At 58.9% G+C, this 344152-nt stretch carries 294 protein-coding genes, 7 tRNA genes, 3 rRNA genes, 2 other RNA genes, 6 pseudogenes and 1 riboswitch (2 of these 313 cut by a window edge); of the genes and pseudogenes, 174 read left to right on the forward strand and 138 right to left on the reverse strand.

Going from position 1 to position 344152, the window contains the following annotated elements; genetic code table 11:
• Both ACEN9A_RS02705 and ACEN9A_RS02710 read left to right on the forward strand, forming a co-directional pair.
• Window positions 1-72, forward strand: partial view of a heavy-metal-associated domain-containing protein gene (locus ACEN9A_RS02705; RefSeq protein ID WP_096481214.1) — the 3' end only. Its footprint begins 126 nt before the window's first position; 72 of the gene's 198 nt are visible here — the last part of the coding sequence; its start codon lies beyond the left edge, outside the window; it ends in the stop codon at window positions 70-72.
• Window positions 73-196: 124 nt separating this feature from the next.
• On the forward strand, window positions 197-1393 hold the full coding sequence (locus tag ACEN9A_RS02710; protein ID WP_258672283.1) for a multidrug effflux MFS transporter: 1197 nt from the start codon (window positions 197-199) through the stop codon (window positions 1391-1393).
• Between the two features lie 8 nt (window positions 1394-1401).
• Here the strand turns inward: ACEN9A_RS02710 and ACEN9A_RS02715 are convergent, their stop codons facing one another.
• Together ACEN9A_RS02715 and ACEN9A_RS02720 are read right to left on the reverse strand one after the other, a co-directional pair.
• Window positions 1402-1572 carry a hypothetical protein gene (locus tag ACEN9A_RS02715; RefSeq protein ID WP_018928382.1) on the reverse strand — a complete coding sequence of 57 codons (171 nt, stop codon included), beginning with the start codon at window positions 1570-1572 and terminating at the stop codon, window positions 1402-1404.
• 163 nt (window positions 1573-1735) lie between these two features.
• A complete protein-coding gene (locus tag ACEN9A_RS02720) occupies window positions 1736-2749 on the reverse strand; it encodes a zinc-binding alcohol dehydrogenase family protein (RefSeq protein ID WP_258672285.1) in 1014 nt (337 codons plus the stop codon).
• Window positions 2750-2868: 119 nt separating this feature from the next.
• Between ACEN9A_RS02720 and vimR the strand changes: the two genes are divergently transcribed.
• The 3 genes from vimR (at window position 2869) to ACEN9A_RS02735 (ending at window position 6368) form a co-directional block, all read left to right on the forward strand.
• Window positions 2869-3798, forward strand: a complete 930-nt coding sequence (vimR, locus tag ACEN9A_RS02725) for a transcription regulator VimR (RefSeq protein ID WP_019651868.1) — start codon at window positions 2869-2871, stop codon at window positions 3796-3798.
• 316 nt (window positions 3799-4114) lie between these two features.
• A complete protein-coding gene (locus ACEN9A_RS02730; protein ID WP_258672288.1) occupies window positions 4115-4849 on the forward strand; it encodes an ArsR/SmtB family transcription factor in 735 nt (244 codons plus the stop codon).
• 136 nt (window positions 4850-4985) lie between these two features.
• Window positions 4986-6368, forward strand: a complete 1383-nt coding sequence (locus ACEN9A_RS02735; RefSeq protein ID WP_258672290.1) for an MFS transporter — start codon at window positions 4986-4988, stop codon at window positions 6366-6368.
• A 55-nt stretch (window positions 6369-6423) separates the two neighbouring features.
• On the opposite strand, the gene ACEN9A_RS02740 is transcribed toward ACEN9A_RS02735, so the two are convergent.
• The 5 genes from ACEN9A_RS02740 to ACEN9A_RS02760 all read right to left on the reverse strand — a co-directional run bounded on the left by ACEN9A_RS02740 (window position 6424) and on the right by ACEN9A_RS02760 (window position 12115).
• Complete coding sequence (locus ACEN9A_RS02740; RefSeq protein WP_007940157.1) at window positions 6424-7377, reverse strand: adenosine deaminase; 954 nt, start codon at window positions 7375-7377, stop codon at window positions 6424-6426.
• Window positions 7378-7458: 81 nt separating this feature from the next.
• The gene (locus ACEN9A_RS02745) at window positions 7459-8424 is read right to left on the reverse strand and encodes a 2-oxoglutarate and iron-dependent oxygenase domain-containing protein (RefSeq protein WP_258672291.1); all 966 of its coding nucleotides are present in this window, start codon (window positions 8422-8424) and stop codon (window positions 7459-7461) included.
• Window positions 8425-8560: 136 nt separating this feature from the next.
• On the reverse strand, window positions 8561-9643 hold the full coding sequence (locus tag ACEN9A_RS02750) for a BMP family ABC transporter substrate-binding protein (RefSeq protein ID WP_258672292.1): 1083 nt from the start codon (window positions 9641-9643) through the stop codon (window positions 8561-8563).
• A 235-nt stretch (window positions 9644-9878) separates the two neighbouring features.
• Window positions 9879-11237: an 8-oxoguanine deaminase gene (locus tag ACEN9A_RS02755; RefSeq protein WP_258672294.1), complete on the reverse strand. Its 1359-nt coding sequence runs from the start codon at window positions 11235-11237 to the stop codon at window positions 9879-9881.
• Window positions 11238-11428: 191 nt separating this feature from the next.
• On the reverse strand, window positions 11429-12115 hold the full coding sequence (locus tag ACEN9A_RS02760; protein ID WP_258672295.1) for an SDR family oxidoreductase: 687 nt from the start codon (window positions 12113-12115) through the stop codon (window positions 11429-11431).
• Window positions 12116-12207: 92 nt separating this feature from the next.
• Between ACEN9A_RS02760 and ACEN9A_RS02765 the strand changes: the two genes are divergently transcribed.
• Entirely contained in the window at window positions 12208-12621 is a 414-nt protein-coding gene (locus ACEN9A_RS02765) for a hypothetical protein (RefSeq protein WP_258672296.1), read from the forward strand.
• Here the strand turns inward: ACEN9A_RS02765 and ACEN9A_RS02770 are convergent.
• The 3 genes from ACEN9A_RS02770 to ACEN9A_RS02780 are packed head-to-tail and all read right to left on the reverse strand — an operon-like array spanning window position 12618 to window position 16227.
• Window positions 12618-13544 carry an ABC transporter permease gene (locus ACEN9A_RS02770; protein ID WP_258672297.1) on the reverse strand — a complete coding sequence of 309 codons (927 nt, stop codon included), beginning with the start codon at window positions 13542-13544 and terminating at the stop codon, window positions 12618-12620. The two genes, ACEN9A_RS02765 and ACEN9A_RS02770, sit on opposite strands and share 4 nt — an antisense overlap.
• A complete protein-coding gene (locus tag ACEN9A_RS02775; RefSeq protein WP_105340358.1) occupies window positions 13544-14650 on the reverse strand; it encodes an ABC transporter permease in 1107 nt (368 codons plus the stop codon). The genes ACEN9A_RS02770 and ACEN9A_RS02775 overlap by 1 nt, the downstream gene beginning before the upstream one ends.
• An 11-nt stretch (window positions 14651-14661) precedes the next feature.
• Entirely contained in the window at window positions 14662-16227 is a 1566-nt protein-coding gene (locus ACEN9A_RS02780; RefSeq protein WP_258672298.1) for an ABC transporter ATP-binding protein, read from the reverse strand.
• Between the two features lie 30 nt (window positions 16228-16257).
• On the opposite strand from ACEN9A_RS02780, the gene ACEN9A_RS02785 reads away from it, so the two are divergent.
• The gene (locus ACEN9A_RS02785) at window positions 16258-16434 is read left to right on the forward strand and encodes a hypothetical protein (RefSeq protein ID WP_258672299.1); all 177 of its coding nucleotides are present in this window, start codon (window positions 16258-16260) and stop codon (window positions 16432-16434) included.
• 418 nt (window positions 16435-16852) lie between these two features.
• Here ACEN9A_RS02785 and ACEN9A_RS02790 read toward each other — a convergent pair whose 3' ends face one another.
• The 3 genes from ACEN9A_RS02790 to ACEN9A_RS02800 form a co-directional block, all read right to left on the reverse strand.
• Window positions 16853-17434 (reverse strand): IMPACT family protein, encoded by a 582-nt coding sequence (locus ACEN9A_RS02790; protein WP_258672300.1) that lies wholly within the window; start codon window positions 17432-17434, stop codon window positions 16853-16855.
• Between the two features lie 7 nt (window positions 17435-17441).
• Window positions 17442-18092: a TetR/AcrR family transcriptional regulator gene (locus ACEN9A_RS02795; RefSeq protein WP_007940169.1), complete on the reverse strand. Its 651-nt coding sequence runs from the start codon at window positions 18090-18092 to the stop codon at window positions 17442-17444.
• A gap of 110 nt (window positions 18093-18202) precedes the next feature.
• Entirely contained in the window at window positions 18203-19123 is a 921-nt protein-coding gene (locus tag ACEN9A_RS02800) for a LysR family transcriptional regulator (protein WP_007940170.1), read from the reverse strand.
• A gap of 140 nt (window positions 19124-19263) precedes the next feature.
• Here ACEN9A_RS02800 and aptA point away from each other — a divergent pair, with 140 nt between their 5' ends.
• The 13 genes from aptA to yfiB all read left to right on the forward strand — a co-directional run bounded on the left by aptA (window position 19264) and on the right by yfiB (window position 39876).
• Window positions 19264-20613: an omega-aminotransferase AptA gene (gene aptA / locus ACEN9A_RS02805; RefSeq protein ID WP_018928366.1), complete on the forward strand. Its 1350-nt coding sequence runs from the start codon at window positions 19264-19266 to the stop codon at window positions 20611-20613.
• 63 nt (window positions 20614-20676) lie between these two features.
• Window positions 20677-22170 carry a CoA-acylating methylmalonate-semialdehyde dehydrogenase gene (locus tag ACEN9A_RS02810; protein WP_019582319.1) on the forward strand — a complete coding sequence of 498 codons (1494 nt, stop codon included), beginning with the start codon at window positions 20677-20679 and terminating at the stop codon, window positions 22168-22170.
• A 636-nt stretch (window positions 22171-22806) separates the two neighbouring features.
• Window positions 22807-24345: ribosomal RNA gene (locus ACEN9A_RS02815) — 16S ribosomal RNA — on the forward strand.
• A gap of 82 nt (window positions 24346-24427) precedes the next feature.
• Window positions 24428-24504 (forward strand) — tRNA-Ile (locus tag ACEN9A_RS02820).
• Window positions 24505-24533: 29 nt separating this feature from the next.
• Window positions 24534-24609, forward strand: a tRNA-Ala gene (locus ACEN9A_RS02825).
• Window positions 24610-24854: 245 nt separating this feature from the next.
• Window positions 24855-27746: ribosomal RNA gene (locus tag ACEN9A_RS02830) — 23S ribosomal RNA — on the forward strand.
• A gap of 149 nt (window positions 27747-27895) precedes the next feature.
• Window positions 27896-28011 (forward strand): 5S ribosomal RNA (gene rrf / locus ACEN9A_RS02835).
• The 16S, 23S and 5S rRNA genes sit together here with 2 tRNA genes alongside, the layout of an rRNA operon.
• A gap of 156 nt (window positions 28012-28167) precedes the next feature.
• Window positions 28168-31620, forward strand: a complete 3453-nt coding sequence (gene recC / locus ACEN9A_RS02840; protein WP_258672301.1) for an exodeoxyribonuclease V subunit gamma — start codon at window positions 28168-28170, stop codon at window positions 31618-31620.
• Window positions 31617-35306, forward strand: coding sequence for an exodeoxyribonuclease V subunit beta (recB, locus tag ACEN9A_RS02845; RefSeq protein ID WP_258672302.1), 3690 nt, complete (start codon window positions 31617-31619; stop codon window positions 35304-35306). Before recC ends, recB begins: the two co-directional genes overlap by 4 nt.
• Window positions 35303-37411 (forward strand): exodeoxyribonuclease V subunit alpha, encoded by a 2109-nt coding sequence (recD, locus tag ACEN9A_RS02850; RefSeq protein ID WP_258672304.1) that lies wholly within the window; start codon window positions 35303-35305, stop codon window positions 37409-37411. Before recB ends, recD begins: the two co-directional genes overlap by 4 nt.
• A gap of 115 nt (window positions 37412-37526) precedes the next feature.
• Window positions 37527-38102 carry a regulatory sequestration protein YfiR gene (yfiR, locus tag ACEN9A_RS02855; RefSeq protein WP_019651014.1) on the forward strand — a complete coding sequence of 192 codons (576 nt, stop codon included), beginning with the start codon at window positions 37527-37529 and terminating at the stop codon, window positions 38100-38102.
• Window positions 38099-39367, forward strand: a complete 1269-nt coding sequence (gene dgcN / locus ACEN9A_RS02860) for a diguanylate cyclase DgcN/YfiN (protein ID WP_258672305.1) — start codon at window positions 38099-38101, stop codon at window positions 39365-39367. The genes yfiR and dgcN overlap by 4 nt, the downstream gene beginning before the upstream one ends.
• A gap of 5 nt (window positions 39368-39372) precedes the next feature.
• A complete protein-coding gene (gene yfiB, locus ACEN9A_RS02865) occupies window positions 39373-39876 on the forward strand; it encodes an outer membrane lipoprotein YfiB (RefSeq protein ID WP_258672307.1) in 504 nt (167 codons plus the stop codon).
• Here the strand turns inward: yfiB and ACEN9A_RS02870 are convergent.
• Window positions 39873-40820, reverse strand: a complete 948-nt coding sequence (locus tag ACEN9A_RS02870) for a LysR family transcriptional regulator (protein ID WP_258672309.1) — start codon at window positions 40818-40820, stop codon at window positions 39873-39875. The two genes, yfiB and ACEN9A_RS02870, sit on opposite strands and share 4 nt — an antisense overlap.
• A 163-nt stretch (window positions 40821-40983) precedes the next feature.
• Here ACEN9A_RS02870 and ACEN9A_RS02875 point away from each other — a divergent pair, with 163 nt between their 5' ends.
• Both ACEN9A_RS02875 and mmsB read left to right on the forward strand, forming a co-directional pair.
• Window positions 40984-42501, forward strand: a complete 1518-nt coding sequence (locus tag ACEN9A_RS02875; RefSeq protein WP_007933394.1) for a CoA-acylating methylmalonate-semialdehyde dehydrogenase — start codon at window positions 40984-40986, stop codon at window positions 42499-42501.
• 10 nt (window positions 42502-42511) lie between these two features.
• Window positions 42512-43399 (forward strand): 3-hydroxyisobutyrate dehydrogenase, encoded by an 888-nt coding sequence (mmsB, locus tag ACEN9A_RS02880; RefSeq protein WP_019582621.1) that lies wholly within the window; start codon window positions 42512-42514, stop codon window positions 43397-43399.
• 94 nt (window positions 43400-43493) lie between these two features.
• Here the strand turns inward: mmsB and ACEN9A_RS02885 are convergent, their stop codons facing one another.
• From ACEN9A_RS02885 to ACEN9A_RS02900, 4 genes are all read right to left on the reverse strand, one after another.
• On the reverse strand, window positions 43494-43838 hold the full coding sequence (locus ACEN9A_RS02885) for a cupin domain-containing protein (protein WP_007900627.1): 345 nt from the start codon (window positions 43836-43838) through the stop codon (window positions 43494-43496).
• Window positions 43839-43961: 123 nt separating this feature from the next.
• Complete coding sequence (locus tag ACEN9A_RS02890; protein ID WP_258672311.1) at window positions 43962-44333, reverse strand: MerR family transcriptional regulator; 372 nt, start codon at window positions 44331-44333, stop codon at window positions 43962-43964.
• Between the two features lie 48 nt (window positions 44334-44381).
• A complete protein-coding gene (locus tag ACEN9A_RS02895; protein WP_258672312.1) occupies window positions 44382-44957 on the reverse strand; it encodes an NAD(P)H-dependent oxidoreductase in 576 nt (191 codons plus the stop codon).
• A 45-nt stretch (window positions 44958-45002) separates the two neighbouring features.
• Window positions 45003-45887, reverse strand: coding sequence for a LysR family transcriptional regulator (locus ACEN9A_RS02900; RefSeq protein ID WP_258672313.1), 885 nt, complete (start codon window positions 45885-45887; stop codon window positions 45003-45005).
• 200 nt (window positions 45888-46087) lie between these two features.
• Between ACEN9A_RS02900 and ACEN9A_RS02905 the strand changes: the two genes are divergently transcribed.
• Complete coding sequence (locus ACEN9A_RS02905) at window positions 46088-46852, forward strand: sulfite exporter TauE/SafE family protein (RefSeq protein ID WP_258672314.1); 765 nt, start codon at window positions 46088-46090, stop codon at window positions 46850-46852.
• Here the strand turns inward: ACEN9A_RS02905 and ACEN9A_RS02910 are convergent.
• The gene (locus ACEN9A_RS02910; protein ID WP_018929423.1) at window positions 46842-47156 is read right to left on the reverse strand and encodes a putative quinol monooxygenase; all 315 of its coding nucleotides are present in this window, start codon (window positions 47154-47156) and stop codon (window positions 46842-46844) included. The genes ACEN9A_RS02905 and ACEN9A_RS02910 overlap by 11 nt on opposite strands.
• Window positions 47157-47315: 159 nt before the next feature.
• Between ACEN9A_RS02910 and mdaB the strand changes: the two genes are divergently transcribed.
• From mdaB to ACEN9A_RS02955, 9 genes are all read left to right on the forward strand, one after another.
• On the forward strand, window positions 47316-47906 hold the full coding sequence (gene mdaB / locus ACEN9A_RS02915; protein WP_019651022.1) for an NADPH:quinone oxidoreductase MdaB: 591 nt from the start codon (window positions 47316-47318) through the stop codon (window positions 47904-47906).
• Window positions 47907-48133: 227 nt separating this feature from the next.
• Entirely contained in the window at window positions 48134-49045 is a 912-nt protein-coding gene (locus ACEN9A_RS02920; protein ID WP_018929425.1) for a LysR family transcriptional regulator, read from the forward strand.
• 114 nt (window positions 49046-49159) lie between these two features.
• Window positions 49160-50605 (forward strand): SulP family inorganic anion transporter, encoded by a 1446-nt coding sequence (locus ACEN9A_RS02925; RefSeq protein ID WP_258672315.1) that lies wholly within the window; start codon window positions 49160-49162, stop codon window positions 50603-50605.
• Between the two features lie 139 nt (window positions 50606-50744).
• Entirely contained in the window at window positions 50745-51479 is a 735-nt protein-coding gene (locus ACEN9A_RS02930) for a hypothetical protein (RefSeq protein WP_413387715.1), read from the forward strand.
• A 251-nt stretch (window positions 51480-51730) separates the two neighbouring features.
• Window positions 51731-53080 carry a GntT/GntP/DsdX family permease gene (locus ACEN9A_RS02935; RefSeq protein ID WP_258672318.1) on the forward strand — a complete coding sequence of 450 codons (1350 nt, stop codon included), beginning with the start codon at window positions 51731-51733 and terminating at the stop codon, window positions 53078-53080.
• 15 nt (window positions 53081-53095) lie between these two features.
• Window positions 53096-53956, forward strand: coding sequence for a MurR/RpiR family transcriptional regulator (locus ACEN9A_RS02940; protein ID WP_258672319.1), 861 nt, complete (start codon window positions 53096-53098; stop codon window positions 53954-53956).
• 1 nt (window position 53957) lies between these two features.
• Window positions 53958-55415 (forward strand): N-acyl-D-amino-acid deacylase family protein, encoded by a 1458-nt coding sequence (locus ACEN9A_RS02945; protein WP_258672320.1) that lies wholly within the window; start codon window positions 53958-53960, stop codon window positions 55413-55415.
• A 132-nt stretch (window positions 55416-55547) separates the two neighbouring features.
• A complete protein-coding gene (locus ACEN9A_RS02950) occupies window positions 55548-55946 on the forward strand; it encodes a VOC family protein (RefSeq protein WP_258674133.1) in 399 nt (132 codons plus the stop codon).
• Window positions 55947-56013: 67 nt separating this feature from the next.
• On the forward strand, window positions 56014-56238 hold the full coding sequence (locus ACEN9A_RS02955; protein WP_258672321.1) for a FitA-like ribbon-helix-helix domain-containing protein: 225 nt from the start codon (window positions 56014-56016) through the stop codon (window positions 56236-56238).
• Window positions 56239-56380: 142 nt separating this feature from the next.
• Here ACEN9A_RS02955 and ACEN9A_RS02960 read toward each other — a convergent pair whose 3' ends face one another.
• Window positions 56381-57244 carry a methyl-accepting chemotaxis protein gene (locus tag ACEN9A_RS02960; protein ID WP_404942596.1) on the reverse strand — a complete coding sequence of 288 codons (864 nt, stop codon included), beginning with the start codon at window positions 57242-57244 and terminating at the stop codon, window positions 56381-56383.
• Window positions 57245-57286: 42 nt separating this feature from the next.
• Window positions 57287-58300, reverse strand: a pseudogene (locus tag ACEN9A_RS02965) (methyl-accepting chemotaxis protein); the annotation flags it as partial.
• A gap of 260 nt (window positions 58301-58560) precedes the next feature.
• Here ACEN9A_RS02965 and pmrG point away from each other — a divergent pair.
• Window positions 58561-59232: a lipopolysaccharide core heptose(II)-phosphate phosphatase PmrG gene (gene pmrG / locus ACEN9A_RS02970; protein ID WP_019651030.1), complete on the forward strand. Its 672-nt coding sequence runs from the start codon at window positions 58561-58563 to the stop codon at window positions 59230-59232.
• Window positions 59233-59266: 34 nt separating this feature from the next.
• Complete coding sequence (locus ACEN9A_RS02975; RefSeq protein ID WP_258672323.1) at window positions 59267-60130, forward strand: phosphatase PAP2 family protein; 864 nt, start codon at window positions 59267-59269, stop codon at window positions 60128-60130.
• Here the strand turns inward: ACEN9A_RS02975 and ACEN9A_RS02980 are convergent.
• Window positions 60081-61520: an ArnT family glycosyltransferase gene (locus ACEN9A_RS02980; protein ID WP_258672324.1), complete on the reverse strand. Its 1440-nt coding sequence runs from the start codon at window positions 61518-61520 to the stop codon at window positions 60081-60083. The two genes, ACEN9A_RS02975 and ACEN9A_RS02980, sit on opposite strands and share 50 nt — an antisense overlap.
• 193 nt (window positions 61521-61713) lie before the next feature.
• On the opposite strand from ACEN9A_RS02980, the gene ACEN9A_RS02985 reads away from it, so the two are divergent.
• Window positions 61714-62238: a GNAT family N-acetyltransferase gene (locus ACEN9A_RS02985; protein ID WP_258672325.1), complete on the forward strand. Its 525-nt coding sequence runs from the start codon at window positions 61714-61716 to the stop codon at window positions 62236-62238.
• A gap of 221 nt (window positions 62239-62459) precedes the next feature.
• Here ACEN9A_RS02985 and ACEN9A_RS02990 read toward each other — a convergent pair whose 3' ends face one another.
• The 8 genes from ACEN9A_RS02990 to ACEN9A_RS03025 form a co-directional block, all read right to left on the reverse strand.
• A complete protein-coding gene (locus ACEN9A_RS02990; protein WP_018929437.1) occupies window positions 62460-62867 on the reverse strand; it encodes a PIN-like domain-containing protein in 408 nt (135 codons plus the stop codon).
• Entirely contained in the window at window positions 62864-63556 is a 693-nt protein-coding gene (locus tag ACEN9A_RS02995; RefSeq protein ID WP_258672326.1) for a DUF433 domain-containing protein, read from the reverse strand. Before ACEN9A_RS02995 ends, ACEN9A_RS02990 begins: the two co-directional genes overlap by 4 nt.
• A gap of 436 nt (window positions 63557-63992) precedes the next feature.
• On the reverse strand, window positions 63993-64361 hold the full coding sequence (locus ACEN9A_RS03000; protein ID WP_019651036.1) for a DUF6124 family protein: 369 nt from the start codon (window positions 64359-64361) through the stop codon (window positions 63993-63995).
• Between the two features lie 227 nt (window positions 64362-64588).
• On the reverse strand, window positions 64589-65629 hold the full coding sequence (locus ACEN9A_RS03005) for a DMT family transporter (RefSeq protein ID WP_309475229.1): 1041 nt from the start codon (window positions 65627-65629) through the stop codon (window positions 64589-64591).
• A gap of 144 nt (window positions 65630-65773) precedes the next feature.
• Window positions 65774-66031 carry a hypothetical protein gene (locus ACEN9A_RS03010; protein WP_018929441.1) on the reverse strand — a complete coding sequence of 86 codons (258 nt, stop codon included), beginning with the start codon at window positions 66029-66031 and terminating at the stop codon, window positions 65774-65776.
• A 35-nt stretch (window positions 66032-66066) separates the two neighbouring features.
• Entirely contained in the window at window positions 66067-66435 is a 369-nt protein-coding gene (locus ACEN9A_RS03015) for a DUF6124 family protein (RefSeq protein WP_258672327.1), read from the reverse strand.
• A gap of 533 nt (window positions 66436-66968) precedes the next feature.
• Complete coding sequence (locus tag ACEN9A_RS03020; RefSeq protein WP_011332371.1) at window positions 66969-67595, reverse strand: class I SAM-dependent methyltransferase; 627 nt, start codon at window positions 67593-67595, stop codon at window positions 66969-66971.
• On the reverse strand, window positions 67592-68284 hold the full coding sequence (locus tag ACEN9A_RS03025; protein ID WP_413387722.1) for a hypothetical protein: 693 nt from the start codon (window positions 68282-68284) through the stop codon (window positions 67592-67594). The genes ACEN9A_RS03020 and ACEN9A_RS03025 overlap by 4 nt, the downstream gene beginning before the upstream one ends.
• Window positions 68285-69127: 843 nt before the next feature.
• Between ACEN9A_RS03025 and dndB the strand changes: the two genes are divergently transcribed.
• Genes dndB through dndE form a run of 4 tightly spaced genes read left to right on the forward strand, consistent with a single transcriptional unit; the run spans window position 69128 to window position 74126 of the window.
• Complete coding sequence (gene dndB / locus ACEN9A_RS03030) at window positions 69128-70279, forward strand: DNA sulfur modification protein DndB (protein WP_262415120.1); 1152 nt, start codon at window positions 69128-69130, stop codon at window positions 70277-70279.
• Between the two features lie 15 nt (window positions 70280-70294).
• Window positions 70295-71785, forward strand: a complete 1491-nt coding sequence (dndC, locus tag ACEN9A_RS03035; RefSeq protein ID WP_011332374.1) for a DNA phosphorothioation system sulfurtransferase DndC — start codon at window positions 70295-70297, stop codon at window positions 71783-71785.
• A gap of 2 nt (window positions 71786-71787) precedes the next feature.
• The gene (gene dndD / locus ACEN9A_RS03040) at window positions 71788-73770 is read left to right on the forward strand and encodes a DNA sulfur modification protein DndD (protein WP_413387725.1); all 1983 of its coding nucleotides are present in this window, start codon (window positions 71788-71790) and stop codon (window positions 73768-73770) included.
• Window positions 73767-74126 carry a DNA sulfur modification protein DndE gene (gene dndE, locus ACEN9A_RS03045; protein ID WP_011332376.1) on the forward strand — a complete coding sequence of 120 codons (360 nt, stop codon included), beginning with the start codon at window positions 73767-73769 and terminating at the stop codon, window positions 74124-74126. Before dndD ends, dndE begins: the two co-directional genes overlap by 4 nt.
• Before the next feature lie 170 nt (window positions 74127-74296).
• On the opposite strand, the gene ACEN9A_RS03050 is transcribed toward dndE, so the two are convergent.
• Both ACEN9A_RS03050 and ACEN9A_RS03055 read right to left on the reverse strand, forming a co-directional pair.
• Window positions 74297-74803, reverse strand: coding sequence for a hypothetical protein (locus ACEN9A_RS03050; RefSeq protein WP_146615301.1), 507 nt, complete (start codon window positions 74801-74803; stop codon window positions 74297-74299).
• Entirely contained in the window at window positions 74779-76506 is a 1728-nt protein-coding gene (locus ACEN9A_RS03055) for an ATP-binding protein (RefSeq protein ID WP_011332378.1), read from the reverse strand. The genes ACEN9A_RS03050 and ACEN9A_RS03055 overlap by 25 nt, the downstream gene beginning before the upstream one ends.
• Window positions 76507-78095: 1589 nt before the next feature.
• Between ACEN9A_RS03055 and ACEN9A_RS03060 the strand changes: the two genes are divergently transcribed.
• From ACEN9A_RS03060 to ACEN9A_RS03075, 4 genes are read left to right on the forward strand one after another with little or no spacing between them, the layout of a single operon-like run.
• On the forward strand, window positions 78096-79496 hold the full coding sequence (locus ACEN9A_RS03060) for a YfjI family protein (RefSeq protein WP_413387729.1): 1401 nt from the start codon (window positions 78096-78098) through the stop codon (window positions 79494-79496).
• Window positions 79489-79842: a hypothetical protein gene (locus tag ACEN9A_RS03065; RefSeq protein ID WP_011332380.1), complete on the forward strand. Its 354-nt coding sequence runs from the start codon at window positions 79489-79491 to the stop codon at window positions 79840-79842. The genes ACEN9A_RS03060 and ACEN9A_RS03065 overlap by 8 nt, the downstream gene beginning before the upstream one ends.
• On the forward strand, window positions 79826-80806 hold the full coding sequence (locus ACEN9A_RS03070) for an integrase domain-containing protein (protein ID WP_011332381.1): 981 nt from the start codon (window positions 79826-79828) through the stop codon (window positions 80804-80806). Before ACEN9A_RS03065 ends, ACEN9A_RS03070 begins: the two co-directional genes overlap by 17 nt.
• Window positions 80803-81096 (forward strand): hypothetical protein, encoded by a 294-nt coding sequence (locus ACEN9A_RS03075; protein WP_413387732.1) that lies wholly within the window; start codon window positions 80803-80805, stop codon window positions 81094-81096. The genes ACEN9A_RS03070 and ACEN9A_RS03075 overlap by 4 nt, the downstream gene beginning before the upstream one ends.
• A gap of 140 nt (window positions 81097-81236) precedes the next feature.
• Here ACEN9A_RS03075 and ACEN9A_RS03080 read toward each other — a convergent pair whose 3' ends face one another.
• The 8 genes from ACEN9A_RS03080 to ACEN9A_RS03115 all read right to left on the reverse strand — a co-directional run bounded on the left by ACEN9A_RS03080 (window position 81237) and on the right by ACEN9A_RS03115 (window position 91284).
• Entirely contained in the window at window positions 81237-82493 is a 1257-nt protein-coding gene (locus ACEN9A_RS03080; protein WP_011332382.1) for an integrase domain-containing protein, read from the reverse strand.
• Between the two features lie 186 nt (window positions 82494-82679).
• Window positions 82680-83077: a transfer-messenger RNA gene (ssrA, locus tag ACEN9A_RS03085) on the reverse strand.
• Window positions 83078-83193: 116 nt separating this feature from the next.
• Window positions 83194-83469 (reverse strand): PA2433 domain-containing protein, encoded by a 276-nt coding sequence (locus ACEN9A_RS03090; RefSeq protein ID WP_019582464.1) that lies wholly within the window; start codon window positions 83467-83469, stop codon window positions 83194-83196.
• Between the two features lie 218 nt (window positions 83470-83687).
• Entirely contained in the window at window positions 83688-86498 is a 2811-nt protein-coding gene (locus ACEN9A_RS03095; protein WP_258672328.1) for an FAD-binding and (Fe-S)-binding domain-containing protein, read from the reverse strand.
• The gene (locus ACEN9A_RS03100) at window positions 86495-87166 is read right to left on the reverse strand and encodes a LutC/YkgG family protein (protein WP_018929465.1); all 672 of its coding nucleotides are present in this window, start codon (window positions 87164-87166) and stop codon (window positions 86495-86497) included. The genes ACEN9A_RS03095 and ACEN9A_RS03100 overlap by 4 nt, the downstream gene beginning before the upstream one ends.
• The gene (locus tag ACEN9A_RS03105) at window positions 87166-88620 is read right to left on the reverse strand and encodes a LutB/LldF family L-lactate oxidation iron-sulfur protein (protein WP_019651062.1); all 1455 of its coding nucleotides are present in this window, start codon (window positions 88618-88620) and stop codon (window positions 87166-87168) included. Before ACEN9A_RS03105 ends, ACEN9A_RS03100 begins: the two co-directional genes overlap by 1 nt.
• Window positions 88617-89441 (reverse strand): (Fe-S)-binding protein, encoded by an 825-nt coding sequence (locus ACEN9A_RS03110; RefSeq protein WP_258672329.1) that lies wholly within the window; start codon window positions 89439-89441, stop codon window positions 88617-88619. Before ACEN9A_RS03110 ends, ACEN9A_RS03105 begins: the two co-directional genes overlap by 4 nt.
• Window positions 89442-89592: 151 nt before the next feature.
• Entirely contained in the window at window positions 89593-91284 is a 1692-nt protein-coding gene (locus tag ACEN9A_RS03115) for a lactate permease LctP family transporter (protein WP_258672330.1), read from the reverse strand.
• Window positions 91285-91546: 262 nt separating this feature from the next.
• Between ACEN9A_RS03115 and ACEN9A_RS03120 the strand changes: the two genes are divergently transcribed.
• Window positions 91547-92314 carry an FCD domain-containing protein gene (locus ACEN9A_RS03120; protein WP_018929469.1) on the forward strand — a complete coding sequence of 256 codons (768 nt, stop codon included), beginning with the start codon at window positions 91547-91549 and terminating at the stop codon, window positions 92312-92314.
• A gap of 142 nt (window positions 92315-92456) precedes the next feature.
• Here ACEN9A_RS03120 and smpB read toward each other — a convergent pair whose 3' ends face one another.
• Window positions 92457-92939: an SsrA-binding protein SmpB gene (smpB, locus tag ACEN9A_RS03125; RefSeq protein WP_018929470.1), complete on the reverse strand. Its 483-nt coding sequence runs from the start codon at window positions 92937-92939 to the stop codon at window positions 92457-92459.
• 118 nt (window positions 92940-93057) lie between these two features.
• On the opposite strand from smpB, the gene ACEN9A_RS03130 reads away from it, so the two are divergent.
• Genes ACEN9A_RS03130 through ACEN9A_RS03140 form a run of 3 tightly spaced genes read left to right on the forward strand, consistent with a single transcriptional unit; the run spans window position 93058 to window position 95210 of the window.
• Window positions 93058-94461 (forward strand): sodium-dependent transporter, encoded by a 1404-nt coding sequence (locus ACEN9A_RS03130; RefSeq protein WP_258672331.1) that lies wholly within the window; start codon window positions 93058-93060, stop codon window positions 94459-94461.
• Between the two features lie 7 nt (window positions 94462-94468).
• The gene (locus ACEN9A_RS03135) at window positions 94469-94903 is read left to right on the forward strand and encodes a type II toxin-antitoxin system RatA family toxin (protein WP_007933502.1); all 435 of its coding nucleotides are present in this window, start codon (window positions 94469-94471) and stop codon (window positions 94901-94903) included.
• Window positions 94896-95210: an RnfH family protein gene (locus tag ACEN9A_RS03140; protein ID WP_258672332.1), complete on the forward strand. Its 315-nt coding sequence runs from the start codon at window positions 94896-94898 to the stop codon at window positions 95208-95210. Before ACEN9A_RS03135 ends, ACEN9A_RS03140 begins: the two co-directional genes overlap by 8 nt.
• 61 nt (window positions 95211-95271) lie before the next feature.
• Here the strand turns inward: ACEN9A_RS03140 and ACEN9A_RS03145 are convergent, their stop codons facing one another.
• Window positions 95272-95799 carry an outer membrane protein assembly factor BamE gene (locus tag ACEN9A_RS03145; RefSeq protein ID WP_018929473.1) on the reverse strand — a complete coding sequence of 176 codons (528 nt, stop codon included), beginning with the start codon at window positions 95797-95799 and terminating at the stop codon, window positions 95272-95274.
• A gap of 97 nt (window positions 95800-95896) precedes the next feature.
• Between ACEN9A_RS03145 and fur the strand changes: the two genes are divergently transcribed.
• Window positions 95897-96301, forward strand: coding sequence for a ferric iron uptake transcriptional regulator (gene fur / locus ACEN9A_RS03150; protein WP_003197684.1), 405 nt, complete (start codon window positions 95897-95899; stop codon window positions 96299-96301).
• 75 nt (window positions 96302-96376) lie between these two features.
• Here fur and recN read toward each other — a convergent pair whose 3' ends face one another.
• Window positions 96377-98050: a DNA repair protein RecN gene (gene recN / locus ACEN9A_RS03155; RefSeq protein WP_258672333.1), complete on the reverse strand. Its 1674-nt coding sequence runs from the start codon at window positions 98048-98050 to the stop codon at window positions 96377-96379.
• Between the two features lie 241 nt (window positions 98051-98291).
• Between recN and grpE the strand changes: the two genes are divergently transcribed.
• From grpE to ACEN9A_RS03195, 8 genes are all read left to right on the forward strand, one after another.
• Window positions 98292-98858, forward strand: a complete 567-nt coding sequence (gene grpE, locus ACEN9A_RS03160; RefSeq protein WP_019651069.1) for a nucleotide exchange factor GrpE — start codon at window positions 98292-98294, stop codon at window positions 98856-98858.
• Between the two features lie 102 nt (window positions 98859-98960).
• Window positions 98961-100877, forward strand: coding sequence for a molecular chaperone DnaK (dnaK, locus tag ACEN9A_RS03165; RefSeq protein ID WP_019651070.1), 1917 nt, complete (start codon window positions 98961-98963; stop codon window positions 100875-100877).
• Window positions 100878-101174: 297 nt separating this feature from the next.
• Window positions 101175-102299 (forward strand): molecular chaperone DnaJ, encoded by a 1125-nt coding sequence (gene dnaJ, locus ACEN9A_RS03170; protein ID WP_413387740.1) that lies wholly within the window; start codon window positions 101175-101177, stop codon window positions 102297-102299.
• Between the two features lie 9 nt (window positions 102300-102308).
• On the forward strand, window positions 102309-103115 hold the full coding sequence (gene dapB, locus ACEN9A_RS03175) for a 4-hydroxy-tetrahydrodipicolinate reductase (protein WP_258672334.1): 807 nt from the start codon (window positions 102309-102311) through the stop codon (window positions 103113-103115).
• A 259-nt stretch (window positions 103116-103374) separates the two neighbouring features.
• On the forward strand, window positions 103375-104511 hold the full coding sequence (carA, locus tag ACEN9A_RS03180) for a glutamine-hydrolyzing carbamoyl-phosphate synthase small subunit (protein ID WP_019651073.1): 1137 nt from the start codon (window positions 103375-103377) through the stop codon (window positions 104509-104511).
• 117 nt (window positions 104512-104628) lie between these two features.
• The gene (gene carB, locus ACEN9A_RS03185) at window positions 104629-107850 is read left to right on the forward strand and encodes a carbamoyl-phosphate synthase large subunit (RefSeq protein WP_019651074.1); all 3222 of its coding nucleotides are present in this window, start codon (window positions 104629-104631) and stop codon (window positions 107848-107850) included.
• On the forward strand, window positions 107847-108323 hold the full coding sequence (gene greA / locus ACEN9A_RS03190; RefSeq protein WP_019651075.1) for a transcription elongation factor GreA: 477 nt from the start codon (window positions 107847-107849) through the stop codon (window positions 108321-108323). Before carB ends, greA begins: the two co-directional genes overlap by 4 nt.
• Before the next feature lie 28 nt (window positions 108324-108351).
• Window positions 108352-108756, forward strand: a complete 405-nt coding sequence (locus ACEN9A_RS03195) for an MFS transporter (RefSeq protein ID WP_258672335.1) — start codon at window positions 108352-108354, stop codon at window positions 108754-108756.
• 9 nt (window positions 108757-108765) lie between these two features.
• On the opposite strand, the gene ACEN9A_RS03200 is transcribed toward ACEN9A_RS03195, so the two are convergent.
• A complete protein-coding gene (locus ACEN9A_RS03200) occupies window positions 108766-109074 on the reverse strand; it encodes a YhbY family RNA-binding protein (protein ID WP_007900503.1) in 309 nt (102 codons plus the stop codon).
• Between the two features lie 101 nt (window positions 109075-109175).
• Between ACEN9A_RS03200 and rlmE the strand changes: the two genes are divergently transcribed.
• From rlmE to ACEN9A_RS03280, 16 genes are all read left to right on the forward strand, one after another.
• Window positions 109176-109805: a 23S rRNA (uridine(2552)-2'-O)-methyltransferase RlmE gene (rlmE, locus tag ACEN9A_RS03205; RefSeq protein ID WP_007933535.1), complete on the forward strand. Its 630-nt coding sequence runs from the start codon at window positions 109176-109178 to the stop codon at window positions 109803-109805.
• A gap of 202 nt (window positions 109806-110007) precedes the next feature.
• Window positions 110008-111918: an ATP-dependent zinc metalloprotease FtsH gene (gene ftsH, locus ACEN9A_RS03210; RefSeq protein ID WP_018929483.1), complete on the forward strand. Its 1911-nt coding sequence runs from the start codon at window positions 110008-110010 to the stop codon at window positions 111916-111918.
• Window positions 111919-111926: 8 nt separating this feature from the next.
• The gene (folP, locus tag ACEN9A_RS03215) at window positions 111927-112778 is read left to right on the forward strand and encodes a dihydropteroate synthase (protein ID WP_019582454.1); all 852 of its coding nucleotides are present in this window, start codon (window positions 111927-111929) and stop codon (window positions 112776-112778) included.
• Between the two features lie 16 nt (window positions 112779-112794).
• The gene (glmM, locus tag ACEN9A_RS03220; RefSeq protein ID WP_258672336.1) at window positions 112795-114132 is read left to right on the forward strand and encodes a phosphoglucosamine mutase; all 1338 of its coding nucleotides are present in this window, start codon (window positions 112795-112797) and stop codon (window positions 114130-114132) included.
• A gap of 66 nt (window positions 114133-114198) precedes the next feature.
• The gene (tpiA, locus tag ACEN9A_RS03225; protein ID WP_007933541.1) at window positions 114199-114954 is read left to right on the forward strand and encodes a triose-phosphate isomerase; all 756 of its coding nucleotides are present in this window, start codon (window positions 114199-114201) and stop codon (window positions 114952-114954) included.
• Between the two features lie 4 nt (window positions 114955-114958).
• Window positions 114959-115342 (forward strand): preprotein translocase subunit SecG, encoded by a 384-nt coding sequence (secG, locus tag ACEN9A_RS03230; protein ID WP_018929487.1) that lies wholly within the window; start codon window positions 114959-114961, stop codon window positions 115340-115342.
• Window positions 115343-115364: 22 nt separating this feature from the next.
• Window positions 115365-115450: transfer RNA gene (locus tag ACEN9A_RS03235), tRNA-Leu, on the forward strand.
• Between the two features lie 96 nt (window positions 115451-115546).
• Window positions 115547-115623, forward strand: a tRNA-Met gene (locus tag ACEN9A_RS03240).
• Between the two features lie 138 nt (window positions 115624-115761).
• Window positions 115762-116220 (forward strand): ribosome maturation factor RimP, encoded by a 459-nt coding sequence (gene rimP / locus ACEN9A_RS03245; protein ID WP_007973115.1) that lies wholly within the window; start codon window positions 115762-115764, stop codon window positions 116218-116220.
• A gap of 47 nt (window positions 116221-116267) precedes the next feature.
• Window positions 116268-117749 carry a transcription termination factor NusA gene (gene nusA / locus ACEN9A_RS03250; RefSeq protein ID WP_007933547.1) on the forward strand — a complete coding sequence of 494 codons (1482 nt, stop codon included), beginning with the start codon at window positions 116268-116270 and terminating at the stop codon, window positions 117747-117749.
• A 27-nt stretch (window positions 117750-117776) separates the two neighbouring features.
• Entirely contained in the window at window positions 117777-120296 is a 2520-nt protein-coding gene (gene infB, locus ACEN9A_RS03255; RefSeq protein ID WP_019582451.1) for a translation initiation factor IF-2, read from the forward strand.
• A gap of 159 nt (window positions 120297-120455) precedes the next feature.
• Window positions 120456-120857, forward strand: a complete 402-nt coding sequence (gene rbfA, locus ACEN9A_RS03260) for a 30S ribosome-binding factor RbfA (protein ID WP_007900467.1) — start codon at window positions 120456-120458, stop codon at window positions 120855-120857.
• A 3-nt stretch (window positions 120858-120860) separates the two neighbouring features.
• Window positions 120861-121778, forward strand: coding sequence for a tRNA pseudouridine(55) synthase TruB (gene truB / locus ACEN9A_RS03265; protein WP_007933551.1), 918 nt, complete (start codon window positions 120861-120863; stop codon window positions 121776-121778).
• Between the two features lie 117 nt (window positions 121779-121895).
• Window positions 121896-122165 (forward strand): 30S ribosomal protein S15, encoded by a 270-nt coding sequence (gene rpsO / locus ACEN9A_RS03270; RefSeq protein WP_011332409.1) that lies wholly within the window; start codon window positions 121896-121898, stop codon window positions 122163-122165.
• 197 nt (window positions 122166-122362) lie between these two features.
• Window positions 122363-124468 (forward strand): polyribonucleotide nucleotidyltransferase, encoded by a 2106-nt coding sequence (gene pnp / locus ACEN9A_RS03275; protein ID WP_258672337.1) that lies wholly within the window; start codon window positions 122363-122365, stop codon window positions 124466-124468.
• 226 nt (window positions 124469-124694) lie between these two features.
• Window positions 124695-124770 (forward strand) — tRNA-Thr (locus ACEN9A_RS03280).
• A gap of 9 nt (window positions 124771-124779) precedes the next feature.
• Here ACEN9A_RS03280 and ACEN9A_RS03285 read toward each other — a convergent pair.
• The gene (locus tag ACEN9A_RS03285; RefSeq protein ID WP_019651080.1) at window positions 124780-125325 is read right to left on the reverse strand and encodes a hypothetical protein; all 546 of its coding nucleotides are present in this window, start codon (window positions 125323-125325) and stop codon (window positions 124780-124782) included.
• A gap of 304 nt (window positions 125326-125629) precedes the next feature.
• On the opposite strand from ACEN9A_RS03285, the gene ACEN9A_RS03290 reads away from it, so the two are divergent.
• Window positions 125630-125935, forward strand: coding sequence for a DUF6388 family protein (locus ACEN9A_RS03290; RefSeq protein ID WP_258672338.1), 306 nt, complete (start codon window positions 125630-125632; stop codon window positions 125933-125935).
• A gap of 51 nt (window positions 125936-125986) precedes the next feature.
• On the opposite strand, the gene nadC is transcribed toward ACEN9A_RS03290, so the two are convergent.
• Complete coding sequence (gene nadC / locus ACEN9A_RS03295) at window positions 125987-126835, reverse strand: carboxylating nicotinate-nucleotide diphosphorylase (protein WP_019651082.1); 849 nt, start codon at window positions 126833-126835, stop codon at window positions 125987-125989.
• 267 nt (window positions 126836-127102) lie between these two features.
• On the opposite strand from nadC, the gene ACEN9A_RS03300 reads away from it, so the two are divergent.
• The 4 genes from ACEN9A_RS03300 (at window position 127103) to ACEN9A_RS03315 (ending at window position 133126) form a co-directional block, all read left to right on the forward strand.
• On the forward strand, window positions 127103-129310 hold the full coding sequence (locus ACEN9A_RS03300; RefSeq protein ID WP_258672339.1) for a DUF1631 domain-containing protein: 2208 nt from the start codon (window positions 127103-127105) through the stop codon (window positions 129308-129310).
• A 64-nt stretch (window positions 129311-129374) separates the two neighbouring features.
• A complete protein-coding gene (gene ampD / locus ACEN9A_RS03305) occupies window positions 129375-129950 on the forward strand; it encodes a 1,6-anhydro-N-acetylmuramyl-L-alanine amidase AmpD (RefSeq protein WP_258672340.1) in 576 nt (191 codons plus the stop codon).
• On the forward strand, window positions 129947-130783 hold the full coding sequence (gene ampE, locus ACEN9A_RS03310) for a regulatory signaling modulator protein AmpE (RefSeq protein ID WP_064616142.1): 837 nt from the start codon (window positions 129947-129949) through the stop codon (window positions 130781-130783). The genes ampD and ampE overlap by 4 nt, the downstream gene beginning before the upstream one ends.
• A gap of 1638 nt (window positions 130784-132421) precedes the next feature.
• Window positions 132422-133126 (forward strand): methyl-accepting chemotaxis protein, encoded by a 705-nt coding sequence (locus ACEN9A_RS03315; RefSeq protein WP_408981116.1) that lies wholly within the window; start codon window positions 132422-132424, stop codon window positions 133124-133126.
• 147 nt (window positions 133127-133273) lie between these two features.
• On the opposite strand, the gene ACEN9A_RS03320 is transcribed toward ACEN9A_RS03315, so the two are convergent.
• Together ACEN9A_RS03320 and cra are read right to left on the reverse strand one after the other, a co-directional pair.
• Window positions 133274-134050, reverse strand: coding sequence for a TatD family hydrolase (locus ACEN9A_RS03320; RefSeq protein WP_258672342.1), 777 nt, complete (start codon window positions 134048-134050; stop codon window positions 133274-133276).
• 3 nt (window positions 134051-134053) lie between these two features.
• Window positions 134054-135049, reverse strand: coding sequence for a catabolite repressor/activator (gene cra, locus ACEN9A_RS03325; protein ID WP_018929498.1), 996 nt, complete (start codon window positions 135047-135049; stop codon window positions 134054-134056).
• 301 nt (window positions 135050-135350) lie between these two features.
• On the opposite strand from cra, the gene ptsP reads away from it, so the two are divergent.
• The 4 genes from ptsP (at window position 135351) to ACEN9A_RS03345 (ending at window position 142518) form a co-directional block, all read left to right on the forward strand.
• Window positions 135351-138218, forward strand: a complete 2868-nt coding sequence (gene ptsP / locus ACEN9A_RS03330) for a phosphoenolpyruvate--protein phosphotransferase (RefSeq protein ID WP_258672343.1) — start codon at window positions 135351-135353, stop codon at window positions 138216-138218.
• Entirely contained in the window at window positions 138218-139159 is a 942-nt protein-coding gene (gene pfkB, locus ACEN9A_RS03335; RefSeq protein WP_019582440.1) for a 1-phosphofructokinase, read from the forward strand. The genes ptsP and pfkB overlap by 1 nt, the downstream gene beginning before the upstream one ends.
• Window positions 139160-139170: 11 nt before the next feature.
• The gene (locus ACEN9A_RS03340; RefSeq protein ID WP_258672344.1) at window positions 139171-140910 is read left to right on the forward strand and encodes a PTS fructose-like transporter subunit IIB; all 1740 of its coding nucleotides are present in this window, start codon (window positions 139171-139173) and stop codon (window positions 140908-140910) included.
• Between the two features lie 66 nt (window positions 140911-140976).
• Window positions 140977-142518, forward strand: coding sequence for an alkaline phosphatase D family protein (locus ACEN9A_RS03345; RefSeq protein ID WP_019582438.1), 1542 nt, complete (start codon window positions 140977-140979; stop codon window positions 142516-142518).
• Window positions 142519-142698: 180 nt separating this feature from the next.
• Here the strand turns inward: ACEN9A_RS03345 and ACEN9A_RS03350 are convergent, their stop codons facing one another.
• Window positions 142699-145227 (reverse strand): sulfite reductase flavoprotein subunit alpha, encoded by a 2529-nt coding sequence (locus tag ACEN9A_RS03350; RefSeq protein ID WP_258672345.1) that lies wholly within the window; start codon window positions 145225-145227, stop codon window positions 142699-142701.
• 135 nt (window positions 145228-145362) lie between these two features.
• Window positions 145363-147621: a TonB-dependent receptor gene (locus ACEN9A_RS03355; RefSeq protein WP_258672346.1), complete on the reverse strand. Its 2259-nt coding sequence runs from the start codon at window positions 147619-147621 to the stop codon at window positions 145363-145365.
• Between the two features lie 206 nt (window positions 147622-147827).
• On the opposite strand from ACEN9A_RS03355, the gene ACEN9A_RS03360 reads away from it, so the two are divergent.
• On the forward strand, window positions 147828-148508 hold the full coding sequence (locus ACEN9A_RS03360) for a Fe2+-dependent dioxygenase (protein ID WP_258672347.1): 681 nt from the start codon (window positions 147828-147830) through the stop codon (window positions 148506-148508).
• The gene (locus ACEN9A_RS03365; protein WP_258672348.1) at window positions 148505-149266 is read left to right on the forward strand and encodes a tetratricopeptide repeat protein; all 762 of its coding nucleotides are present in this window, start codon (window positions 148505-148507) and stop codon (window positions 149264-149266) included. The genes ACEN9A_RS03360 and ACEN9A_RS03365 overlap by 4 nt, the downstream gene beginning before the upstream one ends.
• Here the strand turns inward: ACEN9A_RS03365 and ACEN9A_RS03370 are convergent.
• The 7 genes from ACEN9A_RS03370 to ACEN9A_RS03400 all read right to left on the reverse strand — a co-directional run bounded on the left by ACEN9A_RS03370 (window position 149263) and on the right by ACEN9A_RS03400 (window position 156738).
• Window positions 149263-150264 (reverse strand): alpha-xenorhabdolysin family binary toxin subunit B, encoded by a 1002-nt coding sequence (locus tag ACEN9A_RS03370; RefSeq protein ID WP_258672349.1) that lies wholly within the window; start codon window positions 150262-150264, stop codon window positions 149263-149265. The genes ACEN9A_RS03365 and ACEN9A_RS03370 overlap by 4 nt on opposite strands.
• A 39-nt stretch (window positions 150265-150303) precedes the next feature.
• The gene (locus tag ACEN9A_RS03375; RefSeq protein ID WP_258672350.1) at window positions 150304-151413 is read right to left on the reverse strand and encodes an alpha-xenorhabdolysin family binary toxin subunit A; all 1110 of its coding nucleotides are present in this window, start codon (window positions 151411-151413) and stop codon (window positions 150304-150306) included.
• A 169-nt stretch (window positions 151414-151582) separates the two neighbouring features.
• The gene (locus tag ACEN9A_RS03380) at window positions 151583-152746 is read right to left on the reverse strand and encodes a type III PLP-dependent enzyme (RefSeq protein ID WP_018929507.1); all 1164 of its coding nucleotides are present in this window, start codon (window positions 152744-152746) and stop codon (window positions 151583-151585) included.
• A 511-nt stretch (window positions 152747-153257) separates the two neighbouring features.
• Window positions 153258-154415 carry an osmoprotectant ABC transporter ATP-binding protein OsmV gene (locus ACEN9A_RS03385; protein WP_258672351.1) on the reverse strand — a complete coding sequence of 386 codons (1158 nt, stop codon included), beginning with the start codon at window positions 154413-154415 and terminating at the stop codon, window positions 153258-153260.
• Entirely contained in the window at window positions 154412-155065 is a 654-nt protein-coding gene (locus ACEN9A_RS03390; protein WP_258672352.1) for an ABC transporter permease, read from the reverse strand. The genes ACEN9A_RS03385 and ACEN9A_RS03390 overlap by 4 nt, the downstream gene beginning before the upstream one ends.
• 18 nt (window positions 155066-155083) lie before the next feature.
• Window positions 155084-156001, reverse strand: coding sequence for a glycine betaine ABC transporter substrate-binding protein (locus ACEN9A_RS03395; protein WP_258672353.1), 918 nt, complete (start codon window positions 155999-156001; stop codon window positions 155084-155086).
• 20 nt (window positions 156002-156021) lie between these two features.
• Window positions 156022-156738 carry an ABC transporter permease gene (locus ACEN9A_RS03400; protein ID WP_258672354.1) on the reverse strand — a complete coding sequence of 239 codons (717 nt, stop codon included), beginning with the start codon at window positions 156736-156738 and terminating at the stop codon, window positions 156022-156024.
• Between the two features lie 415 nt (window positions 156739-157153).
• Here ACEN9A_RS03400 and ACEN9A_RS03405 point away from each other — a divergent pair, with 415 nt between their 5' ends.
• From ACEN9A_RS03405 to ACEN9A_RS03415, 3 genes are all read left to right on the forward strand, one after another.
• A complete protein-coding gene (locus ACEN9A_RS03405; RefSeq protein WP_019651101.1) occupies window positions 157154-158737 on the forward strand; it encodes a peptide chain release factor 3 in 1584 nt (527 codons plus the stop codon).
• Window positions 158738-159088: 351 nt separating this feature from the next.
• Window positions 159089-160327, forward strand: a complete 1239-nt coding sequence (locus tag ACEN9A_RS03410; protein WP_258672355.1) for an MFS transporter — start codon at window positions 159089-159091, stop codon at window positions 160325-160327.
• Between the two features lie 146 nt (window positions 160328-160473).
• Window positions 160474-160689, forward strand: coding sequence for a hypothetical protein (locus ACEN9A_RS03415; protein ID WP_258672356.1), 216 nt, complete (start codon window positions 160474-160476; stop codon window positions 160687-160689).
• Window positions 160690-160816: 127 nt separating this feature from the next.
• Here ACEN9A_RS03415 and ACEN9A_RS03420 read toward each other — a convergent pair.
• The 9 genes and pseudogenes from ACEN9A_RS03420 to ACEN9A_RS03460 form a co-directional block, all read right to left on the reverse strand.
• Window positions 160817-161782 (reverse strand): annotated as a pseudogene (locus tag ACEN9A_RS03420) (peptide ABC transporter ATP-binding protein); the annotation flags it as partial.
• Window positions 161782-162750 (reverse strand): ABC transporter ATP-binding protein, encoded by a 969-nt coding sequence (locus ACEN9A_RS03425; protein ID WP_007941106.1) that lies wholly within the window; start codon window positions 162748-162750, stop codon window positions 161782-161784. The pseudogene ACEN9A_RS03420 and the gene ACEN9A_RS03425, both read right to left, overlap by 1 nt.
• Before the next feature lie 10 nt (window positions 162751-162760).
• Window positions 162761-163672: an ABC transporter permease subunit gene (locus tag ACEN9A_RS03430; protein ID WP_028939886.1), complete on the reverse strand. Its 912-nt coding sequence runs from the start codon at window positions 163670-163672 to the stop codon at window positions 162761-162763.
• An 11-nt stretch (window positions 163673-163683) separates the two neighbouring features.
• Window positions 163684-164694, reverse strand: a complete 1011-nt coding sequence (locus ACEN9A_RS03435; RefSeq protein WP_018929516.1) for an ABC transporter permease subunit — start codon at window positions 164692-164694, stop codon at window positions 163684-163686.
• Window positions 164695-164767: 73 nt separating this feature from the next.
• Window positions 164768-166363, reverse strand: a complete 1596-nt coding sequence (locus ACEN9A_RS03440) for an ABC transporter substrate-binding protein (protein ID WP_258672358.1) — start codon at window positions 166361-166363, stop codon at window positions 164768-164770.
• A gap of 76 nt (window positions 166364-166439) precedes the next feature.
• On the reverse strand, window positions 166440-167873 hold the full coding sequence (locus ACEN9A_RS03445) for an OprD family porin (RefSeq protein ID WP_258672359.1): 1434 nt from the start codon (window positions 167871-167873) through the stop codon (window positions 166440-166442).
• Window positions 167874-168044: 171 nt separating this feature from the next.
• Window positions 168045-169646, reverse strand: coding sequence for an ABC transporter substrate-binding protein (locus ACEN9A_RS03450; protein WP_019651117.1), 1602 nt, complete (start codon window positions 169644-169646; stop codon window positions 168045-168047).
• A gap of 302 nt (window positions 169647-169948) precedes the next feature.
• Window positions 169949-171574 (reverse strand): ABC transporter substrate-binding protein, encoded by a 1626-nt coding sequence (locus ACEN9A_RS03455; RefSeq protein ID WP_258672360.1) that lies wholly within the window; start codon window positions 171572-171574, stop codon window positions 169949-169951.
• A 258-nt stretch (window positions 171575-171832) separates the two neighbouring features.
• Window positions 171833-173443: an ABC transporter substrate-binding protein gene (locus ACEN9A_RS03460; RefSeq protein ID WP_258672361.1), complete on the reverse strand. Its 1611-nt coding sequence runs from the start codon at window positions 173441-173443 to the stop codon at window positions 171833-171835.
• Window positions 173444-173637: 194 nt separating this feature from the next.
• Between ACEN9A_RS03460 and ACEN9A_RS03465 the strand changes: the two genes are divergently transcribed.
• Both ACEN9A_RS03465 and ACEN9A_RS03470 read left to right on the forward strand, forming a co-directional pair.
• A complete protein-coding gene (locus ACEN9A_RS03465; RefSeq protein ID WP_105340048.1) occupies window positions 173638-173988 on the forward strand; it encodes an NIPSNAP family protein in 351 nt (116 codons plus the stop codon).
• 393 nt (window positions 173989-174381) lie between these two features.
• Window positions 174382-174753 carry a DUF6124 family protein gene (locus tag ACEN9A_RS03470; RefSeq protein WP_258672362.1) on the forward strand — a complete coding sequence of 124 codons (372 nt, stop codon included), beginning with the start codon at window positions 174382-174384 and terminating at the stop codon, window positions 174751-174753.
• Window positions 174754-174876: 123 nt separating this feature from the next.
• Here ACEN9A_RS03470 and ACEN9A_RS03475 read toward each other — a convergent pair whose 3' ends face one another.
• A complete protein-coding gene (locus ACEN9A_RS03475) occupies window positions 174877-175596 on the reverse strand; it encodes an SIMPL domain-containing protein (RefSeq protein ID WP_007939711.1) in 720 nt (239 codons plus the stop codon).
• Between the two features lie 366 nt (window positions 175597-175962).
• Here ACEN9A_RS03475 and ACEN9A_RS03480 point away from each other — a divergent pair, with 366 nt between their 5' ends.
• The 4 genes from ACEN9A_RS03480 to ACEN9A_RS03495 all read left to right on the forward strand — a co-directional run bounded on the left by ACEN9A_RS03480 (window position 175963) and on the right by ACEN9A_RS03495 (window position 180458).
• Window positions 175963-177225 (forward strand): ATP-binding protein, encoded by a 1263-nt coding sequence (locus ACEN9A_RS03480; RefSeq protein WP_019582419.1) that lies wholly within the window; start codon window positions 175963-175965, stop codon window positions 177223-177225.
• A complete protein-coding gene (locus tag ACEN9A_RS03485; RefSeq protein WP_007939714.1) occupies window positions 177218-177778 on the forward strand; it encodes a response regulator transcription factor in 561 nt (186 codons plus the stop codon). The genes ACEN9A_RS03480 and ACEN9A_RS03485 overlap by 8 nt, the downstream gene beginning before the upstream one ends.
• A 96-nt stretch (window positions 177779-177874) precedes the next feature.
• A complete protein-coding gene (locus ACEN9A_RS03490) occupies window positions 177875-179602 on the forward strand; it encodes an ABC transporter ATP-binding protein/permease (protein WP_258672363.1) in 1728 nt (575 codons plus the stop codon).
• Between the two features lie 106 nt (window positions 179603-179708).
• Entirely contained in the window at window positions 179709-180458 is a 750-nt protein-coding gene (locus ACEN9A_RS03495) for a FadR/GntR family transcriptional regulator (protein WP_026346018.1), read from the forward strand.
• A 154-nt stretch (window positions 180459-180612) separates the two neighbouring features.
• On the opposite strand, the gene ACEN9A_RS03500 is transcribed toward ACEN9A_RS03495, so the two are convergent.
• A complete protein-coding gene (locus ACEN9A_RS03500) occupies window positions 180613-180804 on the reverse strand; it encodes a hypothetical protein (protein ID WP_258672364.1) in 192 nt (63 codons plus the stop codon).
• A 14-nt stretch (window positions 180805-180818) separates the two neighbouring features.
• Window positions 180819-182150, reverse strand: a complete 1332-nt coding sequence (locus ACEN9A_RS03505; protein WP_258672365.1) for a phospholipase — start codon at window positions 182148-182150, stop codon at window positions 180819-180821.
• 235 nt (window positions 182151-182385) lie between these two features.
• On the opposite strand from ACEN9A_RS03505, the gene kdgD reads away from it, so the two are divergent.
• The 4 genes from kdgD (at window position 182386) to garD (ending at window position 187932) form a co-directional block, all read left to right on the forward strand.
• On the forward strand, window positions 182386-183297 hold the full coding sequence (gene kdgD, locus ACEN9A_RS03510; RefSeq protein WP_007939720.1) for a 5-dehydro-4-deoxyglucarate dehydratase: 912 nt from the start codon (window positions 182386-182388) through the stop codon (window positions 183295-183297).
• Between the two features lie 73 nt (window positions 183298-183370).
• Window positions 183371-184816 carry an aldehyde dehydrogenase family protein gene (locus ACEN9A_RS03515; protein ID WP_258672366.1) on the forward strand — a complete coding sequence of 482 codons (1446 nt, stop codon included), beginning with the start codon at window positions 183371-183373 and terminating at the stop codon, window positions 184814-184816.
• 183 nt (window positions 184817-184999) lie between these two features.
• A complete protein-coding gene (locus ACEN9A_RS03520) occupies window positions 185000-186367 on the forward strand; it encodes an MFS transporter (RefSeq protein ID WP_096481114.1) in 1368 nt (455 codons plus the stop codon).
• An 11-nt stretch (window positions 186368-186378) separates the two neighbouring features.
• Window positions 186379-187932 carry a galactarate dehydratase gene (gene garD / locus ACEN9A_RS03525; protein ID WP_018929532.1) on the forward strand — a complete coding sequence of 518 codons (1554 nt, stop codon included), beginning with the start codon at window positions 186379-186381 and terminating at the stop codon, window positions 187930-187932.
• A gap of 117 nt (window positions 187933-188049) precedes the next feature.
• On the opposite strand, the gene mksF is transcribed toward garD, so the two are convergent.
• The 3 genes from mksF to mksB are packed head-to-tail and all read right to left on the reverse strand — an operon-like array spanning window position 188050 to window position 192855.
• The gene (mksF, locus tag ACEN9A_RS03530) at window positions 188050-190890 is read right to left on the reverse strand and encodes an Mks condensin complex protein MksF (RefSeq protein WP_019651130.1); all 2841 of its coding nucleotides are present in this window, start codon (window positions 190888-190890) and stop codon (window positions 188050-188052) included.
• On the reverse strand, window positions 190887-191588 hold the full coding sequence (gene mksE / locus ACEN9A_RS03535) for an Mks condensin complex protein MksE (RefSeq protein WP_019651131.1): 702 nt from the start codon (window positions 191586-191588) through the stop codon (window positions 190887-190889). The genes mksF and mksE overlap by 4 nt, the downstream gene beginning before the upstream one ends.
• Window positions 191578-192855 (reverse strand): Mks condensin complex protein MksB, encoded by a 1278-nt coding sequence (gene mksB / locus ACEN9A_RS03540; protein WP_026286675.1) that lies wholly within the window; start codon window positions 192853-192855, stop codon window positions 191578-191580. Before mksB ends, mksE begins: the two co-directional genes overlap by 11 nt.
• A 220-nt stretch (window positions 192856-193075) precedes the next feature.
• On the opposite strand from mksB, the gene ACEN9A_RS03545 reads away from it, so the two are divergent.
• Window positions 193076-193822 (forward strand): energy transducer TonB, encoded by a 747-nt coding sequence (locus ACEN9A_RS03545; protein ID WP_258674136.1) that lies wholly within the window; start codon window positions 193076-193078, stop codon window positions 193820-193822.
• Window positions 193815-194267: a ribosomal protein S18-alanine N-acetyltransferase gene (gene rimI, locus ACEN9A_RS03550; RefSeq protein WP_018929537.1), complete on the forward strand. Its 453-nt coding sequence runs from the start codon at window positions 193815-193817 to the stop codon at window positions 194265-194267. The genes ACEN9A_RS03545 and rimI overlap by 8 nt, the downstream gene beginning before the upstream one ends.
• A 119-nt stretch (window positions 194268-194386) precedes the next feature.
• On the opposite strand, the gene ACEN9A_RS03555 is transcribed toward rimI, so the two are convergent.
• Entirely contained in the window at window positions 194387-194788 is a 402-nt protein-coding gene (locus ACEN9A_RS03555; RefSeq protein ID WP_258672367.1) for a serine kinase/phosphatase, read from the reverse strand.
• Between the two features lie 183 nt (window positions 194789-194971).
• Between ACEN9A_RS03555 and can the strand changes: the two genes are divergently transcribed.
• Window positions 194972-195616 (forward strand): carbonate dehydratase, encoded by a 645-nt coding sequence (gene can, locus ACEN9A_RS03560; protein ID WP_007939732.1) that lies wholly within the window; start codon window positions 194972-194974, stop codon window positions 195614-195616.
• Window positions 195617-195623: 7 nt separating this feature from the next.
• On the opposite strand, the gene ACEN9A_RS03565 is transcribed toward can, so the two are convergent.
• From ACEN9A_RS03565 to ACEN9A_RS03575, 3 genes are all read right to left on the reverse strand, one after another.
• Window positions 195624-196148 (reverse strand): SET domain-containing protein-lysine N-methyltransferase, encoded by a 525-nt coding sequence (locus ACEN9A_RS03565; protein WP_026346019.1) that lies wholly within the window; start codon window positions 196146-196148, stop codon window positions 195624-195626.
• A gap of 181 nt (window positions 196149-196329) precedes the next feature.
• Window positions 196330-197502, reverse strand: coding sequence for a hypothetical protein (locus tag ACEN9A_RS03570; RefSeq protein WP_019651135.1), 1173 nt, complete (start codon window positions 197500-197502; stop codon window positions 196330-196332).
• Between the two features lie 116 nt (window positions 197503-197618).
• A complete protein-coding gene (locus ACEN9A_RS03575) occupies window positions 197619-199316 on the reverse strand; it encodes an acid phosphatase (RefSeq protein WP_258672368.1) in 1698 nt (565 codons plus the stop codon).
• A 335-nt stretch (window positions 199317-199651) separates the two neighbouring features.
• On the opposite strand from ACEN9A_RS03575, the gene ACEN9A_RS03580 reads away from it, so the two are divergent.
• The 3 genes and pseudogenes from ACEN9A_RS03580 to ACEN9A_RS03590 form a co-directional block, all read left to right on the forward strand.
• Window positions 199652-200965, forward strand: a complete 1314-nt coding sequence (locus ACEN9A_RS03580; RefSeq protein WP_026346020.1) for an MFS transporter — start codon at window positions 199652-199654, stop codon at window positions 200963-200965.
• Window positions 200966-201173: 208 nt separating this feature from the next.
• Window positions 201174-201860 (forward strand): annotated as a pseudogene (locus ACEN9A_RS03585) (PAS domain-containing protein); the annotation flags it as partial.
• A gap of 102 nt (window positions 201861-201962) precedes the next feature.
• Window positions 201963-202400: pseudogene (locus tag ACEN9A_RS03590) on the forward strand (methyl-accepting chemotaxis protein); the annotation flags it as partial.
• A 33-nt stretch (window positions 202401-202433) separates the two neighbouring features.
• Here the strand turns inward: ACEN9A_RS03590 and ACEN9A_RS03595 are convergent.
• The 5 genes from ACEN9A_RS03595 to ACEN9A_RS03615 form a co-directional block, all read right to left on the reverse strand.
• Window positions 202434-202805: a helix-turn-helix domain-containing protein gene (locus ACEN9A_RS03595; RefSeq protein WP_026346021.1), complete on the reverse strand. Its 372-nt coding sequence runs from the start codon at window positions 202803-202805 to the stop codon at window positions 202434-202436.
• A gap of 3 nt (window positions 202806-202808) precedes the next feature.
• Window positions 202809-203111, reverse strand: coding sequence for a type II toxin-antitoxin system HigB family toxin (locus tag ACEN9A_RS03600; protein ID WP_019651139.1), 303 nt, complete (start codon window positions 203109-203111; stop codon window positions 202809-202811).
• Window positions 203112-203387: 276 nt separating this feature from the next.
• On the reverse strand, window positions 203388-205232 hold the full coding sequence (ggt, locus tag ACEN9A_RS03605) for a gamma-glutamyltransferase (protein WP_258672369.1): 1845 nt from the start codon (window positions 205230-205232) through the stop codon (window positions 203388-203390).
• A gap of 129 nt (window positions 205233-205361) precedes the next feature.
• Window positions 205362-205438: transfer RNA gene (locus ACEN9A_RS03610), tRNA-Met, on the reverse strand.
• A 116-nt stretch (window positions 205439-205554) separates the two neighbouring features.
• Window positions 205555-207612, reverse strand: a complete 2058-nt coding sequence (locus ACEN9A_RS03615; protein ID WP_019651141.1) for a methyl-accepting chemotaxis protein — start codon at window positions 207610-207612, stop codon at window positions 205555-205557.
• Window positions 207613-207931: 319 nt separating this feature from the next.
• Between ACEN9A_RS03615 and ACEN9A_RS03620 the strand changes: the two genes are divergently transcribed.
• The 3 genes from ACEN9A_RS03620 (at window position 207932) to ACEN9A_RS03630 (ending at window position 209981) form a co-directional block, all read left to right on the forward strand.
• Window positions 207932-209149 carry an MFS transporter gene (locus ACEN9A_RS03620; protein WP_019651142.1) on the forward strand — a complete coding sequence of 406 codons (1218 nt, stop codon included), beginning with the start codon at window positions 207932-207934 and terminating at the stop codon, window positions 209147-209149.
• Window positions 209150-209251: 102 nt separating this feature from the next.
• Window positions 209252-209743, forward strand: a complete 492-nt coding sequence (locus ACEN9A_RS03625) for a hypothetical protein (RefSeq protein WP_258672370.1) — start codon at window positions 209252-209254, stop codon at window positions 209741-209743.
• A 4-nt stretch (window positions 209744-209747) separates the two neighbouring features.
• Entirely contained in the window at window positions 209748-209981 is a 234-nt protein-coding gene (locus ACEN9A_RS03630; protein WP_019651144.1) for a hypothetical protein, read from the forward strand.
• A gap of 112 nt (window positions 209982-210093) precedes the next feature.
• Here the strand turns inward: ACEN9A_RS03630 and ACEN9A_RS03635 are convergent.
• The 9 genes and pseudogenes from ACEN9A_RS03635 to ACEN9A_RS03675 all read right to left on the reverse strand — a co-directional run.
• Window positions 210094-210479: pseudogene (locus tag ACEN9A_RS03635) on the reverse strand (pyridoxal-phosphate dependent enzyme); the annotation flags it as partial.
• A gap of 159 nt (window positions 210480-210638) precedes the next feature.
• Entirely contained in the window at window positions 210639-211739 is a 1101-nt protein-coding gene (ychF, locus tag ACEN9A_RS03640) for a redox-regulated ATPase YchF (protein ID WP_018929566.1), read from the reverse strand.
• Between the two features lie 22 nt (window positions 211740-211761).
• Window positions 211762-212346 carry an aminoacyl-tRNA hydrolase gene (gene pth / locus ACEN9A_RS03645; protein WP_019651146.1) on the reverse strand — a complete coding sequence of 195 codons (585 nt, stop codon included), beginning with the start codon at window positions 212344-212346 and terminating at the stop codon, window positions 211762-211764.
• Between the two features lie 169 nt (window positions 212347-212515).
• Window positions 212516-213115 carry a 50S ribosomal protein L25/general stress protein Ctc gene (locus tag ACEN9A_RS03650; RefSeq protein ID WP_018929567.1) on the reverse strand — a complete coding sequence of 200 codons (600 nt, stop codon included), beginning with the start codon at window positions 213113-213115 and terminating at the stop codon, window positions 212516-212518.
• 142 nt (window positions 213116-213257) lie between these two features.
• Complete coding sequence (locus tag ACEN9A_RS03655) at window positions 213258-214199, reverse strand: ribose-phosphate pyrophosphokinase (protein WP_003171603.1); 942 nt, start codon at window positions 214197-214199, stop codon at window positions 213258-213260.
• A 46-nt stretch (window positions 214200-214245) separates the two neighbouring features.
• A tRNA-Gln gene (locus tag ACEN9A_RS03660) sits at window positions 214246-214320 on the reverse strand.
• Between the two features lie 37 nt (window positions 214321-214357).
• Complete coding sequence (gene ispE / locus ACEN9A_RS03665) at window positions 214358-215209, reverse strand: 4-(cytidine 5'-diphospho)-2-C-methyl-D-erythritol kinase (RefSeq protein WP_258672371.1); 852 nt, start codon at window positions 215207-215209, stop codon at window positions 214358-214360.
• Between the two features lie 2 nt (window positions 215210-215211).
• Window positions 215212-215829 carry a lipoprotein insertase outer membrane protein LolB gene (lolB, locus tag ACEN9A_RS03670; RefSeq protein ID WP_018929569.1) on the reverse strand — a complete coding sequence of 206 codons (618 nt, stop codon included), beginning with the start codon at window positions 215827-215829 and terminating at the stop codon, window positions 215212-215214.
• A 4-nt stretch (window positions 215830-215833) separates the two neighbouring features.
• On the reverse strand, window positions 215834-217558 hold the full coding sequence (locus ACEN9A_RS03675) for a tetratricopeptide repeat protein (RefSeq protein WP_258672372.1): 1725 nt from the start codon (window positions 217556-217558) through the stop codon (window positions 215834-215836).
• A gap of 234 nt (window positions 217559-217792) precedes the next feature.
• Between ACEN9A_RS03675 and hemA the strand changes: the two genes are divergently transcribed.
• The 6 genes from hemA (at window position 217793) to ACEN9A_RS03705 (ending at window position 223160) form a co-directional block, all read left to right on the forward strand.
• Window positions 217793-219082 (forward strand): glutamyl-tRNA reductase, encoded by a 1290-nt coding sequence (gene hemA, locus ACEN9A_RS03680; protein WP_026346024.1) that lies wholly within the window; start codon window positions 217793-217795, stop codon window positions 219080-219082.
• The gene (prfA, locus tag ACEN9A_RS03685) at window positions 219079-220161 is read left to right on the forward strand and encodes a peptide chain release factor 1 (protein WP_007939759.1); all 1083 of its coding nucleotides are present in this window, start codon (window positions 219079-219081) and stop codon (window positions 220159-220161) included. The genes hemA and prfA overlap by 4 nt, the downstream gene beginning before the upstream one ends.
• A complete protein-coding gene (prmC, locus tag ACEN9A_RS03690; protein ID WP_019651151.1) occupies window positions 220162-220992 on the forward strand; it encodes a peptide chain release factor N(5)-glutamine methyltransferase in 831 nt (276 codons plus the stop codon).
• Window positions 220986-221741: a molybdopterin-synthase adenylyltransferase MoeB gene (locus tag ACEN9A_RS03695; RefSeq protein WP_258672374.1), complete on the forward strand. Its 756-nt coding sequence runs from the start codon at window positions 220986-220988 to the stop codon at window positions 221739-221741. The genes prmC and ACEN9A_RS03695 overlap by 7 nt, the downstream gene beginning before the upstream one ends.
• Window positions 221734-222525: a glutamate racemase gene (murI, locus tag ACEN9A_RS03700; RefSeq protein ID WP_019651153.1), complete on the forward strand. Its 792-nt coding sequence runs from the start codon at window positions 221734-221736 to the stop codon at window positions 222523-222525. The genes ACEN9A_RS03695 and murI overlap by 8 nt, the downstream gene beginning before the upstream one ends.
• 116 nt (window positions 222526-222641) lie before the next feature.
• The gene (locus tag ACEN9A_RS03705; RefSeq protein WP_258672376.1) at window positions 222642-223160 is read left to right on the forward strand and encodes an acyloxyacyl hydrolase; all 519 of its coding nucleotides are present in this window, start codon (window positions 222642-222644) and stop codon (window positions 223158-223160) included.
• Between the two features lie 69 nt (window positions 223161-223229).
• On the opposite strand, the gene ACEN9A_RS03710 is transcribed toward ACEN9A_RS03705, so the two are convergent.
• From ACEN9A_RS03710 to ACEN9A_RS03735, 6 genes are all read right to left on the reverse strand, one after another.
• The gene (locus tag ACEN9A_RS03710) at window positions 223230-223535 is read right to left on the reverse strand and encodes a YkgJ family cysteine cluster protein (RefSeq protein WP_018929577.1); all 306 of its coding nucleotides are present in this window, start codon (window positions 223533-223535) and stop codon (window positions 223230-223232) included.
• Window positions 223536-223595: 60 nt separating this feature from the next.
• Window positions 223596-224369 (reverse strand): SDR family NAD(P)-dependent oxidoreductase, encoded by a 774-nt coding sequence (locus ACEN9A_RS03715; protein ID WP_258672377.1) that lies wholly within the window; start codon window positions 224367-224369, stop codon window positions 223596-223598.
• 66 nt (window positions 224370-224435) lie between these two features.
• The gene (gene phrB, locus ACEN9A_RS03720; protein ID WP_258672378.1) at window positions 224436-225884 is read right to left on the reverse strand and encodes a deoxyribodipyrimidine photo-lyase; all 1449 of its coding nucleotides are present in this window, start codon (window positions 225882-225884) and stop codon (window positions 224436-224438) included.
• A 34-nt stretch (window positions 225885-225918) separates the two neighbouring features.
• Complete coding sequence (locus ACEN9A_RS03725) at window positions 225919-226860, reverse strand: MerR family transcriptional regulator (RefSeq protein WP_258613129.1); 942 nt, start codon at window positions 226858-226860, stop codon at window positions 225919-225921.
• Complete coding sequence (locus ACEN9A_RS03730; protein ID WP_019651158.1) at window positions 226860-227822, reverse strand: YbgA family protein; 963 nt, start codon at window positions 227820-227822, stop codon at window positions 226860-226862. Before ACEN9A_RS03730 ends, ACEN9A_RS03725 begins: the two co-directional genes overlap by 1 nt.
• A 154-nt stretch (window positions 227823-227976) precedes the next feature.
• Complete coding sequence (locus ACEN9A_RS03735; protein WP_019582382.1) at window positions 227977-228963, reverse strand: NAD(P)/FAD-dependent oxidoreductase; 987 nt, start codon at window positions 228961-228963, stop codon at window positions 227977-227979.
• 196 nt (window positions 228964-229159) lie between these two features.
• On the opposite strand from ACEN9A_RS03735, the gene ACEN9A_RS03740 reads away from it, so the two are divergent.
• Both ACEN9A_RS03740 and hemH read left to right on the forward strand, forming a co-directional pair.
• Complete coding sequence (locus ACEN9A_RS03740; protein ID WP_026346026.1) at window positions 229160-230062, forward strand: TIGR01777 family oxidoreductase; 903 nt, start codon at window positions 229160-229162, stop codon at window positions 230060-230062.
• Between the two features lie 13 nt (window positions 230063-230075).
• Window positions 230076-231098 (forward strand): ferrochelatase, encoded by a 1023-nt coding sequence (hemH, locus tag ACEN9A_RS03745; RefSeq protein ID WP_258672380.1) that lies wholly within the window; start codon window positions 230076-230078, stop codon window positions 231096-231098.
• Between the two features lie 177 nt (window positions 231099-231275).
• Here the strand turns inward: hemH and ACEN9A_RS03750 are convergent, their stop codons facing one another.
• Both ACEN9A_RS03750 and upp read right to left on the reverse strand, forming a co-directional pair.
• Complete coding sequence (locus ACEN9A_RS03750) at window positions 231276-232550, reverse strand: uracil-xanthine permease family protein (protein ID WP_018929585.1); 1275 nt, start codon at window positions 232548-232550, stop codon at window positions 231276-231278.
• 2 nt (window positions 232551-232552) lie between these two features.
• The gene (gene upp / locus ACEN9A_RS03755) at window positions 232553-233191 is read right to left on the reverse strand and encodes a uracil phosphoribosyltransferase (protein ID WP_007939777.1); all 639 of its coding nucleotides are present in this window, start codon (window positions 233189-233191) and stop codon (window positions 232553-232555) included.
• A gap of 176 nt (window positions 233192-233367) precedes the next feature.
• Between upp and ACEN9A_RS03760 the strand changes: the two genes are divergently transcribed.
• Entirely contained in the window at window positions 233368-233925 is a 558-nt protein-coding gene (locus ACEN9A_RS03760; RefSeq protein ID WP_007939779.1) for a hypoxanthine-guanine phosphoribosyltransferase, read from the forward strand.
• 101 nt (window positions 233926-234026) lie between these two features.
• Here the strand turns inward: ACEN9A_RS03760 and dauA are convergent, their stop codons facing one another.
• Window positions 234027-235748, reverse strand: coding sequence for a C4-dicarboxylic acid transporter DauA (dauA, locus tag ACEN9A_RS03765; protein WP_258672381.1), 1722 nt, complete (start codon window positions 235746-235748; stop codon window positions 234027-234029).
• Between the two features lie 151 nt (window positions 235749-235899).
• On the opposite strand from dauA, the gene ACEN9A_RS03770 reads away from it, so the two are divergent.
• Window positions 235900-236385 (forward strand): hypothetical protein, encoded by a 486-nt coding sequence (locus ACEN9A_RS03770; protein ID WP_019651163.1) that lies wholly within the window; start codon window positions 235900-235902, stop codon window positions 236383-236385.
• A 63-nt stretch (window positions 236386-236448) separates the two neighbouring features.
• On the forward strand, window positions 236449-236736 hold the full coding sequence (locus ACEN9A_RS03775) for a PA4642 family protein (RefSeq protein WP_019651164.1): 288 nt from the start codon (window positions 236449-236451) through the stop codon (window positions 236734-236736).
• Between the two features lie 155 nt (window positions 236737-236891).
• Here ACEN9A_RS03775 and mqo read toward each other — a convergent pair whose 3' ends face one another.
• A complete protein-coding gene (gene mqo, locus ACEN9A_RS03780) occupies window positions 236892-238400 on the reverse strand; it encodes a malate dehydrogenase (quinone) (protein WP_018929589.1) in 1509 nt (502 codons plus the stop codon).
• Window positions 238401-239141: 741 nt separating this feature from the next.
• The gene (locus tag ACEN9A_RS03785) at window positions 239142-239375 is read right to left on the reverse strand and encodes a hypothetical protein (protein ID WP_019651165.1); all 234 of its coding nucleotides are present in this window, start codon (window positions 239373-239375) and stop codon (window positions 239142-239144) included.
• Window positions 239376-239560: 185 nt separating this feature from the next.
• Between ACEN9A_RS03785 and ACEN9A_RS03790 the strand changes: the two genes are divergently transcribed.
• Complete coding sequence (locus ACEN9A_RS03790) at window positions 239561-240145, forward strand: YajG family lipoprotein (RefSeq protein ID WP_007939787.1); 585 nt, start codon at window positions 239561-239563, stop codon at window positions 240143-240145.
• A gap of 79 nt (window positions 240146-240224) precedes the next feature.
• Here ACEN9A_RS03790 and ACEN9A_RS03795 read toward each other — a convergent pair whose 3' ends face one another.
• Window positions 240225-240431, reverse strand: coding sequence for a hypothetical protein (locus tag ACEN9A_RS03795; RefSeq protein ID WP_018929592.1), 207 nt, complete (start codon window positions 240429-240431; stop codon window positions 240225-240227).
• A 194-nt stretch (window positions 240432-240625) separates the two neighbouring features.
• Here ACEN9A_RS03795 and ACEN9A_RS03800 point away from each other — a divergent pair, with 194 nt between their 5' ends.
• Window positions 240626-240904: a hypothetical protein gene (locus ACEN9A_RS03800; protein ID WP_007939791.1), complete on the forward strand. Its 279-nt coding sequence runs from the start codon at window positions 240626-240628 to the stop codon at window positions 240902-240904.
• A 232-nt stretch (window positions 240905-241136) separates the two neighbouring features.
• Here ACEN9A_RS03800 and ACEN9A_RS03805 read toward each other — a convergent pair whose 3' ends face one another.
• Window positions 241137-242303, reverse strand: a complete 1167-nt coding sequence (locus ACEN9A_RS03805) for a 1-acyl-sn-glycerol-3-phosphate acyltransferase (protein WP_033047169.1) — start codon at window positions 242301-242303, stop codon at window positions 241137-241139.
• A 138-nt stretch (window positions 242304-242441) separates the two neighbouring features.
• Here ACEN9A_RS03805 and ACEN9A_RS03810 point away from each other — a divergent pair, with 138 nt between their 5' ends.
• The 3 genes from ACEN9A_RS03810 to ACEN9A_RS03820 are packed head-to-tail and all read left to right on the forward strand — an operon-like array spanning window position 242442 to window position 243556.
• On the forward strand, window positions 242442-242624 hold the full coding sequence (locus tag ACEN9A_RS03810) for a CPXCG motif-containing cysteine-rich protein (protein WP_018929594.1): 183 nt from the start codon (window positions 242442-242444) through the stop codon (window positions 242622-242624).
• A 12-nt stretch (window positions 242625-242636) separates the two neighbouring features.
• On the forward strand, window positions 242637-242897 hold the full coding sequence (locus ACEN9A_RS03815; protein WP_007939795.1) for a putative signal transducing protein: 261 nt from the start codon (window positions 242637-242639) through the stop codon (window positions 242895-242897).
• A 35-nt stretch (window positions 242898-242932) separates the two neighbouring features.
• Window positions 242933-243556, forward strand: coding sequence for an SOS response-associated peptidase (locus tag ACEN9A_RS03820; protein ID WP_007939796.1), 624 nt, complete (start codon window positions 242933-242935; stop codon window positions 243554-243556).
• A gap of 22 nt (window positions 243557-243578) precedes the next feature.
• On the opposite strand, the gene ACEN9A_RS03825 is transcribed toward ACEN9A_RS03820, so the two are convergent.
• The gene (locus ACEN9A_RS03825; RefSeq protein WP_019651166.1) at window positions 243579-245720 is read right to left on the reverse strand and encodes a methyl-accepting chemotaxis protein; all 2142 of its coding nucleotides are present in this window, start codon (window positions 245718-245720) and stop codon (window positions 243579-243581) included.
• Window positions 245721-245995: 275 nt separating this feature from the next.
• Between ACEN9A_RS03825 and ACEN9A_RS03830 the strand changes: the two genes are divergently transcribed.
• Window positions 245996-246814 carry a M48 family metallopeptidase gene (locus tag ACEN9A_RS03830; RefSeq protein ID WP_018929596.1) on the forward strand — a complete coding sequence of 273 codons (819 nt, stop codon included), beginning with the start codon at window positions 245996-245998 and terminating at the stop codon, window positions 246812-246814.
• Between the two features lie 129 nt (window positions 246815-246943).
• Here the strand turns inward: ACEN9A_RS03830 and ACEN9A_RS03835 are convergent, their stop codons facing one another.
• The 3 genes from ACEN9A_RS03835 to ACEN9A_RS03845 all read right to left on the reverse strand — a co-directional run bounded on the left by ACEN9A_RS03835 (window position 246944) and on the right by ACEN9A_RS03845 (window position 249793).
• Window positions 246944-247528: a TMEM165/GDT1 family protein gene (locus ACEN9A_RS03835; RefSeq protein ID WP_026286682.1), complete on the reverse strand. Its 585-nt coding sequence runs from the start codon at window positions 247526-247528 to the stop codon at window positions 246944-246946.
• Between the two features lie 91 nt (window positions 247529-247619).
• Window positions 247620-247744: riboswitch (yybP-ykoY riboswitch) on the reverse strand.
• Between the two features lie 51 nt (window positions 247745-247795).
• Window positions 247796-248794 carry a methyltransferase gene (locus ACEN9A_RS03840; protein WP_413388031.1) on the reverse strand — a complete coding sequence of 333 codons (999 nt, stop codon included), beginning with the start codon at window positions 248792-248794 and terminating at the stop codon, window positions 247796-247798.
• Window positions 248795-248827: 33 nt separating this feature from the next.
• Window positions 248828-249793 (reverse strand): 2-hydroxyacid dehydrogenase, encoded by a 966-nt coding sequence (locus ACEN9A_RS03845; RefSeq protein ID WP_204125520.1) that lies wholly within the window; start codon window positions 249791-249793, stop codon window positions 248828-248830.
• A 290-nt stretch (window positions 249794-250083) separates the two neighbouring features.
• Here ACEN9A_RS03845 and ACEN9A_RS03850 point away from each other — a divergent pair, with 290 nt between their 5' ends.
• A complete protein-coding gene (locus tag ACEN9A_RS03850) occupies window positions 250084-250713 on the forward strand; it encodes a LysE family translocator (protein WP_019582369.1) in 630 nt (209 codons plus the stop codon).
• 13 nt (window positions 250714-250726) lie between these two features.
• On the opposite strand, the gene ACEN9A_RS03855 is transcribed toward ACEN9A_RS03850, so the two are convergent.
• The gene (locus tag ACEN9A_RS03855; RefSeq protein WP_019651169.1) at window positions 250727-251497 is read right to left on the reverse strand and encodes an AraC family transcriptional regulator; all 771 of its coding nucleotides are present in this window, start codon (window positions 251495-251497) and stop codon (window positions 250727-250729) included.
• Window positions 251498-251581: 84 nt separating this feature from the next.
• Between ACEN9A_RS03855 and ACEN9A_RS03860 the strand changes: the two genes are divergently transcribed.
• From ACEN9A_RS03860 to ACEN9A_RS03880, 5 genes are all read left to right on the forward strand, one after another.
• Window positions 251582-252766 (forward strand): MFS transporter, encoded by a 1185-nt coding sequence (locus tag ACEN9A_RS03860; protein WP_258672383.1) that lies wholly within the window; start codon window positions 251582-251584, stop codon window positions 252764-252766.
• Between the two features lie 147 nt (window positions 252767-252913).
• Window positions 252914-254596 carry a fatty acid--CoA ligase gene (locus ACEN9A_RS03865; RefSeq protein ID WP_019651171.1) on the forward strand — a complete coding sequence of 561 codons (1683 nt, stop codon included), beginning with the start codon at window positions 252914-252916 and terminating at the stop codon, window positions 254594-254596.
• A gap of 333 nt (window positions 254597-254929) precedes the next feature.
• A complete protein-coding gene (locus tag ACEN9A_RS03870; protein ID WP_019651172.1) occupies window positions 254930-256819 on the forward strand; it encodes a DUF1302 domain-containing protein in 1890 nt (629 codons plus the stop codon).
• A gap of 28 nt (window positions 256820-256847) precedes the next feature.
• Window positions 256848-258212: a DUF1329 domain-containing protein gene (locus ACEN9A_RS03875; RefSeq protein ID WP_258672384.1), complete on the forward strand. Its 1365-nt coding sequence runs from the start codon at window positions 256848-256850 to the stop codon at window positions 258210-258212.
• 230 nt (window positions 258213-258442) lie between these two features.
• Window positions 258443-261181 carry a winged helix-turn-helix domain-containing protein gene (locus ACEN9A_RS03880; protein ID WP_019651174.1) on the forward strand — a complete coding sequence of 913 codons (2739 nt, stop codon included), beginning with the start codon at window positions 258443-258445 and terminating at the stop codon, window positions 261179-261181.
• 113 nt (window positions 261182-261294) lie between these two features.
• Here the strand turns inward: ACEN9A_RS03880 and ACEN9A_RS03885 are convergent, their stop codons facing one another.
• Complete coding sequence (locus ACEN9A_RS03885; protein WP_413388026.1) at window positions 261295-267561, reverse strand: M10 family metallopeptidase C-terminal domain-containing protein; 6267 nt, start codon at window positions 267559-267561, stop codon at window positions 261295-261297.
• A gap of 202 nt (window positions 267562-267763) precedes the next feature.
• Between ACEN9A_RS03885 and ACEN9A_RS03890 the strand changes: the two genes are divergently transcribed.
• Window positions 267764-268408 carry an MBL fold metallo-hydrolase gene (locus ACEN9A_RS03890; RefSeq protein WP_258672387.1) on the forward strand — a complete coding sequence of 215 codons (645 nt, stop codon included), beginning with the start codon at window positions 267764-267766 and terminating at the stop codon, window positions 268406-268408.
• 104 nt (window positions 268409-268512) lie between these two features.
• Window positions 268513-269244 (forward strand): YiaD family glycine zipper/OmpA-like lipoprotein, encoded by a 732-nt coding sequence (locus ACEN9A_RS03895; RefSeq protein ID WP_007939811.1) that lies wholly within the window; start codon window positions 268513-268515, stop codon window positions 269242-269244.
• Between the two features lie 150 nt (window positions 269245-269394).
• Here the strand turns inward: ACEN9A_RS03895 and ACEN9A_RS03900 are convergent, their stop codons facing one another.
• Window positions 269395-269829: a Z-ring associated ZapG family protein gene (locus ACEN9A_RS03900; protein WP_258672388.1), complete on the reverse strand. Its 435-nt coding sequence runs from the start codon at window positions 269827-269829 to the stop codon at window positions 269395-269397.
• A gap of 144 nt (window positions 269830-269973) precedes the next feature.
• Here ACEN9A_RS03900 and ACEN9A_RS03905 point away from each other — a divergent pair, with 144 nt between their 5' ends.
• The 3 genes from ACEN9A_RS03905 to zapE all read left to right on the forward strand — a co-directional run bounded on the left by ACEN9A_RS03905 (window position 269974) and on the right by zapE (window position 273168).
• Window positions 269974-270603 carry an alpha/beta hydrolase gene (locus tag ACEN9A_RS03905; protein ID WP_258672389.1) on the forward strand — a complete coding sequence of 210 codons (630 nt, stop codon included), beginning with the start codon at window positions 269974-269976 and terminating at the stop codon, window positions 270601-270603.
• 24 nt (window positions 270604-270627) lie between these two features.
• Window positions 270628-271983: a tryptophan--tRNA ligase gene (locus tag ACEN9A_RS03910; RefSeq protein ID WP_258672390.1), complete on the forward strand. Its 1356-nt coding sequence runs from the start codon at window positions 270628-270630 to the stop codon at window positions 271981-271983.
• A 90-nt stretch (window positions 271984-272073) separates the two neighbouring features.
• Window positions 272074-273168: a cell division protein ZapE gene (gene zapE, locus ACEN9A_RS03915; protein WP_019582361.1), complete on the forward strand. Its 1095-nt coding sequence runs from the start codon at window positions 272074-272076 to the stop codon at window positions 273166-273168.
• Window positions 273169-273351: 183 nt separating this feature from the next.
• Here zapE and ACEN9A_RS03920 read toward each other — a convergent pair whose 3' ends face one another.
• Window positions 273352-274248, reverse strand: coding sequence for a GlxA family transcriptional regulator (locus ACEN9A_RS03920; protein ID WP_258674137.1), 897 nt, complete (start codon window positions 274246-274248; stop codon window positions 273352-273354).
• 244 nt (window positions 274249-274492) lie between these two features.
• Between ACEN9A_RS03920 and ACEN9A_RS03925 the strand changes: the two genes are divergently transcribed.
• On the forward strand, window positions 274493-275629 hold the full coding sequence (locus ACEN9A_RS03925; RefSeq protein ID WP_018930117.1) for an acyl-CoA dehydrogenase family protein: 1137 nt from the start codon (window positions 274493-274495) through the stop codon (window positions 275627-275629).
• A 50-nt stretch (window positions 275630-275679) separates the two neighbouring features.
• Here the strand turns inward: ACEN9A_RS03925 and ACEN9A_RS03930 are convergent, their stop codons facing one another.
• Window positions 275680-276720, reverse strand: a complete 1041-nt coding sequence (locus ACEN9A_RS03930; RefSeq protein ID WP_258672391.1) for an NADP(H)-dependent aldo-keto reductase — start codon at window positions 276718-276720, stop codon at window positions 275680-275682.
• 245 nt (window positions 276721-276965) lie between these two features.
• Between ACEN9A_RS03930 and rplM the strand changes: the two genes are divergently transcribed.
• The 7 genes from rplM (at window position 276966) to ACEN9A_RS03965 (ending at window position 281853) form a co-directional block, all read left to right on the forward strand.
• On the forward strand, window positions 276966-277394 hold the full coding sequence (rplM, locus tag ACEN9A_RS03935; RefSeq protein WP_007939824.1) for a 50S ribosomal protein L13: 429 nt from the start codon (window positions 276966-276968) through the stop codon (window positions 277392-277394).
• A 14-nt stretch (window positions 277395-277408) separates the two neighbouring features.
• Complete coding sequence (gene rpsI / locus ACEN9A_RS03940) at window positions 277409-277801, forward strand: 30S ribosomal protein S9 (RefSeq protein WP_003228056.1); 393 nt, start codon at window positions 277409-277411, stop codon at window positions 277799-277801.
• A 267-nt stretch (window positions 277802-278068) separates the two neighbouring features.
• The gene (gene petA, locus ACEN9A_RS03945; RefSeq protein ID WP_007939825.1) at window positions 278069-278662 is read left to right on the forward strand and encodes a ubiquinol-cytochrome c reductase iron-sulfur subunit; all 594 of its coding nucleotides are present in this window, start codon (window positions 278069-278071) and stop codon (window positions 278660-278662) included.
• Window positions 278662-279873 (forward strand): cytochrome b, encoded by a 1212-nt coding sequence (locus ACEN9A_RS03950; protein ID WP_018930119.1) that lies wholly within the window; start codon window positions 278662-278664, stop codon window positions 279871-279873. The genes petA and ACEN9A_RS03950 overlap by 1 nt, the downstream gene beginning before the upstream one ends.
• Window positions 279873-280655, forward strand: coding sequence for a cytochrome c1 (locus tag ACEN9A_RS03955; protein ID WP_258672392.1), 783 nt, complete (start codon window positions 279873-279875; stop codon window positions 280653-280655). The genes ACEN9A_RS03950 and ACEN9A_RS03955 overlap by 1 nt, the downstream gene beginning before the upstream one ends.
• A 150-nt stretch (window positions 280656-280805) precedes the next feature.
• Entirely contained in the window at window positions 280806-281423 is a 618-nt protein-coding gene (locus ACEN9A_RS03960; RefSeq protein ID WP_007905304.1) for a glutathione S-transferase N-terminal domain-containing protein, read from the forward strand.
• A 16-nt stretch (window positions 281424-281439) separates the two neighbouring features.
• A complete protein-coding gene (locus ACEN9A_RS03965) occupies window positions 281440-281853 on the forward strand; it encodes a ClpXP protease specificity-enhancing factor (protein WP_007939829.1) in 414 nt (137 codons plus the stop codon).
• Between the two features lie 127 nt (window positions 281854-281980).
• Here the strand turns inward: ACEN9A_RS03965 and ACEN9A_RS03970 are convergent, their stop codons facing one another.
• The 4 genes from ACEN9A_RS03970 to ACEN9A_RS03985 form a co-directional block, all read right to left on the reverse strand.
• Window positions 281981-282559, reverse strand: coding sequence for a BON domain-containing protein (locus tag ACEN9A_RS03970; RefSeq protein WP_258672393.1), 579 nt, complete (start codon window positions 282557-282559; stop codon window positions 281981-281983).
• Complete coding sequence (locus tag ACEN9A_RS03975) at window positions 282556-283149, reverse strand: phosphoheptose isomerase (protein WP_007904374.1); 594 nt, start codon at window positions 283147-283149, stop codon at window positions 282556-282558. The genes ACEN9A_RS03970 and ACEN9A_RS03975 overlap by 4 nt, the downstream gene beginning before the upstream one ends.
• A 104-nt stretch (window positions 283150-283253) precedes the next feature.
• Window positions 283254-283616, reverse strand: coding sequence for a YraN family protein (locus ACEN9A_RS03980; RefSeq protein WP_019582357.1), 363 nt, complete (start codon window positions 283614-283616; stop codon window positions 283254-283256).
• The gene (locus ACEN9A_RS03985) at window positions 283616-285448 is read right to left on the reverse strand and encodes a penicillin-binding protein activator (RefSeq protein ID WP_258672394.1); all 1833 of its coding nucleotides are present in this window, start codon (window positions 285446-285448) and stop codon (window positions 283616-283618) included. The genes ACEN9A_RS03980 and ACEN9A_RS03985 overlap by 1 nt, the downstream gene beginning before the upstream one ends.
• A 177-nt stretch (window positions 285449-285625) precedes the next feature.
• On the opposite strand from ACEN9A_RS03985, the gene rsmI reads away from it, so the two are divergent.
• The 18 genes from rsmI (at window position 285626) to lpxC (ending at window position 305114) form a co-directional block, all read left to right on the forward strand.
• Window positions 285626-286531 carry a 16S rRNA (cytidine(1402)-2'-O)-methyltransferase gene (rsmI, locus tag ACEN9A_RS03990; protein ID WP_018930125.1) on the forward strand — a complete coding sequence of 302 codons (906 nt, stop codon included), beginning with the start codon at window positions 285626-285628 and terminating at the stop codon, window positions 286529-286531.
• Between the two features lie 76 nt (window positions 286532-286607).
• Window positions 286608-286961, forward strand: an RNA gene (gene rnpB, locus ACEN9A_RS03995) — RNase P RNA component class A.
• A 354-nt stretch (window positions 286962-287315) separates the two neighbouring features.
• Window positions 287316-287771, forward strand: coding sequence for a division/cell wall cluster transcriptional repressor MraZ (gene mraZ / locus ACEN9A_RS04000; RefSeq protein ID WP_003205355.1), 456 nt, complete (start codon window positions 287316-287318; stop codon window positions 287769-287771).
• Entirely contained in the window at window positions 287768-288715 is a 948-nt protein-coding gene (rsmH, locus tag ACEN9A_RS04005) for a 16S rRNA (cytosine(1402)-N(4))-methyltransferase RsmH (protein ID WP_408981105.1), read from the forward strand. Before mraZ ends, rsmH begins: the two co-directional genes overlap by 4 nt.
• On the forward strand, window positions 288712-289005 hold the full coding sequence (gene ftsL, locus ACEN9A_RS04010) for a cell division protein FtsL (RefSeq protein ID WP_003205353.1): 294 nt from the start codon (window positions 288712-288714) through the stop codon (window positions 289003-289005). The genes rsmH and ftsL overlap by 4 nt, the downstream gene beginning before the upstream one ends.
• Window positions 289005-290744 (forward strand): peptidoglycan D,D-transpeptidase FtsI family protein, encoded by a 1740-nt coding sequence (locus tag ACEN9A_RS04015; RefSeq protein WP_019651807.1) that lies wholly within the window; start codon window positions 289005-289007, stop codon window positions 290742-290744. The genes ftsL and ACEN9A_RS04015 overlap by 1 nt, the downstream gene beginning before the upstream one ends.
• Complete coding sequence (locus tag ACEN9A_RS04020) at window positions 290744-292207, forward strand: UDP-N-acetylmuramoyl-L-alanyl-D-glutamate--2,6-diaminopimelate ligase (protein WP_258672395.1); 1464 nt, start codon at window positions 290744-290746, stop codon at window positions 292205-292207. The genes ACEN9A_RS04015 and ACEN9A_RS04020 overlap by 1 nt, the downstream gene beginning before the upstream one ends.
• The gene (locus ACEN9A_RS04025; RefSeq protein WP_258672397.1) at window positions 292200-293567 is read left to right on the forward strand and encodes a UDP-N-acetylmuramoyl-tripeptide--D-alanyl-D-alanine ligase; all 1368 of its coding nucleotides are present in this window, start codon (window positions 292200-292202) and stop codon (window positions 293565-293567) included. Before ACEN9A_RS04020 ends, ACEN9A_RS04025 begins: the two co-directional genes overlap by 8 nt.
• Entirely contained in the window at window positions 293567-294649 is a 1083-nt protein-coding gene (mraY, locus tag ACEN9A_RS04030; protein ID WP_008016698.1) for a phospho-N-acetylmuramoyl-pentapeptide-transferase, read from the forward strand. The genes ACEN9A_RS04025 and mraY overlap by 1 nt, the downstream gene beginning before the upstream one ends.
• A 5-nt stretch (window positions 294650-294654) precedes the next feature.
• The gene (gene murD / locus ACEN9A_RS04035) at window positions 294655-296001 is read left to right on the forward strand and encodes a UDP-N-acetylmuramoyl-L-alanine--D-glutamate ligase (protein WP_258672398.1); all 1347 of its coding nucleotides are present in this window, start codon (window positions 294655-294657) and stop codon (window positions 295999-296001) included.
• A complete protein-coding gene (gene ftsW / locus ACEN9A_RS04040; protein WP_408981106.1) occupies window positions 295998-297215 on the forward strand; it encodes a putative lipid II flippase FtsW in 1218 nt (405 codons plus the stop codon). The genes murD and ftsW overlap by 4 nt, the downstream gene beginning before the upstream one ends.
• Window positions 297205-298275, forward strand: a complete 1071-nt coding sequence (gene murG / locus ACEN9A_RS04045) for an undecaprenyldiphospho-muramoylpentapeptide beta-N-acetylglucosaminyltransferase (RefSeq protein WP_258672399.1) — start codon at window positions 297205-297207, stop codon at window positions 298273-298275. Before ftsW ends, murG begins: the two co-directional genes overlap by 11 nt.
• Window positions 298268-299728, forward strand: coding sequence for a UDP-N-acetylmuramate--L-alanine ligase (gene murC, locus ACEN9A_RS04050; protein ID WP_018930135.1), 1461 nt, complete (start codon window positions 298268-298270; stop codon window positions 299726-299728). Before murG ends, murC begins: the two co-directional genes overlap by 8 nt.
• Complete coding sequence (locus ACEN9A_RS04055; protein WP_258672400.1) at window positions 299725-300681, forward strand: D-alanine--D-alanine ligase; 957 nt, start codon at window positions 299725-299727, stop codon at window positions 300679-300681. Before murC ends, ACEN9A_RS04055 begins: the two co-directional genes overlap by 4 nt.
• Window positions 300682-300685: 4 nt before the next feature.
• The gene (locus ACEN9A_RS04060; RefSeq protein ID WP_007939848.1) at window positions 300686-301555 is read left to right on the forward strand and encodes a cell division protein FtsQ/DivIB; all 870 of its coding nucleotides are present in this window, start codon (window positions 300686-300688) and stop codon (window positions 301553-301555) included.
• 15 nt (window positions 301556-301570) lie between these two features.
• Complete coding sequence (gene ftsA, locus ACEN9A_RS04065) at window positions 301571-302830, forward strand: cell division protein FtsA (RefSeq protein WP_007939849.1); 1260 nt, start codon at window positions 301571-301573, stop codon at window positions 302828-302830.
• Window positions 302831-302896: 66 nt separating this feature from the next.
• Window positions 302897-304090, forward strand: coding sequence for a cell division protein FtsZ (gene ftsZ, locus ACEN9A_RS04070; RefSeq protein ID WP_007939850.1), 1194 nt, complete (start codon window positions 302897-302899; stop codon window positions 304088-304090).
• Window positions 304091-304202: 112 nt separating this feature from the next.
• Window positions 304203-305114: a UDP-3-O-acyl-N-acetylglucosamine deacetylase gene (gene lpxC, locus ACEN9A_RS04075; protein WP_007939852.1), complete on the forward strand. Its 912-nt coding sequence runs from the start codon at window positions 304203-304205 to the stop codon at window positions 305112-305114.
• Between the two features lie 67 nt (window positions 305115-305181).
• Here the strand turns inward: lpxC and ACEN9A_RS04080 are convergent, their stop codons facing one another.
• The 7 genes from ACEN9A_RS04080 to ACEN9A_RS04110 form a co-directional block, all read right to left on the reverse strand.
• Window positions 305182-306678, reverse strand: coding sequence for a sensor domain-containing diguanylate cyclase (locus ACEN9A_RS04080; protein ID WP_258672401.1), 1497 nt, complete (start codon window positions 306676-306678; stop codon window positions 305182-305184).
• 148 nt (window positions 306679-306826) lie between these two features.
• Window positions 306827-308146 (reverse strand): OprD family porin, encoded by a 1320-nt coding sequence (locus ACEN9A_RS04085; protein WP_258672402.1) that lies wholly within the window; start codon window positions 308144-308146, stop codon window positions 306827-306829.
• Window positions 308147-308340: 194 nt separating this feature from the next.
• Complete coding sequence (locus ACEN9A_RS04090; RefSeq protein ID WP_258672403.1) at window positions 308341-308565, reverse strand: hypothetical protein; 225 nt, start codon at window positions 308563-308565, stop codon at window positions 308341-308343.
• A gap of 282 nt (window positions 308566-308847) precedes the next feature.
• Window positions 308848-310212: a heavy metal sensor histidine kinase gene (locus ACEN9A_RS04095; protein ID WP_258672404.1), complete on the reverse strand. Its 1365-nt coding sequence runs from the start codon at window positions 310210-310212 to the stop codon at window positions 308848-308850.
• Window positions 310202-310879: a heavy metal response regulator transcription factor gene (locus ACEN9A_RS04100; protein ID WP_007943491.1), complete on the reverse strand. Its 678-nt coding sequence runs from the start codon at window positions 310877-310879 to the stop codon at window positions 310202-310204. Before ACEN9A_RS04100 ends, ACEN9A_RS04095 begins: the two co-directional genes overlap by 11 nt.
• Before the next feature lie 9 nt (window positions 310880-310888).
• Complete coding sequence (locus tag ACEN9A_RS04105) at window positions 310889-313990, reverse strand: multidrug efflux RND transporter permease subunit (RefSeq protein ID WP_258672405.1); 3102 nt, start codon at window positions 313988-313990, stop codon at window positions 310889-310891.
• Window positions 313987-315147, reverse strand: a complete 1161-nt coding sequence (locus ACEN9A_RS04110) for an efflux RND transporter periplasmic adaptor subunit (RefSeq protein WP_258672406.1) — start codon at window positions 315145-315147, stop codon at window positions 313987-313989. The genes ACEN9A_RS04105 and ACEN9A_RS04110 overlap by 4 nt, the downstream gene beginning before the upstream one ends.
• A 1074-nt stretch (window positions 315148-316221) precedes the next feature.
• On the opposite strand from ACEN9A_RS04110, the gene ACEN9A_RS04115 reads away from it, so the two are divergent.
• The 3 genes and pseudogenes from ACEN9A_RS04115 to ACEN9A_RS04125 form a co-directional block, all read left to right on the forward strand.
• On the forward strand, window positions 316222-316593 hold the full coding sequence (locus tag ACEN9A_RS04115; RefSeq protein ID WP_258672407.1) for a DUF6124 family protein: 372 nt from the start codon (window positions 316222-316224) through the stop codon (window positions 316591-316593).
• A gap of 161 nt (window positions 316594-316754) precedes the next feature.
• Complete coding sequence (locus tag ACEN9A_RS04120; protein ID WP_018930146.1) at window positions 316755-317012, forward strand: hypothetical protein; 258 nt, start codon at window positions 316755-316757, stop codon at window positions 317010-317012.
• 139 nt (window positions 317013-317151) lie between these two features.
• Window positions 317152-317907 (forward strand): annotated as a pseudogene (locus ACEN9A_RS04125) (transporter substrate-binding domain-containing protein); the annotation flags it as partial.
• Window positions 317908-317962: 55 nt separating this feature from the next.
• Here the strand turns inward: ACEN9A_RS04125 and ACEN9A_RS04130 are convergent.
• From ACEN9A_RS04130 to norR, 5 genes are all read right to left on the reverse strand, one after another.
• Complete coding sequence (locus ACEN9A_RS04130) at window positions 317963-318712, reverse strand: YkgJ family cysteine cluster protein (RefSeq protein WP_258672409.1); 750 nt, start codon at window positions 318710-318712, stop codon at window positions 317963-317965.
• 83 nt (window positions 318713-318795) lie between these two features.
• The gene (locus ACEN9A_RS04135) at window positions 318796-319122 is read right to left on the reverse strand and encodes a hypothetical protein (protein WP_258672410.1); all 327 of its coding nucleotides are present in this window, start codon (window positions 319120-319122) and stop codon (window positions 318796-318798) included.
• A 71-nt stretch (window positions 319123-319193) separates the two neighbouring features.
• On the reverse strand, window positions 319194-319652 hold the full coding sequence (locus ACEN9A_RS04140; RefSeq protein WP_258672411.1) for a GNAT family N-acetyltransferase: 459 nt from the start codon (window positions 319650-319652) through the stop codon (window positions 319194-319196).
• 27 nt (window positions 319653-319679) lie between these two features.
• Window positions 319680-320582: a chemotaxis protein CheV gene (locus tag ACEN9A_RS04145; protein WP_018930150.1), complete on the reverse strand. Its 903-nt coding sequence runs from the start codon at window positions 320580-320582 to the stop codon at window positions 319680-319682.
• Window positions 320583-320771: 189 nt separating this feature from the next.
• Entirely contained in the window at window positions 320772-322325 is a 1554-nt protein-coding gene (gene norR, locus ACEN9A_RS04150; protein ID WP_258672412.1) for a nitric oxide reductase transcriptional regulator NorR, read from the reverse strand.
• A gap of 147 nt (window positions 322326-322472) precedes the next feature.
• Between norR and hmpA the strand changes: the two genes are divergently transcribed.
• From hmpA to cyoE, 8 genes are all read left to right on the forward strand, one after another.
• Window positions 322473-323654: an NO-inducible flavohemoprotein gene (hmpA, locus tag ACEN9A_RS04155; protein ID WP_258672413.1), complete on the forward strand. Its 1182-nt coding sequence runs from the start codon at window positions 322473-322475 to the stop codon at window positions 323652-323654.
• Between the two features lie 249 nt (window positions 323655-323903).
• Window positions 323904-324464: an ester cyclase gene (locus ACEN9A_RS04160; RefSeq protein WP_258672414.1), complete on the forward strand. Its 561-nt coding sequence runs from the start codon at window positions 323904-323906 to the stop codon at window positions 324462-324464.
• 25 nt (window positions 324465-324489) lie between these two features.
• Window positions 324490-324999, forward strand: coding sequence for a disulfide bond formation protein B (locus tag ACEN9A_RS04165; protein ID WP_019582334.1), 510 nt, complete (start codon window positions 324490-324492; stop codon window positions 324997-324999).
• Window positions 325000-325827: 828 nt separating this feature from the next.
• Window positions 325828-326772, forward strand: coding sequence for a ubiquinol oxidase subunit II (gene cyoA, locus ACEN9A_RS04170; protein WP_026286728.1), 945 nt, complete (start codon window positions 325828-325830; stop codon window positions 326770-326772).
• Window positions 326773-326775: 3 nt separating this feature from the next.
• On the forward strand, window positions 326776-328806 hold the full coding sequence (gene cyoB / locus ACEN9A_RS04175; protein ID WP_018930157.1) for a cytochrome o ubiquinol oxidase subunit I: 2031 nt from the start codon (window positions 326776-326778) through the stop codon (window positions 328804-328806).
• Between the two features lie 3 nt (window positions 328807-328809).
• Window positions 328810-329436 carry a cytochrome o ubiquinol oxidase subunit III gene (locus ACEN9A_RS04180; RefSeq protein ID WP_258672415.1) on the forward strand — a complete coding sequence of 209 codons (627 nt, stop codon included), beginning with the start codon at window positions 328810-328812 and terminating at the stop codon, window positions 329434-329436.
• Window positions 329437-329766, forward strand: coding sequence for a cytochrome o ubiquinol oxidase subunit IV (gene cyoD / locus ACEN9A_RS04185; protein ID WP_007941629.1), 330 nt, complete (start codon window positions 329437-329439; stop codon window positions 329764-329766).
• Between the two features lie 11 nt (window positions 329767-329777).
• Entirely contained in the window at window positions 329778-330665 is an 888-nt protein-coding gene (gene cyoE, locus ACEN9A_RS04190) for a heme o synthase (protein WP_007941628.1), read from the forward strand.
• Window positions 330666-330797: 132 nt separating this feature from the next.
• Here the strand turns inward: cyoE and ACEN9A_RS04195 are convergent, their stop codons facing one another.
• The 4 genes from ACEN9A_RS04195 to ACEN9A_RS04210 all read right to left on the reverse strand — a co-directional run bounded on the left by ACEN9A_RS04195 (window position 330798) and on the right by ACEN9A_RS04210 (window position 334457).
• Window positions 330798-331502 carry a hypothetical protein gene (locus ACEN9A_RS04195; protein ID WP_258672416.1) on the reverse strand — a complete coding sequence of 235 codons (705 nt, stop codon included), beginning with the start codon at window positions 331500-331502 and terminating at the stop codon, window positions 330798-330800.
• A gap of 136 nt (window positions 331503-331638) precedes the next feature.
• Window positions 331639-332154, reverse strand: coding sequence for a hypothetical protein (locus ACEN9A_RS04200; RefSeq protein ID WP_258672417.1), 516 nt, complete (start codon window positions 332152-332154; stop codon window positions 331639-331641).
• Between the two features lie 66 nt (window positions 332155-332220).
• Window positions 332221-333744, reverse strand: a complete 1524-nt coding sequence (locus ACEN9A_RS04205) for a sensor histidine kinase (RefSeq protein ID WP_413388548.1) — start codon at window positions 333742-333744, stop codon at window positions 332221-332223.
• Complete coding sequence (locus tag ACEN9A_RS04210; RefSeq protein WP_018930163.1) at window positions 333741-334457, reverse strand: response regulator transcription factor; 717 nt, start codon at window positions 334455-334457, stop codon at window positions 333741-333743. Before ACEN9A_RS04210 ends, ACEN9A_RS04205 begins: the two co-directional genes overlap by 4 nt.
• A 152-nt stretch (window positions 334458-334609) precedes the next feature.
• On the opposite strand from ACEN9A_RS04210, the gene msrB reads away from it, so the two are divergent.
• The 3 genes from msrB to msrA are packed head-to-tail and all read left to right on the forward strand — an operon-like array spanning window position 334610 to window position 337722.
• The gene (gene msrB / locus ACEN9A_RS04215; RefSeq protein ID WP_019651784.1) at window positions 334610-335125 is read left to right on the forward strand and encodes a peptide-methionine (R)-S-oxide reductase MsrB; all 516 of its coding nucleotides are present in this window, start codon (window positions 334610-334612) and stop codon (window positions 335123-335125) included.
• A gap of 43 nt (window positions 335126-335168) precedes the next feature.
• Entirely contained in the window at window positions 335169-336977 is a 1809-nt protein-coding gene (locus ACEN9A_RS04220) for a cytochrome c biogenesis protein DipZ (RefSeq protein WP_258672419.1), read from the forward strand.
• Window positions 336978-337005: 28 nt separating this feature from the next.
• Window positions 337006-337722 carry a peptide-methionine (S)-S-oxide reductase MsrA gene (msrA, locus tag ACEN9A_RS04225; RefSeq protein WP_258672420.1) on the forward strand — a complete coding sequence of 239 codons (717 nt, stop codon included), beginning with the start codon at window positions 337006-337008 and terminating at the stop codon, window positions 337720-337722.
• A gap of 15 nt (window positions 337723-337737) precedes the next feature.
• Here msrA and ACEN9A_RS04230 read toward each other — a convergent pair whose 3' ends face one another.
• Together ACEN9A_RS04230 and ACEN9A_RS04235 are read right to left on the reverse strand one after the other, a co-directional pair.
• Complete coding sequence (locus ACEN9A_RS04230) at window positions 337738-338751, reverse strand: sensor domain-containing diguanylate cyclase (protein WP_258672421.1); 1014 nt, start codon at window positions 338749-338751, stop codon at window positions 337738-337740.
• 75 nt (window positions 338752-338826) lie between these two features.
• A complete protein-coding gene (locus tag ACEN9A_RS04235; protein ID WP_138866847.1) occupies window positions 338827-339732 on the reverse strand; it encodes a LysR family transcriptional regulator in 906 nt (301 codons plus the stop codon).
• Between the two features lie 102 nt (window positions 339733-339834).
• Here ACEN9A_RS04235 and ACEN9A_RS04240 point away from each other — a divergent pair, with 102 nt between their 5' ends.
• Complete coding sequence (locus ACEN9A_RS04240) at window positions 339835-341010, forward strand: aspartate aminotransferase family protein (RefSeq protein ID WP_258672422.1); 1176 nt, start codon at window positions 339835-339837, stop codon at window positions 341008-341010.
• Between the two features lie 6 nt (window positions 341011-341016).
• Here ACEN9A_RS04240 and ACEN9A_RS04245 read toward each other — a convergent pair whose 3' ends face one another.
• The 4 genes from ACEN9A_RS04245 to ACEN9A_RS04260 form a co-directional block, all read right to left on the reverse strand.
• A complete protein-coding gene (locus ACEN9A_RS04245; RefSeq protein ID WP_007940443.1) occupies window positions 341017-341271 on the reverse strand; it encodes a Txe/YoeB family addiction module toxin in 255 nt (84 codons plus the stop codon).
• Window positions 341268-341522, reverse strand: a complete 255-nt coding sequence (locus ACEN9A_RS04250; RefSeq protein WP_007940444.1) for a type II toxin-antitoxin system prevent-host-death family antitoxin — start codon at window positions 341520-341522, stop codon at window positions 341268-341270. The genes ACEN9A_RS04245 and ACEN9A_RS04250 overlap by 4 nt, the downstream gene beginning before the upstream one ends.
• A 228-nt stretch (window positions 341523-341750) precedes the next feature.
• Window positions 341751-342278 (reverse strand): P-loop NTPase family protein, encoded by a 528-nt coding sequence (locus ACEN9A_RS04255; RefSeq protein WP_258672423.1) that lies wholly within the window; start codon window positions 342276-342278, stop codon window positions 341751-341753.
• 16 nt (window positions 342279-342294) lie between these two features.
• A protein-coding gene (locus ACEN9A_RS04260; RefSeq protein WP_258672424.1) for an alkaline phosphatase D family protein crosses the window boundary here: on the reverse strand, window positions 342295-344152 show its 3' portion. The gene runs 80 nt beyond the window's last position; only the last 1858 of its 1938 coding nucleotides appear in the window; the start codon falls outside the window, past its right edge; its stop codon occupies window positions 342295-342297.

The raw sequence follows: 344152 nt of genomic DNA on the forward strand, positions 1-344152 counted from the left end.
GAAAGTGCGCTAACAGCCGATCAGGTGATCGCCGCCATCACTGAAGAGGGTTACGGGGTAAAACTGGTCTGAGCTATTTTTAATAAAGCTATTTTTAATAGTTAGCGACCTAACGGAATGTTCAAGGCGTCCACGTCCGGCTAGACTGTCAGCCTGCCGATCCATGGCTAACCTGTCTGCCCAACCTGGACGCCTGATGAACCTGCGCACAATCCTGATTCTCGGCGCCTTGAGCGCTTTCGGTCCGCTGGCGATCGATTTCTACCTGCCGGCCTTCCCGGCGATGGCGCTCGCTTTCGGTACCGACGAAAAACACGTTCAACTGACCCTGGCGGCCTATTTTCTTGGGCTTTCCATCGGCCAACTGGCGTACGGCCCGGTGGCGGATCGCTTTGGGCGACGGCTTCCCTTGCTGACCGGCGTCGGCCTGTTCACCGTGGCCTCATTGGCCTGTGCTTACGCGCCGAGTCTGGAGTGGCTGATCGGCGCACGCTTCGTCCAGGCGCTGGGCGGTTGCGCGGGCATGGTGATCGCCCGGGCAGTGGTCAGCGACAAATGTGATGCGGTGGGTTCGGCGAAGGTCTTTTCGCAGTTGATGCTGGTGATGGGCCTGGCGCCGATTCTTGCGCCGATGCTGGGCGGGTTGTTGGTCAACACGTCGGGTTGGCAGTCGATCTTTCTCGCGCTGACCGGTTTCAGTGCATTGGCCGGGTTGGCGGTGGCCCTCGGGCTGCCGGAAAGTCTGCCGGCCCATGTGCCGCGCCAACCGTTGTCAGGTGCGCTGCGCCAGTACGGTCGATTGCTGGCGGACCCGATATTCCTCGGTCATGCCCTGACCGGTGGTGTCGCCATCGCCGGGATGTTTGCCTACATCGCGGGCTCGCCGTTCGTCTTCATCAAACTCTATGGTGTGCCGGCTGAGCATTTCGGCTGGCTGTTCGGGATCAACGCGGCGGGGTTCATTCTGGTGGCCCAGGTCAATGCCCGGTTGCTGGCGAGACGCGGTCCGGCCTTCTTGCTGGCGCGTACTGTCTGGCTCTACCTGGCGGGTGGCCTGGCCCTGTTGGCGGTCAGCTCGCTGCACACTGCGCACTTGTGGCCGTTGCTGATTCCGCTTTTTGTCTGCATCGCCAGCCTGGGTTGTATCGTGCCCAACGCCTCGGCCTGTGCGATGAGCGGGCAGGGCGCACGGGCGGGCAGTGCCTCGGCGATGCTCGGCTGCCTGCAATTCAGCGTCGCCGCCGGGGCCGCAGCGCTGGTGGGTGTTTTGCACGATGGCAGTGCCATGCCGATGGCCATGGTCATCAGCCTGTGCGCAATTGTGGTGGTGAGCGTGGCGATGCTCACCCGGCGTTTGCAGAATGCCCGGGCGTTGGAACAAGCCCAGGCCTGAGGACGGACTCAGCCAGCAGTGCGCTGCTGACGGCCGGGAATCTGATGGGGCGCGAGCAAGCGCGCTTCAAGCGTTTTAGTGAAGGCCAGGGCTTCGGCTTCACTGCGGAACGTCACAGCGTGTTGATCCAGGCGAACCTGCCAGCGGGATGTTGCCAATTCTTTTATCAGGATCTTCATTGCTGAGTTCCTCTTGTGAAAGACGTCTCGCAAAAGACATCACGTAAAAGATTGTTCGCAGAGTTTTCGATTGTAGACCTGAATACGATCGCAATTGTGACAACGATCAACTCTCTGACTGACGGCAAAAGATCGCTGGCGCAGCGATCTTTTGATCTTCGGGTCAGAACCCTTCAAGCACAATCTTGCCCTTGGACTTGCCGCTTTCCAGCAGTTCATGGGCGCGACGCAGGTTGGCGGCGTTGATGGTTCCGAAGTGCTCACCGACCGTGGTTTTCAGTGTGCCGGCATCGATCAGCCCGGCGACGCGGTTGAGCAGTTTGTGTTGCTCGATCATGTCGGCGGTTTCGAACAGCGAGCGGGTGTACATGAACTCCCAGTGCAGCGACAGGCTCTTGCGTTTGAGCTTGGTCACGTCCAGCGCCTTCGGATCATCGATCAGCGCCAGTTTGCCTTGCGGCGCCAATGCCTCCACCAATTGATCCAGGTGTTGGTCAGTCTGGGTCAGGCTGGCGACGTGGGTCACATGCTCGAACCCGGCACGTTTGAGTGCTTCACTCAGCGGCTGAGTGTGATCGATCACCTGATCGGCACCCAGGTCACGTACCCAACTCTGGGTTTGGGCACGGGACGCGGTGCCGATGACTTTCAACCCGGTGAGCTGGCTGGCAAATTGCGTGAGGATTGAACCAACGCCCCCGGCGGCACCGACGATCAGCAGGCTCTGACCCTCATCGGTTTTGCCTTCGCGTATTTGCAGGCGTTCGAACAACAGTTCCCACGCGGTTATGGCGGTCAGCGGCAGGGCGGCGGCTTCGGCGAAACCAAGGGTCTTGGGCATATGGCCGACGATGCGCTCATCCACCACATGCAGCTCGCTGTTGCCGCCGGCACGGACGATGGAGCCGGCGTAGAACACCTTGTCGCCGGCCTTGAACAAGGTCACTTCGCTGCCAACAGCCTTGACCACACCCGCCACGTCCCAGCCCAGCACTTTGGCCGCGCCACCTTCAGGCTGTACGTTCTGGCGAATCTTGGTGTCCACCGGGTTGACCGAAATGGCTTTGACCTCCACCAACAGGTCGCGCGGGCCGGCGACCGGTTCTGGCAGTTCGATATCTTGCAGGGATTTTTCGTCGCTGATCGGCAGGGAGGCGTAGTAGGCAATGGCTTTCATAGTGGGATCCTGGGAGAGAGAGGATTTCGATGGCACAGATGATTGGTTATTTCTCTGCAAGATAAAACCCGCTAAAAGAGCAGTCTCTTTCAACATTTTTTTGATAATCGGGGCTGAAGATGTTGCGTTTCGATGACTTGCAGTTGTTCGTTCGGGCGGCGGACCTGGGCAGTCTGTCGGCGGCGGCTCGGGGGATGGATATGTCGGCGGCGGTGGCCAGCGCGGCGTTGAAGCGCATCGAACAACAACTTGGCGCACGCTTGCTCACCCGCTCTACCCGTAGCCTGCGCCTGACGGCCGAAGGCGAGGGCTTTCTGGAGTACGCCCGGGCCGCCTTGAGCAATCTCGATGAGGGCCGCCGTTTGCTGGCCAGTGGGCAGGATCAGGTCAGTGGGATTTTGCAGCTGTCGGCGCCTTCGGATTTCGGGCGCAACCTGCTGTTGCCATGGCTCGACGAGTTTCAGCGCGAGCATCCGAAACTCACCGTACGGTTGCTGTTGGGCGACCGCATCGCCGACCTGTTCCGCCAACCGGTGGACATCGCCCTGCGTTACGGCGAGCCGGAAGACTCGAGCCTGGTGGCGTTGCCCATCGCGCCGCAGAACCGTCGCGTGCTGTGTGCTGCGCCGAGTTATCTGGCCCGACATGGCGAACCACGGCAGCTGGAGCAATTGGCGCAGCACAATTGCCTGCTGTTTATGCTCGGTAGCCGGGTCCACGATCACTGGAGTTTTCACGACGGCAAACGTGAGGTGAGCCTGACCGTCAGCGGCGATCGCTTCAGTGACGATGCCGATGTGGTGCGGCTGTGGGCCGTGGCGGGAGCGGGGATTGCGTATAAGTCCTGGCTCGATGTCGCCACCGATGTGCTCGCCGGTCGCTTGAAAGTGCTGATGCCTGAATTGCTCTGTGAGCGCGCACCGCTGAATTTACTGTGCGCCCATCGCGCACAATTGAGTAAGCCGGTGAACCTTTTGCGGGAAATGCTTGCCAGCCGATGCGCTCGGATAAGCAGTCAATTTCCGACGATATCGGGTGTCGATCATTAGTCGCAGGCAAATAGCGAAATTTCTGTCAGGAACTATCACCACCAATGGATTCCCGAGGGCAGGAACCGGCGGTTAACCCGCTTATACTAGCGCCCGCCTCATGTACGCGCCGTCGACCTCGCAATGGCGAGTCCACGTTCGAGTCGGTCAGACCCTACGGTCATCACCGGACCTTCGCTGCACCCGCGAAGCAATGGCCTGGGTGAGTGGGTGGCTTTGCCCGGCTTATGGCGGTTTACGCGTCTTGGCCGAAGACACATTACTGGTCATGATGACTCTGAGCAGTAGACGAAACGATTCAACAGGGAGTGAATACATGGAACTTGCACCTTGCATCAGCCAGATTGCCACGTTGCTGGCTGACCCAAAGCGCAGCGCAATGATGTGGGCCTTGATGGACGGCACGGCACGGCACACTGAGGAGCTGGCGTTGCTGGCGGGCCTGTCGCCGTCTTCGGCCAGTGCGCATCTGGGGCGCTTGTCCACCGGCGGTCTGTTGAAAGTCGAAACCCGTGGGCGCAAACGGTTTTTCCGGCTTGCCGCGCCCGAAGTCGGCGCCGCGATAGAAGCCTTGGCCAGCGCTACCCTGGCCAGCGCGCCTCGGGATATTCCAGAGGTGTTCAAGCGCACGAGCCCTATCGCCAAACCTCAGTCGGCGCCTTCGTCACTGCTACGGGCCAGGCTTTGTGACGACCATCTGGGCGGTACCCTGGCCGCCGATCTTTACCAGCGTCTGCTGGATGCCGGCTGGATCGAGCAGCTCGATCAGCGTGTCATGATCACTCACAAGGGTTCCACGCAATTGGCAGCACGCGGTGTGTTCATCCAGGCGCTGGCCCATCGCAACGGCAGAGTCGCCTGCGCGTGCCCGGACTGGAGCGAAAGACGCCCGCACATGGGGGGTTCCTTGGGAGCGGCCTTGTTGCAACTGTTCATGCAGTCCGGCTGGTTGAGCCTGCCCAGCGATTCGCGAGCCTTGCAGATCACGGCCACGGGGCAACGTGAAATCCATCGTTTCGCCAAGGAAACCGAGCTGGAAATGGCGCTTTAGAGCCATTGGGGGGCGATGTCCGGGATTCTGGGCTTCAGGCGTCGTTCAGAGCTGTGGGCAGGTCGTATCCAGCAATAACCCCCAGTCACTATCGCGCACACTCGATCCGGGGACTTTCGGATTGGGGGAATGTGGCATGGAAACACGAAGCTTCAGCGCGGCGGAACGACTGGAACGGCTGCCCATCAGTGGTTATCACCGCATCATTTTCATCATCATTGCCTTGGCGTTTTTCTTCGACTCCATGGACCTGGCGATGATGACCTTCCTGCTCGGCTCAATCAAAACCGAGTTCGGCCTGAGCACGGCGCAGGCCGGGTTGCTGGCCAGTTCGAGTTTCTTCGGCATGGTGGTGGGTGCCTCGCTGTCCGGCATGCTGGCCGACCGCTTCGGGCGCAAACCGGTGTTCCAGTGGAGCATTGTGTTGTGGGGCATCGCCAGCTATCTGTGCTCCACGGCGCAGAATGTCGAAACGCTGACATTGTTCCGAATCCTCTTGGGGATCGGCATGGGCATGGAGTTTCCAATTGCGCAGTCGATGCTGTCGGAGCTGATTCCGGCCAAGCGGCGTGGGCGTTACATCGCATTGATGGACGGCTTTTGGCCGCTCGGTTTCGTCGCGGCCGGGGTGCTGTCGTACTTCCTGTTGCCGGTGATTGGCTGGCGCGACATCTTTCTGGTGTTGGCGGTGCCGGCGGTGTTCGTCCTGGCGATTCGTTTTTTCATTCCCGAGTCGCCGCGCTGGCTGGAGCAGGCCGGGCATCATGATGCCGCGGACACGGTTTTACACCGCATCGAAGAACGGGTTCGGGCTTCATTGGGCCGTTCGGATCTGCCTGAGCCGATTCGCCTGCCACGGGTGGCGAGTCAACCGGGCAACTTCTTCTCCGCGCTGCGGGAAATCTGGTCGGTGCAGTATCGCCGGCGCACGATGATGATCTGGAGCGTGTGGTTCTTCGCCTTGCTGGGTTTCTATGGCCTGACGTCCTGGCTCAGTGCGCTGCTGCAACAGTCGGGTTTCGCCGTGACCCAGTCGGTGTATTACACGGTGCTGATTTCCCTCGGCGGGATTCCCGGGTTCCTCATGGCCGCCTGGCTGGTGGAGCGTTGGGGGCGCAAACCGGTGTGCGTCGTGACCTTGCTCGGCGGCGGGGTGATGGCGTTTCTTTATGGTCAGAGCGCGGTGTTCGGCGGCAACGTCAGCCTGTTGATCTCATCGGGACTGCTGATGCAGTTCTTCCTGTTCGGCATGTGGGCGGTGCTCTACACCTACACCCCGGAGTTGTACCCGACGTCGGCACGGGCTACGGGCTCGGGGTTCGCTTCGGCCATCGGCCGCGTGGGTTCGCTGCTCGGGCCATTGGTGACCGGGCTGGTGTTCCCGATGACGGGGCAGGGTGGGGTGTTTGCGCTGGGGGCGATGTGTTTTGCGATTGCGGCGGCAGTGGTGTGGATCTTCGGGATGGAGACCCGGGGCAAGACATTGGAAGAATTGAGCGAGCCGGTGATCATCAATTAATCACCCAACCTGTGGGAGCGGGCTGGCCCGCTCCCACAGGTTTATCGGGTGACCTTTAAGGTTTCACCAACCGCGCATCCAGGCTGTTCTGCGCCAGACGCTTGGCCTGATCCTGGGTCATGCCCAGATCGGTGTACAGCGCGTGGAAGTTCTCGGTGACGTAGCCGCCGAAGTACGCCGGGTCATCGGAGTTCACCGTAACCTTCACACCGCGCTCAAGCATCTCGAGAATGTTGTGCTGGGACATGTGATCGAACACGCAAAGCTTGGTGTTCGACAACGGGCACACCGTCAGCGGGATCTGCTCGTCGATGATCCGCTGCATCAAGCGCTCGTCTTCGATGGCGCGCACGCCGTGGTCGATGCGCTGGATTTTCAGCAGGTCGAGGGCTTCCCAGATGTACTCGGGCGGGCCTTCTTCACCGGCGTGGGCCACGGTCAGGAAGCCTTCGTGGCGGGCACGGTCAAACACGCGCTGGAACTTGCTCGGCGGGTGGCCCATTTCAGAGCTGTCCAGGCCCACGGCCACGAATGCATCACGGAACGGCAGCGCCTGGTCGAGGGTTTTCTGCGCTTCGTCTTCGCTCAAGTGGCGCAGGAAGCTGAGGATCAAACCGCTGGTGATCCCCAGTTGCTGTTCGCCATCTTTCAATGCGGCGGCGATGCCGTTGAGCACCACTTCGAACGGGATGCCACGGTCGGTGTGGGTTTGCGGGTCGAAGAACGGTTCGGTGTGAATCACGTTCTGTTCCTTGCAGCGCAACAGGTAGGCCCAGGTCAGGTCGTAGAAATCCTGGGAGGTGCGCAGCACATCGGCGCCCTGGTAATACAGGTCGAGAAACTCTTGCAGGTTGTTGAAGGCGTAGGCCTTGCGCAGGGTGTCGACGTCGCTCCACGGCAGGGCGATCTTGTTGCGTTCGGCCAGGGCGAACAGCAGCTCAGGCTCCAGCGAACCTTCCAGGTGCAAGTGCAATTCTGCCTTGGGCAGAGCGTTCAGCCAGTCGTACATTTTTGAAATCTCATCAAGTGCAATGGGGGCATTCTACAGATGCCCGCCGAAACAATGAGTAAAACCTGACCAGCCGGTTCATTACACGGCTTCCTGTTCCCGTCGATAAGCATAGGTGTCGGCGAAGCGCGAGAGCAGGAATTCGGCGCAGGTGGTGGCCGGATACTTCGCCGGATGCTGTTCGTCCTGGCAACCGGGCAGGCATTCGATGGGGGTGTCGGGATGTGGCTCGGCAAAGAACGGCATCGAGTACCGATCCACTCCCAGCGGGCTGATCACCCGATGTGGCGTCGACAGGTAACGGTCGTTGCTCCAGCGCGCCATCATGTCGCCGAGGTTGACCACGAACGTGCCCTCAATCGGCGGCGCATCGATCCATTCACCTTTTACGTTGCGCACTTGCAAGCCGCCGGCGGCATCCTGGTAGAGCAGGGTGATGCAGCCGTAATCGGTATGGGCGCCGGCGCCTTGCTGATCGCAGGAGCTGGCCGTGTGACGTGGCGGGTAATGAATCATCCGCAGCACGCTGACCGGCTCTTTGAAACGGCTATCGAAGAAGTCACGCTCGATACCCAATGCCAGGGTCATGGCTCGCAGCAGGGTTTGCGCGAGTGCTTGCATGTCGACGTAGTGTTGCTCCATCAGCGATTCCCAACCGGGCATCGACGGATGACGGTTGGGTCCGCGCAGGGGTTTGTCCGCCAGCACCTCGGGATGATCGGCGGGCAGGTGCAGGCCCATGTCGAAGGTTTCTTTCAGGTCGCTGGGTTTGCTCGGGTCGAGTTGTTCGGTGGCGATGGCGCCATAGCCGCGGTGGTGGCGGGTCTGGGTGATGTCGATCTTGAGTTTTTCGGCGGCGGGCAGGGAGAAGAAGCGTTGGGCATGGTCGAGCACGGCACCGATGCGCTCTGCCGAAATCGGGTGGCCTTTGATGTAGAAAAAGCCCCATTCGCGGCAGGCGTGGTCGATTTCTGTGGCGACCGATTGCCAGGCTAGAGCGTCATCGTTGTAGAGCGGGGCGATGTCGATGATCGGGAGTTGGTTCATTGACGGTTCCAGGCGAGGTTTTGTGCTGGGGCCAAAAGATCGCAGCCTCGCTTTGCTCGACAGCTCCTACAGGGGAATGCGAAATCCTGTAGGAGCTGCCGAAGGCTGCGATCCTGGCGGTCCCACTGACGGAAATTTACTTCGGCATCTCGGCCTTCATGCCTTCCACGTAGTAGTTCATCGACGCCAGTTGCGCATTGGTCGCGCTCACGCCCGCCGGGATTTTCTCCACGCCGGCCTGATCCTTGATCGGCCCGGTGAACGGATGCAACGCGCCGCTCTTGATGTCGGCAATGATCTGCTCGGCTTCGGTTTTCACTGCGGCCGGCACCAGGTCGCTGATTGGCAGCTCAACCGTGCCTTCCTGCAAACCGCCCCAGTAATCCTGGGGTTTCCATGCATGGTCGAGCACACTTTGGGTCGCCTGAATGTAGTGCGGGCCCCAGTCGTTGACGATAGACGTCAACACCGCTTTCGGCCCGAAGTGCGCCATGTCCGATGCATAGCCGACGGCATACACGCCACGCCGTTCTGCCGCCTGGATCGGCGCCGGGCTGTCGGTGTGCTGGAACACCACGTCCACGCCCTGATCGATCAGCGCATTGGCGGCGTCGGCTTCCTTGCCCGGATCGAACCAGGAATTGACCCACACCACTTTGATCTCGGTGCCCGGGTTGTACTTGTTCAGGGCCAGCTGGATGGCGTTGATGTCGCGGATCACTTCTGGAATCGGGAAGGAAGCGACGTAGCCGATTTTCTTGGTCTTGGTCATCTTCGCCGCAAGGAAACCGCCGACGTAGCGGCCCTCGTAAGTGCGTGCCAGGTAAGTGCCGAGGTTCTTGTCCTGCTTGTAGCCGGTGGCGTGTTCGAAGGTCACCTTGGGAAATTGCTTGGCAACTTTCAGGGTCGGGTTCATGTAGCCGAAAGACGTGGTGAAGATCAGGTCGTACTGGTCCTTGGCCATGTTGCGGATCACCCGCTCGGCATCGGCGCCTTCGGCGACGTTCTCCACGTAGTTGGTGGTGATCTGGTCGCCGAACTTCTCTGCCAGTGCCTTGCGTCCCTGTTCATGCTGATACGTCCAGCCGTGATCACCGATCGGGCCGATATAGACGAAGCCGACTTTCAGCGGGGCGGCAGCACTGGCGGTCAGGCTGGCGCTCAGACCGATGGCTGCGGCGACAGCGCAAAGCAGCTGCTTCAACGGACGTTTGTGCATGAACTGGAACTCCATTTTGTTGTGAGGTGTACCGGGTCAATGCAAATTACTGACCAACAGGACAACAAAATAAAAAGATCGCAGCCTTCGGCAGCTCACGCCCCTGTAGGCGCTGCCGAAGACTGCGATCTTTTGATGTTCAATCATCACCGGAGCCAACCCGGTGCAGAGGCTCCAACTCATGCCATCCGCTGGTGCGGACAGCTCACTCAAACTGTGGGAGCGGGGGAGTGTGTCAGGTGCCGGCGATCAACTGCCGAGCCGCTTGACTGTGATCGGCGATCAACCCTTTCAGATCCAGCCCCTCAACCTGCCCATCGATCACTCGCCACTTGCCGCCGATCATCACCCGGTCTGCCCGGTCCGCGCCGCACAGCAACAGCGCCGACACCGGATCATGGCTGCCGGAGAAGCGCAGTTCATCCAGTTTGAACAGCGCCAGATCCGCTTGCTTGCCCACCGCCAGTTCGCCGATGTCGCTGCGCCCGAGCAACTGCGCCGAACCCTTGGTGGCCCAGCCCAATACGCGTTCCGGGGTGATCTTCTCTGCGCCATAACGCAGGCGCTGGATGTACAGCGCCTGTCGGGTTTCGAGCATCATGTTCGAGGCATCGTTGGACGCTGAGCCGTCCACGCCCAGGCCCAGCAACGCGCCAGCGTCGGTCAACTCGATGGTTGGGCAAATCCCTGAAGCCAGGCGCATGTTCGAACTCGGGCAATGGCAAATACCGGTGCCGGCCGCGCCGAGGCGGGCGATTTCGTCGGGGTTGAAATGAATGCCGTGGGCCAGCCAGGTGCGTGGGCCGAGCCAGCCGACGCTGTCCAGATAATCCACGGTACGCAGGCCGAAGCGTTGCAGGCAGAAGTCTTCTTCGTCGAGGGTTTCGGCCAGGTGAGTGTGCAGGCGTACGTCGAGGGTGTTTGCCAGTTCGGCGCTGGCGGACATGATTTGCGGGGTGACTGAAAATGGCGAGCAGGGCGCCAAAGCGATCTGGATTTGCGCGCCGTCACCCCGTTCGTGGTACTCGGCAATCAAGCGTTGGCTGTCGGCGAGAATCACTTCGCCTTCCTGGACAGTCTGCTGCGGCGGCAGCCCCCCGTCTTTTTCACCAAGGCTCATTGAACCGCGAGTGAGCATGGCGCGCATGCCCAGTTCGCGGACACTCTCGACCTGCACGTCGATCGCATTTTCCAGGCCTTCAGGAAACAGGTAATGGTGATCGGCCGCGGTGGTGCAGCCGGACAACAGCAACTCGGCCAACGCGACTTTGGTGGCGAGGGCGAGTTTTTCCGGTGTGAGTCGCGCCCAGACCGGGTAGAGGGTTTTCAGCCACGGGAACAACGGCTGATTGACCACCGGCGCCCAGGCGCGGGTCAGGGTTTGATAGAAGTGGTGATGGGTGTTGATCAGCCCCGGCAAGATCACGTGTTCGCGGGCATCGAAGACTTGTCCACAGGGGGCGGACGGTTGCTGGCCGGCGCCGAGCACTTCGACGATCAAACCGTCTTGCAGCACCAGGCCGCCACGGGCATCGAGCGCGTTGGCCGTGAAAATGGCGAGGGGATTTTTTAACCAGGTACGGGTCGCAGGCATAGTGGCCGGCTCCTCTGAAAGTGGGGTTCAGGGTTGCCAGCTCAGTGTTGCCCTGTCTGCTGATCCAGGGTCGCCGCGGGGGGCGAGGTGCGGAGTTTCGAACAAAACCGTGTTACGGGCAAGCCTCACGCGACCAGACGATGCAAAAACCTGTGGGAGCCGGGCAAGCCAGCTCCCACAGGGAGGTAGTGTTACCAGGGAATGGTTTCACCCCGGTAGTTCACAAAATGATGCCCGCCTTTGCCAGCATACGCATTCACCTGATCGATCAACCCGCGGGTGCTGGTTTCCACATCGATGTCGGCACCTTCGCCACCCATGTCGGTCTTCACCCAGCCCGGGTGCAGCGACAGCACGGTGAGTTTCTGTTCGCCCAATTGCGTGACGAAGCTGTTGGTCATCGAGTTCAGCGCCGCTTTGCTGGCCTTGTACAGCGCCAGCTCCGGCGCGTCGGGCATGGTCACGCTGCCCAGCACCGAACTCATGAACGCCAGCACGCCACTGCCTTCACGAATCTGCGCGACGAAGCGCTGGGCCAGGTTGATCGGCGCCACGGCGTTGGTGAAGAACAGTTGACCGACTTCGGCCAGGGTTGCGCCACCCGGTGTCTGGACCTCCGGCCCCTTGACCCCGGCATTCACGAACAACAGGTCGAACACTTCGCCCTTGAGCTGTTGGCTGAGGGCGATGACCGCTTGCTGATCGTCCATGTCGAGTTTTTCGATCCGTACCTTGCCCAACGTCTGCAAGGCTTCGGCGCTCTGCGGGTTGCGCACGGTGGCGGTGACTTGCCAACCGTCGGCCAGCAGGGTTTTCACCAGCCCGAGGCCCAGGCCCCGGGAGGCGCCGATGATGAGTGCGGTTTTTGCCGTGGACATGAATGGCTTCCTTGATGTCTCGAGAGGGCTTGACCTTGGAGCATACTCCAGGCTTTAGCCTTGTTGCTCCCTGAATGTATGGAGCAATGCCAATGTGGACTTCAACGCAATATCGTCAACTGGTGCGTGGCAGCGCGTGGTACGACCTGATCGTCACGGCGGCATTTGCCACGCCGTGGAGTTTTACGGCGTTGCATGGCGTGCTGTTAAACCTGAGTCAGACTTTCAATCTGCCCGGCGAGCTACCGCCGTTCGAGCCGGTGCACATGTTGATGGCGAATCTGTTGGGCTCGATTGTGTGCGTATGGGCCGTGCTGCGGATTCGCGATCCGCAGCAGATGTTTGGGCGATATGACGCGGTGGGGAGGTTTCTGTTTTCGGCCTGGCAGGCTTATGCGCTGGCCCATGGGGCGAGTTCGCTATTGGCGATTTTCCTGTTCTTTGAATTGGCGTGGGGCGTGGCTCAGGTGTTGCCGGTTCGGACGCCTTCACGGGCCACCATTTAATGCCCCGCCCGCCACGGCTGCCCCAACGACACCGGCGCATACAATCGTGTGCGCACAGCATCCCGGGACAGCAGCACCAACACCACAATGGTCGCGACATACGGCAGCATTGCCAGCAAACTCGACGGGATCGCCAGCCCCAAGCCCTGCGCCACCAAATGCAGGATGCTGGCGAGACCGAACAGATACGCTCCAAGCAGCAACCGCCACACTCGCCAACTGGCAAACACCACCAGCGCCAGGGCAATCCAGCCGCGACCGGCGCTCATGTTCTCTGCCCACATCGGCGTGTAGGCCAAGGACAAATATGCCCCAGCCAACCCCGCCATCGCCCCGCCAAACAGCACCGCCAGCGTGCGTACGCGCAACACCGGCAAGCCCATCGCACTGGCAGCGTCCGGGCTTTCGCCGACCGCCTGAATAATCAACCCGACGCGACTTTTCACAATCACCCAGGCCACCAGCGCAAACAGGGCAAACGACAGATACACCAGCAGGTCCTGGGCAAACAGCATCCGCCCGATCAGCGGAATTTCACTCAGATAAGGAATCGCCAGCGGCTCGAAACCCGCCAACGGTTTGCCGACCCACGCAGCGCCAACGAAGGTCGACAGGCCCACGCCGAAGATCGTCAACGCCAACCCTGTCGCCACCTGGTTGGCGTTGAACACCAGCGCCACCAGGGCGAACAGCGACGACAACAGCATCCCGGCGAACATCGCCAGCAACACGCCGAGCCAGAGGTGGCCGCTGTTCAGGGCGACGATAAAACCGATCACCGCCCCAAACAGCATCATGCCTTCCTGCCCAAGATTGAGGACGCCGCTCTTCTCGCAGATCAACTCGCCCAACGCCACCAACAACAGCGGTGTGCCACAGCGAACCATGGCATAGAAAATATTGCTCAGCAGATCGATATCCATCACAAGGCTCCTGCTTGTACGGCGGTGGTCGAGGTGCGCCGTACCCAGCGCAGGTTCAAACGTGGTCGGTAGAGAATCAGCACGTCACTGGCCAGCAGGAAAAACAGCATCATCCCCTGGAACAATTGAGTGATGGCTTGCGGCAGGTTCATGCTCATCTGCGCGCTTTCGCCACCGATGTACAGCAGCGCCATCAACAGGCTGGAAAACAGAATGCCGATGGGATTCAACCGCCCGAGAAACGCCACGGTGATCGCCGCATAGCCATAACCCGGCGAAACCTGCGGCACCAGTTGGCCGATGGGCCCGGTGACTTCGCAAACCCCGGCCAGCCCCGCCAGGCCGCCACTGATCAGCAGCGCCAGCCAGATCAGCCGCTTCTCGCGAAAGCCGACGAAACCCGCCGCGCGCTTGTCCAGCCCGAGCACTTTGATCTGGAAACCGACAAAGCTCTTTTGCAACAACACCCATACCGCGACCAGCGCGAGCAAGGCGAAATACACGCCCGCATGAACCCGACCGTCCTCCATCAACAACGGCAAACGACTGGCATCGCCAAACATCGCCGACTCCGGAAAGTTGAACCCGGCCGGGTCCTTCAGCGGTCCGTGGACACAGAACAGCAGCAGGTTCAAAGCGATGTAATTGAGCATGATGCTGGTCAGGATTTCATTGGCGTTGAAGCGTGTGCGCAACCATGCGGTCAGCCCGGCCCACGCGGCACCGGCCAGGGTCCCGGTGAGCAGGATCAACACCAGCGCCCAACGGCTTTGCAGGCCGATGATGTTCACCGCCAACGCACTGCCGGCCAAGGCGCCGAGCAGCAACTGACCTTCGGCGCCGATGTTCCAGATCCTTGCCTGATACGCCACTGCCAGGCCCAATGCACAGAGCAGAATCGGCAACGCTTTGACCAACAGTTCGGAGACGCCATACAGGTCGCTGATCGGTGCAATCAACAGGGTGTGCAAGGTCAGCAATGGGTCGTGGCCCAGCGCAATAAACAACAATGAGCCACAGCCCAGGGTCAACACAGCCGCCAGCAACGGCGAGCACCACAACATCAGGCGCGATTGCTGGCCACGGGGTTCTAGAGAAAGCAGCATGTGAAACTCCGTTAAAGCGTTACGGGTGCAGGTGATTGAGGTGCATCGAACTGGCCGGCCATCCAGCCACCGACATCGATCAGGCGGGTGTCGACGGTGGCTTGCAGTGCCGACAGCCGGCCGCCGCACAGGGCGCCGAGGCGATCGCTGATCTGGAACAGTTCGTCGAGGTCTTCGGAGATCACCAGGATCGCCGCGCCAGCGTCGCGCAAGGCAATCAGCGCTCGGTGAATGGTCGCGGCGGCGCCGACATCCACGCCCCAGGTCGGGTGCGCGGCCACCAACAGCCGGGGTTGCTGAAGGATTTCCCGGCCGAGGATGAATTTCTGCAAGTTGCCGCCGGACAGGCTGCGAGCCGGTGCCTGGGCATCGGGTGTCTTGACCCCGAAGCGGCGGATGATCTCTTCGGCCAGTGCCTCGACCTTGCCGCGCTGGATCAGCCCGTTGCTGACCAGCCCCTGTTGAAAGGCGGTGAGCAGGGCGTTATCCGCCAGACTCAGTTCCGGCACTGCGCCATGGCCCAGACGCTCGGCGGGGACGAAGGCCAGGCCCAATTTGCGTCGTGCATCCGGTCTCAGGTGCGCTACCGGTTGCCCGCCGAAACTGATCTTCGCCCCGTCATTTTCCGGAAGTTGTTCTTCCCCACTCAGCAAGGCCAGCAACTCATCCTGGCCATTGCCGGCCACCCCGGCGACACCGACGATTTCGCCGCTGCGAACCTCGAGATCAATGTCCTTGAGCGAGCAGCCGAACGGGTCCGGGTTGTGCCAGGACAATCCAGTCACGTTCAGAAACGCGTCAGCCCCCCTGACCTTCGGATAGTCAGTAATCAGCTCAGCGGCTTCACCGACCATCAACTGCGCCAGTTGCCGGTCCGAACACTCGGCCGGCACGCAATGCCCGGCCACTCGTCCGCCGCGCAACACCGTGGCGCTGTGGCACAGCGCGCGCACTTCGCCGAGCTTGTGGCTGATGAACAGAATGCTGCAGCCCTCGGCGGCCAGTCGACGCAACGTGATGAACAATTCGTCGGCCTCTTGCGGGGTCAGTACCGACGTCGGTTCATCGAGAATCAGCAGGCGGATGTCCTGCATCAGGCAGCGAATGATTTCCACCCGCTGACGCTCGCCGATGGACAGACTGTGGACCAGTCGCTCCGGTTCCAGGGCCATGCCATAGCGTTGGGACACCTCGCGAATTTTCGGTTCAAGCTGCTTCGGCGTACCGGCCGCAGCGCCCATCGCCAAGGCGATGTTCTGCGCCACGCTCAGGGTTTCGAACAGCGAAAAATGCTGGAACACCATGCCGATCCCGAGGCCGCGGGCCTGGGCCGGATTGCGCATGCTCACGCGCTGGCCCTGCCAGATCATCTCCCCTGAGTCTGCGTGTGTGACGCCGTAGATGATCTTCATCAGGGTACTTTTGCCCGCACCGTTTTCGCCGAGCAGGGCGTGGATTTCACCGGGCGCAATGCTCAAGTCGATGGCATCGTTGGCCAGGCAACCGGGGTAACGTTTGCTGATTCTGCGCAATTGCAGGCGGGGTGTTTGATCGGGGGGAGGCGTAGGGTTGGACATGACAGGCTCGGGTCGCAAAAAGATATGCCTGTGGATAAAGCAATTTCCTGGCCATTGAGTCAGGAAATCAACAAAAGCCTGTTGGCACAGGCGTTGCGGACGCTGCCTCGACCTATTCCAACTCCTGGAGAGGCACCACTTGAGGGCAAGGTTTTTGATCAGGCTCCGGTTTTGCGCGCGATCAATTGGTCAAAAAACGAGCAATAGGCTGCAGGCATTGTCAGGCATGGGGCTGCGCCAGCCATGAACGGGTTATCCACAGCTTGTTCCACAGTATCTGTGCGCAAGCCGAGCGCATAGGCATAAGCACTGAGGGGCTTTCTTCTAATGGCGATAAACCACTCTAACTGATTGTTTTTACATGGAATAAACGTCGCGGATGGCGAGTTGGACGAAAAATGAGCAAAGCCCGCAAAGCCGCATGACAGAAGGGTTACAGCAGAATGTGCTCAGGTTATCCACAGCCGGGTGCACAGCAGATGTGGGCAAGTGTCGAGAGCAAAGAAAATCCGGGTGCCCCAAAAGATCGCAGCCTTCGGCAGCTCCTACGAGATTTGCGTTTATCCGGTATTACGGGGGGACACGGTCGGCGTAGGAGCTGCCGAAGGCTGCGATCTTTTGATCTTCAACGCTGCAACAAAATACGCCCGCGACTCAAATCCGCCAGCTGCGTTTGCAGGGTATCGATCTGCCCGTCGCCAATCGCCAATTGCAGTTCCACACCATTGGCCGTGAAGGTTTCCTCCACCACCAAACCACCCAGCTCCGCCACCCGAAGTTTCACTAGCGCCAACTCGCCAAATGCACAGGCACAACGGACCGGCACCCGACTGATCAACTCGACTTTCGGTGCCCCTTGCAGGCATTTGTTGGCACTGCCGCCATACGCTCGGGCGAGGCCGCCGGTGCCCAGCTGGATGCCGCCATACCAGCGGATCACCACGACCGCGACCTGATCGCAATCCTGCGCTTCAATCGCCGCAAGGATCGGCCGGCCGGCGGTGCCTCCGGGTTCGCCATCGTCACTGCTGCGGTATTGATCGCCGAGCTTCCAGGCCCAGCAATTGTGCGAGGCGTTCAAATCACTGTGTTGCTCGATGAACGCCTGGGCATCGGCTGCGCTGGTGATTGGCGCGGCGAGGGCGATGAAGCGGCTTTTGCGAATCTCTTCGCGGTATTCGCAAAAACCGCTGAGGGTAAAAGGCATGGGTGTCTTAAATAGCCGGCGTCAGGCCGCAGCCTTTGAGAATGATGCGAATCAGGTTGCTGCCGGCGTCTTCCATGTCTTGCTTGGTCAACTTGGTGCGCCCGGTGACACGGCAGATCTGCGTGGCAAAGTCGGCGTAATGCTGGGTGCTGCCCCACAGCAGGAAAATCAGGTGCACCGGGTCGATCGGGTCCATTTTGCCGGCGTCGATCCACGCCTGGAACACCGCGGCCCGCCCCTGAAACCAGGTGCGGTAGTCCTGGTTGAAATGCTCAGTCAGGCAATCACCGCCGCTGATGACCTCCATCGCGAAGACTCGCGAAGCTTGTGGCTGGCGCCGGGAGAATTCCATTTTTGCGCGAATGTATCGCGTCAATGCTTCTGCCGGATCGTCCTCGACGGTCAGGGTATTGAAGGTGCTGTCCCACAACTCGAGGATGTTACTCAGCACTGCCACGTACAAACCGAGTTTGTTGGTGAAGTAGTAATGCAGATTCGCTTTGGGCAACCCGGCTTTCTGCGCAATGGTGTTCATGCTGGTGCCTTTGAACCCGTGACGGGCGAACTCGTCTTCGGCGGCTTTGATGATGGTCTCTTCGTTCTTCTGACGAATGCGGCTGGCGGGTTTGCCGCCGTGGGCTGGGACTTCAAAGGTCATAGGCACTTCCGAACAGGTAGATGGGTGCAACCAGATGCGTTGATAACGCACCCACGGGCCTCAGACAAGTCCTATGGCGATAAAACCTTGGGCACCGCTCCCGCAAGCTTTCAGCGAGTCGCCGCCAGACTTTCCAAAAAACTCTCCAGAACCAGATGCGGGCGACGGCCCTTGCGTGTAACCGATGCCAGGCTCAGGTCATAAAAACGTGCCTTGGGTTTCAGTGCACGCAAACGGCCTTGCTGCACCCAGAGGCTGGCGTAGTGATCCGGCAGGTAACCAATGTAGCGCCCGGTCAGGATCAGAAAGGCCATGCCCTCGCGATCCGACGCACTGGCGGTGCAATTGAGCGCCTGGTAATGGGCCTGAATCTCGGCGGGCAAACGGAAGGTCGGGGCGATGGCGTCCTGGCTGTTGAGGCGCTCATCGTCCAGTTGTTTGTCGTCGACATAGAACAGCGGATGGCCGACCGCGCAATACAGCAGCGAGCGTTCGCTGTAGAGCGGCTGATACTCCAGCCCCGACAACGCGCTGGCTTGCGGCACCACGCCAACATGCAAGCGACCGTCGAGCACGCCCTGTTCGACTTCATTGGGCGCGATCATGCGGATCTGGATCTGCACGTCGGGGCCGCGTTCCTTCAGTTGGGCCAGGGCGTGGGTGATGCGCATGTGGGGCAGGGTGACCAGGTTGTCGGTCAGGCCGATGGTTAATTCGCCGCGCAAGTGTTGGTGCAGGCCGTTGACCTCGGTGCGGAAACTTTCCAGCGCACTTAATAGCTGCAACGCAGATTGGTAGACCTCACGGCCTTCTTCGGTCAGGGAAAACCCCGCGCGACCTCGCTGGCACAGGCGCAGCCCCAGGCGTTGCTCCAGATCGCTCATTTGCTGGCTGATGGCCGAGCGACCGATACCCAGCACCGATTCCGCCGCGGAGAAGCCGCCACACTCCACCACGCTACGAAAAATCCGTAGCAGGCGGATATCAAAGTCACTGACTTGCGCCAGCGGATCGGGGCGACGGGTACTCATGCTTTATTTGCTCAAAGTTTAGTCTATGACTGACTGAAGGTTAGAAAAGTTGGATTTCACCGACTTTATCCCCGTGGCAATTTAGCTGCAAGAACGCTTTTGATCTCCACGCCGCTTATTTGCTCTGCGAGGTTTTGCCCATGAACGTGCCTGAAAACGCCCCGACTTCCCTGGCCAGCCAGCTCAAGCTTGACGCTCACTGGATGCCCTACACCGCGAACCGCAATTTCCAGCGTGACCCGCGCCTGATCGTGGCGGCCGAGGGCAGTTGGCTGACAGACGACAAGGGCCGCAAGGTCTACGATTCGCTCTCGGGCCTGTGGACCTGCGGCGCCGGGCACACCCGCAAGGAAATCCAGGAGGCGGTGGCCAAGCAATTGGGCACTCTCGATTACTCGCCGGGCTTCCAGTACGGTCACCCGCTGTCGTTCCAGTTGGCCGAGAAAATCACCGACCTGACCCCGGGCAATCTGAATCACGTGTTCTTCACCGATTCGGGTTCCGAATGTGCAGATACCGCGGTGAAAATGGTGCGTGCCTACTGGCGCCTGAAAGGCCAGGCGACCAAGACCAAGATGATCGGCCGCGCTCGTGGTTATCACGGCGTGAACATCGCCGGCACCAGCCTCGGCGGCGTGAATGGCAACCGCAAACTGTTCGGTCAGGCGATGATGGATGTCGATCATCTGCCGCACACCTTGTTGGCGAGCAATGCTTTCACTCGTGGCATGCCGGAGCAGGGTGGTATCGCGCTGGCGGATGAATTGCTCAAGTTGATCGAACTGCACGATGCCTCGAACATCGCAGCGGTATTCGTCGAGCCATTGGCCGGCTCCGCTGGCGTGCTGGTTCCGCCGCAGGGTTACCTCAAACGTCTGCGCGAGATCTGCGATCAGCACAACATCCTGCTGGTGTTCGACGAAGTGATCACCGGTTTCGGTCGTACCGGTTCGATGTTCGGTGCCGACAGCTTTGGTGTCACTCCGGACCTGATGTGTATTGCCAAGCAAGTCACCAACGGCGCGATCCCGATGGGCGCGGTGATTGCCAGCTCCGAGATCTACCAGACCTTCATGAACCAGGCGACGCCTGAGTACGCGGTGGAATTCCCGCACGGCTACACCTATTCCGCGCACCCGGTGGCTTGCGCCGCAGGCCTGGCGGCACTCGACCTGCTGCAAAAGGAAAACCTGGTGCAGAGCGTGGCCGAAGTCGCACCGCATTTCGAAAACGCACTGCACGGTGTGAAGGGCAGCAAGAACGTCATCGACATTCGCAACTACGGGTTGGCCGGTGCGATCCAGATTGCACCTCGCGACGGCGATGCCATCGTGCGTCCGTTCGAAGCTGGCATGGCGCTGTGGAAAGCCGGGTTCTACGTGCGCTTCGGCGGCGACACCCTGCAGTTCGGCCCAACCTTCAACAGCAAGCCGCAGGACCTTGATCGTCTGTTCGATGCAGTCGGCGAAGTGCTGAACAAGATCGACTGATTCCCTCTTCTATATAAAGGCGTCCTTTCAAAGGACGCCTGTGGACAATTTCAGGAGCCCCGCATGAGCCTCATCCCGCATTTGATCAATGGCGAACTGGTGACCGAAGACGGTCGCACGGCCGATGTGTTCAACCCGTCCACCGGCCAGGTTATCCACAAGCTGCCGTTGGCCAGCCGCGAAACCATTCAGAAAGCCATCGACTCTGCCAAGGCTGCGTTCCCGGCCTGGCGCAATACGCCAGCGGCCAAGCGCGCTCAGGTGATGTTCCGTTTCAAGCAACTGCTGGAACAGAACGAATCCCGCATCGCACAACTGATCAGCGAAGAACACGGCAAGACCCTGGAAGATGCTGCCGGTGAATTGAAGCGCGGGATCGAGAACGTCGAGTTCGCGTGCGCGGCACCAGAAATCCTCAAGGGTGAGTACAGCCGTAATGTCGGGCCGAACATCGATGCCTGGTCGGATTTCCAGCCATTGGGCGTAGTGGCCGGCATTACCCCGTTCAACTTCCCGGCCATGGTGCCGCTGTGGATGTATCCGTTGGCGATCGTCTGTGGCAACTGCTTTATCCTCAAGCCGTCCGAGCGCGATCCAAGCTCCACGCTGCTGATCGCTCAATTGTTACTGGAAGCCGGCCTGCCGAAAGGCGTGCTGAGTGTGGTGCATGGCGACAAGGCCGCAGTGGACGCACTGATTGAAGCGCCGGAAGTCAAAGCGTTGAGCTTCGTCGGTTCGACGCCGATTGCCGAATACATCTACGCCGAAGGCACCAAGCGCGGCAAACGCGTCCAGGCGCTGGGCGGGGCGAAGAACCATGCGGTATTGATGCCGGATGCGGATCTGGATAACGCGGTCAGCGCGTTGATGGGCGCCGCTTACGGTTCGTGCGGTGAGCGCTGCATGGCGATTTCGGTGGCCGTGTGTGTCGGTGACCAGGTGGCGGATGCGTTGGTGGCCAAACTGACACCGCAGATCAAGGCACTGAAAATCGGCGCTGGTACAACTTGTGGCCTGGACATGGGGCCTCTGGTCACCGGTCAGGCGCGGGACAAGGTCAGCGGTTATGTTGAAGACGGCGTAGCCGCCGGTGCGAAGCTGGTGGTGGACGGTCGTGGTCTGAGCGTGGCCGGTCATGAGGACGGCTTCTTCCTGGGTGGCTGCCTGTTCGATAACGTCACGCCAGAGATGCGCATCTATAAAGAAGAGATCTTCGGGCCGGTGCTGTGCGTCGTCCGGGTCAACAGCCTGGAAGAGGCGATGCAACTGATCAATGATCACGAGTATGGCAATGGCACCTGCATCTTTACCCGTGATGGGGAAGCGGCGCGGTTGTTCTGCGATGAGATCGAAGTGGGTATGGTCGGCGTCAACGTACCGTTGCCGGTGCCAGTGGCGTATCACAGCTTTGGCGGCTGGAAGCGTTCGCTGTTCGGCGATCTGCATGCTTATGGCCCGGATGGCGTGCGGTTCTATACGCGTCGCAAGGCTATTACCCAGCGCTGGCCGCAACGGGCAAGCCATGAAGCTTCGCAATTCGCATTCCCTAGCTTGTAAGTAGAAGGGCAGAAGGCCGACCTCTTGAGGTCGGCCTTTGTGTTTTCGGGCTGTTTTGACCGATATGACAGAAATGTGAAATTAGAGGTTGACGGCAGATCCTGGACGTCTATAATTCGCCCCACTTCCGGCGCAGTCGAAACGTAAAACTCCTTGGTAAACAACGAGTTACGCAGTTTTCGGCAGCGGTTACGCTTCAGTTCATCGAAGCCAGAAGGAGTTGGTAAGGCAGGGTGTTGTCGCCTTATTGACGGTTCGATCCTCTCGGTCGAAAGCGGAGAAAAAGAGGTGTTGACAGCAGCGACTAACGCTGTAGAATTCGCCTCCCGCTAACGAGAGATCGGAAGCGCAAGTGGTTGAAGTTGCTGATGTTTCTTACGGGAAACTTTGAAAACTTCTGAAAATAACCGCTTGACAGCAACAGAGGCTGCTGTAGAATGCGCGCCTCGGTTGAGACGAAAGATCTTAACCAACCGCTCTTTAACAACTGAATCAAGCAATTCGTGTGGGTGCTTGTGGAGTCAGACTGATAGTCAACAAGATTATCAGCATCACAAGTTACTCCGCGAGAAATCAAAGATGTAACCAACGATTGCTGAGCCAAGTTTAGGGTTTCTTAAAAACCCAAAGATGTTTGAACTGAAGAGTTTGATCATGGCTCAGATTGAACGCTGGCGGCAGGCCTAACACATGCAAGTCGAGCGGCAGCACGGGTACTTGTACCTGGTGGCGAGCGGCGGACGGGTGAGTAATGCCTAGGAATCTGCCTGGTAGTGGGGGATAACGTTCGGAAACGAACGCTAATACCGCATACGTCCTACGGGAGAAAGCAGGGGACCTTCGGGCCTTGCGCTATCAGATGAGCCTAGGTCGGATTAGCTAGTTGGTGAGGTAATGGCTCACCAAGGCGACGATCCGTAACTGGTCTGAGAGGATGATCAGTCACACTGGAACTGAGACACGGTCCAGACTCCTACGGGAGGCAGCAGTGGGGAATATTGGACAATGGGCGAAAGCCTGATCCAGCCATGCCGCGTGTGTGAAGAAGGTCTTCGGATTGTAAAGCACTTTAAGTTGGGAGGAAGGGCAGTTGCCTAATACGTAATTGTTTTGACGTTACCGACAGAATAAGCACCGGCTAACTCTGTGCCAGCAGCCGCGGTAATACAGAGGGTGCAAGCGTTAATCGGAATTACTGGGCGTAAAGCGCGCGTAGGTGGTTCGTTAAGTTGGATGTGAAATCCCCGGGCTCAACCTGGGAACTGCATTCAAAACTGTCGAGCTAGAGTATGGTAGAGGGTGGTGGAATTTCCTGTGTAGCGGTGAAATGCGTAGATATAGGAAGGAACACCAGTGGCGAAGGCGACCACCTGGACTGATACTGACACTGAGGTGCGAAAGCGTGGGGAGCAAACAGGATTAGATACCCTGGTAGTCCACGCCGTAAACGATGTCAACTAGCCGTTGGGAGCCTTGAGCTCTTAGTGGCGCAGCTAACGCATTAAGTTGACCGCCTGGGGAGTACGGCCGCAAGGTTAAAACTCAAATGAATTGACGGGGGCCCGCACAAGCGGTGGAGCATGTGGTTTAATTCGAAGCAACGCGAAGAACCTTACCAGGCCTTGACATCCAATGAACTTTCCAGAGATGGATTGGTGCCTTCGGGAACATTGAGACAGGTGCTGCATGGCTGTCGTCAGCTCGTGTCGTGAGATGTTGGGTTAAGTCCCGTAACGAGCGCAACCCTTGTCCTTAGTTACCAGCACGTAATGGTGGGCACTCTAAGGAGACTGCCGGTGACAAACCGGAGGAAGGTGGGGATGACGTCAAGTCATCATGGCCCTTACGGCCTGGGCTACACACGTGCTACAATGGTCGGTACAGAGGGTTGCCAAGCCGCGAGGTGGAGCTAATCCCACAAAACCGATCGTAGTCCGGATCGCAGTCTGCAACTCGACTGCGTGAAGTCGGAATCGCTAGTAATCGCGAATCAGAATGTCGCGGTGAATACGTTCCCGGGCCTTGTACACACCGCCCGTCACACCATGGGAGTGGGTTGCACCAGAAGTAGCTAGTCTAACCTTCGGGGGGACGGTTACCACGGTGTGATTCATGACTGGGGTGAAGTCGTAACAAGGTAGCCGTAGGGGAACCTGCGGCTGGATCACCTCCTTAATCGACGACATCAGCTGCTCCATAAGTTCCCACACGAATTGCTTGATTCATTGAAGAAGACGATACGAAGCAGCCCGAAATTGGGTCTGTAGCTCAGTTGGTTAGAGCGCACCCCTGATAAGGGTGAGGTCGGCAGTTCGAATCTGCCCAGACCCACCAATTTTGTGTGGGAATACCTGTAGAAATACGGGGCCATAGCTCAGCTGGGAGAGCGCCTGCCTTGCACGCAGGAGGTCAACGGTTCGATCCCGTTTGGCTCCACCACTACTGCTTCTGTTGTTGAAAGCTTAGAAATGAGCATTCCATCGTGATGATGGTGAATGTTGATTTCTAGTCTTTGGCTAGATCGTTCTTTAAAAATTTGGGTATGTGATAGAAAGATAGACTGAACGTTACTTTCACTGGTAACGGATCAGGCTAAGGTAAAATTTGTGAGTTGCTCTTTGAGCAAGTGCGAATTTTCGGCGAATGTCGTCTTCACAGTATAACCAGATTGCTTGGGGTTATATGGTCAAGTGAAGAAGCGCATACGGTGGATGCCTTGGCAGTCAGAGGCGATGAAAGACGTGGTAGCCTGCGAAAAGCTTCGGGGAGTCGGCAAACAGACTTTGATCCGGAGATGTCTGAATGGGGGAACCCAGCCATCATAAGATGGTTATCTTGTACTGAATACATAGGTGCAAGAGGCGAACCAGGGGAACTGAAACATCTAAGTACCCTGAGGAAAAGAAATCAACCGAGATTCCCTTAGTAGTGGCGAGCGAACGGGGACTAGCCCTTAAGTGGCTTTGAGATTAGCGGAACGCTCTGGAAAGTGCGGCCATAGTGGGTGATAGCCCTGTACGCGAAAATCTCTTAGTCATGAAATCGAGTAGGACGGAGCACGAGAAACTTTGTCTGAATATGGGGGGACCATCCTCCAAGGCTAAATACTACTGACTGACCGATAGTGAACTAGTACCGTGAGGGAAAGGCGAAAAGAACCCCGGAGAGGGGAGTGAAATAGATCCTGAAACCGTATGCGTACAAGCAGTGGGAGCCCACTTTGTTGGGTGACTGCGTACCTTTTGTATAATGGGTCAGCGACTTATTTTCAGTGGCGAGCTTAACCGAATAGGGGAGGCGTAGCGAAAGCGAGTCTTAATAGGGCGTCTAGTCGCTGGGAATAGACCCGAAACCGGGCGATCTATCCATGGGCAGGTTGAAGGTTAGGTAACACTGACTGGAGGACCGAACCGACTACCGTTGAAAAGTTAGCGGATGACCTGTGGATCGGAGTGAAAGGCTAATCAAGCTCGGAGATAGCTGGTTCTCCTCGAAAGCTATTTAGGTAGCGCCTCATGTATCACTGTAGGGGGTAGAGCACTGTTTCGGCTAGGGGGTCATCCCGACTTACCAAACCGATGCAAACTCCGAATACCTACAAGTGCCGAGCATGGGAGACACACGGCGGGTGCTAACGTCCGTCGTGAAAAGGGAAACAACCCAGACCGTCAGCTAAGGTCCCAAAGTTATGGTTAAGTGGGAAACGATGTGGGAAGGCTTAGACAGCTAGGAGGTTGGCTTAGAAGCAGCCACCCTTTAAAGAAAGCGTAATAGCTCACTAGTCGAGTCGGCCTGCGCGGAAGATGTAACGGGGCTCAAACCATACACCGAAGCTACGGGTATCACTTAGGTGATGCGGTAGAGGAGCGTTCTGTAAGCCTGTGAAGGTGAGTTGAGAAGCTTGCTGGAGGTATCAGAAGTGCGAATGCTGACATGAGTAACGACAATGGGTGTGAAAAACACCCACGCCGAAAGACCAAGGTTTCCTGCGCAACGTTAATCGACGCAGGGTTAGTCGGTCCCTAAGGCGAGGCTGAAAAGCGTAGTCGATGGAAAACAGGTTAATATTCCTGTACTTCTGGTTATTGCGATGGAGGGACGGAGAAGGCTAGGCCAGCTTGGCGTTGGTTGTCCAAGTTTAAGGTGGTAGGCTGGAATCTTAGGTAAATCCGGGATTCCAAGGCCGAGAGCTGATGACGAGTGTTCTTTTAGAACACGAAGTGGTTGATGCCATGCTTCCAAGAAAAGCTTCTAAGCTTCAGGTAACCAGGAACCGTACCCCAAACCGACACAGGTGGTTGGGTAGAGAATACCAAGGCGCTTGAGAGAACTCGGGTGAAGGAACTAGGCAAAATGGCACCGTAACTTCGGGAGAAGGTGCGCCGGTGAGGGTGAAGCACTTGCTGCGTAAGCCCACGCCGGTCGAAGATACCAGGCCGCTGCGACTGTTTATTAAAAACACAGCACTCTGCAAACACGAAAGTGGACGTATAGGGTGTGACGCCTGCCCGGTGCCGGAAGGTTAATTGATGGGGTTAGCTAACGCGAAGCTCTTGATCGAAGCCCCGGTAAACGGCGGCCGTAACTATAACGGTCCTAAGGTAGCGAAATTCCTTGTCGGGTAAGTTCCGACCTGCACGAATGGCGTAACGATGGCGGCGCTGTCTCCACCCGAGACTCAGTGAAATTGAAATCGCTGTGAAGATGCAGTGTATCCGCGGCTAGACGGAAAGACCCCGTGAACCTTTACTATAGCTTTGCACTGGACTTTGAATTTGCTTGTGTAGGATAGGTGGGAGGCTTTGAAGCGTGGACGCCAGTTCGCGTGGAGCCATCCTTGAAATACCACCCTGGCAACTTTGAGGTTCTAACTCAGGTCCGTTATCCGGATCGAGGACAGTGTATGGTGGGTAGTTTGACTGGGGCGGTCTCCTCCTAAAGAGTAACGGAGGAGTACGAAGGTGCGCTCAGACCGGTCGGAAATCGGTCGTAGAGTATAAAGGCAAAAGCGCGCTTGACTGCGAGACAGACACGTCGAGCAGGTACGAAAGTAGGTCTTAGTGATCCGGTGGTTCTGTATGGAAGGGCCATCGCTCAACGGATAAAAGGTACTCCGGGGATAACAGGCTGATACCGCCCAAGAGTTCATATCGACGGCGGTGTTTGGCACCTCGATGTCGGCTCATCACATCCTGGGGCTGAAGCCGGTCCCAAGGGTATGGCTGTTCGCCATTTAAAGTGGTACGCGAGCTGGGTTTAGAACGTCGTGAGACAGTTCGGTCCCTATCTGCCGTGGACGTTTGAGATTTGAGAGGGGCTGCTCCTAGTACGAGAGGACCGGAGTGGACGAACCTCTGGTGTTCCGGTTGTCACGCCAGTGGCATTGCCGGGTAGCTATGTTCGGAATAGATAACCGCTGAAAGCATCTAAGCGGGAAACTAGCCTCAAGATGAGATCTCACTGGGACCTTGAGTCCCCTGAAGGGCCGTCGAAGACTACGACGTTGATAGGTTGGGTGTGTAAGCGCTGTGAGGCGTTGAGCTAACCAATACTAATTGCCCGTGAGGCTTGACCATATAACACCCAAGCAATTTGCGCTTAAGAGCCAGATTGCGGTGTGTGAAGACGCAATGAACCGAAAGTTCGCAACCATTCACAAAAGCCGCACAAACTATCGCATACCCAATTTGCTGAAGCGTCGAAAGACGGTTCGGTACCCGAATTTCTTGACGACCATAGAGCATTGGAACCACCTGATCCCATCCCGAACTCAGAAGTGAAACGATGCATCGCCGATGGTAGTGTGGGGTTTCCCCATGTGAGAGTAGGTCATCGTCAAGATTAAATTCCGAAACCCCTATCTGCGTATGCAGGTAGGGGTTTTGTTTTGTCCGCAGGAAAGTTCGTACAGCAACATCGGAACGGTCCCGGCTGTCACGGTCTGCCGACAGTGCTAAGGTTCGGCCCTAGCTTTTGTATTTTCCCAAGGAAGCCTTTATGCCGGACGCTACGTCCCTCAGTGCTGGTTTTATGGTGGTTCACGGCAACCGCCTGGACGAGCTGCGCAGCCTGGTGGTCAGTTGGATGCGGCGCTACCCGCTGGCTCCCTTGGAAAATGAAATCGCCCTGGTGCAGAGCAACGGCATCGCCCAATGGCTGAAGCTGGCACTGGCCGAAGACCCTGAAGATGACGACATGGGCGGCTGCGGAATCGCTGCCGCCATCGATGTGCAGTTGCCAGGCAGCTTCATGTGGCAGCTCTATCGCATGGTGCTGGGACGTGACGAAATCCCGGCCAAGTCCCTGCTCGATAAAGCCCCTCTGACCTGGCGCCTGATGCGTCTGCTGCCACAGTTGATCAACCAACCGCACTTCGAACCCCTGCAGCGCTTCCTTACGAATGACACCGACTTACGCAAACGCTATCAATTGGCGGAGCGACTGGCGGATCTATTCGACCAATATCAGGTGTACAGGGCGGACTGGCTCGAAGACTGGGCAGAAGGCCGTCACCAATTACGAAATGGTAGAGGCGAAGCCAAAGCTCTGACTCCGGCCAACTGCTGGCAAGCAGAGCTGTGGCGTGCGCTGTTGCTGGATGTCGGTGCACAAGGCATGGCGCAAAGCCGCGCGGGTGTCCACCAACGCTTTATCGAGCGTATCAATAGTCTCGACAGGGCGCCCAGTGGGTTGCCGTCCAGGGTGATTGTTTTCGGGATTTCTTCACTGCCAGCTCAAGCCTTGGAAGCGCTTGCCGGGCTGGCTCGATTCAGTCAGGTCTTGCTGTGCGTACACAACCCATGTCGCCACCATTGGGCGGACATCGTCGCCGATAAAGACCTGTTGCGGCATCAATACAAGCGCCAGGCTCGCAAGCGCGGCATGCCGGTTGTGCTTGATCCGCAAACGCTCCATCAGCATGCCCACCCGCTATTGGCGGCGTGGGGCAAGCAGGGGCGGGACTACATCAATCTGCTCGACAGTTACGACGATCCCAACAGCTATCGCTCGGCATTTCGCGATGGGCGCATCGACCTTTTCAGCGATAACCAGCCTCAGAGCATGCTCAATCAGTTGCAGGACGACATCCTGGAATTGCGCCCCCTGAGCGAAACTCGCGAGAGTTGGCCTGCAGTCGATCTGACAAAGGACGAATCGATCCGTTTTCACATCGCCCATAGTGCTCAACGCGAAGTGGAGATTCTCCACGATCAGCTGCTCGCACGATTCAGTGCTGATCCAGACTTAAGGCCTCGCGACGTGATCGTGATGGTTCCAGACATCGACAGTTACGCCCCCCACATCCGCGCTGTCTTTGGTCAGCTTGATCGCCACGATCCACGCTTCATTCCCTTTACGCTCGCGGATCAAGGCCAGCGCGGCAGGGACCCGCTACTGATCGCTGTCGAGCATCTGCTCAAGCTGCCCGACAGTCGTTTCCCCGTCAGTGAGATTCTCGATCTGCTGGACGTTCCGGCATTACGCGCTCGCTTTGGCGTAGAGGAACGTGACCTGCCGACCTTGCACCGCTGGATCGAAGGCGCAGGTATCCGTTGGGGGATGAATGCCGAGCAGCGTGCGGGTCTGGGCCTGCCGGAAGAACTGGAGCAAAACAGTTGGCGTTTCGGCTTGCGACGGATGTTGCTTGGTTATGCCGTGGGCAGCGCCAGTGCCTGCGAGGGTATTGAACCCTACGACGAGATCGGTGGCCTGGATGCTGCGCTCATAGGTCCTTTGGTCGCACTGCTGGATGCACTGGAGATTGCCCACCAGGAGCTCACCCAACCTGCGTCGCCCAAACTCTGGGGCATCCGCTTGCAAGCACTGGTGCAGTTGTTTTTCCAGGCCAGTAATGAGCATGACGACTATTTATTGGCCCAGCTCGAAGAGCTGCGTGAGACCTGGCTTGAGACCTGCGAGTCGGTAGGCTTGCAGGACGAGTTACCGCTGACCGTAGTCCGTGAAGCCTGGCTGGCTGGCCTCGACCAAGGTCGCTTGTCTCAGCGCTTTCTCGCCGGTGCCGTCAATTTCTGTACCTTGATGCCCATGCGAGCGATCCCGTTCAAACTGGTCTGCCTGCTGGGCATGAATGACGGCGATTACCCTCGCGCGCAGCCGCCACTGGACTTCGACCTGATGGGCAGCGACTACCGGCCCGGCGATCGTTCCCGGCGTGAAGATGATCGCTATCTGTTGCTGGAAGCCTTGTTGTCGGCGCGGGACCAACTCTATATCAGCTGGGTCGGCCGCAGTATTCGGGACAACAGTGAGCGCCCGGCTTCGGTATTGATAGGACAGCTACGTGATCATCTCGCCAGCGGTTGGCGATTGCATGATGACAAGGCTGATCTGCTTGAGTCCATGACTCAGGAACATCCGCTGCAACCCTTCAGTGCACGCTACTTCCATGAAGGCGATGATTTGTTCAGCTACGCCAGCGAGTGGCAGGTACTTCATCAGTCCAGCGGTTTGACGCCTGCCATCGAGGTTCTTGAGCCCTATATTCAGGACGAGCCGCTGAGCCTGGGTCAGTTGCTGGATTTTCTGCGCAATCCGGTACGGCATTTCTTCAGTCAGCGACTCAAAGTGTTCTTCGAGGCTGCCGAAGCGCCTCTGGCGGATGAAGAGCCATTTGTACTCGACGCGCTGCAACGCTATAGCCTCAGCGACAGCTTGCTCGAAGCAGCGCTCGGGCAATTGGACCAAATCGATCAGGTACTGGAAGCACAGGCGAAACGTCTGCAGAACAGCGGGCTCTTGCCCATGGCCGGTTTCGGCGAATGTCTGCAGCGAGAGTTGATCGAGCCGTTGCCGGATCTGTTGCAGCGCTATCGACAGCTCCTGGCGTTATGGCCTTCCCCACTTGCCAGCGCGTTGCCCGTGAGTCTGGAACTGCATGGGCTGCGCCTGGAGGGCTGGCTCAGTGGCCTGCATCAACGTGCGGACGGTGGTTTGCTATCGGTCACCACGATTCCCAACAGCATCGGCTCGCTCAAGACCCGCAAATGGCATCGTCTGACACGACCATGGATCAATCACCTGGTTGCCTGTGCCAGCGGGATGCCGATGACCACCGCGTTGGTGGCCAGTGACGACAGTCTGTTACTGGCTCCCTTGGCGAAGGATGCAGCACTTGATGCCTTGGGTAATCTGTTGCTGGCCTGGCAAACGGGCATGCGCCAGCCGTTGCCGATTGCCGTAAAAACAGCCTTCGCCTGGCTGGCTCAAACCGATCCGGTCAAGGCTGACGCCGCCGCCCGCAAGGCCTATGAAGGCGATGGCCAGACCACTGATGGTGAGCGCCGCGAAAGCCCGGCACTCGCTCGGCAATACGCCGACTACGATGTTTTGATTGCCGACGAGACCTTCCCCGATTGGTGCGACGCTTTGTATCGGCCGCTGCTTGAGGCTCCCTGGCGTTCATTGACCAGCGAGGAGGCGCGCTCATGACCACGAAAACACCGCTGGCCCTGGCATTCCCCCTGCGTGGAAGCCAACTGATCGAAGCCAGCGCCGGGACGGGCAAGACCTTCACCATTTCTGCGCTGTACTTGCGCCTGGTCCTTGGTCATGGCGACGAGTCGAGTGGTTTTGGCCGTGAATTGCTGCCGCCGCAAATCCTCGTGGTGACCTTCACCGATGCCGCAACCAAAGAACTACGCGAACGTATTCGCACACGGCTGGCTGAAGCTGCGCGGTTTTTCCGCGATGAGACACCGGCGCCGGATGGCCTCATCGCCGAGTTGCGTGAGCAATACCTCCCTGAACAGTGGCCTGGTTGTGCAAACCGTCTGGACATTGCCGCCCAGTGGATGGATGAAGCGGCGGTATCGACCATCCACAGTTGGTGCCAGCGCATGCTGCGCGAACATGCATTCGACAGTGGCAGCCTGTTCACCCAGACCCTGGAAACCGATCACAGTGATTTGCTTGGCGAAGTCCTGCGCGACTACTGGCGACTGTTCTGCTATCCGATGCAAGGCGATGCGCTGAATTGGGTTCGCGGCAACTGGGGGGGGCCGGCAGCGTTGTTGCCGCGAGTGCGTGGGTTGTTCGCCAGCGAGCGTGACAGCGTTGAAGGTAAAGAACCTGCCGAGTTGATCGCCGAGTGCCTGGAGGAACGACGGGCCGCGTTGCTCGAGCTCAAGATGCCCTGGCGCCAATGGGCCGATGAGCTGCTTGCCATCTGTCATCAGGGCGTCGCGAGCAAAAGCGTCGATGGTCGCAAGATGCAGGCGCGCTATTTCGAACCCTGGTTCGAAAAGCTCCGGGCCTGGGCCGAAGACGAATCTCTGGAGCAACTGGACATTGGCACCGGCTTCACTCGCCTGACTCCCGATGGCATGGCTGAAGCCTGGAAAGGTGACGCTCCCCGTCATCCCGGTCTCGATGCGATGCCCGGCCTCAAGGCCAGTCTCGATGGCTTGCCGACCCCCGACGCCGCCGTGCTGCAACATGCCGCCCACTGGGTCGGTGCTCGGTTCGAGGAAGAAAAGCGTCGTCGCGCGGAAATGGGTTTCGATGACATGCTGCTGCGTCTCGATGCGGCGTTGCAGTCCGATGGCGGTGAGCGTCTGGCGACCTTGATCCGCGAGCAGTTCCCGGTTGCGCTGATCGACGAGTTTCAGGACACCGACCCGGTGCAGTACCGAATCTTCGAGAGCATTTATCGCATCGAAGACAACAACCCTGAATCCGGCCTGTTCCTGATCGGCGACCCGAAGCAGGCGATCTATGCCTTTCGCGGTGCCGATATCTATACCTATCTGCGCGCCCGGCAAGCCACCACCGGCCGCCTGCATACCCTGGGTACAAATTTCCGTTCCAGTCATGGCATGGTCAACGCGGTGAACCATGTGTTCGAGCGCGCCGAATCTCGTGAGCAGGGGCGCGGCGCGTTCCTGTTCCGTGAGAGGAGTGGCGAGAACCCGGTACCGTTTCTGCCCGTGGAGTCCCAAGGGCGCAAAGAAGTCCTGCACATTAAGGGTCAGGTTGTGCCTGCCCTGAACATCTGGCATTTGTCCTCTGACCAGCCACTGTCCGGCGTGGTGTATCGACAACAATTGGCCGCCGCCTGCGCCAGTGAAATTACTGCGCTGCTCAATGGCGGTCAGCAAGGCCGTGCGGGCTTCATCCAGGATGGTAAGGATCTCAAAGGCCTGCTGCCGGCGGATATCGCGATTCTGGTGCGCGACGGCAAAGAGGCCCAGGCCGTGCGCGGCGAACTTTCCGCTCGCGGTGTGCGCAGTGTTTACCTGTCAGACAAGGACTCGGTATTCGCCGCGCAGGAGGCCCATGATCTGCTGACGTGGCTCAAGGCCTGTGCCGAACCGGATGTCGAACGTCCCCTGCGTGCCGCGCTGGCCTGCATCACGCTGAACCTTTCACTGGCTGAACTGGAGCGACTGAATCAGGACGAACTGGCCTGGGAAGCACGGGTCATGCAGTTCCGCGGTTATCGCGAGCTCTGGCGCAAGCAGGGCGTGCTGCCCATGTTGCGGCGATTGCTACATGATTTTCAGCTGCCCCAGGCGTTGATCGCGCGCAGCGATGGTGAACGGATATTGACCAACCTGCTGCATTTGTCCGAGTTGCTGCAGCAGGCCGCCGCCGAACTCGATGGCGAGCAAGCACTGATCCGTCATTTGTCCGAGCATCTGGCGTTGTCTGGTCAGGCTGGCGAAGAACAGATCCTGCGCCTGGAAAGCGACGAGCAACTGGTCAAGGTCGTGACCATCCACAAGTCCAAAGGGCTTGAATATCCGTTGGTGTTTCTGCCGTTCATCTGCTCGGCAAAACCGGTGGATGGCAGTCGTCTGCCGCTGCACTACCACGATGCCGCGGGTAAGGCGCAGGTGAGCTTGAAGCCGACGGCCGAGTTGATCGCCCTCGCTGATGATGAGCGTTTGGCCGAAGACCTTCGACTGCTCTATGTGGCCCTGACCCGGGCACAACATGCCTGCTGGCTGGGTGTGACTGATCTCAAACGCGGTAATAACAATGGCTCGGTCCTGCACCTTTCGGCGTTGGGCTATCTGCTGAGCGGTGGTGCGCCATTGGCTGAGTCGGCAGGGCTGCGTCGTTGGCTGGAAGACCTGCAGCAAGACTGCGCGGCGCTGAGCTACGGTGAAATGCCTGACGCGACCGCCGAGCATTACCACCCGCCACGCAATGAAGCGACCTTGCTTGCCCCGCTGATACCCAGGCGCAAGGCCAGCGAAAACTGGTGGATCGCCTCTTACAGTGCCTTACGCATTGGTGACAGTTTGAGCGTGGGCAGTGACGAAGCACCGGAGAGCGCGCAAGCACAAAAGCTGTTTGATGACGAACGTCTTGATCCCGAAGCGCCACGAGAAGTCGCCGCTGGCGGCGCTGATATCCATCGATTCCCTCGTGGGCCGAACCCCGGCACTTTTCTTCATGGATTGCTCGAATGGGCCGGTGACGAAGGATTTGCCGCTGCACCGCAAACCGTGGAAGACGCGATCGCCCGTCGCTGCAACCGCCGTGGCTGGGAAGGCTGGATCACCACATTGAGCGGCTGGCTGCAGCACTTGCTCAAATCCCCGTTGCACATCGGTGGCGGGCAGGCGCCGGTGGTGTTCGAGCAACTGACTCAATACCGGGTCGAGATGGAGTTCTGGTTCGCCAGTCATAAAGTCGATGTACTCAAGCTCGATGAGCTTGTGCGTCAATACACCCATCACGGCGTGGCCCGGGTGGCCGCCGAACCGGTGCTGCTCAATGGCATGTTCAAAGGCTTCATCGACCTGACGTTCGAGCATGAAGGCCGTTACTACGTCGCTGACTACAAATCCAACTGGCTGGGCGTCGATGACGCGGCCTATACCGAGCAGGCCATGGAGCAGTCGATTCTCGATAACCGTTACGACCTGCAATACGTACTGTACCTGCTCGCCCTGCATCGCCAGCTTAAGGCTCGGCTGGTCGATTACGATTACGACCGACATGTCGGTGGAGCGTTGTATCTATTTCTTCGCGGTACTCGAGCGGCCAGCCAGGGTGTGTATTTTGCCCGTCCGCCACGGGAGCTGATCGAGCGCCTGGACCGGTTGTTCCAGGGCAAGCCAGAGCCCAAGGCCGAACCCGCCTGGGAACAGGGAGTATTGCTATGAGTCGCACTTTCGCCGATTTGCTGCCTACGCCGTTGGCGGCCGAAAGTCTGGCGGACCTGGCCCCGTTGAGCCGCGCAGATGACTTGTTGCTGCTGCTCACGCGCTGGGTCGAACGCGGCTGGCTGCGGGCGCTGGACAAGGCCTTCGTCGTGTTTCTCCACGAGCTCGCTCCCGACGATGATCCGCTGGTGCTGCTGGCCGCCGCGTTGATCAGTCACCAACTGGGCCACGGTCATGTCTGCCTGGATCTGTTCGAAACACTGAAAGAGCCGGACTTTGCCCTGTCGCTGCCGCCGGAAGGCGATGTGCAAAGCGGTGCGATGTTGCTGCCGTCGCAATTGCTTGAGGCGCTGGACGGCGCCCATTGGTGCAAGGTGCTGGCGTCCAGTCGTCTGGTGGCTCTGGCCGTCGATGGGCGTGAGGCTGCGCAACACCGGCCGTTGGTGCTGTCGGGCAAGCGCCTGTACCTGCGCCGCTACTGGGCTTACGAACGGCGCATCGACCACGCGCTGCGCCAGCGTCTGGCGACACACGAAGCAACGCCGGGTGATTTGCCCCAACGCCTGAGCGGGCTGTTCGGTCCAGCCAGGCTTGATGACGTGATCGACTGGCAGAAGCTCGCGTGTGCCCTGGCTACCCGAAGTGCATTCAGCATCGTCACCGGCGGCCCGGGAACCGGCAAGACCACCACGGTTGTGCGCTTGCTTGCATTGCTCCAGGCACCCGCAGTGGAGGCCGGTAAACCGCTGCGTATTCGTCTCGCGGCACCCACCGGCAAAGCTGCCGCACGATTGACCGAGTCCATCAGCCAGCAGGTTCAAACCCTGAAAGTGCCTGAAACGGTGCGCGAGAAGATCCCGTCGGATGTGACCACCGTGCACCGTTTGCTCGGCAGTCGTCCCGGTACCCGGCATTTCCGTCACCACGCGGGTAATCGCTTGCCGCTGGATGTATTGGTGGTGGACGAAGCCTCGATGATCGACCTGGAAATGATGGCCAACCTGCTCGATGCGTTGCCGCCACATGCCCGTCTGGTGCTGCTCGGTGACAAGGACCAACTGGCGTCGGTAGAGGCTGGTGCCGTTTTGGGCGATCTGTGTCGTGATGCCGAAGCCGGTTGGTACAGCCCGCAGACCCGCCAGTGGCTGGAGGCGGTCAGCGGTGAACGCCTCGATGCCAGCGGTTTACGGGAAGACACCCACGGTGCGCATCCACTGGCCCAGCAAGTCGTGATGCTGCGTCACTCACGGCGCTTCGGCGAGGGTAGCGGCATTGGTCAGTTGGCCCGTTGGGTCAACCAACAGCATCCCGAGGACGCGCGCAAGTTATTGGCCGCTGCAAGTCATGGCGACGTATTTTCCCTGCCCCTCAAGGGGGAGCAGGACCGTGCTCTGGAGCGCTTGCTGCTCGAAGGCCATGGCGGGGGGCCGCAAGGTTATCGGCATTACCTGAGTCTTTTGCGCAGTCAGCGACCAGCGCTCGACCGCCCGCTCGACGATCCATGCTGGGCTGATTGGGCTCGCGTGGTGCTGCAGGCTTTTGACGCTTTCCAGCTGTTGTGTGCCGTACGCAAAGGGCCTTGGGGCGTGGAAGGTTTGAATCAGCGCGTGACCGATGCGCTGCTCAAGGCACGGCTGATCGACAGCGACCATCAGTGGTACGAAGGTCGGCCCGTGCTGATGACCCGCAACGACTATGGCCTGGGTTTGATGAACGGAGACATTGGCATTGCCCTCAAGCTGCCGGAGCGTGAAGGCCCGGAGGCCGGACGGCACGTGCTGCGTGTGGCCTTCCCGCGTAATGACGGGCAGGGCGGTGTGCGCTTTGTCCTGCCAAGCCGACTCAACGATGTCGACACGGTGTATGCCATGACCGTGCACAAATCCCAAGGCTCGGAATTTGCCCATACGGCGTTGATTCTGCCGGATGCTTTGAATCCTGTGCTTACCAAGGAACTGATCTATACCGGGATAACCCGGGCCAAAGACTGGTTCACCCTGATTGAGCCTCGAGCCGGCGTATTCGAAGAGGCCGTGCGGCGCAAGGTCAAGCGCTTGAGCGGGTTAATGCTGGAGCTGGAAGAGGGTGCCTGGCCGAGCCATTGAGGGGCGGTGCCAGCCGCGGGAATCTGTCCGATGTGCCGGTGCGTCGCCTCGCTGGTGTTTCGGTGCTGTGCTATCGTTGCGGCATCATTTTGTTGCGATCGTAGAGAATTCCTGCATGAAGTTGGCTGTCTGGGCGACAGGGCGCGTCGTTGGCTGCAAACAAGTGCTGCTTGCCGGCCTCCTCTGTTTGTTGACGGGCGTTGCCTGTGCTGAGTCGGAAACTATCGTGAGCAAAGCCGACCAACGTGCCAGGTCGGTCACTCAGGTGGTACTCGGGATCCTCAGTTATGCCCGATGGCCTGTTGAGCCTCAACAACTGCGTCTGTGCGTGGTCGGCCCCACTGAATACACCGACGACCTGGTCAAAGGCACCACACAAGCCACGGGTCGACCGGTTACTGTACGACGGTTGCTGGCCGATAACCCGGCCATCGCCAGTGAATGCGATGCGGTGTACATCGGCAAGCTGACAGGCGATGAACGCAGTCGGCTATTCGCCTCGTTGATGGGACGCCCGGTGGTGAGCATCAGCGAAGGCGGCGATCAGTGCACCGTCGGCAGCCTGTTCTGCCTGCGGGTCGGTGATGAACAGGTGTCCTTCGAGGTTAACCTCGACTCGGTCGCTCGCAGCGGTGTACGCATTCACCCCAGTGTGCTGCAACTGTCGCGCCGCAAGCCGGCGGCGCCATGAGTCTATTCAAACCTCGTATACGTCCGACCCTGGGGTCGGTTATCGGCCGTGGACATTTGATCGTCGCCCTGGTGGGCGTGGCCATGGCCAGTGTTTCATTGACTCTGCTGGGTGTTCTGGCTTTGCGGGTCTATGCCGATCACAACCTGCATCTGATTGCCCGTTCGATCAACTACACCGTGGAAGCCGCGGTGGTGTTCAACGACAAGGCCGCCGCCACCGAAGCGCTGGCATTGATCGCGTCCACTGAAGAAGTGGCTGATGCACAAGTGATGGACGAGCAAGGCGAGTTGCTCGCACGTTGGCAACGACCGGAAACGGGGTGGCTCTCCGATCTTGAAATGCAGATCGCCCGAACGATTCTGGAAAAACCCATCAGCATGCCGATCACTCATCAAGGTCGGGAAATCGGCAGCATCTTGCTCATCGGTCACGGCGGCAGCCTGATGCGCTTTTTGCTCAGCGGTCTGGTCGGAATCGTCTTGTGTACCGCTGTCAGTGCCTGGGTAGCGCTTTATCTGGCGCGTCGGCAATTGCGAGGGATCACCGGCCCGTTGCGCAGCCTGGCTGCCGTGGCTCACGCCGCCCGTAGCGAACGGGCCTTCGACCGGCGCGTACCACCCGCCGACATTGCCGAACTCGACAACCTGGGCAACGACTTCAATGCTTTGCTCGACGAGCTCGAGTCCTGGCAGACCCATCTGCAAAGCGAAAACGAAACCCTGGCCCACCAGGCCAGCCATGACAGCCTTACCGGGTTGCCGAATCGGGCGTTTTTCGAAGGCCGCCTGATGCGCGCCTTGCGCAATGCGGGCAAGCTGGATGAGGGAGTGGCCGTGCTGTTTCTCGACAGCGACCGGTTCAAGGAGATCAACGACAACTTCGGTCACGCTGCCGGTGATGCAGTGCTCATCGCCGTGGCGACCCGGGTTCGTGCGCAGTTGCGTGAAGAGGATCTGGTTGCGCGTCTGGGCGGCGATGAGTTTGCCGTGCTGTTGACGCCGCTGCACAAGATAGAAGACGCCGAACGGATTGCTGACAAAATCATTGCCAGTATGGACGCGCCAATCCCGTTGCCGGGCGGTACCCAGGTGTTGACTTCACTCAGCATCGGCATCGCCGTGTACCCGGATCATGGGCTTACGCCCGGTGCGCTGCTCGATGCTGCAGATGCCGCGATGTATCAGGCCAAACGCCTTTCCCGAGGCGCTCACCACACGGCAGGGTCGGAGCACTCTGTCGCCGATGTTCAAACCAGGAGCTAATTTCTGTGTTCACATTCACTCAGCGTTCTCTGCGATTTTTTACGATGACCTTATTCATGACCCTGCTGGCATTGACCGGTTGCCAGACGACACCGCAGAAAGGACTGACCCCGGAGCAGATCGCTGTGCTCAAGCAGCAAGGTTTCGAGATGACTGACGATGGCTGGTCGTTCGGCCTGTCCGACAAAGTGCTGTTCGGCAGTGATGTCGAACACCTCAACCCCAGCAGTACCGAGATCGTCGAGCGTATTGGCAAGGCATTGTTGAGTGTGGGAATCGAGCGCGTGCGGGTCGATGGTCACACCGATGCCTCGGGCAAAGAGTCCTATAACGAACAGCTTTCCCTGCGTCGCGCGAAAAGCGTCGGCGATGTCTTGGCCGCTGTCGGCATAAAAGAACAAAACATCCAGCTACGCGGCCTGGGCAGCAGCAAGCCCGTCGCCTCCAACGCCACCGCGGCCGGGCGCACCGAGAACCGCCGGGTGTCGATCGTGGTGAGTGCCGATTAATCGGCGAACACCATCTCCCGGCTTTCCCCCATCAACAGCGCATGATTCTGCTCGGTGACGGTACGGATGTAGTCCCACAACAACGTGATCCGCTTGAGCTTGCGCAGGTCCTCCCGGCAGTACATCCAGAACTGCCGGGTGATGGTGATTTCTTGCGGCAACACTGGCAGCAACCGCGGGTCCTGAGCCGCCAGGAAGCACGGCAGAATCGCCAGTGACCGTCCTTGCTGCGCCGCCACGAACTGCGCGATCACACTGGTGCTGCGCAGATTGGCACTGGCACCGGGCAGCACATTTGCCAGGTACAGCAGCTCCGAGCTGAACGCCAGATCGTCCACATAACTGATGAATTGATGCTTGCTCAAATCTGCCGGGCGGCGGATCGGTGGGTGCTTGTCCAGATAATCCTGGGTCGCGTACAGCTGCAATCGATAGTCACAGAGTTTGCAGCAGACATAAGGGCCGTGTTCGGGTCGCTCCAGCGCAATGACGATGTCTGCCTCGCGCTTGGACAGGCTGATGAAGTGCGGCAGTGGCAGGATGTCCACCGAGATCGCCGGGTAGGCGTCGACGAAATGGCTCAATTGCGGGGTGATGAAAAAGCTGCCGAACCCTTCGGTACAGCCCATGCGCACATGCCCGGACAGCGCGACGCCTGAGCCCGAAACCTGCTCGCAGGCCATGTGCAGGGTGCTTTCGATCGACTCGGCATAACCCAGCAGACGCTGGCCTTCAGCGGTCAGGACGAAACCGCTGGTGCGGGACTTCTCGAACAACAGCGTGCCCAACGAGGCCTCGAGCGAACTTATGCGCCGCGACACGGTGGTGTAGTCCACCGCCAGGCGTTTGGCCGCGGTGCTGGCCTTGCGTGTGCGGGCAACCTCGAGGAAAAACTTGAGGTCATCCCAGTTCAACGAGCCTAAAGACGTGATGTTTTTTTGCATGATGGACCGGCTTTTATGTGCGTTCTTATTAGAAGTTTGCACATCTATACTCCAAAAACAGTCCGACAACCAAATCGCGACACACGCCTCATCTCAAGGCGACTTTCTCGCCTTGGCTCCCAAGATAGCTCTCTAAATAAGAACAACGTCCCGGAGACCCGACATGAACGCATCGCTAGAAACCACCGTACAAAAGGTCAAGTTATTGATCGATGGCGAGTGGGTCGAATCCCAGACCACCGAATGGCACGACATCGTCAATCCGGCGACCCAGCAAGTGCTGGCCAAAGTCCCCTTCGCGACCGCTGCTGAAGTCGATGCCGCCATCAGCGCTGCTCATCGTGCCTTTCAGACCTGGAAGCTGACGCCAATCGGCGCGCGGATGCGCATCATGCTCAAGCTTCAAGCGCTGATTCGCGAGCACTCCAAGCGTATTGCCGTGGTACTCAGCAATGAGCAGGGCAAAACCATCGCCGATGCTGAAGGCGATATCTTCCGTGGCCTGGAAGTGGTCGAGCACGCTTGCTCCATTGGCAGCCTGCAAATGGGCGAGTTCGCCGAGAACGTCGCTGGCGGTGTCGATACCTACACCCTGCGTCAGCCGATCGGCGTCTGCGCCGGTATTACCCCGTTCAACTTCCCGGCGATGATTCCGCTGTGGATGTTCCCGATGGCCATCGCCTGCGGCAACACCTTCGTGCTCAAGCCTTCCGAGCAGGATCCGATGTCGACCATGCTGTTGGTGGAACTGGCGATTGAAGCCGGCATTCCGCCGGGTGTGCTCAACGTCGTTCATGGTGGCAAGGATGTGGTCGATGCGCTTTGCACCCACAAGGACATCAAGGCTGTTTCGTTCGTCGGCTCGACCGCGGTCGGCACGCATGTCTACGATCTGGCCGGCAAACACGGCAAGCGCGTGCAATCGATGATGGGCGCCAAGAACCACGCCGTAGTGCTGCCCGATGCCAATCGCGAGCAAGCGCTCAATGCACTGGTCGGCGCCGGTTTCGGTGCGGCCGGGCAGCGCTGCATGGCCACCTCGGTGGTGGTGCTGGTGGGCGCGGCCAAACAATGGCTGCCGGATCTCAAGGCGCTGGCGCAGAAACTCAAGGTCAATGCCGGCAGCGAGCCAGGCACTGATGTGGGTCCGGTGATTTCCAAACGAGCCAAGGCGCGGATTCTCGACCTGATCGAAAGCGGGATCAAGGAAGGCGCCAAGCTGGAACTGGACGGTCGCGACATCACTGTTCCGGGCTACGAACAGGGCAACTTTGTCGGCCCGACCCTGTTCTCTGGCGTCACCCCTGAGATGCAGATCTACACCCAGGAAATTTTTGGCCCAGTGCTGGTAGTGCTGGAAGTCGACACCCTCGATGAGGCCATCGCCCTGGTCAACGCCAACCCGTTCGGCAACGGCACGGGTCTGTTCACCCAGAGTGGTGCGGCGGCGCGCAAATTCCAGACGGAAATCGACGTTGGCCAGGTCGGCATCAACATCCCGATTCCGGTGCCGGTGCCGTTCTTCAGCTTCACCGGTTCCCGTGGTTCCAAACTTGGCGACCTCGGTCCGTATGGCAAGCAAGTGGTGCAGTTCTACACTCAAACCAAGACCGTCACCGCGCGTTGGTTCGATGACGACAGCATCAACCACGGTGTGAACACCACCATCCACTTGCGTTAAGGAGCCGGACATGAAAATTGCTTTTATCGGTCTCGGCAACATGGGCGCGCCGATGGCGCGCAACCTGATCAAGGCCGGCCATTCGCTGAACCTGTTTGATCTCAATCAAACCGTGCTGGCCGAACTGGCTCAACTCGGCGGCACCATCAGCACTTCACCGAAGGAAGCATCGAAAGACGCGCAACTGGTGATCACCATGCTGCCGGCCGCGGCCCATGTGCGCAGCGTCTGGCTGGGGGAAGACGGCGTGCTGGCGGGAATCGCCAAAGGCGTGCCAGCGGTGGATTGCAGCACCATCGATCCGCAGACGGCGCGAGATGTTGCCGCGGCGGCCGCAAAGCAGGACGTGGCCATGGCCGATGCCCCGGTTTCCGGTGGCACTGGCGGTGCAGCGGCCGGGACGCTGACCTTCATGGTCGGCGCCACGCCTGAACTGTTCGCCACTCTGCAACCGGTGCTGGCGCAGATGGGCCGCAACATCGTCCATTGCGGCGAAGTCGGCACCGGGCAAATCGCCAAGATCTGCAACAACCTGCTGCTGGGGATTTCCATGGTTGGTGTCAGCGAAGCCATGGCGCTGGGCAGCGCCCTGGGTATCGACACAACGGTGCTGGCGGGCGTCATCAACAGTTCAACCGGGCGCTGCTGGAGTTCGGAGATGTACAACCCGTGGCCGGGCATCGTCGAAACGGCGCCGGCCTCGCGCGGTTATACCGGCGGTTTCGGTGCTGAACTGATGCTCAAGGATCTGGGGCTGGCCACTGAGGCGGCACGTCAGGCGCACCAACCGGTCGTGCTCGGCGCGGTGGCCCAGCAGTTGTATCAGGCGATGAGCCTGCGTGGGGAAGGGGGCAAGGACTTCTCGGCGATCATCAACAGCTATCGCAAACCCCAATAAGCGTTTGTGGCGAGGGAGCAAGCCCCCTCGCCACAGGATTCATGCATGCCTCTTTACCGAGAGACCACGTCGGGTGGTCGCTCGGTTTTTTGTATCAGGCAAACACGAAATACTTACGCACGGTTTCAACCACTTCCCACGTGCCTTTCATGCCCGGTTCGATGACGAAAATGTCACCGGCGCGCAGGTGGATCGGCGCCATGCCTTCCGGGGTGATGATGCAGTAGCCTTCCTGGAAGTGGCAGTATTCCCACTTCACGTATTCCACATACCACTTGCCCGGCGTGCAGATCCAGGTGCCCATGATCTTGCTGCCATCTTCGCTGGTGTACGCGTTGAGGTTGACGGTGTGCGGATCGCCTTCGAGCTTTTCCCATTTGCAGGCGTCGAGTACGGGCAACGGGTGAGTGTCGCGAAGAACGGTAATCGGTGCGGTCATGTGGACTCCGGGCCTTGGAATATAGAAAGTGGTACTGAAGAACTGAAGTCGCACCCTATAGCGCCCATGCTCCGCTCAGTTGTCTGTATTCGACATCGAGCTGTCCAGAAACGCGCGCTACCCTCAAAGACTTTCCAGCGGACAATCGATTCGGGCCTGCAGGAAGGTGCTCTCGAACTCGACCAATTGCTCGTGTTGGTGCCTGAGTGCAGCGATCTTCTCGCTGATTTCACGCTTCTTGGCATCGATGGCCTGCTGCGCCAATGACCAGGGCATCGCCCGGCCTTGATGCCCGGTAAAGATCGCCTGTAATTCCTTGAGCCTGAAACCCAACTGTTGAGCGCACTTGATGAGGATCAGCAGGTCGACGCTTTGTTGGTCATAGACACGGTATTTGCCTTGTCGCTGAGCGGCAGGCAGCAAGCCGATCGACTCGTAATGACGGATGCTCTTGATTGTCGTCCCGGAGCGTTGTGCGGCTTGGCCGATGTACATGAAAAGTCCCTTTTCGCGGTGGTAACACCCGGCGCATTATCGGCACACTCAGTGACTGGCGATAGCCTGGGCTTGCCGTAACCAGGCCTCACGCTGACCCTCGCTTGCGCCGAGAATCGGGCCGAACGTGAGTGTGCGACGGGGTTCGATGCCGCAGAAGGCGAGGGTGGTTTTACGTATCTGGTGCAGCCCGGGCATGCGGTAGATCCAGCGGTAATACCAGGGGGGCGTGTCCATGGTCACCAGCAGATGCGCGCTGCGACCGCGCAGGAGTTTGTCGGGGAAGGCTTTGCCTTCGCGGTACTTGAAGGCGAAACCCGGCAGGAACACCCGATCGAAAAAGCCCTTGAGCAACGCCGGTACGCCTCCCCACCAGATCGGGTAGACCAGGGTCAGGTGTTCGGCCCACAGAATGTCCGCCTGAGCGCGGCGCAGGTCGGCCTCCAGCGGCTGCACCTGTTGATAACCTTCACGTAGCACCGGGTCGAAGCTCATAGTGCCCAGCCATAGCTGGCGCACCTCATGCCCGGCACGCAGCGCCGATTGTGCGTAGCGTTCGGCCAGTGCGCCGCAGAAACTGTTGCTCGAAGGATGACCGAGAATCACCAGAATTCGTTTGCTCACCGTAGCGGTCCCTGAAGATGAAACCTCAAGGGTAAAGTCTGCCCCTCAGGGGAGAGTCAAGGCGTTCAGCAAGGCCTGGGCATAACCGGGCAGTACGGTGAAGTCCCGGGCGCACAGCAATAGTTTGCGGCGAGCCCACGGCTCTTCCAGTGCGACGTTTTTGAACGGCGTTTCAGCCGGCCAGCGTTCCACCGCCGCCAAGGGCACGATCGCCAGCCCGGCCCCCCGGGCAACCATGCGCATCACGCCATCGAAACCATCGGCGCGGATGCGGACCTGCATCCGCAAGCCGCTGTGCAGGGCCTGTTCTTCCAGGTAAATGGCCAAGGCGCTGTTGGCGTTCAGGCCGACGTAATCGTGGTGCAAAGTAGCGCTGAAATTTAGCGGTCCGGTGTCGGCCAAGGGGTGATCACGCGGCAGGATCAGCACCAGCGGATCGTCGCGGAAATAGCGGGTTTGCAGGCCGTCGGTATCCACGGCGTCGGACACGATCCCCAGGTCTGCTGCGCCCTGGCGCAAGGCGTGGGTGATGCGTGTACTGGGCAGCTCCTGCAGGTCGATGTCGAGGTTCGGATGGTCGCGCAGAAAGTCCGCCAGCAATTCCGGCAGGTACTCGGTGATCGCAGTGGTATTGCACAGCAACCGCACTTGGCCTTTGACGCCTTTGGCGTATTCGACCAGGTCCTGCTGCATGCGCTCGGCCTGTTGCAGCAGGACCCGGGCGTGCTGCGCCAGCGCCTTGCCGGCCGGAGTGGGGCTGACACCGCGGCGACCTCGCTCAAGAAACTCGATGCCCAGTGAGGCTTCCATCGCGCGGACTCGTGCACTCGCCGCCGCCAGCGACAAATGGCTGCGGGCGGCACCGGCGGTGATGTTGCCGGTGTCGAGGATATTCAAGTAGAGGCGCAGGTCGGTGAGGTCGAAGTGCATACAGAATCCCGGATCGTTCCCACGCTCTGCGTGGGAATGCCTCGCTGGACGCTCTGCGTCCGCTTCGGCAAGTGACGCGGAGCGTCACGGGCTGCATTCCCACGTAGAGCGTGGGAACGATCATTGCCTCTTGGTAAGCAAGAGGCAGCCTCAGTATATGGCAGATTTTCAAGGCGCCCTTCAGGGGCCACGATAGCCCCATGAATACACTTGCCGCGTTTTATCAAAATCTGGGCTTGGCCCTGTCTTTATTGGTTATCGCCACCTTCCTGCTGGCCGGGATGATCAAAGGTGTGATCGGCCTTGGTCTGCCGACCATTGCCATGGGCCTGCTCGGCCTGGCTATGGCGCCGTCGCAGGCTGCGGCGTTGTTGATCATTCCCGCGACGCTGACCAACGTCTGGCAACTGGCATTCGGCGGTCATTTGCGCGGGTTGCTCAACCGGTTATGGCCGATGCTGCTGGCGATTTTCATTGGCACTGGTGCCGGCACAGTGTGGATCGGCATGGCCGGTGGACATTGGGTGGTACGGGGGCTGGGGGCGGCGCTGTTGATTTACGCCTTGAGCGGGTTGTTCCTGCCGACCTTGCGCGTCGGCGGTCGCACCGAGCGTTGGCTCGGTCCGCTCTGCGGTGTGCTGACGGGCGTGATCACCTCGGCCACCGGTGTCTTCGTGATTCCGGCGGTGCCTTATCTGCAAGCGCTGGGCTTGAACAAGGATGAACTGGTGCAGGCGCTGGGCCTGTCGTTCACTGTCTCGACTCTCGCGTTGGCCGCCGGCCTGTCATGGCGCGGTGCCCTCGGCGGTGGCGAGTTGAGCGCGTCGCTGCTGACGCTGATCCCGGCGGTGCTCGGCATGTTGCTGGGGCAATGGCTACGCCTGCGGATCAGCGCCGTGTTGTTCAAGCGCGTGTTCTTCATCGGCCTCGGCGTGCTCGGCGGCCACTTGCTGATCAGCGGCTAGCGGACGATGTGCTGAGCATCTCGATCGGGCGGATATCGAAATCCTGCTCCAGATATTCCATGCGCATGTCGAGGAACTGCTTCATATGGGGCAGGTTCGAGTGCACGTCCAGATGGGCCTGGGATTGCCAGATCTCGTAGAAGATAAACAGCGTCGGGTCCTGCTTGTCGCGCAGCATGTGGTACTCGATGCAACCGGGTTCGGCGCGACTCGGTTCGACATAGGCACGGAAGAACGCTTCGAAGGCCTCGGCTTTTTCCGGGCGGGTCTTGGCGTGCAGGATGAAGCCTTGCAGCTCGCTCATCAGAATCTCCTAAACAGTCAGAATCGGCGCAAGTTTATGGCAACAATCGCTTGTGGATTCGTGCGTATAGGTCAAATGAATTTTGCGGATGGAGCGCTTATTCCGCGCGAGGCTGATCGTTAGGCTGCCGCCATCGATTCCAACCTTGCGAGATTTCTCATGAAAAAAGTCCTGTTGCTCAATGGCGGCAAAAAATTTGCCCACTCCGATGGTCGCTACAACACGACGCTGCACGAAGCAGCGTTGAGCGTGCTGGATCGCGGTGGTGTGGATGTGAGAACCACGTTCATCGACGAGGGCTACGACGTCGCCGAGGAAGTCGCCAAATTCCTCTGGGCCGATGTGATCATTTATCAGATGCCCGGCTGGTGGATGGGCGCGCCCTGGACGGTCAAGAAGTACGTCGATGAAGTTTTCACTGCAGGCCATGGCAGCCTCTACGCCAGCGACGGTCGCACGCGCTCCGACGCGTCGCAGAAGTACGGCAGCGGCGGCTTGTTGCACGGTAAAAAGTACATGCTGTCGGTGACCTGGAACGCCCCGCAGCAAGCCTTCGACGACTCGACCGACTTCTTCGAAGCCAAGGGCGTGGACGCGGTGTACCTGCCGTTTCACAAGGCCAACACCTTCCTCGGCATGACCGGTTTGCCGACCTTTTTGTGCGTCGATGTGATGAAGCGCCCGAATATCGAAGCGGATGTGGCGCGTTATGAGCAGCACTTGACCGAGGTGTTTGGCCTTAAGGCATGACGCTCGGCTACTATCGAAAGTCTGAACCTATGGCGAGGGAGCTTGTGTGGCGAGGGGGCTTGCCCCCGTTCGGCGGCGAAGCCGTCGTAATATTGGTAATCGCGGACTGCCTGAGTCAACGCGTTTGCAGGTTTTAGGTCCGCTTTGCGCCCCAACGGGGGCAAGCCCCCTCGCCACACAAGCCCCTCCACAGTAGAACGGTGCAGGACTATCGATAAGGGACACACGTGAAAGCCAGATCCGATGAGTTGCAGATTTTCGTCTGCGTGATTGAGTGCGGGTCGATTTCGGCTGCGGCTGAGCAAGTCGGGCAAACGCCGTCGGCGGTCAGCCGCACGCTGTCGCGGCTGGAGGCCAAGCTCGATACCACGCTGATCAATCGCACCACCCGGCGCATGGACCTGACCGAAGAGGGCAAATATTTCTTCGAGCACGCCAAGCTGATTCTCGATCAGATGGACGAGCTCGAAGAGCGTCTGTCCTCACGCCAGCAAACCCCGTCCGGGCGACTGCGGATCAACGCCGCGTCGCCGTTCATGCTGCACGCCATCGTGCCGTACATCGATGAGTTCCGCCGTCTCTACCCGGACATCCAGCTCGAACTCAACAGCAACGATTTGATCATCGACCTGCTCGAACAAAGCACCGACATCGCCATCCGCATCGGCACGCTGGCCGACTCGACCCTGCACGCCCGCTCCCTGGGTTGCAGCCCGCTGCACATCGTCGCAAGCACAGCGTATCTGGAACAACACGGCGTACCGAGCGCTGTCGAGGATTTGAGCGAGCACACGCTGCTGGGCTTTACCCATAATGAAGGTCTCAACCAATGGCCACTGCGCTATGTCCATGGTGACCGCTGGCCGATTCAAGCGTCGATCAGTGCGTCGAGTGGCGAGACGATCAGGCACCTGGCGCTGGCCGGTCAAGGCATTGCCTGCCTGTCGCACTTCATGACCATCGACGACATCCGCGCCGGTCGCTTGCAGGTGCTGCTGGCGGAGTTCAACAGCGGTTATCGCCAACCCATCAACGCGGTGTACTACCGCAACTCGCAACTGGCCCTACGGATCCAGTGCTTTCTGGACTTTATTCAGGGCAAATTGGCGGCTTATGCGATTGCCGATTTCAGGGGCTGATTTGCAGACCGCGTGATCGTTCATTGCGAGCAGGCCACCCATTCACTGGCCCGCCCGCCGTCAATTCCGTAACATCCGCGTCCCTCTTTTCCCGCCTGTATTTTTAGGTAAGCCATGAAACCCAAACGTCTGCGCGCCGATGTCCTGGCCGGACTCACCACCTCTTTCGCCCTGCTCCCCGAATGTATCGCTTTCGCGCTGGTGGCCCACCTCAATCCATTGATGGGGCTTTACGGCGCTTTCATCATCTGCACCCTGACTGCGCTCTTCGGCGGACGGCCGGGGATGGTGTCTGGTGCCGCCGGCTCGATGGCGGTGGTGATCGTCGCGCTGGTGGTGCAGCACGGTGTCCAGTACTTGCTGGCGACGGTGTTGCTGGGCGGGCTGATCATGTTGGCGTTTGGTCTGTTGAGGTTGGGCAAGCTGGTGCGCATGGTGCCGCATCCGGTGATGCTCGGCTTCGTCAACGGTCTGGCGATTGTCATTGCGCTGGCCCAGTTGGAGCACTTCAAGAGCGGTGAGGCCTGGTTGAGTGGGGCGCCGCTGTACATGATGATCGGGCTGGTGGCGCTGACGATGGCCATCGTTTACCTGATGCCGCGCCTGACGCGGGCCGTGCCGCCGGCGCTGGTGGCGATTCTGGGCGTTGGGCTGGCGGTTTACCTGCTCGGCCTGCCGACCCGCACCCTGGGCGACATGGCGCACATTGCTGGTGGCTTGCCGGGTTTTGCGCTGCCAGACATCTCCTGGAGCCCGGAAACCCTGCGCATCATCGTCCCTTACGCGATATTGATGGCGGTGGTCGGCTTGCTGGAAACCCTGCTGACCCTGAACCTCACCGACGAGATCACCGAGAGCCGTGGCTATCCGGATCGCGAGTGCGTGGCCTTGGGCGCTGCCAACATGGTTTCTGGTGTGTTCGGCGGCATGGGTGGCTGCGCGATGATCGGGCAAACCGTGATCAACCTCAGCTCCGGCGGTCGCGGTCGGCTGTCCGGTGCGGTGGCCGGGGGGATGATCCTGCTGTTTGTGCTGTTCCTTTCGCCGCTGATCGAGCGCATTCCGCTGGCCGCATTGGTTGGGGTGATGTTCGTGGTGTCGCAGCAGACGTTCGCCTGGGCTTCATTGCGGGTACTGAACAAGGTGCCGCTGAACGATGTCTTGGTGATCATCGCGGTCACGGTGATTACCGTGTTCACCGATCTGGCCATCGCTGTGTTGTGCGGGATCATCATTGCGGCGCTCAACTTTGCCTGGCAACACGCTCGCGAGCTGTATGCCGACAGTCACGTTGAAGCCGACGGCAGCAAGCTCTACCTCCTGCACGGCACGTTGTTCTTTGCCTCGACGACGCCTTTTCTCAACCAGTTCGATCCCGCCAATGATCCGTCTGTGGTCACCGTCGACTGTCGCCACTTGAGCTTCGTTGATTACTCGGCCATCGCCGCACTGAAGACGTTGCGCGAGCGCTACACCAAGGCTGGCAAGCAGCTACGCGTACTGCACTTGTCCGATCGCTGCAAGAAACTGCTCAAACGCGCCAGCGAGCATCACGACTGACATCGATGGGGGTCGTTCCTGTGCTCTGTGTCACGAGTGGTGGCGAATTATGGACAGTGTGATGGCTACTTAGTAGCATCCGCTGCATACGGATCTTTCTCCTGCGCGTCGATCGACGTGGGTCTATCAAGGAATCGAAATGCACAACTTTACCCATGGCGATAAAACCGTTTCTTTCACTGTCTTGAGCGGTGAAGTGGTGAGCAGCGAAAAAATCAGCGAGACCCGTGTGACATCCACGGGCGGCGTTCAGGTGAACGGTAACGACGGTGATGTGACGCCTGTGCGCATCAGTTCTGTTTCAATTATCAATCATGAGATCTGGGTCAAAACCCCGGACGGTATCGAGCACGATGTAAAGCTGCGCGGCATGGACATTCCTTTGCGCACAGGTCAGGAAATCTCTTTGATCAGTGCCTTGAAAAAGGATGGTTCGCCTCTGCACACCATTTTGCAGAACCACACAGCGTCCAAACGCTGGGTACTGCGTGACGCGAGTGCACTGAATACCGAACTGGAGCTGTCGCCCTTTAACTGGAAGACAGTGCTGATCGTGCTTGGATTGTGCATCGCCGGTCTTGCTACGGCCGGGCTAGGCTTCCTGGCGGCGGCGGGCTATTTTTTCTACGCGTGGTATCGGGGCGCCCAGCGCAAGAAACTGCTGATTAGCGATTTGAACGCCTACATCGAGACCCTGGACAATCGAGTCGCCAGTCGCGGTCAGGCGCCAAGCCCTGTTCAAGTTGAAAGCCCGGTCCAGACCGAAATCTCTGTCCAGGTCGAAAGTCCTGCACCGACGCAATCCCCTGCCGAGCCTGAAAGCCCTAGGCTGAACAGTGATAGCGTACGCAGGGCGCTATCGCGCAATCTCTGATGACTTGATCTCGATACAGCAGAGTCAAGCCTGCCTCGATAGTGGAACTATCATCCCTCTACGCCGATTGTTCTCACGCAGAGGGATGAAAATTCCGCTATCCGATTTTCATAACCCGCGATCTCCCATACCTCTGCACGACATCCCTTACCCCTCCACGAAAATTACTTTCACTTAGTTTGAAAGTATCTCGTCGAAATGATTTATGAGTTTCACAACCCATTCGACGTGACCCTTTCGAGGAGTACCGCATGACGCTTTCCTTCGGCTATTGGCTGTTGGTTTACGCCGCCATCGCCATCATTGCGCTGATCGTTCTGATCGCCCGTTACCGGATCAATCCCTTCATTGTGATCACCCTGGTGTCTATCGGCCTGGCGCTGTTGGCGGGGATGCCGCCGTCGGGTGTGGTGGGGGCGTATGAGGCCGGGGTTGGCAAGACGCTGGGGCACATTGCGCTGGTGGTGGCGCTGGGCACGATGCTCGGCAAGATGATGGCCGAGTCCGGCGGTGCGGAGCGGGTGGCACGCACCTTGATCGACCGTTTCGGCGAGAAAAATGCCCACTGGGCGATGGTGTGTATCGCCTTTCTTGTAGGGCTGCCGCTGTTCTTCGAGGTCGGTTTTGTCTTGCTGGTGCCGATCGCGTTTACCGTGGCGCGGCGGGTGGGCGTGTCCATTCTGATGGTCGGTTTGCCGATGGTTGCGGGGCTTTCGGTGGTCCACGCGCTGGTACCGCCGCACCCGGCGGCGATGCTGGCGGTGCAGGTCTATCAGGCGTCGGTGGGGCAGACCTTGCTCTACGCGATTCTGATCGGTATTCCGACCGCGATTATCGCCGGTCCCCTATACGCCAAATTCATCGTGCCGCGCATTCAACTGCCGGCCGATAACCCCCTGGAACGCCAGTTCCTGGAGCGTGAGCCGCGCGATAGCCTGCCGGGTTTTGGTGTCACCATGGCCACCATTCTGTTGCCGGTGGTGCTGATGTTGATCGGCGGCTGGGCCAACCTGATCTCCACGCCGGGTAGCGGTTTCAATCAGTTCCTGCTGTTCATCGGCAACTCGGTGATCGCCTTGCTGCTGGCGACCTTGCTGAGTTTCTGGACCCTCGGCCTGGCCCAGGGCTTCAATCGCGAGTCGATCCTCAAGTTCACCAATGAATGCCTGGCGCCGACCGCCAGCATCACCTTGCTGGTTGGTGCCGGTGGTGGCTTGAATCGGATTCTGGTGGACGCTGGCGTCACCAATCAGATCGTCAGCCTGGCCGATGAATTCCAGTTGTCGCCGCTGTTGATGGGTTGGCTGTTCGCCGCGTTGATGCGCATCGCCACCGGTTCCGCCACCGTGGCCATGACCACCGCTTCGGGGATTGTCGCGCCGGTGGCCATTGGTCTGGGTTATCCGCATCCGGAGTTGTTGGTGCTGGCGACGGGGGCGGGGTCGGTTATCTTTTCCCACGTCAACGACGGCGGTTTCTGGTTGATCAAGGAATACTTCAACATGACCGTCACCCAGACCTTCAAGACCTGGACAGTGCTCGAGACGCTGATCTCGGTGGTCGCCTTCGGCCTGACCGTTGGCCTTTCTCACCTGCTTTAGTCGGAGCCATCCGCCATGGACATCCTCTATCAGATCCGCGCTCGTCAGGAATCCTTCAGTGCCGGTGAAGGACGTATCGCTCGGCTGATGCTCGACGACGTAGGATTTTCCGCATCCGCCAGCCTCGATGAACTGGCGCAGCGAGCGGAAGTCAGCACCGCCACATTGTCGCGATTCGCCCGCACAGTCGGTTGCCGCGACTTGCGGGATTTGCGCCTGCAACTGGCCCAGGCCAGCGGTGTCGGCAGCCGCTTTCTCGACCCGGCGGGCACGCCCGAACAGTCGGCGTTCTACGGGCAGATTGTCGGCGATATCGAGTCGACCTTGCGCCAGCACCTGGCGGCGTTCGATGAGTCGCGCTTCGCCGATGCGGTGAAACTGTTGGGCAAGGCACGGATGATTCACGCCTTCGGCATGGGCGGCTGCTCGACCCTGTGCAGCGATGAACTGCAAGTGCGGCTGGTGCGCCTCGGCTACCCGATTGCGGTGTGCCACGACCCGGTGATGATGCGCGTCACCGCCGCCAGCCTCGGCGCCGAACACGCGCTCATCGCCTGCTCGCTAACCGGTATCACGCCCGAACTGCTCGAAGCAGTGGAGCTGGCGCGCAGCTACGGCGCACGAATTCTCGCCATCACCCGTGCCGACTCGCCATTGGCGCAACTGGCCGATGTGCTGTTGCCGCTGCAAAGCGCCGAGACCTCGTTTATCTACAAACCCACGGCGGCGCGCTACGGCATGTTGCTGGCCATCGACGTGCTCGCCACCGAGCTGGCGCTGGCCAGTCCTGAAGACAATCAAGAACGTCTGCGGCGGATCAAACTGGCCCTGGACGACTACCGCGGCGGCGACGATCACTTGCCGCTGGGAGACTGACATGACGTACGACACGCTGATCCGCAATGCGCTGATTATCGATGGCAGCAACACCCCCGGTTACCCCGCTGACTTGGCGATTCTGAATGGACGCATCGAGCGAATCGGCAACTTGCACGACGCTCGCGCCACCGACGAAATCGATGCTGCCGGAAGAGTATTGGCCCCAGGTTTCATCGACGTGCACACCCATGACGATACGGTGGTGATCCGCCAGCCACAGATGCTGCCAAAACTCAGCCAGGGCGTGACCACGGTGATCGTCGGCAATTGCGGGATCAGCGCATCGCCGGTGAGTTTGCGCGGTGATCCACCGGACCCGATGAACCTGCTCGGCACCGCCGCTGCGTTTGTGTATCCGCGCTTCAGCGACTATCGCGCCGCCGTCGAAGCGGCCAATACCACGCTGAACGTGGCCGCGCTGGTGGGGCACACCGCGTTGCGCAGCAATCACCTGGACGACCTGTATCGCACCGCGACCGCCGATGAAATCAGCGCGATGCGCGAGCAACTGCGCGACAGCCTTGAGGCCGGTGCCTTGGGTTTATCCACAGGCCTGGCCTACGCCAGCGCCTTCTCGGCTTCCACCGAAGAGGTGATGCAACTGACCGAAGAGTTGACGGCATTCGGCGCGGTTTACACCACGCATTTACGCAGTGAATTCGAACCGGTGCTGGAGGCCATGGACGAGGCGTTCCGCATCGGACGTCACGCACAGTCGCCGGTGATCATTTCCCACCTCAAATGTGCCGGCGCCGGTAACTGGGGCCGTAGTCCGCAACTGCTGGCCTCGCTTGAGGAGGCTGCGAAATCTCATCCGGTAGCTTGCGATTGTTATCCCTACGCGGCGAGTTCTTCGACGCTGGACCTCAAGCAAGTCACCGACGCCCATCGCATCACCATCACCTGGTCCACGCCGCACCCGGAAATGGGGGGGCGGGATCTGATGGACATCGTCGCCGAGTGGGGCACTGCGCTACTTGAAGCCGCCCGCCGACTGCAACCGGCGGGGGCGGTGTATTACGGCATGGACGAGGCCGATGTACGAAGCATCCTCGCGCATCCGCTGTCGATGATCGGCTCCGACGGCTTGCCGGAAGACCCGTTTCCGCATCCACGCTTGTGGGGCGCATTCCCACGAGTGCTCGGACATTTCAGTCGCGACGTCGGCCTGTTTCCGCTGCATACCGCCGTGCACAAGATGACCGGGTTGTCGGCGGCACGCTTTGGCTTGAAGGAACGTGGCGAGATTCGTGAAGGGTATTGGGCGGATCTGGTGTTGTTCGATCCGGCGACGATTCGCGATGTGGCCAACTTCAACGATCCGCAACGGGCGGCGCAAGGGATTGATGGAGTGTGGATCAACGGAGTCTTGAGTTATCGCGACGGGCAGGCGAACGGCAGAAGGGAAGGGCGATTTCTGGCGCGGGAGGGGGATTTGCGTAAAGGGTTTCATTGATCGCGCCTTCGTAGACGCTGCCAAAGGTTCGGGCCGCGTTCGGACGATCTTTTGACCCAGGTCTCATGGTGGCACATTGCAGTTAAAGAAAGCCGTCGCCAAGCCGAAGCGCTGACATCCAGCCCAGCCACACTGGGCTCATTCAGTCAGGGAGTTACCCCCATGAGTTTCGGCAAAACCACCCCGATCCTGCGGATTTTCGATGAAACCAAGGCTTTGGAGTTCTACGTCGAGTTTCTGGGGTTCAAGATTGATTGGCAGCACCGCTTCGAGGCGAACCTCCCGCTGTACCTGCAAATCTCCCGTGGCGAATGCGTGCTGCACCTCTCCGAACACCATGGCGACGCGACAACGGGCTCGGCCCTGCGCATCGAGACCGATGAGCTGGAGGCGTTCCAGCAGCAATTGCTGGCCAAGGAATATAAGTTTGCGCACCCACAAATCCAGGCGATGCCATGGGGCAGTCAGGACATGACCGTGGCCGATCCGTTTGGCAATCGGTTGGTGTTTACCAATGCGATTAGTGTTTGAGGCAGCAGGAAAAAGCTTAACCCGTGATAGTGTCGTCCGATCAATTCAGCGAGCACAGAGGGCGCTTATGGCCAGCCTTACCATTGGCAATCTTGACCCGCAGATTTATGAGCAATTGCGCAACAACGCGCGCAGCAATGGCAGGTCCATGGAGGAAGAGGCTCGCTTGATTCTGAGGCGCGCTCTCGATCAGATGGATGGTGCTCATGGATTGGGGACACGAATCAACAACCGATTCAAAACTAGTGGCGGGATCGTGTTGGATCTGCCACATCGCAAGAGTGGGCAGTGAATGCGAAGCAAGGGCTAACCCGAAATAACTTGTGTCTGTTCAAAAGCATTCGCGGGCAAGCCCGCTCCCACAGGTTCAGTGAGTAACCTGTAGGAGCGAGGCTTGCCCGCGAATGGATCTTTCATTCACCGCAAAGTGAATATCAAACCCGGAAGTGACTCACCATCATCTGCAACTGATTGCCCAACCGCGCCAGCTCGACACTGGACGCAGCGGTTTCGTCGCTGGCGGTGGCGGTCTGTTCGGACACGTCGCGTACGTTGATGATGCTGCGGCTGATCTCCTCGGCCACGGCGCTTTGTTGCTCGGCGGCGGCAGCGATCTGCTGGTTCATTGACTGAATGTTGGACACCGTGCGGGTGATGTTTTCCAGTGATACGCCGGCCTTGCGAGTCAGCGCCACGCTGCTGTCGGTCAGGGTGCGGCTGTTGTTCATCACCGCCGCCACTTGTTGAGTGCCGTTCTGCAAGCCGGCCACCAGGCCTTCGATTTCCTCGGTGGATTTTTGCGTGCGTTGGGCCAGGCCACGAACTTCGTCAGCCACCACCGCAAAACCACGACCAGCCTCACCGGCACGGGCCGCTTCGATGGCAGCGTTGAGGGCCAGCAGATTGGTCTGCTCGGCCACGGCTTTGATCACATCCATGACGCTGCCGATCTTGTCGCTTTCCTGCTGCAGTACGCTCATCGCTTCAGTGGAACGCACCACTTCGCTGGCCAGGCGCTCGATCTGGGCGATGGCTTCGTTGACCACTTTGTCACCTTCGCGAGCTTCACCGTCAGCGGCGGCTGCGGCTTGGGAGGCTTCTTCGGCGTTGCGCGCGACTTCCTGCACGGTGGCTGTCATTTCGTGCATGGCGGTGGCGACCTGATCGGTTTCCACTTTTTGGCTGTTCACACCGGCGCTGGTCTGTTCGGTCACGGCCGACAGTTCTTCGGCGGCGCTGGCGATCTGAGTGACGCCGTCACGGATGCCACTGATCAAGTCCCGCAGGGTCACGCCCATGCGCGCAATGCCTTGCTGCAACACGCCGAGTTCGTCGCGGCGGGTGACTTTGATGTCTTGAGACAAGTCACCACCGGCGATGCGTTCGACCACTTTAAGGGTATCGCGCAACGGACCGGTGATCTGACGGGTGATGACCACGGCGGCGATGATGCCCACCAGCAACGCCAGCAAGGTGCTGATCAATTGCAGTGTGCGGGCCTGGGCGCTTTCGGCATCACGGCGGTCGAGCTGGAATTGATACAGCTTATCGCTCAGGGTCACGATGGCGGCGCCCTGATCGGTCATTTCCTTACGCGCCTGCACCGCATCGCTGTTGGCGGCTTTATAGGCTTGCAAGGCACTGCGGTAGTTGCTCAGGGCGGTTTCCAGCTGACGCAGGGCGTCTTGTTGGGTTTCGGCGAAATGTGTGTTCAGTGATTTCAGGCTGGCGATGGCCGCATCCAGTTGGGAAACGGCTTTCTGCTCGGTCTCGGCATTGGTGTTGGCGGTGTAGCCGCGCACTTCATAGCGGGCAAGAATGAACGCTTCCTTGGCGGCGGTGATGGCCAGGAACTGTTCGAAGCGCTGATCGCTCAAGGGCATTTGCTGCACACGGATATTGATCGCATCGATCAGCTTGCTAGCGGTTTCGGCGTTGGCTGCCATGGCTTCGCGGGCACTGTTGCCGGTGCGGTAGGCGCTGCGCATTTTGTTCAGCGACGTCTGATAATCGGCGATGGTCGCGGCCTGCTCTTTGAGCATTTTGACGTTTTCAGGGTTTTTGAAGCTGCCCAGCAGGGCGGTTTGCTGAGCAACAAAACCGTCCAGGGTGGTTTGCACAGTCTGTGCGGCGGTTTCGTCGCCGTTGGTCAGCATGTATTGCAGGCGAACCACGCGCAGCTTGGTCAGGCCGGCATTGAGCTGAGTGATGTCGCTCATCCAGTTGCTGCGGTCAATCAACCCGCCCAGGCTGGTCCAGCCGGTCAGGGCGAGGATGCAGGTCAGTGCCAGGACCAGGCCGAATCCCAGGCCCAGTTTCAGGTTCACGCTGATGTTGCCGAACCAGCTATTCATCAAATTCCTCCAGGAACGTTGCGCTTTTGATCGTCGGTTGGCTGGAAGATTTTTGTTTTTGGGAGCCAGCAAGGTGTGTAGCAGGTATGTATCGGCCGCAATCCCGGGAGCTGAAAGGATTTTGTCGGATGGATTCTGTAACAAGATTTTTACGCAGGTCTTAAGCTTTTTTTCACATGGGTTTCACCAGCAGCCGACGCGAGACTCTCTACTCTGGTGGCTTTGTATGATTGTGATGCATGCCGGCGAGGCGGCTAAACGTGGAATTGAGACTGAGTCTGTTCGGGATAAAACGCTCGATCGATCTAAGCCGTTTGGCCCGTTATCGAAACGCCGCGGTCATCGTGGCCTCGCTGCTGCTGGTGATTCCGCTGACCGTGTGGCTGTTGCGGCCTGCGGCTGTGCCCGATCTGGCCCATGGCAATGTGGCGGGTGCCCGTGCGCTGGCTGCGGGTTGGGCCAAGGGCGACATGATCGTGCTGGTGCGTCACGTTGAGCGTTGCGATCACTCCACCGCCGCCTGTCTGATTGGCAATGATGGCATTACAGATCGCTCGCGCAGTGTGGCAGTGGGGGTCGGTGCGCAGTTTGAACATCTGGGCCTGAACAAGGCCGATATCTACAACAGTCCGGTCATCCGTGCGGCACAGACCTCCAGTTATATGTTCAACAAGGTCGGCGTCGGCGAAGACTGGCTGATCAACTGCCGGGGCAGCATGTTACGTGATGCCCTGGCGCACAAAGTGGCCGGGCGCAACCTGATTCTGGTGACCCACAGTGAGTGCATGGCGGAACTCGAAAAAGAGCTCAAGCTGCCGACTGCTACTCTAGGCTACGGCGCTTCTCTGTTTATCTCCGCTGAAAAACCTCAGGAACCTCGTATGCTTGGTTCCATCGAAGCCTCTGACTGGCATTCGGTGACCACCGAATGAGCTTCTTCTTCATCCCTCTGGATCTGGACGTACGATGCTGACTTCTTCCCGTTACCGCTTTTACTGGGTGAACTTTGGTATTCCGCTGGCCTGCGCGGTCGCGGTGTTTCTGATGTTTGACATGACCAAAATCGACATCGCTTTCAGCGATCTTTTTTATGACCCGGTTACCCAGGTGTTTCCGTTGGAGCATGTCCGTCTGTTCGAGCAGATCACCCATAAATGGGCGCGGATCATCCCGAACTGGACCGGTGAGATTGCGATCATCGGCGCCGTGCTGTCATTTCTCTGGCCGCGACTGAAGGCTGAAAAACATTCGAAGATCATCGCCTTCCTGGAAAAAATCAAAGTCGCGCCCGTGCTTCGGTTCGCTAGTAAACACCGCCGAGACTTCCTGTATATGGTGTTCGCGTTTTCCATCAGCACCGGCGTTATCCACTACCTCAAGAGCCACACCAGTGTGTATTGCCCGGTTGAAACCACTCAGTACGCCGGGAAAATCGAGCACAAGGAGTGGTACCAGAATTTTGACCTGCTGAAAGAAGCCGGTGACGGTCGCTGCTGGCCGGGTGGGCATGCGTCGGGCGGCTTCACCATGCTCGCGCTGTACTTCGTGGCTCGCCGCTACCGCTGGCGGTACGCCAAAGCAGTGATGTACGGCTCGTTGCTGCTCGGTTTCGTCTATGGCACGACACGAGTTCTGCAAGGCTGGCACTACATGTCCCACACCTTCTGGTCCGGGATCTTCGTGTGGCTGACGTGTTTGCTGACGGCATTGGCGTTTTATGGGCGTGCGCGGCTGGAGCTGCCGTTGTTGCAGAAGGCTGCGCTACCCGTCGCTGAGCCGTTTACAGGGTCACAAAGTAGTAAGCCTGACGCCCCACCTTCATTGTCTTGATCACCTTCAAGGGCGCGGCGGGTTCATTTACGCCAGACATGAGTGCCACATTAGCCGGTGAGGCGCTCAGAAACTCATGCAATTGCGCCTCGGTATCCAGGCCTTTGAGTACGCGCCGGGTGTAGAACACACTGGCGCCGCCCACCCGCTCGTTGGCCTGAAACAACGCGACCTGCTGCCCGCTGTCCTGAAATGCCTGAATCTGTTCGGTCAGCGGCAGGAAGGACAGTGTGCGATCAGCGTGAGGCAATGCCCATTGAGCCGCAGCGACGTAGCTGCCGATCACCACGGCCAGTACGCCAACACCTACACCACGACGATGCCGGACAATCAGCCCAGGCAAGGTCGACGCACCGGTGTAGGCTTGAAGCCGCTCGAACAGCACTCTCGCATACTCCGCGGCAATCACCGCCGCCGCCGGCGTCATGGACATCATGTACACCGTGCGTTTGCTCGACGCCAGGGTCAGCATGACGAACTGCGCCAGCAGCCACACCGTGAAAAACAACAGGTAACGATTGGCCATCAGGCTTTTGCGAAAGTGCCACAGCCCCAGGTACACCAGAATGTTCCAGGGCGCGAAGGCCTCCGGCAGCTTGGCCAGGTAGTAGTAGAACGGCTCGTAATGGCCGGCCTCGACGAAGGAGCCGCTGAAGCGCCCGACGCTATTGGTCAGCAACACTTCCCCCACGGCATGCACGCCATCGCGCTGATACAGCACCGCGAGCCAGATCATCAGCGGCACCAATCCCAACAGCGTCAACAGGCCGGGGCGCAGCCAGTCCGAGGGCTTCAGGCGTTTGTCCATCAAGGTTTCGGCCAGCAGATACGCGAAGATCACCACCCCCGGCATCGCCAGCCCCAGCACGCCTTTGCTCAAGGTCGCGATAGCGATTCCTGAAGCAAACAGCAGGGCATTGCCGACGGTCGAGTGCCGTTGACCATGAAAAAACGCCAGCAGCGCCATACTCACGCCGAAGGCCAGCAACGCGTCTTCGCCGACGCTGCGCGTATTACTCCAATAACTGGCCATGGTCGCCAGCAAAATCCCCGCCGTCCAGGCAACAACCTTGGGCCGGTTGAATCGCCGCAGCATCGTGTACAACAGCATCACACTGAACAGCCCGGCAAACGCGGACGTCAGTCGCACCGCCCACGGCGTACCACCGAATGCGCGAATCGCCCCGGCGTCGAGCCACAAGCTCAAGGGCGGTTTTTCAAGAAACGGCTCGCCGAACAAATGCGGGGTCACCCAGTCGTTATCCAGGTGCATCTCCATGGCAATTCCGGCGACCCGGGCCTCCGTGGAACCTTGTAATTGGTGGTTGCTTAGGGCGAAGAAAAACAGCAGAGCGGCGAGTAGAAACAGTGAAGAGACGGGGCGTGACATGAGTTTCTGGCTAACCGAGCAGGGGACCGGGAACCCCAAGCATACGAGTTGAATGCTTAACGAAACATGAACGGCCAGCGAGAGGTGACGGGTGACGTTGGGGCAGCACTAACGGGGGGCGATCTGAGTAGCAGCGTCCTTCCAGGCGCTGTTATTGTCTGACGTCATGGAGTTGGTAGTTAAGGATGATGCAATGGAGCTTGCGCTGACGGTTGGCACTCACACATTGAGATTGAGCGCCCCCGACCCCGAATGGTGTAAAGCGTTGCAGCATGCGCTGAACGCCAGTTTTACAGTCCACTGCGAATTTCTGCCCTGGGCCAAACCCTGCACCACCGAGGACGAGGCCCGATCGTTCCTCGCGCGGGCAGTCGATGAATTCAAAAGCGAAACCGGTGAGCGGCGGCTGTTTATCGTCGACGATACCGCGCGCGCGATCATCGGCTGCATTGGCTTGAAGCCCCGGCGCCGTAACCGGTATGTGGTCGGCTACTGGGTCAATACCGAGTATTCGGGCAAAGGCTATATGCGCACGGCGCTTGAAGCGTTGATCAAAAGCATGCCCGGATTCACGTTTTACCTGACCATCGCCTCGGCCAATGTGGCGAGCCAGCGGCTGGCCGAAGCGGCCGGGTTTGGTTTGATCAGACGGTGTTATCAGAGGGCTTGTTTGCAGCCGCATGAGGCGCAGGATACGTATCTGTATCGGTTGAAATGAGGGTGGGAGCAGTCACTGGAACCGACCGCTAACCAAATCGCAGGCAAAAAAAAGCCCGCGGGAGGGCGGGCAAACCGTAGTTTCTTGAATGAGCGAGGGGGAATGTACAGGTTGGAGGGGGGGCGGTGGGGTGAAGAAAAATTCATGTGGATGGATGGCTTCAGTCGCTCGTAGCTTCACCAAAGGTATGAATGAAAAGAAGCCCTGTCACGGTTCGGGGTTTATATTTTTATTTGATCAAATTTTCCGTGCGCCGGACATTTCCACGGTACGCGGAACGCAGCGCCACCTCCATTCAGATGTGCCTGACTCATGATCGACGGCCACCATCGCACCAGGTTATGCGCTTTGTTCCAATAAGACTCGTTTCCCCAATGCTTGGCCAAACAGAAGACCGGCAGTCCGCACTCGCGGAACGCTCTCTTTTCAATATCACCTTTTGTGAATTTGTCTTGAGAGATGACAGCCCATCCACCTTCTTCTCTCAGCACTGATATCCATGCCACATCAGCGGTGCTTTGCGGAAATTTATCCCTTAAAGACAGTACCGAATGGCCCTCAGCTTTAGTCAGTTCGTTCAAGGCTCGGGCCAACGCAGGGGGAAGATTGTTATCCAATAGGAACTTCAAGCCGCATTCCTTTGCTCAAAACTGACCGCTGCCTCAACTGCAGCAATAGGTATTTCATAGAGGCGGGCTACACGTTTGACGTCTCTGCCTTCAGCTCTGTAGGCGCTAAAAATGGCTGCTGTGTCAATTCCCGTACCTGACAGGACAGGTTTTCCAAAGTTTCGAGAGGGGTCGAGAACGATGGCTTTGCTGCGTTTGACCGGATACCAGCGCTGCGCTGAGCCTGATCCTGTGTAGTCGATACCTTCATAGAGCGAAGGTTTGATGACTTGTTCGAATGCATACTGTCGCTTGATCAAGTCCAGAAGTGCCTCATCCTCTGTTTCACCCATCACCGTGGCGAAGATGCTTCGTCCGTCGGTTTGAAAGCGTTTGCAGGTGAATGGGTACGCTTGGTTAAACAACTCTTTTGCTTGCTGCGAGGCACTACGGATGGCTTGCAGGCTTACGCCGTGTTGGCGAAAAGCATGAACGAAACGAATTTCCAGTAAGTCATGAAAACCTAGAACGCACTCGTTCAAATCAGACAGCTCTGAGTCCCAAAGCCCCGGATGCTGAACACCGTGGGCGGTGTATCCGAATAACCAGCGGCGTATATCGGTAGCTGAAATCCCGGTGTAAAGCGAAGCTTCTGCTGGGGTGTACAAGCCAATGCCGACAAGGCGGCTAGGTAGCTTAATGTTTTGCATGTTGGCCTCCTTGTCAGCAGGTGATCCGATGGATGGATTCTGGTCGTAAGGGTGAACTCAAGCAACTGGTCGGGGACGAACCGCTGTTTTGTTTGGGCAGAGTAGGTTTGAAGCGTGAGCTACACAATCAGCTCGGAGTCGTCACGGCTTGCAGGAAATTTCTGAAAACCCTGTCCTGTAAGTCGCTTGGGCGAAAACGTGGCTGTGGCTACTCTGTCGTCTATTGAGTCGACAGTAAGTTGCAGATTATGAAACCTAGTGTTGAGTCGTCTGACACTGCATTGTCTCGTATAAGTAACATTCAGCTTCAATTGTCACGCATACAGAACATCCCTACCCATTCAAAGCCCAAAAAGGCACCTGCGATATTCTCGTCAGGTGCCTTTTTGTGTTGGGGGAGCGGTAAAGACTCCATTCGATCAACGAGCGCGATCACTCAGTGAAGAACGGGAGGCTCTCCCGCGGCCACCGACGCGTTCGGATCAAGGTTATCCTTCGCTCGGTTGACCAAAAGCTCGGTCAGCATCGTCAACTGCTGAAGCGCCAGTGCCACATTGCGCTGTGGGCCTTCGAGTCGGTTGGCAAAGTCCAGCGTCATGACGTTGAGGGACGCCAGGGTTTCGCTGGCGTGAGCGAGCAGGGTGGGCATGTCGACGTCGGGGCGGACGCTGAAGATGTTCCTGTTCAGGTTGCGCCGGCGGGCGCTGACGGAGCGTTCGGTGGTTTTGGGCTGTTGGGTCGGGTCGAGGGTTTCAGGCTGTGAAGTGGCTGGGTTTTTCAGTGGGATTCGGGTGATCTTTTTCATAAGGGCGTTCCATTGGTTTGGGGATCCTTACGTAATTTCGGCTTGTTAAAACCATCCGCAGGGTCGCAGCGAAGGGTGAAGACTATCTTCCAGAAATGGTGTTCGCCAGTTCATGGCAGTCGCTACGGGTTGCGGGAAAATTCCCAGGATGACGTGGTTCTAATCTGTCAGAGAAATCCTTTTTCACTACTGTTGGCCCTGAGCAACCGCCACGCCGTCTCAGTCGCTCAGTGTTGGTGCCTGTGATGGATATCGGGATAGTGCGGATGACTGTGTTTAATGGGAGCGTGGTCGTGTAAATGGCTATGAGGTTCAGTGCCGTCCCACTCAAAGGCATGTTCATGTTGATGGTGTTCATCGTGAATATGCGGATGGTCATGTGTTTGCGGATCGTGTTGGTGCTCGTGAGAATGGCTTTCGGTCAGGTGTATCCAGACGCCAACCCCCATCAGGCCTGCGGCCACCCAAAACACCCACGTCACCGCTTCGTCTAACAACAGGATCGAAATAGCGGCCCCCAGGAACGGTGCAGTAGAGAAGTACGCACCTGTGCGCGCGGTGCCAAGCCCCCGCAAAGCCAAAACGAATAGCACCAGGCTAACGCCGTAGCCCAAAAAGCCTACGAGTAGCGTTGGCCCCAATAGAGATAACTCGGGGAGATGCATGCCAAGAGCAATCCCCAAAGCGCAGTTGACGACCCCGGCGACCAATCCTTTGATGCCAGCGATGAACAATGCATCCGATGCGGAAACCTTCCGGGTAAGGTTGTTATCGATGGCCCAACAAAAACAGGCAATCACCACGGCGACCGGGCCAACCCAGCCATGGATCCCTGCGGAAGTTTGAGGCCAACCCAAGAGCACGCCACCGGCAACGATTGCGATCATTCCAGCGACGATCCGCCGGTCGGCGTTCTCCTTGAACAGCATCCAGGCAAGCAGGGCGGTTAACACCGCCTCAAGGTTTAGCAACAGCGAAGCAGTGGTAGCTGATGTGAGGGTAAGGCCAAACATTAAAGACACCGGCCCCAGCACGCCGCCGAACGCGATAGCGCCAATGAGCCATGGCCATTCGGAAAGGGTTAAGCCGACAGGTTGCCAGCCGCGATCGCGGATCAGCCGGGTAACCGTGAGACCCAAGCCACTTCCCAGGTAAAGCAAACCGGCGAGCAAGACGGGTGAAACGTTCAGCCCCAGGACCTTGGCAAGCGGTGTACTGGCACCAAACAGCGCTGCAGCACCCAAGGCGTATAAAACGCTTTTGTTCATCATCTGTTCCGTAGCAAAAGGCATGGTTGAGAAACACGATACTCGTCATGCATCGACAGCGCATTGAATCGAATCCACAAAAAAGGCACCTGCGATAGGCTCGTCAGGTGCCTTTTTACGTTGGGGGCGCGGCTGCCGGAATCGTTAAGACGCTGAAACCTGCCTCTGCAACCGCCGCCCCACCACATCCAGCAAATCGCAACCATCGCGCAACGAAGTCACCAATACCCGCGCCAGCTCACTGTGAACGCCTTCGCTTACGGCGAAGCTCTCCAGTAATTGAGTCGCCGTGCGGATGCGGTAAGCCGCCGTTTCATGCAGCACATCCAGCGGCGCTTCGGTGTCGATCAGCAGCGACGCGATAGTGCAGTCGATGCCGGTGATCGGCATGTATCGATCCATGACAAAACCTCCATTCGATCAACGAGCGCGATCACTCAGTGGCAGACGGGTTCGACCGCCGGCATGGGCGAATCGAGATTATCCAGCGCTCGATTGATCAACATCTCGGCCAGCACGGCCAGTTGCTGCATCGCCAACGCCACGTTGCGATGCGAGCCTTCGAGATGGTCGGCCAGGTCGGTGGTCATGACGTTCAGGGAGGCCAGGGTTTCGCTGGCGTGACCGAGCAGGGTGGGGGTGTCGACGTCGGGGAGGATGGTGAACACATGGCTCACGGGATCGGGCTGTTTCGGGTTGCGCAAGCGGGCGCTGACGGCGCGTTGGGTGGCTTGGGAGAGTTGGGTCAGGTCGAGGTCTTCCGACTCTGAAAGGGTTGGGTTTTCAAGTGGGTTGGTCTTTTTCATTGAGGAACTCCGAAAGGTTAGGGATCCCTACGCTTTTCGGCCTGTCAAAACCGTCCGCCGGGTTGCAGCGAAGACGGAAGGTTATCCTCTTGGATTGTTACTCGCCAGTTCATGAGGTTCGCCACAACTTGAGGGAATTTTCCTAGGACGGGGCGGATGCCAGCCAGAATTTTTTTGGAAGGAGGTTCTGGATTTGTCGTGGCGTTTGGGGGGGCGACGCTGGGCTGGCTGCCGATGGGTGCCTGGACGCCAACTCCCAGATGCAACAAAGCCCGCACTTGGCGGGCTTTGTCGTTTTCGGATTGGTGGAGCCGGGGTAATTTGAATCATCGTGATATCTATCTAATTGTATTGATAAATATGTTTCTTGAGATTGGAGTGGGCTACCATCTGGCATACCATCGGCGGCGGACCGGTGTTCGGCCTCGCATGCGTGCCCGTAGCACGCCATATGCCGCCTGACGATCGATTGCTGAATCATGATTCTTGGGCTGATCTGCTAGCGTATCCTACAGGATAAATAACGGTTATAGTTAAAGAGAGGTCGATCTCTCTTTTTTCTGAAATACAATTTTTCTCCAGGTTACTTCTTTTCGCTTTAAGGAGTCTTTGTTTTCGCGGCTTATATATATTGGTGAAAGATCGGCGTCGGCAGCCTGTTGCAAAAGTTCCTCCAGATTTGCGGAGTACATCAGTCTCTTAGGGTCGGGATCTCCTATTCTTAGGGTTATTGCTAATCGACTGCCAGCTTTAAGTAGTTCGCTTACTCTTTGGATTGATATGTTTCTATTCCAAGGCGCTATGTGCATCCATACGGCACTCATCAGCACAAAATCATAAGTATTATGGGTGAGTTTTGAGAGCTCTGGAAGGCTGTCATTCAGCCAGCGTATATTCCTATGCTTGTTCTTTTTTTGTGCGAGTTCTAGCATTTTAATGCTGGGGTCAATAGCGGTCACTTGATATCCTCGACGTGCAAGCGACAGTGCGTCGCGTCCAGAGCCACAGCCAATGTCCAGCACTTCTGCCTTGCTGTTTTTAGGTAGAAAGCTTACAAATTGTCTATGAACATTGGAGAAGTATACCTTGTTGTAATTTTCGAAGTACAGAGAGCTTTCGGCGTCATAGTTTGCCCAGGAGTTAATATTTTTTGTCGTCATTGGATAAATACTTCTATCTTTTGAAGGTGAAGATGGAATTCTGTTGCAGAAGGTTCTGTTTTTTTGGTTTCAATATTGATCTTGTCGGTATGACTAGCGCCCGCGATGCTCAAACAAGCCGCAATCGATAGTAGTAAAATCCAGCAAGTGATAACTGTTCGACCTCCTTTGCCGTCTTCCTTGTTCATGAATGCAAGCTGCAGTTTTATATATTTTTGAATTAGGTGTCTGAGCCGAATGATGATCGGGATCGTCAGAATGTTCACAGCCGCCGCGAAAGATAACGCAAGTACTTTTGGTATGTCGCTAGTTATGGAAGCTGCTCCAAACCAGATGCCTCCAGTTATGGCAATAACCATACTAGGTACCTGCCACAGCTGCTGGTTTAGTGATCTTAAGTGTTGCCCAGCTTCAACGTAGCTGAGCTCTTCTTTTTTGAATTGCCATTTCAAGAGCTCGAGATCTTTAGAATTTTTATGCTTTAGTGCTTCGTAGTTTTTTTCGTTCATCGACTTCACAGTCTGGTTGGCAATGATTAGCTCCAGTCTAACTGGAATCGGTACGTGGACAGCAATGCGGATTGAGGGACGGGTATCAGCCAGGCCACCACATAGGGCGGAATGAGCAATAGAAGATGTCTTCGCTTCCGATTCGAATGGTGTCCGAAAGCGTATTTTGGGGCCAGCCAAACGCTAACTGTCGATGCGGACCGGGAGCTCGTTCAGCGCTAGAGGTCAAGCAACGAGTACCTTTTGCAGATGGCCCGACGCTGATGAGCATGGCCTAGCTGCTGTTGGCGCAAGTTAGGATGTGGCAGGTGACTGCGGGACTGCGGGACCGGGGGGCTGCGGGACTGTAGGTCTGGGGCGTGCGCGACGGGGGGCAAGTGAGGGCGACGCTGTTGCAAGAATACTCGTTGGGGTGGGGCAACGAAGCAAGCTGTGCAGGCCGTCGGTCAATTCACGGCGTTAGGAGGGGTTGGTCTTCTAGTCTTAGTAGCTGGCATCCAAGCCGTATAGACGGTGGTTGAAAGCGTACTGGTCGGGAAACAGGATGATCGTAACCGTTTTTTCTAAGGAGTACTGTCGGGAGTCCCTAGACGGCCTGCGAGTTGAATTGCGTCCGGCTGCAGATGAGTGTGCGGTTCATCGTCGATCGCACACTCATGACTTCGCAACCTGTAGAATTGCTCTACGCCTCCCATGCTGATCGTACTTCCAGCCGACCGTCGCCTAGGGCAAGCCGCCTGAACCGTCGAAATGGCACGGTAGGTAGCTGGGTTTTATGGAGGGCGGAGAGCTGAACCTTTCTAGGCGTTCCAGAGCCTTGACCCTCACTGCTAGCTCTCGCCACATGACGCAACTGGCTTGCTGGTTCCATCATAAGGTACGCCGTATGACTCTGTTTCATTAGCGTTCTTGTCCAAACTGCTGCGTTGAGCCATCGGCTGCTAGACACGGCTGCTACTGGCGTTTCGACACATCAAAATCCCCCCAAAGAAAGCGATATATTGTTTGTGTTATCGAGAGGGCTTGTTTGTTTATTTGCACATAAACATGCTAAAATCCTCCGGCATGACTAGTCCATTTTCCTACACGTTTCCAGCCATCCGCGGCGTGCAAGCCGGGCGGGAATTTTACGTCTCCATGTGCCCGTTACGTCTCCTCGCGAAGCTTTTCGTTTTCGACAACGAAGAGCTTATGCCTGAGCTGCGGGCTCAGAGATCCATCAACCGCACGCGCGTTCCTGAAATTGCTCGCTATATCCTCTCTAATACTGATAGTTATACGTTTTCGGCAATCACAGCATCTATAGATGGCAAAGTTGGCTTTGAGCCTGTCGGTACCAACGATACTACTCACTTTCGTATGGGAACGTTGACTGTCGATATGGATGCCAAGTTTGTCGTGAATGACGGACAGCATCGTCGAGCCGCGATAGAACAGGCACTTGAGGAGCGTCCCGAGTTAGGTGACGAAACCATCGCGGTTGTATTTTTTCATGATCGTGGTCTTGAGCGGTGTCAGCAAATGTTTGCGGACCTCAATAGACACGCAGTGAAGCCTTCACCTTCCCTTAGTGTTCTTTATGATCATCGTAATGCGGCCGCGAGCGTAGCTAAGCACCTTGGGCTTACTTCGCGGGTTTTCCGAAACTTGGTCGAATCGGAGCGATCTTCACTTTCCAAGAGATCTCGCAAGCTTTTCACTCTAAGTGCTTTACACTTTGCCATTCTTGAGATGCTTAGCGCGAAGGACCTAGAAGACTTTACCTGGGCTTCGAAGAGATGCAATGAGTTTTGGGAGGTGGTTGGAGAGCAAATACCCGAATGGACTCATGTACGTGAGAGTCGCATGACTGCGGGAGAGGTGCGGCAAGATTTCATCCATTCACATGCGATTGTGCTGCAAGCGCTAGGCCGCGTTGGAAAATTTGTTTATCGAACCGCTGATGGTCGCCCGGATCTTAAGTCGGCGCTAAAAAATCTACGCGATATCGATTGGTCGCGAACTAATAGTGCTACTTGGGAGGGGCGCGCCATGATAGGCGGACGGATGGCTAAGAATAGTCAGAATATTACGTTAACATGCAATCAAATAAAATTCTCGCTTGGTTTGGGTTTGACGCCTGAAGAACAAGTTATAGAAGACGCATTCCTTGCCGCACGTCAGGCCACAAGCTAATTATCGGAATATACCATGACCACTCCTCCTGAGGCCATTATTGCAGAAATACAAACCCTCTATAGTTCCGACTCCTTGCCTTGGATTGTCGGTTATAGCGGAGGCAAGGACTCGACAGCTTCGTTGCAATTGATTTGGAAGGCCGTTGCAGCGCTACCCTCGGAACAGCGCACTAAAGAAATTCACGTAATAAGTACGGATACTCTAGTGGAAAACCCAGTGATCGCAGCATGGGTTCAGTCGTCGCTGGCGCGCATGAAAGTAGAGGCTGATCGTCAAGGCCTACCAATCCGTCCCCATCGGTTGACTCCAAGCATTGAACATCGGTTCTGGGTCAATTTGATTGGGAAAGGATATCCTGCCCCACGAAATAGGTTTCGTTGGTGCACTGATCGACTAAAAATCAGCGCTTCTACTAAATTTATCCAAGAGCTTTCGGAGGCCAATAGCGAAGCTATTCTAGTGTTGGGGCAGCGGCGCGGTGAAAGCCAAGCACGTGACAAGGTCTTAGATCATTATAGTGGAAGCACGCGTGATCGTTTAAGCCGTAACAGCGACCCTAAATTATCGCGTGTTTGGGTCTATCTGCCTATTGAAACTTGGACGAGTGACGACGTCTGGATGTATGTTCTCACCGATGAGAACCCATGGGGTATTGATAACCAAGATTTGTTTGATATTTATAAGGGGGCGACTCCAGACGCCGAGTGCCCAGTCGTTGTGGATAAGTCGACTCCAAGTTGCGGGGACAGCCGCTTTGGCTGTTATGTCTGCACTATGGTTTCGCAAGATAAGTCGATGCATGCGATGATTCAGAACGACGACCAGAAATCATGGATGAAACCTATCCTAGATTACCGTAATACCTATTTAAGCATCCAAGACTGGGACAAGCGCGACTTTAAACGCATGAATGGTCGGGTAAAAATTATGGGTAAGGGGGAAACCTCAGAGCTGATTCATGGCCCATACTTACAGAGTTATCGTGCTAAGTTGCTCGAAGAATTATTGCGTACACAGCTCACTTTACGAAACGCTAAAATACCTGGGCATGATCAGATAGAACTGATTTCTATTGAAGAAATTGATGCCATACGCCGTATCTGGGTTGAGGAGAAGGGAGAAATTGAGGATCTAGTTCCGAAAATCTACGAACGCGTCCTTCAGCAATCCTATCCAGGTCAGGCAATGGAGCAACACCCGCTTGAGCCTGAAGACCTTGCACTACTTAACGATGTAGCTAATGAGGTCGATTCCGAGGCTGGTGGGCGACTTTATCAGCTGGCGAGGAATCTGTTGGCGGTACAATATCAGTCCATGCAAAGTCAAAAGCGTTCACATCATTTAGATAGGTTGGAAGAAGTTCTCAAGGCTAATGCGTTTCGTACCGAAAATGAAGCTTTGGAGTTTGCGAGAAGCAATCTTGAGGATGGTCAGGAAGAAATAAATGGCGGAGAAGAGCTAGAGCTTATCCCGCTCACAGCGGTAGAGGCAGAAGAAGACTAAGTATGGCAAAGTTATCCATCAATCAGATATCGATTGAGAACCTAGGTCCGTTTCGTGAGCGGCAAAACTTTGACCTAAGTGTCATGCCTGGCCGACCTGTCATTTTGCTTAAAGCATTAAATGGCAGTGGAAAAACTACGTTGCTTACAGCGCTCCAAATAGGACTGTATGGCTATAAAGCGATCAACATAGCGCGCCGTACCGAGTACGAGCAGCTAATAGCTGGATTGCAGCGGACAGATGCTACTGGGCCAGCTCGAATCGAGATGCATCTGAGTGTTGAAGTGGGGCACTATATTCAAGAGCTGACCTTACGTCGAGAGTGGCATCCAAAGGAAAAGGGATTCCGAGAGCAGTTCCGCGTGTTTGCAGGGCACATGGAAGATTTGGCTCTTGCGGAAGACTGGGATGAATTCATTAATGGAATTCTGCCGGTAGAGTTAGTGCATCTATTCTTTTTCGATGGTGAAAAGATTGAAGCGTTGGCTAATCCGGAGCGTTTGCCTGCGCTTCTGCGCCGGGCTACTGAGGTCTTCCTTGGCTTAGGTGGTATTGACGCCTTGGCAGGAGATCTCAAAGCGGTCGAGCGGCGTGCCAATAAGAAAGTGTTGCCCACCGATTGCGCCGGCAACCATAGCCAGACATCTGAATATGAGTTAGAGCTCAAACAGCTTGAACAACGTATTGAAATGCTCTCACAGCGACAAGCACACGCTAGGACAAACCTCGACGAAGCACAGCGTAAGCTCGAAAGCTTTTCAATCGAAGCGCAGAGAAGCGGTTTGGATGCCTACCAACAGGCAGCACAGCTACGCGCCCGCCTAGCGCTGTGTGAGCAGGAATACGGACGAGCACGCGCTTTGTTAGTAACTGCACTTGAAGACCCGATTTTACCTTTGACCTGGCTCGGGCCGCTTTGGGAATCCTATAAAGCATATTGGCAGAAGGATCACCAGTCGAAGCACAACGATCTGATCGTCGAAGAGTTCGCAAAGCGGGACCAGCGTATTCTTGAGCGGCTTGCGCTCGATGCGCCGCATGTTATATCGATAGCTGCTGAGCTATTCGCCGCTGACCTAAAAGGCTTGCGAGTCGACAAGTCTCATATTCCGATACTGCTTTCGGGAGGGGATCCTACTGAAATTGAGGCGCAGTTCCAGCAAGCTAAGCGGCGTCTAAGAGACGCAAAGGAAATCGTTGCCACAGCTCAACGAACAATGGAAAAAGCTCAAGATGCGGTGCATCAGATTCCTGCACATGAGCAGCTTAGTACCGTATTCGAGGCAATGCAGCAGCACACGCGAGGTGTGTCGGCAGCAGAATTGCAGCTGCATGAGTTGAGCCGTGAGCTGGAAGAGGCGCGCAATAAACAGGCTCATTTCGAGCTTCGGTACCAAGCAGCATCGGCGCGGGCAAGGGCGGAGCTAAAAGAGAATGCGTTCCATCTTAAAGCTTTGGAGGCCGCTGACCGGGCAAAAGTTGTCTTAGGCCTGTTCCGCGAGAGGTTGCTGGCATCTAAGGCTCAGTGGTTATCTGAGATGATTACCACAGAATTTAAACAGCTATTGCGAAAGCGAAATCTTATTTCTCGAGTATTGGTAGAGGCAGAGACCTATGCCGTTTCCATCGAAGATGTTAATGGATATACATTACCCATGGAGCGCCTATCGGCAGGGGAAAGGCAAATTTTGGCTATTGCTGTGCTTAGCGCGTTGATTCGGGAGCGCAAGGGGCGGTTCCCTGTGATAGTCGATACGCCTTTAGCTCGGCTGGATCGCAGTCATCGCGAAGCATTGGTTCACAATTTTTTTGCCAAGATATCGCATCAGGTAATGGTTCTCTCTACAGACGAAGAGGTCGAGGGTACTGTACATATGGCACTTGAACAACATATGAGTCGTGAATATTCATTGATGTTCGATGATGAAAGTCGCCGTAGCGTCGTTAGTATAAATACTCAACAGTTCCAGTTAGATACCCTATGATTATTGATCGAATTCGCTTAACTGCCGCCGCGAAGGTACAGCTATCAACGCTGAAGCGGCGCTATGGTCTAGAGCATAATAATACTATTTGTAGATATGCGCTCTGTATGTCTCTTGCTACTCCAGGAGAGTTGATCCAAGAAGAATTGTCATTCCTGGGTGGACTTGAAATTGACTGGAAAACGTTCACGACTGGAAATGAAGACTTTTATATTAATCTAGTAAAAGCTTGGTCCGAAAACAATGCTCAGCATGTTGATGATGAGAGTATTAAGAGATATATAACTCTACATGTCCACAGAGGGCTTTCATTTCTGTCTGGGCGATCTGAGCGCCTCGAATTCATGCTCGAGTAGGCTCGCCACCTTTTGTGAGGTGGTAGGTAGATAATCTGGGTTGTAATACAGCTCTGGACGAAGGACATTCGTTGCCATATTCTATTACAGCTACTACTTTATATGGTGGGCTCCCAATAGAGATGAGCAGAAGATAAACCATTTAAACTGTCGACGGCTTGAGGCCGCCTCTACAGGGAGGCAGCCTTGTCAGCACTTTCTCGATATCTATTGTATTCGCCTACTAATAGCTCAATTGCATGCTTTGCATATGAGTCTACGTCGAATCCTAGCGTAATCCGCAAGGATCGGGAGCTCGGTCGAGATAGAAGCTTTTTTATCCCGCCGAATCTATTTCCATTTAGCACGTACTCCCGGTGAATCGCTTCCTCAATAGCAACTCGAGCGTATTTTCTTTTTTCATTCTCCTCTTCCTCAATTACGCCGCAATAAAGGCCGATATAAACAAAATCCTCATCGTAGTCTGGGCAAGAGGTATTTTCCAGCTCTATCCTAAGTTTTTCAGAGAACGAACTGTTAGCCTTGCTGAGATGGCTTCCCCACCTAGAGGTAGGGAGGTTGCCAGTTTCGCCGATGTAGGCGTGGTCAGTTGTGAGGATCATATAAAGATATGATCTACCGCGACTTCCCCAAACGGTTCCGCAATGCGTAATTAATCCTCCGAGGTGTTTTCCCATGTCCAATCCTGCAGAAATTGATGTATGTTGCTATGGAAACGACGAAATATCCGTTCTAGATCGCTTTGCGTAACGGTGGTCTCATAAGAAAAAACATTACTTTCAGCTAATGCTGAAGCGAAGATTAAGGCTTCTGCTGTTAGTCTTTCTTTTGACCCGTCTTCAAATCGATTCAAATATACGTCATAAAAAGGGTGGTTTTTGTTTATGCAAACAAAAACTCCTTCCTTTGAATCAAAGTAAGGTTTCCATACTTGTCCAAAGGGTATCTTATTTGAGTATCTGATTTTTTGAAAGTCAGCTTCTAAGTCAAGAATGTCGCCATTTTCTTTTTTCTCAGCTGCTATTTTATCAAGAGCTAACTGAGCTTCCTCGTTTTTCTTTTCTTGTCGTGAAAGTGTTTCGGGCTCTACTTCCCCTTTGCCCATCTGTTGAGGGTCATCCTCTGGTACATCTCTCACCGACTGGCTAAACGTTTCTCCCTCGCCTTTTTTAAGATTAATTTTTTCATGACAAGCTGTGCGGATCTCTTTGGCTATCCGAATTGCTTTGGATATAATGGTCTCAAGGTTATATATTTGTTCGTCATCAATTTCTAGGCGCTGCTTTGAAACGTCGACATGTAAAACGTCGTCGTGCACATCTTGAATTTCGAATCTGATCCGAATGTTGATATCGTCTTTGGTTATCAGCGGCTTGCCCGTTGCGCGCTCTAATCCATCTCCCCATCGTATAAGGCGTCCATTTCTGTATATGAAAAATCCACTATTCTCGCGTGATACTCCATAGCTTTTTACAATTAGTTTTTTGTCAATAGGTAGTGGGGATTTTTCATCTGCCATCCTCGCTTGAGGGAACGCCACGGCTTGAATTTTTATAGCCGGTAATGGATTATTATCTTTATCCCGCAGCGAATCCCAGTCTTCATCTAGAATTAGGTATGGACTAAAGAAGTCGTAGCTATCAAGCGACCAACCGGTATTTTTACTTGCCATTTCAGTAAATAGCAGATCTTTTGCTTTTATTTCCTCATATTCCCCTTTTTTATCACTTAGCGCAGTTCGGATTCTAATGCTTAGTGGGTTTTCTTCGTCTTTGAGAAAAGTATAGTAGACAACGCCAAGGCGTTCCCTCAACTTTGATAAAGTGGTTCCAGGCGAGGATTGATTAACATTTTCACATCCCGCAATCTCTACAATGGTTCCAGTTGAGCCGTTTACATCGCTTGAGAAATCTAACTTTTCAGCTTCCGTGAGCGGCTGTCTTATCAAAGCAAGCTTGTTCTCCTTCTCAATCTCCTCGAGGTCGAAAGTGTACTTGTCGGAAATTACTCCGTCTTTTTTACTTGTGATCGTTATTTTGCTTCCGAGAGAAAGGCCTGCCGACTTAAGGCCCATGCCATACTTCGAAAGGCTGTTTTTACCGTAGTTTCTTTTCGAACCTAAGGTGAAGGCATTGACTATCTCGTCGTGAGACATGCCTTTGCCGTCGTCCATTATTTTATAGCTTGATACACTATTCCTATTCTTTAGCGTTTTTCCTGGTCTCAATTCTACCGAAATGGAAATAGTTGACGCCTCTGCGGTAACTGAGTTGTCTATAATATCCATTATAGCGGTGTATGGCTCATAGCCTATTTTTGCGATCGCCTCACAAACGCGGATCGCGTCGAAACCTACGTTAACTGATTCTGCACTGCTCATTTTTAGCCCTCCATTAGCCCTTCAATATATTGGTGATCTCGGCAGCCCTCTCCTAAAGATTATTGTTATAATACTTTGGGCAGCTAGACTACGATGACTCTTGGAAATTTCGGATGCTTAAACGAATCCGTATAGGCTGGTTTGAAACTTGTCATCTTTCCCCACACTGGATATGTTGATCATGTCGACATCTCAAATAACACAGGTGGCGCTATCCTCACCCCAGCGAGGTCATTTCGCAAGCCTCAACATCGGGGCAGACGAGTTCTGCAGGCGCATTCATCAATGCGAGATTGAATGTATGGACGCCGTCGCGAAGCCTGAGATCTCATATCGTGTTCGGACTTAGGGAACGTGGGCGACGAACTCCTGACAGGCCTGTATAGCTACAGAGGCGTGCCCGATCGCTGAAATGGCATGCGGCATCACCTGGGCGATTTACAGGAGGTCGATCAGTCCCGTTTTCCTTCCTTTGCAGCAGACGCTGACCATTCTGCGTACGGCTTTCGGATCCAGCTGCTTTAATGTGGGAGTCGTTTTTCTTTGCCGTCTCACGTTGGTTTTAATCGCCAAACCCTCCGACCCAGCGATCTATGATCGCGCCGGTCGGAGGGTTGACCTGTTCCTACAGCTCCTTCGGTTTTCCAGTCCCCATCCAATCCGTCCGTCAGTTTTGTCTGTCGTATCCGGTTCGGTGCATCTTCCCTGCAGGCTCGCCAACGGCCTGTTCGATCTTCATCTCGCATGCCTAAAGCTAGGGAGCAGGCGACACCGGCGACACCGGCGACAACCCCTGTCCTGTCTGGCCTGGAGCACGGCGACAAAAGTGGCGACAGTCGCCACTTTTTGTACGCTTTGGCCGTGACGCTTGACCGCCTTTTCGAGTGGGTATAACAATTGGCGCACGGATCGCTGTCGTTGACAGCTCCAGCCCAGATAGCCAGAACCTTTAAGGCTATGCCACTTGCGTGGTGGTTCTCCCAAAGTGCGATTAGCATCCGGCGGCTCGCACGGTCACTCCCCAAGAGTGATGGATGCCTACTCGACTGATCTGCCCACTGCGGCAGACGATGGACCTTCCTCGCTGCGCTGCAGCAACCTCACCTTTCGGCACACTTCGCTGCGCCAGACTGCGCCCGTCTCTTTATCCTGGAAAGAGACGGGCCCTCGTACCACTGCTGCAAGCCACGTCGTACAAGGCATTGCCGCAACTCTCCTCGTGACAATCGGCCTGACAACTCCGATTCGTTACCATCCGCAATAACACAGGCACCGGTGCCGCAGCCTAAGGAAAGGCTGCACCTGACTGACAGTCAGGCATGCCCCAGGTGTCAATGTTGCTGCCTTCTCCCACTCAGGATCTCCAGGTGCCGAACTCGTCAGTCGGCACAGCCTCCACCCGCCCGCGTCTTCAGCTGCGTCTACGGAGGCCAGATTCATGGGTTTTTGCCCTTGCACCCGGTCGTAAGGAGCCGTTCGTTCCGCGTCAGTGAACACCTCACAGGCCGCAGGGGCCTTGATCCCTGATAACACTCAACAGCCGTGGCGGGACTACGTGAGGACAACCAGCAATGAACGAGGAGAGGGCCATGCAGCAGTTAGATCCGAAGCTTGAACTACCACGACCACCTCGACCGCTGATTGAGTCGAATCCCGTGGCCCAGTCTTATCCGGTGCAGGCATTGGGTGGGATTCTTGGGCCAGCTGTTGAGCGCATGGCCGAGGTCATCGGCGTGCCCCAGGCGTTAGCCGCGCAATCGGTGTTGGCTGCCTCGGCGCTGGCCACCCAAGGACATGCGGGCTTACAGCTCGACGGGAGAAGTTATCCCTTGTCGCTATACCTGATCACGGTGGCCGCGTCAGGGGATCGTAAAACTGCGGCGGATCGATGTGCATTGCTCCCAGCCCGGCAATGGGAGCGTGAGCAGTGGCAACACTATCGTGAGCAGCTCTTTCGGTACCGTGCCGCACAGCGACAAGCGCAGCGTATCAATCCTGCCGATCCCGCTCCCACAAATAGCGTACCGCTCGAAGCGGAGCCTTCGGCCCCTCGGCTGATAACCACAGACCCGACGATCGAGGCCCTGATCAAGGGGCTCTGCCATGACTTGCCGAGCATGGGGCTGTTCTGTGACGAGGGCGGACAATTCCTCGGCAGCAGCACTATGAGTCGGGACAACCGTTTGAAAGCGGTCACGACCTTGTCGTCACTCTGGGACGGTAGCCCGATTGATCGTGCTCGCTCTTTGGCAGGCGAAAGCCTACGAGCCTATGACCGACGCCTGAGCCTGCACCTGATGCTGCAACCTTATTTGGCCATGCAGTTACTCAGTGACCCGTTGCTGCAGGGCCAAGGCATTCTCGCCCGCTGCCTGATGACCTGGCCCACCAGTCTAGCCGGGCAACGTAGCTACCAAGCTGTCGACTTGTCCATAGACGCCGCCCTCAAGCGCTATCATCACCGCCTTTCTGCTCTGTTTTATCAGCCTTGGTCACTTTCCCCTGACGGAGCCTTGCAGCTGTCAACGCTGAGTCTCAGTCCGCTCGCGCGTCGTCGCTGGATTGATTTGCATGATGCTATCGAAGCTCAACTGGGTGAGTTTGGCGAGCTGGCCAGCGTGCGGCCCAGCGGTTCGAAGGCCGCCGACAACCTTTTGCGCGTCGCCGGCATTTTGGCCGTTGTGGAGGAGAGCAGTGTCGTGGAGGTCGACCATATCCAGCGGGCCTCGGCCTTAGTTGGCTACTACCTCACCGAGATGCAGCGCCTGACCGAGCAGGAGCCGGTGTGCAGGGTAAAAGAAGAGGCGGACCGGCTGTTGCGCTGGCTGCAGGTCAAAGATTGGAAGCGTTTCAGTATTCGTGAATTGAATCGCAACGGTCCCCGCTTTGCCCGCAAGAGCAGTCGTCATGCCGCCAAGCTGCTGGTCGAGTTGATTGATCATCAGTGGTTGATCACTGATGGCCACACCTTCGAGGTGCGCCATGTTTAATCTTGATGAAGCGCTGCGCAACCATCTGGCTCAGCGTCAAAAGGAGCCCAAAGCGCGATTTGTCGCCGCTACTGTCGCCACTTTGTCGCCACGCTCAAAACCAGGCAGGACAAGGGTTGTCGCCGCTGTCGCCAGTGTCGCCACCACCCATAAAGCTATCGCCTCTACGACAGCCATTATTCAATGGTTGAAAGAGGAGGGTGCGCATCTTTACGTCACCGACAACACGCTGTGTTTTCGCCCGACTGATTGGGCTCAGTTCGCGATTGTAAGTGCGCACTGGCGAGCCCTTTTGCATGATCTCGCGGCAGTCGACCAGGAACAGAAAAATGGCTCGGGTCGGTAAGCGAGCCGGGCGCAATTTTGGCTTCGGTCGCCAGCTTAGCTATGCTGGACCGCAAGCACTGAAAGACCTGTTTGGCGACGGCCATTTTGCTACCGTCAAAGCCCATAGTGATCGCTGGCAGGCGTTCGTGCACTGGTGTCGATCCGATGAAGGACCGAGGGTCAACGACGCGCGCCAGATTGACCGCGAGATCCTCATGCGGTACGCCGTCCACGTGCGGAAACAGGTTGATCAGGGCAATGTCGGCGTTGCCACCGCGCAGAACCGACTGTCCAGCGTGAACCGAACGATGGCCGCGCTGCGCGGTGATCAGTACGTCAAAATCCCAAGTCCGAGTAAGGCGCTTGGCTTGCAGCGCTCAAGCGTGCGTAGTGAGGCTCCGCAAGGCCAAGACCGTGCGCAGGTCGAGTTGATCGCGCGGGCTCTGTCAGATCGTCAGCAATCGAGGGTGAGTGCCATTGTGCTCCTTGCTCGGGAGACCGGCATGCGTCTTCGTGAAGCGATCTTGGCGGACTTGCCCCGGCTGCGACGTGAGGCTCGGCAACTGGGCAAGATCAATATCCAGGACGGCACCAAAGGCGGTCGATCAGGCGCATCGGCACCGCGTTGGATTGCGGTCACGGATCAAGTTCGTGGCGCCCTCGACAGGGCCAGTGAGGCCTCACCCAAGGGCAGTCGGAATCTGTTAACACCTGATGAAAGCTACAAAGATTTCTTACAGACAATCGTACGACCGGCGCGGGACATCCTGCATGAGCATGGATTGAAAGGCTTTCATGAACTGCGGGCGGCTTACGCCTGCGAGCGCTATGAGCAACTAATCGGCTTTCCGGCACCCGTTAATGGTGGTCGTGTTCATCAAGAGGATCGAGCTCTCGATCAGCGAGCCCGTAAGCAGATCAGCTATGAGTTGGGACATAACCGCATCGATGTGGTGAGTGCCTACATCGGAGGTCGGGGATGACGGCCGAGTTCGACATAGCGTTGTTCTTGCGCCCCGTGCTCAAAGGTGCACATGCCACGCGGCAGCGGCACATCAGACAGGCAGAAAGGATGCACGAGGCTATTCGTGAGCGCTGGAGATGCGCTTCGCCCTGGTCCTGGAAAGAAAAGCACGAGAGATGGTTTCTGGAGCACTATTTGCGATGCTCAGCTCCAGGTACCGTCTACTACTACGAGTTAACAGCAGGGTTGATCCGCCGTAGGAAGGCAAAATTGAGGTTGCCTGATAGATCTTTAAGCGTGAGCCCCTGAGTATGGGAATGCGGAGCCTTCCCATACTCAGGGGCTTGGCTGAAAAAGCGCAGGCATACCAGAGATCTGGCAACTGTCGTCACTCCTTTCACCTACTACACGACACGAATCGTAGCCGGTGCCGCGTACCTTTTGGATGTTCAGCGAATCGGTACGACGTTGCGATCTCTAGTTTGATTGATGGCCGATGCGGACAGGCTGCCGGTGGCCGCCTTCTGGATATGTTCACTCCACCAAGCCATCATCGGACGCCGGCGTTCGATGTAATCCGTCCGGTTGTAGGCGCTACGAACTTCGTCCTTGTCGACATGCGCAAGTGCGACCTCAATCAGCTCCGGATCCCAGCCATGCTCATTCAGGATGGTGCTCGCCATCGAGCGCAAGCCGTGGCTGACTAGACGGTCCTGAAAGCCCATGCGCTTCAACGCCATGTTGGCGGTCTGGCTATTGGCATGGGTGCGGGGGTTTCTATCTGAGGGGAACACGTACTCTCTGTTACCACTGAGTTGCTTGAGCGTTTCGAGTAACGAAAGTGCCTGATCGGTGAGGGGGATTGTGTGCGGGCGCCGCTTTTTCATGCGCTCTGGCGGAATGGTCCAAATGCGCTTGTCGAAGTCGATATCTGCCCATCGTGTGGTGGCTGCTTCGGCGGGGCGGGTCATCGTGTGCAACTGCCATTCGATCAGGCAGCGGGTCGTGCGCTTGATGCTGGCATTCGCGATTTCCATCATGAGCTCGGGAAGCTCCTCAGGTGGTAGCGCAGCCATGTTCTCTTTCTTGGGTTTCTTGAAGACCGCCCGAATTCCATTGAGGGGGTTCGCAAATATCAGCCCGGAGTTGACCCCGTAGGTCATGATCTCGTTGAGTCGTTGACTCAATCGCTTCACGGTTTCGAGACTCCCTTTGGCCTCGATTGGGCGAAGGATCTTGATAACCATCGGAGCAGTGATTTGAGAAAGCGGCGTTGTTTTCATGCTTGGGAACACATGGAGCGTCAGCGATCTCCAAATGTCTTCGGCGTAGGCTTTGGTTACGGAGTCTTTCTTCAGCTCGAACCAGGCGGTGGCCACCTTCTCGAACGTGTGTTCAGTCTCAGCAAGTTTGGCTTGCCTTACCTCATCACGCTGGGTTTTGGGATCAATGCCCAAAGCGAGCAGCTCACGCGCCTCTGCTGCTTTCTTCCGGGCGTTGGCTAGCGAGAGGTCGGGGTATGGACCGAGCGCCATATTAAGACGGCTTCTGGTCAACGGCTCGCGGTAATTGAAATTCCACATCATCGAGCCGCTGGCGCGTACTCGAAGCTGCAGGCCGTCGCCGTCGCTGAGGACGAAGTCTTTACCAGTTGCCTTGACTGCCTTGAGCTGGCGATCGGAGAGGCGGGTTGCGTTAGTAGGCATGGGGGCTACCTCCAGCACCGTTTTGGTATCCTGAAAATAGCATTTGGTAACTCGGGATACCACCTGGGATACCAAAGCGCTTGGAACTCAGAAATCCTCCAAAGCCCCCAAAAGAGCTGAAACCCTCGTATTTACTGGGCTTCAGGCACAAAAAAAGACGTCCGTGGACGTCTTTAGATGATGAAATGGTGGAGCCGGGGGGAATTGAACCCCCGTCCGCCAGTACTCCGCTGTCGGTACTACATGCGTAGCCGTGTCTATTAAGTTAACCCTCAGCGACCCGACGGGCAGGGTGCTTTGGGCGAGTTGTGTAAGTTTTAGCCGCTTCGTCCACAACGTACTGCACGGCGATTCTGTTCTATATGACAATCACTTTGGGTTTACAGACATCCCCTGATGATTGCTGGACCCGAAGGTACCAGAAGCTCAGGATCTAAAGCTGCTTACGCAGCGAGAGAGAATTCCTGGCCGTAGGTTTCGTCATTGGCAACTATAAGTAGTTGCAACAGTGGATTTACGACTTCTGTTACCAAGTCGGCATGCACCTAAAGTTTCGCAACCGGCGTCGAATCCAAAGCGGCCCCGAACCTGCTGTGCATAACCAGCAGGTAAGCGAAGTGTACGCCAATACGCGCGCCGAGTCGACCTTCTGTCCTTACCTGTGCGTCAGGGCCGACGCCGGATTGGCTCTGGCCCGGCCCTAATGGCTATTCATGTGGCTTTGAATGTCCTGAAGCGCTTGCTGCGCCAGGGAAACACACTCTCTGTCGTTGTTGGAGGCGTGGGCGGCCTTGGCTTGTTCGGCTTTGGTGACGACGACACCTTTGGTGGCGGCATCCAGCGTGGCTGCGCTGGACAGCTTGCTGTTGACCTCCTGGAGCTTCATTACGCATTGATCGCTATCGTTTGAGGCGTATGCGGAGGAGGCCAGCATTGTTGCAGCGATGAGCAGTCCAGCCAGGGCGGAACGCTTCATGGGTATCTCCTGGAACGGGGGTGGGGATTGGGCCACGCTGATTGGGGCTTAACAAATGGACTGTGACGGCGTGCAAGGGTTCTGTTTTCGCTTGCGAGGGAGTGAAAGATTTTCCGGGAGGAGGGTGCGAAAAAGGGGCAATAACGCCTAACGCACAATCCCTGTGGGAGCGGGTTTGTGCATTATGCGTTAATGCCCCTTCTTTTTGTGCTTCGGTGTCAGACCGCTCTAGCCCGGGTCACCCGATCCACCAGATAGACCAGCCCGTGGTAGTCAATTCCACCGTGTCGTGTCAGACCAATTTCACAGGTGCGGCTGGTGGAAATCCCTTCGCTGCATTGCTGTACCGCGTCTTTCAGCGTGCGTAACGAATGCGCGTTCAATTCCGGCGTGGTGAAGCCTTTGTCGCCAGCAAAACCACAGCAGTGAATGCCTTCCGGAATGACTACGTTGTTACTGCACTTACGCGCCAGATCGATCAACGCTTGGCTTTCGCCAAGATGTTGCGTGCTGCACGTGACGTGTACCGCGATCGGTGCTTCCTGCGGGGTGAAGTCCAGTCGGTCCATCAAATGCGTACGAATGAAACGCACCGGGTCGTACAGGTCCAGTCGTACGTCGCCCAGGTCCTGAACCAGCCTCAGCGTGCAGGGGCTGGTGTCGCAGTAGATCGGGTCGAGCCCGCCGCGGCTGGCATGCAGTAGTGCGCCGATCAGCTCCTGACGTTTGTGTTCGGCCTGTTCGGCATAGCCCTTGGACGCGAATGGCTGACCACAGCAGAGGTTGTCCTGATTGTCTGGAAAAACTACCTGGTAACCAGCCTTTTCCAGCAGGCCACGGGTTTTGTCGTACAGCGACATTTGCTCTTTATCACCTGCCGTCGGGCCCATGACCCGCGACACGCAGGCCGCGAGGTACACCACCCGAGGGCGTTCGTCCGACACGCTCGGGCTGAAGCGAATGGCCTTTTCCGGTTGTGGCATGGCGTTGGTCCATTGCGGAACCTGGCCTTTGGACAAGCGGGTCAATGTTGCCGAAAGCTTCGCCAAACGTGATGCCCCCAGCAGCATTCGTGCACCGTTGGCGACGTGCAAGGTGAAGCGCGCGCCTTGTAACGCAGTGGCGAAATTGCCTTCAATCCAGTTGGCGGTTTTCGTATGGCTCGCGTTACGGCTACGGAGCTTTTTCACCAGCTCGCCGGTGTTGATGCCTACAGGGCAACGTTGTGCACACAGGCCTGTAGCGGCGCAGGTATCGATGCCCTGATATTCGTAGGCCTGTTCCAGTTCGGCGGTGTCCATGCCGGAGCGTTTCTTCGCCTGGATGTCACGCCAGATCACGATGCGCTGGCGTGGGCTCAGCGTCAGGCCTTTCGACGGGCACACTGGTTCGCAGAAACCGCATTCGATGCACTTATCCACAATCTCATCGGCGGCGGGCAGCGGTTTCAGATGTTTGAGGTGGATCTGTGGATCGTCGCTGAGCACTACGTCCGGGTTGAGGATGCCGTTGGGGTCGAGCAGGCGTTTGAGCTGCCACATCAACTGGTAGGCGTCGCTGCCCCATTCCAGTTCGACGAAGGGCGCCATGTTGCGACCAGTGCCGTGTTCGGCTTTCAGCGAACCGCCGAATTCCACGGCCACCAACTGTGCTACGTCGTCCATGAACGCCTGGTAGCGTGCGACTTCTTCCGCGCTGTTGAAGCCTTGGGTGAAGACGAAGTGCAGATTGCCTTCCAGGGCGTGTCCGAAAAGGATCGCTTCGTCGTAGTGATGTTTGTCGAACAGCTCGATCAGGCGATTCACGCCGATGGCCAGTTGTTCCACCGGGAAGGTCACGTCTTCGATGATCACCGTGGTGCCGGTTTTGCGTACCGCGCCGACGGCGGGGAAGGTGTCCTTGCGGATCGCCCAGAGCCGGGCGTTTTCCACAGGGTCTTCGGTGAAGTCGACTTGTTTCTCTACCGGGAAGCCGGTCAACGACGCCATGATCTGTGCCAGTTGTTCCTGCAGCAAAGTGGAAGAGGCGGCGCGGGATTCGATCAACAGGGCGCAGGCGTTAGCCGACAGTTGTTGTACGAAAGCCGGCATGCCGGGTTTGTCCTGCACTGAGCGCAGGCTGCGACGGTCCAGCAGTTCCACGGCCGACACCGGTTGGCTTTTCAGGACGGTGACGGCGTTGCAGCAGGTTTCCACGTCCGGGAACACAATCAGCGCCGACGCCTTGTTCGGGTGATCGATCACCGTGTCGTAGGTCACCGCGCTGATGAACCCCAGCGTGCCTTCGGAACCCACCAGCAAGTGGCTCAAGATATCCACAGGCTCGTCGAAGTCCACCAGGGCATTGAGTGACAGCCCGGTGGTATTTTTCAGACGGTATTTGTGGCGAATTTTCGCAGCCAGTTCGGCATTGGCGCGGGTCTCGCGGCCCAACGTCGCCAGACGCTCCAGCAGTTCGGCGTGGCTCTTTCGGAACGCCGCAACACTGCTGGCGTCTTCGGTATCGAGACGGCTGCCATCGGCCAACACCAGACGAATGCCGGCCAGGGTGTGATAGGTATTTTGCGCTGTGCCGCAGCACATGCCGCTGGCATTGTTGGCGACGATGCCGCCGATTTTGCAGGCATTGATCGACGCCGGATCCGGACCGATCTTGCGTCCGAACGGTGCCAGCCACGCATTGGCCTGGGCGCCGATCACGCCCGGTTGCAGACGGATTTGCGTGCCCTGGCCACGGATCTCGCGACCGTTCCAGTTATCCCCCAGCACAATCAGCACCGAATCGCTGATGGCCTGGCCGGACAGGCTGGTGCCAGCGGCGCGGAAGGTCACCGGGACGTGGTCCCGTTGCGCCAGTTTGAGCAGCGCCACTACTTCGTCTTCGGACTCGACGCGGATCACCAGTTTTGGAATCAGCCGGTAGAAACTGGCGTCGGTGCCGAAGGCCAGGGTCGACAGCGGATCGTCGAAACGTCGTGCTTCAGGAATCAGTTGCTGCGCATCGCGCAGAAAAGCCGTCGGTAGACTCATTGGTCCTCCAGGATCAGAACCACCAAGTCTTTCGGCCCGTGGGCTCCGTAAGCCAGCACCTGCTCGATATCGGCAGTCTTCGACGGGCCGGACACCAGCAAGGCGTTGGTCGGCATGCCTTGGGCCCATTCGAATTCCTGCTGCACCTGATAGAAGTTGTCGCGGATCTCACTGGCCTTGAGCAGGGCGAAATGCACCGGCGGCACCAGGCTCATCAAGCGCGGTTCTTCCCGCGTCGGCCAGAGAATCAGGCTACCGGTCGCGGCGATCGCGCCGAGGGTGGTGGTCAGGCTGGCCGGGGTGTCGTTGAACAACTCGGCTTTCCATTCCTCGACCGGGCGGTTGTAGGCTTTGAGCGCTGGCAGGCCAGGATTTTTCGCCCAATGCTCGGTGATGCGTTGCCCGTGGGGCGTCGTCGGCGCAATCAGCAGGCTCGGCAACTGGCGGTCCCGCAGCAGTTGCGCGAGCAATTCGGGCCAGCCTTCCCTGGACGTCAGATGAATTTCGGTGTGCACCGCTTCCATCAGTTTGCGCAGTTGCGAAATGCGTTGTTCCGGCGTGTAGGTGTAGGGCTCGGTCACCAGTTCGACATCGAAGTTGTCAGCCACCGGCGTGGTGCCCGTCAGACTGTTGCGCAATTTGGCGAGGATATTTTGTTTGGCGCTCATCAACGGTCCCCTTGTTTGGCCAGATGCTCGCGGGCCATGTCATGCAGTGAGCGGGCCGCGGGTTTCGGTGCGCTATGGTTCTGGGTCCATGGGCCGACGTTGCTCGGCGTCAGCGCTCGCAGGCGAGTGGCGAAGAAGCCGAACAGGCGATAAAGCGTTGGCGAACTGTTGAGCCTGGCCCAGGCGTTCCAGATAAATCGCTCTTTGCGCGAATACTTGCTGCCCTGACCGCGCATCACTTGATGTGGGCTGTCCGGCGCTTTGACGTTTTCTTCCCGCAGGCGACGCAGCAATGCAGGAATCGGAATTTTTACCGGGCAGACTTCACCGCAGGCGCCGCATAACGACGAGGCACTTGGGTGGTCGGGGACTTTCGCCAGGCCGACCATGTGCGGGGTGATGATTTTTCCGATAGGCCCGGGGTAAACCTCGCCGTAGGCATGGCCGCCGATTCGGGTGTAGACCGGGCAATGATTCATACAGGCACCGCAGCGGATGCAGTTCAGGGTCTGGCGCAGTTCGCTGTCGGCAAATGCCTGGCTGCGACCGTTGTCCAGCAGCACCAGGTGCACTTCCTGTGGGCCGTCGAGTTCATGTTCCTTGCGCGGGCCGGAGATCATGTTGACGTAGGTGGTGATCGGGATGCCCAGGGCCGAGCGGGTCAGCAGCGACAGGAGCGGCACCACGTCGCGCAGGTTTTCCACGACTTTTTCGATGCCGGTGACGGCGATGTGCACTGGCGGCACCGTGGTGGTCATCCGTCCGTTGCCTTCGTTTTCCACCAGCAGCAAGGTGCCGGTTTCGGCCACGGCGAAGTTGACGCCGGAGACGCCAATGTCGGCTTCGAAAAATTTCTGCCGCAAGACTTTGCGACCGATCTGAATGAGTTGGTCAACGTCCTTGGTGTACTCCACGCCAAGTTTGTCGTGGAACAAGGACGCGACCTGACCGGCATTCTTGTGGATCGCCGGCATAATGATGTGTGAAGGCTTCTCGTGGTCGAGCTGGACGATGTATTCGCCCATGTCCGACTCCAGGCATTCAATGCCTTGAGCTTCGAGGACATGGTTCATCTCCATCTCTTCGCTGACCATCGATTTGCCCTTGATCACTTGCCGCCCCTCGTGAGCGCGGATGATCGACAAGACGATGCCATTGGCTTCGTCCACCGTTTCCGCCCAATGCACTGTCACACCGTTGCGGGTCAGGTTCTGTTCAAGCTGCTCGAGCAGGTCGGGCAGCTTGGATAATGCACGGGCGCGGACCGCATTGCCCAGCGCTCGCAAATGTTCTCTTTCATGGGCATCGCTGAAGGACGCTGCCCGTTTGTTCATCAGTGAATCCATCGCGCTGCGAAAGTTGTTTCGCAATTGCGTGTCAGCCAAAGCCTTGTGAGCCCGGCTGCGAAAATCTTCTTCTACGGCGACCGTAGGAATAATCGTGGAGCTGCTCATCGGGCACCTCCGGTACGCAACCAAAGGAAGCTGGCCAGATGCTGACCGCGCAACGCTTCCTGTTGTTTCTCCAGCGAGCCGTTGATGTTCATCAGGCAACCGCAATCGGCACTGAGTACCTTGTGCGCGCCGGATTCCTTCAACGCACGGGTCTTGTCAGCCACCATCGCACCGGAAATATCCGGCATACGGACGCTGAAAGTCCCACCAAAGCCACAGCATTCACTTTCGTGGCTGTGGTCGACTCGCTCCACGTTGCTCAGCTGCGCCAACAACTCACGGCCATGCAGGTGGGTGTTCATTTCACGGCGTGCCGAGCACGACGTGTGCAACGCCACTTTCACCGGTTCGCCGCTGTCCTTGAGCTGCACCTTGCAGACAAACAGCAAGAACTCGGCAAGTTCGTAAGTCCGTGCCGCGAGGGCCTGAACCTGTTTCAGCGTTTGCGGTTCGTCCTTGAACAGGTCGGCATAGTGTTCGCGCAACATGCCCGCGCAAGAACCCGACGGCACCACCACCGGATAATCCCCGGCAAACAACGCCAGTTGCGAGCGCGCCACGGTCCGGGCCTGTTCGGTGTAACCCGAGGTGTAGGCCGGTTGCCCGCAGCAGCTTTGCCCTTGCGGGTATTCGACACGAATGCCCTCGCGTTCCAGCAGGTGGATCGCGTCCATCCCGGCTTCGGGGTAGAACAGATCCACCACGCAGGTCCCGAACAGGTACACCCGTGACGGTTTTTCGCTGGGGTATTGCCGAGGTTCAGGCAGTGGCGGGGCGACGCGGGTCGCGTTCGGCACAGCGTTGTAAAAAAGCTCGCTCATCAGGCGTGTCTCCGGGTGGTCCCGGTTATCCGTCCGCTGAGGCTGCTGAATATAGAGAGAGAAGCTTTCAGCAGCCTTGCAGACCCGGTTGTGAATAGCTGACGCCGGGGGCGTAACCCAGCGTCGGTTTTTTCCGTGTGGCGTGTAGTGCTTAGTGCACCAGCATGCCGGTGAACCAGTAAGCCTGGGCCAAGGTGATCAGGCCGACGATCGTTGCAAAGAATAGGCTGTGCTTGAGGGTGAAGCGGAACAGATCTGATTCTTTGCCCACCAGCCCGGTCGCGGCGCAGGCCACGGCGATCGATTGCGGCGAGATCATTTTGCCGGTCACCCCGCCGCTGGTGTTCGCCGCCACCAGCAAGGTGTCGTTGACGCCGATCTGGTGCGCGGTGGTCGCTTGCAGCGAACTGAACAGCGCGTTGGACGAGGTATCGGAGCCGGTCAGGAACACACCGAGCCAGCCGAGGAATGGCGAGAAGAACGGGAACGCCACGCCGGTGCCTGCCAATACCAGAGCCATGGTCGACGACATGCCTGAGTAGTTGGTGACGAAGGCGAAGGCCAGCACCATGCCGATAGACAAAATCGGCCAGCGCAGTTCGTAGAACGTCTCTTTTAAAGTGGTCAGACCAGTTTTAATGTTGACCTTCAGCACCAGCATCGAGATTAGCGCGGAGAAGAAAATCGCCGTGCCGGTCGCGGAAACCGGATCGAGTTTGAACACCGCCGGAATCGCTGTCGGGTTGGTTACGATCGGCGCAACCTTGATCACCATTTGATCCAGGTGCGGGATCGCGAAGTTGAACACCCAGCCATACATCGAGCCGCCGGCGGCAAACATCGCCTTGAACGGTTTCAGCGTCCAGATAGTCACCAATACGGTGAGGATCAGGAACGGCGACCAGGCTTTGAAAATTTCCCCCAGGCTGTAAGGCGAAGCCTCGGTGGTGCGCGGTTGGCCGAAACCACCGGTGCTGGCCACCACGGAAGCCGAGACTGCGCCGACGATGTGCGCGCCCGCAGCGCGTTTTGGCTGCCAAATTTTCAGGAACAGTGTCAGGGAAATCAGGCTGACCAGCGCCGAGGTGATGTCCGGCAGTTCCGGGCCAATGAAGTTCGAGGTGAAGTATTGGGTGATGGCAAAACTCAAGCCGGCCACCAACGCAGCTGGCCAGGTTTCCCGAACGCCGCGCAGGCCGTCCATCATGAACACCAGCCAGAACGGCACGAACAGCGACAGCAACGGCAGCTGGCGACCGGTCATGGCGCCGATCTTGAAGGCGTCGATGCCGGTGACTTGCCCGGCGACGATGATCGGAATCCCCAAGGCGCCGAAGGCCACCGGCGCGGTGTTGGCGATCAGGCACAGGCCGGCGGCGTACAGCGGGTTGAAGCCCAGCCCTACCAGCAGTGCGGCGGTAATCGCTACCGGTGCACCGAAACCGGCGGCACCTTCCAGGAACGCGCCGAAGCAGAAGCCGATCAGCAGCACTTGCAGGCGCTGGTCGTCGGTGATCGACAGCACCGAGCTGCGGATCACTTCGAACTGGCCACTCTTGACCGTCAGTTTGTAGAGGAACACCGCTGCCACGATGATCCACGCAATCGGCCACAGCCCGTAGGCAAAGCCATATCCAGCAGCGGCGAAAGCCATATCGACCGGCATCTGGAAAGCGAAGATTGCCACGGCAATGGACAACGCCAGGGTGATGCTGCCGGCCACATGGCCTTTGAGGCGGAACACGGCCAAGGCCAGGAAGAAAAATACGATGGGAATGACGGCCGCGAGTGCGGACACGCCGAGACTGCCGAGCGGGCTGTAGAGCTGTTGCCAGGTTTGCATATGGGGTGGCCCCTAATTGTTGTTGGTCAGGCACTGGTCAGCGTTCTTGGTTAATTGGTAAGACCAATTTACAATCGCTGTTGGCTAGGGTAAAAGCCTTGGAGGCGGTGTGTCAATTTGCCGCCCTAAAACTTTTGTCGAATGAGCAGTGCAAAACGCATCTGATCTGTTCGATCAAGCGTCGTCTGGTAGGTGCTGGCGCAGCGCCGATAGGCCAGAATAGAGAGCCCGGCGAGCCGCCGGGATCGTGGAGAATTGAGTGATGGGGTTTGATCAGATTCGGCAACGCCGTTTGTCTGACGATATTGTCGAGCAACTCGAGGGGATGATTCTCGAGGGCACCTTGAAGGCTGGTGAGCGCCTGCCGGCAGAACGTGCGTTGGCCGAGCAGTTCGGCGTGTCACGCCCTTCGTTGCGTGAGGCGATTCAGAAACTGGTGGCCAAAGGGCTGCTGGTCAGTCGTCAGGGCGGCGGCAATTATGTGGTGGAATCCTTGGGCTCGACGTTCAGCGATCCACTGCTGCATCTGCTGGAAAGCAACCCCGAGGCCCAGCGCGATTTGCTGGAGTTTCGCCATACCCTGGAAGCGTCCTGTGCTTACTACGCAGCATTGCGCGCCACCGACGTCGATCGCGAGCGGCTGACGGCAGCGTTCGACGAGTTGCAGGACTGCTATTCGCGCCACGACGAAGTGAGCCGGGCGGAAGAGGGCGCGGCGGATGCAAATTTTCACTTGGCGATCGCCGAGGCCAGTCATAACGCAGTGTTGCTGCACACCATTCGCGGACTGTTCGACCTGCTCAAGCGCAATGTGGTGACCAACATTGGCGGCATGTACAAACAGCGCGTCGAAACCCGTGACATGCTGATTGCGCAGCACCGAGAGTTGTACCAGGCGATTATTGAGGGGCGGGCGGAAGAGGCACGAGAAGTGTCCAGTCGGCACATTTTGTATGTGCAGGAAGTGCTGGAAGAGGTGCGTCAGGAAGTGCAGCGCATGGCTCGGGCGGAGCGGCGCAAGGGGATGTGATCGTTCTTTAACGCAAAAGATCGCAGCCTTCGGCAGCTCCTACGGATTTGCGTGCATCCGATGAATCGGGCACAGCGATCACTGTAGGAGCTGCCGCAGGCTGCGATCTTTTCGCAAGCACCACAAAACTCAAGCAGGAAAATTAATCTTCCTTGCCCTTGTTCCGCACCGCACGCTGCAATTCACGACCGGCGTCGCGTTCGCGTTCGGTATCGCGCTTGTCGTACTCCTTCTTGCCCTTGCCCAGAGCAATCTCGCACTTGACCATGTGCTTGCTCCAGTACCAGGACAGGCATACGCAGGCGTAACCTTTTTGCTGCACGGCAGCGGCCAGCTTCTCCAGCTCGCGCCGATTGAGCAGCAATTTTCGGGTGCGGGTCGGATCAGCGATAACGTGGGTGCTGGCCGTCGTCAGAGGCGTAATGTGGCTGCCGAGCAGCCAGGCTTCGCCATCTTTGAGCAGTACGTAACTGTCAACCAGTTGCAGCTTGCTTGCCCGCAGACTTTTTACTTCCCAGCCGGCCAGGACCAGACCAGCCTCGAACCGATGTTCGATGAAGTAATCGTGTCGCGCCTTTTTATTTTGCGCGATGGTCCCTGTTGGGTGTTTCTTCTGTTTAGCCATAGGGGCGGCATTATAGGGAGTTGCGCGCGAGTCGGCTACGGTGACGCTACGTGCTTGAGCAGGTTGATTGAATCCCGGACAATGCGGCCTCTTTTTTGAACGCTTGGGCGTGATAACGATGTCGACAGACAAGGTTTCTGTCCACGGCAGTTGGGCTAGCCGCTGGGTCTTCATACTCGCCGCGACCGGTTCGGCCGTGGGTTTGGGGAGTATCTGGAAATTCCCTTATATGGTTGGCGTCTATGGCGGCGGGGCCTTCGTGCTGATGTTCCTGGCCTGTATCGCGCTGATCGGTATGCCCGTCATGCTGGCCGAAACCCTGATCGGCCGGCGCGCGCGGCAGAGCCCGGCCAATGCCTTGAAGGTCCTGGCGCTGGACGCAGGGCATTCGGCGAAGTGGTCCTGGGGCGCCTTTGCCGGGATGATCACGGCGTTGCTGATTCTGTCTTTCTATAGTGTGGTTGGCGGTTGGTCGCTGGATTACATCATCGACATGGGCCGTGGCGACTTTCGGGGCGTGACGGCTGATCAGGTCGGCGCATACTTCGGTAATGTGATCGCTGACCCATGGCGCCTGACACTTTGGCACACGATTTTCATGCTGTTGTCGGCAGTGGTGATCGCCAAGGGTGTGGTCGCCGGGTTGGAGCGCAGCCTGCGGATCATGATGCCGTTGCTGTTCGTGATGGTGATTGTCCTGCTGGGTTACAGCATGACCACCGGCCACTTCATGGAGGGCGTGCATTTCATGTTCGACTTCCACCCGGACAAGGTGCTTGATGGCTTGCTGCCGGCCATGGGGCACGCGTTCTTCTCTCTGAGCGTGGGTGTCGGCTCGATCATGATCTACGGCGCCTACATGCCGAAGCACTCGTCGATTTCCGGAACCGTCGTCGGTGTGGCGTTGCTCGATACCTTCGTTTCGCTGTTGGCCGGTCTGGCATTGTTTCCGATTGTGTTCGCTGCTGGCCTGAACCCGAGCGAAGGCCCCGGCCTGATGTTCGTCAGCCTGCCATTTGCCTTCGGTAACGTAGCGTTCGGCCAGTTGATGGGCGTAGTGTTCTTCGTACTGGTGGCGATTGCGGCCTGGAGTTCGGCGATTTCCCTGCTCGAACCGATGGTGGCTTACCTGGTTGAGCGCACGAAAATCAGCCGCGCCTGGGTCACCTTCTGGCTGGCATTCACCTGCTGGTTCGTCGGCCTGGGTACCGTGTTTTCTTTCAATATCTGGAAGCAAGCCAAGTTTTTCGTGAACGAAGGCGGGATGTTCCATCTCTACCAATGGGGAGCCGCCGGTGGCCTGGACTTCTTTGGTGTGATCGACTTCTTCACCTCACGGATCATGCTGCCACTCGGTGGTTTGTGTTTCGTGGTGTTTGCGGGCTGGGTGATGGGGCGTGAAGCGGTGCGCGACGAGTTGTCGATCCGTAGCCCGGTAATGTTCGCCCTGTCCCTGTTTTTGATGCGCTATGTGGCGCCCATCGGCATTCTTGTAGTGTTTGCCGCCCAGCTGTGGAAGTAACGCTGACATGACGACACATATTCAACGTTCGGCCCTGCTGCCGTATCCGGCGCAAGCGCTTTACGACCTGGTCAACGACGTGGCCCGCTATCCGGAATTCCTGCCGTGGTGCTCATCGACCGAAATTCTGGAAAGCTCCCCTGAGTTCATGCGCGCCAGCGTCGGCGTGGCCAAGGGTGGGCTTAGTCAGCATTTCGTAACGCGTAATACCCTGGTGCCCGGGCGTTCGATCGAAATGAACCTCGAGGAAGGTCCGTTCAGCCAGTTGCACGGCGTCTGGGTGTTTAAACCGTTGGGCGAGAAGGCCTGCAAGATCAGTCTGGACCTGTCGTTCGACTACTCCGGGCCGCTGGTGCGTGCGACGTTGGGGCCTTTGTTTAATCAGGCGGCGAATACGTTGATGGACGCGTTCTGCCAGCGCGCGAAGCAAATGCATGGTTGAGGCCGTGATCAAGGTCGAGGTGGTGTATGCCGCCGTTGATCGTCAGGTGCTGCTGAGTGTAACGGTGTCGGTGGGCGCGACGGTGCGGGATGCGTTGTTCAAATCGGGCCTGAATAGCGAATTCCCGGAGCTGGATCTGGCCAGTTGTCCGGTCGGGATCTTTGGCAAGGTGATCGCTGATCCGGCCACTCGCCAGGTTCAGGAAGGGGATCGCATCGAGGTTTACCGGCCGTTGCTCGCCGATCCAAAAGAAGTTCGGCGGTTACGTGCAGCCAAAGCGGCCGAGGCCAAAGCCCGGAATCAGTGATTCGATTAAACACCAGACAATAAAAAACCCGGACATGCCGGGTTTTTTATTGCGTCGCAAATTATTGCGGCGAGGTTTCCAGCGGTTCTGGAGTCGGGACAGGGACAGTTTCTACGTTGTCCACGTCCTTCTGGATCTGGTCCAGCAACGAGCCTGGCTTGACCGGTTTTTCTGGCTTCGGCTTCTCGGCGTTTCCTGCCGGCGCGGTCACGGTAGTGCCGCTGTCCTTGCCGAGAATGGCCTCGTCGCGGCTCACGCCTGGCATGAAATCGCCAGAGAGGCTGACAAGTTGGTCATTCGGGTTGAAGATAACGCTGATGCGTTCCTGTTGGCGTTCACCGCCACCCGGTTGCAGGCTATACAAGTAATCCCAGCGATCGGCGTGGAACGTGTCAGTCAACAGAGGGTTGCCCATGATAAACCGTACTTGCCGACGGGTCATTCCCGGGCGTAACTGGTCTATCATGTCCTGCGTGACGACATTGCCCTGCTGGATGTCGATTTTGTAAACCCCGGGGAATGAACAACCGGCGAGTGCGAGCAGTCCCACAAAGGTGAAACTGGTTAGCAAGAGCTTGGTGTTTTGCATCGGTGGGCGACTTCCACTATCTTGGCTGGGACAACGTAAACGCCGATCATACCCGCATTAAGAGAAGCTGCGAAGCAGCATCGCGAGAAAGCTGACCATGGTTGAAAATAGCGAACTACGCAAAGCCGGCCTCAAAGTGACCCTTCCACGGGTCAAAATTCTGCAAATGCTCGATTCCGCCGAGCAACGCCACATGAGTGCCGAGGACGTCTACAAGGCACTGATGGAGGCTGGTGAGGACGTCGGTCTGGCCACGGTTTACCGTGTTCTGACCCAGTTCGAGGCAGCTGGCCTTGTGGTGCGGCACAACTTCGACGGAGGCCATGCGGTCTTCGAACTGGACGACGGCAAGCATCACGACCATATGGTCAACGTCGAGACCAGTGAAGTGATCGAATTCTTCGACGAAGAAATCGAGCGGCTGCAGAAAGCAATCGTCGACAAGTATGGCTTCGAGATGGTCGATCACAATCTTGTACTGTACGTGCGCAAGAAAAAGTAAGCATGTCGCGCGAACGCAAGGTTCGCGAAACGAACGAAGGCGACCTCAGGGTCGCCTTCGTGCTTTCTGCCGTCCTTAGATTTTTGCGGTAACGACCATTTTCTTCGCGTGAGCCAGGGACTCCTTGGTGAGGTCGATGCCGCCCAGCATCCGTGCCACTTCTTCGACACGATCATTCTTGCTCAGCTTGGAGACGGCCGTGTGCGTGGCGTCTTCACCGCGGACCTTGTGCACAAATAGATGTTGATGCCCCTGCGCCGCCACTTGCGGCAAGTGAGTCACGGTCAGAACCTGCCCGCGCTCCCCGAGGCGTCGCAGCAACTGGCCGACAATCTCGGCGGTCGGGCCGCCGATACCTACGTCCACTTCGTCGAACACCAGCGTCGGTACGCGGGAGGTCTGTGCGGTGATCACCTGAATTGCCAGGCTGATACGCGACAGCTCGCCACCCGACGCCACTTTTGCCAGGGCTTTCAATGGTTGCCCCGGGTTGGCGCTCACCAGCAGCTCTACTTGTTCGAGCCCGTTGGGCAGTAGTTCGTCGCTGCTGTTGGGCCGCAGTTCGATGGTGAAGCGGCCGCCGGGCATGCCCAGGCGCTGGATTTCCTGTTCCACGGCGCTGGCCAGGCTGCTCGACGCTCGATGGCGCAGGTCGCTCAATTCCCGAGCCTTCTCCTGATAATGACGGGCGTAGGAGGCCAGCTCATCGCCCAGTCGCTCGATGGATTCATCGTTGGCATTCAGGGTTTCGATTTCGTCGAGTAGCTTCTGTTGCATCTCGGCGACTTCGGTCGGCTGGATGCGGTGTTTGCGCGCCAGGGTGTAGATCGCATCGAGGCGTTCTTCCAGGTATTGAAGGCGTGCCGGGTCAGCGTCGAAATTGTCGAGAAAACGGTTCAATTCGCCCACCGCTTCTTCAACCTGAATCTGCGCGCTGGTCAGCAGGTTGCTGGCTTCACCCAGGGCGCCGATCGAATTGTTCACGCTCGATAGGCGATTGAGGCTGGCGGTCAGTGCGTTCAATACATTGCCGGAATCACTTTCGCTGCATTGTTCGACCACTTGCCGACAAATGCCCAGCAGGGTTTCGGCGTTGGTCAGGTTCTTGTGTTCCTGCTCCAGTTGCTCCAGCTCGCTTTCGCCAAGGCCGAGGTTTTCCAGTTCTTCGAGTTGATAGCTGAGCAACTGATGGCGAGCGCGCTGTTCATCGCCGGAGTTGGAGAGGCGCTCCAGCTCCTGGCGGGTCTGGCGCCAGCGTTGGGCGGCCAGTTGCACCTGGCGGGCAAGGTCCGTGGCGCCGGCGTACTCGTCGAGCAGGCGGCGATGGGTATCGGTTTTGAGCAGGGATTGGTGTTCGTGCTGGCTGTGGATATCGATCAGCAACTCGCCCAGGGCCTTCAGGTCGCCGAGAGGGCAGGGGGTGCCATTGATATAGCCGCGCGAACGCCCTTCAGCGGTGATCACGCGGCGCAGGATGCACGGGCCATCGTTCTCGAGGTCGCGCTCGGCCAGCCAGGCACTGGCTTCAGGGATGTCGATCAGGTCGAAGGTGGCCAGGATGTCGGCCTTGTCGGCACCGGGGCGGACCACGCCGCTGTCGGCGCGATCACCCAGGGTCAGACCGAGGGCGTCGAGCATGATCGACTTGCCGGCGCCGGTTTCCCCTGTGATCACGCTCATCCCGCGATCGAGTTCGAGATCGAGATGTTCAACGATGGCGTAGTTGTGTACGGACAGGTGCACCAGCATAAAGGCCGCTCCCAGGCTTTAGGTCTGGTTATTTATACAGTGTTTTGTTTCTGGCTGACAATGCCCCTTCTTAGTTCGATTTGCTTGATTGAAAGAAATCCTTAGCGCGCCTGGGAATGACAAAGCAGTTGTTTTTTGTAGGGTTAATCATCAAACAGCCCTTGAAGCTGAATTTTGCGGCCCCATATACCGGGGCAGAAGCGCGAGTTGAGCTCGCGGACGATATTGGAAGGAGAAATCTATGGCTGACGAACAGACAGTGGATACGCAAAATCTAGACGCCAATCAGGCCCCCGAGGCTTCGGGTGAAGACCTGGCGGCTCGTGTGCAAGTGCTCGAAGAGCAATTGGCTGGTGCGCAGGATCAGGCTTTGCGTGTAGCCGCCGATCTGCAGAACGTCCGCCGTCGTGCCGATCAGGACGTTGAAAAGGCTCACAAGTTCGCCCTGGAAAAATTCGCAGGCGACCTGCTGCCGATCATTGACAGCCTGGAGCGCGGCCTGGAGCTGTCCAACCCTGACGACGAAAACATTCGTTCGATGCGCGAAGGGATCGAGCTGACCCTGAAAATGTTCCAGGACACCCTGAAGCGCTATCACCTGGAAGCCATCGATCCTGAAGGCGAACCTTTCAATGCCTCGCATCATCAGGCGATGGCCATGCAGGAAAGCGCCGACGTCGAGCCAAACAGCGTGCTCAAGGTGTTTCAGAAGGGCTATCAGCTCCACGGTCGCCTGCTGCGCCCGGCCATGGTCGTGGTCAGCAAGGCACCTGCACCGGTTTCGCCTTCGATTGACGAGCAGGCTTGAAATTAGCCGCAAGGCCCCCATTTAGAAGTCAAGCGTTTAAGTGCTACCGCAGTCAGCCACCACTACTGCGGCATCCAAATCCAAAGTTTCGGGAGAGTGAACATGGGCAAAATTATCGGTATCGACCTGGGGACTACCAACTCCTGCGTCTCCGTGCTGGAAAACGGCAAGGCCAAAGTTATTGAAAACGCTGAAGGCGCGCGTACCACGCCGTCGATCATCGCTTATGCCAACGATGGCGAAATCCTGGTTGGCCAGTCGGCCAAACGTCAGGCAGTGACCAATCCGCATAACACCCTGTACGCGGTGAAGCGTCTGATCGGTCGTCGTTTTGACGAAGAAGTCGTACAGAAAGACATCCAGATGGTCCCTTACAAGATCGTCAAAGCTGACAACAGCGACGCTTGGGTTGAAGTGAACGGCCAGAAAATGGCGCCGCCACAAATCTCGGCTGAAATTCTGAAGAAAATGAAGAAGACCGCCGAAGACTACCTCGGCGAGCCTGTGACCGAAGCGGTAATCACCGTTCCGGCCTACTTCAACGACAGCCAGCGTCAAGCCACCAAAGACGCCGGCCGCATCGCGGGCCTGGACGTAAAACGTATCATCAACGAACCGACCGCAGCCGCACTGGCCTACGGTATGGACAAGGCGAAAGGCGATCACACCGTGATCGTTTACGACCTGGGTGGCGGTACTTTCGACGTTTCCGTGATCGAGATCGCTGAAGTCGATGGCGAGCACCAGTTCGAAGTGTTGGCCACCAACGGTGACACCTTCCTGGGTGGTGAAGACTTTGACATTCGTCTGATCGACTACCTCGTTGACGAATTCAAGAAAGAAAGCGGCATGAACCTCAAGGGTGACCCGCTGGCCATGCAGCGCCTGAAAGAAGCCGCTGAGAAAGCCAAGATCGAACTGTCCTCGAGCCAGTCGACCGACGTGAACCTGCCGTACATCACTGCAGACGCTACCGGTCCTAAGCACTTGAACGTGAAAATCTCCCGCGCCAAGCTCGAAGCGCTGGTGGAAGACCTGGTTCAGCGCACCATCGAACCTTGCCGCATCGCGATGAAAGACGCCGGTATCGATGTCAGCAAGATTGACGACGTGATTCTGGTCGGCGGTCAGACCCGTATGCCAATGGTGCAGAAAGCTGTTTCCGACTTCTTTGGTAAAGAAGCTCGTAAAGACGTTAACCCGGACGAAGCTGTTGCGATGGGTGCTGCGATCCAGGGCGCTGTATTGGCCGGCGACGTGAAAGACGTTCTGCTGCTCGACGTCAGCCCGCTGACCCTGGGTATCGAAACCATGGGTGGCGTGATGACCGCGCTGATCGAGAAAAACACCACGATTCCTACCAAGAAATCGCAAGTGTTCTCGACTGCTGACGACAACCAGGGCGCCGTGACCATTCACGTGCTGCAAGGTGAGCGTAAGCAAGCCGCACAGAACAAGTCCCTGGGCAAGTTCGACCTGGCCGAGATTCCACCGGCTCCACGTGGCGTGCCACAAATCGAAGTGACCTTCGATATCGACGCCAACGGCATTCTGCACGTAGGCGCCAAAGACAAGGCTACCGGCAAGACTCAGTCGATCGTGATCAAGGCCAACTCCGGTCTGTCCGAGGACGAAATTCAGCAGATGGTTCGCGACGCTGAACTGAATGCCGAAGAAGACCGCAAGTTCGAAGAGCTGGCCAGCGCTCGTAACCAGGGCGACGCACTGGTTCACTCGACTCGCAAAATGATCGCTGATGCTGGCGACAAAGTGAGCGCTGAAGAGAAGACTGCAATCGAAGCGGCAGTAGTTGCCCTGGAAGCCGCTGTTAAGGGCGACGACAAGGCTGCTATCGAAGCCAAGGTTGAAGAGCTGTCCAAGGTCTCCGCGCCAGTGGCTCAGAAGATGTACGCCGATCAGGCTCAGCCAGCTGAAGGCGCGGCACCGCACGACGAAAAAGCTGAAAAAGCTGACGACGTCGTCGATGCCGAGTTCGAAGAAGTCAAAGACCACAAGTAAGTTGTTGGTCGCCCGGTTGACTGCCTTAAGGCGGTGACTGGTAGGATGTCGCCGCGCGGGAGCTTGCTCCCGCGTTGGCGTGTCTGGAGTAAGCGAATTTTTACAGCATGCGACAACGCTCGGATGTTGGTGGTATGGCCGGGAATGCTCCTGCTTTTCGAGCCGAAAGTACCGCATTGAATCAAAGACCAGGATCGTTGAATTGACGTGAGTTGGGTCCGGGCCTGTATTGGGGCTCAACGAGTTCGGCGAGGCTCAGGAGAGGTTTGTCGAACGTCCTTAAGAGTGCAAAGACTTATGGCAAAGCGTGACTATTACGAAGTATTGGGTGTTGAGCGTGGTTCAAGCGAAGCGGACCTGAAAAAGGCCTACCGCCGCCTGGCGATGAAGCACCACCCGGACCGTAATCCCGATGACAAAGCGTCGGAAGAGATGTTCAAGGAGGCCAACGAGGCCTACGAAGTGCTGTCCGATTCCAGCAAGCGCGCGGCCTATGACCAATACGGTCATGCCGGTGTCGACCCGAGCATGGGTGGCGGCGGTGCCGGTTTTGGTGGCCAGAACTTCTCCGACATCTTTGGCGATGTCTTCAGTGACTTCTTCGGTGGCGGTCGCGGCGGCTCCCGTGGCGGCGCTCAGCGTGGCAGCGACCTGCGTTACACGCTGGAGTTGAATCTGGAAGAAGCGGTGCGCGGCACAACCGTGAATATCCGTGTTCCGACACTGGTCAACTGCAAGCCGTGTGACGGCTCGGGCGCCAAGAAAGGCTCCTCGCCGGTCACCTGCCCGACGTGTGGCGGTATCGGTCAGGTACGCATGCAGCAAGGCTTCTTCTCGGTGCAGCAGACCTGCCCGCGTTGCCATGGCCAGGGCAAGATCATTTCCGATCCGTGCGATTCCTGCCACGGCGAAGGTCGTGTCGAAGAGTACAAGACGCTTTCCGTCAAAGTGCCGGCCGGTGTCGATACCGGTGACCGTATTCGTCTGTCCGGCGAAGGCGAAGCAGGCGCGCAGGGTGGTCCGACCGGCGACCTGTACGTGGTGATCAATGTGCGTGAGCACGCGATCTTCCAGCGTGACGGCAAACACCTGTGCTGCGAAGTGCCGATCAGCTTTGTCGACGCAGCGTTGGGCGGCGAGCTGGAGATTCCAACCCTCGATGGTCGGGTCAAGCTGAAGATCCCTGAGGGGACTCAGACCGGCAAGCAGTTCCGTGTTCGCGGCAAAGGCGTTGCGCCGGTTCGTGGCGGCGGCGCTGGCGATCTGATGTGCCGTGTGGCTGTCGAAACCCCGGTCAACCTGGGTCGTCGTCAGCGCGAATTGCTGGAAGAGTTCCGCAGCTCTTTGGCGGACGACAACAGTCATTCGCCGAAAACCACTGGTTGGTTCGAAGGCGTGAAGCGCTTCTTCGGCGATTTGTAAGGAGTGAACATGCGACGTATAGCTGTGATGGGTGCCGCCGGCCGCATGGGCAAGATTTTGATCGAGGCGGTGCAGCAGCGCGCGCCGCTGACCGGTCTGACCGCCGCCATCGTGCGCCCCGGCAGTACGCTGATTGGCGTGGATGCCGGTGAGCTGGCCTCGTTGGGGCGTATTGGTGTGCCGCTGTCCGGTAGTCTGGACTCGGTGGCTGATGAGTTCGACGTGCTGATCGACTTTACGCTCCCGGAAGTCATGCTGAAAAACCTGGCTTTCTGCCGCAAGGCGGGCAAAGCCATGGTGATTGGCACGACCGGATTGGATGTAGCGCAGAAGCAGTTGCTGGCCGAGGCGGGCAAGGATATTCCTATCGTGTTCGCGGCCAATTTCAGTGTCGGTGTAAACCTGTCGCTGAAGCTGCTCGACATGGCTGCGCGCGTGCTGGGTGATGATGCGGATATCGAAATCATCGAGGCTCATCACCGGCACAAGATCGATGCCCCTTCAGGTACGGCGCTGCGCATGGGCGAAGTAATCGCCAGTGCGCTGGATCGTGATCTGCAGAAGGTTGCGGTCTATGGGCGTGAAGGTCACACCGGTGCGCGCGAGCGTGAAACGATCGGCTTTGCCACTGTTCGCGGTGGTGATGTGGTCGGTGATCATACGGTGCTGTTTGCCTGTGAGGGCGAGCGCCTGGAAATCACGCACAAGGCATCCAGTCGCATGACCTTCGCCAAGGGCGCGGTACGTGCGGCTTTGTGGCTGGACGGTCGTGAGCCAGGCCTCTATGACATGCAAGACGTGCTTGACCTGCGTTAAGATGCAGCCGAAACCGGGTTCAAACATAGCCTTTGAGCCCGGTTTTAAACCGCCAAGCGACGTCCTGTCGCATTCTCCGGCCTTTAGGGCTCATTGGCGGTAGACCAAAAATGCCTTTTTCTGTAAGCTACAGCTTTAGTGTGTCCACTAAAAGCGCGCAGAATAATTCGATGAAGAAGCGGGGTGACGTGTCCATACGTCACTCCGCTTTTTTACAACCTGCGATCGCCCTTTCAGGCTTTATTTACGGGAGGTCTTCTTGACTAAGCCAGCCATACTCGCCCTTGCTGATGGCAGCATTTTTCGCGGCGAAGCCATTGGAGCCGACGGTCAAACCGTTGGTGAGGTGGTGTTCAACACCGCAATGACCGGCTATCAGGAAATCCTTACCGATCCTTCCTACGCCCAACAGATCGTTACCCTGACTTACCCGCACATCGGCAACACCGGCACCACGCCGGAAGACGCCGAGTCCGATCGCGTCTGGTCCGCTGGCCTGGTCATCCGTGACCTGCCACTGGTTGCGAGCAACTGGCGCAACACGATGTCTCTGTCCGACTACCTGAAAGCCAACAACGTCGTGGCTATCGCTGGTATCGACACCCGCCGCCTGACACGCATCCTGCGTGAGAAAGGCGCGCAGAACGGCTGCATCATGGCCGGTGACAACATTTCCGAAGCCGCCGCCATCGCCGCTGCCCAGGGCTTCCCTGGCCTCAAAGGCATGGACCTGGCGAAAGTCGTCAGCACCAAAGAGAAGTACGAGTGGCGCTCGACTGTCTGGGACTTGAAGACCGACAGCCACGCGACCATCGACGCTTCCGATCTGCCATACCACGTGGTTGCCTACGACTACGGCGTCAAGCTGAACATCCTGCGCATGCTGGTCGAGCGCGGTTGCCGCGTGACTGTGGTGCCAGCTCAAACGCCGGCGGCTGACGTTCTGGCTCTGAAGCCGGACGGCGTGTTCCTGTCCAACGGCCCGGGTGACCCTGAGCCATGCGACTACGCGATCCAGGCCATTAAAGACGTGCTGGAAACCGAGATCCCGGTATTCGGTATCTGCCTCGGCCACCAACTGCTGGCTCTGGCCTCCGGTGCCAAGACCCTGAAAATGGGCCACGGCCACCACGGTGCCAACCACCCGGTCCAGGATCTGGACAGCGGTGTGGTGATGATCACCAGCCAGAACCACGGTTTTGCGGTAGACGAAGCGACCCTGCCAGGCAACGTTCGGGCGATCCACAAATCGCTGTTCGACGGCACCCTGCAAGGCATCGAGCGTACCGACAAGAGCGCCTTCAGCTTCCAGGGTCACCCTGAAGCCAGCCCTGGCCCGAACGACGTAGCGCCACTGTTTGATCGCTTCATCAACGAAATGGCCAAGCGACGCTAATCGCTCGCCCTGATGTAGCGAAGCCTGGGGGCGGTCCCGAAACCGGCGGCCCCCTCAAGGCTTCAGAGATTGAACAAGACGGCTTGCCGACTGACCTGCGGATTTGAGTGACAACCCATGCCAAAACGTACAGACATTAAAAGCATCCTGATTCTCGGCGCTGGCCCGATCGTGATCGGCCAGGCCTGCGAATTCGACTACTCCGGCGCCCAGGCCTGTAAAGCCCTGCGCGAGGAGGGTTACCGCGTCATCCTGGTGAACTCCAACCCGGCGACCATCATGACTGACCCGGCCATGGCCGACGCCACCTACATCGAACCGATCAAGTGGCAGACCGTTGCCAAGATCATCGAGAAAGAGCGTCCGGACGCGCTGCTGCCGACCATGGGCGGCCAGACCGCTCTGAACTGCGCCCTGGACCTGGAACGCGAAGGTGTTCTGGAGAAGTTCGGGGTAGAGATGATCGGCGCCAACGCTGACACCATCGACAAGGCCGAAGACCGTTCGCGCTTCGACAAGGCGATGAAATCCATCGGTCTGGACTGCCCGCGTTCGGGTATCGCTCACAGCATGGAAGAGGCCAACGCGGTTCTCGATCGTCTGGGCTTCCCTTGCATCATTCGTCCGTCCTTCACCATGGGCGGCACCGGTGGCGGTATCGCTTACAACCGTGAAGAATTCGAAGAAATCTGCGCCCGCGGTCTGGATCTGTCGCCGACCAAAGAGCTGCTGATCGACGAATCGCTGATCGGCTGGAAAGAATACGAGATGGAAGTTGTCCGCGATAAAAAGGACAACTGCATCATTGTCTGCTCCATCGAAAACTTTGACCCGATGGGCGTGCACACCGGTGACTCGATCACGGTTGCACCCGCACAGACCCTGACCGACAAGGAATACCAGATCCTGCGTAACGCCTCCCTGGCGGTACTGCGCGAGATCGGCGTGGAAACCGGCGGCTCCAACGTCCAGTTCGGCATCTGCCCGAACACTGGCCGCATGGTGGTCATCGAGATGAACCCGCGGGTATCCCGTTCCTCGGCCCTGGCGTCGAAAGCCACCGGTTTCCCGATCGCCAAGGTCGCGGCAAAACTGGCCGTCGGTTACACCCTCGACGAACTGTCGAACGACATCACCGGCGGCAAGACCCCGGCGTCCTTCGAACCGTCCATCGACTACGTCGTCACCAAACTGCCACGCTTTGCCTTCGAGAAATTCCCGAAAGCCGACGCACGCCTGACCACTCAAATGAAGTCGGTCGGTGAAGTCATGGCCATCGGCCGGACCTTCCAGGAATCCCTGCAGAAAGCTCTGCGCGGGCTGGAAGTGGGTGTTTGCGGTCTGGACGAGAAGCTCGACCTGAGCAACCCGGAAAGCATGAGCATCCTCAAGCGCGAACTGACCGTGCCGGGTGCCGAGCGTATCTGGTACGTGGCTGACGCGTTCCGCGCGGGCCTGTCGGTCGAAGATATCTTCGGCATGAACATGATCGACCCGTGGTTCCTGGTGCAGATCGAAGATCTGATCAAGGAAGAAGAGAAGGTCAAGACCCTGGGTCTGTCCGCTATCGACCGCGACCTGATGTTCCGCCTCAAGCGTAAAGGCTTCTCCGATCAGCGTCTGGCCAAGCTGCTGGGCGTCACCGAGAAGAACCTGCGTACCCATCGTCACAAGCTGGAAGTGTTCCCGGTCTACAAGCGCGTCGACACCTGCGCGGCCGAGTTCGCCACCGACACCGCGTACCTCTACTCGACTTACGAGGAAGAGTGCGAAGCCGCGCCGTCGGGTCGCGACAAGATCATGATCCTCGGCGGTGGTCCAAACCGCATCGGTCAGGGCATCGAGTTCGACTATTGCTGCGTACACGCAGCACTGGCCCTGCGCGATGACGGGTACGAGACCATCATGGTCAACTGCAACCCGGAAACCGTTTCCACCGACTACGACACCTCCGATCGTCTGTACTTCGAACCAGTGACCCTGGAAGACGTGCTGGAAATCGTCCGCGTCGAGAAGCCAAAAGGCGTGATCGTTCAGTACGGCGGTCAGACCCCGCTGAAACTGGCCCGTGCCCTGGAAGCCGCCGGCGTGCCGATCATCGGCACCAGCCCTGACGCCATCGACCGCGCCGAAGACCGTGAGCGCTTCCAGCAGATGGTTGAGCGTCTGAACCTGCGTCAGCCGCCTAACGCCACCGTGCGCAGCGAAGACGAAGCGATTCGCGCCGCCGCCAAGATCGGTTACCCGCTGGTGGTTCGTCCGTCCTACGTACTGGGCGGCCGTGCGATGGAAATCGTTTACGAAGAAGAAGAACTCAAGCGCTACCTGCGTGAAGCGGTTCAAGTGTCCAATGACAGCCCGGTGCTGCTGGACCACTTCCTCAACTGCGCGATCGAAATGGACGTGGATGCGGTCTGCGACGGCACCGACGTGGTGATCGGCGCAATCATGCAGCACATCGAGCAGGCCGGCGTTCACTCTGGTGACTCCGCATGCTCCCTGCCGCCGTATTCGCTGCCTGCACATATCCAGGACGAGATGCGCGAACAGGTCAAGAAAATGGCCCTGGAACTGGGTGTGGTCGGCCTGATGAACGTTCAGTTGGCGCTGCAAGGCGAAGACATCTACGTCATCGAAGTCAACCCGCGCGCATCCCGTACCGTACCGTTCGTCTCCAAGTGCATCGGTGTGTCCCTGGCGATGATTGCGGCTCGCGTGATGGCCGGTAAAACCCTGAAGGAAATCGGTTTCACCAAAGAAATCATTCCGAACTTCTACAGCGTGAAAGAGGCGGTGTTCCCATTCGCCAAATTCCCTGGCGTGGACCCGATCCTGGGCCCAGAGATGAAGTCCACCGGTGAAGTGATGGGCGTGGGCGACACCTTCGGCGAAGCCTTTGCCAAAGCCCAGATGGGCGCCAGTGAAGTGCTGCCGACCGGCGGTACCGCGTTCATCAGCGTGCGTGACGATGACAAGCCACTGGTTGCAGGCGTGGCCCGTGATCTGATCAACTTGGGCTTCGAAGTGGTTGCCACTGCCGGTACTGCCAAGCTGATCGAAGCCGCAGGCCTGAAAGTGCGTCGTGTGAACAAGGTAACCGAGGGTCGTCCGCACGTGGTCGACATGATCAAGAATGACGAGGTCACTCTGATCATCAACACCACTGAAGGTCGTCAGTCGATCGCTGATTCCTACTCCATTCGTCGTAATGCCTTGCAGCACAAGATCTACTGCACCACTACTATTGCTGCTGGCGAAGCTATCTGCGAAGCGCTGAAGTTCGGTCCCGAGAAGACCGTGCGCCGCTTGCAGGATCTACACGCAGGATTGAAGGCATGATCAAATACCCAATGACCGTCAAGGGCGCTAAAGCCCTGGAAGAAGAACACGCTCATCTGACCAAGGTCGTTCGTCCGAAACTCAGTCAGGACATCGGTACGGCCCGCGAGTTGGGTGACTTGAAGGAAAACGCCGAATACCACGCTGCTCGCGAGCAGCAGGGGATGGTTGAGGCGCGGATTCGTGACATCGAAGGCCGGATTCAGAATCAGGTCATCATCGATGTCACGACCATTCCTCATACCGGCAAAGTGATTTTCGGCACCACCGTTGAAATCGCCAACGTCGAGACGGATGAGCGCGTCACTTACCATATCGTGGGTGAGGATGAGGCTGACTTCAAACTCGGCAAGATCTCCGTCGGTTCGCCACTTGCCCGTGCCTTGATCGCCAAGGAAGAGGGTGATGTGGTGGCGGTCAAAACGCCGGGTGGCGTTATCGAGTATGAGATTGTCGAAGTTCGCCACATCTGAAAGAAGGCGCCCGCTACGTGCAGGCGCCATGCTTTGGCAGCTGACCCAGATGCTCTGGGTTGGCGGCTTGTGGTTGTTGCACATCGGTCTGCTGCCGGTGCTGGGGCAAATAGGCCTGGCGCCGCTGCTGATCGACGAAATTGCAGGCATGCTGAACACGCTGATGGTGGGATTCGCCACAGCGAGTGTGATTTTTCAGGCTTTGGTGTTGGTACAGGCCGAGGGCCTTGCCAGTCTATGGCGGGATATTCGCGGGCAACTGCTGCTGATGGCGCTGTATGGGTGCGCGATGTATTTCGCAGTACGCTTCGGTTGGCCGCAGGCGCTGCATTGGCAGTTGTTCAGCTATCTTGTTCTGGGCTTTTCCGGGCTGGTGCTGGTCATGCAGCCGGTGCCTGGATGGAGTGTCAGGGTGCGCGAAGCACACCCTTGACCCTTGTCATCACTTGAAGCGATGGACGTTCGAAAGCTGCTTGTTGACGCTGAAGTTCTTGCGGTAAATCAGCGCCATCTTGCCGATGACCTGAACCAGATCGGCTTTGCCGGCCTTGCAGAGTTCTGCAATGGCTGCCAGGCGCGATTCGCGATCGAGGATGTTGAGCTTGATTTTGATCAGCTCGTGATCCGCCAAAGCGCGTTCAAGTTCGGCTAACACACCTTCAGTCAAGCCGTTGTCAGCCACAATCAAAACTGGTTTCAGATGGTGGCCAATGGACTTGTACTGTTTCTTCTGCTCTTGAGTGAGCGGCATAATCTGACCCTTTCGTCTGGATTCTGTAAAATGGCGGCCATTTTACCCGAGGGCTCGTGGATCCGCCCAATTAATCACGACCCTTATCATCGAGGTGCCCAATGGCGCGTTCCAAGACAAGCCTTGGTTGGCTGAAAAGACATGTCAACGATCCCTACGTGAAGCAGGCACAGAAGGATGGCTACCGCTCGCGTGCGAGTTACAAACTTCTGGAGGTCCAGGAGAAATACAAGCTGATCCGTCCCGGCATGAGCGTTGTCGACCTGGGTGCGGCGCCCGGGGGGTGGTCGCAGGTGACTAGCCGTCTGATTGGTGGTCAGGGGCGTCTGATCGCCTCGGACATTCTGGAAATGGACAGCATTCCGGACGTGACTTTCATTCAGGGGGACTTCACCGAGGACGAAGTGCTCACGCGGATCCTTGAAGCTGTGGGTAATTCGCAGGTGGACCTTGTGATTTCCGATATGGCCCCCAATATGAGTGGTACGCCTGAAGTGGACATGCCAAAAGCCATGTTTCTTTGCGAGCTGGCGCTTGATTTGGCTGAGCGGATACTCAAGCCGGGTGGCAATTTTGTGATCAAGATTTTTCAGGGCGAGGGGTTTGATGTTTACCTGAAGGATGCTCGTCGGAAATTCGACAAGATCCAGATGATCAAGCCAGACTCTTCCCGTGACAGTTCCCGCGAGCAATACATGCTGGCTTGGGGTTACCGCGGGCGTAGTGAGTAAAACGAGGTTTTTTGGCGGGGTGATAGGTTTTTCATATTTCGCCCCGCGTGCATTAGCGAATATCGTGTAGAAAGTGTTTCACAAAGGGTTACAGACGGCGCCTGCCAGAGCCGTAGGTAATGTAGTAAGTTAGGCCGGTGAATATCATGCGAAGCGCGCGCCATTAGCGGAGCTTGCTTCAGAGGGTAGTTAATTGAACGATATGGCAAAGAATCTGATCCTGTGGTTGATCATCGCGGCTGTCCTGGTGACGGTGATGAACAACTTCTCCAGCCCTAACGAGCCGCAGACCCTCAACTATTCCGACTTCATCCAGCAGGTCAAGGATGGCAAGGTCGAGCGCGTAGCGGTTGATGGCTACGTGATTACCGGCAAGCGCAACGATGGCGACAGCTTCAAGACCATTCGTCCGGCAATCCAGGACAACGGTCTGATCGGCGACCTCGTGGATAACCACGTTGTGGTCGAAGGCAAGCAGCCTGAGCAGCAAAGCATCTGGACTCAACTTCTGGTCGCAAGCTTCCCGATCCTGGTGATCATCGCCGTCTTCATGTTTTTCATGCGGCAGATGCAGGGCGGTGCCGGTGGCAAGGGTGGGCCGATGAGTTTCGGCAAGAGCAAGGCGCGCCTGCTCTCCGAAGATCAGGTGAAAACCACCCTGGCTGACGTTGCAGGTTGTGACGAAGCCAAGGAAGAAGTCGGCGAACTGGTTGAGTTCCTGCGTGATCCGGGCAAGTTCCAGCGCCTGGGCGGTCGCATTCCTCGCGGCGTGCTGATGGTTGGTCCTCCGGGTACCGGTAAAACCTTGCTGGCCAAGGCGATTGCCGGCGAAGCCAAAGTACCGTTCTTTACTATTTCCGGTTCCGATTTCGTCGAAATGTTCGTCGGCGTCGGTGCCAGCCGTGTCCGTGACATGTTCGAGCAGGCGAAGAAACATGCGCCATGCATCATCTTCATCGATGAAATCGACGCCGTCGGTCGCCACCGTGGTGCTGGCATGGGTGGTGGTCACGATGAGCGCGAGCAGACCCTCAACCAGTTGCTGGTAGAGATGGACGGCTTCGAAATGAATGACGGCATCATCGTCATCGCCGCGACCAACCGTCCGGACGTGCTGGACCCTGCGTTGCTGCGTCCGGGCCGCTTCGACCGTCAGGTCGTGGTTGGCCTGCCGGACATCCGTGGTCGCGAGCAGATTCTCAAAGTCCACATGCGCAAAGTGCCGATGGGTGACGACGTCGCTCCGGCCGTGATCGCTCGTGGTACTCCTGGTTTCTCCGGTGCTGACCTGGCCAACCTGGTGAACGAGGCTTCGTTGTTTGCAGCTCGTGCCGGCAAGCGCATCGTCGAAATGAAAGAGTTCGAACTGGCTAAAGACAAGATCATGATGGGTGCCGAGCGCAAATCCATGGTCATGTCCGAGAAAGAAAAGCAGAACACTGCTTATCACGAAGCTGGCCACGCTATCGTCGGTCGCGTCGTGCCTGAGCATGATCCGGTCTACAAGGTGTCGATCATTCCGCGCGGTCGCGCACTTGGTGTGACCATGTTCCTGCCGGAAGAAGATCGCTACAGCCTGTCCAAGCGTGCACTGATCAGCCAGATCTGCTCGCTGTACGGCGGTCGTATCGCTGAAGAGATGACCCTGGGCTTCGATGGCGTCACCACCGGTGCGTCCAACGACATCATGCGTGCCAGCCAGATAGCACGAAACATGGTGACCAAGTGGGGGCTGTCGGAAAAACTCGGTCCATTGATGTACGCCGAAGAAGAGGGCGAAGTGTTCCTTGGTCGTGGCGGCGGTGGTCAGCATGCCAGTTTCTCTGGCGAGACGGCCAAGCTGATCGACTCCGAAGTGCGCAGCATCATTGACCAGTGCTACGGCACGGCCAAGCAGATCCTCACGGATAACCGTGACAAGCTTGATGCGATGGCGGATGCCTTGATGAAGTACGAGACGATCGATGCCGATCAGATCGATGACATCATGGCAGGTCGTACGCCTCGCGAACCTCGCGACTGGTCTGGCGGCAACGACACTTCCGGCACGCCTCCGGTGGTGCAGGATGGGCGTCCGGAAACACCTATCGGCGGCCCGGCTGCTGACGTTTAAGGTTTGAAATGACTTCTGTTCAGTCCTCGACCCGGTTGCCTTGCGGCAACCGGGTTCTTGATTTGGCCCAGACGCATGTCATGGGCATTCTCAATGTCACTCCCGATTCCTTTTCCGATGGCGGTCGATACAGCCAGCTGGACGCGGCCCTGCGCCACGCCGAGGCGATGGTGGCGGCCGGTGCGACGCTGATCGACGTCGGTGGCGAATCGACCCGGCCCGGTGCCAGGGCCGTTTCGCCGCTTGAAGAGCTCGAGCGCGTAGCGCCTATCGTTGAGCGCATCAGTCGCGAACTGGATGTGATTATCTCGGTCGATACCTCCACGCCTGCCGTCATGCGTGAAACCGCAAGGCTGGGGGCGGGGTTGATCAATGACGTACGCTCGTTGCGTCGAGATGGTGCTCTGGATGCAGCGGCGGCCACTGGTTTGCCGGTGTGCCTGATGCATATGCTCGGCGAGCCGGGCGACATGCAGGACAACCCTCAGTACCAGGATGTTACGAAAGAGGTCGGCGAGTTTCTTGCCGAACGCATGGTTCAGTGTGCATCGGTAGGTATCCCTGCTGAGCGGATCATTCTTGATCCGGGCTTCGGCTTCGCGAAAACCCTGCAGCACAACCTAAGCTTGTTTAAACACATGGAGGCCCTGCATGCCTTGGGGCGGCCCCTGTTGGTCGGGGTGTCGCGAAAAAGCATGATCGGGCAGGCGTTGAATCGTCCGGTGGGTGAGCGTCTGCATGGCGGTCTGGCACTTGCGGCACTGGCTTCGGTCAAAGGTGCGCGTATATTGCGCGTCCATGATGTGGCGGAAACAGTCGACGTGGTGCGGATGATTGCCGCCGTAGAATCAGCCGAATAAGAATGATGGAGTACTTATGAGCAAGAAATACTTTGGCACCGACGGCATTCGTGGTCGGGTCGGTCAATACCCGATCACTCCTGATTTCATGCTCAAGCTTGGCTGGGCGGCAGGCATGGCATTTCGCAGCATGGGCGCTTGCAAGGTGCTCGTGGGCAAGGACACCCGTATCTCCGGTTACATGTTCGAATCGGCGCTTGAGGCTGGGCTGACCTCGGCCGGTGCTGATGTGATGCTGTTGGGGCCAATGCCGACTCCGGCCATCGCCTATTTGACGCGGACCTTTCATGCCGAAGCCGGCATTGTGATCAGCGCTTCGCATAACCCTCATGACGACAACGGCATCAAGTTTTTCTCTGGTAAGGGCACCAAGCTCCCGGATGAAGTCGAGCTGATGATCGAAGAGCTGCTCGACACCCCGATGACCGTGGTTGAGTCGAGCAAGATCGGCAAGGTGTCGCGAATCAACGATGCCTCGGGCCGTTATATTGAATTCTGCAAGAGCAGCGTTCCGGCCGGCACCAGTTTTGCCGGCCTGAAGATCGTGCTCGATTGTGCCCATGGTGCGACCTATAAAGTGGCGCCTAGCGTCTTCCGTGAGTTGGGGGCTGATGTTGTTGTGCTTTCTGCCAATCCTAACGGCCTGAACATCAATGACAATTGCGGTTCGACCCATATGGCGCCGCTGCAAGCGGCCGTACTGGCCGAATGTGCCGATTTGGGTATCGCCTTCGACGGTGATGGTGACCGGGTGCAGATGGTTGATCACACCGGCGCTGTCGTCGATGGTGATGAGCTGCTGTTCATCATCGCGCGCGACCTGCAGGAGCGTGGCAAGTTGCAGGGCGGTGTGGTCGGTACGCTGATGAGTAACCTGGGGCTGGAGTTGGCCCTGGCGGATCTGGCGATTCCTTTTGTGCGGGCCAACGTTGGTGATCGTTACGTCATCTCCGAGTTGCTGGAGCGCGATTGGCTGGTGGGCGGTGAAAACTCGGGGCACATTGTCTGCTTCAGTCACACCACTACCGGTGATGCGATCATTGCTGCATTGCAGGTCTTGATGGCGCTGAAGCGGCGCGCAGAAGGCCTGGCTCAGTCGCGTCAGGCGTTGCGCAAGTGCCCTCAGGTGTTGATCAATGTGCGGTTTGGCGGTGGTGTGAGCCCGCTTGAGCATCCGACTGTCAAGGAGGCCAGTGATCGTGTCACTCAAGCGATGGCGGGCCGCGGGCGCGTGTTGTTGCGCAAGTCCGGGACAGAGCCGCTGGTGCGTGTCATGGTCGAAGGCGAGGACGAAACGCAGGTTCGCGATTACGCCGAAGAGCTGGCAAAACTGGTAACTGAAGTTTCTGCCTGATTTCGGCTTGCCAGCCATGATTGTGTTGGGTAACATCTGCGCCCACTTTGACCGACGAGGTACAGCATGCGTCGCCCTATGGTAGCTGGTAACTGGAAGATGCACGGTACCCGCGCCAGCGTCGCTGAGCTGATCGACGGCCTTCGTCATCTGGCCTTGCCGAGCGGTGTTGATGTCGCGGTGTTCCCGCCTTGCTTGTATATCAATCAAGTGATTGATGGTTTGCAAGGGAAGTCGATTTCGGTCGGCGCGCAGAACTCTGCGATTGAATCCGGGCAGGGTGCGTTGACAGGTGAGATTTCACCGAGTCAGTTAGTGGATGCAGGTTGTTCCCTGGTGCTTGTCGGGCACTCCGAGCGCCGCCAGATAATGGGCGAGCTCGACGGGACGCTGAATCGCAAATTTGCGGCAGCACAGGCGTGTGGCTTGATTCCGGTGTTGTGTGTAGGGGAAACCCTCGAGCAGCGCGAGGCTGGAAAAACTCTTGAGGTTGTCGGGCGTCAGCTGGGCAGCATCATCGAGGAGCTGGGTGTTGGTGCTTTTGCAAAGGCAGTAATTGCTTACGAGCCGGTCTGGGCCATTGGTACTGGGCTGACTGCTTCGCCGCAACAAGCGCAGGATGTGCACGCAGCCATTCGCGCCCAGTTGGCGGCAGAGAATTCTGAAGTCGCACAAGGTGTGCGGCTTCTATACGGCGGCAGCGTGAAGGCGGCCAATGCGGCCGAACTGTTCGGCATGCCGGATATCGATGGGGGGCTCATTGGTGGGGCTTCCCTGAATGCAGATGAGTTCGGTGCGATTTGTCGCGCCGCGGGAAACTGAAAAAATGCTGGAAACAGTCGTAGTCGTTTTTCATCTGCTGGGTGCGTTGGGCGTAGTTGCTCTGGTATTGCTGCAGCAGGGTAAAGGTGCGGACGCTGGTGCATCTTTCGGAGCAGGTGCTTCAAATACTGTGTTCGGAAGCCAAGGTACCTCTACCTTTCTTAGTAAGTTTACTGCTATACTTGCCGCCGGTTTCTTCATGACCAGCTTGGGGTTAGGTTACTTTGCTAAAGAGAAAGCTCATCAGCTGACTCAAGTAGGTTTGCCAAACCCGGCAGTGTTGGAAGTTCCAAAGCAAAAACCGGCTTCTGATGATGTCCCGGTGCTTCAAGAGCAAAAGTCGGCTACTCCAGCGACTGACGTGCCTCCAGCTCAAGAGCAGAAGTAAGAAGAGTTTCAAACGTAGTATTGCCGAGGTGGTGGAATTGGTAGACACGCAACCTTGAGGTGGTTGTGCCCATAGGGTGTAGGGGTTCGAGTCCCCTTCTCGGTACCAATTATCAGGAGAGCCCGCTGTTGCGGGCTTTCTTGTAGGTGGAAGGTTACATTGACCCTGTCAGGGATCGGTCGTATACTTCCGCCCCAGCTTTGTCGCGGGGTGGAGCAGTCTGGTAGCTCGTCGGGCTCATAACCCGAAGGTCGTCGGTTCAAATCCGGCCCCCGCAACCAGTTTAAGGAGCCCCTTTTCAGGGGCTTTTTGTTAGCTGGACACTTTCAACGCCGCTATTCGGCGGCGTTTCAAGGATGGGCGTTTCGCCCATTTTTTTATTTTGCATAGCATGCACATACATGCACGAGGGGGTTCAGGTGTCGAGCAAGCTAGAAGAGTTGCAGGCCTTGCTGGCCCCGGTGGTCGTGGCCCTAGGCTATGAATGCTGGGGTATTGAGTTTTCGGCTCAAGGTCGCCACTCAATGTTGCGCGTTTATATCGATAAAGAAGGCGGCGTGCTGGTGGACGATTGTGCCATCGTCAGTCGCCAGATCAGCGGTGTGCTGGATGTTGAAGATCCAATCTCCGTTGAATACACCCTTGAAGTTTCCTCGCCTGGCATGGAACGCCCACTGTTCACTCTTGAGCAGTTTGCAAAATTTGCCGGTGAACAAGTGAAGATCAAGCTGCGCTCGCCTTTTGAAGGTCGACGCAACTTTCAGGGCCTTCTGCGCGGTGTAGAAGAGCAGGACGTCGTGGTGCAGGTTGAAGACCATGAGTTCCTGTTGCCGATCGATATGATCGACAAGGCCAACATTATTCCCAGTTTTGACTGAGACGCGGATCCCGCGGATCCAATGGCTTGCGAAAGGCGAGGCGTACGATGAGCAAAGAAGTACTGCTGGTTGTTGAGTCGGTATCCAATGAAAAGGGCGTACCGGCAAACGTAATTTTTGAAGCGCTGGAGCTGGCTCTGGCCACTGCTACCAAAAAGCGTTTCGAGGACGAAGTCGATCTGCGTGTGGAAATCAATCGCCACACCGGTGCTTATGAGACATTCCGTCGCTGGACGGTCGTCGAAGAAGCAGATCTGGACGATCCGGCTATCGAAACCTGGCCGAGCAAGGTTGCGCAAACGCATCCTGGCGCCAAGGTCGGTGACGTTGTCGAAGAAAAAATCGAATCCATCGAGTTCGGCCGCATTGCTGCACAGACTGCCAAGCAAGTCATCGTGCAGAAAGTTCGCGAAGCCGAGCGTGCTCAAGTCGTTGATGCCTATCGCGAGCGTCTGGGGGAAATCATCTCCGGCACCGTGAAGAAAGTCACCCGCGACAACGTGATCGTCGACCTGGGCAATAACGCAGAAGCGTTGCTGGCCCGTGAAGACATCATCTCTCGCGAAACCTTCCGGGTTGGCGTGCGTCTGCGTGCGCTGCTCAAGGAAATCCGCACCGAGAACCGCGGCCCGCAGTTGATCCTGTCGCGTACCGCGCCGGAAATGCTGATCGAGTTGTTCCGCATCGAAGTGCCGGAAATCGCTGAAGGCCTTATCGAAGTAATGGCTGCGTCCCGTGACCCGGGTTCGCGTGCCAAGATCGCGGTCCGCTCCAAGGACAAACGCATCGACCCGCAAGGCGCTTGCATCGGTATGCGCGGTTCGCGCGTCCAGGCAGTGTCCGGCGAGTTGGGCGGTGAGCGTGTGGACATCGTCCTGTGGGACGATAACCCGGCTCAGTTCGTGATCAATGCAATGTCGCCGGCTGAAGTGGCGGCAATTATCGTTGACGAAGATGCCCATGCAATGGACATCGCCGTTGGCGCAGACAATCTGGCTCAGGCCATCGGTCGCGGTGGTCAGAACGTGCGTCTGGCTAGCCAGTTGACTGGCTGGACCCTGAACGTGATGACCGAATCGGACATCCAGGCTAAGCAACAAGCAGAAACCGGCGACATCCTGCGCAACTTCATCGACGAGCTGGAAGTCGACGAAGACCTGGCACAGGTGCTGGTAGATGAAGGTTTCACCAGCCTGGAAGAGATTGCCTACGTACCGTTGGAAGAAATGCTCAACATCGACGGCTTTGACGAAGAAACCGTTAACGAGCTTCGCGCTCGCGCCAAGGATCGTTTGTTGACCAAAGCCATCGCTACTGAGGAAAAGCTGGCAGACGCCCATCCGGCCGAAGACCTGCTCTCGCTTGAGGGTATGGACAAGGATTTGGCGATGGAACTGGCGGTGCGCGGCGTAATTACCCGCGAAGACCTGGCCGAGCAGTCTATTGACGACCTGCTCGACATCGACGGCATTGACGATGATCGTGCCGGCAAGTTGATCATGGCCGCCCGAGCCCACTGGTTCGAGTAATTAGGCGCGGCCTGAGGAGAGAAGTGCATGACGCAAGTCACGGTGAAACAACTGGCCGATGAGGTCAAAACACCGGTAGAGCGCCTGTTGCAGCAGATGCGTGAGGCAGGTCTGCCGCACACCGCCGCCGAAGAACATGTGACTGACAGTGAGAAGCAATCTTTGCTGACTCACTTGAAAAGCAGTCACAAGGCGAAAGTGGAAGAACCACGCAAGATCACGCTGCAGCGTAAAACCACCAGCACCCTGCGTGTTGCTGGCAGCAAAAGCATCAGCGTTGAAGTACGCAAGAAGAAAGTCTTCGTGCAGCGCAGCCCGGAAGAAATCGAAGCCGAGCGCAAACGCGAACTGGAAGAACGTCGCGCAGTAGAAAATGCTGCACGTCAGAAGGCTGAAGAAGAAGCCAAGCGTCGCGCCGAAGAAGAAGCGCGTCGCCAGCCTGCTGCTGCGCAAACCGCTCCTGTCGAAGCTGTCGCAGCGCCTGTTGCAGTTGCCGAACCCGTGCGTGAAAGCGCCCCGGTCGTGGCCGCTGCACCTGCAGCCGACACTCGCAAACGCGACGAGCAGCGTCGTCCGGACAAACCACGTGCCGACGATAGCAATCGTCGTGGCAGTGGCGATGGCGAGCGCAAAAACGCTCCGCATCGTGCTTCGGTCAAGGAAAAAGCGCCTGCTCCACGCGTTGCGCCACGTACTACCGACGAAGAAAGCGATGGCTTCCGTCGTGGTGGTCGCGGCAAGGCCAAGCTGAAGAAACGCAACGCCCACGGTTTCCAGAGCCCAACCGGCCCTGTTGTGCGCGAAGTGAAGATCGGCGAGACCATCACTGTTGGCGATCTCGCCCAGCAGATGTCGGTCAAGGCTGCTGAAATCATCAAGTTCATGTTCAAACTGGGTACCCCAGCGACCATCAACCAGGTATTGGATCAGGAAACTGCCCAACTGGTTGCTGAAGAGCTGGGCCACAAAGTGACCCTGGTCAGCGACACCGCCCTGGAAGATTCCCTGGCAGAGTCCCTGAAGTTTGAAGGTGAGACGTTCTCCCGTGCACCGGTTGTGACCGTAATGGGTCACGTTGACCACGGTAAGACCTCGCTGCTCGACTACATCCGTCGCGCCAAGGTAGCTGCTGGCGAAGCCGGTGGTATCACCCAGCACATCGGTGCGTACCACGTTGAAACCGAACGCGGCATGGTCACCTTCCTCGACACCCCTGGTCACGCCGCGTTTACCGCCATGCGTGCCCGTGGTGCCAAGGCGACCGACATCGTGATCCTGGTGGTTGCAGCGGACGACGGCGTAATGCCGCAGACCGTTGAAGCTGTTCAGCACGCTCAGGCGGCTGGCGTACCTCTGGTTGTTGCAGTGAACAAAATCGACAAGCCGGGCGCCGATCTCGATCGCATCCGTAGCGAATTGTCGGTTCACGGCGTGACTTCGGAAGAGTGGGGCGGCGACACCCCGTTCGTATCGGTTTCGGCGAAAGTCGGTACCGGCGTGGACGAGTTGCTCGAAGCTGTTCTGCTGCAAGCTGAAGTTCTCGAACTGAAAGCAACCCCATCGGCCCCTGGTCGTGGTGTTGTGGTTGAATCGCGTCTCGACAAAGGTCGTGGCCCGGTTGCAACCGTTCTGGTTCAAGACGGTACCCTGCGCCAGGGCGACATGGTGCTGGTCGGTTCGAACTATGGCCGCGTTCGCGCCATGCTCGACGAGAACGGCAAGCCAATCAAGGAAGCCGGTCCTTCCATCCCTGTCGAGATCCTCGGCCTGGACGGTACTCCGGACGCTGGCGACGAGATGAGCGTAGTTGCTGACGAGAAGAAAGCCCGTGAAGTGGCTCTGTTCCGTCAAGGCAAGTTCCGCGAAGTCAAACTGGCCCGTGCTCACGCCGGCAAGCTTGAAAACATCTTCGAGAACATGGGTCAGGAAGAGAAGAAGACGCTCAACATCGTCCTCAAATCCGACGTCCGTGGTTCGCTGGAAGCGTTGAACGGTGCCTTGAATGGCCTGGGTAACGACGAAGTGCAAGTGCGTGTGGTCGGTGGCGGTGTCGGTGGTATCACCGAATCCGACGCCAACCTGGCACTGGCCTCCAACGCTGTACTGTTCGGCTTCAACGTGCGTGCCGATGCCGGCGCTCGCAAGATCGTCGAGCAGGAAGGTCTGGATATGCGTTACTACAACGTGATCTACGACATCATCGAAGACGTCAAGAAAGCCCTTACCGGTATGCTGGGCAGCGATGTTCGCGAGAACATCCTGGGTACCGCTGAAGTGCGTGACGTGTTCCGTTCGCCGAAGTTTGGCGCGATCGCCGGTTGCATGGTTATCGAAGGTGTTGTTCACCGTAACCGTCCAATCCGTGTACTGCGTGAAGACATCGTTATCTTCGAAGGCGAGCTGGAATCCCTGCGCCGCTTCAAGGATGACGCTTCCGAAGTACGTGCCGGCATGGAATGCGGTATCGGCGTGAAGAGCTACAACGACGTCAAAGTCGGTGACAAGATCGAAGTCTTCGAGAAGGTTCAGGTTGCTCGCAGCCTCTAACTCGCGCACTTCAAGAGCCGTGATGGCCAGCCGCATGCAATTGCGCGGCGCATCAGTCGGACTCTAAACGCAACGCCCGGTCTGGCTTTTGTCAGGCCGGGCGTTTGCCGCTTTCAGACCCTTCGGGTTTCACCGTGGGGCAGTAACAGGTAACAAGACATGGCAAAAGAATATAGCCGTACCCAACGTATCGGCGATCAGATGCAGCGTGAGCTGGCACAGCTGATCCGTCGTGAAGTCAAAGACCCGCGCGTCGGGCTGGTCACCATTACCGCTGTTGAAGTCAGCCGTGACGTCGGTCACGCCAAGATCTTCATCACCGTGATGGGGCAGGACAGCCGCGACGACATCGCGCAAAGCATCAAGGTGCTCAACTCCGCCGCCGGCTTCCTGCGCATGCAGTTGGCTCGCGAGATGAAGTTGCGCAGCGTTCCTCAGTTGCACTTCCATTACGACGAAAGCGTCGTACGTGGCGCGCACCTGTCGGCCCTGATCGAACGCGCGGTGGCTGAAGACAATCAGCACCCGGTAGCGGCTGAACCCGAAGACGCCAAGGAGTAATCGGTGGCTCAGGTCAAACGTATCCGTCGTAACGTCAGCGGTATCATCCTGCTCGACAAGCCGTTGGGGTTCACTTCCAACGCGGCGTTGCAGAAGGTCCGCTGGTTGCTCAATGCCGAGAAGGCCGGGCACACCGGCAGTCTCGATCCGCTGGCCACTGGCGTGTTGCCGTTGTGCTTCGGCGAGGCCACCAAGTTCTCGCAATACCTGCTCGATTCCGACAAAGGTTATGAAACCCTGGCGCAACTGGGCAAGACCACCACCACGGCGGATGCCGAAGGTGAGGTTTTGCTGGAACGTCCGGTGACCGTTGGTCGTGCCGATATCGAAGCTGTGTTGCCGAAATTTCGTGGGCAAATCAGTCAGATACCGCCGATGTACTCGGCACTCAAGCGCGATGGGCAGCCGCTGTACAAGCTGGCCCGTGCAGGTGAAGTAGTGGAGCGCGAACCGCGTTCTGTTACTATTGCGCGCTTGGAATTACTGGCCTTTGAGGGTGATACTGCGCGGCTTGCGGTGGATTGCAGCAAAGGCACCTATATCCGTACCCTGGTGGAGGATATCGGTGAGCAACTCGGTTGTGGCGCTTACGTGGCTGAATTGCGACGTACCCAGGCCGGGCCTTTCACGCTTGCACAGACCGTCACTCTGGAAGAGCTGGAAGCGGTACATGCCGAAGGCGGCAACGAAGCAGTCGACCGCTTCCTGATGCCATCGGACAGCGGCCTGCTGGATTGGCCACTGTTGCAGTTCTCGGAAGCGAGCGCGTTCTACTGGCTCAACGGCCAGCCGGTACGTGCCCCGGATGCACCGAAATTTGGCATGGTACGGGTACAGGATCACAATGGTCGCTTCATCGGTATCGGTGAAGTGAGCGAAGACGGGCGCATCGCGCCACGTCGACTGATTCGGTCAGAATGACCGAACGAGGGTGGCTGTTAACAGGCACGGTCACTACTCATTTTTAGATACAGGGATTTGTCCCTGGCCTGTTGAAACTGTTTTTCTGAAACAGTTTCCTGATAAAAGGATTGCCTCATGGCTCTCGACGTTCAAGAAAAAGCTCAAATCGTAGCTGACTACCAGCAAGCTGTTGGTGACACTGGTTCGCCAGAAGTGCAAGTTGCACTGCTGACCGCCAACATCAACAAACTGCAAGGTCACTTCAAGGCCAACGGTAAAGATCACCACTCCCGTCGTGGTCTGATCCGCATGGTTAACCAGCGTCGTAAGCTGCTGGACTACCTGAAAGGCAAGGACGTGAGCCGTTACAGCGCTCTGATCGCTCGCCTGGGTCTGCGTCGCTAATAAGCGATTGCGCTAGAGGTTGGTTGTTTGCTGTGTGCCAGCGGGTTTCCCGCAGGTACATGGCAGGCTCCCAGCCTCAAGTTTTATCTGGACAATAGTTTTACCCTGGACAATGACAGTCGGGCCGATTCCCGGCGTTGCCCAAGAATTTCGCAAGAAACCAGTTCCCCCAAGAGCCACAAAGAAGGTAGGACACCGTGAACCCGGTAATCAAAAAATTCCAGTTCGGTCAGTCGACCGTTACCCTCGAGACTGGCCGTATCGCCCGTCAGGCCTCCGGCGCAGTATTGGTCACCGTTGACGACGACGTCAGCGTATTGGTGACCGTAGTCGGTGCCAAACAAGCTGATCCAGGCAAGGGCTTCTTCCCTCTGTCTGTTCACTACCAGGAAAAGACTTACGCTGCCGGCAAGATCCCTGGCGGTTTCTTCAAGCGTGAAGGCCGTCCTTCCGAGAAAGAAACCCTGACTTCCCGATTGATCGACCGTCCGATCCGTCCGCTGTTCCCTGAAGGTTTCATGAACGAAGTGCAGGTTGTCTGCACCGTCGTTTCCACCAGCAAGAAGACCGATCCGGACATCGCTGCGATGATCGGTACCTCGGCTGCGCTGGCTATCTCCGGCATTCCTTTCGATGGCCCGATCGGCGCTGCCCGCGTTGCGTTCCACGAAAGCACCGGTTACCTGCTGAACCCGACTTACGAACAACTGAAAGCTTCGAGCCTGGACATGGTCGTTGCCGGTACTTCGGAAGCCGTGTTGATGGTTGAATCGGAAGCCAAAGAGCTGACCGAAGACCAGATGCTGGGTGCGGTACTGTTTGCTCACGACGAGTTCCAGGTGGTGATCAACGCCGTTAAAGAACTGGCCGCTGAAGCTGCCAAGCCGACCTGGACCTGGGCTCCACAGCCAGAAGCCACTGCTCTGCTGGGCGCTATCCGTGCCGAGTTCGGCGAAGCGATCTCCCAGGCTTACACCATCACCATCAAGGCCGACCGTTACGCTCGCTTGGGCGAACTGAAAGACCAAGTGGTTGCCAAGCTGTCCGGTGAAGAAGGCCAACCTTCGGCTGCTGACGTCAAAGCTGCTTTCGGCGAAATCGAATACCGCACCGTTCGCGAAAACATCGTTAACGGCAAGCCACGTATCGACGGCCGCGACACCCGTACCGTACGTCCGCTGAACATCGAAGTGGGTGTTCTGCCGAAGACCCACGGTTCGGCTCTGTTCACCCGTGGCGAAACTCAGGCTCTGGTCGTCGCGACACTGGGTACTGCCCGTGACGCACAGCTGCTGGACACCCTGGAAGGCGAGAAAAAAGACCCGTTCATGCTGCACTACAACTTCCCTCCGTTCTCGGTAGGTGAGTGTGGTCGCATGGGTGGCGCTGGTCGTCGCGAAATCGGTCACGGCCGTCTGGCCCGTCGTTCGGTTCAGGCCATGCTGCCTGCTGCCGACGTGTTCCCGTACACCATCCGTGTTGTATCGGAAATCACCGAGTCCAACGGTTCGAGCTCCATGGCTTCGGTCTGCGGCGCTTCCCTGGCTCTGATGGACGCCGGCGTTCCGATGAAGGCACCGGTTGCCGGTATCGCCATGGGTCTGGTTAAAGAAGGCGAGAAGTTCGCCGTCCTGACCGACATCCTGGGTGACGAAGACCACCTGGGCGACATGGACTTCAAAGTAGCGGGTACCGCCAAAGGTGTTACCGCGCTGCAGATGGACATCAAGATCAAAGGCATCACCGAAGAAATCATGGAAATCGCTCTGGGCCAAGCCCTGGAAGCGCGCCTGAACATCCTCGGTCAGATGAACCAGATCATTGGCCAGTCGCGTACCGAACTGTCGGAAAACGCTCCGACCATGATCGCGATGAAAATCGACACCGACAAAATCCGTGATGTCATCGGTAAAGGCGGCGCGACCATTCGTGCGATCTGTGAAGAGACCAAGGCTTCGATCGACATCGAAGACGACGGCTCGATCAAGATCTTCGGCGAAACCAAGGAAGCGGCTGAAGCTGCACGCCAGCGCGTTCTGGGCATCACCGCTGAAGCTGAAATCGGCAAGATCTACGTCGGTAAGGTTGAGCGCATCGTCGACTTCGGCGCGTTCGTCAACATCCTGCCGGGCAAGGACGGTCTGGTTCACATCTCGATGCTGAGCGACGCTCGCGTTGAGAAAGTGACCGACATCCTGAAAGAAGGCCAGGAAGTGGAAGTTCTGGTACTGGACGTGGACAACCGCGGCCGTATCAAGCTGTCCATCAAAGACGTAGCAGCGGCCAAGGCTTCGGGCGTTTAATTACCCCCGCGCCTGACCGTTGAACAGCAAAACGCCCCGACTGGTTCGGGGCGTTTTGCTGTGTGCAGGAAAAAGCTGAGCGTGGAATTTGGTGTGGCGAGGGAGCTTGCTCCCGCCGGGTTGCGAAGCGACCCCACTGTTTTACGACTGCTGCGCAGCCGAGCGGGAGCAAGCTCCCTCGCCGCAAGTTGCCGTACCTCGAGACCGGTGCTAGGTTTAGCCCACAGCCCGTGTAGCTCAGCCGGTAGAGCAGCGCACTCGTAACGCGAAGGTCGCAGGTTCGATTCCTGTCTCGGGCACCATTCCCCCGCTTACTTCACCTTTCTGCTCAGATCCTCGACGGTGCGCTTGAGCTGATCCATCGCGCGATCCTGATCGCTGATTTCCCGTTTAAGACTGGAGATCTCGCTGTTGTTCGAGCTGGAGCTGGAACCGCTGTTGCGCTTGAGCTCTTCCACTTGTTTGGTGAGAGTGTTCAGGTCGCGTTCCTGTTCATTGACCGTGCGCTTGAGATCATCAATCTCCTTGCTGCTGGAGCTGGTGCTGGAACCACTGTTGCGTTTGAGTTCTTCGATCTGACGGGCCTGTTCGCTGATAGTGCGCTTCTGGCTTTCGAGTTCGCTGGCATTGGCCTTCACGGTTTTTTGCAGGTTTTCCAGATCATCGATGCTGACACTGGTTCTGACGAGCGTGTCCTTGCCGTATGAATTGTGGAGAGCGGAGATTTTGTCGGAGTACAGCGAAGGGTCAGAGGCGACTTCGACAGCCGCTTGAGCTGCGCTGGCCAATGTCAGGCTGCCGAGCAGCAGGGTAGCAGCGGCAAGACGGGTAGACGAAAGCTTCGAAAAACTGCGCATCACTGGGGTTCCTTGTGAAGTGCCGATATGGCACATCGCTATGACTTGGGATTTGAATTTATGTTCCCCGAGGTCTCCAGCATCTCTTGCACACAGCTTTTTGCGGGATAGATGTAAAGAGCCGTGTAAATCGTCGGCAAAACGTCCTATATTCGTTGCCTGCATGAGCATCGCCCAGCAGTTTTCAGATGATCCCGAATGGTTCTGAAGGCCAGACAAACCGGGCTTCAAACGGTTTTTTTGCGTCAGAGAGATCCTTGATGATCCAGATCCATCTTCCATTCCCCAGATCAGCGAGAACGCCATGACCGTTAAAGAATTGACCCAAGAAGCCAGACACGAAGAAGCCCTGAAAAAGTACGTACTGGATGCACCCCAGTTACTGGAAGAGATCAAGGACTTGCCTGCCGACGATCAGAAAGACCAGATCCAGTGGGCATTCGAGGATGAGGCAGAAGCCCAGGGCTTGCAGCCTTGGGAACTGACGCTCAAGTACACCTCAAGCCCCGAAGAGTACGAGGCCGCGCGCCTGGCACTGCACAAGGAGGCGGCCGAGGTATTGGGTGTCGAGTGGGAAGAGTACTGCGAGATGAACAATCTGGTGGTCTGAAAAAAACGCCAGCCTTCATGAGGCTGGCGTTTTTGATTATCAGGGGCGTGATCAGAGACTCAGGCGCATCGACAGATCCACCGCCTTCACATCCTTGGTCATCGCACCAATCGAAATGTAATCCACCCCGGTTTGCGCAATCGGCAGCAACGTACTTTCGTTGATGCCGCCGCTGGCCTCCAGTTTTGCCTTGCCGGCGTTCAGGCGCACGGCTTCGCGCATGTCATCCAGGCTCAGTTCATCGAGCATGATGATGTCGGCCCCCGCCGCCAGAGCTTCTTTGAGCTCCGCCAGGTTCTCCACTTCGATCTCCACCGGTTTACCCGGAGCGATCTTGTGCGCGGCAGCAATAGCCTCAGGGATGCCACCGCAGGCGGCGATATGGTTTTCCTTGATCAGGAAGGCGTCATACAGGCCGATGCGGTGGTTGTAGCAACCGCCGCAGGTCACGGCGTATTTCTGGGCCAGACGCAGCCCCGGCAGGGTTTTGCGGGTATCGAGCAACTTCACTTGGGTTTGGGCGACGAAATCCGCCAGGTACTGCGCGCGCGTGGCCACGCCCGAGAGCAGTTGCAGGAAGTTCAGCGCGCTGCGTTCGCCGGTGAGCAGCGAGCGTGCCGGGCCTTCGAGGTGGAACAGCACCTGATTGGGTTTCACCCGCTCGCCATCGCTCACCTGCCAGTGCACGGCGACCCGCGGATCCAGCTGCCGAAACACGGCATCGACCCATGCAGTGCCGCTGATGACGGCCGCGTCGCGGGTGATGATGGTGGCTTTGGCCAGACGTTCGGCCGGGATCAGTTGCGCGGTGATGTCGCCGCTGCCGATGTCCTCGAGCAACGCACGGCGCACGTTGGCTTCGATTTCGGCGGTCAAATCGGCGAGACGTAGATTCGGCATAACGGGCTCCACAAACAAAGTGGCCCGATTATAGGGCCATGGCGCGAGGCAACCCAAGGCATCAACAACCATCCCGTCGTTCGCAAACCTGCATTTGGTCGATTCGCGCGAGCAATTGGCGCTAAGCAAGGGTCACTCATAAACGTCTATTGCTTGGTGACGCGCAGAGTCAGCTGGCACAAGGGGGGGCTTTTGTCGATAATCCGCCTTGCATTTGACGTCATGGCTTTGACGTGAACCGAAGAATCACCGTTTCAGGAGGCTTGGATGCACAACGACGGGAATGTAGTGCCTTTGCACAAGGCGACTACCGATCAGGCGACTCATTCGCTGCTCGCCCGCCTGCCTGTGATTCTTCTTCAGGTTCGCGACAAAGCTGCCCAACAGCTCAAGCAGGGTTTGCAGGAGCTGTTCGATAACGCCGACGACACCTTGTTCGAAATGGCCGACCGGGCCCGGAACGATGTCGAGCAAAACATCTTCTTCGAAGCCATGCGCGATTTGCGCCTCAAGCGCAAAAGTATCGAGCGCGGTTTTCTCGAGCAGTTCCTCGAGGCTTTCCTCAGACTCACGCAGTGCGACACCTCACAGGCTGCCTTGCCCCGGGTATTGGCTTTCGATACCTCGGTGTCGCTATCCCATGACGACATGGAGCGTAATGTGGCGGTGGAGGTCATGGTCGGCAAAGTGCTGAACCGTGATGGCTTCGCCCTCGACCAGCTCACCGCCCGACTGAGCACCTTGCTGGGCAAGAAACTGGTCGAACAGCACAACCCCCTGGGGCCGACGCTGCTCTGCGAGTATTTCCTGCAGGCGGGGCGCAACCTGGGGATGGAGATCAAGGTCAAGCTGATCATCCTCAAGCTGTTCGAGCGCTATGTGCTCAGCAACGCCGATCAGCTCTACGCCGAGGCCAATCAACTGCTGATCGCCACCGGTGTGCTGCCGGACCTCAAGCCCGCCCCGGCGCGACGTGCCACTGATCGAGCGGCTGCCAGTGCTCACGCCGACCCTGTCGAGGCAGGGAGTCGCAGCGGCAATCCACAGATTGACGAGGGGGTGCAGGAAGTTTTCGCCGCCTTGCAGGAGTTGCTGCTCCATGTGCGCGGCAGCGTTGCGCCGACCCTGGAGGTCAGTGCCCAGACCCAGCCCATTTCTACCCGCGATCTGCTGCGACTGCTCTCGCACTTGCAGCAATACGTGCCGGCGCTGGCGGTTCAGGACGACTTCGACCTGCGTAACCAGCTCGAACTGCTGCTGACCCGGGTCAGCGTCAAAAGCGGCAGGTCGCGGGTGGTCGGGGTGGCTGATGAAGACGTGATCAACCTGATCGCCATGCTCTTCGAATGCATTCTCGATGACCGCAACCTGCCGGACTCCCTCAAGGCGCTGATCGGCCGCTTGCAGATTCCGATGCTGAAAGTTGCGGTGCTCGACAAGAGTTTTTTCAGCCGCAGCAGCCATCCCGCCCGGCGCTTGCTCAACGAAATCGCCGCGGCGGCCATGGGCTGGGGCGAGTGCGATGACCATCAGCGCGACAGTCTGTACCTGCGCATTGAGCAGGTGGTGCAGCGCTTGTTGAACGACTTTGTCGATGACCCGGCGATCTTTTCCGAACTGCTGGCGGATTTCCTCGCCTTCACCAATGACGAGCGTCGTCGCAGTGAATTGCTGGAGCAGCGCACCCGAGACGCCGAAGAAGGCCGCGCCAGGACCGAACTGACCCGTCAGCGCGTCGAGCAGGCGTTGAATCAGGTGTTGGTGGGCAAGGTTTTGCCGCACAGCGTGGTGGTGTTTGTTCAGGAGGCCTGGAGCAAAGTGCTGTTGCTGACCGGCCTCAAGCACGGTGATCAGTCCGCCGAATGGCACGCCGATGTGCAGACCATGGAGCAGTTGATCTGGAGCGTTCAGCGCCATGACGAACCCGATGCGAGCCTGCGCTTGTTGGCGCTGGTGCCAGGGTTGCTCAAGTCGTTGCGCGATGGGCTGAACAGCTCGGCATTCGACCCGTTCGCCACCAGCGAGTTTTTCAGCGAGCTGGAAGCCCTGCACGTTCAACTGTTTGAGCGTCCGGGCCAGAACAGCTCGCCTGTCGAGGGGCCGATGATGGTGGAAGTGCAGGAGGAAATCGTGCTTCGTACTGCTGACGAAGGCCCGGTCGAAACCGCCTCGGTGCGTTTGCCGGAGGATGATGTCGCGCTACTGCAAGTCGATCAACTGCGCCCGGGGTGCTGGGTCGAGTTTCAGGAAGACGAGGAAAACACCCTGCGTTGTAAATTGGCGGCGATCATTGAAACCACCGGCAAGTACATCTTTGTCGACCGCACCGGAATGAAAGTGCTGGAGCACAACCGTACCGGCCTGGCCCTGGAGTTTCGGCGTGGCGCGGTGCGCACGCTGGACGACACCTTGCTGTTCGATCGGGCGCTGGAATCGGTGTTGGGCAACCTGCGGCGTCTCAATCGCGGCAAGTGATCGCGCGCCGAGGGTCTATCGCGGCATACTGGGCGCCAACACAGTCGTCGTTGAAGGAGCCTGTATGCAGTTGGACCCCGCGAGTGGTTGGTGTCAGGGTGTGCGTTTATGCCCTTCGCCCAACTTCAATGCGCGCCCCGAGGGCGAGATTTCCCTGCTGGTGATCCACAACATCAGTCTGCCGCCCGCGCAGTTTCTGACCGGCAAGGTGCAGGAATTTTTCCAGAATCGTCTGGATGTCACGGAACATCCCTACTTTGCAGGGATCGCCGACCTGCGGGTGTCTGCGCACTTTCTGATTGAACGTGACGGCACCGTCACTCAGTTTGTCTCTTGTCTTGAGCGCGCCTGGCACGCCGGCGTTTCGTGTTTCGAGGGACGGGAAACCTGTAACGATTTTTCCGTGGGCATCGAGCTTGAAGGCACGGATGATCTACCGTTTACCGATGCGCAATATCAAGTGTTGACGGCCCTGACCCGACAGTTGCAAAGCGCCTTCACGGGTATCACCGCGCAACGTATCTGCGGGCATAGCGACATTGCACCCGGGCGCAAGACTGATCCGGGACCGGCGTTTGACTGGGCGCGCTATCGTGCGGACCTGGCAAAAGCCGCTCAGGAAGAAGAGGAGCAACAATGAGTTTTCTGGTGCTGCTGTTAGCGGTCTGGATCGAGAAATTCTCGGCCCTGCGCCATCGGGTTCAACGTGATGCGGGTTGGGTGCGTGAGCTGAACAAGCTTGAAGTGAGCCCACGCATGAGCAACCGTCCGTGGCTGATACTGGTGGTGCTGGTGTTGTTGCCGGTGGCGCTGCTGGGGTTGCTGTTGGTGGTGCTGGACCCGGTGGCCTATGGCTTGCTGGCGTTGCCCGTGCACCTGTTGGTGGTGATTTACAGTCTGGGGCGTGGCGATCTGCTGGCCGGCCTGGGGCCGTTTCGCGATGCCTGGCGCCGGGAAGACCTGCAGGCTGCCGCCCATGTGGCCAAACGCGACCTGGATATCTGCGCCGACAGTGGCGAGCAACTGCTGGAACGGGTGCAGGGGCATCTGTTGTGGGAGGCCTATCAGAGCTTTTTCGCGGTGATCTTCTGGTACTTCCTGCTGGGCCCGGTCGCGGCCCTGAGCTATCGACTGCTGGCGCTGGCCGAAGAGCATGGGCAAAACCCGGCCGTGGTCGAGCGCGCGACACAACTGCGCCACGCGTTCGATTGGGTGCCGGTGCGGTTGCTGGCGGCGAGCTTCGCGTTGGTTGGCAACTTTGTCGCGGTCAGCCGGGTGATGCTGCATGAGCTGCTGAACTGGAACATCAGCGCCGCCCAACTGATCGAGAAGGTCGGACTGGTTGCCGGTGAAATTCCGGCGCCGGTGGTCGGCCCGGACGGCATCAACAGCCTGGACCGGATCTGGGAACTGCTGCTGCGCGCGGCGGTGCTTTGGTACGCCGGTTTTGCGTTGTGGACTGTTTTGTCGTAATCCAAACACATCTGAAGCGAACTTCATTGTGGCGAGGGAGCTTGCTCCCGTTGGGTCGCGAAGCGGCCCCAGGCCCCCCGGCGCCCGTCCAGATAGACCGACTTGTCTGGATTTACGACTGCTTCGCAGCCGAACGGGAGCAAGCTCCCTCGCCACAGGGGCTCATCCGCTCCAACAACGGCGACCTGTCGTTAACCTTAAGTTACAAAACCTCCTTCCGATTTAGGCTATACAGAGGCAGCGCCAATAGTGGCTATCTGCTGTCTCTGCGCGCCTGCCAATAAAAATAAGAAATCAAAGGGAGACTTCACAGTGAAGAGCTTGCTCTATCCCGCCGTCGCGCTGATGAACCGCCTGAGCTTCGGCATGAAGTTCAGCCTGATCAGCGTGCTGTTCCTCGTACCGATGCTGGTGACCAACTTCTATCTGGTGCGCGACTCCTATCGCGAATTCCAGGGCACCCGGGTCGAGTTACAGAGCCTCGACCTGTTGGGCAGCGGCCTGAGCCTGCGTCGGGACCTGGAGACCCTGAACAACCTGGTACAGATCAACGTCATCCTGGGCCAGTCCGGCAAGGCCAATCATGTCGAATCGACGATCAGTGCCCTGGAGCAAAGCGTCCTGAGCCGTTTGCAGGGGCTGGCGGCGATGACCACTGACCCGGAGCAAATCACGTTTTTCGATGGTAAACGCGATGAAATGATCGCCGCGTTCAAGGCCCAGCAAGCGGAAAACTCCCTGCAAAGCAAAAGTGCGCTGATCGGCAAGTTGCTCGGTAATGCGCAGATTTTCAGCCAGATCATCGCCAGTCAGGCCGGCCTGAGCCGCGACAGCCAGAGCGACATGCGTCAGCTGAGCGAACTCATTACCAACGTCACGCCGGCCGTCACCCAGACACTCGGCGAGGGCCGGGCGATGGGGTCTTACTCGCTGGGGCAGGGTTTTCTCAATTCGGCCTCGAGTACCCGATTTGATGAGTTGCTGGCGCAGATCGAGAGACTTCAGGCCGAATACGGCCTGAAGTTGAAGGACGCACTGGGCTCCAGTAAAGCCGCGCACGAAACCCTGGCGGCTCAGGCAGAAAGCAGCAAGGCCTCCCTGAAAAAGGCCAGTGAACTGTTCGAAGAACAGGTGGTGATGGCCGACACCCTCGATGCGCCGTGGCAGGCCTTTTTCGATCAGGTCACGGGCCTGATGGACCAGACCTATCAACTCAACGAAGCCACTCTGAAGTTTCTCGGCACCCAGTTGCAGCAGCGGCTGGAGCAGCACCGTACCCACATGGTGTTGCAGGCGGTGGCGCTGGCGCTGGTGTTCGTGTTGATTTTTTACCTCTATGGCGGGTTCTACGCCTCGACCCGCACCACCCTCAAGCGTCTGGGCGCGGTGATGGACAAGGTGGCGGCCGGTGACATGACCGTAACCTTCAGCGCCAACAGCCGCGACGAACTGGGCGAGTTGGGCGAGGTGTTCACCGGTACCGTGAAGAAAATCCATGATCTGATCGAGCGAGTGGGGCAGACCGTCAGCGAGGTCGAGCGCCAGGCCGGGCAGGTCGAAAGCGTGTCCGCCCAGAGCAACCAGGCGGTGGCGGGGCAGCGTACGCAGATCGAACAGGTCGCCACCGCGATGAACCAGATGTCGGCCACTTCCCTGGAGGTGGCGCGCAGTGCCTCTGCGGCGGTTAGCAGTGCCCACAGCGTCAATGACGAGACCATCAGCGGTCGCGGATTGGTGGAGTCCCAGCAGGGCAGCATCGCGGCGTTGGCCAGCGAAATCGATCAGTCGGTGCGGGTGATCAATCAACTGGCCAGCGACAGTCAGTCCATCAGCCGTGTGCTGGAAGTGATCAAAAGCATTGCCGAACAGACCAACCTGCTGGCCCTCAACGCCGCCATCGAAGCCGCGCGCGCGGGCGAGCAGGGCCGGGGTTTTGCGGTGGTGGCGGATGAGGTGCGGACCCTGGCCAAGCGCACCCAGCAATCGACCGAAGAAATCGAGCAGATGATCGCCAAGTTGCACAGCGGTGTCGGTGCGGCGGTCAAGGCAATGGGCACCAGCCATCAGATGGCCAACGGCACCGTCGGGCAGTCGGAAAAGGTCCAGCAGGCGCTGGAAAACATCCTCGGCGCCGTCGGCATGATCGTCGACCAGAACCAGCAGATCGCCGCTGCGGTAGAGCAGCAGACCGCTGTAGCTCACGACATCGACCAGAACATCGTCGAGATCAACCGCGCCGGCGAGCGTACCGCCGAAGGCGCGCACCAGACCGAGAATGCGAGCCGAGCGCTGTCGGCGCAGGTGGTGGAGTTAAAGCAATTGATCAGCGCGTTCCGGGTTTGATGTGGCGAGGGGGCTTGCCTCCGTTGGGTCGCGAAGCGGCCCCCGGCGCCGGTCCAGACAGACCGAGTTGTCCGGATTTACGACTGCTTCGCAGCCGAACGGGGGCAAGCCCCCTCGCCACAAAAGCCCGCTCCCACAGGTATTGGATTACCAGTTGAACAACTCACACGCATTGGTGGTGCTGGCGGCGGCCAGTTGTTCGGGGCTGATCGTCATGAGGGTGGCCAGTGCCGCGCAGATCGCCGGCAAATGGGCCGGGCTGTTGCGTTGGCCGGGGAACATGGCGGGGGCCATGTCCGGTGAGTCAGTTTCCAGTACCACCGATTCAAGGGGTAAACCGGCAATCACCCGGTGCATGCGCAAGGCCTGCGGCCAGGTCGCGGCGCCGCCGAGGCCGAGTTTGAAACCGAGCTTGATGTATTCGCGAGCCTCTTCCTGACTGCCGGCGAAAGCGTGAATGATCCCTGCCCGTTTCAAGCGAAACCGTTTGAGCGTGGCAATCACCGCCGCGTGACTGCGTCGCACATGAATCAACGCTGGAAGGTTGAAGTCCGCCGCCAGTTGCAGTTGGGCGTCGAACAGCGTTTGCTGACGTTCACGATCGAGGGTTTCGATGAAGTAATCCAGGCCGATCTCGCCCACCGCGCATAGTTGGCGATGGCCCGCTAACCGCGTCAGCCAGTCACCGAGTTCGGTCAAATCTTCAGGGCGATGGTCATCCAGATACACCGGGTGCAAACCAAACGCCGCGTGCAGATCGGGATCGCTTTGCACCAGCTCCCAGACCCGCTGCCAATTGGCCTGATACACCCCCAGCACCACCATCCGCCGCACGCCGAGGGCGCGGCTCTCGGCCAGCAGCGCCTGACGATCCGGGTCGAAGTCCGGAAAGTCCAGGTGAGTGTGGGTGTCGATCAGTTCCACGGTTCAGTCCTGAAGAATACGCTGCTTGAACGTCCGCGCGATGGCCTGCACGCCGGGCTGGTAATCGGCCTGTTCGATGGCGGTCACTGCCAGTTCCAGGGCTTTGTCGGCGATCAGTTGATGCTGCTGGGCCATGGCGTTGACCGGCAGCGGCAGGAAGTCCAGCAACTGCGTATCACCAAAGGTGCCCAGGCGCAGCGGGCGGCTTTTCAGCGGGAAATCGTGCAAGGCATCGAACACGCCCTGAAGCAGCACGTAGGAGGTGGTCACCAGCGCATCCGGCAAATGGCCCAGGCGTTGGATCAATTCTTCCATCAGTTGTTTGCCGCACTCACGGCTGAACGACTCGCCGTGCTCGATCAGCGCCTCGCCTTTGAAACCGTTCAGCGCCTCCTTGAAGCCCGCTGCCCGCTCCTGGCTGATACTCAACTCAGGGCGTGCGCCGAGCAGCGCGATCTGTTTTGGCAGCGGCGTCAGCAGGCTGCGGGTCAGGTGCAGGCTGGCTTCGCGATCATCGCTGATCACCGAGCAGAAATGCTCGGGCTCCATCACCCGGTCGATGGCGATGATCGGGATGCCTTTGGCCTGCAACTGGCGATAGCTGTCGTCACCGGCCGGCAGGCAACTGGCGACGATCAGCGCATCGCAGCGGCGGGCGCGGAACAGTTGCAGCAATTGCCGTTCGCTGTCCGGCGCATCGTCGGAGCTGGCGATCAGCAGCTGATAGCCGCGCGCCCGGGCGCCTTGTTCCAGCAGTTTGGCGATTCGCGCGTAACTGGGGTTTTCCAGGTCCGGCAGAATGAAGCCCAGGGTGCGGGTGTGCCGACTGCGCAGCCCGGCGGCCTGCGGGTTGGGCGTGAAGCCATGTTGTTCGACCACTGCCCGCACGCGCTCGACAGTGGCGCTGCTGATGCGTTGCTGTTCGGCCTTGCCATTGATGACGTAACTGGCGGTGGTCACGGAGACACCGGCCAATTGTGCAATATCACTGAGTTTCAACCCGGTATTCCTTGTTTTTAGAGCGTGCCCCGACATTTTCGCCAATCCTACCCGATTGAGGCAGGCGACCATTGTCGCAGCACATCCGATAATTGGACTTCAAGGATGAGACATTATCGAGTAACGTGCCTAAGATTCTAGATTAAACGTTTCAGCAGGCGTATTTTCTACGTTATAGGTCGCTTTGGTCGGTTCTGCCGCGAAACCGCCAAAACTGCGTCTGAAAAGGTGTACTCAAAACGCCTAAGCTGAATCAATCAAAACAATACCTGGCGCCACACGGCGCCAAAAAGGAGAAAGCATGCTCGAGCTCACCATAGAGCAGATATCCATGGGCCAGTCGGCTGTGGATAAAGCCACCGCCTTGCAATTGCTCGCTGACCGACTCGTGACCGATGGCCTGGTGGCCGACGGTTACCTCGCAGGCTTGCAGGCCCGGGAAGCCCAGGGCTCGACCTTTCTCGGCCAAGGTATTGCCATCCCCCACGGCACTCCGGAAACCCGCGATCAGGTATTCGCCACCGGCGTGCGGCTGATGCAGTTTCCTGACGGCGTGGACTGGGGCAATGGCCAGATCGTTTATCTGGCCATCGGTATCGCCGCCAAATCCGATGAACACCTGCGCCTGCTGCAACTGCTGACCCGTGCCCTCGGTGAAACCGACCTGGGCCAGGCCCTGCGCCGCGCCAGTTCCGCCGAAGCCTTGCTGAAATTGCTGCAAGGTGCGCCACAAGAGCTGGCACTGGATGCACAGATGATCGGCCTCGGTGTGTCCGCCGATGACTTCGAAGAGCTGGTTTGGCGCGGTGCCCGTTTGCTGCGTCAGGCCGATTGCGTGAGCAACGGTTTTGCCGGCGTCTTGCAGCAGGTCGAAGCGTTGCCGCTGGGCGATGGCCTGTGGTGGCTGCACAGCGAGCAAACAGTGAAGCGTCCCGGCCTGGCGTTCGTTACCCCGGACAAACCCATCCGCTACCTCGGTCAGCCGCTGAGCGGGCTGTTCTGCCTGGCCAGCCTCGGTGAAGCCCACCAGGCACTGCTCGAACGTCTTTGCGCGTTGCTGATTGAAGGTCGCGGCCATGAATTGGGCCGTGCCACCAGTAGCCGCGCGGTGCTGGAAGTCCTTGGCGGTGAAGTGCCGGCGGACTGGCCGAGCGCACGCATTGCCCTGGCCAACGCCCACGGTTTGCATGCGCGCCCGGCGAAGATCCTCGCGCAACTGGCGAAAAGTTTTGAAGGCGAGATCCGTATACGCATCGTCGATGGTCACGACAGCGCGGTGTCGGTGAAGAGTTTGAGCAAACTGCTCAGCCTTGGCGCCCGTCGCGGTCAGGTGCTGGAGCTCATCGCCGAACCGGTCATCGCCGCCGACGCCTTGCCGGCCTTGCTGGCGGCCATCGAAGAAGGCCTCGGTGAAGAAGTCGAGCCGCTGCCCGCGGTGAGCCAGCAGCGCGAAGTGCTCGTAGAGGTGGAGGTCACCGAAACACTGTTCGCGCCAGAGTCCGGCAGCCTGATTCAGGCGATTGCCGCGGCACCGGGGATCGCCATCGGCCCGGCGCATATTCAAGTGCTGCAAGTCATCGATTACCCGCTGCGCGGTGAGTCTGCGGCCATCGAGCGCGAGCGTCTCAAGCAAGCGCTGGCCGATGTGCGTCGTGACATCGAAGGTCTGATCGAGCGCAGCAAGGCCAAAGCGATTCGCGAGATTTTCATCACCCATCAGGAAATGCTCGACGACCCGGAATTGACCGACGAAGTCGAAACCCGCCTCAAGCAAGGTGAAAGCGCCGAAGCGGCGTGGATGACGGTGATCGAAGCCGCCGCCAAACAACAGGAAGCGCTGCAGGACGCGTTGCTCGCCGAACGGGCCGCCGACTTGCGCGACATTGGCCGTCGGGTGCTGGCGCATTTGTGTGGCGTCGAAACGCCTGCGGAGCCTGCGCAACCGTACATTCTGGTGATGGACGAAGTCGGTCCGTCGGATGTGGCGCGTCTTGATCCGACGCGCGTCGCCGGCATTCTCACCGCTCGCGGTGGTGCCACGGCCCACAGTGCGATTGTCGCCCGGGCCCTGGGTATTCCAGCACTGGTGGGCGCCGGCGCCGCCGTGTTGCTGCTGAAACCGGGCACGCCGCTGTTGATCGATGGCCAACGCGGCCGCCTGCACGTGGACGCCGATGCTGCGACCTTGCAGCGCGCCACCGAAGAGCGCGACACCCGCGAACTGCGCCTGAAAGCCGCCGCCGAACAACGCCATCAACCGGCGCTGACCACCGACGGCCACCCTGTGGAAGTGTTCGCCAATATCGGTGAAAGCGCAGGTGTCACCAGCGCGGTGGAGCAGGGCGCCGAAGGCATTGGCCTGTTGCGCACCGAACTGATTTTCATGGCTCATTCACAAGCGCCGGACGAAGCCACTCAGGAAGTCGAATACCGTCGTGTACTCGATGGCCTTGCCGGGCGGCCGCTGGTGGTGCGCACCCTCGATGTCGGTGGCGACAAACCGCTGCCGTACTGGCCGATCGCCAAAGAAGAGAACCCGTTCCTCGGCGTGCGTGGCATTCGCCTGACCCTGCAACGTCCGCAGGTCATGGAAGCGCAATTGCGCGCCTTGCTGCGTGCGGCGGATAACCGTCCCTTGCGGATCATGTTCCCGATGGTCGGCAGCGTCGATGAGTGGCGCCAGGCTCGGGACATGACCGAACGTCTGCGTCTGGAAATCCCGGTCGCCGATCTGCAACTGGGGATCATGATCGAAGTGCCGTCGGCCGCCTTGCTGGCGCCGGTATTGGCCAAGGAAGTGGACTTCTTCAGCGTCGGCACCAACGACCTGACCCAGTACACCCTGGCCATCGACCGTGGTCATCCCACTTTGTCGGCTCAGGCTGACGGCTTGCACCCGGCGGTGCTGCAACTGATCGACATCACCGTGCGTGCGGCTCATGCTCATGGCAAGTGGGTCGGCGTGTGCGGTGAACTGGCGGCCGATCCGCTGGCGGTGCCGGTGCTGGTGGGCTTGGGTGTGGATGAGTTGAGCGTGTCGGGCCGCAGCATTGCCGAGGTCAAGGCGCGCATTCGCGAACTCAGCCTGACCCAGACTCAAACCCTTGCCCAACAGGCCCTGGCCGTGGGCAGCGCGAACGAAGTCCGCGCATTAGTGGAGGCGCTGTAATGGCCAAGATCTTAACCCTGACCCTCAACCCGGCGCTGGACCTTACCGTTCAATTGCCGATGCTTGTGCCCGGTCAGGTCAATCGCAGCGACGAAATGCACACCCACGCCGCCGGCAAAGGGGTGAACGTGGCACAGGTGCTGGCCGACCTCGGGCATCAGCTGACCGTCAGCGGATTTCTCGGGGAAGACAACCTTCAGGCGTTCGAAACCCTGTTCGCCAAACGCGGCTTCACCGACGCGTTTATCCGCGTCCCCGGCGAGACCCGCAGCAATATCAAACTGGCGGAAAACGATGGGCGCATCACCGACATCAACGGCCCGGGGCCGCGGGTCAGTGAAGCGGCGCAGCAGGCTTTGCTCGATCGGCTCGACCAGATTGCACCAGGGCATGACGCCGTCGTGGTGGCCGGTAGTTTGCCCCGTGGCGTGAGTGCCCAATGGTTGCGAGAGTTGATCCAGCGCTTGAAAAAGCGCGGCTTGAACGTTGCGCTCGACACCAGCGGTGAAGCCTTGCGCGTCGGCCTGTCGGCTGGCCCGTGGCTGATCAAGCCCAACACCGAAGAGCTGGCTGAAGCACTGGATTGCGAAGTGGTTTCCGTGGGCGCCCAAGCCGAGGCCGCGAGCCGTTTGCATGCTCATGGCATCGAGCACGTGGTGATTTCCCACGGTGCCGACGGGGTGAACTGGTTCAGTGTCGGCTCGGCGATGCATGCCACACCGCCCAAGGTCAGCGTGGTCAGCACCGTCGGTGCGGGGGATTCGTTGCTGGCGGGCATGTTGCACGGCTTGCTCAGTGCCGATACGCCTGAACAGACCTTGCGTACCGCCACCGCGATTGCCGCCATGGCCGTGACTCAGATCGGTTTTGGCATCGGCGACGCCGCGCAACTGGCGCAGCTCGAACAGGGCGTGCGCGTGCGCCCCCTGACAGAACAATAAGAGGGTTTGCAATGAAATTAGCCATTGTTACGGCCTGCCCGAACGGCATGGTCACCAGTGTGCTGTGCGCTCGTCTGCTCGATGCAGCGGCCCAGCGTCAGGGCTGGAGCACCAGTGTCGAAGTCGTGGATGCAGCCCATCCGGAACGTCAATTGTCGGCGGCGATCATCGAGGCTGCCGAGTGGGTGTTGCTGGTCACCAGCGCGCCGGTGGATATGTCGCGCTTTGTCGGTAAACGTGTGTTCCAGAGCACCCCGGCCCAGGCCCTGCAAGATGTCGAAGCGGTGCTGCGCCGTGGGGTAGAGGAAGCCGAGGTTTACGTAGCGCCCGCAGCCACCGCTGAACCTGCCGCGGTTGCTAAACAGGCGCCACGCCTGGTGGCTGTCACCGCGTGCCCGACCGGTGTCGCCCACACCTTCATGGCCGCCGAAGCCTTGCAGCAAGCGGCCAAGCGTCTGGGTTACGACCTGCAAGTGGAAACCCAGGGCTCGGTCGGCGCACGCAATCCGCTTAGTGCAGAGGCGATTGCCGATGCTGATGTGGTGCTGCTGGCGGCAGACATCGAAGTTGCCACCGAGCGTTTCGCCGGCAAGAAAATCTACCGCTGCGGCACAGGCATCGCCCTGAAACAGGCCGAAGCGACGCTGAACAAAGCCCTGGCCGAAGGCAAGCAGGAAAGCGCTGCGACCGGCGCCAAAGGCCCGGCCAAGCAAGAGAAGACGGGTATCTACAAACACCTGCTGACCGGTGTCTCGTACATGTTGCCGATGGTGGTGGCGGGCGGTCTGATGATTGCCTTGTCCTTCGTGTTCGGCATCACCGCGTTCAAGGAGCAAGGCACGCTCGCAGCGGCGCTGATGCAGATTGGCGGCGAGAGCGCGTTCAAACTGATGGTGCCGCTGCTGGCGGGTTACATCGCCTACTCGATCGCTGACCGTCCGGGCCTGGCGCCGGGGATGATCGGTGGTTTGCTGGCGAGCACGCTCGGTGCCGGTTTCATCGGCGGTATCATCGCCGGTTTCATCGCTGGCTATGCGGCCCAGGCGATCAACCGTTATGCGCGCTTGCCGCAAAGTCTTGAGGCGCTGAAACCGATCCTGATCATTCCGTTGCTGGCGAGCCTGTTCACCGGTCTGGTGATGATCTACGTGGTTGGCAAACCGGTGGCCGGGATGCTCGCGGGGCTCACCCACTTCCTCGACAGCATGGGCACCACCAACGCCATTCTGCTCGGTGTGCTGCTGGGCGGGATGATGTGCGTCGACCTCGGTGGGCCAATCAACAAGGCGGCTTACGCGTTTTCGGTGGGGTTGCTGGCATCGCAGAGTTATGCACCGATGGCCGCGACCATGGCCGCCGGCATGGTGCCGCCGATTGGCCTGGGCATCGCCACGTTGATTGCCCGGCGCAAGTTCGCCCAGACGGAACGCGAGGCCGGTAAAGCGGCGCTGGTGCTGGGGCTTTGCTTTATCTCCGAAGGGGCGATTCCGTTCGCGGCCAAAGACCCGCTGCGGGTGATTCCGGCGAGCATTGCTGGCGGTGCGCTGACCGGCGCGTTGTCGATGTACTTCGGCTGCAAACTGATGGCGCCGCACGGTGGATTGTTCGTGATGCTGATTCCGAATGCGATCAACCATGCGCTGTTGTATCTGCTGGCGATTGTGGCCGGGAGTCTGCTGACGGCGGTGGCGTATTCGGTGCTCAAGCGGCCTGAGGCGGTGGAGTTGGTGCTGGAGCCGGCTAACGCATAGATCTTATTTGTGTCATACCTGATTCATGCGGCCATGCTTTAGTTTTCCTTTTTCAGGGAGAGCACTATGAGCGAATTCGACCTCGGCCGCCGTCGTGTCATACAAGCTGTCGGAGCCGGGCTGTTGCTGCCCGGCCTGGCGCCGGCGGTGATTGCATCGGTCAAGGATCGGCCGCAACTCACCGATGGTGTGCAGTCCGGCGACCTGTTGGGCGACCGGGCGATGATCTGGAGCCGTAGCGATCGCGCGGCGCGGATGGTGGTGGAATGGGACACGCGCAGCCTGTTCAGCAACCCCCGTCGATTCGTCTCGCCATTGGCCGATGCCGGCACCGATTTCACCGCTCGGGTCGAACTCACCGGCCTGCCCGCCGATCAGGCAATTTTCTACCGCGTGACGTTCGAAGACGCCCAGAGCGGTGTCGCCAGCGAGCCGTGGTTCGGCCATCTGCGCAGTGTGCCCAGCGCTCGGCGGAATATTCGCTTTGTCTGGAGCGGCGACACGGTTGGCCAAGGCTTCGGCATCAATCCGGACATCGGCGGCATGCGCATCTACGAAGCCATGCGTTTGCGCCTGCCGGACTTTTTTATCCACAGCGGCGACACCATCTACGCTGATGGCCCGGTGCCGGCGCAACTGACCACCGAAAGCGGCCGGGTGTGGCGCAACATCACCAGCGAAGCCAAGAGCAAAGTCGCCGAAACCCTCGACGAGTATCGCGGCAATTACCGCTACAACCTGATGGACGAAAACGTCCGTCGTTTCAACGCCGAAGTGCCGCAGATCTGGCAGTGGGACGACCACGAAGTGGTGAACAACTGGTCGCCGGGCAAGCAACTGGATGATCGCTACAAGAGCAAAGATATCCACAGCCTGGTGGGCCGCGCGCGGCAAGCCTGGCTGGAATATGCGCCGATGCGTTTGCAGAGCGCCGACGGTGGCGGGCGGATTTATCGCAAGCTGAGTTATGGGCCGATGCTCGATGTGTTCGTGCTCGACATGCGCAGCTACCGGGGTGCCAATGACGACAACCTCGGTGCCGCCAAACCGTTCCTCGGTCGAGAGCAATTGGATTGGCTCAAACGTGAATTGAAAGGCTCCCAGGCTCAATGGAAAGTCATCGCCGCCGACATGCCCATCGGCCTCGGCGTCCCGGACGGCGAAGTCAGCCCCGGTGTGGCGCGTTGGGAAGCGGTGGCCAACGGTGATCCGGGCCCGGCTCAGGGCCGTGAACTGGAGATCGCTGAATTGCTCGGTTTTCTGCGGGCGCAGCAGGTGCGCAATTTCGTTTGGCTGACGGCGGATGTGCATTACTGTGCGGCGCACCATTACCATCCTGATCGCGCGGCGTTCCAGGACTTCGAACCGTTCTGGGAATTTGTCGCGGGGCCGCTGAATGCGGGCAGCTTCGGGCCGAATGCGCTGGATAAAACCTTCGGCCCCGAGGTGGTATTCCAGAAGGCACCCGCTGCGCAGAACACCTCGCCGTTTGCCGGGTTTCAGTTTTTTGGCGAGGTGAACATCGATGGGCAGTCGGGTGAGTTGAGTGTCGTGCTGCGGGATCTGGATGGGGTGGGGGTGTTCGAGCGTAAGTTGCAGCCGGTTTGAGGGCTTGAGCGAAGTCCTGTGGGCGCGACCTGTGGCGAGGGGGCTTGCCCCCGTTGGGCTGCGAAGCGGCCCCAAAATCTCTGATGCATCAACGATCTTGTGAGTGCTACGCACTCAAACGGGGCGGTGCGGCGTTCCGACAAGCCCCCTCGCCACAGGTCCCGCAGGGATCAACGGTGTTCAGTAAACGTCGCGGCGGTAGCGGCCTTGTTCGATCAGGCGCTCGACTTCATCCGCACCCAGCACTTCATTGAGCACTTGGTCCACTCCTGAAGCCATCCCCTGCAAACTGCCGCAGATGTAAATTACGGCGCCATCGGCCAGCCATTTTTTCAAATCATCGGCCGATTCGCGCAGGCGATCCTGCACATAAACCTTCTCGGCCTGATCGCGGGAAAACGCCAGGTCCAGACGCGCCAGATCACCGTTGATCAACCACTCTTCCAGCTCCGCACGGCACAGGTAATCGTGTTCCCGATTACGCTCGCCAAACAGCAGCCAGTGGCGCTGCTGCCCGTCGGCAATCCGTGCCTTGAGCAAGCTGCGCAACCCGGCCAGACCGGTACCGTTGCCCAGCAGGATCATCGGTACCGGCTCGTTCGGCAGATGGAAACCACTGTTGCGCCGCACCCGCAGGCTGATGTGGCTACCCACGGGGACGTGTTCGGTCAACCAGCCAGAACCGATGCCCAGGCTGCCATCGGGGTGCAGCTCCTGACGCACGATCAATTCCAGCACGCCGTCGGCGGCGATCGAGGCGATGGAGTATTCGCGCAGGGCCAGCGGCACCAACGCGTTCACCAGCGCTTGCGCGTGCAGGCCGACCAGATGAACGCGGTTCTCGGGCAGTTGGCGGCTGGCCAGGGCTTGTTCCAGAGACTGCGCCAGGCCATCGAGTTCCACCGTGGCCCGACCGTCAATGCCCAGGCCCTCGAGGAAATGCTCGATCGCCCACGCACCATTGCGCGGCAGCACTTCTACCAGATCACCGGCCAGCCAACTGCTGGTGCTGGGAGCGGTGAGGCCGAGCAAGTACACGGGAGCACCGCTGCTGTCCGGGTTCATCAGCTCACGGCGGGTCAGGGTCCAGTTGTCGTAGCTGGGCGCTTGCCAGGTGTCGACCGGTGCCTGACCCGTCAGCAGACCGAGTTGCTGTTGCCAGTGACGCAGGGCGTAAGGGTCGCCACCGTCGACTTCCACCGGGGCGAACAAGGTCTTGCCGCCGTGCTCGCCCAGCCAGGTGTGCAAGCGACGGGCGAAGCCGCAGAAGTGTTGATACTGGCGGTCTCCGAGGCCGAGCACGGCATAGTTCAAGCTGTTCAGGCTCGGTGCACGACCCAGCACTTTGCGTTCGAAACCACGGGCGCTGTCCGGCGCTTCGCCGTCGCCGAAGGTGCTGACTACAAACAACGCGTTGCTGGAGTTTTGCAGGTCCTGTTCGCTGACATCGGCCAGCGGTTGAACATTCACCGGTAACCCGGCGGCCTGCAATTGGCCGGCAGTCTGCCAGGCGAGTTGCTCGGCAAACCCGCTCTGGCTGGCGAAGCCGATCAGCCATGCCGGCGCGTTGCTGCCCGGTTGCGCGAGGCCTTTGCGGGCGTCCTTGATCTGGCGTTTCTTGCGTCGACGGTCCAGGTACAGCAGCCAGCCGGTGACGAAAAACAGCGGCATGCTCAGCGCGGCGATGGTCAGGATGATTCGCCCGACCATCCCGAAATAACTGCCGACGTGCAGTGCATAGATGCTGGTCAGCAGTTGCGCCTTGAGGCTTTTGTCGCTGTAACGGTCATGACGGCTGACCGCGCCGGTCACCGGATCGAGGGTGATCTGGTTCCGCGCCTGGTCATGGGGCGAATCCTTCAGCAGGTAGAACACGGTTGCCGGTTGCCCGGCCACTGGCGGCATCCGAACATTGTAGGACGAAAGACCAGGGCCGGCGGCGCTGTAGATGCTGCTCCACATCGCGGCGTAATCGGCGGTGGGGGCCGGGCCGCTTGGCGCAGGGCCGCGACCACCACGAGCTCGCTCGTTTTGTGGCGAATCGGAAAGTAGCCTGGTCAGCCCTTTGTTGTACCACTCGTACGACCAGGACAACCCGGTCAGTGCCGCCAAAAGGTAGAACACCAGGCACCAGGTGCCGGCCACCGAGTGCAGGTCCCAGTTGAAGCTGCGGCCCTTCTTCTTCCAGTCCAGCGTCAGCCAGGCGCGCCAGCTTTTCCACTGGCGCGGCCAGCGCAGGTACAGGCCGGACAGGCAGAAGAACACCAGAATCAGCGTGCAGGCGCCGGTGATCTGCCGGCCGGTATCACCCATGGCGAGGAAGCGGTGCAGTTGCAGCATCAGACCGAAGAAGTCCTGGCCGGTGACGTCGCCCATGAACTCGGCGGTGTACGGGTCGAAATAACGCATCTGCCCGCGACGTTCGCCGGGCGGCGCCGTGAAGATCACCCGCGCAGCATTGCCGCTGTCGATCTCGACCCAGAGCATCGAGACGATCTTGCCCGAAGCGCTTTCGATTTTCTCCACCAGTTCGGCCGGTGGCAGCACGCCGGCGATCTGCTTCTCGACGTGCAGCACGGAGGGGTTCAGCGTTCGCAGGATTTCATCCTGAAACGATACTGCCGCCCCGGTAATGCCCATCAGGGCCAGGACCAGTCCGGCGCTGATGCCGAAAAACCAGTGCAACTGGAACAGGGATTTCTTCAACACGTCGCTCGCCTTGTTCGTTCAAAAGTCATCATCACGGCGCGCATTATGCCGTGAGTTGTCGAGAAGCATTCTTTTTTACACGCAAAAGCCCCGTTCACTTTGATGAACGGGGCTTTTGCCTCCGCACTTCTGTGATCAGAAGTGGAAGTTGGCACTCAGCAGAGCAGTGCGGCCCGCCGCCACGTGGGCGTAGTGCGTCTGGAATACCTGGTCGAAGTAACGCTTGTCGGCCAGGTTTTGTACGTTGAGTTGCAGGTCGACGTTCTTGGTCAGGCGGTAGCTGGCCATCGCGTCGTAACGCCAGTAGGACGGAATCTCCACCGAGTTGGCGACGTTGCCGAACTGGGAATCGACGAAGGTCGCGCCGGCACCGACGGTCAACTTGTCCGGCACCAGGTCGTAGGTCGACCAGATCGTGAAGTTGTTTCGTGGGGTGCTTGGCATGTGGTTGCCTTCATCGGCGGCGAGGGTGGTTTTGACCACTTCGCTGTCCATGTAGGTGTAGCCGCCGAAGACTCGCCAGTTACGGGTCAGCTTGCCGGTGTAGGTCAGTTCCAGGCCATTGACCTGCTGTTCGCCGTCCAGCACTTGGGTGGTGCCGCCATCCGGATCGTTGATACGCGCGTTGGTTTTCTCGGTGCGGAACAGTGCGGCGGTCAGCGACAGGTCGTCACCGAAGAAGTCCCACTTGGTGCCGATCTCGTAGTTGCGGTTCTTTTCCGGGTCCAGACTGCTGTTGTTCGCCGCCAGTTCCAGGCCACCGTTGCCGCTGGTTTCGCCGGCCGGGTTGCTGGACGTCGAGTAGGCGGCATAGATGCTGCCGTTTGGCAGCGGGTTGTAGACCACGCCGATCTGGTAGTTCACCAGGTCGCTGGTGTTCTGACGGGAGAAACTGCCCGCTGGCGCCGTGCTGCTGGCGTTGGCGAAACCGCTGGATTCGACCTGGTAGTTGTCATAACGCAGGCCCAGGTTCAGGGACCATTGCTCGTTGAACTTCAGGGTGTCGAACACGTAGGCCGCGGCGGTCTTGGTGTCGGTGTCGGTGAAGGCGTTGCTGTCGGTGATCCTGCCATTCCAGTTATCCCCAGGCGTCGGGTTGTACAGGCTGGTGCAGTCGCCGGAGTTGAACAGGGCGCGGTTGCACCGGGTGCCGCTGGCGCTGGAGGTCAGGAGGTACGGACGGTTGTGGGTGTCCTGATAGGAAAACTCCAGACCGGTTACCAGGCTGTGCTCGATGGCGCCGGTGTTGAATTTGGCACTCAGGTCGGTCTGGTTGATCCAGCCGCTGGACGTCGAGTTACGGCTCTTCGCGCCACGGTAGACACTGCCGTTGGCCACGTTGCCCTTGCTGTCGTCAGGGTTGGTGACGATGTAGTCCAGGGTTGAACGGGACATGCGAAAGCTGTTCGACACGGTCAGGCTATCGTTCAGATCGTGCTCGAGCTTGATCGTGCCGCTGTCGTTGCTGGTCTGGCGATAGTCGCGACCGGTGAGGCCGTAGAAGTTGTCGCGGTTGACGTTGGCCGGCTTGTCGACGTTGTACTTGCTGCGGTTGGGGCTCGAGGTCAACGGGATGCCGTAGTCGGGCATGTCGTCGGTTTCGACGTGGTAGTAGCCGACGGTCAAGCGGGTATCGGTGCCCAGGCCGAAGGCAAAGGACGGTGCCACGCCCCAGCGGCTGACGTCCACGGCATCACGCCCGGCGACGTTGGCTTCGTGCTTCATCAGGTTCAGCCGGAACGCCGAGGTGTCGGTCATTTGCTGGTTCAGGTCGAGGGTGGTGCGCTTGGTCTGGTCCGAGCCCCAGGTGAAACCGCCGTTGTAGGCATTGCCCAGCTTGGCTGACTTGCTCACCAGGTTCAGGCTGCCACCGGTGGAACCGGCGCCGGTGAAGGCTGATCCCGGGCCCTTGCTGACTTCGATCGATTCAACGTTGAAGATCTCGCGGCTCTGGGACGCTACGTCGCGCATGCCGTCGATGAACACATCGCTTTCGGCGTTGAAGCCGCGAATGATCGGACGATCACCGGCCGGGTTGCCGCCCTCGCCGGCACCAAAGGTGATACCCGGGGTGGTGCGCAGGGCGTCGACCAGGCTGGTGGCGCCGGTGTCGCGAATCACTTGTTGCGGGATCACGGTGACGCTTTTCGGTGTCTCACGCAGTGGCGCGGTGTACTTCTTGGAGGCCGAGGTATCGGTCTTGTAGGAGGTGTCATCCTGCTCGCCTACAACGCTGGTCGCGTCCAGGGATATGGCATTGCCGGGTGCTTTTTCGTCGGTCTTCTCGGCCGCGAAAACCATGTGGCCCGCGGAGCCTGCAGTGATCGCCACGCCAATTGCTGACGCGAGCAAACGCGGTGAACTGACCGTTGATTGTGGTTGTTGGCGTGACATGTGAATTCCCCTCCCCAAGGATTTGAGGTCGCGGAATGTAGAGTAAATACGTATCTGTATCAATTGCGAAACGTTGCTATTCGCGACGAATTTACATTCTTTACAATTTGCCTTTACGGTTTTTGCGGGTTCATTCGTCTCTTGGGTTTTACATATGTAATAAGAATCAATACCATTAGCGCCCCTTTGCTTTCAGGTGTCTTTCCATGTTGTTGCACATTCCCGGCGTGTTCGCGAAAGAAGAAGTGCAGCGCATTCGCGAGGCCCTGGCGCAGTCGGATTGGGCCGATGGCAAAATTACCGCCGGTTATCAGTCGGCGAAGGCCAAGCACAATCTGCAACTGCCTGAAGGACATCCGTTGACCAAGGAAATCGGTGCGGCGATGCTCGAACGGCTGTGGAAAAATCCGCAGTTCATGTCAGCGGCATTACCGCACAAGGTCTTCCCTCCGTTGCTGAACTGTTACACGGCCGGTGGCAGTTTCGACTTCCATATCGACAATGCCGTGCGTCAGCCCAAGGGCAGCATCGAGCGGGTGCGCACCGACCTGTCGGCGACGCTGTTCTTCAGTGACCCGGAGGATTACGACGGCGGCGAACTGGAAATCCAGGACACCTTCGGCACTCAGCGCGTGAAATTGCCGGCCGGCGATATGGTCCTGTATCCCGGCACCAGCCTGCACAAGGTCAACGCCGTCACGCGTGGAACCCGCTACGCATCGTTTTTCTGGACGCAAAGCCTGGTGCGTGAAGACAACCAGCGCGCTTTGCTGTTCGAGATGGACGGGGCAATTCAGCAGCTGACCCAGGACTTGCCCGACCATCCTTCATTGATCCGCCTGACCGGTACTTACCACAACCTGTTGCGTCGCTGGGTCGAGGTATGAGTTATCAATTGCGCCGCGAGGAAGTCCTCGACGGTGATCGCCTCAAAGCCATGCTGGAGGAAAGTCCGGCGCGGGCGGCCCAGGCGATTCTGATCGCCGCCCGTGAAGGTGTGCTGGATGCCCAGGCCTTGCTGGGACAGATTTTGCTGGACGGGCGGGGTATCGAGCGGGATCAGCCGCTGGCGCTGCGCTGGTTCGAGATTGCGGCTCAGCGCGGGCACTTGATGGCGCGCAACATGCTCGGTCGTTGCCATGAACATGGCTGGGGGTGCACCGCCGATGGCTCGATAGCCGCGGGGCATTATCGTGTCGCCGCCGAAGCCGGGCTGGATTGGGCGATGTACAACTACGCCAATCTGCTGGCTACCGGGCGCGGGGTGGCTGAAAACCAGTCGCAAGCGCTGAATCTCTATCGGCGTGCCGCTGAATTGGGCCACGCAAAGTCGATGAATCTGCTGGGGCGTTATCTGGAAGAAGGCGAGTCTTGCCTCGCCGACCCTCTCGCGGCGCGAGTCTGGTATCGACGATCTGCCGAAGGCGGGGATTTTCGAGGTCAGTTCAGTTATGCGGCACTCCTGGCCGATGAGGGGCATGTTGACGAAGCGCTGTCCTGGTTACGTCGGGCATTGGCCACCGGTAACCAGAACTTTTTGCGGGTAAGCGGGGAGGCGCTGAATAACGCCTCCCACCCCAGGATTCGAGAGATGGCTGGGAAGTATAACCAGCGTGCATCCGATCTCGCTCAACCGTTGGGTTAGCCGCGCAGCCACTGGCCTTTAAGGTTTTCCAGGTAGCGCTTGAAAGGCTTGGCCTGCGCGATCAGCTTTTGACCCTTTTGGGAGACGTCGTTTCCAGCACCCTCGGTGATGGTTTCGAGAAACAGTGACACGGCTTCGACAATGCTGCTCGTTTCATCCGCATACGAGTCGCGCGGTTCGATCACCTTTTTCGTGTCGTTCAGCTGTTTGACTTTCTTGTCGATGTCGCTCATTTGGGTGACGAGAGAGTCCAGGCGACCTTGTCGATCTTTAAGGCGAACCCGCAGTGTGGTTCGAGCTTTGATCAGGTCCTGGTATTTGATCAGTTCGTTTGCCTCATCAAGAAACTTGTTCGCGACCACAATGCCAGCCTTCAACGCGGCGGATTGAGGCGTTTCAGGTTGATTGCCGATCATCCCTGTCAGTTGCTCCAGCAGAGGTTTCAGGCGATCAATGAAGCTGAGGCTTTCAAACAGGCTGATCGCTTCGTTCAAGATCTTTTCATCTTCGAGCAGCTTATCCACGGGTGGCTTTTCTTTGTCCAGCTCAATGGCCAATGTCTCGCGAGCTTGCGCCAGTTCGGCAATCTTGAATCGATTATTGCTGATGGAGGAATACCGGACACTGTGGATAGCGTCGCTGAGTTCTGTCTGAGCTTCGTCCAGCTTGTTAGTGCACATCGAGATCAATTGTGTGGCTGTTTTGGTATAGGACTCAATGGCGTTTTTGGTTTGTGAGTTCACTTCGCCGGCTGACAGAGCGGTCAGCGCTTCCAGCGTCTCGTTGAGTGCCGTGGTTTCCAGGCTGATGATTGCAGAAGTTAATGTCTTGGACGCGACCAGGTCTGTCTCGGTAATTTGAGCATTAAGCTTGATCAGTTCATTGCGCAGGGCTTCGATATACAGGTCAGCGGAGCCGATAATGGCCTGATAGCGAATGGTTTCTCGGCTGTCGCGAATAATAGACATGTCAGGTGCGGTATACGATGGGATGTTCATAAATATCCTTGTTTATAGTGGGGTAGATTGGCTTTGGTATCAGTCGAATGCTTTGGTTAACGCTTTGGCGTTGGATTCAATATTCTTCCAGTTGCTGAGCACAACTTTCAGGCTCGAAACAAAGGACCTGAGCGTGAGGAATTCGTGAATGCCATCGATTTTGTTTTTTGACGAGTCGATGTATTCGGAAATCGTGATCCACAAAGTTTCTAGAAGTGCAGTACTTTCCACCGCTCCGATGATGTAAGAATCGACGCTGTACAAACGGTCGTGGAGGACTAACAAGGTGCCCGTCAAAACACTCTTCTTGCGTACTTGCTCGGTGAGTTCATCCCGGCGTCGGATCAAGGGAGCTACGTGGACATCTCGCAGCATGGCTTTGACTCTTAGATATTGGGATCCCAGCGGGTCGGTGAAAGCCATGAAGTAATCGAAGAAGTTGGGTTCGTTTTCTTTGGTTTTTTCATCGACCAAGCGTTGAGCTTCATCAATTTCAGCATTGAGTCTAGTGATCTCGGCATTCAATTCGTGGCTGCCGGCAAGCTTGAGCTTTTCTCCGATCAATACCGCGACCACATTCGTCAGTTCGGTTTTGAAGAGTTTCAGGCGAAGCTGGATGTCAGTGCTGCTGGTTTTCTTTTGTTCGATGGAGCTGGCAATGAACTGGATAGAGTCCTTGATGGACGGAAATCTATTTTTCTCGTCCCGTCCAATTTTAAGTTCAGGAAGTCTGGCAACCTCTTCGTCAGTCAGGCCTTCAATTGTGCCAATGTAATTTTGGTAGCCGGGCATTGTTTCAATGGCGGCGATAATGTCGTCTCCGAAATACCGCAGGTCTTCAGAAAATGTCTGGAGGCTGCCAGCGACTCTTTTCATCGACAACTCGATGTCGTTCCAGCTATTGGCATTAGTGACGATTTTGGTACAGGCATTTGCTATGTCATAAGGCTCCAGTCCCGCGATACCAGTATGTTCGCTTTTTAACAGGATTTTAACGTCGTCAATGTTTACTGGAAGTGACTTGGCGGTAGTAATATACTCTTTGATTCGTTGGATATCTTTTTTGTCAACAATTGGCGGAGAGGTGCTAAAGGCGAAGCCTTTGCTAATGGGTTCGGCGGTATAGAATGGTGCTTGATTAAGTTGCATGTTTGAAATCCATTTCAAGTTAGTGGGTGCGCAGCATAACTTTACTTTGGGGTTGAACGGTTGATGGGTGTGTAACGATATATGGAGTTGGTGGTTAAGTTGGTTTAGCTGTAAGCAGAAATAAAAAAACCCGTGAAATTCACGGGTTTTCTCAGTGGGCGATTGCTTGTTAAACGTAAAACGACTTCAGCGGCGGGAAGCCATTGAATTCAACCGCGCTATAACTGGTGGTATATGCACCAGTCGACAACCAGTACAAACGATCACCAATGGCCAGGTTCAGCGGCAAACCGTACTTGTAGTTTTCGTACATGATGTCGGCGCTGTCGCAGGTCGGGCCGGCGATGACCACTTCTTCCATCTCGCCTTTCTTCTCGGTCCAGATCGGAAACTTGATGGCTTCGTCCATGGTTTCGATCAGGCCGGAGAACTTGCCCACATCCGTGTACACCCAACGCTCTACAGCGGTACGGGATTTACGCGCCACCAGCACCACTTCGCTGACCAGAATGCCGGCGTTGGCGATCAGCGAACGGCCCGGCTCCAGGATGATTTCCGGCAGGTCGTCGCCGAAGTCTTCCTTCAGGAAGCGGATGATTTCTTCAGCGTAGGTTTCCAGGCTGTTGGTGCGGGTGATGTAGTTGGCCGGGAAGCCGCCACCCATGTTGATCAGCTTCAGGTGGATGCCGTCTTCTTCTTTCAGGCGTTCGAAGATCACTTTGACCTTGGCGATTGCCGCGTCCCAGACGCTGATGTCGCGCTGCTGCGAACCGACGTGGAACGAGATGCCGTATGGCACCAGGCCCAGGTCACGAGCCAGGATCAGCAGGTCCATGGCCATGTCGGTCTGGCAGCCGAATTTGCGCGACAAAGGCCAGTCGGCAGTGGTCGAGCCTTCAGTCAGGATACGCACGTAGACTTTCGAGCCCGGAGCGGCCTTGGCGATGTTGCGCAGGTCGGCTTCGGAGTCGGTGGCGTACAGGCGCACGCCCTTGTCGTAGAAGTAGCGAATGTCTTTGGATTTCTTGATGGTGTTGCCGTAGCTGATCTGGTCGGCGCTGACGCCACGGCTCAGCACTTTGTCCAGCTCATAGATCGAGGCGATGTCGAAGCTCGAGCCTTTCTCTTTGAGCAGGTCGATGATTTCCACGGCCGGGTTGGCCTTGACCGCGTAGTAGACCTTGGCAAATTCGAAACCGGCACGCAGGTCGTCATAGGCCTGGGCGATCATCGCGGTGTCGATCACCACGAACGGGGTTTCTTGTTTGTCGGCGAAGGCCTTCATTTTCTGGAAGGTTTCGCGCGCGAAATAGTCTTCGACGTTGATCGACATGCTGGGAACTCCTACTGGCAAACTGAAATTATCAATGGGTGCAAATGAACGCCCTCCGTATCCCCACTTTGGTTCGCCTACTTCCCAAGGCATGTCGCCGAAAGCAAAAAGGCCATGGGAGGCGGTGCTTCCCTTGGCCTTGCTGTCTCGTCGTCAGTACTTGAGCCGGATGGATCGTTTCCAGCATGGACGTTCGGCGCGAACTTTAGGGCGTGAGGGGCTTGAGATCAACAAAAAATGTCGCGTTTTTGCACGCTTCCGTCGTGCGGTCCCTGACAGCTACTGATGTAACCGACCTGCGTGACAGTGTGATGTTCCCAAGACAAGGATTTTAGAAGGGCGCTTGCTTGGCTTTTGTGGCGAGGGAGCTTGCTCCCGCTGGGCCGCGTAGCGGCCCCAAAATCAGGCAATGCGGTTCTTCAGAAGGATCGCATCGGCTGACTTTACGACTGCTTCGCAGCCGAACGGGAGCAAGCTCCCTCGCCACAAAAGCACTAGAGCCTCAGACAGATCAGGCCAACGCAGTTTCCGCAGGTGAAACAATGCTGGTCTTGCCCCCACGGGACTTGCCGGAGCTCAAATATTCCGCAATCGATTCCTGAGTCACTTCCCCCAGAAACACCCGCTCGGCATCCATCACCGGCAACCACGAGCGGTTGAACTCGTACATACGCGACAGCAGGATGCGCAAATGTTCGTCATACGCCGCGGTGGCGTTGAACTCGCGCCGGTATTGCGCGCAGGTGCCGGTCTGGCGATGCAGGTCGCGCCGACGCACGTAGCCCAAGGCCTTGTTCTCGGCGCAGGTCACCACCACGTAGCGACGGTCCAGTTCGTCCATCAACTCCAGCGCTTCGGCCACCGGGGTTTGCGGGCTGACCGACGGCGCGTTGTCCGCCGCATCTTCAGCCTTCACCAGCAACAGCCGCTTTAGCGTGCTGTCCTGGCCGACGAAGTTGCTGACAAAGTCGTCCGCAGGATGCGCGAGCAAGGTGTCTGGGTGGTCGATCTGCAACAACTTGCCGGCGCGGAAAATCGCGATTTTGTCGCCGAGCTTGATGGCTTCGTCGATGTCATGGCTGACCATGATCACGGTCTTGTTCAGCGCCCGTTGCATTTCGAAGAACTCGTTCTGGATCATCTCGCGGTTGATCGGGTCGACCGCGCCGAACGGTTCGTCCATCAACAACAACGGTGCATCCGCCGCCAGCGCACGAATCACCCCGATCCGCTGCTGTTGGCCGCCGGACAATTCACGGGGGTAGCGAGTCAGGTATTGCTTGGGCTCAAGCTTGATCATGCTCATCAACTCGCGGGCGCGGTCGTGGCATTTCTGTTTGTCCCAGCCGAGCAGGCGCGGAACGATGGTGATGTTTTCCTCGATGGTCATGTTCGGGAACAGACCGATCTGCTGGATCACATAACCGATGTTGCGGCGCAGCGTCACTTCGTCGAGGTCGGTGGTGTCTTCGCCGTTGATCAGGATCTTGCCCGAGGTCGGTTTGATCAACCGGTTGATCATCTTCAGCGTGGTGCTCTTGCCGCAGCCCGATGGCCCGAGGAACACACAGATCTCGCCTTCGTTGACGGTCAGGCTCACCGAGTCCACGGCGTTCACATCTTTGCCGTTGCTTTGGAAGGTCTTGCTGAGGTTTTGAAGTTCGATCATTTCAAGAGTCCTTTTGGGGTCAGCGCGCGTTGCAGCCATTGCAGAAGCAGGTCGGCGAAGATGGCCAGGAGACTGACCAGCACCGCGCCGACGATCAGCATCGACATGTCGCTGCGGCTGATGGAAGCGAGGATGAGTACACCGAGGCCACCGGCGCCGATGGTCGCGGCGATGGTCATCACGCCGATGTTCATCACCACGGCGGTGCGTACACCGGCGAGGATCACCGGCACGGCAATTGGCAGTTCGACCATGCGCAGGCGCTGGCCGAAGGTCATGCCGATACCGCGGGCGGCTTCGCGAATGCCGGGTTCCACGCCGGTCAGCGCCAGGTAGGTGTTACGCATGATCGGCAGCAGCGAATAGAGAAACACTGCAGTGATCGCCGGCATCGGGCCCAGGCCCTGGCCGAACCTGGAGTAGAACGGCAACAGCAGGCCGAACAGGGCAATCGACGGCACGGTCAGCAAAACCGTGGCGCTGGCTTGCAACGGGCCGGCCAATGTCGGGAAGCGGGTCATCAGGATGCCCAGCGGCACGCCGACCAGAATCGCCAGCGTTACCGCGATGCCAACCAGGGTGATGTGCTGCCAGGTCAGGTGCAGCACTAGCGGCCAATCGAGATGGGAAAAGGCGTTGAGAAATTCCATGTCTTTTTCTCCTCTGCCTTATTGAACAGACAGCAGTGGATGCTGGCGCAGGAAATCGGCGGCAACGGATGAAGGGCTTTCGTGATCGACATCGACCCGTGCGTTGAGCTGGCGCATGGTGGCGTCGTCGAACAGTTCGGCCAGTGGCTTGAGCTCTTCGGCGAGTTTCGGGTGGGCATCGAGGTAGGCCTGGCGCACCACCGGCGCGGCGGTGTAGTCGGGGAAGTAATGCTTGTCGTCTTCGAGCAACTTGAGTTTGAAGGCGTTCAAGCGACCGTCGGTGGTGTAGACCAGGCCGGCGAACACCTGGCCGTTGCGCAGGGCGGTGTAGACCAGCCCGGCATCCATCTGGCGAATGTTGTTGCGGGTCAGGTTCATGCCATAGAGATCAACCATGCCGCCCAGACCGTCGGAACGGTTGGCGAATTCGGTGTCCAAAGCGACGAGGTGATTAGTCTTCGCCTCGGCTTGCAACACCTCGTTCAACTGGCTGATGGTGTTGATCTGCGGATAAGCCTTCGCGGTTTTTTCCGGCAGGGCCAAGGCGTAGGTGTTGCTGAATTTCGACGGAGTCAGCCAGATCAGGCCTTTTTTTCCGTCGAGTTCTTTCACTCGGGCGTAGGACTGCGCGCTGTCGAGTTTTTCAGTGACATGGTTGTAAGCCACCAGCGAGACGCCGGTGTATTCCCAGAGCATGTCCAGTTGGCCACTTTCGTGCGCGCTGCGGGCCAGGTTGCTGCCCAGGCCGCCGGTCACCTGGGTTTCGTAGCCCTTGGTGCGCAGGTATTGGGAAGTGATTTCCGCGAGCAGGGTTTGTTCGGTGAACACCCGGGCGCCGATGCGGATCAGCGGTTTTTCTGCGGCTTGGGCAAATCCTGCGAGCAGCAGAACGCAGCCTAGTAAAAAGCTACTGCCTTTTGTAAAAAGAGCTTTCATGAGAATTCCTTTGCCGAGGCTTAAGACGGGCGCAGGCCGCGTTCGAGCCAGAGGCGGCTGGCGAGTGTCACCAGACCGTCGAGCAGCAAGGCCAGCAGGGCGGTGCAGGCCGCGCCGAGCAGCAGTTGCGGCTGATTGTTCAGGGCTATGCCGGGGAAAATCAGGCTGCCCAGACTGTTGGCGCCAATCAGGAACGCCAGCGGCGCGGTCCCGACGTTGATCGCCAGCGCCACGCGCACGCCACCGATGATGATTGGCACGGCATTCGGCAATTCGACCCGGCACAGCACCTGAGTCGGGGTCATGCCGATGCCGACGGCGGCTTCCTTGAGCGAACCCTGAACGTTTTTCAGCCCTTCATAGGTGTTGCGCACGATCGGCAACAGCGAAGCCAGGAACAGAGCGAAGATCGCCGGGCCGCTGCCGATGCCGAGGATGCCCAGGGCGATGGCCAGTACGGCGAGCGGCGGCACGGTGTTGCCGATGTTGAAGATCTGCATGAAGCGTTCGGCGCGTCCGACCATGGTCGGGCGGCTTAAGACGATGCCGGCGGGGATGCCCACAACGAGGGCGGCCAGCATGGAAGCGAGGACAAGAATCAGATGAGCTTGCAGGTAAAACAACAAATCGTCGCGGTACAGTTCGATCGTGTTGATGCCAATCCAGTGGACCAGCAGGGCCAGAAGGGCGACGACAACCGCACCTCCTGTCAGCCCTTTGCCATAGCGAATAGCCACAGGCAGACTCCTTTTTTCAGTCGGCGAACGCAGTCCCGTGTGGCATGCCATTCCTGGCTGCCGGGAAAACAACGTTCGCGAGAAGCAGCTCTACATGCTGATAAAACCGCATGAAATCGAGCCATAAGCGCAGCCTCGTCAGGCTAACTTGCTGATTTTTCAGCCCCTGACGATGGGTCGTAACAGGGGAGTGGACGCCTCCACCTTTTAAAAGGTTCCATAATCAGCAGCGTAGGAGCTGGCGAAGCCTGCGATCTTTTGATGTTGCGTTTAGAAGCGAAGATCAAAAGATCGCAGCCTTCGGCAGCTCCTACGTTGGGTTGCAACCTCCGTCAGCCCTGTGGATGGTGGTCCGTAGATCACTTTTTAAGCTATACTCGCCGCCCTTTTTTGAATCACCGCCAGGCGATTTCCCATGACCAAACAGGCCGCCGAAGTCGCGAAACGCCGCACTTTCGCCATTATTTCCCACCCCGATGCCGGTAAGACCACCATCACCGAGAAGCTCTTGCTGATGGGCAAGGCGATTGCGGTTGCCGGCACGGTGAAGTCTCGCAAGTCCGACCGCCATGCCACCTCCGACTGGATGGAAATGGAAAAACAACGGGGTATCTCCATTACCACGTCGGTCATGCAGTTCCCGTATCGCGACCACATGGTCAACCTGCTCGACACCCCGGGCCACGAAGACTTCTCCGAAGACACCTACCGCACTCTGACTGCGGTGGACTCGGCATTGATGGTCCTCGACGGCGGTAAGGGTGTAGAACCACGGACCATCGCCCTGATGGACGTCTGCCGCCTGCGTGACACGCCGATCGTCAGCTTCATCAACAAACTCGACCGTGACATTCGCGACCCGATCGAACTGCTCGACGAAATCGAAGCAGTCCTGAAGATCAAGGCTGCTCCGATCACCTGGCCGATCGGTTGCTACCGCGACTTCAAGGGTGTTTATCACCTCGCCGACGACTACATCATCGTCTACACCGCCGGCCACGGTCATGAGCGCACCGAAACCAAAATCATCGAGAAGCTCGATTCCGATGAAGCGCGCGCGCATTTGGGTGACGAGTACGAACGTTTCATCGAGCAGCTGGAGTTGGTGCAGGGTGCCTGCCACGAGTTCAACCAGCAGGAATTCCTCGACGGCCAACTGACCCCGGTGTTCTTCGGTACCGCGCTGGGCAACTTCGGTGTCGATCACGTACTCGACGCCGTGGTCGACTGGGCACCGCAACCACTGGCCCGTGTCGCCAACGAGCGCACCGTCGAGCCAGTGGAAGAGAAGTTCAGCGGTTTCGTGTTCAAGATCCAGGCGAACATGGACCCGAAACACCGCGACCGCATCGCCTTCATGCGCATTTGCTCCGGCAAATACGAAAAAGGCATGAAGATGCGCCATGTGCGCACCGGCAAGGACGTGCGGATCGGCGACGCGCTGACCTTCTTCTCCTCCGAGCGTGAGCAACTGGAAGAAGCGTTCGCCGGTGACATCATCGGCCTGCACAACCACGGCACCATCCAGATCGGCGACACCTTCACCGAAGGCGAAGCCCTGGGCTTCACCGGCATCCCGCACTTCGCCCCGGAACTGTTCCGCCGCGTACGCCTGCGCGATCCGCTGAAATCCAAGCAACTGCGTCAAGGCTTGCAGCAACTGGCCGAAGAAGGCGCCACCCAGGTGTTCTTCCCCGAGCGCAGCAACGACATCATTCTCGGCGCCGTCGGTGTGCTGCAGTTCGATGTGGTCGCCAGCCGTTTGAAAGAGGAATACAAGGTCGAGTGCTCCTACGAGCCGATCACGGTGTATTCCGCGCGCTGGATCGAGTCCGGCGACAAGAAGAAGCTTGAGGAATTCACCAACAAGGCCGTGGAAAACCTCGCCCTCGACGGCGGCGGTCACCTGACCTACCTGGCCCCGACCCGGGTCAACCTGGCACTGATGGAAGAACGCTGGCCGGACGTGAAATTCCGTGCGACGCGTGAGCATCACTAAGCGCTGAGTTGCAAACCCCAAAGCCCTGATGCGCGAGCCTCGGGGCTTTTTATTGCCCGGGCGGCGTGCCGCTCCACGCCCCAAGGAGCTGCCGAAGTGCCGAAGGCTGCGATCTTTTGACCTTGAACAACAGATCAAAAGATCGCAGCCTTCGGCAGCTCCTACGAGAAGCAATGTGCGACAACGCGCAGATTGCAGCGAGCCAGCGACAAACATTGGCTGTAGGCTTTTTCCAGTTCGCCTGTGGCTTGCCTCCGTTTTTGCATATTCGGTGTTTTTATCCGCGACAACCTGATCGCTGACGTCTAGTGTTCGAAGCTCACACAAGCGGCCTTTTCAAGGATCAATGGAATGACGAGTCGGCTGACTCACCTGCTGCGGCTGGACGGCTATTTCAGCACCATGGCCTGGGTGCTGGCGGCGTTGCTGTTCATCAATCGCTTGAGCAGCATGGTCAAGCTGTTCATGGCGTTGTATCTGCGCCAGGAACTGGGGCTGGCGATTGAAACCGTCGGCTGGCTGTTATCCGCTTATGGCGCGGGCTTGCTGGTCGGGTCGATGCTGGGCGGATGGCTGAGCGATCATGTCCGCACGGCGCGGCTGACCGCTGCACTGTTTTTTGTCTCTGTGTGGGTTCTGGTTTTGCTGGGGCTGATCACGCAAGTACCGCTGCTGGCTGGCCTGCTGTTGCTCAGTGGAATCCTCGACGGAGCGATTCGGACACTGCATCAACGGCTGATCATGGAGTATTGCGAAGTTGCACAGCGTCCGCGTGCACAGGCTTTGAGCCGTGTCGCCAGAAACCTCGGGATGGCCGTTGCCGGGGTATTGGGCGGGGTGTTGGCACAATCCGGTTTTCGCTGGGTATTTTTCGTCAGCGCGGGCATGACCTTGCTGGCATTGCTCTGGTTTGTCCGTACGACATGGCGTCGACCGGTGCTGATTGCTGACGGAACGCCCGATGCAGAGTCGGGTTTGGGTGTGCCGTATCGCGACAAACCGTTCCTCTGGTTGTTGGCCGCAGCGATCGTGCTCGGAATGGCATTCGATACGGTCTACAGCATGTTGGGCAACTATCTGCGTGATTACTACCGGTTGAGCACCGAAGCCATTGGCTGGCAGTTCGGTCTCAATGCGACGTTGGTGGTGTTGCTGCAAATTCCACTGTCCCATTGGGGGGAGCGCTGGGGCGTGCGGCGGCAACTGGTGGCGGGATGCTTGATGCTGGCGGTCGGGCTGGGCATGTTGCCACTGGGTTCCGGGCTGTTTTACGCCTGCCTGTCGACGGTGATCTGGACGCTGGGTGAGGCGTTGTTCATGCCGCCGCTGAATGTGTTGGTGATGCAACATGCCCAAGCCGGAAAAAGCGGCCAGTACTTTGGGCTCTTCTTCATGAGCTGGAGTGCGAGCGCGCTGGTTTCGCCTGTCCTTGGCGGCCAGCTGTATGGTCATTACGGCGGGCATAGCGTCTGGTTCGCAAGCGCGGTGCTGGCGATGTTGTCCATACCGCTGATTTATCAAGCGACTCGGTTGTCCGGGTATAAAAAGGCTCTTCCTTCCGTGCGCAGCGAGCCCGCATCACTTAGTTGATCTGGTTATAGGCATTATTCGAAACCAATCTCCCTTCTCACGGCATTTCCCGACCTTCGTTAGCGTCCTATCTGGAGAATCGCGCTAAATTTCTCTCTGCGCCATTCCGGCACCCATGCTTCACCCAAGAAAGGATGGAATCGGCTATGAGCATTATTCAACGCATAGTGTTGCTGCTGAAGGTTTTGGTGATGCTATCCCTCGGCACGTCAGCGGCGTGGGCGGAGTGCACGAACCATGATGAGCAGGCCTGGAGCGGGCAAGGTGTGCACAGCGAGCTGATGCTCGCCGCATCGGAATCGGGCAGCTCGGACGATGACGACACCGCCGACGACCCAGACAGCAACGAAGACGACACTTGAGTCTGAATGACAGGCAAAAGAAAACCCCGTCTGCCTGACTGATGCGCAATCGAGGCAGAAGGGGTTTGGTTAACTCAGCAAAAGCGCGCCCCGGCACCGGGGCGCGGGTTTTTAAGGCCGCGCCGTCGAGGAATTGCTCGGCGTAGTGGCAAGCCACTTGGCGTGTGTCGAGCAGACGCAGGGCCGGCTCTTCGATGGCACAGCGCTCGGTCGCGTACGGGCAGCGCTTGTGGAAGGCGCAGCCGGACGGTGGGTTCAGCGGGTTTGGCAGTTCGCCGACGATCTTGATTTTCGGCTTGTCCGGATCCGGGTGAATGGTCGGCGTCGCCGACAATAACGCCTGGGTGTACGGGTGCAGGGGACGGGTGTAGATGTCCTCTTTCGGCCCCATTTCCACTGGACGGCCGAGGTACATCACCATCACGTGATCGGCAACGTGGCGTACCACCGCCAGGTTGTGGGAGATGAACACGTAGGCGGTGTTGAACTCTTGCTGCAAATCCATGAACAGGTTGAGTACCTGCGCCTGAATCGACACGTCCAGCGCCGAGGTCGGTTCGTCCGCCACCAGCACTTTCGGCTGCAACATCATCGCGCGGGCCAGGGCGATCCGCTGGCGCTGACCGCCGGAGAACATGTGCGGATAGCGCTGGTAGTGCTCGGGACGCAAGCCCACCTGCTTCATCATCGCCTGGACTTTCTCGCGACGTTCGGCGGCACTGAGGTTGGTGTTGATCAATAATGGCTCTGCAAGCTGATCACCGATTTTCTGCCGTGGATTCAACGACGCGTACGGGCTCTGGAACACCATCTGTACATCTTTGCGCAGTTGCTTGCGCTGAGCCTTGTCGGCGCCGGCGACTTCCTGTCCGGCGATTTTCAACGAGCCGGAGGATGGCTCTTCAATCAAAGTCAGGGCACGGGCCAGGGTGGATTTGCCGCAACCCGATTCGCCCACTACGGCGAGGGTCTTGCCGGCTTCCAGTTCGAACGACACACCGTTGAGGGCGCGTACGGTCGCATGACCCTTGAACAGGCCGCGAGACACTTCGTAGTGACGGGTCAGGTTGCGGGCGGTAAGTACGACGGCCATTACGCCACCTCCTGGTTCAACGGGTAGAAGCAGCGGGCGAGGCTGTTGCTTTTCTGGTCAAGGGCTGGACGCTGGGTGCGGCAATTGTCTTGCACGTACGGGCAGCGCGGCGACAGCAGGCAACCTTGCGGACGGTCGTAACGACCGGGAACGATGCCCGGCAGCGTCGACAGGCGCGCAGCACCCAGGCTGTGTTCTGGAATGGCCTTGAGCAGCGCTTCGCTGTACGGGTGCGCCGGAATGTCGAACAGTTGCGGCACCTGACCGACTTCAACCGCTTGACCGGCGTACATCACGCACACGCGCTGGGCGGTTTCGGCCACGACCGCGAGGTCGTGAGTAATCAGCACCAGGCCCATGTTCTGCTCTTTCTGCAGGGCGAGCAGCAGGTCCATGATCTGCGCCTGAATCGTTACGTCGAGTGCCGTGGTCGGTTCGTCGGCGATCAGCAGTTTTGGCTCGCCGGCAATCGCCATGGCGATTGCAACACGCTGGCTCATGCCGCCGGAGAGTTGATGCGGGTAGGCATCCATACGGCTGGCGGCGCCGGGGATTTCCACTTTTTCCAGCAGTTCGATGGCGCGCTTGCGAGCGTCCTTCCTGGACATTTTCAGATGCAGGCGCAGCACTTCTTCGATCTGGAAGCCCACGGTGTAGCTCGGGTTCAGCGCGGTCATCGGGTCCTGGAAGACCATGGCCAGGTCTTTGCCGACGATCTGTCGACGCTGACGGTTGCTGAGCGCGAGCATGTTCTTGCCGTCGAAATTCAGGGCGTCGGCGGTGACGATCCCCGGATGCTCGATCAGGCCCATCAGCGCCATCATGGTCACGGACTTGCCGGAACCCGACTCGCCAACGATGGCCAGCACTTCGCCCTTTTCCACGGATATGTCGAGACCATCGACCACCGGAACGGCGTTGGCGTCGCCGAAGCGAACGTTGAGATTCTTGATTTCTAACAGTGACATTTGAATCTCCTCAGGCGGCGTTCTTGAGTTTCGGGTCCAGCGCATCGCGCAGGCCGTCGCCCATCAAGTTGATTGCCAGCACGCTGAGCAAAATGGTCAAACCAGGCAAGCTCACCACCCACCAGGCGCGTTCGATGTAGTCGCGAGCCGAAGCCAGCATGGTGCCCCACTCAGGGGTTGGCGGTTGTACGCCAAGGCCGAGGAAGCCCAGTGCCGCGGCATCGAGAATCGCCGAGGAGAAACTCAAGGTGGCCTGAACAATCAGCGGCGCCATGCAGTTGGGCAGCACGGTGACGAACATCAGGCGAGGTAGACCGGCACCGGCCAGGCGCGCGGCGGTCACGTAGTCGCGGTTCAATTCGCCCATCACCGCGGCGCGGGTCAGACGAACATAGGACGGCAACGAAACCACGGCGATGGCAATAATGGTGTTGATCAGGCCAGGGCCGAGGATGGCGACAATTGCCACCGCCAGCAGCAGGGACGGCAGGGCCAGCATGATGTCCATCAGACGCATGATGGTCGGGCCGAGCACGCGCGGGAAGAACCCGGCGAACAGTCCCATCAGGATGCCCGGAATCAGCGACATCACCACCGATGACAAGCCGATCAGCAGGGACAGGCGCGAGCCGTGAATCAAACGCGACAGCAGGTCACGACCGAGTTCATCGGTACCCAGCAGGAACTGGATATGCCCGCTTTCCAGCCAGGAGGGCGGGGTCAGCAGGAAGTCGCGGTACTGTTCGCTCGGGTTATGCGGTGCGACCCACGGGGCGAAGATCGCGCAGAAAATCACCAGCAGCATGAACAACAGGCCGGCGACGGCCCCTTTGTTCCTGGAAAACGCATGCCAGAATTCTTTGTAGGGCGACGGATACAGCAGGCTTTGATCGACTGCTACCGGTGTAGTGAGAGTGGTCATGGTCATTGATCTCAGCGCTGATGACGGATGCGTGGGTTGGCAAAGCCGTAGAGGATGTCCACTACGAAGTTGACCAGAATCACCAGGCAGGCGATTAACAGGATGCCGTTCTGCACCACGGGATAGTCCCGTGCGCCAATGGCTTCGATCAGCCATTTGCCGATGCCGGGCCAGGAGAAGATGGTTTCGGTCAGGACCGCGCCGGCCAGCAGCGTGCCGACTTGCAGGCCGACCACCGTCAGTACCGGAATCAGCGCATTGCGCAGACCGTGCACGAATACCACGCGCGATGGCGACAGGCCTTTGGCGCGGGCGGTGCGGATGTAGTCTTCACGCAGCACTTCGAGCATCGACGAACGGGTCATCCGCGCAATCACCGCCAGCGGAATGGTGCCGAGCACGATGGCTGGCAGGATCAGGTGATGCAGGGCATCGAAGAACGCTCCGACGTCATCGGCCAGCAACGTATCGATGAGCATGAAGCCGGTGCGTGGCTCGATGTCGTAGAGCAGGTCGATCCGCCCGGATACCGGGGTCCAGCCCAGGCTCACCGAGAAGAACATGATCAGGATCAGGCCCCACCAGAAGATCGGCATCGAGTATCCCGCCAGGGAGACACCCATTACCCCATGGTCGAACAGGGACCCTCGCTTGAGTGCCGCGATCACCCCGGCCAGAAGGCCCAGGATGCCGGCGAACAACATGGCGGCCGAGGCCAGTTCCAGGGTCGCGGGGAATAGAGAGCTGAACTCGGTCCAGACGCTTTCACGGGTACGCAGGGATTCGCCGAGATCGCCGTGGGCCAGTTTGCCAATGTAATCCAGGTATTGGGCATACAGCGGTTTGTTCAGACCTAGGCGTTCCATTGCCTGAGCATGCATTTCGGGGTCGACCCGACGTTCGCCCATCATCACTTCCACGGGGTCGCCAGGAATCATGCGGATCAACGCGAAAGTCAACAAGGTGATGCCGAAGAACGTGGGGATCAGTAACCCCAATCGGCGGGCAATAAAACTAAACATCTTGTGTGGTACCTCATCAGCCGGTTAGGCGTACCCGGCATCGCTGGGGTCAGCGATGCCGGGCGTTTCTTATCTACTTCACCTGGGTGGTGGCGAAGTTGTTAGTGGTGAGGGGGCTAATGTGATAGCCCTCTACGTTGGTGCGCATTGCAGTGAACATGCGGGTGTGCGCCATGCTGATCCATGGCTGGTCCTGATTGAAAACGTCCTGGGCCTGTTCGTAGAGCGCCGTGCGTTCGGCCGGGTTCACTTTGGCCCGTGCTTCGTCGATCAGCGCCTGGAACTTTTCATTGCACCAGCGAGCGTAGTTTTCGCCGTTCTTGGCAGCCTCACAACTGAGCATAGGCGTCAGGAAGTTATCCGGGTCGCCGTTATCGCCTGCCCAACCGGCGGACACCATATCGTGCTCGCCGTTCTTCGCGCGCTTGAGCATTTCGCCCCATTCCATGACACGAATATCGACCTTGATTCCAACCTTGGCCAGATCTGCCTGCATCATTTGTGCGCCGAGCATCGGATTAGGGTTGGTCGGGCCGCCGCCGTTACGGGTGAACAGGGTGAACACGGTGCCATCCGGCACACCGGCTTCCTTGAGCAGGGCGCGAGCCTTGTCGAGGTCGCGAGGCGGGTTGGTCAGTTTATGGTTGTAGCCCAGCAGGGTGTCCGGGTACGGGTTGACCGCCACCGTCGCATTGCCTTTGCCGAACAGCGCGTTGACATATGCCTCTTTGTCGAACGCGATGTCGATGGCTTTGCGCACTCGCACGTCGCTTATGTACGGGCGTGCGGTGTTCATGGCGACGTAGGAGACGGTCATCGCGTTCAGCTCATCAACCTTCAGGTTGGTGTCTTTCTTGATGCTCGGGATGTCATCCGGTTTCGGATACAGCGCGATCTGGCACTCGTTGGCCTTGAGCTTTTGCAGGCGCACGTTGTTGTCGGTGGCAATCGCCAGGACCAGCGCATCAGCCGGTGGCTTGCCACGGAAGTAGTCCGGGTTGGCCTTGAAACGCACCTGGGCGTCCTTGGCGTAACGCTGGAAAATGAACGGGCCGGTACCGACCGGTTTGTTGTTCAGGTCGCCGGTCTTGTTGGCCTTGAGCAACTGGTCGGCGTATTCGGCCGGGTAGATCGAGGAGAACGCCATGGCGATGTCTGCCAGGAACGGCGCTTCGCGGCGGGTCAGGGTGAACTTGACCGTGTTGTCGTCGACTTTCTCTACGCTTTTGAGCAGTTCCTTGAAGCCCATGCTCTCAAAGTACGGGAAGCCCACGCTCGACAGCTTGTGCCATGGGTGATTCGGGTCCAGCTGACGCTGGAAGCTCCAGACCACGTCGTCGGCGTTCATGTCGCGGGTCGGCTTGAAGTAATCGGTGGTGTGAAACTTGACGCCTTTGCGCAGGTGGAACGTGTAGGTCAGGCCGTCTTCACTGATGTCCCAGGATTCGGCCAGCGCCGGAATCACTTCAGTGGTGCCGGGCTTGAAGTCCGCCAGGCGATTGAAGATGGTTTCGGCCACTGCGTCGGCTGTGACTGCAGTCGTGTACTGGACCATATCGAAGCCTTCCGGGCTGGCTTCGGTACAGACCACCAAGGGTTTGGCCGAGACGCCAACAGCGACACTCAGCAATGCGGCAGCGATGGCCGCTCGTAGGGGAAGCATTTTCATCAAGAACCCTCTGCAATCGGTTGAACAGGAAAAACCGGACGGCCGACTCGTCATGAGTCAGCCGCCGGCGTGCGTTTTACAAAATGTTGAAAGGGATGGTGGTCACGAGACGGAACTCGTTGAGGCTGCCATCGGCCTGGTTTTCGCTGGCACGGTGCGCGGTGTAGGTCGCGCGGATAGCGGTGGCCTTGAGTGGGCCGCTCTGTACCGCGTACGAAGCGCCGATGCCGTATTCGTAGTGGTGCTCGCCATCCTGGGTCTGGATGCCGTCGTAACCTTTGCCAACCACGCCACCGTTGCCGGTGTAGTGAGTGCCGTCGATACCCCAGCCGCGAGCCTGGTAGATGTTGAACTTCAGACCTGGCACGCCGTATTCGGCCATGTTCAGGCCATAGGCGATCTGGAAGGACTTCTCGTTCGGGCCGTTGAAGTCCGACAGCAGGGAGTTGGCCAGGTAGATGCCGTTGGTTTCATGCAGGTAGTCGAAGTACTCGTTACCGTTCACTTCCTGGTACGAGAAGGTCAGGCTGTGGGCCTGGTGGGTCAGGCCGAACGACAGGGAGTAGGTGTCGTTGTCGATCTCGCCGAGCTTGGCTTTACCTTCGTCTACGGTTTTGTAGTAGTTCAGGCCGGTGGTCAGGCTCAGGACCTGGCTGTCACCCAGTACATGGGTGGCGCCGAAGTAGTACTGGTTCCACAGGTCTTCAGCCTGGGTGCCCCAAAGGCTGGTGGTCAGGCTGGCGAATGGCTGGTAGGTGATACCGGCAGTGTGGACGTGATCGGCTTCGGCATTGGTGTCGCCGTATTCGGAGCGGAACTTGCGCTGGCTTTGTTCGGTACGCGGAGAGTTGCGGTCGAAAGTGCCGAGGTCGAAGGTCAGGTTTTCCAGTTCTTCACTGTGCAGGCTCACACCTTCGAAGCTCGAAGGCAGGGCACGGTTACCGATGACATCGACCATCGGGCTGCTGAAGTTCTGGCGGCCGGCGGTCAGCGTGGTGTTGGAGATACGGGCCTTGACGTTGGCCAGTCCCAGTTTGCTCCACTGACCTTGTGCGTCGCCGCCTTCTTTGGTCAGGGTACGGTTGTTGCCCGCGCCAGGTCGGGTGGTCGGTGCGCCGCCGTTGTTGGACGCCAGGTCCTTGCGATCACGATCCAGAGCGATGGCATTGTAGGCAGCCACTTCGGTACTGAAGCCTACGGTGCCTTCAGTGAAACCGGAGTTGTACTTGACGATAGTGCCCTGAACCCAGTTGATACGACGATCAGTCGGGGTCGATACACCGTCCTTCTTGTAAGTGAACTTGCCGCCACGTTTCAATTGCTCGTTGGCGTACCAGTTACGCGTGCTGCCGGTGATCGATTGGCCTTCGACAAAGCCAGTGGCTTCGCTTTGGGCGCTTTTCTCTTTCACGGTAACCGGGGTGAACGCCTGGCTCTGGGATTCTGCGTAAGCCGTGGCGGTCACGCTGCTGATGGCCAAGGCCAGTAACGCGGTGCTGCTCAGTTTCATGTGTGAAGCTCCTTACTTTCTTTTTTTAATGCCGGTCTTTTTTGGTGATCCGGCTATTTGGTTTAGAACTCATTCAGGCTTAGCAAACGTTTGCTGTAGGCCGATTTGACGAATTACGGCAATACGCTTGCATGAGGGCGGAATCCGCCCCCGGCGTTTCTGGCTAATTGGTTATTGGTCGATACTGACGCCCGAGAACACGTTGCGACCGAAGGGGCTGACCTTGAACCCTTCGACTTTGGCGCTCAACGGCTGGTTGACCGTCGAGTGGGCGACCGGCGTGATCGGCACCTGCTGCTTGAGGTACTGCTGCGCCTGTTTGTAGAGCACGGTGCGCTGGTCGCGATCGGTGACGACCTTGGCCTGCTTGATCAGCTTGTCGTAAGCCGGATCGCACCACATGGAGTAGTTGTTGCCGCCAATGGCGTCGCAGCTGTACAGCGTGCCGAGCCAGTTGTCCGGGTCGCCGTTGTCACCGGTCCAGCCGATCAGGCTGATGTCGTGCTCGCCGTTCTTGGTGCGCTTGATGTACTCGCCCCATTCGTAGCTGACGATCTTGACCTTGAGGCCGATCTTCGCCCAGTCCGCCTGGAGCATTTCGGCCATCAGCTTGGCGTTGGGGTTGTACGGACGCTGGACCGGCATGGCCCAGAGGGTGATTTCGGTGCCTTCCTTCACGCCGGCGGCCTTGAGCAGTTCCTTGGCTTTTTCCGGGTTGTAGGAGGCGTCCTTTATGGTGTCGTCATAGGACCACTGGGTCGGTGGCATGGCATTGACCGCCAGTTGACCGGCACCTTGATAGACGGCGTTGAGAATGCCTTGCTTGTTCACCGCCATGTCCAGCGCCTGGCGCACTTCGAGCTGGTCGAAAGGCTTGTGCCGGACGTTATAGGCGATGTAGCCGAGGTTGAAGCCGGGTTTCTCGATCAGCTGCAGTTTCGGGTCATTCTTCAGGGCGGTTACGTCGGCGGGGCGTGGGTGCAGGGTGATCTGGCATTCGTTGGCCTTGAGCTTCTGCACGCGCACCGAGGCGTCGGTGTTGATGGCAAAAATCAGGTTGTCGAGCTTGACCCGGCTGGGGTCCCAGTACTGCTTGTTGCCGCTGTAACGGATGTTGGAGTCTTTCTGGTAGCTCTTGAACACGAACGGCCCGGTGCCGATCGGCTTCTGGTTGATCTCGCTCGGCTTGCCGGCCGCCAGCAACTGCTCGGCGTATTCGGCCGAAAGGATGGCGGCGAAGCTCATGGCGATGTTCTGGATGAACGCGGCGTCGACGTTGTTGAGCGTCATCACCACGGTCAGCGGCCCGGTCTTTTCGACCTTGGCAATATTCTTGTTCAGGCTCATCCCGTTGAAATACGGGAACTCGGTCGGATAAGCCTTACGGAACGGGTGCTGCGGATCGAGCATGCGATTAAACGTGAACAGCACGTCGTCGGCGTTGAAATCGCGGGTCGGCGTGAAGTATTTGGTCGTGTGAAACTTCACCCCCTCGCGCAGATGGAACGTGTACTTGAGGCCGTCTTCGGAAATATCCCAGCGGGTTGCCAGGCCTGGCACGACATTGGTGGCGCCTTTTTCAAACTCTGCCAAACGGTTGTACAGTGGCTCGGCGGCGTCGTTATCGGTCGCAGTGGTGTACTGCGCGGTGTCGAAACCGGCGGGGCTGCCTTCGGAGCAGAACACCAGGCTGTTATTGGCGGCCTGGCTGATGGAAGTGGCGGCCAGCAGGCCGGTGCCCAGCAATGCGGATAAAACCAAGGAATGGCGCATGACGCTCCCTCTTTTTTTAGTGTTATTCAATGCGCCGCGATCCCGTCCGGGGACGTTGTGGCGGCATTGAGCTCAAACCAATACGGGCAGCAAACCGATAGCCCACACAGTCACTGGTCAGAACCCGACGGTAGGTGCCGTGGGTCTGGCAGTAAATGCGCTGAGTCCTAAAGACTCGTAGGAAAAGGCAACGCGTCCTGTCCCCTGGCTGCGTCAGACAGCGGATTTGGATGTAGGCAAATTCCTAGCTTCTCGGCAGAAAAAAGCAGCGGCGACGCTGAAAACGTCGCCGCTGCCTTTTCTTATTTGCTGACGCTGACGCCGTAGAAGGAGTTCAAGCCAAATGGGCTGATCTTGAAGTCCTGCACGTTGGCGCGCATGGGTTGGAACACCGTCGAGTGAGCGATAGGTGTCATTGGAACAGCATCTTTGAGGACGTGTTGCGCCTGTTTGTACAGTTCGGTGCGCTTGGCCTGATCGGTGGTGCGTTTGGCTTCCTTGACGAGGCCGTCGAATTTCTTGTCGCACCATTTGGAGAAGTTGTTGCCACTCAGCGAGTCGCAGCCGAACAGCACGTTGAGCCAGTTGTCCGGGTCACCATTGTCGCCGCTCCAGCCGATGATCATCGCCTGGTTCTCGCCGCCTTTGGAACGCTTGATGTACTCGCCCCATTCGTAGCTGGTGATCTTGACGTTCAGGCCGATCTTCTTCCAGTCGGACTGCAGCATTTCAGCCATCAGCTTGGCGTTCGGGTTGTACGGACGCTGTACCGGCATCGCCCACAGAACGATTTCGGTGCCTTCCTTGACGCCGGCTTCCTTGAGCAGCGCCTTGGCTTTCTCAGGATCGTACTTGGCATCCTTGATGGTGGTGTCGTAGGACCATTGGGTCGGCGGCATGGCGTTGACGGCCAGTTGGCCTGCGCCCTGATAAACCGAGTCGATGATCTGCGGCTTGTTGACAGCCATGTCCAGCGCCTGACGAACGCGCAGGTCGGCCAGCGGGTTCGGCTCGTTGCTGCCCTTGACCTTGTCCATCACGTTGTAGGCGATGTAACCCAGGTTGAAACCAGCCTGCTCAGGCATCTTCAAAGTTTTATCTTCTTTGAGCGCCTTCAGGTCGGCTGGACGCGGGAACAGAGTGATCTGGCACTCGTTCTTCTTCAGCTTCTGGATGCGTACCGACGGGTCGGTGGTGATGGCGAAGATCAGGTTGTCGATCTTCACGTCATCAGGCTTCCAGTAGTCCTTGTTCCCGGTGTAGCGGATGTTGGAGTCTTTCTGGTAGCTCTTGAACACGAACGGGCCGGTGCCGACCGGTTTCTGGTTGATGTCGGCAGCCTTGCCTTCCTTGAGCAGCTGGGCAGCGTACTCGGCGGACTGAATCGAGGCGAAGCTCATGGCCATGTTCTGGATGAACGCGGCGTCTACATCTTTGAGGGTGAACTTGACGGTGTGGTCGTCGACTTTATCGATCTTGGTGATGTTGGTATCCATCCCCATGTCGGTGAAGTACGGGAACTCGGTCGGGTATGCCTTACGGAACGGGTCATCCTTGTTAATCATGCGATTGAAGGTGAACAGCACGTCGTCGGCGTTGAACTCACGCGTCGGCTTGAAATACGGGGTGGTGTGGAACTTGACGCCTTCACGCAGGTGGAAAGTGTAAGTCAGGCCGTCACTGGAAATGTCCCACTTGGTCGCGAGGCCAGGAATCACGGCGGTGCCGCCGCGCTCGAACTGGGTCAGGCGGTTGAACATGGTTTCTGCAGAGGCGTCGAAGTCGGTTCCGGTGGTGTACTGACCTGGGTCGAAACCGGCCGGGCTTCCTTCGGAGCAGAACACCAGGTTAGACGCCGCTTGGGCGAAAGGTGCACTGGCTAACAGGCTTGCGCCGACTAAAAACGGAATGACCGCGTGTTTAAGCATGGTGGCCTCATGATTTGTTGTCATTTTTGGAATTAGAGGACGACCTCGTGAGTCGACCTGCGGATACTTATGCAGGGGCCGTACCCAATGCAAGATCCTGAATGGCCACAAGTCCTAAAGAGTGGCACGAACGTACCTTAATGTCGCATATGTATAAATAGTGACGTATTTGACCGTTTGCGCAGGTTTTTTACGGTGCAAGTCGTGCACCGATAAGGGGCGACCGGGGCGTATGACGCACCCGGCTGGAGCCTGGTGTTACTTATTTATACCCACGCCATAGAACGGTGTGAGGCCAAACGGACTGATCTTGAAGTCGGTGACTTCCTTGCGCAGTGGCTGGAACACCGTCGAGTTGGCAATGGGTGTGATAGGTACTTGTTGTTTAAGGATTTGCTGTGCCTGTTGGTACAGTTTGACCCGCTGTTGTTTGTCCGTGGACACCTTGGCTTGCTGCACCAGTTTGTCGTAGGCCGGGTCACACCATTTGGCGTAGTTGCTACCTTTCACCGCAGCGCAGCTGTAGAGCACACCGAGCCAGTTATCCGGGTCACCGTTGTCGCCGGTCCAGCCGTAGATCATTGCGTCATGCTCACCGTTCTTGGCGCGCTTGATGTACTCGCCCCATTCATAGCTGACGATGTTGGCCTTGATTCCGACTTTCTCCCAATCCTGCTGGATCATCTGTGCCGACATCCGCGCATTGGGGTTGGAGGCGCGCTGCACGGTCATGGCCCACAGATTAATTGTGGTGCCGGGTGCAACCCCCGCATCTTTCAGTAGCGCGCGGGCTTTGGTCGGGTCGTGCGGGGCGTCCTTGATGCTCGGGTCATACGACCATTGCGCCGGTGGCAAGGCGTTTTGCGCCAGTTGCCCGGCACTCTGGTAGACAGCCTTGATGATCGCCGGCTTGTCGATGGCCATGTCCAGCGCCTGACGCACCTTGAGCTGGTCCAGCGGTGGGTGGGTCACGTTGTAGGCAAGGAAGCCGAGGTTGAAACCGGCTTGCTTGAGCACGGTCAGGTTCGGGTCTTGCTCCATCACTTCAATGTCTGCCGGGCGCGGGTAGCCGCTAACCTGGCACTCGCCGGCCTTGAGCTTCTGCAAGCGCACGGCGGCGTCCGGGGTGATCGAGAAAATCAGGTTGTCGAGTTTCACGTCCTCGGGTTTCCAGTAGGCCTTGTTGGCGGCGTAGCGGATTTGCGAGTCCTTTTGGTAGCGCTTGAACACGAACGGGCCGGTGCCGACCGGTTTCTGGTTGAGGTCGGCGGCTTTGCCTTCCTTTAACAGTTGGGCGGCGTATTCGGCGGACTGCACCGAGGCGAAGCTCATGGCGAGGTTTTGCACGAACGCGGCGTCGACGTTGTTCAGGCTGAAGCGCACGGTGTGGTCGTCGATCTTGTCGATGCTTTTGATCGTGGTGTTCAGGCCCATGTCGGTGAAGTACGGCGACTCGGCGGGGTAGGCCTTGCGGAAGGCGTTGTCCGGGTCGAGCAGGCGCTGGAAGGTGAACAGCACGTCGTCGGCGTTGAAGTCGCGGGTGGGGGTGAAGTAGTCGGTGGTGTGGAATTTCACGCCGTCGCGCAAGTGGAAGGTGTAGGCGAGGCCGTCCTCGGATACGTCCCATCTTGTTGCCAGGCCGGGTTCGATTTCGGTGCCGCCGCGTTTGAATTGGGTGAGGCGGTTGAAGACGGTTTCGGCGGAGGCGTCGAAGTCGGTGCCGCTGGTGTATTGGCTGGGGTCGAAGCCGGCGGGGCTGGCTTCGGAGCAGTAGACCAGGGTGGTGGCGGCTTGGGCGGTTTGTGCGAGTGATGCTGTTGTGGCGAGGGCGAGTGCGAGCAGAAGTGGTTTGACGGTGGTTCTTTCCATGGAGTCCCCGAGGGCTTTGCGGCGATGTTTTCCTGAGGGTAGCGTTGTTGGCGGGGAGGGTGGAAATATCGTTTTTTGAGGGGGACCCCTCTATCTGGGCATAGTTGACCGGGGCGAGGCTTGCCCGCGAAGGCGGCGGATCAGCCAGCATATATCCTTAGGCAGGAACTGAAATCCCACAGGGAAGATTTGGAATGACTCGAATTGTTGAAATCCTGATGTACACCTTGAAACCGGGATCAGGATTGGATTTCCATCGAATAATGCGGGAAGTAAGTGTTCCGCTTCACTTAAAGGCGGGTATGGATGTTGTTTCTTATGGCGGCTCTTTGCATGACGATGACAGTTATCACTTAATTCGCTCCTACGAGAGCGAGAATCATCGCCAAGCCTCTCAAGATCTTTTTTACTCAAGTACTGATTGGAAGCAAGGTCCGAGAGCAGACATCATCAGTCGGATTGAAGTAAGCACAACGACTGTCATGACGCTCACTCAAGAGGCGATTGATGCCATCAGAGCTTCCCATAAATCTATCCAGAGCTGATGCTCAATGATCGTTCCCACGCTCCCGCGTGGGAACGCCGCCAGGGACGCTCCGCGTTCCGCTTTTGAATGTTTAATCGATGTGTCAGAACGCAGACCTTTCCCACGCATCTTTCAGGTTGTCCGTCGGAAGCGGACTCTCTAGTCTTTGGCTGTCGCTGAAAACTCAGCGATCGGGAGTGAGATCCCGGCTAAACAGTTGGAAACCAGTGCTAGCCCCCCCATAATTGCCGTCAGCTTATCCGCTGCCAGCAAATGCGTTATGGCGGCTGTGTGCGGGCAGACTTCGGTCTGGCCGGGTTCCTTTTGCCGGTAATCTCACACCGTACATAGCTGCCACCTCTTCGCCGAGTGAGATCGGAAATTGATGGCTCCAATATCAAAAGGAAGTTGTATGGATAAGTTAATTCCCGATCCACCCTTCAACACCACCACACCCAACGCCGAAGCTTTGCGTAGCGAAGAGCTACTCAAAGACCGCGAAGCGATAAAACGTGCGCTCGACTACTACCTCAATCCTCCCAAGCCTTACGCCGCAAAACCTCGTCGCCCCAGCACGATGTACTTGGTTGCCCCTGACATGGGCATCGAAAGTCTGCTGGCACAAGCCTGCGAGTCATTGGCCTCGGCCAGTGTCCTGGCCAGCGATTTCGCCACGAACCTGATCGGCCCGCAACGCAATACAGTGTTGGCGATTCAACAGATCATCATGCTGGCGGAATTGGCGGTGAATCGGGCGTTGGATAACGTCGATCCGCAGATTTAAGTCTGAATCACTGCGATGACGCCCATGCTTTCACCACCAAGCTGACGGTCACAACCAGATTCTTCTGGTACAAAAAAAGGCGATCACTTCGGTGATCGCCGTTTTCGTGTCCGGGTTATCGCATCAAGGCATCAACACTTCAATCGCCCCATCCGCCGTCATGCTGACCTGGCTGGTGCCGGCTTCAACTTCTGGCGTCACCGGTGCCGAATCCATGCCGGCAGCAGCTTTCATCATCATCGGCCCGCGCATGTACGGTTGTGGATAACCGTTGCTGTTGAGGTTCAGGTTGACGATTTTGTAGCTCTTGCCGCCCAAGGCGTCGGTGGCGAGTTGGGCGCGGGCCTTGAAGGCGGTCACGGCTTCTTTGAGCAGGGCGTCTTCGCTGGCTTTACGGGTTGGCGTCGCGATGGCGAAGTCCATGCCGCCCATTTTCAGGTCGGTGAGCAGTTCGCCGGTGAGTTTGGACAGGGCGGCGAAGTCCGAGCTTTCCAGACGCAGTTCGGCGCGTTCACGCCAGCCGGTGATTTTCTGGCCTTTGGTGTCGTAGATCGGGTAGCTGTTGCGGCTGCCCTGACGCAAGGTGATGTCCTTGACCTGCTTGGCCTGGGCCAGCGCCTTGTTCATGGTAGTGCTGACGTCGGCGGCGAGTTTGGCCGGGTCGGTGTTTTGTTCTTCGGTGTAGAGGGTCACGATCATCAGGTCGCGGGCCACTTCCTGGCTGACTTCGGCGCGCAGGGAGATCTGGTTGTAATGCAGCTCGTCGACGGCCAGGGCCGGGAGGCTGGCGGCGGTGCCAACGCTTAAGGCGAGAAGGGCGGCGCTGCGGCGCAATGTGTGCATGAAAAGCTCCTTGGACGATGCGCAGGGGTTAGGGTCCGAACCTGCGTGAAACCATCAGACTCTAGCTTCAATGGTCCGTTTCGCACAGTTACAACTTCTATACAGATGGAATGCTGGTGATCCTGTGGCGAGGGGGCTTGCCCCCGTTCGGCTGCGCAGCAGTCGCCATTCGGCAGATACAGTATGCAGGATCAAAACGCGGTGGCAGGTTTGGGACTGCTTCGCAGTCCAACGGGGGCAAGCCCCCTCGCCACAGGGGCACTCGTCACAAAAGAGCCTGTGGTCGTTTGCCGCACTTTCGCCTCTCATGCCCGCGGCTTGGTTATACTCCGTGCGATCCGCCTGGAGCGCTCATCAGGAGAGCTCATGCTCGCCCCCGTACAATTGACTTCCGCCACTCGCCAGAACCTCTGGCGGCTGACTTTCATCCGGATTCTGGTGCTCGCCGCCCAGGCCGGCTCCGTGGGCCTGGCCTACTGGCTCCAACTGCTGCCGTTGCCGTGGGTGCCACTGGCGATGACCCTGGGCTGTTCGACGCTGTTGTGTGTGTTCACCGCCGTGCGCCTGCGCACTTCGTGGCCGGTTACCGAGCTTGAATACGCCCTGCAACTGGCCTGCGACCTGTTTATACACAGCGCCTTGTTGTATTTCTCCGGTGGTTCGACCAACCCGTTCGTCTCTTATTACCTGGTGCCGCTGACCATCGCCGCCGTGACGCTGCCGTGGCGCTATTCGGTGATTCTGTCGGGTATCGCCCTGGCGCTGTATACGTTGCTGCTGGCGCGGTTCTACCCGCTGGAAACCTTCCCCATCGCCCGGGAAAACCTGCAGATCTACGGCATGTGGTTGAGTTTTGCCTTGGCCGCCGCCGTCATCACCTTCTTTGCTGCACGCATGGCTGAAGAGCTGCGTCGGCAGGAAGAGCTGCGTGCGATCCGCCGCGAGGAAGGCCTGCGTGATCAGCAATTGCTGGCCGTCGCGACTCAGGCTGCCGGTGCCGCCCATGAACTGGGTACGCCGTTGGCGACCATGAGCGTGTTGCTCAAAGAGATGCAGCAGGATCACCCCGACCCGATGTTGCAGGACGATTTGAAGGTTTTGCAGGATCAGGTCAAGTTGTGCAAGGAAACCTTGCAGCAACTGGTGCGCGCCGCCGAGGCCAACCGTCGTATGGCGGTGGAGATGCAGGATGTCACCGACTGGCTCGACGAAGCGCTCAACCGCTGGCACTTGATGCGTCCTGAGGCCAGTTATCGCTTCCAGCGTCTTGGCCAGGGCACGGTGCCGCGCATGGCGCCGCCGCCGGATTTGACTCAAGCGCTGTTGAACCTGCTGAACAACGCCGCCGATGCCTGCCCTGAAGGCTTGCAAGTGACCCTGGACTGGACCGCCGAAGACCTGACCATCAGCATTCGCGACCATGGTGCCGGTGTACCGCTGGCTATCGCCGAGCAGATCGGCAAACCGTTTTTTACCACCAAGGGCAAAGGTTTCGGCCTGGGCCTGTTTTTGAGCAAGGCCAGCGTGACACGCGCCGGCGGCTCAGTGAAACTCTACAGTCATGAGGAAGGCGGCACGCTCACCGAGCTGCGCCTGCCCCGTGTCGCCCGAGGAGACGAACATGAGTGACGAGATCCAAGTTGAAGGCGAAGAACTGCCGCATTTGCTGCTGGTAGACGATGATGCAACCTTCACCCGCGTGATGGCCCGCGCCATGGCCCGCCGTGGTTTTCGCGTCAGCACCGCAGGTTCCGCCGAAGAGGGCCTGACCATCGCCCAGGCCGATATCCCTGATTACGCCGCGCTTGACCTGAAAATGGACGGCGATTCGGGCCTGGTGTTGCTGCCCAAGCTGCTCGAACTCGACCCGGACATGCGCGTGGTGATACTCACCGGTTACTCGAGCATTGCCACTGCCGTCGAGGCAATCAAGCGCGGCGCCTGCAATTACCTGTGCAAACCGGCGGATGCCGATGACGTGCTGGCCGCGTTGCTCTCCGAGCACGCCGACCTCGACAGCCTGGTGCCGGAAAACCCGATGTCCGTGGACCGTCTCCAGTGGGAGCACATCCAGCGCGTCCTGACCGAGCACGAAGGCAACATTTCCGCCACCGCCCGTGCTCTGGGCATGCACCGCCGCACGCTGCAGCGCAAACTGCAGAAGCGCCCGGTCCGTCGCTGAACGAGCGCTGAACGGTTATCGCCAGCCCTCGCGATCACACGAGCCGATCATTTATGATCGGTTCTTGTGTGTTCTTTTCTTTATTGAGCCTTATCCATGAATCAGAACGCTGAATATTCCGCGGTCAACGATGCTGTGCGCGGGCAGTTTTTTCGCAAAGTCTGGGCGATTACCACGCCTTACTGGCGCAGCGAAGAGAAGGGCAAGGCCTGGACGCTGTTGATCGCCGTGATCGCGCTGTCGCTGTTCAGCGTGGGGCTTTCGGTGTGGTTCAACACTTGGTACAAGGATTTTTACAACGCCCTGCAACAAAAGGATGAAGCGGCGTTCTGGCGGCTGATTCTGTATTTTTGCGGGATCGCGGCGGTGGCGATTGTCGGCGCAGTGTACCGGCTCTATCTGACCCAGATGCTGACCATTCGCTGGCGGGCCTGGCTCACCGAAAAGCACTTCGCCCGTTGGCTCGAAAACAAGAATTACTACCAGCTGGAGCAGGGCGGTTACACCGATAACCCGGACCAGCGGATTTCCGAAGACCTCAATAAATTCACCACTAACACGTTGGGCCTGGGCCTGGGCTTGATCCGTAACGTCGTCAGCCTGGTGTCGTTCTCGATCATTTTGTGGGGTGTGTCGGGCAGCATCGAAGTATTGGGCTTCACGATTCCCGGCTACATGTTCTGGTGCGCGCTGGTTTATGCCGCCGTCGGCAGCTGGCTGACGCATGTGATTGGTCGTCGCTTGATCGGCCTCAACAACAACCAGCAACGTTTCGAAGCCGACTTGCGTTTCTCCATGGTGCGGGTCCGCGAGAATGCCGAAAGCATTGCGCTGTACAACGGCGAACCCAACGAGAACCGTCGTCTGAGCAGCCGTTTCGGCCTGGTCTGGCGTAACTTTTGGGACATCATGAAAGTGTCCAAGCGCCTGACTTTTTTCACCTCCGGTTATGCCCAGATCGCAATCATTTTCCCGTTCATGGTTGCGGCGCCGCGCTATTTCGCTGGCAAGATCGAACTCGGTGAGCTGATGCAAATCAATTCGGCATTCGGCAACGTGCAGGAGAACTTCAGCTGGTTCATCAGCGCGTACCAGGACCTTGCCGAGTGGCGTGCGACTTGCGATCGTCTACTGAGTTTCCGTCAGGCCATGACCGACAACGAAGAGCGTTCGCCGGCTATCGACGTGCAGAATCAGGGGTCGGCACTACGGGTGCACAACCTTGGCCTCGACCTGGCGGATGGTCGTCACCTGCTGACCAACGCCGACATGACCGTGGAGGAGGGCGAGCGCGTCATGCTCAGCGGTCGTTCCGGTAGCGGCAAGTCGACCTTGCTGCGGGCTATGGGGCACCTATGGCCGACCGGCCACGGCAGCATCCGCCTGCCGACAGCGCGTTATCTGTTCCTGCCGCAAAAGCCCTATCTGCCGATCGGCAGCCTGCGCGAGGCGTTGAGTTATCCACAGCCGGGCGACACCTACCCGCACGAGCGCTACGTCCACGTGCTTGAAACCTGCCGCTTGCCGCACCTGGTTTCGCGTCTGGATGAAGCCAATCACTGGCAGCGCATGCTCTCGCCGGGTGAGCAGCAACGCCTGGCCTTCGCCCGTGCGCTGCTGTATGCGCCGCAATGGCTGTACATGGACGAAGCCACTTCGGCGATGGATGAAGAGGATGAAGCATCGTTGTATCAGGCGTTGATCGATGAATTGCCGGGCTTGAGCATTGTCAGCGTCGGCCATCGCAGCAGCCTGAAACGTTTCCATCCACGGCATGTGCGCATCGAGAATGGCCACCTGGTGGACCAGGCCGTCACTGCCTGAACCTGTGGGAGCGTGGCAGGCCACGCTCCCACAGGTCAACGGTGATCGTACAACCTGCATGCGCTATGATGCGGTTTCAGCCGCTTTTTCGAGACCGATGTTCACCATGGAAAACCCGATCGACGCACCTCGCCTCCCTCGCAAGCGCCGCAGCCTCGCACAGGAATTGGTGACGGTGTTGTCCGAGCAGATCCGCGACGGTCAGCTCAAGCGTGGCGACAAGTTGCCCACCGAGTCGGCGATCATGAATGCCCATGGCGTCAGCCGCACCGTGGTGCGTGAAGCGATCTCCCGTTTGCAGGCCGCAGGGCAAGTGGAAACCCGTCACGGCATCGGCACCTTCGTGCTCGACACCCCGAGCCCGAGCGGCTTTCGTATCGACCCGGCGACCGTAGTGACCTTGCGCGACGTATTGGCGATTCTGGAACTGCGCATCAGCCTGGAAGTGGAGTCCGCCGGCCTTGCCGCGCAACGTCGCAGCCCGGAGCAGTTAGCGGCGATGCGTGAGGCGCTGGACGCCCTCAACGAAAGTGCCGCCCACGCCGGCGATGCCGTGGCGTCGGACTTCCAGTTCCACCTGCAAATCGCCCTGGCCACCGGCAACCGCTACTTCACCGACATCATGACCCACCTGGGCACCAGCATCATTCCGCGCACACGCCTCAACTCCGCGCGCCTGGCCCATGACGACCAGCAGCACTACATGAGTCGCCTGAGCCGTGAACACGAAGAGATTTACGATGCGATTGCCCGCCAGGATTCCGATGCGGCGCGGGCCGCGATGCGTTTGCACCTGACCAATAGCCGTGAGCGGCTGCGCCAGGCGCATGAAGAGGCGCAGGCGCAGCGAGGATAGGTTTGCGGGTTGGGGGATTTGATGCCTGACAGATAGCCATCGCGAACAGGCTCGCTTCCACAGGATTTTGAGTCGATCACAGTAATGTAATCGTACACAGATCCAATGAGAGCGAGCCTGCTCGAGATGAGGTCAGTGACCTTCCTGGAACATGTCAGCCAGTCTTCAAAATTGAACGATCCACTCTCACCGCCAACTCAGCAGCCCCAGGTTTGGCATCGAAGACCGCATGCCCCTGGTCATCCACGACCGCGCGAGCAACCGGCAAACCCTTCGACAGCAACTCCAGCGGTGCACCTTTCAGCGATTGGCCAGAAACCAATTCCAGTTTCAGTTTGATAGTCATAGGTGATCTCCTTGTCAGGCATTGGCCGCTGAATTCAGCACGCCGGTTGGTTTGTAGTCCTTGAGCAACAGATAAGTGCTCCAGCCCCACCAATCATCCACGGTGGCGGTGTCGTTCAAGTTGTTGACGTCCTTGCGCCGCAACACCTTGTTGCCCTCGACCCTGAACAGCGGCGAGAAATTGTCTGCCGGACTCAATACCGCTTGCAGGTCAGGCAGATTTTTCAAAGCAGCAAAGCTGCCGGGCGCCGGGGCGATGCCACTGAGGTACGCTGCGAACACTTCATCCGCAGACACTTGAACCGCTTGATTCACCTGCGTGCGGTTAGCACTGTCGATCGCATCGAAATAGCGCTTGTCGCCATAGGAACGCCAGCGATCACCGTTGCCATTGCGCACATTGAGGCCGAACTTGCTGTCTTCGTCGTGCATGAAACGGGTGATCAACGAGCCCAGATCACTCGGCGTGACCGCCGCCGCCAACTGTTTACGCGGCACTCGCAAATGCCCTGCGGAAAACAGGTCGGTGAGGGAGTGGTCGGCAAAAGCGTTCATCGCATAGGCCAGCTCCAACTGCTTTTCATCGCCGCTGTTGTGGGCCAGCACCGCTTGTTGCAACGCGGCCGTGTGCCCGGCGATGTAAGCCAGCAACGCCCATTCGCCAAAGTGGTCGGCATTGTTGGCGGCCAGTTTCAGGTAACGCCCCAAAGGGAACAGTGCCGAGACGAAACTGCCGCCGCCGGTGATCTTGTTCCACTCTTCCGACAACGTATCTCCGAGGGCCTCATAAGCCTCGTGAGGCTGTTTACCGTCCTTGATCGCCTGATTGATTGCGGCGATTTCCTTTTGCATCACACCAAGAATCAGCTTCGCCTCGGCGTTTGACGCCGGCAGTACTGCCAGGGAGTTGAAGGCGTTGGTAAAGCGCTGGATTCGCTCTGCGGCGGTTGCACCTTCGTTGATCGGCTGATCGGGAATTCCATAAAAATCACCCCCCAGCGCGATCACTTGACCATAGGTCAATGCCAGGCCATTGGGCAGATGCAACTCCACCTGCCAGGCCGGTAGCGCAGGGGCATCCTTGACGAAACGCAGCAGGGTGCTGTCGCCGATCGCGGTATGTTCAGCACCCTCGAACCTCAACGGGGGCAAGCCTTTCATTGGGTTTTTCAGTGGTGTCGGCAGCAAGCCACGGCGCTGATGTTTGAGGCGGTGATGATTTCCTGCTGTGAGTTTAAGCATGGCGCCATCGCCGGAAACGGCGATGCCGTGCTCGGTAAAAAGATCATCCAGATCGGCAATGATCTGTCGGGTATTTTCCTTCGGTTGTGCGTGTAGACCTGACATTTCTAGCTCCTTGATATGTCGTAGGCAAAGTTCAAATTAGCTGTATGTATATACAGTTATCTGGATAGTAGATGAGAAATCTCCTACGTCAAGGAATTACCTTTCCTGACTCAAATTCCGAGGACGGCGATGAAATGCAGTTGACGGTTGTATTTTAAGTTGTACGATGACCTACAACTTCGGCGAGAGCTGAACGGTTTTCTCACACAATGTTGCTACCCAGGGTGTTCGAATAATGAATCCACAAGAACTGAAGTCCATCCTCTCTTCCGGCTTGCTGTCGTTCCCGGTCACCGACTTCAATGCCCAGGGCGACTTCCATCGCGCGGGCTACATCAAGCGTCTCGAGTGGCTGGCTCCATACGGCGCTTCGGCGTTGTTCGCCGCAGGCGGTACCGGTGAGTTCTTCTCTCTGGCGGCCAGCGAGTATTCGGAAATCATCAAGACTGCGGTCGACACCTGCGCCAGCAGTGTGCCAATTCTTGCCGGTGTCGGTGGTTCGACCCGCCAGGCTATCGAGTACGCTCAGGAAGCCGAGCGCCTGGGCGCCAAAGGCCTGTTGCTGCTGCCGCACTACCTGACCGAAGCCAGCCAGGACGGCGTTGCCGCCCATGTCGAAGCCGTTTGCAAATCGGTAAAAATCGGCGTGGTGGTCTACAACCGCAACGTTTGCCGCCTGACCGCGCCGCTGCTGGAACGTCTGGCTGAGCGCTGCCCGAACCTGATCGGCTACAAGGATGGCCTGGGCGATATCGAGCTGATGGTGTCGATCCGTCGCCGCCTCGGTGATCGCTTCAGCTACCTGGGCGGCTTGCCGACCGCTGAAGTCTACGCCGCGGCCTACAAGGCTTTGGGCGTACCGGTTTACTCCTCGGCGGTGTTCAACTTCATCCCGAAAACCGCGATGGATTTCTACCACGCCATTGCTCGCGAAGATCACGCCACCGTCGGCAAGATCATCGATGACTTCTTCCTGCCGTACCTGGATATCCGCAACCGCAAGGCCGGTTACGCGGTGAGCATCGTCAAGGCCGGGGCAAAAATCGCAGGCTATGACGCAGGCCCGGTGCGTGCACCGCTGACCGATCTGACGGGCGAAGAGTACGAAATGCTCGCGGCGCTGATCGACAAGCAGGGCGCGCAGTAACACCCGACAAACCCAAGGCCGCTGAGCAATCAGCGGCTTTGTGTGTGAGGACTTCTTTTAAAAGGTGCAAGCCGTGGCTGATTTGAAGCGTTACGACAACTACATCGGTGGCCAATGGGTCGCCGGCGCCGACTATTCCAGCAACATCAACCCGTCGGAATTGACCGACACCATCGGTGACTACGCCAAGGCCGATCTGGCTCAGGTCAACGCCGCCATCGACGCCGCTCGCGCTGCGTTTCCGGCATGGTCCACTTCCGGTATTCAGGCTCGGCACGATGCGCTGGATAAAGTCGGCAGCGAGATCCTCGCCCGTCGCGAAGAGCTCGGTACGTTGCTGGCCCGGGAAGAGGGCAAGACCCTGCCCGAAGCCATCGGCGAAGTGACCCGCGCCGGCAACATCTTCAAGTTCTTCGCCGGTGAATGCCTGCGTCTGTCCGGTGACTACGTGCCGTCGGTGCGTCCGGGCGTCAATGTCGAAGTCACTCGCGAAGCGCTGGGCGTGGTCGGCCTGATCACGCCATGGAACTTCCCGATCGCGATCCCGGCGTGGAAAATCGCTCCGGCTTTGGCTTACGGCAACTGCGTGGTGCTGAAACCTGCCGATCTGGTGCCGGGCTGTGCCTGGGCGCTGGCGGAAATCATCTCCCGCGCCGGTTTCCCGGCCGGCGTGTTCAACCTGGTGATGGGCAGCGGGCGAGTAGTCGGCGAGGCGCTGGTCAACAGCCCGAAAGTCGATGGCATCAGCTTCACCGGTTCGGTCGGCGTGGGCCGGCAGATCGCGATCAATTGCGTGTCGCGTCAGGCCAAGGTGCAGCTGGAAATGGGCGGCAAGAACCCGCAGATCATTCTCGACGATGCCGACCTCAAGCAAGCGGTCGAACTGTCGGTGCAGAGCGCGTTCTACTCCACCGGCCAGCGTTGCACCGCGTCGAGCCGTCTCATCGTCACCGCCGGGATTCACGACAAATTCGTCGAAGCCATGGCCGAGCGCATGAAGTCGATCAAGGTCGGTCATGCGTTGAAGTCCGGCACCGACATCGGCCCGGTGGTGTCGCAAGCGCAGTTGGAACAGGACCTGAAGTACATCGACATCGGCCAGTCCGAAGGTGCGCGTCTGGTCAGCGGCGGTGGGCTGGTGACCTGCGACACCGAGGGCTACTTCCTCGCCCCGACGCTGTTTGCCGACAGCGAAGCTGCGATGCGCATCAGCCGCGAAGAGATCTTCGGCCCGGTGGCCAACATCGTTCGTGTAGCGGATTACGACGCTGCACTGGAAATGGCCAACGACACCGAGTTCGGCCTGTCGGCGGGTATCGCCACCACGTCGCTGAAGTATGCCAACCACTTCAAGCGCCATTCCCAGGCCGGGATGGTGATGGTCAACCTGCCGACCGCCGGCGTGGATTACCACGTTCCGTTCGGTGGCCGTAAAGGTTCATCCTATGGCTCACGTGAGCAAGGTCGCTATGCACAAGAGTTTTACACGGTCGTGAAGACCAGCTACATCGGCTCCTGACAGGAAACACCGCCGTATCGGCATCGATACCGCACCCCTGTAGGAGCTGTCGAGTGAAACGAGGCTGCGATCTTTGCTTTTAAAGATCAAAAGATCGCAGCCTCGTTTCACTCGGCAGCTCCTACACAGGGAACACAACAGTTTCACCCGCGCATAAAAATAATCAGTGGGAGTACATCTACAATGCAATCGACCAAGCCGACTCACGTCCGCTATTTGATTTTGCTCATGCTGTTTCTGGTGACCACGATCAACTACGCCGACCGGGCGACCATCGCAATCGCCGGCTCCAGCCTGCAAAAAGACCTCGGCATCGACGCGGTCACTCTCGGTTATATTTTCTCCGCATTCGGTTGGGCCTACGTGGCCGGGCAAATTCCCGGTGGCTGGTTGCTGGACCGGTTCGGTTCGAAAAAAGTCTATGCCCTGAGCATCTTTACCTGGTCGCTGTTCACCGTACTGCAAGGCTATGTCGGTGAGTTCGGGCTTTCCACCGCCGTCGTCGCGCTGTTCATGCTGCGCTTTCTGGTGGGCCTGGCCGAAGCGCCATCCTTCCCCGGCAACGCACGCATCGTAGCGGCGTGGTTCCCGACCGCAGAACGCGGCACCGCCTCGGCGATCTTCAACTCGGCGCAATACTTCGCCACGGTACTGTTTGCACCGCTGATGGGCTGGATCGTCTACAGCTTCGGCTGGCAGCACGTGTTCATCGTCATGGGTGTGATCGGCATTATCTTCTCGGGGATTTGGCTGAAAGTTATCCACAGTCCGCGCCAGCACCCGATGATCAACGACGCCGAGTTCAAGCACATCGCCGACAACGGCGGCATGGTCGACATGGACCAGGACAAGGGCAAAGGCAAAAAGGTCGACGGTCCGAAGTGGGACTACATCCGCCAGTTGCTGACCAACCGCATGATGCTCGGCGTGTACCTGGGCCAGTACTGCATCAACGGCATCACCTATTTCTTCCTGACCTGGTTCCCGGTGTACCTGGTGCAGGAGCGCGGCATGACCATTCTCAAGGCCGGTTTCATTGCCTCGTTGCCGGCGATCTGCGGGTTTATCGGTGGGGTGCTCGGCGGGGTGATTTCCGACTATCTGCTGCGCAAGGGCCACTCGCTGACCTTCGCCCGCAAGGCGCCGATCATCGCCGGCCTGCTGGTTTCCAGCAGCATTGTGGCCTGCAACTATGTGGACGTTGAGTGGATGGTGGTCGGCTTCATGGCCCTGGCCTTCTTCGGCAAAGGTGTGGGCGCATTGGGCTGGGCGGTGGTGTCCGATACCTCGCCGAAACAGATCGCCGGTTTGAGTGGTGGCCTGTTCAACACCTTCGGCAACATTGCGTCGATCACCACGCCGATCGTCATTGGCTACATCATCAGCTCCACCGGCTCGTTCAAGTGGGCGCTAGTGTTCGTCGGTTGCAACGCGTTGGTCGCGGTATTCAGTTATCTGGTGATCGTTGGCCCGATCAAACGCGTTGTGCTCAAAGAGCCGCCGGCCAGCGGTCCTGAAACGAACAGCAAGTTATCTGAAGCGCATTCCTGAGGAGCGGCGTCATGCAGTTGATTGAACATTCCGACTCGCCGCGCTACATCCGCCTGCACGAGCGGGACAATGTGGTGATCGTGGTCAACGATCAGGGCGTGCCGGCCGGCACCGAATTCCCCGATGGCCTGGTCACCGTGGATTTCGTGCCGCAGAGCCACAAGGTCACCCTTGAGGACATTCCCGAGGGCGGCCAGGTGATTCGGTACGGCCAGACGATCGGCTACGCGTTGCAGCCGATTCCTCGCGGCAGTTGGGTCAAGGAAGATCAACTGCGCATGCCCACCGCGCCACCGCTGGACAGCTTGCCGCTGTCCACCGAAGTGCCGGCCGCGCAGGCACCGCTGGAAGGCTTCACCTTCGAGGGTTATCGCAACGCCGACGGCACCGTCGGCACGCGCAACATTCTCGGCATCACCACCACCGTGCAGTGTGTCACCGGCGTGCTGGATCACGCGGTAAAACGCATCAAGGACGAGTTGCTGCCCAAGTACCCGAACGTCGATGACGTGGTGGCGCTGACCCACAGTTACGGCTGCGGCGTGGCGATCACCGCCACCGACGCGTACATCCCGATCCGCACCGTGCGCAATCTGGCGCGCAACCCGAACCTGGGGGGCGAGGCGCTGGTGATCAGCCTGGGCTGCGAGAAATTGCAGGCCGGGCAGGTGATGCATGAGAACGACAGCTCGGTGGATTTGAGCGAACCGTGGCTGTATCGCTTGCAGGATTCCAGTCACGGTTTCACCGAGATGATCGAGCAGATCATGGCGCTGGCCGAAACCCGTTTGAAGAAGCTTGATCAACGTCGCCGGGAAACCGTGCCGGCGTCCGAGCTGATCCTCGGTATGCAGTGCGGCGGCAGCGATGCGTTCTCCGGGATCACCGCCAACCCGGCCCTGGGCTATGCCTCGGACTTGTTGCTGCGGGCTGGTGCGACGGTGATGTTTTCCGAAGTCACCGAAGTGCGCGATGCGATTTACCTGCTGACGTCCCGGGCGGAAACCGAAGAAGTCGCTCAGGAACTGGTGCGGGAAATGGACTGGTACGACCGTTACCTGGCCAAGGGTGAAGCGGATCGCAGCGCCAACACCACGCCGGGGAACAAGAAGGGCGGGTTGTCGAACATTGTCGAGAAGTCCTTGGGCTCGATCGTCAAATCCGGCAGCAGCGCGATTAACGGGGTGCTTGGCCCTGGGGAGCGGTTCAAGCGCAAAGGGCTGATTTTCTGCGCGACCCCGGCCAGTGATTTTGTCTGCGGGACGTTGCAGTTGGCGGCGGGGATGAACCTGCATGTGTTCACCACCGGGCGTGGTACGCCTTATGGGTTGGCGATGGCGCCAGTGGTGAAGGTCTCGACCCGCACAGAACTGGCGCAGCGCTGGCCGGACCTGATCGACATCGATGCCGGGCGGATTGCCACCGGGCGGGCGTCGATCGAAGACCTCGGCTGGGAGTTGTTCCACTACTACCTGGACGTGGCCAGCGGCAAGAAACAGACGTGGGCGGAGCAGCACAAGCTGCATAACGACATCACCTTGTTCAACCCGGCACCGATCACGTAAGGCCGCGTCCCGCGAAGGGGCCATGGAACTCACCGAAGGTTTCAAGAATGTACCCATAAATAAAAAGGCCGCGATCCATATTGGATCGCGGCCTTTTTATTGGCTTCGATTCAGGCGTCAGACCGCATCCAGCTCCGGTTCGTCCGCCTGGATGTTAACGGTTGCTTTCACTTCATCGTGACGACGGATGAACTTCCAGTCCGCCTCGTCGATGTAGATGCCGTTCGGGCCGCTGCCGCCTTCCAGGTCGATGGCGACGCTGGCGCAGACTTGCGGCTTCACACTTGCCAGGATCGGCACGAAGCCCAGCTGCAGGCTGGTTTCCAACAGCGCTGCCTGGTTCTTCTCGTCGATGTCCGCCGCCTCGTCGAGGTAGTACGGCAGGCGCACGCGACCGGCCTGGTCGCGGTCCATCAAGTGCAGCAACAAGTACATGTTGGTCAGCGCCTTGATGGTCATGGTGGTGCCGTTGGACGCCGCGCCGTCGATGTCGGTGTGGATCACCGGTTGGCCATTGACCTTGGTGATCTCGAACGCCAGCTCGAACAGATCCTTGAGACCGAGCTGGTTGTGGTTGGCCGCCACCAGCCGCGCCAGGTATTCCTTGGCCTCTTCGTTCTTGTTGTCCTGCTCGGCGCTTTGGCTCAGATCGAAGACGGAGAGGGTTTCGCCTTCTTCGTACTGACCGGCGCTGTGGATGATCTGGTCAATGTGCTTGAGCGCTTCCTTGTTCGGCGCGAGCACGATACGGAAGCTCTGCAGGTTGGAGACCTGACGTTTGTTGATCTCGCGGTTGAACAGCGCCAGTTGATGTTCGAGGCTGTCGTAGTCACTGCGGATGTTGCGCAGGGTCCGGGCGATGTCGGTAACCGCCGCGCGGCGCGCCTTGCCGAGGGTCAGGGCTTCATCGGTGCGGTGTGCGTACGCGTTGATCAGCAGTTGCAGGCGACGCTCCATATCGTCTTCGCTGTCGAACTTGGCCACGCCCTTGAGGCGAACCTGCGCGTAGAGCGCGTCGATCTGCCCGTCGGCCCGCAGCAGGCCTTGCCAGCTGTCCTGATAGTCATTGAGCAATGGCAGCAGGTTGTCCATGGAGTCGTCGACCGGGTCCATGAACGGCGTGCCGAACGGCAGGTCGGCCGGCAACAGCTGACGGCGGCGCAGTGCATCGTCGAGGGTGCGTTGCTTGGCTTCCATGTCGCCGATCTGCCGGCCAACCAATTGCAGCTTGGCCGACAGCTGCTGGACGCGTTCGGTGAAGGCATCGCTGGAGCGTTTCAACTCGTCCTGGGCGGCTTCCATCTGCGCCAGTTGCTCAAGCTTGTCGCCTTCCTCGGCGCTCAGGGTTTGCGCGCGGCGGAAGTCTTCCAGGGCTTTCTGCGCATCCAGCACTTGCTGATACAGGGCTTCGGTCTGAGTCTTGCTGGCCGCGCGGTCGGCCGCCACGGCTTGTTGGGTTTTCAGTTGCTTGAGTTCTTTGTCCAGACGCTCTTTCTGATCGCGCAATGCGGCGCGGTCGGCCAGGGCTTGCAGCGCTGGCGGCTCGATGTGCGATATGTCGATGGACAGGCCCGGCACTTCGAAGCGCTCGCCTTTGAAACCGTCGAGGATCAATTCCATGGATTTGACCCACTGACCGTCCTCGTCCAGCGTGATGCCATGTTCGCCCAGCGGCAGGCTGAACAGCGCGCTGTTGAACAGGCGCATCAGGCGCTCGACGTCCTGTTGCGAGAACTCTTCGCGCAGGCGGGCGTAGCTGTTGTTGTCGGCGTGATCGAGTTGCTGCTTCACCGATTTCAGGCGTTTTTCCAGATCGCGCAGGCGCTCTTCCAGATCTTCGGCAGAGAACTGCCGCGACTGGGCCAGCGCACCGGCCAGTTCGTCGTGCGCGTCCTTGGCGGCGAGCAATTGCTGTTCGAGGACTTTGACGTCATCGACCAGGGCGAAGCGATGCTTGAGCACCGACAATTCGCCGAGCCAGCGCTGGATGCCGGTGATTTCCCGTTCCAGGCGCATCAGCTCTTGAGTGCCACCGCGTTGATCGTTTTGCAGGGCATCCTGCTCGTTGCGGTAGTGCTCGGCCTGAATCGTCAGTTCTTCCTTGCGCGCACTGGCGTAGTCCGACCAGGTGCCGAGCAGGGAATCGAGCAGCGGCGACAGGCGATGCAGTTTGCCGCGCAGGATGTCCCGCTGTTTCACGCCGTTGGCCAAGGCTTCGACCAAGGGACCGGCCGCGACCAGCGAGTTGTAGTCCTGCTCCATGCGGCGTACATCGCGGAACGCTTCTTCGCACGCGGCGATGTAATCGACACTGCCGGAACGCAGGCTGTGTTCGAAGGCATCGAGGAACAGCTGCTTGAGCTTGGCCGCGGTGATTTCACGCATGTGCAGCAAGTTGATGAACAGGGCGCGGAAGGTCTTCAGGCTCTGCTCACTGGTGGAGCGCAGCGGGATCAGCGTCAGGTCGAGCGGAATCGAGGTGTGGCCGCCCACCAGCAAGCGACGCAGTTCATCCGGCTTGAGTTCGTAGGCTTTCAGGCCTTCGCGCTCAAGATTGGTGAACAGCTCTTTCTGCCGCAGGCAGGTGTCGTCTTTCTGATAATGAGCCAGGTCGAGTTTGCCGGCGTAGGCAAAGAACTGGTGACCGAAACCACCACCCGGGCCGCGACCGACCACGCCAATCACGTGCGGGCCGTGGGGCAGGGAGACTTCGACGAGGATGTAACTGGTGTCCGAGGCGAAGTAGAAACGCCGCGATTGTTCCAGGCTGTACTTGCCGAAACTCATGTCCGACATGCGCGCCAGGATCGGGAACTGCAAGGCGTTGATCGAGGCGGACTTACCAAGGTTGTTCGCGCCGTAGACCGACAGCGGCTCTTCCAGCGGGAACAGGCCGAGGCTGTAACCGGCGGTGTTCAAAAGGGCAAAGCGGCGAATGCCGTAGCGTTCCTTGCTCATGCGTCGGTCTCCTGTTCTTCGGCAATGGCGCGGGCCAGGGCGTCTTCTTCGCTCTCTTCTTCAAACTCGGTGAGATCGAGCGGGTCGTCGGTCTGCAGCAGTTTTTCGTCGCTGTCTTCGTCGATCAGCACCGGCGCCGGCAACGGCAGCACGCTGTGCAGGCTGGCGGCCAGGTCGCGGTCCTGCTGGACCGACAAACAGACATCGAGGAAGCGGTGCATCGGCGGCAGGAAACGGTAGACACCGTTTTCTTCGCCGGCGAAGCCGAGCTGGGTCATGCGGCGCATGATTTTTTCTTCGAGCTCTTCGACGGTCTGCACTTCGGCCTGGATGAACAGGTCGCGGTACTTCTCCAGCAACGATGGCAATTCATCGCGACCGAGGCTGCCACCGTCGAGCACGGCGATCGGGTCGCGGCCCTGGTCGGCCAGGTGTTCGACGAGGATGAAGGTGAACAGCGCCAGACGTTGCGCCGTCTTGTTTACCGCCGCCGCGGCCAGGTCCGGCACAAAGTAGTAGAAACCACGGGTGTCGCACACCAGTTCAAAACCCAGCGCCTTGAACAGGGTGCGGTACTGGTCCTGGAAGTTCGACAGTTGGGCGTACAGCTCCGGGTCGCGGCGGCTGACGTGGTAGCCCTTGAACAGCTCGCGAAAGATCGGCGCCAGCTGGGACAGTTCGGATAGATCAAGATGCATGTGGGGTGCTCGCAGAATCCTCGGCGGCGGTGTCGCGGGCCGAGAGCAGGGCGAAGGAGCGCAGGCTGACCTGGTGCTCGTGAGTGTGGTAATCGCGGCGTTCCAGACGCTCGCGCTTGAAGCGTTTTTCCCGCGACAGGCGCGAGAACCAGTAGAGCAATTCGTCGGTGGCGCCGTCCGGCTCCTGCTCCAGCAGCCAGCTCATCAGGTCCGGCATCGGCAGGGCGTCTTCGCAGCGTTCGAGCATTTCCCGAACCGTGCGTGGCGCGCGCGGGGCTTCGCCTTTCTGGGTCTTGTGGGCCTTGGGGAAACGCGCCGGTTTCGGCTCGAAACGGGCCAGGGCGTACACGTAGGCTTCGACTTGGCTGGCGCTGCCGAGGAAGGTGCTTTGCGGGCGGGTGAATAGCGGCATCGCGGCTTGCGGCACCGCATCGATGCCTTTGCGACGAATGGCCGACAGCGCCAGGGCTGCGCCACGGGTCACGGCGTTATGCCGGCGCGCTTCTTCGCGCAGCGGCAGCAGCAGTTCGCGGGCGTGACGCAGGGTCAGCTGGGCGCTGGTCTGCATTTCGAGGATGCGTGCGTGGGTGCGCAGCAGCATGTCGTCGTCGACCAGATGGCCGAGGCGCTGCTGTTCGGTGAGCATGCGCAACAACACGTTCTCAACCTTGCGCACGCCTTGTTCGAAGGCGCCGTCGGCATTCACCAACTGGATCATCGGTTCGACGTATTCGTCCCAGGTCGCCAGCACTTCAGCATAACGCTGACGCAGCGGAATCTGCCGGTCGCTGGTCTTGGCCCGCTCGGCGACGGCCACCAGGGCCTGTTCGTCGTTGGCGAGTTTCTTCAGCACGTCCCGCACACGCATGTCGAGCAGGCGCAACTGGCGCGCCAGATCGTTGCCGTCGCGAATGTCGAAGGCGTCCTGGATGTAACCGGCCAGGCGCTCGAGGTGGCGCAGATAGGCTTCGATTTCCAGGCACAGACCCAGACGGTGCTCACGGCGCAGGTAAGCGAGGAAGTCGTGAATCTGCGCGTTGAGCTCGAAACGGTTCGGGCTTTTCGCCACGGGAACCAGAATGTCGAGGCGGATCCACACGTCCAGCAGGCTGGTGATGTCCTGCGGTGTGCTGTCCAGTTGCTGGGCGGCCAACTGTGAACGCAGTTCGTTGAGGCTCAGGGTGCCTTGGTCGAAGTGCTCGCACAGTGGCTCCAGAAGTGCCCAGTGTTCAGCGAGGGCGCGCAAGACGCGCTTGGGTTCGATCATCGGAATGGCCGGCTGGTTGGCAATTAAAAGCCGCGATTGTACTTCATCGCAGCCGTGTCGATTCACTCTGGGGATGGGCTGTCGCTTCTTCTATCGGTGAAGTCTATCGATCAAGCGTGGGCGATCTTGAGCGAAGGGCGGTAGAATCACCGCACTTTAGTTATCCACAAGTGGCCGACCTTTGCTTATCGAGTCCCGTCGTCGCGCTTATTTGACCGCCATGCAGGTGGTCAACTGGCTGCCGCGCACCGAATTGCCCTTTGCTGCGCCATCGCGGCCCGAGCTGCTGGAGACGCCTGAACCGTTGGTCGTCGCCCCGGTTGCACCTGCTCCGGTAGCGCAAACGCCCGTGGAGCCTGCGGCCAAACCGGCCGAGCGGGTGAAAATCGAGGTGCCACGGCCGACGCCATCGGCTGGAAAACCAGCAGGCAAAGCGACGCAAGAGAGCGAAGAGGCACCGCTCGTCGCCAAGGCTGCGCCAGTGCCGCCGCCGCGTTTCGCCCTGCAATTGCTGCGAGCCGGTCGCTGCCTGTTGCTGGTGGAGTTACCCACAGGCGAAACTTTCCAGGCCCGCGACCCCGCTTATCTGTTGCTCAAAGACATGCTGCGCGCCGCCGGCCTGCCGGACAGCCCGCAGATCGTCGGCGAGCCGGTGCGCTGGCCGTTGCTGGCTCGCGGCACCATGGACCAAGGGCCGGAAGCGGCTCGAGATTTCGTACAAGGTTTTCTGTCGGCCCGCCTGGAAGACGCACCGTGCGTCTGCCTGTGGCTGATCGGCCTGCCGGCGGTGCGTTTTGCCGGTGAGGCCAACGCCGAATCCTTCAACCGTGAACTTCAGGTCGAAGGCCTGGGTTCGGTCTGGGCCTTGCCGGGCCTGGAGTTATTAATGGAAGAGCCACAGCGTAAGGCTGATGTCTGGCAAGCCATGCGTCGGCTGATGGCGCGTTGGAAAGAATCGAATGAGTGACGCTGTATCGTTCCGCCCGATGACCGAGGCGGACCTGGACGCTGTACTGAAAATCGAATATGCGGCCTACAGCCATCCCTGGACCCGCGGGATTTTTCTCGATGGCCTGGGCAAGTACCAGATCTGGCTGATGTTCGAAGGGCAGCAGCAGGTTGGTCATGGCGTCGTGCAGATCATCCTTGATGAGGCGCATCTGCTGAACATCACCGTCAAACCGGAAAATCAGGGCCGCGGCCTGGGTTTGACGCTGCTGGAGCATTTGATGTCGATTGCCTACAAGGCTGAGGCGCGGGAATGTTTCCTGGAAGTGCGCGACAGCAACCGGGCGGCGTTTCGGTTGTATGAGCGGTATGGGTTTAACGAAATCGGGCGTCGGCGGGATTACTACCCGGCGGTTGGCGGGCGAGAAGATGCCGTGGTGATGGCCTGCACCTTGGTTGATTGATCCCGCTAGGAGCTGCCGAAGGCTGCGATCTTTTGATCTTTGCGATGGCGCGCCTATAGAAGATCAAAAGATCGCAGCCTTCGGCAGCTCCTACATTGGCATACGGTCAGCCCTGTAGATCAAGGCTTGCCGTCCAATGGATCCTGCCGGGCCAGTTCCGCTTCATCCAGCCCATCGCCCCCACCGATGTCGTCCTCGTCGACAATGCGCAACTCCCAATCCGCCTGGCCGTCTTCACCCGCTTCGTGGGCATCCCGTGCGCCGTCTTCACGGATCAGGGTTTCCGGGCTCAAATCATCGTCGGTGGCGTCATTGTCATTGGTCGCGCCGGTCATACCGGCTTTGCGGGCACGCTGGTCGGGAATCTTCTGCGCAAGTTCGCGTTCGGGGATCAGGTCACCGATTCTGGTGCCGGGTTCTTCCTCGTCGAAATCCAGCTCATGCACCGAGCCCATGCGGTCTTCATCGTCGTCGATGGGCTCGGGTTGCTCCTTATCGAACGGACGTCGTGAATCAGTCATGGCTATTCCTCATACTGTAGGCCCTACTACAATTGACCCACTGGACTGCCGAGAATTCCCGCGGGCATGGAGCGCCGGCTAGCCGTTACATACATCAGGGCATCAGGGGGATCTGCATTTCGTGCGTGACCCCGACGGGCGGTTGTCTGTCAAAGCAGTGCATCATTCTCGAGGCTTCATTGCATGAACGACTTACAAGATCTGATTGATAACAACGAGCGCTGGGCTGATGCGATCACCCGCGAAGATCCTGATTTCTTTGCCAAGCTAGCCCGTCAGCAAACCCCGGAATACCTGTGGATCGGCTGTTCAGACGCACGCGTGCCAGCCAACGAAATCGTCGGCATGCTGCCGGGTGATCTGTTCGTGCACCGCAACGTGGCCAACGTGGTGCTACACACCGACCTCAACTGCCTGTCGGTGATTCAGTATGCGGTGGATGTACTCAAGGTCAAACACATCCTGGTGACCGGCCACTATGGCTGCGGCGGTGTACGCGCCTCGATGCAGGATCGTCAGTTGGGCCTGATCGACGGGTGGCTGCGCTCGATTCGTGATCTCTACTATGAAAAACGCGACGAACTGGCCAAGTTGCCCACCGAAGAAGAGCGGGTCGACCGCCTCTGTGAGCTCAATGTGATCCAGCAGGTGGCCAACGTCGGTCACACCAGCATTGTGCAAAATGCCTGGCACCGCGGGCAGAGCCTGTCGATCCACGGCTGCATCTATGGCATCAAGGACGGTCGCTGGAAGAGCCTGAACGCCACCATCAGCGGTTTCGAGCAGTTGCCACCGCAGTACCGTTTGCGCCCGGTCGAGGCGTTGTAAAAGCCTTTCAGCCGAGACTTCGCCGACGCCAGTGTTGAAAGAACTGTTCACCATTGGCATTCGGTGACTCGTCGTAGCCGATGATCCAGCCACGGCAGCAGGGACAACCGCAGCGGCAGGCGAACTGCCGCAGCAGCTTGTCTTCTGTCGCGGCGAAATCCATCGTCAGTCGGTCACCCTTTTTGATGTCTTTGAGCGCCCATAACCACAGCTCGCTCATATCGAGAAAGACGTTGGGGTCGCAGGAGTGACTCAGTAGACCACTGAAGCACGGATCGTAGACATGGATTCCCGGCGCCAACTGCCGGGTGTGTCGGCAGCGATAGGGCAATAGATGTCCGGAAACCCGGCAGATTCGGCTGATGCGGGGGAACTCGCGCAGTGCCGCGACCGCCATTGCCGAGCCCTGAGCGTTATGGATGATTTCAAAGTCGTCTTTGGAGGGGAATCCAAGGCGAAGGGGCAACTCTACAAACGGATAGATGCCGTTGGATGGCGGTAGGGTTGTTTCTTGTTCGGCACGGGTTCTCATAACAATCCTTGTCGGCTGGGTGCTACGACGTCCTTCAGCTGACTTCCTGTCAGCTCTGCAGCACATGGGGACACCCCAAGCCTCTCGCAAATGAAGCAACCGGTCTACTGTCAGATATGACAGGCGAAAAAAGCTCTTTCCCACGTCAGCCATGGCTCGCGCGGGAAAGACTTTCAGCGTTTTACAGGTGTGGGGCAGTAGTGGAGGTCACAAGAGCCGGGGTCTGCAGCTGTTTCAGCTCGGATTTGACCGGCGCTGTCGAGCATTTGGCCACCGCTTGCTCAGGCGTCAGGTTGCGAATCGAGGTGTAGAACAGTTCGCAGGTTTTTTCTTTCTGGGTCACTTGCCAGGTCTGAGTGCAGCTTTTCAGCTGAGCGGTAGGGTCAGTGCCCGGTTTGCTGCCCATTCCGGCCTGCCAGCACGCGGCACTCAAATCCTGCCCCATGACTTTCAGCCCCGCGGCGTCGGCCTTGGCCTGCGCATCGTCGCCGCTATAGGCTTCGGGGTCGGCGGCGTACCAGATGTAGCTCGGGTGGTTGGAACCCAGTACGGGTACCGTCACCCCCTTGCTCGGGCTGATGGTTGCCAGGCCCAATATTTCTACGGTCTGCCCGTATTGTTGCTTGATCCAGTTACGCACCGGTGAACCAAAGGCGACCATTGGCAATGCTGCACCTTTGGCATTCTGGCTGACTTCCTTGACCATGGTGGTCTGGTAGTCCGTGAAGTAGTTGTAGACGCCTTCCAGATCTTTGCCAGCGGTGGACGGTGCGGCAATCGGCGCGATGTCGATGATGGTCTGATAGGCCGGCGTCTGGTCGGCGGGAATGTTGTTGGCGGTCAGCAGCGCGGCCCAGCGGTCGGTGGTCTTGGACTCCAGATAGTCCTGGGCCTGGGTCAGGGAGTAATCCGGCGGGAAGTGCAGCAGTTCGACGCTTTTACGGTTTTCCAGCGCCATGCCCAGCGGCAGGAACAGGTACCAGTTATAGGTCCATTTGCCATCGGCACTCAGCTTGTTGGCGCCGTTGTAGGCCAAATCCCCGGCATTGAGCAGCGCGGTCAGTGGCTTGTCATAGCCTTTGGGCACACCGCTGATATGGGCGTGGAGCTGCTTGTTTTCGGTTTTGACCAGCACTTTTGCGGTTTTGTAGCCATCGCGCTGTACGCTTTGGGTCAGGTAATGCTCGACGGTCTGCTCCAGTGTCCAGTTGCGGAAGCAGATGACATTACAGTTGTTGGGGTAGGCGAACAGCCGGGTGACGCGTTCGGTACTGCCCAGATTCAGATCGACATCGGCGTGAGCGGCGGCGCTCAGGGTGAGCGCGGCGAGGGTGAATCCTGCGAGTTTGAACATGCTCAGATCCTTTTCAGCGTGAGCCCTCGGAGGAGGGGTGGGTACATACTGGAACTAGTTGTGTCGAACGGTCTAGTACACAAGTGAAAAGATCGCCAGTCAGAGCCCCTTTTTCATCAGGCAAAGTGCAGTGTATTGCTCAAATCGCCCATGGGGTTCTGGCCACGGGCAATCATTGCGTCGTCCCGCTGCCTGAGGCCATCGAGCTTTTCAAGCTGAAACACCCGGGTGATCAACCGCAGAATCGAGCCAGTGTCATAGACCGTGTGATCCACCATGCCCTTGCGCGCAAACGGCGAAACCACTAGCGTCGGTACCCGCGAGCCCGGCCCCCAGCGGTCGCCCTTGGGCGGTGCGACGTGATCCCACCAACCGCCGTTCTCATCGACCGTGACCACGACCACCATGTTTTTCCATTGCGGGCTTTCCCGCAGCACTTTCAGGGCGCGGACGATGTGCCGGTCGCCGGACGCTACATCGGCGTAACCGGCGTGCATGTTCAGGTTGCCCTGGGGTTTATAGAAACTCACCGCCGGCAGCTTGCCCGCCTCGGCATCGGCAAAGAACTTGTTGGTATTCGATTCATCGCCCAACCCCGCATCCCGTAGACGTTTACCGCGCTCCAGCGGGTTTTCCGGTCCCTGCTGCTTGAAGTAGTTGAACGGCTGGTGGTGATACTGGAAGTTCGGGATTTTCGGAATGCCGCCAGAGTCTTTGTACTGATCCAGCGTCGCCTGCCAACCTCCGGCATACCAGGCCCAGTCGATGTTTTTCTTCGAGAGCTTGTCGCCTATGTGCTCGTGGGTCTGGGGGACCATGACGTTCGGCAGGTCTGGTTTGGCGTACGCCGGACGCTCGGGGTCGCGAATCCAGGTCGGCCAGTACGGCGGAGCGAGCGTGTTGACCCCATAGCCGTCCGGCGTCAGCGCGCTGGGGCCGAATTGGGGTGGGCCGGTCATGGCACTGGCCGGGGATTGTTCCAGGGGCTTGAGGCGTGGGTCGGCCGGATCGCCGCTTTGCAGCGTGGCGATTTGTGTCTTGGCTACCGAGTTGACGGCGTCCGGATAGAACGGCGCGGTGGCGCTGATCAGGTATTGATGGTTGAGAAACGAGCCGCCGAAAGCCCCCTGGAAAAAGTTATCGCAGAGCACAAACTCTTGGGCAACGTCCCACAACCGCAGGGAATATCGACTCTGGGCGTAATGCCCCATGGGCAGGCCACCGGAGTCGGCCCAGGCGACAAAGCCGTCATTTTTGCCACCGTTGATCTGCATCTGGTTCTGATAGAACGCATGCCACAGGTCGCGCGTCACCAGGCCGAACGGCAAGTCTTCGGCGTTCGGACCTTTGAGGGCAAAGGGCGCGTTAGGCAGGTGTTCCTGGAACTGGGTTGCGCTGGGGTAAGTCACGCCATCGAGGGTTTGCGGGCCGATCTGCAGCACGCCGCCCCAGACTGGCGGCAGGGTCTGCAATAGGCTGCCATCGCGATCGCGCTGCTGATATTCGACAGGGTTGAGGCCCGAGAGCGGTTTCTCTACACCTGGGAAGTCGCCGAACAGGTTATTGAAACTACGGTTCTCGGCGTAGATAACCACTACGGTTTTCACCTGGTCGCGTAGGGCTTTGTCCAATTCGACAGGTGAAAGCAGGCGTTCGACCGGTTTACCCGACTCATCGCCATGACTGCCACAAGCGCTGAGGGTCGCGCCGACACTGAGTACCGCCACGCCACCCAGGAAGCGGCGGCGACTGGTGTCGGTGGGCGTATCTGTTTGCGGGGAGGGGGCGTCGTTGCGGTCTTTTTTGTCGTTCATGCCGAGTCCTGTCTTGCATAAATGTTTCAATATATTTCAGCGGGACGCTAGCAGCGAGGTGTGACAGCGGGGTGACGGCTCTGAATGCAATGAGTCGCCAGTGTGGGAGCAAGCCCGCTCACACACTCAATGCTGTTCACTCAAGAGCGTCTTGAGTCAAGGAAACCTGTGGCGAGGGAGCTTGCTCCCGCTTGAGTGCGTAGCACTCACAAAAATAGGCGATGGTTGTCAGACTTTTGGGCCGCTACGCAGCCCAGGGCGAGCACGGGTTGTCCACAAGCGCATTTGCGTAGACCATGGGCGCCTTGGTTTTTTGCCTGCCAGAGTTCTTGTACATGACTGCCAACATCAATGCGCGCCCGGCGCCCTTCACTCGCTCGGACTACAAGACCCTGGGGCTTGCAGCCTTGGGCGGTGCGCTGGAAATCTACGACTTCATTATTTTCGTATTCTTCGCGCTGACCCTCAGCCAGCTGTTCTTCCCGCCGGAAATGCCCGAGTGGCTGCGTCTGCTGCAAAGCTTCGGGATCTTTGTCACTGGCTACCTCGCGCGTCCGTTGGGCGGGATCCTGATGGCGCATTTCGCTGACCGGTTGGGACGCAAGAAGGTGTTCAGCCTGAGCATTCTGATGATGGCGTTGCCGTGCTTGCTGATCGGGATCATGCCGACCTACGCCCAGATCGGCTATTTCGCACCACTGTTGCTGTTGGCCCTGAGGGTCCTGCAAGGCGCGGCGGTGGGCGGTGAAGTGCCGAGTGCCTGGGTGTTCGTCGCTGAGCACGCGCCGGTCGGGCATCGCGGCTATGCCCTTGGTTTCCTGCAGGCGGGGCTGACCTTCGGTTACCTGATCGGCGCCTTGACGGCGACTTTTCTGGCTCAGGCGTTTACCCCGGAGCAAATCCTCGATTACGCCTGGCGTTACCCGTTTCTGCTGGGCGGAGTGTTTGGCGTGATCGGTGTCTGGCTGCGCCGCTGGCTCAGTGAAACGCCGGTGTTCATGGCGATGCAGGCCCAGCGCGAGGCCGCTGTCGAACTGCCGCTGCGCACGGTCCTGCGTGAACACCGCCTGGCGATGCTGCCGGCGATGATCCTCACCTGCGTGCTGACCTCGGCCGTGGTGGTGTTTGTGGTCATCACCCCGACCATGATGCAGAAAACCTTCGGCATGACCGCCAGCCATACCTTCGCGCTGAGTGCCTTGGGCATCGTCTTTCTGAATATTGGCTGTGTGCTCGCCGGGCTGCTCGTCGATCGTATCGGCGCCTGGCGCACGGTGATGCTGTATAGCCTGCTGCTGCCTCTGGGCATCGGCGTGCTCTATACCTGTCTGATCATTGAAGGCCAGTGGATCGGTCTAGCCTATGCGGTGGCCGGCCTTGGTTGTGGGGTGGTCGGCGCAGTGCCGTCAGTGATGGTCAGCCTGTTTCCGGCGCGGATTCGCGTCTCGGGGATTTCCTTCACCTACAACATTGCCTACGCCGCCTGGGCGAGTGTCACACCGCTGCTGTTGATCGGTCTGATGCCGTGGAGTCCGTGGATTTGTGTGATTTTCTGCGCGGTGATGGGGGCCGTGGGCATCAGCAGCGCGGTGTATTTCGGTGCGCGAATGCCGCGAGTTGGACGCTGTTCGGTGGCTGGTGCAGCATGAGGCTGTTTGTGCCGCGACTATTTTTGTAGGACAACCCTGCAACACTCTTCAGAAAATACCCGCAAAGCCGATGGCTAGGCTGTAAGCCGCTTTTTATCTCTGTCCATCGGTGCTTCCCATGTTCAATAAACGCTTGAAGCAGGAGCTGTCGGCTCTTCGCGAAGAACTCTCCAGCCTTCTGCAAGTCAAGGAGAGTCTGGAAAGCGAGATGCTGGTCCTGACCCTCGACTCCGATGGGCGAATTCAATCGGTCAACCAAAACTTCGTCAGTGAGATGCTCTACAAAAGCAATGATCTGATCGGCCGGCACATCGAAGACCTTGTTCCGGTCCATGTGAAATCGGATGAATTCCATAACCGTTTCAAGGCGGCGCTGACCCGTGGCGAGCACTTTGCCGGCGCGGTCCGTTTGCTACGCGGCAACGGTGCCGAAGCCTGGTTGCGTTCGATCATGCAGCCGGTGCGGTCCTCGGACGGCCGTATCAAGAACTTCTCGATTTACTCCAGCGACCTGACCCGTACCATCGAGGCGTCCCGTGAGCATGAAAACCTGATTGGCGCGCTGGTGCGTTCGACGGCAGTGATCGAGTTCGACCTCAATGGCAACGTGCTGATGGCCAACGAGCGTTTCCTCAGTGGCATGGGTTACAGCCTGGCGCAGATCCAGGGTAAACATCACCGCATCTTCTGTGAGCCAGAGGAATACAACAGCGCCGAGTATCAGAACTTCTGGCGCCGTCTGAACGCTGGCGAGTTCGTCGCTGATCGTTTCAAGCGTGTCGATAGCCACGGTCGCGTGGTCTGGCTGGAGGCTTCCTACAACCCGGTGGTCGATGCCAACAACAAACTCTACAAAGTGGTGAAGTTCGCCACGGTGATTACCGATCAGGTCAATCAGGAGCAGGCTGTCGCCGAGGCGGCCAACATTGCCTACAGCACTTCTCAGCAAACCGACCAGAGTGCGCAGCGCGGAACTGCCGTGGTGACCCAAGCTGTAGACGTGATGCGTGACCTGGCCAAACACATGCAAACCGCTGGCGAAGGTATCGAAGCACTGAACGAGCAATCGCTGGTGATCGGCACCATCGTCAAAACCATCAGCGGCATCGCCGAGCAGACCAACCTGCTGGCGCTCAACGCGGCCATCGAAGCGGCTCGTGCCGGTGAGCAGGGACGTGGGTTTGCCGTGGTGGCGGACGAAGTCCGGCAATTGGCCTCGCGCACCAGTCAGGCGACCGATGAAATTGTCGGCGTCGTGCGTCAGAACCAGGACATGGCGCGCAACGCCGTGGCCCTGATGACTGACGGCAAGCTCCAGGCTGAACAAGGTCTGGCGCTGGCGGCGGAGGCGGGCACGGTGATCGTCGAGATCCAGGACGGTGCGCAGAAAGTGGTGAACGCAGTCGGGCAGTTTGCCAACCAACTATCGACTTGATGCCCTGAATCCGGTGTCGTAACCCTAAAAAGTTCAGGCCTGCTTCACCGGCTTTATCAGACTTTCGGCTGGTATCCCAAATAGATCATGAAGCTTCCAGATCATCGGAAGCGTCAACGCACGCTTACCGTTGAGTACTTCATAAACCCGGTTTGTCCGGCCAATGGCTGGTGCCAGATCAGCGGGGGACAGGCCGGACTGCTCCATACGAAATTTGATCGCGTCGATCGGAGTGGGTAGGTCGACCGGAAACTGCTTCGATTCATAGGCCTCGATGAGGGTAATCATGATGTCGAAGTAATCGCCTTCGGGGGTTCCCGGCTCAGGCTCATTGTCGAATAGTGCCGATACGTTTTTGAGGGCTACACGGTAGTCCTCGTCGGTGTGAATCGGATGAATGTTCATGGGTTATTCCATTTCGATGGTATCAGCGTCGATCCCATCGTATTGCTTGTGGGTGCCGACAAATTTTATGTATACGGCGCCGAAACGATAGGCCACCGCGACTACTAACCGAAAGTCATTGCCCTTGATGTTGAACACGACTCTGCGGCTTTTGAGAATGCTGGTGGTGGCAAAGTGTGCCTTGATGTCAGCAGGCGTCTTCCAGTCCGCTTTCCTTGCTTCGTCAATCCAGGCCAGAAAAGGTTGTTCTGAATCCGGGTATCTCTCCCAAAAACTTTTCAGGTGACTGATGGCGATAATTCTCATGGAGTGATCCTAGTCCCGTAGTGGGACTTGTACAAGTATGTGGCGGAGTAGCCGACATGTGGGGAGTAAATCCGACTCCCGCAAACAGGCACTGCCGATAGCTGATTTGATGAGGTGGGTTAACATGGTTTTCGAGATAAAAACGGTTTCCACACTCTATCCAAGAGGTAGCAATTTGAGGGTAGGAAAAGGCTACGCGTGACACTTGATCAGGATTCTTCTCCAATCAAAAAAGGCCTACCTCTCAGTAAGCCTTTCCTCGTTCCTGCGTACGACTCAATCCCCCAATGCTTCCCCCTCGCGCCGCGGATCAGCCCCGCCGGCCAATGCCGCTTTTCCCTGCGCATCCTTGACCCGAACAATCGCCTGAGTTCCGCTGGTCATGTCGATCTCGCTCACGCTGTGCCCCTTGTCCTTCAGCGCCTGAATCAGTGCCGGGCTGAATTGACCTTGTTCCAGTTCGGTCGGGCCGTTGCGGCTGCCGAAGTTGGGCAGGTTGATGGCAGCTTGCGGGTCCAGGCTCCAGTCGAGCAGGCCAATAGTGGATTTGGCCACATACTCGATGATCTGCGAGCCGCCGGGCGAGCCGACGGTGGCCAGGAACTCACCGCTCTGGCGGTCGAAGATCAGTGTTGGTGCCATGGACGAGCGCGGGCGTTTGCCGGGTTCGACGCGGTTGGCGACTTTTTGCCCTTGCTCTTCGGGGATGAACGAAAAGTCGGTCATCTGGTTGTTGAGCAGAAAACCCTGGACCATCAAGTGTGAGCCGAATGCCGCTTCCACGGTGGTGGTCATGGACACGGCATCGCCCTCGTCGTCGACCGCCACCACCTGCGAGGTGGAGATGCGCAGCGGCGAGCGGTCCGGTGCGTAGGCGACCTGAATACCCGGCGGGGTGCCGGGTTTGGCCTGACCCATGCTGCGCTCGCCAATCAAGGTCGCGCGTGTCGCCAGATAAGTCGGGTCGACCAATCCTTTGACCGGCACGGGTACGAAGTCGGTGTCAGCGACGTACTGCGCGCGATCGGCATAAGCCAGGCGCTCGGCTTCGGCGATCAGGTGCACGGCTTCAGGGGCTGGCTCTATGCCCGCTGGTTTGCTGGTCTTGACCGGTTTGAGTGGTGCCAGGGCAAAGCGTGGGTCGCGGGTTTCCAGGGCCTGCAAGGTGCCGAGGATTTGCGCCACGGCGATTCCGCCCGATGACGGCGGCGGCATGCCGCACACTTGCCAGCGTTTGTAGTCGGTGCACAGCGGCGCGCGTTCCTTGGCCTGGTAGCCCTGGAGATCGCTCAGCGACAGGCTGCCGGGGTTGGTATGGCCCTGAACCTTGGCGACGATCTCTTTTGCGATGGTGCCTGTGTATAGCGCGTCGGGACCTTCCTTGGCGATGCGCTTGAACACTGCGGCGAGTGCCGGGTTTTTCAGCTGTGTACCGACGGCTTTCGGATGGCCATCGGCAGTCAGAAAGTAGGCGGCCATGTCCGGTGAGCGCTGGATAAACGCGTCGGCCGCGATCAACTGATGCAGGCGTGGCGAGATGGCGAAACCTTGCTCGGCGAGTTTGATGGCGGGTTCGAACAACCTCGCCCACGGCAGCCGACCGTGCTTTTGATGGGCCAGCTCCAACGCCCGCAACACACCCGGCGTACCCACCGAGCGCCCGCCGATCTGCGCCTGGGTGAAAGGCATCGGTTTGCCGTCGGCTTGCAGGAACAGTTTCTCGGTGGCGCCAGCCGGTGCGGTTTCGCGACCGTCGTAGGTGCGCACGGCCTTGCCATCCCACAGCACAATCAATGCGCCACCGCCGATACCCGACGATTGCGGTTCGACCAGCGTCAACACCGCTTGCATGGCAATGACCGCATCAATCGCCGAGCCACCCTCGCGTAGCATCTCCCGCCCGGCTTCGGCCGCCAACGGGTTGGCGGCTGCGGCCATGTGTCTGGAGGCGTGCCGCGTCTGCAGGTCGGTGCGATAACCAGAGGTGATTTCCGGCGCAGCCGGTAAGGTCGAGACCGAAGGCGAAGAGGGCGGGGCGTTACACGCGGCGAGGGTTAAAGCGGTGGCGATCAGCGAAAAGGCTGACAGGCGATAGCGGTTCAAGTGGAAGGCTGAGAACACGCGAGGCACTCCGTCCATGGGATAAAAGGTCCGGGGACTTTATCGGTCGAAGGAGTGCTACGCAAATTCCGCCACTTTTCTCGAGGCATAAAAAAACGGCCTACCTTTCGGTAAGCCGTTTTTAGTACTTGGTGGCTACACAGGGACTTGAACCCCGGACCCCAGCATTATGAATGCTATGCTCTAACCAACTGAGCTATGTAGCCAAGTGGCGCGCATTATTCACCTGGAACGACGATGCGTCAAGCGTAAATCTAAAATATTTCTCCACACTTTCAACCGCTTATCCCGCTGACCCGAAAAATCGGGTCAGCGGAGGGCATCAACCGAGCTGAAATCTCCCGGTATTCGCACTCAAGGCCTTGCTGCCCTGGCTCAAGGTGTCCGCGGCGAGGTTCACCGCCCGCGCGCCTTCGAGCAAGCGTACCGCCGCCTGATCGACTTGCTGGATGTTGCCGCTGACTTCATCGGCGGTACTCGCTTGCTCTTCAACGGCAGTGGCGATTTGTGCCAGGGTGTCGGTGACGCTTTGCACCGCGCTGGCGATTTCCCCCAGGCGTTCGCCAAGACCGGTGACGGCTTGCGCATCCGATTGCGCCTGGCCGCAGGCGGCTTCCATCAGGCTTACCGCTTCGTTCACGGTGCTGCGCAGGCTGTCGACGGTGCCGGCGATCTGCGCGGTGGAGGACTGGGTGCGTTGCGACAGGCTGCGCACTTCATCGGCCACCACCGCAAAGCCGCGACCTTGCTCGCCAGCCCGTGCGGCCTCGATGGCGGCGTTGAGGGCCAGCAGGTTGGTCTGCTCGGCCACGCCGCGAATGGTATCGACCACCAATTGAATCTGCTGTCCTTGCTCGCTGACCCGACCCAGTGCCGCCGCCGTTTCGTTCAACCGCTGATTGAGCTGCTGAATACTCGCTGTCGTGCGTTGACTGTCGCGGCTGCTGTCGGCGGCGATGCGCTGGGTGTGCTGAGCGCTGCCAGACGCCTGTTCGCAACTCTGGGCGACCCCTTGTGAGGTGGCGGCCAATTGCGTGGCCGCAGCGGCGATCTGGCTGATTTGCAACTGCTGGGCTTCGACTTCGCCAAGGGCACCGCTGGAGTGATCGTTGAGCGTGCGCACCGCGTTGCTCAACTGCAGGGTTTCGTGATCGACCCCCAACAAACTGTTGCGCAGTTGTACCACCGCGACGTTAAGCGAGGTGCTGATCGCTGCCAATTCGTCGCGGCCCTGTACTGGTACTTGCAGGCTCAGGTTGCCGTCGCGCAGTGCTTCGGCCAACAGTGTGATGCCGCTGGCGCTGCGACGGATCGAGGCCTGTAGACAGATGAACAGGTACAGCGCGGCCAGCAGCAGGCAGCCAAAAATTGTCGCCACCAGGATGAACTGGCGGATGGCCGAGCCGTGGTAATAATCCAGCCGTTGATCCAGAGAAACCAACGATTGCTGGCGCAGCGAGGCAAGGTTACCGAGGAGGGCGTCGAGACTGCGTTCGAAGTCTTCGGGCTTGAGGTTGATGCTGCCACCGAAGACGCCGTCGTCCAGCACTTTCAAGCCGGTATCCAGCTGCTTGAGGCTGTCATGGTACTGCCCGGCCCAGGTTTGCAGGGCACTGGGCAGGCGCGCTTCCAGCAGGCCACCAGTTTTCACCAGCTGTTCCCGAGCATCGCCGATGCGGCTGCGCAAGTCACGCAATTGCAGACGGCTTTGCAGAGTGAACTGCCCGGACACCACCGAAGCTTGACCAACCGCGGCGAGGCGACCGACCCGTTCGATCAGGTCCGGTGCGTGTTGAGTGGAGATCTGCGTCAGCAGATAAGTTTCCAGCCATGGCGCGAGGGTCAGGCGATTGTCCATGGCGATTTGTTCGCGCAAGGCTTGCAGGGCGCTCAAGGCATTGGTAAAGCGATCGTAGCCGTCCGGCCACCATCCAACGCTGCTCAGGCTTTTCGAATCCAGGCCGGTGAGGGCGCTTTGCAGGGCTTGATAGCGGGTGAGGGTCTCGCCCTCGGCGCCTTCGGTTTTCAAGGCATTGCCCAAGTCTGTGATTGCTTGGGCCACGGCCGGCTGAACCGTGTCGAACGCTGCCATCGCCGCGATGGTTGCTGGCGTCGGCTGGCGATTGGTTTCGGTGGCGCGCCAGCGCGCGGCGCGGTCACGCTGGGCGGAGAGCAAGTTGTCGAGCGCATCCAGGGCTATCAATTGCCGGACCCCGGCGCGTTCGCCGGAGATCAGGTTCAACTTGTCACGATAGTCTTGGCCGATCATCCACAAGCTGCCTGCCAGCGGCAGGATAAACAGCAGAAACAGCAGCTGAAATTTGCGCGCGAAGCCGAAACGCCCCAGCAGCCCGATCCCCGGTGATAAAAAAGCCTGCATGCCCCATGACTCCTCTGGACACCACGCACCATTGGCGTGCGTCGAGGCCATTGCGACCGCGACTGATGTCCTTCTAAAAGGCCTCGAAAGTTCACCTTGGTCCGCTCTGTAGGCCGACTCTGTAGCGAAACTTCCCATTCTCGGTCCCCTTTGTAAGGGGCCGCGTTGAAGCGGATAAGCAAGGCAAGATTCAGACCATGGCTTTGCGCTATCACCTTTTTGAGGTCGTTAGCAAGCTAAGGGGATGGCGTGACTGCACCGAAAAATGGCACATTGACCGACCTGCCAGTGCGCACCCATCCGCAGTACGGAAACTCCCATGGCCATCAGCAACGTCCAGTCCGCCGTGACATCGGCGCCCGCTCCTTCACAAAGCAGTCCGCTGGTCATGCGCATCATCGGCGCAGTGGCGCTGGCGCATTTGATCAACGACTTGATTCAGGCGGTGTTGCCGTCGATCTATCCGATGCTCAAGGCCAACTATGGCCTGACTTTCACTCAGGTCGGCCTGATTACCCTGACTTTTCAACTGACGGCCTCGCTGTTGCAGCCGTGGGTTGGTTACCACACCGATCGCCATCCCAAGCCCTGGCTGTTGCCGGCCGGCACCGTTTGCACATTGATCGGCATTTTGATGATGTCGGTGGTCGGCAGCTTCCCGATGATCCTGCTGGCGGCAGGGTTGATCGGCATCGGCTCGTCGACCTTTCACCCGGAAGCTTCTCGCGTCGCGCGACTGGCCTCGGGTGGGCGTTTCGGGCTGGCGCAATCGACGTTTCAGGTCGGCGGTAATGCGGGCTCGGCCTTCGGGCCGTTGTTGGCGGCAGCGATCATCATTCCCTATGGTCAGGGCAATGTGGCCTGGTTCGGCTTGTTCGCGCTGTTTGCGTTGTTCGTGCTGTACCGGATCAGCCGCTGGTACGCCAATCACTTGAACCTGTTCAAACTCAAACAAGGTCAGGCAGCGACGCACGGTTTATCAAAAGGCCGGGTGATCAGTGCGTTGGTGGTGCTGGGGTTGCTGGTGTTCTCCAAGTATTTCTACATGGCCAGTCTCACCAGTTACTTCACGTTCTACCTGATCGAGAAGTTCGACCTGTCGGTGGCCAGCTCGCAGTTGCATCTGTTCCTGTTTCTCGGCGCGGTAGCGGCAGGGACCTTCTTCGGCGGGCCGATCGGCGACAGGATCGGGCGCAAGGCGGTGATCTGGTTCTCGATCCTCGGTGTGGCGCCGTTCACGCTGCTGCTGCCCCATGTGGACCTGTTCTGGACCAGTGTGTTGAGCGTGGTGATCGGTTTCATTCTGGCCTCGGCGTTCTCCGCTATCGTGGTGTATGCGCAAGAGCTGGTGCCGGGAAATGTCGGGATGATTGCGGGAGTGTTCTTCGGCTTGATGTTCGGCTTCGGCGGGATTGGCGCGGCGTTGCTCGGGCATTTGGCGGATATTCGCGGCATCGAGTATGTGTACTTCCTGTGTTCGTTCTTGCCGCTGTTTGGGGTGTTGGCGATCTTTCTGCCACGGACCAAAAAAGTCTGACCCGGAGCGCCTGCGGGCACCTGCAGCCGTGATTGCAATTTGCGCAAATCACTATCCTGGTGGACACTTCGCGCCTTTCTGGACTCGATAAGGACGCGAGCAGTGGAGTTTGACAGGAATCAATTTATTGCCAATCACGGCATTGTCTTCAGCGTCACCCGTTTCAGCATCACCCCCAGTGACCGGAGTGGCCTCAGGACGCTCCATTTCGGGGAGGCGAAATCGGCCCATTTTGAGGTCAGCAGTTTGCTGGTCGAGCTGTATGACAAGATGCTCGCCAAGGACCTGCCCTGCGAAATGATGGTAGGTATCTCCAGCCCGCTGACCCGCAAGCAGGGTGACCTGCTTAACGACCAGCGCATGAGTATTGCCAACGTTACCGCCGGGATCTTTATGGCGGCTGGCTCTAAAGTACCGGTTATTGGCATCGCTGTCGGGCCAGCGGCCGGCTATTTTGGCCGAGAGTTGGTGAAGAGCAAGCTACCGACCTATCACGCTGGCGATATCATCGTCAGTCTGGACGCTCAAGTCAGCGGCGGCATCGGACCGCAGCGCTCGGTGTCTTCCATGATCATCAAGTCCCAAGGAACATAGGCCCATGAATCTCTACAGTCAGTATGCGTTGGCCTGTGTGGGGATGGTGCTGCTGTACACTTGCGTAAGGAGCTACGTACTCAGGAAATGGCTCGGTATTGCTCTGGTCGGTCTGGGCTTTGGCGTGATGTTTGTGCTGCCACCCTACATTGGCAGCATTGATGTCGGGATCTTTGCAATCGCGGTAGTGGGGGCGGGGTCTTCGATGTTCTTCAATCGGAGTAAGTACCGAGTGTGAACATCGCGGTGGCGGTTCCTGATAAAGGAGCCGCCGTAGCCTTTGTTGTGCTGGTTTTATCCACGAAAAAAGATGTCGCGTACTGAATGAGGTTTATACCTGTTTCAGGATCCTCAAAATATTCAGCCGTTTCGTCAATTTCCGCTCCCAGCACGCGGCTCATCAGGATATTCCCAACCCGGTCGTAGACCGCATCCGGGAATGGAACCCAGCTTTCTTGAACGAGACTGCACTTCATGCCGAGTTTGGCAGCGACAGCCGCGACCTGGCGCGTGTGGTTTGACTGGACACCAGCGTATCCGCCTGCGAGGCACTGGCATCGGGAATGATGTATTCCAGCTTTCGGATCTTGTTACCGCCAAACGCAAGCCCGGAGTTGCAATCCTCTCGTTTGGCATAGAGCTCGATATTGCCCCCGAGACACGCCGATAGGCGATTCAGTTTCTCGATCGGCGTAGGGCCGAACATGAGTGGATAGCGTTCAAATTTCTCCAGCATGACGGTTCTCCAGATCACGGATGAGCCGTTTTCAATCTAGCAGAGCACATGTAAGAGGGTTGCGCGCTACCAGGATCCCAAAAAGCAAAATCCCCGTATCAGCGAGTGATTACGGGGATTTTGTGTCTATCGAGGTCCGTGGAAAACCACGGTTCCTCTTTACACGTTGAAACGGAAGTGCATCACGTCGCCGTCTTTAACGATGTAGTCCTTGCCTTCCAGGCGCCATTTACCGGCTTCTTTGGTGCCGGCTTCGCCTTTGTACTGGATGAAGTCGTCATAGGCGATAACTTCGGCGCGGATGAAGCCTTTTTCGAAGTCGGTGTGGATCACGCCGGCGGCTTGCGGTGCGGTAGCACCGACGCGGACGGTCCAGGCACGGACTTCTTCGACACCGGCGGTGAAGTAGGTCTGCAGGTGCAGCATTTCGTAGCCGGCGCGGATTACGCGGTTCAGGCCAGGCTCTTCGAGGCCCAGGGCTTCGAGGAACATGTCTTTCTCTTCGCCGTCTTCCAGTTCGGCGATCTCGGCTTCGATCTTGTTGCAGACCGGAACCACCACGGCGCCTTCTTCTTCGGCGATGGCCTTGACCACGTCCAGCAGCGGGTTGTTCTCGAAACCGTCTTCAGCGACGTTGGCGATGTACATGACCGGCTTGGTGGTCAGCAGGTGGAAACCGCGAATCACCTGCTTCTCGTCGGTGCTCATGTTCTTCATCAGGCTGCGCGCAGGCTTGCCCAGGGTGAAGTGAGCGATCAGCTGCTCAAGCAGGCCTTTCTGGACCACTGCATCCTTGTCACCGCCCTTGGCGTTACGAGCGACTTTCTGCAGTTGCTTCTCGCAGCTGTCGAGGTCGGCAAAGATCAGTTCCAGGTCGATGATCTCGATGTCGCGTTTCGGGTCGACGCTGTTGGAGACGTGAATCACGTTCTCGTCTTCGAAGCAGCGGACCACGTGGGCGATGGCATCGGTCTCGCGGATGTTGGCGAGGAACTTGTTGCCCAGGCCTTCACCTTTCGAGGCGCCGGCCACCAGGCCTGCGATATCGACGAATTCCATGGTGGTCGGCAGGATACGCTTGGGCTTGACGATGGCCGCCAAGGCTTCCAGGCGCGGATCCGGCATCGGCACGATACCGCTGTTGGGCTCGATGGTGCAGAAGGGGAAGTTCTCGGCCGCGATACCGGATTTGGTCAGGGCGTTGAACAGGGTGGACTTGCCGACGTTAGGCAGGCCGACGATGCCGCAATTGAATCCCATGGTGTTTCCCCTCGGGTAAGAGTCAGGCCTTCTGGCTGTGCAGGTTTTTCATCGCGCGGTTCCATTCCCCGGCGAGGATATCCGGCAGCACGCCGAGGGCAAAGTCGATGCTGGCATCGAGTTTTTCCTGTTCGGCGCGTGGCGCACGACCCAGGACGAAGTTTGAAACCATACTGGCAACGCCCGGGTGGCCAATGCCAAGCCGCAGGCGGTGAAAGGTATTCTGATTGCCCAGTTGCGCAATGATGTCGCGCAACCCGTTATGACCGCCATGGCCGCCGCCCTGTTTGAGCTTGGCAACGCCCGGAGGCAGGTCGAGTTCGTCATGCGCCACCAGAATCTCTTCAGGCGTAATGCGAAAGAAGCCGGCAAGTGCCGCTACGGCCTGGCCGCTGCGGTTCATGTAGGTGGTGGGAATCAGTAGACGAACATCCTGACCCTGATGCGAATAGCGCCCGGTCAGGCCGAAATATTTGCGATCGGCCACAAGATTGACACCCTGTGCCTGCGCGATGCGCTCAACAAAAAGGGCCCCTGCGTTATGCCGGGTCTGTTCGTATTCAGCGCCTGGATTTCCCAGGCCAACGATCAGTTTGATGGCAGTCACGATAGGGGCCCTTCCTTGAAGTGGTGGATAACATCGCCGCCATCAGGGAGTGCGGCGAAAGTGGACGACAAGTGCTCATTTACCATTATGTAAACTCCGCGTTCTCGCCCGCTTTCTCGCTACGCTCTAGTCCGCGATGTTACCGGTCACTCCGGCGTACAGAGTGAATTTACTCTGCAGCGCCTTCTGCAGCTTCTGGAGCAACACGTGGAGCGTGAACGTTGGCAACAGCCAGGTCGTTACCGTGAGCCAGAGCAACAAATTCAACGCCTTTAGGAGCGCTGATGTCGGACAGGTGAATGATCGAGCCGACTTCGGCGTTAGCCAGGTCAACTTCGATGAATTCAGGCAGGTCTTTTGGCAGGCAGGACACTTCGATTTCAGCAACAACGTGCGAAATCTCGCCGCCTTTCTTCACCGGAGCAGCTTCGTTGATGAAGTGCACTGGAACGATAGCGGTCAGCTTTTGGCCAGCAACTACGCGTACGAAGTCAGCGTGCATCACGTGGCCTTTGGCCGGGTGACGCTGCAGAGCCTTGATGATTACGTTTTGCTTGGTGCCGCCAACGTTCAGCTCGATGATGTGGCTGTAAGCCGCTTCGTTTTCGAGCAGTTTGGCAACTTCTTTAGCCAGCATGCTGATGGATTCAGGGGCTTTTTCGCCACCGTAAACTACAGCTGGAACCAGGCTTGCGAGACGACGCAGGCGGCGGCTCGCACCTTTCCCCAGGTCGGAACGCACTTCAGCATTCAGAGTAAAATCGTTCATGTTGTATCTCCAAAATAACCACATTCGCCCCAGCGTTTGCGACCAGCGCTAAAGGCGATATGGGCAAAAAAGCCCCGCCCCGACATGAATGCCGGGGCGGGGCGCTTTTCGTCAACAGGATGTAATGAAAAGGGCAGGGCCCTTAACGGAACATCGCGCTGATCGATTCTTCATTGCTGATGCGGCGGACCGCCTCGGCAACTACCGGTGCGATATCCAGTTGGCGGATACGCGCACAGGCTTGTGCTGCAGCGGACAGCGGGATGGTGTTCGTCACCACCAGCTCGTCCAGCACGGAATTTTCAATGTTTTCGATCGCCCGACCCGACAGCACAGGGTGCGTGCAGTAGGCGAAAACCTTGGCAGCGCCATGCTCTTTCAAGGCCTTGGCCGCGTGACACAGAGTGCCGGCGGTATCGACCATGTCATCGACCAGAATACAGGTACGCCCTTCGACATCACCGATGATATGCATCACTTCAGAGTGATTGGCTTTCTCACGGCGTTTGTCGATGATCCCGAGATCCACGCCCAGGGATTTGGCAACAGCCCGTGCACGCACGACGCCGCCAATGTCCGGGGACACGATCATCAGGTTTTCGAAGCGCTGATCTTCAATGTCATCCACCAGTACCGGGGAGCCGTAGATGTTATCTACCGGAATATCGAAGAAACCCTGGATTTGGTCAGCATGCAGATCAACCGTGAGAACACGGTCGATGCCGACTACGGTAAGCATGTCAGCAACGACTTTCGCGCTGATAGCCACACGTGCGGAACGCGGACGGCGATCCTGACGGGCATAACCAAAGTAAGGAATAACAGCAGTGATACGAGTAGCCGAGGAGCGGCGGAAGGCATCAGCCATCACTACCAGTTCCATCAGGTTATCGTTGGTCGGAGCGCAAGTCGGCTGAATAATGAAGACATCCTTACCGCGGACGTTTTCATTGATCTCGGCTGTAATTTCGCCGTCGGAAAACTTACCGACAGAGATGTCACCGAGAGGGATATGCAGCTGACGTACGACACGCCGAGCCAGATCGGGGTTAGCGTTCCCCGTAAAGACCATCATCTTGGACACGCGCAGTACCTGAAGGCTGAGGGTAACCTGGATGAGTATAGGAAAATGGCAGGGGCGGCTGGATTCGAACCAACGCATGGCAGGATCAAAACCTGCTGCCTTACCGCTTGGCGACGCCCCTGTATCTGTTGCTACGAGTACCCAGTACCCGATTCCTTTTAGAGCAGACTTTGCAGCTTGCGATGCAACATCGAAACGTTGCTTCCTTTTGCTACAAACCCTGTAAGGGTCTCTGTAAGAAGGGCCGAGACTTTATCAGCTTCAGCTTTGCTTGGGAAGCCCCCAAACACACAACTTCCAGTTCCGGTGAGTTTTGCTTCGGTAAATTTACCTAGCAAATTCAAGGCGTTACGTACCTCTGGATAACGTCTTGCTACCACCGACAAGCAGTCATTTCGACTGTTTCCCTTGGGAACGGGGCGCACTTTAATGGGAGGAGTGTTACGTGTCAACAGCGGATCTGAAAAAATTTCTGCTGTACTTACAGATACTTGCGGCACAAGCACCAGATACCACGGTTCCTCGGGTTCTACAGGCGTGAGTTTCTCCCCCACGCCCTCGGCGAAAGCCGCGTGGCCACGCACGAAAACCGGGACGTCGGCGCCAAGCGTCAGGCCCAGCGCGGCCAGCCTGTCGTCATCCCAGCCCAGTTGCCAAAGATGATTGAGGCCCAGCAACGTGGTCGCCGCGTTCGAACTGCCGCCACCGATTCCGCCGCCCATGGGCAGGATTTTTTCGATCCAGATGTCGATGCCCAGCGAGCAACCGGATTGCTCCTGGAGTTTTTTCGCGGCTTTGACGATCAGGTTGCTGTCGTGAGGGACGTCGGCGAATTCGGTGTGCAATCGAATAACGCCATCGTCGCGAACGGCGAAGGTGATTTCATCGCCGTAATCGAGAAACTGAAAAATCGTCTGCAACTCGTGGTAACCGTCTTCACGGCGACCGAGGATATGCAGCATCAGGTTGAGTTTGGCGGGCGAGGGCAGTGTCAGGCGTGGGGTAGTCATCTTCACTGCCCCAGTTTGCGCGGTTGCCAGTCCTTGATCACCAGCGTGACATCAAGGTCGGTGCCGTGCAGTTTGATCCGCTCGGGCAGCCAATAGCCGTTTTGCTCGGCATAACTGAGGTACTCGACCTGCCAGCCATCCTGTTCAAGATTGGCCAGGCGGCTGTCGACGTCCAGGGTCAGACGACTTTTGCTGTCCGGGGCCGGGAGACCGCGAACCCACCACGCCAGATGGGACACCGGCAATTTCCAGCCCAGTTGTTCTTCGACCAGGGCTTCCGGGGTCGACGCGTCATAACGGCCCTGATTGGCCACTTCCAGCGAGACTTTGCCGGGGCGCCCGGTCAAGCGGGCTGCGCCACGACCCAGTGGGCCGGAGAGGCGGATGTCGTAGTAATCCTGGCGTTGCAGCCAGAACAGGGTGCCGCTGCCCGAATCTTTTGGCGCGCGGATACCGATCTTGCCGTTGATCTGCCAGCCGTCGAGGCTGCTCAGTTGTTGTTTGTGCTCGCGCCATTGGGCCGGGTTACCGTGTCCCCCGACCGATTCACGGGCGCTGAAGCCCGCGCAACCGGCGAGCAGGGCGATGAAGCTGAAAACGATGATGTGGCGCAAAAACATAATCTTAAAGAGTCTCTGATCCGGTCAGGCGCTTGATGGTGCTGCGCAGGGTAGGGCTGTCGGGCTGCTCCTTGAGGAACTTGCTCCAGACTTGTTTGGCTTCGCGTTGTTTGCCATTGGCCCACAGGACCTCGCCCAGATGAGCGGCAACTTCCTGATCGGGGAAGCGCTCCAGCGCCTGGCGCAAATAGCGCTCGGCTTCGTCGAGGTTGCCCAGGCGGAAATTCACCCAGCCGAGGCTGTCGAGAACGGCCGGGTCTTCCGGGTTCAACTGGTGCGCCTGTTCGATCAGGGCCTTGGCTTCGGCGTAGCGCGTGGTGCGGTCGGACAGGGTGTAGCCGAGGGCATTCAACGCCATCGCATTGTCCGGGTCGCGTTTGATGATCAGTCGCAGGTCTTTTTCCATCTGCGCCAGGTCATTACGCTTTTCCGCCTGCATGGCTCGGGTATACAGCAGATTCAAATCATCCGGGAATTTCTGCAGGGCTTGCTGCAAGACGTTCCAGGCCTTGTCGCCCTGTTTGTTGGCCGACAAGGTTTCGACTTCGATCAGGTACAACTGGATGGCGTAATCGGGTTGCTCGTCGCGCTGGGCCGCAAGACGTTTTTGGGCTTCGGCGGTCCTGCCGTTGTTCATCAGAATATCGGCCTGACGCAATTGCGCTGGCAGGTAATCGTTGCCCGGCCCGACCTGGGCGTACTCGATCAGCGCGCCCTGGGGGTCGTTACGCTCTTCAGCGATACGCCCAAGGTTCAGGTGAGCTGAGTCGACATGGCTTTCCCTGGCGATCAAGTCTTCCAGATAACCTTTTGCTTCGTTCCAGGCCTTGGCTTCCAGGCAGACCAGAGCCAACGAATAACGCAGTTCGTCGTCTTCCGGGTATTGCTGCACCAGGCTCGAGAACTCGACCTTGGCGTCGTCCATGCGGTCCTGTTCGACCAGCATGCGCGCGTAGGTCAGGCGCAGGCGTTTGTCGTCCGGGTATTTCTTGATGCTTTTTTGCAGTAACGGCAAGGCTTCACCGCCACGGCTGAGCCCTTGCAGCAGGCGCGCGCGCAGCAGAATCGGCGCTATTTCGCCTTCTTCCGGCGGGTTGTCTTCGAGCAGGGTCAGCGCGCCTTTGGCGTCGCCATCCTGTTGCAACAGCAAGGCCTTGCCGAAAATCAGCTGGTTGTTGTGCGGGTGGCGCTGCAACAAACGGTCAAAACCTTTCATCAGGCCGTTGCGGGTTTCCTGGTCAGTATCGGCCGCAGACAGGGCGAGGAAGTCAAAATGAGTGTCGCCTTTGCCTTGCAGGACTTTTTCCATATAAGCCATGGAGTCGTCGTAACGCCCGGCGCGGGCGAGTTGCACGGCCGCCGCCCGTTGCGCCTCGAGATCGTTCGGGGCGTTTTTTGCCCAGATCAGCGAGGTGTCGAGGGCCGCTTGATCGGCGCCCAGGTATTCGGCAATGCGAAATGCCCGCTCGGAGATGCCCGGATCCTGGGTATTGATGGCCTGGGTCACGTAGTTGTCCAGGGCAATGTCGTAACGATTGCGCTGGCCAGCCACTTCGGCGCTCAACAGGCTGAAGACGGTTTCTTCGCTGAACGAGCTGTAAACCTTGGGCTTTTCAGGCGCCGGGGTGCTGTCTTCGACCGGCGGCGTACCGTCCGACGAAACGGGTGCCAAGGCCTGGCAGCCGCTGAGGAAGACAAAAGCGAGGAGCAACGCGGAAGATCTATTCATATAGGAAGAGGACGACTAACCTGCGGTCGGATCATCATGACACAAGCCTTCGGTCAAACATAACCGCCCGGCCAATTTACCCGCGCACGCAATCCCTGCAGGCCCGGCGCTGGTGTAAACGAGAACGGATCGCAGCTTCGGCGGCGTCAACCGGGACGATAGATATCGAGTGGTTGTTCTGGCTCTGTCGAAGTAGGACAATTGTCGGCTTCACGTCACCATCAGCGACCTTGAATGGCCTTCCTTGCACTCGGTATTAACCACAAGACTGCTTCAGTAGACGTCCGCGAGCGCGTGGCCTTTACCCCTGAGCAGCTGGTTGAGGCCTTGCAGCAGCTCTGCCGACTCACCGACAGCCGCGAAGCTGCGATCCTCTCCACCTGCAATCGCAGTGAACTGTATATAGAACAGGATCACCTTTCGGCTGACATCGTGCTGCGCTGGCTGGCCGATTATCATCATTTGAGCCTCGAAGAACTGCGTGCAAGCGCTTATGTGCATGAAGATGATGCGGCAGTTCGTCACATGATGCGGGTCGCCTCCGGGCTCGATTCGCTGGTGTTGGGTGAACCACAGATTCTTGGCCAGATGAAATCGGCCTACGCCGTGGCTCGCGAGGCGGGCACCATTGGTCCGCTACTCGGGCGTTTGTTCCAGGCCACGTTCAATGCGGCCAAACAGGTGCGAACCGACACCGCCATCGGTGAAAACCCGGTGTCAGTGGCGTTTGCCGCGGTCAGCCTGGCGAAACAGATTTTCAGTGATTTGCAACGCAGCCAGGCCTTGTTGATCGGCGCCGGCGAGACCATCACCCTGGTCGCCCGCCATCTGCATGAGCTGGGTGTGAAGCGAATCGTGGTCGCCAACCGTACCCTGGAGCGCGCAAGCACCCTGGCCGAGCAGTTTGGCGCCCATGCGGTGTTGCTCTCGGACATCCCGACAGAACTGGTGCGCAGCGACATCGTCATCAGTTCCACCGCCAGCCAGTTGCCTATTCTCGGTAAAGGCGCGGTGGAAAGTGCCTTGAAATTGCGTAAGCACAAGCCGATTTTCATGGTGGATATCGCAGTCCCTCGGGATATCGAACCGGAAGTCGGCGAGTTGGACGACGTTTACCTGTATAGCGTCGACGATCTCCACGAAGTGGTCGCCGAAAACCTCAAGAGCCGTCAGGGCGCTGCCCAGGCTGCCGAGGAGATGGTGTCGGTCGGAGCCGAAGATTTCATGGTTCGCCTGCGCGAACTGGCGGCGGTGGATGTGCTCAAGGCTTATCGTCAACAAAGCGAGCGCCTGCGCGACGAAGAATTGCAGAAGGCCCAGCGCATGCTCGCCAACGGCAGCAGCGCCGAGGACGTGCTGGTGCAACTGGCCCGTGGCCTGACCAACAAACTCTTGCATGCCCCGAGCGTGCAATTGAAAAAGCTCTCTGCCGAAGGCCGCCTCGATGCGCTGGCCATGGCCCAGGAACTCTTTGCCCTCGGTGAGGGCTCATCGGATAGCTTTTCGGATAAGAAACCGCAATGAAAGCGTCACTGCTCAATAAGCTGGACATCCTCCAGGACCGTTTCGAGGAATTGACCGCCCTGCTTGGCGATGGCGAAGTCATTTCCGATCAGAACAAATTCCGCACCTATTCCAAGGAATACGCGGAGGTCGAGCCGATCGTCGACACCTATAAACAGCTGCTTAAAGTGCAGGGCGACCTCGAAGGCGCACAGGCACTGCTCAAGGACAGCGACCCGGACATGCGTGAAATGGCCGTGGAAGAAGTCCGCGAAGCCAAGGAGCGATTGATCGAGCTCGAAGCCAGCCTGCAACGCATGCTGCTGCCCAAGGATCCGAACGACGGTCGTAACGTGTTCCTGGAAATCCGCGCGGGCACTGGCGGTGATGAAGCGGCGATTTTCTCCGGCGACCTGTTCCGCATGTATTCGCGTTACGCCGAGCGGCGTGGCTGGCGGGTAGAGATTCTCTCGGAGAACGAAGGCGAACACGGTGGCTATAAAGAAGTTATCGCCCGTGTCGAAGGCGAGAACGTCTACGGCAAACTGAAGTTCGAATCCGGTGCGCACCGTGTGCAGCGGGTTCCGGCCACTGAGTCTCAAGGTCGCATCCACACCTCGGCCTGCACCGTGGCGGTATTGCCCGAGCCGGACGAGCAGGAAGCCATCGAGATCAACCCGGCGGATCTGCGGGTCGACACCTATCGCTCCTCCGGTGCCGGTGGTCAGCACGTCAACAAGACCGACTCGGCGATTCGTATCACGCACTTGCCGTCCGGTATTGTCGTCGAGTGCCAGGAAGAACGTTCCCAGCACAAGAACCGCGCCCGGGCGATGTCCTGGCTGTCGGCCAAACTCAACGACCAGCAGACCAGTGCCGCGGCCAATGCCATCGCCAGCGAGCGTAAATTGCTGGTCGGTTCCGGTGACCGCTCCGAGCGGATCCGTACCTACAACTTCGCCCAGGGCCGGGTCACCGACCATCGGGTCAACCTGACGCTGTATTCGCTCGACGAAATTCTCGCGGGCGGCGTGGATGCGGTGATCGAACCGTTGCTGGCCGAATACCAGGCCGATCAATTGGCAGCGATAGGTGAGTAAATGACGATCATTGCCAGTTTGCTGCGCGCCGCCGATTTGCCTGATTCGCCCACCGCGCGCCTGGATGCCGAATTGCTGCTGGCGGCGGCCTTGGGCAAGTCCCGCAGCTTTCTGCACACCTGGCCTGAGCGTATCGTCCCGAGCGAAGCGGCACTGAAGTTTGCCGAGTATTTGCAGCGCCGCCGCAGCGGTGAGCCAGTGGCCTATATTCTGGGTCAGCAAGGCTTCTGGAAGCTCGACCTGGAAGTCGCGCCCCACACGTTGATTCCGCGTCCCGACACTGAATTGCTGGTGGAAGCAGCGTTGGAACTGTTGCCGGCCACCCCAGCCAAGGTGCTCGATCTGGGTACCGGCAGTGGTGCCATCGCCCTGGCGCTGGCCAGCGAGCGTCCTGCCTGGAAGGTCACCGCCGTGGATCGCGTGCTGGAAGCCGTGGCCCTGGCCGAGCGCAATCGTCAGCGCTTGAACCTGAACAATGCCACGGTGTTGAGCAGTCATTGGTTCAGTGCCCTGGAAGGCCAGCGTTTTCAACTGATCATCAGCAATCCGCCCTACATCGCTTCGACCGATCCGCATCTGGTGGAGGGCGACGTACGCTTTGAGCCGGCCAGTGCCTTGGTGGCGGGTGTCGATGGGCTCGACGATTTGCGTCTGATCGTCGCCCAGGCACCGGATTATCTTGAAGCGGGTGGTTGGTTGATGCTCGAACACGGTTACGATCAAGCCTGCTCAGTGTGCGATTTGCTGCTGACCCGTGGCTTTGAAGAAGTCCATAGCCGCACCGATCTGGGCGGTCACCAACGCATCAGTCTGGGGCGCTTGCCGTGCTGAATGATCAGGAATTGCTGCGATACAGCCGGCAGATTCTGCTGCAACACGTCGACATCGACGGCCAGTTACGGCTCAAGGAAAGCCGTGTGCTGATTATCGGTCTCGGTGGCCTCGGGTCGCCGGTTGCGCTGTACCTGGCCGCGGCTGGTGTCGGTGAGTTGCATCTGGCGGACTTCGACACGGTCGACCTGACCAATCTGCAACGCCAGATCGTTCACGACACCGACAGCGTCGGCCTGAGCAAGGTCGATTCGGCGATCCGTCGCCTGACCGCGATCAATCCAGAGATTCAGCTGATCGCCCATCGCACTGCATTGGACGAGGATTCGCTGGCCGCCGCTGTTGCCACGGTGGATCTGGTGCTGGACTGTTCCGACAATTTTTCCACCCGCGAGGCGGTCAACGCTGCGTGTGTGGCCGCGCGCAAGCCGCTGGTCAGCGGTGCGGCGATTCGCCTGGAAGGGCAATTGTCGGTGTTCGACCCGCGTCGTCCAGAGAGCCCGTGCTACCACTGTTTATACGGGCACGGCAGCGAGGCCGAGTTGACCTGCAGCGAGGCGGGCGTCGTCGGTCCTTTGGTCGGGTTGGTCGGCAGCCTCCAGGCACTGGAAGCGCTGAAACTGCTGGTGGGGTTCGGCGAGCCGCTGGTGGGGCGCCTGTTATTGATTGATGCCTTGGGCTCACGCTTCCGTGAATTGCGGGTCAAGCGTGATCCAGGCTGCAGCGTCTGCGGGTCGCGCCATGCGTGAAGCGCCGATTGCTGTGTTCGATTCCGGCGTCGGTGGACTCTCCGTGCTGGCCGAGATCCAGCAGTTGCTGCCAAACGAGTCTCTGTTGTACTTCGGCGATTGCGGGAATATTCCCTACGGCGAGAAAACCCCGGCATTCATCCGCCAGCGTTGCAGTGTCATGGCGCGGTTCTTTCAGCAGCAAGGCGCCAAGGCGCTGGTGCTGGCTTGCAACACCGCGACGGTGGCCGGCGTTGCGGACTTGCGGCGCGATTACCCCGAGTGGCCTATCGTCGGCATGGAGCCTGCGGTCAAACCGGCCGCTGCGGCGACGCGTAGCGGTGTGGTCGGCGTGCTCGCCACCACCGGTACTTTGCAGAGTGCCAAGTTTGCTGCCTTGCTCGATCGTTTCGCCACCGATGTACGGGTGATTACTCAGCCGTGCCCCGGGCTGGTGGAGCTGATTGAAAATGGCGATCTGCACAGCGAGACATTGCGTCAGTTGCTGCGAGGGTATGTCGAGCCGCTGCTGGCTGCAGGTGCAGATACGATCATTCTGGGCTGTACGCATTATCCCTTTTTAAAGCCGCTGCTAAAGCAGATGCTCCCGCAAAACATCAGCTTGATTGATACCGGCGCCGCTGTGGCGCGGCAGCTCCAGCGTCTGCTGGCCGAGCGAGAATTGCTGGCCGAGGGGCCTGCTCGCCCCGCACAGTTCTGGTCGAGTGCGGACCCAGAGCATTTCAGAAATATCTTGCCGATCCTGTGGAATATGTCTGGGGTTGTGCGAAGCTTCGAAAGATAGAGACGCGTAGCAAACGAATAATTGGGGTGAGCTTCTGATTAAACGGTGACTTCTATAGCTTTGTTTGTTTTGCAGCATAAAAATCATACTAAATTGTTCGGAAAAGGATGTTTCTAATGAAGCGACTATTCTGTTTGGCCGCGATTGCGACCGCATTGATGGGGCACAGTTTTTCCGCGCAGGCGGCAGGGGTGGAGTTCGGGGTCGGCCAGACCAGCGATTCGACCATGACCTACCGACTGGGCATGCAGTTCGATTGGGACAAGAGCTGGTTGCAGAGTGATGTTGGCCGCTTGACCGGCTACTGGAGCGGCGCTTACACCTACTGGGATGGCGACAAAACGGCGAGCAATCACAGTTTGTCGTTCTCGCCGGTACTGGTGTACGAGTTTGCCGGTCAGAACATCAAGCCCTACGTCGAAGCGGGTATCGGTATCGCGGTGTTTGCCAACACCGAATACGAAGATAACAAGCTCGGCAGTGCCTTTCAGTTCGAAGACCGTTTCGGGTTTGGTCTGCGCTTTGCCGGCGGACATGAAGTCGGGATTCGCGCCACCCACTACTCCAATGCCGGGATCAGTAACCCGAACGACGGTGTAGAAAGCTACGCATTGCATTACACGATGCCGTTGTAAGCCTGCAATGTTTGGATGTGGGAGCTACCTGTGGCGGGGGCTCTCACATGGCACCGGGTGACTTCGATCTCACCGATACGCTGTCGCAATCCCCTGGCGTTCGGTGATGCATTCCGGTGCGCCCATTTCGAACTCCCGGCAGATCAGCGGACGCTTTTCATAGATGGTGCACATCATGCTGTTGCGATCCAGTGCGGCGCACCAGCCGTCATCCAGTCGCAGCATGACTTCACCACCCCAATCATCGGTATCGATAAAACGTTCGGGCACGCCGGTGTCAGTGATCAGCATCACTTCAAGCTGGCAGCAGCAGGCTGCGCAGGTCGAGCAGGTGACCGCAGGCTCGGCGACTTGCGTGTGGGGAATGGTTTTCATGGCGCGCAGTGTAAGGCAGTGAGCCCACGCTGTGTAAAAGGCCTGACAGACGCTCAGGCTTCACGGCAGACCCTCGATCGGCGGCTTGTTTCGCGCTTGTTCGTCGATTGCCAGTCCCGCCCGGTCGGGTTGTTGCGGCAGGGGCCAAAGAACAGGCATGAGCAGCTCCGGCAAGGAGAATTCCAGTGGACGATTCTTGATCATGTCGAGGAGGTATCGCGCGGCTTGGCCTGCCGACCAGTCGAGATGTATCGGGACGCCGTTGTTCAGAGGCGTATTGATAAGTCCTGGGCTGACCACGGTCATTTCGATGTTTTCCGGCGCCATGTCGATGCGCAATGACTCGAATAGATGACGCAACCCGGCCTTTGAATCGCCATAGGATTCGGTCCACGGCAGGGGTAACCAGGTCACCGAACTGGCAATGCCCACTAGATGCGGCGCAGTGCCCGCCTGCAGCAAAGGCCGGGCGGCTGCGATGCAATAGCTGCTGGCAAGCAAGTTGGTACGCACGATGTGCTCGATGATTGACGAGTCTAACTGATTGGCGTCGACGTATTCGCAGGTGCCGGCGTTAAGGATCATGGTGTCCAGAGAATCCCATTCCTGCGCAATATGCTCGCCGATTTCACGCACTCTTTGCCCGTTGGTCAAATCGCCCGCGACCACCAGCACCTGACCGGGATAGCGCTCAGACAGGTCTTTCAGTGACGCCACCGAGCGGGAGCTGACCGCCAGATGGGCACCGCTTTTCAGTATTTCTTCAGCCAGCGCAGCGCCAATACCGTTGCTGGCGCCGGTCAACCAGTATCGCCTTGGAGGTGTACGACTCATCCCAATCCCCTTATTTACCCAATATTTCCCTGGCTCAATTCCGTGTTCATGACGCAACGCTCAGCATCAATTTAATGACGGTGGCGATAAACCCTGTCGTGATGGCAGGTTCTTGAACGCGGCCAGGGCCCGTTCACGGGAAGCACTCAGATTGACGATGGGCGACGGATAATTCCTCACGCCGAACAGTCCGTCGAGATTTGCCGGGTTGTGCAGGTCTTCTCTATTCAATTCGTTGAGCTCCGGCACCCAGTGCTTGATGAACACCCCTTCGGCATCGAACTTTTCCGACTGGCTCAGCGGGTTGAAAATCCGGAAGTAGGGCGCCGAATCGGTGCCGGTGGACGAACTCCACTGCCAGCCACCATTGTTCGCCGCCAGGTCGCCATCAATCAGGTGCCGCATGAAGAAGCGCTCGCCTTCACGCCAGTCGATCAGCAGGTTCTTGGTCAGGAACATCGCCACCACCATGCGCAGGCGGTTGTGCATCCAGCCGGTTTCCAGCAATTGGCGCATGGCGGCATCGATGATCGGCAGGCCGGTGCGGCCTTGCTGCCAGGCCTCGAGTTCTTGCGGGGCGTCACGCCAGACCAGGGCTTCGGTTTCCGGACGGAAGGCGCGGTGCCGGGATACACGTGGGTAGCCCACCAATATGTGTTTGTAGAACTCGCGCCACAGCAGCTCGTTGATCCAGGTGACGGCGCCGACCTTGCCGCTTTCGAACTCGCCCTGATTGCTTCGCAACGCGGCGTGCAGGCACTGACGAGGGGAAATCACCCCGGCGGTGAGATAGGCCGAGAGCTGGCTGGTGCCGGGTTTTGCCGGGAAGTCGCGTTCGCTGTGGTAATAGTCGATCTGGGCGTCGACAAAGGTGTCGAGGCGGCGCCGGGCTTCGGTTTCACCGGCTGGCCAGAGGGCGCGCAAGCTGTCGTTGGGAGAAGCGAAACCCTCGACACGGGAGGGCGGTTCGTCGCTGCTGATATGCAATGGAGCCTGAAGGGCGGGTGCAGCGACCAATCCGGGTAATGAAGCGTGCAGGCGTTCGTAGCAGACCTTGCGAAACTGGCTGAAGACCTGGAAGTAGGTTCCGGTTCTGGTGAGCACGGTGCCTGGCTTGAACAGCAGCTGATCGAGGTGGCTGTAAAAGTCGATGCCCCGGGCTTTCAGCGCGTGGGCCACCGCCGCATCACGGCGAGTCTCATGTATGCCGTATTCCTCGTTGACGTGCACCGCGTCGATCTTCAACTGCTGGCACAGTTCGAGCAGAACCTTGGGCGCTTCATCCCAGCGGGACGCCTGGCGAATCAGTAGCGGGATGTTCAGGGCGTCCAGCGCGCGTCGTAATTCGGCGAGGTTGCGCAACCAGAAGTCCACTTTGCACGGCGCGTCGTCGTGCGCAAGCCACTGCTGCGGGCTCGGCAAATACACCGCCACACACGGGCCACGGGCTGCGGCGGCCGAGAGGGCGGTGTTGTCGTGTAGACGCAGGTCGCTGCGCAGCCAGATCAATTGCATGGTCGTATCCGTACGATTCATCAAAAAAGCGCCATTAAATGAGCCCGCGCTGTATCAGGTCCAGATGGGCCGATAACGGGTTATCGGCCAGGATCAAATCAGCAATGGCGGTGTTTTTTGCGGACAAATCGGCGTGGTGGATGCACACCGTTGGTCCGGCGATCATTTTTGGGCAACTGACGCCATTCAAAAGTTTCGACAATTTTGCAAGATTCATGGCTTTGCTGGAATACAGCAGGACGCCGCGGGCTTGCAGGTGATCGACCGCCAGCGTCAGTTCGCCGGCCGGGAGTGGCCAGTCGAAAACTTCCACCGGGCAATCGGTGCTGCTGATCAGCCAGGCGGTGAGCCATAGATGAGGTTCCAGAGGCAGGTCCGATTGATTGATCAGCAACAGCGGCGCAGTACGTAACTGGCGGTTGTTGTGGTAAATCCTCGCGCCGAATTTGCTGCGCAACCAGGAATAGACAAACACCCGCTCCATCTGCGCGCCGAACTGACCTTGCCAGCGTTGTTCCAGTTCCGCCAGCCACGGCATCAACAGGTGTTCACACAAGGTGCGTGGCGGATACAGCGCCATCGCCTGGTTTACGGTGTCATCGAGGGTGCGTTCGGCCAGTTGGGTAACGGCTTGTAGCAGTGTCTGGCGCAACACCAGCCAATCGTTTCCGACGGGCTCGGCAAGTACCTGAGGCGTGTCGAGCAGTTGCTTGACCTGACCGACCGCCACGCCGCGATTGAGCCAAGTGAGGATCGTCAGGATGCGTTGAACGTGTTCGGCACAGAACAGCCGATGCCCCTTGGGAGTACGCTGAGGCACGATCAGCCCATAGCGCCGTTCCCAGGCGCGCAAGGTGACGGCGTTGACTCCGGTCTGCCGGGCCACTTCACGGATGGGCAGCCAGCCTGCGTCCAGGGCCTTTTTGAAGTCGGTGCCGAGGTCTTCGCTGGCGCTGGTGTCCGGTGGGGTTTTCATTAGATTGCGTTTCGCAGGCTGAGGTTTTCCGGGTGCGGTTGCAGGTAAACCTGTTGCGCAATGTATGGATCCGGGTGCTGGCGAAAGTAGTGTTTGAGCAACGTCAGCGGTACCACCAGCGGCACGATGCCGTGACGATACTGGCTGATCACATGCTGCACTTCCTGTTTGTCTTCAGTGCTGATGGCCTGTTTGAGATAGCCGCTGAGGTGTTGCAGGACGTTGGTGTGGGTGCGGCGCGTGGCGCATTTTTTCAAGGCCGCCATCAGTTCGCTGAAATAGCGCGGGCCGATGACTTCAGGAGCGGTCCGGCCCATGTTGCCGAGCAGGTTTCCCAGGGTTTTGTATTGCACCGGGTTGTGGGCCATTAACAGGTATTTGTAGCGCGAGTGAAAATCCGTGAGGCCGCGCCGGGTCAGGCCGGTTTGCAGCAACTGCTGCCAGGCGCTGTAGGCGAATACGCGGGTAAGGAAGTTTTCCCGCAGCACCGGATCGTTGAGCCGGCCTTCTTCCTCCACCGGCAAATCGGGATGCAGCGCGCAGAAGGTCCGGGCGTAAATGCCACGGCTACCGCCGTCCACCGGCGCGCCGTTGGCGTGGTAGACCTTGACCCGCTCCAGACCGCACGAAGGGGATTTCTGCATGAAGATATAGCCGCAGATGTCGCCCAGTTCCAAAGCCATTTTCCGAGCATATTCGGCCAGCGGCCGGGTGACGTTGTTTTCAGGATTGACCGTGCCGACCGCCTGCGGATGTTCAGGGTTGCCGACCAGTCGGATCGGTTCGCGAGGGATTCCCAGGCCGATGGCAACTTCCGGGCACACCGGGACGAAATCGAAATAATCGGAAAGGATGCTGCTGCACAGCCGTGACGTCTTGTGCCCGCCGTTATAGCGCACCTCGGCCCCCATCAGGCAGGCGCTGATGGCGATTTTGGGTGGGGTCGCTGATTGTGCAGGCATCGGAGCACCTCGAATCCAGACCTGTACGGATTACTAAATCTGTACAACATCTGCTCAGCATAGATTCAAAGGTGTACAAGTCAATTTTTTTGTATAGGTTTTTTCAGGGCTGCTGTCCGTGTCGACAGCAGCAATGTGCTCGAATCGAGGCGGTTCACTGCAGGTGTTCGTGCAGACGGCGGGCCGCTTCCTGGCCACTGAGCCAGGCGCCTTCGACACGGCCGGACAGGCACCAGTCGCCGCATACATACAAGCCCAGATCAGCATCAGCCAGGGCACCCCACTCATGGCTGCTGGCCGGACGAGCGTAAAGCCAGCGGTGAGCGAGGCTGAAAGTCGGTGCAGGCATGGCGTCGTGCAGCAGTTCGGCAAAGGCACCATGCAATTGCTCGATCACCGCTTCCTTGGACAGATCGATATGTTGCCGGCTCCAGGCGCTGGTGGCGTGCAGCACCCACGTGTCGAGGGTGTTGTCGCGTCCCGGTTTGCTACGATTGCGCGCCAGCCAGTCGAGGGGGCTGTCCTGCACGAAGCAGCCTTCGATCGGGGTATCCAGTGGCGTGTCGAAAGCCAGGGCGACCGCCCAGGTCGGCTCCATTTTTACCCCGGCGGCGGCCCCGGCGAGTTTCGGCGCGGCGGGCAGCAGCGCGGTCGCCTGAGGGGCTGGCGTGGCAATCACCACATGACTGAACGGCCCGTGGGTGAAGCCTTCGGCGTCTTGCAGATGCCAGTGCTCTTCACCGCGATAGACCTCGGTGATCCGGCAGCTGAACTGCACTTCCAGGTCACCGAGCAGCGCACGGGTGATGGCGCTCATGCGCGGCGTGCCAACCCAGCGTGTCTGTTCGTCCGGCGAGGGGCTGAGTTGGCCGCCGTGGTAGGTATAGAGCTGCGGTGTCCACACGGCAACCCAACCGTTGGCTTGCCAGCGCTGGACTTCGGTAACGAAGCGACGGTCGCGGGCAGTGAAATATTGCGCGCCCATGTCCAGAGCACCCGCATCGCTGCGCTTGCTTGACATGCGTCCGCCACTGCCGCGGCTTTTATCGAACAGATGAACGACATGCCCGGCCTCCGTAAGGGCCTGGGCGGCTGAGAGTCCGGCGATGCCGGTGCCGATGATTGCGATAGGTACAGTCATAGGGGCCTCGTTTGCCTTTCTGTACAGACTACGCCGTGGTTCAAACCTGTACAATATTGTTTTTTGGTATAACTTTTAGCGTTCTCGTTCTGAGAGCTTGGCCTATTGTTAAACACAGAACCTGCCCGATACCAAAGATCCCTGCTTATAAAAATAGACTAGTGATCCGGGTAAAACGCCACGCGAGGAAGATGTCATGCACATATTGCTGACCGGCGGTACTGGTTTGATAGGACGTCAGCTCTGCCGACACTGGTTGAGTCAGGGACATCACCTCACGGTCTGGAGTCGCACGCCCGCTAAAGTCGCCAAAATCTGCGGCACTCAGGTACGGGGAATCGCACGGCTTGAGGATTTTGGGCCAGAACCGGTGGATGCAATTGTCAACCTTGCGGGGGCGCCGATCGCCGATCGGCTCTGGACCCACAAACGCAAAGCGCTGTTGTGGAGTAGCCGGATCACCCTGACTGAAACCCTGTTGGCCTGGCTCGAAAGTCGGGAGCAGAAACCGCAGGTGCTGATCTCCGGCTCAGCGATCGGTTGGTACGGCGACGGCGGCGAGCGGGAGTTGACTGAGCAATCGCCACCGGTCATCGATGATTTCGCCAGCCAGTTGTGCATCGCCTGGGAAGAAACCGCGCAACGTGCCGAGGCCTTGGGCATTCGCGTGGTTCTCATCCGTACCGGGTTGGTGTTGTCCGCCGAGGGCGGCTTTTTGTCGCGGCTGTTGTTGCCGTTCAAGCTGGGGCTGGGCGGGCCGATCGGCAGCGGTCGGCAGTGGATGTCGTGGATTCATATCGAAGATCAAATCGCCCTGATTGATTTTCTTCTGCATCGTAATGGGGCCAGCGGTCCCTATAATGCCTGCGCGCCCAAACCGGTGCGCAATCGCGAGTTCGCCAAAACGTTGGGTGACGTGTTGCATCGTCCCGCGTTCATGCCCATGCCGACTCTCGTCTTGAAGGTCGGCCTGGGCGAGTTGTCATTGTTGTTGCTGGGGGGGCAGAAGGCGATGCCGGCTCGCTTGCTGGAAGCGGGTTTCACTTTCCGGTTCACTGATTTGCGCGCGGCATTGGACGATCTGTCCGGCCGCCTCTGAAATAGGACGTTGCATGACCGATCACGCGTTGCTTCTGGTCAACCTGGGTTCACCTGCCTCCACCTCGGTGGCGGATGTGCGCAGTTACCTCAATCAATTTCTGATGGACCCGTACGTGATCGACCTGCCTTGGCCGGTGCGGCGTTTGCTGGTGTCGTTGATTCTGATCAAGCGCCCGGAACAATCGGCTCACGCTTACGCGTCGATCTGGTGGGAGGAGGGCTCGCCACTGGTGGTGCTCAGCCGTCGCCTGCAGCAGGCCATGACCCGGCAGTGGACTCACGGGCCTGTTGAGCTGGCGATGCGGTACGGCGAGCCGTCCATTGAGTCCGCGCTGCTGCGGCTGGCTGCCCAGGGGCATAAGAAAGTGACCCTGGCACCGCTCTATCCGCAATTCGCCGACAGCACCGTGACCACGGTGATCGAAGAAGCCAAGCGCGTGGTGCGCGACAAAAAGCTCGACATGCAGTTCTCGGTTCTTCAGCCGTTCTACGATCAACCGGAATACCTCGATGCGTTGGTGGCTAGTGTCAGGCCTTATCTGCAACAGGATTTCGATCATCTGCTGCTGAGCTTCCACGGTTTGCCGGAACGTCACCTGAAAAAGCTCAATCCCGGGCACAGCTTCGAGGGTGGCGGCGATTGCTGCGCCGGTGCGCCACCGGAAGTGGTCGCGACCTGCTACCGCGGTCAGTGCCTGCGCACGGCCGCAGAGTTTGCCAAGCGTGTGGGCCTACCGGACGGCAAGTGGTCGGTATCGTTTCAGTCGCGTCTGGGTCGGGCCAAGTGGATAGAACCCTACACTGAAGCTCGCCTCGACGAGTTGGCCAAAAGCGGCGTGAAGAAAGTCCTGGTGATGTGCCCGGCGTTCGTTGCCGATTGCATCGAGACGCTGGAGGAGATCGGTGATCGCGGGAAGGAGCAATTCCGCGAGGCGGGAGGGGAGGAGTTGGTGCTGGTGCCTTGCCTCAACGATGAGCCACAGTGGGCGCGGGCGCTGAGCGCCTTGTGCGAAAGGGCGCCATTGGTTTTGTAGGAGCATACATTGAAGTGAAGGCGGGCTGGTTGTGGCGAGGGAGCTCGCTCCCGCTGGGTCGCGAAGCGGCCCCAAAATCTTTGCAGTCAATGAAGATTTTGTGAGTGCTGCGCACTGGTGCGCCAGCCCGGTCAAGCGGGAGCAAGCTCCCTCGCCACAGGGGATTGAGTCGCCTGCTTACAACAGCGGCTCATCCGCCTTCTTGTGCTTCCAGCTGTCATTGCCCGGCAGCAACAGGTTCAGTGCAATCGCCACCACCGCGCACAGCGCGATGCCTTTGAGGCCGAAATCGTTCTGGCCGGTACCGGTGCCGACCAGCATGCCGCCAATCCCGAACACCAGCGTCACCGAGACAATTACCAGGTTGCGTGCTTCGCCCAGGTCGATCTTGTGGCGGATCATGGTGTTCATGCCCACCGCGGCAATCGAACCGAACAACAGGCAGAGAATCCCGCCCATCACTGGCACCGGGATGCTTTGCAGCAGCGCGCCGAATTTGCCGATGAACGCCAGGCTGATGGCGAAGATCGCCGCCCAGGTCATGATTTTCGGGTTGTAGTTCTTGGTCAGCATCACCGCACCAGTCACTTCGGCGTAAGTGGTGTTGGGTGGGCCGCCGAACAGACCGGCCGCGGTGGTGGCAATGCCATCGCCGAGCAGGGTGCGGTGCAGACCGGGCTTTTTCAGGTAGTCGCGACCGGTCACGCTACCCACGGCAATCACGCCACCGATGTGCTCGATGGCCGGGGCCAGGGCCACCGGAACGATGAACAGAATCGCCTGCCAGTTGAATTCCGGCGCGGTGAAGTGTGGAATCGCGAACCACGGTGCCACGGCAATCTTCGCGGTATCGACCACGCCGAAATAAAACGCCATGGCAAAACCCACCAGCACACCGGAGATAATCGGCACCAGGCGGAAAATACCTCTGCCGAACACCGCGACGATCAGGGTGGTCAGCAGCGCCGGCATCGAAATCATCATCGCCGTTTGGTAATGAATCAGCTCAGTGCCGTCGCCCGCCTTGCCCATCGCCATGTTGGCGGCAATCGGCGCCATGGCCAGGCCGATGGAGATGATCACCGGGCCAATCACCACCGGAGGCAGCAAACGGTCGATAAACCCGGTGCCTTTGATCTTCACCGCAAGGCCGAGGAAGGTGTAGACGAACCCGGCCGCCATCACACCGCCCATGGTCGCCGCCAGGCCAAATTGGCCCTTGGCGAGAATGATCGGGGTGATGAAGGCGAAGCTCGACGCCAGGAACACCGGCACCTGACGCCCGGTGACGATCTGGAACAGGATCGTCCCTAAGCCTGCGGTGAACAGCGCCACGTTCGGATCGAGGCCGGTAATCAGCGGCATCAACACCAGGGCGCCGAAGGCCACGAACAGCATCTGCGCGCCGGACAGTACCGTGCGCCAGAGCGGATCGTTGAACTCTTGCTGCATGGTCACGCGTCCTTCTGCTTGGTGCCGAAGATCTTGTCACCGGCATCGCCCAAGCCTGGGATGATGTAACCGTGTTCGTTCAGTTTCTGGTCAATGGAAGCGGTGTAGATGGTCACGTCCGGGTGAGCCTTCTCCACTGCGGCGATACCTTCGGGAGCGGCCACCAGGACCATCGCGCGGATGTCCTTGCAGCCGGCCTTCTTCAGCAAATCGATGGTGGCGACCATCGAGCCGCCGGTGGCCAGCATCGGGTCGATGATCATCGCCAGGCGCTCGTCGATTTCCGGCACCAGTTTTTCCAGATAGGTGTGGGCTTCGAGGGTTTCCTCGTTACGGGCCACGCCCACGGCGCTGACTTTGGCGCCCGGGATCAGGCTCAGCACGCCTTCGAGCATGCCGATACCGGCACGCAGGATCGGCACCACGGTAATTTTCTTGCCGGCGATTTTCTCCACCGACACCGTGCCGCACCAGCCTTCGATGTCGTAGCTTTCCAGCGGCAGGTCTTTGGTGGCTTCATAGGTCAGCAGGGCGCCGACTTCCTGAGCGAGCTCACGGAAATTCTTCGTGCTGATGTCGGCGCGGCGCATAAGGCCAAGTTTATGACGGATCAGCGGATGGCGGATCTCACGGATGGGCATGGGGAAAGGCTCCGGCGGCGGGCAAAAAAACCGGCCTAGATTAATCTATCCGAGGGTGTTGTCCTATAGACATACAGTACGTTAGTCCACAAACGCTTGATCTGGCCGTGCGGGATGCGTACCTTTGCCCGCTTTTCCGAATCCGTCCCTCCCCCTCAAACCCCTTGGAGAGCGCCATGTCCGCTGATCTCGAGCATATCCGTCAAATCATGCGAGAGGCTGACTGCCTGTACACCGAAGCTGAAGTCGAGGCGGCCATCGCCCGCGTCGGTGCACATATCAACGAACAACTGGCTGAAAGCAATCCGGTGGTGTTCTGTGTGATGAACGGCGGCCTGATTTTCGCCGGCAAGCTGCTCACCCATCTGCAATTCCCGCTGGAAGCGTCCTACCTGCACGCCACCCGCTATCGCAACGAAACCAGCGGCGGCGAGCTGTTCTGGAAAGCCAAGCCGGAAGTTTCGTTCATCGACCGTGACGTGCTGATCATCGACGACATCCTCGACGAAGGTCACACCCTGGGCGCGATCATCGATTTCTGCAAACACGCCGGCGCCCGCAAAGTGCACACCGCCGTGCTGATCGACAAGGACCACGACCGCAAGGCTCGCCCGGACCTGAAGGCCGATTTCGTCGGCCTGCCGTGCATTGACCGTTACATCTTCGGTTATGGCATGGACTACAAAGGCTACTGGCGTAACGCCAACGGGATTTTTGCCGTTAAAGGCCTGTAAGCAGGGTGACTGTCTGGGGGCGGCTTCAGCCGCCAGACACGTTGATGCTTGAAGGCAGATCTCCCATCCGAATGCGTGCGCAGTTCGCTTGAACCGCGCGTTCAGTCCTGCCCGACGAGCCAGCATTCACTTTTGCGTCGAGCCTGTTCCAGGTTGTTCACGTAAGCCAACTGACGCTGCTCCCGATGGATGCCCGCGCGCCTGAGTTTCAGGCGCACGCGCGCAGCCGTCCCGACCAGAATCAGGCCGATGCCGTCGGTGCGGTAATCCCTGAGGATATTGTCGAAGGCTGCCAACGCCGTCATGTCCAGCATGGACACGGCACTCATCTCGACAATTACCACTTTGACCTCCGGGCTGAATTTGCGCAGCACGCCCAGGGCTTTTTCCGCCGCACCGAAAAACAACGGCCCGCGTATCGCATAGCAACGAACATGCTCCGGCAAATCCTGTAAGGCTTGATGGAACTCTCGAGGCAGTTCGGCGGTGTCCGTGAGGTCGCTCATGCGCTTGACGAACAACCCGGCGGCCAGCAACAGCCCTACGGCAACGGCGAGCACCATGTCGAACAGCACTGTCAGGCTCAGGCAGGTCAGCAAGACCAACACATCGCTGCGTGGTGCGATGCGCAAGGTGTGCACGACATGCCGGGCCTCGCTCATGTTCCACGCCACCATCACAAGCAATGCTGCCAGTGCGGCCATCGGCAAGTAGCTGAACAGCGGGGCGAGGGCGAGTATCGCCAGCAGCACCACCGCACTGTGGATAATTGCCGCCAATGGCGAAAACGCCCCGCTGCGTACGTTGGTGGCGCTGCGGGCAATCGCCGCGGTGGCGGTAATACCGCCGAACAACGGTGCGACCAGGTTACCAATGCCTTGACCCAGGAGTTCGGCGTTGGGGTCATGTTTGCTGCCCGTCATGCCATCGGCCACCACCGCGCACAACAGCGATTCGATGGCACCGAGCATGGCAATGGCGAACGCTGGCGCCATTAATTGGCGGATCAGGTCATAAGACAAATGCAGCGGCTGACCATTGGGCCCCGGCAAATTCCACGGCCAGTCGAAGCTCGGCAGAAACGGCGGAATGCCGGGGTGGCTGACGCCGTCGACGATATAGCTGAAGCGCTCGCCCAGCGTCGCAATCGGTAACCCGCCGCTTTCCAGCGCCAGCCCCAACATTGCGCCGACGGCCAGCGCCACCAGATGCCCCGGAACCCTTGGCACAAACCGCGGCCAGACGATCAGAACTGCCAGGCACATGACACCGATGATCCCGTCCCCCAGACGGGCGCTGGGCAATGCCTGGAGCAGCGCACCTAATTGCTCGATGTAATGTTCGGCATGCCCGGTGGTACTCAGGCCCAGCAAATCCTTTAGTTGGAGTGTGGCGATGACAATGCCGATCCCGGCGGTAAAGCCCAGGGTCACCGGATAAGGAATGTACTGAATCAGCCGCCCGGCCCGAATCAGCCCCAAGGCAATCAGGATTGCCCCTGCGAGCATGGTGCAAAGCAGCAGGCCACCCAGGCCATATTGTTGGGTGATCGGCAGCAGTATCACCACGAACGCGGCTGTCGGCCCGCTGACATTGAAACGCGAGCCTCCCGTCAGGGCGATCAGCGGGGCCGCGATCAGCACCGTATACAAACCTTGCTGGGGCGCTACTCCCACCGCAATCGCCAGGGCCATGGCCAGGGGAATGGCGATAATCCCTACCGTCACCCCGGCACTGATGTCGCCGCGCAATCGTCTGAGGCTATAACCTGCACGCAGGGTTTGACGCCAGGCGGCGAATAACGGGGGGATGGAGAATGGCATAGGAACTCCACAGTAGACGGCACGCCGTCGAGATAGGGCTGAAGGCTCTTTCAGTATGCCCAGCGTTGTCTTTGAGAGTATTGATCTGGATCGGTTATTCGCCCGATTGATCATCATGCTAGAGTGCTCGGCCTCGTCCCTGGAGCCTGTCATGAGTCTTTTGATCCGCAGCTGCGCCGCCCTGATGTTGGTCTTCAGCCTACCCCTGGCCGCTGCCCCGGCACCGATGCACGTGCAGTTTTTACCCCCGGACGACCTGACCCTGCGTGAAGCCGAACCCGAACAGCAACAACTGTTGCAGGTCACCGAGTATTCGGTGGTCCTCGGCAGCCAGCGTCAGTCAAACCAACAACCGATCCCGGTCACCTCACCGTTGCTGATCCGCCTCAAGGGCAAACCCTTGAACAAGGGCGCGACCATCAGCCAGGTGCTGGTCAACTTCGATGGTGAAAGCAAAAGCCTGAAAAAGCCGATCTACGACAACAAAAGCAAAACCCTGACCCTCTATTACCCGCTGGCCCAGTACCGCGTGGTGATCGACTTGCTGCGCAACGACACGGTGTATTGCCAGTTTCTGAGTTACGCCAACGGCCATATCTGGGCCGATCTGCACACCGGTAGCGTTCGTCCGCGTTGAGCCCGGCATCAAGGCAGGGGTAAACTGCCCGCCCTGTGAAATGTCTGCGAGCTGGAGTCGGCAATGCGTAAAGATAAGAAGCAAGTGATTGGTGACGAGATCGGCGATGCGCAGATCAAACTGTTCCTCGATTTCGAGCCGGTCGACGCCACTTCACCGTCGTTGCACAAACTGATCAAGGCGTACCGCGGCCTGCGCATCGATGACTTCGAGCGTTTTCTGACGTTCTTTGTCGAAGCCGGCTACGATCTGGACGGCAAGGATGAGCACGGCAATAACTTCGTGGCCCTGATCCAGGATCAGCGCAACGCGGCCGAGTACATCGAGCTGATCGAAAAAGCTCGCGGTTAAGATCAAAAGATCGCAGCCTCGCTTCGCTCGACAGCTCCTACAGGTGTAGCAATCCATTTGTAGGAGCTGTCGAGCGAAGCGAGGCTGCGATCCTTTAACGGCATAAAAAAACGCCCCGCCCTCAATGAGGACGGGGCGTTTTTTATGCGGCTGAATCAAGCGTAGCTTTGGGTTTCGCTGCTTGCTTCAACCAGTTCCAGTGCGACGTTGTTCTGCGCATTGATCTTGCGATACAGCGCAGCGTCGGTTTCCAGGACTTTCTCCCGAGCCGGGAAGATTTCCGCCAGTTTGGCAGCCCACTCGCCCTTGGCCTTGTTCGGGAAGCATTTCTCGATCAATTCCAGCATGATCGACACGGTCACCGAGGCGCCTGGCGAGGCGCCGAGCAGAGCGGCAAGGGAACCGTCCTTGGCCGCGACCAGTTCGGTACCGAACTGCAGAACGCCGCCTTTCTTCGGGTCTTTCTTGATGATCTGCACCCGTTGGCCGGCCACTTCCAGGCGCCAGTCTTCGGCTTTCGCTTCAGGGTAGAAGCGACGCAGGGATTCCAGGCGCTGCTCCATCGACTGCATCACTTCGCTGACCAGATACTTGGTCAGGTCCATGTTGTTTTTGGCCACGGCCAGCATTGGACCGATGTTGCCGGCGCGGACCGACATCGGCAGGTCCATGAACGAACCGTGCTTGAGGAACTTGGTGGTGAAACCGGCATAAGGTCCGAACAGCAGGGACTTTTTGCCATCGACCACACGGGTGTCCAGGTGCGGCACGGACATTGGTGGCGAACCGACCGCGGCCTGGCTGTAGACCTTGGCCTGGTGGTGCTTGACCACTTCCGGGTTGTCGCAACGCAGCCACTGGCCGCTGATCGGGAAGCCGCCGAAGCCTTTGCTTTCTTCGATGCCCGACGCTTGCAGCAGCGGCAGTGCCGCGCCGCCGGCGCCAAGGAAGACGAATTTGGCGTCGACTTCGCGGGTATTGCCGCTGTTGACGTCCTTGATGCTGACGGTCCAGCCGCCGTTGTTACGCTTCAGGCCGGTGACGCGCTTGCAGTACTTGACCTGGGCATCGGGCGCGCTGGTCAGGTGCTTGAGCAGTTGGTTGGTCAGGGCGCCGAAGTTGACGTCGGTGCCGTTCATCACGCGGGTGGCGGCGAGGACCTCGTCAGCCGGACGGCCCGGCATCATCAGCGGCATCCACTCGGCCATCTTGGCTTTGTCTTCGGTGTATTCCATGTCCGAGAAGGCATGGTGCTTGCTCAGGGTCTTGAAGCGTTCCTTGAGGAAGGACACGCCATTCTCACCCTGCACGAAGCTCAGGTGCGGCACCGGGCTGATGAACGATTTGCACGAACCGAAGGTGCCTTTCTTGGTCAGGTAGGACCAGAACTGCTTCGACACCTCGAACTGGGTGTTGATGTGCACGGCTTTCTTGATGTCGACGGTGCCGTCAGCGGCCTGCGGCGTGTAGTTCAGCTCACACAGCCCGGCGTGACCGGTACCGGCGTTGTTCCACGGATTGGAACTCTCCGCGGCACCGGAATCCATCAGCTCGACGACTTCCAGCTTGATCGCGGGGTCGAGCTCTTTGAGCAGTACCGCAAGGGTGGCACTCATGATGCCGGCCCCAACCAGTACTACGTCGACTGCTTCGTTATGCGCCATTTAACGCGTCTCCAAAATCTGCAGCACCAAATTGTCGGCATAGCTGCCAGGAGTGACGGGGCGTGTCAGTGATGCCCCAGGTACCCATGGCCAGGATCGCCATGTCCGAATCTTCGCAATTTTTCGCAACTTCGACGGATGCATGCGGCCTGGCTTCAAGAGTCACATGAACTCATTTCGGCGCGCGGCTGGCAATTCGACTTATGGTCGAGACATCCGTTTGTGCAACCAAATCCGTAGCGGACAGGCTTCAGGCTCCGGTGTTCGAGGAGTACTCGGTCCTGTGTCGTTGGGCTGTTGTAGACGCTAATGGTGCATGTTCAGACGCAAAACTATTCATTTGCTCGCCACACTCTTGTGAAGTTGTGAAAACCCGTTTTTTTCACGCTCTTTTGAAGACGTGAACCTCAAAAAAGGGCTGTCCCAGCCTGGCACCGCGCCCGGATGGATTGCCGCCATGGGGTGCATGGGCGGCAAAAACGGGCAAACAGCTCAGTGACCGAGCGTTATGACAGCTCTGCAGATTCGCGAAAAGTGGGGGTTTTGCTTGAGAAACAGCAAGCGCGCCAGCTTCACTCGATCTGTGTGGGCGGCTCTCTGTGGGCGGTTCGGGGTGTCAATACCGAGGCATTGAACGATGCTGCGAGGCCCGATCAGGAGACGTCCTTATAATCGGGGGGAGATTGTAACGAAGAAACGCAGGGAAATGGTCGTGTTTAATGACTTTTATTAGGCGTCCGGTCAGGTGGTCAGCAGTTGCTGCGCACGTGCACGTGGTTGGTGCTGGCTGACAAGGGCGCTGGCGGGCAGGGGATGGTGCAGCCAGTTGAGGCGAATTTCTTCGATTTCGACCCAGCCATCGCCCATAGGCTGGAGGCTGCACTGCTTGAAGGCCTGGCAGTGGCCATTGCGGTCGAGCAGGGCGAAGCTGCGGTGCAGCGGGCGTGGCGCGAACAGCGAGATGAGAAAACGCATGGCAACGTACCTACTGGGATGACTGCCATAAAGGTTGCCAGCGGGCGGTGACAAAGGTGTGACAGGAACCGCGCTGCGCCGGGTTTGTCAGAGATTTCAGTAATCGTTGCGCGAAGCTAGTTCGCCGCAGTGGCGCACCGCTATACTGCGGGCATTGTTAGTTGCCTGATTCTGGAGAGAAGAGCATGTTGCAACGCCTGTTGTTCGGTTTGATCACTGTGACCAGTTTGACCCTCGTCGGCTGCGCCCACAGCCCGCAACAACTGAACCCGGAACCCAAGCTGACGGCTCAGCTGGCGCCGATCGGCCACGGTCAGCCGGTGGTGGTGCGTGTGGTGGATGGTCGTCCATCGCCAACCCTGGGGACCCGTGGCGGTCTGTACCCGGAGACCAGTGCGATCACGGTGCAGGGCGCGCAGATTCTGCCGAAGCTGCAGGCTCAGGCTGAAGCAGCCGTGCGGTTGCTGGGCTTCACGCCGACGGCCAATGCGCTGAATGCGCCGCAATTGACGGTGACCCTGGCCGAGCTGAAGTATCAGTCGCCCAAAGAAGGTTTGTATGTGACTGAAGCAACAATTGGCGCGACGTTCCGTTCCGATGTGCAGAATGCCAACCGTCGTTACAGCGGTCGCTACGGCGCGTCGCTGGATCAGCGTTTTGGCATGGCGCCGAATCAGGAAACCAATACCAAGCTGGTCAGTGATGTGCTGAGTGATGCGTTGACCCGCTTGTTCAAGGACCCGACGATTGGTCAGGTGCTTGGCGAGTAACGGTTTGTAGCTTGTTTAAAGAACCCGGCGCCAGTGATGGCGCCGGGTTTTTTTGTGCCTGCCGTTCCAGCAAGGGAAATCAAGCCGCTTGCGAATAGAAGTCCAGAACACTCACCCCGGTCAGCAAATCCGTCTCCGGCAAATCCGCATGTTGATGCCCGCCCAACGCGCAATACACCAGCCAATGCCGGTCCTGTACATTGAAGGCGAGGCTGCCGACTAAGGTTTGTTGTTCGTCGCTTTGGGCAATGAGGTAAAGACGATCCTGGTTTTCGGCGTGGAGCATGACGCGGTCCGTGTCGGTTTCGAGGGGCGACAGACTGGCGGATTCAGATGACGGCGCCGTGACACAGGACAGCTATCGGTCAAATGGTTTCGTTATTTGTCGGAAAGCCGGGGCAGGCCGGAGCGCTTTCGGTAGAATTCGCGCCGCGGTCGTCGGTTGGGCGTCTGCCACACTGGTTCTGCCTGAGGTTTGTGATGTCGCTGCAATTGATTTCGCTCTTTACCGCTCATCCCGCCAAACTGATCAACCTGCTGGCCTTGCTGTTCGCCTGCCCGGGCGGCTGGTTGCTGCACGCCACCCGTCGTCGTGAACAGCGCGCGATGGCCAGTATCGAAGCCCAGCGCCAGAGCCGGCCCAGCGAAGAGCCGACGCTCGATTGGGCGACCTTGCGCATGAACCGGTTTTTCTATCGCTTCGGTTTTGCCTGCCTTGGGATGGCGCTGCTGGTGTCGTGGGTCAGTACTCGGGTCTGAAGTCCTGACACAAGACCCTGTGGCGAGGGAGCTTGCTCCCGCTCGGCTGCGCAGCAGTCGTAAAGCCTATGCTCGCAGTGTGTCTGATACAGTGGGGATGGCTGCATTTGGGGCCGCTTCGCAGCCCAGCGGGAGCAAGCTCCCTCGCCACAGTTACAGTGACTGACTGACCTGCTGCATCAAGACAAAAAAACGGCGCCCGAGGGCGCCGTTGTCGTATCCAGCCATTACCCTAAAGAGGTAACCCGGCCTTGACCCGATACTGATTACGCACCGGCATCGCATATTGCAGCACCAGGAACGGGCGATGTTCCTCAGGGCAAGCTTCCAGCCGACGCTGCCATTCTTCCTGAGCCTTGGCCAGTTCATCTGCCGCAAACAGCTCGGCCGCTTTCGGCACCTGCAATTGCGGGTCGGCGTCTTTCCACTGCGCATACGCCAGGTAATGCACCGGGAATAACCGGTAACCGCCCAGAATCTGCCTGTCCATTTCGATCGCCAATTGCTTGGTGTCTTCGAACAGTTCGGTGATCGGCGCGGCGAAGTTCACGTGGACCCGGCCTTTGTAACCGGTGATGCCCTTGGCGATGCTCACGTCATCCTCGCCCGGCGCCTTGGTGTAGGTGCCGGTAGTGGCGCGAATGTACAGCTCGCGGGCCTTGGCCTGGTCGCAGGGGTCGTACTCGTAGCTGATCGACACCGGGGTGAGGTTCAGCGAGCGGATGACTTCGCCGAACGGCTCGTCCTTGCGGCTCATGTGGAACATCTTGAGGATCGCCGACTCGGTGCGGTCGTCGCCGTCCTTGGCCCGGCCTTCAGCCTGAGCAATCCAGATCGAGGCGCAATCGTTGCGGATCGAGTGATTGATGTAGGCCGACAACAATTGATACGCCGCCATTTTCTCGCGTCGACCGGTGATCGAACGGTGCACGATGAAGCTCTTGTTCAGGCGCATCAGGTCGCTGACAAAAGGCTTCTGCAGCAGGTTATCGCCAATGGCGATGCGTGGGGTCGGCAGGCCGGCGTGGTACACGGCGTAGTTGACGAAGGCCGGGTCCATCACGATGTCGCGGTGGTTGGCGATGAACAGGTAGGCACTGCCGGACTTGAATTGCTCCACGCCGGTGTAGGTCACCCCGTCCGTGGCGCGCTCGATGGTGTGGTCGACGTAAAACTCGACTTTGTCCTGCAACGTGGCCACCGACGTGACGTCGGCGAACTCACGGCGCAGCCGATGCGCTATAAGAGGTTTGAGCATCCAGCCGAATGCACCGGCAAAACGCGGGAAGCGGAAGTGGGTGAGGATATCTAGAAACGCCTTGTCGCCGAGCAGCCGTGCCAGCACCGCTGGGACTTCGCTGTCGTCGTAAGGTCGGATGGCATCGAATTCGCCCATCATGCTCTCTTGTTAGAAACGGCTAGGGTAAGTAAAGGTATTGATCGAAAACCAACGGGGCACGGTCTGAAAGGTAGTCAGACAAAAATAGCCCTGCAAATAGACCGGCGATTATACGCACAAGTCACCTGGGAGACCGCGATGCTGGAAACTGCGCAGTATGAATGTCCGTATTGCGGTGAAGAAGTCGAGGCTGTTCTGGATTTGTCTGGCGGTGATCAGACCTATATCGAGGACTGTCCGGTGTGTTGTCGTCCCATTACCTTTGTCTTGCAGGTTCACGGCGAGGAATGGCATCTCGACGTCTACAGCGAAAACGAATGAAGGGGTTCGCCCATGCAGCGTATCTACGAGCCGGAAAACCTGATGGAAGGCGAATTGCTGTTGAGCATGCTGGCCAGTGAAGGCATCGAGGCGCATCTGGTGGGCCGGGATTTGATCGGCGGTACCGGGGAATTGCCGATATTCGGCCTGCTGGGTGTATCGGTCGATAACGACCAGGCGCAATACGCGCGGGAACTGATCGCCGCGTACAATGCCGCGCTGCCGCTGTCCGGCGATGAACCGGACAGCTTTCCCGGCACGCTGGTCTGTTAGGCTGACGTTCGTTTGATCAAGAGTCGTATTGCCCCATGTGTGGACGTTATGCCCTGTTTCGCTGGAACCCCGCCTTCGCAGCCCTGCCCGGATTTCCCGCCGATCAGCAGGCCCAGTGGAATATTTCTCCCAACGATTCGGTGTTGATGCTGCGTGCCGGTGCAGACGGGCAGCGTGAGTTGGCCCGCGCCCGCTGGGGCCTGACGCCGCCGTGGCTGACCGACCTGTCGCGCACACCGGCCCATGCCCGTGCCGAAACCGTTGCCGAACAGCCGATGTTTCGCGAAGCCTTGCGCCTGCGCCGTTGTCTGCTGCCGGCCAATGGTTTTTACGAGTGGCGCGGCACTACGCGCAAACGTCCGTACTGGCTGACGCCGGGGGAGGGCTCGACGCTGTACTTCGCGGCGATCTGGGAGGCGTATCCAGTACAAGAGCAGGTATGGCTGAGTACGGCGGTGATCACCCAACCTGCTTCGAGTCAGCGTCGGCCGTTGATACTCGATGCAGCGGGGCAGGAAGCCTGGCTCAATCCTGAAACCCCGCTACATGCCTTGCAGGCGTTGCTGGCCAGCGAACCCGCGGCGCTGCGCGAGCGGGTGCTGGCGAACATGGTGAATGATCCGAAGCTCAATGGGCCGGAGTGTTTGACCCCGGGCTAAGTGATGCCTTGGCTTTTTAGCCCTAAACCTTGAACTGATTGATCAACCGCCGCTGCTGTTCCGCCAACTTGGTCAAATCCGCACTCGCTGCGCTCGATTCATCCGCACCGCCAGCCACTTCATTGGCTACTTGCCCGATGTTGATCACGTTGCGGTTGATGTCATCGGCCACCGCGCTCTGTTCTTCGGCGGCGCTGGCGATCTGGGTGTTCATGTCGTTGATCACCGACACCGCTTGGGTAATGGTTTCCAGCGCTTCGGCCGCTTTCGCCGCGTGCTGCACGCTTTCATCGGTGCGGTTCTGACTGTCTTCCATGACCCGCACCACATCGCGGGTGCCTTGTTGCAGTTGCTGGATCATGGTCTGGATTTCTTCCGTGGCCTTCTGGGTTTTCTGCGCCAGGTTGCGCACTTCATCGGCCACCACCGCAAATCCTCGACCCTGTTCACCGGCGCGCGCCGCTTCGATGGCCGCGTTCAAGGCCAGCAGGTTGGTCTGCTCGGCGATGCCGCGAATGGCCGTCAGGATCGCGTTGATGTTTTCGCTGTCCTTGGCCAGGGTCTGCACCACGCCGACGGCTTTGCCGATTTCGATGGCCAGCACACCAATCGAATTCGACGTATCCCGGACGATTTGCATGCCTTGCGCCGCCGCCTGATCCGCATGACTGGCAGCTTGCGCGGCCTGGGTGGCGTTGCGCGCCACATCCTGGGCGGTGGCGGTCATTTCGTGTACGGCGGTGGCGACCTGATCGATCTCGGCCATTTGTTTGTGCACACCGATGTTGGTGCGAATGGCGATGTCCGCGGTATGTTCCGACGAGTCGCTGACGCTCTGCACCGATGTCACCACTTGAGTAATCATCGCCTGCAACTTGGCCAGGAAGGTGTTGAAGCCCTTCGCGATCGAACCCAGTTCGTCGCTGCGGTCGCTGGTCAGGCGGCGGGTCAGGTCGCCTTCGCCCTGGGCGATGTCATCGAGCATGGTCACCATCTGCTTCAGCGGCCGGGCAATGCCGTGGCCCACCAGCCAGATCACCAACAAACCAATGCCGGCGATCAGCAGGCCGACCATGGCCATGCCAAAGGTGTCGGACTTGCGCTGTGCGTCCAGGTCACCCTGAAGTTTTTGCAGGTCGGCCATCACCGCGTTCAGCGGCAGTTGCAGCATCAAGGTCCAGCGGGCGTCGGTCTGGCCGATGCCGAAGGGCAGGTACAACTCGATCCGGCCCTGGGCCTTGTCGACGGTGTAAGTCACTTCGCCGCGCTTGAGATTGGCCATGTTGGCAATCTGTTTGCTGTCGAGGATGTCGCTGACTTTTTCGCCGAATTTGCTCGGGTCTTTGGTGTAGGCGACGATCCGGCCATTACCGCCGATCAGGGCCATTTCCCCGGCGCCGCTGTACAGTTTCTGATTCGCCCCCAGGAGCATTTCCTGGATGAAGTTCACCGACAGGTCAGCGCCGACGATGCCCTGGAACGCGCCGTTGAGCATGATCGGTTCAATGAAGGAAGCGAGCATGACGATCTTGTCGCCGACCTTGTAGGGCGCCGGATCGATCACGCAGGATTTTTTGGTTTCCTTGGAACACAGGTAGTACTCGCTGGCGCGCACGCCGGTGGACAGGGTTTTCTGGTCGTCGACGTCCACCAGTTTGTCCAGGCCCAGGCTGCCGTCTTCGTTACGGAACCACCATGGCAGGAAACGCCCGTTACTGGCGTCGATGCCGACTACTTTGGTGTCGACGTAGGCCGCATCGTTGTGGTCGAGGGCGTTTTTTTCCCACCCAATGTAGGTACCGAGAATTTTCGGGTTCCGGGCGACGTTTTCCTTGATCAGGCTGATCAGTTGCTCGCGGCTAAGGCTCAGTTGCGGCTGGCCGTCGGCGCCCGGTGTGCCGATCAATGCGTTGACCCGCACCAGACCGCCGGCAATCAGCAGCGGCGCTTCGAGTTCGCGCTGGATCTGGCTGACCTGGGTTTGCGCCAGCGACGTCAGGCGCTGTTCGATGACTTGCTCGAACTGCGCCTGAGTCCGTTGCTGGACCATGTCTTGGGTCCGGGCGCCGGAAAACAGCGCGTACAGCACCAGGGCTGCGACAACGCTGAGCACAATGGCGCCGGCCAGGGCGGCAACGGAAAACTGGATCGACTTGAATTTCATGGGTGCTCCGCACGCAAGAGGACGTCTGCAGAGCTGTATCGGCACTGGGGCGGTGGGGCATGAGCCAGGTGTAACGAACTGGCTGTTTTAGAGTGCTGGATGTCGTAAATGAATCATTTGCTGGCCGTGATCAGCCGCGGCGGACGCTGTTGTGTGAATTTTTTCCTACGGTGACCGGGGCTTTGTCTGAAATGTACGTGCTACACGTCCGTTGTATCTAGCGCCGATACAAATCCCCACCTAGGATACGCGGCATGTTTCCAGGGAGCTTCTTGATGAGTAAGACATTGGTTTTGTGTGCACTGAGTGCAAGTCTGCTGCTTGCCGGTTGTCAGTCGGTCAACACCACCAGCGGTGGCGCCGTGGGCGTTGAGCGCACGCAATACATGTTCAGTATGTTGTCGACCTCCGAGGTCAACCAGATGTACGCCCAGTCTTATCAACAGACCATCGGGGAGGCGAGCACCAAAGGCGTGCTGGATAAATCCAGTAACAATGCGAAGCGCGTCCAGGCCATCTCCAATCGCCTGATTGCCCAGGCACCGGTGTTCCGTCCGGATTCGGCCCAGTGGCAATGGGAAGTGAACCTGATCAAGAGCGACGAGCTGAATGCCTCCTGCGGGCCTGGCGGCAAGATCATTTTCTACAGCGGGCTGATCGACACCCTGCAACTCACTGATGACGAAATCGCCGCCATCATTGGCCATGAAATCGCTCACGCCTTGCGCGAGCACAGCCGTGAAGCGATGTCCAGGGCTTACGGTCTCGAAATGGCCAAGCAGGGCGCCGGTGCGTTGCTCGGTCTGGGGCAGGACAGCCTGGCTCTGGCGGACACCGTGGCCAAATACGGCATGACCTTGCCCAACAGTCGCGAGAACGAAAACGAAGCTGACTTGATCGGTCTCGAACTGGCCGCCCGCGCCGGTTACAACCCGAACTCTGCGATCACCCTGTGGAACAAAATGAGCAAGGCCTCGGAAGGCGCGCCGCCAGAGTTCTTGAGCACTCACCCGGCGTCGGCCAGTCGGATTGCGTCGTTGCAGGCGGCGATTCCTAAAGTCATGCCGTTGTACGAGAAAGCCAGGAAATCCTGAGTAAGTGATCGTTCCCACGCTCTGCGTGGGAATGCAGCCATGGGCGCTCCGCGTCCGCTTTAACGTCGTGACGCGGAGCGTCACCGGATGCATTCCCACGCCGAGCGTGGGAACGATCGGGTTGTTGTGTCAAACCCAGCCACTGCTCTGCATCGCCTTGTACACCGCGACAATCGCCAGGATGAAGAACGCCGAGGCTGCCAGGCGGCGGATCAGGGTCAGAGGCAGTTTTTCCGCGGCAAAATTACCCGCCAGTACCACCGGCACGTTGGCAATCAACATCCCGGCGGTGGTGCCGAGGATCACCAACCACAAATCCGGGTATTGCGCGGCGAGCATCACGGTCGCGACCTGAGTCTTGTCGCCCATCTCCGCGAGGAAGAACGCAATCAGCGTGGTCAGGAACGGTCCGAACTTGCGGGCGGTGCTGGCTTCGTCTTCGTCCATCTTGTCCGGCACCAGGGTCCACAACGCGGTGGCGGCGAAGCTCGCGGCGAGGATCCAGTGCAGCGTCGCATTCGAGAAGAAACTGCCGAACCAGGCGCCTACCGCACCGGCCGCCGCGTGGTTGGCCAGGGTCGCGGCGACGATGCCGGCAATGATCGGCCAGGGTTTGCGAAAGCGTGCCGCGAGAATGAGCGCGAGCAGTTGCGTCTTGTCGCCGATTTCGGCCAAGGCAACGATTGCGGTGGGAACGAGTAGAGAGTCCAGCATCATCAGGGTTTTCCTAAGGGGCGGGTCGACACGGCTATGACACGTACAGCCTTCCCGCCCCGGGTAAGGTGTTCGTGTCATAGGTCTTGTCAAACCCTGCGATCCGTCTGATGCGGACGCGTGGGTCGCATACGCCATGGTCTGAGGACCAAGTATGTTGACGTATGCCGGACGAGCATGGCGCTCGTGGGAGACTACTCCCCTAGGACGGAGCGGATTCTGCCTAGGCAAATCCGATTGGGCAAGCCCTCTTTTGCAAAAGCGTTTTTAGCCGCGCTTGGCCCGGTAGATTCGGAAACCCTGGCCTTCAGCCTTGATTGCACACACGCCCAAGTGCTCTTCGATCAGTGGCTGATACTTCAGGAAGCTATTCGCTACCAAGCGCAGTTCGCCGCCGTTTTTCAGATGTTTAGCCGCTTTTCGCAGCAAGTTCTCTGTGGCGAAGTAGTCGGTGTGTACGCCGACATGGAACGGTGGATTACTCAGAATCGCGCTCAAGCCCATGGGCGCTGCGTCGATGCCGTCACCGGTCAGCACTTCCGCTTCCAGACCGTTGGCGGCCAGGGTCAGGCGACTGCTGGCGGCGGCAAATGCGTCGACATCGAGCAAGGTGACCTGGTTGTGCGGATAACGCCGCTTGACCGCAGCCCCCAGCACGCCTGCGCCGCAACCGAAGTCCAGCAAGTGGCCGCCAGGCAGTTTGTCCAGATGCTCCAGCAACAGGGCGCTGCCGCGATCCAGTCGACCGTGGCTGAACACGCCCGGCAGGCTGATGACTTTCAACGGCCCTTCGGCCAATGGCAGTTCATAGGTCTGGGCCAGGCTTTCCAGCGACTTGGCTTCTGGCGCATTGGCCACGGTGACCTGCCAGAACTGGCAATGCCGTGCGCTGTCGAGCTTGCGTGGTTTGCCGAAGGGGTTCAACTGCTTGGCCGCGCCTTCGATGCCGCTGCGTTTTTCGCCGACCAGATACAACTCACGACCGGCCAGACGAGAGGCGAGGGCGTTGAGGATATAGTCGGTCAGGTCCTTGGACTTGGGCAGAAACACCACGGCGCTGTCGAATTCGCGCTCGGGCGCATTCACGCCAAAATGGCTGCGCCCGGCGAAACGGGCGTCCAGTGCTGCTTGATCACCGGCGTGCCAGCACCAGCCGTGGGCATCGGGCAAGCGACCCAGCAAGTCGTCGGCGGGCAAACCGGCCAGCAATACCGAACCCTGGAACAACTCGGCCTGACGAAGCAGTACTTCACTGCGCGGATCCATACTCTGCTCCTTGAAAAAAAGTGCCGCAGTTTATCAACTGACGACCCGCAGCGCTTTACCGCTGAAATAAGCCTGAGCGTTTTCCGTCAACTGGCCAACGATTCGCTGCCGTGCCTCGCGGCTGCCCCAAGCGTTGTGCGGGGTGACGATCAGCCGTGGAATGTCCTGGGCCAGCAGCGGGTTGCCCGCAGTCGGTGGTTCGACACTCAACACGTCGGTGGCCGCGCCGCCCAAGTGGCCGTTGCGCAGGGCGTCGGCCAATGCTTGTTCGTCGATCAAGCCGCCGCGCGCGGTGTTGACCACGAAAGCACCGGGCTTCATCGAGGCCAGTTCACGGGCACCGATGAAGTGTCGGGTGTGTTCGTTGAGCGGGCAATGCAAGGTCAGGGCGTCGATTTGCGGCAGCAGTTCGTCCAGCGGCAAGCGATCCGGGCGGGCAGGGCGGCCCGGAATCTGCCCCAACAAGACGCGCATGCCGAACGCTTCGGCCAGCCGCGCGACGGCACCGCCCAGCTCACCGTGTCCGAGCAAACCGAGGGTTTTGCCTTCGAGTTCGACGATCGGGTAATCCAGCAGGCAGAACTGTTTCGCCTGTTGCCAGCGACCTTCGGCGACGGCTTTTTGATAGTCGCCCAGGCGCGTCGCCAGGTTCAGTAACAACATGATCGTGTGCTGAGCCACCGACGGCGTGCCGTAGCCCTGGCAATTGCAAACAGTGATTCCGTGGGCGCGGGCTGCAGCAAGGTCGACGTTGTTGGTGCCGGTGGCGGTAATCAGGATCAGCTTCAACTCGGGGCTGGCCGCCATGGCCGCCGCATCAATCAGGATTTTATTGGTGATGGCGACAGTGGCGCCTTTGAGGCGTTCGATCACCTGCGCAGGCGTGGTCTGGGCGAACAGCTGCAAGTCGCTGAAGCACTCGCGTAGTGGGCTGAGGTCGAGATCGCCGAGGTCCAGGGACGGATGGTCGAGGAAAACGGCGCGGCGAGAGTTCGTCATCAACTGTACCTTTTGTGCATTGAACTGAAGGCGTAATCTGCCGAGCCTACCAGATGAATGTAGTGCCTGGTCTGGCACAAAACCTGTGGCGAGGGAGCTTGCTCCCGCTCGGCTGCGAAGCAGTCGCAAACCGGATAACGCGGTATGCCTGACAATACTCGGTCGCCTGGGTTAGGGCCGCTGCGCAACCCAGCGGGAGCAAGCTCCCTCGCCACAGATATGAAACGTGGCAAATAGGTGAGGTTTGCCTCGAAGATTTTTATTGATCGACCTGCCCAAAAGGAGCCCCCATGTACTGGACAGAATTCTTGACCGTTGCGCTGATTCACCTGCTGGCTGTTGCAAGCCCCGGCCCGGATTTCGCCGTGGTGGTGCGAGAGAGCGTGACTCACGGTCGCCGTGCCGGGACCTGGACGGCGTTGGGCGTTGGCTCGGCGATTTTCCTGCACGTCGGTTATTCGCTGCTGGGGATCGGGCTGATCGTGTCTCAGTCGATCGTGCTGTTCAACGCCTTGAAATGGGCCGCTGCCGCGTACCTGCTGTACATCGGCTACAAGGCCCTGCGCGCGCAACCGGCCAAACCTGCGGCTGACGATCTGCACCAGGAAGCGGGTGAGCGCACCGCGCGGGGCGCCTTCACTGCGGGGTTCGTGACCAATGGCCTGAACCCGAAAGCCACGCTGTTTTTCCTGTCGCTGTTCACCGTGGTGATCAACCCGCACACGCCGTTGGCGGTACAGGCCGGTTACGGGATCTATCTGGCAGCGGCAACGGCGCTCTGGTTTTGCCTGGTAGCGATGTTGTTCAGTCAACAACGCGTGCGCGCCGGTTTCGCCCGCATGGGCCACTGGTTCGACCGGACGATGGGCGCGGTGCTGATCGCCATCGGCGTGAAACTCGCGTTCACCGAGATGCATTGACAGTGCTGAGCGTCTATGGGGGATTGAGTTCGCTCAATTTGTTCAGCGCGTTCAGGTATTCCCGAGGGTTTTCCCCGAGCAAACGGCGAAACATTGCGCTGAACGCCCGAGCACTGCCGTAGCCCAGATCGCGCGCCACGCTCTGCACGCTTTCCCCGGCGAGCAGACGCGGCAGTGCTTCCATCAGGCGCAGTTGCTGGCGCCAGGCATTGAAATTCATCTTCAGTTGCTGCTGGAACAGCCGCGCCAAGGTTCGAGAACTGGCGCCGACCTGTTGCGCCCAGTCTTCCAGGGTGTTGGAGTGATTCGGTGCGCGCAGCAGCGCCATGCAGATGCCCTGCAGGCGTCGGTCCTCGGGCATTTGAATGTGTAGCGGAAGGTTTTCCAGGCTGGCGATCTCTTCCAGCATCAGCTTCTGAATCAATGAGTTTTCCGCGTGTCGCGGACCTTGCACCGCGCGCAGGATCAGCTCGCGCAGCAGCGGCGTGACGGCCAGCACGCAGCACTGCTGCAGCGTTGGCGGCGACAGTTCGGGGGCAATGAACAGCGAACGCATGCGCACCTCGCCCGACATGAAAATTTCATGCGCCACCAATGGTGGAATCCACACGGCTCGGGTTGGTGGAATGACCCAGGCACCTTGCGCAGTGACCACTCGCATGGTGCCGCAAACGGCGTACAGCAACTGAGCTTCGCGGTGTTGATGCAGTTCCTGGTGAGCACCATCCACGTAGTCTCGCGGATAGGCGCTGACCGGCCCGTGCAGGAAATGGCTGATTAACATGTCAGATCCAATGACTTTGTTGTCAGGATTACTCTTTTTCGCCAACTTAGCATAAGCCGCTCACTACAACGTAAGCGTGCCGCGATGAACCAGTCCAGAAATGTCCTCCGCTATATCAACGCAGCCCATGTGATCGATCACATGTTCATGCTGATTTTCCCTGCCGCCGTTCTCGGCATGACCCAGGCCTTCGCGCAGGACTACGCCGTGCTGATCGGCCTGTCTCTCGGTGGTTTTATTGCCTTTGGCGCCTGTTCGCTGCCGGCCGGCTGGCTGGGGGATCGCTGGAGCCGACGGAAAATGATGCTGGTGTTTTTTTTCGGCATTGGCGCTTCGGCGATCTTTACCGGCGTGAGCAGCAGCGCACCGATGCTGGTACTCGGCCTGACGCTGATCGGTATTTTCGCCGCGATCTATCACCCGGTGGGCACCGCGATGCTGGTGGCTTACGCGCAGAACCGGGGCCGTGAAATCGGTATCAACGGCATGTGGGGCAACCTTGGCGTGGCGTTTTCGGCGCTGATCACCGGGTTGCTGGTGGCGCAACTCGGCTGGCGTTCGGCGTTCGTTTTGCCTGGCGTGGTGGCGATTGGGCTGGGCATCGGTTTCGCGTTTCAGGTGCGCGAAGAACCGATCCCCAAGCGTGCGCACACACCGCTCAAAGATGCGGCTGGCCAGCGGATTTCCATGGTCATGGTGTTCGGCGTACTGGCCTTGGCCACCGCGACCGGCGGTGTGGTGTTCAACGCCACGACCATGACCTATCCGAAATTGTTTGAGGAACGCCTGCACGATTTGTTTACTTCACCGCAAATCCTTGGCGTCGTGGTCAGCCTGGCGTATGCCTTCGGCGCCGTGGCGCAGTTGAGCATCGGCCGGGTCTTGCATCGTTTCAGTTTGAAATGGCCGTTCATAGTGTTGACGCTGTGCCAGGCGCCACTGTTGTTCGGGTTGGCCTATGTCGACGGCTGGGCCGTGATCGTGCTGGGTGCGGCGTTCATGTTCGTGGTGTTTGGCCAGGTCACGGTGAATGATGCGATGGTCGCCAACTTTGTCGCGCCGCAATGGCAATCCCGAGTCTTCGCGCTGCGTTACTGTTTATCGTTCGGTGCCAGTGCTACCGCGATTCCGCTGATTTCGTTCGTCGAACCGCGCCAAGGTTTTGTAGGCCTTTACCTGATATTGGCGAGTATTGCGGCGTTGACCTTCGTGGCTGCAATGGTTTTCCCCCGGACACCAGCCGAGGCTGGCGTAGGAAAAATGGCGTAACGGTTGACGAACTCTCGCAAATGCTGGCGCAAAGCTAGCATTTGTACGGCTCTGCAAATCATACCTTTGGCTGATTTGGCTGGCGTTCAAGGCCTCTAGAGTGCTTAGCTTTAGCAGCCAAGACTGTGCAGTCAAAAAGGGACTCTTATGTTGCAGACTCGCGTTATTCCTCCAGCCGAGGGCGCTTACCAGTATCCGTTGTTGATTAAACGGCTGCTGATGTCCGGCGCCCGTTACGAAAAAACTCGGGAGATCATCTATCGCGATCAGTTGCGCTACAGCTATCCGACCCTGATCGAGCGGGTCGCACGGCTCGCCAATGTGCTGACAGAAGCCGGCGTGAAGGCCGGGGATACCGTGGCGGTAATGGACTGGGACAGCCATCGCTACCTGGAGTGCATGTTCGCTATCCCGATGATCGGCGCGGTGATCCACACCATCAACGTGCGGCTGTCGCCAGAACAGATTCTTTACACCATGAACCACGCCGAGGACCGCTTTGTGCTGGTCAACAGCGAGTTCGTCGGGTTGTACAAGGCAATTGCGGGGCACCTGACCACGGTGGAGAAAACCCTGCTGCTGACCGACTTGCCGGAAAAGACTGCCGAGTTGCCGAACCTTGTCGGCGAGTACGAGCAACTGCTGGCCGCGGCGAGCCCGCAGTACGACTTCCAGGACTTCGACGAAAACTCGGTGGCCACCACGTTCTACACCACTGGCACCACCGGTAACCCCAAAGGCGTGTATTTCACCCATCGGCAACTGGTCCTGCATACCATGGGCGTGTCGACCATCATGGGCGCCATCGACAGCGTGCGGCTGTTGGGCACCAACGACGTGTACATGCCGATCACCCCGATGTTCCATGTGCACGCCTGGGGCTTGCCGTATGTGGCGACCATGCTCGGGCTCAAGCAGGTTTATCCGGGCCGTTACGACCCCGAGTATCTGGTGGAGCTGTGGCGCAAGGAGAAGGTGAGCTTTTCCCACTGCGTGCCGACCATCCTGCAAATGGTCCTCAATGCCAAGGCGGCGCAAAACGTCGATTTCGGTGGCTGGAAAATCGTCATCGGCGGCAGTGCGCTCAACCATGCGCTGTACGACGCCGCCAAGGCCAAGGGCATCCAATTGACCGCCGCTTACGGCATGTCGGAAACCGGGCCATTGGTATCCTGCGCTCACCTCAACGATGAGCTGATGGCTGGCACCGAAGACGAACGCACCACCTACCGGATCAAGGCGGGTGTGCCGGGGCCGTTGGTTGAGGCGGCAATCGTCGACACCGAGGGCAACTTCCTGCCAGCCGATGGCGAAACCCAGGGCGAACTGGTGCTGCGTGCGCCGTGGCTCACCGAGGGTTACTTCAACGAGCCGCAAAAAGGCGCCGAGCTCTGGGCCGGGGGCTGGCTGCACACCGGCGACGTGGCAACCCTGGACAGCATGGGCGTGATCGACATCCGTGACCGGATCAAGGATGTGATCAAGACCGGTGGCGAGTGGATCTCTTCCCTGGACCTGGAAGACTTGATCAGTCGCCACCCTGCGGTACGCGAGGTAGCAGTGGTGGGCATCGCCGATCCACAGTGGGGCGAGCGCCCATTTGCGCTGCTGGTGGTTCGCGAAGGGCATCAGATCGGGGCCAGGGAACTCAAGGAGCACCTCAAGCCGTACGTTGAACAGGGGCACCTGAGCAAGTGGGCTATCCCGAGTCAGATCGCCGTTGTTACTGAAATTCCCAAGACCAGCGTCGGCAAGCTCGACAAGAAGCGTATCCGCGTCGACATCACCGAATGGCAGGCCAACAACAGCACCTTCCTCTCGACGCTTTAAGCGTCATCTGGCGTGCCCGAAAGGGCACGCCAGAGCCACCAAGCAAGCGCTTGGCTTGTGAAATCCGAATTTTCAGCCATCCTTGCCGTGCCGACATATGTCGGACTGGCGAAAGGACTGTTCCAGAGTGGCCGGCAGCGCAAATCACACTTTAGAGGGATCAAGCACTACTACCTGCTGGCTATAGTCCGCTCAAGGATTTTTAAGAACGGAGCTCACGCAATAAACGGGGCGATGCAACTTTGGAGTGACTTCGGACCGCTTGGCTTCCGGTTACCCACAGCGTTTTTAAAAGTACTAAGCCATAACAATAATGCACATGGAGTAGCGTCGATGACATCAGTAAACCAGTTCTGGCGCCGGGCGAAACTGCCCCTGGCGGTCAGTCTTGCCTCTTCGCTCGCCGGGCCCGCATTCGGCGTCAGTTTCAACGTTGGTGAAATCGAAGGTCAATTCGACTCATCCCTGTCGATCGGAGCCAGTTGGTCTACTCAGAGTCCCAACAAAAACCTGATCGGCGTCAATAACGGGGGCCATGGCCTGTCCCAGACGTCCGATGACGGTCACGCCAACTTCAAGAGTGGCGAAACCTTCTCGAAGATCTTCAAGGGCATTCATGATCTTGAATTGAAATACGGCGACACCGGTGTCTTCGTCCGAGGCAAATACTGGTACGACTTCGAACTCAAGGATGAAAGCCGTGAGTTCAAGGACATCAGCGACAGCAACCGCAAGGAAGGCGCCAAATCCTCCGGCGGCGAGATCCTCGACGCCTTCGTCTACCACAACTACTCCATTGCCGATCAGCCGGGGTCCGTGCGCCTGGGCAAGCAGGTTGTGAGCTGGGGTGAAAGTACTTTCATCGGTGGTGGCATCAACTCGATCAACCCGATCGACGTGTCCGCGTTCCGTCGCCCAGGCGCCGAGGTCAAGGAAGGTCTGATTCCGGTCAACATGTTCTACGTGTCCCAGAGCCTCACCGACACTCTGTCGGCCGAAGCCTTCTATCAACTGGAATGGGACCAGACCGTCGTCGATAACTGCGGCACCTTTTTCTCCCAGCCCGACATCATTGCCGACGGTTGCGACAACAACCTGCGCGTGCTGAACAAGCGCTCGACCATTCCGGCCGCCGCTCTGCCGACACTGACCAGGCTGGGTGTCGACGTCAACCAAGAAGGTGTGCTGGTGCGCCGTGGCGCGGATCGCGATGCTCGGGACAGTGGCCAGTGGGGCGCGTCCCTCAAATACATGTTTGAGCCGCTGGATACCGAGTTCGGCGCCTACTTCATGAACTATCACAGCCGTGCGCCGATCTTCAGCGCCACGGGTGCTCCAGCGTCGGCCTATGCACGGGCAGCGGCCTTGCCGGGGGCGCTTCGGGCTCTTGCGCCATTGGTAGTCGCGGGTAACTCGAACTACTTCGTCGAATACCCGGAAGACATCCGCCTCTACGGCTTGAGCTTCTCCACTACCTTGCCTACCGGCACGGCGTGGAGCGGTGAGCTTAGCTACCGTCCGAACGCGCCGGTGCAGCTCAACTCCACCGACATTCTGTTCGCCGGCGTGCGTCCATTGGGCGGCGCCCTGACCAATGCTTCGCTGCTTAATGGTGTGCCGGGTCAGGACTTGCACGGCTATCGCCGCAAGGAAATCACCCAGTTCCAGACCACCCTGACGCACTTCTTCGATCAGGTCATGGGCGCCAGCCGTCTGACCCTGGTGGGCGAATTGGGCGTGACCCACGTCGGCGGCCTGGAAAGCAGCTCCGACGTCCGTTACGGCCGCGATCCGGTCTACGGGCCTGGTGAACTGCCGTCCACCGGTGGCCTCGATACCTGCTCGGCGATCCTCAACACCAGCACCATCAACGGTGCCGGCCCAGGTGCCGCTACCAATAACCGCAGCCGCAATTGCAACGACGACGGCTTCACTACGGCCACTTCGTGGGGTTATCGCGCCCGGGCCATTTGGGAATACCCCGACGTATTCGCCGGTGTGAACCTCAAGCCGAACGTGGCCTGGTCCCACGACGTGAGCGGTTACTCGCCAGGCCCTGGCGGCAACTTCGAGGAAGGTCGTAAAGCGGTAAGCCTGGGGCTCGATGCCGAATACCAGAACACCTACACCGCGAGCCTGGCGTACACCAACTTCTTTGACGGCAAGTACACCACCGTAGATGACCGCGACTTCGTTGCGCTCAGCTTCGGCGTGAACTTCTAAGCACTGCATTTTCAGGACGAACACATTTATGAAAATAACAAAGAGTCTGTTCCATGTTGGTGTTCTGGGGCTTTCGCTGCTGGCGACCGCTGTCATGGCGGCGGTCCCTGCGGCCGAAGCGGACAAGCTGGGCAAGAGCCTGACCCCGATGGGGGCCGAGATGGCAGGCAACGCCGACGGCTCGATCCCGGCCTGGAAACCGATGCCAAAAAACGCCGGTAGCGTGGACAGCAAGGGTTTTCTGTCTGATCCGTTCGCGAGTGAAAAACCGCTGTTCACCATCACCGCGCAGAACGTTGACCAGTACAAGGACAAGCTTGCGCCGGGCCAGTACGCGATGTTCAAGCGCTACCCGGAAACCTTCAAGATGCCGGTTTACCCGTCCCATCGCGGTGCCACCGTGCCGGATGACGTGTTTGCCTCCATCAAGAAGAACGCCACCAACACTAATCTGGTGTCCGGCGGTAACGGTCTGGAGAATTTCGAAACCGCGATCCCGTTCCCGATTCCGAAAAGTGGCGTTGAAGTCATCTGGAACCATATCACCCGTTATCGCGGCGGCAGTGTGACCCGTCTGATAACCCAGGCCACGCCGCAGGCGAACGGCTCGTTCAGCCTGGTGTACTTCGAGGACCAGTTCGTGTTCCGCGACAGGATGAAGGATTACGACCCGAAGAACCCGGGCAACATTCTGTTCTACTTCAAGCAGAAAGTGACCGCGCCGGCTCGTCTGGCCGGTGGTGTGCTGCTGGTGCACGAAACCCTCGACCAGGTTAAAGAGCCGCGTTCGGCGTGGGTCTACAACGCCGGGCAGCGCCGTGTGCGTCGTGCGCCGCAAGTGTCCTACGACGGGCCGGGTACCGCTGCCGATGGCCTGCGTACCTCCGACAACCTGGACATGTACAACGGTGCGCCGGATCGCTATGACTGGAAGCTCGAAGGTAAGAAAGAGATGTACATCGCCTCCGACAGCTACAAGCTCGATTCGCCACAGCTGAAGTACGCCGACATCATCAAGGCTGGTCACATCAACCAGGACCTGGCTCGCTATGAACTGCGCCGGGTCTGGCATGTGGTCGCGACACTGAAGGAAGGTCAGCGTCATATCTACGCCAAACGTGACTTCTATATCGACGAAGACACCTGGCAGGCGGCAGTGGTCGACCACTACGACGGTCGCGGGCAACTGTGGCGCGTCGCCGAGGCTCACTCCGAGAACTACTACGACAAGCAAGTGCCGTGGTACGCCCTCGAAACCCTGTACGACCTGCAATCGGGCCGCTACCTGGCACTGGGCATGAAGAACGAAGAGAAGTCGGCCTATAACTTCGGCTTCACCGCCAGCACCGCCGACTTCACTCCGGCCGCGTTGCGTCAGGAAGGCGTTCGCTAAAACGTTGTAACCCGAGGCCGCATCCTCGAAAAAGCGCCCCGACTGGTTCGGGGCGTTTTTTTGGGCAGTTCATAAAGATCGTTGTCCGGTGTGGTTGTCCGGTTTACCGACATTTTTGCTCGTAGTCTTTTTGTAGCCATTTGTAGCAATAACCTTCAATAGCTCTTCGTTTACCGCTAGGCTGCGGACATCTGTAACGCCGCCATCAGTATTTCAAACAAGAGCCGGCCATGACTGATCTGTCTCCACTTCCGGGCCCTGCAAGCGTTGCCGTCGCGGCACTGGACGGGCGCTTTTTCCGGCCCCCGCTGCCTGCCGGCCATGTGCTGCGGCCGCGTCTGTGCGAGCGCCTGAGTGCAGGTCTCGGTGGCAGGCTGTTGCTGGTCAGCGCGCCGGCAGGGTTCGGCAAGAGTTCATTGGCGGTGGAGTTTTGTCAGGGGTTGCCAGATCACTGGCAAAGCCTGTGGCTGGGCTTGAGTCTGCGGGACAGTGATCCCGGCCGTTTTCTTGAGCGCCTGCTCGAAGGTCTTCAGGACTACTTTCCACAACTGGGCAGCCAGGCGTTGGGGCTGCTGAAAATGCGCCAACGTCATCAACCGTTCGCTTTTGAAGAATGGCTGGACGGTTTGCTCGATGAACTGGCCGTGCACCTCTCACCCAACACGCCGCTGCTGTTGGTACTTGATGACTATCATCTGGCCCAGGGCCCGGTGCTCGATCGTTGTCTGCAGTTTTTCCTCAATCATTTACCCGATGGCCTGTTGGTCATGGTCACCAGTCGGCAGCGCCCGGACTGGCATCTGGCACGCCTGCGGCTGTCGCGGCAACTGCTCGAGTTGCATGAGCAGGATCTTCGGTTGACCCATGATGAAGCCCTGAGCCTGCTTGATCGACACAGCATTTCATTGCGTGGCGAGGCGCTGGAGAGTTTGATCCAGCGCAGCGAAGGCTGGGTGGCAGGGCTGCGCTTTTGGCTATTGGCGGCCTCCGAGGCGGGCAGTGAGGGGGCATTGCCCCAGTCGCTGTACGGCGGGGAAGGGCTGATTCGCGACTACCTGCTCGAAGAAGTCATCGATTGCCTGCCCGCCGAGGTGCAGTCATTCCTGTACGACACCGCGCCCCAGGAACGCTTTTGCAGTGAGCTGTGCGACGCTGTGCGCGAAGCCCATGACAGCGCCGAGATCCTGCGTTTCCTGCTGGCGCATCAGGTGTTTCTGGTGCCGTTGGACGAACACGGTCACTGGTATCGTTATCACCACCTTTTTTCCGATCTGCTGCGCAGCCGGCCCACCGCCCAGGCGATGGTGCCGACGGCCAGTCTGCACCTGCGCGCCTGCCGCTGGTTCAACGCCCAAGGGCTGCTCGATGAGGCGGTGGAGCAGGCGTTGCGCGCCGGGCATCTGGATGTCGCGGCGAATCTGGTGCAAAACCTTTCTGAAGAGCAACTGCTGGCCGAGCAGAACGTCGGCATGCTGCTGCGCTGGAAAATGGACTTGCCCGATAGTCTGTTAATCAGCACGCCACGGTTGATCGTGCTCTACAGCTGGGCATTGGGGCTGGCCTGTCAACTGGACGCCGCCGAGGAGCTGGCCAGTCACCTGAGCCGCTTCCTGCCGGCACCGTCGGCTACTGCGCAAAAATCCATGCTGGCGCAATGGCTGGCCCTGAGCGGGATCATTGCCCGGGGGCGAGGCAATCGCGAGCTGACCATGCTCTATTGCACCGAAGCGCTGGATAGCCTGCCGGCCAAACGGTATGGGCAGCGACTGATGTGCCTGTCGACATTGTCCAATCTGGCGATTGCCGACAGCGACCTCTGGCGTGCGAGGGGGTTGAATCGTGAGTCCCTTGAGCTGGCGCAACGGGTCGGCAATCCGTTGTTTGAAGCGCTGGCCCATTACGACCGCGCCCGCGTGCTGCAAGCGCGCGGGGAGATTCTGCGTTCGCTGGACGAAGTTCGCCAGGGGCTGCAGCGCCTGCAAGGTTTATCCCCACAACGGCTTTATGCGGTGCGCGCGCGCCTGACCTTGTACGAGGGTTTTTTGCTGGCGCTGCGCTTGCAACCCCAGGCTGCGCGGGTGCGATTGCAAGCAGGGCTGGGTGAAGCCCGGGCCTGTCGCGACATCAGCGTATTGATCGGCCACTGCGTGATTGCCCGGCTGGAGGGCAACATCGGCGAATTCGCGAAGGCCTTCGCCGAACTTGCCGAGGCCGAGCGCCTGATGCACATCTGGGATGTCCCGCCGATCTACTATCTGGCGATGATTACCCAGGTCAAATGTGAACTCTGGCTGGCCCAGGGCCGCACCGATCTGGCTGAAGCCTGGCTTGCGAGACTGGGCCAGACCTACAACGGCGAGCGCCCGGCTGCACCGCCGGAATTCCATCCGCAACTGCCGCTGCACATTGAGTTGCAACAGGCGGTGCTGGACATGATGAAGGGCCAGCTCATGCTCGCGGAGGGGCGCCTGGATGCGCTGCATGAACACGGTCAGCGCAGCGGCCGGCAGATGCTCAGCGTGATGGCACTGAGTCAGAAAGTCACACTGTTGTTGGCAGGCGGACGCGAGCCCGAGGCCCGCAAGGCCTTGGTCCAGGCTCTGGAAGCAGCCGCCGGAGGCGTCCTGCAACCGTTTGACCGATTGCTGGTCGAGCACCCGGACTGGCTGCGCGGGCAACTTCAACTCTGTGCGCCGGCGGCCGTTGCGCAAAACCTCTTGGAAAAGCTCCCAGTCATGGCTTCCCGTTCGGTGGTGGAGTCATCGCCAGTCGCCGAACAACTCAGTACACGTGAGTTGGCCGTTCTGCGACTGATCGCACTGGGGTGTTCGAATCAGGAAATCAGTGAGCAGTTGTTCATTTCGCTGCATACCGTTAAAACCCATGCCAGCCATATCAACAGCAAGCTGGGGGTCGAGCGGCGTACGCAGGCGGTGGCGCGGGCGAAGGAGTTGGGGGTGTTGGTTTAGCATCGCAAGAACAGTCCCCCACAAAAACGAAAACGCCCCGGACGAGTCGGGGCGTTTTCATTTGTACATTCCGGCCTGCATGACAGGCTGGAATTTACTTACGTGACGAATCGTCAGGCTACCAAATCGTTAGCACCGAAGGTATTGACACCCACCAGCTGGATTTCGAAGTCCGAGCCCAGGTCGCCATTGACGTTGCCATAGAGCACATGGTCGACGAAGCGCAGTTGTCCTGCACCGGTGAAGTCATTCGCGCCGATAAAGCTGAAGCCGTTGAAACCAGCACTCAGCAAATTGGCGTCGAACTTCGTCAGATCGATTTTATCGCCTTGCAGGCTATTGAAGTCGGTGATGACATCGCGATTGGCGCCTGTGCCCATTTCGTTCACAGCACTGAACACAAACTTGTCCGCACCCGCGCCGCCGGTGAGGATGTCGGCGCCGAGGCCACCGTCCAGGACGTTGTTATTGGCATTGCCGGTGAGGGTGTTGTTCAGGTCGTTGCCCTGCGCGGTAAAGGCTCCGGTACCGAGCAATAGCACGTTCTCGACGTTGTGCAGGTTGCTCAGGTTCAGGTCGACGGTGTTGGTCTGGGCCGTGGCGTTGTAGAGAACGTAGAGCGTATCGGTGCCTTCATTGGCGTTTTCCTGGATCAGGGCCAGCTCGCCAGCCTGATCGAGACCGTAGTCGTCGTTGCCCTTACCGCCGATCAGGGTATCAAGACCCGCGCCGCCAACGAGCTGGTTATTGCCATCGTTGCCGGTGATCACGTTGTCCAAAGCGTTGCCGATGCCATCGATGTTGGCCGCGCCGGTCAGTGCGAGGTTTTCCAGGTTGGCGCCCAGGGTGAAGGTCACCGAAGAACGCACAGTATCGATCTCGCTGGCCAGGGTGCTGGACTCGACGACCACGTCGCGGATGTTGTCGACGATGTAGGTGTCGTTACCGGTACCGCCAGCCAGGTAGTCGGCACCGATGCCGCCGTCCAGGATGTTGTCGCCGATGTAACCGTTGATCACGTTATTCAGGGCGTTGCCGGTGCCATTGAGGTTGGTACTGCCCACCAAGTTCAGGTTCTCGACGTTATTGCCCAGGGTGTAATCGATCAAGGAATAGACAGTGTCGATTTCGCTGGCCAGGGTGCTGGTCTCGACGACCACATCGCCGAGGTTATCGACGCTGTAGCTGTCGTTGCCGGCGCCGCCGATCATCAGGTCGGCACCGAGGCTGCCATCGAGGACGTTGTCAGCACTGTTGCCGGTCAGGGTGTTGTTCAGATCATTGCCGAGTACGGTAAAAGCGCCGGCGCCGAGCAACAGCACGTTTTCGACGTTGTGCAGGTTGCTCAGGTTCAGGTCGACCGTGCTGGGCAGGCCCGTGGCTTGGACAGTGGCGGCGTAGGTGATGTAAAGGGTATCGGTGCCTTCGTTGGCATTTTCCTGGACCAGGGCCAGCTCGCCGGCCTGATCGAGGCCGTAGTCGTCGTTGCCCTTGCCGCCGATCAGGGTGTCGAGACCGGCGCCGCCAACGAGCTGGTTGTTGCCATCGTTACCGGTGATCACGTTGTTTTGGGCATTGCCGATGCCATCGATGTTGGCCGAACCGGCCAGCGTGAGGTTTTCCAGGTTGGCGCCCAGCGTGAAGGTCACCGCAGAGCGCACGGTGTCGATTTCGCTGGCCAGGGTGCTGGTCTCGCTGATTACGTCGCCGAGGTTGTCGACGACGTAGGTGTCGTTGCCGGCGCCGCCGATCATCAGGTCGGCACCGAGGCCGCCATTGAGGACGTTGTCAGCACTGTTGCCGGTCAGGGTGTTGTTCAGGTCGTTGCCCAGCGCGGTAAAGGCGCCGGTGCCGAGCAACAGCACGTTCTCGACGTTCTGCAGGTTGCTCAGGTTCAGGTCGACGACATCAGTCTGTGCCGTGGCGTTGTAGATAACGTAGAGCGTATCGGTGCCTTCGTTGGCATTTTCCTGGACGAGGGCCAGTTCGCCGGCCTGATCGAGGCCGTAGTCGTCGTTGCCCTTGCCGCCGATCAGAGTGTCGAGACCGGCGCCGCCAACGAGTTGGTTGTTGCCATCGTTGCCGGTGATCACGTTGTCCGAAGCGTTGCCGATGCCATCGATGTTGGCCGCACCGGTCAGTGTGAGGTTTTCCAGGTTGGCGCCCAGGGTGAAGGTCACCGAAGAGCGCACGGTGTCGATTTCGCTGGCCAGGGTGCTGGTTTCCACAATCACGTCGCGGATGTTGTCGACGATGTAAGTGTCATTACCGGTACCGCCAGCCAGATAGTCGGCACCGATGCCACCGTCCAGAATGTTGTTGCCGGTATTGCCGATGATCACGTTGTTCAGGGCGTTGCCGGTGCCGTTGAGGTTGGCTGCGCCCAACAGTGTCAGGTTCTCGAGGTTACTGCCCAGGGTGTAATCGAGAGAGGACGAAACCGTATCGATTTCGCTGGCCAGGGCGCTGGTCTCGATGATCGCGTCGCCGAGGTTGTCGACGACGTAGGTGTCGTTGCCGGCGCCGCCGATCATCAGGTCGGCACCGAGGCCGCCATTGAGGACGTTGTCAGCACTGTTGCCGGTCAGGGTGTTGTTCAGGTCGTTGCCCAGCGCGGTAAAAGCGCCGGTGCCGAGCAACAGCACGTTCTCGACGTTCTGCAGGTTGCTCAGGTTCAGGTCGACGACATCAGCCTGTGCCGTGGCGTTGTAGAGAACGTAGAGCGTATCGGTGCCTTCGTTGATATTTTCCTGGACCAGGGCCAGCTCGCCGGCCTGATCGAGGCCGTAGTCGTCGTTGCCCTTGCCGCCGATCAGGGTGTCGAGACCGGCGCCGCCAACGAGCTGGTTGTTGCCATCGTTGCCGGTGATCACGTTGTTTTGGGCGTTGCCGATGCCATCGATGTTGGCCGCGCCGGTCAGCGTGAGGTTTTCCAGGTTGTTGCCCAGCGTGTAGCTCACCGAAGAGCGCACAGTATCGATCTCGCTGGCCAGGGTGCTGGACTCGACGACCACGTCGCGGATGTTGTCGACGATGTAGGTGTCGTTACCGGTACCGCCAGCCATGTAGTCGGCACCGATGCCGCCGTCCAGGATGTTGTTGCCGGTATTGCCGATGATCACGTTATTCAGGGCGTTGCCGGTGCCGTTGAGGTTGGCTGCGCCCAACAGTGTCAGGTTCTCCAGGTTACTGCCCAGGGTGTAATCGAGGGAGGATGAAACCGTGTCGATTTCGCTGGCCAGCGTGCTGGTTTCGTTGATTACGTCACCGAGGTTGTCGACGACGTAGGTGTCGTTGCCGGCGCCGCCGATCATCAGGTCGGCACCGAGGCCGCCATTGAGGACGTTATCAGCACTGTTGCCGGTCAGGGTGTTGTTCAGGCCGTTGCCCAGCGCGGTAAAAGCGCTGGTGCCGAGCAACAGCACGTTCTCGACGTTCTGCAGGTTGCTCAGGTTCAGGTCGACCGTACTGGTCTGTGCAGTGGCGGCGTAGGTGATGTAAAGGGTATCGGTGCCTTCGTTGGCATTTTCCTGGACCAGGGCCAGCTCGCCGGCCTGATCGAGGCCGTAGTCGTCGTTGCCCTTGCCGCCGATCAGGGTGTCGAGACCGGCGCCGCCAACGAGCTGGTTGTTGCCATCGTTACCGGTGATCACGTTGTTTTGGGCATTGCCGATGCCATCGATGTTGGCCGAACCGGTCAGCGTGAGGTTTTCCAGGTTGGCGCCCAGCGTGAAGGTCACCGCAGAGCGCACGGTGTCGATTTCGCTGGCCAGGGTGCTGGTCTCGCTGATTACGTCGCCGAGGTTGTCGACGACGTAGGTGTCGTTGCCGGCGCCGCCGATCATCAGGTCGGCACCGAGGCCGCCATTGAGGACGTTGTCAGCACTGTTGCCGGTCAGGGTGTTGTTCAGGTCGTTGCCCAGCGCGGTAAAAGCGCCGGTGCCGAGCAACAGCACGTTCTCGACGTTCTGCAGGTTGCTCAGGTTCAGGTCGACGACATCAGCCTGTGCCGTGGCGTTGTAGAGAACGTAGAGCGTATCGGTGCCTTCGTTGGCATTTTCCTGGACGAGGGCCAACTCGCCGGCCTGATCGAGGCCGTAGTCGTCGTTGCCCTTGCCACCGATCAGGGTGTCGAGACCGGCGCCGCCAACGAGCTGGTTGTTGCCATCGTTGCCGGTGATCACGTTGTCCGAAGCGTTGCCGATGCCATCGATGTTGGCCGCGCCGGTCAGCGTGAGGTTTTCCAGGTTGTTGCTCAGGGTGAAGGTCGCCGAAGAGCGCACGGTGTCGATCTCGCCGACGAGGGTGCTGGTTTCAACAATCACGTCGCGGGTGTCGTCGACGATGTAGGTGTCGTTACCGGTACCGCCGGCCAGGGTGTCGGCACCGATGCCGCCGTCCAGGATGTTGTTGCCGGTATTACCAATGATCACGTTGTTCAGGGCGTTGCCGGTGCCGTTGAGGTTGGCTGCGCCCAACAGTGTCAGGTTCTCCAGGTTACTGCCCAGGGTGTAATCGAGAGAGGACGAAACCGTATCGATTCCGCTGGCCAGGGCGCTGGTCTCGATGATCACGTCGCCGAGGTTGTCGACGACGTAGGTGTCGTTGCCGGCGCCGCCGATCATCAGGTCGGCACCGAGGCCGCCATTGAGGACGTTGTCAGCACTGTTGCCGGTCAGGGTGTTGTTCAGGTCGTTGCCGAGTACGGTAAAAGCGCCGGTGCCGAGCAACAGCACGTTCTCGACGTTATGCAGGTTGCTCAGGTTCAGGTCGACCGTGCTGGTCTGTGCCGTGGCGGCGTAGGTGATGTAAAGGGTATCGGTGCCTTCGTTGGCATTTTCCTGGACCAGGGCCAGCTCGCCGGCCTGATCGAGGCCGTAGTCGTCGTTGCCCTTGCCGCCGATCAGGGTGTCGAGACCGGCGCCGCCAACGAGTTGGTTGTTGCCATCGTTGCCGGTGATCACGTTGTTTTGGGCGTTGCCGATGCCATCGATGTTGGCCGCGCCGGTCAGCGTGAGGTTTTCCAGGTTGGCGCTCAGGGTGAAGGTCGCCGAAGAGCGCACAATGTCGATTTCGCTGGCCAGGGTGCTGGTTTCAACAATCACGTCGCGGATGTTGTCGACGATGTAGGTGTCATTACCGGTACCGCCAGCCAGGTAGTCGGCACCGATGCCGCCGTCCAGAATGTTGTTGCCGTTATTGCCGGTGATCACGTTGTTCAGGGCGTTGCCGGTGCCGTTGAGGTTGGCGCCGTCCAGCAGTGTCAGGTTCTCGAGGTTACTGCCCAGGGTGTAATCGATGAAGGAGTAGACCGTGTCGATCTCCGAAATCGACGTGCTCCGCTCAATGACCACATCGCCGGTGTTGTCGACGACATAGTTGTCATTACCTGCACCGCCATCCATGGTATCCGCGCCGGCCATGCCGTTGAGTAAATTGCCCAGCGAGTTGCCAATCAGCGAGTCATCAAAAGCCGAGCCATAGGCGTTTTCAATCTTCGCGCCATAAGCAATCGCCAGCCCTTCATTGAAAGCATCGCCATTCGGGTCGGTGAACGCTTTGCCGATCTGGCTGAACTGACCTTCATTGAGGTTGATGCGCACTGCCGCCAACTGGTTGCTGGCGTCGATTGTGTCGTTCCCGCCGGCATCCCAGATGGTTTCGAACACCGACTGCGTGGGGGCCCACGAGTAAACGGTGTTCCCGGCCTGCCATTGGGTGTTGGCGCCATAAAGGCTTTGAATGGCGAGGATATCCAGCAGCATTGGGGTGGTGGGTTGGTACGAATAGGAGTCGTTGTAGCTCATGACCGTGAACCGCACGTCATCAAGCGATGGGTCCAGCACCAGCTTGTTGTCGGGGGTTGTGTCGAATGGATGCTTGAGACCCAGCGCATGACCGATTTCATGCACAAAGGTCAGGTAATCGAACGAGCCTTTGACGGGAGAAGGGTCATTGGTCGATGGGCCGATCCAGACGTCGCCACCCGCAGGGGTCGTGTCAGGGAAATAGGCCCAGGCGGCATACTTGCTGTCCATCCCGTAATAGCCGCCGAAGCGTAAGTCACCCACATTGACGACAGTTTCCTGAACGAGAGAGAACTGCACGTTGGCCACAGCGCTCCACCCCCCCAAGGCACTGGTGACAGCGCTTTGTTGTGCTCCAGTCAATGAGTAGCCGTTTTCATACTCATTCGATGGACTGTAGTCTCGGGCGAATAAGGAGCCCGTGCCAGCGAAGCTATAGGTCAGCATTGTTGGCGTGCCTTGCTCGTGCCAGCGCGGACCATACCAATGATCATCCGCGAGTAAGCTGTCGACGAACTTATTGCCGGTCATACTGGTAAACGAGGTAAACGAGTAGCTGAGAGGGCGTGGCATGGGACATTCCTAGATGAGGTCTGCGGCCCTTCCTGAGTGCGGCCGCTACAAAAAATACGATTTTGCATGAGAATCTATGAGTTTGATATCAAAAGGCCGCTACTTTTTATTTGGTGGCGTCAAATTGCTGACCTTGCGATCTGTATCGGCGAGTGACGTAGAATCGTGAAGCCGGAACTCCAGTGTTTGCTCAGGATTGCCCATGACCGTCATCGCTCCAACGCTCATCCGCGAAACCTTCCCCGTCGGCCCTTTGCAGTGCAACTGCACAATCATCGGCGACCCGATCACCAAAAAGGCCATCGTGGTCGACCCGGGCGGCAATCACGAGCTGATCCTCGCCCGTCTCGACGCCCTGGGCCTGAAGGTGGTCAGCATCATCCATACCCACGCACACCTCGATCACTTCCTGGCCTCCGGCCAGTTGAAGGAGAAAACCGGCGCGACCCTGCACCTGCATAAAGAAGATCAATTTCTCTGGGACAATCTGGAGATGCAGTGCCAGATGTTCGGTGTGCCTTACACCCCGGTGCCATCGCCGGATCGCTGGTTGGCCGATGATGAAGAGTTGGCGTGCGGGTGTGGCGTGGCGTTGCACACGCCGGGTCATACGCCAGGTTCCATGAGCTTTTGGTTTTCAGAGGCTAAGCTGCTGATTGCCGGTGACACGCTGTTCAAGCGTGGGGTAGGGCGCACGGATTTGTGGGGTGGTGATCAGGCAACACTCGTGCGATCGATCAAGCAGCGGTTGTATACCCTCGACGAAGAGGCAACCGTGGTGGCCGGGCATGGCCCGGACACCTGTCTGGGCGATGAAATGCGCGGTAACCCCTTTGTAAGAGCTTGAAGGGCTCTGACGGAATTTTTGTCATTGCCAGTGATCCAACGCCCGCAAAGGTTCATTGCTTAAGTCCGTTGCACCACAGAATGCAAAAAAGTAGGAGCTCCTCCATGTTCACCTCGCGTCGTTTGATCGTTGTCGCTACTGCAGTGGCTCTGTTGTCCGGTTGTGCATCGCCGAACCCTTATGACAACCAGGGGCAGGCCGATGGCAGCTCCACGGGCATGAGCAAAACCGCCAAATACGGTGGCCTTGGCGCCCTGGCCGGTGCGCTAGCCGGTGCTGCCATCAGTCACGATAACCGTGGCAAGGGCGCGCTGATTGGCGCCGCCGTGGTGGGTGCTTCTGCCGCCGGTTACGGTTACTACGCCGACCAGCAAGAGAAAAAGCTGCGCGCCAGCATGGCCAACACCGGGGTTGAGGTGCAGCGCCAGGGCGATCAGATCAAGCTGATCATGCCGGGCAACATCACGTTCGCCACCGATTCGGCGAACATTGCCTCAAGCTTCTACCAGCCGCTGAACAACCTGGCGGGCTCGCTCAAGGAGTTCAACCAGAACCAGATCGAGATCGTCGGCTACACCGACAGCACCGGCAGCCGCCAGCACAACATGGACCTGTCCCAGCGTCGCGCCCAGAGCGTGGCGACCTACCTGACTTCCCAGGGTGTCAGCGGCGCCAACCTGTCGGCACGTGGTGCCGGGCCGGATAACCCGATTGCCAGCAACGGTGATACCAATGGCCGGGCACAGAACCGCCGCGTCGAGGTCAACCTGAAGGCGATTCCGGGCCAGCAATACGGCGGCCAGCAACAGCAAGGCACTGTTCAGCAGTACCCATGAGAGGCTGACCTCTCCCTGAAATGAAAATGCCCGATCCTTAAAGGATCGGGCATTTTTTGTGCCGCTTGTTCAGGCGATGAAAACTTCAGAATAAAAAAAGCCCTCGGACAATCACTCGTCCGAGGGCTTTTTGTGGTGCGCGAAACCTGATTACTTCTTCAGGCCGTAATGCTCATCGAGCATGCCCGGCGCGTTCGGGGCTTTGGGAGCGTAATCGCGAGGCGGTTCCTGATTGCGCGGCGGCGTCAGGCGTTCCCGTGGAGCCTGCACCGCGTCGGCGTGCAGGGCAGCCAGCAAGCGTTGGCGAGTCTGCTCGTCCAGGGCCAGACGGTTGGCGCCCTCGGCGAGATGATCCTGCACTTCCTGATAGCTCTGAGTCAGTTTCTTGACCAGGTTTGCAGTGCTGTTGAAGTGGGTGACCACCTCGTTCTGATAACTGTCGAAACGTTCCTGAATGTCATCCAGCTGACGTTGTGTGCTGCTCGGAGCGGCATTCGGCACCAGGCGAGCGATCAGGAATCCAATGGCGACACCCACAACCAGGGCAAGAGTCGGCAACAACCAAACTAAGAGCGAGTGTTCCACGAGTCCTTCCTCTATAAACGGCTTTGCTTTACGTTAACGGCTCGAACCTGCGCTGTATACCGCGATTCACTCGCAATAGATTGGCACAGACAATTTGCTAGACGAGTCGACCCGATTCGAGGTCACGGAGTTCCTTCCTTGCTTATGCGCGAAACCCCTGTAGTGATTGATGGCCCGGTCGGCCAACTGGAAGCACTGTACCTGGACAACGAGCAGCCGCGCGGCCTGGCGCTCATCTGCCATCCGAACCCGGTGCAAGGCGGCACCATGCTCAACAAAGTGGTCTCGACCCTGCAGCGCACCGCGCGCGACGCCGGACTGATCACCCTGCGCTTCAACTACCGTGGCGTCGGTGCCAGCGAAGGCTCCCACGACATGGGCAGCGGTGAAGTCGATGATGCCCAGGCTGTCGCGGAATGGTTTCGCGCCAGACACCCGGAATTGCCGCTGAGCCTGTTCGGTTTTTCTTTCGGCGGTTTTGTTGCAGCCAGTCTCGGCGGACGCCTGGAAGCCAAGGGCGAACAACTCAAGCATCTGTTCATGGTCGCGCCTGCCGTCATGCGTCTGGGCGATCAGGATCAACTGCCGCAACAAGGTACATTGACCCTGATCCAGCCGGAAACCGACGAAGTGATCGATCCGCAACTCGTTTACGATTGGTCCGAGGCACTCGATCGCCCCCATGAGCTGCTGAAAGTGGCAGAATGCGGACACTTTTTTCATGGCAAGCTGACCGATCTCAAGGATCTGATCCTGCCGCGTCTTTCGAATTGATTGCAGTCTGACAAGCGATTACCCATGACGACTCGTACCCGTATTCTCACCGGCATTACCACCACCGGCACGCCGCACCTGGGCAACTACGCCGGGGCTATCCGCCCGGCGATCCTCGCCAGCCGTGACAGCAATGCCGATTCGTTCTACTTCCTGGCCGACTACCACGCCCTGATCAAATGCGATGACCCGCAGCGCATCCAGCGCTCGCGTCTGGAAATCGCCGCGACCTGGCTGGCCGGTGGCCTGGACGTGGATCGTGTGACGTTCTATCGCCAGTCCGACATTCCGGAAATCCCGGAGCTGACCTGGCTGCTGACCTGTGTGGCCGCCAAGGGCCTGCTCAACCGCGCCCACGCCTACAAGGCGTCGGTGGACAAAAACGTTGAGACCGGCGAAGACCCGGATGCGGGCATCACCATGGGCCTCTACAGCTACCCGGTGCTGATGGCCGCGGACATCCTGATGTTCAACGCTCACAAGGTGCCGGTCGGCCGTGACCAGATCCAGCACGTGGAAATGGCCCGGGACATTGGCCAGCGCTTCAACCACTTGTTCGGCCAGGGCAAGGAGTTCTTCACCATGCCCGAAGCGCTGATCGAGGAGAGTGTCGCTACGCTGCCAGGCCTCGACGGTCGCAAAATGTCGAAGAGCTACGACAACACCATTCCGTTGTTCAGCAGCGCCAAAGAGATGAAAGACGCGATTTCGCGGATCGTGACCGACTCCCGTGCCCCGGGCGAAGCCAAAGATCCGGACAACTCGCACCTGTTCACCTTGTTCCAGGCCTTCGCTACACCGGCACAAGCCGACGAATTCCGCAGCGAATTGCTCCAGGGCCTGGGTTGGGGCGAGGCGAAGAATCGCCTGTTCCAATTGCTGGACAACGAGTTGGGCGAGTCCCGCGAGCGTTATCACCAACTGATCGAGCGTCCGGCGGATCTGGAAGACATCCTGCAGCACGGCGCGAAAAAGGCCCGTGCAGTGGCCACGCCGTTTCTCAACGAGTTGCGTGAAGCGGTCGGCCTGCGTTCTTTCGTCGCCCAGACTCAAGTCGCTGCCACCACCAAGAAGAAAGCCGCGAAAGCCGCGCGTTTTGTCAGCTTCCGTGAAGACGATGGCAGTTTCCGTTTCCGTCTGCTGGCGGCTGATGGTGAGCAGCTGCTGCTGTCGCGGCACTTCGCCGATGGCAAAACCGCAGGTCAGGTGACCAAACAACTGCAATCCGGCCAGCCATTGGACGTGCGCAGTGAAGACCTGAACTTCAGCGTCTGGCTGGAAGGCGAGTGTGTGGCCGACAGTCCGGCCTTCGCCGACAGTGCTGCTCGCGATGCTGCCATCGGCGCATTGCGTGTTGCGCTGACACCGGTTCAGGAATAAACAACGGTTCGGTCCGACCAAGGGCCGATTGCCATTCCCACGGGCCGTCGCTACAGTGACGCCCCGTTTTTGTTGCCTTGCTAACGAATTATGACGCCCCTAGAACGATACCAAGCTGATCTGAAACGCCCGGAATTCTTCCACGATGCTGCGCAGGAAACGGCAGTGCGTCATTTGCAGCGCCTGTACGACGATCTGGTCGCGGCCTCGCAGAACAAACCGGGCCTGCTCGGCAAACTGTTTGGCAAGAAGGACCAGGCGCCGGTCAAGGGCCTGTACTTCTGGGGTGGCGTGGGTCGCGGCAAGACTTACCTGGTCGACACCTTCTTCGAAGCGCTGCCGTTCAAGGAAAAGACCCGCACTCACTTCCACCGCTTCATGAAGCGCGTGCACGAAGAGATGAAGACTCTGGGCGGCGAGAAAAACCCGCTGACGATCATCGCCAAGCGCTTTTCCGACGAAACGCGAGTGATCTGTTTCGATGAATTCTTCGTCTCCGACATCACCGACGCCATGATCCTTGGCACGCTGATGGAAGAACTGTTCAAGAACGGCGTGACCCTGGTCGCGACCTCGAACATCGTGCCGGACGGTCTGTACAAGGACGGCCTGCAACGTGCGCGCTTCTTGCCGGCCATTGCGCTGATCAAGCAGAACACCGAAATCGTCAACGTCGACAGCGGCGTCGATTACCGTCTGCGTCACCTCGAGCAAGCGGAGCTGTTCCACTTCCCGCTGGACGAAGCCGCCCAGGAAAGCCTGCGCAAGAGCTTCCGGGCCCTGACGCCGGAATGCACGGCTGCCGTCGAGAACGACGTGCTGATGATCGAGAACCGTGAAATCCGCGCCGTGCGCACCTGCGATGACGTGGCCTGGTTCGACTTCCGCGAACTGTGCGACGGCCCGCGCAGCCAGAACGACTACATCGAACTGGGCAAGATCTTCCATGCCGTGTTGCTCAGCGGCGTCGAGCAGATGAGCGTCACCACCGACGACATCGCCCGACGCTTTATCAACATGGTCGACGAGTTCTACGACCGCAACGTGAAGCTGATCATCTCTGCCGAAGTCGAGCTTAAAGACCTCTACACCGGCGGTCGCCTGACCTTCGAGTTCCAGCGCACGCTTAGCCGCTTGCTGGAAATGCAGTCTCACGAATTCCTGTCCCGGGCGCACAAGCCGTAGGACATTTCGGAAAATAAAAAGGGCCTGCAATGCAGGCCCTTTTTTATGGGCGAAGATCAAAAGATCGCAGCCTTCGGCAGCTCCTACAGGGGCATGCCGTACACCGCGTAGGAGCTGCCGAAGGCTGCGATCTTTATCGATCTCCTTTGCGCCGAAGAAGCATGGTGGTGCGATTACGCTGTGCTATGCCGCCTGCTGAAACTGCTGCCGATACTGGTTCGGCGACAGTTCCGTGTGCTGGCGGAACAGCCGGGCGAAGAAGCTCGCATCGTCGTATCCGACTTCATAGCTGATGGTCTTGATGCTCTTGCGGCTGCCGGACAACAAGCCCTTGGCGGTCTCGATGCGCAGGCGTTGCAGGTAATGCAGCGGTTTATCGCCGGTGGCGGTCTGGAAGCGCCGCATGAAGTTGCGGATGCTCATGCCGTGTTCGCGGGCTACGTCTTCGAAGCGGAATTTATCGGCGAAGTGCTCTTCGAGCCAATGCTGGATCTGCAGGATGATCACGTCCTGGTGCAGTTTCTGCCCGCCGAAACCGATCCGCCCCGGCGCATAGCTACGCTGCACTTCATAGAGAATGTCGCGGGCCACGGCCTGGGCCACGTTAGCGCCGCAAAAGCGCTCGATCAGGTAAATGTAGAGGTCGCAGGCCGAGGTGGTGCCGCCAGCGCAATACAGGTTGTCGGCGTCGGTCAGGTGTTTGTCCTGATTGAGCTGAACCTGCGGGAAGCGCTCGGCGAAAGCATTGAAGAAGCGCCAGTACGTGGTCGCTTCCTTGCCGTTGAGCAGCCCGGCTTCGGCGAGCCAGAACACCCCCGTGGCCTCGCCACACAGCACTGCCCCGCGGGCGTGTTGTTCGCGCAGCCACGGCAGGACCTGTGGATAACGTTTGCAGAGTGTGTCGAAATCGTCCCAGAAGGCGGGGAGGATGATGACGTCGGCATTTTCCAGGTCGCCATCCACCGGCATGATCACATCGCTGAAGCTGTTCACCGGTTTGCCGTCGGGGCTGACCAGCCGGGTTTCGAACGCCGGTGTCAGGCCGTGGCCCAGTTGTTTGCCATAGCGCAGGCTGGCCAGATGGAAGAAATCCTTGGCTTGCATGAGGGTGGAAGCGAAAACCCGGTCGATAGCCAGGATGCTGACGCGCCGCAAGGGCTTGGAGGCTTGGTTAGACATAATTCAACTTTATTCTTATAGGGGAAAGTGGTCACCAGACGGCTGGATCGTCTTATTTTTTGTCGGATGTGTCCAGTGTCCTGTATCGGAAGCGAGGCTTAGTCTCTGAAGATCAATTCCGTCTGACAATAACGACAGGTGACGCATGATCCCCAGAACCTTGTTCAGCCCCGAGCACGAGCTTTTTCGCGACAGCGTGCGAACGTTCCTCGAAAAAGAGGCCGTGCCGTTCCATGGGCAATGGGAAAAACAAGGCTATATCGACCGCAATCTCTGGAACAAGGCGGGGGAGGCGGGGATGCTCTGTTCGCATCTGCCGGAAGAATACGGCGGGCTGGGGGCAGACTTTCTCTATAGCGCAGTGGTGATCGAGGAAGTCGGTCGTCTGGGGCTGACCGGGATCGGATTTTCTCTTCATTCGGACATTGTTGCGCCTTATATCCTGCATTACGGCAGTGAGGCGCTGAAACACAAATACCTGCCCAAGCTGGTGTCTGGCGAGATGGTCACTGCGATCGCCATGACCGAGCCGGGTGCTGGCTCCGACCTGCAGGGGGTGAAGACTACCGCGGTGCTGGAGGGCGACGAATACGTGATCAACGGTTCGAAGACTTTCATCACCAACGGCTTTCTGGCTGACCTGGTGATCGTCGTGGCCAAGACTGATCCGAAGGCGGGGGCGAAGGGCACCAGTCTGTTTCTGGTGGAGGCCAACACGCCGGGTTTCGCCAAGGGCAAGCGCCTGGAAAAGGTCGGCATGAAGGCTCAAGACACCTCGGAGCTGTTCTTCCAGGACGTTCGGGTGCCCAAGGAAAACCTGTTGGGCCAAGCGGGGATGGGCTTCGCTTACCTGATGCAGGAATTACCGCAGGAGCGCTTGACGGTCGCGGTGGGAGGCTTGGCGTCAGCCGAAGCGGCGCTGCAGTGGACGCTGGATTACACCCGTGAACGCAAGGCTTTCGGCAAGGCCATCGCCGACTTCCAGAACACCCGCTTCAAGCTCGCTGAAATGGCGACCGAGATCCAGATCGGCCGGGTTTTCGTCGATCGCTGCCTGGAACTGCATCTGCAAGGCAAGCTCGACGTGCCGACGGCGGCGATGGCCAAGTACTGGGGCACGGACCTGCAATGCAAGGTGCTCGACGAATGCGTGCAGTTGCATGGCGGTTACGGATTCATGTGGGAATACCCGATCGCCCGGGCATGGGCGGATGCGCGGGTGCAGCGGATTTATGCCGGGACCAATGAAATCATGAAGGAGATTATTGCGCGGTCGCTGTAATGCAGCGTGATCGTTCCCATGCTCTGCGTGGGAACGATCGTCGACGTAAGTTACGGTGCCGGGTTCGGCTGATCCTGGTGAATCGCCTCAATGCCTGCCAGCACTTCATCCGACAGCTTCAAATCGATGCTGGCAATGTTGCTGTCCAGTTGCTCAAGCGTCGTGGCGCCAATGATGTTGCTGGTTACGAATGGCTGTTGTGTGACGAACGCCAGCGCCATCTGCGCCGGGTCCAGACCGTGTTGACGGGCCAGTGCCACGTAACGGCTGCACGCCGCTTCCGACTGCGGGTTGAAATAGCGGCTGAAGCGGCTGTAGAGGCTCAGGCGACCTTTGGGCGGACGCGCGCCACCTTCGTACTTGCCCGACAGAAAGCCGAACGCCAGTGGCGAGTAGGCCAGCAAGCCGCACTGTTCGCGGATGGCAATTTCCGCCAGGCCGACTTCGAAGCTGCGATTGAGCAGGTTGTAGGGGTTCTGGATGGATACCGCGCGGGGCCAGCCACGGGCTTCGGCGAGGGCAAGGAAGCGCATGGTGCCCCACGGGGTTTCGTTGGACAGGCCGATGTGGCGGATCTTGCCGGCCTTGACCTGCTCGTCCAGCGCTTCGAGGGTGTCCTCCAGTGGCGTCAGATTGGCTTCGATCTTGTGCTTGTAGCCGAGCTGACCGAAGAAATTGGTGCTGCGTTCCGGCCAGTGCAACTGATACAGGTCGATGTAGTCGGTTTGCAGGCGCTTGAGGCTGGCGTCCACGGCTTCGCGGATGTGTTGGCGGTTGTGCCGCAGGTTTTTGTCGCGAATGTAATCGATGGTGTTGCCGGGGCCGGCGATCTTGCTCGCCAGGATCCAGTCGGCGCGATCGCCGCGACTTTTGAAGTAGTTGCCGATGTAGCGCTCGGTGGTGGCGTAGGTGTCGGCCTTGGGCGGCACCGGGTACATCTCGGCGGTGTCGATGAAATTGACCCCGGCGCCCTTGGCGCGTTCGATCTGGGCGAAGGCTTCAGCCTCACTGTTTTGCTCGCCCCAGGTCATGGTGCCGAGGCAGATGGCGCTCACGTTCAGATCGGTACGGCCTAGCTGGCGATAGTCCATCGGGTGCTCCTTGGGCAAAACAATCATAAAAGCAGGTTGAAATATTTTTCGCAATCTGCATAATTGCGCACCTCTTTCTGCAGTGGAAGTGATGCGCCGCCGCCGAAGAATCTTGCCGTTGAACGGACGCGCCGACCCGAGCCCCCGAAAGCGTCTGTATCCGGCTGCCTTTGACTTGTCAAAGTACGCACTATTCAGTAAGATCCGCCGTCTAATTTACAGGGCGGCCCCTGAGGCTATAAAGAATGAAAACTTTTACTGCTAAACCGGAAACAGTAAAGCGCGACTGGTTTGTCGTCGACGCTGCTGGTCAGACCCTGGGTCGTCTGGCCACTGAAATCGCGAGCCGTCTGCGTGGCAAGCACAAGGCTGAGTACACTCCTCACGTTGACACCGGCGACTACATCGTCGTAATCAACGCTGAGCAAGTACGTGTTACTGGCGCTAAAACCACTGACAAAATGTACTACTCCCACTCCGGTTTCCCGGGCGGCATCAAGTCGATCAACTTCGAAAAGCTGATCGCTAAAGCCCCTGAGCGCGTGATCGAGACCGCGGTCAAAGGCATGCTGCCTAAGAACCCGCTGGGTCGCGACATGTATCGTAAGCTGAAAGTCTATGCGGGCGCTGCTCACCCTCATACTGCTCAGCAGCCCCAAGAACTGAAGTTTTAACGGAATAGTTCATTATGTCGGCGACTCAAAATTACGGCACTGGCCGTCGCAAGACTGCAACCGCACGCGTTTTCCTGCGTCCGGGCACTGGTAACATCTCCATCAACAACCGTTCGCTGGATAATTTCTTCGGCCGCGAAACTGCCCGCATGGTAGTTCGTCAGCCGCTGGAATTGACTGAGACTGTCGAGAAGTTCGACATCTACGTCACCGTGATCGGCGGTGGTGTAAGTGGTCAAGCTGGCGCAATCCGCCACGGTATCACTCGCGCTCTGATGGATTACGACGAAACTCTGCGCTCTGCTCTGCGCAAAGCTGGCTTCGTAACCCGCGATGCTCGTGAAGTTGAACGTAAGAAAGTCGGTCTGCGTAAAGCGCGTAAGCGTCCGCAGTACTCGAAGCGTTAATTCGCTTTCACGTTCAAAAAGAACGCCCAGTTTCCTTGCGAAGCTGGGCGTTTTTTTATGGGCGCTATTTATCAACGAATTGCGCTGTGACAACTTGCCACATCCGCAGAGGCCCTATACTACAAGGCTTGGCAGTGGAGCCCTTCGGTAATTACCTTGTCAGAATTGGGGCTTTTCATTACCATTCGGCAAAATTTTTATAAGTTCAGATTTTTACTTAGTAGACGCCTGATTTAACAGGCCACAAAGCTGATGGGAGAGGACTGAATGAGCAATGACGGCGTGAATGCAGGCCGGCGTCGCTTCTTGGTAGCAGCCACATCCGTGGTGGGTGCTGCAGGAGCGGTGGGGGCTGCGGTCCCGTTCGTGGGGTCATGGTTTCCCAGTGCCAAGGCGAAAGCCGCAGGTGCACCGGTGAAAGTGAATGTCAGCAAAATCGAGCCAGGCCAGCAAATGATTGCTGAGTGGCGCGGTCAGCCGGTGTTCATCGTCCGCCGTACCGAGGAAATCCTGGGGAATCTGAAAAAGATTGAGGGCCAGCTGTCTGACCCCGCCTCCAAGAACTCGACGCAACCGACCTATGTCGACCCGCAGACGCGTTCGATCAAGCCAGAAGTCCTGCTGCTGATCGGTATCTGCACTCACCTGGGGTGTTCACCGACCTTCCGTCCGGAAGTGGCACCTGCCGATCTGGGCAAGGATTGGGTCGGGGGCTACTTCTGCCCTTGCCACGGTTCCCACTACGATTTGGCTGGCCGCGTCTACAAGTCGCAACCCGCGCCTTTGAACCTGCCAGTTCCCCCGCATTCCTATGAGACCGATGACATCATTGTCGTTGGCGTCGATACGGAGAAAGCGTGATGAGCAAGTTCATGGATTGGGTTGATGCGCGCTTCCCCGCGACCAAAATGTGGGAAGACCATCTCAGCAAGTATTACGCCCCGAAGAACTTCAACTTCTTCTATTTCTTTGGCTCCCTGGCGCTGCTCGTTCTGGTCAACCAGATCGTTACCGGTGTCTGGCTGACCATGAGCTACACCCCGTCGGCGGAAGAAGCATTCGCTTCCGTCGAATACATCATGCGCGACGTCGAGTACGGCTCGATCCTGCGTCTGCTGCACTCCACTGGCGCTTCAGCGTTCTTCATCGTGGTTTATCTGCACATGTTCCGTGGCCTGCTCTACGGTTCGTACCAGAAACCGCGTGAGCTGGTGTGGGTGTTCGGCATGCTGATCTACCTGGCGCTGATGGCTGAAGCCTTCATGGGTTACCTGCTGCCGTGGGGCCAGATGTCCTACTGGGGTGCCCAGGTGATCATCTCGCTGTTCGGTGCGATCCCGGTCATCGGTAACGACCTGACCCAGTGGATCCGTGGTGACTACCTGATTTCCGGTATTACCCTGAACCGTTTCTTCGCCTTGCATGTGGTTGCCTTGCCGATCGTGATCCTCGGCCTGGTGGTGCTGCACATTCTGGCGTTGCACGAAGTGGGTTCGAACAACCCGGACGGCGTGGACATCAAGAAACACAAAGACGAAAACGGCGTACCGCTGGACGGCATTGCCTTCCATCCGTACTACACCGTGAAAGATATCGTCGGCGTGGTGGTGTTCCTGTTCATCTTCTGCGCGATCGTGTTCTTCTTCCCGGAAATGGGCGGCTACTTCCTCGAGAAACCGAACTTTGAAGTGGCGAACGCTTTCAAGACCCCTGAGCACATCGCTCCGGTCTGGTACTTCACGCCGTTCTACGCGATTCTGCGGGCAGTTCCGGACAAGCTCCTGGGTGTTGTTGCCATGGGTGCTTCGATTGCGTTGCTGTTCGTCCTGCCCTGGCTTGACCGTAGCCCGGTCAAGTCCATGCGCTACAAGGGCTGGCTGAGCAAGATCTGGCTCTGGGTATTCTGCATCTCCTTCGTGATTCTTGGCTGGCTGGGTGTCATGGCACCTACCCCGGAACGTACGTTGCTGTCGCAGGTATGTACCTTCCTGTACTTCGCCTACTTCATTCTGATGCCGTTCTACACCAGGCTCGAGAAGACCAAACCGGTTCCGGAAAGGGTGACTGGCTGATGAAAAAACTATTTGCTGTACTGATTCTTGCTGCTCTGCCAGCACTGTCCTTCGCGGCTGAACATGGTGGTCCCGAGCTGGAAAAAGTCGACATCGACGTTTCCGACAAGGCTGCCATGCAGGATGGCGCACGTACGTTCGCCAACTATTGCATGGGCTGCCACAGTGCCAAGTTCCAGCGTTACGAGCGTGTCGCCGATGACCTGGGCATTCCTCACGAGCTGATGCTCGAGAAGCTGGTGTTCACTGGCGCCAAGATCGGCGACCACATGAGCATCGGCATGCAGCCGGCTGACGCCAAGACCTGGTTTGGTGCAGCGCCACCCGACCTGACACTGGTGGCTCGCGTTCGTGGCACCGACTGGCTCTATGGCTACCTGCGTTCGTTCTATGAAGACCCGTCGCGTCCATGGGGCGTGAACAACAAGGTGTTCCCGAACGTCGGCATGCCTAACGTTCTGGTCGGCTTGCAGGGTCGTCAGGTGGTAGGCTGTAAACAGGTTCAAATCGTCGAAGGCGGCAAGAAGCAATTCGATCCGCTGACCGGTACCGCTTTGACTCATGAAGCCTGCGATCAGCTGACTGTATTGCCGAAAACCGGTACGCTGACCGAAGAGCAGTTCGACGAGAAGGTCAAGAATCTGGTGACTTTCCTGGCCTACTCGGCCAACCCGGTGAAGCTGCAGCATCAGCGCATCGGTACCTATGTGTTGCTGTACCTGGCGTTCTTCTTCGTATTCGCTTACTTGCTCAAGCGTGAATACTGGAAAGACGTCCATTGATAACGTTGTAAGCCATTGCTGTTAATCGCGCGCGCCCAGGGGCGTCTCTGAAGGTGTAACGAGTCTGGTGATCCAGGCGTTACGGGAGGCGCCCTCTGGGCGCGCGTGTTTTTCCGTTTCCGATAATTTCAACAAGCGAGGAGGACCGCCATGGGCGTGACCAATCGGTTGGCCTGTTACTCCGACCCCGCCGACCACTATTCCCACCGAGTGCGCATCGTACTTGCAGAGAAGGGTGTCAGCGCCGAGATCATTTACGTGGAGGCTGGTCGTCAGCCGCCTAAACTGATTGAAGTGAACCCTTACGGAAGCCTGCCCACCCTGGTCGATCGTGACCTGGCGTTGTGGGAGTCGACCGTGGTGATGGAATATCTGGATGAGCGTTACCCGCATCCGCCACTGCTGCCGGTTTATCCCGTGGCGCGTGCCAACAGTCGTCTGCTGATTCATCGCATTCAGCGTGACTGGTGTGGCCTGGTGGATCTGATTCTGGATTCGCGGACCAAGGAAGCAGCCCGCGTGGTAGCTCGTAAAGAGCTGCGCGAAAGCCTGACAGGCGTGTCGCCGTTATTCGCCGACAAGCCGTTTTTCCTTAGTGAGGAACAAAGTCTGGTGGATTGCTGCCTATTACCAATACTCTGGCGATTGCCGATTTTGGGTATAGAACTGCCGCGGCCTGCCAAGCCGCTGCTTGATTACATGGAGCGCTCGTTTGCGCGTGAGGCTTTCCAGGCGAGTCTGTCTGGTGTCGAACGCGATATGCGCTAAGGCTTAAGGAGCCGCTATGAACTCCAGTCGACCTTATCTGGTCCGCGCGCTCTACGAGTGGATTGTGGACAACGATTGCACCCCGCACATGCTGGTCAATTCCGAGTATCCGTCGGTGCAGGTGCCTCAGGGTTTTGCCAGTGACGGGCAGATAGTCCTGAACGTATCCCCGGCTGCCGTGCGTCATTTGCACATGGATAACGAGGCGGTCAGTTTCGAAGGGCGCTTCGGTGGCGTGCCGCATACCCTGTACGTGCCTATCGCGTCGATCCTGGGTATTTACGCTCGGGAGAACGGCCAAGGCATGGTGTTCGATATGGAATCGCCTCTGGACGACGAGGAAGAGATCGAGCCGGATGATGATATCCCGCCACCCGACAGCGAGCCGCCGCGTCCCAGCGGTCGACCCAGTTTGAAAGTGGTGAAGTAATAAAAAAGGCGATCCGCAAGGATCGCCTTTTTTATTACGTAGGAGCTGCCGAAGGCTGCGATCTCTTGATCTTGAAAAGCAAAGTCAAAAAATTGCAGCCTGCGGCAGCTCCTACAGAGTGTGTGTGTCAGTCGATGTATTCGAACAACTTCACAATCTTCTGCACGCCGGATACGCCTTGCACCAGATTGGTCGCCTGCGCCGCTTCCTGCTTGGTCAGCAGGCCGAGCAGATAAACGATGCCGTTTTCGGTCACAACCTTGATGCGCGAGCCCGGGATGGATGGATCGGTGAGCATCTGGGTCTTGATCTTGGTGGTCAGCCAGGTGTCGTTCTGGCGCGCCAGCAGCGAGGAGGGCTGCAGCACTTGCAGTTCGTTATGCACCTTCTTCACGCGCTGAACGGAGGCGGCGACCTGTTCGGCCTTGGCCTTGAGGTCGGCGCGCGGGGTTTGCCCGGCGAGCAACACAACACCGTTGAAGCTGGTGACGACGATGTGCGAATCGTTGTCCAGGGCCGGATCGGCCTTGGCGATGTTCACGCCGACCTTGGTGTCGATCAGAGAGTCGTCGATCTTGCTGCCGAAGGTGCGCGTACCGCGGTCATCTTCGATCGGCGCTTCACGGCTGGCGTTAACCACTGATGTGCAGCCGCTGATGCCGAGGCACAGGGTCAAGGCCAGAAGGCCTAGGCGATTAGGGGTCATTCTTCACTCCCGAACAGTTGGCTGTCGATCAGATCGCAAAGGCAATGGATCGCCAGCAGGTGGACTTCCTGAATACGTGCAGTGACGTTGGCCGGTACGCGAATCTCGACGTCCTCCGGCAAAAGCAGTGACGCCATGCCGCCGCCATCACGACCCGTCAATGCTACGACAATCATTTCACGATCATGTGCGGCCTGGATCGCTTGAATAATGTTCGCCGAGTTGCCGCTGGTGGAAATGGCCAGCAATACGTCACCCGGTTGACCGAGGGCGCGGATCTGTTTGGAGAAGATTTCGTTGTAGCTGTAGTCGTTGGCGATCGAGGTGATCGTCGAGCTGTCGGTGGTCAGCGCGATGGCCGGCAGGCTCGGGCGCTCGCGCTCGAAGCGGTTGAGCAGTTCGGACGAGAAGTGCTGTGCGTCACCGGCGGAACCGCCGTTGCCGCAGGACAGCATTTTGCCCTCGTTGAGCAGGGCGTTGACCATGACCTGGCTGGCTTGCTCGATGTGCGGTGCAAGTACGTCCATCGCCTGTTGCTTGGTGTCGATACTGGCCTGAAAAAGCTGGCGAATTCGCGATTGCATGTCCATCTGTGTGACCTTAATTAGCGCGGCTACTCGGCACATGAATGTGCAGCCCGCAAAGCAAAGAGCAAAAGTGTTGGGTGAAGGTGTCCGGTTCGGGGCGCAAGCGATCAGCTGTCGAAGGCATTCTGCAACCAGTTCAACTGATCAAGGTTGCTGTCGATGGCAACCACGTCGAAGCGGCAAGGGGAATTGGCCCAACGCGACTCGCGCTGAAGAAAATACTGCGCGGCGAAAATCAGTTTCTGCCGTTTGCGCTCATCGATGCTATCGAGCGCGCCACCCCATTGGGTGTTTTTTCTGTAGCGGACTTCGACGAATACTACTGTATCGCCATCAAGCATGACCAGATCAAGCTCGCCGCGTTTACATAACCAGTTCTGCGCCAGCAGGCGCAGACCTTGTTGCTGAAGATGCTCGAGCGCATGGCGCTCGGCATCCTTACCGCTTTGCTGGCGTGACCTGTCGGGCATCAGTGCGAGGTGTCCGGCAGGCGTTGAACCTGACCGTTGACGAACTCTGCCCATGGCAACTGACGCACGACCCGTTGATTCTGAGTCATGCCCAGGCTGCCCGATTGACCTTCGATGCGGCTGTCCGGCAAGGCCTTGAGTTGCCCCAGGCGTGGTGCCAGGCGATAGGCGTCAACGCCCATCGCGTATAGGCGGCCCAGGCTGCCAGCGGCTTGTGGCCATTGTGCGGTGACCTGTTTGCGCAGCGGGTCGTTGGCATCCAGCAGCCATGGGGTTTCGCAGAAGCGAATACCGTTCATGTCGTTGTACTGGTTCTGGTCGCCGCTGGCGCTGAATACGTGAGAGGTGGCGTAAACCGGCACGTCACCCGCGTACTGGAAGTTCAGGGTCGGTTTGATCTGTTGAGCCTGTTGCGGCGTCGCGGCCAGGAAGATGAACTCGATGTCCTGACGACGCGAAGGCTGGGCGGCTACCTGCGAGCCAACGGTGTTTTGCAGGCTCTTGGCGCGGCCTTCGCTCTGACGCAGCTGGAACATGTCGGCAATTTGCTGGGCCAGTTGCACCGGTTGGTCGACGCGCTCGGTCGCGACAATGCTGCCGCCGTTGGCTTGCCAATCCTGGCTGAATGCTCTGAGTACGCGGTCACCCCATTCGCCTTTCGGCACCATGATGGCGGCGCGATGCAGGCCATCGGCGCGCGCACGACGGGACACTTCGCGGGCTTCGTCTTCAGCGGCAAGGCCGAATTGGAACAGCTGGGCCGGACCTTGTTCGCCTTCGCTGTAGTTCAGCGCCAGGGTGGTGATCGGCAGTTGCGGGCGAGCGCTGAGCTGCTTGACCAGCGGTTTTTCCAGCGGGCCGATCACCAATTGCACGCCGTCGGCCTGGGCCTTGCGATAGAACTCGTCCAGCGACATCCGCGGCGGCACAGTGGTCATTATCGAGCTGTCATAAAATACGATGGCTGGCGGATTCTGCCCGGCTTGTTGCGCCTGGTAGTGAGCAGCCACGATACCTTCACGCAGTGCCTTGCTGGCAGCCGCCAGCGGGCCATCTGCTTGAGGCAGCAGCACGGCGATTTTGCTCAGGGGCTGGCTGGCCAGATCCTTGAGTTTGGTCAATGGCAGCGGCAGCTGGATGGCGGCCGGGTGCTTTGGATTGTTCGCGCGCCAGTTGTCGATCGCGGCTTGCTGCTGTTCCAGGGTGCCGGCTGTTTTCACTGCCCGGGCCAGGCTCAACCAGCCGCCGAGGTCGTCGTCGGTGGTCGGTTGCAATTGATCGGTCGGCAGTGAAGCGATCAGGGTCCAGATGGCTTCGTGGTTTTTGCTCGCGGCTTGATCGCTCAGCATGGGGGCGATGAAGATGCGCTCCCGTGCGGCGGCCAGGGTCTGGCCGTCAGCCTCAAGGGCGCGGGCATGGACGGTGCCAGTGCGAACCTGTTGCTCGACCGGCAGTTCACCCAGGCGTTGCAGGCTCGGATGGCTCAGGGCCGTCAGCGCCGCTTTGGGCTGATTGCGCACCATGGCCAATTCAGCCGCCAGGGTGCTGGCGAAGACCTGTTGGCCAGGCTTGAGTTGTTCCATCGGTACTTGTTGCAGGATTTGCGCGGATTGGCCGGCATTGCCCTGACGATAAGCCAGGTCTGCCGCGCTCAAGCGCAGCAAGGCTGCCTTGTCCGGCGTTTTACTTTGAGTGGCCTGTTCGAGCAGTTGCTCGACACTGGCATCCGGGGTCCGTGGAAGTTCGCCAAGGCTGGAGGAGGGCGAGCTGGCGCAAGCCGCCAGCAAGGCAGCGAGGCAGAGGGCAGAGAACAGCCGCAGGCAAGCGATCATGTAAGTGTTCCTGATACTCGATCAAATAAGCGTGGAATTGTACCCAAGCGCTGGCCGGGGCGCGATGTTACTGGCGTGAATCGATCAATTTAGCTCGTGCAAATGTTGCGGCACTGCACAAAAGGCTGGAAAACCGAGGGTTGCTTGCAGGTATCGCGAATGTCGCTACGCGCTACAATGGCGGCTTTTACCGATCATGAGGTGTGCGCTTTGACTGCTCCAGGTGCTTTGAATTCCGCTGCTGGCTCGCTTTATGTGGTGGCGACGCCCATCGGCAACCTGGACGACATCAGTGCGCGTGCGCTGAAGATCCTGCGCGAGGTTTCGTTGATTGCTGCCGAAGACACTCGCCATTCCCAGCGATTGATGCAGCACTTCGGCATCCCCACGCCGCTGGCGGCCTGCCATGAACACAATGAACGGGATGAAGGCAGCCGCTTTATCACTCGCTTGCTCGCTGGCGACGATGTGGCATTGATCTCCGATGCCGGGACGCCGCTGATTTCCGATCCGGGTTATCACCTGGTGCGTCAGGCCCGTGCCGCTGGGATCAATGTGGTGCCGGTTCCGGGGGCCTGTGCATTGATTGCGGCGCTCTCGGCGGCGGGGTTGCCATCGGACCGTTTCATCTTCGAAGGGTTTCTACCGGCCAAGGCTGTCGGCCGGCGCGCTCGCCTGGAACTGATAAAAGAAGAGCCGCGCACGCTGATTTTTTATGAGGCTCCACACCGCATCCTTGAATGCCTGCAAGACATGGAGCTGGTATTCGGCGCCGATCGTCCGGCATTGCTGGCGCGCGAGCTGACCAAGACCTTCGAAACCCTTAAAGGCTTGCCGCTGGCCGAGTTGCGCGAGTTCGTCGAATCGGACAGCAACCAGCAGCGCGGCGAGTGCGTAGTGCTGGTCGCTGGCTGGTCTGCTCCCGAGACTGAGGACGCTGTCAGCAGCGAAGCCATGCGTATTCTCAATCTGCTGCTTGAAGAAATGCCGCTCAAGCGTGCGGCGGCATTGGCGGCGCAAATTACTGGCGAGCGCAAGAATGTGCTCTATCAGGTTGCGCTGGATAAGCAGAAGGGCGAGTAAAAAAGCGACGCGCAGCGCCGGCCAGAGGCTTTTAGAGCTTGTTCTTCGGCCGCTCTGCCGTTAACCTTCGCGGCGGAGAGTCGATCGGACAGTCGCTGCCCTCTATGAAAATTAGGGGGGGGAGGAAAGTCCGGGCTCCATAGGGCGAAGTGCCAGGTAATGCCTGGGAGGCGTGAGCCTACGGAAAGTGCCACAGAAAATAACCGCCTAAGCGCTTCGGCGCCGGTAAGGGTGAAAAGGTGCGGTAAGAGCGCACCGCACGTCTGGCAACAGTTCGTGGCTAGGTAAACCCCACTTGGAGCAAGACCAAATAGGGTCCCAAGGCGTGGCCCGCGCTGGGACCGGGTAGGTTGCTAAAGATGTCCAGTGATGGCCATCGTAGACGAATGACTGTTCAAGACAGAACCCGGCTTACAGATCGACTCTCCACCTTTTTTCTTCTCTGCTTCAATCATTGGCAGCGATATGCGTAATGGCAATTTCCCTCCCTGCTGAATCAATAGCAGAAGCGCTTTTGTAATACCGAAAAAATCTTACTCTTAACAAACTACTTTAACTTCTGAGCGCAGCCTTCTGTGCTGACTCAAGTTATTGAACAAATTCACCCGTCAGATTCTCGTTTCCCCTCCTTTTACGCTCCTAAATCTCCGTTCTGTAAGGCTTTTCCTTCTATCCGCGCCTTGACGGTGTGGTGGGCGCATTCCTATAGTGTGCGCAAGTGGCGGAAAGTGGCATGAAGTGGGTTTTTTGAGCGCAAAACGCTAATATTTGGAGAAACGCTGACGTGTTTCGCGGAGCTAACGCTATCAGTCTCGATGCAAAGGGCCGTCTCGCCATGCCGAGCCGGTACCGTGACGAGCTCGTTTCGCGTAGTTCCGGTCAATTAATCGTCACCATCGATGCCGTTGATCCGTGTTTGTGTGTTTATCCCCTCGATGAGTGGGAAATTATCGAAACCAAACTGCGCGCACTGCCTTCGCTTCGCGAAGAAAACCGCCGCCTGCAACGTTTACTCATTGGTAATGCCGTCGACCTCGAACTCGATGGCAGTGGTCGTTTTCTGGTTCCGCCGCGTCTTCGCGAATATGCCAAGTTGGATAAGCGCGCGATGTTGGTAGGCCAACTGAACAAGTTCCAATTGTGGGACGAGGATGCCTGGAATGCGGTTTCTGCCGCTGACCTGGCTGCTATTCAACAACCGGGCGCCATGCCTGATGAACTGCGTGATTTGATCCTGTGACTATTGATAGCGGCTTTAACCACATCACCGTACTGCTTGACGAAGCCGTCGAGGCTCTCGCCGTACGTCCTGATGGCTGCTATCTGGACGGCACGTTCGGACGCGGCGGACATAGCCGGTTGATCCTCAGCAAGCTCGGGCCCGATGGTCGGTTGCTCGGGTTCGACAAAGATCCTCAAGCGATTGCCACCGGGCAAACGCTAGCGGCCGAAGACGGCCGCTTTGTCGTTGTACAGCGCAGCTTTGCCGAGCTCGGTTCGGAAGTCGCCGAACGCGGTCTGGCCGGCAAGGTCAGCGGTGTTCTGCTTGACCTGGGCGTGTCTTCGCCTCAGCTCGACGACCCTGAGCGCGGCTTCAGTTTTCTCAACGACGGCCCGTTGGACATGCGTATGGACCCGTCCCGCGGGATCAGCGCCGCCGAGTTCGTCAACACCGCGCCGGTGGAAGAAATCGCCCGGGTGTTCAAGGAGTACGGCGAAGAACGTTTCTCCGGCCGCATGGCGCGTGCCGTGGCCGAACGTCGCGACATCAAGCCATTCGAACGCACTGGCGATCTGGCGGAAGTGCTGAAAGTCGCCAACCCTGCGTGGGAAAAGGGCAAGAACCCGGCGACCCGTGCATTCCAGGGGCTGCGTATTCACGTCAACAACGAACTGGGCGATCTGGAAACCGGTCTCGAAGCCGCGCTGGAGTGCCTGGAAGTCGGCGGTCGTCTGGTAGTGATCAGCTTCCACTCGCTGGAAGACCGCATCGTCAAACTGTTCATGCGCAAACTGGTGAAGGGCGAGGCTGATAACCTGCCGCGCAACTTGCCGGTCCGTCACGTCGCCTTCGAACCGAAAATCAAAGTCCATGGCAAAGCGCAGTCCGCCTCCGAGGCCGAACTCAAAGCCAACCCACGTTCCCGTAGCGCCATCATGCGCGTCGCGGAGAAACTGCGGTGAGCAAGCTTTTCGCCAAACCACTTCCCGGCGGAAGCTTTTTCATGCTGCTGCTGTTTATCGGTGTGCTCGTATCGGCCATCGGCGTGTCCTATAGCGCCCACTGGAACCGTCAGTTGTTGAATTCGCTGTACAACGAATTGAGCGTGCGCGACAAGGCGCAGGCGGAGTGGGGCCGGTTGATTCTCGAACAAAGCACCTGGACCGCCCACAGCCGTATCGAAGTGTTGGCGACCGAGCAACTGAAGATGCGTATTCCTGGCGCTGCTGAAGTGCAGATGGTGGCGCCATGATGAAACTCGAAGGCGCACTCTTCCCGTGGCGATTCCGTCTGGTGCTGGGCTTGCTCGGCATCATGGTGGCGGCGATTTCCTGGCGCATCATTGATCTGCAAGTGGTCGACCGTGACTTCCTTAAAGGTCAGGGCGACGCGCGCAGTGTTCGTCATATTCCGATTCCGGCTCACCGTGGTCTGATCACCGACCGTAACGGCGAGCCATTGGCCGTGAGTACCCCGGTCACCACCCTGTGGGCCAACGCCAAGGAAATGCAGCTGGCCAAAGAGAAATGGCCGGCACTGGCGGCTGCCCTGGGGCAGGACCCCAAAGCCCTGGCCGAACGTCTCGAAGCCCAGGCCAACAAAGAATTCATTTACCTGGTGCGCGGGCTGACCCCCGAGCAGGGCCAGGCTGTGCTCGATCTGAAAGTGCCGGGCGTCTATGGCATCGAAGAGTTCCGGCGTTTCTACCCGGCCGGTGAAGTCACTGCCCACATGGTCGGCTTTACCGACATCGACGATCACGGGCGCGAAGGCGTCGAGCTGGCCTACGACGAATGGCTGGCCGGGGTGCCCGGCAAGCGACAGGTCATCAAGGACCGGCGCGGCCGGTTGATTAAAGATGTCCAGGTCACCAAAAACGCCAAGGCCGGCAAGCCCTTGGCGTTGTCCATTGACCTGCGCCTGCAATACCTGGCCAACCGCGAGCTGCGCAACGCGATCATCGAGAACGGCGCCAAGGCCGGTAGCCTGGTGATCATGGACGTGAAGACCGGCGAGATTCTCGCCATGGTCAACCAGCCGACCTACAACCCGAACAACCGTCGCAACCTGCAACCGGCGATGATGCGCAACCGCGCGATGATCGACGTGTTCGAGCCGGGTTCGACCATGAAAGCGATCTCCATGAGCGCCGCGATCGAAACCGGGCGCTGGAAACCGAGCGACACCGTCGAGGTGTACCCGGGCAGCTTGCAGATTGGTAAATACACCATCAAGGACGTATCCAAGACCGAAGGTCCGGTGCTCGACCTGACCGGTATCCTGATCAATTCCAGTAACGTCGGCATGAGTAAGGTCGCGTTCGATATCGGTGGCGAAACGATTTTCCGCCTGGCACAGAAAGTTGGCCTCGGCCAGGACACCGGCTTGGGTTTCCCGGGTGAGCGCGTCGGCAACCTGCCGAACTACCGCGAATGGCGCAAGGCTGAAACCGCCACGCTGTCCTACGGCTACGGTATTTCCGTGACCGCGATCCAGTTGGTCCACGCCTTCTCGGCCCTGGCCAACAATGGTCGCCTCGCGCCGTTGACCCTGATCAAAACCGACAAGGCGCCGCAAACCACTCAGGTGCTGCCGGAAGCCGTCGCGAAAACCATGCAAGGCATGCTGCAACAAGTGATCGAAGCCCCGCGCGGCGTATTCCGTGCGCAGGTGCCGGCGTATCACGTGGGCGGCAAGTCGGGTACTGCGCGTAAGACGTCGGTCGGAACCAAAGGCTACGCCGAGAACTCCTACCGCTCGCTGTTCGCCGGTTTCGGCCCGATGAGCGACCCGCGTTACGCGATCGTGGTGGTGATCGACGAACCGACCAAGGCCGGTTACTTCGGTGGTCTGGTATCGGCGCCGGTGTTCAGCAAAGTGATGTCCGGGACCTTGCGCCTGATGAACATCACCCCGGACAACCTGCCAGCCACTCAACAAGCGAACGCCGCACCGGTCGTTCCGCTGAAAGCTAATGGAGGGCGCGGCTGATGTCGCTGAGCCTGAACAAGATTTTCGCCCACGCCGGCCATGATCTATTGATCCGCGAATTGGCGCTGGACAGCCGTAACGTACGGGCAGGTGATTTGTTCCTTGCGGTCCCTGGTGGCAAGTTCGACGGTCGTGCGCACATCGCCGACGCCTTGCAGCGCGGTGCTGCCGCCGTGGCTTATGAAGTCGAAGGCGCGACCGTGCTGCCGATTACCGACGTGCCGCTGATTCCGGTCAAAGGCCTGGCGGCGCAGCTGTCGGATATCGCCGGGCGCTTTTACGGCGACCCGAGCCGTCACATGAACCTGATCGGCGTGACCGGCACCAACGGTAAAACCAGCGTGACCCAATTGGTCGCGCAAGCCCTCGATTTGCTCGGTCAACACTGCGGTATCGTTGGCACTCTGGGCTCCGGTTTCCATGGCGCGCTGGAAAGCGGCTTGCACACCACGCCGAACCCGATTGCGCTGCAAGCAACCCTCGCCGACCTGAAAAAGGCCGGTGCCAAAGCCGTGGCCATGGAAGTCTCTTCCCATGGGCTGGATCAGGGCCGCGTAACCGCACTGGCCTTCGATGTGGCGGTGATGACCAACCTGTCGCGCGATCATCTGGATTACCACGGCACCATGCAGGCCTATGGCGAAACAAAGGCCAAGTTGTTTGCCTGGAATGATCTGAAGTGCCGGGTGGTCAACCTCGACGACGATTTTGGCCGGCAACTGGCGGCTGATGAGGGGGAGTCGCGGCTGATCACTTACAGCCTGGAAGACTCCCGCGCTTACCTGTATTGCCGCGAAGCGCAGTTCAGTGACGAAGGCGTGCGCGCCACGCTGGTTACGCCGCAGGGCGAACACCATTTGCGCAGCACCTTGCTCGGCCGTTTCAACCTGAGCAACGTGTTGGCCGCGGTCGGTGCCTTACTCGGTCTGGACTACGCGCTGGACGAAATCCTCAACGTGCTGCCGAAACTCGAAGGCCCGGCCGGTCGCATGCAGCGTCTGGGCGGCGGCACTCAGCCGTTGGTGGTGGTCGATTACGCCCACACACCGGATGCGCTGGAAAAAGTCTTGATGGCCCTGCGTCCTCACGCCAAAGGCCGGTTGCTGTGCCTGTTCGGTTGCGGCGGTGATCGCGACCGCGGCAAGCGTCCGCTGATGGCTGAAGTGGTCGAGCGTCTGGCCGATGGTGTGCTGGTCACCGACGACAACCCGCGCACCGAAGACCCGGCCGCGATTTTCGACGACATCCGTGCCGGTTTCACCGCTGTGGATAAAGTCACCTTCGTCGCCGGTCGTGGCCAGGCGATTGCCCGGTTGATCGCCAGCGCTTCGGCGGATGACGTGATTGTCCTGGCTGGTAAAGGTCATGAGGACTATCAGGAAATCAATGGCGAACGCCTCGCTTTCTCCGATTTGGTCGAGGCCGATCATGCCCTGACCGCGTGGGAGGTGGCCCATGCTTAAAGCCTTGAAACTGAGCGAACTGACCGGCGCACTGAATGCTCGTTTGATTGCCGGTGATACCAGCTTCGACGGCGTCAGCATCGACAGCCGGGCGATCAAGCCCGGCCAATTGTTTATTGCTCTGGCCGGCCCGCGTTTCGATGGCCATGACTACCTGAATGACGTCGCCGCCAAAGGCGCCGTGGGTGCTCTGGTCGAACGCGAAGTTGCCGACAGCTCGCTGCCGCAACTGCTGGTCAAGGACACCCGCCAGGCCCTCGGCCAGTTGGGTGCGATCAACCGTGCCGCGTTCACTCAGCCGGTCGCGGCCGTTACCGGTTCCAGCGGCAAGACCACGGTCAAGGAAATGCTGGCAAGCATCCTGCGCACGCGCGGTCCGGTGCTGGCGACCCGTGGCAACCTGAACAATGACCTCGGTGCTCCGCTGACCCTGCTCGAACTGGCGCCGGAACACACCGCCGCCGTGATCGAACTCGGCGCTTCGCGCATTGGCGAGATTGCCTACACCGTCGCCATGACCAAACCCCACGTGGCCATCATCAACAACGCCGGGACCGCCCACGTTGGTGAGTTCGGCGGGCCGGAAAAAATCGTCGAAGCCAAGGGCGAGCTTCTCGAAGGGCTGGATGCCGATGGCATCGCCGTGCTGAATCTCGACGACAAGGCCTTCGACATCTGGAAGACCCGTGCCGCCGGTCGAAAAGTGCTGACTTTTGCCCTGAGCAACGTCAACGCCGATTTCCATGCCAGCGACCTGGACCGCGATGCCCGCGGTTGCCCGGCGTTCAACCTGCACAGCCCTGAAGGTGTGGAACGGGTTCAGCTGAATCTGCTCGGCACCCACAACGTGGCCAATGCCATGGCCGCTGCCGCTGCCGCGCATGCCTTGGGTGTGTCGCTGTTCGGCATCGCCACCGGCCTTGGCGCGGTGCAACCGGTCAAGGGCCGCACCGTCGCGCAACTGGCGCCTAACGGCATGCGCGTAATCGATGACACATACAACGCGAACCCCACCTCTATGTGCGCCGCCGTTGATATACTCGCCGGCTTTTCCGGCCGCACCGTTTTGGTGCTCGGGGATATCGGCGAGTTGGGCGCGTGGGCAGAGCAGGGGCACCGCGATGTGGGCGAGTACGCCCGCGGCAAGGTTTCCGCGCTTTACGCCGTCGGGCCAATGATGGCTCACGCCGTGAACGCTTTCGGCGAGCAGGCCTTTCACTTCAGCACACAGGCTGAACTGATCAAGGCGCTGGAAGCTGAGCAGGACACAAACACTACCTTTTTGATCAAGGGCTCGCGTAGCGCTGCGATGGAAAACATCGTTGCCGCTTTGTGCGGGACCAGTCTGGAGAAACATTAATGCTGCTGCTGCTAGCGGAGTATCTGCAACAGTTCTACAAAGGCTTCGCGGTCTTTCAGTACCTGACCCTGCGCGGGATTCTCGGTGTACTGACCGCGCTGGTCTTGTCGCTGTGCTATGGCCCGTGGATGATCCGCACTCTGCAGAACCGTCAGATCGGTCAATCCGTTCGCAACGACGGCCCGCAATCGCACCTGTCGAAGTCGGGCACCCCGACCATGGGCGGCGCGCTGATTCTTTCCTCCATCGGCGTCAGCACCTTGCTTTGGGCTGACCTGACCAACCGTTACGTTTGGGTCGTGTTGTTGGTGACCCTGCTGTTCGGCGCCATCGGCTGGGTTGACGACTATCGCAAAGTCATCGAGAAAAACTCCCGCGGCCTTCCGAGCCGCTGGAAATATTTCTGGCAGTCGGTGTTCGGCCTGGGCGCGGCAATCTTCCTTTATATGACTGCCGCGACGCCGGTGGAAACCACCCTGATCCTGCCGATGCTCAAGGACTACAGCATTCCGCTGGGCGCAGGCTTCATCGTCCTGACCTATTTCGTGATTGTCGGCTCGAGCAACGCGGTCAACCTGACCGACGGCCTCGACGGTCTGGCGATCATGCCCACCGTGATGGTCGGCGGCGGCCTGGGGATCTTCTGCTACCTGTCGGGTAACGTGAAGTTCGCCGAATACCTGCTGATTCCTTACGTACCGGGCGCGGGTGAGCTGATTGTGTTCTGCGGCGCCTTGATCGGTGCTGGCCTGGGGTTCCTCTGGTTCAACACCTATCCGGCACAAGTCTTCATGGGCGACGTTGGCGCGCTGGCGCTGGGTGCGGCCCTGGGCACCATCGCAGTGATCGTCCGTCAGGAAATCGTCCTGTTCATCATGGGCGGTGTGTTCGTGATGGAGACCCTGTCAGTCGTCATTCAGGTCGCCTCCTTTAAGCTGACCGGTCGCCGTGTGTTCCGCATGGCACCGATTCACCACCACTTTGAACTCAAGGGCTGGCCCGAGCCGCGTGTGATCGTCCGTTTCTGGATCATCACCGTGATTCTCGTGTTGATCGGCCTTGCCACCCTGAAGCTGAGGTAGAACGAGTGTCTCTGATCGCTTCTGACCACTTCCGCATCGTTGTCGGCCTCGGCAAGAGCGGCATGTCCCTGGTTCGCTTCCTGGCGAACCGGGGCGTGTCGTTTGCTGTCGCCGATACGCGGGAAAATCCACCGGAACTGGCCACGCTCAAGCGTGACTATCCGCACGTGGAAGTGCGTTGTGGCGAGCTGGACGTCGAATTCCTGTGCCGTGCCGACGAGCTCTACGTGAGCCCCGGCCTGGCGCTGGCGACCCCGGCCCTGCAGGCTGCCGCCGCCCGTGGCGTGAAAATGTCCGGAGACATCGAGCTGTTCGCGCGTAACGCGAAAGCGCCGATTGTCGCCATTACCGGTTCCAACGCCAAAAGCACCGTCACCACCCTGGTCGGCGAGATGGCGGCTGCGGCCGGCAAGCGTGTTGCCGTTGGTGGCAACCTCGGCACACCGGCGCTGGATTTGCTCAGCGACGACATCGAGCTGTACGTGATGGAACTGTCGAGCTTCCAGCTCGAAACCACCGATCAGCTCAACGCCGAAGTGGCGACCGTGCTCAACATCAGTGAAGACCACATGGACCGCTACAGCGGTCTGCCGGCCTATCACTTGGCCAAGCACCGGATCTTCCGGGGCGCCAGGCAGTTTGTGGTCAACCGTCAGGACGCCCTGAGCCGTCCGCTGATGGGTGAAGGTCAGCCGTGCTGGACCTTCGGTTTGAACAAACCCGACTTCAAGGCCTTCGGCATTCGGGAAGAGGATGGCGAGAAATACCTGGCCTTTGAATTCCAGAACCTGATGCCGGTACGCGAGCTGAAAGTTCGTGGTGCGCATAACCAGTCCAACGCCCTCGCGGCATTGGCGCTCGGCCACGCCGTCGGCCTGCCATTCGACGCCATGCTTTCAGCCCTGCGCAATTTCGCCGGGCTCGAGCATCGCTGCCAGTGGGTCCGCGACCTTGATGGCGTGAGCTACTACAACGATTCCAAAGCCACCAACGTCGGCGCCGCATTGGCGGCCATCGAAGGCCTGGGGGCGGACATCGACGGCAAGCTTGTGCTGATCGCCGGTGGCGATGGCAAGGGCGCCGAATTCAAGGATTTGCGTGATCCGGTGGCGGCCAACTGCCGCGCCGTCATTTTGATGGGCCGTGATTCCGACAAGATCGGTGAGGCCATCGGCGATGCCGTGCCACTGATTCGCGTCGGCTCGCTGATCGAAGCGGTCGAGCAATGCCGCGCCATCGCCGAAAAGGGCGACGCGGTGCTGCTGTCGCCGGCTTGCGCCAGCTTCGACATGTTCAAGAACTATGAAGACCGTGGTCACCAGTTCGTCCGCGCCGTGGAGGATCTGGCATGAGCTTGAAGAACATCATCAAGCCGTATCCATCGCCGCTGATCACCGGACGCGGTATCGACCTCGATTTCCCGATGCTCGCCGGTTGCCTGGCACTGCTCGGCCTGGGGCTGATCATGATTGCCTCGGCATCGACCGAGGTGGGGGCGGTGCAGTCGGGCAGTGCCCTGTACTACATGATTCGCCACCTGATCTACGTTGTGCTGGGCCTGGGTGCCTGCATCGTCACCATGATGATTCCGATTGCCACCTGGCAACGCCTGGGCTGGCTGATGCTGATTGGTGCGTTCGGCTTGCTGGTGATGGTGATCGTCCCGGGGATCGGTCGGGAAGTGAACGGTTCGATGCGCTGGATCGGCTTCAGTTTCTTCAACGTTCAGCCTTCCGAGATCGCCAAGGTGTTCGTGGTGATCTACCTCGCCGGTTATCTGGTGCGTCGCCAGAAAGAAGTGCGTGAAAGCTGGATGGGCTTCTTCAAGCCATTCATCGTGCTGTTGCCAATGGCGGGTCTGTTGCTGATGGAGCCGGACTTCGGTGCCACCGTCGTGATGATGGGGGCAGCTGCGGCGATGCTGTTCCTCGGCGGGGTCGGGCTGTTCCGGTTTTCCCTGATGGTGGTCCTGGCTGTCGCGGCGGTGGTGTTGTTGATTCAGATGCAGCCGTATCGAATGGCGCGTCTGACCAACTTTGCCGATCCGTGGGCCGACCAGTTCGGTGCCGGCTATCAGCTCTCCCAGGCCTTGATCGCTTTCGGTCGCGGCGAATGGCTGGGCGTCGGCCTGGGCAACAGCGTGCAGAAACAGTTCTACCTGCCGGAAGCCCACACCGACTTCGTGTTTTCGGTGCTGGCTGAAGAGCTGGGGGCCGTGGGTTCCTTGTGCACGGTGGCGCTGTTCGTCTTCGTGTGTATTCGGGGCATGTACATTGGCCTGTGGGCCGAGAAAGCCAAACAGTTTTTTGCCGCCTACGTTGCTTACGGCTTGTCGTTCCTGTGGATCGGCCAGTTCCTGATCAACATCGGCGTGAACGTCGGCCTGCTGCCGACCAAAGGTCTGACCCTGCCATTCCTCAGTTATGGCGGCAGTTCGTTGGTGATCTGCTGTGCCTGTCTTGGCTTGTTGCTGCGCATCGAGTGGGAGAGTCGAACCCATTTGGGCAGCGAAGAAATGGAATTCCATGAGAGCGACTTCGCCGAGGAGCCGAAGCATGGGCGCTAACGTACTGATCATGGCCGGCGGCACCGGGGGCCATGTGTTCCCGGCACTTTCCTGTGCGCGTGAGTTCCAGGCCCGCGGCTACACCGTGCACTGGCTCGGCACGCCCCGCGGGATCGAAAACGATCTGGTGCCGGCGGCCGGTATTGAATTGCATCGGATCCACGCCAGCGGTTTGCGCGGCAAGGGCAAATTGTCCCTGCTCAAGGCGCCGGTCATGTTGCTCAAATCGATCTGGCAGGCGCGGGCGATCATTCGTCAGCTGCAGCCAGTCTGTGTGGTCGGCTTTGGTGGTTTTGTGACTGGTCCTGGCGGCGTTGCAGCCAGACTGGCCGGCGTGCCGGTCATCGTTCACGAGCAGAACGCCGTGGCCGGTACCGCCAATCGGTTGCTGGTGCCGTTGGCCGCCCGAGTCTGTGAAGCGTTCCCCGACACCTTTACCCTGTCGGACAGCCGTCGGACCACCGGGAACCCGGTGCGCACCGAGCTGTTCCTCGAAACACCGCGACCTGCCCTGGCCGGTCGCAAGGCGCGTTTGCTGATCCTGGGCGGAAGCCTGGGCGCAGAGCCGTTGAACAAGTTGCTGCCTGAAGCCCTGTCGCAAGTCGCCCCCGACCTGCGCCCGGACGTGTTCCATCAGGCCGGCAAAAACCACGATGAAGTGACTGCAGAGCGCTATCGCGCAGCTGGCGTCGAGGCACAAGTGCAGCCATTCATCAAAGACATGGCCCAAGCCTATGGCTGGGCCGACCTGGTGGTGTGCCGCGCAGGAGCGCTGACCATCAGTGAACTGGCGGCCGCCGGTCTGCCCTCGATGCTGGTGCCTTTGCCCCACGCGATCGACGATCACCAGACCCGCAACGCCGATTATTTGGCCCGTGAAGGCGCTGCCTTCCTGATGCCGCAAAGAACGACTGGCGCAGCGGACCTTGCCGCTCGCCTGACAGAGGTCTTGATGCAACCGCAACGACTCAACGACATGGCCAGCGCGGCACGCCGCCTGGCCAAACCCGATGCCACTCGTAACGTGGTCGATACTTGCCTTGAGGTGGCCCATGGTTGAGAACAAGAAAGCCATGCCACAACCGGAAATGCGCCGTATCCGTCGTATCCACTTCGTCGGAATTGGCGGCGTGGGTATGTGCGGTATCGCCGAAGTGTTGCTGAACCTGGGCTATCAAGTGTCCGGTTCCGACCTGAAAGCTTCGCCGGTGACCGAGCGCCTGGAATCTTTTGGTGCGCATATTTTCATCGGCCACCGTGCCGAGAACGCCGCAGCCGCCGACGTGCTGGTGGTGTCGAGCGCCGTCAACACGTCCAACCCGGAAGTCGCGACCGCGCTGGAACGCCGGATTCCGGTGGTGCCGCGTGCCGAGATGCTCGCCGAGCTGATGCGCTACCGCCACGGCATCGCCGTCGCCGGTACCCACGGCAAAACCACCACCACCAGCCTGATCGCTTCGGTGTTCGCCGCCGGTGGCCTGGACCCGACGTTCGTCATCGGTGGCCGTCTGAATGCCGCGGGCACCAATGCTCAGCTTGGCACCAGCCGCTACCTGATCGCCGAAGCCGACGAAAGCGATGCCAGCTTCCTGCACTTGCAGCCGCTGGTGGCCGTGGTCACCAACATCGACGCCGATCACATGGCGACCTACGACGGCGACTTCAACAAGCTGAAGAAAACCTTCGTCGAGTTCCTGCACAACCTGCCGTTCTACGGTTTGGCGGTGGTGTGCCTGGACGATCCGGTGGTGCGTGAAATCCTCCCGCTGGTGAAGCGTCCGACGGTCACTTACGGCTTCGGCGATGACGCCGACGTACGCGCCATCAACGTACGCCAGCAAGGCATGCAGACTTTCTTCACCGTGCTGCGCCCTGATCGCGAGCCGCTGGATGTCTCGGTAAACATGCCGGGCAACCACAACGTGCTGAACGCGCTGGCGACCATTTGCATCGCCACCGACGAAGGCGTCAGCGATGAAGCCATCGTCCAGGGCTTGTCTGGGTTCCAGGGTGTTGGCCGTCGCTTCCAGGTGTACGGCGAACTGCCGGTCGAAGGCGGCAACGTGATGCTGGTGGACGACTACGGTCACCACCCGACCGAAGTCGCGGCCGTGATCAAAGCCGTGCGCGGTGGCTGGCCGGAGCGCCGTCTGGTGATGGTCTACCAGCCGCACCGTTACAGCCGCACCCGCGATCTGTACGACGATTTCGTCAATGTGCTGGCCGATGCCAACGTGCTGCTGCTGATGGAAGTCTATCCGGCCGGCGAAGAGCCGATTCCAGGCGCCGACAGCCGCAAGCTGTGCAACAGCATCCGTCAGCGCGGTCAGCTCGACCCGATCTACATCGAGCGCGGCATCGACCTCGCGCCGATCGTCAAGCCGCTGCTGCGTGCCGGCGACATTCTGCTGTGCCAGGGCGCCGGTGATATCGGTGGCCTCGCACCCAAACTGTTGAACAGTCCGTTGTTCGCCGGGGCCGTTGCCGCACCGGTAGAGGGGAAGTTGAAATGACTGCTGCTTACGCCAACCTCGTCTCCACTGTCGCGCCGAAGGATTTCGGTCGCGTTGCCGTGCTGTTCGGCGGCAAGAGTGCCGAGCGTGAAGTGTCCCTGAAGTCGGGTAACGCGGTGCTCGATGCACTGCAAAGCGCCGGTGTGGACGCGTTCGGTATTGATGTGGGCGATGACCTTCTGCAACGCCTGCTGAACGAAAAAATCGACCGCGCCTTCATCATCCTCCACGGTCGTGGCGGTGAAGACGGCAGCATGCAGGGCCTGCTCGAATGCGCAGGGATTCCGTACACCGGCAGCGGCATTCTGGCCTCGGCCCTGGCCATGGACAAACTGCGCACCAAGCAGGTCTGGCACAGCCTCGGCATTCCGACGCCACGCCACGCGGTACTGAGCTCCGAGGCCGATTGTATTTCGGCGGCCACGGAACTGGGCTTCCCGCTGATCGTCAAACCGGCCCATGAAGGTTCCAGTATCGGGATGGCCAAAGTGACGTCCGCGCCCGAGTTGATCGAGGCGTGGAAAGCGGCCAGTACCTACGATTCGCAAGTGTTGGTCGAGCAATGGATTCATGGTCCGGAGTTCACCATCGCCACCTTGCGTGACCAGGTGTTGCCACCAATTGCCCTGGGCACGACGCACAGTTTCTACGACTACGACGCCAAGTACATCGCCAACGATACCCAGTACCGCATTCCGTGCGGCCTGGACAGCGACAAAGAAAAGGAACTCATGGAGCTCACGGCCAAAGCCTGTGAGGCGCTGGGTATCGCCGGTTGGGGCAGGGCAGACGTGATGCAGGACGCCGACGGGCAGTTCTGGTTCCTGGAAGTCAACACCGCACCGGGCATGACCGATCACAGTCTGGTGCCAATGGCGGCCCGTGCCGCCGGCCTGGATTTCCAGCAACTGGTTCTGGCGATTCTGGCCGCAAGCATTGAGCCACGAGGGTAAGACCATGCAAGGCGCACAGCTGAGACATCAGCCCTCCGCACCACCCGGCCGCAAGCCGGTGCCGCGGGGTGCCAGCCGAATGGTGGCCAAAGAGCCGATGTCCGTGCGCCTGCCGAAAGCCAACTTCGGTTTTCTGAAAAGCCTGTTCTGGCCCGTGTTGCTGGTGGCGTTGGGGTTCGGTACTTACGAAGGCGCACAGCGTTTGCTGCCGTACGCCGACCGGCCGATCACCAAAATCGCCGTGCAGGGCGACTTGAGTTACATCAGCCAGCAAGCGGTGCAGCAGCGGATCGCCCCGTACGTGGCGTCGAGCTTCTTCACCATCGACCTGGCGAGCATGCGCACCGAGCTGGAACAGATGCCATGGATTGCCCACGCCGAAGTGCGTCGGGTGTGGCCGGATCAGGTCGTGATTCGCCTGGAAGAACAACTGCCGGTGGCCCGTTGGGGCGATGAGTCGCTGTTGAACAACCAGGGGCAGGCGTTCACCCCGCGCGAGCTGGCGAACTACGAACACTTGCCACAGCTGTTCGGCCCCCAGCGGGCCCAGCAGCAAGTGATGCAGCAATACCAGGTGCTGAGCCAGATGCTCAGGCCATTGGGTTTCTCGATTGCACGCCTGGAGTTGCGTGAACGAGGCAGCTGGTTCCTGACCACCGGCGCAGGCAGCGCCGGTCCCGGAATCGAACTGCTGCTGGGACGCGGCAACCTGGTGGAAAAGATGCGCCGCTTCATTGCCATCTATGACAAGACGCTCAAAGAGCAGATTACGAACATTGCGCGCATCGATCTGCGCTACGCCAACGGCCTCGCCGTTGGCTGGCGGGAACCTGTAGCGCCGACGACAGCCCAACCCGCTGTCGCAAAGAATTAAGAAGAGGCAGGACCCATGGCAAACGTGCAAAGCGGCAAAATGATCGTCGGTCTCGATATCGGCACCTCCAAGGTGGTGGCGCTGGTCGGCGAGGTTGCGGACGACGGCACGCTCGAAATCGTCGGGATCGGTACACATCCGTCCCGCGGCCTGAAAAAAGGCGTAGTGGTGAACATCGAGTCCACCGTCCAGTCGATCCAGCGCGCTATCGAAGAAGCGCAGCTGATGGCCGGTTGCCGGATCCACTCGGCGTTCGTCGGCGTGGCCGGCAATCACATCCGCAGCCTGAACTCCCACGGCATCGTGGCGATTCGTGATCGCGAAGTCAGCTCCGCCGACCTTGAACGCGTCCTCGACGCCGCCCAGGCTGTGGCAATCCCGGCTGACCAGCGCGTGCTGCACACCCTGCCGCAGGATTACGTGATCGATAACCAGGAAGGCGTTCGCGAGCCCCTGGGCATGTCCGGCGTGCGTCTGGAAGCCAAGGTTCACGTGGTCACCTGCGCCGTCAACGCCGCACAGAACATTGAAAAATGCGTGCGTCGCTGCGGCCTGGAAATCGACGACATCATTCTCGAGCAGCTGGCTTCGGCGTATTCGGTGCTGACCGACGACGAGAAAGAACTGGGCGTGTGCCTGGTGGACATCGGTGGCGGCACCACCGATATCGCGATCTTCACCGAAGGCGCGATCCGCCACACCGCAGTGATCCCGATTGCGGGCGACCAGGTGACCAACGACATCGCGATGGCGTTGCGCACCCCGACCCAGTACGCCGAAGAAATCAAGATTCGCTACGCCTGCGCCCTGGCCAAACTGGCCGGTGCCGGCGAAACCATCAAGGTGCCGAGTGTCGGCGACCGTCCACCGCGCGAACTGTCCCGCCAGGCCCTGGCCGAAGTGGTCGAGCCGCGTTACGACGAGCTGTTCACCCTGATCCAGGCCGAACTGCGTCGCAGCGGCTACGAAGACCTGATCCCGGCCGGCATCGTGCTGACCGGCGGTACGTCGAAGATGGAAGGCGCGGTCGAACTGGCCGAAGAGATCTTCCACATGCCGGTTCGCCTGGGCGTGCCCCATGGCGTCAAGGGTCTGGACGACGTGGTCCGCAACCCGATCTATTCCACCGGCGTTGGCCTGTTGATGTACGGCCTGCAGAAGCAGTCCGACGGGATTTCGTTCTCGGGCATCGGCAGCCGCGACAGCTACAGCAATGACGAACCGAAAGCCGCTCTGCTCGATCGCATCAAGAGCTGGGTACAAGGCAATTTCTAAAGCTTTACCGCAACACCGCTTCAAAAGCAGTAGGCGAAAAAACTAGAGAATGTAAGGAGAGGGAAAATGTTCGAACTCGTAGACAACATCCCCGCAAGCCCGGTTATTAAAGTTATCGGTGTTGGCGGAGGCGGCGGCAACGCTGTCAATCACATGGTCAAGAGCAACATTGAAGGCGTTGAATTCATCTGCGCCAACACTGATGCCCAAGCGCTGAAAAGCATCAGCGCGCGGACCATTCTGCAACTGGGCACCAGCGTGACCAAAGGTCTGGGCGCCGGCGCCAACCCTGAAGTAGGTCGTCAGGCCGCTCTCGAAGACCGTGAGCGCATTGCCGAAGTCCTGCAGGGCACCAACATGGTGTTCATCACGACCGGCATGGGCGGCGGTACCGGTACCGGTGCAGCGCCAATCATTGCTGAAGTGGCCAAGGAAATGGGGATCCTCACCGTTGCGGTGGTGACCCGTCCGTTCCCGTTCGAAGGCCGCAAGCGCATGCAGCTCGCTGACGAGGGCATCCGTCTGCTGTCTGAAAGCGTCGACTCGTTGATCACCATTCCCAACGAGAAGCTGCTGACCATCCTCGGCAAAGACGCAAGCCTCCTGTCGGCTTTCGCCAAGGCCGACGATGTACTGGCCGGCGCCGTTCGCGGTATCTCCGACATCATCAAGCGTCCGGGCATGATCAACGTCGACTTCGCCGACGTGCGTACCGTGATGAGCGAAATGGGTATGGCGATGATGGGCACTGGCTGCGCCAGCGGTCCGAACCGTGCACGTGAGGCGACCGAAGCGGCCATTCGCAACCCGCTGCTCGAAGACGTGAACCTGCAAGGTGCACGCGGCATTCTGGTGAACATCACCGCCGGTCCTGACCTGTCTCTGGGTGAGTACTCCGACGTGGGTAGCATCATCGAAGCCTTCGCTTCCGAGCACGCAATGGTCAAGGTCGGTACCGTTATCGATCCGGACATGCGCGACGAGCTGCACGTGACTGTGGTTGCCACGGGGCTGGGCGCTAAAATCGAGAAGCCTGTGAAGGTCATCGACAACACCGTTCACACCTCGATGGCCTCCCAGCCACAACAACAAGCCCCTGTTCGTCAGGAACAGCCTGCGGTGAACTACCGTGACCTGGACCGTCCGACCGTCATGCGCAACCAGGCTCAGGCCGGTGCTGCGACTGCCGCGAAGATGAACCCGCAAGATGATCTGGACTACCTGGACATCCCGGCTTTCCTGCGTCGTCAGGCCGATTGATGAAATGTATCAGGGGTATTAGGGTGATTGGTGTTCAGCAAAGGTCTGGTCTGCTATCATCGCCAGCCTTTGTTGATACCAGTTCGCAATTTGCGCTGAAGCGGCCCATGCCATGATTAAACAACGCACCCTGAAGAATATTATCCGTGCCACAGGTGTCGGCCTGCACTCCGGGGAGAAGGTCTACCTGACCCTCAAGCCAGCGCCTGTCGACACCGGCATTGTGTTTTGTCGTGCTGACCTCGACCCTGTGGTGCAGATTCCTGCCCGCGCGGAAAACGTTGGCGAAACCACTATGTCGACCACGCTTGTTAACGGTGACGTCAAAGTGGACACGGTGGAGCACCTGCTCTCGGCCATGGCTGGCCTGGGCATCGATAACGCCTACGTCGAGCTCTCCGCGTCCGAAGTCCCGATCATGGATGGTAGCGCTGGACCCTTCGTATTCCTGATTCAATCGGCCGGCCTGGAAGAGCAGGACGCTGCCAAGAAGTTCATCCGGATCCTGCGGGAAGTGACAGTGGAAGACGGCGACAAGCGCGCCACTTTCGTCCCTTTCGAAGGTTTCAAAGTGAGCTTCGAGATCGATTTCGATCACCCGGTTTTCCGTGACCGCACACAAAGTGCAAGCGTGGATTTTTCCAGCACTTCGTTCGTAAAAGAAGTCAGCCGCGCGCGTACCTTTGGTTTCATGAGTGATATCGAGTACCTGCGCAAGCACAACCTCGCACTCGGCGGCAGCGTTGAAAACGCAATTGTGGTCGACGCGGATGGTGTACTGAACGAAGACGGCCTTCGCTATGAAGACGAATTCGTGAAGCACAAAATCCTCGATGCGATTGGTGACCTCTACCTGCTGGGCAATAGCCTGATTGGTGAGTTCAAGGGCTTCAAGTCCGGACACGCATTGAACAACCAGCTGCTGCGAAAGTTGATTGAGCAGACAGATGCTTGGGAAGTCGTGACGTTCGAAGACGCCAGCACCGCACCGATCTCTTACATGCGTCCTGTTGCGGCCGTGTAAGCAAAAAACCTCTCTAGTTTTTTAAAGGCTACCTTCGGGTGGCCTTTTTTTATGCCTGCGGGAAAGATCAACCCGCAGCGACCACCCGGTTCCGCCCGTTTTCCTTGGCCTGATACAGCGCCTTGTCCGCTGAAAACAGCAACTGTTCCAGGCTGATATCGGTTGCTGTCGTCCAGGTACTGATACCAATACTGACAGTAATCGGTGACACATCACCTCCCACCAACGGCAATTGCTCTACCGCCATACGGATTTTTTCGGCAATCTGCTGAGCTCCAGCGCTGTCGGTTTCAGCCAGGATCACTGAAAACTCCTCGCCACCATACCGGGCGACCAGGTCCGCCGGCCGTCGGACATGGGTGTCGATCACCTTGGCCACCGAGCGCAAGGCATCGTCGCCACCCTGGTGGCCATGGCGATCATTGAACGCCTTGAAGTGATCGATATCGATCATCAACAGCGACAACGGCTGACCGGAACGTTGGGCACGAAACCATTCATGGTGCAGGGCCTGATCCAGGCTTCGGCGATTGGCCAGACCGGTCAAGGGGTCGGTGGCGGCCAGTTGTGCCAGTTCCTGCTCGGCACTTTGGCGTCGACGCAGCTCCCGGCAGAGCAACCAGGTCAGCCACAGCAGGCTCACGCACAGGGCAACGGTCGCAGAAGTGACTACCACCGCGGTGCGCTTCCAGGCCGCAAAGACTTCATCGCTGGACAGCGCAACGATGACGATCAACGGCAAGTTCCCGACCTTGGAGAAGGTGTACAAGCGCTTGTCATGGTATCGATCGGACATGCTGGTGAAGCTGCCGTTGCCTTCTTTGACGATGCGCTGAAAATTGGGGCGATTACTGAAGTTCTTGCCGATCAGTTCTTCGGCCAGACGGGGTTGCTGAGCCAGAAGAGTCCCGTCCTTGCTGATCAGATTGATCGTACTGTCGCGACCGATGCTCAAGCTGTTGAACAACTGATCGAAGTAACTCAAACGCATGGCGGCTTCGGCCACACCGAGGAACTCGCCCTGGGGACCGTTCATCCGGCGGCTGAAACTGATCCGCCAATCCTGTTCCGGCGCCCTGGCCCTGAAGGGGCGACTGATGAACATGCCCGGGTCCGGGTTGTTCACGTGGGACTGGAAGTATTCGCGATCGGCAAAGTTGCTCTTTCTGGGTTCCACCGAGGCCGAGTCGGCGATCACGTCGCCCTTGTTGTCGAGCAACAAGATGTTGCCCTTGTACGGCGCGGCAGTGGCGCGGTCGAAATAGGCCAGATGGCGGATGGCAGGGGAAACGCTCTTGAGGTCTTCACGCTGGGAGGCCGCGATCAAACCCAGCAGGGACACGTCATAGAGTTCGACATTGCGCAGCACGTCGGCGTCGATCAATTGCACGATATTGTTGGCGGCGCGAGCGGCGGACGATTCGGCGTTGGCGCGTTCGCGGATCAGCAGGAACGCGACAATGCTCAGTATTGCGATCACCAACAACACACTACTAAGAACCAGAAGCCGCTCCGAGCGTGTCGAGCGGATCGGATCACGGGATTTCGCACTGTTCACACTCATGGTTCTGACTTCTGCAAATAAGGCGTTATGAAAGTGCTTTTACAAGAATCGGGCAGAGTCCCAGAAACCGGTCGCGTCCAGCGCGCCTATATAAATCCCGGATAAAAAAAAGGCCAGCAAAACATGCTGGCCTTTTGCTAATAGAAGCTTAGAAGACATTCAGCGGGTAGTCGACAATTACCCGGTATTCATCCGTGTCCTGATCCAGCGCACCGTAACCATTGCCGCCACGGTTAGACGCCCATTGCAGACGCATCGCCAGGTCTTTGGCCTTGCCGCCCTGGACCACGTACTTGAGATCGATGTCTCGCTCCCAATGCCTGGCGTTTCTGCCGTCGGCGCTGTACCACGAGGCGTAACCGCGGCTGTCCGGATCGACCTTGGTCAGGTCCAGTTCACCCCGTGAGTAGGACACCGCCGAGGTCAGGCCGGGCATGTCGAGGCCAGCAAAGTCGTAGGCGTACTTGAGTTTCCACGAGCGCTCATTCGGACCGTTGAAGTCCGAATACTGCTGGGAGTTGTCGAGATAAATGCTGTCGCCCTGGCTGATGTAATCGAACGGCGTGTTGCCGTTGACCCGCTGATAGGCGGCGGTGACGCTGTGATTGCCCACGCCAATGGTGAAATGCAGGCTGTAGGTGTTGTTGTCGATGTTGCCCAGCAGTGCATCGCCGGTGTCTTGCGTGTGATAGAAGTGCAGGCCCGGGTTGAGGCTGACCAAGTCATTCAGCGCATAGGTGTAATCCAGGTCGTAGTAGTACTGGTTCCAGATGTCCTTGAGTTCGGCCGCATACAGGCTGCTGGTCAGGCCCGGCAGGCCGCTCCAGGCCACGCCGGCCCAATTCAAATGCCGGCTTTCATCGCCATCGGCCAGGCTGCCATAGGACGTGCCGATGCGGGTGTGGCCGCTCTGGTTGTAGAGTTTGGTGAAGCTGGCCTGACCACCCTCGATCATCAACCCGTCGACACTGTGGTTGGTCAGGCTGACGCCGCGAAAGGTCTGCGGCAGCATGCGGGTTTCGCCACCGGCGATCACCGGGTTGGCAAGGAACAGGTCGCCGGCCTTCAATTCGGTATCGAAGGCCCGCATTTTCAGGGTGCCGCCAGCCGTGGAAAACGAGCCCGGTGCCTTGCCGTTGCCATCGCTGATCGGCAGGATGCTCGACCCGTCGGTGCCACCGCCGCCGTCGAGCTTGAGCCCGAGCATCGCGTGGGCATCAACGCCGAAACCGACGGTGCCCTGGCTGAAGCCCGATTCGAAGCGGCCGAGAAAGCCCTGACCCCATTCGATGTTGTCATCGGCCTTTTGCAGGCGATTGCGGTTCATGTAGTAGTTGCGGGCATTGAGGTTGAGGCTCGATCCATCGACAAAGCCTTCGCGGCTGGATTCGTCGTCGGCCTGCGCGTTGTTGGCCATCGTTGCAGTGATTGCAATGAACAGCGGACTGAATCTGAGAGGGAAGCGCACGTGCGGTAAAGCTCCTTGGGTCAACTAAGTATTTCATTGTTTTGAAGTGCGGATGTTTGTTGTCAGGGAAGACGAACGGCAGGGGTTTAAAACCACCACGAAAAAAAGCCGCTGATAGCAGCGGCTTTGAAGACAACTTTTCAAAGGGAAGAGCCGATGAAAAGTGTCGAGGGAAACAGAGCGATACGTATGGATCAGCTGTCTTTCTCAACCCGTGGCTGGGCTTGAGTGCTCGACGCTTGAGGGGTTTGCGCAGCCTCTTGGGCCTTGGCTGTCAGTTCGTTTTGATACTGTTCGTAGGCCTTGGCGCGTTCGGCATTTTGTGCGACGAATGTCTGCGACTCTTCAGCCATGGCGAACGGAGACAGAAGCAAGGACGACAAAACGAAAGCGCTGGCAATACCCATACTGTTGGACATCTTTTGAACCTTCTTGCTTGGCAAGTGCTGTTTGATGGGGCAACGATAAGGGGCTTGGGCGAGGGGAAAAAGAGTGGATTGCATAAAGGACTGTTGCGCTAAAAGTAACAGTCCGCAGTTGCAAGTGTCTTGGCTTTTTTTGTGGCGAGGGAGCTTGCTCCCGCTCGGCTGCGCAGCAGTCGTAATCGGAGTATGTGGTCTGTCTGATTGAATGTAGTCGTATTTTTGGGGCCGCTTCGCAGCCCAGCGCGAGCAAGCTCGCTCGCCACAGGGAGTGGGGGGTCAGACTGGAAGGTGAATGCCGAATGTATTCATCCCATGATCACTGCGCACAAACACATCCCCGCCATGCATCAGCGCAATCGCCTTGACGATCGCCAACCCCAGGCCATGGTTGTTGCCGCTGTTACTGCGTGACGCATCGACCCGGTAGAAGCGTTCGAACAGGCGCGGCAGATGCTCACTGGCAATCGGCGATCCCGGGTTGGCGACGCCGATGCTCACTTGGTGCTCTTCGACTTCGATCCGCACCTGAATCACTTGCCCGGGCGCGGTGTGCTGCACCGCGTTGCTCAGCAAGTTGATCAACGCCCGGCGCAGATGTGCGATCTCGATTCGCACCTGCGCGTCGCCACTGACCTCGACCTGAACCTGTGCATCCTCAAGAATGAAATCCAGGTACTCCAGCGTCGTCGCCACTTCGTCGGCCAGCGAGGTGGACGTCAGTTGGGTGGCCTTGCTGCCCTGGTCGGCGCTGGCGAGGAACAGCATGTCGTTGATGATCGAGCGCAGCCGTTCGAGCTCTTCGAGGTTCGATTGCAGCACTTCGAAATAGTGTTCGGCTGAACGCCCGCGTGTCAGTGCAACCTGGGTCTGGCCGATCAGGTTGGTCAGCGGCGAGCGCAGTTCATGGGCCACGTCGGCATTGAACGATTCCAGCCGCGAGTAGGCCTGTTCCACCCGTTCCAGTGTGGCGTTGAACGAGCTGACGAACTGATCGAGCTCCGGGGGCAATGGCGACAATTGCAAGCGCCCGGACAGCCGTGGTGGCGCCAGGCGCTGGGCTTCCTGCGACAACTTGATCAGCGGTTTGAGGCCGATCCGCGCCACCCAGTAACCGAGTAGCGAGGCCAGCAATACCCCAATGATCGCCAGGCTGATCAGGGCGATCAGCAAGTGGTGCTGCGTCTCGTAAAAGGTTTCGGTGTCGATGCCGATCATGAAGCGCAGCGGTGGGCGCTGGTCCTTGGCTGGCAACTCGGTTAGCAGCACTTTCAGCGGGTACGGATGGTCGGGTAATTCCATGTCGCGCATGCCCAATGGGCCTTGGGCGAACGCGCGGATCGACGCGTCGGGTTGGCCGTATTCATAACCGGGATTACCGCTGACCACCCAAAAGCGAATGCGCTTGTCTTCTTCGCTCAGCAGCTTGAGCTTGGCGTTGATCTTCACCCAATGCTCGGGCGTGCCGTAACGGTTGAGCGCCGATTCGAGCACGCTGTAGCGGGCATCGAGCTCGGCTTCGGGCAGCAGGCCCAAGCCCTTGTCGACCTGTTGATACAGCGCACCGCCGATCAACAGGAACACCAGCAGCGCCACCAGCGTAAACATCCCGCTCAGGCGCAGCGCGATGGAATTACTGGACACCACGGCTCTCCAGCACATAACCCATGCCACGAATCGTGTGCAGCAATTTCTCGTCGAACGGCCCATCGAGCTTGGCCCGCAGGCGTTTGATCGCGACTTCGACCACGTTGGCGTCGCTGTCGAAATTGATATCCCAGACCATCTCGGCGATGGCGGTTTTCGAGAGGATTTCCCCTTGTCGCCGCGCCAGTACGCTGAGCAGCGAAAACTCCTTGGCGGTCAGGTCCAGACGGGTGCCGGCGCGGGTGGCTTTGCGGCTGATCAAATCTATCCACAGGTCGGCGATGCTCACCTGCACCGGCTCATGGCCACCGCTGCGACGGGTCAGCGCTTGCAAACGCGCTACCAGTTCGAGGAAGGAAAACGGTTTGCCGAGGTAGTCGTCGGCGCCATCGCGCAGGCCTTTGATGCGGTCTTCAACCCGCTCGCGGGCGGTGAGCATGATCACCGGGGTTTGCTTGCGCGCACGCAAGGCCCGCAGCACGCCAAAACCGTCGAGGCCCGGCAGCATGACGTCGAGGACAATCACCGCGTAGTCGCTTTCCAGCGCCAGGTGCAGGCCTTCGACGCCATCGCGGGCCACATCCACGGTGTAGCCCTGTTCCGTCAAACCACGGTGTAGATAATCCGCGGTTTTTTCCTCGTCTTCGATAATCAGAACGCGCATGACCCCGCCTCAGTCTGTGGTCACCAGCACCGGCTGCTGTGCTGGTGTGGGTCTATGAAATAGCCGCTCAAGCCACAAGTATATGACCGGCGTAGTGAACAGCGTCAGCGCCTGGCTCACCAGCAAGCCGCCGACCACCGCAATACCCAATGGCTGACGCAGTTCGGCGCCGGTGCCGTAGCCGATCATCAACGGCAAGGCGCCGAGCAGGGCGGCAAGCGTGGTCATGATGATCGGCCGGAACCGTGTAAGGCAGGCCTCATGGATCGCCTCCAGCGGTGGCAGGCCACGGTTGCGCTGGGCATCCAGCGCGAAGTCGATCATCAGAATGCCGTTCTTCTTGACGATGCCGATCAGCAACACCAGCCCGATCAGCGCCATGATCGAAAAGTCCTGGCCAGAGATCCACAGCATGATCACCGCCCCGAGCCCCGCCGAGGGCAGGGTCGAGATGATCGTCAGCGGATGCACGAAGCTCTCGTACAGCACGCCAAGAATGATGTACACCGCCACCAACGCCGCCAGAATCAACCACGGCTGGCTGGCCAGCGAACTCTGGAACGCCTGGGCCGCGCCCTGGAAGTTACCGCTGATGGCGGCCGGCATACCGATGTCAGCCTTGGCCTGGTTGAGCATGATCACCGCATCACCCAACGCCACGCCGGATGCCAAGTTGAATGACAGGTTGGCCGCCGGGAACATCCCGTCGTGAGCGATGGACAGCGGGCCGATGGTCGGTGCATCGAATTTCGCCAGGGCCGACAGCGGCACCATTTCCCCACTCAGCGGCGAGCGCAGGTAGAAATAGTTGAGGCTTTCGGCCTTGCCGCGCTGTTTGGTGTCCAGTTCCAGAATCACGTTGTACTGGTTGGTCTGGGTCTGGAATTCATTGATTTGCCGCTGACCGAAGGCGTCGTACAGCGCCTCGTCGACATCGCTGGCGGTCAGGCCGAAACGCGCCGCGGCGCTGCGGTCGATGCTGATGTGGGTGATGCTGCCGCCCAGTTGCAAGTCGTTGGAAATGTCGCGGAACGCCGGGTTGCTGCGCAGTTTTTCCGTCAAGCGCTGGGTCCAGGTACTCAGGAGGGCACCGTCGTTGCTCTTGAGCACATATTGGTACTGGGCGCGGCTCGGGCCGGAGCTGAGGTTGATGTCTTGCCCGGCGCGCAGGTACAGCACGATGCCCGGGACTTTCATCAGTTGCGGGCGAATCCGGTCGATGAACTGGCTGGCGGACACATCGCGGTCGCCACGTTTTTTCAGCGAAATCCAGAAGCGGCCGTTGGCGATGGTCTGGTTGCTGCCTGAAACGCCGACCGAGTGCGAGAACGTCTCGACGGCGGGGTCGGCGGCGACGATTTCGGCCATCGCCAAGTGTTTTTTCACCATGTCGCCGTAGGAAATATCTGCAGCTGCTTCGGTGGTGCCGAGGACGAATCCGGTGTCCTGTATCGGGAAGAAGCCTTTGGGGATGAAGATGTAACCGGCAATGGCCAGCCCCAGCGACAGGCCGAACACACCGATCATCAATGTCTGATGGGCGAGGGCGCGGCGCAGGCCCTTATCGTACAGCGCCAGCAAGCGCTCGCCGAAACCCGGCTTGCTGTGGGCATGATGCACCGGTGCGCGCATGAACAGCGCGGCCAGCGTCGGTGCCAGGGTCAGGGACACCACCACCGAAATCAGGATGGTCGAGGTCGCGGTCAAGGCGAACTCCTTGAACAGCCGCCCGACCACGCCGCCCATGAACAGCAGCGGAATGAACGCCGCCACCAGCGAGAAACTGATCGAGACCACGGTAAAACCGATCTCGCCGGCGCCTTTGATCGCCGCCTCGCGCATGCCGTCGCCGGCCTCCAGGTGCCGGTGAATGTTTTCCACCACCACAATCGCATCGTCGACCACAAACCCGACGGACACCACGATCGCCACCAGCGTCAGGTTATTCAGGCTGAAGCCCATGATGTACATCAGGGCGAAACTGGCAGTCAGCGACACACCGAGCACCGCTGTCACGATCAGGGTCGCCGACAGTTGCCGCAGGAACAGCGCCATCACCGCCACCACCAGCAGGATCGCGATCAGCAGGGTGACTTCCACTTCATGCAGCGAGGCGCGGATGGTCTGGGTGCGGTCGATCAACACCTTGACCTGCACCGAGGCCGGCAACATGGCATTCAGCGTCGGCAGGGCCGCTTGAATACGATCAACGGTCTCGACGATGTTGGCGCTCGGTTGCCGGAAAATCACCAGGTTCACCCCCGGCTGGCCGTCAGCCCAGGCCTGGATGTAGGCATCTTCTGAACCGTTGACCACTTTGGCCACGTCCTTGAGATGAACTGGGGCACCGTTCTTGTAGGAAACGATGAGTTGGCTGTAATCCTCGGGGTGGAACAACTGGTCGTTGGTGGACAGGGTCGAGATGCTCGACTCGCCGTACAACGCACCTTTGGCCTGGTTGAGGCTGGTTTGCTGGATCGCCAGGCGAATGTCCGCCAGGGTCAGGCCAATGGCGGCGAGTTTGTCCGCCGAGGCCTGCACGCGAATCGCCGGACGTTGCTGACCGGTGATATTGACTTGGCCTACACCGTCGATCTGACTGATCTGACGGGCGAGCAGGGTTTCTACCAGATCGCTGAGTTCGGTGCCGGGCATTTGCGGTGAATTGATGCTGAGGATCAGCACCGGGCTGTCGGCCGGGTTGACCTTGCGCCAGGTCGGCAGGTTCGGCATGTCTTTGGGCAGTTTGCCGGCGGCGGTGTTGATCGCGGCCTGGACTTCCTGGGCGGCGGTGTCGATGCTTTTGTCGAGGGTGAATTGCAGGGTCAGGATTGTTGAGCCCAAGGCGCTGCTCGAGGTCATCTGGGTTACGCCGGGGATGGCGCTGAATTGCACTTCAAGCGGCGTGGCCACCGATGAGGCCATGGTCTCCGGGTTGGCGCCGGGCAGCTGCGCGGCCACCTGAATGGTCGGGAATTCCGCTTCCGGCAGTGGCGCAATCGACAGTCGCGGGAAGGCGATGACGCCGAGCAATATAAGGGCAAAGGTCAGCAGGACCGTCGCCACCGGATGATCGATGCACCACGCGGAAATGGAACCGTGGCCCTTCATGGTTTTGGCTCCGATTGGACCACTTGCGGTGGCTCGCTCAGTACCTGAACCGTCGAGCCGGGTTTGAGCCTCGATTGGCCGTCGCTGACCAGCACGTCGCCCGGTTTAACGCCTTTGATAATGTCCTGGCCGCTGCCTTGATAGACCATTTGCACCTGCACGGCTTCGACCTTGTCGCCGTTGACCCTGTACACGAAATGTTGATCGAGCCCGCGTTGTACGACCGTGGGCGGCACCACCAGCGCATTTTTATCCAGCGCTGTCTGAATCTTTACCGTCACCAGCAGGCCCGGCCAGAGTTTCTGTGCGGGGTTGGCGAATTCGGCCTTGGCGCGGATGGTGCCGGTGTTGGCGTTGATCTGGTTGTCGATCAGGGTCAGGTGACCTTCGCCCAGCAGGTTGCCGGTTTCACCGTCAGTGTCGGCGCCGATGTAAGCCTTGACCGGTGCTTGCTGTGGATTGTTGATCAGGCCTTGCAGGGTCGGCAGCATTTGCTGCGGCAGGGAAAACTCCACGGCGATCGGGTCGATCTGGGTCACTGTGAACAAGCCTTGGGTGTCGGTCATGCGCAGGAAGTTGCCTTCATCCACCGTGCGAATACCAACGCGACCGGTGACTGGCGAGCGAATCTGTGTGTAGGAAAGCTGTACCAGAGCGGCGTCGATCGAGGCCTGATTGCCTTGGGCGGTGGCTTTGAGTTGGTTGACCAGGGCTTGTTGCTGGTCGTAGGTCTGCTTGGACACGCCGTCGTCGACACTGAGCAGTTTGTAGCGTTTGAGGTTGACCTGGGCCACTTGCAGTTGCGCCTGGCTTTCGCCCAGTTGCGCCCGGGCCTGGTCGAGGCTGGCGCGGATCGAGCGGTCATCGAGGGTGGCCAGCAGGTCGCCCTGGTTCACCAGTTGGCCTTCCTTGACCAGCAGTTTGGTGAGGATGCCGTCGATTTGCGGGCGCACGACCACGCTGTGCAAGGACAACACCGAGCCGATGCCGCTGACGTAGCAGGGCACATCTTTTTCAGCGACGCTGACCACCCGCACGGGGATGGCGCTGGGGGCGGCCAGTTTGGCGGTGGTGGGTTTGGTGGCGTACCAAACGCCCGTCGCTGCCAAGGCGATCAGAAGGGCGGCGAGCAGGGCGGTTTTTTTCTGAATTCGCATGCGAGTGGGGCGCCGGGCTGAGTGGTCTGGTTTTGTCAGGTTTATACCTTCCTTTATAAACCTGTTCGCCGGTCAGGAGCGTGACTGGTAACTGACGGCGCTGTCAGTTTGGACCGGGATCTTGTTTTGATCTTGGCGGCCTTATAGCCGACCAAGCTCTTACTTACGGAGTACATATCCATTTCTGCGGTAACGGCAGCTGGCGGTTTCGCCCTTACGGCGACTCCCTTTTTTACAAGCGCCTAAAAAAGGAAGCAAAAAACGCTCGCCCCAAGCGTCCGGCCCCTCGCTAAGGCTCGGGGTTCCTTCGCTCCGGTATCCATCTGGGGGCATCGCCCTACGGTTGGCTTCGCTTCAACCTACATGCGATGGGTTCGACTGCGTCGAACGGCGCTGCGCGCCAATCCCCAGATGAACACCTGCGCTCAGCCTCCCGAAGGGGCGGGTGAATCAAGATCAAAAGCGGCAGGCGAGCTAACGCTCGACCTGTTGAGTGGTGAAGGGCAGAGGTGTGCGCCGCTTCACCGTAGGAGCGAGCGGTGCGGCGATCCGACTTGCCCGCGAAGGCGGCCTGACAGCCGACCAATCCATAGCGGGTGTACACAAACCTATGTAGGAGCTGCCGAAGGCTGCGATCTTTTGACGTTGGTTTTCAAGATCAAAAGATCGCAGCCTTCGGCAGCTCCTACGCAAAGCGGTGTCAGGCGTGGGTTGTGGGGCGCAATGCCTTCCGCGTTCCGCTTTTGAATGTTTAATCGATGTGTCAGAACGCAGACCTTTCCCACACATCTTTCAGGTTGTCCGTCGGAAGCGGGCTCTCTAGTCTTTGGCTGTCGCTGACAATTCAGCGACCGGGCGTGAGATCCCCGGCAATTAGTATGCATCTAGCGCCAATACCACCATAATTGGCGCCAGCTTATCCGCTGCCTGTAAATGCGTTATGGCAGCTGTGTGCGGGCAGACTTCGGTCTGGCCGGTTGCCTGCTACCGGTGGATCTCACTCTGCACATAGCTGCCACCTCTTCGTCGCTTGAGATCCGGCGAGTGGTGGCACCCATTCCAGCAGGAGTTTCCATGGATAAGTTAGTCCCCGATCCACCCTTCAACACCACCACCACACCCACCGCCGAAGCCTCGCGCGCCGAAGAATTACTCAAAGACCGCGAAGCCATAAAACGCGCCCTCGACTACTACCTCGATCCCCCAACGCCCTACACCGAAAAAAAACGCCGCCCCAGCACCATGTTCATGGTCGCCCCGAATATGGATACCGAAAGCCTCTTGGCCCACGCCTACGAATCGTTAGCCACGGCGAGTGTCCTGGCCAGCGATTTCTCCAACGACCTGACTGGCCCGCAGCGCTACACGGCGCTGGCGATTCAACAGAGCATCATGCTGGCGGAGCTGGCGGTGAACCGGGCGCTGGATAACGTCGATCCGGCGTAGACTGCGTTATCGTTCATCGCGAGCAGGCTTGCGATGGCGGTTGGTCAGTCGGCACAAAACCCGACTGACCAGCTGCAGCCTGCAGCCTCCGACACAGGTATACTGCCGCCTTTCGTGGCTCGCCTACCGGGCCCGACTCTTTAGCATCACCCGGAGCTTTCATGACTTCCCCGACACAACCGCCGGTTGCCGACGCTTTGCGCGACGACCAGGCAGACCTGCCCGACAGCGTCGACTCCAGCGCCGACAGCGAAACCAAAGCGGCGATCCCGGCGTTCAAGTTTCCGTTCAAGCCGGGCGAACTGGCCGCCGCGAAGAGCGCCAGCCAGCCTTGGTACAAGAATGGCGCCAAGAACGGCCACACCAAGACCCCGGGCGCAGCGCCTCCCGGCACTCGTCGTTCGATGGGCAAACGCTGACCGCCAGGCGTTTTTTGTCGGTAGCAGTTCCTTCTGTCATTGAGACAATTCCCACAAGGATGAGCGATTTGTCCTCTGGGAAGTCGGTGACCACTCATCAAAGATTCATGTCCCTGAATGCTTGATGACGGTCACCGAAATGCCTTTGGTAAAAATCTTCTCCCTGTTGTCGCTGGTGGTCCTGACCGCCGGCTGTGTTTCGTCTGCGGCCAATCCACAGATCCGTTTCGGGGTCGAGGCCCTGGTTCCCCCCTTCGAGAGTCGCAACGACAAAGGTGAGCTGGTCGGATTGAACATCGAACTGGGTAATGCGCTATGCGCCGAGCTCAAAAAACGCTGTGTCTGGGTTGATCAGGATTACGCCACCAACATCCCGGCCCTGGAGGCCAACCATTTCGATGTGATCATGCCCATGACGGCAACGCCGGCGCGTCGAGAACGGCTCGACTTCACCGATAATCTTTATCCCTTGAACAGCCGTCTGGTGGCGCGTACAGGGGCGAATCTGCAGCCGGATGCGCAATCGCTCAAAGGCAAGCGTGTCGGCGTTCTGACAGGCACCAGCCGTGAGGCGTTCGCCAAGGCCCGTTGGGCTCCGGCGGGAGTGACGGTGCGCAGTTTCAATTTCAACAGTCAACTGATAGCCAGCCTGCTGGCGGGTGAGATCGACGTGACCCTGCAAGACTCGATTGAGATCACCCAGGCGTTTTTAAGTCAGCCTCAGGGGCAAGGATTTGATTTTTCCGGGCCTGCGCTCAAGGACCCCATGCTGGGCAGTGGCGTGGCGATGGCTGTGCGCCAATCCGACACCGCCTTGCGCGATGAGCTGAATGCGGCCCTTGAGCGTCTCAAGCAGAATGGCCAGTACCAGGCGATTACCGGGCGTTACCTGCCTCGCTAAGAGGTTAAAAAAACCGCTGCGCAAGGACACTGCGCGGCGGTTTGGCGGTTCAGGCCGCCCGCAACGAAATAAACGCATAGTTCAGCGGCGCTTCAGTCACCACCTGCGCCCCGGCCGCCAGCACTTGCCCGGCGATATCATCGCCAGACACATGAAACAGCCATTCACCGCCCGCCCCGGCCTGCGATTGCTGCGCCACCTGATCGATCACCATGGCAAACGCGGTCATGTCCGGCAGATAAGCGGTAAACCCATCGCCCTTCAGCGCTGTCGTTCGAATCCCCAATAGCGCGCAAATCGCATCCTTGGCCTGAATCTCGTCGCGATCCGCCTGGCGGGAGCGCTGGATCAATCCTGCCAATTCCTGATCGACCAGTTCACCGCCAACAATCAGATCCGGGCCTTTTTCCCATGACTCGGGCGGGCAATCCTTTGTTGCCGGGTTGAGCGGGATATGCGGGTTGATTTCCATCGGATAGATGCGGCACACCAGCGGGCGGCGTTCGTAGATGCGGCAGAGGTTGTCTTCGTCAAGATTCCGGCAGGGGCCGACGTTGTAGGCGGCGAAGGTGATCGCCACGTGCGCTTCGCAGGTGCCGCTGCGAACCAGCGCCGAACGGCGTTCGGCGTGTTCGCGTTGTTGTGCTGGCAGGCCCAGGCCGTTGGCGAGAAAGGCTTCCACCAGCACGATCACCTGGCCGCCATCGGCCGCCCACATGCGGGCTTCGGCCAGTGTCAGGGGCACGTGGTGGTCGGTGCAGCATTTGCCACAACCTACGCAGGAAAACGGTGTATTCATTGAACGGCCAGTGACCTGTGAGGGTATGAAACGGCGACAGAAAGCCACCGCAAAGGCCTGTGCCAAAGCAAGTTATGCGCCATTCACTGAGCTTTTGTGGTTGGACGGATGGAGTCCCATTCGGTGACGTAGGCGGTTTTGCTTTTCTTGTTGTAGAGGCACAGCTCGGTGCCTTGCTGGCCTTTCATGTGTTTTTGCGGGTACTGGCCTTGCAGCAGGAGTGCGGCATAACCGACCCGGTCATCGAACTGCGCGGCATTGCCGACGGGTTGGGGGTTTTTCAGGCCGCTGGCCTTGGTGCAACCGGCGAGCACGGCTTTGTCGAAGGCGGCCCAGGCATCGGGGCTGGAGGCGTGGGCCTGGGCGGCGAGGGTGGTGAGACAGAGGAAGGTCAGGGTGGTGGCTTTCATGATCAGGCATCCTTGGCGTGTAGTGGTCAAGGTCGGAGTATGCCTGATGGTTTGCTCGCGAAAGCGGTGTATCAGACAGGCACCGGCTCCCGCCGGACCACATACATCCCGGCACTTTCATACAAACCCCGCGCCCGAAGGTTGTCTTCCCGCACCTTCAAATCCACAAAACCTTCGCGGCGCTGCGCAAACACCTTGAAAGTATGGAGCAGCAGCGCACGGCCAAGTCCGAGGCCTCGAGCACGCGGGTGCACCACCAAATCCTTGATGTAGGCACTGGTCCAGCACTGGGCGACGCCGACGATGCCTTCGGCATCCAGAGCGATGAAGCACAGGGTCGGATCGTACTCAGGATCGGCTTCAAACCGCTGTTGCCAGACTTCCAGCGCCGGTACGCGGCCGCCGCCATCCCGATAGCCCAGTTCCATCAAGTGATGAACGGCTTCGGCAAGTTCGGGACGGTACTCGGTCAGCTCAACGCCATTTGGCCAAGTGGAAAGCGGCACATCCTCAGCGAGGTTGCGCCGCATCAGAAAGCAAAATTCCTCGGCCAACACTCAGTGACCTTGTTCGGCGACGACCCTGGCCGCCTCGATCAGGCACTTGGTCAGTTCTGGCGAGGAGAACTTGGTCAGCACCCCGTTGGCCCCGGCCAGTCGAGCCTTCTCGCTGTTCATCGCGCTGTCCAGCGAGGTGTGCAGCAACACGTAGAGGTGCGAGAAGTCCGGGGTTTCGCGCAAGGTGCGGGTGAAGGCATAGCCGTCCATCTCCGACATTTCGATGTCCGAGACGATCAGGTTGATCTGCTGGGCGGTGCCTTGCAGGTCCAGCAGACAATCGATGGCTTCCTTGGCACTGCGCGCAGTGTGGCATTGCAGGCCGAGGTTGCGCAGGGTGTGCACCGATTGTTGCAGGGCGACCTGGCTGTCATCGACCACCAGAATCCGTGCATTGCCCAGTACTTCAGCCTCTTCCATGCTCAGTTCGGTCGGGGCCATTTCGATCTGCGCCGGCGCAATGCCGTGGATGACCTTTTCGATATCCAGTACTTGCACCAGGGTGCCGTCGACCGACGTCACGCCGGTGATGTACGAGCGCACGCCGCCAGAGCCGAAGGGTGGTGGGCGGATGTCGGTGGTCAGGCAGTGGACGATCTTGCTCACCGCCTGAACGTGCAGGCCCTGTTTGGAGCGGCTGACGTCGGTGACGATCAGGCAGCCACCGTTCGGGTCTTCCAGCGGTCGTTCGCCGATGGCGCGGCTCAGGTCGATCACCGACAACGACGCGCCGCGCAGGGTGGCGATGCCTTTGACGTGGGGATGCGACTCCGGCAGCTTGGTCAGCGGCGGGCAGGGGATGATTTCGCTGACTTTCAGCAGGTTGATCGCCATCAGCTTGCCGCTGCGCAAGGTAAACAGCAGAAGCGAAAGTGAATCTGCGCGGGCTTTGTTGGAAGACATAAAAACCTTCTGTGGAAAAGGTGAGGCGATTATGAGCATCGCCAACAGCTATCGATGCCGGGTTATCGACTTGTTATAGGCTGGCTTTAGCACCAATAAAGGTTGGGTAGATCAAAAGATCGCAGCCTCCGGCAGCTCCTACAGGGAAATGCGATCGGCGTAGGAGCTGCCGAAGGCTGCGATCTTTGCTTATTTCATACCCAGCCGCTTGGCCATCCGCCCCAGGTTCGCCCGATCCAGACCCAACTCCCGCGCCGCGCTGGCCCAGTTGTGGTGGTGCCGTTCCAGGCAAGCGCTGATCAGTTGGCGCTGATAGTGCTCGGTGGCTTCACGCAAATCCCCTGGAATCAACTCTGCTACCGGCGCAGCGACCACGGGTTCCGCTGCCTGTTCTACGCCGCTATTGGGCAAATCCAGATCCGCCGCGCTCAAGCTGAGAATCTTTGGCCGTTGCGTGCAATTACCCAGCGCCTTCAACGCGCTGCGGCCAATCAAGTGCTCAAGCTCCCGCACGTTCCCCGGCCAACCATACCCCAACAATGCCGCTTGGGCATCGCTGGTCAGGCGCAGGCTGTTGAGGCCCATGCGTGAGCGGTTTTGCTCCAGGAAGTAGCCGCTGAGCAACAGCACATCCCGACCGCGATCTCGCAGCGCAGGCACCAGCAACGGGTAAACGCTCAGGCGATGATAGAAGTCGGCGCGGTAGCGGCCGCTGCGTACTTCCTCGGCCAGGTCGCGGTTGGTCGCCGCGATCAGCCGCACGTCGACCTGATGTTCCTTGTCCGACCCCAGCCGCTGCAATTGCCCGCTCTGCAGCACCCTGAGCAATTTGGCCTGCACCGCCAGCGACAGTTCGCCCACTTCATCGAGGAACAACGTGCCGCCATTGGCCAGTTCGAACTTGCCGCGACGATCGTTCATCGCGCCGGTGAAGGCGCCACGCACATGGCCGAACAGTTCGCTCTCCACCAGGGTGTCCGGCAGGGCGGCGCAGTTGAGGCTGATGATTGGTTTGTCGGCCCGGGGCGACGCGGCGTGAATGGCCTGCGCCACCAGCTCTTTGCCGACCCCAGTTTCGCCAGTGATCAGCACCGTCAGATCGCTGCCGCCCACCAGGTTGATCTCTTCCACCAGGCGTTTGTAAGCCTTGCTCTGGCCGATCATTTCGCGGCTCTGCTGGCCGCTGGCCTGTCGGTAAACCTCGGCGCGTTGATGTTCGTCTTCGGCGCGATTGGCCAGCCGTTCGATGCGCTCGGCGGCGTTTACGGTGGCGGCGGCGAGGCTGGCGAAGGCTTGCAGGGCGTCCAGTTCGATCGGTTCAAAACGTTCAGGGTCAAGGGCGTCGAGGGTCAGCAAACCCCACGGGCGCTCGTCGATAAACAGCGGGCAGCCCATGCAGTCGTGGACTTCCAAATGCTCGTGCAGGCCATCGACCAGGCCGTCATAAGGGTCGGGCAAGTCGCTGTCGGCGGCGAAGCGGGTCGGGCCGGGACTGCTGAGCAGCACTTCGAAGCGCGGGTGTTCGCTGATCTTGAAGCGTCGGCCGAGGGTATCGGTGCTCAACCCGTCCACGGCCAGCGGCACCAGCCATTCGCCGTCGAGTCGCAGCAGGGCGGCGGCGTCGCAAGGGAGCAGGGCGCGCATGGCTTCGAGCAGGCGCCGATAGCGCTCGCCTTCGGGTAGCTCGCGGGACAGGTCGGAGACCAGGGGCAGCAGGGTCGTGAGCAGTAATTTTGCAGTCATAATGACTCCGTGTAGTCGCTATGACTATAAATCGATGTGTGTCGATATGACTACTTTGTTTTTAACTGTTTGATTTATAAGGTTTTAATTGTTGGCATGGAAACTGATAAGCAAAGGGTATTCATATAAAGCCCAGGAGTTGCTCTTATGCTTAGCGTTCAAGACCGTGCCATCATCAAATCCACCGTGCCGCTGTTGGAAAGCGGTGGCGAAGCGTTGATCACTCACTTCTATCGCATGATGCTCTCCGAATACCCGGAAGTCCGCCCGCTGTTCAACCAGGCCCACCAGGCCAGCGGCGATCAGCCTCGCGCCTTGGCCAACGGTGTATTGATGTACGCGCGGCACATCGATCAGCTCGATCAGTTGGGCGACCTGGTGGCCAAGATCATCAACAAGCACGTGGCCCTGCAAATCCTCCCGGAACATTACCCGATCGTGGGCAGCTGCCTGTTGCGGGCAATCTCTGAAGTACTGGGCGACGAAATTGCCACGCCTGAAGTGATGAGCGCCTGGGGCGCGGCCTACAACCAACTGGCCGAAATCCTGATCGGTGCCGAAGCCAGTATCTACGACCAGAAAGCCCAGGCACCGGGCGGCTGGCGCGGCGCGCGGGAATTCATCGTGGCGGCCAAAGTCGAGGAAAGTTCGGAAATCACTTCGTTCTACTTCGAGCCGGCGGATAAAGGGCCGATTCTCGCGGCCGAGCCCGGCCAGTACATCGGCATGAAATTGATCCTCGATGGTGAGGAAATCCGGCGTAACTATTCGCTGTCGGCGCTGGCGAACAAGGGCCAGTACCGCATCAGCGTCAAGCGCGAAACTGGTGGCCGCGCCTCCAACCATTTGCACGATCAACTGCACGTCGGCGCGAGCATCATGCTGTTCCCGCCAGCGGGCGACTTCACCCTGACCGCCAGCGACAAACCGCTGGTGCTGATCAGTGGCGGTGTCGGCATCACCCCGACACTGGCGATGCTCGAAGCGGCGCTGGCGACCGAGCGGCCGGTGCACTTTATCCACTGTGCGCGCAATGGCAGCGTGCATGCCTTCCGCGACTGGATCGACGGGCTGGCCGAACGTCATCCGCAGCTCAAGCGCTTCTATTGCTACGCCGAAGACGATGGCGTCAGCCCGGCGGCGGACAAGGTTGGCCTGCTGAGCCAGGAGCAACTCGGCGAGTGGTTGCCGCAGCAGCGCGATGTCGATGCTTACTTCCTGGGGCCTAAAGGCTTCATGTCGGCGATCAAGCGTCACCTCAAGGCCTTGGGTGTGCCGGAGAAACAAAGCCGTTACGAGTTCTTCGGGCCGGCTGCGGCGTTGGAGTAAACGGTTGCGGCGACTCGGGAGACCGAGTCGCCTTCATCGCGGGCAAGCCCGGCTCCCACAGGATTGTTGTCGATCACAAACGTTGTGTACGACATCTATGCTGTGGGAGCCGGGCTTGCCCGCGATAGCGGCACCACGATCCTAATTCGTAAAAAACGCTTAAAGGTTAATCCGTTCTTAACCGGTTTATCGTTTATTCCCCGATGCTGATGATAGGCGCTCGTTCGTTTACATGATCAGGATCGCCCCATGACTCACATCATCTTCTCCTGCCGTTCAACCCTGGCCGGCCTCAGCCTGACCGCTGCGCTGCTGGCGAGTCCCTTTGCTTGCGCCGAGCCAGCCTTGCTCCAGCCGCAATCCCTGATCGTCGATCAGAGCCTGCCCAAGGCGCAGCGCGATTCCATGGAATTGGCCGCCCGGCGTTATGGCAGCTTCTGGAATACCGGGGAGGAGGCGTTGGCCAAGGCGGCCTTGTCGGAACAGTTCGTCGACAAGACCCCGCCCGAAGGCCGGGTTCAGGGGCCAACCGGGCCGCTGCTGGCGTCGAAGTTCTTTCGCGCGGCGGTGCCGGACCTGAGCTGCGAGATCGAACAAATGATCATTGCCGGTGATCGGGTGGTGGTGCATTTGCACTTTCGAGGGCACTTCACCGGCCCGTTCAAGGCTCTCAAAGGTCAGGGCCAGCGTGTAGACTTCCGGGCAACCGATATCTATCAGATCGACAACGGTCGCATCGCGGCCAATTGGCATATCGAAGACAACATCAGCCTGATGCAGCAGCTGCAAGCGCAGCCGCCGGCGAGCTGATCCACGGACACAGAAGGGAAACGCGATGAGCGAGGAAACAATGCGGTTGGGACGTGAACGGCGCTATCTGGTGTTGCTGGGCATCATCTGCCTGGCGCTGATCGGTGGCGCGCTGTACATGCAAGTGGTGCTCGGCGAGGCGCCGTGCCCGCTGTGCATCTTGCAGCGCTACGCATTGCTGTTGATCGCGCTCTTCGCGTTTATCGGCGCGGCGATGCGCACCCGCCGCAGCATCACGCTGTTCGAGGCGTTGGTGGTGATCAGCGCCATCGCAGGCGTCGGGGTGGCCGGGCATCACGTCTATACCCAGCTGTACCCGGAAGTCAGCTGTGGTATCGATGTGCTGCAACCGATCGTCGACGGCCTGCCGCTGGCGAAGATCTTCCCGCTGGGCTTCCAGGTCGACGGTTTCTGCTCCACGCCGTACCCGCCGATCCTTGGTTTGTCCCTGGCACAGTGGGCGCTGACGGCGTTCGTGCTGGTCGTGGTGCTGGTGCCGCTGCTCACTTGGCGTAACCGCAAAGCGCTGCGCTGAGGCCGTCCGCCACAGCGTTGCAGGAAACAAAAAAACGCCCCGGTCCTCGTTGAGAGACCGGGGCGTTTTGCATGTTCAAAGCTCAAATGAAAAGACCTTGATGCGCGACAATTTTGGATGCGGCATGTGTGCGACATGTTGTCACAGCTCGAGTGTCGCAAGTCATTTCAAGACATGGAATCGGGACACCTCAAGGTACCCAAAACAGGCTCTGCAAGCCACTACCTCTTTCAGTGCCAATCAGCCCAAACAGGCAGTTTTAACAGGGGCTGGCGAATTGCCAAAGCCCTTGTCACATAGGGGGTAGAGCAGGGTCTGAGGCGAGCGCAGAGCCCAGGAAGCTGTCTGAACTTCGCGCGGTACACCTACATTTTTTGGTGTTTTTGTTGAGAATTAATTTCGATACCATGGCCCACTTTTGCAAAAACCGTGAATGATTGTTGCTGGAACGGATAAAAATTATTTCGGGATGAGACATGGTTTATGAATCGCTACATATCTACAATCGCCCGCACTGAATTCCCGGCACTGCTCATCCTGACTCAGGCTTATGAGTAGAACAGGGCGTCGAGAAGCCTGATGGCTTCATGCGACCCCCCATTGTCGGTGCCTTCCGACGATCCGCACCAAATGGAATTGGTCTGTAACAAGGCCCTTGACCACGAATTCGAATAAGAACACACCGCAGGCCCAGCAATTGTCGAACCGCGTCTGACGCGCGACGGGCAGGCCCTTATTCAATCCAAGAAAAATGCCAACCCTTGGCAGGGTGAAGTGTTGGCGATCAAAACCCAACTGCATTGCGCAAGCTGCTTTAGAGGTCGTGAGATGAGTAAAAACAGGTACCCCAGACTACTAGGCTTATTGCCGCTGCTCGGCACGTTGTTGCTGGGAGGCTGCAACATGACCTTGCTCGATCCCAAGGGCCAGGTCGGCCTGGATGAGCGAAACCTGATCATCACCGCAACGCTGCTGATGCTGTTGGTCGTCGTGCCGGTCATCGTCATGACGTTCCTGTTCGCCTGGAAATACCGCGCTTCCAACCAGGACGCCGTCTACACGCCAAAATGGTCCCACTCCACCAAGATCGAAATCGCGGTGTGGACTATTCCGGTACTGATCATCATTGCCCTGGGTTATGTCACCTACAAGTCGACCCACGCACTGGATCCTTACAAGCCGCTGGAATCCGACGTCAAGCCGGTCACCATTGAAGTGGTCGCGCTGGACTGGAAGTGGCTGTTCATCTACCCGGAACAAGGCATCGCCACGGTCAACAAGATCGTGTTCCCGGCGCACACCCCGATCAACTTCAAGATCACTTCCGACGCCGTGATGAACTCGTTCTTCATCCCTGCTCTGGGCGGTCAGATCTACGCGATGGCGGGCATGCAGACCAAACTGCACCTGATCGCCAACCAGAACGCTGAAATGGACGGTATCTCCGCCAACTACAGCGGCGCGGGTTTCACCGGCATGAAATTCAAAGCTATCGCCACTTCTCAGGAAGATTTCGACGCCTGGGTAAGCGAAGTCAAAAAGGCACCTAAACAGCTTGAACAAGCTGAATACGCAGCCCTGTCCAAACAAAGCCAGAACAACCCAGTCGAGCTTTACTCCTCGGTCACGCCGAACCTGTTCCAGATCATCGTCGACAAGTACGAAGGCATGAAACCGGGCAAGCCAGTGCACCACGAGAAGAAAGAGCACGAAGTGGCCGCCATGGAAGGAATGGACATGAGTTCGCATTCAGCTGCCGGGGCAGAGGAGTAAACGATGTTTGGTAAATTAAGTTGGGAAGCGGTCCCGTTCCACGAACCGATCGTAATGGTGACCATCGCCATGATCGCGCTCGGTGGTCTGGCACTGTTCGCTGCAATCACCTACTTCAAGAAGTGGACCTATTTGTGGACCGAGTGGTTGACCTCGGTCGACCACAAGAAAATCGGCGTGATGTACATCGTCGTCGCCATGGTCATGCTGCTGCGCGGCTTTGCCGACGCCATCATGATGCGTACCCAGTTGGCCATGGCCACCGAGGGTTCGCCTGGCTACCTGCCACCTGAACACTATGACCAGATCTTCACCGCCCACGGTGTGATCATGATCATTTTCATGGCGATGCCATTCTTCACCGGCCTGATGAACCTTGCAGTGCCGTTGCAGATCGGCGCGCGTGACGTTGCCTTCCCGTTCCTGAACTCCCTGAGCTTCTGGCTGCTGGTTTCCGGCGTGGTGCTGATCAACCTGTCCCTGGGCGTTGGCGAATTCGCCAAGACTGGTTGGGTTGCCTATCCGCCGCTGTCGGGTCTGCAATACAGTCCGGGCGTGGGGATGGATTACTACATCTGGGCGCTGCAGCTATCCGGGCTAGGTACGACGCTGACGGGGGTCAACTTCCTGGCCACCGTGCTGAAAATGCGTACCCCTGGCATGAAGCTGATGGACATGCCGATCTTCACCTGGACCTGCACCTGGGCCAACGTCCTGATCGTGGCTTCGTTCCCGATCCTGACCGCTACCCTGGCTTTGCTGACGCTTGACCGTTACATGGATTTCCACATTTTCACCAATGAACTTGGTGGTAATCCGATGATGTACGTCAACCTGTTCTGGGCTTGGGGTCACCCTGAGGTTTACATCCTGATCCTGCCGGCGTTCGGTATCTTCTCCGAAGTCATCTCGACCTTCACCGGCAAGAAGCTGTTCGGCCACCATTCGATGATCTACGCTTCGGGCGCGATCTCGATCCTGGGCTTCATGGTTTGGCTGCACCACTTCTTCACCATGGGTTCGGGTGCCAGCGTCAACGCCTTCTTCGGTCTGGCGACGATGCTGATTTCCATCCCGACGGGTGTGAAACTGTTCAACTGGCTGTTCACCATCTACCAGGGCCGTCTGCGCTTCACCAGCCAGGTGATGTGGACCCTGGGCTTCATGGTGACCTTCGCCATCGGCGGCATGACCGGCGTACTGCTGGCCATCCCGGGTGCTGACTTCGTACTGCACAACAGCCTGTTCGTGATCGCGCACTTCCATAACGTGATCATCGGCGGCGCGGTATTCGGTTACATCGCAGGTTTCGCCTTCTACTTCCCGAAAGCGTTCGGCTTCAAGCTGCACGAAGGCTGGGGCAAGGCAGCATTCTGGTTCTGGATCTCCGGCTTCTTCGTCGCGTTCATGCCGCTCTATGTACTGGGCTTCATGGGTATGACCCGTCGCCTGAACGCCACCACCAACCCTGAGTGGGTGCCGTACCTGTACGTTGCCATGTTCGGTGCGGTGATGATCGCAGCCGGTATCGCCTGCCAGCTGATCCAGCTGTACGTGAGTATCCGTGACCGCAAGCTGCCGCAGAACATGTGCGAGCACGGCGACCCATGGAATGCCCACACCCTGGAATGGTCGACCTCCTCGCCACCTCCGTTCTACAACTTCGCCGTGCTGCCAAAAGCCGACGTTGTCGACCCGTTCACCGAAGCCAAGGAAAACGGCACCGCGTACAAGGCTCCGACCAAGTACGAGCCGATCCACATGCCAAACAACACCGCGACCGGTGTGGTCATGGGCGCACTGTTGACCGTATTCGGTTTCGCGATGATCTGGCACATCTGGTGGCTGGCAATCGCCAGCCTGGCAGGCACCGTGATCTACTTCGCGATCCACGCGGCCCGTGATGATCAAGGCTACTACGTGCCGGTCGACGTGATCGAGCGCATCGAAGCCGAGCAGCACAAGCGTCTGGTAGCAGCCGGGAAAGTCCCAGCCACCACCACCCGTGTTGAAACCTCGTTGGAACAGGCTTAAACCATGTCGAACTTAGTGACCAATGCTGGACACACCCATGTCGATGGACATGGGCATGATGACCATCACCACGACTCGGGCGAGATGACCGTATTCGGTTTCTGGCTCTACCTGATGACCGACTGCATTCTGTTTGCGTCGATCTTCGCAGCGTACGCGGTACTGGTTAACAACGTAGCGGGTGGCCCGTCGGGCCACGACATCTTCGAACTGCCATACGTACTGGGCGAAACCGCTCTGCTGCTGTTCAGTTCGATCACCTACGGCTTCGCCATGCTGGCGTTCTTCCGTGGCAACAAGAAGCAGGTCCTGGGCTGGCTGGCCCTGACCTTCATGTTCGGTGCCGGCTTCATCGGCATGGAGATCAACGAGTTCCACATGCTGATCTCCGAGGGCTATGGCCCTAACCGTTCGGGCTTCCTGTCCGGGTTCTTCACCCTGGTCGGCACCCACGGTCTGCACGTGACCAGCGGTCTGATCTGGATGGCGATCATGATGTACCAGGTGCAGAAAAACGGCCTGACGGCGACCAACAAGACCCGTCTGAGCTGCCTGAGCCTGTTCTGGCACTTCCTGGACGTGGTGTGGATCTGCGTATTCACCGTTGTTTATCTGATGGGGACTATGTAAATGGCTAACGCGCACTCTCATGACGACGCCGGTCACGGCAGCGTCAAGTCCTACGTCATTGGCTTCGTTCTGTCGGTAATCCTGACCCTGATCCCGTTCGGTCTGGTGATGTACCCGTCGCTGCCGAAGTCGCTGACCCTGTGGATCGTACTGGCTTTCGCCGTTATCCAGGTGCTGGTGCACCTGGTGTACTTCCTCCACCTCGACCGTTCCGCCGCGCAGCGTAACAACGTGATTGCGTTTGTTTTCGCCGCGATCGTGATTGTCCTGCTGGTTGGCCTGTCGCTGTGGATCATGTTCAGCATCCACACCAACATGATGGCGAAGTGAGGTAAGTCCGGATGTCCTTTAAGCACTTTATCCAAATCACCAAACCGGGGATCATTTTCGGTAACGTGCTTTCTGTGGCAGGCGGATTTTTCCTGGCCTCCAAAGGGCATGTCGATCTGGCCATTTTCCTGGCCGCGATGATCGGCACGTCCCTGGTCGTGGCTTCCGGTTGCGTGTTCAACAACTGCATCGACCGCGACATCGACCTGAAGATGGAACGCACCAAGAACCGGGTGCTGGTCCAGGGCTTAATCTCCCTGAAACTGGCCCTGGCTTATGCGACCGTCCTGGGTGTCGCCGGCGTTGCGTTGTTGTACAAGGTGGCCAACCCGTTGGCCGCGTTGTTCGCGGTGATCGGTTTTGTCATCTACGTCGGCTTCTACAGCCTGTACCTCAAGCGCAAGTCGGTTCACGGCACGCTGGTGGGCAGTCTGTCGGGGGCGATGCCGCCGGTGATCGGTTACGTCGCGGTCAGCAATAACTTCGACATGGCCGCACTGACGTTGCTGGTGATGTTCAGCTTGTGGCAGATGCCGCATTCCTACGCCATCGCAATCTTCCGCTTCAACGATTACCTGGCCGCATCGATTCCGGTGCTGCCAGTGAAGCGCGGCATTGAAGTGGCCAAGAAACACATCCTGCTCTACATCCTGGCCTTCCTCGTGGCGACCTTGATGCTGACCTTCAGCGGCTACGCCGGCATGAGCTACCTCGCCGTCGCCGCGGCCATGGGCATGTACTGGCTGTACATGGCCTGGACCGGCTACAAGGCAGTGGATGACACGGTCTGGGCACGCAAGCTGTTCGTGTTCTCGATCTTCACCATTACCGCGTTGAGCGTGATGATGTCCCTGGACTTCAAAGTGCCGAGCGAGTTGTTGCTGACGTACGCGCCTTAAGCGTCGGATGCTGTAAAGAAAAGCCCCGCCTTTCGAGAGAAAGGCGGGGCTTTTTCGTTTAATTACGATTGGCATACAGGCAATAAAAATCCCCGCTCTGATGGCGGGGATTTTTGTGTGCAGCGTTTAGCGTTATTGCGCAGTGATGCTGTAGCCGTCGAACGCGGTTTGTTGCTGAAGCGCGGTGATGATGTTCTTGCGGTTGACCGCTTGTTCGGCCCCGGCGTTGTCCAGGAACGTTTCGCTTTCCAGCTCCGCTTCTTCGCCTTCACCGACGAAAGTGAAGCCCAGGAATTCCAGCGCTTCACGGTCAACGTTCAGGCGCGAGCGTGGGGTGCGCAGGGGCAGGGTGACGCTGATGCCGTCCTTGCTGATGGTGAACACTTCGACTTCTTTTTTGGCGCGAGCCGCTTTGCTCTTGCCGCTGCTCGGGTTGCTGATGGCTTGGTGAGTCTGGTTCAGCACTTTCAGCGCCAGGCCATAAACGATTTCCTGGAACGCCGGGTCGTCCTTGAAGCTGGACAGAATGCGGCTGATCGGGAATTTGCTGCTCAGGTCTTCCAGGGCGGCAATATCGGCCGCTTCGGCGTCTTTCAATTGCTTGAGTTCGCCCATCAATTCGTAGGCTTTATCGTCATCGAAGCTGTCGTGAGCCTGGCGAATCGCGGCGCGCAGTTCGCGGATCTGGTCGCTTTCCCGGGTGGATTGAAAAGCGTCCAGAACCATCTCGCTGATGGTCTTGGCCTGAGGCACGTGTTGTGAAAGATTGATGGAGTTTTCGTATTCCGCTTTGGACGACAAGGTGACTACGGATTCAGCGGTATTGGAATCGGACATTGAAATTTCACTACTTCTTTAACTTGGATTGAGGCGAGAAAGCACGGGGCTTTTTCAGGCCGCCTAATCTATTGGACCAGCGCTGTGTTGTCACGGATGAACCGGTGGCTGGTCTGCATTTTTGGTGAGAGCGCTTTTAGCCGACTGACATCTGCGGGCGTTTTGCCTGGAGTGTCAGCAGCACCCGATAAAGTTTCAGCGCCCGCCCGCTGATCAATCCGCAGACAAAACCCGACGCCGTAGCCTTGAGCAGCACCATCTCAACCGTGACGGCGAACTCCGGATGCACCTCATCCTGATAGCCGAAGTAATAGTTCACGGCAAAAAACAGCAGGTAGAGCACCAGTGTTTTAACCGTGCCCGGCACGATCAGCCCGGTTTCCGGATCATCCAGCTCAATACCTTTGCGCGCAAATACAACCAGTGCCGCGAGGCTGCCCAGAATGACGGCGGCCAACCAGCAGCCAATCGATATTTGAGGGCTCAGCGTCAGGTTCAGCGAGTACAACGACCAGCCGAGCAACAGCGGTGGAGTGACAAGCAACGACGTTTTGCTTTCATGGGTGGGGGACAAGGCTTTGACGCCGTAGTAACAGAGCAGCAGAAAGATCGCATAAACCCATAGCGGGGTGTTTTGCAGGGTGTTGAGCATTACGTAGCGTCCGTGCCGGGAATGAAGAGTCCGGATAATAGCTGCTGCCATGGCCGATGCTATCGACTATTTCCCCGTCGAATTCATATTCATCGAACGAGTCATCCACTGCTCCGCCGTTTGCTCATCCACCGGCAAGGAGAAGCGAAAAGTCGCGCCGCGTCCCGGCACATCGATCAGCTCGATCTCGCGACCGTGCAATTGCAGTATCCGGTGCACGATCCGCAATCCCAGCCCGCCATCGCGCCGTGCGCCGCCAATGTTGAATGGACGCAGAAACAGACCTTCGCGTAATTCGGGGGTTATGCCGGGGCCGGTGTCGCTGACGGTCACTTCGATAAAAGACCCTTGAGGGCGGAGGCTGAGTTCGATTTCTCCACCTTGGGGGGTGTGGCGCAGGGCGTTATCGAACAGGTTGGTCAGCACCCGCTCAATCAGCCCCAGGTCGGCGCAGGCCACGGCGACGTTGGGGGCGAAGGTGGCCTTGAGTTCGATCTGGCGCGCTTCGGCGCTGAGTTCGAATTTCTGAAAAATGTCCTGCACCAGATCGGTCAGGGAGAAACGCTCCAGCACCGGTTGCACGAAACCGTGTTCCAGCCGCACCAGTTCCAGCAGTGATTGCGCCAGGCCGCCAACCTTGCGGCTTTGATCCAGGGCGATTCCCAGATAACGACGGCGATCGGCGGGGGACAAGGTGGCGTCCTTGAGCGACAGGGTTTCCAGGTAACCGTGCAGCGAGGCCAGCGGTGTGCGCAGGTCGTGGGAGATGTTGGCCACCAGTTCGCGACGCTCCTGATCCTGACGGGTCAGCGAGCGCCATTGTTCACCGAGGCGCGCTTGCATCTGCCGAAAGGCCGCGTCGAGTACGGCTATCTCATCATGGCTGGCGGCCTTTTCTATCGGCTCCGGCTCAGGTTCGGGCGAAGCGGTCGGAACACCGTTGATATCAAACTGACTGACTTTCTCGGTCAAACGACGCAATGGCCGGGTGATCAGGGCAAATGCCGTGAGGCCGGCAATCAGGCACAGCAACGCCACCAGCCCAATGGACAACAATGCGGTATTGAGCGCGGCGCTGGTGGCACCGCGTTCGGCGAAGCGGTCATGCGCTTCGCTGAGCAACACCACATATAGATAACCGGCCGGCTGACCGTTGACCCGCAAAGGCGCGGCGCTGAACACCTTGCGACCGTCGACGCTGCGCGGATCGTCGCCGAGAATCGGCAATGCCTCGCCTTTGAGCAACCGCTGGATCGGCGCCAGATCGACCTGCTCCCGGCGTATCCGCCCCTCGGGCGCGGCGCTGCCGACAATTCGGCCCCCGGTATCCAGCAGATAGACTTCTACACTGGGATTGACCAGCATCAGTTGGCTGAACAGTTCGCGCACGGCATTGGGCATCGGGCCATTGCGGTCCATCAGCACGGTGTCGTGGGCAATGTGTTGCGCCAGATCCCGCGACAAGCCTTGCACCACTTCCAGTTCATGCATCTGACTGGAACGCACCTGCATCCATGCCGAGGTGCCGCAGCACACCAGCAACAGCACGGCGAACACCAGGGACAGGCGTTGAGTCAGGGTCAGCCTCATGGCTGCTCTCCGCTTGCTGCGAATTTGTAGCCACGGCCCCACACCGTGAGGATGCGCGCCGGTTGCGCCGGATCGGCCTCGATCTTTGCCCGCAGGCGGTTGATATGAGTGTTGACCGTGTGTTCATAGCCTTCGTGGCTGTAGCCCCACACCGCATTGAGCAGGTCCATGCGCGAGAAGACTTTGCCGGGCTGACGGACAAAGAAGTACAGCAGGTCGAATTCCCGTGGCGTGAGGTCAAGACGCCGGCCGTCGAGGGAGACTTCACGGGTGATCGGGTCGATGGACAGGCCATCGCTGATCAGACTGCCAGCATCCATTTTCAGATTGCGAGCCATGGCGTCGACCCGTCGCAGCAGCGCCTTGACCCGTGCCACCAGCTCGAGCATGGAAAAGGGTTTGGCCAGGTAATCGTCGGCGCCCAGCTCCAGTCCCAGAATCCGATGTACTTCGCTGGAGCGCGCACTGGTGATGATGATCGGTGTGTAACGGGCCATGGCCCGGGCGCGGCGGCAGATTTCCAGGCCATCGACGCCGGGCAGCATCAGGTCGAGGATCAGTGCGTCCCAGCTTCCTTGCTGCAACAGACGCATGCCCTCGTCGCCGTCGGCGCAGTGCACTACCTCGAACTGCTCATCGCGCAGATGCAGGCAGATAAGGTCGGCGATGTGCAGGTCGTCCTCGACCACCAGGACGCGTTTGGTCTGTTCCATGGAGCTCAATCCTTTGTGACGCAATGAACACATTGTGCGGGTTTTCCTGAGGTTGAGTTATCACGAATTATTTAACTCCTCGTGAGGATTTGGCGATCAACTCAAGCCTAGGCTGTGTTCCATGCAAGGCACCTGGAATTTTGGAGAAGGCCATGTTTTCACGGCGACAGTTTCTTGTAGCGAGCGGCGGGCTGGGGGCTGCAGCCCTGGTGATCGGTGTATTGCCAAAATTTTCCACAAGCGTTGCGCTGGTCGATGAAGCCCGCGCGCAGGAGGTTTTCGAGGTGACCCACAGCGACAGCGAATGGCGTGCCCGGCTCAGCGCCGAGCAGTACGAAATACTGCGCGAAGAGGGCACCGAACGGGCCTACAGCAGCCCGCTGAACAACGAGCACCGCAAAGGCGTTTTTGCCTGCGCCGGTTGTGATCTGCCGTTGTTTTCTTCCGACACCAAGTTCGACAGTCGTACTGGCTGGCCGAGTTTCTGGGCCCCCCTGGACAACGCGGTGGCCACCCGACAGGACCGCTCCTTCGGTGTATTGCGCGAAGAGGTGCACTGTCGTCGTTGCGGCGGTCATCTGGGGCATGTCTTCGAGGATGGGCCAAAGCCCACCGGTCTGCGCTACTGCATGAACGGCCTGGCGCTGACCTTCAAGCCACAGGCGTGATCCATGGACACTTCCTTTCACTCACTTCATGCAGGTCGACGATATGTGGCTTCTGGTCCTCGCTTATCTCGGTGGTGTGCTGACGATTGTCAGCCCGTGCATTCTGCCGGTATTGCCCTTTGTCTTCGCTCGTACCGGGCAGCCGTTTATTAAAAGTGGCTTGCCGCTGCTGGCGGGGATGGCGCTGACCTTCGCGCTCGTCGCCTCGTTGGCGGCGGTGGGCGGCGGTTGGGTGGTGCAAGTCAATCAATACGGTCGCTGGCTCGCGTTGCTGTTCGTTGCACTGTTCGGGTTGACGCTGTTGCTGCCGCAGCTGGCCGAACGCCTGACGCGTCCATTGGTGGCGGCCGGCGGTCGGCTGTCGCAAGCCGCGGGCGTAGATTCCCGGCCGCGTCCCGGCGCTTCATTCCTGATCGGCGTCGCCACGGGCCTGCTCTGGGCACCCTGCGCCGGACCGATTCTGGGTTTGCTGCTGACCGGTGCGGCGCTGCAAGGGGCAAGCATCGCGACCACCCTGTTGTTATTGGCTTACGCGGCCGGCGCCGCCACTTCTCTCGCTGCGGCACTGCTGCTGGGCGGTAAGGTCTTCGCCGCAATGAAGCGCTCGATAGGCGCTGGCGAGTGGCTACGTCGTGGCCTGGGCGTCGCGATGCTGGTTGGTGTGGTGGCGATTGCCCTTGGGCTGGATACCGGGATTCTGGCGCGGGTTTCTACGGCGTCCACCGGCGGCATCGAGCAGGTGCTGGTTAACCGATTGGCCAGTAAGACACCGGCCAACAGCGGGACAATGATGGCGCAGATTCCACGGGCCGGCGATCAACCCGCCGGCAGCATGATGGCCGCTGGCGATGCGATGAAAGTGACCGCGAAGGCGCCGAACGCGCTGCCGATTGAGGGCAGCCTTCCATCCCTGGACGGCGCCGTGCAATGGCTCAACTCGCCCCCACTCACCGCTCAGGCGTTGAAGGGCAAGGTCGTGCTGGTGGATTTCTGGACTTACTCCTGCATCAACTGCCTGCGCACCCTGCCGTATGTGAAGGCCTGGGCCGAGAAGTATCGCGATCAGGGTTTGGTGGTGATCGGTGTCCATGCGCCCGAGTTTGCCTTCGAGCGGGATGTAGGCAATGTCACCAAAGCCATGAAGGACCTGGGCATCACCTACCCGGTGGCCATTGATAATGACTACAAGATCTGGCGTGCTTTCAACAACGAATACTGGCCGGCCCATTACTTTGCCGATGCTCAGGGACGCATTCGTTATCACCATTTTGGTGAAGGCAAGTACGCCGAATCCGAGCAAGTGATTCAGCAACTATTACGTGAGGCGGGAGCTGCGAAAGTCGCGCAGGGGCTGATCAATGCCAACGCCCAGGGTGTTCAACTCGCCCCGGACATGAATGAAGTGCAATCCCCCGAAACCTATGTCGGCTACCGGCGGATGGAGCATTTCGCCTCTGAAACCAGCCTGGTGCCGGATAAGGCGACTGCCTATAAGCCACCGTCACAACTGGCCCTCAATGACTGGAGCCTGGATGGTCAATGGGCTGTCGGTCCGGAGCGGGCCGTTTCAAACGCTGCGGCCAGTCGTATCGTCTATCGCTTTCACGCTCGCGACTTGCACTTGGTGTTGGGCCCCGGTGCTGACGGCAAACCGGTGCGTTTCAAAGTGTTGATCGACGGCAAGCCCCCAGGTGATGCCCACGGTATCGACGTCGCGCCTGATGGCCGCGGCAGCGTCACCGAGCAGCGGTTGTATCAACTGGTACGCCAGACCACAGGCGTAAAGGACCGGACTTTCAGCATCGAGTTTCTCGATCCGGGTGTGTCGGCGTATGCGTTTACCTTTGGTTGATAGCCCCCATTCATTCAGGAGACAGCCCATGAAAACCCCATTCAACTGGCGTCGCACATTTCTGGGTTTGGCCGCCGCCAGCGTTATCGGTCAGTGCTCTGCATTCTCGTTCGCAGGCGCCGAAGAGGCGGTCGTCATCCCGGCGCCGACGCTTGACGAAACCACCCAGGCGCACAGCGAAACGGCGGTTTTTGCCGGCGGTTGCTTCTGGGGCGTCCAAGGCGTGTTTCAGCATGTCAAAGGGGTGAAAAATGCGGTTTCCGGTTATGCCGGTGGCGCAGCCAATACCGCTCAATACGAACGGGTCAGCGAGGGTGACACCGGCCATGCGGAGGCTGTCGAAGTGACCTTCGATCCTGCTCAGGTCAGTTACGGAACCCTGTTGCAGATCTATTTCTCGGTGGCCCACAACCCCACCGAACTCAACCGCCAGGGCCCGGACCGAGGCACTCAGTATCGGTCGGCGCTATTCCCGAAAAGCACCGAACAGCAACGCGTCGCCCAGGCCTACATCACCCAGCTCGGTGCTGCCCATTCGTTCAACAAACCGATTGTCACCAAGCTGGAAAGCTACAACGGTTTCTACCCGGCGGAGGAGGAACATCAGGATTTTCTGACCGAGCACCCGACGTACCCCTACATCGTGATCAATGACCTGCCGAAAGTGTCGCAGTTGAAGCAGCTATATCCGGATCGGTATCAGGAAAAACCAGTATTGGTGAAAGCGGGCATGCAGGGCGGCTGACAGGACGGAGTCGCCTCACCCAGAAATCAGGTTCTTGCCCGCGATTTTCGACCGATACAACGCCTGATCGGCCCTGGCCAGCAACCCGGTCTGTTGTTCTTCTTCAAAGCGCTGCACCACGCCAAAACTCATGGTCACTTGATAGTCCCCGACCGGCAGCAGGCTCGCCAGGCCATGACGGATTCTTTCAGCGAGTGACCTGGCGTCGGCCAACAAGGTATTGGGCAAAATCAGGATGAATTCGTCACCGCCCCAGCGCGCCAACAGATCGCCTTTGCGCACGCAGTGCTTCACACTCTCGATCACTTGCACCAACGCTGCATCTCCCAGGGCGTGACCGTAGTGATCGTTGATGTTTTTGAAGTCATCGAGGTCCATGGCGATCAGCGACAGGGGTTCGCGGAAGCGTTGGGCGCGGTCGCATTCCTTGGGCAGGGTTTTCTCCAGTCGATAGCGATTGGCGATGCCGGTCAGCACATCGGTTTCTGCCAATTTGCGATTTTCTTCGAGTTGAGTCTGTAACTGCTGATTGACCCGGGACAACTCCCGAGTGCGTTCCTTGACGATGGCTTCCAGGGATTGATTACGCCGCTCCATTTCTTCGATCAGGCGTTTCTTGTCTTCGATGCTGCGGTGCGCGCCGATCATTCGCGCCACCGAGCCGTCGGCATTACGTGCCAGCACGTAGCCGCGATCCTCGATCCAGGTGTAAGTGCCATCGCGCATGCGGCAGCGATACTCGGCCTGATAACCGGGAGCGCGCTGATCCAGGTAGTCATCAAACAACGCCATGACCCGCGAATAGTCGTCGGGGTGGATCACGTTTTCCCAGGTCAACACATTGTTATCCAGGGAATGAGGCGTATAGCCGAGCATCTCGTACCACCCGGGGTTGCGATAGACGAACCCGGTGTTGGCGTTCCAGTCCCAGATACCATCGCTGACCAGTTCCAGAATGGTGTGCAGCATGTCTTCGTTAAAATCTGACAGATCGAACTTCAACGGCTCGATTTTCGATGCCTCACCCATCATCGGTCTCCCTGCCGTCCTGATATTAACGTGACTCGTCAGTCGAGGAGATTAGTTCATGGCGTATTGCCCCGGCTAGTGCTTGCCCCACCACTGCAGTGCAAAGTCAACGAAGCTGCGCAATTTCGGCAAACGGTAGCGGTCCTGGGCATACACCAGGTTCATCGGCCGACTTGGCAGTTGGTAGTCCTGCATCAAGGCCACCAGTTTTCCGTCCCGAAGGTCTTGCTCCACCAGCGCATCGGGCACCATCACGATGCCCATGCCGGTTCGCGCTGCTTGATGCAGCCCCGCCGAGCTGTTGATCAACATCGGCCCGCTGACCGCCACCATGACTTCACCTTCGGGCCCCTTCAGGCGCCATTGTTTGGCTACCGAGTGCCAGTCATCTCCGGCCGGGTAGGCGAAGGCCAAACAGTCATGGTGTTGCAGGTCGGCGGGTTTCTCCGGTGTGCCTCGACGCTCCAGATAATCCTTCGATGCGCACAGGGTCATCGTGTAGTCGATGAGCGGGCGAGAAATCATGTTGGACAGTTCGGTCGTGCCCAGACGAATCGCCACGTCGAAACCGTTGTCGAGCAAGTCCAGGCGCTGGTTGGTCAAAACGACGTCGAGTTTGACTTGCGGACAGCGCAGGGTGAATTCGCTCAGGGCCGGCGCGAGCCGTTCTGTGCCGAAGGTCAGCGGTGCGGTGATGCGCAGAGTGCCGCTCGGCTCATCGAGGGTTTGTTCGGCCAGGCGTTCGGAATCAGCCACCAGCCCCAGCACTTCGAGACACCGCTGATAGTACGCCGTGCCGAATTCCGTCAAACGCTGACGCCGTGTCGTACGGTTGAGCAAGCGCACACCCAGGCGTTGCTCCAGAGCCCGCAGGTGATTACCGACCATGGTCGTGGACATTTCGCATTGCAAAGCGGCGGCGGTCATGCTGCCGGCTTCCACCACTCTTACGTAAACCGTCATTGCCTGGAATAAATCCATTATCAAGCCCAGCTTTAAAATGATTGAAGTGTTGCAATGTTTATCCAGCTCAGGTGGCTAACCATACTGCAAAAACACCGACCATTGATGGAGCTTGATGTCATGACCGCCACCTGCCTGATGAGCACTTACCAACCACTGGCCCTGAGTTTCAGCAAAGGCCTGGGCACGCGCCTGTGGGATCAGGCCGGTCGTGAATACCTGGACGCGGTGGCGGGTGTGGCGGTGACCAACGTCGGCCATTCCCACCCGCGAATCGTGTCGGCCATCAGCGAACAGGCCGGGTTGCTGTTGCATACTTCCAACCTGTACAGCATCGACTGGCAACAGCGGCTGGCGCAGAAACTGGTTCGGCTATCGGGCATGGAGCGGGCGTTCTTCAATAACTCCGGTGCCGAAGCCAACGAAACCGCGCTGAAACTGGCGCGGCTTTACGGCTGGCACAAAGGCATCGAGCAGCCGCTGATAGTGGTCATGGAGAACGCTTTCCACGGCCGGACCCTCGGCACCTTGTCGGCCAGTGACGGCCCGGCGGTGCGCCTGGGGTATAACAAGTTGCCGGGGGACTTCATTAAAGTGCCATTCGGCGACCTTGCTGCCCTGGAGAAGGCGCAGAAAGCCCACGGCCCACGCATTGTGGCGATTCTGATGGAGCCGATTCAGGGCGAAAGTGGTGTGCAAGTGGCGCCGCCCGGTTATCTCAAAGCGGTGCGCGAGCTCTGTGACCGGCGCGCCTGGTTAATGATGCTCGACGAAATCCAGACCGGCATCGGCCGTACCGGCCAGTGGTTTGCGTTCCAGCACGAAGGCATCATCCCGGACGTCATGACCTTAGCCAAAGGCCTGGGTAACGGAGTGCCCATCGGTGCCTGCCTGGCCCGGGGCAGAGCCGCAGATTTGTTCACACCCGGCAGCCACGGCAGTACATTCGGCGGCAATCCGCTGGCGTGTCGGGTGGGTTGCACCGTGCTGGAGATCATCGAGGAACAAGGCCTGCTGGAAAACGCCAGACTTCAGGGCGAACGCCTGCTTGCCAGATTGCGCGTCGAACTGGCCGACGACCCGAACGTCCTGGCGATCCGCGGCCAGGGCTTGATGGTCGGCATCGAACTCGCCCAACCAATCCGCGACCTGACCCTGATCGCCGCACGGGATCACGGTTTGCTGATCAACGTGACACGGGGCAAGACCATTCGCCTGCTGCCACCGCTGACGATCGATGAGCGGGAAGTGGAAATGATTGTCAGAGGAGTGGGGCGGGCGGTGAAAGCGGCCTGAATGTGCTCAGTAGTGATACCTGCAAAGCACGATGCGCACCTCACCATTCTCGATTGCATAAACCAGACGATGCTCGGAGGTGATTCGGCGTGACCAGAGGCCGCTCAGGTTGTGTTTGAGCGGTTCAGGTTTCCCCAAACCTTCGAAGGGCTCACGCAGGATCGCCTTGATCAGTAGGTTGATTCGTTTGAGCCCGGCCTTATCGTTTTGCTGAAACCACAAATAGTCGTCCCAGCCTTCAGGAGTGAACTCGATATTCATTCTTCGATAAGTTGCCTGACTTTGGTCTTCCCTGCTCGCAGGTTACCGATTGATTTGATCAGCCGCTCGGCATTGGCTGGAGAACGGAGCAGATAGGCTGTCTCTTCGAGAGCGTTGTACTCCGCCAGAGACATCATCACCACAGGTTCGCCTTTCTGGCGGGTAACCAGCAATGGGGCACGGTCTTCGTTGACCCGATCCATGGTTTCGGCCAGATGTGCACGTGCGGTGGTGTAGTTGATGGTTTGCATGTTGTAGTCCTCGCTCAATGCAAAGAACGTACAGAAATGAGTACATGATGACAAGGCGACACCTACGAGTGGTCATTACGCAGACGACATATCCACGCTTGGGTTAAAGTATCGCTGAAGCTTCTTCAAGACGTTTCTGCGAACGATGTAATCCCATTCTGACAATCTCGCCAGCTAGTCGTGTCCAATGTAGGAGTCCGATTCGCACGCAGAAAACGGCAGGGACGATCAGTCGGTTGGTTGCACCGCACTGACGAAAGCCGAGACTTCAGCCTGATTCATCAGTTGGCGTTTCGAACCGCTAAACCCTTCAAACAAACGCTGATGCGCGGCAAACCCACTGGAGTCTTCGCGAGTACGGTAGCTACCGGCCCAATCGAGTAACGCAATCATCAACTCTTCCTTCTCGTCCCGCGTCGCTTCTCGCTGGCGAATGTTGCTCACACAATCTTCGTCCTCCAGACACAGCCAGATCAGCGCAGTGGCCTGCTCCAGAAGTTCGCTGACCATCCAGCCGTAAACACCCTCGATAACCCAGCGCTCTTCACTCGCCGCCACCCGCGCCATTCCCAGTGCTTCGTTGCGGGGACGGGCGATGCTGTGTTCATCGGATACCCAGTGAATCAGGTCGAGATCGGTCCAAGGCACTTGCAGATGCTCGGCCAGTCGTTTGGCCAGCCAGCTCTTGCCCGAGCCGGAGTTGCCGATGATCAGGGTTCGAGTGAGGTTTAGGGTCGCCGGGTAATGATTGCTCATGGTCGTTCGTGCAAAGTCAGTCGGCTGTTTCGGACATTTCTGGCGCAATCATTCGCGTCTTCGGCGATCCATCTGCATTGAATTGATAAATTTCCTGTGGCTGGCCCTTTTCATTGAAGAACACTTGGCCAATTCCTGCCGAGTTCCACAGCCGTTCCCCAGCTTCGGCGTGTTCGGGAATGTGCGGAACAATGCGCATGCGTCGGCGTTTGGTCAGCCAGTTAAGGGGGGAGCGGGGCGAGTAGAGCCAACGGTTGAGGCGGTCGAACCATTCGAGCAGGGCGGGTGGGAATTCGTTTTTGATGCCGCTGCTGGTGATCTGCCAGATACGCGGACCGGCCTTGCGGTGTCGGATCAATACTTCATAGACGAAGGAATAGTGCACATCACCGGACAGCACCACGTAGTTACCGGGTGTGCGGGAGTGTCGGAAAATATTCAGGATCACCTGCGCCGCGCCGCGATGAGCCATCCAGTTTTCGGCGTCCACCAGCAGTGGATAACCGCACCAGCTGAACACTCGCTGCACCGTTTCGATCAGTTTGACGCCGAAGATCGGCGCCGGTGAAACGATGATCGCCGAAGGATGATCGAGCAAATCCTGTTGCAGCTCACTGAGCGCTTCCCAATCCAGCAGGCCTGACGGCTGCTTGAGGTTCATCTCGCTGCGCCAGCGCCGGGTGCGGGTGTCGAGCACCACCAGCGCCGGGCGGGTGGGCAGCACGTAATGCCACTGCTGAAAACTCAGCAGTTCATCGATCAATTCGTCCTGGACCTCGCTGTCGAGGTGATGGTCTTGCCCCGTGACGCTCAATAACCGGGCTTTTTCCAGTACGCTGCCAAACGCATCCGGGTTGTTACCCCAACCCTGACACAACATATAAGCAAGCAGCGCGTTGCCGATGATGCGCTTGGAGAACGGATGGTTGTAGGCCGTTTCCTCCCATTGCGCAGAAAGATTCCAGTCATCGGTAATATCGTGGTCATCGAAAATCATCAGGCATGGCAAATGCGCCATCGCTCGCGCGACGCCACCCAGCCCCGCCTTGAACCCATCGATGCGCGTCTGCTCCAGGGCATAACGCTTGCGTCGTTCGGGCGTCAGTGTCGGTGGTTGCGGCGCGATCAACGTCCAGGGCGTTGGCGACCACACCAGCAGGTACATGGCCATGACTTCGGCGAAGGTCACCAAATGATTGTCGGCGCTGCTGCTGGTGAAAATCGGCTTACTCACCCCACCGAAAAATCGCTCGCGCAGGGTTTCGTTGCTCTCAAGCGCCGGTAACAAATCCGCACGATGGTAGTAACTGGCCGGATGTTCGTAGAGTCTGGCGCTGTCGCTGACTACTGCGCCGTCGAGGTGTTCGTCGAACAACCCCAGATGTTCGATCAAGGCATGAATCGCACGCAACATCGGCCCCGCGACATCATCTGCATACACCTGATCGCCGCTCATCATTAATAGAGCAGGACGCTTGCTTGCGTCCGGCTCTGACGCGAGCAACCGGTCGACACACAGCAAGCCATCGGCCGCCGGATGGTGAGGTTTACGGCAGGAGCCATGCAGCAACTGATCGATCTGTGAGCGCAACACAAAGTTCGGGCAGCGCGCTTCGCCATATAGTAGGTGAGGTGCCCACTCGGCGATGCCCGACGGAGCGCCATCCGCCTCGGTGATCAGCAGGTCGTACTCGATCAGCGTGTCGCAGGGTAGGGCGGTGTTCAGCGGTACATCGATTAGATGAATAAAGGCATGAGTGCCGACGGGAATGATCGTGCATTGATCCGCATTGAGGCGGATATCGATGCCTTGCAGGCGCAGCGTCAGCGCCAGCGAACGCGACCCGACCAGCCATAGCACCAGCCGCGCAGGT

This window comes from Pseudomonas sp. Pseusp18 (genome assembly GCF_059506005.1).

Bases quoted from the DNA above. Each gene is read 5' to 3' on its own strand.
- ACEN9A_RS02710 (WP_258672283.1), top strand. From the start codon at position 197: ATGAACCTGCGCACAATCCTGATTCTCGGCGCCTTGAGCGCTTTCGGT.
- ACEN9A_RS02715 (WP_018928382.1), bottom strand. From the start codon at position 1,572: ATGAAGATCCTGATAAAAGAATTGGCAACATCCCGCTGGCAGGTTCGC.
- ACEN9A_RS02720 (WP_258672285.1), bottom strand. From the start codon at position 2,749: ATGAAAGCCATTGCCTACTACGCCTCCCTGCCGATCAGCGACGAAAAA.
- vimR (WP_019651868.1), top strand. From the start codon at position 2,869: ATGTTGCGTTTCGATGACTTGCAGTTGTTCGTTCGGGCGGCGGACCTG.
- ACEN9A_RS02730 (WP_258672288.1), top strand. From the start codon at position 4,115: ATGGAACTTGCACCTTGCATCAGCCAGATTGCCACGTTGCTGGCTGAC.
- ACEN9A_RS02735 (WP_258672290.1), top strand. From the start codon at position 4,986: ATGGAAACACGAAGCTTCAGCGCGGCGGAACGACTGGAACGGCTGCCC.
- ACEN9A_RS02740 (WP_007940157.1), bottom strand. From the start codon at position 7,377: ATGTACGACTGGCTGAACGCTCTGCCCAAGGCAGAATTGCACTTGCAC.
- ACEN9A_RS02745 (WP_258672291.1), bottom strand. From the start codon at position 8,424: ATGAACCAACTCCCGATCATCGACATCGCCCCGCTCTACAACGATGAC.
- ACEN9A_RS02750 (WP_258672292.1), bottom strand. From the start codon at position 9,643: ATGCACAAACGTCCGTTGAAGCAGCTGCTTTGCGCTGTCGCCGCAGCC.
- ACEN9A_RS02755 (WP_258672294.1), bottom strand. From the start codon at position 11,237: ATGCCTGCGACCCGTACCTGGTTAAAAAATCCCCTCGCCATTTTCACG.
- ACEN9A_RS02760 (WP_258672295.1), bottom strand. From the start codon at position 12,115: ATGTCCACGGCAAAAACCGCACTCATCATCGGCGCCTCCCGGGGCCTG.
- ACEN9A_RS02765 (WP_258672296.1), top strand. From the start codon at position 12,208: ATGTGGACTTCAACGCAATATCGTCAACTGGTGCGTGGCAGCGCGTGG.
- ACEN9A_RS02770 (WP_258672297.1), bottom strand. From the start codon at position 13,544: ATGGATATCGATCTGCTGAGCAATATTTTCTATGCCATGGTTCGCTGT.
- ACEN9A_RS02775 (WP_105340358.1), bottom strand. From the start codon at position 14,650: ATGCTGCTTTCTCTAGAACCCCGTGGCCAGCAATCGCGCCTGATGTTG.
- ACEN9A_RS02780 (WP_258672298.1), bottom strand. From the start codon at position 16,227: ATGTCCAACCCTACGCCTCCCCCCGATCAAACACCCCGCCTGCAATTG.
- ACEN9A_RS02790 (WP_258672300.1), bottom strand. From the start codon at position 17,434: ATGCCTTTTACCCTCAGCGGTTTTTGCGAATACCGCGAAGAGATTCGC.
- ACEN9A_RS02795 (WP_007940169.1), bottom strand. From the start codon at position 18,092: ATGACCTTTGAAGTCCCAGCCCACGGCGGCAAACCCGCCAGCCGCATT.
- ACEN9A_RS02800 (WP_007940170.1), bottom strand. From the start codon at position 19,123: ATGAGTACCCGTCGCCCCGATCCGCTGGCGCAAGTCAGTGACTTTGAT.
- aptA (WP_018928366.1), top strand. From the start codon at position 19,264: ATGAACGTGCCTGAAAACGCCCCGACTTCCCTGGCCAGCCAGCTCAAG.
- ACEN9A_RS02810 (WP_019582319.1), top strand. From the start codon at position 20,677: ATGAGCCTCATCCCGCATTTGATCAATGGCGAACTGGTGACCGAAGAC.
- recC (WP_258672301.1), top strand. From the start codon at position 28,168: ATGCCGGACGCTACGTCCCTCAGTGCTGGTTTTATGGTGGTTCACGGC.
- recB (WP_258672302.1), top strand. From the start codon at position 31,617: ATGACCACGAAAACACCGCTGGCCCTGGCATTCCCCCTGCGTGGAAGC.
- recD (WP_258672304.1), top strand. From the start codon at position 35,303: ATGAGTCGCACTTTCGCCGATTTGCTGCCTACGCCGTTGGCGGCCGAA.
- yfiR (WP_019651014.1), top strand. From the start codon at position 37,527: ATGAAGTTGGCTGTCTGGGCGACAGGGCGCGTCGTTGGCTGCAAACAA.
- dgcN (WP_258672305.1), top strand. From the start codon at position 38,099: ATGAGTCTATTCAAACCTCGTATACGTCCGACCCTGGGGTCGGTTATC.
- ACEN9A_RS02870 (WP_258672309.1), bottom strand. From the start codon at position 40,820: ATGCAAAAAAACATCACGTCTTTAGGCTCGTTGAACTGGGATGACCTC.
- ACEN9A_RS02875 (WP_007933394.1), top strand. From the start codon at position 40,984: ATGAACGCATCGCTAGAAACCACCGTACAAAAGGTCAAGTTATTGATC.
- mmsB (WP_019582621.1), top strand. From the start codon at position 42,512: ATGAAAATTGCTTTTATCGGTCTCGGCAACATGGGCGCGCCGATGGCG.
- ACEN9A_RS02885 (WP_007900627.1), bottom strand. From the start codon at position 43,838: ATGACCGCACCGATTACCGTTCTTCGCGACACTCACCCGTTGCCCGTA.
- ACEN9A_RS02890 (WP_258672311.1), bottom strand. From the start codon at position 44,333: ATGTACATCGGCCAAGCCGCACAACGCTCCGGGACGACAATCAAGAGC.
- ACEN9A_RS02900 (WP_258672313.1), bottom strand. From the start codon at position 45,887: ATGCACTTCGACCTCACCGACCTGCGCCTCTACTTGAATATCCTCGAC.
- ACEN9A_RS02905 (WP_258672314.1), top strand. From the start codon at position 46,088: ATGAATACACTTGCCGCGTTTTATCAAAATCTGGGCTTGGCCCTGTCT.
- ACEN9A_RS02910 (WP_018929423.1), bottom strand. From the start codon at position 47,156: ATGAGCGAGCTGCAAGGCTTCATCCTGCACGCCAAGACCCGCCCGGAA.
- mdaB (WP_019651022.1), top strand. From the start codon at position 47,316: ATGAAAAAAGTCCTGTTGCTCAATGGCGGCAAAAAATTTGCCCACTCC.
- ACEN9A_RS02925 (WP_258672315.1), top strand. From the start codon at position 49,160: ATGAAACCCAAACGTCTGCGCGCCGATGTCCTGGCCGGACTCACCACC.
- ACEN9A_RS02930 (WP_413387715.1), top strand. From the start codon at position 50,745: ATGCACAACTTTACCCATGGCGATAAAACCGTTTCTTTCACTGTCTTG.
- ACEN9A_RS02935 (WP_258672318.1), top strand. From the start codon at position 51,731: ATGACGCTTTCCTTCGGCTATTGGCTGTTGGTTTACGCCGCCATCGCC.
- ACEN9A_RS02940 (WP_258672319.1), top strand. From the start codon at position 53,096: ATGGACATCCTCTATCAGATCCGCGCTCGTCAGGAATCCTTCAGTGCC.
- ACEN9A_RS02945 (WP_258672320.1), top strand. From the start codon at position 53,958: ATGACGTACGACACGCTGATCCGCAATGCGCTGATTATCGATGGCAGC.
- ACEN9A_RS02955 (WP_258672321.1), top strand. From the start codon at position 56,014: ATGGCCAGCCTTACCATTGGCAATCTTGACCCGCAGATTTATGAGCAA.
- ACEN9A_RS02960 (WP_404942596.1), bottom strand. From the start codon at position 57,244: ATGGGCGTGACCCTGCGGGACTTGATCAGTGGCATCCGTGACGGCGTC.
- ACEN9A_RS02975 (WP_258672323.1), top strand. From the start codon at position 59,267: ATGCTGACTTCTTCCCGTTACCGCTTTTACTGGGTGAACTTTGGTATT.
- ACEN9A_RS02980 (WP_258672324.1), bottom strand. From the start codon at position 61,520: ATGTCACGCCCCGTCTCTTCACTGTTTCTACTCGCCGCTCTGCTGTTT.
- ACEN9A_RS02985 (WP_258672325.1), top strand. From the start codon at position 61,714: ATGGAGCTTGCGCTGACGGTTGGCACTCACACATTGAGATTGAGCGCC.
- ACEN9A_RS02995 (WP_258672326.1), bottom strand. From the start codon at position 63,556: ATGCAAAACATTAAGCTACCTAGCCGCCTTGTCGGCATTGGCTTGTAC.
- ACEN9A_RS03000 (WP_019651036.1), bottom strand. From the start codon at position 64,361: ATGAAAAAGATCACCCGAATCCCACTGAAAAACCCAGCCACTTCACAG.
- ACEN9A_RS03005 (WP_309475229.1), bottom strand. From the start codon at position 65,629: ATGAACAAAAGCGTTTTATACGCCTTGGGTGCTGCAGCGCTGTTTGGT.
- ACEN9A_RS03010 (WP_018929441.1), bottom strand. From the start codon at position 66,031: ATGGATCGATACATGCCGATCACCGGCATCGACTGCACTATCGCGTCG.
- ACEN9A_RS03015 (WP_258672327.1), bottom strand. From the start codon at position 66,435: ATGAAAAAGACCAACCCACTTGAAAACCCAACCCTTTCAGAGTCGGAA.
- ACEN9A_RS03020 (WP_011332371.1), bottom strand. From the start codon at position 67,595: ATGACGACAAAAAATATTAACTCCTGGGCAAACTATGACGCCGAAAGC.
- dndC (WP_011332374.1), top strand. From the start codon at position 70,295: ATGACCACTCCTCCTGAGGCCATTATTGCAGAAATACAAACCCTCTAT.
- dndD (WP_413387725.1), top strand. From the start codon at position 71,788: ATGGCAAAGTTATCCATCAATCAGATATCGATTGAGAACCTAGGTCCG.
- dndE (WP_011332376.1), top strand. From the start codon at position 73,767: ATGATTATTGATCGAATTCGCTTAACTGCCGCCGCGAAGGTACAGCTA.
- ACEN9A_RS03050 (WP_146615301.1), bottom strand. From the start codon at position 74,803: ATGGGAAAACACCTCGGAGGATTAATTACGCATTGCGGAACCGTTTGG.
- ACEN9A_RS03055 (WP_011332378.1), bottom strand. From the start codon at position 76,506: ATGAGCAGTGCAGAATCAGTTAACGTAGGTTTCGACGCGATCCGCGTT.
- ACEN9A_RS03060 (WP_413387729.1), top strand. From the start codon at position 78,096: ATGCAGCAGTTAGATCCGAAGCTTGAACTACCACGACCACCTCGACCG.
- ACEN9A_RS03065 (WP_011332380.1), top strand. From the start codon at position 79,489: ATGTTTAATCTTGATGAAGCGCTGCGCAACCATCTGGCTCAGCGTCAA.
- ACEN9A_RS03070 (WP_011332381.1), top strand. From the start codon at position 79,826: ATGGCTCGGGTCGGTAAGCGAGCCGGGCGCAATTTTGGCTTCGGTCGC.
- ACEN9A_RS03075 (WP_413387732.1), top strand. From the start codon at position 80,803: ATGACGGCCGAGTTCGACATAGCGTTGTTCTTGCGCCCCGTGCTCAAA.
- ACEN9A_RS03080 (WP_011332382.1), bottom strand. From the start codon at position 82,493: ATGCCTACTAACGCAACCCGCCTCTCCGATCGCCAGCTCAAGGCAGTC.
- ACEN9A_RS03090 (WP_019582464.1), bottom strand. From the start codon at position 83,469: ATGAAGCGTTCCGCCCTGGCTGGACTGCTCATCGCTGCAACAATGCTG.
- ACEN9A_RS03095 (WP_258672328.1), bottom strand. From the start codon at position 86,498: ATGAGTCTACCGACGGCTTTTCTGCGCGATGCGCAGCAACTGATTCCT.
- ACEN9A_RS03100 (WP_018929465.1), bottom strand. From the start codon at position 87,166: ATGAGCGCCAAACAAAATATCCTCGCCAAATTGCGCAACAGTCTGACG.
- ACEN9A_RS03105 (WP_019651062.1), bottom strand. From the start codon at position 88,620: ATGAGCAGCTCCACGATTATTCCTACGGTCGCCGTAGAAGAAGATTTT.
- ACEN9A_RS03110 (WP_258672329.1), bottom strand. From the start codon at position 89,441: ATGAGCGAGCTTTTTTACAACGCTGTGCCGAACGCGACCCGCGTCGCC.
- ACEN9A_RS03115 (WP_258672330.1), bottom strand. From the start codon at position 91,284: ATGCAAACCTGGCAACAGCTCTACAGCCCGCTCGGCAGTCTCGGCGTG.
- ACEN9A_RS03120 (WP_018929469.1), top strand. From the start codon at position 91,547: ATGGGGTTTGATCAGATTCGGCAACGCCGTTTGTCTGACGATATTGTC.
- smpB (WP_018929470.1), bottom strand. From the start codon at position 92,939: ATGGCTAAACAGAAGAAACACCCAACAGGGACCATCGCGCAAAATAAA.
- ACEN9A_RS03130 (WP_258672331.1), top strand. From the start codon at position 93,058: ATGTCGACAGACAAGGTTTCTGTCCACGGCAGTTGGGCTAGCCGCTGG.
- ACEN9A_RS03135 (WP_007933502.1), top strand. From the start codon at position 94,469: ATGACGACACATATTCAACGTTCGGCCCTGCTGCCGTATCCGGCGCAA.
- ACEN9A_RS03140 (WP_258672332.1), top strand. From the start codon at position 94,896: ATGGTTGAGGCCGTGATCAAGGTCGAGGTGGTGTATGCCGCCGTTGAT.
- ACEN9A_RS03145 (WP_018929473.1), bottom strand. From the start codon at position 95,799: ATGCAAAACACCAAGCTCTTGCTAACCAGTTTCACCTTTGTGGGACTG.
- fur (WP_003197684.1), top strand. From the start codon at position 95,897: ATGGTTGAAAATAGCGAACTACGCAAAGCCGGCCTCAAAGTGACCCTT.
- recN (WP_258672333.1), bottom strand. From the start codon at position 98,050: ATGCTGGTGCACCTGTCCGTACACAACTACGCCATCGTTGAACATCTC.
- grpE (WP_019651069.1), top strand. From the start codon at position 98,292: ATGGCTGACGAACAGACAGTGGATACGCAAAATCTAGACGCCAATCAG.
- dnaK (WP_019651070.1), top strand. From the start codon at position 98,961: ATGGGCAAAATTATCGGTATCGACCTGGGGACTACCAACTCCTGCGTC.
- dnaJ (WP_413387740.1), top strand. From the start codon at position 101,175: ATGGCAAAGCGTGACTATTACGAAGTATTGGGTGTTGAGCGTGGTTCA.
- dapB (WP_258672334.1), top strand. From the start codon at position 102,309: ATGCGACGTATAGCTGTGATGGGTGCCGCCGGCCGCATGGGCAAGATT.
- carB (WP_019651074.1), top strand. From the start codon at position 104,629: ATGCCAAAACGTACAGACATTAAAAGCATCCTGATTCTCGGCGCTGGC.
- greA (WP_019651075.1), top strand. From the start codon at position 107,847: ATGATCAAATACCCAATGACCGTCAAGGGCGCTAAAGCCCTGGAAGAA.
- ACEN9A_RS03195 (WP_258672335.1), top strand. From the start codon at position 108,352: ATGCTTTGGCAGCTGACCCAGATGCTCTGGGTTGGCGGCTTGTGGTTG.
- ACEN9A_RS03200 (WP_007900503.1), bottom strand. From the start codon at position 109,074: ATGCCGCTCACTCAAGAGCAGAAGAAACAGTACAAGTCCATTGGCCAC.
- rlmE (WP_007933535.1), top strand. From the start codon at position 109,176: ATGGCGCGTTCCAAGACAAGCCTTGGTTGGCTGAAAAGACATGTCAAC.
- ftsH (WP_018929483.1), top strand. From the start codon at position 110,008: ATGGCAAAGAATCTGATCCTGTGGTTGATCATCGCGGCTGTCCTGGTG.
- folP (WP_019582454.1), top strand. From the start codon at position 111,927: ATGACTTCTGTTCAGTCCTCGACCCGGTTGCCTTGCGGCAACCGGGTT.
- glmM (WP_258672336.1), top strand. From the start codon at position 112,795: ATGAGCAAGAAATACTTTGGCACCGACGGCATTCGTGGTCGGGTCGGT.
- tpiA (WP_007933541.1), top strand. From the start codon at position 114,199: ATGCGTCGCCCTATGGTAGCTGGTAACTGGAAGATGCACGGTACCCGC.
- secG (WP_018929487.1), top strand. From the start codon at position 114,959: ATGCTGGAAACAGTCGTAGTCGTTTTTCATCTGCTGGGTGCGTTGGGC.
- nusA (WP_007933547.1), top strand. From the start codon at position 116,268: ATGAGCAAAGAAGTACTGCTGGTTGTTGAGTCGGTATCCAATGAAAAG.
- infB (WP_019582451.1), top strand. From the start codon at position 117,777: ATGACGCAAGTCACGGTGAAACAACTGGCCGATGAGGTCAAAACACCG.
- rbfA (WP_007900467.1), top strand. From the start codon at position 120,456: ATGGCAAAAGAATATAGCCGTACCCAACGTATCGGCGATCAGATGCAG.
- rpsO (WP_011332409.1), top strand. From the start codon at position 121,896: ATGGCTCTCGACGTTCAAGAAAAAGCTCAAATCGTAGCTGACTACCAG.
- ACEN9A_RS03285 (WP_019651080.1), bottom strand. From the start codon at position 125,325: ATGCGCAGTTTTTCGAAGCTTTCGTCTACCCGTCTTGCCGCTGCTACC.
- ACEN9A_RS03290 (WP_258672338.1), top strand. From the start codon at position 125,630: ATGACCGTTAAAGAATTGACCCAAGAAGCCAGACACGAAGAAGCCCTG.
- nadC (WP_019651082.1), bottom strand. From the start codon at position 126,835: ATGCCGAATCTACGTCTCGCCGATTTGACCGCCGAAATCGAAGCCAAC.
- ACEN9A_RS03300 (WP_258672339.1), top strand. From the start codon at position 127,103: ATGCACAACGACGGGAATGTAGTGCCTTTGCACAAGGCGACTACCGAT.
- ampD (WP_258672340.1), top strand. From the start codon at position 129,375: ATGCAGTTGGACCCCGCGAGTGGTTGGTGTCAGGGTGTGCGTTTATGC.
- ampE (WP_064616142.1), top strand. From the start codon at position 129,947: ATGAGTTTTCTGGTGCTGCTGTTAGCGGTCTGGATCGAGAAATTCTCG.
- ACEN9A_RS03315 (WP_408981116.1), top strand. From the start codon at position 132,422: ATGTCGGCCACTTCCCTGGAGGTGGCGCGCAGTGCCTCTGCGGCGGTT.
- ptsP (WP_258672343.1), top strand. From the start codon at position 135,351: ATGCTCGAGCTCACCATAGAGCAGATATCCATGGGCCAGTCGGCTGTG.
- pfkB (WP_019582440.1), top strand. From the start codon at position 138,218: ATGGCCAAGATCTTAACCCTGACCCTCAACCCGGCGCTGGACCTTACC.
- ACEN9A_RS03340 (WP_258672344.1), top strand. From the start codon at position 139,171: ATGAAATTAGCCATTGTTACGGCCTGCCCGAACGGCATGGTCACCAGT.
- ACEN9A_RS03345 (WP_019582438.1), top strand. From the start codon at position 140,977: ATGAGCGAATTCGACCTCGGCCGCCGTCGTGTCATACAAGCTGTCGGA.
- ACEN9A_RS03355 (WP_258672346.1), bottom strand. From the start codon at position 147,621: ATGTCACGCCAACAACCACAATCAACGGTCAGTTCACCGCGTTTGCTC.
- ACEN9A_RS03360 (WP_258672347.1), top strand. From the start codon at position 147,828: ATGTTGTTGCACATTCCCGGCGTGTTCGCGAAAGAAGAAGTGCAGCGC.
- ACEN9A_RS03365 (WP_258672348.1), top strand. From the start codon at position 148,505: ATGAGTTATCAATTGCGCCGCGAGGAAGTCCTCGACGGTGATCGCCTC.
- ACEN9A_RS03370 (WP_258672349.1), bottom strand. From the start codon at position 150,264: ATGAACATCCCATCGTATACCGCACCTGACATGTCTATTATTCGCGAC.
- ACEN9A_RS03375 (WP_258672350.1), bottom strand. From the start codon at position 151,413: ATGCAACTTAATCAAGCACCATTCTATACCGCCGAACCCATTAGCAAA.
- ACEN9A_RS03380 (WP_018929507.1), bottom strand. From the start codon at position 152,746: ATGTCGATCAACGTCGAAGACTATTTCGCGCGCGAAACCTTCCAGAAA.
- ACEN9A_RS03385 (WP_258672351.1), bottom strand. From the start codon at position 154,415: ATGATCGAACTTCAAAACCTCAGCAAGACCTTCCAAAGCAACGGCAAA.
- ACEN9A_RS03390 (WP_258672352.1), bottom strand. From the start codon at position 155,065: ATGGAATTTCTCAACGCCTTTTCCCATCTCGATTGGCCGCTAGTGCTG.
- ACEN9A_RS03395 (WP_258672353.1), bottom strand. From the start codon at position 156,001: ATGAAAGCTCTTTTTACAAAAGGCAGTAGCTTTTTACTAGGCTGCGTT.
- ACEN9A_RS03405 (WP_019651101.1), top strand. From the start codon at position 157,154: ATGACCAAACAGGCCGCCGAAGTCGCGAAACGCCGCACTTTCGCCATT.
- ACEN9A_RS03410 (WP_258672355.1), top strand. From the start codon at position 159,089: ATGACGAGTCGGCTGACTCACCTGCTGCGGCTGGACGGCTATTTCAGC.
- ACEN9A_RS03415 (WP_258672356.1), top strand. From the start codon at position 160,474: ATGAGCATTATTCAACGCATAGTGTTGCTGCTGAAGGTTTTGGTGATG.
- ACEN9A_RS03425 (WP_007941106.1), bottom strand. From the start codon at position 162,750: ATGTCACTGTTAGAAATCAAGAATCTCAACGTTCGCTTCGGCGACGCC.
- ACEN9A_RS03430 (WP_028939886.1), bottom strand. From the start codon at position 163,672: ATGACCACTCTCACTACACCGGTAGCAGTCGATCAAAGCCTGCTGTAT.
- ACEN9A_RS03435 (WP_018929516.1), bottom strand. From the start codon at position 164,694: ATGTTTAGTTTTATTGCCCGCCGATTGGGGTTACTGATCCCCACGTTC.
- ACEN9A_RS03440 (WP_258672358.1), bottom strand. From the start codon at position 166,363: ATGAAAATGCTTCCCCTACGAGCGGCCATCGCTGCCGCATTGCTGAGT.
- ACEN9A_RS03445 (WP_258672359.1), bottom strand. From the start codon at position 167,873: ATGAAACTGAGCAGCACCGCGTTACTGGCCTTGGCCATCAGCAGCGTG.
- ACEN9A_RS03450 (WP_019651117.1), bottom strand. From the start codon at position 169,646: ATGCGCCATTCCTTGGTTTTATCCGCATTGCTGGGCACCGGCCTGCTG.
- ACEN9A_RS03455 (WP_258672360.1), bottom strand. From the start codon at position 171,574: ATGCTTAAACACGCGGTCATTCCGTTTTTAGTCGGCGCAAGCCTGTTA.
- ACEN9A_RS03460 (WP_258672361.1), bottom strand. From the start codon at position 173,443: ATGGAAAGAACCACCGTCAAACCACTTCTGCTCGCACTCGCCCTCGCC.
- ACEN9A_RS03465 (WP_105340048.1), top strand. From the start codon at position 173,638: ATGACTCGAATTGTTGAAATCCTGATGTACACCTTGAAACCGGGATCA.
- ACEN9A_RS03470 (WP_258672362.1), top strand. From the start codon at position 174,382: ATGGATAAGTTAATTCCCGATCCACCCTTCAACACCACCACACCCAAC.
- ACEN9A_RS03475 (WP_007939711.1), bottom strand. From the start codon at position 175,596: ATGCACACATTGCGCCGCAGCGCCGCCCTTCTCGCCTTAAGCGTTGGC.
- ACEN9A_RS03480 (WP_019582419.1), top strand. From the start codon at position 175,963: ATGCTCGCCCCCGTACAATTGACTTCCGCCACTCGCCAGAACCTCTGG.
- ACEN9A_RS03485 (WP_007939714.1), top strand. From the start codon at position 177,218: ATGAGTGACGAGATCCAAGTTGAAGGCGAAGAACTGCCGCATTTGCTG.
- ACEN9A_RS03490 (WP_258672363.1), top strand. From the start codon at position 177,875: ATGAATCAGAACGCTGAATATTCCGCGGTCAACGATGCTGTGCGCGGG.
- ACEN9A_RS03495 (WP_026346018.1), top strand. From the start codon at position 179,709: ATGGAAAACCCGATCGACGCACCTCGCCTCCCTCGCAAGCGCCGCAGC.
- ACEN9A_RS03500 (WP_258672364.1), bottom strand. From the start codon at position 180,804: ATGACTATCAAACTGAAACTGGAATTGGTTTCTGGCCAATCGCTGAAA.
- ACEN9A_RS03505 (WP_258672365.1), bottom strand. From the start codon at position 182,150: ATGTCAGGTCTACACGCACAACCGAAGGAAAATACCCGACAGATCATT.
- kdgD (WP_007939720.1), top strand. From the start codon at position 182,386: ATGAATCCACAAGAACTGAAGTCCATCCTCTCTTCCGGCTTGCTGTCG.
- ACEN9A_RS03520 (WP_096481114.1), top strand. From the start codon at position 185,000: ATGCAATCGACCAAGCCGACTCACGTCCGCTATTTGATTTTGCTCATG.
- garD (WP_018929532.1), top strand. From the start codon at position 186,379: ATGCAGTTGATTGAACATTCCGACTCGCCGCGCTACATCCGCCTGCAC.
- mksF (WP_019651130.1), bottom strand. From the start codon at position 190,890: ATGAGCAAGGAACGCTACGGCATTCGCCGCTTTGCCCTTTTGAACACC.
- mksE (WP_019651131.1), bottom strand. From the start codon at position 191,588: ATGCATCTTGATCTATCCGAACTGTCCCAGCTGGCGCCGATCTTTCGC.
- mksB (WP_026286675.1), bottom strand. From the start codon at position 192,855: ATGATCGAACCCAAGCGCGTCTTGCGCGCCCTCGCTGAACACTGGGCA.
- ACEN9A_RS03545 (WP_258674136.1), top strand. From the start codon at position 193,076: ATGCAGGTGGTCAACTGGCTGCCGCGCACCGAATTGCCCTTTGCTGCG.
- rimI (WP_018929537.1), top strand. From the start codon at position 193,815: ATGAGTGACGCTGTATCGTTCCGCCCGATGACCGAGGCGGACCTGGAC.
- ACEN9A_RS03555 (WP_258672367.1), bottom strand. From the start codon at position 194,788: ATGACTGATTCACGACGTCCGTTCGATAAGGAGCAACCCGAGCCCATC.
- can (WP_007939732.1), top strand. From the start codon at position 194,972: ATGAACGACTTACAAGATCTGATTGATAACAACGAGCGCTGGGCTGAT.
- ACEN9A_RS03565 (WP_026346019.1), bottom strand. From the start codon at position 196,148: ATGAGAACCCGTGCCGAACAAGAAACAACCCTACCGCCATCCAACGGC.
- ACEN9A_RS03570 (WP_019651135.1), bottom strand. From the start codon at position 197,502: ATGTTCAAACTCGCAGGATTCACCCTCGCCGCGCTCACCCTGAGCGCC.
- ACEN9A_RS03575 (WP_258672368.1), bottom strand. From the start codon at position 199,316: ATGAACGACAAAAAAGACCGCAACGACGCCCCCTCCCCGCAAACAGAT.
- ACEN9A_RS03580 (WP_026346020.1), top strand. From the start codon at position 199,652: ATGACTGCCAACATCAATGCGCGCCCGGCGCCCTTCACTCGCTCGGAC.
- ACEN9A_RS03595 (WP_026346021.1), bottom strand. From the start codon at position 202,805: ATGAACATTCATCCGATTCACACCGACGAGGACTACCGTGTAGCCCTC.
- ACEN9A_RS03600 (WP_019651139.1), bottom strand. From the start codon at position 203,111: ATGAGAATTATCGCCATCAGTCACCTGAAAAGTTTTTGGGAGAGATAC.
- ACEN9A_RS03615 (WP_019651141.1), bottom strand. From the start codon at position 207,612: ATGCAGGCTTTTTTATCACCGGGGATCGGGCTGCTGGGGCGTTTCGGC.
- ACEN9A_RS03620 (WP_019651142.1), top strand. From the start codon at position 207,932: ATGGCCATCAGCAACGTCCAGTCCGCCGTGACATCGGCGCCCGCTCCT.
- ACEN9A_RS03630 (WP_019651144.1), top strand. From the start codon at position 209,748: ATGAATCTCTACAGTCAGTATGCGTTGGCCTGTGTGGGGATGGTGCTG.
- ychF (WP_018929566.1), bottom strand. From the start codon at position 211,739: ATGGGATTCAATTGCGGCATCGTCGGCCTGCCTAACGTCGGCAAGTCC.
- ACEN9A_RS03650 (WP_018929567.1), bottom strand. From the start codon at position 213,115: ATGAACGATTTTACTCTGAATGCTGAAGTGCGTTCCGACCTGGGGAAA.
- ispE (WP_258672371.1), bottom strand. From the start codon at position 215,209: ATGACTACCCCACGCCTGACACTGCCCTCGCCCGCCAAACTCAACCTG.
- lolB (WP_018929569.1), bottom strand. From the start codon at position 215,829: ATGTTTTTGCGCCACATCATCGTTTTCAGCTTCATCGCCCTGCTCGCC.
- ACEN9A_RS03675 (WP_258672372.1), bottom strand. From the start codon at position 217,558: ATGAATAGATCTTCCGCGTTGCTCCTCGCTTTTGTCTTCCTCAGCGGC.
- hemA (WP_026346024.1), top strand. From the start codon at position 217,793: ATGGCCTTCCTTGCACTCGGTATTAACCACAAGACTGCTTCAGTAGAC.
- prfA (WP_007939759.1), top strand. From the start codon at position 219,079: ATGAAAGCGTCACTGCTCAATAAGCTGGACATCCTCCAGGACCGTTTC.
- prmC (WP_019651151.1), top strand. From the start codon at position 220,162: ATGACGATCATTGCCAGTTTGCTGCGCGCCGCCGATTTGCCTGATTCG.
- murI (WP_019651153.1), top strand. From the start codon at position 221,734: ATGCGTGAAGCGCCGATTGCTGTGTTCGATTCCGGCGTCGGTGGACTC.
- ACEN9A_RS03705 (WP_258672376.1), top strand. From the start codon at position 222,642: ATGAAGCGACTATTCTGTTTGGCCGCGATTGCGACCGCATTGATGGGG.
- ACEN9A_RS03710 (WP_018929577.1), bottom strand. From the start codon at position 223,535: ATGAAAACCATTCCCCACACGCAAGTCGCCGAGCCTGCGGTCACCTGC.
- ACEN9A_RS03715 (WP_258672377.1), bottom strand. From the start codon at position 224,369: ATGAGTCGTACACCTCCAAGGCGATACTGGTTGACCGGCGCCAGCAAC.
- phrB (WP_258672378.1), bottom strand. From the start codon at position 225,884: ATGCAATTGATCTGGCTGCGCAGCGACCTGCGTCTACACGACAACACC.
- ACEN9A_RS03725 (WP_258613129.1), bottom strand. From the start codon at position 226,860: ATGAAAACCCCACCGGACACCAGCGCCAGCGAAGACCTCGGCACCGAC.
- ACEN9A_RS03730 (WP_019651158.1), bottom strand. From the start codon at position 227,822: ATGCCTGCACAATCAGCGACCCCACCCAAAATCGCCATCAGCGCCTGC.
- ACEN9A_RS03735 (WP_019582382.1), bottom strand. From the start codon at position 228,963: ATGACTGTACCTATCGCAATCATCGGCACCGGCATCGCCGGACTCTCA.
- ACEN9A_RS03740 (WP_026346026.1), top strand. From the start codon at position 229,160: ATGCACATATTGCTGACCGGCGGTACTGGTTTGATAGGACGTCAGCTC.
- hemH (WP_258672380.1), top strand. From the start codon at position 230,076: ATGACCGATCACGCGTTGCTTCTGGTCAACCTGGGTTCACCTGCCTCC.
- ACEN9A_RS03750 (WP_018929585.1), bottom strand. From the start codon at position 232,550: ATGCAGCAAGAGTTCAACGATCCGCTCTGGCGCACGGTACTGTCCGGC.
- upp (WP_007939777.1), bottom strand. From the start codon at position 233,191: ATGCCCATCCGTGAGATCCGCCATCCGCTGATCCGTCATAAACTTGGC.
- ACEN9A_RS03760 (WP_007939779.1), top strand. From the start codon at position 233,368: ATGTCCGCTGATCTCGAGCATATCCGTCAAATCATGCGAGAGGCTGAC.
- dauA (WP_258672381.1), bottom strand. From the start codon at position 235,748: ATGCCATTCTCCATCCCCCCGTTATTCGCCGCCTGGCGTCAAACCCTG.
- ACEN9A_RS03770 (WP_019651163.1), top strand. From the start codon at position 235,900: ATGAGTCTTTTGATCCGCAGCTGCGCCGCCCTGATGTTGGTCTTCAGC.
- ACEN9A_RS03775 (WP_019651164.1), top strand. From the start codon at position 236,449: ATGCGTAAAGATAAGAAGCAAGTGATTGGTGACGAGATCGGCGATGCG.
- mqo (WP_018929589.1), bottom strand. From the start codon at position 238,400: ATGGCGCATAACGAAGCAGTCGACGTAGTACTGGTTGGGGCCGGCATC.
- ACEN9A_RS03785 (WP_019651165.1), bottom strand. From the start codon at position 239,375: ATGCGTTTTCTCATCTCGCTGTTCGCGCCACGCCCGCTGCACCGCAGC.
- ACEN9A_RS03790 (WP_007939787.1), top strand. From the start codon at position 239,561: ATGTTGCAACGCCTGTTGTTCGGTTTGATCACTGTGACCAGTTTGACC.
- ACEN9A_RS03795 (WP_018929592.1), bottom strand. From the start codon at position 240,431: ATGCTCCACGCCGAAAACCAGGATCGTCTTTACCTCATTGCCCAAAGC.
- ACEN9A_RS03800 (WP_007939791.1), top strand. From the start codon at position 240,626: ATGTCGCTGCAATTGATTTCGCTCTTTACCGCTCATCCCGCCAAACTG.
- ACEN9A_RS03805 (WP_033047169.1), bottom strand. From the start codon at position 242,303: ATGATGGGCGAATTCGATGCCATCCGACCTTACGACGACAGCGAAGTC.
- ACEN9A_RS03810 (WP_018929594.1), top strand. From the start codon at position 242,442: ATGCTGGAAACTGCGCAGTATGAATGTCCGTATTGCGGTGAAGAAGTC.
- ACEN9A_RS03815 (WP_007939795.1), top strand. From the start codon at position 242,637: ATGCAGCGTATCTACGAGCCGGAAAACCTGATGGAAGGCGAATTGCTG.
- ACEN9A_RS03820 (WP_007939796.1), top strand. From the start codon at position 242,933: ATGTGTGGACGTTATGCCCTGTTTCGCTGGAACCCCGCCTTCGCAGCC.
- ACEN9A_RS03825 (WP_019651166.1), bottom strand. From the start codon at position 245,720: ATGAAATTCAAGTCGATCCAGTTTTCCGTTGCCGCCCTGGCCGGCGCC.
- ACEN9A_RS03830 (WP_018929596.1), top strand. From the start codon at position 245,996: ATGAGTAAGACATTGGTTTTGTGTGCACTGAGTGCAAGTCTGCTGCTT.
- ACEN9A_RS03835 (WP_026286682.1), bottom strand. From the start codon at position 247,528: ATGCTGGACTCTCTACTCGTTCCCACCGCAATCGTTGCCTTGGCCGAA.
- ACEN9A_RS03840 (WP_413388031.1), bottom strand. From the start codon at position 248,794: ATGGATCCGCGCAGTGAAGTACTGCTTCGTCAGGCCGAGTTGTTCCAG.
- ACEN9A_RS03845 (WP_204125520.1), bottom strand. From the start codon at position 249,793: ATGACGAACTCTCGCCGCGCCGTTTTCCTCGACCATCCGTCCCTGGAC.
- ACEN9A_RS03850 (WP_019582369.1), top strand. From the start codon at position 250,084: ATGTACTGGACAGAATTCTTGACCGTTGCGCTGATTCACCTGCTGGCT.
- ACEN9A_RS03855 (WP_019651169.1), bottom strand. From the start codon at position 251,497: ATGTTAATCAGCCATTTCCTGCACGGGCCGGTCAGCGCCTATCCGCGA.
- ACEN9A_RS03860 (WP_258672383.1), top strand. From the start codon at position 251,582: ATGAACCAGTCCAGAAATGTCCTCCGCTATATCAACGCAGCCCATGTG.
- ACEN9A_RS03865 (WP_019651171.1), top strand. From the start codon at position 252,914: ATGTTGCAGACTCGCGTTATTCCTCCAGCCGAGGGCGCTTACCAGTAT.
- ACEN9A_RS03870 (WP_019651172.1), top strand. From the start codon at position 254,930: ATGACATCAGTAAACCAGTTCTGGCGCCGGGCGAAACTGCCCCTGGCG.
- ACEN9A_RS03875 (WP_258672384.1), top strand. From the start codon at position 256,848: ATGAAAATAACAAAGAGTCTGTTCCATGTTGGTGTTCTGGGGCTTTCG.
- ACEN9A_RS03880 (WP_019651174.1), top strand. From the start codon at position 258,443: ATGACTGATCTGTCTCCACTTCCGGGCCCTGCAAGCGTTGCCGTCGCG.
- ACEN9A_RS03885 (WP_413388026.1), bottom strand. From the start codon at position 267,561: ATGCCACGCCCTCTCAGCTACTCGTTTACCTCGTTTACCAGTATGACC.
- ACEN9A_RS03890 (WP_258672387.1), top strand. From the start codon at position 267,764: ATGACCGTCATCGCTCCAACGCTCATCCGCGAAACCTTCCCCGTCGGC.
- ACEN9A_RS03895 (WP_007939811.1), top strand. From the start codon at position 268,513: ATGTTCACCTCGCGTCGTTTGATCGTTGTCGCTACTGCAGTGGCTCTG.
- ACEN9A_RS03905 (WP_258672389.1), top strand. From the start codon at position 269,974: ATGCGCGAAACCCCTGTAGTGATTGATGGCCCGGTCGGCCAACTGGAA.
- ACEN9A_RS03910 (WP_258672390.1), top strand. From the start codon at position 270,628: ATGACGACTCGTACCCGTATTCTCACCGGCATTACCACCACCGGCACG.
- zapE (WP_019582361.1), top strand. From the start codon at position 272,074: ATGACGCCCCTAGAACGATACCAAGCTGATCTGAAACGCCCGGAATTC.
- ACEN9A_RS03925 (WP_018930117.1), top strand. From the start codon at position 274,493: ATGATCCCCAGAACCTTGTTCAGCCCCGAGCACGAGCTTTTTCGCGAC.
- ACEN9A_RS03930 (WP_258672391.1), bottom strand. From the start codon at position 276,720: ATGGACTATCGCCAGCTAGGCCGTACCGATCTGAACGTGAGCGCCATC.
- rplM (WP_007939824.1), top strand. From the start codon at position 276,966: ATGAAAACTTTTACTGCTAAACCGGAAACAGTAAAGCGCGACTGGTTT.
- rpsI (WP_003228056.1), top strand. From the start codon at position 277,409: ATGTCGGCGACTCAAAATTACGGCACTGGCCGTCGCAAGACTGCAACC.
- petA (WP_007939825.1), top strand. From the start codon at position 278,069: ATGAGCAATGACGGCGTGAATGCAGGCCGGCGTCGCTTCTTGGTAGCA.
- ACEN9A_RS03950 (WP_018930119.1), top strand. From the start codon at position 278,662: ATGAGCAAGTTCATGGATTGGGTTGATGCGCGCTTCCCCGCGACCAAA.
- ACEN9A_RS03955 (WP_258672392.1), top strand. From the start codon at position 279,873: ATGAAAAAACTATTTGCTGTACTGATTCTTGCTGCTCTGCCAGCACTG.
- ACEN9A_RS03960 (WP_007905304.1), top strand. From the start codon at position 280,806: ATGGGCGTGACCAATCGGTTGGCCTGTTACTCCGACCCCGCCGACCAC.
- ACEN9A_RS03965 (WP_007939829.1), top strand. From the start codon at position 281,440: ATGAACTCCAGTCGACCTTATCTGGTCCGCGCGCTCTACGAGTGGATT.
- ACEN9A_RS03970 (WP_258672393.1), bottom strand. From the start codon at position 282,559: ATGACCCCTAATCGCCTAGGCCTTCTGGCCTTGACCCTGTGCCTCGGC.
- ACEN9A_RS03975 (WP_007904374.1), bottom strand. From the start codon at position 283,149: ATGGACATGCAATCGCGAATTCGCCAGCTTTTTCAGGCCAGTATCGAC.
- ACEN9A_RS03980 (WP_019582357.1), bottom strand. From the start codon at position 283,616: ATGCCCGACAGGTCACGCCAGCAAAGCGGTAAGGATGCCGAGCGCCAT.
- ACEN9A_RS03985 (WP_258672394.1), bottom strand. From the start codon at position 285,448: ATGATCGCTTGCCTGCGGCTGTTCTCTGCCCTCTGCCTCGCTGCCTTG.
- rsmI (WP_018930125.1), top strand. From the start codon at position 285,626: ATGGCGGCTTTTACCGATCATGAGGTGTGCGCTTTGACTGCTCCAGGT.
- ACEN9A_RS04015 (WP_019651807.1), top strand. From the start codon at position 289,005: ATGAAACTCGAAGGCGCACTCTTCCCGTGGCGATTCCGTCTGGTGCTG.
- ACEN9A_RS04020 (WP_258672395.1), top strand. From the start codon at position 290,744: ATGTCGCTGAGCCTGAACAAGATTTTCGCCCACGCCGGCCATGATCTA.
- ACEN9A_RS04025 (WP_258672397.1), top strand. From the start codon at position 292,200: ATGCTTAAAGCCTTGAAACTGAGCGAACTGACCGGCGCACTGAATGCT.
- mraY (WP_008016698.1), top strand. From the start codon at position 293,567: ATGCTGCTGCTGCTAGCGGAGTATCTGCAACAGTTCTACAAAGGCTTC.
- ftsW (WP_408981106.1), top strand. From the start codon at position 295,998: ATGAGCTTGAAGAACATCATCAAGCCGTATCCATCGCCGCTGATCACC.
- murG (WP_258672399.1), top strand. From the start codon at position 297,205: ATGGGCGCTAACGTACTGATCATGGCCGGCGGCACCGGGGGCCATGTG.
- murC (WP_018930135.1), top strand. From the start codon at position 298,268: ATGGTTGAGAACAAGAAAGCCATGCCACAACCGGAAATGCGCCGTATC.
- ACEN9A_RS04055 (WP_258672400.1), top strand. From the start codon at position 299,725: ATGACTGCTGCTTACGCCAACCTCGTCTCCACTGTCGCGCCGAAGGAT.
- ACEN9A_RS04060 (WP_007939848.1), top strand. From the start codon at position 300,686: ATGCAAGGCGCACAGCTGAGACATCAGCCCTCCGCACCACCCGGCCGC.
- ftsA (WP_007939849.1), top strand. From the start codon at position 301,571: ATGGCAAACGTGCAAAGCGGCAAAATGATCGTCGGTCTCGATATCGGC.
- ftsZ (WP_007939850.1), top strand. From the start codon at position 302,897: ATGTTCGAACTCGTAGACAACATCCCCGCAAGCCCGGTTATTAAAGTT.
- lpxC (WP_007939852.1), top strand. From the start codon at position 304,203: ATGATTAAACAACGCACCCTGAAGAATATTATCCGTGCCACAGGTGTC.
- ACEN9A_RS04080 (WP_258672401.1), bottom strand. From the start codon at position 306,678: ATGAGTGTGAACAGTGCGAAATCCCGTGATCCGATCCGCTCGACACGC.
- ACEN9A_RS04090 (WP_258672403.1), bottom strand. From the start codon at position 308,565: ATGTCCAACAGTATGGGTATTGCCAGCGCTTTCGTTTTGTCGTCCTTG.
- ACEN9A_RS04100 (WP_007943491.1), bottom strand. From the start codon at position 310,879: ATGCGCGTTCTGATTATCGAAGACGAGGAAAAAACCGCGGATTATCTA.
- ACEN9A_RS04105 (WP_258672405.1), bottom strand. From the start codon at position 313,990: ATGAAGGGCCACGGTTCCATTTCCGCGTGGTGCATCGATCATCCGGTG.
- ACEN9A_RS04110 (WP_258672406.1), bottom strand. From the start codon at position 315,147: ATGCGAATTCAGAAAAAAACCGCCCTGCTCGCCGCCCTTCTGATCGCC.
- ACEN9A_RS04115 (WP_258672407.1), top strand. From the start codon at position 316,222: ATGGATAAGTTAGTCCCCGATCCACCCTTCAACACCACCACCACACCC.
- ACEN9A_RS04120 (WP_018930146.1), top strand. From the start codon at position 316,755: ATGACTTCCCCGACACAACCGCCGGTTGCCGACGCTTTGCGCGACGAC.
- ACEN9A_RS04130 (WP_258672409.1), bottom strand. From the start codon at position 318,712: ATGAATACACCGTTTTCCTGCGTAGGTTGTGGCAAATGCTGCACCGAC.
- ACEN9A_RS04135 (WP_258672410.1), bottom strand. From the start codon at position 319,122: ATGAAAGCCACCACCCTGACCTTCCTCTGTCTCACCACCCTCGCCGCC.
- ACEN9A_RS04140 (WP_258672411.1), bottom strand. From the start codon at position 319,652: ATGCGGCGCAACCTCGCTGAGGATGTGCCGCTTTCCACTTGGCCAAAT.
- ACEN9A_RS04145 (WP_018930150.1), bottom strand. From the start codon at position 320,582: ATGTCTTCCAACAAAGCCCGCGCAGATTCACTTTCGCTTCTGCTGTTT.
- norR (WP_258672412.1), bottom strand. From the start codon at position 322,325: ATGACTGCAAAATTACTGCTCACGACCCTGCTGCCCCTGGTCTCCGAC.
- hmpA (WP_258672413.1), top strand. From the start codon at position 322,473: ATGCTTAGCGTTCAAGACCGTGCCATCATCAAATCCACCGTGCCGCTG.
- ACEN9A_RS04160 (WP_258672414.1), top strand. From the start codon at position 323,904: ATGACTCACATCATCTTCTCCTGCCGTTCAACCCTGGCCGGCCTCAGC.
- ACEN9A_RS04165 (WP_019582334.1), top strand. From the start codon at position 324,490: ATGAGCGAGGAAACAATGCGGTTGGGACGTGAACGGCGCTATCTGGTG.
- cyoA (WP_026286728.1), top strand. From the start codon at position 325,828: ATGAGTAAAAACAGGTACCCCAGACTACTAGGCTTATTGCCGCTGCTC.
- cyoB (WP_018930157.1), top strand. From the start codon at position 326,776: ATGTTTGGTAAATTAAGTTGGGAAGCGGTCCCGTTCCACGAACCGATC.
- ACEN9A_RS04180 (WP_258672415.1), top strand. From the start codon at position 328,810: ATGTCGAACTTAGTGACCAATGCTGGACACACCCATGTCGATGGACAT.
- cyoD (WP_007941629.1), top strand. From the start codon at position 329,437: ATGGCTAACGCGCACTCTCATGACGACGCCGGTCACGGCAGCGTCAAG.
- cyoE (WP_007941628.1), top strand. From the start codon at position 329,778: ATGTCCTTTAAGCACTTTATCCAAATCACCAAACCGGGGATCATTTTC.
- ACEN9A_RS04195 (WP_258672416.1), bottom strand. From the start codon at position 331,502: ATGTCCGATTCCAATACCGCTGAATCCGTAGTCACCTTGTCGTCCAAA.
- ACEN9A_RS04200 (WP_258672417.1), bottom strand. From the start codon at position 332,154: ATGCTCAACACCCTGCAAAACACCCCGCTATGGGTTTATGCGATCTTT.
- ACEN9A_RS04205 (WP_413388548.1), bottom strand. From the start codon at position 333,744: ATGAGGCTGACCCTGACTCAACGCCTGTCCCTGGTGTTCGCCGTGCTG.
- ACEN9A_RS04210 (WP_018930163.1), bottom strand. From the start codon at position 334,457: ATGGAACAGACCAAACGCGTCCTGGTGGTCGAGGACGACCTGCACATC.
- msrB (WP_019651784.1), top strand. From the start codon at position 334,610: ATGTTTTCACGGCGACAGTTTCTTGTAGCGAGCGGCGGGCTGGGGGCT.
- ACEN9A_RS04220 (WP_258672419.1), top strand. From the start codon at position 335,169: ATGTGGCTTCTGGTCCTCGCTTATCTCGGTGGTGTGCTGACGATTGTC.
- msrA (WP_258672420.1), top strand. From the start codon at position 337,006: ATGAAAACCCCATTCAACTGGCGTCGCACATTTCTGGGTTTGGCCGCC.
- ACEN9A_RS04230 (WP_258672421.1), bottom strand. From the start codon at position 338,751: ATGGGTGAGGCATCGAAAATCGAGCCGTTGAAGTTCGATCTGTCAGAT.
- ACEN9A_RS04235 (WP_138866847.1), bottom strand. From the start codon at position 339,732: ATGGATTTATTCCAGGCAATGACGGTTTACGTAAGAGTGGTGGAAGCC.
- ACEN9A_RS04240 (WP_258672422.1), top strand. From the start codon at position 339,835: ATGACCGCCACCTGCCTGATGAGCACTTACCAACCACTGGCCCTGAGT.
- ACEN9A_RS04245 (WP_007940443.1), bottom strand. From the start codon at position 341,271: ATGAATATCGAGTTCACTCCTGAAGGCTGGGACGACTATTTGTGGTTT.
- ACEN9A_RS04250 (WP_007940444.1), bottom strand. From the start codon at position 341,522: ATGCAAACCATCAACTACACCACCGCACGTGCACATCTGGCCGAAACC.
- ACEN9A_RS04255 (WP_258672423.1), bottom strand. From the start codon at position 342,278: ATGAGCAATCATTACCCGGCGACCCTAAACCTCACTCGAACCCTGATC.